Source organism: Phaeobacter sp. PT47_59, assembly GCF_028890025.1.
In the GTDB taxonomy this organism is placed as follows: Bacteria; Pseudomonadota; Alphaproteobacteria; order Rhodobacterales; family Rhodobacteraceae; genus Phycobacter.
Window position 1 is genome coordinate 56,451 of the sequence record NZ_JARCJL010000001.1, and the last position, 330,691, is coordinate 387,141.

Genomic DNA, 330,691 nt, shown 5'->3' on the forward strand with positions numbered 1-330,691 from the left:
GGCTTTGTCAGGGTTTCAGGCAGGTTTAGCCCCCCGCGCGGGCACTGTCCACTGCCCAGAAAGCGAAAAAGGGTGCGGCCAATCCCGCACCCTTTTGCTGTCACTCACGATCCTGGTTGAAGCGCTTTACGCCTCCAGGATGTCGTCGTCGGCAGCGCCGTCAGGGCGATCGAAGTCCAAACCATGCGCAGCGCGGATCTTGTCTTCGATGTCATAGGCGATTTCGGAATGCTCACGCAGGAACTGCTTGGCGTTTTCACGCCCCTGCCCGATCCGCTCATCCCCGTAGGAGAACCAAGCGCCGGACTTGTTCACCACCCCGGCCGCAACGCCCAGGTCCAGCAATTCCCCCATCTTGGAGATGCCTTCACCATACATGATGTCGAATTCCACCTGTTTGAAGGGCGGCGCCACCTTGTTCTTCACCACTTTGACGCGGGTGGCGTTACCGACCACCTCGTCCCGGTCCTTGATCGAGCCGATGCGGCGAATGTCCAGGCGCACGGAGGAATAGAATTTCAGCGCGTTGCCGCCGGTTGTGGTTTCCGGAGAGCCGAACATCACGCCGATCTTCATGCGAATCTGGTTGATGAAGATCACCATGCATTTGGAGCGGCTGATCGATCCGGTGAGCTTGCGCATGGCCTGGCTCATCAGGCGGGCCTGCACGCCGACGCTGGAATCGCCCATGTCGCCTTCGAGTTCGGATTTCGGCGTCAGCGCCGCAACCGAATCCACGATCACCATATTGACCGCGCCCGAACGCACCAGAGTATCGGTGATTTCCAGCGCCTGTTCGCCCGTGTCGGGCTGCGAAATCAGCAATTCGTCAAGATCGACGCCCAGCTTGGCCGCATATTGCGGATCCAGCGCATGTTCGGCGTCCACAAAGGCGCAGACCCCGCCCTTTTTCTGTTGTTCTGCAACACAGTGCAGCGTCAGCGTGGTCTTACCCGAACTTTCCGGACCGTAGATTTCGATGATACGGCCCATGGGCAGACCACCGATACCAAGGGCGATATCCAGCCCCAATGACCCGGTCGAACTCGCCTCGATCTCCTGGATGGCATTGCCGTCCCCCAGTTTCATGATCGACCCCTTGCCGAACTGCCGCTCAATCTGGGCCAGCGCGCTGTCCAGCGCCTTCTGCTTGTCACCGCTCACTTTGTTTTTCATGGTCAAAAGATCCGCCATAGTCCCTTGTCACCTTCTATGTGTCATACCCTTGGGGTCGCGGCAATCACTTGCTTTGTTCGCCTCTTGTTCTTTATGGGGGCAAAACGAGAACACTTCAACCAGAATATTCCACAATGCGCCATTTACAACCGAGGCGAGCACTGCTACGACTCGTCTTTAGGGTGTTTTCGCAAGGGTGGATACGCGTTGCTGGTGTTTCACGACGAAAGATTGGTTCTTCTGTCGGTTCCCAAGACCGGAACCACCGCCTATCAGGCTGCTTTGCGGGACCGGGCCGATATCGTAGTTGCGGATCCGCCTGAGTTGAAACACGCCACGGTTATTCGCTATTCACGCTGGTTTCGTCCCATGTTCGAACGGGTCTGTGGCACGGAAATGGAGCTGATGGCAGTGGTCCGTGAACCGATCAGCTGGCTTGGCAGTTGGTACAGGTTTCGCCAGCGCCCCTTCATGGATGGCAAGCCGAACTCAACCAAGGGCATTTCCTTTGACGATTTTGTAGGCAGCTATTGCACCGGGAAACCGGCAGCCTTTGCCGATGTTGGCAGCCAGGCAAAATTCCTTGAGCCGCGGACCAACGGCAGCGCCGTGACGCATCTGTTCCGCTATGAAGATCAACCTGCCATCCAGGACTTTCTGGAGGACCGGCTGGGGATGAAGCTGGAGTTGGAAATCCTGAACGCCAGCCCCCCGATGGAGCTGACTCTCACTCCCAGGACAGAACGCATCCTGCGACGCAAACATGCGGCGGACTTTGACCTGCACGCAAGTATCGGCCACCAAGCAGAAATGCCTCTTCTCAGGTCTGCCGGAGGCCGGGGATAGGCGCCGCCCCTTTTCGGCTGCATCATGGATTTGACTAGCCGGATCCAAAGAAAATCGGCCTGATGATCTGTGTTGCTGCCGCATCAGTGCTGCCCCATCCCAAAAACGGTAGGGGAGAATGGCCGCACGTCCGGCAGGTCTGGCGGGAGCCAAATCCCAGTTTCTGTTATGTCTTGGCGTACTTCGGATGGAACCGCTCACAGAAACCCATTCTATGCGACGCGTATAAACTCCGGGATATATCAACGGCCTGGAAACCCTGGCGAAGGAGCAATGGGCTCGTCGCCTAGTGCAGTTGCGCATGAACCGTTTCGGTCAGCTGGCTGAGCGAGAAGGGCTTGGGCAGGAAGACAGAGTTCGGCACATCCGGTTCGGAATCGCCAAAGGCCCCCTCCGCATAGCCCGAGACAAAGACCACGCGCGTATCGGGGCGATCCTTCAGGGCTTCACGCACCCAGCTTGGCCCATCCATGCCCGGCATCACCACATCGGTCACGAAGACATCCACCGTCAGGCCGGGATCCTCAAGCGTGCGCAGGGCATCTTCGGCGGATTCCGCCTCCAGCACCGTGTAGCCGCGCATCCGCAAGGCCCGCGAGGCGAAGGCCCGCACCGGCGCCTCGTCCTCCACCAGCAGGACCACGCCCTCGCCGTGTTGTGCCGCGGGGGCGTCCTCTTTCTGCGGGACGACTGCGGGCGCTTCCACGGCCTCCTGCTTGTGCACCGGGAAATAGAGCGTGAAGCGTGTCCCCTGCCCCTTGACCGAGTCGATGAAGATAAAGCCACCGGTCTGTTTGATGATGCCATAGGCGGTCGACAGGCCAAGACCGGTGCCTTCGCCGGTGCGCTTGGTGGTGTAGAAGGGTTCAAATACCTTCTGGATCTTGTCCGGATCGATACCGACACCTTCGTCGGACACCTTGATCGTCACCCAGTCACCTGCCGGAACCGTGGCCCGGTCGCGTTCCAGCGGCGCATCCAGCGTCACCGCCTCGGTCTCCACCCGGATTTCACCACCATTGGGCATGGCATCGCGGGCGTTCACCACCAGGTTCATCAAGACCTGCTCAAGCTGCCGCTTATCGGCCCGGATCGAGCGCATCACCGGATCATGGCTCAGCGTCAGCGTCACCTTTTCGCCCACCAGGCGGTTCAGCAGATGGGTCAGGTCCGACAGGGTATCGCGGACATCCAGGATCTCGGGCTGCAGCGTCTGCTTGCGGGAAAACGCCAGAAGCTGGCTGACCAAGGAGGCCGCGCGATTGGCATTCTCATGAATCTGGATCAGATCGCCATAGTCCTGATCGCCTTGATCGTGGCGCAGCAGCAGCAGATCGCAGTGGCCGGAAATCGCCGTCAGCAGGTTGTTGAAGTCATGGGCGACCCCACCTGCCAGCTGGCCAATCGCCTGCATCTTCTGGCTTTGCACGAATTGCGCTTCCAGCGTCTTCAATTCGGTCGCGTCATTGAGGACGGCAATCAGAACCGGCGTGCCCTCTTCGAAGGTACGGGTCAGCGTCACCTGCACGAAGACCTCCTTGTCGCGGCGCGACAGGCGCAGGAATTCGGATTTGTTCGAGGCAAGACCGTCCGCCGTATCGCGCAGCCAATCGGCCATGGGGCGCCCCAGCCCTTCCATCAGCTGGCCCAGTTTTAGATTGTCGCGCGTCTCCACCCCCAGAAGCCGCACCGCCATCTTGTTGAGCGACAGGATATCACCCGAGGGCGCCACCTTGAGGAAGGGGACCGGCATCTCCTCCAGCCCGGGGGCGCCACCGCCCAGACCGGCGGGATCCACCTCCATCAGGTAGAGTTCGCTGCGCCCCTGCGTGCTGTTGCGCTCGCTCACGACCACCTCGACCGGGCCGCTCTGGGTCACGATCGTATTGATCTGACCGGGATTGATGGGCAGCGTATTGAACAGCCGTTCGGTGGATTTCACCCGCTCGCCGATCAGTTTGCGGGCCGCTTCGTTCATGAACAACACCGCGCCCGAACGCCCCACGGTGATCATCGGAATGGGCACCGCCTCGGAGGCACGCCCGCCGCCTGCACGCTCGGCGATATCCTCGATCCGCCACAGGAAGCTGCCACCCTGCATCTGATGCACCGCAAGGCGCACGTGACCGCGTCGCGTCACGATGTCTTCGCGGGCAGCGCCCAGCTTGGCGGCCTGGCTTTGCAGACGGAACAGGACCGCGGTGGGATTGGCCAGGACCGAGCGCAGGGTGCCGCCCAGCGTTTCCTGCTTGCCTTCCTGGAACCGTTTCAGGGCGGCTTCGTTGCAGGCATGAATGCGGCCCTCGTCATCGGCCACAAAGGTTGGTGTTGCGTCCTTTTCGATAAAGCCGGTCAGAAGATCCGCCGCCATGGCGCGCGCGTTGAGCCGCATGCGCGTCTGAAACACCATCAACAGCGCCACCGCCACCAGGGTCAGCGCCACCGCCAAAAGCCCACGCGCCACCCAATCAGGTATGGTCAGCACCCAAGGCGCCAGCAACAGCCCCATCGCCAGCACCACCACCAGAGCCAAGCGTTTTGTTTCCGGGGAAGAGACCCGCAATGAAGGGACGGAGGAAGTGGGGCGACCTGTCATTGCGGCTCCGTGAAAAAGACAAGATGCCGCCTATACGCGGCCATCAAGGTTAAGGCCACGTTAACAGCCTCGTGACCCTCATTGCAGCGATACTTATCAATCCGGCTTTGTTCGCGTCAACAGAGCTGCATAAAACCCGTCGGTTCCGTCCTGAACCTGCCAGGATCGCTCTTGCAGCACCTGCCAGCCCGGAGTACGTGCCAGGAAGGCGTCCACCTGGTCACGGTTCTCTTCCTTCAGCATCGAACAGGTCGCATAGGCAAGCATCCGTCCCGGAGCAACCAGGGCGGCCGCCTCATCCAGAATGCCGGCCTGCAGGCCACGGATCTCGTCCAGCCGCTCTGGCGTCAGGCGCCACTTCCCTTCCGGGGCGCGGCGCCAGGAGCCGGATCCCGAACAGGGCGCATCGCATAGCACCAGATCGAATGGCGCCATGGCGGCAATCCTGCCGCTGGTCACGCAGTCGATCCGCGCCCCTGCCCGGTCGGCGCGCGCCGGAATATCCTTCATCCGCCCCGGATCCACGTCATGGGCCACCAGCCGGATCTGCGCCCTTGCCGCCATGGCGAGGCTTTTGCCGCCGCCGCCCGCGCAATAATCCAGCACGGACATGCCGTCCTGCAGAGGCAATAGATCGACCACCGCCTGGCTGGCCGCATCCTGCAGTTCGACCACACCGTTTTGATAGGCTGCGGCATTGCGCAGCTTGCGCGCACCCTCTGTCACCTGCAGCGCAGTGGGGGACGCCCCATGCGGCTGCGCCACAATCCCCTCTGCCGCAAGGGCGGCAATGGCCTCTTTGACCGAGGATTTGCGCAGGTTAACCCGCAGATGCACAGGCGCCCTTTGACGCAGGGCCCGTGCCGCCGCCTCGGCGTGCTCCCCAAGGCTGGCGCTGAAGGAGGGCCAAAGCCAATCGGGGATGTCCAAGGCTTCTGCCGGGGAGCCAAAGGGCTGCGGCTCTTGCCGTTCCTGATCGCTCAGCGGCCCTGGGGCATGGCCTTGGCCGGTGAACATCGTGTCAGGGTCAATCCCCGCCTCGCGCAATGCCCCCAGGATCAAGCCACGCCCGGAATGCGCCCCGCCCAGCACAGCATGAGAGCGCATGGAGCGCAGCGCAGAAAACACGTGATCGCGAACCGCTGCCCGATCCTTGGACCCGGCAAAGCGGCTGCGTCGCCCCCAGCCGGTCAGCGCCTTTTCCGCAGGCGTGCCTTCGATCACCTGATCCAGGATCTCGATCGCGGCCTGCAGGCGGGCGGCAGGGGTCATGCCCCTGCCCCGATGCGGAGCGGCTCAGCCATAGTGATCACCCGATCCGGTAGTTCGGGCTTTCGCGGGTGATCTGCACGTCGTGCACATGGCTTTCCTTCAGGCCCGCGCCGGTGATCTTCACGAATTGACAGTTGTGGCGCATGTGCTCCACCGTGGCGCAGCCGGTATAGCCCATGGCCGCGCGCAGACCGCCGACCAGCTGGTGGATCACGGCACTGGCAGACCCCTTATAGGGCACCTGGCCTTCGATGCCTTCGGGCACCAGCTTGTCGCTGGCGGCATCCTTTTGGAAATAGCGGTCGGCAGAACCACGCGCCATGGCGCCAAGGCTGCCCATGCCGCGATAGGATTTGAACGACCGGCCCTGATAGAGGATCACTTCGCCCGGGCTTTCATCGGTGCCCGCGATCATCGAGCCGACCATGGCGCAGGAGGCGCCGGCGGCAATCGCCTTGGCGAAATCGCCCGAGAACTTGATGCCACCATCGGCAATCACCGGGGTGTCACCGGCAGCGCCAGCGCAATCCATGATCGCGGTCAGCTGCGGCACGCCGACACCGGCCACCATGCGGGTCGTACAGATCGAGCCCGGCCCGATCCCGACCTTGACCGCATCGGCGCCCGCGTCAATCAGGGCACGGGTGGCTTCGGCGGTGGCCACATTGCCGGCAATCACCTGCACCTGGTTGGACAGCGCCTTGATCCGCTTCACCGCTTCGATCACCCCGGCCGAGTGACCATGGGCGGTATCGACGACGACGACATCCACGCCCGCGTCAATCAGCGCCTCGGAACGTTCGAAACCGGAGTCGCCCACGGAGCTGGCCGCCGCAACCCGAAGACGTCCCAGATCGTCCTTGCAGGCGGTGGGGTTCAGAACCGCCTGTTCGGTGTCTTTCAGGGTCAGAAGACCGGTCAGCTTGCCGTCCTTGTCGGTGATCAGCAGCTTTTCGATCCGGCGCGATTTCATCAGCGATTTCGCCTCTTCGCGGTCGGCGGGCTCTTGCAGGATCGCCAGCTTCTCCGAGGTCATCATCACCGAGACCGGCGTCTTGTCATCGCTGGCAAATCGCATGTCGCGGTTGGTCACGATACCAACCACCCGGCCGTTGTTGTCCACCACCGGAAAGCCGGTGACGCTGTAGCGTTCCTGCAAAGCCTTGGCATCGGCCAGGGTCTGATCGGCGGTCAGGGTGATCGGGTTGTAGACGATCCCGCTTTCAAAGCGCTTCACCCGGCGCACCTGGCGGGCCTGCTCGGCCGCATCAAGGTTCTTGTGAATAACGCCCATGCCACCGGCCTGGGCCATGGCAATCGCCATGCGATCCTCGGTCACCGTATCCATCGCCGAGCTGAGCAGCGGGATGTTCAGTGAGATCGAGCGCGTCACGCGCGTGCGCGTATCCGCCGTGCTGGGCAGCACTTCGGACGCCCCCGGAACCAGAAGAACATCATCAAAAGTGAGAGCCTCACGAATCTGCATTTGTCATCCCCATGCAAAACCCCGTTTGGCGGTGACCCTATGGCACAGAAGCGCAGGATGGAAAAGAGGCCGCGACAATTATTCCTGCCCCCGCTTGCGGCGTGCTGCCGACTGCCAGCGGAAAACTCGGGGCTAGTGGTTCAAAACAACCACAATATCTTTGCACCATGCCGGTGCCGGATCGTGAAATGACGCGACCTGCCTGTCCTGCGGCGCAAAACGCCCTATGCTGCGCATCACAAGCATACCCCAAAAAGGCACAGGCATGGCTGACGATCCTCTTGTTGTGTTTACCCCCTCCGGCAAACGGGGGCGGTTCCCGGTCGGCACCCCGGTTCTGACCGCCGCGCGGCAGCTGGGGGTCGATCTTGATTCCGTCTGCGGCGGCCGCGGCATTTGTTCGAAATGCCAGATCACGCCGTCTTATGGCGAATTCTCCAAATTCGGCATCACGGTTGCAGACGACGCCCTCAGCGCCTGGAACAAGGTGGAACAACGCTACAAGGACAAGCGCGGGCTGATCGACGGGCGCCGCCTTGGCTGCCAGGCCCAGATCGAGGGCGATGTGGTCATCGATGTGCCGCCCGAAAGCCAGGTTCACCGCCAGGTGGTGCGCAAACGGGCCGAGGCGCGCGATATCGTCATGAACCCGTCGACCCGCCTGTTCTATGTCGAGGTGGAAGAGCCCGACATGCACAAACCCTCGGGCGATCTGGAGCGCCTGACAGAGGCGCTGCGGGTACAGTGGGAGCTCGAAGGCGTGCAATGCGACCTGCACATCCTGCAACAGATGCAGCCGATCCTGCGCAAAGGCGCCTGGAAGGTCACCGTCGCCGTGCATCTTGGCGATGCCACCACCCCGCCCCTCATCATGCAGATCTGGCCCGGCCTTTACGAAGGTGCGCTCTATGGGCTGGCTGTGGACCTTGGCTCCACTACCATCGCAGCCCATCTGTGCGATCTGAAAACCGGAGAGGTCGTCGCCTCCTCTGGTATCATGAACCCGCAGATCCGCTTTGGCGAAGACCTGATGAGCCGTGTGAGCTACGCCATGATGAACAAGGGCGGCGATCAGGAGATGACCCGCGCAGTGCGCGAAGGGATGCGGCAGCTGTTCACCCAGATCGCCGAAGAGGCCGAGACCACGACCGATCTGATCGTAGATGCGGTCTTTGTCTGCAACCCGGTGATGCATCACCTGTTCCTTGGCATCGACCCGTTCGAGCTGGGCCAGGCGCCCTTTGCGCTGGCCACCTCCAACGCCCTGTCCCTGCGCGCCAGCGAGCTGGAGCTGAACCTCCATCCGGCAGCACGGGTCTACCTTTTGCCCTGTATCGCGGGCCATGTGGGCGCCGATGCCGCCGCCGTCGCCCTGTCCGAGGCCCCCGACAAATCCGAAGACCTGGTGCTGGTGGTCGATGTGGGCACCAATGCGGAAATCCTCTTGGGCAACAAGGAGAAGGTACTGGCCTGTTCCTCCCCAACCGGACCCGCGTTTGAGGGCGCGCAGATTTCCAGCGGCCAGCGCGCGGCGCCCGGCGCCATCGAGCGGGTCGAAATAGATCCCGAAACCAAGGAGCCGCGGTTTCGGGTGATCGGATCGGACCTGTGGTCGGATGAGCCAGGCTTTGCCGAGGCGATCGCCACCACCGGGATCACCGGCATCTGCGGCTCGGGCATTATCGAGGCGATTGCCGAGATGCGCCTTGCGGGTGTGCTGGATGCCTCGGGGCTGATCGGCTCGGCCGCGCAGACCGGATCCAGCCGCTGCATTCAGGATGGGCGTACCAATGCCTATGTTCTGTGGGATGGCTCCGCCGATGGCGGACCCACCATTACCGTCACCAACCCGGACATTCGCGCCATCCAGATGGCCAAGGCGGCGCTCTATTCCGGTGCACGGCTGCTGATGGACAAGTTCGGCGTCGATACAGTGGACCGGGTGGTTCTGGCCGGCGCCTTTGGCGCGCATATCTCCGCCAAACACGCGATGGTGCTGGGCATGATCCCCGACTGCCCGCTGGAGAAAGTCACCAGTGCCGGCAATGCCGCGGGCACCGGCGCACGAATTGCCCTTTTGAACACCAAAGCCCGGCGCGAGATCGAAGAGACCGTGCGCCGGATCGAAAAGGTGGAAACCGCGGTCGAGCCGAGGTTCCAGGAGCATTTCGTCAATGCCTCTGCCATTCCGAATTCGGCGGAGCCTTTCCCGATCCTCGAAAGCATCGTCACCCTGCCCCAGGTCAATTTCAACACCGGCGGCGGCGATGGCGCCGCAGACGGCGGTCGCAGGCGCAGACGCAAGCGGGGCTGATCGCCCACCTCAACCAAAGATTGCGACACCCTCGCCTTCTCAGCTAGGCTTCCCATAGTTTTTATTGGGAAGCCTATTCATGTCACGCAAACTGATTATCTGCCTCGATGGCACCGGCAATGAAGTCGAAAAGAATGAAAGCAACATTCTGCGGCTTTATAAGTGTCTGAAACACGATGAAAATCAGCTGATCTACTATGAGCCCGGCGTCGGCACCCTGTCGACCCGCCCCTTTGCCCGGACCCTGTTTGCCAAAACCCGCCTGGTGATGGGGCTTGCCTTTGGCCTTGGCCTTCATGCCAACGTGCTGCACGCCTACGCCTTCCTGTGCGAGAATTACCGCGAAGGCGACAAGCTCTATTTCTTCGGCTATTCCCGCGGCGCCTATACGGCGCGGGTGCTGGCCGGGTTCATCAATGACTTCGGCCTTGTCGCCCCGCATGAGCTGCATCTGATCGGCCCCGTGTTCAAGGCCTGGCGCAAACTGCGCCAGGACGGCCCGCGCGCACAATTCGCTCCCCTGCGCATTTCCGAGCAGTTTTTCCATATCCGCCGTGCGCCCATCCGTTTCCTGGGGCTGTGGGATACGGTCAGTTCGATGATCCGTTTCAAGATCGGCGGCGGCAGCCTGATCGAGTTTGGCACCCATTCCAGTGTCGATGAGAACCCCTCGGTCGAGGCGGTGCGCCATGTGCTGTCCATTGACGAGACCCGCCGTTTCTTTCGCCACCAGCCCTGGACGGAGGGGCAGCTCTACTACGGAAACCGGTTCAAAACCCGCAAGGAACCGCCCCCGCAGGACATCAAACAGGTCTGGTTTCCGGGCACCCATACAGACATGGCCGGCAGCGTTCCCGAGGCAGAGGCAGGCCTGTCGAAACTGACGATGGAATGGATGCGGACCGAGCTGGACGGATTGGGCGTCGACAGCCTGGTCTTTCGCCAAACCTTCTACGACCGCTATGTGCGCGGCGTCGAGGACAAGGTCACCGAGCGCATGAAACTCGAGATTTCCAAACCAAGTGCCACGGCGAAGCTGCATAGCCAAATGCAGCTCAGAAAGGGCTGGCCGATCCTCGAGATATTTCCCGGCCTCACCTCTCGCAGCACCTGGCCCGACCAGAAAGGCTGGCTTGGCTATTACATCCCTTTGGGCCAGTACCGGCACATTCCCGAAGATGCGGTGATCGATCCATCCTTCCATGAACGCCGCAGCGATCCCGCGCTGCGATACGATCCGCCGAACCTGACGGGCCGAGACAGCCCTGAGCCGCCGGAAACAGGGCCGTAATCGTGGAATGACCCGACCCGATGATTTCTTCGGGCAGATTATCTGCCAGGATCACATTGCTCTGAGGTCACATCCCCGTCCGTTTGGCACGGTACGCAGGTTTTGCCAGCCGGAAAGGTTGGTCTTCCGGGCTCTTGGCGCCGCGATGCAGGGCGTCAAAGCAGGGCTTCGCGGGACCTCCCTGTGCCAATGCACTGGGTTTCCGCGCTGATTGAGCAGTCGTCGTGGTCGGCTCTGCTAGCCGATTTTGTACCGCGCCCCTCCCAAAGACTTACCTGATTGTAGGATCCGCATGTTAGGCTGGTCGCTGGTTTTTATGGAGTAGTGTTATGACCCATGTTCTGATTGTTGATGATGAGCCGCTTCTGCGGGAGGAACTCCAGGAGGCGCTTGAGCTTGAGGATATGGAGGTATCCGTCGCAGGGTCGGTCGCCGGCGCGCTGAAACACTGCGCGCAAACGGCCTTTGATGTCGTTGTCACCGACCTCAAGATGCCAAATGCCGGCGGCCTTGAGTTGTTGCGTCAGCTCAGCCAGGACAAGTACAAGGCCGCCATGTTCGTCGTCAGCGGCCACGGCGCAGAATCGTCGCGCGAAGAGGCCATGTCCCTGGGGGCGCTTGCCTGTTTCGCCAAGCCGATCGACCCCGACGACTTGATCGAAGCCATCAACGACGCCGTTTGAGGCCTGCCGTAGGTATGGCGCGCCACCCATCCGTGCTTTCCGCCTATCCTTTCGGTTATATTAAATAATTTCATAGGGATAGGAACTCAGAAACAGCATTGTGTGCAATTGCATACCTGGCTCACAGTGAGACGGAAACGTTAACTTGGATGGAGTTGTAGATGACTTTGAGTACACAATACGAAACCACTGCCGGCCTCACTGTTCTTGTTGTGGATGATGACAAGGACGCATTGGAAGAGCTGCAGGATATTGTCGATCTCGAAGGCTGGAGTGCAATCATTGCGGATAGCGTCGACATGGCGCTGGAAGTGTTGGAGTGGTATCCTCACATTTCCGTTGTGGTGACGGACGTTCACTTCGTCGATCCCTCGGGCGACACCTCCAACGGCTTTCAGCTGATGTCGCGGGCCAAGGCCCGGTTCCCGGAACGCGAGTTGAGCTTCGTCGTCCTGAGCGGCGATCCCTCGGCGCAGAAGTCTACGGCGCAGACAGGTGCGGTAGACTTTCTGTCCAAACCGCTGGACCCCGATCAACTGATCGCAGCGGTGCGTATCGGGGCTGAAAAAGCCGGCACCAAATCCGCCCCCCCGGCCTGGGCGGAAACCGGCGAGGATCTGCTCAAGAAGGTGCAGCGCATCACCCGGGAAGTGCACGCCGCCAATGTCCAGTCTACCGGAGATGTCGCATGAAGGTGCTTTTTGCCTCGATTGCCGCCCTTTCCATGGCCCTCACCACCCCGGCACAGGCCGGGGAGGTACCCGGAGGAAACGAAGTCACCTTTGGCATCGTGCCACAGCAGTCGGCCAGCCGCCTGGCCCGGATGTGGGGGCCCTTTCTGGAGGAGTTGAGCCAGCAAACCGGCACCACCTTCCGCTTTCGCACCACGAAGGACATCCCGACATTCGAGGCCTGCCTGGCTGCGGGAGCCTTTGACTACGCCTATATGAACCCGATGCACTATGCGATCTTTTCAAGCGAAGCCTCCTATCGTGCAATCGCCCACCAGGAAGGCAAGCGGCTGAAAGGCGTGATGGTCGCGCGGGTGGATTCCGAATTTTCCGAAATCGCCAGCCTGGATGGTCAGAACATCGCCTTCCCGTCGCCCGGTGCCTTTGGGGCCAGCATTCTCAACCGCGCGTCATTGCAGCGGGTCAACGTGAGCTACACGCCGTCCTATGTCAAATCCCATGACAGCGTATACCGGGCCGTGGCCGCGGGGCTCATGGCGGCAGGCGGCGGTGTGACCCGGACCTGGAACGCGCTCGATCCCGATGTGCGCGCCCAGCTCCAGATCATTCACGAAACCGAAGGGTTCACACCGCATGCCATCGCCGTCCACGAGGGCATCGATCCGGCGCAGATCGACAAGGTGCAAGCGGCCCTTCTGAGCATGCCTGCCTCGCACCCGGATCTGGTCAAGGGCATCGGCATGAAGGGGTTTGTCGCGGCAGCAGATTCCGATTGGGATGACGTCCGGGCTCTGGGCATGGACAGAGAGGAGACGGGTATCAAGCATGAAGGAGATATCGCATGTCCTTCCGGCTGAAAACCATCTTCGGAATTGCCCTGATCGAACTCACGGTCATGGCGGTTCTCATCGGGATCAACCAATTCGCCCTTGGCGGGTCTGCGGCAACGCAGCTGTACCAGCGGGCAGAGGCCACAACCCGTGTCTTTGCCAATACCGTGGCCGACGCGGTGATCGCGACCGACCTGGCAACCCTGGATGCCACCATCGACACAGCCGTCTCCAGCGAGGATCTGACCTATCTGCGCGTCAGGAGCCTGTCGGGCATGGTGCTGTCACAAGGCGGTGCCGAGGAGGCACTTGAAGCGCCCTTTGTTCGCGACGCGAGCTTTGACGATGCCCGCAGCGACCACGTGATCGATATCGATCTGCCCATCCAGGTCGCGGGTACCAAATTCGGAACCATCGAGCTTGGCCTGTCGACCCTGGCCGTTGAAAAGGAACTGGCGCAGGCCCTCTACTGGAACATCCTGATCGCGGTGATCGGCATGTCCTTGGTTGCGGTCTTCGGCTTTGGCCTGGGCACGATCCTCACTCGGCAATTGCGCTGGCTGCGCCAGGGCGCCCTGGACGTTGCCCGCGGCAATCTGGACAGCCAGATCGAGGTCAAGGGGCGGGACGAGTTGGCCGATACGGCCAAGTGCTTCAATTACATGGCTCAGACCCTGTCTCGCGACCGCCGGATCCTGCAGGATCAGCAGGACGAACTCTTGGCCAAACGCGCGCGCGTGGAGGTTCTGGTCGGATGCCTGCGCGACATTTCCCAGCATGGCGAAACCATCGAGGTGCCCGACACCGACCGGCCGGATGAAATCGGGGATATGGCGCGCGCAACGGTCGTGTTCCAGAATGCGATGCAGGCGATCGAACAGGCCCGGCGCGAACAACAGCAGCTGATCTCTGCCTTCGACCAGGTTGAAGAACAGGTCGCCATTTTCGGAGAAGACGGGCAGGTCATGTTCCTGAATGCAGCCTTCCGTTCCTTCAACAAAGACATCCTTGCGGCCTTGCCCGATGATTTTACCCTGCGCAGCTTTCTGGAAACCGGGCTGGAGCAGTCGGCCTTCCCCGGCGTCGAGGAGCCCGCAAAATGGGTGGAGGAGCAAATCGGCCGCACCCATGGTGTGCCGCGTGAGATCCGCCGCGATCCGGACCGGATCCTTCTGACCGTGCAATCCTATGTCAAGGGAATCGGCATCGTGATTTCGGCCCAGGACATTACCGACTTACGGCATTCGGAACATCAACTGATCCATGCCTCCAAATTGGCAACCCTGGGTGAAATGGCCACCGGTGTTGCACATGAGCTGAACCAGCCGCTTGGTGTGATCCGCATGGCCTCCACGACCTGCGTCAAACGTATCGACAAGGACAAGGCGGATCTTGAGTATCTGCGCGGCAAACTGGTTCGCATCGGAGAGCAGACCGCCCGGGCCTCGCAGATCATCAACCACATGCGGATTTTCGGCCGCAAGGCAGAGGGCGTCAGCCATCCCTTCGACCTGCGCGACAGCCTGCAGGAAATGTCGGCCCTGGCCCGCACGCAATTGCACACCCTTGATATCTCGCTGAAGCTGAACCTGCCCGAGACATCGGCAATCGTTCTTGGAGAAAAGGTCATTTTTGAGCAGGTTCTTCTCAACCTGATCAGCAACGCGCGCGATGCCATCGAAGCCAGCGAGGCGGGCAAGGGTGAGATCTCGATCACCGCAGACTTTGCCACCGATCAAGGCCATGTGATCGAGGTCCGCGACACCGGCGGCGGCATTCCCGAAGATATCCTGGACAAGCTGTTTGAACCCTTCTTCACCACCAAGGGGCCCGGCAAGGGCACTGGACTGGGGCTTTCGATCAGCTTTGGCACGATCCGCGACATGTCCGGCATGATCTCTGCCACCAACGAAGACGGCGGTGCCTGTTTCAGAATTACCCTGCCAGACGCCGGGGAAGAGCTGCAAACGGTCGATTTGCCCGCCGCCTGAGGTCCGGCACGGCGACAGAACGCGCTCCGGATCATGGTCGCACAGAATGTCTCTGCGCGCCTCAAGATGAACTGGGCTTTCCACAATACCCCCGGTCCGGCCAAGAAACCTGGCAAAGCTTTCAGTCCTTCTGCGCTATCCAAAGGGGACTGCGCCCTCTCGGCAGAGGCACCCGATTTTGCATAGGTGAGGCTGGGCGCGGGCCTAAGCGACGGCACCCGCAAATAGCAAAAGGCCGGGGGTAATCCCGGCCTTTCACTGTCCTTCTTCTCACCTCAATCAGGCGCGGCGGCGGCGGCCTCCGGCGCGGCCACCTCGGCCACGGCCCTCTTCACCGGCTTTCGCAGGCGCCTTGTTGGCAGCGATCCAGGCGCCACCGTGGGGGTCGTTGTTGGTCAGAAGGTTGGCGGCACGGATTGCCTCCATCTCCTTGCCCGCACGCGGCTGGGTGGAGCCGAGGCCGAACAGGGTGACGAAGGTCTCGTCATCGATACCTTCAGGCAGGATGATGCCGGCGGCAGTCACCTGTTCCTTCTTCTCGGCGATCGCCTTCTGCGTCACCGGCAGGGCCACCGGGTTCATGATGGCCGAGGTCATGCCCGCCCCCATCGCCATCGGCAGGAAGGCGTTGTTGATGCCATGGCGGTTGGGCAGACCGAAGGAGATATTGGAGGCCCCGCAGGTGGTGTTCACCCCCAGTTCCTCGCGCAGGCGGCGCACCAGGGCAAAGACCTGCAAGCCGGCGGTTGCCATGGCGCCGATCGGCATCACCAGCGGATCCACCACGATGTCATGGGCGGGAATGCCGAAATCGGCGGCGCGTTCGACGATCTTCTTGGCCACGGCAAACCGCACATCGGGGTCTTCGGAAATCCCGGTGTCATCGTTGGAGATCGCCACGACCGGAACGTTGTATTTCTTCACCAGCGGCAGCACCAGTTCCAGCCGCTCTTCCTCGCCGGTGACGGAGTTCAGCAGGGGCCGCCCCTCAGCCGCCTCAAGACCTGCCTCCAGCGCGCCGGGCACCGATGAGTCGATGCACAGCGGCACATCGACCAGCCCCTGCACCAGTTCGACAATCTTGCTCATCAGCGGCGGTTCGGTCTCGTTGGGGTTGGGGTTCGAGTTGTAGACGACGCCCGCATTGATATCGAGGATATCGGCCCCGGCCGCGACCTGCGCCAGGGCGTCCTTTTCCACGGTGGAGAAATCGCCCGCTTCCAGCTCGGCCGCCAGTTTCTTGCGCCCCGTGGGGTTGATCCGCTCGCCGATCACGCAGAACGGCTCATCAAATCCCAGGACAGCGGTTTTTGTTTTTGATTCAACGACAGTACGGGTCATGTCTTATCCTTGGGAGTTGACCGGCCGCGCCGCGGCGCCGCCATTGTTGATGGCCCAGGTGGCATTGGTCTTGATGCCGCCCAGCGGGAAGAAGTGCACATTGGTGATGTTGAAATCGGGATTGGCGGCCTTGTGCGCGGCCAGCTCTGCGATCACATCGGTGGGCTCGTAGGGCAAGAGCAGCTTGGAGACATCCATCGCCCGTTTCTGCAGCACCTTCAGCGAGGGGCCGACACCGCAGGCAATGGCGAATTTGATCAGGGTCTGCAGCTTGGCGGGGCCCGCGATACCGATATGGATCGGCAGATCGACGCCCGCCTCTTTCAGCCCGTCGGCCCAGGCGATGATCGGCTTTGCGTCAAAGGCAAACTGGGTGGCCAGCGCCATCTTGGCATCGGTGCGCTCGGCGAACTTCTGCTTCCACAGAAGCGCCTCCATCACGTTCTTCACGGATCCGTCAGGGTCGATATCCTTGTTGCCCTCGGGGTGGCCCGCCACATGCAGGTTGGTGAAACCTGCCTTGTCGAAAAGACCCGTTTCCAGCAGTTGCATCGAGCTGTCGAAGGCGCCGTGCGGCTCTGCCACGCCACCGGCCAGCAGCAGCGCCTGTTTCACATCCGCCTCGCCCTGGTAGCGCGCGATCCAGTCGGCCAGCGTGGCCTCATCCTTGATGATGCGGGCCGGAAAATGGGGCATCACCGGGTAGCCTTCGGCATGGAGCCGCTTGGCGGTTTCCACCATGTCCGCGATCGGGGTGCCTTCGATATGGGCGATGTAAACGCGGGTGCCCGCAGGCAGAAGATCGCGAAAATCCTCGACCTTGGCAGCGGTGCGCGGCATCACCTCGATCGAATAGCCCTCAAGGAAGGCCTGCACATGCGGCATGACCGGCTGCGGGCTGTCGGCCTCGCGTTTCCTGAAATTCAACAAAGCCATTGCGGCCTCCCATAGTGCTGTCAGGCTCATGCCCATCCATCATTGGCAATCAGGGCCTTCAGCCGGTCCTGATCGTACTCCTGCTCCAGACGTGTCGCCTCGGCCTCTGCGACCTCCTGCGGCTCGCCCTCCACCGCATAAGCCTCTGCCTTGCGCCATTCTGCCAGGTAGGCGTCGGCGTCCTTGGCGTTGACCTTCATCGCGGCACGGTCGATGGCCTGTTCGAAGCGTTCTTCCAACTGGCGCTTGGCCCCACGGCGCCCCTTGCCGACGATGACCTGCGCCGGAATATCGCGCCAGTAGACGATGGTTACATCCGGCATGTCGGCTCCTTCCTTTTCGCCTGTTCAACTGTGTTTCTAGATCGCCATCAGAAAACGCGGGCGCCGAATTTCGACAACACTTGGGGTGTGAGCGACGTTTTGACACGACTTGCCCGGATTGTGCGCCCGGCATGACCGCACCCGCCTCCGTGACACCGTTTCTTTGTGCCCTGCCGGGTTTTTCCCCGCAGCAGTCACATGCCTGTGCAATAGCCGGGCTCCGGCGCATGAATACCGGTTGGGCTTTGTGATCACAGGCGCCACTCCCCTTGCGTCTTTGGGGCGGCGGACATATTCTAATTGCAACACGATAATCGGAGGGCGTGAATCATGGCGCCCAGGCGTTCCAAAGGTGCGGGCGCGTTTCCCAAGGTGGTCGAAACCCCTGTACCAGCCCGTCCGGATCCGGATGCGCTTTATGCTGCGCTGGATCTTGGCACTAACAGTTGCCGCATGCTGATTGCCCAGCCCAAGGGCAGCGGTTTTCATGTGGTGGACAGCTTTTCCAAGTCGGTTCAACTGGGAACCGGGCTTGAACGCACCGGGCGCCTGTCCCGGTCGTCGATGGCGCGCACCATCCAGGCGCTGAGGATCTGTCAGCAAAAGCTCAAACGCAACAAGGTGCGCCGGATGCGGCTGGTCACCACCGAGGCCTGCCGCCGCGCCAAGAACGCGCGCGAGTTCATCCGCCAGGTGAAACGCGAAACGGGCCTTACCCTTGAAATCATCCAGCCCGAGGAAGAAGCGCGGCTTGCGGTGATTTCCTGTGCGCCGCTGGTCTCCACCAAGACCGAGCAGCTCTTGGTCGTGGATATTGGCGGCGGCTCCACCGAATTGGTCTGGATCGATATCTCCTCGGTTCCGCGCCGCGACCGACCCGCCGCCATCATGCGGCTTCACGCGGGGTTCCACGCTGCCGAAAGCCCCTTTCCCGCGGCCAAGGTGGTGGATTGGATTTCGGTACCCCTGGGCGTTGCGACCCTGCGCGATCAGTTCAATGATGTTGAGGATGACGCCGCCCGCTTTGCCCTGATGAGCTGGTATTTCGAGGAACATCTGGCCGATTTCGCCCCCTATAAGGACGAGCAGGCCCGCGAGGGGTTCCAGATCGTCGGCACCTCCGGCACCGTGACCACCGTGGCGGCCTCGCATCTGGGGCTGAAGCGCTATGACCGCACCAAGGTGGACGGGCTGCGGATGACCAGCGATCAGATCGACAAGGTGATCCGCGGCTATCTGGAGCTCGGACCACAGGGGCGGCGCAGCGATCCCCGTATCGGCGAAGACCGGCAGGCCCTGATCATGTCCGGCTCTGCCATCCTGCAGGCGCTCTTGCGCTGCTGGCCCACCGATCGGCTGTCGGTGGCGGACCGTGGCCTGCGCGAAGGGCTGCTATATGCACAGATGAGCGCGGATGGCGTGCTGGAAGACGGGCCGTTCTGAGCGCACGGGCATTTGAGTTTCCCGTTTCGATCTGGCATGGAGCCCGCAGACGGCGCCCGCACTGACAAAGATGGTAGGTAACATGGCTAAGACCCCTTCAGGAAAATCCCCCACCGGCAAGAACACCTCGGGCCGGGGTCAGCGCGACCTGAAGGTGAAGGTCAAGACCGCACGCGGGCGCAAGCTGTCCTCCACCCGCTGGCTGCAGCGGCAGCTCAATGACCCTTATGTGAAACGCGCCCAGGCCGAAGGCTATCGCGGGCGCGCCGCCTACAAGATCATGGAGCTCGACGACAAGTTCCGCTTCCTGGTGCCGGGTGCCCGGGTTGTGGATCTGGGCTGTGCGCCGGGCGGCTGGGCGCAGGTTGCCGTGAAACGCATCAATGCACTGGGCGAAAAGCAGGGCAAGGCGGTGGGCCGCATCATCGGCGTTGACCTGCAAGAGGTTGAACCGCTGGCGGGGGCCGAGTTCCACCAGCTCGATTTCATGGATGAAGGCGCCGACGATCAGGTCAAGGAATGGCTTGGCGGCATGGCCGATGTGGTGATGTCGGACATGGCGGCGGCCAGTTCCGGCCACAAGCAGACCGATCACCTGAAGATCATGGCCCTGTGTGAAGCGGCGGCCTATTTCGCCTTTGATGTGCTGGAACAGGGCGGCACCTTCGTGGCCAAGGTGCTGGCGGGCGGCGCCGAGGGCGATCTGCAGAAGCTCTTGAAGCAGAAGTTCACCAAGGTCGCCAATGTCAAACCGCCCTCCTCACGGTCGGACAGTTCCGAGAAATTCGTGATCGCAACCGGCTATCGGGGCTGATCGGCGTAGGATTGCCCCAATGACGCGGTTGCACCTTACGCAGCAGGCTTGTGGGACGCATCCAAAGACATCAGCGCCACTTCCCGCCACAGGCTGGTGTCGAGCCGCTCACCGTCACACTGGCGCGAGATGATCACGCCGCGCGATGCAGCCCTTTGTGCACCGACGGGCGCCGCGAACAGTTTGAACAGAGCTTTCAGCATCCCATGTCTCCTCTCACGTCTTGAGTTGAGACAGGGGTATGCGGCCAATGCGCCCGGCCAATGACCAAATTATGGCACCGCCGCCTTATTGTTTCGAAATGCGAAACAAAGGGACGTCACGCATCAGTCAACATAGCCATGCACTTCCGCCTCGACGCCCTCGGTGCCCGGTTTTGCCATCAAGGCATGATTGAACTCCGCCCCCAGAATCAGGATGGCGGCATTGACATAGAGAAAGATCATCGCGGCCATCGCCCCGGCCAGCCCTGCATAGGTGGCCGAATACTGGGCAAAGGATCCCACATAGATGGCAAAGCCGACCCCCGCCGCCCACCAGAGCACCAAGGTCAGCAGCGCACCGGGCAGGATTTGCGCCAGCCGGTGGCGCTGCCCCGGCAGCACGACATGGCACAGCAGCACCGCCACCAGCGGCACCAGCAGCAACAGAACGCCATGCAGCCCCTGATCCCAGCCCCGGCCAACAGCCGGAACCGGCAACAGATCCGCCACATAGCGCAGATAGAGCGGCAGGATCACCTCGAACAGCGCGGTCGCCAACACCCCTGCCCCGCCCAGAATCACCAGGCCAAGGCAGATCAGCCGCGCCTGCCAATAGGGGCGCGGATCGGTGTCCCCATAGGCATTGACCAGGGCAACCCGCACCGCATCCACCCCATTGGAGGCAAAGTAGAGCGTCAACAGCCCCCCGAGGGTGGCCAGCCCCGTGCTGGAACTGTCCAGCACCGCGTATAGCTCCCGCAGGATCGGGCCAGAGACCTCTTCAGGCCAGCTCCCAAAGACCGGATCGAGCAGATCCCCGATCGAGACATCCTGCCCCAGAACCGACGCCAGCGCCCCGGACAGTGCCACAGTGAACAGCACGAAGGGAAACAGCGCCAGCATCATCGACATGGCGATATGGCTGCTCATCACCCAACCGTTCTTGCGGTTGAAAGATGACAGCGCCGCAAGGACGGCCGAGAACACGGTCGCGGGAATGGCAAGATGTTTCATGTCTGCAGGCTTTCACAGCTGCCACCGGATGACCAGTGTCGCAAGGGCACGGCACCCCGTTCTATTCGCCACCGCGCCGCTTTCGTCACGACACTTGCGGCGGGACAGTCCGGTTTATCTGGCATGCGCGGCCCTGGGCCGCCATACTCCGGCCTGCAGGAAGGTGATTGAGGAACTTGAACGTTGACATTCTGGGTCATTGTCAGCACCGCTGCCCTCGTTTCGATGTGGGGGCTGGCAGCCCTGGCCGCGCTCAATGCGGCCCGCACCGCCCGCACGCCGCAGGGTGCCATCGGCTGGGTGGTCTTCTTGCTGTCCTCGCCGCCGCTGGCCCTGCCCGCCTATCTGCTGTTCGGCCACCACCGGTTCGAGAAATACCGTACCGCCTGGCAATCCGCCCAGGATGAGGTACAGAGCCTGCAGAGCATGGCCGACCTGCGCAGCCCGGGACCTGTCGCGACCCCGATTGCAACCGCCCCGTTCCAAGCGGTCTCCGGCTTTCAAGTCTGCGGCGGCAATGGTTTTGAACTGCTGGCCGATGGCGAAACCGCCTTTGAGGAGATGTTTCGCACCATCGACGCGGCGCGGGACTACCTGCTGATCCAGTTCTATATCGTGCGCGACGATACCCTTGGCCAACGCTTGAAACAGCATCTGATCGCGGCCGCCGAGCGCGGCGTCGCAGTTTGGTTCCTGGCCGATCCAATCGGCAGCCACCGGCTGAGCAGATCCTATCTGGCCGATCTTGAGCAGGCCGGTGTCAATCTGATGGATCGCAGCAGCCAGCGCAGCGCCAAATACCGGATCACCCTCAACTTTCGCAATCACCGCAAGACCCTGGTGGCCGACGGGCGCATTGCCTTTACCGGCGGCTTGAACGTGGGCGATGAATACCTCGGCCTCAGCAAGACCTTCGGTCCCTGGCGCGACACCCATGTCAAGCTGACCGGTCCCGTGGTGCAGCAATTGCAGCTCACCTATGCGCAGGATTGGCACTGGCTGACGGAGGAGCCGATCCTTGACCTGCTGACCTGGCAGCCAGAGATGTCACCCGAAGACCGCGCCGCGCTGATCGTGCCCACCGGCCCCGGCGACACCACCGAGACCGGGTCGATGATGTTCTTCTCCGCCATTGCCGCAGCACGGCAAAGGGTCTGGATTGCCTCCCCCTATTTCGTGCCAGACTTTGACGTAATCGCCGCGCTGAAACATGCGGCACTGCGGGGTATCGATGTGCGCATCCTGGTGCCCGAGGGGGTAGACCACTACCTTCCCTGGCTGGCGTCCTTCGCCTATTTCGACGATCTGCGCCGTGTCGGGGTAAAGGTGCTGCACTACACGGATGGGTTCATGCATCAAAAGGTCTTCGTGATCGATGAAACCCTGGCTGCCGTCGGCACCACCAATATGGACAACCGGTCCTTCCGGCTGAACTTCGAAACCATGGCCCTGTTCTTTGATCAGGATGCCGCCCGGCGTGTGGCCGCGATGCTGGAGAATGACTTTGCCAAGTCCCGGCCACTTGAACGCGCCCTGGCGGAGCAGCCCTGGCCCCTGCGCCTGTTTGCGCCTGTCGCCCGGCTGCTGGCCCCGGTCCTTTAGAAATCGCACCTGGATCAAAGGGAACTGATCCTCCCCCCTGTTCCTTGACGCCCGCCCCGCTACATGGGGAAATACAATGCACAGTGCAGAATAAGACGAGCAGCCCCGGGTATGGTCCTCAAAATCTCCGACGTCACAAAATCCTATACCAGCGGCGCCACTGAAATGCCGATCCTGCGCGGTGTCTCGCTGGAGTTGGAAGCCGGGACAAGCCTTGCCCTGACCGGCGACAGCGGATCTGGCAAAAGCACGCTCTTGCATCTCGCCGCTGCACTGGAGGACTTCGACAGCGGCGAGATCAGCGTTTCGGGCACTCTCCTGTCCGGGCTGGATGAGGCAGGCCGCGCGGCGCTGCGGCGTCGCCAGGTCTCTCTTGTGTTTCAGCAGTTCAATCTCATTCCTTCGCTCAGCGTCGGCAGCAATCTGAGCCTGCATGCGCGCCTTGGCCAATGCCGTGACCGCACCTGGGAGCAGCAGCTGGTTGACCGGCTGGGCCTTGCGACCCTGCTGGACCACTTTCCCGAACAGCTGTCGGGCGGGCAGCAACAGCGCGTCGCCATCGGTCGCGCCATGGCCCTGCGCCCTGCCCTGCTGCTGGCGGATGAGCCCACCGGCAACCTGGATGAAACCTCCAGCGAGGCGGTTCTGGGCCTGATGCTGGACCTGCTGCGCGACAGCCGGACCGCCCTTTTCATGGTGACCCATTCGCGCGCCATCGCTGACCGGCTGGATCGCCAGATGCGGTTGAGCAACGGGCTGGTAGCATGATCTGGGCGGCCTTTTCGGCGCTCCTGTCCCATTGGCGGCGCCATCCCTTCCAGCTCTTGGCGATTGTCGCGGGGCTGGCGCTGTCCACCGGCCTGTGGTCTGCGGTTCAGGCAATCAACGCCGAGGCCCGCGCCTCCTATGCCCGCGCGGCCGCGCAACTGGGCCAGGCCCAGGCGGATCATCTGGTGGCCGAGGATGGCGACATCCCGCTGCAAACCTATGTTGCCCTGCGCCGCGCCGGGTGGCAGGTGGCGCCGGTTGTCGAAGGCCGTCTGCGCCTGGGCGCACAGTGGCTTGACCTGATGGGAATCGACCTTCTGAACCCGCCGCCGCTGCCCCTGTTTCTGGACGATCAAGAGCGCCCTGCTGCAGAGGCCCCGGGCGATATTGCCCAATCGCTGCTGCCCCCCGGCCAGATCTTCCTGCATCCGGAAATGGCCGCGGACATCGGACAACCCGCCAATGGCCCGGGGATCATCGCCTCTGCCGCAGTTCCGCGCGGGGTGGCCATTGCCGACATCGCCCTGGCCAGCCGCCTGCTGCAGCGACCCAACGGGCTGAGCCGGCTGATCCTGCTGTCGCCTGAGGCAAAGGACCTGCCGCCTATCGACCGCATCGCCCCGGGATTGCGCCGGATCGCCGCCAGGGAGGCCGCCGGGGCGACCGAGCGGCTGACAGACAGTTTCCACCTCAACCTCACGGCCTTTGGCTTGCTCTCCTTTGCGGTGGGGCTCTTCATCGTCCAGGGCAGCGTCGGGCTGGCGTTGGAACAACGGCGAGGGCTGTTTCGTACCCTGCGCAGCCTTGGAGTGCCGCTGTCGACACTGGTGGCGCTGCTGGCCGCCGAACTGGTGCTGATCGCCCTCTGCGCCGCCATGCTGGGGCTGGTCCTTGGCTATGCCGTGGCGGCTGCACTGCTGCCGGATGTGAGCGCCACCCTGTCCGGTCTCTATGGCGCCTCGGTCGAGGGCAGCCTCACCCTGCGCCCGGGCTGGATCCTGTCGGGGCTGATCATGGCGCTGGCAGGCACCCTCGTGGCCGGAGCACGGGCGATCCACAGGCTATGGCGGTTGCCCATCCTGCGCGCCCCCGCCACCGGCGCCCGCGGGCAGCAGGCCCGGCGCGGATTTCACCTCGCGGCGCTTGCGGGTCTGGGGTTGCTCGTGGCGGCGGCCGCCACGCTCGCCTTGTTCGAGGGGCTGCTGGCGGGTTTCGCCTTTCTCGGCGGGTTGATGCTGGGGGTGGCCCTGCTGCTGCCCATGCTGCTCTCAACGATGCTGACACTCGGCGCAAAGACCGCGCGCGGCGCGGTCAGCGAATGGCTCTGGGCAGACACCCGTGCGCAATTGCCCGGCCTGTCACTGGCGCTGATGGCCCTGCTGCTGGCGCTGGCGGCCAATGTCGGCGTCGGCACCATGGTCTCAAGCTTCCGCCTGACCTTCACCGGCTGGCTGGATCAGCGGCTCGCGGCAGAGATCTATGTGACCGTTGACAGTGACGACACAGGTGCCGCCTTCAGCCGCTGGATTGCCGCGCAGCCCGGCGCACGGGCGCTGCCGATCCGCTGGCACGAACTGCGCCATCGCAACGCGCCCCTGCGCATCTACGGGATCCTGGACGATGCCACCTACCGGCGGCACTGGCCGCTGCTGGAGGCAATGCCCGGCGTCTGGGACCGTGTCGCCGATGGCTCCGGTGTTTTGATCAATGAACAGCTGGCCCGCCGCCATGGCTATGAGCCTGGCGACATCCTGATCCTGTCCCCCGCGTGGCAGATGACGGTTGCGGGAATCTACTCTGATTACGGCAATCCAAACGGTCAGGCGATTGTCGCGATGCCGATGCTTCTTGCCCAGGTTCCGCCCCCGCCGAACCGCCAGTTCGGGATACGGACACCCGCGGACGAGACCGAGACACTCATGCTGCGCATGCGGGATGAATTCGGCCTGCCCCGCGACAGTATCGCCGATCAGGCAAGTATCAAGGCGCGCTCCCTTGCCGTTTTTGAACGCACCTTCGTGGTGACCGAGGCGCTCAATGTTCTGACCCTGGGCGTTGCCGGTTTTGCCATGCTGACCAGCCTACTGACCCTTTGGGGGCAGCGCCTGCCCCATCTTGCACCGGTCTGGGCGATGGGCGTGACCCGGGCGCGGCTGGCGCGGCTCGATATCCTGCGCAGCCTGCTTCTGGCCGGTCTGACCGCCTGCCTTGCCTTGCCGCTGGGGCTGGCGCTGGCCTGGACCCTGCTTGCGGTGATCAATGTCGAGGCCTTTGGCTGGAAGTTACCGATGTTCCTGTTCCCGCTGGACTGGCTACGCCTGTTCCTGCTGGCGCTATTGGCCGCAGCACTGGCCGCCCTGATCCCAGCCCGCAGGCTTGCACGACTGTCGCCCTCCGACCTGCTGAAAGTCTTTGCCAATGAGAAATAGTCTCTCCCTTCTGCATCTGCTCCGGGCCGGTCTGACAGCGCTCCTGCTTGCGCCGGTGCCCGCGCTGGCCCAGGGGTTTGCGGGGCTTGGCACCGATGCGGCCGGGTTTGCGGTTCCTGAACACGGCACGGTACTCACGTTTCCGCGCGATCACGGGCCACATCCCGAATACCGCATCGAATGGTGGTATCTGACGGCCAACCTCAAGGGCGAGGACGGGCGGGACTATGGGATCCAATGGACCCTGTTTCGCTCTGCCCTTGCGCCGGAGGAGAGACCCGGCTGGGACAGCCCGCAGATCTGGATGGGTCACGCCGCCCTGACGACGGAAGAGGCGCATTATCATTCGGAACGGCTGGCGCGTGGCGGCATCGGTCAGGCCGGGGTCACAGCCGATCCCTTTGCCGCCTGGATCGATGACTGGCAGATGCAGGCGCTAGGCGATGGCATCGACAGGCTGGACCTTTCCGCCAATGGTCCGGAGTTTTCCTATCGGCTGCACTTGCAGGCCAAAGGACCGCTGGTTCTGCATGGGGAGGATGGCTACTCGGTGAAATCCGCCAGCGGTCAGGCCAGTTATTACTATTCCCAGCCCCGCTACCAGGTGGAGGGTACGGTGAACCTGCCATCCGGCCCGGTTCAGGTCACCGGACAGGCCTGGCTCGATCGCGAATGGTCCAGCCAGCCGCTGGAGGCCGATCAAACCGGATGGGACTGGTTTTCCCTGTCCTTTGACACCGGCGACAAACTGATGGGGTTCATCTTGCGCGGGGGCACAGGCGATTTCACCTCCGGCACCTGGATCGATCCGGCTGGCACGGCGACGCCGCTGCCCCCCGGCACCTTTGCGGCCACGCCTTTGGCGTTCAGCAAGGTGGCGGGCCGCTCCATTCCCACCCGCTGGCAGGTTTCACTGCCGGAGCGGGGGCTCACTGCCACCGTCGAGGCGCTGAACCCGCAAGCCTGGATGGGCACGTCCTTCCCCTATTGGGAGGGGCCGGTACGGATCAGCGGCAGTCATCATGGCCTGGGGTATCTGGAAATGACCGGCTACGCGCCCGAATGATCCCGAAAATGAAACAGAGGCGCCCGCAAAAGGCGCCTCTGTGATTTGACATTGGCCGATGCCATTGCGCCGCTAGCGCACGACGAAGACCGAACACTCCGAATGGCGGATCACTCGCGCCGCATTGGGGCCAAGGAGGTAATCCTTGAGATCCGGCTTGTGGGCGCCGATCACGATCAGGTCGCTTCCCGCCTTCTCCGCCACATTCAGGATCTCCTGATAGGCGGTGCCGGTGGCGACCACATGACGGACCTTTTCGTTGCGCTCCGCCCCCAGCACCTCTTCGCAGAGCTGACGGAGATGGGCGGATGTGTCTCGCACCGCCTTGTCGTGATGGTGCTCTTCGAAAAAGCCCGAGACCCAGCTTTCGCCGAAATCCGGCAGGACGTTCACCACATCAAGCTGCGCATCGTCCAGTTCGGCCAGACGCGCGGCCTGTTCCAGAACCTTGCGGTCCAGCGCCGCATCGCCCAGTTCAAGCGCACAGAGAACGGATTTGCTCATGCCGGTACTCCTTCCTTGCTGGCCCGGCCCCGCTGCATCAAGGCCACCAGGGCCAGAAGCAGCAGCGCGGGGATAAAGATCAACTCCTTGGGCATCTGATCCTGCGGCGCCTGGATCGCGGTCACCTGCACCGGATCGTCACCGTAGAAGTCGAAACTGCCCAGGGTCTCTTCTGCCGGGGTGCCGAACCCTGGCGCGTCCAGCTTCATCAGCCCGTCTTCGGGGATCAGCACCAGACCGATGCCTTCGGCCATGGCAAGGCCATCACCCGACCCATCCGACGGGATCACCAGCGTGGTGGACGCCGCACCGCCGGTGTCGAAATCCGGGCCTTCGATGCGCAAACGGATATCCTGCCCTTCGTGCGATGCAGACAGCGCCTCGACCAGTTCGCTCGGCGGCACCGCGGCAAAGGGCGGCATGATCCGGTTCATGAAGAAGTCAGGACGGAACAGGGCAAAGGCCACCAGAACCAACAGCACGCTTTCATAGATACGGCTGCGGGTCAGGAAATACCCCATGGTTCCGGCGGTGAAAACCAGGATCGCAATGGTCGCGGAGATGGCCACCAATATGCCTTGTGCCCAGGTCACATCGATCAGAAGCAGGTCTGTGTTGAAGATGAACACAAACGGCAGCGCCACGGTGCGCAAAGAGTAGAAGAAGGCAACAAACCCGGTGCGGATCGCATCGCCGCCAGACACGGCCGCTGCGGCAAAGCTGGCAAGGCCCACGGGCGGCGTCACATCGGCCATGATGCCAAAGTAGAACACGAAGAGGTGTACCGCGATCAAGGGAACGATCAGCCCCGATTGGGCGCCAAGTTCCACCACGACCCCGGCCATCAGCGAGCTGACCACGATGTAGTTCGCCGTGGTCGGCAGCCCCATGCCAAGGACCAGCGACAAGAGGCCGACCATGATCAGCATCAGGATCAGGTTGCCGCCCGACAGGAACTCCACCAGTTCGGACATCACCTGACCAACGCCGGTCAGCGTCACGGTGCCGACGATCACGCCCGCCGTGGCGGTCGCCAGAGCGATACCGATCATGTTGCGCGCACCGTCAATCATCCCGTGCCACAGATCGCTGACGCCCTCCATGAAGTTGAGCGCAAGGTTTGCCTGGCCGCGGAACAGCGCCTTGAGCGGTTTCTGCGTCAGCAGGATCACGAACAAGAGCGCCGTCGCCCAGAAGGCCGAGAGACCCGGCGATTTCTGTTCGATCATCAGGAAGTAGACCAGCACGATGATCGGCAAGAGGTAATGCAGGCCCGCCTTGTAGATCTTGCCCACATCCGGCAGGTCCACGGTTTCCGCGTTGGGATCGTCCGGCACCAAGTCCTCGACCCCGGCGGCGAGTTTCAGCAGCACGACATAGGCTGCAACCACCAAGAGCGACAGGGTAATGCCGGATGCCTCGGGCATCAACGACACGATCCAGCCGACCGGGTATTGCACCCCGTAGCAGAGCGCCGCAAAGCCCGCGAAGAAGGCGGCCATGCCGCCGATGGTGCGGCCCATGGAAACGACCCGGTTGCCCAGGGTCGGCATGTTCCGCTTTACCGCCTCAAGGTGCACGATATAGACCAGCGCGACATATGAGATGGCGGCCGGCAGGAAGGCATGGGTGATGACCTCCACGTAGGAAATGCCCACATATTCCACCATCAAGAAGGCCGCAGCCCCCATCACCGGCGGCATGATCTGCCCGTTGACAGACGAGGCAACCTCGACCGATCCGGCCTGTTCATTGGTAAAGCCCACCCGTTTCATCAACGGGATGGTGAAGGTGCCGGTCGTTACAACGTTGGCAATGGAAGAGCCCGAGATCAGACCCGTCGCGGCAGAGCCGACGACGGCCGCCTTGGCCGGACCACCGCGCAGGTGTCCCAGGGCGCCGAAGGCCATCTTGATGAAGTAGTTGCCGGCCCCGGCCTTATCCAGCAGGGCGCCGAACAGCACGAAGAGGAAGACGAACTTGGTCGAAACCCCCAGCGCGATGCCAAAGACGCCCTCGGAGGTGATCCACATATGGCTCATCGCCTTTTTCAGGCTGGCGCCCTTCCAGCGAATGACCTCGGGCACCACCTCGGAAGAGCCGAAGAACACGTAAAGCAGGAAGATCGTCGCGATGATCGCCATGGCCGGGCCAAGCGCGCGGCGCGCGGCCTCGAACAGCAGCACCAGACCGGCCAGTGCGAACCACTTGTCCATGTCGTCGGCAAGCCCGCCGGAATCGACGATTTTCTGATAGAAGATATAGCCATAAAGCGCGATCCCCGTGCCCACCACCGCATAGATCCAATCCTGGATCGGGATGTACCCGCGCGGGCTGGTCTTCAGCGCCGGATAGGCGGCGTAGGCCAGGAAAATGGCAAAGGCCAGATGGATCTGGCGGGAATTGTTCACAACGCTGCCCGGCAGGATGACGTTGGACAATGGTGAGGCCAGAATGACCTGAAAGACCGACCATGTTACCGCAACGATGGCAAGGAACAGCCCCACAGACCCAATCGGGTTGCGCGCGCCCGCATCCGAGGATGCAACCAGTTCCTGCAGTTCTTCTTCGGTAAGCGGTCGATTTCCTTGCGCATCGGATGTCATGGATAATCTCCCCTGCGGAGGCCCTGATGCAGGCTCCGCCTATTGTGATTGGCGCCCTTGCAGATGAAATACCCTGAAGGCGCGAAAGAGGGGCAAACGCGCTGCCCCTCCCGATCGCAAAGGGCGGATCTTATTCGATCCAGCCTTTTTCGCGGTAGTATTTCGCCGCACCGTCATGCAGCGGGGCCGACAGGCCGTCCGCAATCATCTCTTCCGGCTTCAGGTTGGCAAAGGCCGGGTGCAGTTTCTTGAAGGCATCGAAGTTTTCAAACACCGACTTCACAACCGCATAGACCGCATCTTCGGAGACATCGGTGGAGGAGACGAAGGTCGCGCCTACACCAAAGGTCTGGGTGTCTGCATCCGAACCGCGATACATGCCGCCGGGGATGGTGGCGGTACGGTAGAAGGCATTGTCCGCAACCAGTTTTTCAACCGCGGGGCCATCCACGGTGACCAGGACCGAGTCACAGGCGGTGGTGGCTTCCTGGATCGAACCGGAGGGGTGGCCCACGGTATAGACCATCGCGTCGATCTGGTTGTCACAGAGCGCCGCGGACTGTTCCGCCGCCTTCAGCTCGGTGGCGAGGGCAAAGTCTTCCATGCCCCAGCCCTTGGCCGCCATCAGCACTTCCATGGTGCCGCGCTGGCCGGAACCGGGGTTGCCGATGTTGACGCGCTTGCCCTTCAGGTCATCGAAGTTGGTCACGCCTGCATCGGCGCGTGCAACCACGGTAAAGGGTTCCGGGTGGACGGAGAACACCGCGCGCAGCCCTTCGAAGGGGCCTTTTTCCTCGAATTTGGAGGTGCCGTGATAGGCATGGTACTGCCAGTCCGACTGGGCCACGCCGAACTGCAGCTCGCCTTCGCGGATGGTGTTGATGTTATAGACAGACCCACCGGTGGATTCGACGGCGCACTTGAAGCCGTGCTCCTTGCGGTCCTTGTTGACCAGACGGCAGATCGCGCCACCGGTCGGATAGTAAACGCCTGTCACACCGCCGGTCCCGATGGTGATGAACTCCTGGGCGTAAGCTGCTGGCGCCATAAAGGCCGCAGCCACAAATGCGCCGACGGAAAGCTTTGCGTGTTTCATGATGTCGTTTCTCCCATTGTCTTCCGTATGGTCTTCCGTTTGACTCCGCACTGCTTGGCGCAGTACTCGGCTCTCTTTTCAATCCGGAACCGTTGCAACCGATCCTGATCGGCGCCGCTATGGGCGCAACCAAAAGACCCGTTTGCGCGAGACACTGCCCAGCCTTTCAGTTGACCGCTTTACCTGTCAACTCTGCCTTTTCGGGAAAGGGTTGAAATCACCGCATTCCCGCATATCTGACGCTTGAAGCCTTATTTTCCCCGCGTGAAACCGATTGGCCCGGATTCGCGAAACTGTGGCAGAATGTCGCAGTTGATTGCAAGCCCCATTCGTAACCCGGCCCCGACTTGCCGTCCGCACTTACCCGCGGACCGCGTCCCGGCATCACGGCCCGGCGCAAGGACAGCGGGCGTTCCGACAGGCCTGCGATCCAGCCCCAGCGCCGCTGTGGCGAGCGCGCAAATACGGCACAAAATCGTAACATCTCAGCCTTTGAATGCGTGACAATCCCCGGTTTCAGGCGATACTTGGCAAACCGGGTGTTCCTCCCGCCCCGGCCCGCATTCAGCCCAAGGATCCTGACGCTATGATCCGTCTCAGTGACATCGTCAAAAACGGCCCCGAGATATCCGATTTCTGGGCGCTGGAGCGCTGTGTCTCGATGGCTGCGCGAACGCTGCCGCCGGCGCGCGCCTCGTCTCTCGCCGCAGGAGAACCTGCCTCACAGCAGGGCGGGTCAATTCTGATGGGCGATACCGAGGTCGCCTTCCTGAACTGCGATATCGTGCCGGAATTCCGCGACACCCCGCGCAAGTGGCAAATCATCCTGATTGCAGCATTCGAGCGTGGGCAGCGGGCCAGGGCCAGCCTGTCTTAGCCACAATATTGCAGGCGGCAAAGCCGCCCTCCCCATGGATTGAATGGCCCGCGTCACTACACTCAGGCGCGATGGACCCAATTGCTGTGCTTCAAAGCTCCGCCTCTCTTGCAGGCGTGCTGCTTTTCCGCGACAACTTGCGGGGTAGAACCGCAATTGGAGTGAAACGCAGGTGAAGGTCGACGGCACCCCATATCGGTCCCTGTGGTGGGACAAGACGCAAGGCGCATTGCAGATCATCGATCAGCGTTGGCTGCCGCATGATTTCCGCATTCAACAGCTCGACACGCTGGCAGAATACTGCGAGGCGATCACCGGCATGCATGTGCGCGGCGCACCATTGATCGGTGCGACAGCCGCCTATGGCATGGCCCTTGCAGCACGGCTGGATCCGAGCGACACGGCCTTGGACCAGGCCTGGGAGCGCCTGCATGCCACCCGCCCGACCGCCATCAACCTGCGCTGGGCGCTGGACCGCTGCCGTGCGGCTCTGCTTGCCTTGCCAGAGGCCGCGCGCGCTGATGCTGCCCTGCAACTGGCCCATGACATCGCCGATGAGGATGTGGAAATCAACCGCAGCATCGGCCTTCATGGCTTTGAAATCATTAAAGAGATTGCATCACGCAAACCTGCGGGAGAACCGGTACGCCTGCTGACCCATTGCAATGCCGGATGGATCGCCACGGTGGATTGGGGCACCGCCACCAGCCCGATGTATCACGCCCATGATGCGGGCATTCCGATCCATGTCTGGGTCGATGAAACCCGCCCCCGCAACCAGGGGGCCCTGACCGCCTGGGAGTTGGGCAGCCACGGAATCCCCCACAGCTATATCACCGACAACGCCGGTGGCCACCTGATGCAGCATGGTGAGGTCGACATGGTCATCGTCGGCACCGACCGGACCACCCGCAGCGGCGATGTCTGCAACAAGATCGGTACCTACCTCAAGGCGCTGGCGGCAAAGGACAACGGGGTCCCCTTCTACGTCGCGCTGCCCTCGCCCACCATCGACTGGACCGTGTCCGATGGCGTGGCCGAGATCCCGATCGAAGAACGTGCGGTCCAGGAGGTCAGCCATGTGCAAGGCACCCTGCCCGAGGGCGGCATCGGCACGGTTCAGGTGACCCCCAAGGGCTGCCCCGTGGGCAACCCGGCCTTCGATGTGACCCCCAGCCGCCTGGTCACCGGATTGATCACCGAACGCGGGGTCTGCGAGGCCAGCGAGGCGGGACTTGCCGCGCTGTTTCCGGACTTGGCCAGCCCGACGGGCGCCGCATGACGAAGCCCCCCTATGCAGATCGCCCTGCCCTGCGTCAGGCCATCATCGACGCTTGCCTGTCGATGGAGCGCCAGCAGATCAACCAGGGCACCTCGGGCAATATCTCGGTCCGCGTGGGTGATGCCATGCTGATCACCCCTTCGGGGGTCGATTACGCCAAGATGACGCCTCAGATGATCGTCTCGATGCCTCTGGATGGCAGCGCGCCGGAGGCGGGCCAGATGAGACCCTCGTCCGAGTGGCGCTTTCACCGCGACATCCTGCGGAGCAAGCCAAAGGTGAACGCCGTGGTACATGCGCATCCGGTCCATTGTACCGCCCTTGCCATGAACCGGACAGAGATCCCGGCCTGCCACTATATGGTAGCGGCCTTTGGTGGCGATACGGTGCCAGTAGCGGAGTATGCCCTGTTTGGCACCTCAGAACTCTCCGATACCGTATTGGAGTCCCTCCATAATCGCGCGGCCTGCCTGATGGCGAACCATGGCGCCGTGGTGATCGGCGATACGCTGGAGCGCGCCCTGTGGCGCATGGTGGAACTGGAAACCCTCGCCAAGGGATATATCACCAGCCTGTCCATCGGCCAGCCGCATATTCTGACCGATGCAGACATGGCCGAGGTGAAGGCCGCCTTTGCGGATTACGGGCTGAGGGATGTCTAATCCTTGACCACGCCTGCCCGCTGCGGTCGATTTTGTCTGGACATTTGCCGTCGTCGGCTCAAGGCTATCGGTTATTGAATCCAATATATCCGAACCAGACGCCACAGGTAATTCATGAAGACGCCCCTCGTTTTTGACGGCCACAACGACCTTTTGCTGCGCATTCACAGTGGCAACGTGCCCTTCGGACAGGATGGTTTCCAAGGCGACGGTGGCCATCAGATTGACCTGGCAAAGGCCAAGGCAGGCGGATTTGGCGGCGGTTTCTTCGCGATCTATGTGCCGAATGAAACGTCATCCATGGATGACGAAGAGATGAACAAGCCCGCCTACGACCTGCCCCTGCCAGAGCCGGTGAACTGGGCCGAGGCCGCCCGGGTGGCCATGTCCCAGGCGGCGATCCTGATCCGGCTGGAACGTGAAGGCGCGCTGCGCATCTGCCGGACCACCGCCGAGATCCGCGCCGCGATGGAGGCCGGGATCCTGGCCGCGGTCATGCACATGGAGGGCGCCGAGGCCATCGACCCGGAATTCAACACGCTGGATGTGCTTTACGAGGCCGGCTTGCGCTCTCTGGGGCCGGTGTGGAGCAGGCCAACCATCTATGGCCACGGGGTGCCGTTCCGCTTCCCCTCCACCGGCGACACGGGCGACGGCCTGACCGCGGATGGCATCCGTTTGATCAAGAAATGCAACGACTTGCGGATCCTTGTTGATCTGTCCCACCTTAATGAGGCCGGGTTCTGGGATGTGGCGAAACACAGCGACGCGCCGCTGGTTGCCACCCATTCCAATGCCCACACCCTCAGCACTCATAGCCGCAATCTGACCGACCGGCAGCTGCACGCCATCCGCGACAGCGACGGCATGGTCGGCCTCAACTTTGCAGTGGCCTTCCTGCGTGCAGACGGGCGGATGGATGATGACACGCCTATTGACCGGATGATCGAACATCTGGACTATCTGATGGAGCACTTGGGGGAAGACCGGGTTGGATTGGGCTCCGATTTTGACGGCGCCGCTGTTCCAGCCGAGATCCGCACCGTGGCCGGCCTGCCTGCATTGCGCGCAGCCATGGCGGCGCGCGGCTATGGTGCGGAGCTGATTACGAAACTCTGTCACGGCAACTGGCTGCGCGTTCTGGATCAAACCTGGGGCACTGCCAGCGCCTGATCGGGCGCCGCAAGGCACACTCATAACTTTAACAACAGGGAGTACTACCATGACTATTATGACTCGTCTTATGGGATCGGCCGCTTTGGGGCTGGCGCTGGGGCTGACCACCCTGCCCGCCATGGCAGCAACCCCGGACAACATGCTGGTGATTGCCAACCGCATCGATGACATCACCACCCTGGACCCGGCACAAAGCTTTGAATTTGCAGGCTCCGACGTGCTGCGCAATGTCTATGGCAAGCTGGTGAATTTCGACCCCAGGAACCTGGAGGCTGGCTATCAGCCCGATCTGGCCGAAAGCTGGAGCGTCTCGGAAGATGGCCGCACCATCACCTTCACCATGCGCGACGGCGTTACATTCGCCTCCGGCAACCCGGTCCGGGCCGAGGACGTGGCCTTTTCGCTGAAGCGCGTCGTGCTGTTGAACAAGACGCCCTCCTTCATCATCACCCAGTTCGGTTTCACCCCTGAAAACATCGACGAGACCATCAAGGTCGAGGGCAACACGGTATCAATCACCACGGACAAACGCTATGCCACCTCCTTCGTGCTGAACTGCCTGACCGCCACCATCGGCGGCATCGTCGATGAAAAGACCGTGATGGCCAATGAGGTGGACGGAGATCTGGGCAACACCTGGCTGGCGACCAATTCCGCAGGCTCCGGCCCCTACACGCTGACCAGCTGGAAGCCGAAGGAAAGCGTCACCCTGACCGCCAACCCGAATTTCTATGGCGACAAGCCCGCGATGCAGCGGGTGATCGTGCGCCACGTTCAGGAAAGCGCCACCCAGCGCCTGATGCTGGAGCGCGGCGATATCGACGTGGCCCGTGACCTGAACCCCTCCGACGTGGAAGGGGTGCGCGCCGCCGAGGGCGTCAAGATCCTGGAAGAGATGCGCGGTCGCCTGATGTATATCGCGATGAACCAGAAGCACCCGCAGCTGTCCAAGCCGCAGGTCCGTCAGGCGTTGAAATACCTGATCGACTACGAGGGCATGGAAAACAGCTTCCTCAAGGGCGCCTATGTGGCCCATCAGAACTTCCTGCCCAAGACCTACCTGGGTGCGGTCAACGAAAACCCCTTCTCGCTCAATATCGACAAGGCCAAGGCGCTGCTGGCCGAAGCGGGTGTTGACGGCATGGAGCTGACGGTTGGCGTGCGCGAGGCGCAGGAACGGCTGGAGATTGGCCAATCGCTGCAGAACACCTTTGCCCAAGCGGGGATCAAGCTGAACCTCGAAGTCGGAACCGGCAAGCAGGTTCTGGGCAAGTACCGCGCGCGCGAGCTGGACATCTACCTGGGCGCCTGGGGGCCGGATTATCCCGATCCGCACACCAATGCGGGCACCTTTGCCTTCAACCCCGACAACTCGGATGCGGCCAATGCCACCGGACTTCTGGCCTGGCGCAACGCCTGGGATACCGATGGGCTGACCGACAAGACCCTGGCGGCCGTGGTTGAAGGCGACACCGCGAAACGCGCCGACATGTACCACCAGATCCAGGCCGAGTTCCGCGACAAGTCGCCTTTCGCGGTGATGTTCCAGAAGGTGGAACAGGCCGGTGTTGCGGATAATGTCGAGGGCCTCAGCCTGGGCGGCGCCATCACGGCCGTGTCCTACTGGACCGTGACCAAGTAAATGAGCACCTCCAATGCTTTCGTGAAGAGGCAGCCGCGGCTGCCTCTTCCACCGTGGCTGCGCGGGCTGGTCGTCACGCTCTTGTCGATTTCCGTGACCATGCTGGGGCTGTTGTTCGTCACCTTCGTGATCGGACGGGTGATGCCGATTGACCCGGTTCTGGCCGTTGTGGGCGAGCGGGCCACCGAAGACCAGTACAACGCTGTGTTTCTGGAACTCGGCCTCGACAAGCCGCTGATCATACAGTTTTTCTACTACGTCTGGGACGTGGTGCGCGGTGATTTCGGCACCTCGCTTCTGACCGCGCGGCCCGTGGCCGATGACATTGCGCGCGTCTTTCCGGCGACCTTTGAGCTCGCCACCATCGGGATCCTCTTTGGCTGCCTTCTGGGCGTGCCGCTGGGTGTCATCGCAGCCGTGCGCCGGGGCAGCTGGATCGACCAGATCGCCCGCGTGGTGGCGCTGGTGGGCTATTCCATGCCGATCTTCTGGCTGGGCCTGATGGGTCTGTTGTTGTTCTACGGCATCCTTGGCTGGGTTGGCGGCCCCGGACGGCAGGGGATCTTCTATGAGGATATGATCCCCAGCGTGACCGGCATGATCCTTCTGGATTCCGCCATCGCCGGGGATTCGGGCGCCTTCTGGGATGCCTTTTCCCATATCGTGCTGCCCGCCTCGATCCTGGGGTACTACAGCCTGGCCTATATCAGCCGCATGACGCGCTCCTTCATGCTGGAGCAGCTGTCGGCGGAATATGTCACCACCGCTCGCGTCAAGGGGATGAGCGAATGGGCCGTCATCTGGCGTCATGCCTTCCGCAATATCCGGGTGCAGTTGATCACCGTGATTGCGCTGAGCTACGCAAACCTGCTCGAAGGCTCGGTGCTGACCGAGATCATCTTCTCCTGGCCCGGGATCGGCAGCTATATCACCACGGCGCTGCTGTCGGCGGATATGAACGCGGTTCTGGGTGGAACCGTTGTCGTTGGGCTGGTCTTCATCTGCCTCAACGTCTTTTCCGACCTTCTTTATAAAATCTTCGATCCGAGGTCCAAATGAGCCAAGACACCGGAACGCTGCGCGACTGGCTCCTGTCAGAAACGCCCACTTCGCGCAGGCAGGCTCGCTGGGCCGCCGCCTACAAGGGCTGGCTGACTTTGCGCGCCAATCACATGGCCATGGCGGGGCTGGCAATCATCGTGCTGCTGATCGCGCTGGCCCTTTTTGCGCCCTGGATCGCGCCGCATGATCCATTTGTGCAGGACCTTGGGAACCGCCTGCAACCCCTTGGATCCGAAGGACATATCCTTGGCACCGATTCCTTGGGTCGCGATATTCTCAGCCGCCTGATCTGGGGCGCGCGGATCACCCTTTATATCGTTGCCCTGGTGGCCCTGATCGCGCCCATTGCGGGCCTGCTGGTGGGCACCGTATCGGGCTACGCCGGGGGCTGGGTCGATGTGATCCTGATGCGGATCACCGATATCTTCCTCGCCTTTCCCCGCCTGGTGCTGGCGCTGGCCTTTGTCGCGGCCCTTGGGGCCGGGATCGAGAACGCGGTGCTGGCGATCAGCCTCACTGCATGGCCGCCCTACGCGCGCATGGCGCGGGCGGAAACGCTGACGATCCGTTCCTCGGATTACATCAGCGCCATCCGCCTGCAGGGCGCAGGCCCCTTGCGGATCATCGTGAAACACATCTGGCCCCTGTGCATATCCTCGCTGATCGTGCGGGTGACCCTGGATATGGCCGGGATCATCCTGGCGGCAGCGGGCCTTGGCTTCCTTGGCCTTGGCGCCCAGCCCCCGAGCCCGGAATGGGGCGCGATGATTTCCGAAGGGCGCCGGTTCATCCTGGATCACTGGTGGGTCGCCACCATGCCCGGCCTTGCCATTTTCACCGTCTCGCTTGCCTTCAACCTGCTTGGTGACGGCTTGCGCGACGTGCTTGACCCGAAGGACAGCCCGCAATGACGCCGCTATTGGACATCAAGAACCTCTGGGTCAAATTCCCCACCCGCACCGGCGTTGTCGAGGCCGTGCGCGGTATCTCCTTTTCCCTGGGGCGCGAACGGCTGGGCATCGTCGGTGAAAGCGGCTCGGGTAAATCCATGACAGGCCGCGCCATCCTGCGGCTGATCCGGCCACCGGGGATCATCGAGGCCGATCACATTTCACTACATGATCAGGATCTTCTGAGCCTGAGCGAAGCCAAGATGCGCGCCATTCGCGGGCAGAAGATCTCGATGGTGATGCAGGATCCGAAATTCTCGTTGAACCCGGTGATGACGATTGGCGCGCAGCTGATCGAGGCCCACCGCCTGCATTCGAAATCCTCCCGCGCCGAGGCCCGCACCAAGGCGATCGAGATGCTGGAGGCCGTGTCGATCCGTGACCCCGAGCGGGTGATGAAGGCCTACCCGCATGAAATGTCCGGTGGCATGGGACAGCGCATCATGATCGCGATGATGCTGATCCCGAACCCGGAGATCCTGATCGCGGACGAACCCACCTCGGCGCTGGATGTCTCGGTCCAGGGGCAGGTCCTGTCGATCATGGACCGGCTGGTCAAGGAACGCGGCATGGGGCTGATCTTCATCAGCCACGACCTGAATCTCGTGTCGCAATTCTGCGACCGGGTTCTGATCATGTATGCCGGGCGCATTGTCGAGGTCTGCGATGCCGACAAGCTGCACCAGGCGCAGCACCCCTATACCCGCGGGCTGCTTGGCTCCCTGCCGCGCTTTGATACACCGCGCGCACGGCTGGACGTGTTGCAACGCGATCCGGCCTGGCGCGAGGCCCCCAGCGTGGAAGCCCGCCCATGACCCAGCCCATGACCCCGGCTTTGCAGATCGACGGGCTGAACGTCTATTTCGGCGCCCCTCACGAGAGTTTTCATGCAGTAAAGAACGCCTCCTTTACCGTTGAAAAGGGAGCGAGTTTTGGCCTGGTCGGCGAAAGCGGGTCGGGAAAATCAACCATCCTGAAGGCGTTGACCGGATTGGCGCCCCAGTGGGAGGGCACCATGCGTGTTGCCGGGCAACAGCTGGGCGCCAAGCGCGATCGCCGGTTTTACCGATCCGTTCAGATGGTGTTCCAGGACCCCTATGCCTCGCTGCATCCGCGCCAATCGGTGGATCAGGTCCTGTCGGAAACGCTCTACTTGCACGGCGCCTCCAACATCGACGACCGGGTCAACCGGCTGCTGGAGGATGTGGGGCTTGGATCGGCCTTCCGGTTCCGCTATCCGCATCAGCTGTCGGGCGGCCAACGCCAGCGGGTGGCCATCGCCCGCGCCCTGGCGCCCGAGCCGGAAATCCTGTTGCTGGATGAGCCGACCTCGGCATTGGACGTTTCGGTTCAGGCGGAAATCCTGAACCTTTTGAGCGATCTGCGCGCCGAACATCACCTGACCTATGTGATGGTGTCCCACGATCTGGCCGTTGTCGCCCATATGTGTGATCAGGCGGCGGTGATGCAGAATGGTGAGATCGTCGAGATCCTCAGCATCGATGCCATGCGCAACGGCGATGCGCGCTCTGACTACACGCGCCAGCTGCTCGCGGCTTCGGCCAACCGGGTGGCGTGACCGCAGGATGGCGGGCGTGATCGAACACCTGCCCGCTGAGGGACTGCTCACCGGGAAGCCCAAGCGCCTGTTCATGCTGGATTTTGGTCTCTTTCGGGTGCACTCGAACGGGCGCAAGATCGGGATCTGCGGCTTCCTGGTTCAAACAGACGCGGGCGAGAACGTGCTGATCGATTCCGGCTTTCCCGCCAAATACGCTGCGGATCCGGAACAGGCCACCGCAGAGGATCGCCTGCATACCTTCGGAGAGGTTCTGACCTGCACGCCCCAGAACCTGCCGCAGGCCCAGTTGGCACGTGCTGGCGTGACGGGGGATGACATCGACTATTTCGTGCTCACCCATACGCATATCGATCATATCGGCGGCCTCTTTGATTTCCCGCAGGCCCAGATCATTCTTGCAAAACCCGAAAGAGATCTGCCACGCCCGCTATACTGGAGCGAGGTTCGACCCTGGGATTGGCCAGACCGCCGCTACCTGACCCTGGAAAGCGACAGTGCGATCGGTCCCGGGTTTGACCTGCTCATGGCCCCCGGCCACACGCCGGGCCAGATTGCAGTTCTGCTGGATCTGCCCCAAACCGGCTCCGTTTTGTTGACCTCGGATGCCATTTCCCGCCCCGATGAAATCGCCGAAGGATTCGACAGCGCCCCGGATCCGATTGCTGCCCAGGCCAGCGCCCGGCGCATATTGGAGCTTGCCCGCGGTCGAGACGCCATGGTCATCTACGGTCATTGCCCGGCACAGTGGCCGCAGTTGAAAAAGGCTCCTCAGTTCTACGACTAAGCGCTGCTGGCGAGCACGTATATCAGTGCCTGCGGTGCTGAAAAATTGGACGGTGCTCCTCAATTTGCCTGCCCGATTTGCAGGATGGGATTGGCCCCACAAAGCCTCGCATGTTTGACTGCAGGACATGACACAGCCGACCCAGTCCTTTCACCGCGCCCTGACCGCGCGTATCGCACGGATCTATCCCGACATCGACGCCGAAGCCTTTGCGCGCGCGATCAACCAGGCCTTCTGGCCCGATCCCGGCAAAAGACGCAAGCGCGGGCGAACACCCGGGAACCGGATGTGGAGCGAAGAGGACGCGCTGGTCATCACCTACGGCAACTCCCTGGTGGATGGGCAGCACAAACCCCTGGACCTGCTCAATGATTTCCTGCGCCGCTATTGCAAGGGCTGGCTGAACGCCGTCCATATCCTGCCCTTTTTTCCCTTCACCTCGGACGATGGCTTTGCGGTTTCCGATTTCTGCAGCGTCAATCCGCAATTGGGCGATTGGACCGACATCAACCGGATCGCGGATGAGTTCACCCTGATGTCGGACCTGGTCCTGAACCATGTCTCCAGCCAGGGCGCCTGGTTCAACGCCTACCGACAGGGGCAAGCGCCCTATGACAGGTTCTTTTTCGAAGCCAGCCCCGAGGATGATCTGAGCGCCGTGGTGCGCCCGCGCACGACGCCCTTGTTGCAACAGGTCGAAACCGCGATGGGGGAACGCCATGTCTGGTGCACCTTTTCGCATGACCAGATCGATCTCGACTTCCGCAACCCCGAGGTTCTGCTGGAATTCCTGCGCATCATCCGGCTGCATCTGGACAATGGGGTGCGGATGATCCGGCTCGATGCGGTCGCCTTTATCTGGAAGGAGGTCGGCACCCCCTCGATCCACCTGCGCCAGACCCATGAGATCATCAAGCTGATGCGCATGCTGTGCGACAATACGGCGGAAAAGGTGGTGCTGATCACCGAGACCAATGTGCCCAAGACCGAAAACCTCAGCTATTTCGGCGCCCGGGACGAGGCGCATATGATCTACAACTTCCCGCTGCCACCCCTGATCCTGCATGCCATGCTATCGGGTGAGGCGCGCCATCTGGTGGAATGGCAAAAGGCGATGCCCCCCGCCCCCCTGGGCTGTGCCTATTTCAACTTTACCGCCAGCCATGACGGGATCGGCATGCGCCCTGCCGAAGGGCTACTGAGCGCCGAGGAACAGCAGCGCATGATCGGCACCGTGCGCCAATCGGGCGGGCTGGTCTCGATGCGCGCCATGCCCGGCGGCGGCGAATCCCCCTATGAGCTGAACACCACCTTCTACGAGGCCCTGACCGAAACCTTCGACGGGCCGGATGCCTATCACTTTGAGCGCTTCATCTGCTCCCAATCCATCGTGATGGCGCTGGAAGGCATTCCCGCCTTCTACATCCATTCCCTGCTGGCGACCCCGAACGATCATGCCTCAGTCAAGAAGCGCGGCATGAACCGGGCCATCAACCGCCACCGCTGGGACTATGGCGACCTGCGCATGCTGCTGGAGGATGAGGACAGCCTGCAGGCCCGCGTCCTGGCAACCCTGAGACACCGGCTGGAGCTGCGCAAGAAACAGAGCGCCTTTCACCCCAACGCCACGCAGTTCACCCTCAATTCAGGCGATGCGCGGGTCTTTGCCCTGTGGCGGCAAAGCCTGGATCGCAGCCAGTCGATCTTTGCCCTGCATAACGTCAGCAAGGAGACGGTCGCGCTGCCCTCCCATCACCTGAACCTGATCGAGGAAGACTCCTGGGTGGATATCCTGTCAGGTGATCACGTGGCGATGATGGATGGCACCATCACCCTTGCGCCCTATCAGTGCCGCTGGATCACCAACCTGCACTGATACCTACAAGTCACTGATATTCATCGATATCAGCGGCTGCGGCCGCCTGCATGTCACGCAGGAAGGAAGGATCAGCCGCATGCACCCGGCTCCAGGTGGGGATGAAGGGAGTTTCATGCGGGTTATCGAGAAAGAACTGCCCCGCCCGCATGATATTCTCGGCAAAAAGCTCGATCGAGCGTTCCTCGCTGTGCCGATCGATGCTGAGCCCGTTCATCTTGGCATCGGCGTAATAGGCTTCAAGCAGATCCAGCGCACTGCGGTAATAGGTGGCCTTGAGCGTGCGGAAGATATTGGTGGTGAATACGGTGCCATCGGCGGCCAGCTTGCGGAAGATCGCCTTGCAGATATCCACCGACATCCGGTTCAGGCCTGCCTGCGCATCCTCGGGGCTGAGGTCCTGATGCTTGTGATCGTAGGAATCCGCGATCTCCACCTGGCAGACCGCCTTGGGCGCAAGGTTGCGCCAGGCCTCGGACAAGACGCCAATCTCCAAACCCCAATCAGACGGGATCCTGAGATCCGGCAGAATGCTGGTCCGCATGGCGAATTCCCCCGACAGCGGATAGCGAAAGCTGCGCAGGTAATCGATGTAATCACGATCCCCGATCACCCGTTTCAGCGCGATCAACAAAGGGCTGACCAACAGCCGCGTCACCCGCCCATTCAGCCGGTCCTGCCCGACCCGCGCGTAAAACCCCTTGGCCACCTGATAGGGAAAGCTGGGATTGGCCACCGGATAGACCAGCCGTGCCAATAGCTCGTTGGTGTAGGTCAGGATATCGCAGTCATGGATCGCCATCACCGCGCTGTCTTCGCAGCTCATCAGATAGCCGATGGAGGACCAGACATTCTTGCCCTTGCCCTGTTCACTGGGGGCAAGCCCCATCTCTTCCAGCCGGGCGCCAAGCGCCTTCATCCGCGGGCTGTCATTCCAGATCACCACATGGTTCTGGTTCAAATCCTTGAAGAAGGCTTGCGCATGGCGAAACTGCGCCTCATCGGCGCGATCAAGGCCGACAACGATACGGTGAAGGTAGCGCACCTTGGCAAGTTCCGAGACGATTTTCGGCATCGCCTCGGTTTCCAGTTCCGAGTAGAGACACGGCAGGATCAGGGAGATTTTTCGCGACTGGGCAAATGTTTCCAGCTCGTAGTTCATTTCATCCAAAGACCGGGTGCGCAGGTTATGCAGCGTCGTGATGTTCCCGTTCTGATGAAAATCTACCATGCCTGCCTCTCATCTGCGCAAATTCAGCCTGTCTAGCAGCTCCATCATGGCCCGGTTCCAACCCGAAGGCCCAGCCTCTATCGTGCGCAGGACACGGCCCCCTGCCTCATTTTTCAGCACCGGCAGGGATTTGCTATATTTATTGGCAATGATGACACCGAAATCGGCCTTCTCCAGCATTTCAACGTCATTGGGCGCATCGCCCAGGGCAACCGTGTGGCGCGGGCGATAGCGGGTGATGATCTCTTCCATCCGGTCTGCCTTGGTCCCACCAAAGGACAAGGTCAGAAACCGCCCGCCATAGCGGGCCGTGATACCCACCTCACCAAGCGCCGCTTGAAACCGCTGCCGCTCTGCCTCCGATCCACTCCAGAGCCCAGGTTCGGAAAACATGCGTTGCGCCGCCCGCGCGGCCTGCTCTGACGACAGACCGGTAGCGTCGACAATCTCTTCCACCGCCATATCCCCGAAGCCGCGAAACTGCTGACGCAAATCTGCGGGGATCTGGTCCAATGCCTCCCTCAGACGTTCATACTGGGGCGGCGTCTCTTCCCCCAAGATACCGGCGCCGTTCTCGACAATCGCCGGATACGCAGACAGCCCCATTTCCCGTTGCAGAACAGCGATTTCCGCTGCGGTCTTGCTGCTGGCTAGAACCACCGGCGCGCCGATTTCGGCCAGACGCGTCAAGGCAGGCACAGCCGCCTGCCAAGAATAGCTGTCATGATCCAGCAGGGTTCCATCCAGGTCGGAAAAAACCACAAGAGGCGGGGTCTCAGGCTTGGCGGTCAATGGGACGACGTCTTTCCCGCCACCGCGCCGACCAGCGGAGCGATGATGCGGGTTGCAACCGGGATCAGGATCATGCCCAGGGCCACCCCAAACACGCCATCCATCCCCGCCTTGGCCAGCCATTCGACAAAGCCGGTCCAGGCGTCCGGCACCGCATGGCCGATGGCATAGGCCCAGTCATGGATGTGATGACCCAGCCAGCCAAATCCCAGCTCCTCCATCCCGTGAATGACGATAGATCCGCCTACCCACAGCATCGCGGCAGTGCCCACGATGGTCAGCAGTTTCATGAAACCCGGCATCGCATGGACCAATCCACGCCCCAGCGCACGGGTCAGCCCCAGCCGCGCGTTTTGCGCCAGGTAGAGCCCGACATCATCCGCCTTCACAATCAGCGCGACCGATCCATAGACCGCCACGGTAATCCCCAGGCCGACCGTAGCCAGGGTCGCCGCCTCCATCCAGATATTGCTGTCCGGGATCGCCGCCAGGGCGATGGTCATGATCTCTGCCGACAGGATGAAATCGGTCTTGATCGCACCGGCCGCCTTTTGCTCTTCCAGATGGGCCGGATCGCCCGGCTCATCCTCGGGGAAGACGTGGCTTGTATCATGGGGCACCAGGGCATGGTAGATCTTCTCGGCGCCCTCGAAACACAGGTAGGCGCCCCCCAGCATCAGGAGCGGCGAAATCAGCCAGGGCGCAAAGTTCGCCAGCAACAACCCGATGGGCAGCAGGATCAAAAGCTTGTTCTTGATCGAGCCCTTGGTGATCTTCCAGATGATCGGCAGTTCCCGTTCGGCGGCAAAGCCGTGCACATATTTGGGGGTGACCGCCGCATCATCGATCACCGCCCCCGCCGCCTTGGCCCCGGCCTTGGCCGCCTGGGCCGCAACATCATCGACAGACGCCGCCGCCACCTTGGCAATGCCTGCCACATCATCCAGCAATGCCAGTAAACCGCTCATCGGGATTCCTCATTGTTACACACCGATTTGACCGCAGCCTAACCGATCCGGTCCCACAGGCAAGGTGAACCAGTCACCAATGCGGCAGCGCGGCAATGAGAAGCCATCGTTATCGCCACCAGCGCAAAACCGTTACCGCCACCGGTAAGGTTTTGCGCTAACACGCTGTCATTTCGCCCTTTTTGCCCCTTTAGGGATTTAACGAACCCGTCTATATCCGGCGCAAGTTTTGCTCGCCAGGAGAGATACCAATGACCATCAAAGTCGGGATCAACGGTTTTGGCCGTATCGGACGCTGCACCCTTTCGCACATCGCGGCATCCGGCCGTGACGATATCGAAGTGATCAAGGTGAACGCCACCGGCCCGCTGGAAACCGCAGCGCATCTGATCAAATACGACTCGGTGCATGGCCGCTTCCCCGGCGAGGTGACCATCGGCGACGGCACCATGAATCTCGGCCGTGGCGACATGAAGATGTTCTCCACCTACGACATGGGTGAGCTGGACTGGGAGGGCTGCGATGTCGTCCTGGAATGCACCGGCAAGTTCAACGACGGCGAAAAGGCCAAGGCGCACCTGGAGCGCGGCGCGGGCAAGGTCCTGCTGTCGGCCCCCGGCAAGAACGTCGACAAGACCATCGTCTTTGGCGTCAACGACGACCAGCTGACCGCCGCGGATCGCATGGTGTCGAACGGCTCCTGCACCACCAACTGCCTGGCGCCCATCGCCAAGGTCCTGGACGAAGGTGTCGGCATCGAAAGCGGCATCATGACCACGATCCACGCCTATACCGGTGACCAGCCGACCCTGGACCGCCGCCACAAGGATCTCTACCGCGCCCGCGCGGCCGCCATGTCGATGATCCCCACCTCCACCGGCGCCGCCAAGGCCCTGGGTGAGGTTCTGCCGAACCTCAAGGGCCGTCTTGATGGCTCTGCCATCCGCGTCCCCACCCCCAATGTCTCGGCCGTGGATCTCACCTTCCGCGCCGCCAAGGAGGTGACCGCAGAGGAAATCAACGCGCTGGTCGCCGAGGCCTCCAAAGGCCGCATGGCGGGCGTTCTGGGCTATGAGCCTGCCCCGCTGGTTTCCACCGACTTCAACCACTCCAGCGAAAGCTCGATCTTCGCACCGGACCAGACCCGCGTGGTCGAGGGCCGCATGGTGCGCGTGCTGTGCTGGTACGACAACGAATGGGGCTTCTCGGTGCGCATGGCCGATGTCGCCACCGCGATGGGCCGCCTCACCTGAGGCACGCCTCCTAAATCGTGACAAGCCTTGAGGTTTTGCGCCCGCTCAGGTTATCTGGGCGGGCGTTTTTCTAGGAACAGATCAGAGATGACAAACCAAATCGCCATCGTGCTGGGACTGATCCTGATTGCCGCTGTTTCAGTGGACATCACCCTCTTTGGCGACACCCATCTGGTCTTCCTTGGCAAAAAGCTGTTCGAGCTGATCCACTGGGTCGCCTTCTGGCGCTAGTTCGGCCTGGCAGCACCAATGGCACGCTTGCCGTGCTGATACAGCAAAGCCGGGCACAGGGCCCGGCTTTTCCGCTTAACAACCGTCCGATTAACAGCCGATGGTTTGGCCTCACTTTCCGAGCCGCTTGCGCAGCTCTTCATTGACCAGGGGGGTTACGAATTTCGACACATCCCCATCCAGCCGCGCGATTTCCTTCACCAGCTTGGAGGCAATCGCCTGATGCCGCGCCTCGGCCATCAGAAAGACGGTTTCAACCGAGCTGTCCAGCGCCCGGTTCATGCCCACCATCTGGAATTCATACTCAAAATCCGCAACCGCGCGCAGACCGCGCACGATGATCTGCGCACCCACATCACGGGCGCAGTCGATCAGCAGGTTCTCGAACGGGTGCGCGACGATTTCCGTGCCTGTCTGCTCGGACAGCTTGGCGCATTCCGCCTCGATCATGGCAACGCGCTCTTCCAGGGAGAACAGCGGTCCCTTGTCACGGTTGATAGCAACGCCAATCACCAGCTTGTCCACCAGCGCGCTTGCGCGACGGATAATGTCGATATGACCCAAAGTGATTGGGTCGAATGTGCCTGGGTACAAGCCTACACGCATGGGGCCCCTCCTGCCGCCTCAGAACTCGGGCGCACGCAAACATATTTGCGCCGCCCAAGGCAAGAGGGGGAAAATACGGAAAGCCCCGTTCCGGCGCGTCAAATGCGCCCGCCCCGGATTTCGCGGCGGGCCTTCGGGGTCAATGCCCCATGATCATGCCTTCCAGGGCATCCTTTTCCATGGCGACCTCGGCCAGCTTGGCCTTGACCACATCACCAAGGGAGATCAGCCCGACCATCTTGCCCTCTTCGATCACCGGCATGTGCCGAAAGCGCCCGTCGGTCATCTGCTGCAGGACCTCTTCCACATTGGAATGGCTGGTGCAGGTGACAAGTTTGCTGGTCATGTAGTCCTTGACCTGGCAGCTCAGGCAGCCGGATCCGCTTTTGCCCAGCTCCCGCACGATATCGCGCTCTGACAGGATCCCCAGCGCGGTCTCATCGTCCGAAGAGACCACAACCGTGCCGATCCCCTTCTCTGCCAACAGCTTGGCCGCATCCGCTACCGGCGCATCCGGAGAGATGGTGACCACCCCAGCCTTTGCCTTGGATTTCAATATCGATTGAACCAGCATGAACCCTCCAACTTGTAATTTTATTGCGTAATTTCCAGCGTTGCCGCAATAGAGATGCAAGTCAAGAAAATGTCCGGTGCTGAACAGGTTGATTGCTGCGATTGACGGAGCCGATCTGCCCGGAGCCGCGCTGTCAAGTCAGGGCCGTCAGGTCAGGGCCTCCAGACGGGCCACCTCTTCGCGGATCCCCTTTGACAGGGCTTCGGCAAACCGGTTCAACCGTTCGCTGCGCTGGTCCCCCTGGTGACGCACCAGGTAGAAACTGCGCTTGAGGCTGATCTTGTCGGTCAGGACCTTGCGCAGCACCCGGTGCGCGGGCAGCGAGAAATCATGCGCAACGCACAGCGCGGTGCCTTCGGCGGCGAGTTTGATCTGTACCGAAACCGAATTGGAGGCCAACGCCACCCGTTCGATCCCCAGGTCGCTGAGATAATCCAATTCGCGGTCAAAGATCATGTCCGGGATATAGCCGATCATCCGGTGGCCCTTCAGATCCTCCAGCGCCTCCAGCGGCGGGTGATTGCGCAGATAATGGCGCGACCCCACCAGGTGCAATTTGTAGTCGGTGATCTTCTGCACCAGAAGCTGACCGGCCGTGGGCGCACTGACGGTGACCGCCATGTCGGCTTCGCGGCGCGACAGGTTGATCACCCGCGGCAGGGCGACGATCTGGATATCAAGGTCGGGATTTTCCTCGCCGATCGCAGCGCAGACCTGCGGCAGGATGTAATTGGCGCTGCCGTCCGGGGCACCGATGCGGATCTGCCCCGACAGGGTATCGCTGGGGCCGCTCAGCGCTTCCTGGCCTGCCCGCATGGCCTGTTCGGCGGCTTCGGCATGGGCGAGCAGCCGGTCGCCTGAGGCCGATAAGGCATAGCCCTGCGGCGATTTCACAAAAAGCGGCGTATCCAGCGCTGCCTCGAACCTCGCAATGCGGCGTCCCACCGTGGCCGGATCCATCTTCAAAACCCGCCCGGCGCCGGACAGGCTCGCCTCCCGCGCCACCGCCAGAAAGACTTTCATATCATCCCATTGCGGGTCCATGCCGGGTTCCTCCTCGACTATCTTTACCGTTCACCGGGATCTGATTAGGGATCACCGATGGCCGGACTTGCGTTCCTGCAAAGCCTCTTTGAAATCTTTCCCCTTTTCCAGTGTTTTTTGCAAGCCTAGGATGCCGCCGAACTCTATTGGGAGGACTCCGATGCAAGAACTCACTCATTATATCAACGGCGAACACGTCAAAGGCACATCCGGCCGCTTTGCCGATGTCTTCAACCCGGCAACCGGCGAAGTGCAGGCCAAGGTGCCGCTCGCGTCCAAGGAAGAAATGGACCAGGCCGTTGCCATCGCAGCGCAGGTGCAGCCCGCCTGGGCCGCGGTCAACCCGCAGCGCCGCGCCCGCGTGCTGATGAAGTTCGTCGACCTTCTGAACCGCGACATGGACAAGCTGGCCGAGGCCCTGAGCCGCGAGCACGGCAAGACCCTGCCCGACGCCGCCGGTGACGTGCAGCGTGGCCTGGAAGTGGTTGAATACTGCATCGGCGCGCCGCAGATGCTGAAGGGTGAGTTCACCGACAGCGCCGGCCCCGGCATCGACATGTACTCCATGCGTCAGGCCCTGGGCGTGACCGCGGGCATCACCCCGTTCAACTTCCCGGCCATGATCCCGATGTGGATGTTCGCGCCCGCCATCGCCTGCGGCAACGCCTTCATCCTGAAGCCGTCCGAGCGTGACCCCTCTGTGCCGCTGATGCTGGCCGAACTGATGGAAGAAGCCGGTTTGCCCAAGGGCATCCTGCAGGTCGTCAACGGCGACAAGGAAGCGGTGGACGCGATCCTCTACAACGACACCATCCAGTCGGTTGGCTTCGTGGGCTCCACCCCGATCGCCGAATACATCTACGGCACCGGCTGTTCGCAGGGTAAGCGCGTTCAGTGCTTCGGCGGCGCCAAGAACCACATGATCATCATGCCCGACGCGGACCTGGACCAGGCCGCAGACGCGCTGATCGGTGCAGGCTACGGCGCGGCAGGCGAACGCTGCATGGCGATCTCGGTCGCGGTTCCGGTGGGTGAAGAAACCGCCGACCGCCTGATCGAAAAGCTGGTGCCGCGCATCGAAAAGCTGAAGGTCGGACCCTATACCGCAGGCAACGATGTGGATTACGGCCCGGTGGTGACCGCCGCCGCCAAGGAAAACATCCTGCGCCTGGTGGAAACCGGTGTGGAGCAAGGTGCGAAACTGGTCGTCGACGGCCGGAACTTCAACCTGCAAGGCTATGAAGACGGCTTCTTTGTCGGCCCGCATCTGTTCGACAACGTGACCACCGACATGGATATCTACAAGAAAGAGATCTTTGGTCCGGTCCTGTCCACCGTGCGTGCAAAAACCTATGAAGAGGCCCTCGGCTATGCCATGGACCACGAATATGGCAACGGCACCGCGATCTTCACCCGCGATGGCGACACCGCACGCGATTTCGCCAACCGGATCAACATCGGCATGATCGGCATCAACGTGCCGATCCCGGTACCGCTGGCCTATCACACCTTTGGCGGCTGGAAGAAATCCGCATTCGGCGACCTGAACCAGCACGGTCCCGATGCGTTCAAGTTCTACACCCGCACCAAGACCATCACCTCGCGCTGGCCCTCGGGCATCCGCGAAGGTGGCGAGTTCAACTTCAAGCCGATGGACTAAGGTCCACTCAGCTCATGACAGTGAAAGCCCCGGCCATGCGCCGGGGCTTTTGCTTTTTTGCCAGGAGGCCCATCCGGGGGCTTGCAACGCCGCCGATCTGTAAACACATCTGCGTGAGAGGGCCCGAAATCGTGCAAAGCGCTCTGGCCAAATTCACACAACCGAATATGTTGCGGAAAACAATGAGCAGACCCACCCACACTACAGGAGGCCCCATGGCACCCCGGATCACACGTCGCGCAACTCTGCTTGGCCTGGCAGGTACATTGGCCAGCCCCGCGATCTTGCGGGCGCAATCGACAGATGCCTTTCCGACCGATGAGGCGCCGATCCGCGACACCGAAGCCGTGAAGCGAAATATCTCGGCCTTTGCCCAGCAGAGCTGGCAGGATCATTTCGAAGAGCTGGGCGTCGGTTGCCTGCTTGCCGATGTGACCTCGCGCGCGGTGCACTACTGGGGGGGCGACGGGGAGACCTACCGGCTGTTCCCCTCCTCTGTTCCGATGAGCGAAGATCTGACCAAACGCGGCTACACGGAAGTGGTGCGCAAGGCCAAGAACCCAAGATGGACGCCGACGCCGAACATGCGCGAACGCGACCCGAGCCTGCCTGCCTTCATGAATGGCGGACCCGGCAACCCCCTGGGCACCCGCGCCATGTATCTGACCTGGCCCGCCTATCTGGTGCATGGCACCCATGACACCCGCAAGATCGGTCGCCAAAGCTCGTCCGGCTGTATCGGGCTATATAACCAGCACGTCGAGGAACTCTACGAGATGGTTCAGATCGGCACACAGGTGCGCATCCTCTAGACCGTCTTCCCCGGTTTCCGTCGGCTTATTCCGCCGCTCAGGCTGTCTCGGGCAAGCTCATTCTTGCAGAATGAATTTGCACGGGCGCAGCTTGCCTGCGGGACCCTCTCCCTGTAGAAATTAACAAGCGTTCAATTCAGGAAACCTTAGGGAGGAAACCGCCGTGGATTTCGCTTTGACAGAAGAGCAAACCGCCATTTTCGATATGGCCTATGGTTTCGGGCAGGACAATATCGCCCCCTTTGCCCGCCAGTGGGAGGCAGAAGGCACCATCCCCAAGGATCTGTGGCCCAAGGTGGGTGAGCTGGGTTTCGGCGGTCTCTATGTCAGCGAAGACGGCGGCGGTTCGGGCCTGACCCGGCTGGATGCAACGCTGGTGTTCGAAGCCCTGTCGATGGCCTGCCCCTCGGTTGCGGCCTTCCTGTCGATCCACAACATGTGCGCCAAAATGCTGGACACCTTTGCCAGCGATGAGTTGAAGGCGCGGGTGATGCCCGACGTTCTGACATTGAACACGGTGCTGTCCTACTGCCTGACCGAACCGGGATCCGGCTCGGATGCGGCGGCGCTGAAGACCCGCGCCGAGCGTAGCAATGAAGGCTACACCCTCAATGGCACCAAGGCCTTCATCTCGGGCGGCGGCTATTCGGATGCCTATGTCTGCATGGTGCGCACCGGAGAGGATGGCCCCAAGGGGATTTCCACCGTCTATGTCGAGGATGGCACCGCGGGCCTGTCCTTTGGCGGGCTTGAAGACAAGATGGGCTGGAAAAGCCAGCCCACCGCGCAGGTGCAATTCGACGATTGCAAGATCCCCGCGAACAACCTGGTCGGTGAAGAGGGCCAGGGCTTCAAATACGCCATGATGGGCCTGGACGGCGGCCGTTTGAACATCGCCTCCTGCTCGCTGGGCGCGGCGCAGACCGCGCTGAACATGACCCTGCAATACATGAGCGAGCGCAAGGCCTTCGGCAAATCCATCGACCAGTTCCAGGGCCTCCAGTTCCGCCTTGCGGATATGGAGATCGAACTGCAAGCCGCGCGTACCTTCCTGCGCCAGGCCGCCTGGAAGCTGGATCAGGGCGCGCCGGATGCCACCAAATTCTGCGCCATGGCCAAGAAGTTCGTGACCGAGGCCGGATCGAAAGTGGTCGATCAGTGCCTGCAGCTGCATGGCGGCTACGGCTACCTGGCGGATTACGGCATCGAGAAACTGGTCCGCGACCTGCGGGTGCACCAGATCCTGGAAGGCACCAACGAGATCATGCGCGTGATCGTTGCCCGCCACATGCTGTCTGAAAACCGCTGAGGCCCCAGATGAGCGATATCGACATTCGCGTGACCGGCTCAGCTGGCCGGATCACGCTGACCCGTGAAAAGGCGCTCAACGCCCTGTCCTATGACATGTGCATGGCGATTGATGCCGCGCTGAAAGACTGGGCCCAGGACGATGCCGTTAAACTGGTGGTGATCGACGCCGCAGGCGACAAGGCCTTCTGCGCGGGCGGTGACATTGCCGAGCTTTACGCCACCGGCAAGGCGGGCGATTACGGCTATGGTCGCACCTTCTGGCGGGACGAATACCGTCTGAATGCGCGCATTTTCGAATATCCGAAACCCGTGGTCAGCTTCCTGCAGGGCTTCACCATGGGCGGCGGCGTCGGCATCGGCTGTCACGGCACTCACCGGGTTGTCTGCGAAAGCAGCCAGATCTCCATGCCCGAAGCCGGGATCGGCCTGATCCCCGATGTGGGCGGGACCCTAATCCTGGCACTGGCCCCCGGTCGCTTGGGCGAATACCTGGGCCTGACCGCCGGTCGGATGAAGGCGGCAGACGCCATCTATGCGGGGTTCGCCGATCACTACATCCCGAAAGAGAAATGGGGTGGGCTGATCGCAGCGCTGGAGCAGGACGGCAATCCCGACATCCTAGCAGAGGCCGCAGAAACCGCCCCCGAGGGCACGCTGGAACCCATGCAGAGCGATATCGACCGGCTGTTTTCCGGTGAGACTCTCGGCGATATCCTGACCGACCTGAACATGGCGCAGTCGGAGTTTTCCAAGGGCGCGCAAAAGGCCCTTCTGCGTAATTCGCCGCTCTCCATGGCCTGTACGGCGGAAATCCTGCACCGGTTGCGCGGCGCCACGCTCAGCATCCAGCGGGCGCTGGATCTGGAATATCGTTTCACCTACCGGTCGATGGAAAAGGGCGACTTCCTGGAAGGGATCCGCGCCCAGATCATTGACAAGGACCGCCAGCCCAAGTGGCAATATGCGGATCGTATCGTGCCCGCCGTGGCCGTCAGCCAGATGCTGATGCCGCTCGGCGCGGATACACTGACATTTGAGGAGGAGTAACCCCATGAAGATCGGATTTATCGGCCTTGGCAACATGGGTGGCCCGATGGCCGCCAACCTGGCCGCCGCAGGTCATGACGTGACCGGCTTTGACATGGCGAAGGTCACTGTCGAGGGCGTCACCCTGGCGGCCTCTGGCGCCGAGGCCGCTGCGGGTGCCGATGTGGTCATCACCATGCTGCCCAACGGACAGATCCTGCGCGCCGTCGCGGATGAGATCATCCCGGCGATGCAAGCGGGCGCGGCTTTCGTGGATTGCTCCACCGTCGATGTGGATTCGGCCCGCGCGGTTGCCGAGAAAGCCTCTGCCGCTGGCCTGTTGCCGGTGGATGCGCCGGTTTCGGGTGGTATCGGCGGGGCCGCGGGCGGCACGCTCACCTTCATGGCGGGCGGCTCTGCCGAGGCGTTCGAGAAGGCCAAGCCGCTGTTTGACATCATGGGCCAGAAGGCCGTGCATTGCGGTGATGCGGGTGCGGGGCAAGCGGCCAAGATCTGCAACAACATGATCCTTGGCGTCACCATGATCGCCACCTGCGAGGCCTTTGCCCTTGCCGACAAGCTGGGCCTGGACCGGCAGAAGATGTTCGATGTGGTCTCCACCTCCTCGGGCTATAGCTGGACCATGAACGCCTATTGCCCGGCGCCGGGTGTCGGCCCGCAATCGCCCGCCGACAACGATTACAAGCCCGGCTTCGCAGCCGAGCTGATGCTGAAGGATCTGCGCCTGTCGCAACAGGCCGCAGGCAGCGCCGATGCCGACACCCCGATGGGACAACTGGCCGAGGCGCTCTACACTCAGTTCGTCGAGAACGAAGACGGCATGGGCATGGATTTCTCTGCCATGCTGCCGCGTTTCGAGAAACGCAGCCGCGACTGAGCCTCAGCTACACCAAGACCGATCAGACAATGGGGGCGGGCCAAATGGCGCCGCCCCTTTTCCTTGACCCATATCATGTTTTCCCAGCCAGCCAGACGCTAGCCTGCCGCCATAACGAGGAAAGGAATTACCATGTTTGCAAACAACGTTGGGGGTCTGGACAAGATCCTGCGGATCGTCGTCGGAGCGCTACTCATCGTCGGCGCGCTGATGGGCTACGGCTGGTGGATGTGGATCGGCGTGGTGCCGCTGGCAACCGGCCTTCTGGGCACCTGCCCGCTCTATTCGATCCTGGGCTTCAACACCTGCCCTATGAAGAAGTAAGGAAGGCCCCCACTGTATCAATGGGGGCCAGTCCGCCTACTCAGTTTACCTACTCCGCCGCGACCTTCTGCGCCTCAAGCATCGGCTTGAGGTAGCGCCCGGTGTGGCTGCGGGGTTCTTTCGCGACGTCCTCGGGCGTGCCGGTCGCGACGATCTCGCCCCCGCCATCGCCGCCTTCGGGGCCGATGTCGATGATCCAGTCGGCGGTCTTGATCACATCGAGGTTATGCTCGATCACCACCACGGAATTGCCCTGCTCCACCAACTCGTGCAGCACCTCCAAGAGCTTCTTCACATCCTCGAAATGCAGGCCGGTGGTGGGTTCATCGAGGATATAGAGCGTGCGCCCGGTGGAGCGTTTCGACAGTTCCTTCGACAGCTTCACCCGCTGTGCCTCACCGCCCGAGAGGGTCGTGGCCTGCTGGCCCACCTTGATATAGCCAAGGCCCACCCGCATCAGCGCATCCATCTTGTCGCGGATTGACGGCACGGCGGCAAAGAAGCCCTGCGCCTCTTCCACTGTCATATCAAGCACATCGGCGATGCTCTTGCCCTTGAAAGTGACTTCCAGCGTTTCGCGGTTGTACCGCTTGCCCTTGCAGGTCTCACATTCCACGTAGACATCCGGCAGGAAGTGCATCTCGATCTTGATGACGCCATCGCCCTGGCAGGCCTCGCAGCGCCCGCCCTTGACGTTGAAGGAGAACCGCCCTGGTTTGTAGCCGCGCGTCTTGGCCTCGGGCAGGCCTGCGAACCAATCGCGGATCGGGGTAAAGGCGCCGGTATAGGTCGCGGGGTTCGACCGCGGCGTGCGCCCGATGGGGCGCTGGTCGATGTCGATCACCTTGTCCAGATGCTCCAGCCCCTTGATGGTCTCACAAGGTGCCGGTGTCTGGCGCGCACCGTTGAGGCGCATGGACGCCGTCTTGAACAGGGTCTCAATCGTCAGGGTCGATTTGCCGCCGCCCGACACGCCGGTGACGCAGACGAATTTGCCCAAGGGGAATTCCGCGGTCACATCCTTCAGGTTGTTGCCGGTCGCCTTGACGACCTTGATCTTCTTCTTGTTGCCCTTGCGCCGGGTGGCGGGAATTTCGATCTGGCGCGTGCCTGACAGATACTGCCCGGTGATCGAGGCCGGATCGGCAGCGATATGCTCTGGCGTGCCGTGGCTGACCACCTGGCCACCATGCACCCCCGCGCCGGGGCCGATATCGAAAACGTAATCGGACTGGCGGATCATATCCTCGTCATGTTCCACCACGATCACCGTATTGCCCTGATCGCGCAGGTTCTTCAGCGTGGTGATCAGCCGGTCGTTGTCGCGTTGGTGCAGGCCGATCGAGGGCTCGTCCAGCACGTATAGCACGCCGGTCAGCCCCGAGCCGATCTGGCTGGCCAGCCGGATCCGCTGGCTTTCGCCACCCGAAAGGGTGCCCGAATTGCGGCTGAGGGTCAGGTACTCAAGCCCCACATTGTTGAGGAACCCCAAACGTTCGCGGATTTCCTTGACGATGGCGCGAGCGATTTCCTGTTTCTGGACGCTCAGGTGGTTCGGCACATCCTCGATCCAGGCGAGCGCCTCGCGGATGGACTTCTGCACCACCTGCCCCACGTGAATATCGGAAATCCGGACCGCCAGCGCCTCTTCCCGCAGGCGGAAGCCGCCGCAGGCCCCGCAGGGACGGTTGTTCTGGTAGCGTTCGAATTCCTCGCGAATCCAGTTGCTGTCGGTCTCGCGGTAACGCCGCTCCATGTTGGGAATGACGCCTTCAAAGACACGAGTCACATTGTAGACCCGCCCGCCTTCATCATAGCGGAAGGCGATTTCCTCGTCGCCCGAACCATATAGGAAGACCTGCTTCACATGGGCAGGCAGATCCTTCCACGGCGTGTTCTTGTCGAACTCGTAATGGTTGGCAATGGCTTCGATGGTCTGCAGGAAATAGGGCGACTTGCCCTTGCGCCAGGGCGCCAGCGCCCCGTCATAGACCTTGAGGCTCTGGTCCGGAACCACCAGCCGTTCGTCAAAGAACAGCTCCATTCCCAACCCGTCACATTCCGGGCAGGCCCCGAAGGGCGCGTTGAAGGAGAACAGCCGCGGCTCGATCTCGGGGATGGTGAAGCCGCTGACAGGACAGGCGAAATTCTCCGAGAAGGTGATGCGTTCGGGATCGCCTTCGCGCGGGGCGGTTTCAAGGATCGCAATGCCATCCGCCAGATCCAGCGCGGTGCGCAGACTGTCTGCCAGCCGGGTTTCCAGCCCTTCACGGACCACGATCCGGTCCACCACCACGTCAATGTCATGGCGGAACTTCTTGTCCAGCGTCGGCGGCTCGTCCAGCTCGTAGAATTCACCATCCACCTTGACCCGCTGGAAGCCCTGCTTCCTCAGTTCGAGGAATTCCTTTTTGTACTCCCCCTTGCGGTCGCGCACGATGGGGGCCAGCAGGTAGCCCCGGGTGCCCTCCTCCAGCGCCATGATACGGTCAACCATGTCCTGCACCTGCTGCGCCTCGATCGGCAGGCCGGTTGCTGGACTATAGGGTGTGCCCGCGCGCGCAAACAGTAGGCGCAGGTAGTCGTAGATCTCGGTCACCGTGCCGACGGTCGAACGCGGGTTCTTCGAGGTGGTCTTCTGCTCGATCGAGATCGCAGGGCTGAGGCCGCTGATGTGATCCACATCGGGCTTTTCCATCATGTCGAGGAACTGGCGCGCATAGGCGCTCAAGGACTCCACATAGCGGCGCTGCCCTTCGGCATAGATGGTGTCAAAGGCCAGCGAGGATTTGCCCGAGCCCGAAAGACCGGTGATCACCACCAGTTCATCGCGCGGAATATCCACGTCGATGCTTTTCAGGTTGTGTTCGCGCGCGCCGCGCACCTCGATGGTCTTCAGCTCAGCCATGAAAGCCCCCAATACCCGCATCCGGCCTGGACGCCGGTGCTTGCCCCTAGAGATAGGCAAAGCTGGCCGAGTCTCCAACCCAAAATCAAGAACGTTCAGCGAACATCTGATTTTCTGCGCTGAGCGGCCAACAGGCCATGCACAACGCAGCCAGAGGCAAAGACAATCGCCGCCACCAGCAGCATGGCGTTATAGCCGCCCGCGCCCAGGACCCAGACCATCAGCGGCGTCCCGATGGTATTGCCCAGGTTGCCCGCCATGGCCATGGCGCCATTGGAAGCCGCCTGATCGGCGGCGCGGGTATTGAGCTGCGCGACCGAGGCAAAGCTTGGCCCCTGCACCAACCCCAGCGCCCCCGCCAGCGCCAGGCAACCCAGCGGCGCGCCCGGCTCCAGCCACAGCCAGAGCAGCGACAGGGCACTCAAGGCAAATCCAACCTGCACCAGGGTCACGGCGCTGAAACGGCGCAGCAGAACCACGCCAAGGGTCATGGAGACCGCGATGGAGGTGAGCGGCATCGCCCCCATCACAAAACCCCGCCAGGCCGGATCCAGATAGGGGGGCAGAACGGTCAGGATTGCGACGAAGCAGATGGTGTAGAACAGCCAGCCCGCCGCCGGGGCCACCAGCCAGGGGGAGCGGAAGATCTCCAGATGCAGGCGGGGCATGGCAGAGAGTTTCGGCATCGGCTGGCGCTCTGGCACCGGCACCGCGTGCAAGGCCCGGGCCAGGACCAGCGCCAGCCCAGCCATGATCACAGCATGGGCGCCAAACAGCGCCTGAACGCCCCAGGCTCGCGCCAGCGGCACGCCAAGCCAGGACAACAGCGCGTATGACACCGCAAAAAAGGTGCTCCACAGGGTCAGCGCAGCGCCACGATGGCGGTTCGCGCTGAGCTGCGCAATCAAGGTCGGGGCAGCCACCACAACGCCCAGATGCGACAGGCCTTCGATCACGCGGGTCGCCAGAAAGATGCCGAATGGCAGATCCAGCACCTGCAGTGCCGACATCAGCGCCCCACCTGCGAGGCAGACCACCAGTGTCCGGCGAAATCCGAAGGCCGAAACCACCATACCCGCGATGACGCCCAGAAGGATGCCAAGGAAGCCGACCAGCGACACGGTGAACCCGATGGCGCTGCCTGTGCCCGAAAACAGCGCTGACATCTGGTCGAAGACCACGCTGACCTTGCCGTATTGCGCGGCAGCCCCCAGGCCCGCGCCCCAGATCAGCAGGATCAGCCCCCAGCGAGTGTGTTCGCGCGTCGCCATAGCGGTTTCCCAATACTCAGTTCAATCAAACCGCGCCAAAGACGGTATCGGCCCGTTGCCAGAACGGAATGGCACGTCCAGCGGAAACAGAAAAGGCCCAAGGCCCTGCAGGCCTCGGGCGTTCAGCACCCCATGCGGATGGGGCTAGAAGTGAATGGTGCGATCAAAGGCGTTCAAGACGCTTTCGTGCATCATCTCGCTGAGGGTCGGATGCGGGAAGACCGTGTTCATCAGATCCTCTTCGGTGGTTTCCAGCTGGCGCCCCACCACATAGCCCTGGATCAGCTCGGTCACCTCGGCGCCGATCATATGCGCGCCCAAAAGCTCTCCGGTCTTGGCGTCAAAGATCGTCTTGATCATGCCTTCAGGTTCACCCAGGGCGATGGCCTTGCCATTGCCGACAAAGGGGAAGCGACCAACCTTGATCTCATATCCCAGCTCCTTGGCCTTGGCCTCGGTATAGCCGACGCTTGCGACCTGAGGATGGCAATAGGTGCAGCCTGCGATGCTTTCGGGTTTCACCGGATGCGCATGCTGACCTGCGATCAGTTCCGCCACCATGACGCCCTCATGGCTGGCCTTATGGGCAAGCCAGGGCGCGCCCGCGATATCGCCGATGGCATAAAGCCCCTCGACGCCGGTACGGCAGAAGGCATCGGTAACCACATGGGTTCGGTCAATCTGGACGCCAAGCGCCTCCAGCCCCAGACCTTCGACATTGCCGACGATCCCCACGGCCGAGATCACCGTGTCGAATTCCATCTTCTCGACCTTGCCGCCGGTTTCGATATGGGCGGTGACCTTGCCCTTTGCACGATCCAGCTGCTTCACCATGGATTTCTCCATGATTTTCATGCCCTGCTTTTCAAAGGCTTTCTTCGCCATGCCGGAAATCTCGGCATCCTCGACCGGCAGCACCCGGTCCATCACCTCAACCACGGTGGTATCGGCGCCCAGCGTGTTGAAGAAGCTAGCAAATTCGATTCCGATGGCGCCGGATCCGATGACCAGCAATTTCTTCGGCATCCGCGGTGCCGTCAGCGCATGGCGATAGGTCCAGACCAGATCGCCGTCCGCCTCAAGCCCCGGCAGTTCACGCGCACGGGCGCCGGTGGCCAGGATGATGTTCTTGGCGGTCAGTTCCTCTGTGCCCTTGTCGGTCTTCACGGTGACCTTGCCCTTGGCGGGGATCGTCGCCTCGCCCATGATCACGGTGACCTTGTTCTTCTTCAGAAGATGCGCCACGCCCGAGGACAGCTGCTTGGCCACCCCGCGCGAACGTTTGACCACTGCATCCAGATCATAGCCGATGCCATCCGCCTTGAGACCAAACTCCTTGGCGCGATGCATCAGGTGGAATACTTCGGACGAGCGCAGCATCGCCTTGGTCGGGATACAACCCCAGTTGAGGCAGATGCCACCGAGATTTTCGCGCTCGATCACGGCGGTCTTCAGGCCCAGTTGTGCAGCGCGGATTGCGGCCACATAGCCACCGGGGCCTGCGCCAATTACGATCACGTCAAAACTCTGTGCGGCCATGGTATCCCTCACCCAGCTCGATCAAAACTAGTTTACCGTTAAACTAGTTTGCGGGACACCGCAATCTCGCTTTCGTTAAACCTGCGATGAACATTTCGGGAGCAGGGCCTTCGGAAGGGCGGGCAGATCAGCCCGCCGCCTGCAGCATGCGCACGGTTTCGCCGTAGCCGCCGCCTGCGACATAGGCCCGTTCCGGAGAGGTGCTGTGCCGCATCAGCGCCGCGTTGCGATAGGGGAAGCGGCCAAACTTGCGGATCACGTCGCGATGCGCCCGGGCATGCAGCAGGTTCGAGTCGCCCCGTTCAGGCATCCGCTCCTTCAGCAGGCGCACGCAACGCTCCTGATCACAAAGGTTTTCCGAATGCATCAGCGGCAGGTAGAAGAACTGCCGCGCGGGTTCGTCGATCTTCAGGTCCCATTTACGGTGAACGGCATTCTTGGCCGCCGCAAGGGCAATGCCGTCAGAGGCAAAGGCCTGCCCAGAGCCACGGAACATGTTGCGCGGGAACTGATCGGTCAGGATGATATAGGCCAGCGTGCCGCTGGGATAGGTCAGCCAAAGCGAGAACCGCCCCTCGCAGGCCGCCTCCCAGGTGGTTTGGAACTTGCTCCGGATGGTCTCATCCAGGGTTTCATCCTGCAGGTACCATCCTTTTTCTCCGACCTCGTCCAGCCAGAATTCCAGGATCTCTTCGGGGCCTACCATCTTGCCTACTCCACTTACATGACCATAGGGCAAGTTCAGCGGAATTAGCCGTGGCATTTCAAGTCACCACAGCGTCACGTTTTGCAACAGGACCGACAATTGGTGAAATATTGCTCACGAATTCCGAAGGTTAGCGCAATCATCCATGCTCTTGCGCGGCTTCTTGCTCTTCCAATTCGGTCTCGATCACATATTCCTGCGCAAATTCTACCGCAACCGGCGACCCGGTCGGCGCCATCGGCGCGAAGGAGCCTGATTCATCCGCGGCAATGGAGGCACGCTGCGTCATCCGGTAGGCCGCATAGGCTGCCAGGGCAAAGGTCAGCACCGCCATGATCAGGAAGAAGCCCGGCGGGCCAAAGACGTTCTCCCCCATCAACCAGCCGGTGATCAGCGGTCCGGTGATGGCGCCCAGGCCGTTGATGAAGACCAGCCCGCCCGAGGCCGCAGCCATGTCGTCGTAGTCGAGGTAATCATTGGTATGGGCGATCAGCAGCGAATAGAGCGGGTTGGTCATACCGCCGATCAGGAAGGCCGCCGCCAACAGGAATACAAAGTTCCCGCCCAGGGCCATGCCCAAAACCGCCGCTGCGCCGCTGAAGGCCGCAGCAAACAGGATCACGACACGGCGATCGACGCGGTCCGAGATCCAGCCCAGCGGATATTGCAGCACCAATGCGCCAACGTAAAAGGTGGCGACAAACAGTGAAATCTGCGGCAGCGGCAGCCCGGCGGATGCGGCGTAGACCGCGCTCATCCCGAACTGCGCCGAAAAGACCCCCCCCAGCAGGAACATGCCGACGCAGCCCAGCGGAGAGGCCTGCATCAGCTCGCGCAGGCTCATCGGTTTCGTGGTGTCAAAGGCCGGTGTCGGCGAAATCGACAACAGGATCGGCGCAAAGGAAACAGAAACCACCACCGAGGCGATCACGAATGTCTCGTAGCCCGACGGGTTGCCCACCAGCATCAGCGCCTGGGCCGAGACGATCCCCAGCATCTGCACCAGCATGTAAAGCGACAGCGCCTTGCCCCGGTTGGCATTGTCGGCGGCATTGTTCAGCCAGCTTTCCGCGGTGACATACACGCCGGAAAAGCAAAAGCCGATCAGGACGCGCCCAGCCATCCAGGCAAAGGGGTTGGTGATCGCAGGATAAAGAATCATCACCGCCGAGATCAGCGAAGCCAGTGCCGCAAAGACCCGCACATGGCCGACCCGCCGGATCATCTCGGGCGCCATGCGCGATCCGCCAAGGAAGCCAACGAAATAGGCCGACATCACAAAGGACATCTCAAGCGTGGAAAACCCTTCCAAATCGCCGCGCACGCCCAGGATGGTGCCCTGAAGACCGTTGCCGATCATCAGCATCCCCATGCCCAACAGCAGCGCCCATGCGCTCGACAGCACCTGCCACATTGCTCGTATTCCTTTCCAGCCGCGCGCCACCCTGTCCACCCGGACAGAAGGAACGCCGCGCCATGCATTCCTGTGCCCCTTAGCCTCGCATTGAAACCGGGGAAAGGGCAATCTTGCAAGGCACGACCATGGCGCACAGTTTCATGGCCCGGCACCGGTGTTTCAGTGCCCGCCCGCTGCAGCTCCTTTCGACACCCTGCCGCGGCAGGCAGGTCAGGTCTGATCCGCCGCCGCCGTAGGGGGGATCAAAAGCGACGCATCGCCATAGGAAAAGAAGCGATAGCGGTTCTCGACCGCATGGGAATAGATCTCTCGGATAGTCTGCTGCCCCATCAGGGCCGAGACCAGCATCATCAGGGTCGACCGCGGCAGGTGGAAGTTGGTCATCAGCGCATCGGCCACGTGAAAGGTGAAACCGGGGTAGATGAAGATGTCTGTCTCTCCCTCCCAAGGGGCGATCTCACCGCTGCGGGCGGCGCTTTCGATCAGCCGCAGGGCGGTTGTCCCCACCGGGATGACCCGTCCCCCCGCCGCCTTGGTCGCAGAGATTTCGGCGGCGGCCTCGGGGCTGACGCAGCCCCATTCCGCGTGCATCTTGTGGGTGGTCACATCCTCGACCTTGACCGGCAGAAAGGTGCCAGCCCCCACGTGCAGGGTCACATAGGTGAAGCTGACGCCCTTTGCCGCCAGGGCTTTCAGCAGCGGCTCGTCGAAATGCAGCGATGCGGTCGGCGCCGCCACGGCACCGGAATTCTTGGCCCAGACGGTCTGATAGTCGGTCTTGTCCTGGTCATCCGCTGCGCGTTTGGCCGCGATATAAGGTGGCAGGGGCATGGCGCCCGCCTCTGACAGCGCCGCCTCGAAGGCATCGCCCTCTAGGTTGAAACGCAGCGCGCCCTGCCCGTCCGTCACTGCATCCAGAACCGCCTCGAACCCTTCGGCAAAACGGATCGTCTCGCCGATCTTCACCTTTTTCAGAGGTTTCAACAGCGCGGTCCAGGTGCCATCCGCACCCGGTTCCAGCAAGGTGACCTCGATCCGGGCGGCGGTCTGCCCCTGGGCACCGCTGCGATGGCGCAGGCCCGACAGGCGCGCCGGGATCACCCTGGTATCGTTCAGGACCAGCCGGTCACCGGGCTGCAGCCAGTCCGGCAGGTCATAGACATGGGCATCGGTGATCTCTGCCCCCTGTGCCACCAGCAAACGCGCCGCACTGCGGGGGCTTGCGGGACGGGTTGCAATCAGATCCTCGGGCAGGTCGAAATCAAAGTCGCTCAGTTTCATGGCGGCCATATAGGGGCTTTGCCTTCGCTTTACCACGGAAATTGTCAGCGTTCGCCCCCCTGGGCGGAGGCGGGCGCAGTCGGCTTCTTTTCCGGCGCCAGGGGGCCGCTGGTGGGCGGCGCGGCCGCCGGTTCCTGCCCCGGCACCTGCGGTGCGCGACCGCGGAACAGCTCTCTTAATATGCCCGGAGCCAGACCCGACAACGGGTTAACCTGCACCTTCGGATCATCCGAGCTGCCGCGCAACCGGAAGGCAAACCCGATCAATCCCTCGCCCTTGCGGGTCAGCACGCTGCCAATGGCATTGACCATGTAGATCGGCGAGATCACCCCGCGCATATCCAGCTCCGAGGTGTTCAGATCGTAGTTCCCATCCATGGAGAGGCCGATCGAGGGGCCGACCGCGCTGCTTTCATGAACAATCAGATGGGTGGCGCCGAGCCGGAAGCTGGCCTCCACCTCTGAGAACAAAATACCCTGTCCGGAGAGTTCGTTGACCAGGCCCACCAGGCTCAGCGCATTGACAAGGGCCGCCATCGAGGGCGCATCCTTGACGCGGGTGTTCTGCACGGTCATGCGCCCGTCGTATTCGCCGGGCCGGGCGGCGGGCACCAGGGTCATGTCGAATGTCCCGCCCTGCCCGTGCCGCAACACGCCGGCGGCACGAAAGATCCCCCCTGCGTCCTCCGATTTGATCCGCGTTGCCGTGCCGCCCTGTTCCGGCAGCACGATCCCGGTCAGCGGCGTCTGCCCGTTCAGCCGCGCCGCAAATTCGCCGCGAAACCCGCCACGGGTGACAAAGGCGCCGTTGAAGCCATTGAGCGCGATACTGTCGGTCACCTGGAGCCGCTCCAGAGCCAGCGTGATCGGCCCCGAAGCGCCGCTGTCAGCGGAACCGGTGCTGCCGCTGGAACTGGTGAAGGGGGCGCGGCGCATGTCGATCATGCCGCCCTCGATCCGGATGGCGGGGGCGGCAGTGCCGCGCCCGACAATGGCGACGGGAGCCCGCAGCCAGTCGCCAAGGGAGACCGCGCTGAACAGCGCCCGGTCCAGGCTGCCGTCCTCGCGGGTGGTCACGGTGCCTTCGGCCTTCAGCCCCGCCGCCTCAAGGCGCAGACGGTCCACCGAAGGCTCACTGCGCAGCGTCACGATCATATCCAGCAGGCCGCTGCTGGCTTCCGGCTTGCGCCAACTCAAGGACGGGATCTGCAGGCCGATGCCCTCCAGCGCCGAGGTCAGGCTCAACTCGGGCGGCGCCCCCGGTGTCAGGCGCAGGTCGTACCGGGCCTGCCCCTCCCCAAAGACCGAGCCGCGCGGCAGGCCGATGTTGAAAGCCTCCAACACCGCTTCCGAGAGGGTGACTTCGCCATTCACATAGCTGGTTGTATCGGCATCGCGGCCAATCTCCTGCCGCCAGGTCGCCTGCAGCGGGATACCGGACAGGGTGCCGTCGCCCGAGAGGGTGACATGGCCCTGATCGCCGCTCAGCTGCAAGCGATCCGCTGCAACCTCCTGCCCCGGCACCAGCACCGCGCTGTGCACATCCCTGACTTCCCCTGTGTAGTGATAAAGGATCTCCTCCGGTGTCACCCCCTGGCGCAGGGGCAAGGACAGGGTCCCGGTGACATGGGCCTGCCCCTCTGCCAGGGTCACCGGCAGGCCTGCCTTGGACATCACCGCAAGCGGCGGCCGATTCAGCAGCGACAGGCCTGCCGTCACCGACCCGGAGGCCTGCACCCGAACAATCCCCGGTGCGCCACCTTTGACCGAGGTATCCGGGATGATGAAGGAGGTGCCGGTGACATCGACCGCACCGCCGTCCTCGGCCATGACGGTTCCCGCGCTTGCCGTGACCACCAGCCGCGTACCATGCAGGCTGAACTGGCCCGCGGCCTCCTGCACGGGCGGCATGTGTTTCTGAAACCGGGCCTCGACCCCGGCAAAACTGGTATCCACATGCAGGAACGGCTTTTCCAGCCCCGCCCCGCGCAACGCAACATGCCCATCGACGACACGACCGCGATACAGGTTCTCCCGGACCCATTGGCGCGGTTTCGGAGGCGCGGCGGAGGGCCACAGCTCCTTGATCCGGTCAACCGACATCTGGTCCACACGACCGTTGAGCGCATAGGTCCAGCCTTCGGGCCGGGCAGCGACGGAGCCGTCCAGCAGAATGCGTGACTTCCCATCGCGCACCAGTATTTCCCCCAGCTGCAGGCGGAAGGGATCCGGCTCCAGCCGGAAATCGGCGCGCAGGCCCGCCAGTTCGAGCGGCCTGTCGTAAAGGTAGTTCGGGTTCAAAAGGAGATTGGTAAACCGCAATTGCCCGACCAGTTCGGTCAGGCGGCCGTTTTCGATCCCGCTCAGATTGGCCCGGCCTTCCATCGTTCCCGAAACCCAGCCGCTTTTGACCTGCAGCTCATCGAACCGCAGCGCCTGCTCGGCGGGGAAATAGGTGAAATAGCTATGTGCGCTTTCGATCGGGACCGGCCGGGTTTCCTGCGACGGCTGGATCACCCCCTTGCCGATCTGCAGGCTGGCGGACAGGGTCAACAGCTCGCCCTCTTTGCCCAGGCCGCCCCGCAAGGACCCGGAGATCGGTGCCCTCAGCGCCTGCAGCCAGCCAAGGGCCGGCGCCTGCACCGCAATGTCCTCGCTGGCGATCTCGCTGATCAGGAACCCAAAATCCGCCGATGCATCGCCAATATCCGACTTGTAGTTGGCCTCAACCGTGCCGACGTATTGCCGACCGCTGAGCACCGAAAAGCCTCCCGAAAGCGCAAGGCTCTTGCCCTCGCGCGCCAAGCGTACAGAGCCGCCATCCAGGGTCCAGACCCGATTGAGACGGCCATCCTCATAGCGCAGAGTCAGCGCTTCGGTCGCAACCTCGGTCAAGGCAGCCAGCTCAGGCCGTTCAAACTGCGCATCCCAGTGCTCGATCAGCTGTGGCAGGTCCGAGGCCGACCGCAAGGGCGATCCCGCCTCGGAGAAGCTCAGTTGGAAATTGCCGTCAGCCCCCCGCCGCAAAGAGGCAAAGAGCCCGCTCAGCCAGATCTTCTTGGGCTGGATCTGCCCTTTCAGCAAAGGACGCATGGCCAGAGAGACCTCTGCATCCGCCAGCCGTGCGACCGGAGTTCCATCAGCCTGGATCAGGGCGACATCCCGCAGGCCGATCCGGGGCCGCCAGCCGCGGTTCACCACCATGTGGATCTGACCGAATTCGATCTTCAAGCCGCCCAGGTTCTGTTCCAGCCGCGCCTCCACCCGCTGACGCAGCCATTGCGGCGCATCAAGCCGGGTCCCGATACCGAAATAGAGGGCTCCCGCGGCGATCAGGCACAGCACTGCGACAAGGCGCACCATCCGTTTGAGCGCCCGCAGACGCCAGGGCACGGCGGCGCGCAAGTCCTGCGCCTGCTCGGCCACGGCATCAGCAGGCCCCGGCACGGGTTCGGCACGCGCGGCCTCTGGCCCGTCGGACTCGCGATGATGCGCCAAAGGTTCGATCTGTTCTTTTCCTTTGCCTACCATAGGCTATCTATGGCACCCGAAACTGTGAAACGAAGCGGAGACCACAATGTCCGAACCATCCGATCTCACCCCCTCCACTCCCGCACCTCTGTTCAACCTGCCCCGTGATGGCGGTGGCGAGGTCTCCCTCGCGGACCTCAAGGGCCAGGCGGTCGTTCTGTTCTTCTACCCGCGCGATGATACGCCGGGCTGCACCAAGGAATCCATTGGGTTTTCAGCATCTTTGCAGGCTTTTGCCGATGCGGGCGCCGCAGTATTCGGAATTTCCAAGGATACGGTGGCAAAACACGACAAATTCGTCGCCAAACATGAGCTGACCACGCCCCTGCTGTCCGATGCGGACGGCACCACCTGCGAGGACTACGGTGTGTGGAAGGAAAAGAACATGTACGGCAAGAAACACTGGGGAATCGAACGCTCCACCTTCCTGATCGACGCCGAAGGGCGCATCGCGCGCATCTGGCGCAAGGTCAAGGTCGATGGCCACGTGGAAGAGGTTCTGGAAGCGGTCACGGCGCTCTGAGCGAACACCGCCGCCCGTATCCTTTCAACGCCAATCATCCGGTGGGGCTCCCGCGCCCGCGGAACAGGGCTTGTTGGCCCTGCCCTTGGCGGCCTTGGGCCCGGCGCCGCGCGATGCGCGGCGCCGGGCCCAACGGGAGGAGATCATTTCCTCAAATGATCGACGACGGGCGGGAGCCTGCCCGAGGAGTTCCCATTCCGCCCCCATTGCCAAAGACCGACCGAAGGTGCAGGAACCGGGGACAGCACAGATCAGCCAGAGGCACAATTCAGGTAGAGGCACTATGAGCGACACCCCCCTTTCCCTTGCACAGATGGCCACCGAGGTTCTCACCACCGCCGACGGCCGCGAGAAGACCGCTCTGTCGCGCCGCCATGCCGCCCGCTGGTTCGCTGCACGGCGTGGGGAGGCGCCGGACATCGCGATCGGCACGGCCAACCCGCCTTTGCAACCGGCCCGCCCGGAAAGACCCGAACTGCTGGACCCGCGCGACGTTCCCAAACGCAAGCCCGGCTCCGAAGCGGGGCGTATCGCCCTCCTTCATGCCGTTGCCCATATCGAACTCAACGCCGTGGATCTGCACTGGGACATCATCGCCCGCTTTTCCCATGTCCCCATGCCGATGGGGTTCTTTGACGACTGGGTGAAATCGGCCGATGAGGAGTCGAAACATTTCAACCTGATGTGCGACTGCCTTGAAAGCCTTGGTAGCCATTATGGCGCCCTGCCCGCCCATGCGGGCATGTGGCGCGCGGCGGAAGACACCGCAGAGGATCTGATGGGCCGCCTCGCGGTGGTGCCCATGGTGCTGGAGGCACGCGGGCTGGATGTTACCCCCGGCATGATCGAGATCTTCCGCAAGGCCAAGCTCACCCAGGCGGTCGAGGCGCTTGAGGTGATCTACAGCGAGGAAGTCGGCCATGTGGCCTATGGTTCGAAATGGTTTCATTTCCTCTGCGGCCGCGAGAACCTGGACCCCAAGGACGTCTTCCACGCCCTGGTGCGCAAGTATTTCCACAGCACCCTGAAGCCCCCGTTCAACGAGGAAAAGCGCGCCGAGGCGGGGCTGCCGCCCGATTTCTACTGGCCGCTTACCGAGACAGGGGCGCAACCCAAGCTCGACTGATCCACCGGGGGCGCCCGGCAGTATTCCGCCAATTGCCCGGCCTGACAGCAGGAATTCCCTTCAAATTGGTCAACAGACTTGCCCAAGCAGGGCGGTCTGGCTATTCAAATGGGCCATGGTCTGCGCCTTGACGGGGCACATCATGACAAATGGGATGGAACAAGGATCAGCGCGTGCCGACACGTCTGACTATCAAAATTCACGCCTTTCTGGAGCGTCACTTACCGGAACGTCGCGTTTTCCTGAAATCCGATACCGATACCCGGTTCATCCGTCTGCGACCGGAAACACAGCTGGTGGCCGTCATCGGAACAGGCCTGTTTGTCGGCTGGTCGATCATCGCCACGGCCATCGTCCTGATGGACAGTATCGGCGCCGGGAATTTCCGTGAACAGGCCAAGCGCGACCAGATGACCTACCGCAGCCGGTTGGATGCAATTGCCTCCGAACGCGACAGCCGCGCCGAAGAGGCGCTGGCGGCCCAGCGGCGCTTCAATGCCGCCCTGGCGCAGATTTCGGACATGCAGTCGGAACTTCTGGCCTCTGAAACCCGGCGCCGCGAATTGGAAACCGGCATCGAGGTGATCCAGACCACCCTGCGCGAAACCATGAGCCAACGCGATAGTGCCCGCGCGACCCTGGCCGAGTTGCGCAAGGAAACCGAAGCAGACGGCAACACGCAACTGGCCGCAGCCATCGCCCCGCTGCAGATGGAGTTCCTCTCCACCGCCCTGGCCGAAACCGCCGGGGAGCGCGATCAGATCCGCTCGGATGCGCGTTCCGCGCTTCAGGAACGGGATTCGCTTGAGATGGAACTCAAGCTGATGGACGAGCGCAACAACCAGATCTTCCGCCAGCTGGAAGAGGCGGTCACCGTTTCCGTGACCCCGCTGGACAAGATGTTCCGCAAGGCGGGCATGGCGCCCGACCGCATCCTGGAACAGGTCCGGCGCGGCTATAACGGTCAGGGTGGGCCGCTGGCCCCTTTGGCGCTGTCCACGCGCGGTGAGGAACCCACGGCCGAGGAATTGCGGGCCAACCGGATCCTCAATGAGCTCAACCAGCTGAACCTCTATCGCATGGCCGCGCAGCAAGCGCCCTTTGCCACGCCGGTGAACCTGGGCCAGGTGCGCCAGACGTCAGGTTATGGCTACCGGCGCGATCCCAAGACGGGCGGACGTCGGCTGCACAAGGGATCCGATTTTGCCGGCCGCACCGGCACCGATATCTTTGCCACCGCCGACGGCGTTGTCACCCATGCGGGTTGGCAGTCCGGCTATGGCAGGCTGGTTACCATTCGCCATGCCTTTGGCATCGAAACCAGATATGCCCATAACTCCAAACTCCGCGTGAAGGTCGGTCAAAGGGTCTCGCGCGGGGATCACATTGCTGATATGGGTAACACCGGACGGTCCACCGGGACCCACCTTCATTACGAGGTGCGGGTCAACGGAACACCCGTAAACCCTATGACCTACATCAAGGCTGCACGAAATGTTTTCTAAAAGCAAAATCAACGAGCCCGGGCCCAAGCAGGCCGAAGCAACCCCAGCTGCCGCAACGCCAAGCGCGCCGCCCGCCGCTGCGCCTGCAAGCGATTTCAAGGCCAGCCCGCCCAAGGCCAAGCCGCCCGCATCGCTGCTCAGCTCTGATCTGCACATCACCGGCAACCTGAAGACCACCGGCGACATCCAGGTCGAGGGCACCGTCGAAGGCGATATCCGTGCGCACCTGCTGACCATCGGTGAAAGCGCCACCATCAAGGGTGAAGTCACCGCCGATGACGTGGTGATCAACGGTCGGATCGTGGGACGCGTGCGCGGCCTCAAGGTACGCCTGACCTCGACCGCACGGGTTGAGGGCGACATCATTCACAAGACCATCGCCATCGAGAGCGGCGCCCATTTCGAAGGCTCCGTGCAGCGTCAGGATGACCCGCTGAACCCCGGAGGCAAAAAGGCCGCACCGGCAGCTGCTGCCGCAGCACCTGCCGCCGCCAAGTCGGACAGCTGACGCCTCACTTGCCTGATCGGGCATTTCCCGGTCTGCAAACCTATGAACGCCGCAAGATCTTGCGGCGTTTTCTTTTTACCCAGCTTGAGTGTGGAGCCTGCGCTATTGCGGCGGCTGAGCTTATCCCGTGCCAGCCTTAACTTAAGCTTTTTTTAAACATGCGCCTTGAAGGCATCATTCACAGGTTGTACAAAGATCTGACGTGCACGCGCGGATTTCAGCCACGCTTTCCACTGCAGGGCCTTGAATGGGGATGCTGATTTGACAAGAAAACCCGTCCGGGTTCAGGGCGTTACCTGTCCCCAAGCAGAATTCAACGCCAGCCCGGACAGTGCCTCGGCCCTCTCTTGCACCCGCCCCAACTGATCTGAGACCTGCCACATCTGATCCTGATCTGTGACCCACATCCAATAATTCAGAAATCCAATACCCAAAGAAGAAGACCCAATGGCAACGTTTACAATCAACAATTCAACCGAAACCTGGTCGGTCAGAGACCTGCAAACTTATTACATAAGGAATATCACGCCGGTCACGACAAGCACATCGACGGTATCCCTAACCGGTATCAACAACCGGGGGGAATCGGTTTTCTATTCGGTCTCCGGGAGCTTTTATTCGACTGGCTATACGGTAACCGGGACCATCCGAAACATTACCCTGCAAATCGAAGGCGTCACCGCGTTTTCGGCCACGGGGCTTGATGTTCCGTTCACCAGCTATTCCAACGTTGGCTCTAACTCTTTCACCACCTACGCCACCCAGGGCAATGACACCTTCAACGTCACCTCCACGAGGGGAAACCGCTGGGAGGCAGGCGCCGGCGATGACACAATCAACCCGGGGAGCGGCGACGACACGATTGACGGCGGAAGCGGCACCGACAGGCTGATCATCAACGCCACCTTTGCCAGCGCAACCTTTGAAACCAGCACGGTCAGTGGGTTTAGAGGTATCACTGTCAGGACCCTGGACGGGAAGGATACCTTCACCTCGGTTGAAAACCTTCAATTTCTGGACCGGACTCTTGCGGTAACAATTGGGGACGGAACCCGCAATCCGATATCGGGTGATCAACAGATCACGTCCACCGAGGATCTCATGGAGGGAACCATGAGTGCCGACGTGATGAATGGCTTGACCGGAAATGACACGCTGTTCGGATCGGGAGGCAATGATACGCTCAACGGTGGCTCGGGAGATGACCTGATTTTCGGCAACGATTCCGATGATCGCCTGGACGGCGCGGAGGGTCACGACAGGCTGATTGGCAATAGTGGCGACGATTCCATCATCGGTGGCACCGGTTTTGACCGCCTCAGCGGCGGCGGTGGCGACGATGTCCTTGATGGGGGCCACGGTCGGGACCGCCTTCTGGGCGGCGAGGGCCGCGATCAAATGAATGGCGGCAACCACAATGACGACCTAACGGGTGGTGACGGAAATGACATTCTGAATGGCGGTTCCGGCATCGATACGCTCGAAGGGGGAGATCACGACGATCAGATAAACGGTGGCAGGCACGCCGACCAGCTCAGTGGTGACGATGGAAACGATACGCTGAACGGCGGTTCCGGCAACGATACGTTGCAGGGCGGCAAGGGCGATGATCAGATCAACGGCGGCAACCACGATGACCACCTGAGAGGTGACGATGGCGGCGATACGCTGAATGGCGGCTCTGGCAACGACACCCTTGAGGGCGGCCAAGGGCGCGACACCCTCATCGGTGCCAAGGGTGATGATCTGCTGACCGGTGGCGACAGGGCCGATGTCTTTGCCTTCCGCAAGGGCCATGGCAATGACACCATTTCCGATTTCACTGTCGGCATGGATCACATCGAAATCGGCCTGGGCGCCTCCCGGTTCAGGCAGCTGGAGATCTCCCAACAGGGTGACGATGTCCTGGTCGCCTTTTCCGACGTGACCATTCTGATTGAAAACGCGCAGCTGTCGGACATTGATCAGGCTGACAACTTCCTGTTCTGATCCAGGGCGAAGGACGCGACCAACATGTGTGGCCCCTCAGGTGAGGGCGTCGCACATGCACGGTTGATGCGGGTTGCAAATACACCCGCAACAACCGTGCATGTGCGCCCACTGCAGATGATCTCACCTCGCATCTCCGACCTTAGGCATTAACTATTGTTTAACCATGCTATTGCGGCGCACCCTCACGCATTGGTAGAGTAAACCAGCAACCCAAAGCCAAATAGGACAGTCAAAACCACACGTGTATTTCTAGGTCTTCTCTATTTCTTTCCCGCCTCAAAAACTGATTTCCGGCGCTTCGCCGCCCGCCTGTTGGAGCCAATATGTCCACCATCACCATCCACGACCCAAGCGGATCACATGCCTTTTCCAACCTGCTCGTCCATCGCGATCTTACCGGCGCAGAAGCCGTCCGGGTGAACTCCCGTTTAATCGAGGCACGTGGGAGCAATGGCCACACCTGGCAGGTACGCGGCGACTTTTCAGCGGTTTCTCCCGACCAAAGGAACGTGACCAGTATCACTCTGCTGCAGAACGGGGAAATCGTGGCTTCGGTGCGGGACTTCTCGCTCAGTTACAACCAACTCCGTACATACTCCCCCGTCCAGGTGGCACAGTTCCTCTTCGAAAGCGACGACAGGGTCGTGTCGCGCAGCTCTGCAGACGAGCGGTGGAATACAAGTCTGGGCAACGACCGGATTGAGCTGAACCGCGGCAATGACACCGTAGATGGCGGCTCCGGCACCGATACCTTTATCCTGCGCAGCAGTTTTTCCGAGGTTGAGATCACGCGCAACGGTCAGGGGATTGAGGTGAGCAGCGAATGGGGCACCGATCAGCTGAGGAATGTGGAGATTCTGGCGCTGGATGATCGTGTCATCAATCTGAACGCAGATCTGCCGGGAACCGACCCTGAACCGGAAGAACCAGAGGAACCCGCCGAGCCGACACCCGGCACCACCGGCGCCGATTACTTGGAAGGTGGCGGCTCAAATGACATGTTCCTGGGATTGCAGGGCGACGATGAGATCCAGTTGCGCGGCGGCGATGACCTCGCGCGCGGCGGCGCCGGGAATGATGTGATCTTCGGTGGTGACGGGGCGGATCAGATCCTCGGCAACCGGGGACGGGACAGCCTTTATGGCGGCGATGGCGACGACCGGCTGCTGGGCCATGGCGGCGCGGACTATCTGGATGGTGGCGATGCCTCCGATACGCTCCGCGGCGGCAAGGGCAAAGACACCCTGCGCGGGAACGATGGCGATGACCGGCTTGCAGGGGGCGCCGGACGGGATATCTTCGTGTTCCGCAGCGGCGATGGCAATGACACCATTACGGATTTCGAACTGGCACAAGACCGCATCAGCATCGAAACCGGCGCGCGGCAGATGACCGACCTGTCCTTTGAGCAGGACGGTCAGGACGTTGTCATTTCATTTGATGATGTAAGCTTGCGCATTCTGGACACGAACCAGAACGCCCTGCTTGAGGCCGAACTGTTCATCTTCGGCGGCTAGCAAGCGGTAAAAGGCGCCTCCCCGCAGCGCGATACTGCGGGGAGACCGTTTTTCCAATCAGACCGTCACAGATCAGTCCGTAACAGTGACCTTGGTCATCACATCGGGCTGACCGATCACGGATCCGTTCTGTCCGGCGCCGCGCTTGATGGCATCGACCACATCCATTCCCTCGGTCACCTTGCCAACCACGGTGTACTGGCCATTCAGGAAGTGGCCCGGGGCGAACATGATGAAAAACTGCGAGTTGGCGCTATTGGGGTTCTGGCTGCGCGCCATGCCGACGACACCGCGGTCATAAGCCACGTCAGAGAACTCGGCCGGCAGATCGGGACGGTCAGACCCGCCCATGCCCGCCATCCGCATGTCAGCGCCCAGCTTGCCATATTGCACATCGCCGGTCTGCGCCATGAAGCCTTCGATCACCCGGTGAAAGACAACGCCATCATACTTGCCTTCGGCGGCCAATGCAGTGATCTGCTCCACATGTTTGGGCGCGACATCTTCGAACAGGTCGATCTTCACGGTGCCATTGGCGCCCTCGCCCGCGATCTGGATTTCCAGACCCGAGGCAAAGGCAGAACCCGCAATCAGGGTCAGGGCTGCGGCAAGCTTAAGCATCTGCGGCCACCTTGACGCTGATCATGCGGTCGGGCTGCGCAGGCGGCTCGCCGCGGGTGATCGCATCCACGTGCTCCATGCCCTCGATGACGCGGCCATAGACGGTGTACTGGCCGTTCAGGAAGTGGTTGTCCTTGAAGTTGATGAAGAACTGCGAGTTGGCAGAATCCGGGTTGGCAGAGCGCGCCGCGCCCAGGGTGCCCCGGTCATGCGGCAGCTTGGAGAATTCCGCCGGAACGTTCGGCAGGTCGGAGCCACCGGTGCCCGCCATGCGCAGGTTGAACCCGTCTTCCATGTCGCCGTGCTGCACATCGCCGGTCTGCGCCATGAAGCCGTCGATCACGCGATGGAAAGCCACGTTGTCATATTCACCGGCGCGGGCCAGTTCCTTCATCCGCTCGCTGTGCTTGGGCGCCACATCCGGCAGCAGCTCGATCACCACATTGCCGTCCTTCAGCTCGATGATGATGGTGTTTTCCGGGTCCTTGATCTCGGCCATCTGGCCCTCCTGTCGTGTTTGCTTTGCCAGATACCTAAGGCCAGAGACCTTGAATGCCAAGCGTGAGCATTGACTGCAGGCGCAAAAGCTCCGAAACAGCGGCAAAGACATTTGCCAAAGACCGGAAGGAGCCTGAGGATGGGCTGGAATACCCTTGATGACATGGATCTGAGCGGCAAGCGCGTGTTGGTGCGCGTGGATATCAACGTGCCGATCGTCGATGGCGTTGTGACCGACTCGACCCGGATCCGCCGCATTGCCCCCACCGTGCGCGATATCCTGGACGCAGGCGGCAAGCCGATCCTGCTGGCCCATTTTGGCCGCCCGGGCGGTGAGCGCCGCGAGAACCTGTCGCTGAACCAGCTGATCCCGACATTGGAGCGCGCCTTTGAAACCCGCGTCCTGTTCGCCGCCGATTGCGTCGGCCCCGGCGCCGAGGCGGCCGCTGCCGCCCTGCAACCGGGTGAGGTTCTCTTGCTGGAAAACACCCGTTTCCATGCGGCGGAAACCAAGAATGACCCCGAACTGGCCGCAGGCATGGCGCGCCTGGGCGATGTCTACTGCAACGATGCCTTTTCCGCCGCCCACCGTGCGCATAGTTCGACCGAAGGCATTGCCCGGCTGTTGCCCGCCTGCGCGGGCCGTCTGATGCAGGCGGAACTCTCCGCCCTCGAAAGCGCCCTTGGCGCGCCGAGCCGTCCTGTGACCGCGGTTGTGGGCGGGGCCAAGGTTTCGACCAAGCTGGAACTCCTCAGCAACCTCATCACCAAAGTCGATTATCTGGTAATCGGTGGCGGCATGGCCAATACATTCCTGGTGGCCCAGGGCATCGACGTGGGCAAATCCCTGGCCGAACGCATCATGAAGGACACCGCCGCCGAGATCCTCGCCAAGGCCGAAAGTGCCGGCTGCAAGATCGTGCTGCCCTCGGATGTGGTGGTCGCGGAAACCTTTGCGTCGCATGCGCCGCACCAGGTGCTGCCCGCCGATCAATGCCCCGCAGGCAGCATGATCCTGGATGCCGGTCCCGAAAGCGTCGCCGCCATCACCGAGATCTTCGAGCAAAGCCGCACGCTGATCTGGAACGGGCCGCTTGGCGCCTTCGAGATGGAACCCTTTGACGCCGCCACCAATGCAGCAGCCCTGAAAGCCGCAGCGCTGACCCGCGCAGGCAAGCTGACCTCGGTTGCCGGTGGCGGCGATACGGTGGCGGCGCTCAATGCCTCCGGTGCGGCGCGCGATTTCACCTATATCTCGACCGCAGGCGGCGCCTTCCTGGAATGGATGGAAGGCAAGACCCTGCCCGGCGTCGCGGCGCTGGAACAGGACTGACCGGCGTCAGATCCCTGCCCGCCAGATGCCGGGCAGGGAAAACCTTTGCAGCATCAACCGGTGAGACGTTCCAGGATCGCCCTTTCATCGAGGCCCGTGACCGATCCCGGCAAGGAACCGCGCGCGCCTGACAGGCGGCTGGTGACATAGCCTTCGGCCACCGCATTTGGTGCCGTCTCCATCAGACAGGCCGCGGTCATGAGGGTTGCCAGGCTTTCAGCAAACCAGCGCGCCTCCCCTTCTGCGGGCAGGCCGGACCAGCGGTCGCGATGCGCCGCAAGTGCTTCGTCATAGCGGCGATCCCCGCCCCGCACCCGATCCAGCAGCGCGTTCAAGGCTTCACCCGCGCGCGGCTCCCGCGCCAGGCTGCGCAGGATATCGAGGCAGATCACATTGCCGGATCCCTCCCAGATCCCATTGAGCGGCGCCTCACGATACAGCATCGGCATCGGTGTCTCCTCGATGTAGCCCATCCCGCCCAGCACCTCCATCGCCTCTCCGATCACCGGGATGCAGCGTTTGTTGCCCAGGTATTTCGCCAGCGCCACGCCGATCCGCGCCAGGGCGCGGCTTTCGTCATCCTGCCGGTCAAAGGCCGCCGCCATCGCCATGCCAGAGGCCAGCGCCCCCTCGGTATCCAGCGCCAGATCCGCCAGCACCGACCGCATCAGCGGCTGGTCGATCAGCTTCTTCTGAAAGACCGATCTGCCCTGGACCCACCAGGCCGCCTCGGCCAGGGCCGCGCGCATCAGGCCTGCCGGGGCCAGCGCCGTATCAAGGCGAGTGTGATGCACCATTTCGATGATGGTCCGCACCCCAGCGCCCTCGTCGCCCAGCCGGTAGGCCAGCGCATCGACATATTCGATCTCGGAACTGGCATTGGCGCGGTTGCCGAGCTTGTCCTTCAGACGCTGCAGGCGGATGCCATTGCGCTCTCCTTCCAGCCAGCGCGGCACCAGGAAACAGGTGAGCCCGCCGTCTGCATAGGCCAGCGTCAGGAAGCCATCCGACATCGGCGCCGAGCAGAACCATTTGTGCCCCGTCAGCCGGTAGTGATCGCCATCCCGCACCGCACGGGTGCTGTTGGCGCGCACGTCCGATCCGCCCTGTTTCTCGGTCATCGCCATGCCCAGGGTCACACCCGCCTTCTGCTCCACCGGGCGGGTCGAGCCGTCATAATCGGGGCTGAGCAGCCGGGGAACCCAGACCTTGGCCAGATCCGCATCGGCTTGCAGCGCGGGCACGGCGGCATAGGTCATGGTCATCGGGCAGCAGACCCCCGGCTCCACCTGGTTGAGCATATAGACATGGGCCGCATGGGTCACATGGCCGCCCGGTGCCCCGCTCCAGGCGCTATGGGCGTAGCCCTGTGCCTTGGCCGCAGCCATGACCCGGTGATAGCCCGAGTTGAACTGCACCTCGTCCAGCCGATGACCCGAGCGCGCAAAGAGGGTCAGCCGCGGCGGATCCCGGCGGGCATCCTCTGCCGCCTGACGCAGGTCGGCGCTGCCATAGGTGGCCCCTGTCCGCTCCAGCGCCGCCGTATCACCACCGTGATGGCTCACCTGCTCTCGCAAGGCCCGGTCACCATCCCAAATCGCCCAGGCGCTCCGCGGTTGCGGCTGGTTTTCCACCGAATGGGTGCCAAGATCACTGCGGGGTGCGCTGGATCGGTGGGCGCCCGCTGCTGTGCCGGATTTGTCTTGTTCTTGCATGCTGTCTCCTCCATCCGGAGCGCAGCCTAACAAGGCCGAGGCCTGACGCCAGAGGCGTCGTTGCGTCAAACCGGATCGCAAAACCCGCAGGTCACCGCCGGTACAAACCGCAACGGCAAATTCAAAAGAAACCGGCAAAATTAACCATTTTTGGGATTCACAGAGCGATTCGCATATGGCATAGTACCTCAAGACATCGAGGTAATCGGTGCAAAAACAATATCTTGAGCAGTAGCATACAGGCAACTCCAACGTGACCCGAAGCAATACGCCATCCCTTGGCGCCTTTGTCTTTTTCTCCATCGCATTCGCGCTGAGTGCATATTTCACCTTTGCGGCGGTGCAGGGCGATTTCGGGTTGTTCAGAAGGGTCGAGATCCAGGCAGAAGCCGAAGAGCTTCGCCGGGATCTCGAGCTCCTTCAGGCAGATATCGCGAAGATGGAAAACAAGACCCACCGCCTGTCCGACGATTTCCTGGATCTTGACCTGCTCGACCAACAGGCCCGTTCGGTGCTTGGCCTGTTGCGCGCGGATGAGATCGTCATTCGCTGATCTCCCGGCCCCCCAACGCCCTCCCTGGTATACAGTCTGACCCACAGTATCGGCCGCCCTGTGGCGGTCACAAAGGTTTTATGGGCTTTTTTTGCTTTGTGATAACCCCATACAACAAAACCTCTCGCCAGCCGGTGCAAAATCCAATATGAATTAGTTTAACGCTAAACTATTCGGCATTAAGGGGGAGTCCGCCACCATGGCCGCCAGGAAAAGCACAAAGAAACCAAACGTTTCTGCTGACGAGCTGAAGACATACTACCGTGAAATGCTTCTGATCCGCCGATTCGAGGAGAAGGCGGGTCAGCTTTATGGGATGGGGCTGATCGGGGGCTTCTGCCACCTTTATATCGGTCAGGAAGCCGTTGTGGTCGGTCTGGAAGCCGCCGCCGAAGAGGGCGACAAGCGGATCACCTCGTACCGTGACCACGGTCATATGCTCGCCTGTGGCATGGATCCGGATGGGGTGATGGCCGAACTGACCGGCCGCGCGGGCGGGTATTCCAAGGGCAAGGGTGGCTCCATGCATATGTTCTCGAAAGAGAAGCATTTCTATGGTGGCCACGGCATTGTCGGCGCACAGGTGCCGCTGGGTGCCGGTCTGGCCTTTGCAGACAAATACAAGGGCAACGGCCGCGTGACCTTCACCTATTTCGGGGATGGCGCCGCCAACCAGGGCCAGGTTTACGAGGCGTTCAACATGGCCGCGCTCTGGGATCTGCCGGTGATCTTTGTGATCGAGAACAACCAATACGCCATGGGCACCTCCCAGGCCCGGTCCACCTCCACCCCTGACATCTACACCCGCGGTGCGGCATTCGGCATTCCGGGCGAAGCGGTCGATGGCATGAATGTGCTCAGCGTCAAGGAAGCCGGAGAGCGCGCCGTGGCCCACTGCCGTTCGGGCAAAGGGCCTTATATCCTGGAAGTGAAGACCTATCGCTATCGCGGCCACTCCATGTCGGACCCGGCGAAGTATCGCACCCGCGAGGAAGTGCAGAAGATGCGCAGCGAGCGTGACCCGATCGAACAGGTCCGCGAGATGCTGCTGACCGGGAAGCACGCCACCGAGGATGATCTGAAAGCGATCGACAAGGAGATCAAGGACATCGTCAACAAATCGGCGGAGTTCTCTAAGGAGAGCCCGGAGCCCAGCCTGGATGAGCTGTGGACCGATATCTATGCCGACGCAACAGATCAGCAGAGCGCCTGAGGGAGACAAAGAACATGGCAAGTGAAATCCTGATGCCCGCCCTGTCGCCGACCATGGAGGAAGGCACCTTGGCCAAATGGCTGGTCAAGGAAGGCGACACCGTGAGTTCCGGCGATATCATCGCCGAGATCGAGACCGACAAGGCCACCATGGAGTTCGAGGCGGTCGACGAAGGTGTGATCGGCAAGATCCTGATCCCCGAAGGCAGCGAAGGTGTGAAGGTCAACACCGCCATCGCCGTGCTGCTGGAAGAGGGCGAAAGCTATGATGCCGATACGGCATCCGCGCCTGCGGCGAGCGGAGGTGCGGCCCCGGTCGAGGCACCTGCGGCGCCCGCTCCCGTGCCCGCTGCTGCCGCAGCCCCCGCAGCACCCGAGGTGGACGACAGCCCCGACTGGCCCGAAGGCACCCCGACCGTGCAGACCACAGTGCGCGAGGCCCTGCGCGATGCCATGGCCGAAGAGATGCGCAGTGATGAGAACGTCTTCCTCATGGGCGAGGAAGTGGCCGAATACCAGGGCGCCTATAAGGTCTCCCAGGGGCTGCTGGATGAGTTCGGCCCCAAGCGGGTGATCGACACCCCGATCACCGAACATGGCTTTGCGGGCATTGCCACCGGTGCGGCCTTTGGGGGCCTTCGTCCCATCGTCGAATTCATGACCTTCAACTTCGCCATGCAGGCAATCGACCATATCATCAACTCGGCGGCCAAGACGCTCTATATGTCCGGCGGTCAGATGGGCGCGCCCATGGTGTTCCGCGGCCCCAACGGTGCCGCCGCCCGCGTTGGCGCCCAGCACAGCCAGGACTATGCCGCCTGGTACATGCAGATCCCCGGCCTGAAGGTCGCGATGCCCTATTCGGCAGCCGACGCCAAGGGTCTGATGAAAACCGCGATCCGTGACAACAACCCGGTGATCTTCCTGGAGAACGAGATCCTTTATGGCCGCTCCTTCGAGGTACCGAAACTGGATGACTTCACCGTTCCCTTCGGCAAGGCCCGGATCTGGCGCCAGGGCGAGGATGTGACCATCGTCTCCTTTGGCATCGGCATGCAGTATGCGCTGCAGGCGGCCGAGAAACTGGCGGGCGAAGGCATCAGCGCCGAGGTCATTGACCTGCGCACCCTGCGTCCGATGGACCTGCCGACGGTGATCAAATCGGTGATGAAGACTAACCGCCTGGTCACGGTGGAGGAAGGCTGGCCGCAAGGATCGGTCGGCAGCTACATCGCCTCCGAAGTGATGCAGCAGGCCTTTGACTACCTGGATGCGCCCGTGATCACCTGCACCGGCAAGGACGTGCCCATGCCCTATGCCGCGAACCTCGAAAAACACGCGCTGGTCACCACGGATGAGGTGATCGCAGCGGTGAAACAAGTGACCTACCGGTAAGGAGAGACAGCGATGCCGACAGAAATCCTGATGCCTGCCCTCTCTCCCACCATGGAGGAAGGCACGCTTGCGAAATGGCTGGTGAAGGAAGGCGATACCGTCGCCTCCGGTGATCTTCTGGCCGAGATCGAGACCGACAAGGCGACCATGGAGTTCGAAGCCGTGGACGAAGGCGTCATCGGCAAGATCCTCATCCTCGAGGGCACCGAAGGGGTGAAGGTCAATACCGCCATCGCCGTGCTGCTGGCCGATGGCGAAAGCGCCGATGATGTGGCCACAGCGCCTGCCCCGCAACCGGAAGCCGCTGCGGCGGCTGACGCGGGTGACAAGGCAGCCCCCGCAGGGGGCTCCGCGACACCCGCCGCCCCCGCGTCCCCTGCCCCGGCAGCCCCGGCCGCCGGGGATGGCAGCCGCATTTTTGCCTCTCCCCTGGCCCGTCGCATCGCGGCGGACAAGGGGCTAGATCTGGCAAGCATTGCAGGCTCCGGCCCGCGCGGGCGTATCGTCAAGGCGGATGTGGAAAACGCAACTGCGGCACCGCAACCGGCGGCGGCCTCGGCAGCTCCTGCCCCAGCTGCCAGCGCAGCCCCCGCAGCGGCCCCGGCGGCGGCGCCCACTGGCCCCTCTGCCGATATGGTCGCCAAGATGTACAACGGCCGTGCGTACGAGGAGATCAAGCTCGACGGCATGCGCAAGACCATCGCGGCGCGCCTCAGCGAGGCCAAGCAGACCATCCCGCATTTCTACCTGCGCCGGGATATCCAGCTGGACGCGCTGCTGGCCTTCCGCAGCCAGCTGAACAAGCAGCTCGAAGGGCGCGGCGTGAAGCTGTCGGTCAATGACTTCATCATCAAGGCCCTGGCCAATGCGCTGCAAACCGTGCCCGAGGCCAACGCCGTCTGGGCGGGCGACCGGGTGCTGCAGATGAAATCCTCCGATGTGGCCGTGGCCGTGGCCGTCGATGGCGGCCTCTTTACCCCGGTGCTGCAGGATGCCGACATGAAGTCCCTGTCGGCACTGTCGACCGAGATGAAGGACCTCGCCGCCCGTGCCCGCGACCGCAAGCTGGCGCCTCATGAGTACCAGGGCGGATCTTTTGCAATCTCGAATCTGGGCATGTTCGGCATCGACAATTTCGACGCCATCGTGAACCCGCCCCATGCCGGGATCCTGGCGGTGGGCGCGGGCAGCAAGAAGCCGGTTGTCGGCGCGGATGGCGAGTTGAAGGTCGCAACCGTGATGAGCGTCACCATGTCGGTGGATCACCGTGTGATCGATGGTGCCCTTGGCGCCAACCTGCTGGCCGCCATCGTCGAGAACCTGGAGAACCCGATGGTCATGCTGGCCTGAGCCTCTTTTTCAGGGAATTTTCAGAAACGCGGTCGCTCACCCGGCCGCGTTTTTCTTTGCCCAGATGAGACACCTCTCTGCTCCCTTCAGGCGTCGAAGTTCACTCAAGCGAAACCACCATGACAGCCATGTAACAACGAGATGACAAACACATCATAGTTGCATGAAAACAAAGATACATTCCAATAGCGGATATAACTCCTTAACTGTAGTTCGGCAGCCAGTATCACATATGCACCTTGCAGAGACTGGATCATGCCCTCTTCTCCCTCTTCTTTCGCCCCCTCTCCTTCACCGACAGGCCGCTCGCCGCGTCTTAAATCGATGAACCTGCGTATCGCGGCCCTGGTGTCGGTGTTTTCGCTATTGGTGGCGATCCCGGTTGCAATCCTGGCCGGTCAGCGGATGCAGACCCAGGCCATCGCCGCCCTGCAGGTGCTGGAACAGGAATTGACCACCGTCGCAGCCCAGCAGATCGAACAGCCCCTGAAGCTGGGGTTCTCCGGCACGGTTGAAAAACGGCTGCAACATGTGATCGACCGCGCCGGCGACAGTTTCGTCTTTGCCAAAGTCATCAAGGCAGATGGCGTGGTCATGGCCGAGCTTGGCGCCCTGGACCAGCCCGCGCTTCAGCGCCTGCAGGACCGCGCTGCAGAGGTGCAGAACAGTTCTGAACCCTGGTCCTCGCACAGCGGGTTTGAAGTCGTTTTCCCGATCCTATCGAAGAAAGGCAAGATGCGCGGCACCCTGATCATGGTCTGGGATCCCGCGCCGCGGCTGGCGGAAGTCTGGGCAGGCTTGCAACGGGATCTGGCGATTGGCGCCGGGCTTCTGCTGCTCTCGGTCCTGATCTGCGTGGTGATCCTGAAACGCACCCTGGGGCGCCCGCTCACCGATCTTGCCGCAGCATTGGAGCGGATCGACAATGGGCTTTACCACCACCGCATCCCGGCCACCGGACGGTCGGATGAGCTGGGCCAGATCGCGCGGCGGATCGAGACGCTGCAACAGAGCCTGTCGAAGGCGGAAGAGGTCTCCAACCAGCGGCAGGCGGAACAGCTACAGCAGGCCCGCGCCGTTGAGGAAATGCGCAAGGGGCTGGCGGCGCTGGCCCGCCGCGATCTGGCCTACCGGATGACCGCCAAACTGGCCCTGGCTTATGAACCGCTGCGCGCCGATTTCAACACCGCCCTGGGCAGCATCTCTGACACCATGGGTGAAGTCCTTGGCACCTCCACCGCGGTCACGCTTCAGTCCTCGGGTATCGATCAGGGCTCGGGCACATTGTTTTCCCGCATTGCCGAGCAATCCCAGACCATCGGTGCGATCTCCAGCCAGATGGTCCATATCACCGACTCGGTCGTCGATGCCGCCGATCAGGCCCGTTCGGTTGAAGGGCTGGCTGCCACCGCCGTGCGGGAGGCCGAGACCAGCAGTGAGGTGGTTCGACAGGCCGTCGCCGCCATGAGCGAATTGGAAGAAAGCGCCAGCGAGATTTCCACCATCATCGGTGTGATCGATGATATCGCCTTCCAGACCAACCTGCTGGCGCTGAATGCCGGTGTCGAGGCGGCCCGGGCCGGTACGGCGGGGGCCGGGTTTGCCGTCGTCGCCAGCGAGGTCCGCACCCTGTCGCAGCGCACCACCGAGGCCGCCACCAAGATCAAGACCCTGATCACCCAGGCCACTGGTCATATCAGCACCGGTGTTGCCGAGGTCAACAACACAGGAAACGCCCTTGGCAGCATCAAGACGAGCCTGGACACCATCGCCGAGAGGATCAGTTCCTCGGCGCAGAAGGTCAGCAGCGATTCCGAGCTGTTGCGCAACCTGTCGGCCGAGCTGAACCAGCTGGGCGCAGCGACACAGGACAACCGCAGCATCGTGTCCGACACGGTCGAAGCCGCTCAGAAATTGGGGAGCGATGCAAAGCGGCTGGATACCCTGGTCGAAGCCTTCCGCCTGCCCTCTCAATTGGCCGCCGTGATGCAGCCGAACAAGGGGCCAGCCAGAGGTCCGGCGAGACCTCCGCAGGCAGCCTGACACCTGCAAGCGCAGCCACGATCAACAGCCGGGGTGAGGGTGGGCTGACATAAGGCCGCCCGCCGCCGAGGACAGATCCCTGCCAAGGATGACAGTGGTTGAGAACGCTCGGGCGTTCATACCAGGGAAGCAGTGTTGCGCTGTCAGCTCTTGCTGGCCAGCACCTGATTCATGCTGACCGCCGGTTGATCGCAGCCCGCCTCGCCGACGATACGGGCCGGAACGCCCGCCACGGTCTTGCAGGGGGGCACGTCTTCCAGCACCACCGAGCCCGCGGCGATGCGGCTGCAATGCCCGATGCGGATATTGCCCAGCACCTTGGCCCCGGCCCCGATCAGCACACCGTCCTCGATCTTGGGGTGGCGATCCTCTTCTTCCTTGCCGGTGCCGCCCAGGGTCACCGAATGCAGCATCGAGACATTGTCACCCACCACGGCAGTTTCGCCAATGACGATGGAATGAGCGTGGTCGATCATGATGCCCTGGCCGATACGGGCCGCCGGGTGAATATCGACACCGAAGATCTCTGAGATCCGCATCTGGAAGAAATAGGCCAGATCGAAATCGCCTTGTGTCCACAGCCAGTGCGCCACGCGGTAGGCCTGCACGGCCTGGTAGCCCTTGAAGTAGAGGATCGGCTGCAACAGGCGATGGCAAGCCGGATCGCGTTCATAGACCGCCATCAGGTCGGCGCGCGCTGCGGCAACCAGTGCAGGATCCGCTTCATAGGCGCTTTCGACGATCTCCCGCAGGATCACCATCGACATCTCGTTCGAACACAGTTTGGCGGCGATGCGATAGGAGAGCGCCTTCTCTATGGTCGGGTGGTGCAGGATACAGGCATGGATCAACCCTCCCATCAAGGGCTGCTTGTCAACGGCCTCCTGCGCCTCCTTGGCGATCCGGTCCCAGACAGGATCCAGCGGGGAGATGGCTTTGCGGGTCTTGATCATGGCGATACATCCTTTTCTGCCCCTTAGGATATGTATCTAACGCAGGAAAGGCCAAACGCAAATCTGTGAACATGATAATTCTTGTTCTTGATGAAAGCGCAAGACGCGCGCACCACCGCGCCGCGCGACAGCGCGGCGACCGGCCCAACGGGTGCGCTGCTCTGTCCCAGAGCAACCAGCACCGGGCGGGAGCCTCCCCCGTTTCACGCGCTTCATCGCTGCACCCGATGCAAAACCGCCTGCAGGACCGTGATCAGGCACCTCAGGTAGTCCGGGTTGTCCAGGGTCGGCTCATCGGCCAGCACATGTTTTCGCGCCGCCGCACTCAATGAGCCATCCCCCCAGCCCGGATGCAACCGCCCTTCCCGATCGCTCCAGCGGCGGGCCTTGTCGGCGCCGCAGAAAATCGCCGTGCAAAGCGCCTGCCGCTGGGACCGAGGCACCGAAAGCAAGGCCCGCGCCACAGCCGTGACATCACCCGGCAGAACCGGGCGCCTCATGCCAGTTCGGCCACAGCGGCAAAGCCTGCCCCGTAGCGGTCCGACAGCTGCGCCACTTCGATCCGGTCTCCCGGCGCCGCACCATCCGCCGCCTGCATCAAGGTGGTATAGGTCCATTCCGCTGTCGTGCTGATCGCCTCGCGCAACAGGGTGGCACCCGCCATGACCCTGACCCGGTATTGCTCGCTGGCTTCGCCAAGGGGCACCTCTGGTAGATCCCAGCTGTCACCCTCGATCCGGGTGCGCCGGATCCAACCCGCCTGCAGATCCGCGCCCAGCGCGCCGGAAAGGCGCAGATGCACCGGCGCATAGGGGCGCAAGCCGTTGCCATCAAAGGCCTCGATCCGATGTACGTAAGAGGGATCCTCATAGCCGCGCCGGGCCGGGCCGATCCGATAGTGGCGGGCAATCCGCCGCTGCGCCAGGGCCAGTTCCAACTGCACCTGTGTCCCGTCCAGAAGCACCACGTATGACCCTTGCGGCCAGACCTCGGGCATCAGCCCGTCACTGCCAAGCTGCCCGCGCAATCTCCCGCGCAGGAAATAAGTATTGGGCGCCACCAGCTCTGCCTCGCGGAACTGGAACACTTCCCAGTTGCCATTGCTGCCGTCCCCGATGGCCGCCACATTGGCGCCATTGAGCACCGCCAGCGCCTCGCGCGTCTCCAGCTGGCCGGAAATCAGCCGCAGCTGCAGATCCGCGCCCAGATCCCAGCGCCCCACCGGCCCCGCCGCCAGCGGCGTCTCGGTGACACCGACCACTGAACGGGCCGCGACGATCTCTTCCAGAACATAGCCCTCATCCGCCTGCGCGCCATAGACGGCGACGGTCCCCGGCCAGGGCTGGGCGGTAAGAGCCAGATGCGGCGCATGGGGCACCTCTTCACCGGTCATCAGGGGAAGATCCATGAACAGGGGCAGCACCGGCGTCGGGGCCACGAATTCATTCACCCCGGGAAGATCCTCCGGCACATCCGCCGGGAGATAGACGCCAGGATCAATCCGCACCGCCTCCACCAGTTGCGCCTCTGCCATCTCGATCCGATCCAGACGAAAGAGCGCAGTCCCGGTCTGATCCGCATGTACCGTACTTGGGTCCGGCATGGAGCCCGGCAGTTCCACCACATCACCAACCGCCAGCCCGAGCAGCGAGGGCGGCAGGACAAACCGCGCGCTGTCGCGCGATATGCGCGCCTCGACCAGCCAGCGTTCCACCGTCTGACGTGCCTCGGCCCGGGTCATGACAAGCGGGAGGTCACTCTGGCTCACTGCGTGGGTAGCGTCATCGGGCAGCACCGCCTCCTCGGAGGCGAGATCGAAATTCGCCCCCCATTGGGCAAAGCGCAGCCGAACCCGTCCTGCCAGTTCCGCCTCTCCACTGCGGTGATGGGCGATGCTACCCTCCACCTCGGCGCTGTCCACCAGCAGATCCGGAGACAGGGTTCGTACATCCGTTCCCGTCCGCAGGCGGAACCGCAGCAGCCCGTCCTGTTCGATCGCATCAAACCCATGGCGCAGCATCAGGGGCTGCAGCGCCGCGCGGGCCTCTTGCGTTCCCTCTAGACTATACCCATGCACCATACCGTAGAGCGCGCTGATATCCGTCGCGGTGACATCCGAAGCTTCGCAGAGTTCCCGCACCACCGAGGCAAGCGTGCGCTGCCCGGCACGCCCATTGAGCCAATGGCCCCGCAGATAATTCTCGCCATCACTCCAGATCTCGACCGCATTGGGAAAGGCCGGAAACGGGCGTGCATCCCAGGCCCAGACATAGGCGTTGGCCATATCCAGCATCGGCCCGCCATATTCAGAGGAGATCGGGTTGTGCGCCGGATCGCTCCAATAGCCCAGCATGGCGCGCAGATAGTGCAGCTGGATCAGATCGTCACGCTGCCCATTGGAGAATTTCGGCAATTTGGATTCCGAGCTTTTCGGATCCAGGAACTTGTTGGGCTGATTGGTGCCCCTGTCGATGGCTGCACATCCCAGTTCCGTGAACCAGATCGGTTTACTCTGCGGCTCCCATGCGGTGGGAAAGGGCTGTCGTACGCCGTTGATCCTCTCGTGATGGGTATTCCCCCACCAGTTGCGAATGTCCTTGTAGCGCCAGATCCAGGGTTCATCATGGGCGCCATCGGTGATCGGCGTGCGGATCTGGGCCACTTCGGCCTCGGGCGAGTGGTAGAACCAGTCATAGCCCTCGCCCCCCTCGATATTGCCGCGCAGGTAGTCAAGGTCATAGATCGCGGGCACACCCGCCTCTGCGTCCAGGTGATCCTCTCCCTGGCGCCAATCCGACAGCGGCATGTAATTGTCGATCCCGATGAAATCGATCTGCGGATCCGCCCAGAGGGGATCGAGGTGAAAGTACCGGTTCCCCTCGGGGCTGGTATAGCCCCAGTATTCCGACCAATCCGCCGCATAGCCGATCTTGACCTCGGCCCCGAGGATCTGGCGTACCTCACCTGCAAGATCTCGCAGAGCCTCCACCGCAGGAAACGCGCTGGCTCCGCGGATCTGGGTGAGGCTGCGCATTTCAGAGCCGATACAAAAGGCCTCGACCCCGCCCGCCGCCGCACAGAGGGCCGCGTTATGCAGGATGAAGCGCCTGAGCCCCCAATCCTCTGGTCCTGTATAGCTGACAGCGCCATCTGTGACCGTGAAATCCGCCGCCACAGCCTGCCCCATGAAGGTGGCAACCTCGGCATCGGCTGCGGCTGTGCGATCGGGGCTGCCGTCGCGCCCCGGCGCAACCGACAGGGTGATGCGCCCGCGCCAGGGCAGGTGCGGCTGGTCGCTTTTGTCGCTCCAGGGATCGGGCAAACCATTGCCCGCGGGCTGGTCCATCAGGATGAACGGGTAGAACATCACCCGCCGCCCCTGATCCCGCAGGGTCTGGATCGCCTCGATCACCGCAGCATCCGCCGGGGTGCCGCCATAGACCGGGTTCTCCTCTTCGTCCTTCAGCACCTCGTCGGCGCTGGCGCGGGACACGCCAGAGACCACCCAGGGCATGGTAACCCCATCGGCCTGCTTCTGTTCGACTTTCGGTTTGATCCGGCATGCGCCGCAGCGCAGGTCATCCCCGAACCACGAGACGATCAGCGAGGCCGCATCGCAGGCAGGCAACTCGTCCTCCAACGCCTTCAGTGACGTCACAAGATCGGTCTGCCCCGAGGGCGTATGGGTATTGGCCGCGCGCATGTCGCCGGGACCACCCGAGTAATTCACCGGGCTGGCCGCGAGCGCATATTCGCCGGTGCCGGGCATCAGCGCCACGCCGCGCAGCAGTTGGGCCGGGTCGTGAGCGTAGTCGGGGCTATTTGGCTGTTCTCCCCGGATCACCTCGAAGGAAAACTGTGGCACCCGGTTGCCGAAACGCTCCAGCTGGACATTCTCCATCACCACATAGGCCGTGCCGCGATAGGCGGGCACCTCGCCTGCGCCTTCCACCGCCTCCATCAGCGGATCGGGCGCCTGCTCGGCTGTGCCCCGGTAAACGGTCATGTTGAGATCCAGCGGCGAGACCTCCTCCCCATCGGCCCAGACCCGGGCAACCGAGGTGATCTCTCCTTCGCATAGGGCAATGGCCAGCGAGACGGAATAGCTGTAGCGCGTTACGCTGGGCTGGCGCGGCGCCCCCTTGCCGCCGCCGCTAGTTTCACTGTTTTCCAGGAACCGGGTGGCCCAGATCACCTGACCGCCGACGCGGGTGCGGCCAAAAACCTGGGCGATGGGTTCGCCCTCGCTGGCCTGGGTCAGGCGGAACTGGCTGATCCGGCCGGTTTCAACCGGATCCGACCCGGCACCGAACAGGCGTTCGTCCATGGCCCGGCCCAGCGTCGCACCAATGGCGCGGCCGATCGCCACCGAAGACAGCCCGGCCACGGTGCCGCCCACCGCACCACCGATCGCGGCACCCGCCGCCGAAAGAAGAATGGTCGCCATCAGAGAACCTCTTGAGGAAATGCAAAGCGCGCCACGATGCGGCGCTGCCAGGGGGTGCTAAGCGCGCATTCCACCACGCCGCGCCCCGCATAGGCGTGTATGAACCGCGGCCCCTGCCCCCCCAAGCCGCCCAGCCGCGACTGCACGCCAAGATGTTTCGCCACCGATCCCGCCCGCATGCGAAACAACAGCACATCCCCCAAATCGGCCCTTTCGACGGGTTTGGGTCGCAAATGCTCCCGTGCGGCCTGCCAGAGGCGTTCCTGTCCCTGCGGTTCGGACCAATCCATCGTGTAGGGCGGCAAGGGGGCGGGTTCCACGCCAAGCGCCTCGCGCCAGATCCCCCGGATCAGCCCGAGGCAATCACAGCCTGCCCCCCGGCGGCTAGCCTGATGTACATAGGGTGTACCCAGCCAGCCCCGTGCACGGGCGGCGATCCCCGCGCCGCTCATCTGCGGCTGCCCCCGGTGTTGATGCCGGTGGATTTTGGCACGGACATCACCCAGTCCTCTCCGGGGATATCGGGAAAGCCTCGGTAGTTCAGCAGGTTGTTGAACTTGAGCCGACAAGTCTCCATGCGCTTGTCGCAGCCCGCCTCCAGCCGGACCAGATCACCGGCGGCGATAGCTGCGCGCAAAGGCTCCCAGAGTTCGATCCGGCGTCCGCTTGCATCGCTGCGGTCCTGTTTGATCGCGCTCCACAGCCCCTGCGCCGCCCCGCTCAGGACCGTCAGGCGGCCGCGGGTGAACCATTCCGGCTCAAACCCCGCCAGATCCGACCAGAAGAACACGCGCCCCTCCTCGACCTGCTCCACCGCGCGCTCTGCCGCATATCCCGGCGTATCCAGATCGAAACCACAGCTCCGATCCCCCAGAACGGCGGTACAGGGTTTCTGATAGATCCGCCCCAATGGCCGGTTCAGCCCCTCGCTGAGACCGCGCAGTTCGGCTTCAAAGGCGCCCCCGGCCCGGCGCAGCTCTCCGATGGAGCCGCGAAACTGCAACCACCGCACCGAGACATCCCGCCAGTTCACTAGCCAGCAGCGCACATCGGCGCCGTCAAACCGCCCCGCTTCGATGTCTTCCTCGCGCAACCCCGCATCCGAGAGCGCCCCCAGTGCCTCGGTATTGTCCACCGACAGCCCCGTGGCCTGTTGCAGCGCGCGGGCCGTCATGCCGCAGTTTGCTTTGAACAGCATGGTGTCAAAGACAAGATCGCGGTCGTGATCGGTGAACCCGTAGAAGGTGCCATCGGCACGGGTCAGCGCCCAGGCCCGGCACAGGCTGGTGTTGCCAGTGGCAACGTGATCCAGGAAGGCTTGCGACGGTCCCGCCATCAGATGCGCACCTCCACGATCGGCACGGACGGCACATCGCCCGCCTTGAAGGAGGCAACGCTGGTCAGGATCTGATCGGTGTCAAAGCGCACCGGCACGTCAAATTCAAATCCCGCCACCACCTGCAGGCCAACCTCGGGCGGGTGCGACAGGGTGATCATCCCGGTGGTCGTGTCCAGATCATAATCGACGCTTTCGCGCAGCTCCTCCTGCTCGATCCCCAGCCGCACCGAACCCGAGACCGGTTTTGCGATGGGTCTTTGATAGATCACATCGCCCGAGCGATAGGATTTCACCAGCTGAAACTCCACCGTGGCCCCATCACCAAGGCCAATCACCTCGTCGCGGAAATCCACTTCGGCGGTGGCGCGGGCGGATTTGTAATCCGACCAATCCTTCCAGCGAAAGCCGTACAGCTGCCCCTGGCGGGCTTCGAAAAAGGCAATCAGCAGCTCCACATCATCGAGCGAGCGCAGCCCCAGCCCGGCATCATAACGCCGCCGCGAATGGGCCCAGGGGGTGTTGCGCTCCTCATGGCCATTGGTCAGCGTCACGATATCGGTGCGCCGCTGCGGCCCGCCGACCGAGCCAAAGCTGAGCGAGGCCGGAAATCGGACATCGTGAAAATTCATCGTGGGATCTCCTGTTTCGGATCAGCGGGTGTTTTTCAGCGGTTGCGGGCGCCATGGCCCAGGGCGCGGGACAGCCGCGCGGCGATCTGGCCCTGGCTGCGCTGGAACCCCTGTACGTCGGGCGTGGTGATATTCATCACCACCTGCATGGGGCGCCCGCCGGAACTGCTGACCCCAAGCGAGCCATCGGCGGCGCGGCGCAGGGGCAGGATCGCCTCGGGGCCTGCCTCCCCCATCAGGCCGGTGCCGCCGCGCATCGGAAACAGGGTGGCGCCGCTGACCACACCGCCACGGGCAAAGGGCATCACCCGGCCTTCGGAAAAGGCAGCGCCCTCGGCAAAGGGCAGAAGGCCGCTGACAAGGTTCCCCACGCCCGTTGCCAGCAGGCCACCCACATGATCGGTCACCGGGCGAATGGCCGCATTATAGGTGGTGCGCAGCATCGAGCGCGCAACCGTATCCAGCGCATCCGACAGGCTGCGCCCATCAAAGACCACGCCTTCAAAGGCGCGCCGCAAGCCCCGCGACATGCCCCGTTCCAGCGTCTGCACATCCTTGCCGGTGGCGGCAAAGGCATCGCGCACCCGGCGCAATTCGGTGTCGAAACTGGCGGCCATGCCGGCAGCCTCGCCCAGGGCATCCCCCAGCGCCTCGCTGCGCAGTTCCAATTCTGCGATCTCACTCTCGGCCATCCAAAGCCTCCTTCGTCTTCGGCGTATCGGGAAAGGCTCGCATCAGGTCCTGCAGCCCGGCGCGATCCATCGTCCCTGGCGCCTGCTGGCCCAGCATCAGGCGCAGCTCCGCAGGCGTCAGGCGCCAAAAGGTGTCGGGCGTGAGCCGCAGCCCCGACAGACCAAGCCGCATCAGCGCGGGCCAGTCAAAGCCGCTCATTCCTGTTCCTCTGGGAGGGTGAAACTCCGTGCCAAGAGCTGCGCCGCGATCCGCGCCGCCGCCATCGGCCCGCCGTCAATCTCGGCCTGCGCCAGGTCGGCCGCCTTCAGATCATGGCCGCCGCCCTCAAGACCCGCCGCAATCAGCGACAGAATATCGCGAGCGGAAAACCGTCCTTCCTCAAACCGTTTCACCAGGTCCACCAGCGATCCATCGGCGAGGCTCTGCTCCAGGTTGGCAAGCGCACCAAGCGTCAACTTCAACGCATAAGCCCTTCCATCGATGACGATTTCAACCTCGCCTGCAAAGGGGTTCGCCATGAGTCAGACCGACGTGAAGGCCAGCACACCGGCACTGGCAAGGGCCAGCTCATAGGTGGCCTCGCCATTATGGGTGCCGGCATATTCCAGCGCAGTCACCTGAAACGGGCCTTCGATGATGCCGAAATCGGGGACAACCACCTGGAAATCCGGGGTGATCCCGTCAAAGAACAGCTGCCGTGCGCGCTCATCCGTGCCCTCATCGCGAAACACGCCAGAGCCCGAGATATTGGCCGAGCGCACCCCGGCGCCGGACAGAAGCTCGCGCCAGCCGCCCTGGCTTTCGAGGCTGGTGACATCAACGCTTTCGGCGTTGAAACTGATCCGCGTGGCTCGCAGCCCCGCGATGGTTTCGAACTGACCATCGCCGGTCATATCCACCTTGATCAGCAGATCCTTGCCATTCTGTGCACCCATGGGGTCACTCCACTTGCTATATGATTACAAAGGTTTGCACCCTATTTTTAACAGGATCAGCCATCCTCGACCCGTGCCGCAAAGCGCAGGATGATGCTGCGCCCGCCATCTGTCAGGCGCTCGGCTGCGGCGCGTTCGAACCACAGGCCCACAAGCCGCCCGCGCGACAGGGTCAGCGGCGCATCGATCAGCGCATCGCAGACCGCCGCCGCAACCGCCTTGGCCGCCGAAAACCCGGCGGTGTCGGAAAAGACGCTGACGGTAAAGCGATGGCGCGCACCGGCGCCGGTGATGTCGGACCGGTCCTCCACCTCTTCCGGGCCAAGGGCCACATAGGTCTGCGGCAGGGTGCCGGAGGGCAGCGCATCATAGAGATCGGAGCCGATCAGGGCCGTTAGCCCGGCATCCGCTGCGAGATGCTGATACACGGCCGATTGCAGCGCGTCGGACAGGGCATAGGTCATGCAGCCACCTCCTCGAGAGCGAAACAGGTGAGGTAGCGCCCGCGCGCGTCCGCCTCGCTGACCGCATCGATGCGAAACAGCCGGACGCCATCGCGAAACCGCTGATCCGGGCGCGGGCGCGAGGTGGCCCCGGTCGGCGCCGCCCGCACCGTGATCCGATAGCGCTGCAATGACAGGCTGCCGCCCTCCAGGTCCGCGTTGCGCCCGCTCAGCGCTGTGACCTCGGCCCAGAGCGTGCCAAGCGCCGTCCAGCTTTCCACATAGCCCCCCGCTCCATCAGGCAGACGCTGAGGGTCTTCCAGAACCAAGGGCCGGTTCAATCGCGGCGCAGGGGCAAGATCGGTCATTGTACCATCCCCAGCGACAGCCGCGGCGCGCGGTAGCGTTCGATCAGGCTGGTCACGCCAAAGGGCATGCAGCCACCGTGCAATCCGGTATCCTCGCGGTATTCGTAGTAATGCGCGGCCAGCATCAGCACCGCCTGTGCCAGATCGGCAGGCAGATCCCCCCAAGTGGCGCCCAAACCGGCCAGGAAGGTGATGCGCACCAAGCCGGACCCCGACACCAGAGGCAAATGCGTGCTCACCGGGCAGAGTTTGGGATGGTGGGTGTCCTGTTCCAGATGGTAAAGCGCAGGATCCAGCGGGGTCTCGTTGCCATCGGCATCGACAAAGATCACCGAAGAGACCGACACCACCGGCGCAACCGGCAGGACCGCAGCGCGCGCATCGCGCCAGCGGGACAGCTGCCATTGGAATGAGCGCTGGATCAGGGCCTTGCCGGTGCGCGCCTCGATCGCAGAGATCGCCGCACGCAGAAAGCCGTTCAGCACGCTGTCCTGCAGGCTGTCTTCGATAAACCCCGTGCCCAGTCGCAGATGCGCCTTGAAGGCCACGAGCGGCAGGGCGCTATCGGGCACGGGCGTCCCTTCGGTCAAAATCATCTCATCTCTCCGCACTTCCCCGCGTTGTCCGGGCCTGGCGCCAGTATCCCCCAAGGCTGATCCGGTGCAGCGGGCGCAGATCCTCCCTGCCGCTCGGACGGAGGGGGAGCAGCTGGACGACAGGGAATATGTGATATGCGCCCGCCGACGGGTCCGGGCTGCCGGTCCCGTCATCGGTCCAAAGCGGTTAGCTCAGGCCGAATTTCAGCAGCTTGATGGCGGCAAAATCGCTGACATCGCCGCCAATGCGTTTGGTGGCATAGAACAGCACATGGGGTTTGGCGCTGAAGGGATCCCGCAGCACCCGCGGATCCGGACGTTCGGCAATGGTGTAGCCTGCAGCAAAGTCGCCAAAGGCCACGGAATAGCTATCGGAGGCGACATCCGGCATATCCTCGGCCACCAGCACCGGATAGCCCATCAGCCGCGCTGGCTCCCCCGCGGCCAGCCCATCGGACCACAGGAATCGGCCATCGGCATCCTTCAACTTCCGGATCACCCCGGCGGTCTTGGAATTCATCACGAAAGAGGCGCCAGCGCGATACTGCGCCCCCAGCGCATAGACCAGATCGATGATCGCATCGCCATTGCCGATGTCCCCATCAACACCGGTCGGAACATAGCCAAGGCTGCCCCAGGCCCAGACATCATTGTCCACGGTCGGATGGGTCAGGATGCCGGTGGGTTTGTCCACCCCGTCACCGGTCAGGAAGGTCGCCGCCTCGGCACGGGCGAACTTGTCGGCAATCCGCCCCGCCAGCCAGCCCTCGATATCAAAGGCACTGTCATCCAACAGCCGCTGCGAGGCCTTGGGAAGCGCGCTCAGTTCATGCAAGGGAATGGTGATCCGGTCGATCGACGGGGTAGCGGTTTCCGCCGTGGGGTCGGTTTCTGTTGCCCAGCCGGCCCCCACATCAGTGTGATCGATCAGCACGTCGTATGACGTCGCCTCCACATTCACGACCGAGGCCACGGCACGGATCGAGGCGGTCGATTGAAGCACCGATTTCACCGTCTCGGCGGTTTGTGGATCCACCAGATAACCGCCATCGCTGTTCACCGCCGTCGACATGGATTTGGCATCCAGGTCAAGGCCGCGCAATGCCCCTTCGTCGCCAGAGCGTAGATAGGCGCCAAAGGCCTTTTGATGGGGGGCACCGATATCGTCGTCGGCGGCAAGATGGGGGCGCGCCACCACATGGTTTTTGTGATCCAGCATTGTCATTCGCTCTTCCGTCTGTTTCAGTTTCGCCTGCACTTCACCCTGGAACCCCCTGAAGTCCTTGATAAAGCCAGAAACGGCCTGACGGACTTCCTGCACCAGTGGCACCGCATCTCCGGCCACGGCCGGGATTTCCTGTTTGCTCATCTACCTGTCCTGTTCCTGTTCCACTTCACCCAGCCTGCGCTCCCTGCCCCGAGGTCGCAGCGCGCAATTCCCTGGCAAGGGCGCGCAGGGCTGTTTCCGTGTCGGGCTTCGATTTCGCCGCCACCCGCGCGGTGGCCAGCATCGGGAAGGTCACCAACGAGACCTCCCAGAGATCCAGTTCGGTGAGCCTGCGCCCGCCACCCTTGTTATGGGCCGCCTTCACCGTCCGGTAGCCGATCGACAGACCGTCCAGAGCTCCGGCTGCAATCAGGGATACCGCCTCGGCGCCGCGCCGCGTTTCGGTCAGGATCCGCCCCGTGACCCAAAGCCCGCGTGCGTCCTCGCGCACCTCGTCCCAGACCCCGATGGGCTGGCTCGGATCATGCTGCCACAGCATCTTGACCTTGCAATCCCGCGCCGCCAGTGCCCGCAAAGAGGCCAGATAGGCGCCGGGCATCACCACATCGCCGCCCTGGTCAACCTCGCCAAACAGGCTGGCATAGCCTTGGATGATGTTGTCCTTGTCCAGTTTCAAACCCGTCTCGCAGCGGGCGAACTTCTGTTCCAATTGCATCTGAGGTTGCATGAGCATCTCCCGCTATCCACCTGTTATGTTGCGATTACTGAGCCACCAGGAAGGACTGGAATGCCTGCGCCAGGATCACGGCCGCGACGCCGTAGACCGTCAGCCACAGCCGCTTCTCCAGCCGTTCGATCAGCTGCTCGATCCGGTCCAGCCGCCGGTTGATCGCCTGGTTCTGGATTTCCGTCACCCGCTCATGCGCCGAGAGCCGCAAGCCGGGGGAACAATCGAATGGGGGAATGGGCATCTCAGTCATCGTCACCGCTCACCTGCAGGGGCGGCAGCCCAAGAAGGCGACGCTTTTCATCCTGGCTCAGGAAATCGGCCTGCGACACCCGCCGCCATTGCGCCTCCCGCTCAGCCGAGAGCGCCGTGACCTGATCCATGTCGGCGCGCAACTCCAGCGCTTCACCGGTGAAGCCCGACAGCCAATCGGACAGCACCGCCGCCACCCGGCAGACCAGCGGCAACACGGTGAGCCGGTAAAAGGCGCGGTTGGCCTCCTGATAGTTGGCATAGGCTGCATCGCCGGGCAGACCCAGCAGCATGGGCGGCACCCCAAAGGCCAGGGCGATTTCCCGCGCGGCGGCCTCCTTGGTTTTCTGGAACTCCATGTCGGATGGGGAGAACCCCATCGGTTTCCAATCCAGCCCGCCTTCCAGAACCATCGGACGACCGGCGTTCCGCGCGCCCTGAAAGTTGCTTTCGATTTCATCACTTAGGCGGCGAAACTGATCCTCTGACATCATGCCCTGCCCATCGCTGCCGGACCAGACCAAGGCTCCAGACGGTCGCGCCGCATTGTCCAAGAGCGCCCTGGACCAGCGCGAGGCTGCATTATGCACATCCACCGCCGTAGCAGCCGCCTGCAAGGGGGCAAGCCCGTAGTGATCGTCCTGCGGGTGAAAGCTGCGGATATGGCAGATCGCGCGCCGTGGCCCGTCGACGTTGAAGCGATGCTTGCGACCCGACACCGAATAGTCATAGGCCACCGGCCAGCCATCGGCGCCCGGCACCACGCTCATCCGATCCGGGCGCAGCACATGCAGTTCGGTTGGCAGGCCTTCCTCTGCGGCCACCGCCTCCACATAGGCATTGCCAGAGAGCAGGATATGCCCGACCAGCGCCTCGATCAGATCCGAGCGGGACTGCGCCGGGTTCGGACGCGCCAGCAGCGACAACAGCGGATGACTGTCGTAGCGCTGCTCGGCGTCCTGCAGGACCAGGGGCAGCGCCGCTGCCGCCTCTGCAATCAGCTTGACCGCGCGAAAGCCAACCGGGTTTCCGGCAAAACCGCTGCGGGTCAGGGAGACCGTATCGCGAGGGCTCCAGGTCGCACCGGCCAGGCCATGCCAGTTCACCACCCGCGCCGCCGCGCTTGCCTTGCGTTCTTGCGGGGGCTGTGTCGGCGTTGTCGCTGGCTCAATCTTGCGCCGCAGGCGGTCAAAGACCATGCTGCACTCCTCACTCCTGATCGGCCATTGCGGCCCTTTGCTGAGACCTGTTGTGCCAGCTGCCGGTGAAGATCCCGACAGCCGCCCGCCCGCAGCTGCTGCAACACCCCCCCCTGTGATCAGAGCATCCGCGCCCGGGGCATCCGCACACCGGCGGCGGGGCGGATCATCAGCTCATGCAAGGCCCAGACCAGCGCATCCAACCGGTCCGGCGACCCCTGCCCCCGATACCCCTGGGCGGTCATCTGGCACATCTGATCCTCTAGCCGCGACAAGCCAGCCATGTGCGACACCCGCCCCTGCTCATAAAGTGCTGCCACCGGTTCGGCGCGGGCGCCCTTGCCCCGTGCGGCGTGAAGAGCGCGAAATGGCACCATGGGATCCACCTGGCGCAACAGGTTTTCCACCAGGGCGCCGCCCTGATTGACCTCTGCCACCAGCCGGTCCGCGGCAAAGTCATCCCGCGCCTTGATCGCGGCCCGCGCCCAGGCCAGAGGCTGCGCGCCCTGCACCGTGCGATCCGCCAGAACGCAGGCCCGCCAGGATTGGGGTGGCCCCTCTGTCTGGGCGCCGACCACGATTATGCCGCAAGCGTCCGAGGATTTTCCGGCGCTGACCGCCGGATCCACGGCGACCACCACCCGGGACATCTGCGGCGCGGAATCGACGCGCAGCCGGTCCAGCTGATTGACGGTCCACAGGGCACCTTCCACATCCTCCAGCAGCAGACCGTCCAGCTCCTGCCGCCCCAGGCGCGATCCGGCATAGCGCGCCCGCATCTCTGCGATGAAGGAGGGCGCCAGATTGGCCCGGTTGGCCTCGGTCGCGGCATGGGTCTGCACGGTTGAGGGCAGTGCCAGGATCCGACACAGGAGCGGTGTGTTCCTTGGTGTCGTGGTCACGCAGACCTGCGGATGCGGCCCCAGGCGCAGGGCAAACTGCAACATGTCCCAACAGGCCACTCCCTTTTTCCACTTGGCCAATTCATCCGCCCAGGCCGCATCGAATTGCGGGCCCCGCAGGGCTTCGGGGTCGCTGGCGGAAAAGGCCTGCGCCATCGCGCCATTGGCCCAGAACAACTTGCGCTCGCTGGCCTTCCACGCAGGGCGACGATCCGGCGGCGCGCAGGCAAGGATGCCGCTATCGCCCTGGATCATCACATCCCGCACTTGGTCATAGGTCTCTCCGATCAGGGCCAGCCGTTCAGCGCGCCCGGAAGCCATCGGGGTGGCGCCTTCCGCCTGGGAGCGCAGCCATTCCGCCCCGGCGCGGGTCTTGCCCGCCCCGCGCCCGCCAAGGATCACCCAGGCGCGCCAGTCCCCTTCGGGCGGCAATTGATGCGCAAGCGCCCAGAACTCGAACAGATAGGGGAGCGCCCGCAGGCTGTCGTCACTCAGGTTGTCCAGCAGGCTCCGTCGTGTGTCCGGCGGCGCGCAGGCGATCCAGGCGGCGGGTGATTTCAGCCCGCGCCCGTTCAAGGTCAAGTCCGGTGTCGTCCGCGGTGGCGCTTTGTGTTTGCTCGGCAAGCGTCTTCTCCACTTTCTGGCAATCCCTGATCAGGCTGTCGAGCTTGGCGACCTGCTGTTTGTCGCGGCCCTCAAGCACTTCGGGGCCGTTTTCCTCCAGCTCGTGTCGCAGATATTCCGCATGATTACGCAGGCGCAGCATCGACTCCTGCAGGGAGCGCAACAGATCAAGGGAATGCCGCGCCCGATCATCGGCGCTGTGATGTGTCATGGAATGTCGAGCCTCATACGGATCGCGGTCCGGATGAGAGAAAGAAAAGGCGGCCACCGACATCACATGCGGGACCGCCAAGTGTTCCTTCCAACTGCAACACAACCTATACGGTCTTTGGGCAGTTTAGTCAAGGAGTTATAGGCCCCTGGAGGCCGCTGTCCGAAGGGTTTGTTAGGGTTTGGTGTCCTTTCCCCGGCCATTTCCCTGCCGCAAAAGAAAAAGGGCGCCAGGGCGCCCTAAATTTCTCGGTGCAGAGCCGGTTGTGGCCGTTTCCGCCCCTAGTTGTTGTCGCGATCCGCTTCGATCTGGCGCCATTTCGCGACGTTGGCGTTATGTTCGGCCAAGGTTTCGGCAAAGGCATGACCGCCGGTCCCATCAGCCACGAAGAACAGATAGTCCGTCTGGTCCGGGTTCACCGCAGCGGTCAGGCTTGCAAGACCGGGATTGGCAATCGGCGTTGGCGGCAACCCTTCGATCACATAGGTATTCCAAGGCGTTACCCGGCGCAGCTCGCTTTGACGCAGGCCGCGCCCCAACACGCCTTCGCCCTTGGTCACACCATAGATCACGGTCGGGTCGGTCTGAAGGCGCATGCCGCGCTTCAGACGGTTGGTGAACACGCTTGCCACCTGACCGCGTTCCTCGGCCACCCCGGTTTCCTTCTCGATGATCGAGGCCAGGATCAGCATGTCTTCCGGGCTTTGCACCGCCGCATCCACAGAGCGGGCTTCCCAAGCGTCATTGATCCGGCGGATCTGGCGCTCCTGCATCTGCGCCAGGATCGCGGCGCGCTGATCGCCCGGCACGATTTCATAGCTGTCCGGTGCCAGCATGCCCTCGGGCGGGCGCGGTCCCGGCTCGCCTTGCAGGACGTCCATTGCCTTCAGCGCTTCAACCACCTGCCAGCTGGTCACCCCTTCGGCCAGCGCAATGCGATAGCGGGTATCGGGCTCTGCCTTCTTCGCAAGATATTCGGCAGGGGCTTCCTCTTCTGCCGGATTGAACTCGGCCCGTTCCACAAAGCGGTTGCTGGCGGGATCCAGCTCTCGCACCTCGGCCAGAACCCGCGTCACGCCAACACGGTAGACGATCTCGGTGCCGCAGGTGCTGGCGCCACCGCGGGTGATCTGATCGACGATCTCCTCCATCGAGGCGCCAGGCTGCACCAGATAGCTGCCTGCCTTCAACAGCGACGCCTTTTCATCGTATTTCACGCCGATCCGGAACAGGGCGCCGGATGTGACGGCCCCCTGCGCGTCCAGATCGCGGGACACCCGTGTCATGTTGGAGCCCCGCTCCACCCGCAGGCAAATGGCCTGATCCAGCGGACCTTCGGCGGTGTACTGCGATTTGCCCCACATGATGACGCCGCCCAGAAGGAACAGCGCCACGATGAGGATCGTCAGCATGTTGGAGGCAAGTGCACGCCACATTTACTTGGGCTTTCCGAAAACCACCGAGGCGTTGGTACCGCCAAAGCCGAAGGAGTTGGACAGGGCCACGTCGATCTTGCGCTCGCGCTTGGCATTGGGCGCCAGATCCACCGCACTTTCGACCGCCGGATTGTCCAGGTTGATCGTGGGCGGAGCCACCTGATCGCGGATCGCCAGGATCGAGAAGATCGCCTCGATCGCGCCCGCCGCGCCCAACAGGTGCCCGGTCGAGGATTTGGTGGAGGACATGGTCACATTGCCCGCGTGATCGCCCAGCATCCGCTCCACGGCGCCCAGTTCGATGGTATCGGCCATGGTCGAGGTACCGTGGGCATTGATGTAATCCACGTCGCTCGGCTTCAGCCCGGCATTGGCCAGGGCCGCGCGCATGGAGCGCTCGCCACCCTCGCCCGTCTCGGAGGGGGCGGTGATGTGATAGGCGTCGCCCGACATGCCGTAACCCAGCACCTCGGCATAGATCTTGGCGCCGCGTGCCTTGGCGTGTTCGTATTCTTCGAGGATGACCACGCCGGCGCCTTCGCCCATGACAAACCCGTCGCGGTTCTCGTCATAGGGGCGGCTCGCGGATTTCGGATCATTGCCGAATTTCGTGCTGAGCGCCTTGCAGGCGTTGAACCCGGCGATACCGATTTCACAGATCGCCGCCTCTGCGCCGCCTGCGACCATCACGTCGGCGTCGCCCGCGCGGATGATGCGGCTGGCATCGCCAATGGCATGGGCGCCGGTGGAACAGGCGGTCACGACCGAATGGTTCGGCCCCTTGAAGCCGTAACGGATCGACACCTGACCGGAGGCCAGGTTGATCAGCGATCCGGGGATAAAGAAGGGGGAGACCCGGCGCACACCGCGTTCCTTGATCAGCACGGCTGTATCGGCGATCGAGCTGAGCCCGCCAATGCCGGAGCCAATCATCACCCCGGTGCGCAGGCGGCTTTCTTCATCCTCGGGAGTCCAGCCCGCATCCTTGACCGCCATATCCGCAGCAGCCAGCCCGTAGAGGATGAAATCATCCACCTTGCGCTGTTCCTTGGGCGCAAGATAGGCGTCCGGGTTAAAGGTGCCGTCCGAACCATCGCCCCGCGGGACTTCGCAGGCATAGGTGGTGGCAACGCCGCTCTCCACAGCATCAAACAGGGTGATCGGCCCGGCGCCGGACTGTCCGTCCAGAAGACGCGACCATGTTTCTTCGACCCCACTGGCCAAAGGGGTAACCAGGCCAAGTCCGGTGACAACTACTCGACGCATTCCTTGCTCTCCTCTGCCTCGGCATTTCGCCCATCCAGATACCTTGGATTACCCAAAGGGTGCAAGTGGGCCGATGCGGGCGAGGCAACCTCCCGCAACGGAAGGAGAATTTATGCACCAGAACAGTTCCCATCCGGCGCAGGCGGGGTTTGAACGGGTGATTTTCGGGTGATTTCAGCATCCTGCAGCGCTTGCCCATTGCGCCTGGCCGTTTGCCAACGGAACACTGTGGGCAGCTTTGCGTCTGAAATCTCTACCTTTTGATATGGGCGCAAGAGAAATTCCGCCACCGCCCGGCGCCGCAAAGCCCCGGCTCAGGCGTAACTCAAATGCAAAGCGGCGCCTTCCATCCGGAAAGCGCCGCCACATCATTCACATCTGTGTGAATGAAATCTATCAGGAAGCTTCGGTGATGAATTTCACCGCGTCGCCGAAGGTCTGGATGGTCTCGGCTGCGTCGTCCGGGATCTCGATGCCGAACTCTTCTTCAAAAGCCATGACCAGTTCGACCGTGTCCAGGCTGTCGGCACCCAGGTCGTCGATGAACGAGGCGTTCTCGGTCACTTTGGCTTCTTCAACACCCAGGTGCTCTACAACGATCTTTTTCACGCGGTCTGCGACGTCGCTCATATCCATTCCTCGTTTCTTCAGGGCAAATCTGCCCGGTTTTGCCCTTACCCGCACGGGCTGGCTTGGTTTTGCCCGTTTCGGGCGGTTGTACCTCCGCCGAACCGAAGCCGGGCGGGAGCTGGTCAACGCCGGGACAACCCCAGCATCAGCCAAATATGGGCCGCCTATAGCACAGACACGCCCAGAGGCAAACGTTTTCGCATCCACCGAATCCGGGTCGGCTGTTGGTCGGCGCGGTGCGCTTTCGCATGCTGACCAAGCAAATGGTCGCTGTTGCCGCACACCACAAGCCCCGCGACGAAAGCTTTCTCGAATTTCTCCATGCCAATCAAGATAAAGCTTGTCTGCATGCGACATCGAAACGACATGGCGACAAGTCACTTCATGCTGTCACCGACGATCACTTTGCCTTGACGGGAAACAGCGTCAATCCGCCTGCGCCCCACGCCCGCTCTGGCAGGTCAGCCAAGGTCCGCAGAACGGGATTCTCGTCGCAATTTCCCTAAACTGCCACTATTTGAGGCTCGACTGACCCATGTCTTGCGCGTATCTGCATCTGTAAAGAGAGAGGATGCTGTGGCGTCCAGCCAAGCGACAAGACTCATCCACTCTTCGCAGGTCTGAGATCTTGCACCCCGAACCACGATGGTATACATCGGCATACAAATGAGATCGGCCGGTTTGGACAAGGCGTCATTGCCCTGACATCGCGGCCTCTTTGGAACACTCAATCGTAGGGATCGTCATGAGCTTGTACAAAGACTACCTAACCGAAATCGAAACCCGCAAAGCCCAGGGCCTGCACCCCAAGCCCATCGACGACGGCGCGCTGGTGGCGGAGATCATCGCGCAGATCAAGGATGCCGGAAACGAGCATCGGGACGCGTCTTTGAACTTCTTCATCTACAACACCCTGCCCGGCACCACGAGCGCGGCCGGTGTGAAGGCGGCCTTCCTGAAAGAGATCATCCTGGGCGCAGAGGTGGTTGCCGAAATCACGCCTGAATTCGCTTTCGAACTGCTGTCGCACATGAAGGGCGGTCCCTCGGTTGCGGTTCTGCTGGACCTGGCCCTGGGTGATGATGCCGCTATCGCAGCGCAGGCGGCTGAGGTTCTGAAGACCCAGGTGTTCCTCTATGAGGCCGACACCGAGCGTCTGGAAGAGGCCTATAAGGCTGGCAATGCCGTGGCCAAGGAGCTACTGGAAAGCTACGCCAAGGCCGAATTCTTCACCAACCTGCCCGAGATCGAGGAAGAGATCAAAGTCGTGACCTATATCGCCGCCGAAGGCGATATCTCGACCGATCTTCTGTCCCCCGGTGCCGAAGCGCACTCTCGCGCCGACCGCGAGCTGCACGGCAAGTGCATGATCACCCCCGAGGCCCAGGCCGAGATCCAGGCCCTGCAGGCCCAGCACCCCGACGCCCGCGTCATGCTGATCGCCGAAAAAGGCACCATGGGTGTGGGCTCGTCGCGCATGTCTGGCGTCAACAACGTCGCGCTGTGGACCGGCAAGCAGGCATCGCCCTATGTGCCCTTCGTCAACATCGCTCCGGTCGTTGCAGGCACCAACGGCATTTCGCCGATCTTCCTGACCACCGTTGGCGTGACCGGCGGCATCGGCCTGGACCTGAAGAACTGGGTCAAGAAGACCGACGCAGACGGCAACACCGTGCTGGACGACAATGGTGATCCGGTGCTGGAGCAGGCCTATTCGGTGGAAACCGGCAAGGTGCTGACCATCAACACCAAGACCAAGAAGCTTTTTGATGCCGACGGCACAGAGCTGGTCGATGTCTCCTCGGCCTTCACCCCGCAGAAGGTGGAGTTCATGAAGGCTGGCGGCTCTTATGCCGTGGTCTTTGGCAAGAAGCTGCAGACATTCGCCGCCGAAGCCCTGGGTCAGACGCTCGAAAGCGCCTATGCGCCGTCGAAAGAGGTATCGGCCGACGATCAGGGCCTGACCGCGGTTGAAAAGATCTTCAACAAGAACGCCCGCGGCACCACGCCGGGCAAGGTCCTGCACGCCGGCTCCGACGTACGCGTCAAGGTGAACGTTGTCGGCTCGCAGGATACCACCGGCCCGATGACCGCGCAGGAACTGGAAGCCATGGCCGCCACGGTGATCTCGCCGTCGCTGGATGCGGGCTATCAGTCGGGCTGTCACACCGCGTCGGTCTGGGATGCCAAGGCACAGGCCAACATCCCGAAACTGATGGCCTTCATGAACAAGTTCGGCCTGATCACCGCGCGTGACCCCAAGGGCGAATACCACGCCATGACCGACGTGATCCACAAGGTGCTGAACGACATCACCGTGGATGACTGGGACATCATCATCGGCGGCGACAGCCACACTCGCATGTCCAAGGGCGTCGCCTTTGGCGCCGACTCGGGCACCGTGGCGCTGGCGCTGGCGACCGGTGAGGCCACCATGCCGATCCCGGAATCCGTGAAGGTCACCTTCAAGGGCAAGATGGCCGATCACCTGGATTTCCGTGACGTGGTGCATGCCACCCAGGCGCAGATGCTGAAGCAGCATGGCGACAACGTCTTCCAGGGTCGTGTCATCGAAGTGCATATCGGCACCCTCCTGGCCGATCAGGCCTTCACCTTCACCGACTGGACCGCCGAGATGAAGGCCAAGGCCTCCATCTGCATCTCCAACGATGATACCCTGATCGGCTCGCTCGAGCTGGCCAAGTCGCGCATCCAGATCATGATCGACAAGGGCATGGACAACGCGGCGCAAACGCTGCAGGGCCTGATCGACAAGGCCGATGCACGCATTGCCGAGATCAAATCCGGTGAAAAACCGGCGCTGACCCCGGATGACAACGCCAAGTATTTCGCCGAAGTGGTGGTGGATCTGGACGAGATCGTCGAGCCGATGATCGCCGACCCGGATGTGAACAACGCCGATGTCTCCAAGCGCTACACCCATGACACCATCCGCCCCGTCTCCTACTATCATGCGGACAAGAAGGTGGACCTGGGTTTCGTCGGTTCCTGCATGGTGCACAAGGGCGACATGAAGATCGTGGCCCAGATGCTGAAGAACCTGGAAAAGGAACAGGGCAAGGTCGAATTCAACGCGCCGCTGGTTGTGGCTGCTCCGACCTACAACATCATCGACGAACTGAAGGCAGAGGGCGACTGGGAAATTCTCGAACGCTACTCGGGCTTTGAATTCGACGACATGTTCCCCAAGCAGAAGGCGCGTACCGAGTACGAGAATATCCTCTACCTCGAACGCCCCGGCTGTAACCTGTGCATGGGCAACCAGGAGAAGGCGGCCAAGGGTGACACCGTTCTGGCCACCTCGACCCGCCTGTTCCAGGGCCGCGTCGTTGCCGACGCTCCGGAAAAGAAAGGCGAATCCCTCCTGGCCTCGACCCCGGTTGTGGTTCTGTCCGCGATCCTGGGCCGCACCCCGACCCTGGAAGAGTACAAGAAAGCTGTCGAAGGTATCGATCTGACCAAGTTCGCACCGCCCTTGGAAAAGCCCGCGGGCGCCCGTTCGGCGCATTTCTAAGGCCACCAATAAAAAATGGATTGGGGGGACATCCCCCCAATCCATCTCATGAGAAAGGCCAGGCGATCAATCACCCGGCCATTCAGAGTAAGATCTCTTGCAGCGCCCCCCCCGTAGGGCGACGCTGCAGAGCAGGCGTTACAGCATCGCCATGCCGCCATTCACATGCAGCGTGCTGCCGGTGACATAGGCGGCTTCCGCGCTGGCCAGATACAGCACAGCCGCGGCGATCTCGTTGGACTCTCCCATACGGCCGGCTGGCACCTGCCCCAGGATATTCGCCTTCTGATCATCGGTCAGCTTGTCAGTCATGGCGGTTGCGATGAAGCCCGGCGCAATGGCGTTCACGGTGATGCCACGGTTCGCCACCTCATAGGCCAGCGATTTCGACATGCCGACCATGCCCGCCTTGGAGGCCGCATAGTTCGCCTGGCCCGGGTTGCCGGTGGCGCCCACGATCGACGAGATATTGATGATGCGGCCCCAGCGTGCCTTCATCATGCCGCGCAGCACGCCGCGGCACAGGCGCATGGTCGAGGTCAGGTTCACGTCCAGTACGCTTTGCCACTCTTCGTCCTTCATCCGCATGAAGAGATTGTCGCGGGTGATGCCCGCGTTATTGACCAGGATATCAACCGATCCCATCGCCTCGGCCGCCTGTTTCGGCAGCGCCTCGACCGCTTCCGGATCGCTCAGGTTGCAGGGCAGCACAAAGGCGCGCTCGCCCAGCTCCGCGGCCAGCGCCTGCAGCGGCTCTTCGCGGGTGCCCGAAAGCGCCACGCTGGCGCCTGCGGCATGCAATGCACGGGCGATATCACCACCGATACCGCCAGAAGCGCCGGTGATCAGGGCGTTCTTGCCTGTCAGATCAAACATGTCATTTCCTCATTTTCTATCTGCGCCGGATGATCGGGTCAGCCGCGCACATCTTTCTCAAATCCGGTTCAGGCGTCCAATGCCGCCTTGACGCCATCGGGCGAGCCCACCTGACGGCAAGCCAGTTCACGGTCGATCTTGCGGATCATGCCCGACAGGGCCTTGCCCGCGCCGATCTCCCAGAATTCGGTGACACCCTTGGCCGCCATGGCCTGCACGCTTTCGCGCCAGCGCACGGATCCCGTCACCTGCTCCACCAGAAGGGCGCGGATCATGTCCGGATCGGTCACTTCATCGGCGCGCACATTTGCGATCAGCGGTACAGCGGGAGATTTGATTTCAACGCCCGCCAGCGCTTCGGCCATCACATCGGCGGCGGGCTGCATCAGGGCGCAGTGGAACGGTGCGCTCACCGGCAGCATCACGGCCCGTTTGGCGCCCTTTTCCTTGGCGATTTCTGCGGCGCGTTCAACCGCGGCCTTGGAACCCGAGACCACGACCTGGGTCGGATCATTGTCGTTGGCGGCCTGGCAGACCTCGCCCTGTGCGGCCTCTGCCGCGACGGCGCGTACCGCTTCAAGGTCCAGTCCCAGAATGGCGGCCATGGCGCCCTCGCCCACCGGCACTGCATCCTGCATCGCGGCCCCACGGGTGCGCAGCAGCCTTGCGGTATCTGCAAGGGAAATCGCCCCGGCCGCGGCCAGCGCGGAATACTCGCCCAGCGAATGCCCGGCCACAAAGGCGGCCCTGTCGATGGCGATGCCTTCCGCCTCCAGCGCGCGCATTGCCGCCATGGAGGTTGCCATCAGCGCCGGCTGGGCATTGCGGGTCAGGGTCAGGGTTTCGATATCGCCCTCCCAAATGAGACCGCTCAGGGGTTCTCCAAGCGCCTCGTCCACCTCATCGAAAACCGCCTTGGCGGCCGGATAGGCCTCGGCCAGCTCCTTGCCCATGCCGATGGTCTGGGCGCCCTGCCCGGGAAACACGAATGCGACAGTCATCAAAGACCTCATCATTATTTTGCCATTTCAGCCGGTTTAGACGCAGCTGACCCTACGTACAAGTGATCTGCGCAAGGACGCACGTTCCGGTCCTCCCTGCGCGCACCCAACCTGTGCGCAGGCTGACAGGACAAATCATTGCCTGCACGGCCCCGGCCGATAGGGTGGAGGTGACCCAAATCAAGGGAGCCCGCCCCATGCCCGCCCGCAATACATTCTCCACCTATGGCAGCGTCACCAAAGCGTTTCACTGGCTGACCGCGCTGCTGATTTTTTCGGCCTTCCCGCTTGGCTATTTCGCCAATGAGCTGGCCCACCACATCCAAAGCCCCGATTTTGACGGGGCGCAAAGCACGCTCGCCCGCGCCGCCCTACTGTTTTCCCTGCATAAAACCGTGGGCGTCGCGGTCTTCTTCACCGCCCTGTTGCGCATCCTCTGGGCCGTCACCCAGGAAAAGCCCGGACTTCTGCATCCCGACAACCGGCCTGAGGCGCTGGCAGCCGAAACCGTTCACTGGGCTCTTTACATCTCCCTGGTTGCCGTGCCGCTCAGCGGTTGGATCCACCATGCAGCCACCACCGGATTCGCGCCGATCCTGTGGCCCTTTGGGCAGTCCCTGCCCTTCGTGCCGAAATCCGACGCGGTCGCAGCCCTGTTTGGCGGTCTCCATGAGATCCTGATCTGGGCACTTGCCGTGGCCCTTGCCCTGCATATCGCCGGAGCCCTGAAACACCATGTGATCGACCGGGATTCAACCCTGCGCCGCATGTTGCCCGGATCCGGGCAGATGCCAGAGCCCCCCGCACAGCATCACAGCCCCCTGCCCGCCTTTGCCGCCATCGCAGGTTTTGTCGCCATTCTGGGAGCCGGAACCCTGCTCGGCCTGACCGAGGATCACAGCGATCGCGTTTCCACCCAGGCGGCTGAAGCTCCCAGCGAGGCCACGGTTGCCACGGCACCCGCCAGCTCCGGTGGCTGGACTGTCGAAGAGGGAACCCTCTCCATCTCGATCCTCCAGATGGGCAGCGAGGTCACCGGCCAGTTTGCCGACTGGAGCGCCGTGATCGATTTCGAGGATCCCGCCGCGCCTGGCCCTGCCGGAGAGGTCGATGTCACCATCGCCATCCCCTCCCTTTCCCTGGGATCGGTCACCGACCAGGCCATGGGGGCTGATTACTTTGACAGCGCCACCTATCCGACCGCCCGTTTCAAGGCCATGATCGAGAAAACCGCAGATGGCTATCAGGCGACCGGTCCGCTGACGATCCGCGATCAAAGCGTTGCGCTCACCCTGCCCTTTGATCTGACGCTTGACGGCGACCGCGCCAGCATGTCGGGGCGCACCACGGTGAACCGGCTCGATTTCAACATCGGCCAAGGCACGCAGGACGAAGGCACGCTCGCCTTCGCGGTGGAGATCGCGGTGGAGCTGACGGCCAAGCAAAACAAGTAACCCGCAGACACGCAGCCGCGCAGCCAAAGAAGCACGGCCATCCAACGAAAGAGAAACGCGGGCCCGCACAGGGTCCGCGTTTTTTTGCTCCGCCCCCCGATCAGGGCCACGAAAAACCGCCGGTCCCATCTGGAACCGGCGGCAAATTCGTTCTGGAAGGATCTGCCGACCTTATTCGGCCTTCATCGCCTCGACCGAGATCTGCAGCTGGACTTCGTCGCTGACATAGGGCGCGAATTTGCCCAGGCCAAAGTCGCTGCGCACCAGGGTGGTGGTGGCGTCGAAACCGGCCCAGGGCTTGCCCGCCATCGGGTGATCGCCGGTCTGGTTCAGCTTGGCATCCAGCACCACTGCCTTGGTCACACCGTTAAGGGTCAGATCGCCGGTGATCTTGGCGGTCTTGTCACCGGTGACCTCGATGCCGGTGGAGGTGAAGCTGACCATCTCGGCCTCGGAGGCCTCAAAGAAATCCTTGGACATGAAGTGATTGAAACGCGCCTCCCAACCGGTCAGCATCGACATCACCGGCATGGAGACCGATACGCTGGAGGCTGCGGGATCCTCCTGATCGAACATGATCTCGCCCTCAAAACCCGAGAACATGCCCCAGGTGGTCGAGAAGCCAAGGTGATTGTAGCTGAACACGATCTGGCTGTGGCTGGCATCCAGAACGTATTTTTCAGGGGCCGCAACGGCGGCAGTGGCGGCGGCGCCCGACAGGGCAGCGGCAAGCAAGAGGTTTTTCATCGTCAAAGACTCCATTGAGACACAAGCGTTGCAGGATTAAACGTGATCCAGCCGCGCCTGAAATGATACGGGCAAATCTCCACATAACGTGTTCTTGATCGAACACTGGAACACAGACAAAGCCCTCAGCCGAACCTCTGCCCGCAAATGGCTCAGCACAGCGGCTGCGATGCGGCCCGCTTTATCGCTTGCCCTTCACGACAAAGCCTGTATACGGAGGCTTCCTTCCGCACGATTTTCGATCCGCGCAGCCTCTCGTGACCAGGCAGCGGAAGGCACAACCGCCCGGTCTATGAAATGCGCCTAGACAGAAACAGGAGTTCGCATGCCCCTCTATGAGCATGTAATGATTGCGCGTCAGGACCTGTCCAACTCGCAAGCTGAAGGCCTCATCGAACATTTTGGTGCCGTACTGGCTGACAACGACGGCAAACTCGTCGACAGCGAGTACTGGGGCGTCAAGACGATGGCCTACAAGATCAACAAGAACCGCAAAGGCCACTATGCCTTCCTGCGCACCGATGCCCCCGCATCCGCCGTGCAGGAAATGGAACGCCTGATGCGCCTGCACGAAGACGTGATGCGCGTTCTGACCATCAAGGTCGACGAACACGCCGAAGGCCCCTCGGTTCAGATGCAGAAGCGTGACGACCGCGAAGGTCGCCGTGAACGCCGCTGATCAACGCTTGAGAAAAGGACGCTAAACCATGGCAGCCAAACCGTTTTTCCGCCGCCGCAAAGTCTGCCCCTTCTCGGGCGACAACGCGCCGAAGATCGATTACAAAGACACCCGTCTTCTGCAGCGCTACATCTCTGAGCGCGGCAAGATCGTTCCCTCCCGTATCACCGCCGTTTCGGCCAAGAAGCAGCGTGAACTGGCCCGCGCCATCAAACGCGCCCGCTTCCTCGCCCTGCTGCCCTACGCCGTGAAGTAAGGAGACCTCGAGATGCAAGTTATCCTTCTTGAACGTGTGGCCAAGCTGGGCCAGATGGGCGACGTCGTAGACGTCAAGCCCGGTTACGCACGCAACTTCCTCCTGCCCCAGGGCAAGGCGAAGACCGCATCCGAAGCCAATATCGCGGCTTTCGAATCCCAGAAGGCGCAGCTTGAAGCGCGCAACCTGGAGACCAAGAAAGAAGCCGAGGCTCTGGGCGAAAAGCTCGACGGTCAGCAGTTCATCGTGATTCGCTCCGCATCGGACGCCGGCGCGCTTTATGGTTCCGTCACCCCGCGTGACGCTGCCGAAGCCGCAACCGCCGATGGGTTCTCGGTCGACAAGAAACAGGTCGCCCTGATCGCTCCGATCAAGGAACTGGGCCTGCACGCCGTCGCCGTGAAACTGCACCCGGAAGTCGAAGTTCAGATCCAGCTGAACGTCGCGCGCTCGCAGGAAGAAGCCGAGCTGCAAGCCTCCGGCAAGTCGATCCAGGAGCTGGCCGCCGAAGAGGAAGCCGCTGCGGAATTCGAAATCTCCGAACTGTTTGACGACATCGGCTCCGCCGCGTCTGACGACGACGAAGGCGAAGCTGCTCCGGCAGCAGCAGGCGAAGAAGACACCAACGCCTGATCCCAATCGGATCTTTGCAACAGACAGAAAGGCCGCGCCCGATCGGGTGCGGCCTTTTCATGTGCAACGCTCGGCATGGCGTAACCGATGAACGCCCCTGCCCTGGCAGGCGCATTTCTGCCCAGCCCCTGACGCCGTCCTCTTCGCTCTGGCATGGCAACCGCGCGGGGCGTAGCATTCACTGCAAGGACGCGCGTTTGAACAAAGGAATTGGACGATGATGCTGAGAATTCTTGCCATTGCAGGCCTCTGCACCGCGGCGCTAAGCGGTTGCGACACGCCCTCAGTCGATGCGCCTCTGTCGGTGGCAGGCAGCCCAAAGCCCGGCTATCAGGCGGATCTGGCGCAATGCCAGGCCGAAGCGCAGCAGATTGGCCAGGGTCATATCGGCAAAAGCGCCGCCCTTGGCGGCGCCGGTGGCGCATTGGTTGGCGCCACGGAAAACAGTGACAAGGCGCTGGCTGGGGCCATTTTCGGCGCCATGGCAGGCGCAGCGGTTGGTGATGTGCAGGTCAAGCAGGCGCAGCGGGATTACCTGATCCGCTGCATGCAGGCCCGTGGTCACGCGGTAATCAACTAATCCTCAGCCTCCGGGCGATATTCCAGGATATCGCCCGGCTGGCAGTCGAGATAGCGGCAGATCGCCTCCAGGGTGGCAAAGCGCACGCCCTTGACCTTGCCGGATTTCAGCAAGGACAGGTTCGCCTCGGTAATACCGACCTCGGCTGCCAGCGCCCGCGAGGTCACCTTGCGCCGAACCAGCATCAGGTCCAGGTTCACGACAATCGGCACGGCCCCCTCCCCTATAGGAACTGGTTGTTCTCGTCTTCGATCTCGGCGGCGCGGATCAGCACGTCCGCAAGCGCAACCATCACCGTGGCCAAGACCAGGAATACCGATTCGATCTCAAAGGGCAGCCAGGAAATATCCATCTCCTCCATCGGGATGCGCCCATCGGCCATGGTGATCGGCACCACGTTCATGAAGGCATAAAGCCCCAGCCACATCATGCCCAGACCGATGCCACTGCGCCGCAGACCGGTGGCCAGCGCCCGAAACATATGCGCGCGCCCCAGCTTCAGCAGCAGATGGGCCTGCCAGAAGGTCAGCAGGATGCCGAGCAGAAATGTCACCGCAAAGACCAGCGCCAGGACCAGCCCAAGCGGTGCAGGTGCAAAGGGCTGGGGATCAAAATCGGCCAGATCCCAGAGCTCCTCATGCTCTCCCATCGCTGTCAGCACGATGACCGACAGCACGTAAAAGGTCATCAATGCCCCGGTGATGACCATAAGACCCCGCGCAATCAACGCCATATCACCCTCCTCTTTCGGCTCTCCCCTGTGATGTCAGCCTTTCCTTGCAAGAGCAAGTTCTTTCCCTAAATCGATACTGATTTATTGTTTTACAGAAATTTCTTGTTGCACAGGAAAAATTCTTATCTATGGTCCGCCGCATATCCGGCCCTCTCCCCGGGCCGGGCAAAATTCAAAGGACATAGTATGACCACCAAGATTACCCTGACCGCCGCTTCCATTGTGACTGGACTGCTTGTTTCCGCCTGCGACATGGCACCAACGGCACAGCCCCTGCGGTTGAGCGGGCCTGTGGGCGCGCGGTTTGCTCAGGATGAAGCTGAATGTAGATCTATCGCCATGCGCTATGATCAGAACCTTGCGTCAGAGGGGGCCGTTGCAGGGGCGCTGATCGGCGCCGCCATCGGTGCAGGCGAATCCCACGAAGACGCCCTGGCTGGTGCCGCAATCGGCGGCCTGATCGGCGCTGCCGAGGGCACGGTCGACAAGGAGGAAAGCCAGCGCAACATGGTGATCCGCTGCATGCAGAACCGCGGGCATCCGGTGATCGGCTGACCTCCAGCAGTGGCGCGACAGAGGGCTGTACTGGCCTGACGAACACGCCAAATACAGAGGTGGGGCCGCGATTTGTGGGAAACAGGCGCGGCCCCTTACTGCTCTGGTTTCGGGTCGGTCCGCAGGCGAAAGCGAAGCGACCCTTTCTGAGGGATTTCTGCCTCAACATGCAGGCTCAGTGTGACATTTCCGTCGAAAGTAAACAAATCCTTAGAAATTCGAATTGTTTGCATTTTGCGCGATCCGCCGCAGCGACGCGCCAGGGCAAGAGACTTTCCGCCGATCATCGGTAAGGTTTTGCCGATGTGGTGCCGGGATGAAGCAGAGCAATTGTCTGACCCGCCCGTGCTGACTACCGTCCGATTGGACATGGATCCGTCACGGCTCGCAAAGGATGGGCATTTATGAAACGGCGTGAATTTCTGACTGTACTGCTTCTTCCCATGGTTTCAGCGGCCTGCAGCCGCCCCACGCCATCCGTGAGCCGGGCGGAACCGCCGCTTTTCCCCAACGAAACGCCCGAGCTGCGCCAGAAGATCAATCACTGGTCGGACCATTACGCCGTGCCCCGCAGCCTGGTCCATCGTCTGGCCGTGCGGGAGAGCACCCATCGCCCCCATGCGCTCAATCGGCCCTATTACGGGCTATTGCAGATCCTGCCTGCCACGGCGCGCACCATGGGCTTTCGCGGGGCGCCGCCAGAGCTACTGGATGCCGATACCAACCTGAAATACGCGGTCAAATACCTGCGCGGCGCCTGGCTCTTGGCGGATGGCAGCCAAGATGTCGCAATCCAGCACTACGCCCGAGGCTATTATTACGAGGCGAAACGGCGGGGCATGCTGACGGAAACCGGCCTGCGCAGTTGATCCCCGCAGCCATCGGCCCCCAGCCGCGCCACAATCCGCACTGCACCCTTGCACGAAAAAGGCCGCCTCAACCGGGCGGCCTTCTCGTTATCCACGGTAAGAGCGGAGGACTTATTCGTCGTCCAGCGCCTCAACAGCCTTCTGCAGGTCTTCTTTGGAGACCTCTTTCTCGGCAACGGTGGCCTGTTCAAAGACGTGGTCAATGACCTTGTCTTCGAAGATCGGCGCACGCAGCTGCTGCTGCATCTGGGCGTTCTGCTGGATGAACTCGAAGAACTGACGTTCTTGGCCCGGGTACTGACGCGCCTGCGCCATGATCGCCTGGGTCATTTCCGCGTCGGTCACTTCCACTTCGGCTTTCTGGCCCAGCTCGGCCAGCAGCAGGCCCAGACGCACGCGGCGTTCGGCCAGCTTGGTGTGCTCTTCGGTCGCTTCGATTTCACCGTGGTTGTGATCGTGCACCTCGGGGTTATCCTCGTGCCACAGCTGATGCGCGATCTGCTTGGCTTCGGCGTCCACCAGCGACGGCGGCAGGTCGAAGGAGACCAGTTCGTCCAGCTTGTCCAGGGTCGCGCGCTTCATCACGGCACGGGCGGCACCGGCGTATTCGGCTTCCAGACGCTCGCGGATCTGACCCTTCAGGGCCTCCAGATCTTCGGCGCCGAATTTCTTGGCCAGTTCGTCGTCGATCTCGGCCGCCTTCGGCGCCTTCACTTCCTTGACGGTGCAGGTAAATACGGCTTCCTTACCGGCCAGGTTTTCCGCCTGGTAGTCTTCGGGGAAGGTGACGGTCACGTCTTTTTCTTCACCGGCCTTCACGCCAACCAGCTGCTCTTCGAAGCCGGGGATGAAGGAGTTGGAGCCCAGCACCAGCGGGTAATCTTCGGCGGAACCGCCGTCGAAGGCTTCGCCATCGACCTTGCCGACGAAATCGATCACGACCTGGTCGCCATCTTCCGAGGCAGCACCTTCGTCGCGGGCGTCAAAATCCTTGGCGGTTTCGGCCAGGTTCCCCAGCGCTTCATCAACGGCTTCGTCTTCGGCTTTCACCACAAGTTTCTCAACCGAGATCACGGAGAGGTCGACCTCGGGGATCGCGGGCAGCGCCTCGTAGGACATCTCGACGTTGACGTCGTCGCCTTCTTTCCAGTCCTCGTTGGTCATCTTGACCTCGGGCTGCATTGCAGGGCGATCGCCGCTGTCTTCGAAGTGCTTGTTCATGGCGCCATCGATGGCTTCCTGCATCACTTCGCCCAGCAGGCGCTGACCAAATTGCTTGCGCAGCAGCGCCATCGGCACCTTACCCTTGCGGAAGCCCTTCATTTCGACTTCGGGCTGCGCTTCGACCAGCTTTTCGCTCACCTTCTCGTCCAGCTCGGCAGCTGTGACGGTGATGGCGTAGCCGCGTTTCAGACCTTCGTTCAGCGTCTCGGTGACCTGCATCCTATACCCCATAGAGATTCGGGGCGCGCGCGCAGGCTCCGCCCCCAGACAATTTGTGGCCTTCTATTGGCATGGGGGCTTCGGCGCAAGAGGCATTGCCGCTCTCGATGTGACATTGCGCAGGTTTCTTGAGGTTTCACGGCCCCACAACGGCAAAACACGCCCCGAAGGGCGTGCTGCAATCGCAAATCTCGCAGCGTGCTGCTCAGAACTTCCAGCGTGCACCGGCCAGGATCACGTTGCTGTCCTGATAGGCGGTCGCGGAGGTATCCGAGTAGGAATAGTCGCGATAGGCGAGATAGGCTTCGACATTGTACTTGTCGATCTTCTGAACCGCGGCCACGCCCCAGGATTGCGCCGAGTCGCCCACGCTGACCATGTCGGAACCATCGTAGTAATCGAGCGACAGCGAGGTGGTGCCCGCAGCGATCCAGTTGGCGCTGTAGCCCAGCTTGGCATAGGCGTAGCTGCCCGCGATATCGCGCTCTCCGGCGGCAACCGACAGCGACAGGCCGGTGGGTTTATGGGCCACCGCAACCGAGCCTACGACATCGCGAATATCGGCCCGGCCGGTCTGTTCGGTCCAGGCCGCACCCAGGGCGGCATCAACGGCGAAGTCACCGAATTCATTGCCGTAGCGCACTGCGATATCATAGGTTTCCCGGTCGTTGTTGGTGCGCAGGATATCGGTACCGTAGGAGGCGGAGAAGGTGAAACCACCAAAATTGGCCGAGTCATAACGGATACGGCCCAGGCGGCCGCCGTCATAGTCGCTGAAGGCATCGCCCACGGAAACCCCGCTCAGGGCGCCGCCCGCGGTGCGGAAGGCATATCCACCGGCCGCGTCGCTGACCGAGACACCCGCAGCCACGCCGGTGCCCGAGGCATCGCTGCCCGCGATCCCGTCAGAGGCCATGGAGCCCTGACCGGCGGAGAACTTGCCATACCGCGCGGTGTCATACTGGAAATCCACGTGGCGGATACGGGTGCGGTTCCAGGTCAGGGTGTCTCCCTTGGAGGTCTGGCTGACCCCATCCGAGGCGCGCAGGCCAAAGGCGGTTTCGAACCGGAAGGTCAGCGTATTGTCGCCATAGGCCTGCTTCAGCCAGAAACCGATGCGCGAATTCGAGCCGGTGTTGTCGACCAGGCGATCGTAGGTCTCGGCGCCATCATCGTAATATTGGAAGGCCGGGTTGAACTGGCCATACCAACTGAAGGACCCGCCGGTGCTGTTTTCATAGGTCGGCCCTGCAAAGGCGGGCGCTGCAAGGGTCGCGGCAACGGAAGCTGCCAAGGCTCTGGTTGCAAATTTCGGTGTCATTAGATGTCTCCTGACGTTGTCATACGGCACGGCGGCCCCAATCCCCGGCGGCTGCACCTTCAGGAGAGGTAACAACGGCGCAATTGCCGCAGCACCCTTGAAAACGCCAGCGCGCTGACAGCTAGGACCCACTGCCATGGCTGGGCGGAATGTTGCCAATTCCCCCCAATCATTGGCAGGTTTACGCCAGAAAATCAGGTGTTTATGTAATGCAATTCACATATCGCATGCAGTACTCACAGGGCAGCAATGCCCCGCACGCAACACTCTTGAACACTTCTCAAATGTGCGTGAGCGCACACAAATTTGTTATCGGGATTTAGGCGCCCCTGCCGTCACATTGCGGTGAGTGCAAGAGCAACAGCACAATCAACACATGCGCGACCCTGTGGGTGCGCGGTCTCGGCTCACACCCGTCGTGCCTGGGTCAGCACCAGAATATCCTGAGCTGCCCTCGGCGCGGGAGGGACCGGTGCCGCAGGTTGCCGCCCGAACTCCAGACGCTCCACCTCCGCCATGAAGGCCTCAAGCTCCTGTGTCGGCTCGCCGAAGAATTCCGCGAGCTTCACCTGCTCCCGGCTCACCTGCCGCAGGTCCAGTCGTTCCTCGGCATCGAACATGGAGACCTGATAGCCGATCTTGGCAAAGCCTTGCCGGGACTGCGCCAGCGCTGCCGCCCCGCGCCGGGACAGCATCCGGAGAAAACTCGCATCGCGATACCCCGCAGCCGATAGTTCGGCCGTCAGCGCGTCGATCTCGCGGGGGGAAATATCTGTCAGGTCATAGCGATCAAAGACAGCATCGATTTCCGTCTTTCTGGGCTGCCCCCAGCGGATGAAGCGCACCACCTTGTCTGCGGCAACAGCGGGGATGGCACGCAGCGCATGGGTGCTCCCGGTCAATGGGTTGGACGCTTGCGAGATGGCGGCGTTGGCTTGTGTCATCGGGGGAACCTGCTTCTTTCTGAACCATCCCCATGGTGACCAAATATGGTAAATACAGCGCTAAGAAGACCAGACAATTGCCCGAAATGTGCGGGCGGCGTCAGCCCTTCCTCTCCTCTGCCTGCCTGAGCTCCGTCAGAAAGGCCTCTGCCGCCAGAGAGAGCTGCCGCGCCTTTGGCCATGCCACGTGCCAATGACGGATGATTGGAAAGGGGTCTACCTCCAGTTCGACCAGATACCCGTGACGCAGCTCCAGCGCGACGGTCGAGCGGCTGAGCACCGACAGGCCCAGCCCGGCGATCACCCCCTGTTTCACCGCCTCATTGGCCCCCAGTTCCAGTTTCACGCGCGGGGTGGCACCCGCCTCTTCGAAACAGCGCTCTGCCGCCAGCCGCGTGCCGGATCCGCTTTCCCGGGTCAGGAACGGGTATTCGGCCAGATCCCTCATGGTGAGACCGGGACGCCTGGCCAGCGGGTGATCCGGCGGCGCGATGGCTACCAGGGGGTTTTCCGCGAACCGCTCGATCTCGGCCTCCATGCTTTCAGGCGGGGTGCCAAGAATGTAGAGATCATCCGCGTTCTGGGCAAAGCGCGCCAGGATTTCCTCGCGGTTGCAGACGGTCAGCGCCACCTCGATTCCCGGATAGGAGCGATTGTAAGCCCCGATCCGGGCCGGGATGTCGTATTTCGCGGTGGAGACCACCGCCAGGCGCAACCGCCCGCGCGCAAGCCCCCGCAATTCGGCAAGGCGCATATCCAGATCCTCGGCCTCTGCCAGGATGCGCTGCGCCGACAGCAACACCACCGCTCCAGCCTCGGTCAGGAACAGGGTCTTTCCCATCCGCTCGATCAGCTTGTGACCGGTCTGTTCCTCCAGTTGGCGCACCTGGGCAAAGACGGCCGGCTGGGTCAGATGCAGCACCTCGGCCGCGCGGGTGTAGGAAAGCTGCTGCGCAACCTCCTGAAAAATCTGCAATTGTCGGAGTGAGTATCGCATGAATAAAGATTACTGTATTCTGAAACTAAAAACTATTCATTTTTATATATTCATTAACTATGGCTTCCTGTCCCCGATGAAGTGGCCCGCCCATATGGGTCGCCACGCGGAGGAGACACACCCATGAATATGCATGCACCAGCCAAGAAATACGACGCCGGCGTCAAGGACTACCGCTCCACCTATTGGGATCCCGCATATAGCCCCAAGGACACCGATGTTCTGGCGGTCTTCAAGGTGATCCCTCAGGACGGCGTACCGCGCGAAGAGGCCGCCGCTGCCGTGGCGGCCGAAAGCTCCACCGGCACCTGGACCACGGTCTGGACCGACCTTCTGACCGATCTCGATCATTATAAAGGCCGCGCCTACCGGATCGAGGATGTGCCGGGCCAGGACGAAGCCTTCTATGCCTTCATCGCCTACCCCGCGGATCTGTTCGAGGAAGGCTCGGTCGTCAACGTCTTCACCTCGATCGTCGGAAATGTCTTTGGCTTCAAGGCAGTGCGGAGCTTGCGCCTTGAGGACGTGCGCTTCCCGATCTGGTTCGTGAAGACCTGTTTCGGCCCGCCCCATGGCATCCAGGTCGAGCGCGACAAGATGGACAAATACGGCCGCCCCCTGCTCGGTTGCACCATCAAGCCGAAACTGGGCCTCTCGGCCAAGAACTATGGCCGCGCCGTATACGAGGTGCTGCGCGGGGGGCTCGATTTCTCGAAAGACGACGAAAACGTCAACTCCCAGCCCTTCATGCGCTGGCGCGACCGCTTCCTGTTCTGCCAGGAGGCCATCGACAAGGCCCAGGCCGAAACCGGCGAGCGCAAGGGCCACTATATGAACGTCACCGCTCCCACGGTGGAAGAGATGTTCAAACGCGCCGAATTCGCCAAGGAGATCGGCACCCCGATCATCATGTCCGACTATCTGACCATCGGCTGGGCGGCACATAACTCCCTGTCGAAATGGTGCCGCGACAACGGCATGCTCTTGCACGTGCACCGGGCCATGCATGCGGTGATGGACCGCAACCCCAACCACGGCATCAACTTCCGCGTCCTGACCAAACTGTTGCGGCTTCTGGGCGGCGATCACCTGCATTCGGGCACCGTGGTGGGCAAGCTGGAAGGCGACCGCAACGCGACCTTGGGCTGGATCAACCTGATGCGCGACAAATTCGTCAAGGAAGACCGTGAGATGGGCATCTTCTTCGATCAGGACTGGGGCAGCATGCCGGGTGTCTTTCCCGTCGCCTCGGGCGGGATCCACGTCTGGCACATGCCCGCACTGGTATCGATCTTCGGCAACGATAGCGTCCTGCAATTCGGCGGCGGCACCCTGGGACACCCCTGGGGCAATGCGGCGGGTGCTGCGGCCAACCGTGTGGCGCTTGAGGCCTGCGTGCAGGCCCGCAACGAAGGGCGCGAGCTGGAAAAGGAAGGCAAGGACATCCTGATGGCGGCGGCGAAACATTCGCCCGAGCTGAAATCCGCGATGGAGACCTGGAAGGAAATCAAGTTCGAGTTCGACACCGTCGACAAGCTGGACGTGCAGCACCGCTGATCGCGCCCCCTCGAACACATATCAAAAGGACCAAACCCATGAGCACCATTCAGGACTACCCCTCCCGCCTGTCGGATCCCGCCTCGCGCAAGATGGAGACCTTCTCCTACCTGCCGGAAATGACCAAGGACCAGATCCGCAAACAGGTGGAATGGATCGTCACCAACGGCTGGAACCCGGCAATCGAACATACCGAGCCGACCAATGCCTCGGGCTATTACTGGTACATGTGGAAGCTGCCGATGTTCGGCGAAACCGACGTGGACGCGATCCTGGCCGAGCTGGACGAATGCCACGCCGCCAACCCCAAGCACCACGTTCGTCTGCTAGGTTATGACAATTTCACCCAAAGCCAGGGCGCCAATATGGTCGTCTACCGCGGCGAGATGATCTGATGCCCCTGCTGCCCGGCGCTCCCTCGTGCCGGGCAGCACATCCCAAGCCCAGACCAGATTGCCCGGCCAAGAGGAGGAGCCCGCCATGAAAGACATGCTTGACGACTTCCGCGTCACCGATGCGCCCTTCTGGCGGCAGACCGGCGATGAGGTGGAGCTGTTCACCGCCGCCTGGGATGCCCGCATTCCCGTCATGCTGAAAGGCCCGACCGGCTGCGGCAAGACCCGCTTTGTGGAGCACATGGCCTGGAAACTGGGCCGCCCGCTGGTCACCGTCGCCTGCAACGAGGATATGACCGCCTCGGATCTGGTGGGGCGCTACCTGCTGGATGCGGACGGCACCCGTTGGCAGGACGGCCCGCTGACCTTTGCCGCCCGTCACGGCGCGATCTGTTACCTTGATGAAGTCGTCGAGGCCCGCCAGGACACCACCGTCGCCATCCATCCGCTGACCGATGACCGCCGGGTTCTGCCCCTGGAAAAGAAGGGCGAGCTCTTACAGGCGCATCCCGATTTCCTGATCGTGATCAGCTACAACCCCGGCTATCAGTCCCTGATGAAGGATCTGAAACAATCGACAAAACAACGCTTTGCGGCGATGAACTTCACCTGGCCCGAGGGCGAGACCGAGGTCGAGATCCTGGCCCATGAAGCGGGCATCGACAGTGAAACCGCAGGCAAGCTGGTGGAGATCGGCGCGCGCTCCCGCAACCTAAAAGGGCACGGGCTGGACGAAGGCGTGTCCACCCGGATGCTGATCCACGCCGGCCGGTTGATCAAGGGCGGGATCGCGCCGCGCGCCGCCTGTTCCATGGCGCTGGTCAACTCCATCACCGATGATCCGGATATGCGCGATGCTCTCGATGCCGCAGTCGCAACCTGGTTCTGAGGCGCTGCCCGCCGATCACACGGGCCTGCTGGACAGCCTGCCGGGTGAGGTTGCCGAAGTTCTGCTTTCCGCCCTGCCCGATGCCCGGCGCAAGCTGTCGCCCCGCGCTTTGGACACTTGGCTGCGCGGCGCTGAGGCCCTGATGCAACTGGGCCGCGGCACGGATCCGGTCATCGCCTGGATCGAGGCGGCACCTGCCCTTGCCCGGGATCTGGGCGAAGACGTTCTTGGCGATCTCTTGCCGCTGCTGCTGGGCTTTGCCTCGCGCACCTCGGGCGCGGTGATTGCCCGACTGCTGGAGACCGCACCGCAGGCCGCGATGCGTCTTGGCGATGCAACGCTTTTCATGGCCTACCTGCGCTTCCTGGAGCACCTTCTGGCCCGCGCACCCCGTGCCGTTCGGTCCATGCTTGACCACCTTGGCGATCTTCTGGAGATTCTGACCCTTGGAGGCTTACGCCGCTGGGCCGATTGGGGGGTGGAAGCGCACAGGACGAACTTCAAGGAACTGCTCGCCTATTTCTCGCTGGAAACCGAGGAAAGCCGCGCCGTCATTCAGCGCGAGCGCAAGGGCACGCTTCTGGTAGATGTGCAGCGGCGGCTGATGATCTACCTGCGCGCCCTTTGGGGGCGGGATTTCATGCTGACACCCACCGCGGGCGATTTCGAAGACCGCGCGGGCCTGCGCCCCTATTACGAGGGCTACAGCCTACACCTGCCCGACGCGTTGGATGACTGGCAGGATCAGCCTGCGCTGGATCTCTACCGGGCGCAGGCCGCCCATCTGGCCGCGCATCTCGCCTGCCTGCGCAAGCCCATTCAGGGCGAAGGGTTGAACGCGCTGCAATCGGCCATGATCGGCCTCATTGAGGACGCCCGCGCCGAGGCGCTCGCCATTGCCCGCCTGCCCCGGTTGCGCGATCTCTGGGCGCCATTTCACCAAGGCACCGCGCCGGGCATCGCCGGAGAGTTCGACCGCATCGCCCGCGCGCTCTTGCTGCCGGATCAGGCGCCCGAAAGCGATCTTGCGTCCTGGGTTCGGGGCGAATTCGTGCAGCTGGATCTGATGGACAACGAAGCCGCCCGCACCCTGGGCCTGCGCCTGGCCGAACGCCTGCGCGGCCAGCCCTATTCGGCCTATTCCGATCACCCCTCCTGCCCCTATCGCTGCGACAACCGGCTCTTGTGGGCGTTCGAGGAGCTGGAATTCAACACCGAATACGCCCCGCCGCCGCAGGTTCGCAAATATGTCTCGGTCAGTGAAATGGTGAACGAGGTCGAGGTCGAAACCGCAGGCGAGGACGCGCAGGAAATCTGGGTGCAATCGGCGGAGTTCTTCGACGACGACGGCCAGAGCTATAATGAGAAGGAAGGCCGCGAGCCGCTGGCGCCGCCGGTGACCTATGATGAGTTCGACCATACAATCCAGATGATGCGCCCGGCCTGGGCCACGGTGCTGGAGCGCCGCCCGCGTCTGGGGGATCCATCCGAGGCCGAGGCGATCCTAGCCGAACATCGCCCGGTGATGGAGCGGCTGAAGCACCGGCTGGACGCCATGCGCCCGCAAGGCATGCAGCGCATCCGCAAGCTGGAGGATGGCGATGTGATCGACATCGGCGCCGCCATAACCGCCGCCATCGACATTCGCATGGGTCGCCAGCCCGACCCGCGGGTGATGATGCGCCAGGTGCACAAGACCCGCGACACCGCCGTGATGGTGCTGCTGGATCTGTCGGAATCGACGAACGATCCCGTGGGCGATGGCTCCACCGTGATGGACCTGACGAAATCGGCCTGCGTCCTGCTGTCAGAGGCGATTAACCGCGTCGGCGATGCCTTTGCAATCCATGGATTTTGTTCCGATGGGCGCGCTCAGGTCTATTACGAGAGGTTCAAGGATTTCGACCAGCCCTGGGAAGACTTGGCAACCGCCCGCCTGATGGGCGCCGAAGGACGCCTGTCAACGCGCATGGGGACCGCCATTCGCCATGCCACGGCGCAGATGAAGCGGGTGAAGGCCACGCGCAAGCTGATGTTGGTTCTGACCGACGGTGCGCCTGCCGATATCGACGTGCGCGATCCGCAATACCTGCGCGCCGACACCCGCCGCGCGGTGGAGGAAGCCACGCAAAGCGGTATCACCCCCTTCTGCCTGACCCTGGATCCAGGTGCCGATGCCTATGTGCAGCGCATCTTCGGCCCGCGCGGCGCGATGATCCTCGACCGGGTGGAGCGCCTGCCGGAACGGCTGCCGCAGCTCTATGCGGCGCTCACCCGCTGAGACTATGTCTTGAACTGAGGAAGATAAGCGCCTGACAAGGCATCTATTTCCCTGGCGCAAAGCTGGGTTGCCGGAGGCACTTCTTCACCATCGGCGGCGCCGGTGATCAGATACCAATGGCGCATCACCGGCAGATCCCGCCCCCGCAGCAGCGCCAGGCGCCCCGCTTCCAACTCGTCATGCACCGTGTGCAGCGACAGGAAGGCAATCCCCAATCCGGCCAGAACCGCCTGCTTGATGGTCTCGTTGGAAGGCATCTCCACCTTCTTCGGGCTTTGCCCCTCTCCCAACCGTTCGATGAACCGTTCCATCAGGATCCGGGTACCCGAGCCTTCCTCGCGGCTGAGAAAGGTCTCCTGCATCAGCCTGTGCGGCGCATAGCCATCCTCCTGCGCCAGCGGATGATCCGGCGGCAGGACAATCCCATGCGGATGCGGCCCCAAGGGAATCGCCCGATGAATGACGCTGCGTGGCGGACGCCCCATGATCGCGAGGTCGTATTCTCCGCGGCCAAGCGCCTGGATCACCTCGGACCGGTTGGCCACCCGCAAAGATATCTCCACATCCGGAATCCGATCCTGCAGCAGCCGCACCAATCGGGGCACGAAATACTTCGCGGTAGAGACCGTTCCCAACACCACATGGCCCCGCCGCCCCTCTGCCAGGGCCAGGATCTGGCGCTCTGCATGCGACAAATTCGCTTCGATCCGATGGGCAGCAGCCAGCATCTCCTGCCCGGCGGTGGTCGGGTGAAACCCGGTGCCATCCTTCGCACGTTCCAGCAGAGCCTCTCCAACTGCGCCTTCCAGGTTCTTGATTTGGCTGTGAATTGTCGGCGGCGTCTGATGCAGAAGATCCGCTGCCCCCGTCAGGCTGCCGGTTTCCGCGACCGCCAGAAGCGCACGCAACTGCTTGAGCGTGATGGCATCAACTCGCATATTCGAAACCTTCTAATCCAAGTTCACATTTTTTAAATTCCTTAAAAATTCATTTTTTTGCAAGTTTTCCGTCGTGAGGGAGGAGGACAGCATGAGAATTCTAGATCAGGTCCCAAAAGACAGTGATCCTGCGCTGGTTGCGGAGCTCGACCGGCTGGCCGGTGTGGCCGCATCCCTGGCGCGGCGTATTGCACGCGGAGGCATCGACGAAAACCTCGGCGGCGCGGCTGGCACCAATACCGACGGCGATGCGCAAAAGGCGCTGGATGTGATCGCGGACGAGGCCTTCATGGAGGCGCTCGCCCAGGGCACTACCCGCCACTATGCCTCCGAAGAGCAGGACAGCGTGGTCACCATGAACCCCGAAGGCCAGTTCGCCATCGCGATCGACCCGCTGGATGGCTCCTCCAATATCGACACCAATGTTTCGATCGGGACGATTTTCGGGATCTACCCGGCGGCGGACACGCCCGAGGCCTCCTTCCTGCGTCCGGGCCGCGATCTGCTGGCGGCGGGCTATGCGATCTACGGGCCGCAATGCGCGCTGATCGTGACATTGGGTGACGGCGTGTTGAAATACGTTCTGGACCCGGAGGTCGGACAGTTCCGCCTGATTGGAAAGCTGGGACGGATCGCGCCGGATTCAAAGGAATACGCCATCAACACCTCCAACTACCGCCACTGGGGCACGGCGATCCGCGCCTATATCGACGATCGCGTTGCCGGCAGCGAAGGGCCTGCGGGCAGCGATTTCAATATGCGCTGGATCGCATCGCTGGTGGCGGAAACCCATCGCATCCTGACCCGTGGGGGTATCTTCCTGTATCCCGCCGACGACCGGCAGGGCTACGGCCAGGGCCGCCTTCGCTATGTCTACGAATGCGCCCCCATCGCCATGCTGATCGTACAGGCGGGCGGACGTGCCACCGACGGCCAAGAGCCGATCCTGGATGCGGTGCCGCACACTCTGCACATGCGCACGCCCTTTGTCTTCGGCTCGGCCAACAAGGTGGCGCGGGTCGCCACCTACCACGATCTGCCGGAAGAAGAGACCTCGGCGCTATTTGGAACGCGCGGATTGTTCCGCGCCTGATCCCAACACCTTCAGGACATCGACATGAGCATCAAACACCCGATCATCAGTGTCACGGGATCCTCCGGGGCTGGCACCTCGACCGTGAAAAAGACCTTCGACCAGATCTTTCGCCGCGAAGGCATCCAATCGGTCTCGATCGAGGGCGACGCCTTTCATCGCTACAACCGCGCCGATATGCGCGCCGAGCTGGAGCGGCGGCAGGCGGCAGGCGATCACACGTTCTCGCATTTCTCCTATGACGCCAACGAGCTGGGAGAGTTGGAGCGAGTCTTTCGCGAATATGCCGAGACCGGCAAGGGTCGCACCCGCACCTATGTGCATGACGCCGAGGAAGCCGAGAAAACCGGGGTGCCGCCGGGGGAATTCACCGCCTGGGCGCCCTTCGCGGACGGGTCCGACCTGTTGTTCTATGAAGGCCTGCACGGCTCGGTGGTGAATGACGAGGTGAACCTCGCCGCCCTGGCGGACCTCAAGATCGGGGTGGTGCCGGTGATCAACCTCGAATGGATCCAGAAGATCCACCGCGACCGGGAATCGCGCGGCTATTCGACCGAGGCCGTGACCGAAACCATCCTGCGGCGGATGCAGGACTATGTGCATTGCATCTGCCCGCAGTTTTCCGAAACCGATATCAATTTCCAGCGCGTGCCGGTGGTGGATACGTCGAACCCCTTCATCGCGCGCTGGATCCCCACCCCGGACGAAAGCCTGGTGGTGATCCGCTTCAAGAACCCGCGCGGCATCGATTTTCCCTACCTGATGTCGATGATCCACGACAGCTGGATGACCCGCGCCAACAGCCTGGTCATTCCGGGCGGCAAGATGGACCTCGCCATGCAGCTGATCTTCACCCCCATGGTGAACCGGCTGGTCCATGACGCAAAACGGGCCTGAGGAGACCTGCCATGACCATTCAAACCCCTGTCGTGACGACCGAAACCCTGATGGCCAATGCCATTCGCGCGCTCACCATGGATGCGGTGCAAGCGGCCAATTCGGGCCATCCCGGCGCCCCCATGGGACTGGCGGATGTGGCGACCGTGCTGTTCAACCGGTTTATCAAGATCGACCCCAGCCGCCCCGACTGGCCCGACCGCGACCGTTTCGTGATGAGCGCAGGCCATGGATCCATGCTGGTCTATGCGATCCATCACCTTCTGGGTTATGCGGACATGGACGCCGACCAGCTGCGCAATTTCCGCCAGATGGGCGCGCGCACGGCGGGACACCCCGAATACGGCCATGCAGCCGGGATCGAGACCACCACCGGCCCGCTTGGTCAGGGGATTTCCACCGCCGTTGGCATGGCCATGGCCGAACGCATGATGCAGGCGCGGTTCGGTGACGATCTGGTTGACCACTACACCTATGTGCTGGCCGGGGATGGCTGCCTGATGGAGGGCATCAGCCACGAGGCCATCGATCTGGCCGGTCACCTGGGCCTTGGTCGGCTGATCGTCCTGTGGGATGACAACCGCATCACCATCGACGGGCCGACGGATCTGTCCACCTCGACGGATCAGAAGAAACGGTTCGAGGCCGCAGGCTGGCATGTGCAGGCCGTGGACGGACACGCGCCCGAGGCCATCGCCGCCGCAATCGCCGCCGCCCGCGCTGATGAGCGCCCCTCGATGATTGCCTGCCGCACGGTGATCGGCAAGGGCGCCCCCAATATGGGTGGCAGCCACAAGGTGCATGGTGCGCCCTTGGGCGCGGAGGAGATCGCCGCCACCCGGGCAGCAATCGACTGGCCGCATGCGCCCTTTGTTGTCCCGGATACCGTCAGCCAGGCCTGGCGCGAGGTGGCAAAGCGTGGCGAGAAAGCGCGCAAGGATTGGGAGGCCCGCAAGAGTGCGTCAGTGAAAGCGTGTGAGTTTGACACCTCCATGGCCCCGCCGGATGCCGAAGCCCTGCGCGAAGCCATCAGCGCCTACAAGGCCCGCCTCAGCGCCGATGCGCCAAAGGTCGCGACCCGCAAGGCATCCGAGATGGCGTTGGAGGTGGTGAATGCCACCCTGCCCAACAGCGTCGGCGGCTCGGCGGATCTGACAGGATCCAACAACACCCGCAGCAGCGCCATGCGGCCCGTCACCGCGCAGGACTTCAGCGGAAATTACATCCATTACGGCATCCGCGAACATGCCATGGCCGCCGCCATGAACGGCATCGCGCTTCACGGTGGCTTCAGAACCTATGGCGGCACCTTCCTGGCATTCGCCGATTACTGCCGTCCCGCCATGCGCCTCTCGGCCCTGATGGGGGTTCCGGTCACCTATGTGATGACCCATGATTCCATCGGCCTTGGCGAGGATGGCCCGACACATCAACCGGTGGAAACCATCGCCTCGCTGCGCGCGATGCCGAACATGAACGTGATCCGCCCCGCCGATGCGGTGGAAACGGCGGAAGCCTGGGAAATGGCGGCCACTTCGGCCACCACCCCCACGGTCCTGTGCCTGTCACGCCAGGGCCTGCCGACCCTGCGCCGCACCCACAGCGCCGAAAACCTGACCGCAAAGGGCGCCTATGTTCTGCGCGGCAGCGCGGTGCGCGACGTGACCCTGATCGCCACCGGATCGGAAGTCGAAATCGCCATGGAGGCCGCCGACATTCTGGCACAGGACGGGATCCGGGCTGCCGTGGTCTCTGCCCCCTGTTTCGAGGCCTTCGCGGGTCAGTCCCCGGACTACCGCGCCGCCGTGCGCGGCAGCGCCCCCCGCATCGGTGTCGAGGCCGCCATACGCCAGGGCTGGGAGCTGTTCCTGGAACGCGGCGACGGCTTCATCGGGATGAGCACTTTTGGCGCCTCCGCCCCCGCCGAGGAGCTTTACCGTCATTTCAACATCACGGCCGAGGCCATCGCCGCCACAGCCCGCCGCCATTTCGAGAAGAGGACGAAGGCATGACCACGAAAGTCGCCATCAACGGCTTTGGACGCATCGGACGCTGCACTCTGGCCCATATCATCGAAAGTGGGCGCAACGACATCGAGGTGGTGAAGATCAACGCCACCGGCCCGATTGAAACCACCGCGCATCTTCTGCGCTATGACAGCGTGCACGGGCGGTTCCCGCACGCCGTTGCGGTCAACGACGATACGCTCGATCTGGGCCGCGGGCCGATCAAGGTCTTCTCCACCTACAACCCCGAGGAACTGGACTGGGAGGGCGTGGATGTGGTGCTGGAGTGTTCCGGCGTGTTCAATTCCAAGGAACAATCCTCGGTCCACCTGCGCCAGGGCGCGCGCAAGGTGCTGATCTCGGCCCCCGCCAAGAACGCCGACCGTACCGTGGTTTATGGGGTCAACCACCGCGATCTGCGCAGCGATGAGCTGGTGGTCTCCAACGGCTCCTGCACCACCAATTGCCTCGCGCCGCTGGCCAAGGTGCTGAATGACGCCATCGGCATCGACAGTGGCATCGTCACCACGGTGCATTCCTACACCGGCGATCAGCCCACCCTGGACCGCCGCCACAAGGACCTCTACCGCGCCCGCGCCGCCGCCCTGTCGATGATCCCCACCTCCACCGGAGCAGCCAAGGCGATCGGAGAGGTCCTGCCGGAACTCTCGGGTCGTCTGGATGGATCCGCGATCCGGGTGCCGACCCCGAATGTATCAGCCGTGGATCTGACCTTCATGGCCGCCCGCGATGTGACGGAGAATGATGTGAACGCGATCATGGCCGAGGCCGCGCAAGGCCACATGCAACAGATCATCAGCTATGAGACCGAACCCAAGGTCTCCATCGATTACAACCACGACAGCCATTCCTGCAATTTCGCCGCCGACCAGACCAAGGTGATGGGCGCGCGGCTGGTGCGGGTGATGGCCTGGTATGACAACGAATGGGGCTTTTCCTGCCGCATGGCGGATACGGCCAATGCCATGGGGAGACTTCAGTGATGGACCTGCCGCAGATTGATCTTGCCTCCGTCAAGGGCCGCCGCATCCTGGTGCGCGCCGACCTCAACGTGCCGATGAAAGAGAACGGCACGGTCAGCGACGACACCCGGATCCGCCGCTTTGCCGATGGAATGAAGCCCCTGCTGGCCGCAGGCGCGCGGTTGGTGATCCTGACCCATTTCGGCCGCCCCGAACCGGGCACGGATGCCGGGGAGTATTCCGTTGAACCGCTCATCCCATCCCTTGCCGCTGCCTTGGGGCGTCCAGTGCGGTTTTGCCCGGAGCTGATCGGGGAAGAAGCCGTCGCCCGCAGCCGGGGTCTGAGCGATGGCACGGTCATGCTCTGTGAAAACCTGCGCCTATCGGCAGGGGAGACCGCCAATGACCTCGCCTTCGCCGCACAACTGGCAAAGCTTGGCGATATCTGCATGAACGATGCGTTTTCCTGCGCGCATCGTGCCCATGCCTCGACCGAAGCCTTGGCGCACCTGCTGCCCGCCGTGGCCGGCCCCTTGATGGTTGAGGAGATCGAGGCGCTGTCGGCCGCTCTGGAATGCCCCAAACGCCCGGCGGTGGCGGTGGTGGGCGGCGCCAAGGTTTCCAGCAAGATCGCGGTACTGAAGAACCTGGTGCAGAAAGTAGATCACATCATTATCGGCGGCGGCATGGCCAATACCTTTCTCTATGCCGATGGCGCGCCGATGGGCCGCTCGCTGCACGAGGCCGACCAGATCGAAACGGTGCGGGAAATCCGCGCGCTGGCGCAGGCCGCAGGCTGTAGCCTGCACCTGCCCGAAGATGTGGTCGCCGCCTATGATTTTGCCGCCGGTGCAGCCCATGACATCACCCCCGCCGCTGCCTGCCCAAAGGAGGCCATGATCCTGGATGCAGGGCCGCGCGCGCTGAAACGGTTCCAGTCGGTACTGACCTCCTGTAAGACGATCCTGTGGAACGGGCCGCTGGGGGCCTTTGAACTCTCCCCCTTTGACCTCGCGACCAGGCACCTGGCTGAGACAGCCGCCGATCTGACCCGGCAGGGCCTGGCGGTTTCTGTCGCAGGGGGCGGCGATACGGTTGCGGCCCTCAACATGGCCGGTGTATCTGGCGATTTCACATATGTCTCCTCCGCCGGGGGGGCTTTCCTGGAATGGCTGGAGGGTAAGACGCTCCCCGGCATTGCGGCGCTGCAAGGCGCGGCAAAAGCGGCCTAAGAGGTTTTCATGGCACTTATCACTCTTCGTCAACTGCTGGATCACGCCGCCGAACACGGCTATGGCGTACCGGCCTTCAACATCAACAACATGGAGCAGGGTCTGGCGATCCTGAAGGCCGCCGCGAAATGCGACAGCCCTGTGATCCTTCAGGCCAGCCGGGGCGCGCGCTCCTATGCGGGCGACATCATGCTGCGGCACCTGATCCAGGCGCTGGTGGAAATGTATCCCCATATTCCGATCTGCATGCATCAGGACCATGGCAACAACGAACAGACCTGCCTGTCGGCGATCCGCCACGGGTTTACCAGCGTGATGATGGACGGCTCGCTTGAAGCCGACATGAAAACGCCCGCGTCCTATGAATACAATGTCGAGATCACCGAGCGGGTTTCCCGCATGGCCCATTGGGTTGGTGCCTCGGTCGAGGGCGAACTCGGCGTACTCGGCTCTCTGGAAACCGGCGAGGCAGGCGAAGAGGATGGATCGGGCGCCGTGGGCAAGCTCACGCAGGAGCAGCTTCTGACCGATCCGGATCAGGCCAAGGATTTCGTGGCGAAAACCCAGGTCGATGCGCTTGCCATCGCCTGCGGCACCAGCCACGGCGCCTATAAGTTCAGCCGCAAGCCCACTGGCGACATCCTGGCGATCAGCCAGATCGAGGCAATCCACGCCAAGATCCCCAATGTCCATCTGGTGATGCACGGCTCCTCCTCGGTGCCGCAGTACCTGCAAGACCTGATCAACGAATACGGTGGCGAGATGCCCCAGACCTATGGCGTGCCGGTCGAAGAGATCGAGCGCGGCATCAAATCGGGCGTGCGCAAGGTCAATATCGACACCGACAACCGCATGGCCATTACCGGCCAGTTCCGCAAAGTCGCACAGGAAAAACCGACCGAGTTCGACCCGCGCAAGTTCACCATCCCCGCGATGGAAGAGATGGAAAAACTCTGCCTTGACCGGTTCGAGCGTTTCGGCACCGCTGGCAATGCCTCCAGGATCACCCCGATTGATCTGGATGAAATGGCGAAACGCTACAGCAGCGGCGCGCTGGCGGTCTGATCACCCTTTTCCAAGCAAATAGCGGGGGCGTTTCGCGCCCCCCGCCCCTCCCCCACATGACGAGGCCCCCGATGTCCTTTGACCGCAGCGTGAAGATCGCGCCCTCCATCCTCTCTGCCGATTTCGCCAACTTCGGCCAGGAAATCCGGGCCATCGAGGCCGAAGGCGCCGACTGGGTGCATGTGGACGTGATGGACGGTCACTTCGTCCCCAACCTCACCTTCGGGCCGATGGCGGTGAAGGCGTTCCGCCCACATGTAAAAACCGTGATGGACGTGCACCTGATGATCGCGCCGGTCGATCCCTACATCGAGGCCTATGCCGATGCGGGCGCCGATGTGCTGACCGCCCATATCGAGGCTGGCCCGCATATCCACCGCACCCTGCAGGCCATTCGCGGCGCGGGCATGAAGGCGGGTGTGGCGCTCAATCCCGGCACCCCGGCCGAGGCGGTGGCGCATCTTCTGGACCTCACCGATCTGATCTGCGTGATGACGGTGAACCCCGGCTTCGGCGGGCAGAAGTTCATCGACATGACCGGCAAGATCGCCGCCCTGCGCCAGATGATCGGCGACCGCCCCGTGCATATCGAGATCGACGGCGGCGTCGATCCCACAACCGCCCCCAAGGTGCGCGCCGCTGGTGCCGATGTGCTGGTGGCGGGCTCGGCTGTCTTCAAGGGCGGCTCGGTCGACAATCGGTCGGTCTACGGCACCAATATCCGCGCCATCCGCGAGGCGGCAAATGCCGCTTGAGGCGCTGATATTCGATGTGGATGGCACGCTGGCCGAGACGGAAGAGCTGCACCGGCGCGCCTTCAACGAGACATTCGCCGTGGAAGGCCTTGATTGGTACTGGAGCCGGGATGCCTACCGCCACCTGCTCCAGACCACCGGCGGCAAGGAACGTATCGCCCGCTACATGGCTGAGATCGGGCTGCCACAGGATGCCATCGACATTGCCGCCCTACACAAGGCAAAATCCGATCGCTATCTGCGCCTGATGGGCGACCGCGGGCTGGAGCTACGCCCCGGCATTGCAGACTTGATCGCTCAGGCCAAGGCCGCCGGGCTGAGCGTGGCCATCGCGACAACGACCAGCCGCCCCAATGTGGATGCGCTTTGCGCTGCCTGTTTCGGAGCACCTGCCGAGAGTGTTTTCCCGGTCATTGCCTGCGGCGACGAGGTCTCGGCCAAGAAACCCGCGCCAGACGTCTATAACCTGGCCTTGCACCGCCTTGATCTGCCCCCAGAAAACGCCCTCGCCTTCGAGGACAGCAGCAACGGGCTGCGCAGCGCAGAAGCTGCCGGGGTCGCTACGGTCGTGACGCCCTCGATCTACACCGAGGACGACGATTTCACCGGCGCCCGCTCTGTGATCAAGGGTGTCACCGCGCTTGGCGGTATCGCCACCCTGACCCGCCTCTGGCCCCGGCCCTAAACCGCGTAACGAAAGGAGCCTGTCATGGCCGTTTCCCCTCCTATCTGCGATTTCGGCTGGCGCGCGCCGGAGTTCCGCCTGCCCGCCACCGATGGCCGGACCTACAGCCTGACGGAAATCGCAGGCCCCAAGGGGTGCCTCGTGATGTTCATCTGCAATCACTGCCCCTATGTGATCGCGGTTCTGGACCGGATCCAGCGCGATGCCTGTGACCTGCAAGAGCTGGGCATCGGGGTGGCCGCGATCTGTTCCAACGACGCCACCGCCTACCCGCAGGACGGTTTTGACAAGATGGTGGACCTGGCCCGCGACCGCGCCTTTTCCTTTCCCTATCTGCATGACAAAGACCAGAATGTCGCCCGCGCCTGGAATGCCGCCTGCACGCCGGATTTCTTCGGCTTCAACTCCGCCGGAGAATTGCAATACCGCGGGCGGCTGGATGCCTCAGGGCGCAACCCGGCTCCACCCGATGCCCCGCGCGAATTGTTCGAGGCCATGCGCCAGATTTCCAAAACCGGCCGGGGACCGAAAGACCAGATCCCCTCGATGGGGTGTTCGATCAAATGGAAGGAGCCCGCATGAGCCAGGCCATTGTATTCGACCTTGACGGAACGCTGATCGACAGCGCCCCCGACATTCACGCCGCCGCCAACCGGATGCTCCAGGATTTCGACCACACCCCCCTCACCCTGGAGCGCGTCACCAGCTTCATCGGCAACGGCATTCCCAATCTGGTCCGCTTGGTCATGCAGGAGCGCGGCATTCCCGAGACCGAAGAAGACACCATGCAGGCGCGGATGCTGGTCCACTACATGGCGCATCCAGCGGATCTGTCGCAGCCCTACCCCGGCGTGACCAACTGCCTTCAGACGCTGCGGGATCAAGGATACAAGCTGGGGGTCTGCACCAACAAGTTGCGCGCGCCATCCATCCAGATCCTCGACGCGCTGGATCTGTCACGGTTTTTCGAGGTGGTCGTAGGCGGCGATACCCTGCCGGTGAAGAAACCCGACCCGGCCCCCTTGCATGCAGCCTTCCAGGCCCTCGGCGGCAATGCCCTGCTTTACGTCGGCGACAGCGAAGTGGATGCAGCCACGGCCCAGGCCGCCAAGATACCCTTCGCGCTCTTCACCAAAGGTTACAGGAAGACCCCAGTCGAGGATCTGCCAAGCAGCGTCACTTTCGATGATTTCACCAAACTGACCGCAATTGCAGGCCAAGAGAGCGGCGTATCCGCCGTCTGACGCGGCATGGGTTCAACCTGCGCGCCGGACTATCCCAGACTGCACCGCCTGCGCCGCGCGCGCCCGCTGTTCAAGCATTTGCTGTGACACGACCGGCGGGAAGCCGAAACTGACCGGTTCACCCTCATCGTCCAGATAGGCCCACTGCGCCGCCAGGAGTTGATAGCTTTTGACTTCCCAGCCCTCCCAATCCGGGCGGAAGCGCAGGCGCCAGTTCCCCCGGATATTGAGCTGGAAGCGGGCTCGCGGCCCCCGTGCCTGGCCCAAATCCTTCAGCCGCTCATAGAGATCCGCGGCCTCCGGCAGGCGGCGCCCAGGAAAGATGACCTCGACCTCCTTCTCCGGCCGCGCGATGCCGCGGACCACAAGATCCCCGCGGCTGTTGCGATCGAATACGGGAAGCAGCTCCACCGAGACATCCTGCAACGCGTGCTTGAACAGACCTGCATCTTCGATCGCAGGCGTGATCTGAGATCGTGCCCTGCGACGGTTGGGAATGTCTGGCTCCCTTTGCATGCGGTTCCCCTCCTGAATACAGTCCTGCCTGACAAGCGCTCTCCAGCACGGCATTGCCAGCCACTGTTCGCATTTCGCTCTATGTATCCGGCGCCCGGTTAAGAAGGCGTTGATCCACCAATGCGTGTGCCGACGGCGCAAGTCATCCAGAGACGCGTGTGGTGCATCCCGCAATTCGCAGTATTTTTCTGAAAAGAAAGTGGTGCGGGTGAAGGGACTTGAACCCCCACGCCTTGCGGCGCCAGAACCTAAATCTGGTGCGTCTACCAATTCCGCCACACCCGCACGACACAGCCCCAGCAGGGTTTGTGTGGGCCGCTCAATAGCAAAGCCCGCAACCGGATGCGAGAGGAAATCGCACCTCGAGGGAACTTATCCAATGCGGCAAGAATGACACATCGAATTCAAGCCTTTGCAGCACGCATGCAAAAACCCGCAGACCTCTGCGCCCGGATGCGCCTAAGATGGTGAAAAACAAAAAGCACACTGAGGCAGAGCGAGTAACTCACATGAAAACGCAAGCGAATCCGCCTGCGCAGCAAATTCTTGCGCGCATCATGCAAAGCCGCCGGGAGCGGACCAGCAGCCCCACGGCACAGACCTCGGTCACCTTGATCAAGGGCACGCTAATCCAGACCCGTGAGGGTGAGACGGCCGTCGAAAATCTGCAAGCGGGCGATCACCTCATCACCCGAACGCAGGGGTATTCTCCCCTGTCGGGTATCCGCCAGTCCCGCGCCATGATGCATGCGGTGCGCTTCATGGCCGGATCCCTGGGCAATACCCGCCCCGACAGCGACCTGCTGTTGCCGCTCAATCAGAAGATCCTGCTGCGCGATTGGCGTGCCAAGGCGATGTATGGCCAGCCCCAGGCCGCCGTTCCCGCCTTCGAGTTGATCGATGGGGAGTTCATCCGGGATGAGGGCCTGCAGATGCTGGATCTTTGCACCTTGAGCTTTGCTCGCCCCCATGTGATCTATGCGGACGGTATGGAGGTCGCAACCTCGCAGGCCGCCAGCACCGACCTGCGCCCGGCAGCCTAAAGGCCAAGCTTGCGGAAGACGGCGGGGATCTGTTCCGGCAGGTCCTCGGCGATCAATCCGGGGCCGAATTCCAATGCGCAGTCCACATGCAGCCAGGCGGCACTTTCTGCCGCTTGCATCGGGCTGAACCCCCGCGCCAAAAGGCCAGTGATGAAGCCTGCCAAGACATCCCCCGATCCCGCCGTCGCCAACCAGGGCGCCGCGCGTTCATAATGGGCGGAGTTCACCGAACAGCGCCCATCCCGCGCGGCGATCACCGTATCGGCCCCCTTGAACAGCACCACGCAGCCCGCCCGCGCCGCAGCCTCTCGCGTGGCATCCACCTTGGAATAGGCGGGGCCTTTGGTGGCAGGCGCCTTCAGTTTATCCGCAATATCCGGGAACAGCCGCGCAAATTCGCCGCCATGGGGCGTGAGCACGCAGGTTTCATTCAGCATCGCAAACAGCTCTTCGGGCGCATCGCCAAAGGTCGACAATGCATCGGCATCCAGCACCGTCGCGCGTTTGGCCGCCAGTGCCGCAGGCACAAGATCCCGTGCGCGATCTAGGCCCATTCCGGGGCCAAGGCAGAGGGCATTGAGGCGGGTATCTTTCAGAACCTCAGCCAGAGCTTCTGCATCTGCAACCCGCTGCAGCATCAGCGCGGTGATCTGACAGGCAACCTCCTGCTGGGCGCTTGGCGGCACGCCGAGCGTCACCAACCCCGCCCCAATCCGAAGCGCCCCCCGCGCTGAAAGCCGCGCGGCACCGGTCTTGCCAGCGCCGCCCGTCAGGATCAGGGCGTGACCGTGGGAGAATTTGTGGCCGGATCGCTTACCGACGAAGAATGGTGCGGCCAGTTGTACGATATCGCCCGGCGGCACCGCCGGGCAGCCCCCAACCGCCCCCATGGGCGGGGGTTTTGCCCCCACCCGCGGACGGGAACTGCCCTTGAGACCGATATCCTTCACGACAACCTTGCCGCACAGCTCCGGGCCGCGCTCTAGAAAATGACCGAGCTTGGCGCGATGGAAAGAAACCGTGAGATCGGCGGCAATTTCCTCCAGATCCCTTGGCGGGGCCTTGGAACATAACCGAGTACCGGAATCGGCACAAACACCACTGGCGATATCCACGGACACGACACGCGGCGACGGGTACCCCCCCGCCCTGTGTTGCTCGCTCAACTTCCACTCCGAGAGCTGCGTCACCCAGCCAAATGCATTGAAAGACTCCATCGGTCGTGTCAGCCCGGTCCCAAAAAACGCATCGACCATAATTGAGTTTTGCCGGTAGATGGACGGATCAAGCCAGAAGGCACCCTCGCCCTCGTCATGATAGGGGGCGACGACCCCAAGCTCCAACCACCGCTCATAATTCACCCGCGCATCCGGCGGCAGTTTGGCCGGGTCTCCGTAGAGGAACACCTCCACCTCCCAACCGCGCACCTTCAGCAGCCGCGCCACAACGAACCCGTCGCCGCCGTTATTGCCGGGACCGCACAGGACCACGGCGCGTTTGCCGCTTGTGTCCAGCTCGGGCCATTCCTCGAAAATGGCCTCAACCACGCCCTGCCCGGCCCGCTCCATCAGCTCCAGGCCGGTCACCTCGCCTGACTCGATGGCAGCCTGTTCGATGGCGCGCATCTGGGCGGCGGTCAGCAATTCGGTCATTCCAAAGGCTCCCGCGATTCAAAATCGCTTACTTTTTGTGCGTATAGACTGTTTTTTAATCACACCTGCCCGTTTTGCAGGCTGATTTCCCGGCAAGTTGAGCAGTATCCATTGTCCACGGCATTTAGAAATGATCTGACCACCTTCGACAAGGTTGTGAGGAGCCCCCGAGATGAAAAAGATCGAAGCCATCATCAAACCGTTCAAACTGGACGAGGTGAAAGAGGCATTGCAGGACGTCGGCGTTCAGGGCCTCTCGGTGATCGAGGTCAAGGGCTTTGGCCGCCAGAAGGGTCATACCGAACTCTATCGCGGCGCCGAATATGTGGTGGATTTCCTGCCCAAGGTGAAGATCGAGGTGGTTCTGGATGACGATCAGGTCGACGCGGCCATCGAGGCCATCGTGAGCGCCGCCAAGACCGACAAGATCGGCGACGGCAAGATCTTCGTCAGCCCGGTCGAGCAGGCCATCCGCATCCGCACCGGCGAAAGCGGACCCGACGCGCTTTAATATCAAACACCGCCTGCCATCTGCACCATGCAAGGCACAGCAGATCGCAGCGCACAGAAGACACAGAATTTTCTTACGGAGAGGAAATCAAAATGAGCAAGGACGCAGTTCTTCAGCTGATCAAGGACGAAGATGTCGCCTATGTGGACATCCGGTTCACCGACGTACGCGGCAAGCTGCAGCACGTCACGGTTGACGTCGATATGGTTGACGAGGATTTCCTCGAAGAGGGTTTCATGTTCGACGGCTCCTCGATCGCGGGCTGGAAGTCGATCGAAGCTTCGGACATGAAGCTGATCCCGGACACCAACAGCGCCTATGTCGATCCGTTCTACGCGGAAAAGACCGTCTGCATCCACTGCTCGGTTGTTGAACCCGACACCGGCGAAGCCTACGAGCGTGACCCGCGCGGCACCGCCCAGAAGGCAGAAGCCTACCTGAAATCCTCGGGCATCGGCGATGTGGCCTACATGGGCCCCGAAGCGGAATTCTTCCTGTTTGACGACGTTCGCTTCTCGAACACCATCAACAAGGTCTCCTATGAGGTCGACGCCACCGACGCCTCCTGGAACACCGACACCGAGTACGAGATGGGCAACATGGGCCACCGTCCCGGCGTCAAGGGCGGCTACTTCCCGGTGAACCCGATCGACGAAGCGCAGGACCTGCGTTCGGAAATGCTGTCCACCATGAAGCGCCTGGGCATGAAGGTCGACAAGCACCACCACGAGGTTGCCTCCTGCCAGCACGAACTGGGCCTGATCTTCGACAGCCTGACCAAACAGGCGGACGAGCTGCAGAAGTACAAATACGTGATTCACAACGTGGCGCACGCCTACGGCAAATCGGCAACCTTCATGCCGAAGCCGATCGCAGGCGACAACGGCACCGGCATGCACGTGAACATGTCCATCTGGAAAGACGGCAAGCCGCTGTTTGCTGGCGACAAATACGCCGATCTGTCCGACGAAGCCCTGTACTTCATCGGCGGCATCCTGAAGCACGCGAAGACGCTGAACGCCTTCACCAACCCGTCCACCAACTCCTACAAGCGTCTGATCCCGGGCTTCGAGGCCCCCGTTCTGCGCGCGTATTCGGCTCGTAACCGCTCTGGCTGCGTCCGTATTCCGTGGACCGAAAGCCCGAAAGCCAAGCGCGTCGAGGCCCGCTTCCCCGATCCGGCCGCGAACCCCTACCTGGCCTTTGCAGCCCTGCTGATGGCCGGCCTGGACGGCATCAAGAACAAGATCGATCCCGGCGAAGCCATGGACAAGAACCTCTATGATCTGCCCGCAGAAGAGCTGGCCGACATCCCGACCGTCTGCGGCTCCCTGCGCGAAGCGCTGGAATGCCTGGCGGCCGACCACGAGTTCCTGCTGCAGGGCGATGTGTTCACCAAAGACCAGATCGAGGGCTACATCGCGCTCAAGATGGAAGAGGTGGAAACCTACGAGCACACCCCGCACCCGGTTGAATACGGCATGTACTACAGCTGCTAAGACCGGCACTGGGAAGAGAATTGAAAGGAGCGTCCAGTCGGGCGCTCCTTTTTCCTTTGCAGGCATGTTTTCCTTGCGCCGCAGCGTGGCTGTCTCTATCCCCTGCCGTTCCCTCCTCCTTGAAAGAGCGTTCCCATGACGGCTCCTGCAACCCTTGGCATCGACTTTGGCACCTCCAACTCCGCTGCCGGTGTGGCGGTGGCGGGGCAGCCCTATCTGATCGAACTGGAACCGGGCGAGCAGTCCTTGCCGACGGCGGTATTCTTTGACGGCCAAACCGGGCGCATGCGGATTGGCAACAGCGCCATTCGTGCCCTGACCGCCGGGGAAGAGGGGCGTTTCATGCGGGCGCTCAAAAGTCTCCTGGGCACGCCGCTCCTGCATGAAGAGCGCCGCCTGGGGGGCGAACGCCTGACCTTTGCCGATGTGATCGCGCGCTTCCTGGCCGAACTGAAGCGGCGCGCCGAGACACAGACCCGGATGACATTCACCCATGCGCTATCGGGCCGCCCGGTCAGGTTCCACAGCAAGGACGAAGACCGCAACCTGCGCGCCGAGGAGGACTTGCGCGCATGTTACCTGAAAGCCGGGTTCGAGGACGTGTGCTTCATGCTGGAGCCCGAGGCCGCATTGCGCGCAACCAGTCCCCGCGAGGGCCTCGGGTTGATCGTCGATATCGGCGGCGGCACCTCGGACTTTACCGCCTTCCGGCAGGAGGCTGACGGGGCGACCCAGATCCTTGCCTCACACGGTATCCGTCTTGGCGGCACCGATTTCGACCAATGCATCAGCCTTGCCAAGGTCATGCCGCTCCTGGGCCGTGGCAGCCAAATCCGCGACAGTTTCGGCCCCGGCACCCTGCCCGCCCCGAACCGCATCTTCAACGATCTGTCCAGCTGGCAGATGATTCCCTTCCTCTACACCCCGGAAGAGCTGCGTGCCGCCCGCGACCTGATGCGCCATGCGGTAGAGCCCGAAAGGTTCGCGCGCCTGGTTTCAACCCTGGAAGATCAGCTTGGCCACGATCTTGCCTTTGCGGTCGAGGCCGCAAAGATCGCCGTCAATCAGCCGCATGCCGATGCGGCCTCGGTCAACCTGGGCCTGCTAGAGCAGGGACTGCAGGCGCCGCTTGCAAGCCGCGACTTGAACACCCTGCTTGAGGCACAGATGCAGGAGCTGCTCCAGGCCGCACGGGACACCCTGCGCCAGGCCGATGTTGCGCCCAAGGACATCGGCCGGATCGTGCTGGTCGGCGGCTCGGCGCTGCTCTCCTGCCTGCAAGACCGCATGGTGGAGCTTTGCCCGGCGGCCAAGACCGAAAGCGATCATGCCTTGAGTGCCGTGGCCGATGGGTTGGCGCTGGCCGCGGCGGATGCCTTTGCATGATCCTGGTCAGCGGGGCCAAATGGCGCCGCTTTCCCATGTAATTTCCCCCCTTCCACGCTAGGCTGACGGTGTTCCAGCATTTAGAAAGCCACAGCCATGCGTATTTTGCCCGTTCTCTGCCTCTCATTGACCACCCTGCTGCCCATTGCCGCTACTGCAGCGCCCTGCGGCAACACCTCAGCAGGGTTCAACGACTGGAAAGCAGACTTTGCAGCGGAAGCAAAACGCGCGGGCGTGCGGGACAAAGGGCTGAAAGCGCTGCGGAGCGCGCAATACGCCAGCCGCACCATTGCCGCCGACCGCAACCAGAAGAGTTTTCGCTACAGTCTTGAGAAATTCATGCAGCTGCGCGGCTCGGCCACCATCGTGGCGCAGGGGCGCAAGCGCAAGGCGCGCAACCCGGCCTTCTATGCAGCCCTTGAAAAGAAATACGGCGTGCCTGCCGGTGTGCTGATCGCCATCCACGGCATGGAAACCGCCTTTGGCCATTTCATGGGCGACAGCGAGGTGGTTTCCGCCATCGTGACCCTGACCTATGATTGCCGCCGCTCCGACTTCTTCCAGCCCCATGCCATCGGTGCCCTGAAGCTGGTCGATCAGGGCGCCATCACATCGCAGACGCTGGGGGCCAAACATGGCGAGCTGGGCCACACCCAGTTCCTGCCCGGCAATGCGCTGCGCTACGGGGTGGATTGGGGTGGCGATGGCCGTGTCGATTTCTACGACCTGCAGGATGCGCTGGCCTCTACCGCCAATTACCTGCGCAAGAAGGGCTGGAAACGCGGCAAGGGCTATCAGCCGGGAGAGCCAAACTACAAGGTGCTGAAGGAATGGAACGCCGCAACCGTCTATCAGCAGTCGCTGGCCATCATGGGCCGTCAGATCGACGGCTGAGCGGGTCTTCCCACGCCGCTTCCCCGGCTGCAGGAACAGTCCGGCCAAATCGGCGCGATTGTAATCTATATGGCATCAACATGGCCGAGACCCGCCCGGTTTCGGCCTCATTCGTTCAGAACTGATTTACAGACCTGCCAATACTCAATTGATTTTATTTAATTAAAATTACCCCAACCTGCATAGGCAGCTATTGGGGCCGATCCCGAAACAATCCTCAGTCAACGCCTCACTTTGTACCATTTCCCTTTGTACTCTTGGTCTCAAGGCACCCCGACTGAAGGAGGCTTGGGAATGATACAGGCAGAACGGTTCAAAGGCAGGCTTGGCTTCAAGACCCGCAGCGACACGCTGCTCAATCAGGGGCTGGTGCAGGCGGTCGATATGCTGGACGACTACGGTCACCCCCCGGCGCAGATCAACACCCGCGCCACGGGCCGGATCGAGCTGGAAAGCGATCAGTATCGCGTCGTGCTGCGCTTGCGGCGGCTGCCGCTGCGCATGGGGTTCCAGATCCCGGCGGGGATCCCGGCTCCGGCGATCTTCCTGGATGTCACCATCGAACGTCTATTCCCCGCAGCCAGCGACAAGGAGATCACCGAACTCCTGCTTGCGGTTCTGCTGAGACGGCTGAGCGAAGCGCTGTCACCGCTTCTGATCTTTTGGCAGGATGCCCCCAAGGCCATGAGCCGCGAAACCTTCCTGGCTGTCTTCGAACACCACGACACAGCGCAACAAGAGGCTTCGGATACGGCTGCAAGTGTCGCACGGCTGAGCCGCCCGGTTGCACCTGCCAAACGCCAGCGCAAGCCGGGGTCTCATGCTCGTCCGGCGGTGCGCAAACCGCTGCGGGTGCCTTCGCCCTTTGAAGCGCCGTCTCGGCCGCGTCTGTCGCAGAAACTGTTCTCAAGCGAGACCGTCGCCCCCAGAAAGCCCCGCGTCCATGTCGGCTTTACTCCCGTAGAGGCCATGGCGGACGATCTGGAGCGGCAATGTGATCGCCGCGCGGCCATCGCGACCGTGCCTGCCGATCAGGTGATCGATCTGACCGGCCTGCGCTCAACGGATCACAAGGGGGCGCGGCAGAACATCATGACCTGGGCAGCCACCGGGTTGATCGCCATGCTGTCGGCGCCGATCGCGGTGCTGGTGTTGATGGTCGAACTGATGCGCGGCAGCCAACTGCAACCACGCAGCCAGATCCTTACCATCGCCGTCTTTGTGGGCCTATTGCAGGGTACGGGGATGGTGCAGGCGGCCGCAAAGGTGCTGATGCTGCCAGCCCCCTGAACCCTGCCGCCTGAACGCAGGCGGCGATACCCTGCGCGCCTATACCGTGTGCAGGGTCTGATCACTCTCTGCGTGATCGCCCCATTGCTCCAGCACATCGGCGCGCCGCAGCACGAAGGTATGAATGCCAAAGATCACCGCCCCGGTGCGCGGAAGACGCAGGATGGTCTGCTTTTCGCTGCGCAGATACCCGGCCTCGCCGCTGGGCGGCTGTTGCCGGGGCGCAGCCGCGCTGCGGGGCTGGTGCAAGGCCGCATCGTGATACCACAACGCATTGAAGCGCCACAGCGGCCTGCCCAGCTGCACGCCGTCGAACAGGCGCTGCACGCGGGCGGCGATATTGGCGTCATAGCTGTCCACCGGCACATGGATTGCCGTCAGGGGACGCATGAATTTCTCTGCCAAGGTCCAGCTGGCCGGAAAACACAAGACGGCTCCAGTCAGGATGTGTTCTTCCGATCCTTCGGGCTTTTCCAGGATACAGAAATCCTGCTGGGTGATCCGGCCGAGGCTGCCTAAGGGATCGCTCCGGTCAATCCTGACCTTCACCCCATCGGGCCGCGTCACCTCTTCCTCTGCATCCGGATAAAGCTGCGCCAGAACCTGTTCCAGCAATTCCTCTGCGGCGGCGCGCCCGCTCTCATCCATCATCAAGACGCGATCGCGCGTGCTGTCCAGCAGGCGTTCGCGTTCGGCCATCTGCCCGGCAAAGGCGTCATCCGGCGTCAGCCAGTCGGCAAGGGCCAGGGGGGCGATACCCGGCAGGCGCTTTGGCTCTAGCGGGTTATGGGGGATCCGGGTCTGAAGAATCTCTGTCATGATCCCCTGCTAACACGAATTTGATCAAAAAGGCGAATGGCATTGTGACGCGATCAAAACCACCGTTCAAGCAAAGCACAACCGGCGGGGTCAGTACCGATTGTTCAGCACTGCGGGCAGCTTGTCGCGCAGCACCAGCACGCTGGCGGCATCGGTTTTCTCATGCAGCCGCTGCAGCGGCACCCATTCCAGGGCATGGGATTCGTCGCTGACGGAAATCTCTCCGGTCACCGCGCGAAACAGGTAGCGCACATCGTAATGCAGATGCGCGCATTCCTTTGAATTCGCCGGGATTTCATGAATATCCACGTCGAAGACCTGTGCCGACAGCGGCGCGATCCGCGTCAGCCCGCTTTCCTCATAGGCCTCTTTCAAGGCGACGAAGCCCGCATCGGCAATGCCATCGCAATGGCCGCCCAATTGCAGCCAGCGATCCAGCTTGCGGTGGTGGGTCAGAAGCACCGATTGCAGATCCTGCGACAGCACAAAGGCCGACCCCGTGACATGGCTGGTCAGCGGGTCGCGGCCAAAGGCCTGCGGTTCATGCGCGCAGAATTCGGACAGCTGATCCCACATCTGCCGGTCACGCGCATTTTGCGGCTTGTACTGCCCGATCCCCTCGATCCGTTCCATGATCCCGCAGCTTCACCTTCGCGTGTGATCCGGCGGCGGCGCCTTGCCGAAGCCTGTCCTTGGGCGCAGTTTAGGCGGGAGAAAACCAAAGGCCAATCATCAATGCCCACAGAACGCATCAGTTTTCCCGGACATGCCGGGAGCCCGCTTGCCGCGCGCCTGGACCTGCCCGATGGGCCGGTGCTGGCAACAGCCCTATTTGCCCATTGTTTCACCTGCTCCAAGGACATCCCGGCAGCCCGGCGCATTGCCGGGCGCCTGGCCTCCATGGGCATTGCGGTGCTGCGGTTTGATTTCACCGGGCTTGGCCATTCGGAGGGAGAGTTCGAGAACACCAGTTTTTCCTCCAATGTCGCCGACCTGATTGCCGCCGCGCAGTACCTGGCAAGCCGCGATATGGCCCCTGCCCTGCTGATCGGCCATTCCCTGGGCGGGGCGGCGGTGCTGCGGGCGCGGGCGGGCATCCCCTCGGCGCGCGGTGTCGTGACCCTGGGGGCGCCCTTTGATCCGGAACATGTGGCCCATAACTTCAGCGATGCGCTGCCCCAGATCGAAGCAGCAGGCGCCGCCGAGGTCTGCCTTGGCGGGCGTCCCTTCACCATTCGCCGTCAGTTCCTGGAGGATATCCGCAAAAGCGCCCTCGGCCCGTCCGTGGCGGAGCTGGACGCCGCCCTTCTGGTCATGCATGCGCCGCGCGATGAAACCGTTGGCATCGACAATGCCGCCGAGATCTTTGCCGTCGCCAAACACCCCAAGAGCTTTGTCACGCTGGACGATGCGGACCACCTGATTTCCCGCCCCGAGGATGCCGAATATGCCGCCGAGGTGATCGCCGCCTGGGCGCGCCGCTATATCGAGATGACGCCGCCTGCCCCGCCCCCCGGCGCCCCCGAAGGCGTGGTGCGCGTGGCAGAGGCGGATCCGAACGGGTTCCTGCAAGACGTGCAATCCGGCCCGCATCACCACGCGCTGGCGGATGAGCCGCTCGCCTATGGCGGCACCAATCGCGGCATGTCGCCCTATGGATTCGTGGCAGCGGGACTTGGTGCCTGCACATCGATGACCATCCGCATGTATGCCCGGCGCAAGGGCTGGCCGCTGGAAACCGTGGCGGTGGATGTCTGCCACGACAAGGTTCACGCCCAGGATGCCGCGCCCTCGGGGCCTGCAAAGATCGACCAGTTCACCCGCAAGATCTGTCTCAGCGGCGGCCTCAGTTCCGAGCAACGCACCCGGCTTCTGGAAATCGCCGACAAATGCCCGGTGCATCGCACATTGGAAAGCGGCGCCCGGGTGATCACCATCGACAAGTCCCCGCTTTGACACGCTGCCATCGCAAATCCGGCGCCGCTTGATCGATATCAAGGCCGGTCCCCGCTTCATCGTCATGATCGGCGCGAGTGAAATCGCACCCGAACAGGCACGATAGGAGACGCATAATGGGACTGGTGAAGACTCTGGAGCAAAGCACGGATCTGGTAAACGGCATGGCAGATCGTCTGGGCATCGACATGGGCGAGATCATCGCGCGCGACCCGGAACATGAAGGCCCCAAGCTGATGCGCGCCATCATGCGCTGCAGCCATTGCGAGGATCAGGGCGGCTGTACCAGCCTGCAGGCCGCCAACGACCATCTGGACGCGGCTCCGGCCTATTGCCAGAACAAGGATGTCTTCGATCGCATCAGCAAGGGCTGAGACCGGCCCGCGCCGCAACGACCGACACGACCCTAGGGACAGCTGTTGGGGCGGACAATAGGTCTCGGCCCGGCCGTGGTCCCTTGTTCCTTTGGACGGAGCGGTCTATGACCCGGCGCAAGTGTTCCCGCAATTGCGAAAGGTCCTTCTGCCGATGATCCCCCGCTACGCCCGCCCCGACATGGTCGCCATCTGGTCGCCCGAGACCAAGTTCCGCATCTGGTACGAGATCGAGGCCCACGCCTGCGATGCCATGGCCGACCTGGGGGTGATCCCGCGCGAAAACGCCGAGGCCGTCTGGAAGGCCAAGGACGTGGAATTCGACGTCGCCCGCATCGACGAGATCGAAGCCGTCACCAAACATGACGTCATCGCCTTCCTCACCCACTTGGCCGAACATGTGGGTTCGGAAGAGGCCCGTTTCGTGCACCAGGGCATGACCTCCTCGGACGTGCTGGACACCTGCCTCAACGTGCAGCTGGTGCGCGCCGCCGATATCCTGCTGGCCGATATGGACAACCTGCTGGCCGCCCTGAAAAAGCGCGCGATGGAGCATAAGGATACCGTGCGCGTCGGCCGCTCCCACGGGATCCATGCCGAGCCCACCACCATGGGCCTGACCTTTGCCCGCTTCTACGCCGAAATGGACCGCAACAAGAAACGTCTGGAACAGGCCCGCGAGGAAATCGCAACCGGCGCCATCTCGGGCGCTGTCGGCACATTCGCCAATATCGACCCGCGCGTCGAAGAACATGTCTGCGCGCAGCTGGGCCTCAGCCCCGAGCCGATCTCGACCCAGGTGATCCCGCGCGACCGCCACGCGATGTTCTTTGCCGTGCTCGGCGTCATTGCCTCTTCGATCGAGAACGTCGCCATCGAGATCCGCCACATGCAGCGCACCGAGGTTCTGGAAGGCGCGGAATTCTTCTCGATGGGCCAGAAAGGCTCTTCGGCGATGCCGCACAAGAAGAACCCCGTGCTGACCGAGAACCTGACCGGTCTGGCCCGCCTCGTGCGCATGACCGTGATCCCGGCGATGGAGAATGTGGCGCTCTGGCACGAACGCGACATCTCGCACTCCTCGGTGGAGCGCGGCATTGGCCCCGACGCCACCGTGACCTTGGACTTTGCGCTGAACCGTCTGACCGGCGTGATCGACAAGATGCTGATCTTCCCCGAGAACATGCTGGAAAACATGAACAAGTTCCCCGGCCTCGTGATGTCGCAGCGGGTTCTGCTGGCGCTGACCCAGGCAGGCGTGTCGCGCGAGGATGCCTATTCCATGGTGCAGCGCAACGCCCTGAAGGTCTGGGAAGAGCGCCTCGATTTCCAGGACCTGCTCCTGGCCGATGCCGAAGTGGTTGCCGCCCTCGGCGAAGATGGCATCAAGGAAAAGTTCGACATGGGCTATCACACCAAACATGTGGACACGATCTTCAAGCGAGTCTTCGGCGCATAAGACCGCTCCGGTTTCCGCGACAGAACGCCCTGCCAATTTGGTGGGGCGTTTTCTTTGGTATCCGCTGCCTGTCCTGACATGGGCGACCGGGCGCCTGTTCAAGAAAACGTGTTCCCCGCCGACCGCGATTGCGGATAGGCTGGCCGCAGACTGTTTTTTACAAGGATCTCTTTTATGCGCACAACGCTCTTTGCCGCCTTGATCACGCTCCCTGCCACAACATTCGCAGCAGGCGGAGATGACTGGTCAGCCCCCAAACCCACGCAAACCACCAAAGAGTGCAAGGGCGCCAAGGTCTGGGACCAGAAATCCGGCAAATGCGTGGATCCAAAAAGATCGTCGCTGGATGCCGACACCCTTTACGGCGCGGTACGCGAACTGGCCTATGCTGGGCGGTTACGCGAGGCCCAGGAGGTGCTAGCCATCATGCCGGATCAGGCATCGCCGCGCGTTCTGACCTACTGGGGTTTCACCCATCGCAAGCTGGGGCATCTGGACCTTGCAAACCAGTATTATGAGCGTGCAATCGCCAAGGACCCCGACAATCACCTGGCGCGTTCCTACATGGGGCAAGGCTTTGTCGAGGAAGGAAAACTTGGCCTGGCCCTGACCCAGTGGAAGGAAATCCGCAAACGTGGCGGAACCGGGAGCTGGCCCGAAGAAGCCTTGCACCAGGCGCTACTGACCGGGCAAACATCAAGCTACTGAGCTTCAGGCTTTCTTTACCGCTGCTGTCCTAATGTGACCCCCACAGAAAGAGAATCTTTTTGGCAAGGGTCCTAGAATGCAAGACGACCAGATGTTGGCGCTTCCGATGGCGACAGGCGGAAATGACTTTGGTGATTTTTCCGCGCCTGCCCCTATGGGCGGAATGGGCGGTATGGGAATGGATAGCCCGATGGGCGGATCTCCGGTCAAACTCAGCGGCAAGGCAAAAGCGGCGATCGTGGTGCGGTTGCTGCTGAACGAAGGCGCCGACATCCCGATTGAAGAGCTTCCCGACGAATTGCAGATGGAACTGACCCAGCAGATGGGCAAGATGCGTCTGGTCGACCGCGAAACCCTCTATGCCGTTGCCAGCGAATTTGCCGAGATGCTCGACAATGTCGGCCTGACCTTCCCCAATGGGTTGGCCGGTGCCCTGACCGCCATGGACGGCAAGATCAGCCGGTTGACCGCCAGCCGCCTGCGCAAGGAGGCCGGCGTGCGCCAGTTCGGCAACCCCTGGGATCGCCTGAAACAGCTGCCGCCGGAAGACCTTGCCTCGCTCGCCGAAGCCGAAAGCACCGAGGTTGCCGCCGTCCTTCTGTCCAAACTGGAAACCGCCAAGGCGGCCCAGATGCTGGCCGCCCTGCCCGGCCCGGTGGCGCGCAGGATCGCCTATGCGGTCAGCCATACCGGCAATGTGACCCCGGAAACCGTGGACCGGATCGGCCTGTCTCTGGCCGCCCAGGTCGAGGCCCGCCCGGACCTTGCCTTCGACAGCAGCCCCGGCCAGCGCGTCGGTGCCATCCTCACAGAAGCCGCCGCCGCCAAGCGGGACGAAGTGCTGACCGCGCTGGAGGAAGAGGATCAAGAATTCGCCACCGATGTCCGCAAGGCCATCTACACCTACAGCCTGATCGCACAGCGTATGCAGCCGCTGGATGTTCCGAAACTGATGCGTGTTCTGGCGCAGCCCGATCTGGTCACCGCCATCGCCTTTGCCACCGACGAAGATGACGTGGCCACCAGCGAATTCCTGCTCGACAATATGTCGAACCGCATGGCGACCAATATCCGCGAGGAAGTCGCCGAACGGGGCAAGGTCAAGAAATCGGACGGCGAAGCCGCCTTTGGCCTGATCGTCAGCGCCATGCGCGATCTGGTGACCAGTGGCGAAATCGAGCTCAAGAGCGACGAGGACGAAGAGGAATAACGGGGCGCCAACAGGCGCGCGCTGGCCCCGGCGGCTATGATCGCTAGGCCGCGACAGCTTGCACCAGGGCTGGGCCAGGATTAAAGTGCAAAGCTCTGTCCCGACCTCAGCCCAACAGGCCCGTCACCGCAATGCCTCTCGCCGCATCCGAACTCTCCATCGCAGCCAAATCCAAGTATTTCGTCAGCAACCTGTTTCTGCGGGGGCTGATCGGGACCCTCAGGCTGATTCCCTATCGCCTGCGCCTGGCCACCATGGGGCGGCTGATCCAAGGCCTGTCCGGCATAGTGGGGTTTGAGCGCCGCATTCGCGACAATCTGGACCTGACCTGCCCGGAGCTGTCAAAGGCCGAGGTGGACCGGCTCTGCCGTGAGGTTTGCGACAATGTCGGCCGTACCCTGGCCGAGCTTTATGCCGGGGCGCCCTTCTTGCGCCGGGCGCAGGCGGCACCGATTACCGGCGCGGGCCTTGCCGCACTGGAACAGGCACAGGCCGAGGGCCGCCCTGTCATTCTGGTGACCGGCCATTTCGGCAACTATGATGCCGCCCGCGCCGGGCTGATTGCCCGCGGGTTTTCCATGGGAGCCCTCTATCGGCGCATGGCAAACCCCTATTTCAACAGCCACTACGTGCGCGCCATCGAAGGTAACGGCAAGCCGATGTTCGAACAGGGCAAGCGCGGCATGGTCGAAATGGTGCGCCATCTGAAAAAGGGCGGCAATATCGCCATCGTGGCCGATCTCCATGCCCATGGCGGCACCGAGATCGATTTCTTTGGCAAACCGGCGGTGACCTCGACGGTTCCGGCCGAACTGGCGTTAAAATACGGGGCGGCGCTGATCCCGGTCTACGGCATCCGCAAGGACAACGGCGTGGATTTCGAGATCCTTCTCAACCCCGAGATCCCCGCATCGGATCCGCTGACCATGACCCGTGCGATCTGTGATGATCTGGAGGGCGTCATCCGCCAGCATATGGGGCAGTGGTTCTGGATCCACCGGCGCTGGAAACCCTATGTCGTCACGCCGAAGGACGCGCCGACCGTCTCTGCTGCGGCTTCGGATCCCACCTAGGCGCTACTCCAGACGCCCCGCTGCAAGGATGGGACCGTTTCCCGCCTGCTGGACAAGAACCGCCAGCGACTGATCACCGGGCAGCGGCACGCGCACCTGCAGCGGCTGTTTTCCACTCCATTCGGCAACCTGCTGCCAGTCTTCAACGACATTGGCATAATCCAGCGTCCGCCCCGCCAATTCTCCACGGGTGATCTCGACCCGGCTCAAGGGGGTGTAGCGGATCACATCCACCACCATGGCGCCCGATGGCAGCGCCCCGACGGCCTGCAGCGAAACCGTAACATCTGACGGCCCGGCAACCAGGGACAGAGACACCGGAGAAGCCAGCGCCTGATGCCGCTCCACCGCATCCGCCAGTTTCAACGGATCGGCCCCCTCGATATCATCCTGCCCCATCACGATCATCTGGGGCGTATGCACCATCCGCCGCCCCATGGCGCGGGCATAGGCCTTTTGCCGTTGGGTATAGGCGGGATCGGCAAACACATCCTTCCACCCGATGTAGTCCCAGTAGTCCACATGGAACGCCAGGGCGAGAACATCCGGTCGTTTTGCCAGCTTGTGCATCTGGGCATCCGCAGGCGGACAGGAGGCACAGCCCTGCGAGGTGAACAATTCCACCACCACGGGATTTTTCACCGGCTCAGCCAGGATATCGGCTGGCATGGCGAAGCACAGGAGACTGGTCAAAGCTGCGATACGCATCATGGTGTGCTAGGTCCCTTTGGTCGTCATCATCGGCGCAATCCCTGCAGGATTTCCACCGCTCCCCTGATGTAGCCCAGCCACGGGCGATTGACCAATCAATCATAGGTGAGAGCTGTGTCAAAACCGATGGCGCCCCCGTTCCACGGCCCAGGCAGGCATGAACATCGCCGCAGAGACAACCCTTGCCTGCTCCGTTTCCTCTATTGAAACAGTCCCGGTCCTGTTGCAGAACTTTCTCAGCGAGTTCCCACTATCACATCCAGAGGGAGGCCAAGATGCCCATCACCGTCGGACAGGACAGTGCCAAGGCCCGCCGCACGCTCAGCCTCGGCGGCAAGACGATTTCCTACTATTCGATCCCCGCCGCCACCGAGGCCGGGCTGGGAGATTTTTCGAAACTGCCTGCCGCGCTCAAGGTGGTTCTGGAAAACATGCTGCGGTTCGAGGACGGTGGCTTTTCGGTCTCCACGGATGACATCAAGGCCTTTGCGGACTGGGGTGCCAACGGCGGCCGGAACCCGCGCGAGATCGCCTATCGTCCGGCCCGCGTGCTAATGCAGGATTTCACGGGCGTGCCCGCCGTGGTGGACCTTGCCGCGATGCGCGACGGCATCAAGGCACTGGGCGGCGATGCGCAGAAGATCAATCCGCTGAACCCGGTGGATCTGGTCATCGACCATTCGGTGATGATCGATGAATTCGGCAACCCGCGCGCCTTCCAGATGAACGTGGACCGCGAGTATGAGCGCAATATGGAGCGCTACCAGTTTCTGAAATGGGGTCAGGGCGCCTTCAACAACTTCCGCGTTGTGCCCCCCGGAACCGGCATCTGCCATCAGGTGAACCTGGAATACCTGGCCCAGACCATCTGGACCGACGTGGATCAGCACGGCAACGAAGTCGCCTACCCCGACACGCTGGTCGGCACCGACAGCCACACCACCATGGTCAACGGTGTTGCCGTTCTGGGCTGGGGTGTTGGCGGGATCGAGGCCGAGGCCGCGATGCTGGGGCAGCCGATCTCCATGCTGATCCCCGAGGTGATCGGGTTTGAGCTGACCGGCGATCTGGTCGAGGGCACCACTGGCACCGATCTGGTGCTTAAGGTGGTCGAGATGCTGCGCGCCAAGGGCGTTGTCGGCAAATTCGTCGAATTCTACGGCGAAGGTCTGGACCGTCTGCCGCTGGCCGACCGCGCCACCATCGCCAATATGGCGCCGGAATATGGCGCCACCTGCGGCTTCTTCCCCATTGATGCGGAAACCCTCCGTTACCTGCGCAACACCGGCCGCGACGAAGACCGTATCGCGCTGGTCGAAGCCTATGCCAAGGAAAACGGACTGTGGCGCGACGCGGATTACGCGCCGGTCTATACCGACACGCTGTCGCTCGACATGAGCAGCATCGTGCCGGCCATTTCAGGCCCCAAGCGTCCGCAGGACTATGTGCCGCTGACCAACGCCAAGGCCGCCTTCCGCCAGGAGATGGAAAAGACCTTCAAACGCCCCCTGGACAAGGAGGTGCCGGTCAAGGGCGAAGACTACAGCCTGTCCTCTGGCGATGTGGTGATTGCCTCGATCACCTCCTGCACCAATACCTCCAACCCCTATGTGATGATCGGCGCCGGGCTGGTTGCGAAGAAGGCGCATGAGCTGGGCCTCACCCGCAAGCCCTGGGTGAAGACCTCGCTGGCGCCGGGATCGCAGGTGGTCTCCGAGTATCTTGAGGCCGCGGGCCTGCAGGAGCATCTCGATGCCGTAGGTTTCAATCTTGTCGGCTATGGCTGCACCACCTGTATCGGCAACTCCGGCCCGATCCAGCCGGAACTGTCGGACGCCATCGCCCAAGGAGATCTCGTGGCGACCTCGGTGCTGTCCGGCAACCGCAACTTCGAAGGCCGTATCAGCCCCGATGTGCGCGCCAATTACCTGGCCTCGCCGCCGCTGGTGGTCGCCTATGCGTTGGCGGGCACCATGGATATCGACCTGGCCAATGACCCGATTGCCCAGACCCCGGATGGCAAGGACGTCTACCTCAAGGACATCTGGCCCTCGACCCGGGAAATCGCGGATCTGGTGCAGGACACCGTGACCCGCGAGGCGTTTCTTTCGAAATACGCCGATGTGTTCAAGGGTGATGCAAAATGGCAGTCGGTGGAAACCACCGATGCGGAGACCTATGACTGGCCGCCACAGTCCACCTACATCCAGAACCCGCCCTATTTCCAGGGCATGGGGCCGGAACCCGGCACCATCTCGAATATCGAAGGTGCCAGGCCGCTGTTGATCCTGGGCGACATGGTCACCACCGACCATATCTCCCCGGCGGGCTCCTTCGCGACCACCACCCCGGCCGGCCAGTATCTGATCGACCATCAGGTGGCCCCGCGCGAGTTCAACTCCTATGGCTCGCGCCGCGGCAACCACGAAGTGATGATGCGCGGCACATTCGCCAACATCCGCATCAAGAACGAGATGCTGGATGGCGTCGAAGGCGGCTACACCAAGGGCCCTGATGGGCAGCAGACCTCGGTCTATGAGGCATCGATGGCCTATCAGCAGGCCGGTGTTCCGCTGGTGGTCTTTGGCGGGGAGCAATATGGCGCGGGCTCCTCGCGCGACTGGGCTGCAAAGGGCACAGCACTTCTGGGCGTCAAGGCTGTGATCGCCGAAAGTTTCGAACGTATCCACCGTTCGAACCTTGTTGGCATGGGCGTCATCCCCTTCGAGTTCACCGCAGGCGACACCCGCAAATCGCTGAAGCTGACCGGGGATGAGACCGTCTCGATCCGTGGCCTTGATACCATCGAGCCGCAGCAGGAAGTGCCTTGCGACATCACCTACGCCGATGGCAGCACCAAGACCATCACGCTCAAGTGCCGCATCGATACCGCACCCGAGATCGAATATGTCGAACACGGCGGAGTGCTGCACTACGTGCTACGCAATCTGGCGAAGTCGTAACAGTGACGCCAAAACAATTGCGGGAAGGCGGCCCGATGGGTCGCCTTTTCATTGGATAGATGACGAGCAGGACTTTCGAAAATGAACGAGACCAAGGATACGGGCCAGATCACCGGCTATCACGCCCATGTCTATTTCGATGCGGAAACGGTGGAACAGGCGCTGGTGTTGTGCCAGCGTGCGGCGGAAACATTCGGCGTCAAGATGGGCCGTGTCCATGACAAGCTGGTCGGCCCGCACCCGATGTGGTCCTGCCAGCTGGCAGCAACGCCTCAGCAGTTTGCAGACCTCCTTCCCTGGCTGGCACTGAACCGCGATGGGCTGATTGTCTTTGCCCATCCCGAAACCGGCGATGAGTTGGCCGATCACCGCGATCACGGCATCTGGCTGGGAACCGGGCTGGATCTGGATCTGTCGCTGTTTGAGTGACGCAGAATAGCAAAACGCCCGCCAATGGCGGGCGCTGTCTCTGATAGTCAAATGGTCCGCTTACTGACCCGCCGCCTTTTCCATCGCCGGGCGCAGGGTCTTTTCCAGCACCGCATTGGTCAGTGGCCCGGCAAAGCGCAGCATGATCTTGCCCTGGCCATCGATCACATAGGTCTCGGGCACGCCATAGAGGCCCCAATCGATGGCCATGCGGCCCTTTTCGTCCCGCCCGATGGCGGTATAAGGATCGCCCAGCTCCTCAAGGAAGGCGGCCGCGTTGTCCGCCTGGTCCTTGTAGTTGACGCCATAGATCGGCACGCCCTCGGCGGCGAGCTGTTCCAGCATCGGGTGCTCGGCCCGGCAGGGCGCGCACCAGCTGGCCCAGTAGTTCACCAGTTTCACGGTCCCGTCGCGCAGGGTCGCATCGTCGAATCCCGCTTTGCCGGGGAAGGCCTCCAGCACCACCGGCGGCGCGGGCTGGCCTTCGCGCGCGGAGGGCAGGCTTTCCGGATCCTCGCGGAACATGCCCACCAGCGCCAAGCCAACAAAGCCCGCAAAGACCACGACGGGCACCGCCATCAAGGGAGAGATCTTAGCCATTGCGCTTCATCCGCTCCTGTTCCAGCCGTTCCATCTCGGCGCGCACCCGGCGACCGCGCCAGAGCGTCATCACCACCAAAAGCACCAAGAGCAGGATCGAAGCGGCATAGGACGACAGCACCGCCTCTGCGTATTTTCCAAGATCAGGCATCATGCCTCCAGCCTTTCACGCGCCAACAGCGCCTTGATCCGGCGCGCGCGAATTTCGGTTCCGGTGCGGTAGAACACCATTGCGATAAAGAAGACGCCGAACCCGATCATGCAGACATAAAGCGGGTTGGAGAAGGCATCCGCCACGTTCTCTTTCTTATCAAGGCTCAGCGAGGCGCCCTGATGCAGCCCCTGGTTCCAGAAGTTCACCGCATAGCGGCTGAGCACTGCAAAGACAGATCCCACCAGGCACAGGATAGATGTGAGATCGGCCGCGGTATCCGGGTTATCGATTGCCTCCCACAGGGCGATATAGCCAAGGTAGAACAGGAACAGTACCAGGAAGGAGGTCAGGCGCGGATCCCAGGCCCACCAGGTACCCCACATCGGCTGGCCCCAGATGGCACCGGTCGCCAGGGCAATCAGCGTCATCACCACACCCACCGGGGCGGCCGCCCGGGCGGCCAGGGCACTGACGTGGTGGCGGCGCACAAGCCACACCAGAGAGGCCACCAGCATCATGAACCAGGCATTGATCGCCAGCAGGGCCGCTGGCACATGCAGGAAGATGATCTTGACCGTGGAGCCCTGCCGGTAGTCATCGGGGGTGAAGAAGAAGCCCCAGACCAGACCCACGACCATCAAGAGACCCGAAAGGATCCACAAGGCAGGCATCACCCTTTCCGTGGTGGAGAGGAATTTCTTCGGATTGGCATATTCCCAGATCGACATGGTGGCTATCTTGTTCCCCGTTCCCGGTGTTTCAAGTGGTGGCTCTCATTCATGGTCATCCGCCCTCACTTAGCGTAGATTGATACGCAAGACGGCGGCGCTGGCAAAGGGCAATAGCGCGATCACCGCCGCCGAAATCCCCGCCAGCATCAACAACGGCGTCTGCACCGCCATACCCTCGGCACCGCGCCGGGCCACCTCGGCGCCAAAGATCAGGGTTGGCACGTAAAGCGGCATCACCAGAAGCGACAACAGCAGTCCGCCGCGCTTCAAACCCACGGTCAGCGCCGCGCCAAAGGTGCCGATCACCGACAGCGCGGGCGTGCCCAGAAACAGGGAAATCACCAGCCAGGAAAATCCCGGGGTCGGCAGGTTCAGCAGAACGCCCAGCACCGGCGCGGCCAGAACCAGCGGCAGGCCGGTGGTGATCCAATGCGCCAGGGCCTTGATGGCAACCACCCCCTCCAGCGGCAGGGGCGCGGTCGCCAGAAGATCAAGCGAGCCGTCCTCCCAGTCCAGCGCCAGCAGGCGATCGAGCGACAACAGGCACGAAAGCAGCGCCCCCAGCCACAACACGCCGGGCGCAATGCGGGTCAACAGCTCGGAATTCGGCCCCACCGAGAAGGGCACCATCACGGTGACGATCAGGAAAAACGCAAGGCCCAGGCCAAAGCCGCCGCCCGCACGCACCGCAAGGCGCAGATCCCGCATCAAGAGAGCGATCATAAAAAGCCCTCGTCGAAATCGTCCAATGCGGGCAGGCGCGCCTTGAAGACGCCCACGTCCAGCACCTCTGCCTCGTCCAGGCCCAGGTCGATATGAGTGGCGATCAGCGCCGATCCCCCCTGCCCCAGATGCGCGCGCACCGCATCGGCAAACATGGCCACCGCGCCTGTGTCGAGGCTCACCGTGGGTTCATCCATGATCCAGATGGGTCGCCCCGTCACCAACATCCGCGACAGGCCCAAACGCCGTTTCTGCCCCGCCGACAGCGCCCCTGCGGGCCGATCGCGCAAGGCGACCAGTTGAAAGGCATCCAGCGCCGGTTCGATGGAAGAGGCGCCAAAGACGCTAGCCCAGAAGGTGAGGTTTTCCGTCACGGTCAGGGCCGGTTTCAACCCGTCGGAATGCGCCGCATAGGCGATCTGATCCTCAGCCCCGGTGATGTGGCCCGACAGCGGCGGCTGCAGCCCGGCAATGGTGCGCAGGAGCGTCGTCTTGCCGATCCCGTTCGGCCCGCGCAGGATCAGGGCCCGGCCCGGCTCAAGCGTGAAACCCAGGCCCTCCAGCACAGGCAGGCCACCGCGCGCGATTGAGAGATCGGTTACATTCAATGTCATGAATGACTGACTATCCCATTGTGGGTTCTTACAAAAGACGAAATCGCCCGACGTTTTCCTCGCATCAGACCGGCAGCACGGCCAAGGCGATCCGGCGCCCTTCGGACAGAAGCACATTATAGGTGCGACAGGCGGCGGGGGAGTTCATCGTCTCGACCCCCATTCCGGCCGTCTCAAGGACCTGGCGCAAATCGGCGGGGATATGAGCCACCTCGGCGCCAGTGCCGATAAATAGAACATCGATCTCGTCAGCCAGCGCCAGCAAGGCCGCGTGATCGCCATAGCCGCCCCAAGCGCTGGTGCCCCGTGCTCCGGTGACAACGGCGCCATGGTGTACCTCGCCGCCGATGCGAAAGAACCCCTCTCCATAGCCGTCTACCGGCAGGGCGTCGGAATAGGTGACTTCATTCAGGCGCATGGATCTGTCTCTCCTGCTGGCTCCAGAATTCTCGACGACGGTTGCCGCCCGGCAAGGATATCATCCCCAAACCGGCAGGCCACCAACAATTGCAGCGGCGATAACACTATAGGCGACAAGACGATAGAGACGTTCTTTTTCCGGGTCAAAAAGCGCCTGCCCGACAAGGCTGCCCAACCCATAGGGCGGGATCAGCAAGACCCCCAGCCAAAGCGCATTTTCAGTGAGGATCCCCTGCCCCCACATCAGCGGCAGGGTGAGCAGAGATGTCAGTGTCAGAAAGACGATGGTATTGGCCCGCCCCCGCTCTGGCCCATCGGTCGAAGACAGTTGGAACAATACCGCGATTGGCCCGACAAGCCCGGTCGCCCCTCCGACCAGCCCGGATGCACCGCCAATGCCAAACCGTGCCCGCCACCCCGTGCCTGCCTTGCGGCGCCAGCCAAAGACCAGCGATGTCAAAGTCCCCGCAGCCACCAGCAAGACCAGCCAGCGCAGCAGGGTGATCTCCCAAGTGGATAGCGCATAAAGCCCCAAGGGCATCATGACGACAGCCGCCAGTACCAACTGCCCCACGTGTATCCGATTGCAGTGTCGAACAGCCTTGGGGACAACCGTGACCAGCGAGATCAGTGCCGAAACGGAAAAGGCTCCGACCGCAAGGGTCGGAGCCAAAAATGCAGTGGCAACAGGCATGAAGATCAGCGCCGCGCCAAACCCGGCAAAGCCGTAGACGATCCCCGCCACGAAGGTGACCGAGAGGACCCAAACCACGCCCGGCAGTGCAAGCGCAGTGCTGAGCCCCTCTGCCATCATCTAGGCGTCAACATTGGCAAATTGATTGCCGGTCGGCGTCGAGGGTTTGGACCAGTCGCGCTTGACCCCCAGCCACAGCAGGATGGTCGAGGCCACAAAGACCGAGGAATAGGTCCCGACAATGACCCCCCAGATCATCGCAAAGACGAAGCCGCGGATCACATCACCGCCCAGCACATAGAGCGAGATCAGCGCAATCAGCGTGGTCACGGAGGTCATCATGGTGCGGCTCAGGGTTTCGTTGATCGAGAGATTCAGCACCTCGGCCAGCGACTTTTTCTTGTAGCGGCGCAGGTTCTCGCGCACCCGGTCAAAGACCACCACGGTGTCGTTCAGCGAATAGCCCACAATGGTCAGCAGCGCCGCGATGATCGCCAGGTCGAACTTGATCTGCAGCTCCGAGAAGATGCCGATGGTCAGCACCACGTCATGCACCAGGGCGGCCACGGCCCCCAGAGCGAACTGCCATTCAAAGCGCAGCCAGATGTAGACCAGTACCGCGCCAATCGCCAGCACCACCGCGATGACCGCCGTCTGCACCAATTCGCCCGAAACCTTGGGGCCGACGGATTCGACCGAGACGAACTTGATATCCGGGGCAACGGTCGCAAGGGCCGCGTTCAGCTGTTCGATCACCTCGCCGGAAATCGACTCGCCATCGTCCTGCGCCTGGATCCGGATCATCGCCACATGCTGGTCTTCCTCGAAGGTCGGATCGAACACCTCGGTGATGGAGATATCGCCAAGGCCCAGCGGGCTCATCGCGTCACGATAGGCCCCGACATCGATGGCTTGGGTGCTTTCGGTGCGGATGGTGGTACCGCCGCGAAAATCGATGCCGAAGTTCAGCCCTTGCAGCATGAAGGAGGCAAACCCGACCACCATCATCAAGGCCGACAGGCCCAGCCAGAGCTTCCAGCGTTTGAAAAAGTCGAAAGAGGTACTTTCGGGAACAAGTCTCAGCCGCATATCACACCTCAATCGTTTTCGGACGGCGCCGTTCGAACCACATGACGATCATCACCCGCGTTACAAAGATCGCGGTGAAGACCGAGGTCATGATGCCAAGGCCCAGGGTAATGGCAAATCCACGCACCGGGCCCGAGCCCATGGCAAAGAGGATCACCGCAGTGATGAAGGTGGTGACGTTCGCATCCAGAATGGCGCTCAGCGCCTTGGAATAGCCCTCGTCGATGGCCCGCGCCGGACCACGCCCCGCCTTCAATTCTTCGCGGATACGCTCGAACACCAGCACGTTGGCGTCCACCGCCATGCCGACGGTCAGCACGATCCCGGCGATGCCCGGCAGGGTCAATGTGCCGCCGATCAGGCTGAGCGCGCCAAAGATCAGCGCCACGTTCAGCATCAGCGCGACGTTGGCAAAGATACCGAACAGACCATAAGACAGCGTCATGAAGACCAGCACGGCGATGAAGGCCACGATGGTCGCGATCTTGCCCGCGTCGATACTGTCCTGCCCCAGCTCCGGGCCGATGGTGCGCTCTTCCAGGAACTCCAGCCCGGCAGGCAGGGCGCCTGCGCGCAGGAGAACCGCCAGGTTGGTGCTTTCCTCGATGGAGAAGTTGCCGGTGATGATCCCCGATCCGCCGGGAATATGCGCCTGGATCACCGGCGCCGAAACCACCTCGTCATCCAACACGATGGCGAAGGGAGATCCGATGTTTTCCGCCGTATAATCGCCAAAGCGACGCGCACCGGAGGTGTTGAAACGGAAGGTCACCGCCGGACGGCCGTTCTGATCAAAGGAGGGCTGCGCATCCACCAGGTCTTCGCCGGTTACAACAGGAGCAGCTTCAACGGTGTAGAATGTGCCCGCCTCGTCCAGCGAGGGGATCACCTTGTTGCCGGTTCCGGCACGGGCGTCCGGCTCGCTGCCACGCCCCACCACCGGGTTGAAGGTCAGCTGCGCGGTGGTGCCGATGATCGCCTTCAGTTCCGACGCCGAGCCAATGCCCGGCACCTGGATCAGGATGCGGTCGGCGCCCTGGCGCTGAATGGTGGGCTCGCGGGTGCCGACCTCGTCGATCCGGCGGCGCACGATCTCCAGCGACTGGCGCACGGTGCGATCATCCGAGGCAAGGCGCTCGGCCTCGCTCAATTCGATGGTCAGAACATCACCATCGCCCGACACGACGATATCCGTCGCCCCGGCCCCGGTCAGGCTGGTGACCGGATTGGCAAGCCCGCGCACCACTTCCAAGGCCCGCGCCATACCGTCCGGTTTGGACAGCTTCACGCGAATCTGCCCATCGGGGGCCGGCTGCAGGCGGAAGGTGCCAATCGCGTCGCGTTCGGGCCGCAGGGCGTTGCGCACCTCGGGCCAGAGCGCATCCATCCGCGCGGCATAGACGTCTTCGACCTGAACCTCGGCCAGAAGATGGGCGCCACCGCGCAGATCGAGGCCCAGATTGACCAGCCCGGAGGGCATCCATTCCGGCCACTGCGCCGCCATCTCAAGACGCTCGGGCGTTTCGCCCTTCATCTCGATCGCGGTGACGGCGTCATTGGCCTGTTCGACGCGGGTGTAGAACGCATTTGGCAGGGCCAGCACAAGGCCAGCCACACATACCAGCCAGATCAGCACCCTCTTCCAGAGATCAATTTGCAGCATTGCCCTGCCTTTTCAGATAGTTGGGACAGGAGCCTTAGGCTGCCGGCTCGGTCTTCGAAAGCACCTGAGCAATGGTGGAGCGCACAACGCGCACCTTGACGCCTTCGGCCAGCTCGACCTCGACCTCATTGTCGTCCTTCACCTTGGCCACCTTGCCAATCAGCCCGCCCTGGGTCACCACCTGATCGCCACGGCGCAGGTCAGAGACCATTTTCTGGTGTTCTTTCATCTTCTTCTGCTGCGGGCGGATCAGCAGGAAGTACATGATCGCAAAGATCAGAATAAGCGGGAGAAACTGGCCAATCGCATTTGCGTCCAAGGGGATATTCCTTCTGTCTGGGAGGGCCCACGCTGGGCGCCCCGATTTTGCAGGCGAACCTATGCGCTGGCATGGGCAGTTGCAAGGCAAAGGCAGCGCGATGATGTGCAGATTCCGCCCTGCAACACCTTGGCAGGAACCCCGCTCTGCCCTCTTCCTCTTTGGCTGCGGCTGGGGCATAGGTTTGGCACTGATTCAAAATCGTCTCTCAGACAGGAGCCACCCTCATGCATGACATCCGCGCGATCCGCGAAAATCCTGCCGCTTTTGACGCCGCTCTGGCGCGGCGTGGGGATGCGGCTGTCTCTTCTGACGTGCTGGCCCTTGACGAGGCGCGCCGCGCCAAGATCCAGGCCGCCGAAGAAGCCCAGGCCGCTCAGAACAAGGCCGCCAAGGCGATTGGCGCGGCCAAGGCCAAGGGCGACAATGACGAATTCGAACGCCTGCGCAGTGAAGTGGCAGGCAAGAAGGCCGAAGTCGCCGCCCTGCAGGCTGAGGCCAAGGAGCTGGATGCCAAGCTCACTGACATGCTGGCCCGCCTGCCCAACAGCCCGGCCGCGGATGTGCCCGATGGCGCCGACGAGAACGACAATGTGGAGGTGAACCGCTGGGGCACGCCCGCAGAACTGGATTTCACCCCCAAGGAGCATTTTGAAATCGCAGGCGTCGCGGCAGCGATGGATTTCGAAACCGCCGCCAAGGTTTCCGGCTCGCGCTTTGTCTTCCTGAAAGGCGCCGTTGCCCGCATCCACCGCGCCCTGGCGCAATTCATGGTGGACACCCATGTGGATGAGAACGGCCTGACCGAGGTGAACTCTCCGGTGCTGGTCCGGGACGAGGCGATGTATGGCACGGATAAGTTGCCCAAATTCGGCGAGGACAGCTATCAGACCACCAATGGCTGGTGGCTGGTGCCCACTTCCGAAGTGCCGCTGACCTATTCGGTCGCCGAAGAGATCCTTGAGGCCAGCGCCCTGCCCATCCGCATGACCTCGCACACGCTGTGTTTCCGCTCCGAAGCGGGATCTGCCGGGCGCGATACATCGGGCATGCTGCGTCAGCACCAGTTCGAAAAGGTCGAGATGGTCTCGATCACCCATCCGGACGCTTCCGACGACGAACAAAAGCGCATGCTGCGTTGCGCCGAAGGGATCCTGGAGAAACTCGGCGTACCCTACCGGACCGTGGTGCTTTGCACCGGCGACATGGGGTTCGGCGCGCGCCGCACCTTTGACATTGAAGCCTGGCTGCCGGGCCAGGATGCCTATCGCGAGATTTCCTCGGTGTCCACCACCGGCGACTTCCAGGCCCGCCGCATGAACGCCCGTTTCCGTCCCGAGGGCGGCGGCAAGCCCGAGTTTGTGCACACGCTGAACGGATCCGGCCTCGCCGTCGGGCGCTGCCTGATCGCGGTGCTGGAGAACGGTCAGCAGGCCGATGGGTCGGTCAAGCTGCCAGAGGCGCTGGCCCCCTATCTCGGCGGCAAGCTGACCCTGACGGCAGAGGGCACCCTGGCCTGAGTCGGCCCCCGGTCGCAAAGACAAAAGAACCGGCCCCAAGGATGAGGGCCGGTTTTTTATTGTCCGATCTGTGATCGCGGATCAGACGCCGGGCTCAGCCCTTTGCCTTTTTCGATTTTTTCGCCTTTGCCGGTTTGTCCTTGGCAGGCTTGGCCTTGGCGGATTTCTCCTTGGCTTGCTTCTTCTTCTCCGGCTTGGCGTCGCTGTCCGCTCTGCCATCGGCCGTCTTGCGGGCCAGGATGGCCTCGGCCTTAGCCTTTTCCCGCTCGATCGCCTTGCGCGCCTTGGCCTTCACCCGCTTGGCCTTTTCCTTGGCCTTCACCCGTGCCTCAGACATTTCCAGAGCCAGTGCTTCGGCCTTTTTCGCGGCCTTGCGCGCCTTGATCTTAGCCTTGGCGGCTTTTTCCTCGGCCGCAAGACGCGCCGCTTCGGAGGCGGCAAGGGCGGCATTCAGTTGCGCTTCACTCTCGCCGGGTGCGGGCCTGTCCGCGCCGGTCTCGGCAGCCGACGCCCGCGGTTTTGGCGCCTTCTTCCTCGGTGTGGCCGCCCCAGTCTTCTTCGCTGTGCCTGCCAGATGATCCTGTGCCGCCTGCTGCAGCCGCGCGGCCCGCGCCGCGCCGATGCCCTTCACCTGGCCCAATGCTTCGGCACTGAGCGCGGCAAGCGCTTCGACCGATGTCACGCCATTGGCTTTCAGTGCTTTTTCCAGAACGGGACCAACCCCCGCAAGCTCACGAATAGCAGTCATATCTACCTTTCTGTCTCAATCCTGTCGTCCCCCGACTGAACGAAGAGTGCCACAGGCGCGCTAGGCCGGAAAGGGCACAAGACGCTTTTGCTCCTCATCCCAGAGTTTCAGTGACAGGGCGCGCAAAGCTTCACCAAAGGAAATACGACGCGGAGCCACCTCGGGCGGCAGGTTGTAATGGCATTGGCGCAGGCGGTAGCTGGGAATGCGCGCGTTGAAGTGGTGGATGTCATGCAGCGTGATATTGGCCACCGCGAAATCGAAGAACCAGCCGAAATCAAGACAGGAGGATCCCTGCAGCGCTGCCACCTGCGGATTGAGATCCGGGCGGCGGTCCCAATAGGTGTCTTCGAAATTATGCTGCAGGTAGACCAGGAAGACCCCCAGCATGCCGCCGAGGAAAGAGAAGGTGAACCAGACCAGCACTCCGGTTGTTCCAGCCACGTAGTAAAGAAGTGAGATCAGGGCGATGATCACCAGGTTGTGCAGCATCACCCCCATGATACCGAACTGCGTCGTATTCTTGGGCCAGCGATAGCGGATGAAATAGGTGAAGGCCGATCCCACCGGCACCAGGATCAGCGGGTTGCGATAAAGACGATAGGTCAAACGCTCCCAAAAGCCCGCCTCCTGCCATTCACGCAGGGTCATGGTGTGGATCTCTCCGGTTTCGCGATGTTCCAGATTGCCGATATTGGCGTGATGCAGATTGTGATTCTGTTTCATCACCTCGAAAGGCGCAAAGGTGAAGGGCGACAGAACATGACCGGCGATCTCGTTCTGACGGCGGGTCTCGAACAGGGAATGGTGGCCGGTGTCATGTTGCAGCACGTAAAGCCGCACCGCCGCAAAGGCAAAGACAATGCCCGCAGGCAGCAGCACATACCACTGCTCCACATAGGCGATGGCAAGGTATAGCGACAGGAAGTAGACCGCGAAGGTGCCAAAATAACTCAAGGACGCCAGGCGGTTGTCCTTCTTGGTATAATCACGCGTGTAAGCTCTCAGGTCCATGAGACCCCCTTAAATACGCTCTGTGACGCCCCTGTGAAATCAGTGAGGCGGATGCATCCAATAGGTTCAATAGCCACCGAACCCCATCAAAGGGGACGGCCGACCGTTATAAATTTAACGACTTGCTAACGAATTTCAACAACCGCACAGGCAGGGCGTGTAAAAACGCAGCACCCGCCCGCAAACCGGGAGGTGCTGTGCCTGCAATACCGCCGGTCGCGCGCAGGGTCTAATCCCGGCGCCCTTGCAGGTGTTTGCGCAGCTTGGACGGTGCCGCCTTTTTCTTGCCCTTGTAGGGGTTCTTGTCGCCCTGTCCGCGCATGGTCAGGCGGATCGGCGTGCCAGGCATGTCGAAATCCTCGCGCAGCCCGTTGACCAGGTAACGCGTGTAGCTCGCGGGGATCTTGTCCGGGTGCGAGCACATCACGACGAATCCCGGCGGGCGGGTCTTGGCCTGGGTCATGTAGCGTAGCTTGATCCGCTTGCCCTGCGGTGCCGGGGGCGGGTGCTGCTCCAGCATGCCCGTCAGCCAACGGTTCAGCGCCGCGGTCGGCACCCGGCGGTTCCACACCTGATAGGCGCGCAGGATGGCATCATGCAGCCGGTCCAGCCCCTTACCGGTCTTGGCGGAGACCGTCACCAAGGGCGCGCCGCGCAGCTGCGGCAGCAGGCGGGCAAAGGCCTCTTTCAAGGCTTTCAGCTTTTCCTGCTTGTTGTCCTCGACATCCCATTTGTTGACGGCAACGACCACCGCACGCCCCTCGCGCTCGGCCAGGTCGGCGATGCGCAGGTCCTGCTGCTCAAAGGGGATCTCTGCATCCAGCAGCACGACCACGACCTCGGCGAACTTCACCGCCCGAAGGCCATCCGAGACGGAAAGCTTTTCCAGCTTTTCCTGCACCTTGGCTTTTTTGCGCATTCCAGCAGTGTCAAAGATCCGCATCGGCGTGCCGGACCAATCGATCTGCAAGGAGATCGCATCACGGGTGATCCCGGCTTCGGGGCCCGTCAGCAGGCGGTCTTCACCGAGGATCTTGTTGATCAGGGTCGATTTGCCCGCATTGGGACGGCCCACCACGGCCACCTGCAAGGGTTTGTCCACGGTCGGAACCGGGGCGGCCTCTTCGGCCTCTTCCTCGGTCAGGTCTTCGTCCACGGAGACATCGGTGCTGGGCGCATGATCCTCGGCGGTCTTTTCGAACTTCTCCGCAATCGGCAACAGCTCGGAATAGAGATCGTTCATCCCCTCGCCATGTTCACCGGACATGCGGATCGGCTCACCCAGGCCCAGACCATAGGCCTCCAGCACGCCTGCATCGGCGGCGGCCCCTTCGGACTTGTTCGCGGCCAGGATCACATGGGCGGATTTCTTGCGCAGGATCTCGGCGAACATCTCGTCCACCGGGGTAACGCCGGTGCGCGCATCGATCATGAACAGGCAGATGTCGGCCATATCCACTGCACGCTCGGTCAGGCGGCGCATGCGTCCTTCCAGCGAATTGTCGGTGGCATCCTCAAGGCCGGCGGTGTCGATCACCGTGAACCGCAGGTCGCCAAGACGCGCCTCGCCCTCGCGCAGGTCACGCGTCACGCCCGGCTGGTCATCGACCAGGGCCAGCTTCTTGCCCACGAGGCGGTTGAACAGGGTGGACTTGCCCACGTTCGGGCGGCCCACGATAGCGAGGGTAAAGGACATCGGACCAACTTTTTGCGATTCAGACGCGCCCCATAGCGCATCTGGTGCCTTTGGGAAAGGGCTGATCGGTTCTTTAGCGGAAGGCGAGCAGATCGCCCTTGGTCGAAACCACATAAAGCGTGCTGCCCGCAACCACCGGCGCCGTGGTGGCGCCACCGGGGGCTACGACACTGCGCGCGAGGCTCCCATCACGGGGATCGAACAGCCGGATGACCCCATCATTGGAGGCAACCACGACCTGCCCACCGGCAACAACGGGGCCATAATGAGCCACCACAGCGCCTCGTTTGCCCGGCTTGTCCTTCAGGAATCCCGGCAGATCGACCGCCCAGATCACTTCGCCACTGGCCGCATCCAGACGCAGCAGCTGGTTGCGGTCGCTCAACTGGAACAGGCTGCCGCCAACCGGCCAGACCGGACCAATGGCGCCTTCCTGGGTGGTCCAGATCCGTTCGCCCGTGTCGGTATCGATGGCAACGGTGCGGCCCGAATGGTTGCCCACGAAGGCACGCTTTCCGACCACGACCGGGGCACCGGTCACATCACTGATCCGCGCCAGCGTGGAGCCAACCCGCTGCCCTGCGACCGAGGCGTTCCAGCGCCGCACGCCGCCGCGCTTGAAACTGGCGACCAGATCGCCTGATCCGAAGGCAAAGATTGCATAGGCCCCGGCAACCACCGGCGCAGGCGCGCCCAGCACGTTCGAGGGGCTGGCGACGCCTTCCACCTGCCAGGCAATGCGACCATCCGAGGCGTTGACCGCCCAGCCGGTATCATCCCCGGCGACCAGATAGACCAGACCATCCTGGATGATGGGTTCGCCGGATCCGGTGGCCTCCAGTTCCTGGCGCCAGATCTGCTTGCCACTGGAGGCTTCCAGCGCGGTCAGAACCCCGTAGCCGGAGGAAATATAGAGCACGCCCTTATCGTAGGCGAGGCCGCCGCCGGTCGCTTGCCCCCCACCTTCACGCGAGGGGATCAGGTCGGTCTGCCACAGGATCTGCCCACCCGGGGACACCGCAGACACCTGCGCTGCGCTATCCAGAGTGTAGATCCGGCCATCCGCCACAACAGGGCGGGCGGTGATCCGCTGGCGGCGACCGTCGCCTTCACCGATCGACACCGACCACGCCAGTTGAGGGGCCGCGCCAAGCGCCGGATGCGCAACCCTGTGCGCCTGCAGCCCATGGGTCTGTGCCCAGGCCGCATTGACTGTCTGTTTCGGCAGCGAGATCGGTCTCGATTGGTTGACAACCTTCGTCGGCGCATCCGCACGGATGTTTTCGCGTTTTCCTTGCAGGACAACTTCCGGTTCGGAACACGCGGACAAGAGCGTGATCACCGCAGTGCTGCACACAAGCGCCTTCACCAGCGCCCCCGCGCTAGAAATGGAAATAGCTGACGTCATTACCCTGCCCCGCACCCTGCCCTGCAAGTCACAATCCTGAACCGCGCCACTTCTGCGCGACCCGTCTAAACCTTCCGGTCTCAACCTTCGGAGGCGACCTCTGCCTCATCCGGGTTTCCACCAAGAGCCACAATCACTTGAGTTGCCCGTTCTTTCAAGTCCTGGCGCACCGTTGCATCCGCAATGATGGCCCGCAGACGTGTGATCGCGGCTGCACTGTCGCCCGCTTCGATATCCAGCAGGGCCAGTTGTTCAGCGGCCAGCAGCGACAGGGGCGCGCCTGGCTGCGCCAGCGCCTCATAGCGCAGGCGACGCTCGTCCACGCTCAGGACATCCGCCTGCAGCCCCAACGATTTGAAGGTGGCGGTATGCCGGTAGATCAGCGGCAGGTCGCCATCCGCGGCGATCTGATCGAGAACGGCAACCGCCGCCTCGGCCTGATCGGCCTCGGCCAGTGCACCGGCCTGCATCATCTTGGCCAGGGCCGCCCCCGCACCGCTGCCCGCGGCCACCGAGGCCAGGGCCGAAGCCCGTTCGGCCGCTGCATCGGGTTCCAGAGCCGCCAGCATGGCATCACCCAAGGCCTGCGCCGCCGCCTGCTCCTGCGCCTTGCTATACTCGCGCCAGGCTGCACCGCCGACGATCAGCACCACGGCAAGACCACCGATCCAACCATACCGTTTGAGCATAAGGAACAGCCGGTCCCGGCGGACCTCTTCTGTCACCTCATCGATAAAGCTGTCGGTATCGCTCATGAAAATACCCCTGATCTGCCCGGCTCTGCCGCGACGTTGTGGCCTTTTGATGCCTCTCTTAACCCGCCGGCAAAGCCAAGCCAAGTGCCACAATTGCGATCATCGACGCAGCAAGTCGGGGAAAAACCGAAAAAATATGAACTGAACTGCTTTGTTTAGTGTGGACAATGCCTACATGAATACTATGACTTCCCACGGGTGTCTGGCGGAACCCTCTTGAAAAGCCCGGCCTTGGCCGGAGATTGATCGTTGCTTTGAGAAAGGCCCGAAATGCGTTTGATACCCCTCCTGACAGCCGTTGCGGTAAGTGTTGGGCTTTATTTCCTTGTATTCCAAAGGGAAGATCTGTTTGCCTTCGCCCGAGGCGAGGCCCAGGCCGAGACCATTTCCACAGGTGATGCCGACAAAAAGGCCGAAACGCCCGCGGCTGATCCGTCTTCCACCGAGGCTGCCGCCGAGACACAGGACAACCGCATCGGCGTCGTCGTCCTGCGCAGCCAGGCGCGCCCGCTTGACAGTGCTGTGATCCTGCGCGGGCAGACCAGAGCCGCCCGACAAGTAGAGGTGCGCGCCGAGACCTCTTCGACCATCATTTCCGAACCGCTGCGCAAAGGTCATCACGTGAAGACTGGCGACCTGTTGTGCGAATTGGACGCTGGCACGCGCCATGCCGCCCACCAGGAAGCCCAGGCGCGGCTGATCGAGGCGCGCGCCCAAGCGCCGGAAGCCGCAGCCCGGCTGGAAGAGGCCAAGGCGCGGCTGCGCGAAGCCCAGATCAACCTGACCGCCGCCGAGAAGCTCTCGGTCGATGGCTATGCCTCCGAAACCCGCCTGGCCGCTGCGCGGGCCGCCGAACGCTCTGCCGTGGCAGGCATTGCCACCGCAGAGGGCGGGCTGGAAACCTCCCGTGCGGGCATTGAATCGGCCGCGGCCGCCGTCGCCTCCACCGAAAAGGAAATCCAGCGCCTGCGGATCACCGCTCCCTTTGACGGGCTGCTGGAAAGCGACACCGCCGAGATCGGCAGCCTGATGCAGCCCGGCAGCCTCTGTGCGACGGTGATCCAGCTGGATACGATCAAAGTGGTGGGCTACGTGCCGGAAACCGAGGTCAACCGGATCGAGGTCGGCGCACTGGCCGGAGCGGAACTGGCCAATGGCATGCGCGTTCAAGGGACTGTAACCTTCGTCAGCCGCTCTGCCGACCCCAACACCCGCACCTTTGAGGTCGAAATCGCCGTCGACAACACCGATCTGCGCATCCGCGACGGCCAGACCGCCGATATCGCCATCGCTGCCGAAGGCCGCAAGGCACACAAGCTTCCGCAATCGGCGCTAACGCTGGACAATGAAGGCCGTCTGGGCGTGCGCCTTGTGCGCGCCGACCACTCTGCCGGTTTCGAACGTGTCGATGTCCTGCGGGACACCTCTGACGGGATCTGGGTTGGTGGCCTGCCGGATGAGGCCGATGTGATCGTTGTCGGTCAGGATTTCGTCACAGATGGTGTGCCGGTACGGCCCACCTACCGGGAGGCCAGCCAATGATCGGCGTCGTCTCCTGGGCGGCTGACCGCGCCCGCATGATTCTCGCCTTCATCGTGATCTCGCTCCTTGTGGGCGGGTTCGCCTATGTGAGCCTGCCGAAAGAGGGCGAGCCGGATATCGATATTCCGATGCTGCATGTCTCGGTGCAGTTCCCCGGCATTTCCGCCGAAGACAGCGAAAGCCTGCTGATCAAACCGATGGAATCCGAGCTGGTCGATCTCGACGGGCTGAAGGAGATGAGCTCCACCGCGGCGGAGAACTATGCCGGGGTGCTGCTGGAATTCGATTTTGGCTGGAACAAGAGCGCCACCATCGCCGATGTGCGCGATGCGATGAACACGGCCCAGGCGGATTTTCCCGATGGCGCCGAACAATATGTGATCAACGAGATCAACTTTTCCGAATTCCCCATCGTCATCGTGAATCTCACCGGCGATGTGCCGGAACGCACCATGGCCCGTATCGCCAAGCGGCTGCAGGACGATATCGAGGCGCTGGATTCGGTACTTGAGGCGCCCATCGCCGGGAATCGGGACGAGATGGTCGAGGTGGTGATCGATCCCCTGCGGCTGGAATCCTACAACGTCACCGCGATCGAGCTGATCAACGTGGTGCAGAATAACAACCAGCTGATCGCCGCCGGTGAGGTGGAGACCGAACAGGGCACCTTCTCGATCAAGATCCCGTCCTCCTTTGACGATGTGCGCGATATCTACGCCCTGCCGATCAAGACCAACGGCGACCGGGTGGTTAAGCTCGGCGAGCTGGCCGAGATCAACTACACCTTCGAGGATCGCGAAGGCACCGCGCGCTTTGATGGCGAGGATACCGTCGCCCTGCAGGTGGTGAAACGCAAAGGGTACAACCTGATCGACACCGTCGACGAGGTGAAGGCGACCCTGGCGCAGGCCCAGGCGAAATGGCCGCCGGAACTGCGCGCGGCGATCTCCCTTGGCACCTCCAACGACCAGAGCCGCGTGGTGGGATCCATGGTGAGCCAGCTGGAAGGTTCCGTGCTGACCGCGATTGCGCTGGTGATGATCGTGGTGCTGTCCTCGCTTGGCAGCCGCGCCGCCTTGCTGGTGGGCTTTGCCATCCCGACATCCTTCCTGCTCTGCTTTGCGCTTCTGGCTCTGATGGGGATTTCCGTCTCCAACATCGTCATGTTCGGTTTGATCCTGGCCGTGGGCATGCTGGTGGATGGCGCCATCGTCGTGGTGGAATATGCCGACAAGCGGATCAGTGAAGGCTCCGGCCCGATGCACGCCTATGTCGAAGCCGCGCAGCGGATGTTCTGGCCGGTGGTGTCGTCGACCGCGACGACGCTCTGCGCCTTCCTGCCGATGCTGTTCTGGCCGGGTGTCCCGGGTGAATTCATGGGCATGCTGCCGGTGACGCTGATCTTCGTCTTGTCCGCATCATTGGTGGTGGCGCTGGTCTACCTGCCGGTGATGGGCGGCGTTTCGGGGCGTATCAGCCGCGTGTTTGACGGCACCTCCAAAGGCCTGCGTGCGGTGCTGCCCTGGTGGCTGCGTGCCCTTCTGGTGCCGCCCGCGATCTGGGGGATGTTTGCCGGGCTGATGCAGATGTTGAACCCGGCCTACCTGCTGCCGGAGGCTGCCGCCGCCACCATGCCGGGCGCGTTGACAGCCACCTTTGGCGCGCTGGTTTTTGTGCTGTCGGCCTTTGCCGCCTCGATCACGCTGGGAGCCACCAGCATCCAGCGCAAGCCGAAATCGGTCTCCGCAGGCTACCGCCACACGCCCTTTGGCTATTTCATCAAGTTCATCGCGGGCAATCCGATCATGCCGCTGGTAACCGTGGTGGCGGTCGCCTTTTGCATCGCGACGGTGTTCAAGACCTTTGGCGAAAACAACCTCGGCGTTGAATTCTTCGTGGCCTCCGAACCCGAGCAGGCCACGGCCTATGTGCGGGCGCGGGGCAATATCTCGCTGCATGAGAAGGACGAGATGGTGCGCCAGGCCGAAGAGGTCATCAAGGCGCATCCGGCGGTAGTCAATGTCTTCTCCTTCGCCGGTGAAGGCGGATTGGACACCGGCGGCCCCGGCGGCGGGCAGAAGCCGCAGGACACCGTCGGCCAGGTCCAGTTCGAGATCATCCCCTGGGAAGATCGCCCCAAGCAGACCGAGACCTGGTTCTTCGGCCTCTTGACGCGTGAGGTCACCGCCACCGCCTTTGACGGCAACACGGTGCTGGATGAACTCAGCGCCGAGTTGGACAAGCTTCCCGGCTTCATCACCGAATTGAGCGCGCTGGAGCAGGGTCCGGGATCGGGCAAGCCCATCCACCTGCGCATCAAGGGCGACGGCTGGGAGGATCTGACAACCGCCACCGAAACCGCGCGGGCGCATTTTGATGCCATGCCGGGCCTCACGCTGGTGGAAGACACCCTGCCCCTGCCCGGCATCGACTGGCAGATCGACGTGGATGTGGAAAAGGCCGGTCGCTATGGCGCCGATGTGGCCACCGTGGGCGCCATGGTGCAGCTGGTGACGCGCGGTATCCTTCTGGACACCATGCGCGTGGACAGTTCCGACGAGGAGATCGAGATCCGCGTGCGCCTGCCCGACGAGGACCGCGTCCTGTCGACGCTGGACACGCTCAAGGTGCGCACCGCCGATGGCCTTGTGCCGCTCAGCAACTTCATCACCCGCAAGCCGGTGCCCAAACTCGCCCAGATCACCCGCGTGCAGCAGCAGCGCTATTACGATGTGAAGGCGGATGTGGAGCCGGGCCTCAACAAGGTGGTGGTTGCCGATCCCGAAACGGGTGAAGACAAAACCTTGGCACATATCAAATCCGTGCCGGAAGGTGCCACCGGTGAGATAGCTGCCCCGAATGGCAAGCCGTTCACCCTCTTTGCCGTTGACGAGGCCGTGACTGTGGAGGCAGTGCAGGCCGCACTGGACGACGGCGGCCGGATCGTACCGATCAATGCCAACGAGCGTATTGCGGCACTGACTACCTGGCTGGAAAACGAGAACCCCTTCCCCGGCACCATCACCTGGGAATGGACCGGTGACCAGGAGGAACAAGAGGAAAGCGGTGCCTTCCTCTCCAAGGCGTTCGCGGGGGCCCTGGGGCTGATGTTCGTGATCCTGCTGGCGCAGTTCAATTCCTTCTACAACTCGGTGCTGGTGCTTTTGGCGGTGGTTCTCTCCACCACGGGCGTGCTGATCGGCATGCTGGTGATGCAGCAGCCGTTTTCGATCATCATGACCGGCACCGGCATCGTGGCGCTGGCGGGGATCGTGGTGAACAACAATATCGTGCTGATCGACACCTATCAGGAGTTCAGCCAGCACATGCCCCGGATCGAGGCGATCATCCGCACCGCCGAGGCGCGCATCCGCCCGGTGCTCTTGACCACGGTCACCACCATGGCAGGCCTGGCGCCGATGATGTTCGGCATCAGCCTCGATTTCATCAACGGCGGCTATTCCATCGACAGCCCCACCGCGCTGTGGTGGAAGCAGCTTGCCACCGCCGTGGTCTTTGGCCTTGGCATTGCAACCGTGCTGACCCTTGTGGTGACACCCTCGCTCTTGTCGATCCGAGTGTGGCTTTCGACCTATATGTCCTGGATGGGCCGCCTGCTGGCGCGTCTCACGGGGGGTCGCTCCAGCCGGATCGCGAAAGACATGCGTCTGGCCAGAAAGGCCCGCAAGCTGCCAACCACCGAACTGTTGTGGGACAGCGTGCCGCCTCTGGAGCCGAGACAGAGCCTTCCCGGCACGGATCAGACCGCCCCCTTGCGGGCCGCTGAATAGATCCGCGTCCATATCCTCAACAAGGCCCCGCCACGGTGGGGCCTTTTCTTTACAGGGGTGTTGGTCCGGCCCCCACCTGCGCGATCTTTTCCTCGGCGCGCTCGGCCTCCTGGGGGCTGGCTTCGGGTTCCGGCTGCAACGCGCGGGCGCCCGGGGTGTGCTGCAACACCACCTGGAGCGGGAAATGATCCGAACCGATGTGCGCCAACCGCGCGATCCGCATCAGCGTGAAGTCTCCCGAACAAAAGACGTGATCCAAAGGCCAGCGCAACAGCGGATAGCCCGCGTGAAAGGTGCTGAACAGACCCCGCCCGATGCGCGGATCCAAAAGGCCGCTCACCTTCTGAAACAGCCGGGTTGAGGGGGACCAGGCCACATCGTTGAGATCGCCCATGACCACCACCGGCCCGGCTCCCGGATCCACATCCCGCGCCACACGCAGCAGCTCCCCGTCGCGCTCGGCGGAGGTTGCGTTTTCCGTCGGGCTGGGCGGCGCCGGGTGCAGGCAATGCAGGCGCACCCGTGCACCGGAGCGCAGGATGACATCGGCATGGATCGACGGCACGCCCTCTTCCACCAGATAGGCGATATCCGCCCCGGCCAGTTCCAGCCGGGAATAAAGATGCATGCCGTAAAGATTGTCCAAGGGGCATTTCACGACGAACGGATAGCTCTCCTCGATCCCCGCAAGCTGCTGCTGCCACCAGTCGTCCGTCTCCAGCGTCAACAGCAGATCCGGCGCCTGTCTTTCGACAAGGTCCAGCAAAGGCCGCGCATCGCGATTGGTCATCAGAACATTGGCCACAAGGAGGTTCAGCTGATCCTTGGGCCGGGATTGCCGCGCCGTCTGGATCTGGTGCGGAAACAGCACGGAATAGGGCAGAACGCGCCTCATCTGGATGGCGAGGCTGACCGCCAGAGCCAGGATCACCGCCCTGTCCCAACCTGTCTGCCAGCCAAAGCCCCAAAGGAACAGCAGCAGCACGACAAAGGTGAGACCTGCGATCTGAACAGCGGGAAACTCAAATCCTCGCACCCACCAGGCCTCGTGCCGCAAGAGCGGCGGCACGGTCAATAGCGGCACCAAACAGGCCAGCAGGTAGAGCGCCGCATTCAGATCCATGTCGCTGCCTCCCCTGGGCTATCCCGGCCTCCGCGCCCTAGGCCAGGTTCTGTTCCGCCTGCTGCCCCTGCCACAGGTGGGCATACCGGCCCTGGTTGCGCAACAACTCCTCATGAGTGCCCGCTTCGCAGATTTCGCCCTGTTCCAGGACCACGATCTGATCGGCTTCGGCCACGGTGGACAGGCGATGGGCGATGGTGATCACGGTGCGCCCCTGCCCGGCCCGCGCCAGCGCCTCCTTGATCTCGCGTTCGGTATCGGTATCCAGCGCCGAGGTGGCCTCGTCCAGCAAGAGGATCGGAGGGTCCTTCAACAGGGTGCGGGCGATGCCGACCCGCTGCTTTTCACCGCCCGAGAGTTTCAGCCCCCGCTCTCCCACCTGGGTGTCATAGCCCTCGGGAAGGCTGAGGATGAAATCATGGATCTGCGCGGCGCGCGCGGCCTCCTCGACCTCTTCCTGGGTTGCCGCGTCGCGCCCGTAGGCGATGTTGTAGCGGATGGTGTCGTTGAACAGCACCGTATCCTGCGGCACCACGCCGATCGCCGCATGCAGGCTGGCCTGGGTCACATCGCGCACGTCCTGCCCGTCGATCATCAGCGCACCGCTGGTGACGTCATAGAAGCGGAACAACAGCCGCCCGATGGTGGATTTCCCCGACCCGGTAGAGCCGACAATGGCAACGGTCTGCCCGGGCTGTGCATCCAGGGTGATCCCCTTCAGGATTTCCCGCGCCGGATCATAGCCAAAGCGCAGGTCTTTGAGCTGGATATGCCCTGCGCTGACCTTCAGATCCTGCGCGCCTGGGCGGTCGGTCACGTCAGCGGGCTGCTCCAGCAGATCGAACATCTCTCCCATGTCCACCAGGCTCTGGCGGATTTCACGGTAAACCGACCCAAGGAAGTTCAAAGGCACGGTGATCTGGATCATATAGGCGTTGACCATGACAAAATCGCCAACGCTGAGGCTGCCGTCCTGCACGCCGATGGCCGCCATGACCATGACAGCCACCAGACCGGCGGTGATGATCAGGCTCTGGCCAAAGTTCAGGAAGGCCAGCGAATAGGCCGTCTTCAGCGCGGCTTGGGCATAGGCACGCATGGCAGCATCGTAACGCGCGGCCTCGCGCTCTTCGGCACCGAAGTATTTCACGGTTTCAAAGTTCAACAGGCTGTCGATCGCCTTTTGATTGGCGTCGGTATCCTGGGTGTTCATCTCGCGCCGCAGCTTCACCCGCCATTCGGTCACCGCCAGGGTGAACCAGACATAAAGCCCGATGGTCACCCCTACCGCGAGCAGATAGCGCGCATCAAAGAGAACCGTCAGGATGACGGCCACCAGCGCCAGTTCCAGCACCAGAGGTCCGATGGAGAACAGCAAGAAGCGCAGGAGGAACTCGACCCCCTTGACGCCCCGCTCGATGATCCGCGACAGGCCGCCGGTCTTGCGGGTGATGTGATAGCGCATCGACAGGTGATGGATATGACGGAAGGTCTCCAGCGCAAGGGAGCGCAAGGCCCCTTGTGCCACCGGAGCAAAGACCGCATCGCGCAGCTGCTGGAAACCGATGGTCAGAACCCGCGCCACACCATAGGCCACGGTCAGCCCCACCGCCCCCAGGGCCAGCGGCGACACACCGTCGCCCGCCAGCGTATCCACCGCCCCCTTGTAAAGGACAGGGGTGTAGACAGCGACCAGTTTGGCCAACACCAGCACCGCAAGCGCCACCACGACGCGGGTTTTCACGCCCGTCTTGCCGCTGGGCCATAGGTAGGGGGTGACCTTGCGCAGGGTGCGCAGGCTGGAGCGCCGCTCTTCGGCGGAGATGCTGCCGATGGTGGTGGGATTGCGTCTCATGAAGTTCCTGACCGCTAGCTGTGACTGGCGCTAGAGGCACAGATAGCCCCGTGATCGCGGGAATGCGAGGTGAGAAAAGAAAAAACCGCGCCCCCACAAGAGGAGCGCGGCCCTGTGTGTCGTGGCTTGTGCCGTTCCGATCTACTCGGGCAGATTGAACACCTGCCCCGGATAGATCAGGTCGGGATCGCGGATCGCATCCTGATTGGCCTCAAACACCCGCACGTAAAGGAAGCCGCTGCCATAGCGTTCCTGCGAGATCGCCCAGAGCGTATCGCCCTTCTGGACGGTAACGGCCCGCACCAGCGGCACCGGCTGATCCGGAGCCGTGCCCGGCGCCTGCGCGGGCGGCTGCAGCACCTCGGGGGCCTCGCGTTTGAAGGGGGTTTCCAGGCGGCTGAGCACCGCGCCATCCGCTGCGTCCACCTCATCCAGGCGCAGCGTGTAGATCCCCGGATCAATGCCGACCAGGGCGCCACCCCAGCGGCTGTCTTCGCCCACCGGCATTTCGCCCGCCAAAGCATTGTTCACATAGGCGCGCACCAGCGCACCCGCACGGCCGCGCCCCGTCAGTTGCACCTCGCCGCTGTCGGAATAGCTGATGGTGTCCAGCGCCACCTTACCGCCCAGGACCGGGGCCGCAGGCTGGACCAGTTCCACCCCATCCGCACCGGCGCGCAGCACGGCCACGGATGTGGCCTGCGGTTCGGGAGCCGGTTCGGTTTCAGCCCGGACCACCTCTTCACCCTGGCTCTGAGCGGTGCTGGTTGTCGGCGCTTTATTCGGCGCTGTATTCGACCCCATATTCTGCTCTGCATCCGGTGCTGTCTCGGCCGTATCGCTCTCGGTGGTATTGAGGGCGATCTGTTCCGTGCTGGTCTGTTCCGTGGCTCCCTCTGACGGTTGCGCGGGTCCGTCGGCATCGGCCTCTACCGGTGGTGCGGTCTCCTGTGCGTCCCCCGTATCGGAGGTCTGCTCGGGGCTCGCCTGTGCGGTCTGGACCGGTTCGACTTGCGTTTCCTGCTCCGGTGCAGAGACGGTCCCCCCCTCTTCCCCGGCGGTCTCAACGGCAGCCGAGGCAAGCTCCGTGCTGGTCTCTGCCACGGTTTCGGGCTGGGAGACCGGCGCTTCGGCGACATCCGGCACAGGGGCTGGCGCAGGCACGGGGGCGGCTGGTGCAAGGATGAACTGATCCAGCGATGCGGCCTCCTGCTCACCCAGGCGGGCCAAGAGGGAAATCACCCGCGGTTGCTGGCTGGGCAGGATACTGGCGAAGATCACAAATTCACCACTGCCTTGAGCCGAAGCCTGTTCCAGAACCGTTCCGTCCAGCAGCACCGAGATCGCGGCACCGGGCACGGCCCGCCCGGCGATCACCACGGCGCCATCGGGATCAACACGCACCAGGTCCAGCTGCGGCGGCGCCAGCGCGGTCACGGTCTCTGTCACGGGCTGGCTGTCTTCAGGATCCGCGGCCTGCGTGTCGGTCTGCCCCTCCTGGGCGGTATCCTGAGGCTCTGCTGCGGTCCCGGCAGTCTGGACATCCGCGCCCGCCTCTTGCGGTGCCTCGGCCGACGGTTCAGCTTCAGGTTCGGGTGCGGCGGTCTCAGTCGCTGCTGTCTCAGTCGCTGCGGTCTCAGCCTTTCCGGCCTCTGCCGGCTCAGCGGCCTCGGACGCGGCGGCTGCCACATCGGGCGCCCCGGCACTGTCTTCGCCCGGGGCGGATACGCCATCTGTCCCTGCACTTGTCGCTGCGCCGGAGTTTTGCTCCCCGTCAGCCGCTTCGGCCTGAGCAGCATCCGTTCCTGGCACCACCACCGGCTGTCCCGTTGCAGGCGAAAGCGCGACCTCCGCCTGGCTGTTAGGACGCAGCGCCTGACCTTCGGAGGGATCCTCCCCCTCGAACACGCCAAGCTGCACCAGGACCACACCTCCAACGATCACGACAACAGCGGCAATACCCCCTATTGCCAGAGAGCTGATGCCCCCAGTTCCAGATGTCTGCGCCATTGTGTTCCTTCCCTTGAACGAGATGTTCTCTCTCGCTTGGTTGAGCCAACCTAACAATGGGGGTATCTGGGGTCAAAACAGCATGGCTGTTTGCCGATGAAACCCTGATGAAAGGTCATCCCATGAGCATAAAATCCGTCTGTGTGTATTGCGGATCCCGTTTTGGGGCAATGCCCAGCTATGCCGCAGCCGCCGAGCGTCTGGGAAAAGGGCTGGCAGAACACAGTTTGCGGCTGGTTTACGGCGCCGGAGACGTCGGCCTGATGGGCACCGTGGCACGTGCGGCGCAGGCCGCGGGGGGTGAAACCTTTGGCGTGATCCCCGTGCATCTGGAGCGGCGCGAGGTCGGCAAATCGGATCTCACCACCTATGTGGTCACCGAGACCATGCACGAGCGCAAGAAGGTCATGCTCTACAATGCCGATGCGGTGGTGGTTCTGCCCGGCGGACCGGGATCCCTGGACGAATTGTTCGAAGTGCTGACCTGGCGCCAGTTGGGCCTGCACCAGAAACCCATCTTCGTGATCAATACCGATGGATACTGGGACAAGCTGCGCGATCTTCTGGATCACGTGGTTGCGCAGGAATTCGCGGATGCCGCCGTTCAGGACTATCTGACCTGGGTCGACACGGCGGAAGAGGCCCTGGCGCAGTTGACCGCCCTCTGAGCCGCCAGACGTCCAGCCGGACCTCTTTCAAAGAGGTCCGCAGTGGCCTTTCAAACCTGGCCGGGTCAGGCGGGTGCAAGCGCTGACTTCAGCGCAGCGGCGATCTCGGGCACCGGATGGTTGGTCAGATCCTTCGCCAGTTCCAGCATCACAAGCTTCTGAGCCTTGTCACTCAGTTCGCTGCGGAGCGCACCCAGCGCCTTGGGCGGCGCGATGACCGCAAGGGACGAACAGGCACCCGCCGCCACCCATTTGTTCACCAGCGCTGCTACTCCGGCGGCAAAGTGATCTTCACCCATCTGGTGCCAATCCGCTGGCTCCACCGCCCCCCGCGCGGCCCCCGAGTCGCCGCTGAACCGTCCCGGCGCATCGCTTCCCTGCGCCGCAGTCGCGGGGTTGTCGATCTCATCGACCCGCATCACCCGCAAATCCGCATCGGTGGTGTCACTGACATTCTCCAGGAACAGGGCCTTCTGGCCATCTGCAACCAGGATCCAAAGTCCTTTTGGCAATCTCAACATCGGCTCTCCTTTCCCTCTGCCTGTCAGAAGACACTCAGACGCGGTCACCGGGCCTTGATGCGTATCAAATGCACAAGAAAAAACCCGCACCGGTTGTGGCGCGGGTTCTGATCTCTCCATCCCTTGGGGATGTGCAGCGCTCACATGCGCGAAGCGACGTTTTCCCAGTTGACCAGGTTGTCGAGGAAGTTGGTCAGGTAGGCCGGGCGCTTGTTGCGGAAGTCGATGTAGTAGGAATGTTCCCACACGTCGCAACCCAGAAGTGCTGTCTGGCCAAAGCACAGCGGGTTCACGCCGTTTTCGGTCTTGGTGATGGCCAGCGAGCCATCTGCGTTTTTCACCAGCCAGGCCCAGCCAGAGCCGAACTGACCTGCGCCCGCGGCAGAGAACTGCGACTTGAACTCGTCAACCGAGCCAAAGCTTTCGACCAGAGCCTTTTCCAGCTCGCCCGGCATTGCACTTTCGCCCGGGCCCATCATCTCCCAGAACTGGTTGTGGTTCCACAGCTGCGAGATGTTGTTGAAGATGCCGTTCTGGGCCACGGCGGATTTGTCGTAGGTGCCGACAATGATCTCTTCGAGGGTCTTGCCCTCCCACTCGGTGCCCGCGATCAGCTTGTTGCCGTTGTCCACATAGGCCTTGTGGTGCAGGTCGTGGTGGTATTCCAGGGTTTCCGCGGACATGCCCTTGGAAGCCAGCGCATCATGTGCATAAGGAAGATCGGGAAGTTCAAAAGCCATATCGGACCCCTGTCAAATTTTGTTGCGTTCCTGTGCAGATACATGCGGCGCAGCCCCCGGCAGGTCAAGGGCCAAGGTAACAAATCCGCGCCAAATGCCCGCAAGGTCTATGTGCGCCAATTGGGGAGACCAGAATGATTGCAGAGGCCTGGATCCGTGCACGCAAAGCCTGCTACCGCCTGCGTGGCTATTTTCCGGGCCAGTTGAACGGCGTGCCCTTCCGGCTGGATCCCTATCATTCCAAGTTCTGGCGCAAGGCCTCCGCCGGGCAATGGGAGCCCGAGACCTTTGCCGTACTGGATGCGCATCTGGACAAGGATCATGACTATCTGGACATCGGCGCCTGGATCGGCCCCACGGTTCTATACGGCGCGCACAAGGCACGGCGGGTGATGTGTTTCGAACCTGACCCGACCGCCTTTCGCCATCTGGCCTGGAACCTTGAACTGAACCGCATCGACAACGTCTCTGCCTTCTCAGTCGCCATCAGCGATGGCTTTGGCCTGGCGCGCATGGCTTCCTTTGGCGGAGAGGCGGGCGACAGCATGTCGAGCCTCCTCAATGACGGGGCGCATGGCTCGGATGTGATGACCATTGGCTGGCAGGATTTCGCGGCTCAGGCCGACCTGTCACGGGTATCCCTGGTGAAACTCGATATCGAAGGCGCCGAATTCGATGTGCTGCCGCAGATGATCCCTTGGCTGAAGGAGCAGCGTCCGGCGCTCTATCTCTCCACCCACGCGCCTTTCCTGCCCGAAGAGACCCGCAAGGCCCGGATGGCCGAGTTGGCGGATCTTCTGTCTTTTTATGGGGAGTGCCACCCAGACAATGGCGCAGAGGCAGGCTTTGGCTCACTCACCAGCGCCCGTGCCCTGACCCAGTTCCCGACCTTCCTGTTCAAATAATGCGCCGAGCTGCCGAACCGTTCACTTGATCCGCTTGCACGCCCCTGTTCCGCGCCGGTCGGCATCGTCGCCGTGAAGGTTCATCTGGATATTTGCGGTGGTCCTCGCTGTATCCAGGCGCACGGAATAGCTGGCGCTGTCCGATGTGTTTCCGCGCAAGGGAAAGCCCTGCAAGGTCCACTTCAGCCTGTACTTATGAGCCCCCAATTCTTCAAAATCCGCAGCGATCGGCGCTTTGAAGACTTTGTGGATATAGCCATCATAGACCATGGCCGTGCCCCCGACAGCATCCACCACGAAGATCGACTTCGGCGGAATACCACCATAAGCCGTGTAGGATTTGAAGTCGCATTCATAGGCGATGGGCGCAGCTTTCGCTGCAAGGGGCAGCGCGATCAGCGCGATCGCGGCCGCCAGGATTTTCTTGCTCATTCGAATATCTTGTCTGTTCAATTACATACCAGCTTCCAAGAGCAGGCAACGAACACCGACAAAACTAGCAAAGACGTGCCCTTAGGTTCGGGCACGCTATAAAATCACGGCAACTCACACAACCCTAAAGTCACCTCAACCGTAGACGCCAACCCTTGATTGCGGATGCGCCGAGGTTTTCAGAAGGTTGAACACATACTGCGCAACCGAGCGGAAACAGACGATGTGGAAGGTCTCCGCCTCATCCAGCCAGAAGGCGGCGGCGACCTGGGCCATGCGGGTGCGGCGGAAATCACCGGGGGCAAAGGCGGCAGGATCGAAATCCACCGGGCAGATCTTGCCCAGAACCTCACGCGCGCCGGCGCCCGACAGGGAAAACAAAGCCCGCGCATCCGAGACATTGACCGCCAGCGCGTGTTCACCTGACAGCGCCTCGGCCAGCGTGGAGGTTGTTTGCTCCACCTCGTCATAAGGTACCAGCAGCAGCAATTCATCCGGCGACATCCAGGCGACCGCGCCGCCTGTGGCCACTGCGATCTGGCGTTGACTCGGAACATCGGCACCGGTTGCGGCCTTCACCGCCTTTTGCAAGGTCTTGGAGGACAGATCGCCACGCAGGGTGATCATGCCCTGCAGCCCGGATTCCTCGATGGTGGCAAGCCCGGCATAGCGGGCGCCCGGCAGGGCGCTCAACGGATCAGACATTCTGCTTCTCCCCTTCCTTGTCGTAGAAGACCGGATCGACGATCTTTGCCTTGTAGACGGTGCCATCGGTGCCGGGGAATTCGATCACCTCGCCCATGCGTTTTGGTCCGTGTTTGACCAGCCCCATGGCAATCCCCTTGCCCAGAGTCGGCGAATGATAGGTCGAGGTCACCCGGCCAATGGTGTTCTTCTGCCCATTGGCGTTGACACCGCTGCCCACCGCATAGGCACCATCCGGCAGCACGGCGCCATCCAAGGTTTCCAGCCCCACCAGCTGCCAGCGGTCGGGATCGACCATATGGCTGCGCTGTTGCGCGCGTTTGCCGATGAAGTCTTCCTTCTTCTTGGAAATCGCCCAATTCAGCCCCAGATCCTGCGGGATCACGGTGCCATCGGTTTCGTCCCCGATCATGATGAAGCCCTTTTCGGCGCGCATCACGTGCAGACATTCGGTGCCATAGGGCATGACGCCGAATTCCGCGCCAGCGGCCATCAGTGCATCCCAGAAGGCCTGACCCTGCGAGGCAGGCACCGCGATTTCATAGGACAGTTCACCAGAGAAGGAAATCCGGTAGGCGCGGCATTTGAAACCGCCGATCTCTCCATCCTTCCATTCCATGAAGGGCAGCGCCTCTTTGGAGACATCCATGCCGCCGCCCGCCTCAGCGTTCAGCTTTTCCAGCAGCATCCGCGCCTTGGGGCCGACCACGGCGACCTGTGCCAGCTGCTCGGTCACATTGGCGACATAGACCTTCCAGTCCCACCATTCGGTCTGCAGCCATTCCTCCATATGGGCGTGGATACGGTCCGCACCGCCGGTGGTGGTGTGGCAGAGCCAGGTGTCCTCGTCGATGCGGGCGACAACGCCATCGTCGGACAGGAAGCCATTCTCGGAGCACATCAGCCCATAGCGGCATTTGCCCACTTTCAGGGTCGACATCATGTTGGTGTACATCATGTCGAGGAAACGCCCGGCATCCGGCCCCTTGACGATCAGCTTGCCCAGGGTCGAGGCATCCAGGAGACCCACATTCTGGCGAGTGTTCAGGATTTCACGGCTCACCGCCTCCTTCACGCTTTCGCCCGCGCGGACAAAGGCATAGGGGCGGCGCCAGTGGCCCACCGGCTCCCAATCCGCACCATTGGCATCGTGCCAGTCGTGCATCGGGGTCTTGCGCAGCGGCTGGAAGATCTCGCCCCGCGCCTCTCCGCCGATCGCGCCCATGGAAATGGGGTGATAGGGCGGCCGGAAGGTGGTGGTACCCACCTGCGGAATTTCGGAACCCAGACTATCGGCAAGCACCGCAAGACCGTTGATATTGCTGAGTTTCCCCTGATCCGTCGCCATGCCCAGCGTGGTGTAGCGTTTGGTGTGCTCGACACTTTCAAAACCTTCGCGCGCCGCCAGTTGCACGTCCGAGACCTTCACGTCATTCTGGAAATCCAGCCAGGCCTTCATGCGCAGGTCTATCTCGGCGCGGGCGGGCATCAGCCAGACCGGCTGCATCGGCGCCTCGTCCTGCGCCACGCCGGCTGCGGGTTTGGCTTCGGCTTTGAACCCTGCGGCCGCGGCGGCCTTTGCGCCTGCCTCGGCAGCGTCGCTCAGGACCGCGCCAAGCCCCAGCGGACCATTCGCAGACCCGGCTGCAACCACGAAACCGGCCCCGTCAGCCCCCAGCGGAGGACGCGCGGGATCGGGGCGGAAATGCGCCTGAGCGTCATCCCAGGTCAGCTTGCCGCCGCAATGGGACCACAGGTGCACAACCGGCGACCAGCCGCCGGACATGGCGACGGCGTCGGCCTCTACCTCTTCCTGGGCGCCGCCCTGGCCGTTCTGGGCGCAGATCGCGACCCTGGTGACGCATTTGCCATCCTTGACCTTGGCAATGCCGCGGCCGCATTCGACGCGGATCCCCAGGGCGCGCACCTCTTCCATCAGGGCACCGCCGCCGGTGTCGCGGGTGTCGAGCACCCGCACGACCTCGATCCCGGCTGCATGGAGTGTCAGCGCAGTGCGATAGGCATCGTCGTTGTTGGTGGCAACCAGCACGCGTTTGCCCGGGGTTGCGCCCCAGTTCACCACATAGTCGCGCATGGCCGAGGCGAGCATCACGCCCGGCACATCATTCCCGGCAAAGGACAAGGGCCGTTCGATCGCGCCGGTTGCGGTGACGATCTGTTTTGCACGGATCCGCCACATGCGGTGGCGCGGACCGCCCTGCCCTGGCGCGTGATCGGTCAACCGCTCGTATCCCAGCGCATAGCCGTGATCGTAGACGCCCGCCCCCATGCAACGGTTGCGCAGGGTGACGTTCTCCATCACCGACAGTTCGGCTAGTGTCTGTTCCACCCAGGCCTCGGGGTAGTCGCCGTCAATGGTCCCACCATCGACCGGCGCGCGCCCGCCCCAATGGGCGTTCTGCTCCAGCACCAGCACCTTGGCGCCGGATTTCGCCGCCACCAGCGCCGCCTGCAGGCCGGCCACACCGCCGCCGATCACCAGCACATCGCAGAAGAAGTAGAAATGCTCGTAAGTGTCGGCATCCTTCAGCTCCCGGTCCGGCGCCTGTCCCAGACCGGCCGACTTGCGGATGATCGGCTCGTAGACGTGTTTCCAGAAGGGTTTCGGGTGGATGAACATCTTGTAGTAGAAACCGGCAGGCAGGAAGCGCGCCAGCTTGTTGTTCACCACACCCACGTCGAACTCGAGGCTTGGCCAGTGGTTCTGCGACTGGGCGCTGAGGCCCGAGAACAGCTCGGTCGTGGTGGCGCGCTGGTTCGGCTCGAACCGGTCGCCCGTGCCAAGACCAACAAGCGCGTTGGGTTCCTCCGCGCCCGAAGCCACCAGCCCACGCGGACGGTGATACTTGAACGAGCGCCCCACCAAGAGCTGATCATTGGCCAGCAGGGCCGAGGCCAGCGTATCCCCGGCATAGCCCGTCATGCGCGTGCCGTTGAAGGTGAACTCGATGGGTTTGGAGCGGTCGATCAGGCGCCCCTGATTGGCAAGACGGGTGCTCATGCTGCGGACCTTTTGCAAAAGACGGCGACAGATGGGGTTGGGCGGCGGATCATTCGAACTCCCTCCAGCTCCAGCCGGGGCGTTTGGCGGTGATCGCATCGCGGATTTCCTGCGGCGGCGTCGGGGTCTGCGCCGTGTAGGTGCCAAAGACCTCAAGCGTCATGGTGCAGCGGGCCGCGTGGAACCACTTGCCGCAGCCGTTCACATGCCGCCAGCGTTCGAAATGCACGCCCTTGGGGTTTTCCCGCATGAAGAGGTAGTCGTGAAACTCATCATCCGAGGAGCCGGGACCAAAGCGTTTCAGATGCGCCTCGCCACCGGCGTGGAGTTCGGTTTCCTCGGCATCTACGCCGCAATAGGGGCATTTAAGGATCAGCATGGGCAGAGCCTCCAGCTTGTATTGTCAACGCGGGCACCCATATCGAATCCATGTTTCTCTGGATCATTCTGGCGTTTGCCGCAGTCTTTTTCTTCTTTGCCTTTCTCCACTGGCGCCGCGATGAGCGGGACAATCCCAAACGCCAGTTCAAAGGCCCCGCCCCGATTAGATTCATGAAACACGTTGCCTATCTTTTGGCAGACGCTGTTCTTGGCGGACCGTAGCGAGTCCAAAAGCATCACAACCCAGTGCCAGAATGCATTCACAAGCTCGGCGCCCGAACCGAGGGCGGGGGCGGAACGCGCCCGCCCATGGGGGCGGGTCGGGCGCGATGCGACGCGCGGCGTCGCATTGGTCGGAAGGATCGCCAACTCCATCAGTGCGCCACCCCGGCAGCGACGCTCTCGTCGATGAACTTGCCTTCCTTGAAGCGCATCATGGAGAACTCTTCCGCTAGTGGCGAATGGCCGGTCGCCATCAGCTCGGCCATGGCCCAGCCGGATCCCGGAATGGCCTTGAAACCGCCGGTGCCCCAGCCTGCGTTGACGAAACAGTTCTGCACCGGGGTTTTCGAGATGATGGGCGAACGGTCCCCGGTCACATCCACGATCCCGCCCCACTGGCGCAGCATCTTGAGGCGCGAGACCATCGGGAAGGTCTCGATCAGGGCGCGCACGGTTTCCTCGATATGGTGGAACGATCCGCGCTGGGTGTAGTTGTTGAACCCATCGGTGCCGCCGCCGATGACCATCTCGCCCTTGTCGGACTGGCTCATGTAGCCGTGCACGGTATTGGCCATGACGACCACATCCATGCAGGGTTTGATCGGCTCGCTGACCAGCGCCTGCAGCGCGACGCTTTCCACCGGCAGGCGGAAGCCGGCCATTTGGCTCAGGTGCGAACAGTTGCCTGCAACCACCATGCCGAGCTTGTCGCAATCGATGGCGCCCTTGGTGGTGTCGACGCCGATGACGCGGCCGCCTTCGCTGCGCACGCCGGTGACTTCGCATTGTTGGATGATATCCATGCCCATGGCCGAACAGGCCCGCGCATAGCCCCAGGCCACCGCATCGTGGCGCGCGGTGCCGCCGCGCTCCTGCCAAAGACCGCCCAGCACGGGATAGCGGGGACCGGCCAGATTGATGATCGGCACCAGCTCCTTGACGCGGGCAGGTTCGATCCACTCGGTCGAGACCCCTTGCAGGGCATTGGCATGGGCGGTGCGCTTGTACCCGCGCACCTCGTGTTCGGTCTGGGCCAGCATGATGACCCCGCGCGGGGAGAACATCACGTTGTAGTTCAGGTCCTGGCTCATGTCCTCATAGAGGGACCGCGCCTTTTCATAGATCGCAGCGGACGGATCCTGAAGGTAGTTCGAGCGGATGATGGTGGTGTTGCGCCCGGTGTTGCCGCCGCCCAGCCAGCCCTTTTCCAGCACCGCCACATTGGTGATGCCAAAATTCTTGCCCAGGTAATAGGCCGTCGCAAGGCCGTGTCCGCCGGCGCCAACGATGATCACGTCATACTGGCGTTTCGGCGCAGGATTGCGCCAGGCGCGTTCCCATCCGGTGTGATAGCGCAGGGCCTCCCGCGCGACAGCAAAGGCTGAATAGCGTTTCATGAGCGAATCCACTGGTTCCCGTCTTCTCTTGGTATGCCCGAGGGCAGGCACGGAGCGGTGCCGTTTATCGTCGCATTTCTGTATAGATGCGACATCACCGATCATCGAAAATCCCCAGAGCCATCCTGGCAAGATCCTGGCGCAGACAGGGTGCAGACAGGGTGACGCAGCAGTTAGGCCTTTTTTCGCGGGCACTGGAGATATAGATGGGGGTGAAACATCGGAGTGAGCATGGTTTTCTGGATCCTGACCGCCTTTATGGCCCTGGCCGTTGCCGGATTGATGGCATTGGTTCTGCTGCGCAGCCGCGACATGGGCGAACCGCCCGCGGCTTATGACCTGCGCGTCTATCGCCAGCAATTGCGCGACGTGGACAAGGATCTGGCGCGCGGTGTCATCAATGAAGCCGACGCGGGCCGCATCCGCACCGAGGTGTCGCGCCGCATTCTGGCTGCCGATGCGCAATTGCAAAAGGACGGCGGCGGCGCCAATCAGCCTGCGGGCCTGTCCCGCGGCATGGCGCTGATCCTGGTGCTGGCACTCTGCGGCGGCACCCTGGCGCTTTATGCCAACCTCGGCGCGCCTGGCTATGGCGATCTGGCGCTCAAGACCCGTATCGCCATGGCAGAGGAACGCGCCGAAAACCGCCCCTCTCAGGCAGAGGCCGAAGCCCAGGTGCCCCCGTTCCCGGCGCCCGAAGTGGAAGACAGCTACCGCCAACTGGTCGAACAACTGCGCCAGACCGTGGCCAAACGCCCCAATGACGCCCAGGGCCATGCGCTGCTGGCGCAGCACGAGGCGAACTTGGGCAATTTCACCGCCGCCCATCAGGCCAAGGCCCGGTTCATCGAGCTCATGTCCGGCGCGGTGGGGGCCAGCGATTTCGGCGAGTTGGCCGAGCTGATGATCATGGCCACCGGTGGCTATGTCTCCCCCGAGGCAGAGGCCGCGCTGGTCCAGACCCTGAAGCGTGACTCCGAAAACGGGGCGGCGCGTTATTACTACGGGCTGATGCAGGGTCAGCTGGACCGCCCGGACCGCGCCTATCAGATCTGGGCCGAAACCCTGCGCACCAGCGCGCCAGGTGATCCTTGGGTCGATGGCATCCAGCGCCAGATCGAGGACATGGCCTTCCGCGCCGGGGTCGAATACCAACCGATCACACCGCAGGGGAAACCACCCCTTGCCGGTGCCCTGCCCGGCCCCGATGCGGCCGACGTGGAAAATGCCGCCGCCATGAGTGATGAGGACCGCGCCGAGATGGTGCGCGGCATGGTCGCGCGGCTGTCGGACCGGCTTGCGACCGAAGGCGGCACCGTGCAGGAATGGGCTCGCCTCATCGGCGCGCTGGGGGTTCTTGGCGATACAGAACAGGCCCGCGCCATCTACCAGGAGGCGCAACAGACCTTCACGGGGGACAGCGCCGCGCTGGAGCTGATCACCGCCGCTGCCCGTCAGGCCGGGGTCGCCGAATGATCCATGAGAGTTTCGAAGATTTCGCCGCCGCCCTGCCCGGGTTTACGGCCCTGATCGGACTGGATCTGGGGGACAAGACCATCGGCGTTGCGGTTTCCGATCGCATCGGCGCGGTTGCCACCCCGCTGGAAACCGTGCGGCGCAAGAAATTCACCCTCGACAGCGCGCGGCTCCTGGAGATCATCAAGGACCGCGATGTGGGCGGTATCCTCTTGGGCCTGCCCCGCAACATGGACGGCAGTGAAGGACCGCGCTGCCAATCCACCCGCGCCTTTGCCCGCAACATGGCCCGGCTGACCGATCTGCCCATCGGGTTCTGGGACGAACGCCTCAGCACGGTTGCCGCCGAAAAGGCGCTGCTCGAGGCGGATACGTCTCGCAAACGCCGTTCCGAGGTGATCGATCACGTGGCAGCCTCCTATATCCTGCAGGGAGCGCTGGACCGCATGAGGCATTTGAACAATGGCTGACCACCCCACGGACAAGATCTGGATGCGGCAGGAAATCCAGTCGCCCTGCGTCAAACTCTGCGTGGTCCACCCGGAGGCCCGCATCTGCACCGGCTGCTATCGCTCCATCGATGAAATCACCCGCTGGTCGAAGATGTCACCCGAGGCACGCGCCACAGTGATGGAAGAGCTGCCGGACCGCGCCTCTCTTCTCAAGAAACGCCGCGGAGGGCGCGCGGCCCGGATACAGCAAAACGCGCAGAAAAACACACAGAGCTGATCAGGCCGCAGAGCGATCCGAAACCTGCGCTAGGGCCTCCAGCACCAGGTCCGGCCCGGCCCCGGGGCGGTTGGCGCCTTCCGACAGGATGCGCCGCCAGGCGCGCGCGCCGGGACGCCCGGCAAACAGCCCCAGCATGTGACGGGTGATCTGGTGCAGCCGTGCACCGGCACTCAGATGAGATTCGATATAGGGCAGCATCCGGTGGACCACCGCCACCGGATCGCGCGTCTCTCCACAGCCATAGATCACCGGGTCGGCGGCAGACAGGATATCGGCAGGCTGATGATAGGCGGCACGGCCGATCATCACACCATCCAACCCCTGATCCAGATGCGCCTTTGCGGCCTCCAGCGAGGCAATACCGCCATTGATCGAGATATGCAGATCCGGGAATTCTGCCTTCATCCGGTGCACCAGATCGTAATCCAACGGCGGGATATCGCGATTTTCCTTGGGCGACAGCCCCTGCAGCCAGGCCTTGCGCGCATGCACCGTCACCCGCTGGCAACCCGCCGCGCGGATCTTTTCCAGAAAACCGGGCAGCACCTCTTCGGGTTGCTGATCGTCCACCCCGATACGGCATTTGACGGTAACTTCAACCGCGACCGCCTCTGCCATGGCCGCCACGCAGTCGGCCACCAGCTCCGGCGTCTTCATCAGCACCGCGCCAAAGGCCCCCGATTGCACCCGGTCGCTGGGACAGCCGCAGTTGAGGTTGATCTCATCATAGCCAGCCTCGGCCCCCAGCCGCGCAGCCTCGGCCAACTCCCCCGGTTCGGATCCGCCCAATTGCAGGGCCACCGGATGTTCCTCGGGGCTGTGATCCAGCAGATGCAACGCCCCCCCGCGCACCAGCGCCGGGGCCGTTACCATTTCCGTATATAGAAGGGTCTCCTGGCTCAGCAGGCGATGCAGGTAGCGACAATGGCGATCGGTCCAGTCCATCATCGGTGCGACACTAAGGCGTGCGTGCCGTCTCAGGTCGTTTCTCGCAATGTCAGACACTTGGCGCACCTCGTTGCTTCCCCGGTTGTTTCCCCGCCCCTCCAATAGCATGCAGAAGCTGACAAGCAGAGGCCAAAACACCGCTTGCGCAGGATGTGCAAGAGCAAATCCGCGCGGCACGGTCTTGGCGGCAAGAGCATACCGATTTGGCCGCCCAGCAGAGCTATTGCCTGCAAGCGCATGAGGTGAAAGGGTGTCTTCATGACTGTATTTCCTTTGATCATTCTCCTTATCATTGTTTTCATTATCGCGGCCCCGATCTATCTGCGTATTTTGCTACGCAAACAAGAAGACCGACTGGACGCGCTGGAACGTCGGCTCTCAGAGGCGCTTGACGAACTCGCACTTGGAACAGGCAGCCCACCCGCCAGGATGCAGCCAGACACAGAACAGACCGTGGTCAAGCCTGCTGCCGATCACATCGACGCTGCGACAGAAGACGCCGAAATGTCGGACCAGCAGGAACAGAGGCGCGAGGCCGTGCCTGCCGCAGAGGCACAGTCCGAAGGTCCAGCAGCAGAAGAAACTTCTCGGACACCGGCAGGTGGCAATACGCCTTGGGGCATCACCCGGTCACAGCCCCCCGAAGACCCCGTGGATGTTCCTGGCCGCAGCCTGGAGGAAACCCTGGCCTCGCAATGGCTAATCTGGGTGGGGGCCATCGCTGTTGCGCTCAGCGCGGTGTTCCTGTTCCGCTATGCGGTCGATCAGGGCTGGCTGACGCCGATGACACGGGTGATCCTGGGCCTGCTGCTCGGGGGGGCATTGCTGGCGGCTGGCGAATGGGCCATGCGCAATCCGGTCAAGGCGGTAGAGCGGGCGGTGAACCCGGATTACGTGCCCCCGGCCCTGTCCGGATCGGGCATCTTTGCGGTGTTTGTGTCGCTATATGCGGCCCATGGCATTTTCGGACTGCTGACGCCGACCACCGGCTTTGTCGCCCTGGCGCTGACCTCCTATGCCGCTTTGCTGCTCTCCCTGCGCCAGGGAGCTTTTGTGGCGCTGCTGGGGCTAGTTGCCGGGTATCTGGTGCCCGCCCTCGTGGATACGCCGGTACCGCAGGCGATGCCGCTGTTTCTCTACCTCTTTGTGCTGACTGCTGGATGCCTACTGGTGATGGTCTGGCGCAAATGGTGGTGGTTTTCTTACCTGGCCTTGACCGGTGCCCTTGTGTGGCCGGTTCTGTGGCTGGAGGGCAGCTGGACACTTGGAGATCAGGGCGTGTTGAGCAGCTATGCCCTTGGCCTGGCGCTGCTGTTTGCGCTGCTCTCGACCGGACTGCCGATCAAACGGCCCGAAACGCCCCTGTGGCGATGGGCGGTCAAGATGCTGGCCGATACATCCGGGCTTGGCTTTGCGCTATCAGGTCTGCTGCTATTAGCTGTTGCGGCAGCGACTGGCTTCAACGGGGCGGGTTTTGCCTTCATCGGTGCCTACGGGGCGGCCGCGCTCCTGATGGCGACACGCCGCGCGGCGCTGGAAAGCCTGTTGCTGGCCTCGGCCACCATCACCCTGGCGGCGGTCCTGCTCTGGCCGACACCAGTGGAGGTGACCCCGGCCATCGCCGCACAGGATCTGCCGGATCGCGGCTTCGGCCCCTTCCTGGTCCCGCCTGAGTACCGGGTCTATGCCCATGCCTTGTGGACCTTTGCCGCGCTGTTTGGAGTTGGCGGATTTATCGGCATGCGCTGGGGGCGCAGCAAGGCCGTCTGGGCCGGGATTGCCAACCTGATGCCACTGCTGTTCTTCGTGATCGGCTATTGGCGGATCGGCGGGCTGGAGACCGATGTCGCCTGGGCCCTGATTGGCGGCGCCCTTGCCCTCCTGGCCGTGGCCGCTGCCGTGCGAACGGGGCGATGGGTGGATCATGGCCCCGGCAGCGACCTTGCCACGGCCCTTTTTGCGGCAGGTGCCACCGCAGCGCTGGCGCTGGCCTTTACCTGCCTGCTGCGAGAGGCCTGGCTCACTGTCGCGCTGGGTTTTGAAACGCTGGCGCTGGCCTGGATCTGGTCGCGCGTGCGCCTGCAGCCCCTTCGCACAATCGCCGCGCTGGTCACCCTGGTGGTGATCGCCCGACTGGCGCTGAACCCGATGATCCTGGACTATGAGGGCGATGTCTTCGGTCTCTTTGGCTGGGTGATCTACGGCTATGGGCTGCCGGCGGTGGCCAGTCTTGTGGCCGCGCGCCTCTTTGGCGGCAGCCCCACGGATCCGACCCGCACCCTGTGCGAGATCGCGGCCGCAGGCTTTGCCTTCCTGATGGTCGCGCTGCAGTTCAAGCTCTGGACCTCGGGGGATCTGTCCCCGGCAAACTGGGCCCTGTTCGACCAGTCGGTACAGGTGATCTGGTGGCTGGTGGCCGCCGGTCTGCTGCTTTTTGAAGCCCGGCGCGGACAGCGGCGCTGGCCCTATCCGGCGGGCATGGGGCTGTTACTGCTTGCGCTGGTCACGATCTTCTTTGGCGCGGTCCTCAGCCTGTCGCCGCTGCTCACCGGTGAGCCGGTCGGACGCCTGCCGTTGCTGAACCTTCTGGCGCTGGCCTATCTGGTCCCGGCCATTCTTCTGCTGGTGATTGGCCGCAGCAGCCAGTTTCGGGTGACCGATAGATTGCGACGGCTTCTTCCCGGGGCAGCCGGGGGGCTGCTGTTCCTCTACATCACCCTGGAAACCCGGCGCGCCTTCTGGGGGTCGGTGATTGCCCTGAGCGACACGACACAGCCCAGCAATCTGGAATTCTATGCCTATTCCGCCGTCTGGATCCTCTTTGCCCTGTGCCTGTTGGCAATCGGCATCCTGCGGGTGTCGGTCCCGCTGCGCTATGCCTCCCTGGCGGTTCTGCTGATCACCGTGGCGAAGGTCTTCCTTTTCGACATGTCCGACCTGACCGGGCTGTTCCGGGTCGCTTCCTTCCTAGGGCTGGGCCTGGCCTTGATCGGGATCGGCCGCATCTACCAGCGATACGTCTTCCGTCCCGAACAAACTGGCCCCGAGGATGAGACCGCGTGACCGGTTGAGGGTAGGAACCGGCCTGCACTGGACAGAGCCATCACAGGCGCACCCTCAAGATCGGTGGTCTAGGTCAAACCCGGGCCAGCGTTATCGTCGGCGGTTGGGGCGTTCCCCTGTTCCCACGTGCGACCTCCTGGGCGCGGATGCGGCGCGCTGCGGCGCGTGGATCCGGCGCCACTGCCAGGGAGAGGTAGCGGTCCCCCTCGCGGTAGATCAGCTTGCGCTCCACCAGGCTGCAAAGGGTGCTGCGCAAATCCTCCTGCTCTGCAAAGAACCCGGCACGTCGCAATTCGGCCAGGTGGCGGATCTGGCAACACCAGAGATAAAGATCCCGCTCGGCCCCCTGCAGACGATGCTGACGGGGTTTGCGGCCGCGCTGATCCTCGATCACCAGGCTGCGGCCAAGGTCATGATATTGCAGGAAAGGGCGCTCGCCAATCCGACCTTCGGACACCTCTCGCCAGGTTTCCAACGTCTGCACCAAACCGCTCCAATCGGGGCCCTCTTGCCGCTCGTCCCAGCTCAGTTGGTAGAGACACAGGCCCGCGTTGATCTCATTGGGCAACAGCGTGGCGTAATAATCGTCATTGCGCACGTTGTAGATGCCATGCGCCGCGCGCTGCTGGTCGGCGCCTGACCCAAGGTGCAGCTGGAACACCGCCAGGAACAGCGTCTGATAGGCATAGGCGTAGTCGGCAATGATCCGGCGGTTGTCATCCACTTCTTCCTGGGTGGTACCGGGATAGCCCACCAGCAGATTGCCGTAGTTCACGATCTCCAGCTCAAAGAAGGTCTTCATGGCCTGAAGGTTATGGATCACCGTGGTGCTTTTATTGAGACGTTTGAGATAGGCGTTGCTGAAGCCTTCGATCCCCAATTGCGCGGTCTCCAACCCGGCATCATGCATGCGCAGGATCTCATAAGGGGTGACCGTCGCGCGAAAGGGAATGGCAAAGCGAAAGCTGCCCGGCGCGCCCTCGATGGCATCGGCAAAGGCACGCATCTTGGGACCGGGCAGATCGTTGTCCATGAAATAGAACCAGGCCACGCCATAGCGATCTGCAAGTGCGGCCAGTTCGTCCCGGATGCGCTGAGGCGATTTGAACCGGTAGCCAGCCCATTCCGCCGGCACCGAGCAGAAGCTGCATTTGTGCACGCAGCCCCGGCTGGCTTCCACCGCGATGGCCTTGGCCCATTGCGGCGCGCTGCGGATCAGGGGATGCGCGTAGTAGCTGTCGTATTCCGGCACCGGCAGGCTGTCGAGATCTGGCAGTTGCGTGAACCGGCCCGGTTTCCCGCCGGTTTGCCGTGACAGAACACCCGGGATGTCTGCGATCCTTCCCTGCTGCAGCCCCCGCAAAAGCGCCAGCAGCGCCGCTTCACCTTCACCCTGGACGATGAAATCAACCTCTTCAAAACTGGCCAGGATCGTCGGCCCCATCTTCGCACCCACGTTGGTGCCACCCAGGATCACCACTGCGCCCGGAAACCGGGACTTCAACAGCCGCGCAAAGTATAGGCTGGAAAACAACTGCGTATAGGTGGTCGTCAACCCCACCACGGGCGCCCTGCCCCGCGGTGCCCACAGCGCCTGCAGACGGTCCAGAACCTGCATTAGGGTCCGCTCCAACGCAGCCCCGATATGATCAAAGGCCTGGTCAAGCGGCACCGGCAGATCCTGCAAAGCCGCCGCCACATTGGGCATCCAGCCCACCGCGTCCAGAAAATGCACCCTTGCCGCCTCTGCTCGCTCGGGAAACAGCCGCCCCGTGAAGAAACAATCGCCCAGGCAGTTCTTCTCCGCCTCTACCGCGATCGCCTCGTAAGGCGCCATTCCGACGGTCTCGGCCCCGTCCAGAAATGCGGGGAGAAGATCGACGTTCCAGCCCGGTTCCTCTTGCCGCAGATAGGCTGCGAGGCTGCCGATATCGATGGGCGGCACCCGGACCGAGCGCCAGGGCAGCGAGATCAGGCTCAGCATGGCCCGGCTGCCGGACGGGTCATGTCATCGCCTCCCGCAGGCTCTTGGGCCGCATGTCGGTCCAGACCTCCTCGATATGATCCAGACAGGCCTCCCGGCTGCCCGGCTCCCCCACCTGCTGCCAACCTGCGGGCAGCTCACGCTCGGCGGGCCAGATCGAATACTGTTCCTCGTCGTTCACGACCACAAGGTAGGTTTCAAATGGATCGGACATGGTGTTTCTCCTTTGGAAATTAAAGAATAGGCAATTTGCGAAATCAGCCTGGGCGGGCGTTTTCCGTCTGATTTCTCGTTTCCTTTACGCCCCCTTCAGACACGGCGGACCTCGCTCATGGTCTCCTGCAGCGCTTCGGCCAGGGGGCGGATCCCCGCTTCATCGCGCCAATCGGCGTCGTATTTGATATGGCAGGCGTATCCCGCGCCCTGCGGGGTCAGGATCACCACCAGCCGACAGGTGGTCACCGGCGCCACCTCCCAGATCCGGCTTCCCGGCAGAAAGGGCGTCGCCTGCAATGTGCCAGAGGAAATCGGAGCAGCTGCATCCTGATAAAGCAGCATCACCTCAAACGGCGGCCCCTGCGACAGATCCAGCCCCGCCAGGACATCCTCGAACGGCAATGTCCCTTCCGCCAGGGCTTCCAGCACCGCCTGCTGGGCAAGTGGCAGCAGATCGGCGGCGCGCTGGTCCGCGTCAAGCGCGAGGCGCAGGACAACGGTATTGGCCAGTAGGCCGATGGTGCCCATGGCCTCGGGCCGGTCGCGACCGGACACCATGGTGCCAATGCGGATATCGCGACTGCCGAACACCCGGTGCAGGGCCAGGGCCAGCGCTGTCAGGGCGCGGACGAAGGGCGTGCTCTGCCCGGGATCCGATGGGCTTGGCAGATCTGTGATATGCCAGGGCAAAACCGCCATCCGGCGCGGCGCGGCGGGCTCGGCCTCTGGCGTGCCCAGTTGCACGTAACGCGGCCCGGCCAGGCGCCCTTGCCAGAACGACAGGCTCTTCTTTGCCGCCGGGCCTTGCCGCCAGGCCGCCAGGGCGCGCGCCGCATCGATCATCTGCCATCCGGGCGGAGACAGGCGTTCGCCGCGATAAAGCGCCCAAAGATCCGACGCCAGGATGCCCACCGATATGCCATCCGACACCGCATGGTGCAGCACCAGGACCAGAATGTGGTCCTCCGGCCCCAACCGCAACAGCCGGACCCGCATCATCCGCCCCGCCCCCAGATCAAAGCCGGTCTCCACCTCCTGCCGGATCGCCACAAGCGTGTGCTTCTGCCAATCCTGCGCGGGGATCTCTTCGATGGGAAGCGGCACCTCTGTCAGCGGTAGAACCTGTTGCAGAAGCTGCCCCTCACGCCGCAGGAACCGGCTCCGCAGGGCGCTGTGGCGCGCCACCAGATCGTTCAGGGCAGCCTGCAACCGCGCCGGGTCAAGCGCGCCACTGAGCCGCATACCCCCGGCCATATTGGCAAAAGCTGTCTCGCCCAGCGCCTCTTGCACGGCGGCAAAACTCTCCTGACCCGGGGTCGCCGGTGCCTCTTCGCCGCCCCGAGGCGCCGCTGGCCGGGCGGCGGGCAGGCAGGCCGCGGCCGCGCGCCACAGGGCAGAGGCTTCCAAAAGCGCCCGCAGGGGCAGCGCCAGCCCATGGCGCAGCCGCAGCCGCGCCACCACCTCTGCCGCCGCCAGCGAATGGCCGCCAAGATCCAGAAAACCCGCATCCCGCCCCGGCGGCGGGTCGAGTTTCAGCACCTCGCCGCAGATCTGGCACAGGGCGGTCTCCTGCCGGGTGCGGGGTGGCTCGGACCCTGTGGCCTGCTCCGCCACCTGCATCTGCGCCAGCGCCTGTTCGTCGATCTTGCCCGCCGCCGTCACAGGCAGGGCATCGAGCCACAAAAAGCCCTGCGGCAGCACCGAGCGGGACACCCGCGCCCGCAGCGCCGCCCGGATCTCTCCGTCAGTCCTCCGCGCGCCGGTGAGATAGGCCATCAGGCGGCCGCCAGTCAGCATCACATGCGCGCCGGTCACCCCGGGCAGCGCCAGAAGTGCTGCCTCAAGCTGTCCCGGCTCCAGCCGGATGCCACGCAGTTTGATCTGGCGATCTCCCCGGCCAAGCCAGACCAGCGCGCCTGCCGCATCGCGCCTGGCAAGATCGCCGCTGCAATAGAGCCGCGCGCCGGGGCCTCCCGAAAAGGGATCGGGGCGAAACGCCGCGGCCGTCCTGCGCGGCGCACCCAGGTAGCCATCGGCCAGCATCCCGCCGCCCACATGCAGAACACCGGTCACGCCAAGCGGCACCGGTTCATCCGCGGCATCCAGCAGATACACCGCAGCCCCCGGCGTGGGATATCCGATCGGCAGCGTCCCATCCCCCGGCTCGACCGGCATGTTGCAGGCATCGATCGTGGTTTCAGTCAGCCCGTAGCAATTGAACAGGCGCCCCTTGGGCCAGACCTGCATCAAGCGGTTCGCCAAATCGCGGGTGACCGCCTCTCCCCCGATCAGCAGCAGCCGCAGGGGCGCCTCAGCCACCCCCGGCACCTCGGCCAGCCGTGCGGCCCGTGAGGGAGGCAGATCCAGCACGCTACAGCGCTGCTGCACCAGGATATGCGCCAGGGCCGCCATATCGCTGAGCGCCTCTACAGGCGGCACCACCAGCGCCGCACCGGCCGTCAGCGTATCCAGGACCTGCGACACGAAGGGATCAAAGGCCGCAGCCGTGGTCAGGCAATGGCGATCCGTGCGACGCAGGGCCAGCCACTCCGCCCCGGCTTGCAGCCGCAGCTCCAGGGCCCGGCGCGATACCTGCACCGCTTTTGGACGTCCAGTGGAACCCGAGGTGAACAAAACATAGGCAGGGGCGGCCTCTGCTGCGCTGCGAGGGGGGATCGGGTCGGCTGCCCGCGCCGCGTCAAGGCCAAGCACGCGGATGCCAGCCATAGGGGGGCGATCGCCCTGCACCAGGACCAGGCTGGCACCGGCCAGCGACAGCCGCTCCTGGCGCAGGGCCGGTGGGTCGCCCGGATCCAGCGGCATGAACCCCGCCCCCGCCGCCAGCACGCCCAAGAGCGCCGTGACCAGGTCGCGCCCATGCGGCAGGTCCAACGCCACGACATCGCCCGCGCCGATACCGCGCGAAACCAGCGCCCCGGCCACGGCACGGGCCTCTCGTGCGAGTCTTCCTGCCGCGATGCTCTGCCCCTCGTCAATCAGGGCCGGAACCTCTGGGTGAAGCGCCGCGTGCTCAAAGAACCGCAACAGACGCGGCACCTGCGCGCGTGGCGCGGCACCCCTGACCGAAGCGCCCCGGATCAGGTCCCGTTCCCGGCGGTCGAGACAGGCCTCAAGATCCAGCGCAGCTGCGGGATCCCGCACCACCGCCAGCAGCACCCGGCGCAAGACGCGCGCAAACCGGGCAATATCGCGAGCCCCATAACGCGCCGGATCCGCCTCGATCAGCAGCCGCAGATGACCGCGCGCCACATCCACGGTGAAATTGGTGCCAAAGGGGTAATGGGTGTATTCCACCTCCTCTACCGCCTCAAGCGCCAGATCGCCCCCGGCAATGCGCGCCCGCGTGGTGCGGAAATCGGTGAAGTTGAAGGTGCTGGGGAACAGTTCCGCGCCCCCCGCCTGCCGTTGGATTTCGGAGCCGGGGAAAAACCGATGCTCCATGAGCCTGCACTCGGCCTGCCAGACATCCTGCGCCAGGGCGGCGAAACTGCGGCGCGCCCGCTGCCAGGACACACAGAGGGGCAAGGTGTTGACGAAAAGCCCCAGAACCGCGTCAGACCCCGGTCCCGGCGGGCGTACGCCGACCGTCAGCCCGGTGCGCACCACCTTGGCCCCGGTCAGATATCCCACCGCCACCACATGCGCCGCCAGCAGCAGGCTTTTGAGCGGCAGATCCAGCTGGTCGCCCGCCGCCCGAAGCCCGGCCAGCAGATCGGGCGGCAAGGGAATTTCGCGCATCCGCTCGCCCGCGCCTGCCGGACCAAAGAGGCTTGGCAGCGGGCGCGCATCGCCTTGCGCCAGTTGCGCCTGCCAAAAGGCAGCCGCCTCAGGGTCGGCAAGGGCCGCCCGTTCGCGCGCCACGTAATCTGCAAACCGGGTCGCGGGTGGCGGCGCAAGCGCGGGCAGCTGCCCGGCAAGATAGGCCCGATAGCGCTCCAGCAGCTCGCCCAGGAAGAGGTTGACGCTCCAACCGTCCAACAGGGCATGGTGATGGGTGAAGGTGATCCAGAAGCGATCCGCCTGCAAAAGATGCGCCGTGATGCGCCAGGGCGGCTCCCGCTCGATGTCAAAGCGGCGCCCGCGTTCGGCGTTCAGGAACTGTGACACCTGCCGCTGCTGCTCGCCGCCGGAAAGGCCGCGCAGATCCACAGAGGCAAAGGGGATATCGATCCGTGCCTGCACCTCCTGTTGCGGCGGGTCGCTGGCCAGATCGAACAGGCTGCGCAGAATGGCGTGGCGTGCGGTCACATCCGCCAGGGCCCGCTGCAAGGCCACGGGATCCGCGGCCAGCTGCAATCCGTATCCCAGGACACAGTGGTAGACCGGCTCTTCGGGGGTGATCTGCATGTGATAGTGCATCCCCCGCTGCAGCAGCGTCATGGGATAGCGCGCCGGAGCCTCGCGGGAGGTTTCTGCCTCGGGCCGCTCTTTGCCCAGCCCGACCGCCGCTTGCCCCTCCAACGCCTGGGCCAGGGCCGCAACGCTGCGCATCCGGTAAAGCGTACCGGGATCGACCGGCAGCCCCGCTGCCGTCATTTGTCCGGCCAGTGTCACCACCTGCATGGAATCGCCCCCCAGAACGAAGAAATCCGCGTTGCGGTCCGGCACTGCCCGCCCCAGCACCTTTTCGAAATGCCCGGCGATGCGGCGCTCCAGCGCAGAGGCGAACCCTTCTGCCTCGGGACGGGGCTGCGGCTCCGGTGGCAGAGGCCGCACCGCCAGGGCATCCAGGTCGACCTTGCCGTTGCCGGTCAGCGGCAGCGCTTGGAGGGCCAGGATGCGGGCGGGGATCATATAGACGGGCAGCCGCGCAGAAAGCGCCGCACGAAGCTGCGCTTCGTCAATTGCGCCGCCCGCGGGCACCACCCAAGCCCAAAGGGCGCCTGCCTGCCCGTCCTGCTGCACGGCGGCAACCGCCTGGGCGACACCGGGATGATCTTCAAGGGCGGCTTCAACCTCTCCCAACTCGATCCGAAAGCCACGCAGCTTGATCTGGCGGTCGTTGCGCCCCAAGTGATCGAAATCCCCACCCAGGCGCGCCCGCCCAAGGTCACCAGACCGATAAAGACGGGCGCCGGGCTGGCAGGGATCGCAAATGAACCGCTCCGCCGTCAAAGAAGGTCGCCCCAGGTAGCCCCGCGCCACGCCGGACCCGCCAACCACCAGTTCGCCCACGACCCATGCCGGCAGCGCATGCCCCTGGGCATCGCAGATACGCAGCGACACCCCCGGCAGCGGTGCGCCGATCCCACCCGAAAGATCCTCTGCGGTGAGACGGCGCCAGGTCACATGCACCGTGGTTTCGGTGATCCCGTACATGTTCACCAGCTGGGGGCGGTCCAGGCCAAATCGCGCAATCCAGGCACGCAGATGATCGGGCACCAGCGCCTCTCCGCCAAAGATCACCAGGCGCAGCGCCCCCAGCCGGTTCGCCTGATCGATGGCCGCAGGTTGCAGCATGCGAAAGGCCGAGGGGGTCAGGTTCAGCACGGTGACCCGCTCTGTCGCCAACAGGGCCACGAACCGCTCGGGCGCGCGGCTGACCTCGTAAGACACCACGACCAGCCGCCCACCGGTCAGGAGCGCTCCGAATATCTCCCAGACCGAAAAGTCGAACGCACTGGAGTGAAACAACGTCCAGACGTCCTTTTCGGTAAACCTGAACCCTTCGGCCGTGGCCGCGATCAGCGCCGCGACATTGCCGTGACTGATTGCTACCGGCTTGGGCAGCCCCGTCGATCCGGAGGTGAAGATGAGATAGGCCAGATCGCCCGGCCCTGCAGGGCACCGCTGGCCATCCTCCTGAGCCCCACGCAGGGTCTCGGGCGTGATGCTGGCGCAGGGGAGATCCGCGCCAGCCGGGGCAATGGCCAGCCTGACAGCGGCCTGCGCCAGCATCCGCGACAGGCGCTCCTGCGGGGGCGCATCGCCAAGCGGCAGATAGCAGCCCCCCACCTCCAGCACCGCAAGGAGCGCCGCCACCATATCGGCCGAGCGCGGCAGGGCGATGGCGACGACATCGCCGCGTCCCACCCCGGCGCGGCGCAGCCCTGCAGCCATGGCACGCACCTGGCCCGACAGCACTCCATAGCTGAGGTGCTGCGCGCCGTCGCTGATCGCCGTGGCATCCGGCATCCTTGCGGCCATCTCTTGGAACCGGGCAGGCAGGCTCTGCCGGGGCAGATCAGGCCCCGGTGGGGCGGCAACGCGCGGCGCAAGACCGGGAAAGCGCAGATCGGCAACCGCACGCTCCGGGTGCTGCAGGGCGTCCGTCAGCAAGGCGTCCAGCAGATCAAGGATATGCCCTGCCCCCTCGCGGTCGAACAGCGCGCTGCGGTACTCCAACGCCAGGCACAGCCCGTCGCCAACGCGGCGCAGGAACAGCGTCAGATCGTATTTTGCACCGGCGGGCGCAATCTCCACCATCTCCAGAGGTTCGCCATCCAAAAGGCGCGGTCTGGGCGCGTTGCCCGCATCGGTGCAGGCCACGTTGAACAGCGGCGAATAGCCTTGCTGCGTGTCGCGGCCGAACCGCTCTACCAGCCGTTCAAAGGGCAGCCGCGCATGGGTGATCCCCCCGGCCAAAGCATCACGCAGGGCATCACTCAGCCCGGAAAAATTCTGCCCCAAGCACCCGCGCACCGGCAGCGGCATCATGTTGAGATACAGCCCCACCGCGCGCTCCAGCCCGCTCTCGGAACGATCCGCCATCGGCACGCCGATACAGAAATCCTGCTGCCCGCTCATCCGGGCCAATAGCGCCGCCCAGGCGGCCAGAACCACGGTATAGACCCCCATGCCGCGCGCCCGGGCATGGGATCGCAATGCGTCAGCAAGATCGGGGGCAAGCGGGCGCTGTTCGGTGGCGCCCGCAAAATCCCGCGCCACGGGACGGGGCCCAGCCAGAGACAGATCCAGCGGCGGCGGCAGCGGGGTAAGCTGCCGCGCCCAATAGGTTTCGGCATGGGCGGCGTCGGGGCTCTTGAGCCAGGCGTGCTGCCAGCGGGCAAAACCTGTCGGCGACACCGGGGATTGCGACTTGGGTGCCTTGGCCCCCTCCAAAGCCTGCGTGAACTCGGACAGCAGCACATCCAGCGAGACGCCATCCACCGCGATATGATGCAGGACGATCACCAAGAACCGCTTGCCCTTCTGCAGCGGGCCAAGCGCCGCCCTCCAGGGCGCGTCCTGCGCCAGATCGAAGGGGCGCTGCGCGATCTGGCGCGCCTCGTCTTCATCTTGCAAGCGGAGCAGCGGCACGTCGCAATCCAGATCGCTCACTTGGTACAGGACGCCATCGCTTTGGCGAAACCGGGTCCGCAGCGCGGCATGCCGTGCTGCAACCGTGCTCAGCTCCGCCTGGATCCGGCCCGGGTCGAACCGCGCTGGCAGGCGCAATCCGGCGGTGATGTGAAAGGCAGCGCCCGCGTCAAACAGGCGCTCACTGACCCAGATCCGCTCCTGCGCCAGGCTCGCGGGTGCCAGATTATCGGGTGCCTGGTTGGCCGATGCCAGATTGGCCGATGCCTGGCCTTCCGCGCTTTCCTCCGGCGGCCATCGGCAGGCTCTGAGCCGCTCCAGAACCGCCGCCCGGGACGCCAGCAGCCGGGCCTTGAGCTCCGCGTCCAGGACCCCTGGCGGCGCAGAATAGGCCAATGCCTCCCCATCCAGCCGCAGATGAATATCCCGCGCGGCCAGATCCCGGAACAGCTCTGCCAGAGGGTCTGAGGCAGGGGCGGCGATATTCACAAAACACCCTCCTCCCGTGGCACACCCTGCGGCAGCCCCACCGCGGCGAGCAGCCCCGCTGGTGTCGGGTGATCAAAAACGTCGCGCACCTGCAGGTCGGGGAACCCGGATTTGCGCAACGCGGCCACCATGCGGATCGCCAGCAGCGAATGACCGCCCAGTTCAAAGAAGTTGTCCGAAGGCCCCACCGCGACACCGCCCAGAAGATCGGAGAAGATCGCGATGACCTCCGCCACCTTGGGATCCAGATCACCCGGCACCTCTGCCGGGGCGGCAGGCTCCGGGAAGGCCAGCGCGGCAATGGCCCTGCGGTCCACTTTGCCACTGGCTCCTAGCGGCAACTGCTCGACGGGCAGGATCGGAGCCGGGATCAGGGCCTCGGGCAGACGCTCGGCCAGGTGCCGCTGCAGGGCGCGGGGGCGCAGCGGCTGATCCAGCACGACGCAGGCAGCCAGGCTTTGTCGGTCGGGCGCAGGAACCACTGCGGCAGCCCTGACAGCTGCGTGCTGTTCCAAGGCCTGCTCCACCTCGGCCGGGTGCAGCCGATGGCCGCGGATCTTCACCTCGTCATCGCGGCGCCCCAGATAGTGAAGCACCCCGTCCAGATCCAGCCGCACCAGGTCGCCGGTGCGATACATGCGCTCGCCCGGCATCTCAGAAAAGGGGTTTGGCACAAAGGCGCAGGCCGTGTCGCCCGGGCGGGCATGGTAGCCCTCTGCCAGCATGGGCCCCGCGATGAACAGCTCTCCGGCCTTGCCCTGCGGAACCGGGCAGACCCTGTCATCCAGCACATAGAGCCGCGCCCCTGCGATGGGGCGGCCAATCGGGATGAGGTCAGGCAGCGGGGCGGCGGCAGGAACCTCATGGGCAACGCAACCGACCGTGGCCTCGGTCGGGCCGTATTCGTTCACGATCCGTGCGACCCCAAGCCAGGGGCGCAGCTGTTCCGCGCGCAAGGCTTCGCCGCCCAGGATCAGGCAGCCCAGCCGCGGGCCTTCCCCCTCTGATGACGGCACCGCCGCCAGGAGCGACGGGGTCAGCTTGACCAATCCAAGATCCCCCGCCCCTGTCAGGGCATCGACCAGGGCGGCACCCGGCGGATCGGGCGGCAGAAAGCGCAGCGCCTTGCCCTGTAACAATGGTACGAAGAGTGACGTCAGCCCCATGTCCGCTTCGGTGCGGGCATGAACCGGACTGGATGCCTCAGTGGACAGGCGGTAGGCAGAGCGGGCCCAGTGCAGGTAGTGATCAAAGGCCCCATGGGAGATGCACACGCCCTTGGGCCTGCCGGTGGAGCCGGAGGTGAAGATCACATAGGCCAGATCGGCGGAGTGCGGGCTGGGGGCATCGGTCGGTCTCTCGGCCCGGGCGGTCAGTGGAATCATAGCGATCCCCGCGATAATGCCCTCCCCGCTGCCATCTGAAACCAGCAGTGAAATTCCGACATCTTCGGCCATCATCTGACGGCGACGCGCGGGCAGATCGGGCGGCAACGGCACGAAGGCGGCGCCGGACCGCAGGATCGCCAATACCGCACACAGCCAGTCGCGCCCCATTCCCAAGGCGACCCCGACGCGCGCGCCCGGCCCGGCACCCGCGCGGATCAACGCCCCGGCAAGACCATCTGCCTGAACCAGAAGCGCGGCCAGGCTTTCCGTCTGCGGTCCGGAGATCGCAAGGGCATCCGGCGCTGCTGCGGCCAATGCCGAAAGCCTGTCGAACAGCGGCTGGAATTGCTCTTCAAGCGGCGGCCCATCCAGATGGCGGCGCTGCCAAGCAAACTCGCTGCTACCAAGCACCGGCCGCAGATCCGGCGCCTGCTGCGCGGTAATCCAGGTCTGCAGCCGCTCCAGCATCCAGGCGGCCTGCTGATCCTGCAGCCGTTCGGGATCAAACAGCAGCCGCATGTGAAGGCGCGCTTCGGCTTCGAACAGCTCCAGATCACAGCCCGTCGCCAGCGCCGGAGCCGAGGCCTCCAGCACCTCGATCCCCGGCACCGCCTGCAACCGGTGCCACAGAAGCCCAGCCGTGCCCGGCGAGGCTCCGGATTCTGGCGGCACATAGGTGGATTGATGCGCCCGTGTAAGCGCCAGCGCCTCTGCCGCCGCAGCCGAACGGGCAGCGGCGCTTTGCCCCGGTTTGGGCACCCAAGATAGCGGCAGCGGCAGCGCAAAAGGACCGATGGCCCCCGCAAGCCCCGGATCGTCGCGCGGATCACAGAGCACGGCAAGATCCGGCGCTGCGTCAAAGGAGAGATCGAGGACCGCACGCCAGGCGCTCAGCACTTCGGCCACGCCGGGGGTATTCGACAGGGCCAGAACCGGGGTTGCGCGCACCATCCTTGGTGGCGCGACCAGGCGATCCTGCAAGACCGTCTGCCAATGGCGTTGCCCCTCCTCACCCATGTCATCGCCCAAGAGGCTCTGCTGCCACGCCAGGTAGTCCTCGTGCGATGGCACCTCGGCAGGCCAGGCTGTCTGGCCCTCACAGGCCGCCTTCAGGAGCAACAGCAATGAAGCCGGATCGGCGCGTGCGGCCGGTGCTTCAAGGGAGACCCGCACCCCGCGTGCCTCCGCCTGCAGATCCACACGCAGATCCGCCCCAAAATCTGCCAATCCCCTGATGGTCTGGCAGAGCCTCTCGGGCGATATGGCCTTGGCGACCCGCGCCTTCAGGCAGGAGGGCGCACCCCCGCGCGCTGCAAACCAGGAGTGAAGCCGGTCTGACTGCATCATGCAAGAACCTCCGAAGTGTGCAGCCGCAGGTCCGCCAGGGCATCGCGATGGGCCCTTTGCGCCGCCGCCTGGCTTTGCATCTGGAACTGCTGGCGATGAAGCGCATTTGCGCGCCGCATGAACCCTTTGAGATCGCCAAAGGACATGCCGCGCCCGCGCAGATAGGGGATCGACCAGAAATCGAAGGACCATTGCGGCAGCCACAGCGCGCTGCGCTCCTCCAGAAAGGCTTCCTCGATGAGATCCAGCGCCGTCGCGCTGTCCATGGTGGCATGGCGCCAGGCAAAACCACCGCCGGTGATATCGTAGCGGTCGCGCTGTGCCTCGATCGGGGCGCCAGTTTCGGAATACCAGGGCTGGATGCGATAGTAGTCCGGCGCGGTTTCATCCAGGAAGGCCAGGGTTTCGGCAACCGTCTCCTCGGTCTCTCCGGGGAAACCCAGGATGAAGGAGGCAAAGGTCAGCACGCCCGCCTGTTTCAGCGCCTTGATCCCACGCCGATAGTGTTTGGTGCTGGCTGACTTGTTCATCGCCTTCAGGATCGCCGGGCTGCCGGATTCAATGCCCAGGAAGACGCCACCGCAGCCTGCCTCCACCATCAGCGCGATGGCTTCCTCATCCAGGTTGGAGCAGCGCAGGTAAGAGTACCACTCGAACCCCCAATCCCGCTTGATCATCGCCCGGCACAGAGCCTTGAACCGTGGCAAGGGCACGTTGAAGGTATCGTCGATGAACACCAGATGCCGCACGCCCAGCGCCGCCAAAGCCTGCAACTCTTCGATCACCCTCTCAACGCTGGTCAGGGCCAGGACCCCTGCGCGAATGGGATAGCTGCAAAAGGAGCAGTTGAAGGCGCAGCTGCGGGCGGTGCGGGTCTGCACTGCCGGGCCCAGCCGGGCGGGCGCAAACCGCCGCCAGTCGATGACCCGCTGATCCATCGGGTTTTCCTCTGGCGCGATCAGGGTTCTGCTGCCATCGGCAAAGATCAGATTGGGCACCTGGTAGAGATCGCCCCCTTCCGCCAGGGCCCGGGTCAGGCGGCACAGGGTGCTCTCTCCTTCCGGGTCCGCCACATAGACGTCGGCACCCAGATCGCCCAGCGCCACGGCCAGCTCTTCGGGCGTTTGGCTGTTGCGCAGATGGTTGGCCACCAGGGGACCGCCCAGCACGATCCGCGCATCCGAGCGGGCGCGGATGAAGGCGACCATCTCATGCACCGGTGCATTCGTGACATAAAAGGTGGTGGTGATCGCCACGCAGCGCACACCCTGCGCAAGCAGCATGGCGAGGCGATCCGTCTCATCCTGAAAGAGGTTGATCCAATCGGCACTGAGGCCTGCATTTTGCAGCATGTTGACGAGGTAAACCGCCGCCAGGTTCGGAATTGCGCCACAGCGCATCGGCGGGCTGCCCGCCGGGCGAAACTGATCAAGCAGATCCATGTAGGAGCGCGCGCCGCCTTCCCCCTCGATCACCGAGAGCGCAAGATCCCTATAGGCCGGGCTGGTCTTGCCCATCCGCGCCAGCGCCGCGGCATGGGTGGCGGTGGCGGGCTCGTTATAGCCGATCACCAGACAATCGAGCGGCGCCGTCATGGGGCACCCGCCAGGGATTTTCCCTCCACGGGATCGCTCAACGCGACCAGGATCCTGCGCTGTCCCGTGTAGGGCCTGCGCCCATGGGCCGCCAGAAGGTTGTCCACCACGGCCATATCGCCCTGCTGCCAGGCGATGGGCGTTTCCGCCTCGGCGCACAGGCGGGCGATCAGCTGCGCATCCGCATCCGAAATCTCACCGCCACCGCCGAACCAGCATGTGCGCGGCAGGGCCTCTGGCGCAAAGACGCTGCGCAGGGCCGCTGTGGTCTCCGGATCGTGGCAGGCAGGATGCCAGATCGGCACCTGACCCACCCATGTCATCTCATTCGTCACCGGATGACGCGCCACCGCCGGGCGCCAGGCCTCGGTCACCGGCACATCCCCCTGCCAGCTGAGTTCGGCTTCCTCTTTGGCGCAGGCGCGGGCGAGTTCGGCAGGATCCGTCGTGCCATAGACCTGCTGCCAGCTTTTCTCCAGCCCCGGTTGATAGACCCGGCGATAGCGGATGCCTTCACGGGCAAAGCGATCACGCAGATCCACGGGCAGGGCCTGATAGATGCGCCGCCCGTCCAGCACCGTGGTTTCCCCACCGGTTTCGGCCGGGGTGAGGCAGGCAAACATGATCCTGCCCGGCCAGATCCGGTTGAAGGTATTCTCGTTATGCGCCCTCAGCGGCACATCCGCCGGGTATCGCACCGGTGTCTGCACCACATCCGAGGCCGCCACCGGTTCGTGTTCGCCATTCTCGTGGATCATCTCGCGCGACAGGCTGGCGGCGGCGGCCTCGAACTCGGCGGCATCCGTGATCCCCGCCCCGCGCAGCAACACCGCGCCCGCACGATAGAGGTAACGATCGATCTCTTCCCGGTTTTCGCGCAGCCAATGGGCCAGCTTGGCGCCTCGCACCGGCGGGACCAGCACCTCGGGGCAAGCGCCACGCCCCGGATCGGCTGGGCGTCGAAACGCGAGGCGCATCGGAGATTTCGAGGCATTGCCTTTTGCGGGCTCTGCAGGTGGCAGGATCTGGCCGATATCCCATTGCTCGCCCTGCTCCAGAACCCCACACAATGCCGCCTTGAGGCAATCGCGCCAGCTTTCGACCCGCGCCCTGTCAAACAGATGCGCCCGATAGGTGAGCCAGATCTTCAACCGCCCGCCGATCTCGGCCAGTTCCACCATGAGATCGGTTTCGACACGCGGCTCTGCGCCATAATGCGGGCGCAGCTCCAGCTCTGCGGCCCGCAAGGCCTCTGGCCGTGTGCCACGGTCGATGATCTTCAACTGGAAGACCGGCATTCGTCCGTTTTGGCGCGGCGCCTTCACCGCGCGCACCACCTCCTGAAAGGGTACATCCTGATCCTCGAAAGCCGCAAGCGCCGCCGCCCGGCTGCGCGCCAACAGGGCGGCAAGGTCAGGCTCCCCCGACAGATCCAGACGGATCGGCAGCTGGTTGACCAGGAAGCCCACGGCACTGTCGCTGCCCGGCCCGTCGCGCCCCGCCGTGTCGGTGCCGAAAACCATGTCCTTGCGCCCGGCAATGCGCCCCATGACGGCCGCCACCACGCCGGAAATCGCCATGAACCGCGTCACGCCGTGATTCCGACACAGCTCATCCAGGCGCGCGACCTGCTCGGGCTGCAGCCAGAAGCCGGTATTGCCTGCGCTCCTGTCCGGGTGGTCATGACCCTCCCGGTCGCCGGGCAGATCCAGAAACGGCGGCAGCCCCTGCAAGCGCCGCACCACCCGACCCGGATGCCGATGCAACGGCGCTGCGGTGATCCAGCGGGCCGTATCCACCGGCTCCAGGCGCTCTCCACCATAAGCCCGGGCCAGATCCTGCAGAAGGATATCCATCGAGGCGCCATCGGCGATGATATGGTGCAAGGCGATCACCAGGGCCGCCTCTTCGGCGCCCTTGCGCAGAAGCCGCGCCCGCAACAGCGGACCGGTCTTCAGATCAAAGGGGCGCCCGGCTTCCTGCCCTGCCGCCATATCGAGTGTCGCGTCGCTCAGATCGGCGAGATCTTCGATGTCCAATGAGACGGCAAACCGATCTCCGATGCGCTGACGCGGGCCGTCGGGTGTGTCGTGAAACGTCAGGCGCAACGCCGGATGGGCCGCCAGCACCGCTTGCAGCGCCCCCTGCAAGCGGTCCAGGTCCAAGGGCCCGTGCAGGCGCAGAGGGGAGACGATGGTGTAGATCCCCGTTTCCCGCTCCCCCTCCAACTGCTGCAGCATCCAAAGCCGCTCTTGTGCGGGTGTCAAAGGCAGATCGCCCTGCGGCAGGGTCTGGCCGCCATCGGCCATGATCGGCCCTCCGGTCTCGATCGCAATGGCCAGCGCCCTGAGGTTGGGGCTGCGATAAAATCCCGCCAGCGGCAGGTCCACGGCAAAGCGCCTGCGCGCCAGGGCGATCAGCTGCATCGCCTGCAGCGAGGTGCCGCCAATGGCAAAGAAGTCCGCCGTCACCGGCACCTTGGAAATCGCAAGGACATCGCGCGCAAGCTCAGCCAATTGGCGCTCTGTCTCGGTCGCGGGACCGTCATCGGCAGTTGCCAGAACCTCAGGCTGCCAGTCCGGCAGAGCGGCCCGGTCCAGCTTGCCATTGGCGGTACGCGGCAAGGCGGGCAGCGTCATCACCCCGGCGGGCACCATATGGCGAGGCAGATGCTGGGCGGCCTCGGCCAGCAGGCGCGCCTCGGCCCTGGGCGGCGGATCGCGCAGCACTGCATAGGCCACCAGACGCGCGCCCCGCAGCATCACAACGCAGTCGCGCACGAAGGGCAGCCTGCGCAGACAGGTCTCGATCTCTCCGGGTTCGATCCGCTGTCCGGCCAGTTTGATCTGGTGATCGGCGCGGCCCAGGTAGACCAGCTCTGCCGCCGCGTTCAGCCGGACGATATCGCCGGTATCATACATGCGGGCGCCCGGGGTTCGGGCAAAGGGATCGGGGCGGAAGGCCATGGCCGTCTTGCCCTGCGCCGCCACATAGCCCCGCCCCACACCGACACCGCCCACCCAGAGACGCCCCGCCGCCCCCTTTGGCACGGGCATCAGACGGGCATCCAGCACATAGAGCCGGGTATTCAGGATAGTCTTGCCAATGGGCACCGAACGCCCCGGCGCAAGGGAGCGATCGATCACATGATGGGTCACATCATCGGAACATTCGGTCGGCCCATAGGCGTTCATCAACGGTATCGCGGGATATCGCTGACGCCAGGCCTGGGCCGCATCCGCCGAAAGCGCCTCTCCGGTGACCAGCATCCAGCGCAATGCGGGCAGCGGCGTGACCGCGCCAACCTCCTGCACATCGTTCATCGCCCGCAGCAGGCCCGGCACCGTCTCGGCCACGGTCACATGGGCGCGTGCAAGCCCTGCCAGCAAGCCCGAAGGATCCACGGCGGTTTCCTCGTCAAAGACATGGATGCTCCCCCCCACCAGGAGGGCCGAGAGGAACTGCCAGATGCTGACGTCAAAGCTTTGCGGAGCGGTTTCCGCCACCCGGTCCCTTGCCGTCAGATCCAGATCCACCACCTTGGCCCAAAGATGGTTCAACATGCCATGATGCGTGACCATGGCCCCCTTGGGGCGCCCGGTAGAGCCGGAGGTATAGATCACATAGGCCAGCGTATCGGACCTGAGCGTCACAGGCTGTAACGCCGGGCCGATACCATGACGCAGGGCATCGACCTCCAGCAGGTCCCGCCCCGCCCCCAGCGCAGGATCGGGCATGGTCCCGCAGGTCAGCACCACCTTGGCCCCGGTTTCCTCCAGCATTTCCGCCAGGCGCGAGGGCGCATCACCCGGATCCAGCGGCATATAGGCCGCCCCGGCGCGCAGGATCCCCAAGAGCGCCACCAGCATCGCCACCGAGCGCCGCCCATGCACGCCGACGACATCCTCGGGGCCAATCCCTCGCGCCTGCAGCGCCGCCGCGATGCGGTCCGCCTGTGCCAGCAGGTCGCCATAGCTGAGCCACTCCTCCCCATCAGCTGCGGCGCGGGCCTGCGGATGTCTTCGCGCCATATCCTCAAACAGCGCCGGGAAAAGCCGGCCTTCTCCCGGCAGGGCCCGATCCGCTCCGGTCAGGACATGCGCCTGCTGCTGCCCCGCCGCCGCCCCTTGGGCGGGCAGATCCGCAACGGCGCGCTCGGGTGTCTCCAAGAGCCCTTGGAGCAGGGCAAGGAAGGCATCCGCGAAGGAGCGCACGGTTGCGGCATCAAAACGGGCAGCGCTGTAGCGGAAACACGCGTTGAACCCCTGCGCCTGCGGCTCCATATCCAACAGAAGATCATAGGGCGCATGAACCGGGGGCAGCTCTTCCAGCACCATGCGCAGACCGCCGCCCAGATCGCGCGGTCCCATTGGCTGGTTCTGCATCACGAAGAAACAATTGAGCCCGGCCTGGGCGGGATCCGCCTGCTCGCCCGTCTCGGCGGCCACCAGCGCATCGAAGGGCAGATCCGAGACCCGCTGCAGGTCCAGCCAATCGCGTTTGAGCCGCGCCAACAGAGCATAGCCATCCGGATTTCCGGAGAAATCGGCAGGCACCGGCAGCACGTTGATCAGCAGGCCGATCAACTGCTCCATGCCCGGACGCGCGCGCCCCGCGATCAGCGTCCCCACATCGAACCGCTGTGCTCCGGTGATACGCGCCAGCAGCATCTGAAAGGCGGCCAGGAGGATCAGGAAGGGTGTCACGCCGCTGCGCCCGGCCAGATCCTGCAGCTGCGCGCTCAGCGCCTTCGGGATCTCGAACCGATATAGCCCCGCGACCCGCGCGCCGGGGCCGGGATCGGGGGCATCATAGGGCAGGTCCAGCGGCGTCAGACCGGTTCCGAAACGCGCCTTGCGGGCCTTTAAGGAACGATCCAAGGCCTCGGGCGTCCAGTGATGGTCGCACCAGGCGGCATAATCGACGAAATCATAGGCCAGCTTTGCTGGCGCATCCCCCTGGCCGATGCGGGAGCGATAGTGGGCGGAAATATCCTCCAGGAAGGTGGCAATGGACCAGCCATCAAAGACGATGTGATGCACCGCAACCACCAGGGCCGGCTCCGCATTCGCCTGCGTCAGGGTCAAGCGCAGCACGGGCGCCGCCGCCAGGTCAAAACCGGTCTCGGCCTCGCGCGCGGCAATGCGTGCGGCAGGTTCATCGCTGTCGCGCACCTCGGGCCACGGCCCCTCTGCCATCCGGGGCTGACCATCAGAAGAACTCTCTACCCGCATGCGCAGCACCCGGTGGCGGGCCATCACATCGCCCAGCGCGCCGCGCAAAGCCTCTTTGTCCAATTCACCCTTGAACCGCAGCATCCCGGTCATGCTGTAGGACCGATCCTGCGGGTTCAGCTGATGCAGGAACCACATGCGCCGCTGGGCTGCCGTGAGCGGCACCGGGCAAGCCTGCCGCGCCGGGGGCCAATCCGTTTGCAGGCTCCCGATACCGCGCCCTGCCTCGACCAGCCGCAACGCCAATTCGCTGAGCCGGGGGGTGTCAAACACATCCCGCAGGCTGAGCCGCATGCCAAGCTGAGCGCGGATATCAGCGATCATCTGGATCGCCATCAGGGAATGCCCACCCAGATCGAAGAAACTATCGTGACGCCCGATTGCCTTATTCCCAAGCCGGGTCTGCCAGATCGCGGCAAGGCTGCGCTCCGCCTCGCTCACCGGGGGCTCCACGGTCTCATGATCGCGCGCTGTGGGCACTGGCAACGCCTTGCGATCGATCTTGCCGCTCATGTTGAAGGGCAGCGCCGACATCGGCACCCAAAGATCCGGGACCATGAAGCCCGGAAGATGATTGCCCAGGGCCCGGCGCAGCTCTACCCCCGTCAGATCCGCTGGCGCATACCAGGCCACCAAGGCAGGTCGCGCACCCTCATGCAGGCCCACCGCCGCATGGCGCACGCCGGGCAAGGCGCGCAGGGCCGCCTCGACCTCGCCAATCTCGACCCGGAAGCCGCGGATCTGCACCTGGGAATCGCGCCGCCCAAGGTAATCGAGGCTGCCATCGGCACGCCGCCGCGCCAGATCGCCGGTGCGATAGAGCCGCGCACCGGGTGTGGCCGAGAAGGGATCGGGGCGAAAGGCCTCGGCGCTGCGCAAGGGGTCTGCCAGATAGCCCAGCCCGACGCCGCGCCCGCCGATCCACAACTCCCCCGTCATGCCCGGCGGCAAGGGATGTTCGCGCCGGTCCAGCACATAGCAGGCCAGATTGCGCAAGGGGCGCCCGATGGATACCGTCACCGCATCCGCAGGCGGCGGGGTATCATAAAGCGCCACGCTGGTGTCATCGGAACATTCCGCCGGACCAAAGGCATTGATTAGCCGCGCATGGGGAGCTGCCGCCATCCAGCGCCGCGCCAGGCTCGGGGCCAGCGCCTCGCCGCAGGACGACACCCAGCGCAGACTTCGGGGCGGCGGCGGCGCGCCGGGGCGTTCCAGTTCGACCGCCAGCATCTCCAGTACCGCGGGCACCACCTGCAGCATCGTGACCCCACGCGCCTCCAGCGCGGCCAGGAATTCGGCGGGCTGTTCGATCAGCGCATCCTCGAAGACCTCGACCCGCCCCCCCACGGTTGCCATGACCAGGAATTGCCAGACCGAGATATCAGAGGCCACCGAGGCGGTCTGCGCCATCACATCCGAAGCGTCGAACTGCAGCAGATCGACCATGGCCTCCAGGTGATTGCCGTTGCCCTCGGCATGGACAACGGCGCCCTTGGGCAACCCGGTGGAGCCGGAGGTGAAGATCACATAAGACGGATCCTGCGCCCTGAGCGACGAGGGCGGATCGGCAGGCGCATCCTCCGGCGGCGTATCGGGCAAAGGCAGGACCACGGCGGCCTTTTCGCCGCGCTCAGGTTCCGGCATGGGATCGGGCAATGCCGTTTCCCCATCGGTCAGCACCACCGCAGGGCGCGCCTATTTCAGGATACCGCTCAGCCGCGCCGCGGGATCGCGCGGGCTGAGCGGCATGTAGCAGGCGCCCGTCTTGGCAATCGCCAGCATCGCCCCAAGGTAAGGCGCGCCGCGTGCCGCGCGCAGGGCCACGATGCGCCCCGGACCGGCGCCAAGCTCCGCCAGGGTGTCGGCCAGGGCATTGGCATAGCGGTTCAGCGCCCCATAGCTCCAGACCTGTGCGCTGTCGCGGATCGCGATGGCCTCGGGATCTTTCTGCACATGATCTTCGAAACGTAGACGGAAATCCACGGCACAGCCCGTTTCCGCACCCAGTGCCGCACGGCGCCAGGCCTGTTCCTCGTCGGCGCGCATCAGGGGCAGATCCGCCGCCAGGCGGTTCGCGTCACAGGCAATGCCGCGCAACAGCGCCTCGAAGGCGCGCGCAAAGCCCGTGACGGTCTCCGGATCGAACAGGGCGCAGTCATATTGCATGGCTCCCAAAAGGGCTCCGTTCTGTTCCGAGGCCATGGTGCAACTTAGATCAAACTGTGTGGCCCCCGTTTCCACCGCCATGGTGCGCGCCTGCAGGGGGCCAAGCGACAGCGCTCTTCCCTCGGCCAAGCCAGAGGTCGCCAGGGCCGCCTCTCCCGGAAGGCCTGAGCCATTGTAATTGAACACGCTTTGAAACAGGCCGCTGTGACCATCGCCGCGGTCCGGGGCCACGGCGGCGGCGATATCGGCCAGTGGCAGCGCCGCGTGCTCCAGTAGCCGCTCGATCCGGCAGGTGGTCTCGGCCAGGTATTCCGCGAAGGGCTGGGTCAGAGCCGAGCGGTCCCGCAGCACGCCGAGGTTGACCAGATAGCCCACCACATCCGCCTCAAACCCATGGCGGCGATTGGCGCATGGCACGCCGACAAGCACCTCATCCTGATCCGTGGCCCGGCGCAGGAACAGCGCCCAGGCGCACAGCAGCAGGTTGTGCAGCGTGGTGCCTGCCTCTGCCGCCACCCCGCCCAGCGCCTGGCCGACCTCTGGCGGCAGCCCGAATGGCAGCCGCGCGCCCCGGAAGGCCGGGCGCGCGGGGCGCAAACGGTCATGGCCCAGACCAAGATGCGGCAGGTCACCGGCCAGTTCGTTCCGGTACCAGTCCAGCGCCCGTTGCGCCTCGGGGCCCGCGCACCAGGCGGCTGCGGCCCGCAAATGGTCCTGATATCCCGCCCGCAGCGGCGGCAGCGCCTTGCCGTTCAGCAGCAGGGACAGCTCTTTCACCAAAAGGGCCAAGGACCACAGATCGCAGACCGCGTGATGCACCGAGATGAGCAGCACATGCTCTTCTGTGCCCAAGTGAAACAGATCGGCCCGCAACAGCCGGTCCTGGCCCAGATCGAAAGGGACCCGGGCACGTCGATCGAGGGCCGCCTGAAGCTCTGCCGCTGTCCAGCCCGTTGCCTCGTGCACAGCGAAATCGCATCCGCACCCCTGCGGCTGCAGACGGGGCTGCACGCCTGCATCGGTCAATTCCAGATTGATGCGGAGCTGTTCGTGCCGATCCGCCAGCGTTTCGATCGCCGCGCGCAGATCCTCGGGCGCCAGGTCCCCGTCCAGCCGCAGGGCTTCGGCAATCGTATAGGCAGCATTTGGCGAGGTCAGATCCTGAAACAGCCACAGCGCCTTTTGATTGGATGACAGCCGGGGGGCTGCCCCGTCCTGCGGGATCGCTGCTGCGGGGGCTGCCGCCTCGAGACGCTCAGCCAGCATGCTGATATCCGCAACCCCCAGGGCGTCCTCCAATCCCAATCGCAACCCCAGAACCGCCTCGATCTCATGCAGCAGCCGCACCGCCGACAGCGACTCCATCCCCAGATCCGCAAAGCTATGATCTGGGCGGACAGCCCCCGGCGCCAGGCCGCACCAGATCGCCAGTGCGCCGCACAGACGGTCCACCAGCGGCGCCGCGCCCGTCAGGGTCTCTGTCAGATCCCCCTGGGCCAGGGCGCTTTGGGCACGCAGCTTGAAACCGCCTGCCTCGTATCGTTCCACGGCCTCGGCCCGCCGGGGTTTGCCGCTGGTGGTGCGTGGCAGGCTGGCGTTCTGCAGCCAGAGGATTTCGTCCAAGGTGAGGCCAAAGCGATCAAGCACCGCCGAGCGCAGCCGCGTGGGCATGCCTGGCGGCGGCATGTGGGTGGTTTCGATCAAGGCCACCAACTGCCTGTCCGCCCCTTCCCCGGGCGCAATCACCATCACCTGCTGCCGCGCCAGATCAGGGTCGACCTCCGCCAGGGCAGCCTCGACCTCTCCCAATAGAACATTGCGGCCGCGCAGCTGGATCATGTCGTCCCGTCGCCCCAGCACAAACAGCCGATCGCCAAGGAAGGCACCAAGATCACCGGTGGCAAACCGCCCCTCGGCAAACCCCGGCTCCGTCTGCCCCCAATAGCCTCCGGCAAGGCTGCCCTTGGCGAGCTCGATCTCCCCCACCCGACCGGCAGGCAAAACGGCGCCGCTGTCGGGATCAAGAATGCGGATCTCGCTGCCAAGGCCCGGGGTGCCGGAGGAGACAAGCTCCTGCCCCTCGGCCGCAAGCTGCAGGATCCCCTTCTCCAGCGCGGTGGGATCAACAGTGATCTGATGCGCCCCCTGCCCGGCCCGCTCGGCTGCAACCAATAGCGTGGCCTCGGCCATGCCATAGCTGGGCAGGAAAGCTTCTGCGTGAAATCCCACCGGGGCGAAGCGCTCGGCGAAGCGGCTCAGGGTTTCCGGTCTGATCGGCTCTGCCCCGTTGAAGGCCGCGCGCCAGCTGGACAGGTCCAACCCGGCCAGCTCTGCCTCTCCGATATTGCGCCAGGCCAGGTCATAGCCGAAATCCGGCGCCCCACTGACGGTACCGCCATAGCGGGAAATGGCCTCCAACCACGCCGCAGGACGCCTGAGGAAGGTCTCTGGCGGCATCAGCACCGCGCGCCCACCGCTGAAGAGTACCTGCAGCACGCTGCCCATCAACCCCATGTCATGAAACAGCGGCAGCCAGGACACGATGGTGTCCCGATCGGTCATCGCGAACCGTTCGGTGATGGCGGCGGCATTGCGGGCGATGTCGCCATGGCGGATGCGCACCCCCTTGGGCCTGCCGGTGGAGCCAGAGGTATATTGCAGGAAGGCCAGATCCTCTGCGCGGGGGGCAGCCCATTGATCGTCGGGCCCGGCGACGGGAGAAATCCGCGTCAACCCGGCGGCGGTAACCAGACCTGCGGTGGCACGACCGATCAGCCCGGTGGCCGCGCAATCCTCGGCGATGGCGCGCAAACGCGCCCGGCGGATCGCGGCCGGGACCGGCACCGCGATCGCGCCTGCCTGCAGGCAGCCCAGGAAGCCCGCCACGAACTCGGGCCCGGTTGCCGCCATCAGGATCACCCGCGCGCCACGATAGGGGGCCAGGGCTGCGGCATATCCCGCCACGGCCGCCAGCAGCCCCGCCCGGCTGAAGGTCTGGCTCAGGCTGCCATCCGTCCCCAGGAACAGGAAGGCATCTTGATCGGGCGCTTCGGATAGAAACCGTGTCAGCGACAAGCATGCCACATCCTGCTGGTTTCGCAGTTCAGACAATCGACTAACCCTTTAAAACGCAGAGCTTGACTTAAAATGATGATCTCTCTTAGCTACCGTATGACACGAACCACCTCATAGGCAAACGCATTATGCGGGAATTTGGCGCAGACATAGACTGGATCACCATTCCCGGTGGCGCCTTCATCATGGGCAGCGATGATCCGGCGCTTGAGGCCAATGTCCACCCCGCACACCGGACCGAAACCGGCCCGTTCCAGATCGCCCGATCGCCGCTGACCGTTGCCGGTTTTGCCCGTTTCGTGAAGGCGACGGACTTCAGGACTGAGGCCGAGCAGGACGGCTGGAGCCAGGTCTGGACCGGGCAGATTCCCGAAGACGTCTGGCCCGACAACGATACGCTCTGGGTCCAGATGGAGGGCGCCTGCTGGCACCGACCGCGCGGCGACGACGATGTGCGCGCCAAGGCGCTGCACCCGGTCACCCACCTGTCCTACCGGGATGCCACAGCCTATTGCGACTGGATCGGCGCCCGTCTTCCGACCGAGACGGAATGGGAGCTTGCCGCCCGTGGTGCGGATGGGCGGCGCAACCCCTGGGGCGATGCACCACCGGGGCCCGCGGACTGCAATTGCGCCATGCAGGTTGGCGACACCACGCCCGTGGGCGCCTTTCCAGCCGCCACCAGCCCCTTTGGATTGCTGGACGCGGTGGGCAATGCCTGGGAGTGGACCTCGTCGCGCTATCTTGCCTATCCCATCCCCGCCTCGGAAGAGGAGGGCCGGATCCCGGAGGAGTTCATCGACGACATGATGGCGGAGTTCGCTATTCATGCGGGGGTGGAAGACATGGTCACTGAGATGCGCGAGACCGGCCAACTCCCCCAGGCCTTTCGCGCATTGATCAATCAACTGGATATCGGGGTGATCCGGGGCGGCTCCTTCTATTCCAATTGCGAACCGCCCGAGCGGACCCATGTCACCTGCCGGGTCTATGCGCCGCGCAACTACCGCTGTTTCGATCTGGGCCTGCGCCCGGCGCGGGACGTCTGAGCGATGCGCTGCACCCGGTTCGGCTCCACTGGCATCGATCTTCCCGTCATTGGCCTTGGCACTGCGGAATTCCTGGGCGGCGCCGGGACAATCGGTGCCGCCTTGGATGCAGGCATCCGATTGATCGACACCGCCGAAAGCTATGGCACCGAGCAGCAGATCGCCTCCGCCATTGCCAAGCGCCGCGCCGAGGCTTTTGTCGCCACCAAGGTCTCTGCCGCCAATGCCCGCCCCGAGGATCTGACCGCCGCCGCCGAGCGCAGCCTGCGCGCGCTGAAGACAGACCATATCGATCTCTATCAGTTGCACTGGCCCTCGGAGAGCGTGCCGCTGGCGGACACCCTCGGTGCCATGGATGAGCTGGTGGATGCGGGCAAGGTGCGCTTCATCGGGGTTTGCAACTTTTCCCTTTCCCTGCTGCAACAGGCACGGGATCTCAGCCGTCACGGCATTCAAAGCAACCAGTTGCTACACAACGCGGCGCAGCCCTTCTGGGAGACCGGCCTGCAGGACTGGTGCCAGGCACACCAGCTGTCCCTGATCGCCTACAGCCCGCTGGCCCAGGGGATGGAGACCTTGCTGGCATCACCTGCCGGTCGCGCGCTGCAGCATTGGGCCGATCGGCTGGACAAGACCGCTGCGCAGGTCGCCCTGGCCTGGTGCGTGAACCGGTCTGACAATCCTGCGGGGGTGATCGCCATCCCCAAAAGCCGCAATCGCCGCCGTATCGCGGAAAACGCCGCCGCCGCCGGTCTGCAGCTGCCGACCAAGGCGCTGGCCGAAATCAACGCTGCGGCGGGGATTGCAGCGCATCCGAAGGCGTGAGCCTTGGCCTCGTGGCCCTACAGCTCCAGCACGCTCATGAATTCAACCCCCATGTCCCGAAGATCGGCAAGCGCTGCACAAAGCGGGTGATCCCCCAACCGTTCAACCCGCCAGACGAGCACCAGGTTGATCTCCCCTGCCCTGGCGGCGCGCAACACCGCGGCCACATCGCTGCCGGTCACCACGGACTGCATGCCATGGCTTTCCGCATAGCTGCGCAGGGGGGGTTCGTCGCCAGGACTGGCCAGCCAGAGCATCGCCCGCACCGCACTGCCATCACGGGGCCGATAGCGGAAATCCATGCTGGTGTCGCGGGCTGTGCCAGGCGAATGCTCGGTCATGGTACGGGCAGCCTCAGCTCCAGGGTGGCAAAGGCCATCCGCATGCCCATACGCTCCGCGTTACGATGGGTGGTGCTGCCGAATTCGCAATCGGTCAGCGCCCAAAGACAGCCCGCCTGGCGCGCGTCCCACATCCGCTGCGCCATCAGCGCCTGCTGGGCGCCCCGGCAACGCAGCTCCGGCAGGGTATTGGCATTTCCCATCCAGGCGATCCCGTTGGAGATGAAACTGCTGGCCATGGCCGCCGGCCGCCCATCAAGGTCCGCAATATAGAGCGCAAAATCCGGATGCAGATGCGCCGCGCGCCGCAGATCCCGCACCGCCTGTTCAATGGGATCATCCGGCGTTTCCCAAAGATCGAACACCGTATCAAGATCCTCCGCCCCGGCGCGCCGGATCGCAATCTTTGCCTTGGGCGGCTCTGCCATGATGCAGGTCCGTACAAAGAACCAATCCTGCGATACCAGCGCAAAGCCGCGCCCGGCCAGGGCCTCCATCACCTCGGGCGTGGCCCGCTCCGGCGTCAGCGTCAGATGGCAGTCCCGCCCCGCCTCGTGATACCAGGCGATGACCTCCTCCAGCCGCTCCAACCCGGCGTCGGACAGGCCTATCACGCGGTTGTAATAGGACGCCTCCCGGGTGAGATCCCGCATGCCGCAGATCCCGGCACCAAAATCGCGGGTCACGAATTCCCCCTCCGCCTCGCGCAGGGAGCGTTCGGTGTTGAAACGGGTAAAGTCCCGATCCGCCAGATCAAAGCGCAGAAAATCCTCGGCGCCAAAGGGATAGTACAGGCCATGCGCAGGGTTTTCAGACATCGGCATCCCGGCTTTTCCTCTTCGGATCCTGTGGTAACCTTCCGAATATGCACGATTCTCGCGTTGAAGGCGAACCCGAACACGCAGCAGTACTGCGGCCTGCGCCGCGCGCGGCCCAAGAGGCCGTCGCCGCAGCCAATGGCAGATCCGGCAGCGCATCCCTGTTTTGGATGAACGAGCGATTGCTGCGGCATGAGATCTCAGCGCGTCCGGGAAACCGACCCGAGACAGCAACGATCCATGAAGAGGTCACCGGCTTTGACCTCAGCCACCGGGCAGGCGTGTTGCGGCAAAGCCTGCAGCAGAGCACCCTGTCGGGGCAGGCGCTGGCGCAGGCCGTGGGCGAGATTGCCGGCACGGGCTATTCCAGTACCGCCGGGCTTGACGCCGACCTGCCAGCGCCCCGTCCCTCTGACGACAGTCGCGCCGCGTTGCAAGAGGTCTGGTCCCGGCTGGCGCCTTGGCCCGCGCATGTCATGCATCTCTCCTTGTCAACCGTCCTGCTGGATGGCTACAGGGGCTGCTGCCCGGCGCCCGGTGCGGGCGGAGTCTGGCCCCTGCGCTATCGCGCCCTGCGCCTTCAGGCGGTGCGCAGCGATGGCAGCGTGATGGTGCGCGAATGGCAGTTCGACAGTGAAACCGCCAATGACAATACCCTTATGCGAATGGCCGCGCGCCTGTCGCAGATCCTGCGCGACGATCCGCCAGAGAACTCCGGCCCAATCGGCCGCCTGCCGCTGGTCAGCGGCCCCGGCCAGGGCGCTGTGATCTTGCACGAATTGGTGGGCCATCTGTGCGAGGCGGATCAACGCGCCCGCGCTACAGTCCATCTGTCGCGCCTCGACGGGCTGCCGCCGGACCTGGTGATCCGGGACCTGCCGGATCTCGCCTTTGGGCCCGGTCACCTGCCGATGGATGACGAGGGGACAGCGCCCCGTTCTGTCACCCTCTGCGCCGAAGGCAGGCTAAGGGACAGCCTTTTTGATCGCGACACCGCGCAGGCCGCAGGCCTGCCCGCAACCGGCAACGGCAGACGGCAGGATTATCGCCACGCGCCAGAGCCACGCATGCGCAACCTTGCCGTTGCCGCAGGCACCACACCACAGGACGCCTTGCTCGACGGGATCGAGACCGGGCTGTGGCTTGATCAATGTGGTCCGGCCTGGATGGATGCAGGCGCTGACCGGTTCGGCATCGAGATCGCAGCAGGGCGGATGATCCGCAAGGGTCGGCTGGCCGAGCAGATCCGCGGCGTCAGTGTCACCGGCGCGGTCAGTGCTGCCTTGCGCGGGATCACCGCCATCGGAGACGAGGCACAGCTGTGCGACCAGGTGGTCCCCTGCGGCAAGGGCGGCATCCTTCGCACCGGCATCTCTGGCCCGGCGGTGCGTTTCAATGCGCTGCAGATCGGCTAGCCAAGCGATCCGCTCATCGCAAATCCGCTCCCTGTGACCGCAAAAAACGGCGCAACACCCCCATAACGTGCATTACCCCTTCGCTTTTGCGCAACTTTGCGGTATATTTGAGGTCATTAAAACAACCGAACTTTCAACCCAAAGAGAAACCAATGGCCAAAAACAAAGACACTGAAAAACTCACCACCAGCGAAGACATGCAGCGCGAGTTCGAGTCCATTCTTGATGACCTGTCCTCTGCTGCCGAAGGTATGCAGAAGGCCCGTGCGATGAAGGGCAAACACGCCCTGCAGTCGCTGGTAGACCTGCAAACCCTGGTCAAATTCCGCGACCTGGCATCGACCCTGCGCTCCACCGATCCCCGGATCATCGGTCAATAACGCCGGTTTGATGCTGTGCGGGCCCGCCGTTGCGGCGGGGCAGCCGGATTGCGACACCGCGTTCAGCCATTTGCTGGACGCGTTTGATCGCTACGGCCTCCTTTACGGCGCTGCGTTGTACCAGGGTGATTTATCCTGTGTGACCATGGGCGAGGCCCAGCTCTCCTTTACGAGCCGTAGGGTGGCAACCTTGGCCTTGGAGTTCCCCTGTGACGGGCAAAATGGCGCAATTCAACCGCTGCGTCTTAATCACCCCGCACCGGAAAATGAGGCGCAGGCACAGGCTGTTGTCAAAGACTGCCTGAATACCTTTGCTCGCCTTGTGTCAGAGACCCAGATACAGGCATCGACATTGGATCGGACGACAGCAAAGGGCTGGATACCCCGAGCGGGTCAGGCGGCTAGAGCGGGTCGGGCCTCATCAATGGCTGCAGCACCATCCGGTCGCGATCCGGCATATGCCCGCCCCCGTGGCACGCCGCCTGATCTGAGCCGCGCGGCAGAGGCCGGGTGGTGTTCGCACCCGCTCTCCCCGATGCCGGACAAACGCCAGATCGCGGCCCTGTTGCATCACGCCTATCCAGTGGCCGCGCGGGATCTGGGCCTCCTGGATCTGTGGCGGCACGTCCAAAATCAGCGGATCACCGTGGCCTGGAGCGGCACGCCCCCGTGGCATGGCGCACGTCAGCGGGTGCTGACCGGGGCTGAATTTGCGCCCCCCCGCGCATCTTCCGCCGAATGCGGCCTCAGCTGGCGCCACCTCAGGCCGGGGGATGATCCGATTGAGGATCTGTTCAAGGCCGCGGCGCCACATCTGGCGCTTTTGTCAGACAATGGTCCAGCGCAGAACTGTCATGGTGCCATCCGCCTGTCCGCCCATGTCTTGGCGCAGATTCTGGGCTGGCTTGGCCCCAGCGCCCTGACATTCCTGCCAGCCCAACCACCCGGATTGGGTGAGGGCAGCGCAGGGCCTTTGCCTGTCCCGGATCAGGTGACGGTGCCACCGGGAACCGCGCCGGCGAATTCCGTTGCTCCCCTCGCCCTGCATCTGAATGGGATCGAACAGGCCGCAGAAGCACTGCACCTGACTGCCGCCACACCGCAGCACGGAACCCGCCGGTTCCGTCTCTCCCTACACGACCTCGGCGACGCGCTGGCTGCTCCGGAGTGTCGCGGCGCCCTGCTGCAAGCGCAGCATCTGGATCAACAGGATTTCTATCTGCCGGATCTCGACGTGGTGACCACACCATGGTGACATCCGGGCGGTTGACCCTGCACCACCTGAGCGACGGCCCATCCGCGCTGGCCCCCTTCCCGGCTGCGGCCTTTGCAGCGCAGGACCAGAGCTGGCCCATGGACATGCTGCAGGCAATCGGAGATGGGCTTCTCTCTCCCCTGAACCTTGGGCTGGCGGCCCGTCTGCACAAGGGCGCCCTGGTCCTGCCCTGCCCCCGTCCCGACCTCGCCCCTGTCATCGAGGCTGGATTGAACGCGGTGCTTTGCGCATCACCCGACATGCGCCCGAAAGCGGCGCAAAGCGCAATGGGCCTGCTGCTGGCCCAATGGTGGAACCCGCGCGAGGCAACGCTTGTGGCACAGGCTGCCCTGGCGAAGGGCATACCTGTGCGCTGGCCCAGCGGCAACGGCAGCCACCTGGCCCTCGGCACCGGTCGTTTTCGCCGCCACATCCGGGCAGGCTACAGCGACAATGATCGCGCCCGCCCGGACAGCGACGACAAGCTTTCCAGCATCAGGGCCCTGGCAGACATGGGGCTGCCAATCCCGGGCTGTCACTGGGCGACGTCTCTGGACAAAGGCCAGAAGGCCGCCCGCGTGCTTGGCTTTCCGGTGGTGTTGAAACCCCGGGCAGGCGCGGCGCAGAAATCGGTCCATGTGAAGATCGGGGCGCCATCTGCACTTGCCACGGCCTGGCGCAGGGCTCTGGCGCAAAACCCGGAGGCTGACGGTTTCCTGATCGAGCGCCATATCGAGGGCACATATCTGCGAGCAACGCTGATCAACGGCCTGCTGGCGGCCTACGCCTCGGAGGTGCCGATGACCCGGGGCGATGGGACCACCCCGGCGGGGGCGCTATGTGCCCGCGCCCTGGGTTTTGAAACGGATTTCGACGCCTGCCCGGCAGAGGGACAAGAGCATATCGCCAACGTGCTGGCGCCGCAGGGGCTATCACCCAACTCAGTGCCTGACCCAGGGCAGATCTTTGCCGTCGGCTATGCCAGTGACGGGCAACCGGAAGACGTTGCAGATCGGCTGCACCCGCAAACCCGCCACGCCCTGCAGCGCATCGCCGAACGTTTTCCCAGCCCCGCCCTGGGTGTGGATCTTCTGCTGCCGGCCCCCAGCGCACCGCTCATGCCGCCTGCCGCCGTGATCGAGGTGAACTCTGCCCCCGGTTTTGCGATCCACGAAGATCTAACCCCTGGTAGCGGAGCCGACCTGGCCAATGCGCTTCTGGAGGCGCTGTTTCCCGGCCCGGTCCGTGTCCCGGTCCTCGCCTATCCGGCCGAGGCGCCGCACTGTCTTGCCCCGATCCAGACAGCGCTCGCGAGCGCCGGGATCTTGGCGGGCGGGATGGCGCAGGGACAGGTGTGGTTCGAAACACCGGACAGCGCCCTGCCTCTGACGCAGAGCATCGACGCCCTGTTGGACCGGCCAGATCTTTCTCTGTTCTGTCTGGGGCTTGGTACGGAGGCAAAAGGCGTGCCCCTGTCCCAGGTCGATACCTGCATTGGAGAAGACACCGATGCGCGCCTTGCGGCCTGTCATCTGTCTGCTCCCACGCCTGGGGCAGGCCCGCTGGAGATTGATCAGCTCGTGACCCTTGCCCGGACTGGCGTTCCCTCCGGACCTCAACGATGAAGGACCGGCTGCATCTTGCCCTGCTGCGCCATGGTGAATGGATCCTGGCGGCGATCGGCCTTGCCACGCTGGTTGCATCCGGCCCAGTGGCGGCTGGCCTTCTGGCCTGTGGCCTTGGTCTTGCGGTTCTTGGACTCTGGCGCTCTCCGGCGGGGCGGGTACAGCTCTTGGCCTATCTCGCCATGCGCCGCCGCCCGCTGCGCCGCCGCAACGCGACGATCCGCGCCGGTGTCAGCGCGCCGGTTGATGTCCGCTTCGACATCCACGCCCTGCCCACCATCCGCGCCCGAACCGAAACCGATGCCTGGCACGCCGCCGGTCTGGTCCTGGCAAGCGAGCGGTTGTTTCAGATGGATCTCGCCCGGCGACGCACCTCTGCCCGTTTGGCCGAACTGCTGGGGCCTCTGGCCTTGGACAGTGACCGAAAGACGGTGCGCCTCGGCCTGTCTGCCGCTGCAGAGGCGATGCTGCCGCGCCTGTCACCATTAGACCGCGCCCTGCTGCAGGCCTTCAGCGATGGGGTGAACGCCTACCTGACTGCCCCTGATGCACCGCTGCCCTTTGAGTACCGCGTCCTGGCCTGCAGGCCCGCCCCCTGGACCCCTGCGGATTCGCTTTCGATCCTGATCGGGCTGCATGTCGCCCTGGGCGAAGGGCCGGAGGCCGCGCGTATGCACCAGATCATGGACCAGACACTGCCTGCCGAAATACGTCGCTTCCTCAGCGGCCAGGATGCCAAGCCGCCGCTGGCCGCCCTGTCGGCACTTCTGGCCCGCCAACCCGCTGGCGCACCCGCTGCGCCGCTAACGGCGCCGCCAGCCGGAGCCGCCTCCAATGCCGCAGCACTCCCCGCTGGCGCCATGCAGGATGGAAAATCGGCGCTGATCAACGATCTGCACTTGCCCCTGACCCTGCCGGGGGCGCTGTTCATGCTGCAGATCGAGCTGCCCGACCAGCAGATGACCGGAGCGCTGTTCCCCGGGGTGCCGGTTCTGGTCGCGGGTCGATCCGAGCAGATTGCCTTTGGTGTCACCAGCCTAGCTGCCGTGACCTGCCGCGCGAGCGCACGCCATGGCCCGGCAACCTGCCACCCGGTGACGCTGCAGCAGCGGGGAGGTGCCCCGCAGGAGGCGGCCCTGTGGCTGGACGCGGGCTGGCCGGTGCCAGATGGCCCGGAAGGGCGCTGGCGGCTGCAGCTGGACATACTGAGACCCGACGGGATCGATCTGCGCCTTGCCGATGTTCTTGGGGCCACTTCGGTGTCCCGGGCGCTGAGCCACGCCGCGCAGGCGGCAGCCCCGCCGCTGGAACTTGTCGTGATCGACGCCCAAGGTCGTGCCGGACGCGGCGCCACCCGTTTCACAGCTGCCCCGCAGGAGGTGGCCAAGGCCACGGCCAACCGGCCACTGGTCTGTGCCAACGGGCCGCATCCCCTGTCCCTCAGCCCCTCGCACCCCGGTCGCGGTGAACGGTTCAAGGCGCTGCTGCGGGCGGACCGCCCGCTGACGCCCGAAACGCTGGAGGCCAGCGCCCGCGATCTGACCCTGCCGGTGCTGGAGGCCTGGCATGGCCTGAGCCTGGAAGCCGCCGCGCAGGCGGGCCTCTCGCCGAGCGATCAAGATCTGCTGAGGTCATGGTCGAAAACGGCGGATCCGGGCGACCGGGCCACGGCCTGGATCACGGCCTTTGCCGAACAGGCCAGGGCCCGCGTCCTTGGCACCTATCTCTGGCCCTGTGTGGCGGAAGATCCCGGTTTCATCCTGCGGCTGAATGATCTGGACAGCCCGGCCTTGGCTGTGATTGCCGCCCGCCCCGATCCGGTGCCCGGCGGACAGGCCGATTGGCCGACACTGCTGGCCGAGGCGCTGACCAAGGCCCGCAGGGCGTTGTGCGCCCGGCATGGCAGGCATGATCCACGCTGGGGCGCTGTCAACGCTCCGCGCCCGGCGCATCCGCTGTCACCGGCCCTGCCCCTGCTGGGTGCTGCACTGCGCTGGCCGAAGGGCGTATCTCCCGGCGCGGAAGGCGCGGTCTGGCGCACGACACCGGACACCAGCATTGCCCTGCGGCTGATGCTTCACGGTGGTCCCTCTGGACCGCTTCACTACCTGATACCGCCCGGACAATCAGGCTGGCCGCTGGATCCCGCCGCCCAAAGCCAGATCCGCGCCTGGCGGCAAGGTCGTGCCCTCCCCATGGGCCGTCCGGGTGTCGGCGGAGGGATCAGGCTGATCCCTGCCAAGGATCAGGACTGATCTGCAGGCCACGACACGCGCCCCCTGGCCAGTCGCACAGCTCTGACGTGAGGCGATCATGCCCCGCAATCCGGGCTATCCTCTCCCATTTGCGCACCCTGAAAACCGCCCTGATCGCGGTCGAAAAATGACTGAACTTTTTGCAGATTAGCCTCTTGCAATTTCCCCGGCGATCCGTCACATATCCGCCCCACGGAGAGGTGGCCGAGTGGTCGAAGGCGCACGCCTGGAAAGTGTGTAGGCGGGAAACCGTCTCCAGGGTTCGAATCCCTGTCTCTCCGCCATAACCCCCACAAATGAATAGCACCTATCGCGGCGACGCGCTGCACGTCTGCAAGACTGTCGCAAGCGCTGCGCCCCAGAACATCGCGCGGACGCTCTGTGCGACGCCCAGGCGATACGCTGATACGAACGGGCTGCCGGATCAGGGATTGATCCGACAGCCCAGTGATAAAATCCTGTGATACACCCAGCGACGCACTGACGCCAAAGCGATTAGAAACCGACCGCGGCCTGCATCGGATCTTCAGGCTGTCTGCCCCGGGTCTGGCTGGGGTCAAAACTGCGCACATTGCTGCCCGCCGTCACCGTGAAGGTTCCGACCAATTCCGACAGCACCTGGGTATCCTGCTGCAGTGACATGATGGCGGCGGCAGTCTGTTCGACCATGGCGGCGTTCTGCTGTGTCACCGTATCCAGCTGAGAGACCCCAACGGCGATTTCCGACAGGCCGGTGGACTGTTCGCGGGCCGAATTGACGATATCGGCCGTCAGATCCGAGACCATCTCGATGTCCCGCACGATGCTGGTCAGCGTCGCGCCGGCCTGATCCACCATGGCAACGCCGGTATCCACATGCTGTGTACTGGTCGTAACCAGGGCCTTGATCTCCTTGGCGGAAGCGGCGGCCCGCTGGGCCAGGCCACGCACTTCGGAGGCAACCACGGCAAAGCCGCGACCGGCGTCGCCCGCACGCGCCGCCTCGACGCCCGCGTTCAGCGCCAAGAGATTGGTCTGGAAGGCGATATCGTCGATCACCGAGATGATCTGCGAGATCTGCGCCGACGATTCTGAGATTTCGCGCATCTTCGCGACCGCCTGATCCGCAACATCGTTGCCCTTGGCGGCATTGTCGCGGGTTTGCAGGACAACCGCCTCGGTCTTGTTGGTGGACTCGGTCGAGGACTGCACGGAGCTGTTGATCTCTTCCACGGCCGCTGCGGTTTCCTCCAGCGTCGCCGCCTGGGTTTCGGTGCGGCGCGACAGATCCTCGGCCGACTGGTTCACCTCATTTGCGATCCGATTGAGATTGTCGGTCGACTCCTGGATGGTCATGATCACATTGCGGGTGGAGGACATCAGATCGTTGAAGGACAGGCGCACCTCGTTGAAGCGTTCCGGGAAATCGCTTTGCTCGGGACCGGGAATGGGCGTGGACAGATCCCGCGCAACGACCCGGTCGATCCCTTCGCTAAGGTATTTGAAGGCCCTGTCCTGCTCCTCTTTCTGTGCCGCGAAATAGGCCGCGATCACCTGATAGGTATCAAAGGCAAAGGCACGGGTCAGAACGCCAAGGGTGTCTCCCACCCGGCGTCTGGCGAACTTGCCGACCAAGGCGCCAGAGCGTTCCAGCACCCGTTTCTGAATATACTCGCTCGCCCGGCCGTAGCCGGACAGATACATGGAAAAGGGCAGTTGGATGTTGAAATGCACCGTTCCGACACGTTGCGCCGAGGCGAGGTACTCCTCGTTGAAGCTGCCCGACATGAGTTTCTGCCAGTGAACCTTCTGCGCCGCGCGCGCATGGGCCATGGTGCTTTCGTTCGGGAAAAACTGGGCAATCTCGGGGTCGGATTTGGCGAAGGCGTAAAAGAACTCCAGCGCGTCGTCCAGAATGGGTTCAACCAGCTTGCCCGCCTTGACCAGCCTTTGACGATCGTCTCCGGTCAGACCAAATTTTGTCAGGGTGTCCTGCGTATCACGTGTCATCAGTGTTCCTCGCAACAATACACGCCTCCAGATCTCAACATGAGATTTATGGAGAATTTACGGTATCGTGCGTATGACGCATTAACATCCTGATAATTGTCTGTTTCGCCCAATTCGCCCAAAACGCGCGGCCAATACTACGAAGAGCACTTACAATTATCGAACATTTAACATGTGCAGAATATGTCTATTTAGGCGAATCACCCTTATTTACAAGGGGCAGTCGCCGCTGAGCCAATCGGTTTCAAGACGGGCTGTGCAGCCTCAACGCCCGCACCTGCGCCCAAAACCGCCAGCACGGCCGAACCCAGGCGTGTCGGCTGCGCCCAAGGGACAGGCGCAGCCCAAAGGTTTCAGTCCGCCTAGCCCGCCAGCGACGGCAGGTAGAGCACGATCCCCGGGAAGGCGACCAACAGGGCGATGGTCACCGCATCGGCGATGAAGAAGGGGGTGACCCCCTTGAAGACATCCTGCACGCTCAGGTCATCCCGCACACCGGCCACAACAAAGCAGTTGAGACCGATCGGCGGGGTGATCAGGCAGAACTCGGCCATCTTCACCACCAGGATCCCGAACCAGATCGCGCACATGGTGCCATTCATGCCAAAGGCGCTGTCCGCGGCCGAGACCGCTTCGCCGCCATTGAGCGCCATCACCGCCGGGTAGACCACCGGCAGCGTCAACAGCAGCATGCCGATCGCATCCATGAACATCCCCAGCACCGCATAGGCCAGCAGGATGCAGATCAGGATCACCATGGGCGACATATCCAGCGAGGTGATCCAGTCCGAAAAGGCGCCCGGAAGATCCGCAAACCCCAGGAAGCGCACGTAGATCAGAACGCCCCAGATGATCGAGAAGATCATCACCGAGAGTTTCGCGGTTTCCAACAATGCGGATTTCAGCTCGGACCACTTCATGCCCTCCTTCAGCGCGTAAAGGAACACGATGAAGGCCCCGATGGCGCCGCCCTCGGTCGGGGTACCCCAGGCCTGCTCGCCAAAGGGGTTGTAGACAAAGCAGATGATGATCAGCACCACCAGGATGATCGGCAGAGCCCCCGGCAAGGAGGCGAACCGCTGCCCCCAGGTGAAGCCCTTGACCGGCGGGCCAACGGTCTTGAAGACCATGGCGATACCGACGATCAGCCCGCCGTAGATGATGGCCGAGAAGGCGCCGGGAATGAAGCCCGCCAACAAGAGCTTGCCCACGTCCTGTTCCACGATAATGGCATAGATCACCAGGATCGCCGAGGGCGGGATCAGCGAGGCCAGCGTGCCACCGGCCGCCACCACACCTGCGGCGAACTTCTTGTTATAGCCGATGGCCAGCATTTCCGGGATGGCGATACGGGCAAAAACGGCAGAGGTCGCAACCGAGGCGCCGGATACCGCGGCAAAGCCCGCCGTGGCAAAGACGGTCGAAACCGCAAGCCCCCCGGGCAACCAGGCGATCCAGCGTTTGGCCGCCTCGAACAGCGCCTTGGTCAGGCCGGCATAATAGGCCAGATAGCCAATCAGGATGAAGGTCGGGATCAGCGACAGCGCCTGGCTCGACACTTTGGAATGGGGCACCTGCCCCGCGGTTTTCACGGCAATGGTCAGCGCCTTGGTAAAGCGGGCCGGATCATAGCCGAATTTGGCCCAGAAGATCCAGGTCAGCCCCACCAACCCCGCCAGGGCGGCGGCAAAGGCAACCCGCATGCCGGTCACCACGAGGACAAGAAGAAAGCCGGTGACCCAAAGGCCAATTTCAATCGGTTCCATCGGCGCGTCCTATTCCTTGGGATTGCGCGCAGTCGCGCTATCGTCATGGCCATCGTCATGGCCTGTGAGCACATCCGCCTCATGGGCGGCCTGGGCGGCGGCATCCTGGATCAGCGGCACGGCTGCCGGAGCCTCCAGCCCCAGCACCAGCGCCCGCCCGTAGGCCCAGACCTGCAGCAGGAGCCGCAGGCACAGCACCGAAAAGGCCACCGGCGCCAGCAATTTGGCCGGCCAAAGCGGAATACCGATATCGATCGAACTGTCGCGGCTCCACAGTGGCGCTGCAAAATCGAACGAGCGGGAGAAATGCGCCCAACTGCCCCAGACCAAAAGCAGCATCAGCGCCAGGATCAACAGGACCGAAAACAGTTCGAACAGCCACAGGGCTCGTCCCCGCAGGGAACCGATCAGGATGTCCATGCGAATATGGCCGCCGTCGCGCTGCACATAGGCAATGCCCATGAAGGCAATCAGCGGCATCGCCTGTTCGATCCAGTCCACATAGCCCGGCAAGGGCGCGTTGAAGGCCGAGCGTCCCCCGACCGAGACAACCGCCAGCACCATGAGCGAAAAGACCGCAAGGCCGCTGACCAGCGCCAGCACCTGCTCAATCCGCAACAGCCCCAGGTCCAATCGGCTGACCAGGCTGTCGTCTTCTATTACCGCGGCGTTTCCCGCCATGGCCCCCACCTTTCGTTAGAGTGTCCAGAAAGCAAAAACAGGCCGGGAGAGTGATCCCGGCCTGTTTCTGACATGCGCGTTTAGTTGCCCGCGCGGGTCTTCTCCAGGGTGGTCACCACCAGGTCATAGAGTTCCTGACCGGGGATGCCCTGGGCTTCCATGTCCTTGATCCACTGCTCGCGGATCGGATCGGCAGCCTTGGCACGGAAAGCAGCCAGCTGCTCTTCGGAGATCATCACCTTCTCGACCCCTTTTTCGGCCAGAACACTGTCCCATTTGGTCAGCAGCTTGCCGTAGTTTTCGAGGTAGTAGGCGATTGCCTCGTCGATGGAGCCGTCAAGCGCTTCCCGCTCGGAATCGCTCAGCGCGTCATAGGCATCTGTATTGACCACCACCGGGCAGTTCACGGTGCCGGGGTTCAGGTTCGCGGTCCACCATTCGGCCCGGTTGATGGTGCCGAAGGACAGATGCGCGTGCTGGGCAAAGGCAACGGTGTCGACAACACCGGATTCCATGGCGTTATAGGCTTCGGTCGCAGGCACCGAGGTGGGCACGCCGCCGACGGCCTCGAAGGCCTTGCCCAGACCGCCGGTTGCGCGAACGCGCATGCCTTCGAATTCGGACAGTTCATCGCGCGGCTCGCCAGTGCCAACCAGGTTATACTGCGGCATCGGAGAGGTCATCAGCAGCTTCGCATTCCAGCGGGCCAGATCCTTGGCTGCCGAAGGGTGCGCATAGACCGCGTGGCTGACGGCGACTTCCTCTTCCAGGTTCTGCACGCCCAGGAAAGGCAGTTCCAGAACGGTGATCGAGGGGTTCTTGTCGCGGTGGTAACCCGCGCAGAACTGCGCCATTTCAAAGGCACCGATGGAAATGCCGTCCAGGTTTTCGCGCGGTTTGGACAGGCCACCGTAGCTCACGTTGATGGTGAAGGCGCCATCGGTCTTGGCGCTGACAAGCTCAGCCAGCTTTTCCACATGTTCGGTAAAGGCGCGACGCTTGCCCCAGACCGAAACATTCCATTCCGTGGCTGCGGCCTCTCCGGCGATCGCAAAGCCAGCGGCAGCCGCGACAGCGGCAGTCAGAAGTTTATTCATGGTATTTCTCTCCCATTTTGCGCCCTTGCAGTTTTCGGACCTCGTCCCGAGGGGCGCTTGGCGGACAAGCTAACCGTAAGGCACGGGCCTGCCAAGCCCCGGCACGCTCAAATTCCCGGCAACAGGCAGAGTCGCCTGTCTCCACCCAAAGGATCGCGGCGCCGCACAAGCTGCGCGTTTTGCCGCAGGTTGTATCGCCCTGCGGACGCGTGCATCCGGAAAAATCCCGCCATTGGCGCCGCCGCCCGCCGGAAACAGCAGCAAAGCCGTTGACAGGCAAGACACTGCAAAAAAATCATTATTCAGCCGCCTCGCCGCGATTGTTTACAGGATATTTACAAGCAGGAAATTCATTTACAAACAAACCTTTGTTTTTGCGTCCTTTATTCACTTATTTTCAACTTCCCTTATTATGGCGACCGAGGAAGGAAACGGTTTGACACCTGCGCCACCGCGCTGTCGGGTGACAAACTGAGGAGAAGTCAGGGAGGACACCAGATGACCACGCAGCCTGAAGGCAAAGTGTATCCGCCGTCAGACGACGTCATTGCTCGCGCCCATGTGGACGCGGCCAAATACCAAGACATGTACGCAGCCTCTATCGCCGACCCCGACGCCTTCTGGGGCGAACAGGGCAAGCGGATCGACTGGATCAAACCCTTCACGCAGGTGAAGGACGTCAACTACAATTTCGGCGAGGTCTCGATCAACTGGTACGCGGACGGCACGCTGAACGTCTCGGCCAACTGTATCGACCGCCATCTGGAGACCCGCGGCGATCAGACCGCCATCATCTGGGAACCGGATGATCCAAACGAGGCCGCCCAGCACATCACCTACAAGGATCTGCACCGCAGCACCTGCCGGATGGCGAACATCCTGGAATCGATGGGCGTGCGCAAGGGCGACCGGGTGGTGATCTACCTGCCGATGATCCCCGAAGCCGCCTATGCCATGCTGGCCTGTGCCCGCATCGGCGCCATCCACTCGATCGTCTTTGCCGGGTTCAGCCCCGACGCGCTGGCGGCCCGGATCAACGGTTGCGATGCCAAGGTCGTCATCACCGCCGACGAAGCCCCGCGCGGCGGTCGCAAGACCCCGCTGAAATCCAACGCCGACTCGGCGCTACTGCATTGCCAGGACACGGTGAAATGCCTGGTGGTGAAACGCACCGGCGGTCAGACCACCTGGATCGACGGACGCGACTACGACTATAACGAAATGGCGCTGGAGGCGAACGACTACTGCAAGCCCGCCGAGATGAACGCCGAGGATCCGCTGTTCATCCTCTACACCTCCGGCTCCACCGGGCAACCAAAGGGCGTGGTGCACACCTCGGGTGGTTACCTCACCTATGCGGCGATGACCCATGAGATCACCTTCGACTATCACGATGGTGATATCTACTGGTGCACCGCCGACGTGGGCTGGGTCACCGGTCACAGCTATATCGTCTACGGCCCGCTGGCCAATGGCGCCACCACGCTGATGTTCGAAGGCGTGCCGACCTACCCGGATGCCTCGCGCTTCTGGCAGGTCTGCGAGAAACACAAGGTGAACCAGTTCTACACCGCCCCCACCGCCCTGCGCGCGCTGATGGGGCAGGGCAATGAATGGGTCGAGAAATGCGATCTGTCGGATCTGCGCCTCCTGGGCACCGTCGGCGAGCCGATCAACCCCGAGGCCTGGAACTGGTACAATGACGTTGTCGGCAAGGGCAAATGCCCCATCGTCGACACCTGGTGGCAGACCGAGACCGGCGGCCACCTGATGACCCCCCTGCCCGGCGCCCATGCGCTGAAGCCCGGGGCCGCGATGAAGCCCTTCTTCGGCGTCAAGCCGGTGGTTCTGGACCCGCAATCGGGTGAAGAGATCGAAGGCAACGGGGTTGAGGGCGTTCTTTGCATCAAGGACAGCTGGCCCGGCCAGATGCGCACGGTCTGGGGTGATCATGAGCGCTTCGAGAAGACCTATTTCTCGGACTACAAGGGCTATTACTTCACCGGTGACGGCTGCCGCCGCGATGCAGACGGCGACTATTGGATCACCGGCCGCGTCGATGACGTGATCAACGTCTCCGGTCACCGTATGGGCACAGCCGAAGTGGAAAGCGCGCTGGTCGCCCACGCCGCCGTGGCCGAGGCCGCCGTGGTGGGCTACCCGCATGAGATCAAGGGTCAGGGCATTTACTGCTATGTCACCTTGATGAACGACCGTGAGCCGTCGGATGATCTGCTGAAAGAGCTGCGCACCTGGGTGCGGACCGAGATCGGCCCGATCGCCAGCCCCGATGTGATCCAATGGGCGCCCGGCCTGCCCAAGACCCGTTCCGGCAAGATCATGCGCCGCATCCTGCGCAAGATCGCCGAGAACGACTTTGGCTCGCTCGGCGACACCTCCACCCTCGCCGATCCTTCGGTGGTGGATGATCTGATCGCCAACCGCGCGAACAAGGGGTAAGGCCATGACGGCAGACGTGATGACCCGCCCCGCCGTTCTGATCCTTCTCGGCCCTCCGGGCGCCGGGAAGGGCACCCAGGCCCGCATGCTGGAAGAAAGCTTTGGTCTTGTGCAGCTTTCGACCGGCGACCTTCTGCGCGCCGCCGTGGCTGCGGGCACCGAGGCCGGCAAGGCCGCGAAATCGGTGATGGAATCGGGCGGCCTCGTGTCGGACGAGATCGTGATCGCCATCCTGCGCGACCGCCTCGCCGAACCCGACTGCGCCAAGGGCGTGATCCTTGATGGGTTCCCCCGCACCGCGGTTCAGGCAGAGGCGCTGGATGCGCTCCTGTCCGAAACCGGCCAGAAGATCAACGCCGCCATCAGCCTTGAGGTGGACGACGATGCCATGGTGACCCGCGTTGCCGGGCGTTACACCTGCGCGGGCTGCGGCGAAGGCTATCACGATAGCTTCAAGCAGCCGCAAAAGGCAGGCACCTGCGACAAATGCGGCGGCACCGAGATGAAGCGCCGCGCCGATGACAATGCTGAAACCGTGGCAAGCCGTCTTGCGGCCTATCACGAGCAGACCGCCCCGCTGATTGCCTATTACGGCGATAAGGGCGTGCTGCAGAAGATCGATGCCATGGGCCAGATCGACGAGGTCGCCAAGGGCCTTGCCGCGATTGTAAAGACCGCCGCGCCCTAGGCCCGGCCAAACCTCGGACGCCCGGCCATTAGCTGCCGCCGGGCGCCCGCCTCAAGACCCGAAATACCCGATGGCACCGCCAAGGCCCCGCTTTGGCGACCAAAGGAGTAATGCCTGATGTCTGCCCGATGTCCAATCGCGCTGCGCAGGCAAACAGAGAAGGTCTGCCCAGCGTCCAAAGCCAGGGCAGGCAGAACCCGTAGCAAGGAGGAGCCGCCATGGCGGACCACACAACAAATGCCGCAAAGGCTGCCGAGTCCGATAAGGGCTATTGGCAGGCCAATGTGCGCATCATTCTCATCAGCCTGGTGATCTGGGCTGTCGTTTCATTCGGATTTGGCATTCTGCTGCGCCCGATGCTCTCTGGCATCTCGGTTGGTGGCAGCGATCTGGGCTTCTGGTTTGCCCAGCAGGGATCGATCCTGGTCTTCCTGGGCCTGATCTTTTTCTACGCCTGGCGGATGAACCGTCTCGACCGTGAATTCGGCGTCGAGGAGGAATAAGCCATGGATCAGTTTACCATCAACCTGCTCTTCGTGGGCGCCTCCTTCGCGCTCTATATCGGTATCGCCATCTGGGCGCGTGCCGGCTCCACCTCGGAGTTCTACGCCGCTGGCCGGGGTGTTCACCCCGTCACCAATGGTATGGCCACGGCGGCGGACTGGATGTCTGCGGCCTCCTTCATCTCGATGGCGGGTCTGATCGCCTTTACCGGCTATGACAACTCCTCCTTCCTGATGGGCTGGACCGGCGGCTACGTGCTGCTGGCGCTGCTGCTGGCGCCCTACCTGCGCAAGTTCGGCAAGTTCACCGTATCCGAGTTCATCGGCGACCGCTTCTACAGCCCCACCGCGCGCATCGTGGCGGTGATCTGCCTGATCGTGGCCTCAACAACTTACGTGATCGGTCAGATGACCGGCGTGGGCGTGGCCTTTGGCCGCTTCCTTGAGGTCTCCAACACCGCGGGTCTGCTGATCGGCGCCTGTGTGGTCTTCGCCTATGCCGTGTTCGGCGGCATGAAGGGCGTGACCTATACCCAGGTTGCACAATACGTCGTGCTGATCATGGCCTATACCATCCCGGCCATCTTCATCTCGCTGCAACTGACCGGCAATCCGATCCCGGCGCTGGGTCTGTTTGGTGATCACGCCGCCTCGGGCGAGCCGCTTCTGGCGAAGCTCGACGCCATCGTGCGCGAGCTGGGCTTCAATGAATACACCGCCCACCACGCCGACACGCTGAACATGGTGCTCTTCACCCTGTCGCTGATGATCGGCACCGCTGGCCTGCCCCACGTGATCATGCGCTTCTTCACCGTTCCCAAGGTGTCCGACGCACGCTGGTCCGCCGGCTGGGCGCTGGTCTTCATCGCGCTCTTGTACCTGACTGCCCCGGCAGTTGGCGCCATGGCCCGCCTCAACATCACCGACATGATGTGGCCCAATGGCACAAACGGCGAAGCGGTCTCGGTCGAGCAGATCGAAAACGACGCCCGCTATGACTGGATGGCCACCTGGCAGAAAACCGGTCTGCTGGACTGGGAAGACAAGAACGGCGACGGCAAGATCCAGTATTACAACGACAAGAACGCGGATATGCAGGCCAAGGCAGCTGAAAACGGCTGGCAGGGCAACGAGCTGACCAAGTTCAACCGTGACATCCTGGTTCTGGCCAACCCCGAAATCGCCAACCTGCCCGGCTGGGTGATCGGTCTGGTGGCTGCGGGCGGTCTGGCGGCGGCGCTGTCCACCGCGGCGGGTCTGCTGCTGGCGATCTCCTCGGCTGTGAGCCACGACCTGATCAAAGGCTCGATCAATCCGAATATCTCGGAAAAAGGCGAGCTTCTGTCGGCCCGTGTTGCCATGGCGGTTGCCATCGCGGTTGCCACCTATCTGGGCCTCAACCCTCCGGGCTTTGCGGCGCAGACCGTGGCGCTGGCCTTTGGTCTGGCGGCGGCCTCGATCTTCCCGGCGCTGATGATGGGCATCTTCACCAAGGTGAACAACAAGGGCGCGGTTGCAGGCATGATCGCAGGTCTGGTGGTGACACTGATCTACATCTTCCTGCACAAGGGCTGGTTCTTCATCCCCGGCACCAACAGCTTCACGGATGCGGATCCGCTGCTGGGCACCATCAAGTCCACCTCCTTTGGTGCGATCGGCGCGATGGTGAACTTCGCGGTGGCCTATGTGGTCTCCAAATCCAGCGACCCGATCCCGACCGAGATCGAAGAGCTGGTGGAAAGCGTCCGTATCCCGCGCGGTGCGGGTGCCGCCCAGGATCACTGATCACGGGTTTCCCCCCGGGGCGGGCCGCCTCCCTCGACATCTTGGCCCGCCCCTGTTTTCCTCACCATCCTGTCCGGGCACACTCGGGCAGGATGACTTTTATCCCGGCTTAGCAGACAGGCTTTTGACATGCCCCTTTCCCCCGATGGTCTGATCCAGTTCCTGAAGACGGTGCACCCCTATGACAGCCTTGATGCAGCACGCCTTGCGGAACTGGCCCCGAAGTTCGAGGTGATCCACGCCGCAACCGGAGACGAGATCTACACGCTTGGGACTCCGATGCAGGGGCTTTACCTTGTCCATCACGGTGAGGTCGAAGTCTTTGACGAGAACGGCATGACGGTCTCGATCCTGGGGCCGCGAAATTCCTTTGGCGAGCGCGGTCTCACCCGCGACGGCATCGCCGTTACCACGGCCCGCGCCAATGACGATTGCGCCCTGCTGCTGCTGCCGCGCGCCGATTTCGACGCCTTGATGCAAAGCGAACCGAAGGTCGCGCGCTTCTTTGACCGCCGCCGCCCCGGCAGCGCAGCGCAGAACAGCCTGGCCACCCGGCGGGTTGCGGATTTCATGGCCAAATCCCCGGTGACCTGCTCCAGCGGCCTCACCTGCCAGGGGGCGGCGCAGCTGATGCGCGACCACCATATCTCCTCGGTCTGCGTCACCTCGGGCGATGCCCTGGAGGGCATTCTCACCAATCGTGACCTGACCGAAAAAGTGCTGGCCCAGGGGCTGCCGATCTCCACCCCGGTTGCGCAGATCATGACCCGAGATCCCCTGACGCTGCCCTCCTCCGCCATTGCTTCGGACGTGCTGCATGCAATGATGGAACACCGGATCGGCCATGTGCCGGTGGTGGATGCAGGGCGGCTGTCGGGAATCGTGACCCAGACCGACCTGACCCGCCTGCAGGCGATGAGCTCCGCCGAAATGATCGCGGACATCGCCCGTGCCACGGATGCCACTGCCATGGCCCGTGTCACCGCGCGCATTCCCGCATTGCTGCTGCAATTGGTTGCCGGCGGCAACCGGCACGAGGTGGTGACCCGCCTGATCACCGATATCGCCGATGCCGCCACCCGGCGTCTGCTTGCGCTGGCCGAAGAGCGCCTTGGCCCGCCGCCCGTCCCCTACCTTTGGCTGGCCTGCGGATCGCAGGGGCGGCAGGAACAGACGGGGGTGTCCGATCAGGACAATTGCCTGATGATCGCCTATGAGATGCAAAAGGGTGACGCTGCCTATTTCGAGGATCTGGCCCGGTTCGTCTGCGATGGTCTTGATACCTGCGGCTATGTCTATTGCCCCGGCGATATGATGGCGAGCAACCCGCGCTGGCGCCAGCCGCTCAGCACCTGGCGGCAGTATTTCGAAGGCTGGATCAAAACGCCCGATCCCATGGCGCAGATGCTGGCCTCGGTGATGTTCGACCTGCGGCCCATCGGCGGCACCACCGCCCTGTTTACCGGGTTGCAAGAGGAAGTTCTGCAGGCCGCCAGCGCCAATTCGATCTTTGTGGCGCATATGATTTCGAACTCGCTGAAACACACGCCGCCGCTGGGGCTGTTGCGCGGGATTGCCACGATCCGCTCGGGCGAGCATCGCAACACGCTGGACCTGAAACACAACGGGGTGGTGCCGATCGTGGACCTGGGGCGGATCTACGCTCTGCAGGCCCGGCTTGCGCCCGTGAACACCCGCGCACGGCTGGAGGCGGCGGCAGACACAACCGTGCTCAGCCCCTCGGGCGCGCGGGACCTGATGGATGCCTATGATCTGATTGCCCAGAGCCGCCTGCAACATCAGGCCGACCAGATCCGCACTGGCGAGGCTCCGGACAACTTCCTGGCCCCGTCGGATCTGTCGGACTTTGAGCGAAGTCATCTCCGCGACGCCTTTGTCGTGGTAAAAACCATGCAATCCGCGCTTGGCCATGGCAAGGGCATGCTGGGCTGACCCGGCACCACAAGAGGACAAAGGCATGTTTCTGGAACTGATCGCCACCATCTTTGCAGGCTTTGCCATGGCTGGCGTCGTGATGCTGATCGGGCGGGCCAGCGGTGGGCGGCTCCCCAAATGGCTGGCGCCGGTGGCTGCGGGCCTTGCGATGATCGCGGTCACCATCTCTTCGGAATACGGCTGGTACGAGCGCACCCGCGCCTCTTTGCCCGAGGGCGTCGTGGTGGCGGAAACCGGCGAAAACCGCAGTCTCTACCGTCCCTGGACCTATATGGTACCCTTCGTTGAACGCTTTGCCGCCATTGATACATCAACGGCCAAGACCCATCCCGGCCTGCCCGGTCAATATCTGACAGAGGTGTATTTCTTCGGCCGCTGGGCCCCTGTCAGCGCCTTGAGCGTGCGGCTGGACTGCACCGGCTGGCGCCGCGCCGTCGTCACCTCCGACAGCAGCTTTGGCGCGGGGGATGGCCTGGCAATCGACTGGGTCTCCCCATCCGAGGGGGACGGGCTGCTATCCACATTCTGCGGAGGTCTTTAGATGTTGGCCCGGTTAAGCCTCAGGATCCGCATCTTCCTGTTCTTCTGTCTCATCGCTGCCGCCTCGATCAGCGCGGTCGAATGCGCGCTTTGGATCGGCTACGGCCGCGCAGGAAAGCCTGAGCTGTTTGATGCCTTCGTGTTTTCCGGCGCGCTCAGCCTATTTGCCATCCTCGGGATCACGGCCGGGATTTGGCTGTTGTTCGACGAAAACGTCGCAAAGCCGATTGAACGGCTGGCGGCTGGCCTGCGGGCGCGCGCCCATGGCGGGGTGACCTCTTCCCTGGATCCGGAGGCCGCGCGCTATCTGGGTGACCTGGCCCCGGCAGCCTCCAGCCTGTTGGGCAAGCTGGGAGAGGCCAATCTCTCCACCGCCGAGGCGATTGCCCGTGAAACCACCCGGCTGGAGGCGGAAAAGGCGCGGCTGACCACCCTTCTGTCCGAAGTGCCGGTGGCAACGGTCATGGTGTCGCCGGATCACCGTATCGTTCTTTACGATGCGCAGGCCGCAAGCGTCTTGTCGCAGATCGCCCCGGCCCGCCTGGGTGCAGCCCTTGGCGACTACCTGGAGGCAAGCACCCTGGAGACCGCTTACGGCAAGATGGTCCGCAGCGGTCAGGAGATCGCCGCCCGCATCACCGGCAGCGACGGGCGGCAAACATATGGCTTGCGGCTGAAACCCTTGGGGGACGCGGCAGGCTATGTGCTGATCTTCGACAGCGCCGAGGCCCGGATCGCCCCCGAGGCGGCCCGACCTTTGATCTATGATTTCGGTCTGTTGAATCCGGTCGTCCGCAAGATCGAGGAGCGGCGCCTGTCGGATCTGTCATTTGCGGTATTTGACACGGAAACCACCGGGCTGCTGCCGCATAAGGATCACGTGGTGCAGCTGGGCGCCCTCAGGGTGCTGCGAGGCCGGATCGTGGATGGAGAGGCTTTGGATCTGCTGGTCGATCCCGGCACCCCGATCCCGCAGGCCTCTACCAAGGTGCATGGGATCACCGACGCGATGGTGAAAGGTGCGCCCGATTTCGCCACGGTGTCGCGCACCTTCCACCACTTTTCCCGCGATGCGGTGATCGTTGCCCATAACGCGCCCTTTGACATGGCCTTCCTGCACCGCGAAGCCAAGCGGCTGGACCTCAGCTGGGATCACCCGGTGCTGGATACGGTGCTGTTGAGCGCGGTCCTGTTCGGCGCCTCGGTGCCGCATACGCTGGATGCGCTGTGCGACCGGCTGGATGTGACAATCCCTACCGCCCTGCGCCACACCGCCCTGGGCGATGCCCGTGCCACCGCCGAGGTGCTGTGCCGAATGCTGCCGATGCTGGAGGCGCGCGGCTTTGCCACCCTGGGCGACGTCATCGAACAGACCCGCGCCCATGGGCGCCTGCTGGAAGATCTGAACCCGGTGGACAAATAGACTGGCCCGTGGCAGGTCGGGGCCTAGAACGTGTTGCGTAGAAATGACTTCGAAACACGCTTTAGATCTGACGGATCACTCTGACAAAGGGCGCGAACCATGCCAGACACCACCTTGACCCCGGGCTTCACCCCTGGGCCCGAGACACAGCGGGCCTATCGCGATGCCTTGGGCTGCTTTGCGACCGGCGTCACCGTGATCACCACCGGGACGGAGCAAGGACCGCTGGCCTTTACCGCCAATAGTTTCTCGTCGGTATCGATGGATCCGCCGCTCTTGATGTGGTGCCCTGCCCATGCCTCTCTGCGGCATGATGCCTTTGTCGCGGCAGAGCGTTTTTCGATCCATGTGATGGCCGAAGACCAGTTGGATCTTGCCATCCATTTCGCCCGCTGCGGCGATGATTTTACCTCCGTCCGCTGGCAGCAGGCCGAAGATGGCACGCCGCATCTGGCCGGGGTTCTGGCGCGGTTCGACTGCAGTGCCCATGCCAGCCACCCAGCCGGGGATCACACCATCATCCTGGGCCAAGTTCAACGTTTCGCCACCCGCCCGGGAAAGGGTCTGATCTTCAAGCAGGGGCTTTACGGCGGCTTCCTGGAACAAAGCTAAAGTACAGTTTTGAAACGAAAAAGCCCGCCCCCAAGACATCAGGGACGGGCCAATTCTTCGATATCCGATCCGCTTACTTCAGCGCGGCATCGGTGATGGCATGGGTCCAGGCGCCTTCCGGAGCCTTGGTGATCACCGGCGAGGAGCCACCGCCCAAGAGGGTCGCAACGGTCCGCTCATAATCGGCGACATCCAGCGCGCCGTTGCTGCCTGCGGTCAGCTTGGCGATCTCGCTCATCATGCGCTTCTGGTGCTCTTCGGTCTGCGCACCGGAGGCATCGTTGTCCAGAACGATCTCGGCGGCTTCATCCGGGTTGGCTTCGGCGTATTTCCAGCCCTTCATCGAGGCACGCACGAAACGCTCCATCTTGCCCGCGAATTCCGCATCGCTCAGCTTGTCTTCCAGCACGTAAAGACCATCTTCCAGGGTCGCGACGCCCTGGTCTTCATACTTGAAGGTCACCAGTTCGTCCGGGGAGACGCCCGCATCGATCACCTGCCAGTATTCGTTATAGGTCATGGTGGAGATACAGTCGGCCTGACGCTGCAGCAGCGGGTCCACGTTGAAGCCCTGCTTCAGGACTTCGACGCCCATCTCGCCCTTGCCTTCGGTGGAGATGCCCAGCTTGCTCATCCAGCTCATGAAGGGGAATTCATTGCCGAAGAACCACACACCCAGGGTGCGGTCCGCCAGATCCTTGGGCTCGGCAATGCCGGTGTCCTTCCAGCAGGTCAGCATCATGCCCGAGGATTTGAACGGCTGGGCGATATTGACCAGCGGCAGGCCCTTTTCGCGCGCAGCCAGTGCGGCGGGCATCCATTCGACGGTCACATCGGCACCGCCACCTGCGATCACCTGGGTCGGGGCAATGTCCGGACCGCCGGGCAGAATGGTGACGTTCAGGTCTTCTTCTTCGTAAAACCCCTTGTCGAGCGCCACGTAGTAGCCAGCGAACTGTGCCTGTGTCACCCATTTCAACTGCAGCTTGACGTCGTCTGCGGCCTGAGCGGCTCCGGCGGCACCAAGGGCCAGCGCGGCGGCTGTCAGAATGTGTTTCATTGGTAGGTTCTCCCTGTTGGTTATGGTTGCAGCTTGCGCGAATTTGACCATTTGTTCAAAGATTTTTCTTGTGCCAGTGCCTGGCTTTTTGTCGGTCTGCGCAAGCATTGGGCGCTGGTCTGGTGGCTCCCTGATGCCTCCGTCGGGCTGGGAAAGACCGGGCCGTTGCCCTGTGGTCTCATCGCCCCGGACACCCTGCCCGGAGCGATGAAATTGCGGCTGTCACCCCCGCTGCGAGGGGTGCCAGAAGGTCAGTGATTTCTCGATCAGGGCGATCACGCCATAGAAGGCCGATCCGGCAAGCGCGGCGACCAGGATCTCGGCCCAGACCATGTCCAGCGCCAGCTGTCCAACGCTGGTCGAAATGCGAAAGCCCATGCCGACGGTGGGCGAGCCGAAGAACTCGGCCACGATCGCGCCGACCAATGCCAGCGTGGTGGAGATCTTCAACCCGTTGAAGATAAACGGCAAGGCGGCGGGCAGGCGCAGCTTGAAGAAGCTCTGCCAATAGCTGGCCGCATAGGTGCGCATCAGGTCTCGCTGCATGGCAGAGGTCTCGCTCAGGCCCGCAACCGTGTTCACCAGCATCGGGAAGAACACCATGACCACCACAACGGCCGCCTTGGACTGCCAGTCAAAGCCGAACCACATCACCAGGATCGGTGCGGTGCCGACGATGGGCAGGGCCGCCACGAAATTGCCCACCGGCAACAGACCCCGGCGCAGGAAATCACTGCGATCCACCGCCACGGCCATGGCCAGGGCGGCAATGCAGCCGATCAGGTAGCCAGACAGCGCCCCCTTGATGAAGGTCTGCGCAAAGTCCTGCCACAGGATCGGGATCGAGGTGGCGAAGCGTTCGGCAATCACAGTGGGCGCAGGCAGGATCACCATGGAGACCTCAAGCCCCCGCACCAAGAGTTCCCAGACAATCAGGATGGTGACGCCAAAGATCAGCGGCACTGCCAGTTTTACGGCCCGCGTCTTGGCGGCGGGACTATTGGCAAGGCGGCTGTTGATCCACCAGCCCATAAGCCAGGCGACAACGGCAAAGAGAACTTCGATCATGCGCTCATCCCCATGCGTTTGAGAACCAGACGTTCAATCAGACCCAGAAGCGCCACCAGAAGCGCCGCCAGGATGGCGGCTGCGAAGAGCGCCGACCAGATCTGCACCGTCTGCCCGTAGTAGCTGCCCGCCAGAAGCCGCGCGCCAAGGCCGGCAACCGCGCCAGTCGGCAACTCACCCACGATGGCGCCCACCAGGGATGCCGCGATACCGATCTTGAGCGAGGCAAAAAGGTAAGGCAGCGAGGACGGCAGCCGCAGCTTCCAGAACCCCTGCGAGGTCGAGGCGTTGTAGGTCTTCAACAGATCCAGCTGCATGTGGTCGGGGCTGCGCAGCCCCTTCACCATGCCCACAACCACCGGGAAGAAGCTGAGATAGGCCGAGATGATCGCCTTGGGCAAAATCCCCTGCACCCCGATGGAATACAAAACCACGATGATCATGGGCGCCAGCGCGATGATCGGGATGGTCTGGCTGACGATGGCCCAGGGCATCACCGACATGTCCATCACCTTGGAATGCACGATCCCGACGGCCAGCAGGATGCCCAGCCCGGTGCCGATGGCAAAGCCCAAGAGCGTGGCGCTGAGCGTCACCTGCCCGTGGTAGATCAGGCTGCGTTTGGAGGTGATCTTCTTCTCCACCGTGGTCTTCCACAGCTCCACCGCGACCTGATGCGGCGCGGGCAGACGCGGGCGGTCCTGCGCCCAGGTATCGGCAATGGCAAAGGTGTTCGTGGCTACCAGCCCAAAACTGCCCATGTCGCGGCGCTCTTTGGCGGTGGCGGGAGTGACTGTGGCCCCTGCCCGTTCGGCCTGGTCCAGAACCCCCTTGATGTTCATCGGAACGCAAGCGGCATACCAGAAGGCGATGATGGCGGCGACAACGGTGAGAACGGCGAGGATGTTCTTCATGGCAACACCTCCCCGATCTGACAGCAAAGCGGTGCACGGGGGGTGCACGCGGGGTGCACGGATGTCACCCCTCCGGTTTGACAGGTTCTACGACGCGGATCAGTCATCGCTATGCCCCGCGCGCAGACCTTCACGCACCCGGTGCGCAATGTCGATGAACTCCTGACTGTCGCGGATATCGAGCGGCCGTTCCTTTGGCAGGGTGCTTTCGATCACATCGGTAATCCGGCCCGGGCGCGGCGACATCACGACGATCTTGGTGCTGAGATAGACCGCCTCGGGGATCGAGTGGGTGACGAAACCGATGGTCTTGTCGGTGCGCGCCCAGAGTTTCAAGAGCTGTTCGTTCAGGTGATCGCGCACGATCTCATCCAGCGCCCCGAAAGGTTCGTCCATCAACAGGATATCGGCATCGAATGCCAGCGCGCGGGCAATGCTGGCCCGCTGCTGCATGCCGCCCGACAGCTGCCAGGGGTATTTGCCGCCAAATCCAGAAAGCTCCACCAGGTCAAGGACTTGTGAGACGCGCTTATCCTGCTCTTCCTTGGAATAGCCCATGATCTCAAGCGGCAGCTTGATGTTCTTGGCAATGCTGCGCCACGGGTACAGCCCCGCCGCCTGAAACACATAGCCATAGGCCCGCTTCTGACGCGCCTCATCCGGCGTCATGCGGTTCACGGTGATCGAGCCGCTGGTGGGGTGTTCCAGCGCCGCCATCACCCGCAGGAAAGTCGTCTTGCCGCAGCCGGAGGGGCCGATGAAGCTGACGAAATCGCCCTTGTTGATGGTGAGGTTCACATCCTTCAGCGCCTGCACCGGACCATCGTTGGTCTCGAACACGAGGTTCAGATCGCGCGCCTCTACGACGGCCTGGGATGAACTGGCCTGGGGTGTCGTTTCATTTGTCATGTCATTGCCTTAGTCGGACGGAAGTGCGGCCCGCCACCTGCGGCGGCCCGCCTTCGGATTATAGCCAGATTACACGCCTGTCGCCGGAATGCCGCTCCGCTCCACCGGGCGGGGGGCGGTCAGTTCCTTCCAGGTCGAAAGCGCCTTGTTCACGGTGGTGTTTGCCTCACGTTCGACAAATTTACCATGGCCTTCCTGGGTGCGGATCTCACCATCATGCACCGCCACATGGCCGCGGGTCAGGGTAAAGCGCGGCAGGCCCTTGACCTCATGCCCTTCAAAGACGTTGTAGTCGATCGAGGACTGCTGCGACGCGGCCGAAATGGTCTTGGTCTTTTCGGGATCCCAGACCACCAGGTCGGCATCGGCACCGACCAGAACGGCACCTTTTTTCGGATAGCAATTCAGGATCTTGGCGATGTTTGTTGAGGTTACGGCAACGAATTCATTCGGCGTCAGACGGCCGGTATTCACCCCGTGTGTCCAGAGCATGGGCATCCGGTCCTCAAGGCCGCCGGTGCCGTTCGGGATCTTGGTGAAATCACCCACGCCATAGCGTTTCTGGTCGGTGGTAAAGGCGCAGTGGTCGGTCGCCACCACAGACAGGGAACCGGACTGGAGACCGTTCCACAGGCTGTTCTGGTGCTGCTTATTCCGGAAGGGCGGCGACATCACGCGGCGCGCGGCATGGTCCCAATCCTGGTTGAAATACTCGCTTTCATCCAAGGTCAGGTGCTGGATCAGCGGCTCGCCCCAGACGCGTTTGCCCTGCATGCGGGCGCGGCGGATCGCCTCGTGGCTTTCCTCGCAGGAGGTATGCACCACGTAAAGCGGCACGCCCGCCATATCGGCAATCATGATGGCACGGTTGGTGGCCTCGCCTTCGACCTGCGGCGGGCGGGAATAGGCGTGCGCCTCTGGGCCATTGTTGCCCTCGGCCAGCAGCTTGGCGCTGAGTTCCGCCACCACATCGCCGTTTTCGGCGTGGACCATGGCAATACCGCCAAGTTCAGACAGACGCTGGAAGCTGGCGTAAAGCTCGTCATCATTGACCATCAGCGCGCCCTTATAGGCCATGAAGTGCTTGAAGGTGTTGATGCCGCGGGTTTCGATCACGGTCTTCATATCGTCAAAGACCTGCTCGCCCCACCAGGTCACGGCCATGTGGAAGGAGTAATCGCAGTTGGCGCGGGTGGATTTATTGTCCCAGCGCTTCAGCGCATCCAGCAGGCTTTCGCCCGGGTTCGGCAGGGCAAAATCGACAACCATGGTGGTGCCGCCCGCAAGGCCGGCCCGGGTGCCGCTTTCAAAATCATCCGAGGAATAGGTGCCCATGAAGGGCATCTCGAGGTGGGTATGCGGGTCAATCCCGCCCGGCATCACGTAGCAGCCGGTGGCGTCCAACTCCTCGTCGCCTTTCAGGTTGGCGCCGATCTGGGTGATCACGCCGTCTTCGATCAGAACATCCGCCTTGTAGGTGAGATCAGCCGTGACGATCGTCCCGTTCTTGATGACTTTACTCATGTCTATTAACTCCCTGTTTTATTGTTGTATTCGGCCTTTCTCAGACGGAGCTGAAACAGCCGATTGCATGTCCATGGACGCCGATGTCGAGCGGGCCGAAAACCGAGTCGACACAGAGCGAGAAATACCCCGCCAGTGGCAGATAGATGACCCGGTAGTCGCCGTTGGGATGGGTGACGGCCCAGCACTCCTGCGTCAGACCGCCGGAAAAATTCACCGTCACCGCTTCCGGCTCGCACAGCGCCGCGCGAAAGGCATAGAGGGTCGCAAGGCCGACCTCGCTGGTGACATTGAACTCGGCCATCTCCGTCTCGATCAGATGCTTGATCCGATCGGGGATGGAGAGGCCGGATTCGATCACTGGAGATCAGCCCGCTGCGACAGCACGTCTTTCACCGGGTTACTCAACGATTTCAGCAGTTTCGACGACGGCATGGAACAGGACATTCGCCCCGGCTTCGGCCCATTCCTTGCTGATTTCCTCGGCTTCATTGTGGCTTAGCCCGTCGACACAGGGGCACATGACCATGGCGGTCGGTGCCACGCGGTTGATCCAGCACGCATCATGGCCGGCACCGGAAATGATGTCGAGATGGGAATAGCCCAGTCGCTCGGCAGCGCTGCGCACGGCGGTGACGCAGGCGTCGTCGAATTTCACCGGATCAAAGCCGCCAACCTTTTCGAATTCGATCGAAACGCCCATGGCATCGGCGATCTCCTGGCCCTTTTGGCGCAGGCGGTTTTCCATGTCTTCGATCACTGCCAGTTCCGGGCTGCGGAAATCGACGGTAAAGACAACCTTGCCCGGGATCACATTGCGAGAGTTCGGATAGACATCGATATGCCCGGCCGCCCCCACCGCATGCGGTGCATGGGACCAGGCGATTTCATCCACGGTTTCCAGAACCCGCGCCATGGCAAGACCCGCATTGCGGCGCATCGGCATCGGGGTCGATCCGGTATGGGCATCCTTGCCGGTGATGGTGACCTGGGTCCAGCTCAGGCCCTGGCCGTGCGTGACCACGCCGATATCCTTGCCCTCGGCCTCCAGGATCGGACCCTGCTCGATGTGCAGCTCAAAGAAGGCATGCATCTTGCGCGCCCCGACTTCCTCTTCGCCGCGCCAGCCGATCCGCTTCAGCTCATCGCCGAATTTCTTGCCCTCGGCATCGACCCGATCATAGGCCCAGTCCTGCGTGTGAATGCCCGCAAACACGCCCGACGACAGCATCGCCGGGGCATAGCGGGTGCCCTCCTCATTGGTGAAGTTGGTCACCACGATGGGGTGTTTTGTCTTGATATTCATATCGTTGAGCGAGCGAATGAGCTCAAGCCCGCCCAGCACACCAAGAACACCATCATACTTGCCACCGGTCGGCTGGGTATCCAGGTGCGAGCCCACGTAGACCGGCAGCGCATCCGGGTCGGTGCCTTCGCGACGGGCGAACATATTGCCCATCTGGTCCAGCCCCATGGTACAGCCCGCATCCTCGCACCACTTCTGGAACAGGGCGCGCCCTTCGGCGTCTTCATCGGTCAGGGTCTGGCGATTGTTGCCGCCGGCAACACCGGGGCCGATCTTGGCCATCTCCATCAGACTGTCCCACAGCCGATCGCCGTTGATCTTCAAATTCTGTCCAAGCGACGTCATCGCAGCTTCCTTCCTGTCAATCCCGTCTATGCGCGGGTTATTTTGGCTTTGCGCCCTATCGGTGGCTTTGATTGGTTGGTCCCGATCTTGTGCCGCCGGATTTGACCAACTGGTCAAACTCAAGCTACCATCCGGGCACAGTCAGTCAAGAAATTGCGTCAGATCATAGGCGAAAACACTTGGTTTACTGGTGAAATGTGTGAAATACAGGCGATCTGCAGATGCCGCGCCAGTCAAGGACCCCAACAGTCGCCCATGCCCAAGGATCGCCCCGCCACCCGTATCCAGAAAAAGAATCGCGCCGCCATCCTGGAGGCCGCGTTGGAAGTGTTCTCTGCCCATGGGTTCCGAGGCGCAACGGTAGATCAGATCGCCAGCGAGGCCGGACTGTCAAAGCCCAACCTGCTCTACTATTTCCCTTCGAAGGAAGCGATTTTCACAGCACTTTTGTCCGAACTTCTCGACACGTGGCTGGATCCCCTACGCGCCCTTGATCCCGAAGGAGATCCCCTGGAAGAGATGCTCGCCTATGTGCAGCGCAAGCTGCAGATGAGCCAGGATTTCCCGCGTGAAAGCCGCCTGTTTGCCAATGAAATTGTCCAAGGCGCCCCCCGTATGCTGGAGGCCCTGTCCACCGACCTGAAAGGCCTGGTCGAGGAAAAAGCCGCGGTGATCGAAGGCTGGATGACAGCAGGTCGGCTGAAGCCGTCGCATCCAAAGCATCTGATCTTTTCGATCTGGTCGCTGACCCAGCATTACGCCGATTTCGACGTTCAGGTGCGCACGCTGATGGGATCAGAGGATCCGTTCGACGCCGCACCGGATTTCCTGGACACATTCTACCGGCGGATGCTGACCCCCGCTTAAGCAAGAGCCCAAACCAGAAAAGGCGCCCGAACGGGGCGCCTTTTTACATTTTATCAACATCTTGCAGAGCGAAGCTTATTCAGCCGCGGTTGCCGATGGATTGTTAGGATGGGTCGTCCAATTGGCATATTCGCCGGTCACCACCTTGCCGGTGCGCAGATCCACCTCGCCCACGGGGACCTCTTCCATGGTGATACAGCCTTCGACCGGACAGACATTGACGCAAAGGTTACAGGCCACGCATTCCTCATCCTTCACGGTAAAGGTGCGGTCCTCGCTCATGGCGATGGCCTGGTGCGAGGTATCCTCGCAAGCCGCATAGCAACGGCCGCATTTGATGCAATCGTCCTGGCTGATCTTGGCCTTGGTGACAAAGTTCAGATCCAGATACTGCCAATCGGTCACATTGGGAACCGCCATGCCGATGAAGTCCTGGGTCGAGGTGTAGCCCTTCTCATCCATCCAGTTGGACAGGCCAGAGATCATCTCTTTGACCACATTGAAACCATAGGTCATGGCCGCGGTGCAGACCTGCACGTTGCCAGCCCCCAGCGCCATGAATTCTGCGGCGTCCTTCCAGGTGGTGACGCCGCCGATGGCGGAAATCGGCAGGCCATGGGTCTGCGGATCACGGGCGATCTCGGCCACCATGTTCATGGCAATCGGCTTCACCGCCGGGCCGCAATAGCCGCCATGGGTGCCCTTGCCGCCGATGGTCGGCTCGGGCGCCATGCTGTCAAGATCGACCGACACGATCGAGTTGATGGTGTTGATCAGACTGACCGCATCGCCGCCGCCCGCCTTGGCCGCACGGGCCGGGAAGCGCACATCGGTGATGTTCGGCGTCAGCTTCACGATCACCGGCTTGGAGTAGTATTTCTTGCACCACTCGGTGACCATCTGGATGTATTCCGGCACCTGCCCCACGGCAGAGCCCATGCCCCGTTCGGCCATGCCATGCGGGCAACCGAAGTTCAGCTCGATCCCGTCGGCGCCGGTGGCTTCGACCTTGGGCAGGATCGCCTTCCAGGCCTCTTCCTCGCAAGGCACCATGATCGACACGATCACCGCGCGGTCGGGATAGTCCTTCTTGACGCGGGTAATTTCCTCGAGGTTGGTCTCAAGGCTGCGGTCGGTGATCAGCTCGATGTTGTTCAAGCCCAAGAGACGCCGGTCCGCGCCCCAGATCGCGCCGTAACGCGGCCCGTTGACATTGACCACCGGCGGCCCTTCGGAGCCCAAGGTCTTCCAGACCACGCCGCCCCAGCCGGCCTCGAAGGCGCGGCGCACGTTGTATTCCTTGTCGGTCGGCGGGGCCGAGGCCAGCCAGAACGGGTTCGGAGATTTGATCCCCAGAAATTCAGTTGTCAGATCAGCCATTTATCTGTTCCTTTTCATGCTCGCCTGCCGTCCCCGTTTCAGGGACAGCTGGCTGGCTTAGCCCATCAGGCTGGAATGAATGTCCATTGCGGCATCGCGGCCTTCGGCCACGGCGGTCACGGTCAGGTCCTCGCCGCCCGAGGCACAGTCGCCCCCGGCCCAGACACCGGCGACCGAAGTCTGCCCGGTCTCGGAGACCTTGATCTTGCCACCCTCGATCTCAAGCCCCTCGGGCTGGCCTTCCAGGGTCTGGCCGATGGCCTTGAAGACCTGATCGGCCACCAGACGCACCGTCTCGCCGGTGCCGCTCACGCGGCCGCCCTTCACCTCGGTGTATTCCAGCTCGATCTCGGCTGCGGCACCGTTGCCATGGATCGCCTTGGGCATCACGTTGAACATCAGCTTGACGCCTTTCGAGGCGGCCAGATCCTGTTCGAACCGGCTGGCGCCCATGGCCTCGCGGCCGCGACGGTAGGCGATGGTGACGTTTTCGGCACCAAGCAGCTTGGACTGCACCGCGGCGTCCACCGCTGTCATGCCGCCACCAATCACGACCACGTTGCGCCCAACGGGCAGCGCGCTCAGATCCTCGGCCTGGCGCAGCTCGGCGATGAAGTCCACCGCATCGCGCACGCCGTCCTTGTCTTCGCCTGCACTGCGCAACGCGTTTACGCCGCCCAGACCGATCGACAGGAAGACCGCGTCAAAGTCACCCTTCAGCGCATCAAGCGACAGATCCTGCCCCAGCTTCTTGCCGTACTCCATTGAAATGCCGCCGATTTGCAGCAACCACTCGACCTCGCGCGCGGCAAAATCATTGGTGGATTTATAGGCGGCGATCCCGAACTCGTTGAGCCCGCCGGCCTTGTCCTTGCCATCATAGACCACCACGTCGTGGCCCAGCATCGCCAGCCGGTGCGCTGCCGCCAGGCCCGCAGGCCCCGCACCGACAACCGCAACACGCTTGCCCGTCGCTTCGGCGCGGGTGAAGGGGTGCACCCCCCGGGCCATCAGCGTATCGGTGGCATAGCGCTGCAAACGTCCAATCTCGACCGGCTTGCCTTCCGCGGTTTCGCGCACGCAGACCTCTTCACACAGCGTCTCGGTCGGGCAGACGCGGGCGCACATGCCGCCCAGGATGTTCTGCTCCAGGATCGTCTTAGCGGCCGACACCGGATGACCCGCCTGAATCTCGCGGATGAACTGCGGGATGTCGATCGAGGTCGGACAGGCCGTCATGCACGGCGCGTCATAGCAGAAATAGCAGCGATCAGCGGCCACGGCGGCCTCGTGCTGATCGTATGGGGCATGCAGATCTCCGAAATTATCGGCGATCTCTGGGGCGGACAAACGTCCAGCCTGGATACCGGATGCCTGATGGCTCATCGCCATTGGGTGTCTCCCTGTTTGTTCTTTTTCTGCGATTCAGACTGCCACAGATTGATTTTTTATCAACTGGTAAAATTTTTGAAGCAGGCAAAAAAATCGGCCGCCCCGATAGAACGACCGACAAGACTTTGATCTTTAGAGATAAAGAGCCGTGCTTAGATATTCAGCATTTCCGCGAGGTGCCCTGTTTTCATCCAGATGCGCGCCCCATCTGGACCAGCGGTCGCCTCGAATGTGCCCCCTGGCGGCAGGCGCAACCAGTCCCAGCGGGCGAAATCCTCGCCGCTTTCGCGGTAGGCGCCCTCAAGCACGAAGACCTCTGCCCCGCCCGGTGCATCCAGTGAAACCTCCTCACCGGGCCCCCAGGTCAGCAGCCGCACCTCCTCCCGCGCGTCCCTGAACAGGTGCAGTGGCTCTTCCCCTGCCTTGGTCGTATCGATCTGCACCAGCTGACGATCTTCGGGATCAAACTGGTGCAGCTTCACCAGGATCGTGGCGCCATCCCTGGCCGCCGGGGTGTGACGAGAGGTAGGCGGGTTGCGGACGTAGGATCCAACGGGGAAATCACCATCCTCGTCCTGAAACACACCGTCGAGAACGAAATACTCTTCACCGCCGTCATGGGTATGCGCCGTGAAGGAAGAGCCCGGCGCAAAGCGCACGATGGTTGTCGCCCGCGCGACCTCCGCACCGATACGATCCAGCATCTTGCGCTCGACCCCGGCGGCGGGGCTTGGCACCCAGGGAGTGTCGTCGAAATGTACGGCGACGCGTTTGGTGAAATCGGCATTGATCCGCATGAGACCCTCCATCTGATTGCAACACAGGTGGGGCATCCCTCGCGGTTTTCAAATGGCCTTCACGCATTTCTGAGGAGCCGCACGCGCGGCAGGCCTCTTGGCGAGGGTCAGGAGGGCAGAACGGCGGTGGCCTCGATTTCGACCTTGGCCTCGTCCTCGACCAGGGCCGAGACCACAACCATGGTCATCGCCGGGAAGTGATAGCCCATGACATCGCGGTAGGCTTTGCCCACCTCCGCCTGATGGGCCACGTATTCCGCCTTGTCGGTCACATACCAGGTGAGCCGGGTGATGTCGCTGGCCTGCCCGCCTGCCGTTGTCACCACGTCCAGAATGTTGCGCAGCGCCTGACTCATCTGGCCGATGAAATCCTGCGTCTCGAACACCTGGTCCGCGTTCCAGCCGATCTGGCCACCGACAAACAGCAGCTTGCCTTCGGCCACCATGCCATTGGCATAGCCCTTGGCCGGTTTCCAGCCTTCGGGATGCACGTTGATTGCGGGCATGGGATGTCTCCTCACTCGGTTCTGGTCAACAGTTGCATGCCAATATCCGACAGAGCGTCAAATACTTCAAGCTTAAAATTTCATACCTGAAACGTATCACGCCCTCAGCATCCCAATGACCGGCACGGGCCCGGAAAGACAAACGCCGCGCCCCGAAGCGGGAAACGCGGCGATGCTTTTGGTGCAGATCATTCGTGCTGGCGCAGCGGCGCTTACATACCAAGCGCTTCTTTGTACATGTCCAGCACCGCCTCTTCCTCGGCAATGTCGTCCTTGTCACGCTTGCGCAGGGCGATGACCTTGCGCATGACCTTGGTGTCATAGCCGCGCGCCTTGGCCTCGGCCATCACCTCTTTCTGCTGATCGGCGATGTCCTTCTTTTCGGCGTCCAGGCGTTCGAAACGCTCGATGAACTGGCGCAGCTCTCCAGCGGTTACGCGGTAGTTTTCGCTTTTTTCGTCTTCGGTCAGATCCATATCCGGCTCCGTCAGCAAGGCATGTCAGTGCAGTCGAAGAGAGGGGATAGCGCCCCGGCGGGATCATCGCAAGGTTGGAATGCTGCCCCGCCCGCCTACCGCGTTGATTTGCACCCGCTGGCCGCCCTCGCGGCCTTGCATCATCTACGCCAATCCTTTAGGCGCAGCGGCAGTCAACTGCGGGAGACCGGCATGTTTGAAATCCTCGTCTGGGTCGGTGCGGCCCTGTCCGTCGCCGGTCTACTGGGCCTGATCTGGTGCATTCTGCGCGTCGCCAAGGCACGCCGTCAGAAACTGGACGACGAGGCGCTGCGCGCCGTCGTGCAATCGGTGCTGCCCTACAATCTGGGCGCCCTGTTCCTGTCGGTGATCGGGTTGATGCTGGTGATGCTCGGCATCTTCCTGTCCTGACACACCGCGACCAGCCCCGCCCCTTTGGCGACGGTGCCCAAATTCTCAGGCAAGCTTAAATCTCAGGCAGGCCTAATGATCAGACGGGCATATTGTCGAACTGTCGCTCGGTGGCGTCTTCTTCCAGCGCGTGTTCGACACTGCGCAGATGCGCTGAAATCCTGGCACCGCTTTGGCGCAGTTGCGCCAGAATGCTGAGAAACTCCCGTTCCAGCTTGTCGCGGGTCGGCCCGGATACCGCGCGCAACTCCTTTTCGATCCGCTCAGCATTTTGCAGCAGATTAGCAGTCTTCATTGCAAGTCCTCCCCTTTGCCCTGCCACTGTGGCAGGGAATTGAAACAGAAATAAAGCAGAAGCCCCGAAATTCGCACCTTGATACCGCGGTTGAGCGTCAATGCGCCGATATTTTCCGCAAAAGTCGGCCCATCCGCCCGCAGCGCAGACCGATTTGCCAGCGTTGTCGCGCTTTAGCCTGCTATGCTCACCCTATGGCGCCGGAAAACAGGAATGTTTGCGGAAAATGCGCGGCGAGACTTGAAACACATTCCAATTTCAACATATGAATAGGAAACGCAAGGGAGTGTCCCACCATGAATCCAATCGTCAAAGCCTTCTTCGACGAAGCCACCAATACCGTCTCCTACGTCGTCCGCGACCCCAACGGCAGCGCCTGTGCGATTGTCGATTCGGTGCTGGACTTCGATCACGCAGCAGGTCGTACCGACACCCAATCGGCGGATGAAATCATCGCCTGGATCAAGGAAGAAGGTCTGAAGACCGAGTGGATCCTTGAAAGCCATGTGCATGCCGACCACCTGTCCGCCGCGCCCTATCTGCAGGAACGCCTGGGCGGCAAGATCGGCATCGGTGAGAATATCACCATCGTTCAGGACACCTTCGGCAAGGTCTTCAACGAAGGGACCGAGTTCCAGCGCGATGGCAGCCAGTTCGACCAACTGTTCAAGGAAGGCGATACCTTCATGATCGGCCAGCTGCGCGGCGAAGTGCTGCACACGCCCGGCCATACGCCTGCCTGCCTCACCTATGTGGTCGGCAATGCCGCCTTCGTGGGCGACACGCTGTTCATGCCCGATTTCGGCACCGCACGCTGCGATTTCCCAGGCGGCTCGTCCACGACGCTCTACCAGTCGATCCAGAAGATCCTGGCCCTGCCCGATGACACCCGCATCTTTGTCGGCCACGACTACAAGGCGCCGGGCCGCGACGAATATGCTTGGGAAACCACGGTCGGAGAGCAGAAGGCGCTCAATATCCATATCGGCGCAGGCAAGAGCATCGAGGACTTCACCTCCATGCGCGACGCCCGTGATGCCACGCTCGGCATGCCTCGGCTGATCCTGCCCTCGCTGCAGGTCAACATGCGCGCAGGCCAGATGCCGGAACCGGATGAACAGGGCGATGTCTTCCTGAAGATCCCCGTCAACAAGATCTAACACAGCACAGCGCAGCGCCCCGCGAAGGGCGCTGCGCCACCAAGACAGGTCAGGCGCTGCCAGCACGTCAAGAGATGCAGCGTCGCACATCAAGGAAACGCGAAGAATGGAAACAGACTGGATCTGGGGCCTCGTCGGGGGCGGAATCATCGGCCTTGGCGGCGCCGTTTATTTGCTCGGCAATGGCCGCGTCATGGGCGCCAGCGGCATTTTCGGAGGCCTCATCGACGGCAGCGGCTGGAACAGCCTGTGGGAGCGCCTTGCCTTCCTGGTTGGCGTGATCGTCACGCCGCTGATCCTCTGGCCGCTCTACAATGTCGAGATCGACACCCATATGACCACCGATGTCTGGGTCATCATCGCCGCCGGTCTGCTGGTGGGTGTGGGCACCCGGATCGCCAATGGCTGCACCTCGGGCCACGGCGTCTGCGGCATCTCCCGCTTTTCGCTGCGCGGTATCGTTGCAACCGTGTTCTACATCCTGGCCGGTGGTCTGACCCTTGCCATCTTCCGTCACGTTCTGGGGCTGATCTGATGCGTCTTATTCTCTCTCTGATCGCGGGCAGCCTGTTTGGCGGCGGCCTGTTCATCTCCGGCATGACCGACACCACCAAGGTGCAGGGCTGGCTTGATGTCTTCGGCAATTGGGATCCGACCCTGGCCTTTGTCATGGGCGGCGCGGTCATCCCGATGTTCTTTGCCTGGCGCCTGACCCGAGGTCGCCAGCCGCTGGTTGGCGGTGACTTTCCCACCGCGCGCCCGGAGTTGGATCACCGCCTGGTCACCGGATCGGTGATGTTCGGCATGGGTTGGGGCCTGGCAGGGCTTTGCCCGGGACCGGCGCTTGCCTCGCTGACCTATAATGGCTGGGCAGGCCTTCTGTTCCTGGCTGCCATGTCCGCGGGCATGTTGATCTCGGCGCCCGTTGGTAGACAGCTAGACCGACTGGCCGCAAAAGCGTAAAGGATGGCCATGCAAGCTCGTGAAATCACCCCCCGCTACGCCGTCTCGCCGCAGATTTCGGTCGAGGACATCCCCGCAATCGCAGAGGCCGGCTTCAAGCTGGTGATCTGCAACCGCCCCGACGGCGAGGTGCCGCCCAGCCATCAGGCCGCCACCATTCGCGCCGCCGCCGAAGCGGCCGGTCTGGCCTTCGAAGAACTGCCGCTGACCCATCAGACCATGACACCCGAGAATGTCGCCCGGCAAAAGGCGCTGTTTGAAGGCGCCGAAGGTCAGGTGCTTGCCTATTGCGCCTCTGGCACCCGCAGTTCGGTGGTCTGGGCCCTGGGGCATGCCGCGGACCTGGGCGCCGACGAGGTGCTCGCCAAGACGGCAGCGGCAGGCTACGCGCTGGACGGGTTGCGCCCGGCATTGGAGGCTCTGGCCAGCCAGTAACCTCCTGGCACCGGGTTCGAGGGAAACTGAGAACCCACCTGCCCCACATCAAAAACCTCGGGGCCAGCCCCGAGGTTTTCTGATTCTATTGGTGAGCATTGGCCGCCCATCGCGGCCAGGACCCTGCGGCCCGGAAACGGTCAGCCCGACCCCAGACCAGCAAGTTTGGAGATTTCCGCAGCAGCATCATCCGGGTCAAATCCGTCCAGGTTCGCCTCTGGCAGTGCAGGCAGGTCGCCCAGACCCGCGCTCAGATCAGCACCGAGGTCGCCCCCGAGATCTGCACCGAGCCCCCCGCCCAGGTCGCCACCCAGGTCGCCGCCCAATCCGGCCCCCAGATCACCACCCAAGTCCGCCCCCAGGCCACCACCGAAATCACCGCCCAGATCGCCGCCCAGGTCACCCCCGAGGTCACCACCAAGCCCGGCACCAAGTTCGCCGCCCATATCCCCAAGACCGCCGGTGCCAAATTCGCTACCAAGACCACCGCCAAGGCTGTTGTCGAGCGGATCCTGCAAATCTTCGGCGGCGATGCCCAGATCAATGGTCGGCATCTCATCCGGGGATGGCAAGGCATCGGCACCGACGCCGTCGGAGAAGCCCATTTCGCCCGCATCCGCGTCGCCGACCAGCCGGGTGCGGGGTTGATTGAGACGCACGGCACGCGCACCGTTCAATTGCCCAAGGCGTCCCTGGGCAATGGATTGACCACTGACCGCCTGCAAATCCGTTTCATAGAGGAAGGCTTGATCGAGCGGCAGCACGTCGCCAATCTTCAATCCCGAGAACTCATTCAAAGGCACGCGCATCTTGCACAGCACGGCCGAGAGTTCGGCGCGCATCGACCCCAGGTTGCTTCCCAAAGACGGCCCGGAGGAGCCAGACATCCCCAGTTCTTCCAGGGTCGGTTCCGGCAGGATCAGGTTCAATTCACCCTGCATCGCACCGATGGCCAGATCGACGGTCAGCGACAGCACGCGATAGTCATCCGCCTCCAGCCCCAGGGCAAGACTGCGCACGTCTTCGATCTGCGCACCGAATCGATAGCCGGCGAATGTGGACTGGTCCTTTTGCCCGTCCAGCATCGCCACGACTTTCTTCAGCGCGGTTTCAAGAAACTCTGCCGTCATCGCGGCATCGGTTGGGGTGTAATGGCGCTCGGTGGGAGTCTTGCCCATCACCTGGCCGATCGTCTGCTTCTGGATCAGCGCGGTGACCAGCGCGGCATCCATGGTGGCGGCCCCGATACGGCCACCCGGACCATCCAGGATCACCAGAAGATGCTTGTCAGACAGGTGTTCGTGCAGTTCTTCCGGAGATCGGTTGGCCTGCCGTGCCGCCAGGACTGCCAAGGGCAAATCGCACAGCTCCGCAGCCGCGCGCGCAAGGGACCGGCGCAGGGCCTTCAGAGTCAGCGACCCGTTGAGCGCACCTGACCCCTCCTTGTTTGCTGCCAGCTTTCGCGCAAGGCCCCCTGCCTTGCCGCTTGCTGAATCCTGTGTTGTCGTATCAGACATACGTGGTGAACCTGAAACCTTGCCGCCTCTTGCACCCGTTGTAGCCCGCAGAGGGTTACCAATACCTTTATCTATCGACTACTTATGAGACTTTGGTGGCATTATCGCCCAATGCAGGCAGCGTGACCCGAAAGGCGCCGCCCGAAACCCCGGCGAGATAGGAAATATCACCGTCCAGACGCTGGATGATCTCGCGGCAAATCGCCAATCCCAGCCCGGCCCCGCCGGCCCGCTCCGGGCTAACCCTCGAAAACTTCTCGAATATCATCTGCTGGTATTGCGGTGCGATACCGCTGCCATTGTCGATGAAATCCACCATCAGCTGACCAGTGCCAAGCGTCACATCGATGCGCAGCTCCGGCTCTGCCGCATCGCAGTATTTCTGCGCATTGGCGATCAGGTTGATGAACACCTGCGCCAGCCGGTCCATGTCGGATGAAATCTGCACCTCCTCGATCTCGCAGTCGCGCAGAACCCGGATCGGTCGATCAAAGCCCGCCAAGGCGGTAGAGACCGCGTGATCCAGCACCTCCTTCAGCGTTGTCCGGGTCACGTTGAGACTGACCTGACCGCTTTCCAGCACACTGAGATCCAGCAGATCGTTCAACAGGCGGGTCAGGCGCAGGGCCTCATCATGGATGATGCTCGCGTAGCGCGCCTTGCCTGCATGATCCAGCATCTCGTCATCACGCAGGATCTCCGAGAAGGCCCGGATCGAGGTCATCGGCGTGCGCAGCTCGTGGCTGACCTGGCTCAGGAAGGCATCCTTCTGCTCTGAAATCTGAGTAAGTTTTTCGTTTGTTTCTCGCAGCTTCCGAGCAGTTCGTGAGAGTTCGGCCGATTGCATTTCCAACCGGCTCGAATACTCCAGCATCTGCGCCGTCTCATCGGCCACCGCCAGCAGATCCTCGACCGAAACCGAAGAGCCGCCAACGATCTGCCCGATCATCGCATGGGCGGCCGCCGCCCCGATCGAGGCGCTCAGCTCCCGCTCCAGCCGTTCCAGAAAGGCAGGCGTCGGCTCCGGCAGGCTGCCGCGCCCACCCTACCTGGCCAATTCGCGCTGGAAAAAGGCCTGCGCCTCACTCGCGCCCAGGATCCGCTGCGACATCACCATCAGGTCCTCGCTTTGCGCCACGGATCCGGTCCAGCCGCGCGGCCCGGATGAATGGTCAAAGACATTGACGAACTGCGCCCCCTGCAGGCGCTCTATCGGGCTTGGGAAGCTGGCGAGGGACACCGCGCAGAACACCAGCGCATTCAGGCTCATCGACCAGAGAACCGCATGCACGGTGGGATCGAGCGCCTCAATCCCGAACAGCGCGTGCGGGCGCAGCCAGGACAGCCCGAACAGACCGTTTGCCAGAACGCTTTCGGGAAGCACCCCGCCCCCCAGCGTCGGTAGAAGCATCGTATAGCCCCAGATCGCAAAGCCAACGCTCAACCCGGCCAGGGCGCCGCTGCGGGTGGCGCCGCGCCAGAACAGCCCGCCCACCAAGGCCGGCAAGATCTGGGCCACCCCGGCAAAGGAAATCAACCCGATGGCCGCCAGCGCCGCACCACCGCCCGAGAGCTTGTAGTAGAAATACCCCAGCAGCATGATCACCGCGATGGTGATCCGGCGGGCAAACAACACCACGTTGCGCACATCGCCGGATACCGAGGCCCCCGGCCCCTGCATCCGCAACCAGATCGGCATCACGATATGGTTCGATACCATGGTCGACAGGGCCATGGCCGCCACAATCGCCATCGAGGTCGCCGAGGAGAACCCGCCCAGGAATGACAGCATCGCCAGCCCCTGCTGGCCCTGATGCAGCGGCAGGGTCAGAACGAAAAGATCCGGATTGGCGCCGGTCGGCAGCAGCTCTAGCCCGATGGCCGCGATGGGCACCACAAACAGCGACATCAGCAAGAGATACAAGGGAAAGGCCCAGGCGGCGACGCGCAGATGGCGTTCGTCCTCGTTTTCCACCACCATGACCTGGAACATCCGCGGCAGGCAGACAAAGGCCGCAGCGGACAGAAAGGTGATCGTTGCCCAACGCCCGCCGTCCACCTGCCACTGGCCGATGCGCGAGGCATCGATGCGCGTGAAGGTCTCCGTCACGCCCCCGGCAATGCCCCAGACCACAAAGATCCCCACCGCCAGAAGAGCCACCAGTTTCACCACCGCCTCCAGCGCGATGGCCGTCACCACGCCATGGTGGCGCTCGTTTGCGTTGAGGTTGCGTGTCCCGAACAGGATCGCGAAGACCGCAAGCCCCACCGCCACCCAAAGAACGGTGGTGGTCTCATTGAAACTGCGCAGGGGGTCAGCTTCGGCGAAGATCGAAAACGACAGTGTAATCGATTGCAACTGAAGGGAAATATAGGGCGTCACCCCGATCACCGCGAGCAAGGTCACGCCGATGGCCAACATGTTGGACTTGCCATAACGCGCCGACAGAAGGTCGGCGATCGAGGTCACCCGCTGGCTGCGCCCGACCCGTACCAGCTTGCGCAGCCCCCACCACCAGCCAATCATCACCAGGGTCGGCCCCAAATAGATGGTGATGAATTCCAGGCCGGCGCGGGCCGCATAGCCGACGGCACCGTAGAAAGTCCAGGCGGTGCAATAGATCGACAAGGACAGGGTGTAGGTCAGCGGCGAGCGCATCCAGGACGCGCTGATCCCCCGGCTGGCCATCCGGTCGGCCAGGAAGGCGACAAGGAACAGAAGCGCCACATAGGCCAGGCAGACCAGCGCAAGAACGTTCAGCGACGCCATCAGTCGCGGCGCATCCCGGGCGCCGGGTCGGAGGCCTCTGGCAGATGTGCATGGTCCTCTGCCAGCGCGGCGGGGTCGGTTTCGCCTTCGGTCGTGCCCCCGGCGGTCCAATGCTCGGCCCAATGGCGCACGGCCTCTCCGAAGGCAAGGCTGATGGCGATCAGCCCGGCCCAAACCAGAAACACATAGGTGATGGCCGACGACATCCGCATCCCCCCCTGGCTACCCGGCGCCGGGTAGGGATCGGGATCCGGCCACATCAATGGCACCGCAAAAAGCACAGCCCCCAAAATCGGTAACAACCTGGCAATATCCATGAGACGGCGTCGGCGATAGGTGCGCCGCTCCACGAAGGGTGCGGTGATCTCATCCTGCCGCCCGGCCCCGTCCCCGCGGATCATGCGGCGCTCCATTCAGCCGGAGCGGGACGTATCGGCAGCGCAGATCCAGTGTAGACCGCCTCCAGTGTCATCCACGGCAGGGTCATCCGCGGCTGGCCTGGGCATGCAGATCCCGCACCGCCGTCAGAACCTCGGCGTTGGAAAAAGGTTTGGTCATGAAGCGGGTGACACCGGCCCGCTCGGCCATCTCCCGGTCCTTCATCTGCCCCCGCGCAGTGAGCATCAGCACCGGCAGGGTCTTCAAACGGTCGATGTCCCGCAGCTCGCGGATGATTTCCAGGCCGCTCTTGCCCGGCAGCATCAGATCCAGAATCACCAGATCCGGCGCCGCCGCCTCGATGACCTGCACGGCGTCGGTGCCATCTGCATGGGCATCCACACTCCAGCCGTCGCGCGTCAGGAGAAACCGGATCGCCTCGGTGATATTGGGCTCATCCTCAATCAGAATCACGTGTCTGCTCATTGGCAGAATGTCCTCCCTGCGCCGCTCCCCCGGCCAATTTGACCCCAGCGCATACGTCAACTTCGCGCCAGACTACCCTCGCAGCCCTCCGGCTGTCAAAACTCTTCCTTCAGGATCGACGGCTCGCGGCGGGCCGAACAGCCGCGCCGCGGGCAGATCCGGCAACTTGCCCCGACCGGTTGCGCCCCCTCCGGCACCTCGCTTTGCGGCAGGATCAGCATCACCGCATGATAGAGGGGATCGCTGTCAAAATCCGGTGTCGTGCGCTCCCAGGCCACGGCCAGGCATTCAAAGGCCAGCGCCGAGCGACCCTGTTGCACCACATTGCGCCGCACCGGCACATGCGGCCGCGACAGCGCCGTGTAGATCGGCCAAAGGGGACAGGAGGCCCCGAACCGCGGCAGCGCAAAGCCAGTCACGGGTTTACGCACCAGGATTGACCCCGAGGCATCGCAAATGACCAGCCCGGCCTCTTGCCCCAAGACATCAAAGGGCAGCAACCCGATGCGGCGCAGCACCGTCGGCAGATCACATCCGAACTGACGGGCCAGCAGCCCGGGCCGCACGCCATGCTCCTGCAAGGCCACCCGCAACGGCTCCAGCGGCAAGAGCCGGGCGTCGCGCTGATACTGCTCCAAGGCACCGCGCGCGATCAGACGTGCCGCATCGCTGACCAGATCCGGCGCCCCGGCGACCAGATCCTCGGGGGTCGCCGCACCGGTTTCCAGTTCCGGAAAATGATAGCCTTCGGTCAGGAAATAGGCTTCAGCCTCCTCATGGGGCACGCCACGACGGTCGGCTCCGGTGTTGCTTTCATCCAGGAAACTGACCAGCGAGCGGCTGCTTTCGGCGAGGCGCAGCGAATCCTCGTTGAGGTTCTTGTGGAACCGGTCGCGCCATTCCGGCTCCAACTCGCCGGTTTCCGCCAGGATGGAGGCGGTAGAGCGGATCGCCGCCGCGGTGGACAGGACCTCGTGCAGCGAGGCCGCCAGATTGGGGTCATGGGTGAGCCGGTCCGACAGGGTCTGCACCGTGCGCTCCAATGTGGCGATCCGCCGGTGACTGGAGGACAGGACCTCGGCCCAGCCCGGGAACCGACCGGCCAGTTCGTCGGCCCGATCCAGTTCGACCACCGGCACGCCACTGTCCACTGCCGCCTCGCGCAGGCTGGCGATCAGGGCCGCTTCCGCCCCTTCGCTCAGCATTGAAGGTTCAACCCCAAGCACCTGTGCGATATCCACCAGAAGCTTGCCGCCGATTCTGCGGCGGTTGTGTTCGATCAGATTGAGATAGGATGCGGAAATCCCTGCCGCGCGGGCCAGTTCCGCCTGACGCATCCCCAGGATGAGTCGGCGCTCGCGAATTCTGCTGCCAGTCAGCGTATCCCGTGTCATTGCAGGCTTTTCCCAAAACAACCGTTTTTCAAAGGCTTTCCGCGACGCGGCATAAAAAAGTTTACAGCACACCACGGAATACTGTTCATTTATTTACACAATAACTCTGATTTACAAGGGATTTATTGCGCGATTTTACAAGCTGCCCTCATACTGATTTTGCACGAAAACCGTGCCAACGCCGCGCGGAAGTGAGGAGCTGCCTGGCGTTAAAAACTTAAGGGAGGATTATATGTCCAAATCTGATGTCTCGCGTCGCGGGGTACTGAAGTCCGGTGCGCTGATGGGTGCCGGCGTGGCACTGCCGACGATCTTCACCGCGCAAAGCGCGCATGCCTACACCAACGAGCCGACCGGCAGCACCGTAACCCTCGGCTTCAACGTGCCGCAGACCGGCCCCTATGCTGACGAAGGCGCCGACGAACTGCGCGCCTACCAGCTGGCGGTTGAGCACCTGAACGGCGGCGGCGACGGCGGCATGATGAACACCTTCAGCTCCAAGGCGCTGAAAGGGAACGGCATCCTCGGCAAGGAAGTCAAATACGTCACCGGCGACACCCAGACCAAATCCGACGCCGCCCGCGCATCGGCCAAGTCGATGATCGAAAAAGACGGCGCCATCATGATCACCGGCGGCTCCAGCTCCGGCGTGGCCGTGGCCGTGCAGGCGCTGTGCCAGGAAGCCGGCGTGATCTTCATGGCGGGTCTGACCCACTCCAACGACACCACCGGCAAGGACAAGCGCGCCAACGGTTTCCGCCACTTCTTCAACTCCTACATGTCCGGCGCAGCACTGGCACCGGTTCTGAAGAACGCCTATGGCGCAGACCGCAAGGCCTATCACCTGACCGCGGACTACAACTGGGGTTACACCACCGAAGAAGCCGTGCGCTCCTCGACCGAGGCCATGGGCTGGGAAACCGTCGCAGCAGTGAAGACTCCGCTGACGCAGACCGACTTCTCGTCCTATATCGCACCGGTTCTGCAGTCCGGCGCCGACGTTCTGGTTCTCAACCACTATGGCGGCAACATGGTGAACTCGCTGACCAACGCGGTTCAGTTCGGCCTGCGCGACAAGATCGTCAACGGCAAGCAGTTCGAGATCGTGGTTCCGCTCTACTCCCGCCTGATGGCAAAGGGTGCGGGCGCCAACGTGAAGGGCATCTTCGGCTCCACCAACTGGCACTGGTCGCTGCAGGATGAAGGCTCCAAGGCCTTCGTGAAATCCTTCGGCACCAAATACGGCTTCCCGCCGAGCCAGGCCGCACACACCACCTATGTGCAGACCCTGCTCTATGCTGACGCCTGTGAACGCGCCGGCTCCTTCGCACCCTGCGCGGTTGCCGAAGCACTGGAAGACTTCGAGTTCGACGGTCTGGGCAACGGCAAGACGCTCTATCGTGGCGCCGACCACCAGTGCTTCAAGGACGTGCTGGTCGTGAAGGGTAAAGAGAACCCGACCTCCGAATTCGACCTTCTGGAGATCGTGGAAGTCACCCCGGCGGCTCAGGTCACCTATGATCCGAACCACCCGCAGTTCGCAGGCGGTGCTCTGGGTACCTGCAACAACGGCGCCTAATCTCCGCGCCTTGAACTGAACGTGTACAAACGGGCGGTGGGCTCTCTTTTCTGACGGCCCCCGCCCTCTTTGACCACTTCCCCCAAAGACGCCCTCTCCCCGGGCATTTTCGCTTTATGCACTCACACTTTCCAAGGGTGGGACAATGGACGCCATAATCCTTCAAATCCTGAACGGGCTCGACAAGGGCTCGGCCTATGCGCTGATTGCGCTGGGGCTAACACTTATCTTCGGCACATTGGGCGTTGTGAACTTCGCCCATGGCGCCCTGTTCATGATCGGTGCCTTCTGTGCAGTGACGCTGAGCCGTATCCTGACACTGAGCCACACGATCATCGACGAAACCCAGAAAGACTTCCTCGGCAATCCGCTGAAAGTGGACGTACCCTACGTGCACGACATCTTCGGAGTATCCACTGGCGATGCCATCATAGACTGGGCGGTGCCGCTTTCGGTGCTGTTTGCGATCCCGATCATGATCCTGGTGGGGGTCATCATGGAACGCGGGCTGATCAAGCACTTCTACAAGCGCCCCCATGCGGACCAGATCCTGGTGACCTTCGGCCTCGCCATCGTGCTGCAGGAAGTGATCAAATACTTCTACGGCGCAAACCCGATCCCGACCCCGGCCCCCGAGGCCTTCAAGGGCTCGCTCGATTTCGGCGCGATGATCGGCTTTGATCCCAATATCATCATCTACCCCTACTGGCGGATCATCTACTTCGCCTTTGCAGCCGTGATCATCGGTGGCGTCTTTGCCTTCCTGCAGTTCACCACCTTCGGGATGGTTGTGCGCGCAGGCATGGCCGACCGCGAGACCGTCGGCCTTCTGGGCATCAACATCGACCGTCGTTTCACCATCATGTTCGGCATTGCTGCCGCCGTGGCGGGGCTTGCCGGTGTCATGTACACGCCGATCAACTCACCCAACTATCACATGGGCATGGACTTCCTCGTGCTCTCCTTCGTGGTGGTGGTTGTCGGCGGCATGGGCTCTTTGCCCGGTGCGGTTCTGGCAGGCTTCCTGTTGGGGGTCCTCGAGAGCTTTGCCTCCATGCGCGAAGTCATCGACATCATCCCGGGCATCAACCAGGTCATCATCTATCTGGTCGCCATCATCATTCTGCTGACCCGTCCGCGTGGCCTGATGGGCCGTAAAGGCGTGATGGAGGACTAAGACAATGCGTAATCTGGAAAAATCCGATCTTACCCTGCTGATCGCAGTGGCGGTGCTGACACTGTTCGCCCCCTTCATCCTGAACCCCTTCCCCGCCGACAGCGCCATGGCGCAGTTCAACGCGGGCTACCCCGACCTGATGCAGCGTTTCGTGATCTTCGGGATCTTCGCCATCGGCTTCAACATCCTGTTCGGCCTCACCGGCTACCTGTCCTTCGGACACGCGGCCTTCCTGGGGGTCGGCTCCTACGCGGCGGTCTGGATGTTCAAACTGCTGAGCATGAACGTCATCCCCGCCATCATCCTGTCGGTGATCGTGGCCGGCCTGTTCTCGCTGCTCATCGGCTTTGTCAGCCTGCGGCGCTCGGGCATCTACTTCTCGATCCTGACGCTGGCCTTTGCGCAGATGATGTTCGCCCTGGCCTATTCGGTGCTGACGCCGATCACCGGCGGTGAAACCGGCCTGCAGCTGGCGCTCGACGATCCTCGGATCCTTGGCCAGAGCCAGACGGCAGAAGGCAACATCCCGGTGCCGGGCCTCTTTGGCCTGGAGATGCGCGACAGCTTTGATCTCGCCATCGGCAGCTGGGTCTTCACCTTCAACATCGGCTACTACTTCTGTGCGCTGGTGCTGATCGCCGCCTTCTACCTCGCCATCCGCATCTTCCGCTCGCCCTTCGGCATGATGCTGCGGGCGGTGAAGTCGAACCAGCAGCGGATGAACTACACCGGTCTGAACACCCGTCCCTACACGCTTGCGGCCTTTGTGATCTCGGGCATGTATGCCGGTCTCGCCGGTGGTCTGATGGCCTCGATGGACCCGCTGGCAGGTGCCGAGCGCATGCAGTGGACCGCTTCGGGTGAGGTTGTTCTGATGACCATCCTTGGCGGTGCCGGCACCCTGATCGGCCCGGTTCTGGGCGCGGGTTTCATCAAGTACTTCGAGAACATCTTCTCCAAGATCAACGCCACCATCCTGCACGAATGGTTCGCCTTCCTGCCCGATGGGCTTGAGGATTTCATCGTCGCCGTCCTTTACCCCTTCATCGGCAAGGGCTGGCACCTGACACTGGGCATCCTGTTCATGATGGTTGTGATCTTCCTGCCCGGCGGTCTGGTCGAAGGTGGTCAGCGCATCGCGGCCTGGGCCAAACAGCGCAAGTCCGGCCAGGGCTCGACCGGCAACAAAACCGAACCTGCGGAATAAGGAGACTGACCAATGGGTATCCTAGAAGTCAAAAACGTAGGTAAGCGGTTCGGCGGCCTTCAGGCGCTGTCGGATGTGAACCTCAGCGTCAAGGAAAACTCCGTTCATGCCATCATCGGCCCGAACGGGGCGGGCAAGTCGACCCTCTTGAACTGCCTCGTCGGCAAGCTGATCCCCGACACCGGATCGGTGATGTTCGACGGCCAGTCCGTGCTGGGGCGCGCGCCTTATGAAATCAACCAGATGGGCATTTCCCGCGTGTTCCAGACACCCGAGATCTTTGGCGATCTCACGGTGATGGAAAACATGCTGATCCCCTGCTTTGCAAAACGGGACGGTGCGTTCGAGTTGAACGCCATCCGCTCGATCTCGGAGCAGAAGGATGTGCTGGAGAAGGCCGAGCAGATGCTGGTTGAGATGAACATGGCGGACAAGCGGCACATGCATGCCGCCGCCATGTCGCGCGGTGACAAGCGGCGTCTTGAGATCGGCATGTGCCTGTCCCAGGAACCGCGTCTTCTGTTGCTGGATGAACCCACCGCCGGCATGGCGCGGGCCGATACCAACAACACCATCGATCTGCTGAAACAGATCTCGGAAGAGCGCGACATCACCATCGCCATCATCGAACACGACATGCACGTGGTGTTCAGCCTTGCCAACCGGATCACAGTTCTGGCCCAGGGCACCCCCCTGGTCGAGGACGACCCGCAGAACATCCGCGGCAATCCCAAGGTACGCGAAGCGTATCTGGGCGAAAGCGCATAAGGAGAGAGACAGATGAACGTCAAACCGGATTTCTCCAAGAACGCCAACCAGGCGACCACGGCTCCGGCCTTCCTGTCGGTCTGGGACATGCACGCCTATTATGGCGAGAGCTACATCGTGCAGGGCATCAACTTCAACGTCCACGAGGGCGAGATCCTCGCGCTCCTGGGCCGCAACGGCGCGGGCAAGACCTCGACCCTGCGCTCGATCGCGCGCATCGGTGATCCGCAGGTGACCCATGGCGAGATCTGGCTGGACCACCAGCCGCTGCACAACATGTCGAGCCATGAAGCCGCCGCCGCCGGTCTGGGCCTGGTGCCCGAGGATCGCCGCATCATCCCCGGCCTCACGGTCGAGGAGAACCTGCAGCTGGCCCAGATCGCGCCGCCCATCGGCTGGTCGATTGAGCGCCTCTATGACCTGTTTCCGCGCCTGGGCGAGCGGCGCAAGCAGGAAGGCGTCACCCTGTCGGGTGGTGAACAGCAGATGCTCGCGATTGCCCGGGCCCTGGCCCGTGACATCAAGGTGCTCTTGCTTGATGAACCCTACGAGGGTCTGGCGCCGGTGATCGTGGATGAGATCGAAAAGACCCTCATCCACATCAAGGAACAGGGCATGACCACGATCCTGGTGGAACAGAACGCCGTGCGCGCGCTGGAACTGGCGGATCGTGCCGTGATCCTGGACACCGGCGGAATCGTCTTTGACGGCACCGCATCGGAGGTTCTGGAAAACGCCGAACTGCGCGCCGAATACCTGGCGATCTGATCGAATTACTCCCCGTCGCACTGGCTGTTTTGCTGGTGCGGATCCCTTGAGGGTCGGTTCCATGTGAACCGGCCCTTTTTTGTCCCATAGGACGTCCCGGCCTCGTAAACCGGGGTTATACGAAGGCCGTTTCTCCCGTTTTCCACCGCCACGCCTATTTCAGATCTCCTGCCGTACCGCCGATATCGGTGTCACGGCCAGCATCACAGCTGCGCGCCGAAACCACATCAAGGAGACACCCGATGTTCGCACGTTCCGCACAGATCCTCGCCCTGACCCTCATGATCCCGGTGGCCGCCCTCGCCTCGGATGGCAAACCCAGCGCCGAGGTTGAGGCCCAGATCCGCGCCACCCTCACCGAACAGGGCTATGAGGTGCGCAAGATCGAGACAGAAGACGGGCTCTACGAGGCCTATGCGCTGAAGGACGGCAAGAAACTGGAGATCTACATGAACGACAAGATGGAGATCATCCGGATCAAGGAAGACTGATCCTACTAACGCACGGAGCAGGCAGGCGCGGCGGTCGTCGCCCTGCCCCGTACCGCAACAGGAGAGCCTTGCCATGCAACGTTTCTATGTCTGGGATCCGCTGGTGCGGCTGTTTCACTGGTCGCTTGTGGTCCTCTTCCTGCTGAACGCCGTGATCACCGATCCGGAGGCCAAGCTGCATGAAAACCTTGGCTACCTCGTGGTGGCGCTGGTGCTGTTGCGCCTGGTCTGGGGGCTCTTCGGCAGCCGGTATGCCCGGTTCACCAGCTTTCCGCCCAGCCCGTCCGGCGCCGTGGCGCAGCTCACTGAGATCGCAACCGGGCGCGGCCATGCCCACAAGGGGCACTCCCCGCTTGGGGCCTTGATGATCTACAACCTGCTGCTCAGCCTCATCGGCATCGGGTCGAGCGGTTACCTGATGACCACCGACATGTTCTGGGGCACCGAATGGCCGGAAGACCTGCATGAGGCTCTGGTCACCTGGGCCGAGATCTCTGTGCTGCTGCACGTGGGCGCGGTCATTTTCGAAAGCCGCCGCACAAGGGTCAATCTGGCGCGGGCGATGATCACCGGCTACAAGGAGATGCCGACACCCGAGACGGAGCGCAGCCCGTGATCCCCCTCAATACTGATCCAGCCAAACCCACCGTCCTGATCGCCCTGATCGTCGTGCAGTCCATCTGTGCGGCGATCTTCCTGGGCGATATCGTGGCGGACCTTTGGATGCCCGACGCGATGGAAACCGAGGGCCGCCATGCCTTTCTCGAAGCCATCGCCACCTTCGGGCTGATCGCCGCCATCGTGGTGGAAGGGCGGATCCTGATGTGGCTGTTGCGGCGCAAGGCCCACCTGGAACACAGCCTGCGCAGCGCCCAGGGCGCCATCCAGGAGGTGATCGACGCAGAATTCACCGCCTGGAGCCTGACACCCGCCGAACGGGATGTGGCGACCTTCCTGGTCAAGGGGCTTTCCACGGGCGAGATCGCCCAGATGCGCGGCAGCGCCGAGGGCACGGTGAAGGCACAGCTCAACGCGATCTACCGCAAATCGGGCAGTGCGAACCGCGCCGAACTGATGAGCCTCTTGATCGACACGCTGATGGGCCAGCGCCCAGATGAACCTCCCCTGGGCTAACCCGGCTACTGCGCTGTCCAGCCGCCATCCACGGGGATCGCGGTTCCAGTCACGTTATGGGCCACCGGCGCGCACAGCCACAGCGCCAATGCGCCGATTTCCGAAGGATCGGACAGGCGCTGGCTGGGCTGTTTCTCGCTCAGAAGATCGGCAATACCCGCCGCCCGGTCCCCGCCCATCTGCGCCGCCCGCGCCGCCACCTGCGGCTCGATGATCGCGGTTTCGGTCCAGCCCGGACAGATGCAGTTCACGGTGACGCCACCGCTGCTGCGGTCGCCCTGACTGGCATATTCGAGCGCCGCCACCCGACTGAGGCCCACAAGGCCGAATTTCGCCGCCACATAGGGCGCCTTGTCCTTGCTCGCGACCAGCCCGTGGACCGAGGCGATATTGATCACCCGGCCATAGCCGCGTGATGCCATCCCCGGCAGCGCCGCCTGCATGATGTGAAACGCCGCCGAGAGGTTCACCGCAAGGATCGCATCCCAGGTCTCGCGCGGCATTTCCGCCAGAGGCGCCGTCTTCTGGATACCGGCATTGTTCACAACGATATCGGCGCCGCCCCATGCATCGACCGCCTGCATCAGACTGTCGATCTCTTCCGGGTTGCTCAGATCTCCGGCAAAGAACCGCGCCTCGGGCGAACCGGCCTCCTGCAAGGTTTGAACTGCCGCCTCTGCCGTTTCGGCATCCGCGATGCCGTGGACGGCGATACGCGCACCCGCCGCGGCCAGTTCCTTTGCGATGGCAAGGCCGATGCCCTGCACCGATCCCGTGACCAGCGCCGTCTTTCCATTCAGATCCGTCATGCCTTTTCCTCCAGTCTCTTGCGCAGCTCGGTCTTCAAGACCTTGCCGTAGTTGTTCTTGGGCAGATCGGGCACGGAGATATAGGCCTTGGGCCGTTTGAACCGCGCGATCTGATCGTTGCAGAGCGCGTCCAGCTCAGCACTTGACGCATCTCCGACGATAAAGGCCACCACCTCTTCACCCCAGTCGGGATGCTTGCGTCCCACGACGGAAACCTCCTGCACGCCCGGATGCATCAGGAGCACCTCCTCGACCTCGCGCGGGTAGACGTTGGAGCCGCCAGTGATGATCATGTCCTTGGAGCGGTCCTGCAGCGTCAGATAACCCGCCGCATCCATGACCCCCATGTCGCCGGTCATCAGCCAGCCGTCCTTCAGGGTCTCGGCGCTGGCCTTTGGGTTGTTCCAGTAGCCCGGCATCACCGCATCGCCGCGCACCATGATCTCTCCGATGCTGCCCGGCGGCAGGATCTCGCCCTCAGCCGTGCCGATCTGCACCTCCACCGGGCTTTGGGCGCGGCCCACGCCGGCAAGGCGCGCGCGCCAGTCCGGATGGCTGCGGTCGATCACGTCATGGCGCGGCAGGGCGGTGATCCCCATCGGGCATTCCCCCTGCCCGTAGATCTGCACGAAGATGGGGCCGAAGTGATCTACCGCCTCGATGATATCGGCCAGATACATCGGCCCGCCCGCGTAGACCACGGTGCGCAGGCCCCGGCCGGTGCGCCCGGTCTGTTTCGCAACCGAGGTCATTCGCGTCACCATGGTGGGAGCGGCAAACATCTGCACCCGGCCAAAATACTCTGCCAGGTCGAAGATCTCTGCCTCGTCAAAGCCGCCCGACACCGGGCAGACATGGGCCGCGCCTACCAGCACATGCAGCATGTTGTAAAGACCGGCGCCATGGCTCATCGGGGCGGCGTAGAGGATCTGATCCTCACCCGTGGCCTGATCCACATCCGTGAAATAGGCAAGTGACACCGCAACCAGCATCCGATGGGTGATCATCACCCCCTTGGGTTTGCCGGTGGTGCCGGAGGTGTAGAACAGCCAGGCAAGATCCTCTGGCGCCCGGCGCAGCGGTTCGATGAGCGGAGCCGTAGCCATAGCCGCCGCATAGGCGTCGCTAGAAAGATCGGCACCCTCAACCGCCACCTCTGCCTCGGCCAGAGCCGCATCGAGCCCCGGCGAGGTAAAGACCAGCCGTGCACCGGAATCGGCCAGGATATAGGCCGCCTCGCGCCCGTGCAGCTTGGCATTGATCGGCACTGCGGCGGCTCCGGCATACCAGATGCCATAAAGCGTGATCAGGTACTCCGGGCAATTCTTCATGAAGATCGCAACCCGATCACCGGGCTGGATCCCCTTGCCGATCAGCCAGGCCGCAACCCGCGCTGCGCGGTCGTGAAAGCTCGCGTAATCCGCCACCTGATCCTGCCCCAGAAACAAGGCCGGGCGCGCGCCATCCGCTGCCGCCCGGCGCGAAAGCCAAAGACCGATATTCATTTCATTCCTCCCATGCCGCCGGTGCTTCTGACGACACATTCACCCTGTCACGCGGCCCTGCCCCCTTCAATTCCGCAAAAATACCCGGTTAAAAGGAGCCATGACAGATATCGCCTTTGACCATGCCCCCGTGGGCCTCGCCGTGCTGGAAAGCCGTGTGATCAAGCGCTGCAACCTGCAATTTGCCGCCACCTTTGGCGGCACCCCCGGCGAATATGAGGATCTCCTCATCGCGGATCTCTACCCCACGCGGGAAGAGTTTCAGCGCATCGGCGCCCTGTTGCAGGAAGAAGAGCACCGCACCGGCAGCTACAGTGACGAACGCATCATGCGGCGGCGCTCGGGCGAATTGTTCTGGTGCCGGGTGCGGGGGCGTTCGGTGTCCCCCGAGGCGCCCTTTCAAACCGGGGTCTGGTCCTTTGCCGATATCTCCGATGATCGCCCCGTCGTCAGCCTCACCCCGCGCGAGCGGGAGGTCGCGATCCTCACCTGCAAGGGCTTGTCCGCGAAGGAGATCGGCGCCAAGCTGGATCTCTCTTACCGCACGATCGAAACCCACCGGGCGCATCTGCTCGAGAAATTCGGCGCCCGCAAACTGCCCGAACTGGTGGCAAAGCTGACCGGCATGCCGCTATAGGCGGCGCACAAAGCTCGCGCAATCTCCGGTTCCATGATTGCGAATCCTTGCCGCCGCCCCCATGTTGAAGGCACGACAACACCGCATGAACGGCGGCGCTTTCCTTGTGGTAAAGCTTGGCCTATAAGCGCATCTGATTTGCCGCCTGCGACATCTTCGCAGGCTTGGCGGAACCGGCTGAGGACAAAATGACAGAAAAAACGCACGAAGCTGACGTGGCATTCATCAAGGCGCTGGCCGAGCTGCTGCGCGAAAACGATCTGACCGAACTCCAGGTCAAACGGGACTATGGCGAGGATGACAGCCTGAATGTGCGCGTGTCGCGCCAGACCGTTGTTGCCGCAGCGGCCCCGGTTCAGACCGTCGCCGCTGTCCCTGCGGCTGCCGCGCCCGCAGCGGCACCTGCCGCCGCCCCCGCCGCTGCTGAGGCCGCCGAAGATCCCGCCAGCCACCCCGGGGCCGTGACCTCGCCCATGGTCGGCACGGTCTACCTGCAGCCGGAACCCGGCGCGCCCTCCTTCATCAAGGTCGGCGACAGCGTCAGTGAAGGCGACACCCTGCTGATCGTCGAAGCCATGAAGACCATGAACCACATCCCGGCGCCGAAATCCGGCACCGTCAAGCGTATCCTGGTCGAAGACGGCGCCGCCGTGGAGTTCGGATCCCCCCTGGTCATCGTCGAGTAAGGATCTGCCCATGTTTGACAAGATCCTGATTGCCAACCGTGGCGAGATCGCCCTGCGCGTGATCCGGGCCTGCCGCGAGATGGGCATCCAGTCGGTCGCCGTGCATTCCACCGCCGATGCGGATGCGATGCATGTACGCATGGCAGACGAATCGGTCTGCATCGGCCCGCCCGCCGGTGCCCAAAGCTACCTTTCGATCCCCGCGATCATCTCGGCCTGCGAGATCACCGGCGCCCAGGCGATCCATCCCGGCTATGGCTTCCTGTCGGAAAACGCCAATTTCGTGCAGATCGTCGAAGATCACGGGCTGACCTTCATCGGCCCCTCCGCCGCCCATATCCGTATCATGGGTGACAAGATCACCGCCAAGGAAACCGCCAAGGAGCTTGGCATTCCAGTGGTGCCCGGTTCGGACGGTGGCGTACCGGATCTCGCAACTGCCAAGGCGGCGGCCAGCGACATGGGCTACCCCGTGATCATCAAGGCCACCGCCGGCGGCGGCGGACGCGGCATGAAGGTCGCGCGCACCGAGGCCGAGCTGGAAGTTGCCTTCTCCACCGCCCGGTCCGAGGCCAAGGCGGCCTTTGGCAATGACGAGGTCTATATGGAGAAATATCTCCAGAAGCCCCGTCACATCGAGGTTCAGGTCTTTGGCGACGGCAAGGGTACAGGCCTGCATCTGGCCGAGCGCGACTGCTCGCTGCAGCGCCGTCACCAGAAGGTCTTCGAGGAGGCGCCTGGCCCCTCCATCACCCCTGAAGAACGCGAAAAAATCGGCAAGATCTGCGCCGACGCCATCGGCAAGATGGGGTATTCCGGGGCGGGTACCGTCGAGTTCCTCTATGAGGATGGCGAGTTCTATTTCATCGAGATGAACACCCGCCTGCAGGTGGAACACCCGGTCACCGAAGGCATCTTCGGCGTCGACCTGGTGCGCGAACAGATCCGCGTCGCCGCCGGTCAACCGCTGTCCTTCACGCAGGACGACCTGGTGATCAACGGTCATGCCATCGAGGTACGCATCAACGCCGAGAAACTGCCGAACTTCACCCCCTGCCCGGGTAAGATCACTGCGTTTCACGCGCCGGGCGGTCTGGGCGTGCGGATGGATTCGGCGCTTTATGACGGCTATTCGATCCCGCCCTATTACGACAGCCTGATCGGCAAGCTGATCGTGCACGGACGTGACCGTCCCGAGGCACTGGCGCGTCTGAGCCGCGCCCTGGGAGAGCTGATCGTGGACGGTGTGGACACCACCGTGCCCCTGTTCCACGCGCTACTGCAGGAACGCGATGTCCTGACAGGCGACTACAACATCCACTGGCTGGAACGCTGGCTGGACGAAAACTTGGCCGGTTAAGGCCCCGGCAGGGCGCGTTCCAGACCCGCCCTGCTTCCTTCCTATCGTCTCGCCTCCTGCAACAGCCACGGACGCGGCGAACCAAACAGAGGCAACCGGGGCCGACCGTATGAGCCTTTCCCCCGAACTTCTGCTGCATGCCTATTCCGTCGGCGTCTTCCCGATGTCCGAACACCGCGACGATCCCGAAGTCTTCTGGGTCGATCCAAAACGGCGTGGCATTCTTCCCCTCGATGGGTTCCATATCTCGCGCTCGCTGGCCAAACGGATCCGCAATGGCGGTTTCGAGGTCACCATCAACCGGGATTTCGGCGGCGTGGTCACCGGATGTGCCGATCGCCCGGACACCTGGATCAACGCCGAGATCTTTGACCGCTATCTGGATCTGCACCACATGGGGCATGCCCATTCGCTGGAGATCCGGCAGGCGGGTGAATTGGTCGGCGGCGTCTATGGCGTCGCCCTGGGTGGTGCCTTTTTTGGCGAAAGCATGTTCTCCCGCGCACGAGACGCGTCAAAGGTGGCGCTTGCCTATCTGCTGGATCGGCTGCGTCAGGGGGGATTTGCCTTGTGCGACACGCAGTTTTTGACCGCTCATCTGGCCTCGCTCGGGGCGATTGAGATCAGCCGGGCTGCCTATCAGCGCCGGTTGCGCGATGCGCTGGAGCTACAGGGCGATTTCAGAGCCCCTGAGATCCCCAGCCCTCAGTTGCTTTTGCAGCGAATGACCCAGACATCATAACGGTTGTGGTCCAGCGCGTTCAGCGCCGGGCTGGAGGCGATCATCCATCCCTCGAAATGGACCTGGGCATCCTGCGGGCTACGCACCGTGACATAGGCATAGGCATCGCCAGTCGGGTTGTCGGCCGGATAGCGGCATTCGCCCAATGTGACCATAAGACCCAGGATCTCAGCCGTTCCGCCGACCGGCACCTCGACATCGACGGTACGACCGTTGACCTTGTCCAGCCCGCGCATCAGTGCAGCAGACCCAGAGGCCGCCGCCCCGGGGGCTGCCCCCTGTTCCTGCGCCACAGCAAACGGGGCCAGAGCGCAGATGCCCGCCGCAAGGCAGAGCCGCGATGCCAGCCCCTTCAGGATCACTGGTCTTCCCCGGTGCTGTCGTCCCCTCCGGCGACGAATTTCACCAACAGGGAGATCAGGCTGACGGCCCCTTGGGTGTCCAGAATCTCTTCACCCGGCTCCAGGTTATAGGGCGAGCCACCGGGCATGATCTCGACGAAGTTACCGCCCAGCAGCCCTTCGGAAGATATCACGGCAGAGCTGTCATCGGGGATCACGATCCCTTCGCTGACGCTGAAGCGCGTATCGGCGCGAAAAGTCTCCGGGTTCAGTTCCACCCCGGTCACGGTGCCGATCTTCACGCCGGCCAGGCGCACATCGGTGCCAACCGTCACGCCTTCGAGCGAGCGGAAGGACGCGGTCAGCGGATATCCCGCGCCGCCGCCGGAGAGGCCTGCCGCCTGCCCGGCATAGATGGCAAAGGCCAGCGCCGCCGCGACGACAACGCCACCTGCAAGAACCTCTGTGGTGTTATGAGACATATCGCCTGCCTAATTCGAAGTGATGTGGGGCCGCTGTCGGGTGCGTCGGCTTATTCCGGCACCCAGGCCTCGTAATCGCTGCGCTGCTTGGGCTCGCCACCACGGCGGATGGAGCCCGTCGGGGCATAGGCCATGGCAGTACCGGTCAGGTTTTCCTGATGCGGCTTTTCCCAGGATTTATGCGCCAGGGGCTTTTCGCTGGGCACCTCGTCAAAGGTGCGGTGCAGCCAGCCGTGCCAGTCGGGGCTGACCCGCGAAGCTTCGACTTCGCCGTTGAAGATCACCCAGCGGCGGCTGTCATCGGCCGTGCGGTAAAACACGTTGCCCTGATCATCCTCGCCGACCTTGACCCCCTTGCGGCGGGTATAGATCGCGGTGTTCAGCGTCTGGCCGTTCCACCAGGTCACGGCGCGCAGAAGAGTGTTCAGGATTCCCATGGGTGCCTCCGAAGATGTTGCCCCTGATATGGCGCAAATTCCAGCCAAGGTCCAGTGACAACGCGGTCATTGGTTGACCATCGGTATCAAGCCGCCGCCCAGGGGCCTCAATTTCCGTCCTGACCGCGCTGTTCGCAGAATGTCAGGCGGTTTCCAAATGGATCGGTGAGGTTCACCTCAAGCCCCCAGGGCTTGCGATCCAGCCCCGGATTGAGGTTCGGGTAGTGCTTGGCCTTGAGTTCGCCGTGGAAGGCCTTGATCCCCTCGATGCGGATGAAGCTGCGCCCGCCTGGGGTCGCATCGCCATGATGGCCGGTGACGTGCAACAGGCAATCGGAGCGTGAGACCTGCATATATAGGGGAAGGTCCGGCGCAAACCGATGTTCCCAGTCGACCGCAAAGCCGAGATACCCAAGGTAGAACTCACGGGCCTTGTCCTCGTCGAAACTGCGGATCACCGGGATCACCGGCTTGACCAGGGGCTGCGCTCGATAGGCGCCTATGCGGGCGGAAAGGGTGTTCCAATCGGCAGCGCCGAACTGCTGGGCCACCAGTTCAAGCGCCAGCGCATGGGGAATATCTATCCCCTGTGCGGCAAGACCCGACCGCAGGGTTTTGGCCATGGATTTGGAATCGGTGAAATCGCGCATTGCGCCTGTCCTTTTTGCATCGACGGATCGTGAAACGGTGCCCGCATTGCCATTGTTCCGCCAAAACATCCAAGGAAGGCTGTCGTCAACGTGCCACGTTCACCAAGCCGAGATCCGGCGCGAGCGGCAGGCCGTGGCGGCCTGCCGGAACGCTATGCCCGCGCAACCGACCTGTCAACCAGGGGCTAGCCGGCAGAGGGCGCCACGGCGGTCACCTCGATCTCGATGCGGTACCTGGGGTCGATCAGCCCGCATTCGATCATGGTGGCCGCAGGCGGATTGGCGCCGAAGGTTTCCGCCAGCACCGGCCAGCAGGGTGCGAACTCGGCAGCCAGCGGCAGGTAGTAGTTCACCCGCACCACATCAGCAAAAGAGGCGCCCGCCTCTGCCAGGGCCTTTTCGATGATCGCGAGGGCAGAGCGGCACTGGGAGACAACATCCTCTCCCTGGCCGACGGTGCCCGCCACATGCACGAAACCGCCCGCCACAACGGCCCGGCAATAGCCGACCTTCTTCTCGAATTCGCCGCCCGATGAAATGCGCTTGATCATTGCCTCGTCTCCTTGATGAAGTCTCGTATTGAAAAGCACGGCTTACAGCGACTCTCAAGAGTTCTCGGCACAGAAATGAAAAGGGCGAACACCGGTCTGGTGCTCGCCCTTCCAAAACTTTGAACGATGATCGGCGGATCAGCCAGCCGAGGCGGATTCCTTTTCATCGGCGTAGATCATCAAGGGCTGGGCGTCGGAGCCCACGGCCTCTTCATTGACCACAACCTTGGTGACATTGCCCTTGCCCGGCAGATCAAACATCGTATCCAGCAGGATGTCTTCCAGGATCGAGCGCAGGCCACGGGCGCCGGTCTTGCGTTCGATCGCCCTCTTGGCAATCGCGCTCAGAGCCTCTTCGGTGAAGTCCAGCTCGGTGTCTTCCAGCTCGAACAGACGCTGATACTGCTTGATCAGCGCATTCTTGGGTTTGGTCAGGATGGTGACCAGGGCATCCTCGTCCAGATCTTCCAGCGTTGCCAGAACCGGCAGACGGCCGACGAATTCCGGGATCAGGCCGAATTTCAGCAGATCTTCGGGTTCCAGATCCTGGAAGATTTCGCCCACGCCGCGATCATCATTGTCACGCACATCGGCGCCAAAGCCCATGGCAGAGCCCTTGCCACGCTGCGCGATGATCCGGTCCAGACCGGCAAAGGCGCCGCCGCAGATGAACAGGATGTTGGTGGTGTCCACCTGCAGGAATTCCTGCTGCGGATGCTTGCGCCCGCCCTGCGGCGGAACGGAAGCCACGGTGCCTTCCATCAGCTTCAGCAGGGCCTGCTGCACGCCCTCGCCTGAGACATCGCGGGTGATCGAGGGGTTTTCCGACTTGCGGGTGATCTTGTCGACCTCGTCGATATAGACGATGCCGCGCTGCGCACGTTCGACGTTGTATTCCGACGCCTGCAGCAGCTTCAGGATGATGTTCTCCACGTCTTCGCCGACGTAACCGGCTTCGGTCAGCGTGGTGGCGTCAGCCATGGTGAAGGGCACATCCAGAATGCGCGCCAGGGTCTGCGCCAGCAGGGTCTTGCCGCAGCCGGTGGGGCCGATCAGCAGGATGTTGGATTTCGCCAGCTCGATATCGTTGGAGGCCTTTTGCGCATGGTTCAACCGCTTGTAGTGGTTGTGCACCGCCACCGACAGGACGCGTTTCGCGGTGGCCTGACCGATCACGTAATCGTCCAGAACTTCGCAGATGTCCTTGGGGGTGGGTACGCCATCGGTGGCCTTCAGGCCCGATGCCTTGGTCTCTTCGCGGATGATGTCCATGCACAGCTCGACGCATTCGTCGCAAATGAACACGGTCGGCCCTGCAATCAGCTTGCGCACCTCATGCTGGCTCTTGCCGCAGAAGCTGCAGTAAAGCGTGTTCTTGCTGTCGCCGCTTGAGTTCGTTGCCATGATCTACCTTTCAGTCCGCTCCGGCGGGCCTTGGCTGCGCGCCTGACCCCGCCTTTTTGACAGCTTAAGACACTGCTCAAGCGGTCACAATGTCAAAGTGTGCCCCTATCCATTTGGGGCACACAACGCCCGGTCAAACCCGGGATCAGCTGATATCTTCGTCACCCTTGGCGCGATTTTCAACAATTTCATCAATCAGGCCAAAGGCCTTCGCCTCTTCCGGCGACATGAAGTTGTCGCGCTCCAAGGCGCTTTCGATCTTCTCGTATTTCTGACCGGTGTGCTTCACGTAGATCTCGTTGAGGCGGCGCTTCAGCTTCAGCGTCTCCTCGGCGTGGATCATGATATCGGTTGCCTGGCCCTGGTAGCCGCCCGAGGGCTGGTGCACCATCACGCGGGAGTTCGGCAGCGAGAAACGCATGCCCGGCTCACCCGCAGTCAGCAAAAGCGAGCCCATCGAGGCCGCCTGGCCGATCACCAGGGTCGAAACCTTGGGCTTGATGTACTGCATGGTGTCATAGATCGACAGGCCCGAGGTCACCACGCCACCCGGCGAGTTGATGTACATCGAGATTTCCTTGGAGGGATTCTCGGCCTCAAGGTGCAAAAGCTGCGCAACGATCAGCGAGCTCATACCGTCATGCACGGGACCATTGAGGAAAATGATACGCTCTTTCAGCAGGCGCGAGAAGATATCATAGGCGCGCTCACCCCGGCTGGTCTGTTCGACCACCATGGGCACCAGAGTGTTCATGTATGTTTCTGTTGGATCAATCATTCGAACCTGCCTGCGTTGGATTATGCCCGGCATCATAGCGGAGCATGTGTTACCTGAGTCTTAGTGTTCCCCCAAAAGGGCTGCAAGGGGCGCACATAGAATTTACGGAAGGCCGTGCCCTCCCTGCGGCGCCCGGGACACGTCGCAATTCGGGGCTTGCCTGTCGTAATTTCCGGGCCTGTCTGCCACAGTCTGAACTAACAAACAAAAAACCTGACCGGCCACGGATCCGCGCCATGACAGATGACAGCTTTGTTCAGAAAGGTGCGGCTGCCAAGCTGGACCTGCCCTTTGACGGGGCGCCACAGGATTTCTATTTCCTGTTGCTGAACAAGGCCACCATGCTGCCGGTGGCCGCCGCCATCGAACCCTTGCGGATTGCCAACCAGGTGACCAACACCCGGCTTTACCGCTGGTTCGTGATGACCGAGGACGGCGCGCCGATCAAATGCTCCAACGGGATGACCATCACCCCCGATATGGCGCTTTGCCCCCTACCCGCCGACAGCCTTGGCTTTGTCTGTGCGGGGGTGGAGCCGCAAAGCAGCGCCGGAGAGGCCACGCTCAACTGGCTGCGTCGCGAAAACCGCTTTGGCCGGGCCATCGGCGGCATCTGCACCGGCGCCTTTGCCCTGGCCCAGGCGGGGCTGATCAAGGACCAGGCCTTTACCCTGCACTGGGAAAACCAGCCTGGCTTCATCGAGCGTTTCCCCCGGCTTGCCCCCACCGGCAATACCTTTGAAATCTCAGGGTCATTGATGACCTGCGGCGGCGGCAATGCGGCGACCGACCTGATGCTGAACCTGATCGAGGCGCGCCATGGCAAGCAGCTTGCCATCATCGTGGCCGACATGTGCCTGCATGTGCGGTCGGGCGGCCAGGCCGCACCGCAGAAATCCAACTTTGCCGTCGCCATCGGCAGCCGTAACCAGCGCCTGCTCAACGCGCTGCAACTGATGCAGGAATCGATCGAGGAACCCTTGCAGATCGGCGATCTTTGCACCCAGCTGGATATCTCGCGCCGCCAGCTGGAGCGGTTGTTTTCCCGCTACCTCAATCAAAGCCCGATGCAGGTCTATTGCGACATGCGCCTCAGCCATGCCTTTGCGCTGATGAATGAAACCTCGATGTCGGTGACCGAGATCGCCCTGGCCTCGGGCTTCAACAGCACCACGCATTTCTCGCGTCAGTTCAAACGCAAGTTCGGCGCCAGCCCACATTTCTTCCGCAAGGGCTGGTCCTGAACCTGGCTTGGCAAATCCGATGCCTGCAAAGAAAAACGCCCCGGCACGGGTCCGGGGCGCTCTTGTTTTAGATGGCGTTGATCACTTCAGATCGAAGCGATCCGCGTTCATCACCTTGGTCCAGGCCGCGACGAAGTCGCTGACGAACTTACCGCCGTTGTCGGACTGGGCGTAGACCTCGGCCAGGGCGCGCAGCTGCGAGTTGGAACCAAAGACCAGATCGCAACGGGTCGCGGTCCATTTCACCTCGCCGCTGGCGCGGTCGCGGCCTTCGAACTCCTGCGCATCCTCGGATACCGGCTTCCATTCGGTTGCCATGTCCAGAACATTGACGAAGAAGTCGTTGGTCAGGGTTTCAGGCTTGTCGGTGAACACGCCATGCGCCGTCTTACCCACGTTGGTGTTCAGAACCCGCAGGCCACCGACCAGAGCGGTCATTTCCGGCGCGGTCAGGGTCAGAAGCTGTGCCTTGTCCAGCATCATTTCCTCGGGCGCAACGGTGAAGCGGGTCTTCTGGTAGTTGCGGAAGCCATCGGCAACCGGCTCCAGCACTTCAAAGGACTCCACATCGGTCTGCTCGGCGCTTGCGTCCATGCGGCCCGGGGTGAAGGGAACCTCGATGTCCTGACCAGCCGCCTTGGCGGCCTGTTCGATACCGACAGAACCACCCAGCACGATCAGATCGGCCAGCGACACCTTCTTGCCGTCGGTGCGATCGGCGTTGAAATAGCCCTGGATCCCTTCCAGAACACCCAGCACGCGGGCCAGTTGTTCCGGCTGGTTGGCTTCCCAGTCCTTCTGCGGCGCCAGGCGAATACGGGCGCCGTTTGCACCGCCGCGCATGTCCGAGCCACGGAAGGTGGAGGCCGAGGCCCAGGCGGTGGAGACCAGTTCCGAGATGCTCAGATCGCTTTCGGCAATCTTCGCCTTCAGCTCGGCGATATCCGCCGCCTCGATCACTGCATGATCGACTGCCGGGATCGGATCCTGCCAGATCAGGTCTTCGGCCGGAACCTCGGCGCCAAGGTAGCGGGCCTTGGGGCCCATGTCGCGGTGGGTCAGCTTGAACCAGGCGCGGGCAAAGGCATCGGCGAACTCTTCGGGGTTCTCGTGGAAGCGGCGCGAGATCTTCTCATAGGCGGGATCCATGCGCATCGCCATGTCGGCGGTGGACATGAAGATCGGCACCTTCTTCGAGGGGTCTTCCGCATCGGGCGCCATGTCCTCTTCCTGGATGTCCTTCGGAGTCCAGACCCAGGCACCGGCGGGGCTTTTGACCTTTTCCCACTCGTATTTGAACAAGACGTCGAAATAGCCGTTGTCCCACTTGATCGGGTTCGAGGTCCAGGCGCCTTCCAGGCCCGAGGTGATGGTGTCACGGCCCTTGCCGGACTTGTAGTCGCTCAGCCAGCCAAAACCCATCGCCTCCATCGGCGCGGCTTCCGGCTCGGCGCCGACATGAGCCGCATCACCGGCACCGTGCATCTTGCCGAAAGTGTGACCACCGGCGGTCAGCGCAACGGTTTCCTCGTCGTTCATCGCCATGCGGGCGAAGGTCTCGCGCACGTCGCGGCCAGAGGCGACCGGGTCCGGGTTGCCATCGGGGCCTTCGGGGTTCACGTAGATCAGGCCCATCTGCACGGCAGCCAGCGGGTTTTCCAGCTCGCGATCACCAGAATAGCGGCTGTTGTCCTTATCGGATGTGGCCAGCCATTCTTCCTCGGCGCCCCAGTAGATGTCCTCTTCCGGCTCCCAGACGTCAGCACGGCCACCGGCAAATCCGAAGGTCTTGAAGCCCATGGATTCCAGCGCGCAGTTGCCTGCCAGGATCATCAGGTCGGCCCAAGAGATCTGGTTGCCATACTTCTGCTTGATCGGCCACAACAGGCGGCGCGCCTTGTCGAGGTTGCCGTTGTCCGGCCAGCTGTTAAGCGGTGCGAAACGCTGCTGACCGGTTCCGCCGCCCCCACGGCCATCGCCGGTCCGGTAGGTGCCTGCGCTATGCCATGCCATACGGATGAACAGGCCGCCATAGTGGCCATAATCCGCCGGCCACCAGTCCTGGCTGTCGGTCATCAGCGCATAAAGGTCTTCTTTCAGCGCCTTCAGGTCGAGCTTCTTGAATTCCTCGGCATAGTCAAAATCCTGGCCCATCGGGTCGGACTTGGCCGAGTTCTGATGCAGGATGCGCAGGTTCAGCTGGTTCGGCCACCAGTCACTGTTGACGCGCGCGCCAAAGGTGGTGGTGCCACCATGCATGACAGGGCATTTGCCGCCGCTGGGGATATCATTTCCGTCCATGTCTCTCTCCGATCAAAGCTACGTTCGTATCTGTCGTGGCCCGGGCCCCATGCGGGGGACGCCGGTCTTGGTCTTCATTCAGAGCAAAGTGCTGCCGGGTGATCGGCGCAGGCATAGCCGATGCCAGATCCCCTCTTGGTTCGGCATATTTCCCCCCAGCGCTGTCCAGAAAAGCCAGACCGGATGGAATCGAAACCGAAGAACACTCCCTCCTTAAACCTAGAAACATTCTAACTAGCCCATCCAATAAATATAAGTTATTTTTATTGATCGCCGATATAACCATATGCTATCAATTGATCCCTCGTTCCTGCCAATCAGGGTCTCCCTGCGCCGCACAAGACAAAGGGCGCTGCAACGAGCGCCCTTTGTTTAAATCAGTGGTGTGGAATGCCTGCTAAAGGTCAGCCAAACATGTCCTTGGTGATCCCCGCGTACCAGCCGATGCTTTCCTCATAGGTGGCCTGGCGCAGTTCGGCATCCTCACCTGTCTGAGAAATGAAACCATCGACCTTGGCGATCTTCTCCTCGGTCGCCTCATAGGTGGCGCCGACCTTCACCCCGTCATTGGTGCCGATCAGCGACCAGCAGGTGTTGGAGAATTTGGCCGGGAACATCTTGGAGTCGGTCAATGCCGCGCGCACCGCCATCGCGGCCACCTTGGCCTGGCTGTTGGCGGAGAAGCCGGATTTCGGCATGTCGCCTTGCGCGCAGGCATCGCCCAGCACATGGATGTTCTCGTCGATGCGGCTTTGCATGGTGCGGCCATCGACCGGCGCCCAGTTGCCCTCGGTGATCCCGGCCATCTCGCAGATGCGGCCCGCCTTCATCGCCGGGATGACGTTGCAGGCATCCGCCTTCACGTCTTCGCCATCGATGTTGACCGTCATGGCATCCGGGTTCACCGAGACAATGCCACCGCCGAAATCAGGACCGATCCATTCGACCATCCCGTCATAGTGGTTGGCCCAGCCTTCCTGGAACAGCGCCATTTTCGAGAACTTCGGCTTGGGATCCGCCACGATGATCTTGGCCGTGGGGTTCCGCTCTTTCAGCACATGCGCCACCATGGACACCCGCTCATAGGGTCCCGGCGGGCATCGATAGGGATTGGGCGGCGCGACCATGACAAAGGTACCGCCCTCGGGCATGGCTTCGATCTGCGCCTTCAGCAGTTCGGACTGCGACCCGGCCTTATAGGCATGTGGCATCTTGTTCTGGGCGCTGACATCCCAGCCTTCGACCGCGCCATCGATGAAATCGATGCCCGGCGACAGGATCAAACGGTCGTAGGGCAGCGAGGCGCCCCCGGCAAGGCTGACGGTGCGGGCATCCCGGTCGATGCCGGTTGCCCAGTCATGCACCACGTTGATGCCGTATTCGCTGGCCAATGTGCCATAGCTGTGGGCGATGCTGGAAAGCTCGCGAAAGCCGCCGATGTAGAGGTTCGAGAAGAAGCAGGTGTAGTAGCTGCGGCTCGGCTCGACCAATGTGACGTCGATCGCCCCCTTGGCGCCCTTGGCGATGTAGCGGGCCGCGGTTGCACCGCCTGCCCCGCCGCCCACGACCACAACACGCGGACGCGTCTGACCAAGCACCATGGGGGCCTGCAGCGCGGCTGCCGCCGCAACGCCAGCGCCCAGAAGGCTGCGTCTGTCAATTGTCATTTGAGTTCTCCTCCCATTGAAAAAACAAAGCGCCGGAGCATCACTCCAGCGCGGCAAAATAGGCAGCCAATGCAGCGATTTCCTCGTCCGCGAGCCGTCCAGCCATCATCTGCATGACCGGATGTGGGCGGATCTTCTGCTTGTAGGCGTGCATGGCGATGACGAAATCCTCCTGAGGCCATCCGGTGATCACCGGTATACCATCATAGTCGCCGCCAATCTGATGACAGGTGGTGCATTCGGTGGAGAGATACTCTCCATAATCGGCATCCCCCTCTATCGAAAGAACAGTGTCATCCAGTTCGATCTCCCGCTTCAGCGCCGTCGGTGCGGCTTCGGGGATATCCTGCGGACTGGCCGAGAACTGCCGCAGATAGGCCAGCACATCGTGGCGGTCCTGCGGATCCTTGATGCCGCGGAAGTTCATCCGCGTGCCGCTGACCAGGGCCTTGGGGTTTTCGATATAGGCATCAAGCCGTGCAAGATCCCAGATCAACCCATCGCGCCGGGCCCGGATGATCCCCTTGGAATACTTGAAATCGTCAAACCCCGCTGCCGAGCGATCGAAAATCCCGTTCAGATGCGGGCCAACCCGGTGTTTGGCCCCCTGCCCGACATCGTGACAAATAGAACAGGCGCGGAATATATCCGCGCCTCTCTCTGCATCACCAATCTGAACAGCTGTCTCATCGGCCCCTGCCGCGCCCGAAAGCGCGACAACAGCAACAAGTGTTGTTATCCAGATCCTCATGTCATCATCCGTCGAAGGATTTCAGATAGGCAATGACCGCTTCGACATCCGCGTCTTTTTTCAAACCCGCAAAGGACATCTTGGTCTTCTTCATATAGGCCTTCGGCTTGGCAAGGAAGGCGGCAAGCTCTTCTTCGCTCCAGACCAGACCATCAGCACCCGCGCCGGACATCGCCTTGGAGTAGCGGAAGCCCTCGACCGCGCCTGCAGCAGACCCGACGATGCCATTCAGCATCGGACCGGTCTTGTTCTTGGCGCCATCGCCCACCTGGTGGCAGGATTTGCACTTCTTGAAGACCTTTTCACCGGCCGCGACCAGTTCGGGATCCAGGGCTGCAACCTCTTCCACCGGCTCGGCGGCAGGGGCGGCTTCAGCGGATGCCTCCTGGACGGCGGCCTCTTCGCTGGCTTCGCCGGTTTCCGCACGCGGGACCAGGCCGGTTTCATCCGGGGTCACGTCTAGAACCGCGGCGCGCATGGTGATCTCGACCGTGTCCTTGCAGTTTTCCATGCAAGGGGTATCGGTCCAGAAATGCGCCTCGGAGGTCAGGCGATCATCGATGATGAAGCCATCAGCGTTGGGCAGCGCCACCTCTGCGAAATTCTCGTGCGACAGGGTGAACTCGTCATCCACCAGGTCGTTGGAGTAGAGGATATAGGCCACAATGGCGTAGACCTCATCCGCGCTCAGCGTCTGCGCCGCGCCAAAGGGCATGGAGCGGTTCACATAGTCCCAGGTGGTGGACAGATGCGGCCAGTAGGAGCCGACCGTCTTCAGCGGATCCTCGTGGTCCAGCGTGCCCGCGCCACCGGCCAGTTTCGGCCAGTTGTCGACACCTTCGGCAAAGTCGCCGTGGCAGATGGCGCATTTATCGGCAAAGACCTCTTCGCCGGTGAACACATCGCCCGAGCCTTCGGGCAGGCCGGTGCCATCGGGGCTGACATCCAGATCCCAGGCGGCGATTTCTTCCGGCAGCGCCGGGCGGCCCAGACCGAATTTCTCAGCATAGGCAGGTGCCGCCAGCGCGGCTGCCATTGCGGTTGCTGCGATCAGATTAGGAAACTTCGACATTTTCCGCCTCTCCGTTTGCCTTCACCCACCAGGTTTGGATGGCATTGTTGTGATAGATCGAGTTCAGGCCGCGCACCTCGCGCAGCTGCGCCTTGGTCGGCTGCACATAGCCGGAACTGTCGCGGGCGCGGCTTTGCAGGAACATTTCCTGACCGTCCCAGTTGATATCGAGATAGAAGCGCGTCAGCGCCTTGTCGGTGCCGGGGGCGCCGAGGCGTGCCTCGCTCCAGGTCTTGCCGCCATCGATGGAGACATCGACACCGGTGATGGTGCCGCGACCGGACCAGGCCAGGCCGGTGATGACCAGCGGACCCGTACCATGGGTGATCGGCGACTGCGGGCTGGGGCTGGTGACAACGGATTTCGCATCCATTTCCCAAGTCCACTTGCGGCTGGTGCCGTCTTCCAGCGTGTCGGTGTATTTCGAGGTCTCCTCGCGGGATTCGACCGGGCCATCCATCACCTCGATGCGGCGCAGCCATTTGACCCACATGTTGCCTTCCCAGCCGGGAACAACCAGGCGCACCGGGTAGCCGTGCTCCTTGCGCAGGGCTTCGCCGTTGGCCTTGAAGGCGACCAGAACATCGTCCAGCGCCTTGTCCATCGGGATCGAGCGGCCGTTGGACGACGCATCCGCGCCTTCCACATAGACCCACTTGTCCTTGAGATCGCCCGCCGCATCCAGGCCCGCCTCTTCCAGCAGGGTGCGCAGAGAAACGCCCGAATACTCCATGTTGTGGATCATGCCGTGGGTGAACTGAGCACCGTTCAGCTGGGCACCGGCCCATTCCATGCCCGAGTTCGCCGCGCATTCGCAGAAGTAGACGCGGTTTTCACGCGGGAACCGCTCCAGATCGGCGTAGGAGAAGACCAGCGGCGTATCGACCAACCCGTTGATCATCAGGCGGTAGTCTTCCTTCTTCAGATCAATAGCGCCCGAGTGGTGACGCTCGAAGGCGCAGCCCTGCGGCGTGATGGTGCCGTCCAGCGCGTGGATCGGGGTGAAGTTGATCGAAGAGATCGTATCGGCGGTCAGCCATTCCACGTTGCGGCGGATCACATCCGATTCATAGCTGATCGGCAGACCGTATGGGGTGGCATCCACGCCATCGCCCAGGCCGCTGGCCCATTCCTGGACCTCGGTGATCAGCGGGTCAGGGCCCGCTGCCTGGGCCGCGCCCGCAACCGCGCTGCCGGCCCCGGCTGCTGCCGCACCTGCCAGAAACTGACGGCGCGAGGGGGTGAAACCCTTTGAATTATCGCTCATCTTGTTCATGCCTCCGTATAAAGACGAAATCCGATCGGGGATCTCATCGGCGCAAAGTTTGCTCGGAAGACGGTGAGACCCTTAGGCCCCGACCACCTTGACCGAGTTATTCGGGGTCACCGAGACGGTGCCCATCTTCTTGATGTGGTTTTCCACGACATCCCAGATCTGCGGACCTTCGGTGCCTTCGTTGACGCTGGCCCAGCCTGCGACCACGTAGGATTTGGCCGGGTCGATCGCTTCACCGTTCTTCAGCAGCGTCATCTCGGTGATGCGCTCGCCCTGCGGCTTGGTGATGTCGATGCGGTAGCCCATGCCACCGATCCGCACCATGTCACCGCCCTGCTGGTAATAGGGATCCGGGTTGAAGATGTTGTCGGCCACGTCTTCCAGGATCACCTTGATGAACTCACCGGTCATTTCCGTCCGGTAGGCCGCGCCATAGCTCATCGAAGTGACGTTCCAGATGTCCTCGCGGGTGATGTCATCACCCGGCACCAGCGACGGCCCCCAGCGCACCCCGGGCGACATGGCGATATCGGCTTCGCGCTCGCTGAGCAGCGCATCGCAGATCAGATCATCCCAGGTGCCGTTGAAGTTGCCACGACGATAGAGCAGCGAGTCGGTCTGGCCGATCACCTCTTCCAGCTCGGCCTTGTAGGGCGCGCGCTGCTCGTCGATCAGCTTGGACACGACCGGATCGGGGGCGATCACATCCGAGAAGATCGGAATCAGCTTGTGCTTGATCCCCATCATCTGACCGTCACGCACATCGAGGTCCACGCGGGAGACGAACTTGCCGTTCGATCCGGAGGCGATGATATGGGTCTTGCCTACCAGCACCGGCTCGGGCAGCGCATCATGGGTGTGACCCGACAGGATCACGTCGATGCCGGTCACAACGCTGGCCATCTTCTTGTCCACGTCGAAACCATTGTGCGACAGGCAGACCACCACATCGGCGCCCGCGGCACGGACCTCGTCCACCATGGCCTGCATGTTCTCGTCCCGGATGCCAAAGGAGTATTCGGGGAACATCCAGCCGGGGTTGGCGATCGGCATATAGGGGAAGGCCTGACCGATGACCGCCACCTTGGCACCGCCGCGTTCAAAGAACTTGTAGGGTTTGAACAGTTCGGCCGGTTCATCCCATTCCGCGTCAAAGATGTTCTGACCCAGCGCGGCAAAGGGCAGGCCCTCGACGATCTCGTTCACCCGGTCGGAGCCCAGGGTGAACTCCCAGTGGAAGGTCATCGCATCGGGTTTCAGAGCGTTCATGACATTGACCATGTCCTGACCTTCGGTCTTGTAGCAGGTCATGGAGCCGTGCCAGGTATCGCCGCCATCCAGCAGCAGCGCATCGGGCCGGTCAGCGCGGATGGCGTTGATCACTGTCGACATGCGGTCCAGACCGCCTACGCGCCCGTAGCCTTTGGCGAGGGAGGAAAAATCGTCATAGGTGAGCGCGTAAGCGGAGGGGCTGCCATCGGCAATGCCATAGGCCTTGCGGAAGTCGGCACCGGTGATATGCGGCACGTGACCCTTGTTCGCGCCCACCCCGAGGTTGATCGAAGGTTCGCGGAAATAGATCGGCTTCAGCTGCGCATGAATGTCGGTGACATGGATGATGCTGATATTGCCGAAGGTGTCGAACTCCAGCAATTGATCCTGGGTCAGGCTTTGCTGCGCCGCAAGACGCCCCCAATTGCCAAAACCGGATGCCCCGACCAGGGCAGAGGCGGCCATCGAAACCTGCAGAAAATCACGGCGCGAGATCATGTTACTCTGATATCCTGTTTAAACATGCAACATATTCGCATGTATGAATGTTAAGGGAGTGAAATACCCCGTGCCATCAGATGACACGGGGTACTTTCGGGTTTAGTTGCGGACGGACGGTCCTTCGACCGACAGACCGTTGCCGCGCGAGGCGACATAGAGTTCCAGCGCGATGAAATCGTCCGAACCCGGCTTGTAGGTTTCGGCGCGGGTATCACGCACACAGCCCTTGAAACGCGCATGCACGGTGTTCAGCTTGGCGTTCTTCAGACGATAGGTGGGGAAGCCGTTGATCTGGCCCTGGCTCAGGTGGTCGGCGCGGATCATCATACCATAGCTGTCTTCGTGACAGTTGGCACAGGACAGCTCCAGCTGACCGGTGCGCGTATAGTACATTTCCTTGCCTTTTTCCCAGATCGCCTGGACCGGACCGTCGATGGCCACATTGACCGGCATGCCACGGGACTGGACCGAGATCAGAGCCTCCATCGCAGCCATGTCGCCACCGGTGTACTTCCACTTCTTGGCGCCCATCTGGTTTTCACGGCAGTCGTTGATCTGCATCGCCATGGTGCGCAGCTCGCCCGCCTGTTCGTTCCACTTGGGATAGACGGCGCGCACGCCCTTCATGCTGGTTTCCACGTCGTCATGACAGGATGCGCAGGACTTGCCCTCGGATCCGTCGACCGTCTCCCAGGCTTCGATTGCCTGATCGACAAAGACCATCGCCGGGTTCTCGAAGTCGTCCTTCTGCAACGCCTGGGTCTCATCCGAGCGGAAGTGCCAACCGGACATCACCTCGTCCAACACGTCAGCGACATGAGCAGGCGCGGCGGCCTTGGTCACCATAGTGATCTCTTCGTTGACCACCAGCGTGTCATCGTCTGCATCCGCGAAGGCAGCCATCGGCAGGCTCAGCGCGACAGCGATGGCAGTAAGTGCCTTATATTTCATTCCATTTCCTCCCTTGGGTGTCGACCTCGCCCACCTTGAGTGGCGGACGAGGCGCTTGCCTTGAGATCCGGAAGGGATCAGGCGATCTTGATCGACTTGGACTCGTCGTAGACGGAGCCATCGTCATCGTACCAGGTGAATTTGAAATCACCGGCTTCAGGCACGGTCGCCTCGAATTCAACATAGGGGTTGGTGGAAATCGCAGGTTCCATCGTCACGTCGATCACCATGGCACCGTTAAACTCGCAGGTGAAACGGTTGATGATCGAACGCGGAATGACGTTGCCTTCCTTGTCCTTGCGCTGGCCGCTTTCCATCTTGTGGCTGATCAGCGTCTTGATGGTGACGGCTTCGCCAGCGGCAGCTTTTTTCGGGACTTTGACGCGGGGTTTTACACCGGATGCCATGTCTTATCTCCTTGAGTTCGGAAAAGAGTGCGCGGGGGCCGATCAGCCGCCGCAGCCTCCGATGGTCACTTTCACGGCGGCGCTGGCCTTGGCAAAGCTGCCATCCGCCAGTTTCGCAACGGCAACAACGTCCTGGGTGCCTGCCAGGCGGATCCGGGTCGAAGCGGACTGGCTGGCGGCGCCGGGGCCGAAGTTGAAGGTTGCAACGCCCGGCGTCGGGTTGCCGGTTGCCAGAACCAGGATTGCGGTTGCGCCAGGGGCGTTGACCGAAATCGGCACGGTGTTGCCGTTCTCGGCAATCTCGGGCGCGGTCAGTTCAACACCGGTATCGGCCAGATCAGCACCGCCAGTGAACTCGGCGATCTTGTCTTCTGCCGCCGCGCTCACGCGGAATGGCAGGGCCGTCAGCACGGCGGCGCCCAGGCCCATGGCCAAGGTCTCGCGACGTGAGAACTCCATCATTTTTCTCCTTTGACTTCGCTTGGACAGGCGGCAGAGGGGCCGCTGTCTCACTCTTCTTTCAGCGTCGCGAGGAACGCGACGACATCTTCAATTTCCTGGGCCGTCAGAATCGGCGGCAGCGGCTCTGCGCCAGCCTTGCCGGTGTAGGCATCGCCAGGGCGGATGAAACCGTCGACCTTGTAGAAGGCAGGCATCAAGGTGCCTTCGAAGGTCATCTTGGCGTTGGCCACCAGACCACGCAGCTCGGCTTCGCTCCAGCGCTCCCCCGCGCCGTCCAGCATCGGGCCGATTTCGCCGTGGAACGGGATATCTGCCAGCGCGGTCACCGCATGACAGGCCACGCAGTTACCTTTTTTCTTGCTCCCGACGATCATCGCACCGTTCGCAGCATCCCCTGCAACGCCGGTCAGCGATTCGGCGATGGCGCCGCTGTCGTCGAACTTCACATCCTTAGGCGCGACTTCGCCCGCCTGTGACATGGTCCCGGCCAGACAAATGGCCAGAGTCAGAGATAGTCTCTTCATGGTTCCTCCCGTTGGCTGCCACGGCAAAGTGGCCTGCGTAGCTATTGCATACCGTAGGCTACCGAGCCCCCGACACGCAACAACAAATTCATTAATGTGAATTTTTATCTTATTGCGCGTTTGATCAATCAGTTGATCCATTGTTGCGCTCCTGGATCCTACGCGCATGATAGCGCTGGAAATCTTCCCCGTTATCAAGCGTGTACCGCTTTTCCTTGACCCAGGTGAACATATCAAGCGTGGTCCCCGGACCAAAAGCCCCCGGCATCACCGAAACCGCGGCCTGAACGGCGGTCTGATCCTCGGCGACCTCTTCGGGCAGGAAAAGAATCGTTGGGGTGAACAACACGTTCCACTTTCGCGCCATGTCCCGCTCCGGCAGGGTTTCGCCGTCAAAATCGGTCACCTCGGTGGACCCATGCAGGTTCAACTGCACCACGAAATAGTTCTCGGCGATATAGTCGCTGACCTCCGGGCGCGGAAATACCTCTGCGTGCATTTTCGTACAGTAGATGCAGCCGCGTTGTTCAAAGAACAGCACCAGGCGCTTGCCTTCGGCATTAGCTTCTTCCAGGTCCTCGCGGAGATCCTTGAAAGTATCCCGCATCCAGGCCGTCTTGTGCAGCCCGTCGTCGCCCAGTTCAGCCGCTGCAGCCGGTAGGGTGAACAGCAGCGAAAGCGCCAGTGCCGCAAACGGCGCCGTCATCAGGTTCTTCAGCCGATTCATGGTCTTCTCTCTCCCTATGCAAGTGAAACATCAGTGGCCCAGCCTCTTCGGCATGCGCTCCAGGCGCGGGCTCAACCGATCGTGGACAGTCCCGGCATCCAGCGAATCATGGCATCGGCGATATAGCTGACGCCCCCCGTCACGATCAGCACGGCGAACAGGATCAGCATAGCACCCATCGCCTTTTCCACCCAAGCAAAAGCAGCGCGATGGCGCGCAACCCAGGCCAGAAACGGTTTTGCAAACAGGGCCGCGACAACGAAGGGCGCGGTCATGCCGATTCCATAGACCAGCAGCAGCAGGCCGCCGCGCCAGACCTCCCCCATGCCCGAGGCGATCATCAAAATCGAGGCCAACGCCGGCCCGACGCAGGGCGTCCAGCCAAACCCGAAGGCCAGCCCCATCAGATAGGCGCCAACCATTGTTGACGGCTCGGCCGAACTCTCCATCCGCGCCTCTCGATAGAGCAGCGGAATGCGCAGGATACCCAGGAAATGCAGGCCGAACAGCATCAACAGCGCTGCCGCCCCATAGGCAAGGATATCCATATATTGCCCGAACAACTGCCCCAGGGCGGTCGCCCCCATCCCCATGAGCATGAAGACCGTGGTCACCCCGGCGGCAAAACACAGGGCGGAAATCACCAGCCGCCGCTGCGCCCCCGGCGCAATCGCGCCATCGCTGCGCAGCTCCGACATCGACAGCCCCCCCATGTAAGAGAGGTAGAACGGCACCATTGGCAGGATACAGGGGGTGAAAAAGCTCAAAAGCCCGGCAAATAGCGCCCCAAAGTAGGATATTTCGAGCATATTCGCCCCTTTTGATGCAGTTATCGGCCCCTTAACGCAGGGCCATGGCTTGTTTCATTCACATATTCAAATTATGTTGTATTTGGCAGACAAGCAGTTTGCCCTTCGATCGTCAACGGCTTCATAGGGCTTTGTCATGGTTCTCGATGCTTTCTTTGTGGCCCTGCTGAGGGGCGCCACCCGGCTGCGCCATCGGGTCGTGGCGCTGTTTGGCCTGGGTCTGATGGCGGCGATCCTGACCTCTACGCCTGTACGGGCCGTGGAACTGGTGATGGTCGAACAGCCCGGCTGCGAATGGTGTGCCCGGTGGAACGAAGAAATCGGACCGATCTATCCCAAGACCGCAGAAGGCCGCTTTGCGCCGCTGCGGCGGGTCAATCTGCGCGATCTTCCGGACGATCTTGTCCCGGCACGTCGCGTTGTTTTTACTCCGACCTTCTTGATTGTGAGCGACGGTCATGAGATGGCCCGTCTTGAAGGTTATCCGGGAGCGGATTTTTTCTGGCCCCTGCTGGAGGCGCTGCTGCGCGACCACGCGGGATTTGAGCCTGGTGAACGATATGAAGAACTGGCGAGCGGCAGCTGATATGGTCGGGGGACCGATTTTGCCACCGGCGGTGACAGGAACGATGCGCAGGCCAATGGGCGCTGCCGTATAGGAGATTTCGAAATGGGGTTGCCGAAATTCTCGGTCGACATGGCGGAAGACGAGCTGGAGAAACTGGTGGACAGCGCCACCACGGCCTCCAATTTCCTGAAGGCCATCAGCCACGAAGGGCGGCTGATGATCCTCTGTCACCTGGTCACCGGTGAGAAATCCGTGACAGAACTGGAAGAACTGCTCTCGGCGCGCCAGGCGGCGGTTTCCCAGCAATTGTCGCGCCTGCGGCTCGAAGGTCTGGTGGTGCCGCGTCGCGATGGCAAGGCGATCTACTACCGTCTTGCCGATGATCGTCCGCGCCGCATCCTTGAGGTGGTCTACGACCTCTTCTGCAACGAGGACGCCACAGCCTAGGCAAAGCCTGGCCCTTGGCCTCCAACTGCGCGATCGCCAACTTGACGACGGCAATTTGACGACGGCAAACCTGACAACTCCGGCTTCAGGCCGCACAAGCCTCAGGCCGCAATGGGGCCCGTGCAAAGCCCGCGCTTGGCGGCTTGGCGTGTGACCCTGCCCACCCCCGGCCGCCCTCCTGCCCTTGTCACAGCACCTTACCGCACCCACGTCTCACTTCCCCGTCTCATCCCCCTGTGCCGCCCATCCCCTGCCGGGGTTGAGGAACGCGCGGCCCTTGCATCCCAGAGGTCATTTCTGCATGGTCAATAAACTGCAGCTGCCGGGAGGGGAGCCACATGTTTGACGTGCTGACAGAACACCACTGGGCCGCCATCGCAGGGCTGGGCGGAGGCATCCTCTTGGGGCTGGCTGCGCGCCTCGGTCGGTTTTGCACCCTGGGCGCCATCGAGGACATCCTCTACGGCGGATCCTCCCTGCGGATGCGCATGTGGATCCTGGCCATCGGCGTCGCCGTTCTGGGCAGCTTTTCGCTTGTGGCGCTGGGGCTTCTGGGCGAAACCGAAAGCTACTACCTCAGCATTCGCTGGATGCCCATCGCCTCGATCCTGGGCGGGCTGATGTTCGGCTACGGCATGGCGCTTAGCGGCAATTGCGGCTATGGCGCCATCGCCCGACTGGGCGGCGGCGACCTGCGCAGTTTCGTGATCGTTCTGGTCATGGGCGTTTCCACCTATGTGGTGCTGAGCGGCCCGCTCGCCCCGCTGCGCAACCTCTTCTTCGAACAGGTCCTGGTCACCAACGAGATCCCGCCGGGGCTGGCCCATCACGGCGCCGCCCTCACCGGGCTGTCGGTGCACAGCATCGGCATGAGCGTCGGCGTGCTGATCATTCTGGCTGCCCTGTGCGGGCGTGAATTGCGCGATGACAAGAAGGCCATATTCTGGTCGGTGGTTGTCGGCCTTGCCATCGTGTCTGGCTGGGGCTTCACCAGCAAGGTCAACACCGCCGGGTTCGAAGCCTTGCCGGTTGTGTCGCATTCCTTCTCCGCCCCCCTGGGCGAGACGATCCTCTGGACCATGACCGGCAGCCTGCGCCCGCTGTCCTTTGCCGTGGGCTCCATCGCCGGGGTCTGGGCCGGGGCCTTCATCGGCTCCTTGATCAAGGGGCATTTCCGCTGGGAGGCCTGCGAGGATCCGCGCGAATTGCGCCGCCAGATCCTAGGCGCCGGGATCATGGGCGCAGGGGCGGTCATCGCGCTTGGCTGCACTGTCGGCCAGGGCTTGAGCGCCTTCTCGCTCCTGGCAGTTTCAGCCCCGGTGACCTTCCTTGCGATCTTTGTCGGCGCGGCCCTTGGGTTGCGCCAGCTGATCGAAGGGTTCAGCGCCGCCGAGTAGCCGCATTGGGAGCGACTGTCACAGGACAGCGGGCCAGACCACGTGCAAGCCCATATGGCCCGCACATTCGAAACCGCGGGCCCATGTAACAGTTTGAATAAACATCGGCCTGCGTCACGCATGTGTTACAGCGCCACGCCACAGAGCCCTGGGCTGACACTGTGTTGGCACCAAGACAATCTGGAGCACGCCATGGATCGCAAGCAAATCATCAATGACCCCGAAATCGGAAACAAGGCCGAAGCCTTTGAGGCCTTTGACGATATCCCCACCAATCCGCGACTTGAGCGCACCATCGGTGACGTGATCAATGCCCGCTACGGTCGCCGCGATCTCTTGAAGGGCATGCTGGGTGTTTCGGCCACCACCGCCCTGTTCGGCACCTCCGCACTGATTGCTCCGAATGAAGCGGCTGCCGATGGCCACGGCGCGGGTCGCTACAATTTTGAAGAACTGACCTGGGGCAACGACGAAACCCACCATATCGCCGAAGGCTATGACGCCGACGTGCTGCTGCGCTGGGGCGATCCGATCACCGCAGACGCGCCGGAATTCGACGTGATGAACCAGACTGCCGAAGCCCAGATGCAGCAATTCGGCTACAACAACGATTATGTCGGCTTCACCCCGCTGAACGCCGAAGGCACCCGCGGCCTGCTCTGCGTGAACCACGAATACACCAACGAGGAAGTCATGTTCCCCGGCCTTGGCCGCCAGGACAAGGCTGGTTTTGAAGGCATGACCAAGGAGCTGGTCGAGATCGAGATGGCCGCCCATGGCGGCAGCGTGGTCGAGATTGCCAAGGGTGCGAACGGCAAATGGGCCGTGGTGCGCGATGGCAAGATGAACCGCCGGATTTCCCCGCTCAACACCGAGATGACCATCGACGGCCCCGCCGCCGGTCATGACCGGATGAAGACCAATGCCGACCCCTCGGGTCTGTCGGTCATCGGCACGCTCAACAACTGCGCCGGCGGCATGACCCCCTGGGGCACCTACCTGATGGCCGAAGAAAACTTCCACGGCTATTTCTGGACCGATGTGGTCGACGGCGACGGCAAGCCCGTTATCTCGGGCCAGCCCGAAGCCAAGAATATGAAACGCTACGGCGTGCCCGGTCGCTGGTACGCCTGGGGCAAGTTCTATGACCGGTTCAACATCGACAAGGAACCCAATGAGCCGAACCGTTTCGGCTGGGTGGTCGAAGTCGATCCGCGCAACCCCGATGCAAAGCCGGTGAAACATACCGCCCTTGGCCGCTTCCGTCATGAAGGCGCCGAAACCGTGGTCTCCTCCTCGGGCAAGCTGGTGGTCTACATGGGCGACGACAACCGTTTTGACTACCAGTACAAATATGTGTCGAACGGTGTGGTCTCGGATGATGCGGCCGCCAACAGCAAACTGCTGAGCGACGGTATCCTCTATGTGGCCCGCTTTGACGAGGACGGCAGCGTGGAATGGATGCCGCTGGTTCACGGCACCGGCCCGCTGACCGCCGAGAACGGCTTTGCCAGCCAGGCCGACGTGCTGATCGACACCCGCCTGGCTGCCGATGCCCTGGGCGCCACCCCGATGGACCGCCCCGAGGACGCCCAGCCGCGTGGAGACGGCACCGCCTACATCATGCTGACCAACAACTCCAAGCGGAAGGAAGAGCAGGTCAACGCGGCGAACCCGCGTGCCAAATCCAACTTCGGCCACATCATCGAGGTGAAGGAAGAGGGCGGCGATCACGCGGCCACCCGTGGCAGCTGGTCGATCCTGGTGAAATGCGGCGATCCCGAGCTGGCCGAAGTCGGCGCCCAGTGGAACCCCGAAACCAGCGTAAACGGCTGGTTCGGCTCTCCGGACAACTGCGCCTTTGACGCCGATGGCCGCCTCTGGGTCTCCACCGACCAGGGCAGCAAATGGGGCAAGACCGGCAAGTCCGATGGTCTTTATGGTGTGGAAACCGAAGGCGGGTTGCGCGGCACCTCCAAGCTGTTCTTCCGCTGCCCCGTCGGCGGGGAACTCTGTGGCCCCTATTTCACCGACAATGGCGAGACCCTGTTCCTGGCGGTCCAGCACCCCGGCACCGATGGCACCAAGTCGCTGAAAGGGTTCGAGCGCGCCTCGACCTTTGAAGATCCGGCCACCCGCTGGCCCGATTTCGACCCCAAGATGCCCCCGCGCCCCTCGGTCGTGGTGGTCACCAAGAAGGGCGGCGGCAAGATCGCCGTCTGACGGCGGCTTCAGCCCGAACCCACGCGAACGCGCCCCGATCCGGGGCGCGTTCTTTGTTCTGCGCACCGCCGCCCAACCGAAAGGTGTATGACACCCAGTTGTAAGACCATGTGATCAAGAGGCGATGTAGTCTTGTCGAGACATGCAACTCACGGAGCCTTCAATGTCCCTTCACGCGCGCCTGTCGGCGGTTCTCCTCTCCGTCATCCTCGCGACCTCTGTAGCCCTCGCCGGTGATATCTCCCCCCGTCCCGGCTGGGAGGTGCATGCAACACAGAAATCCTACCAGCAACTCGTGCAAGATACGCTGGCGGCGGTGCGCGCCAATGGGATGGCCGTGGTCACCCAGGCAGGCCCCACCGCCGCCGCAGCCGCCCGTGGCATCACCATTCCGGGCAACCGGGTGATCGGCGTCTTCAACAACCACTTTGCGGTGAAGATCCTTGCCACGTCCACCGCCGCCATGATCGAAGCCCCGATCCGTCTTTATGTCACCGAATCCCCCGATGGCACGGCGCAGCTCTCCTACAAACGCCCAAGTCATGTCTTTGCTCCCTACCGCGATGAAGGCGGAGACAGGCTATCGGCCCTTGCCGAGGAGTTGGACAGGCGTTTCGCAAAGATCGCGCGGGAGGCGGTGAACTAGGGTCACAGAGCCGTGAGGGTCCTTGCACCCGACGGTGGGACGGGCAATCTGGCGTGGATCAGTGAGGAACGGATTGTCATGACACAAGATATTCGCGCAGCCGATGTTCTGGCCCGTCGGCTGTATGAGGCCGGGTGCCGCCACGCCTTTGGCATGCCCGGCGGCGAGGTGCTGACCCTGGTGGATGCGCTGGAGGCCGCGGGCATCACCTTTCATCTCGCCAAGCATGAAAACGCAGCCGGCTTCATGGGCGAAGGGGTGCATCACGGCGATGGCGCGCCGGTGATCCTGGTGGCGACGCTTGGCCCCGGTGCCCTCAATGGCGTCAACGTGGTGGCCAATGCCCATCAGGACCGGGTGCCGATGCTGGTGCTGACCGGCTGCGTCGATGCTGCCGAAGAGCAGACCTATACCCATCAGGTGCTGGATCACCGCGCGGTCTTTGCCCCGATCACCAAGGCCACCTTCCGGCTAAACGCCGAGGCTGCCGATATCATCGCCGACAAGGCCGTTTCCATCGCGACAGAGCCGCGCTCCGGACCGGTGCATATCGACGTGCCGATCTCGGTCGCGGATGCGCCCGCCAGGGATCGCAACACCCGCCGCGCGCCTGCAGCCCCCACGGTGCCAGAGGACGCAACACTGGCGCAGGCGCAATCCTGGCTGAGCGAGGCAAAACGCCCCCTGGCGATCATCGGCCTGGATGCGGCGGCCGAGCAGGCAGGCCCTGCCCTCAGCGCTTTCCTGGAGGCATACCAGATCCCCTTTGTCACCACCTACAAGGCCAAGGGCATCCTGCCGGAAGATCACCCCCTGTGCCTGGGTGGCGCCGGGCTGTCGCCGCTTGCGGACCGTCACCTCTTGCCCTTGGTCGAACAGGCGGATCTGATCCTGCCGCTTGGCTATGATCCCATCGAGATGCGCCCCGGCTGGCGCAACGCCTGGGACCCAAACCGGCAAAGGGTGATCGAAGTCGCCGCCGAGGCCAACACCCATTACATGCATCACGCCAGCCTCAGCATCGTGGCGCCGCTTACCCCCATGTTGACCGCGCTGACACCAGCGGGCGCCGCAGCCGACACCTGGACCGGCGGCGAGATCGAAGCAACACGGGCAGGACTTGCCACGGCCTTCCCGCAAGACGATACTTGGGGACCTTCGGCTGTCATCGCCGAATGTCGGGCAACCCTGCCGGAAAACACCCTTGCCACCGCAGACAGCGGCGCCCATCGCATCCTGCTGAGCCAGATGTGGCAGTGCACAGAGCCGCGCGGACTGATCCAGTCCTCGGGTCTCTGCACCATGGGCTGCGCCGTGCCGATGGCGATCGGGCGCAAGCTGGTCCAGCCGGACCGCCCCGTGGTCAGCTTTTCCGGCGATGCGGGCTTCCTGATGGTGACCGGAGAGCTTGCCACCGCAGCCGAGCTGGGCCTCGCGCCGATCTTCGTCGTCTTTGCCGATGCCAGCCTGGCCCTGATCGAGCTCAAACAGCGCCAGCGCCAATTGCCAAACCGAGGTGTCGATTTCGCCCGCCACGATTTTGCCGCCATGGGCCGCGCCTTTGGGGGCAACGGCGTGACGGTTCGTGACCGAACGGAACTGCGCCAAGCCCTGCGCCAAGCCTTGGCTTCGGACCGTTTCACTGTCATCTCTGCCGAAATCGAACCGGGAGGATATGATGGACGCATCTGACTTGCTGCCGCACGGCGCCCTCAAGGGCGTCAAGGTTCTGGACCTGTCGCGCATTCTGGCGGGTCCCACCTGCACCCAGATGTTGGGCGATCTGGGCGCCACCGTGATCAAGGTGGAAAACCCCAAATCCGGCGGCGATGATACCCGCCAATGGGGGCCGCCCTACGCGATGGACGAGGACGGCAATCCCACGGATCTGTCGGCCTATTACATGGCCGCCAACCGCAACAAGCGTTCGGTGGCCATCGACATCACCACCCCGGAAGGTCAGGCCGAGATCCGCAGGCTGGCGGCCAAGGCCGATATCCTGATCGAGAACTTCAAACCCGGAGGCCTTGCGAAATACGGTCTGGACTACGCCAGCCTCAAGGATGACTTCCCCCGGCTGGTCTATTGCTCGATCTCGGGCTACGGGCAGACCGGCCCCAACAGCCACCGTCCCGGCTATGATCTGGTGGCACAGGGGTTTGCGGGCATCATGTCGCTGACTGGTGACCCCGAAGGGCAGCCTGTGAAGGTCGGCACCGGCATCGCCGATGTGATGTGCGGCATGTATGCCTGTATCGGCATCCTTGCCGCCCTGCGCCATCAGGAAAAAACCGGCGAGGGCCAGCAGATCGACCTGGCCCTGGTGGACAGCACCATTGCCTGGCTGATCAACGAGGGCGTTGCCTATCTCAACACCGGCAACCTGCCCTCCCGGCGCGGCAACGAACACCCCTCGATCATGCCTTACGGGGTGTATGAGACTTCAGACTCCCATGTGATCCTGGCAATCGGCAATGATGCGCAGTTCCGGAGGGTGATGGAGTTTCTGGGCCTCGAAGGCCTGGCCGAGGATCCGCGCTTTGCCAGCAATCCGGCACGGCTGGAACATCGCGCGGCGCTGAATGACATCATGATCCCGGCGCTCAAACGCTTCACCATGGACGAGGTGATCGCCGCCATGGAGGCGCGCAAGGTCACCGCAGGGCCGGTGCAGACGCTGGACCGGGTCTTTGCCTCGGATCAGGTCGCCGCCCGCGGCATGGCGATTGACATGCAGGCCGGAGATATCCCCGTCAAACTGCTGGGCAACCCGCTGAACTTCTCCCGCACACCGGTGACCTACCGCCATGCCCCGCCCGGTTGCGGTGCTGACGGCGACGGGATTCTCGGCGCCGAAGACCCGTTTTCGGCCTCTTGAGAAGCATCCCGCCGGGCAAAGGCCCGCCGAATGTTACAAAAACCGGCAAACGCCCGCCTTTTTGGCGGGTGTTTTGTTTCGTGTCGCCGCAAATGGCAGGAATACGCCTGCTTTTGCAGCCTGTTTCAGCGTCATTTCCCCCACCCCACACACGCGCCATCACCAAAGCGCGAGCGCCAGTCGCTTGGGAAATTGCCCTGTTCTACCCTTGCTTCAACAGCAAAACACCGGCGGCGAGGATGGAACAACATGACGGACGATATCTTTGGACAGGAAACCAGCCTGAGCGATCCGGCCAGTCTCGATCTGTGGAACAAGGTGCAACTCGGGGTTCTGGCCCATGGCGCCGATGCGCCGGTGCACCTGGGCAAACTGCTGGAGGCTGAACCGGGCTTCACCCTTGCACAATCCGCCAAGGGGCTGTTCCTGATGCTGCTGGGCCGCTCGGAAATGCGCGATGGCGCCATGGAGGCGATGAAGGCGGCGCAGATCGGCTATGAAAGCGCCCTGCCCCGGGAAAGACTATATGCCGATGCTTTGAAACTGTGGCTTGCGGGGCGCCCTAGCCAGGCGGTTCAGCTGCTCGAACAGATCCTGCGCGCGCATCCCGCCGACAGTCTGGCGATGAAGATGAGCCAGGCGATCCGCTTTGTGCTGGGAGACAACCAAGGCATGCGCCGCTCGGTGGAGCGGGTTTTGTCTGCCTATGCCCCGGATCATCCCGGACGCGGCTACCTCTTGGGCTGTCATGCCTTCGCGCTGGAGGAAACCGGCGACTTCACCAAGGCAGAGACCGCTGGGCGGCAGGCGCTCTGGATGGCGCCGGACGATGCCTGGGGACTGCATGCGGTGGCCCATGTTCATGACATGACCGGCAATGCCAGGGCGGGCCTCGACTGGCTGACCGGCCGCGAAGACGCCTGGAGCCATTGCAACAACTTCCGCTACCACGTCTGGTGGCACAAGGCGCTGATGCATCTGGACCTGGGCCAGACCGAGCTGGTTCTGGATCTCTACGACCGCGAGATCCGCAAGGACAGGACCGACGACTACCGCGATATCTCCAATGCCACGTCGCTGTTGATGCGGCTGGAGCTGGAAGGGATCGCGGTGGGCACCCGTTGGGAGGAGCTGTCGGAGCTTTGCGCCGCCCGCACCGAGGACGGCAGCCTGATCTTTGCCGATCTGCATTACCTCTTGGCACTGGCCGGACGCGGCCGCGCGGGTGACACCCGCCGCATGGTGCAGCGCATTCATGCCGATGCCGCGACCGCAGGCCGAAACGAGGCGATGCAGCGCATGGCCGATCCGGGCCGGGCCGCCGCCAGCGGGCTGGAGGCCTTTGGCGAGGGCAACTATGGCCTCGCCTTCGATCACCTGGCGCAGGCACGGGGCACGATGCAGCTGGCCGGAGGCAGCCACGCCCAGCGCGATGTCTTTGAACGCATGACCATCGATGCCGGGATCCGGGCCGGTCGCCTGACGGAGGTCACCGCAATCCTGGATGCCCGTCGCGCCCAGCGCGGCGGCGCCGAGGACACCTACGCACTGGCCCGCCGCAGCCTGATTTCCGCAGCGCTCGACGGCTCTGGCGCGCAAAGCCTGCCCGCCGAATGACGCAGCCCTGTCCGTATCTTGATTGACCTTTAGAATGAGCCTTTTTCAGATGGCGCGTATTTCCAAGTTTCCCGATCCCGCAGACACATCTCAGAGCCCGCCCGAAACCCGGGTCGCCAATAGCCTGCACCCGCCCGCATCCGCTGCTGCAGCGCCGGGGCGACTGCGCGATCCGCGGCTCGATTTCTACCGCGGCATTGCCATGTTCATCATCCTGGTGGCCCATATCCCCGACAATCGCTGGACCGGCTGGATCCCGGCCCGCTTCGGGTTCTCGGATGCAACCGAGATCTTTGTCTTCTGCTCGGGCATGGCCTCGGCGATCGCCTTTGGCGGATCCTTCGCTCGGCGCGGCTGGCTCTTGGGCACGGCGCGGGTGGTGTTTCGCTGCTGGCAGGTCTTCTGGGCCCATATCGGGTTGTTCTTCTTCGTCGCCATGACCATGGCGGCGCTGGATCTGAGCGGCGCCTTTGATACGAGCTACGCGGCGTCCCTGAACCTCATGCCCTTCTTCGACGATCCCATGCCGCAGCTGCTGGGGCTGTTCACATTGACCTATGTGCCCAACTACTTTGACATCCTGCCGATGTATCTGGTGGTTCTGGCGCTGATGCCCCTGATGATGGGGCTGGAGCGCCTGGGGCTGTGGGCCATTGCCGCGACCAGCGCCGCGATCTGGCTGGTCGCCAACCCCTATATGATCGGGCTTGGCCCCGATGGGCTGTCGCTGCCCGCAGAGCCCTGGTCTACGCGGGAATGGTTCTTCAACCCCTTTGGCTGGCAATTGCTGTTCTTCACCGGTTTTGCCTTCATGAAGGGCTGGCTGCCCGTCCCCCCCCTGTCGCGCATCCTGATCCTGCTCTCTGCCGCCTTCGTGATCCTGTCAGCCCCCTTCGGGTCGTGGAAGGTCTTCCTGTGGCTGGAGGCCTGGAACAGGGATCTGGCCGATCTCATCCGCCCCAGCTGGCAGATCACGGAAGAGTGGCGAGAGAAAACCGATTTCGGCCTGTTGCGCTATGCCCATTTCCTGGCGCTTGCCTATCTGGGCTGGGCCATCGCGGGCACCGGCGGTCGGCGCCTGATTGCCACGGGTCACTCTGCGGCGGCACGCCTCTGGGCACGGGCGCTGAGGATCATCACCAAGGTGGGCCAGCAATCCCTCGCGGTCTTTGTCTTCTCCATGGCGCTGGCCCGACTCATCGGCTTTGCCTTGGATCAGACGGATCGCGGCATCCTGATCACCGCCGCCGCAAATGTCGCGGGCTTTGCCCTGATCATCACCTGCGCCTATGGCGCCGCCTGGTTCAAATCCCACCCCTGGAGAGGAAAGCAATGACCCTGCCCGCTCTGCCCTTGCTGTCCCGTCGCAGCGTGCTGGGCGGCGTCTCCGCCCTGGCGCTCAGCGCCCTGGCCGGTCCTGGCCTTGCCATGGGGGGCGCCGTCCCGTTCCACCCCGATCACGTGGTCGAGCGCGCGCGCCTGCTGGCGCAGATGCGTTACCGGCAGCGCCCCAAGGTGCCGCAGGATTGGCTGGATCTGACCTATGAGGACTATCAGACCCGCTGGTTCCGCAGTCGGGACGCCCTGTGGAGCACAACCGCTCGCAGCTACAACGTGGATTTCTTCCTCCCCGGTCTCTACTTCCCGCATGCGGTGCAGATGCACAGTGTGGCGCAGGGGCTGTCGCAGCCGATTGCCTTTGACCTGTCGCTGTTTGACAAGACCGACAAGGCCCCCGAGCTGAGCACAGAAGGCGCGCTGGGATATTCCGGGTTCCGCCTGCGCACCGAACTGAGCGAGCCGGGCAAGAAGAACGAATTCTGCGTCTTTCAGGGCGCCAGCTATTTCCGTGCCATCGGTATCGGGCAAACCTATGGCCTGTCGGCGCGCGGCCTGGCGCTGAATACCGCCGATCCCGAGGGCGAGGAATTCCCCGAGTTCACCGAATTCTGGCTGGAGGCCCCGGCACCGGGCCAGCGGGAGATGGTGGTCCATGCGCTGATGGACTCCCCCTCCGTCACCGGCGCCTATCGCTTCACCATCCAGCCCGGCAGCCCCTGCGTGATGGAGGTGGAGGCGCGGCTCTTTGCGCGCAAGGAGCTGTCCCATGTGGGCCTTGCGCCGCTCACCTCGATGTTCCTGTTTAATCGCACCAACCGCAGCCGGTTCGACGATTTCCGCCCCGCCGTGCACGACAGCGACGGCCTCTTGATCCAGAACGGTCAGGGCGAGACCCTGTGGCGGCCTCTCGCCAACCCGACCCGGCTCCAGGTCTCCTCATTCGTGGATGAGAACCCGCGCGGGTTCGGCCTGATGCAGCGCAGCCGAGATCTTGCGGATTTCGCCGATCTGGAAGCGCATTACGAAAACCGGCCCAGCCTGTGGGTGGAACCGAAGGGCGATTGGGGCAAGGGCGCCGTCACCCTGGTCGAAATCCCCGCCGACAAGGAAATCTACGACAATATCGTCGCCTATTGGCGCCCCCAGACGCCCTACCCGGCGGGCTCCGAGCTGCGGCTCGACTATCGTCTGACCTGGGGCACCGGCCCCGACCTTCCCCTGCCCCGTGTGATCGATAGCGCATCGGGTGCCAGAATCTTTGGCACGCCGGGGCGCATCATGACCGTGGATTTTGAGGACCACCCAATGCTTGCGGGCGACCCCGATGCGCTGGACGTCACGCTCACGTCCGCGCATGTGGAGCTGAGCCAGGGTGTCCTGCAGCGCAACCCGGCCACCGGCGGTCTGCGCCTTGCCTTCAGTTTTGATCCCGGATCGCGCGATCATGTGGAACTGCGCGCCCAGTTGCGCCGCGATGGCGCGCCCGCCTCCGAGGTCTGGCTATACAGGTGGACCGCATGAAGGATATCGCCCTGCTTGCGCGCCCGAACGCGGGCGATACCCTGATCCCCCCCGAGCAACCGCTGGAGATGCCCGACCAGGATTTTGCCACCGCCTTTCGAGACCACACCGCACCGCAGGCAAAACCGCAGCGGCAGGTGGCGCTCTGGCGGCTGATCGCCTTTTCGCCTGCGATGATCGCGACCGCAGGCTTGAGCCTTGTCATGCAGGGCTGGTTCGCCAAGGACGGTTTCATGGGCCTGGAAGTGCTGCTGCTGGTCCTGATTGCCTTCAACTTCTTCTGGATCTCCTTTTCGGTCTCGACCGTGTTGCTGGGGCTTTTCCGCCTGTGGCGCCGTCAGCTTGGGCAGCACGTCAGCGGTCCGGATACGGCAGAGGCGATGAAGGTTGCGCTATTGGTGCCCGTCCACAACGAAGACCCCGCCAGCGTCTGCGCCAATGCCCGCACCATGCTGGACGATCTATACGCCTGGGGCGGCCAGCACGACTATGCGATGTTCATCCTCTCCGACACGCGCGACGATCGGATCGGCGCGCTGGAGCAACATCATGTGGAAGTCCTGCAAACCACCCTGCCCCCCGGCATCCGGCTCTATTATCGGCGTCGGGCGCAGAACACGGGTCGGAAGGCGGGCAACATTGCCGATTGGGTGCGGCGCTGGGGCGCGGGATACGAGGCCATGCTGGTGCTGGATGCCGACAGCCTGATGACCGGGCGCGCCATTGCCGAGCTGGCCGATGCCCTGGCGCGCGACCCCGGCGCCGGGCTGATCCAGAGCTTTCCGCAACTGATCGAAGCCAGATCCGTCTTTGGTCGCATGCAGCAATTTGCCAATGGGGTCTATGGTCTCGCCATGGCCGAAGGGCTGGCGGCATGGGTCGGCAGCGACGGCAACTACTGGGGACACAACGCGATCCTGCGCACCCGCGCCTTTGCCGCCTGTGCCGGCCTGCCGCCGCTGCGGCGCCTGGTCGGCGGTGCCACCCAGATCATGAGCCATGATTTCGTTGAGGCCGGCCTGATGCGCCGGGCCGGATGGAGCGTGCAGTTCATGCCCTGGATCGAAGGCTCCTACGAGGAGACGCCACAAACTCTGATCGACCATATCCTGCGGGATCGGCGCTGGTGCCAGGGCAACCTGCAGCACCTGAACCTGCTGGCGGCCCGGGGGTTCAAGGCGGTGTCGCGCTTTCATCTGCTGCATGGGGCCATCGGCTATCTGATGGCGCCGATCTGGTTTGCACTGCTGGTGATCTGGGCCCTGATCGGCAAGGGCAAGGAGACCTCGGCGCTTGAGTATTTCAGCCCGGCCAATCCGCTGCGCCCCTCCTGGCCGGACATGTCGGAACCTCGCCATGTGGCGGTGATCCTGGTGATCTATGCCATGCTTCTGGCGCCAAAGATCCTGGCCATCGTCGCGGTACGCATGAGCGGCAGGCGGCTTTCGGATTTTGGCGGCGCAGGGCAATTCACCCTGTCGTTCCTCTCGGAAATCCTGCTGGCCATCCTCTATGCGCCGATCCTGATGGTGCAGCAGATGATCGCGGTCTTCCGCAGCGCCTTGCGGCTGCAACGAGGCTGGGCGCCCCAGGCAAGGGATGGTGGTCACTATCGCCTGAGGACCGTGGCACTCACCCATGTGCTGGAAACCCTGTGCGGTCTGCTGCTGAGCGCCGGGATTGTGGCGGGGCTGGTGTCGCTATGGCTGGTGCCCATTGCGATCTCGCTTGCCCTTGCGATCCCCCTGTCGGCGCTCTCTGGCCTGCATCCGCCCGCGTCCCTTGCCCTCTGGATGGGCTCGCGCGAGACCTTTGTGAGGCCGCAGATCATCGAAACAGCCCAAGGGTATCGCAGGGCAATGGCAGCCTATTTCTCTGGGCAATCCGCTGAACACTCCGCCGCGGAGTGATATATGGGCTGTGGCCCTATCCCTGCCAGCGGGCCACGGGCAGGTTGCCCGCGATCCAGCCGGGACCGGCCCGCGAACCCAGCATGCCTTCGGGCACATCGATAATCTGCGAGAACCCCGCCTCTGCCAGCTGCCGCACCATTCGCGCAGAGCGCACGCCGCGGGCACATATCAATGCCACCGGCGCCGAGCGATCCCCCTGCAGCGCCACGGACAGGGCCTCGGTGAAATCGTCACGCCGCATGTCGATCTGGATGCTGCCCACCGGAACCCCGGTGCTGCGCCACTCGCGCGGCGTGCGGATGTCGACCAGGGTGATCTGGCCCGATCCTGCACTGGCAAAGGCCTCTGCCACCGACAGACGCGGCTGGTCGTGATCGGGTGCAGGCTGGAAGCGCCAGATCAGGGCGCCCGCGGTTGCGCCAGTGACGGCAAGACCTGCCAAAGCGATGAAGTTTCGGCGCGACAGGACTGTGCTGCGCCCCTCCGCCCGACCGGTCGCTTTTACCCGTGGTGACTGCATCGGCATCTCTCCCCATCCGCTCTGTCAGACTGTGCGTTCCACACTGCCGACATGGCGCCTATCTTAGCCCATTTCCGGCATTTGCGTGACCCTTCTGCACAACAGAGGATTTTTGACTATTCAAAATCTTGTCAACTCGCCCCTCCGGCCCCATCTGATGGCGACACCCAATATCTCCAGTCCGAAATGCACGTTTACCGACAGAATGGCGCCTGCGGACTGGCAAAAAAATGAAAAATTGCTTAGGCAAAGTAAAATGCGCCTAGCGCCAACTCGGGAGAACTGCACGTGTCCCTGTTTCTGATTGCGGCCCTGCCCTTTCTTGGCGCCGTATTCCCTGCTCTCTTGATCAGAGCGGGCCGCAACGCGTCGGCCTCCGCTGCCGGTCTGACCACATTCCTGGCCTTTGCCGGGCTGTTGTTGCACGCCCCGGCAGTGTTCAGCGGAGAGGTCATCACCGCCCGTTTCGACTGGCTGCCGGGATTGGGACTGAATGCGAACTTCTTCCTCGATGGGCTGGGCTTCCTCTTTGCCACGCTGATCCTTGGTATCGGCCTGCTGATCATCCTCTATGCGCGGTTCTACCTGTCGCGCGAGGATCCGATGGGGCAGTTCTACACCTATCTCTTGCTGTTCCAGGGCGCGATGGTGGGGATCGTTCTGTCTGACAACATCCTGCTGTTGCTGATTTTCTGGGAGCTGACATCGCTGTCGTCCTTCCTGTTGATCGGCTATTGGAAACACCTGCCCGAAGGGCGCCAGGGCGCGCGCATGGCGCTGACCATCACCGGATCGGGCGGCCTTGCCATGATCGGGGGCATGCTGATCCTGGGCCATATCGCGGGGTCCTATGACCTGAGCGTCATTTTGCAGAACAAGGATCTGATCCAGGCCTCCCCCCTGTATCTGCCCGCGCTGATCCTGATCCTGATCGGCTGTTTCACAAAATCCGCACAGTTCCCGTTCCATTTCTGGCTGCCGCACGCCATGGCCGCGCCGACGCCCGTGTCGGCCTATCTGCACTCGGCCACCATGGTGAAGGCAGGCCTGTTCCTGATGGCGCGGATGTGGCCGGTTCTTGCGGGCACGCCCGAGTGGTTCTACATCGTGGCGACCACCGGCCTTGTAACCATGGCCCTGGGCGCGGTGATTGCCCTCTTCAAGGATGATCTGAAGGGTCTTCTGGCCTTTTCCACCGTCAGCCACCTGGGGCTGATCACCATGCTTCTTGGGTTCGGCACCAAACTCGCGGCGGTGATCGCCGTCTTCCACATCATCAACCACGCCACCTTCAAGGCGGCGCTGTTCATGTCGGCCGGGATCGTCGATCACGAGGCGCATACCCGCGATATCAAGCGCCTGGGCGGTCTGCGCCACCTGATGCCGGTGACCTTTAGCATCGCGCTGGTCGCCGCCCTGTCGATGGCGGGCATTCCCCCCTTCAATGGCTTCCTGTCGAAAGAGATGATGCTGGAGGAAACCGTTCACACCGTTTGGGCTGGCTCTCACTACTTAGTGCCCGGCCTTGCACTGATTGCGGCCTTGTTCTCTGCTGCCTATTCCTTCCGCTTCATCGTGCATGTCTTCTTTGGCCCCAAACGCGACGACTACCCCGGCCATCCCCATGATCCCGGAGCGGGCCTGTGGCTGGCGCCTGCCGCTCTGATCACGCTGGTCATCCTGATCGGGCTGTTCTCGGCCAAACTCGCGGGGCCCTTGGTGGCGGTCGCGGCCGGTGCGGTGATCGGCGGCGGAGAACTTCCGTACTATTCGCTGAAACTCTGGCACGGGTTCACGCCCGCGCTTTACATGTCGATCGTCGCCGTTGCGGGCGGCGCGCTGTTGCTGGCCGCCCACGGCCCGGTGATGCGCGCCTGGAACGCGGCGCCGCGGCCTGAGGCAAAGGTGATTTTCGATGCCGTGATGGAGGCGCTGGCACGGCTGGCCAAGGGGATCACAGACGGGCTGCACAATGGTGCGATCACGCGCTATGGCGCCATCATGGTTGCCTTCACCCTGGCCCTGGGCTGGTACGCCTATGAAAGTGGCACAACCGGACCGGCCACCCGTGCGCTGCAAGCCATTGAGCCCATTCCAGCCCTCGGCTGGCTGAGCCTGGTTCTGGCGACCCTGATGATCGTCGCCCGCCACCGCAATCGCCTATTGGCGCTGATCCTGGTCGGTGTTGTCGGCCTCGTGGTGTCGATGTCGTTCAACTACCTCTCGGCCCCCGACCTGGCCCTGACCCAGCTGTCGGTCGAGGTGGTGACCATCGTGTTGATGCTCCTGGCGCTGAACTTCATGCCCAAGGAAACTCCGGTCGAGACCCCGGCCCTGACCCGCCTGCGCGACGGCGCCATCGCGGTGGTGGCAGGGATTGGCTCCGGCGGGCTGATCTATGCGCTGATGATGCGCGATTTCGCAGCCCCCCCGATCTCGGAATTCCACCTCGCCAATTCCTACAAGGGCGGCGGCGGCACCAATGTGGTGAATGTGATCCTGGTCGATTTCCGTGGCTTTGACACCTTTGGCGAGATCATCGTGCTGGGTATCGCGGCAATGGTGATCTACGCCTTGACCGAGGCAGTTCTGGGCAGCCGGGTGCGCGCCTACCTGCTGAACCGCAAACCGGATCTGCCACAGGCGGGCGATGCCCACCCGATGATGATGGTGGTTGCCACCCGGGTGATGATGCCGCTGGCCCTGATGATCGCGGCCTATATCTTCTTCCGCGGCCACAACCTGCCCGGAGGCGGCTTCATCGCCGGCCTGATCGCGGCGATTGCGGTGATCATGCAATATATGGCATCGGGCTTTTCCTGGACCTCTGAACGGCAGCGTTTCTACTACCATGGCATCATCGGCTCCGGCGTTTTGATTGCCGCCGCGACCGGGATCGGCGCCTGGTTCAACGACCTGCCCTTCCTGACATCCGCCTTTGGCTATCTCCACTGGCCGCCGCTGAACGAGTTCGAATGGGCCACCGCCGCCCTGTTCGACCTTGGCGTTTTCCTCGCAGTGGTCGGTGCCGTGCTGCTGGCGCTTGAAAGCCTGTCACGCTTTGCCTGGCAGCCGGGTGTCTCCTCGGAACACGCCATGGATATCAACCCGGCCCGTGATGACGCGCCCAAGAATGAAAACGAGGTCTGAGCATGGAACTTCTGGTTGCTTCCGCTGTTGGCCTGCTGACCGCTGCCGGGGTCTATCTGATCCTGCGCAGACGCACCTTCCCGGTGATCCTGGGGCTGTCGCTGGTCACCTATGCGGTGAATGTCTTCTTGTTCGCCACCGGTCGTCTGATGGTCAATGCCCCGCCCATCCTCAACAAATACGCAGAGGTCGCCTATACCGATCCGCTGCCCCAGGCGCTGGTTCTGACCGCGATCGTGATCTCCTTCGGGATGACGGCCGTAGTGGTGATGATCGCGCTTGCGGCCTATCTCTCGGCGCAGGATGACCGGATCGACATGCTGGACGACGATGCTGCCAAGACGGGAGAGGACGCATGAATCATCTGCTGATCGCGCCCATTCTCCTGCCGGCGATTGTTGCCCCCTTCATCATCATGGTGCTGCGCTACCATATCGACCTGAAACGCATCTTCTCGACTGCCAGCACGGTCGGCATTGCCCTGATCAGCCTGGCGCTGGCAATCCAGGCCGCTGACGGCACCGTGCAGGTCTATGAGCTGGGCAACTGGCCTGCGCCCTTTGGCATCGTTCTGGTCCTGGACCGCCTGTCGGCGATGATGATCGTGCTGACCGCGGTTCTGGCGCTGGCCGTGCTGCTCTATGCCATCGGCACCGGCTGGGATGCGCGGGGCGCCAATTTCCACGCCCTGTTCCAGTTCCAGCTGATGGGCATCATCGGCGCCTTTCTGACCGGCGATGCCTTCAACCTTTTTGTCTTCTTCGAAGTGCTGCTGATCGCCTCCTACGGGCTGATGATCCATGCAGGCGGCGCCCGGCGGTTCCAGGCCGGAGTGCAATATGTGGTCTATAATCTCCTCGGCTCGACCCTGTTCCTGTTTGCCCTGGGAACGCTTTATGCGGTGACCGGCACACTCAACATGGCGGACCTTGCAGTGCGCGTGGCCGAGCTACCGGCCGAGGATACCGCATTGCTGCGCGTTGGCGCCATGCTGCTCTTGTTGGTCTTTGCGATCAAGGCTGCGGTTCTGCCGCTGCATTTCTGGCTACCCGCCTCCTATGCCAATGCGCCGCTGCCGGTCGCAGCGCTGTTTGCGATCATGACCAAGGTCGGCGCCTACGCGATCCTGCGCGTCTACACATTGGTCTTTGGTCCCGAGCTGGAGGTAACCGCGGGCCTTGCCGGAGACTGGCTGCTGCCTGCCGCGCTGATCACCCTGGCCGTGGGTGCCATCGGGGTCCTGGGCGCGCGTGAGATCGGTCGGCTGATGGCCTTTGGCGCCATTACCTCGATGGGGACGCTTCTGACCGCCGTCGCGCTGTTCACCCCCGAAGCGGTGGCCGCCGCGCTTTACTACACCGTGCATTCGACCCTGGCCGCAGCGCTGCTGTTCCTGATCGCCGACATGGTGATGGAACGTCAGGGCGGCGAGATTGCCGCCAAACCCGTGATGGCGCAAAGCGGGCTGATCGCCGCGCTGTTCTTTGCCGGTGCCATTGCCCTGGCCGGGATGCCGCCGCTGTCGGGCTTCATCGGCAAGCTTCTGGTGATGGATGCCGCGCGGGGCCATGATCTGGTCTGGTGGATCTGGGGTGTGATCCTGGTCTCCTCGCTGGTCACCATCATCGGCCTGGCGCGCGCGGGCAGTCTGATCTTCTGGAAAAGCCATGGGCTGCCCCCGCAGACACACACCCTGGACAAAGGCGCAACGCCCCCGCCGGTCCAAGCGACAAGCTCCAACTCGGCCCTGCCCTTCGTGGCCTGTTTCGGCCTCCTTGCCGCGCTGATCCTGCTGACGATCCTTGCCGGGCCGATGATGAGCTATGCCGAGGCCACGGCGGCGCAGCTATTTGCACCGGATGCCTACCTTGAAACCGTGTTGGAGAGGGCTGGAAAATGAAACTGCTGCACCGACTGCTTCCTCATCCGATCCTGACCCTGGTGCTGACGCTGACCTGGGTTCTGACCGTCAACAGTTTCACGCTGAACTCGCTGGTCTTCGGCTTCCTGCTGGGCCTGTTGATCCCCTTCCTGACCCAGCCCTTCTGGCAGAAGCAAGTGCGCATCAAACACCCGATGAAGATCGCCGCCTATATCCTTCTGGTGCTGTGGGACATCGTGATTGCCAATATCACCGTGGCGCGGATTGTCCTGTTCAAATCAAACGCGGATCGGCGCCCGGCCTGGATCGCCATCCCGCTGGATCTGCGCACGCCTGAGGCGATCACCGTTCTGGCGGGCACCATCACCATGACACCGGGCACCGTCTCGGCGGATCTGTCGGCCGAGGGGCATGCCCTGTTGGTTCATTGCCTGGATTGCGACGACACCGATGCCCAGCGGGACGCGATCAAACAGCGTTACGAGCGCCGCCTGATGGAGATTTTCGAATGATTGAAGCTGCGGCCCTGTTTGCCTTTCTCTGCTTTGCGATGGCCCTTTTGATGAACCTCTGGAAGGTGATGTTCGGCACCACCGTGGCCGACCGCATCCTGGCGCTGGATACCATGTTCATCAATGCCATCGCGCTGATGGTTCTTTACGGTCTGGCGCTGGGAACCGAGATCTTTTTCGAGGCGGCGATGCTGATTGCCATGCTCGGCTTTGTCTCCACCGTGGCCTATGCGCGCTTCATCCTGCGCGGCAATATCATCGAGTGAGGTGCATCGACATGTTCATTGAGATACTGATCACAGCCTTTCTGCTGATGGCCGGCTTCTTCGGCCTGCTGGGATCCTACGGGCTTTTGAAGCTGAACGATCCGATGTCGCGCCTGCATGCCCCCACCAAATTGACAACGCTGGGTGTGGGCGGCGTTCTTCTGGCCTCGATTGCCCATGCCATCGCCATTGAGGGACACCTGTCCCTGCACGAGCTGATGATCACCCTGTTCTTGTTCCTGACCGCCCCGGTCACCGCGCATTTCATCGCCAAGGTTCACATTCACCGGCGCGAGCAGACAGGCACCTTGCCTCCGGCCGGAAAAGACGCAATCTGGTCCACGCATAACACACCGCAGGACGACACCCCGACGGGGACCTGAGCGACCTGTCGGCCAAATAGTTTCGAAAGACCACGCCATGGATACGCCCCGCCTGCCCCAGACCAAGGATGTGGTGCTGATCGGCGGCGGCCATGCCCATGCGCTGGTGCTCTTGAAATGGGGCATGCGCCCGCTGCCCGGTGCCCGGCTCACCCTGATCAACCCCGGCCCCACCGCCCCCTATTCGGGCATGCTGCCCGGCTTCGTCGCAGGCCATTACGACCGGGCTGATCTCGACATCGATCTGGTGCGTCTGGCGCGCTTTGCAGGCGCGCGTTTGGTGCTGGGGAGCGCCATAGGCTTGGATCCCGTCGCCCGCACAGTACAGATCTCGGGGCGCCCAGATATCGCCTTCGATGTGGCCTCGGTCGATGTGGGGATCACCTCGGAAATGCCGGATCTGGCCGGTTTCCAGGACCACGCCGTTCCGGCAAAACCGCTGGGTGTCTTTGCCCAGAAATGGGCCGCCTTTAGGGAGGGTGACGGCCCGGCGCGCATTTCGGTGATCGGAGGGGGTGTTGCCGGGGCGGAGCTGGTGCTGGCCATGGCCCATGCCCTGCGGGTCCGGGACCGCCTGGCGCAGGCGACCCTGATCGACAGCGGAGAGGTCCTGGGCACCGCCAGCGACGGCATCCGTGGCCGTCTGCGCCGCGCCTTTGCCGAACAGGGTGTCACCCTGATCGAAAACGCCCGGGTTGCCCGCATTCACCCCGACCGTATCGAACTCGACAGTGGCCGTGAAATCCTGTCGGATTTCACCACCGGAGCCGCAGGAGCACGCCCCCATGATTGGCTGGCAGACAGTGGCTTGGATCACCACGAGGGGTTCCTCACAGTCTCTGACACCCTGCAGACCTCGGATCCGGCGGTGTTTGCCGCCGGGGATTGCGCCCATCTGGCCTATGCCCCGCGCCCCAAGGCCGGCGTCTATGCGGTGCGCCAGGCACCGATCCTGCTGCACAACCTGCGGGCTGCCGCAACCGGCGACCCCATGCGCAGCTACCGACCGCAAAAGGATTATCTCAAGCTGATCTCCATGGGGCAGAAAGAGGCCCTGGGGGAACGATTTGGCACGCTCTTTGCCGGGAAATATGTCTGGCGCTGGAAGGATCGGATCGACCAGAGTTTCATGGAGCAATTCCGCAGCCTGCCGCAGATGGAAGCGCCCGAGCTGCCTGCAGAACACACCGAGGACCTGCCCGTTGTGCTTGGTGATAAGCCCATGTGCGGCGGCTGTGGCGCCAAGGCCGGACGGGGGGCCTTGCGCGCCGCATTGGGCAACACGACCGGCAGCAGCACACGCGACGACATCACGCCGCTGCCCGGCGATGACGCCGCCCTTCTGACCATGGGATCCACCCGCCAGGTGATCAGCACCGACCATCTGCGCGCCTTTACCAACGACCCCTACGTGATGGCCCGCATTGCGGCAGTGCATGCGCTTGGCGATATCTGGGCCATGGGGGCAGCCCCCCAGGCGGCCACCGCAAACCTGATCCTGCCGCGCCTGGCGCCCGCCCTGCAACAGCGTACCCTGGTAGAAATCATGGCGGCCGCCCGCAGCGTGATGCGCGACGCCGGAGCCGAAATCATCGGCGGGCATACCTCGCTTGGGGATGAGCTGACCGTGGGTTTCACCGTCACCGGGCTGTCTACGCGCGATCCGGTGACGCTGGCGGGCGCACGGCCCGGCGATGCGCTGGTGCTGACGAAACCGATTGGATCCGGAGTGATCATGGCGGCCGAGATGGCCACCCAGGCCGAGGGCGCCTGGATCGCGGCAGCACTTGCCCAGATGCAACTGTCACAGGCTGTACCCTCTCAGGTCCTGTCACCCGATGCCCATGCGATGACCGATGTCACCGGTTTTGGCCTCGCCGGGCATCTGCTTGGGATCTGCGAAGCCTCCGGCGTCAGCGCCGAACTCAGCTTTGAAGCGATCCCGCTGATGGAGGGCGCGGCTGTCCTGGCTGAAAGGGGTATCCGCTCGTCGCTGTTCCCGGAAAATGCAGCTCTGTTGCCCGACTGGAGCACCAGCGGTGCCCAGGATCTGCTGTTTGATCCGCAGACCGCCGGTGGCCTGCTGGCGGCCTTGCCCCGGGACAAGGCCGCAGATGCGGTTGCACAGCTGCAAAAGGCGGGCCATCAGGCCGCGATCATCGGCCAGGTCGTGGCGGGCGCCGGTCAGATCATTCTGCGCTAGGCTCCATGTCTGGCCGCAGCCCCTGCACGGCATCAAGATGCTTCAGCACCGTGCCAGCCGCCGCGCAAAGCGCCGTCGGCTCCAGGCTGTCCAGCGCAACCTCCGCCATCACTCCCGCACCGATGTGACGGCGGGAACTTTGATAGGCTGGATCGTAATGTTGCACCATCAGGGAGCTTGCCAAACCGGCCATATCCCCGGTTGCCAGTAACTCCTGCCAGCCATCGACAACCGCGTTGGAGCGATGCGCGCGCAGCCGATCCAGCGTTTCCGACAGGGCCTCTGGCTCCGGCAGGCTGTCGCGGTAGCTGCGCATCAGGTAGCGGCAGCGTTCTTCGACCGGGGCGCTCAGCTCGATGCGGGGGGCCTGTTTCATCAGCGACCACAGCGCGGGCGGAATGATGCGCGCACCGATCTTGTTCGATTCCGCCTCTACCAGCACCGGGCGCGCAGGATCAAGCCGCACCAGGGCCCCGGCAAGGGCGGATTCAAAGGCCTTCTGGCTGGGTTGATCCCCGGGCATATCCCCCAGGAGCGATCCCCGGTGATTGGCCATGGCTTCCAGATCCAGGACCTGACCGCCCGCCTCCGCCACGTGCTGTAAGAGGTCGGTCTTCGCGGTGCCGGTGTAGCCATCCAGCAGCACCAGCCGATGAGGCAGATCGGTCTCATAGAGCATGGCGTGGACCAGCCGCCGATAGGATTGATACCCGCCCTTGATCATCTCGGCCCGCCAGCCGATCTGCTGCAACAGATAGGTGAAGCTGCCCGACCGCTGGCCGCCGCGCCAGCAATAGACCAGCGGACGCCAGCCACCTTCCTGCTGGCTCAGGGTCTCTTCGATGTGACGGGCCGCATTGCGAAACACCATGGCGGCGCCGATCTTGCGCGCCAGGAAAGGGCTTTGCTGCACGTAGATCGTCCCGACCTCCGCGCGTTCCTCATTGCTGAGAACCGGCAAGTTGATGGCACCCGGCACATGATCTTCGGCGAATTCCGCAGGGCTGCGCACATCGATCACGCTGTCATGACCGTGGTCGAACATGTCCTGCAGGGAAGAGAAACTCAAAGCCATTGGACAGATCTATCCCGGCCCACGCGCCAGGAAAAGTGGCTTTTCAACATCAAGTGGCGGAACCGGGCATCGGCCACAGTAATTGTGGCCATTTGCCGCCTTTTCTGCTTTATTCTCAAAGCGCAGGATAAGATCCAAAAGAGCCGAAATTCCTCTATGACCATGCCAGACGATGACCCCCACACGTTGGAGTTGCACCGGTTCCCCGGCCACCTGATCCGCCGCCTGCACCAGATTTCAGTGGCACAGTTCGCCGAAACGGTTGCTGCCCATAAGATCGATCTCACCCCTGTGCAATATGCCGCGCTCCGGGCCATTTGCTCCAATCCCGGTATTGACCAGGCCTCGGTTGCGGGGCTGATCGCCTATGACCGGGCAACATTGGGCAAGGTCATCGACCGGTTGGAGAGCAAAGGCTTGATTGACCGCAGCATCAGCCCCACGGACCGCCGTGCCCGCCAGCTTGAGGTCACCGAGGTGGGCCTGCAGGTGCTGGCCCAGGTCCAACCCTTGGTCGATGCGGTTCAGGGCGAGATTCTGACCGGGCTGAATGCCGAGGAAAAGGAGCAGTTCATGCGGCTTCTGCAAAAGGCGACAGATGCCGGCAACGACCGCAGCCGCGCGCCCCTGCGCAGCCCCGCGCGGGAGCGTTAGAGCCTGCGCAAGCCGCACCCGCAACCGGTTGCTTGGGACACGCCCCATTGCAGGCCCAATGGCGGCCCTGCCCCCGATTAAATGGGGTGGCAGATCCGAAGGCGAATGCTGAAAAGCCGCTCTCGACGGCAGTCAAAAACGCCCCCGGGTGCGGCGGCCCGGGGGCGTTGAAACAGGTTTGAAACAGGGAGCGGGAAAACGTCACAGCGTGGCAGTAGATGGCCGAGGCCCCCTTGCTGGCTGTGACGCTACCACAGTCAAGCCACCCGTTTCTGATCGTTCTTCGTATCGGAAAAGCGCTGCAGCAGTTCCGCAAGACGCGAAGCCTCGCTCTTCATCTTCTGGCTGGCGGAACTGGTTTCCTGCACCATTGCCGCATTCTGCTGTGTGACCTGGTCCAGTTGCGACACACCGACGTTGATTTCCTGCAGCCCCGACGCCTGCTCCGTGGCCGAGGCGGCGATGGCGGACACCAGTTCCGAGACGCTGGTGACGCTTTCGACGATCTCCGCAAGCGTCTTGCCGGTGGCCTGAACCAGAAGCTCGCCATCTGAGATCTCTTTCGCGCTGATGCCGACCAGATCCTTGATTTCATTCGCAGACTTCGCCGCAAGAAGAGCAAGGTTGCGCACTTCGGAGGCCACGACAGCAAAGCCGCGTCCGGCTTCGCCTGCGCGCGCCGCTTCGACGCCTGCGTTCAGGGCCAGAAGGCTGGTCTGAAAGGCGATATCGTCGATCACGGTGGTAATCTGGCTGATCTTCTCCGACGCCGCCGAGATCGAGGTCATCGCCTGCAAGGCCTGCTCCATCACCTGGCCGCCCTGCTGGGCCCGATCGCGTCCTTCCGCAGCCAGGGCATCTGCCGACTGGGCCTGTTCCGCTGCGGAATTCACGCTGGCGGACAGCTGTTCCAGCGCTGCCGCCGATTGCTCCAGGGTTGCAGCCTGTGTTTCAGCCCGTTGGGACATCTCATCGGACATGCCCGAGAGATCCTCGGCGCTTTGCTCCACTGCGCCAGCGCTGCCGCGCAGCTGATCCACCAGATCGGCCAGTCCAGTGGCCAGATCATTGAAGTCGATGCACAGCAGCTCGTAGCTGTCGCCCAGGCTTGCCCATTTGGCGGTTTCAATCCGGTGCTGCATGTTCCCGGCCTTGAGACTGCTCATGGCGATGCTCAAATCGTGGAACAGTTCGACCCGCGCGCCGTTTTCCTGTTGGGTTTTTTCCTCGGCCTCCTTGGCACTTGCCAGGCGGTCGCGCAGGCTTTCCAGATTGCGCGCGATCTCTCCGACCTCGTCGCCCCGGTAGGTGCCTGCGATCGGGCTGTCGTAATCTTCCTCGACCAGCCGGTTCACGGCATCGGCGGATTGCACGATGGGACGGCTCAGAAGATAGCCGAACACCATTGCCATAACCAAGGCAGCGCCCATGGCGACGACATTGGCAACGAAGAGGAGTGTTTCGCTGTTCGCGCTCTGATCGGAAATCTGCTGCTCAACAAGCTGGCTGCGTTCGCCAATGGTATCCTGCAAGCCGTTGATGGTGTCGCGCAGATGGACAATTCTGGGAACAACATCGCTATAGGCCAGGTCTTTGCGGGCCTCTGGAGCCGCTTTCGCCAGACCGGCGAACGCCCCCTGAAAACCCTCCACCGCTGGCACCAGTTCCATCAGGATCTCGTAGACATCTGCTTGCCGGGCATTGTCCATCTCGACATCGACAAAACGTGCCTTCGCAGCGGCAAGCTCTACGGCGACCTCTTCAATGTTGCCACGCAGCCCGTCCAGGCCACGGTCATCCCCCAAGGCATAGGAGTAAAGATCGGCCAGGCCCTGCTCGATATCTTCCTTCATGTCGTCGAGGCTTTTCAGCTGGGCAACCACCTCACGGGATTGCTGAATGCTGTCTGTCAGACGATTGCTGACGAACCAGGAGGTCATCGCGATTGCCAAAAGCATGGCAACGAATGTTCCTCCCAGTGCGAAGACTTGGGTGCGGATTGAGAACCGATGCATGATTGCTGCCTATCTATTCTAATGCAGGATTGGGATGCTAACTAGGCGGTCACGTTAGCCAGATCCGGTGAAGCATCCGTTACTTTGATGGGCAAGTTTCACTTTGAAACGTAAAAAATCGTGCTTATTGGCCCCCAAGGTGGCCAACTCCGTGTTGCGAACATGCCCCGGATCTCGGAAATAGGCTGGAAAATCTGCGGACGCTTCCAAGAATGCGAAACATGGCGCAAAAACATCAAGATAGGCAGAAACAGCGCCCATGATGAAGCATTCCGAACTTGGAACGGATTTCTGGCGGTTCTGACGGCGGGTTCGGCTGTCAGCTTTGCCCAGATAGCGACATTTGCGAAGTTCGGGCCGCAGGGCGTGGCCCGACACGACGAACGGCTCAGAGCCGACCTTCATACCTAGTGCTGCGCATGACCGGCCCCAGCTCGAGGCGGACGAGAGGCTCGCCCTTGGACGATCACAGGAACTCAAGCAAAGCGAGAAAACTTCGCATCGGCGTCGGCAGCTTAGATAAAAACTAACTACATCCGTTCCGACAATACCAAAGCCGTCAAGGTCAACGTTTAAAAGCGCCCTTGCTTCATACGCTCCAATTCTTCTTCGACAAGCGCCTGTGACAGGGGAAAGAAATTGAATACCTCGTACAGAGGGATGAGTAAGGAATGAATCACCTCGACCATATTGTCGCGAAGCTGAACGAGACTGGCGGTGGTTTCCAACAGAACCTCATCAGTTCGACTGATCCGATAGTCCATCATCATCCGCTGTCCTGTTATGCTGGTGAGCCTTCTTTCATTCAGTCCTGTGAATCGAACTCGAATTGCTATCGCCTCGACATCCTCGAACTGTTCCGCATACCGCAGTGCAAAGTACATTGCTTCTCCTACTCGCCAGACCGGCAGTGTCACATCAATGACTTGCCCAGCTGGCGTGGTTTCGAGACCGTCTTCGGTGTACCCACGAATTGTGTAGAGCTTTCCGAAACGGTCAACACGCCAGAAGTCGGAATGTGAGGGATTCTCTGCCAATGTCCGTTCCGCAACCGGTCGCCCTACCCACGCTTCAACCATGCCGTCATGGGGGTATGGTTGCCACTCATTCCGGTTCAGCTCCAAAAAAGGCCCCCAACCCGTCATCCGAATGCGCCTAGGCTCAGGACTCATAGCCAGTAAATGACGAGGGCTGCGAGGGCGATGGCGGACAGGAAGACCTTCGGACATCTGT

At 62.9% G+C, this 330,691-nt stretch carries 290 protein-coding genes, 2 tRNA genes and 2 pseudogenes; 144 read left to right on the forward strand and 150 right to left on the reverse strand.

Annotated elements, in window-relative coordinates; genetic code table 11:
• Window positions 1-126 precede the first annotated feature (126 nt).
• Window positions 127-1,194, reverse strand: a complete 1,068-nt coding sequence (gene recA, locus PXK01_RS00265) for a recombinase RecA (RefSeq protein WP_274846826.1) — start codon at window positions 1,192-1,194, stop codon at window positions 127-129.
• Between the two features lie 18 nt (window positions 1,195-1,212).
• On the opposite strand from recA, the gene PXK01_RS00270 reads away from it, so the two are divergent.
• A complete protein-coding gene (locus PXK01_RS00270) occupies window positions 1,213-2,022 on the forward strand; it encodes a gamma-glutamyl kinase (protein WP_342456169.1) in 810 nt (269 codons plus the stop codon).
• A 286-nt stretch (window positions 2,023-2,308) separates the two neighbouring features.
• Here PXK01_RS00270 and PXK01_RS00275 read toward each other — a convergent pair whose 3' ends face one another.
• The 3 genes from PXK01_RS00275 to guaB all read right to left on the reverse strand — a co-directional run bounded on the left by PXK01_RS00275 (window position 2,309) and on the right by guaB (window position 7,376).
• A complete protein-coding gene (locus tag PXK01_RS00275) occupies window positions 2,309-4,618 on the reverse strand; it encodes an ATP-binding protein (protein WP_274858393.1) in 2,310 nt (769 codons plus the stop codon).
• Between the two features lie 96 nt (window positions 4,619-4,714).
• A complete protein-coding gene (locus PXK01_RS00280; RefSeq protein ID WP_274858395.1) occupies window positions 4,715-5,890 on the reverse strand; it encodes an RsmB/NOP family class I SAM-dependent RNA methyltransferase in 1,176 nt (391 codons plus the stop codon).
• 37 nt (window positions 5,891-5,927) lie between these two features.
• A complete protein-coding gene (guaB, locus tag PXK01_RS00285; RefSeq protein ID WP_274846823.1) occupies window positions 5,928-7,376 on the reverse strand; it encodes an IMP dehydrogenase in 1,449 nt (482 codons plus the stop codon).
• 265 nt (window positions 7,377-7,641) lie between these two features.
• Here guaB and PXK01_RS00290 point away from each other — a divergent pair, with 265 nt between their 5' ends.
• The 6 genes from PXK01_RS00290 to PXK01_RS00315 all read left to right on the forward strand — a co-directional run bounded on the left by PXK01_RS00290 (window position 7,642) and on the right by PXK01_RS00315 (window position 15,177).
• Window positions 7,642-9,690, forward strand: coding sequence for an ASKHA domain-containing protein (locus PXK01_RS00290; protein ID WP_274846822.1), 2,049 nt, complete (start codon window positions 7,642-7,644; stop codon window positions 9,688-9,690).
• Between the two features lie 79 nt (window positions 9,691-9,769).
• Window positions 9,770-10,981, forward strand: coding sequence for a DUF2235 domain-containing protein (locus PXK01_RS00295; protein WP_274858396.1), 1,212 nt, complete (start codon window positions 9,770-9,772; stop codon window positions 10,979-10,981).
• A gap of 329 nt (window positions 10,982-11,310) precedes the next feature.
• Window positions 11,311-11,664 carry a response regulator gene (locus PXK01_RS00300; RefSeq protein WP_274858397.1) on the forward strand — a complete coding sequence of 118 codons (354 nt, stop codon included), beginning with the start codon at window positions 11,311-11,313 and terminating at the stop codon, window positions 11,662-11,664.
• A 161-nt stretch (window positions 11,665-11,825) separates the two neighbouring features.
• On the forward strand, window positions 11,826-12,356 hold the full coding sequence (locus tag PXK01_RS00305) for a response regulator (RefSeq protein WP_274846819.1): 531 nt from the start codon (window positions 11,826-11,828) through the stop codon (window positions 12,354-12,356).
• The gene (locus tag PXK01_RS00310) at window positions 12,353-13,213 is read left to right on the forward strand and encodes a phosphate/phosphite/phosphonate ABC transporter substrate-binding protein (protein ID WP_274858398.1); all 861 of its coding nucleotides are present in this window, start codon (window positions 12,353-12,355) and stop codon (window positions 13,211-13,213) included. Before PXK01_RS00305 ends, PXK01_RS00310 begins: the two co-directional genes overlap by 4 nt.
• Window positions 13,198-15,177 carry an ATP-binding protein gene (locus PXK01_RS00315; protein WP_274858399.1) on the forward strand — a complete coding sequence of 660 codons (1,980 nt, stop codon included), beginning with the start codon at window positions 13,198-13,200 and terminating at the stop codon, window positions 15,175-15,177. Before PXK01_RS00310 ends, PXK01_RS00315 begins: the two co-directional genes overlap by 16 nt.
• A gap of 279 nt (window positions 15,178-15,456) precedes the next feature.
• Here the strand turns inward: PXK01_RS00315 and PXK01_RS00320 are convergent, their stop codons facing one another.
• From PXK01_RS00320 to PXK01_RS00330, 3 genes are read right to left on the reverse strand one after another with little or no spacing between them, the layout of a single operon-like run.
• Window positions 15,457-16,518, reverse strand: coding sequence for a methyltetrahydrofolate cobalamin methyltransferase (locus PXK01_RS00320; protein WP_274846816.1), 1,062 nt, complete (start codon window positions 16,516-16,518; stop codon window positions 15,457-15,459).
• Window positions 16,519-16,521: 3 nt separating this feature from the next.
• Window positions 16,522-17,454 (reverse strand): methylenetetrahydrofolate reductase, encoded by a 933-nt coding sequence (locus PXK01_RS00325; RefSeq protein WP_274858619.1) that lies wholly within the window; start codon window positions 17,452-17,454, stop codon window positions 16,522-16,524.
• A 26-nt stretch (window positions 17,455-17,480) separates the two neighbouring features.
• A complete protein-coding gene (locus tag PXK01_RS00330; RefSeq protein ID WP_274846814.1) occupies window positions 17,481-17,777 on the reverse strand; it encodes a virulence factor in 297 nt (98 codons plus the stop codon).
• A gap of 330 nt (window positions 17,778-18,107) precedes the next feature.
• Here PXK01_RS00330 and PXK01_RS00335 point away from each other — a divergent pair, with 330 nt between their 5' ends.
• Together PXK01_RS00335 and PXK01_RS00340 are read left to right on the forward strand one after the other, a co-directional pair.
• Entirely contained in the window at window positions 18,108-19,220 is a 1,113-nt protein-coding gene (locus PXK01_RS00335; RefSeq protein WP_274846813.1) for a Ppx/GppA phosphatase family protein, read from the forward strand.
• Between the two features lie 82 nt (window positions 19,221-19,302).
• Complete coding sequence (locus PXK01_RS00340; RefSeq protein WP_274846812.1) at window positions 19,303-20,034, forward strand: RlmE family RNA methyltransferase; 732 nt, start codon at window positions 19,303-19,305, stop codon at window positions 20,032-20,034.
• Between the two features lie 35 nt (window positions 20,035-20,069).
• Here the strand turns inward: PXK01_RS00340 and PXK01_RS00345 are convergent, their stop codons facing one another.
• A complete protein-coding gene (locus PXK01_RS00345) occupies window positions 20,070-20,237 on the reverse strand; it encodes a hypothetical protein (protein ID WP_274858400.1) in 168 nt (55 codons plus the stop codon).
• A gap of 123 nt (window positions 20,238-20,360) precedes the next feature.
• Window positions 20,361-21,251, reverse strand: coding sequence for a YihY/virulence factor BrkB family protein (locus PXK01_RS00350; protein ID WP_274858402.1), 891 nt, complete (start codon window positions 21,249-21,251; stop codon window positions 20,361-20,363).
• A 183-nt stretch (window positions 21,252-21,434) separates the two neighbouring features.
• Between PXK01_RS00350 and cls the strand changes: the two genes are divergently transcribed.
• The 4 genes from cls (at window position 21,435) to PXK01_RS00370 (ending at window position 27,116) form a co-directional block, all read left to right on the forward strand.
• A complete protein-coding gene (cls, locus tag PXK01_RS00355; protein ID WP_342456170.1) occupies window positions 21,435-22,853 on the forward strand; it encodes a cardiolipin synthase in 1,419 nt (472 codons plus the stop codon).
• A 111-nt stretch (window positions 22,854-22,964) separates the two neighbouring features.
• A complete protein-coding gene (locus PXK01_RS00360) occupies window positions 22,965-23,621 on the forward strand; it encodes an ABC transporter ATP-binding protein (RefSeq protein ID WP_274858403.1) in 657 nt (218 codons plus the stop codon).
• Complete coding sequence (locus tag PXK01_RS00365) at window positions 23,618-26,050, forward strand: FtsX-like permease family protein (protein ID WP_274858404.1); 2,433 nt, start codon at window positions 23,618-23,620, stop codon at window positions 26,048-26,050. The genes PXK01_RS00360 and PXK01_RS00365 overlap by 4 nt, the downstream gene beginning before the upstream one ends.
• Entirely contained in the window at window positions 26,040-27,116 is a 1,077-nt protein-coding gene (locus PXK01_RS00370) for a lipocalin-like domain-containing protein (protein WP_274858405.1), read from the forward strand. Before PXK01_RS00365 ends, PXK01_RS00370 begins: the two co-directional genes overlap by 11 nt.
• 72 nt (window positions 27,117-27,188) lie before the next feature.
• On the opposite strand, the gene PXK01_RS00375 is transcribed toward PXK01_RS00370, so the two are convergent.
• From PXK01_RS00375 to PXK01_RS00385, 3 genes are all read right to left on the reverse strand, one after another.
• On the reverse strand, window positions 27,189-27,620 hold the full coding sequence (locus PXK01_RS00375; protein WP_274846806.1) for a universal stress protein: 432 nt from the start codon (window positions 27,618-27,620) through the stop codon (window positions 27,189-27,191).
• Window positions 27,617-30,226 (reverse strand): TRAP transporter permease, encoded by a 2,610-nt coding sequence (locus PXK01_RS00380; RefSeq protein WP_274858406.1) that lies wholly within the window; start codon window positions 30,224-30,226, stop codon window positions 27,617-27,619. The genes PXK01_RS00375 and PXK01_RS00380 overlap by 4 nt, the downstream gene beginning before the upstream one ends.
• Before the next feature lie 130 nt (window positions 30,227-30,356).
• Window positions 30,357-31,322, reverse strand: a complete 966-nt coding sequence (locus tag PXK01_RS00385) for a TAXI family TRAP transporter solute-binding subunit (RefSeq protein ID WP_274846804.1) — start codon at window positions 31,320-31,322, stop codon at window positions 30,357-30,359.
• Window positions 31,323-31,908: 586 nt separating this feature from the next.
• On the opposite strand from PXK01_RS00385, the gene PXK01_RS00390 reads away from it, so the two are divergent.
• From PXK01_RS00390 to PXK01_RS00440, 11 genes are all read left to right on the forward strand, one after another.
• Window positions 31,909-32,199: a hypothetical protein gene (locus PXK01_RS00390; protein ID WP_274846803.1), complete on the forward strand. Its 291-nt coding sequence runs from the start codon at window positions 31,909-31,911 to the stop codon at window positions 32,197-32,199.
• 172 nt (window positions 32,200-32,371) lie between these two features.
• On the forward strand, window positions 32,372-33,481 hold the full coding sequence (gene mtnA / locus PXK01_RS00395) for an S-methyl-5-thioribose-1-phosphate isomerase (RefSeq protein WP_274858407.1): 1,110 nt from the start codon (window positions 32,372-32,374) through the stop codon (window positions 33,479-33,481).
• Entirely contained in the window at window positions 33,478-34,143 is a 666-nt protein-coding gene (locus tag PXK01_RS00400) for a class II aldolase/adducin family protein (RefSeq protein WP_274846801.1), read from the forward strand. The genes mtnA and PXK01_RS00400 overlap by 4 nt, the downstream gene beginning before the upstream one ends.
• Before the next feature lie 114 nt (window positions 34,144-34,257).
• Entirely contained in the window at window positions 34,258-35,316 is a 1,059-nt protein-coding gene (locus tag PXK01_RS00405) for a dipeptidase (protein WP_274858408.1), read from the forward strand.
• Between the two features lie 49 nt (window positions 35,317-35,365).
• On the forward strand, window positions 35,366-36,961 hold the full coding sequence (locus tag PXK01_RS00410) for an ABC transporter substrate-binding protein (protein ID WP_274858409.1): 1,596 nt from the start codon (window positions 35,366-35,368) through the stop codon (window positions 36,959-36,961).
• Complete coding sequence (locus tag PXK01_RS00415) at window positions 36,962-38,020, forward strand: ABC transporter permease (RefSeq protein WP_274858410.1); 1,059 nt, start codon at window positions 36,962-36,964, stop codon at window positions 38,018-38,020.
• Window positions 38,017-38,934 carry an ABC transporter permease gene (locus tag PXK01_RS00420; protein WP_274858411.1) on the forward strand — a complete coding sequence of 306 codons (918 nt, stop codon included), beginning with the start codon at window positions 38,017-38,019 and terminating at the stop codon, window positions 38,932-38,934. Before PXK01_RS00415 ends, PXK01_RS00420 begins: the two co-directional genes overlap by 4 nt.
• The gene (locus PXK01_RS00425) at window positions 38,931-39,788 is read left to right on the forward strand and encodes an ABC transporter ATP-binding protein (protein ID WP_274846796.1); all 858 of its coding nucleotides are present in this window, start codon (window positions 38,931-38,933) and stop codon (window positions 39,786-39,788) included. Before PXK01_RS00420 ends, PXK01_RS00425 begins: the two co-directional genes overlap by 4 nt.
• Window positions 39,789-39,796: 8 nt before the next feature.
• Window positions 39,797-40,552 carry an ABC transporter ATP-binding protein gene (locus PXK01_RS00430; RefSeq protein WP_274846889.1) on the forward strand — a complete coding sequence of 252 codons (756 nt, stop codon included), beginning with the start codon at window positions 39,797-39,799 and terminating at the stop codon, window positions 40,550-40,552.
• A gap of 16 nt (window positions 40,553-40,568) precedes the next feature.
• On the forward strand, window positions 40,569-41,339 hold the full coding sequence (locus tag PXK01_RS00435; RefSeq protein ID WP_274858412.1) for an N-acyl homoserine lactonase family protein: 771 nt from the start codon (window positions 40,569-40,571) through the stop codon (window positions 41,337-41,339).
• Between the two features lie 127 nt (window positions 41,340-41,466).
• Entirely contained in the window at window positions 41,467-43,215 is a 1,749-nt protein-coding gene (locus PXK01_RS00440; protein ID WP_274858413.1) for an alpha-amylase family glycosyl hydrolase, read from the forward strand.
• A 10-nt stretch (window positions 43,216-43,225) separates the two neighbouring features.
• On the opposite strand, the gene PXK01_RS00445 is transcribed toward PXK01_RS00440, so the two are convergent.
• The 3 genes from PXK01_RS00445 to PXK01_RS00455 are packed head-to-tail and all read right to left on the reverse strand — an operon-like array spanning window position 43,226 to window position 46,206.
• Complete coding sequence (locus PXK01_RS00445; RefSeq protein WP_274858414.1) at window positions 43,226-44,446, reverse strand: glycosyl transferase; 1,221 nt, start codon at window positions 44,444-44,446, stop codon at window positions 43,226-43,228.
• Window positions 44,447-44,455: 9 nt separating this feature from the next.
• Window positions 44,456-45,238, reverse strand: coding sequence for an HAD-IIB family hydrolase (locus PXK01_RS00450; RefSeq protein WP_274858415.1), 783 nt, complete (start codon window positions 45,236-45,238; stop codon window positions 44,456-44,458).
• A complete protein-coding gene (locus PXK01_RS00455) occupies window positions 45,235-46,206 on the reverse strand; it encodes a DUF808 domain-containing protein (RefSeq protein ID WP_274858416.1) in 972 nt (323 codons plus the stop codon). The genes PXK01_RS00450 and PXK01_RS00455 overlap by 4 nt, the downstream gene beginning before the upstream one ends.
• A gap of 251 nt (window positions 46,207-46,457) precedes the next feature.
• Here PXK01_RS00455 and gap (PXK01_RS00460) point away from each other — a divergent pair, with 251 nt between their 5' ends.
• Both gap (PXK01_RS00460) and PXK01_RS00465 read left to right on the forward strand, forming a co-directional pair.
• The gene (gene gap / locus PXK01_RS00460; protein ID WP_274846790.1) at window positions 46,458-47,459 is read left to right on the forward strand and encodes a type I glyceraldehyde-3-phosphate dehydrogenase; all 1,002 of its coding nucleotides are present in this window, start codon (window positions 46,458-46,460) and stop codon (window positions 47,457-47,459) included.
• An 87-nt stretch (window positions 47,460-47,546) separates the two neighbouring features.
• Window positions 47,547-47,690, forward strand: coding sequence for a hypothetical protein (locus tag PXK01_RS00465; RefSeq protein ID WP_274846789.1), 144 nt, complete (start codon window positions 47,547-47,549; stop codon window positions 47,688-47,690).
• A gap of 111 nt (window positions 47,691-47,801) precedes the next feature.
• Here the strand turns inward: PXK01_RS00465 and coaD are convergent, their stop codons facing one another.
• The 3 genes from coaD to PXK01_RS00480 form a co-directional block, all read right to left on the reverse strand.
• Window positions 47,802-48,296, reverse strand: coding sequence for a pantetheine-phosphate adenylyltransferase (coaD, locus tag PXK01_RS00470; RefSeq protein WP_274858417.1), 495 nt, complete (start codon window positions 48,294-48,296; stop codon window positions 47,802-47,804).
• Window positions 48,297-48,435: 139 nt separating this feature from the next.
• Window positions 48,436-48,870, reverse strand: a complete 435-nt coding sequence (locus PXK01_RS00475; RefSeq protein WP_274846787.1) for a CBS domain-containing protein — start codon at window positions 48,868-48,870, stop codon at window positions 48,436-48,438.
• A gap of 147 nt (window positions 48,871-49,017) precedes the next feature.
• A complete protein-coding gene (locus tag PXK01_RS00480; protein ID WP_274846786.1) occupies window positions 49,018-49,914 on the reverse strand; it encodes a LysR family transcriptional regulator in 897 nt (298 codons plus the stop codon).
• Window positions 49,915-50,074: 160 nt separating this feature from the next.
• On the opposite strand from PXK01_RS00480, the gene PXK01_RS00485 reads away from it, so the two are divergent.
• The 6 genes from PXK01_RS00485 (at window position 50,075) to PXK01_RS00510 (ending at window position 55,945) form a co-directional block, all read left to right on the forward strand.
• On the forward strand, window positions 50,075-51,574 hold the full coding sequence (locus tag PXK01_RS00485) for a CoA-acylating methylmalonate-semialdehyde dehydrogenase (RefSeq protein WP_274846785.1): 1,500 nt from the start codon (window positions 50,075-50,077) through the stop codon (window positions 51,572-51,574).
• A gap of 215 nt (window positions 51,575-51,789) precedes the next feature.
• The gene (locus PXK01_RS00490; protein WP_274858418.1) at window positions 51,790-52,386 is read left to right on the forward strand and encodes a L,D-transpeptidase; all 597 of its coding nucleotides are present in this window, start codon (window positions 51,790-51,792) and stop codon (window positions 52,384-52,386) included.
• 163 nt (window positions 52,387-52,549) lie between these two features.
• Entirely contained in the window at window positions 52,550-53,695 is a 1,146-nt protein-coding gene (locus PXK01_RS00495; RefSeq protein ID WP_274858419.1) for an acyl-CoA dehydrogenase family protein, read from the forward strand.
• 8 nt (window positions 53,696-53,703) lie between these two features.
• Window positions 53,704-54,744, forward strand: coding sequence for an enoyl-CoA hydratase/isomerase family protein (locus tag PXK01_RS00500; protein ID WP_274858420.1), 1,041 nt, complete (start codon window positions 53,704-53,706; stop codon window positions 54,742-54,744).
• A gap of 4 nt (window positions 54,745-54,748) precedes the next feature.
• Entirely contained in the window at window positions 54,749-55,621 is an 873-nt protein-coding gene (gene mmsB / locus PXK01_RS00505; protein WP_274858421.1) for a 3-hydroxyisobutyrate dehydrogenase, read from the forward strand.
• A gap of 132 nt (window positions 55,622-55,753) precedes the next feature.
• Entirely contained in the window at window positions 55,754-55,945 is a 192-nt protein-coding gene (locus PXK01_RS00510) for a YgaP family membrane protein (protein ID WP_274846780.1), read from the forward strand.
• Window positions 55,946-55,994: 49 nt separating this feature from the next.
• Here the strand turns inward: PXK01_RS00510 and uvrA are convergent, their stop codons facing one another.
• The 7 genes from uvrA to PXK01_RS00545 all read right to left on the reverse strand — a co-directional run bounded on the left by uvrA (window position 55,995) and on the right by PXK01_RS00545 (window position 68,597).
• A complete protein-coding gene (gene uvrA, locus PXK01_RS00515) occupies window positions 55,995-58,853 on the reverse strand; it encodes an excinuclease ABC subunit UvrA (RefSeq protein ID WP_274858422.1) in 2,859 nt (952 codons plus the stop codon).
• 95 nt (window positions 58,854-58,948) lie between these two features.
• Window positions 58,949-60,124 (reverse strand): MFS transporter, encoded by a 1,176-nt coding sequence (locus tag PXK01_RS00520; RefSeq protein ID WP_274846778.1) that lies wholly within the window; start codon window positions 60,122-60,124, stop codon window positions 58,949-58,951.
• Between the two features lie 144 nt (window positions 60,125-60,268).
• Window positions 60,269-61,663: a dihydrolipoyl dehydrogenase gene (gene lpdA, locus PXK01_RS00525; protein ID WP_274846777.1), complete on the reverse strand. Its 1,395-nt coding sequence runs from the start codon at window positions 61,661-61,663 to the stop codon at window positions 60,269-60,271.
• 127 nt (window positions 61,664-61,790) lie between these two features.
• Window positions 61,791-62,369, reverse strand: a complete 579-nt coding sequence (locus PXK01_RS00530) for a DUF924 family protein (protein WP_274858622.1) — start codon at window positions 62,367-62,369, stop codon at window positions 61,791-61,793.
• Window positions 62,370-62,508: 139 nt separating this feature from the next.
• On the reverse strand, window positions 62,509-63,783 hold the full coding sequence (locus PXK01_RS00535) for an MFS transporter (protein ID WP_274846775.1): 1,275 nt from the start codon (window positions 63,781-63,783) through the stop codon (window positions 62,509-62,511).
• Between the two features lie 213 nt (window positions 63,784-63,996).
• Window positions 63,997-65,067 carry a tRNA preQ1(34) S-adenosylmethionine ribosyltransferase-isomerase QueA gene (queA, locus tag PXK01_RS00540; protein WP_274846888.1) on the reverse strand — a complete coding sequence of 357 codons (1,071 nt, stop codon included), beginning with the start codon at window positions 65,065-65,067 and terminating at the stop codon, window positions 63,997-63,999.
• A gap of 44 nt (window positions 65,068-65,111) precedes the next feature.
• Window positions 65,112-68,597: a YhdP family protein gene (locus tag PXK01_RS00545; RefSeq protein WP_274858423.1), complete on the reverse strand. Its 3,486-nt coding sequence runs from the start codon at window positions 68,595-68,597 to the stop codon at window positions 65,112-65,114.
• Between the two features lie 46 nt (window positions 68,598-68,643).
• Here PXK01_RS00545 and PXK01_RS00550 point away from each other — a divergent pair, with 46 nt between their 5' ends.
• From PXK01_RS00550 to PXK01_RS00575, 6 genes are all read left to right on the forward strand, one after another.
• Window positions 68,644-69,120, forward strand: a complete 477-nt coding sequence (locus PXK01_RS00550; RefSeq protein ID WP_274858424.1) for a peroxiredoxin — start codon at window positions 68,644-68,646, stop codon at window positions 69,118-69,120.
• Window positions 69,121-69,403: 283 nt separating this feature from the next.
• Window positions 69,404-70,246: a ferritin-like domain-containing protein gene (locus PXK01_RS00555; protein ID WP_274858425.1), complete on the forward strand. Its 843-nt coding sequence runs from the start codon at window positions 69,404-69,406 to the stop codon at window positions 70,244-70,246.
• A gap of 173 nt (window positions 70,247-70,419) precedes the next feature.
• Window positions 70,420-71,751 (forward strand): DUF5930 domain-containing protein, encoded by a 1,332-nt coding sequence (locus tag PXK01_RS00560; protein WP_274858426.1) that lies wholly within the window; start codon window positions 70,420-70,422, stop codon window positions 71,749-71,751.
• Window positions 71,741-72,259: a bactofilin family protein gene (locus tag PXK01_RS00565; protein WP_274846770.1), complete on the forward strand. Its 519-nt coding sequence runs from the start codon at window positions 71,741-71,743 to the stop codon at window positions 72,257-72,259. Before PXK01_RS00560 ends, PXK01_RS00565 begins: the two co-directional genes overlap by 11 nt.
• A gap of 447 nt (window positions 72,260-72,706) precedes the next feature.
• Entirely contained in the window at window positions 72,707-74,248 is a 1,542-nt protein-coding gene (locus PXK01_RS00570; RefSeq protein WP_274858428.1) for a calcium-binding protein, read from the forward strand.
• Window positions 74,249-74,574: 326 nt separating this feature from the next.
• Entirely contained in the window at window positions 74,575-75,768 is a 1,194-nt protein-coding gene (locus tag PXK01_RS00575; protein ID WP_274858429.1) for a calcium-binding protein, read from the forward strand.
• Between the two features lie 72 nt (window positions 75,769-75,840).
• On the opposite strand, the gene PXK01_RS00580 is transcribed toward PXK01_RS00575, so the two are convergent.
• Window positions 75,841-76,389 carry a peptidylprolyl isomerase gene (locus PXK01_RS00580; RefSeq protein WP_274846767.1) on the reverse strand — a complete coding sequence of 183 codons (549 nt, stop codon included), beginning with the start codon at window positions 76,387-76,389 and terminating at the stop codon, window positions 75,841-75,843.
• Window positions 76,382-76,888, reverse strand: coding sequence for a peptidylprolyl isomerase (locus PXK01_RS00585; RefSeq protein WP_274846766.1), 507 nt, complete (start codon window positions 76,886-76,888; stop codon window positions 76,382-76,384). Before PXK01_RS00585 ends, PXK01_RS00580 begins: the two co-directional genes overlap by 8 nt.
• 138 nt (window positions 76,889-77,026) lie before the next feature.
• Between PXK01_RS00585 and PXK01_RS00590 the strand changes: the two genes are divergently transcribed.
• Window positions 77,027-78,220, forward strand: coding sequence for a phosphoglycerate kinase (locus PXK01_RS00590; RefSeq protein WP_274846765.1), 1,194 nt, complete (start codon window positions 77,027-77,029; stop codon window positions 78,218-78,220).
• Between the two features lie 53 nt (window positions 78,221-78,273).
• Here the strand turns inward: PXK01_RS00590 and PXK01_RS00595 are convergent, their stop codons facing one another.
• On the reverse strand, window positions 78,274-79,935 hold the full coding sequence (locus PXK01_RS00595) for an acyl-CoA dehydrogenase family protein (protein ID WP_274858431.1): 1,662 nt from the start codon (window positions 79,933-79,935) through the stop codon (window positions 78,274-78,276).
• Window positions 79,936-80,188: 253 nt separating this feature from the next.
• Here PXK01_RS00595 and PXK01_RS00600 point away from each other — a divergent pair, with 253 nt between their 5' ends.
• The 5 genes from PXK01_RS00600 to PXK01_RS00620 all read left to right on the forward strand — a co-directional run bounded on the left by PXK01_RS00600 (window position 80,189) and on the right by PXK01_RS00620 (window position 86,488).
• Complete coding sequence (locus PXK01_RS00600; protein WP_274858432.1) at window positions 80,189-80,488, forward strand: FtsB family cell division protein; 300 nt, start codon at window positions 80,189-80,191, stop codon at window positions 80,486-80,488.
• A gap of 199 nt (window positions 80,489-80,687) precedes the next feature.
• Window positions 80,688-81,701: a pyruvate dehydrogenase (acetyl-transferring) E1 component subunit alpha gene (gene pdhA / locus PXK01_RS00605; protein WP_274858433.1), complete on the forward strand. Its 1,014-nt coding sequence runs from the start codon at window positions 80,688-80,690 to the stop codon at window positions 81,699-81,701.
• Between the two features lie 14 nt (window positions 81,702-81,715).
• On the forward strand, window positions 81,716-83,095 hold the full coding sequence (locus tag PXK01_RS00610) for a pyruvate dehydrogenase complex E1 component subunit beta (protein ID WP_274858434.1): 1,380 nt from the start codon (window positions 81,716-81,718) through the stop codon (window positions 83,093-83,095).
• Between the two features lie 12 nt (window positions 83,096-83,107).
• Window positions 83,108-84,445, forward strand: a complete 1,338-nt coding sequence (locus PXK01_RS00615; RefSeq protein WP_274858435.1) for a pyruvate dehydrogenase complex dihydrolipoamide acetyltransferase — start codon at window positions 83,108-83,110, stop codon at window positions 84,443-84,445.
• Window positions 84,446-84,769: 324 nt separating this feature from the next.
• Window positions 84,770-86,488 (forward strand): methyl-accepting chemotaxis protein, encoded by a 1,719-nt coding sequence (locus PXK01_RS00620; RefSeq protein ID WP_274858436.1) that lies wholly within the window; start codon window positions 84,770-84,772, stop codon window positions 86,486-86,488.
• A 143-nt stretch (window positions 86,489-86,631) separates the two neighbouring features.
• On the opposite strand, the gene cysE is transcribed toward PXK01_RS00620, so the two are convergent.
• The 22 genes from cysE to PXK01_RS00730 all read right to left on the reverse strand — a co-directional run bounded on the left by cysE (window position 86,632) and on the right by PXK01_RS00730 (window position 105,366).
• Window positions 86,632-87,441: a serine O-acetyltransferase gene (gene cysE / locus PXK01_RS00625; RefSeq protein WP_274846758.1), complete on the reverse strand. Its 810-nt coding sequence runs from the start codon at window positions 87,439-87,441 to the stop codon at window positions 86,632-86,634.
• Between the two features lie 212 nt (window positions 87,442-87,653).
• Window positions 87,654-87,941 carry a DUF7742 family protein gene (locus PXK01_RS00630; protein ID WP_274858437.1) on the reverse strand — a complete coding sequence of 96 codons (288 nt, stop codon included), beginning with the start codon at window positions 87,939-87,941 and terminating at the stop codon, window positions 87,654-87,656.
• Complete coding sequence (locus PXK01_RS00635; RefSeq protein ID WP_274858438.1) at window positions 87,938-91,888, reverse strand: baseplate multidomain protein megatron; 3,951 nt, start codon at window positions 91,886-91,888, stop codon at window positions 87,938-87,940. Before PXK01_RS00635 ends, PXK01_RS00630 begins: the two co-directional genes overlap by 4 nt.
• Entirely contained in the window at window positions 91,888-92,340 is a 453-nt protein-coding gene (locus tag PXK01_RS00640; RefSeq protein ID WP_274858440.1) for an NlpC/P60 family protein, read from the reverse strand. Before PXK01_RS00640 ends, PXK01_RS00635 begins: the two co-directional genes overlap by 1 nt.
• A complete protein-coding gene (locus PXK01_RS00645) occupies window positions 92,337-93,224 on the reverse strand; it encodes a DUF2163 domain-containing protein (RefSeq protein ID WP_274858441.1) in 888 nt (295 codons plus the stop codon). The genes PXK01_RS00640 and PXK01_RS00645 overlap by 4 nt, the downstream gene beginning before the upstream one ends.
• Window positions 93,224-93,856 (reverse strand): DUF2460 domain-containing protein, encoded by a 633-nt coding sequence (locus tag PXK01_RS00650; protein WP_274846753.1) that lies wholly within the window; start codon window positions 93,854-93,856, stop codon window positions 93,224-93,226. Before PXK01_RS00650 ends, PXK01_RS00645 begins: the two co-directional genes overlap by 1 nt.
• A 35-nt stretch (window positions 93,857-93,891) precedes the next feature.
• Window positions 93,892-94,548 (reverse strand): phage tail tape measure protein, encoded by a 657-nt coding sequence (locus PXK01_RS00655; protein WP_274846752.1) that lies wholly within the window; start codon window positions 94,546-94,548, stop codon window positions 93,892-93,894.
• The gene (locus PXK01_RS00660; RefSeq protein WP_274846751.1) at window positions 94,535-94,747 is read right to left on the reverse strand and encodes a rcc01693 family protein; all 213 of its coding nucleotides are present in this window, start codon (window positions 94,745-94,747) and stop codon (window positions 94,535-94,537) included. The genes PXK01_RS00655 and PXK01_RS00660 overlap by 14 nt, the downstream gene beginning before the upstream one ends.
• Window positions 94,744-95,067, reverse strand: coding sequence for a gene transfer agent family protein (locus PXK01_RS00665; protein WP_274858442.1), 324 nt, complete (start codon window positions 95,065-95,067; stop codon window positions 94,744-94,746). Before PXK01_RS00665 ends, PXK01_RS00660 begins: the two co-directional genes overlap by 4 nt.
• Before the next feature lie 3 nt (window positions 95,068-95,070).
• Entirely contained in the window at window positions 95,071-95,484 is a 414-nt protein-coding gene (locus PXK01_RS00670) for a phage major tail protein, TP901-1 family (protein ID WP_274858443.1), read from the reverse strand.
• A gap of 56 nt (window positions 95,485-95,540) precedes the next feature.
• Window positions 95,541-95,948 (reverse strand): DUF3168 domain-containing protein, encoded by a 408-nt coding sequence (locus tag PXK01_RS00675; RefSeq protein WP_274846748.1) that lies wholly within the window; start codon window positions 95,946-95,948, stop codon window positions 95,541-95,543.
• Window positions 95,945-96,295 carry a head-tail adaptor protein gene (locus PXK01_RS00680; protein WP_274846747.1) on the reverse strand — a complete coding sequence of 117 codons (351 nt, stop codon included), beginning with the start codon at window positions 96,293-96,295 and terminating at the stop codon, window positions 95,945-95,947. The genes PXK01_RS00675 and PXK01_RS00680 overlap by 4 nt, the downstream gene beginning before the upstream one ends.
• The gene (locus tag PXK01_RS00685) at window positions 96,292-96,891 is read right to left on the reverse strand and encodes a head-tail connector protein (protein ID WP_274858444.1); all 600 of its coding nucleotides are present in this window, start codon (window positions 96,889-96,891) and stop codon (window positions 96,292-96,294) included. The genes PXK01_RS00680 and PXK01_RS00685 overlap by 4 nt, the downstream gene beginning before the upstream one ends.
• Window positions 96,892-97,078: 187 nt before the next feature.
• A complete protein-coding gene (locus PXK01_RS00690) occupies window positions 97,079-98,260 on the reverse strand; it encodes a phage major capsid protein (protein WP_274858445.1) in 1,182 nt (393 codons plus the stop codon).
• A gap of 25 nt (window positions 98,261-98,285) precedes the next feature.
• Window positions 98,286-98,846 (reverse strand): HK97 family phage prohead protease, encoded by a 561-nt coding sequence (locus PXK01_RS00695; RefSeq protein WP_274858446.1) that lies wholly within the window; start codon window positions 98,844-98,846, stop codon window positions 98,286-98,288.
• Window positions 98,847-98,880: 34 nt separating this feature from the next.
• Window positions 98,881-99,099, reverse strand: a complete 219-nt coding sequence (locus PXK01_RS00700) for a GTA head formation protein, RCAP_rcc01685 family (RefSeq protein ID WP_274858447.1) — start codon at window positions 99,097-99,099, stop codon at window positions 98,881-98,883.
• Window positions 99,092-100,297, reverse strand: a complete 1,206-nt coding sequence (locus tag PXK01_RS00705; RefSeq protein WP_274858448.1) for a phage portal protein — start codon at window positions 100,295-100,297, stop codon at window positions 99,092-99,094. The genes PXK01_RS00700 and PXK01_RS00705 overlap by 8 nt, the downstream gene beginning before the upstream one ends.
• Before the next feature lie 119 nt (window positions 100,298-100,416).
• Window positions 100,417-101,739: a DNA-packaging protein gene (locus tag PXK01_RS00710; protein WP_446728410.1), complete on the reverse strand. Its 1,323-nt coding sequence runs from the start codon at window positions 101,737-101,739 to the stop codon at window positions 100,417-100,419.
• Window positions 101,687-102,097, reverse strand: coding sequence for a recombinase (locus PXK01_RS00715; protein ID WP_274858449.1), 411 nt, complete (start codon window positions 102,095-102,097; stop codon window positions 101,687-101,689). Before PXK01_RS00715 ends, PXK01_RS00710 begins: the two co-directional genes overlap by 53 nt.
• A 218-nt stretch (window positions 102,098-102,315) precedes the next feature.
• Window positions 102,316-103,470 carry an endolytic transglycosylase MltG gene (gene mltG / locus PXK01_RS00720; protein WP_274858450.1) on the reverse strand — a complete coding sequence of 385 codons (1,155 nt, stop codon included), beginning with the start codon at window positions 103,468-103,470 and terminating at the stop codon, window positions 102,316-102,318.
• Complete coding sequence (fabF, locus tag PXK01_RS00725; protein WP_274858453.1) at window positions 103,471-104,736, reverse strand: beta-ketoacyl-ACP synthase II; 1,266 nt, start codon at window positions 104,734-104,736, stop codon at window positions 103,471-103,473.
• A gap of 396 nt (window positions 104,737-105,132) precedes the next feature.
• On the reverse strand, window positions 105,133-105,366 hold the full coding sequence (locus PXK01_RS00730) for an acyl carrier protein (protein ID WP_065273474.1): 234 nt from the start codon (window positions 105,364-105,366) through the stop codon (window positions 105,133-105,135).
• A 248-nt stretch (window positions 105,367-105,614) separates the two neighbouring features.
• Between PXK01_RS00730 and PXK01_RS00735 the strand changes: the two genes are divergently transcribed.
• Together PXK01_RS00735 and PXK01_RS00740 are read left to right on the forward strand one after the other, a co-directional pair.
• Window positions 105,615-105,872 carry a hypothetical protein gene (locus tag PXK01_RS00735; protein WP_274846738.1) on the forward strand — a complete coding sequence of 86 codons (258 nt, stop codon included), beginning with the start codon at window positions 105,615-105,617 and terminating at the stop codon, window positions 105,870-105,872.
• A gap of 239 nt (window positions 105,873-106,111) precedes the next feature.
• The gene (locus tag PXK01_RS00740; protein ID WP_274858454.1) at window positions 106,112-108,901 is read left to right on the forward strand and encodes a bifunctional aconitate hydratase 2/2-methylisocitrate dehydratase; all 2,790 of its coding nucleotides are present in this window, start codon (window positions 106,112-106,114) and stop codon (window positions 108,899-108,901) included.
• 138 nt (window positions 108,902-109,039) lie between these two features.
• On the opposite strand, the gene fabG is transcribed toward PXK01_RS00740, so the two are convergent.
• Window positions 109,040-109,777: a 3-oxoacyl-[acyl-carrier-protein] reductase gene (gene fabG / locus PXK01_RS00745; RefSeq protein ID WP_274846736.1), complete on the reverse strand. Its 738-nt coding sequence runs from the start codon at window positions 109,775-109,777 to the stop codon at window positions 109,040-109,042.
• A gap of 68 nt (window positions 109,778-109,845) precedes the next feature.
• Window positions 109,846-110,778 carry an ACP S-malonyltransferase gene (fabD, locus tag PXK01_RS00750; RefSeq protein ID WP_274858455.1) on the reverse strand — a complete coding sequence of 311 codons (933 nt, stop codon included), beginning with the start codon at window positions 110,776-110,778 and terminating at the stop codon, window positions 109,846-109,848.
• Window positions 110,779-110,975: 197 nt separating this feature from the next.
• Between fabD and PXK01_RS00755 the strand changes: the two genes are divergently transcribed.
• Window positions 110,976-112,232, forward strand: a complete 1,257-nt coding sequence (locus PXK01_RS00755; protein WP_274846734.1) for a cytochrome b/b6 domain-containing protein — start codon at window positions 110,976-110,978, stop codon at window positions 112,230-112,232.
• 171 nt (window positions 112,233-112,403) lie between these two features.
• On the opposite strand, the gene PXK01_RS00760 is transcribed toward PXK01_RS00755, so the two are convergent.
• Window positions 112,404-112,979 carry a YceI family protein gene (locus tag PXK01_RS00760; protein WP_274846733.1) on the reverse strand — a complete coding sequence of 192 codons (576 nt, stop codon included), beginning with the start codon at window positions 112,977-112,979 and terminating at the stop codon, window positions 112,404-112,406.
• 325 nt (window positions 112,980-113,304) lie between these two features.
• On the opposite strand from PXK01_RS00760, the gene rpsF reads away from it, so the two are divergent.
• The 4 genes from rpsF (at window position 113,305) to PXK01_RS00780 (ending at window position 115,127) form a co-directional block, all read left to right on the forward strand.
• Window positions 113,305-113,658 carry a 30S ribosomal protein S6 gene (gene rpsF / locus PXK01_RS00765; RefSeq protein ID WP_274846732.1) on the forward strand — a complete coding sequence of 118 codons (354 nt, stop codon included), beginning with the start codon at window positions 113,305-113,307 and terminating at the stop codon, window positions 113,656-113,658.
• Between the two features lie 28 nt (window positions 113,659-113,686).
• On the forward strand, window positions 113,687-113,914 hold the full coding sequence (gene rpsR, locus PXK01_RS00770; protein ID WP_005982441.1) for a 30S ribosomal protein S18: 228 nt from the start codon (window positions 113,687-113,689) through the stop codon (window positions 113,912-113,914).
• A gap of 12 nt (window positions 113,915-113,926) precedes the next feature.
• A complete protein-coding gene (gene rplI, locus PXK01_RS00775) occupies window positions 113,927-114,547 on the forward strand; it encodes a 50S ribosomal protein L9 (protein WP_274846731.1) in 621 nt (206 codons plus the stop codon).
• A gap of 217 nt (window positions 114,548-114,764) precedes the next feature.
• A complete protein-coding gene (locus PXK01_RS00780) occupies window positions 114,765-115,127 on the forward strand; it encodes a hypothetical protein (protein ID WP_274846730.1) in 363 nt (120 codons plus the stop codon).
• Here the strand turns inward: PXK01_RS00780 and PXK01_RS00785 are convergent.
• The gene (locus tag PXK01_RS00785; RefSeq protein WP_342455853.1) at window positions 115,124-115,339 is read right to left on the reverse strand and encodes a helix-turn-helix domain-containing protein; all 216 of its coding nucleotides are present in this window, start codon (window positions 115,337-115,339) and stop codon (window positions 115,124-115,126) included. The genes PXK01_RS00780 and PXK01_RS00785 overlap by 4 nt on opposite strands.
• An 11-nt stretch (window positions 115,340-115,350) precedes the next feature.
• Complete coding sequence (locus PXK01_RS00790) at window positions 115,351-115,860, reverse strand: hypothetical protein (RefSeq protein ID WP_274858456.1); 510 nt, start codon at window positions 115,858-115,860, stop codon at window positions 115,351-115,353.
• A gap of 186 nt (window positions 115,861-116,046) precedes the next feature.
• Between PXK01_RS00790 and PXK01_RS00795 the strand changes: the two genes are divergently transcribed.
• Together PXK01_RS00795 and PXK01_RS00800 are read left to right on the forward strand one after the other, a co-directional pair.
• Complete coding sequence (locus PXK01_RS00795; protein WP_274846728.1) at window positions 116,047-116,415, forward strand: glycine zipper domain-containing protein; 369 nt, start codon at window positions 116,047-116,049, stop codon at window positions 116,413-116,415.
• A 404-nt stretch (window positions 116,416-116,819) separates the two neighbouring features.
• Window positions 116,820-117,284: a transglycosylase SLT domain-containing protein gene (locus PXK01_RS00800; protein ID WP_446728347.1), complete on the forward strand. Its 465-nt coding sequence runs from the start codon at window positions 116,820-116,822 to the stop codon at window positions 117,282-117,284.
• Between the two features lie 111 nt (window positions 117,285-117,395).
• Here the strand turns inward: PXK01_RS00800 and tig are convergent, their stop codons facing one another.
• The 4 genes from tig to PXK01_RS00820 all read right to left on the reverse strand — a co-directional run bounded on the left by tig (window position 117,396) and on the right by PXK01_RS00820 (window position 121,989).
• On the reverse strand, window positions 117,396-118,727 hold the full coding sequence (gene tig / locus PXK01_RS00805) for a trigger factor (RefSeq protein WP_274846727.1): 1,332 nt from the start codon (window positions 118,725-118,727) through the stop codon (window positions 117,396-117,398).
• Between the two features lie 205 nt (window positions 118,728-118,932).
• A complete protein-coding gene (locus PXK01_RS00810; protein WP_274846726.1) occupies window positions 118,933-120,048 on the reverse strand; it encodes a porin in 1,116 nt (371 codons plus the stop codon).
• A gap of 407 nt (window positions 120,049-120,455) precedes the next feature.
• Complete coding sequence (locus PXK01_RS00815) at window positions 120,456-120,992, reverse strand: hypothetical protein (RefSeq protein ID WP_274858458.1); 537 nt, start codon at window positions 120,990-120,992, stop codon at window positions 120,456-120,458.
• Window positions 120,993-121,092: 100 nt separating this feature from the next.
• Window positions 121,093-121,989, reverse strand: a complete 897-nt coding sequence (locus PXK01_RS00820; RefSeq protein WP_274858460.1) for a LysR family transcriptional regulator — start codon at window positions 121,987-121,989, stop codon at window positions 121,093-121,095.
• Window positions 121,990-122,112: 123 nt separating this feature from the next.
• On the opposite strand from PXK01_RS00820, the gene PXK01_RS00825 reads away from it, so the two are divergent.
• From PXK01_RS00825 to PXK01_RS00840, 4 genes are all read left to right on the forward strand, one after another.
• Window positions 122,113-123,546 (forward strand): form I ribulose bisphosphate carboxylase large subunit, encoded by a 1,434-nt coding sequence (locus tag PXK01_RS00825; RefSeq protein WP_274858461.1) that lies wholly within the window; start codon window positions 122,113-122,115, stop codon window positions 123,544-123,546.
• A 38-nt stretch (window positions 123,547-123,584) separates the two neighbouring features.
• Window positions 123,585-123,941 (forward strand): ribulose bisphosphate carboxylase small subunit, encoded by a 357-nt coding sequence (locus PXK01_RS00830; protein ID WP_274846722.1) that lies wholly within the window; start codon window positions 123,585-123,587, stop codon window positions 123,939-123,941.
• A gap of 85 nt (window positions 123,942-124,026) precedes the next feature.
• Window positions 124,027-124,830: a CbbQ/NirQ/NorQ/GpvN family protein gene (locus PXK01_RS00835; protein WP_274846721.1), complete on the forward strand. Its 804-nt coding sequence runs from the start codon at window positions 124,027-124,029 to the stop codon at window positions 124,828-124,830.
• Window positions 124,796-127,111 (forward strand): nitric oxide reductase activation protein NorD, encoded by a 2,316-nt coding sequence (locus PXK01_RS00840; protein WP_274858462.1) that lies wholly within the window; start codon window positions 124,796-124,798, stop codon window positions 127,109-127,111. Before PXK01_RS00835 ends, PXK01_RS00840 begins: the two co-directional genes overlap by 35 nt.
• Before the next feature lie 2 nt (window positions 127,112-127,113).
• Here PXK01_RS00840 and PXK01_RS00845 read toward each other — a convergent pair whose 3' ends face one another.
• Window positions 127,114-128,049 (reverse strand): LysR family transcriptional regulator, encoded by a 936-nt coding sequence (locus PXK01_RS00845; RefSeq protein WP_274858463.1) that lies wholly within the window; start codon window positions 128,047-128,049, stop codon window positions 127,114-127,116.
• 91 nt (window positions 128,050-128,140) lie between these two features.
• On the opposite strand from PXK01_RS00845, the gene PXK01_RS00850 reads away from it, so the two are divergent.
• The 10 genes from PXK01_RS00850 to gph all read left to right on the forward strand — a co-directional run bounded on the left by PXK01_RS00850 (window position 128,141) and on the right by gph (window position 138,009).
• Entirely contained in the window at window positions 128,141-129,142 is a 1,002-nt protein-coding gene (locus PXK01_RS00850) for a class 1 fructose-bisphosphatase (protein ID WP_274858464.1), read from the forward strand.
• 24 nt (window positions 129,143-129,166) lie between these two features.
• Window positions 129,167-130,039, forward strand: a complete 873-nt coding sequence (locus PXK01_RS00855; protein ID WP_274846717.1) for a phosphoribulokinase — start codon at window positions 129,167-129,169, stop codon at window positions 130,037-130,039.
• Between the two features lie 11 nt (window positions 130,040-130,050).
• Window positions 130,051-132,051: a transketolase gene (gene tkt, locus PXK01_RS00860; RefSeq protein WP_274858465.1), complete on the forward strand. Its 2,001-nt coding sequence runs from the start codon at window positions 130,051-130,053 to the stop codon at window positions 132,049-132,051.
• Entirely contained in the window at window positions 132,048-133,049 is a 1,002-nt protein-coding gene (gene gap / locus PXK01_RS00865; RefSeq protein ID WP_274858466.1) for a type I glyceraldehyde-3-phosphate dehydrogenase, read from the forward strand. The genes tkt and gap (PXK01_RS00865) overlap by 4 nt, the downstream gene beginning before the upstream one ends.
• Window positions 133,049-134,260, forward strand: coding sequence for a phosphoglycerate kinase (locus PXK01_RS00870; protein ID WP_274858467.1), 1,212 nt, complete (start codon window positions 133,049-133,051; stop codon window positions 134,258-134,260). Before gap (PXK01_RS00865) ends, PXK01_RS00870 begins: the two co-directional genes overlap by 1 nt.
• Before the next feature lie 9 nt (window positions 134,261-134,269).
• Complete coding sequence (gene fba, locus PXK01_RS00875) at window positions 134,270-135,325, forward strand: class II fructose-bisphosphate aldolase (protein WP_274858468.1); 1,056 nt, start codon at window positions 134,270-134,272, stop codon at window positions 135,323-135,325.
• A 71-nt stretch (window positions 135,326-135,396) separates the two neighbouring features.
• Window positions 135,397-136,080: a ribulose-phosphate 3-epimerase gene (rpe, locus tag PXK01_RS00880; RefSeq protein WP_274858469.1), complete on the forward strand. Its 684-nt coding sequence runs from the start codon at window positions 135,397-135,399 to the stop codon at window positions 136,078-136,080.
• Window positions 136,070-136,765 (forward strand): HAD family hydrolase, encoded by a 696-nt coding sequence (locus PXK01_RS00885; RefSeq protein ID WP_274858470.1) that lies wholly within the window; start codon window positions 136,070-136,072, stop codon window positions 136,763-136,765. Before rpe ends, PXK01_RS00885 begins: the two co-directional genes overlap by 11 nt.
• A 24-nt stretch (window positions 136,766-136,789) precedes the next feature.
• The gene (locus PXK01_RS00890; protein WP_274858471.1) at window positions 136,790-137,347 is read left to right on the forward strand and encodes a thioredoxin family protein; all 558 of its coding nucleotides are present in this window, start codon (window positions 136,790-136,792) and stop codon (window positions 137,345-137,347) included.
• Window positions 137,344-138,009 (forward strand): phosphoglycolate phosphatase, encoded by a 666-nt coding sequence (gph, locus tag PXK01_RS00895; RefSeq protein ID WP_274858472.1) that lies wholly within the window; start codon window positions 137,344-137,346, stop codon window positions 138,007-138,009. The genes PXK01_RS00890 and gph overlap by 4 nt, the downstream gene beginning before the upstream one ends.
• Before the next feature lie 12 nt (window positions 138,010-138,021).
• On the opposite strand, the gene PXK01_RS00900 is transcribed toward gph, so the two are convergent.
• Together PXK01_RS00900 and PXK01_RS00905 are read right to left on the reverse strand one after the other, a co-directional pair.
• On the reverse strand, window positions 138,022-138,420 hold the full coding sequence (locus PXK01_RS00900; RefSeq protein WP_274858473.1) for a hypothetical protein: 399 nt from the start codon (window positions 138,418-138,420) through the stop codon (window positions 138,022-138,024).
• Window positions 138,421-138,725: 305 nt separating this feature from the next.
• Window positions 138,726-138,810 (reverse strand) — tRNA-Leu (locus PXK01_RS00905).
• Between the two features lie 224 nt (window positions 138,811-139,034).
• Between PXK01_RS00905 and PXK01_RS00910 the strand changes: the two genes are divergently transcribed.
• Complete coding sequence (locus PXK01_RS00910) at window positions 139,035-139,568, forward strand: Hint domain-containing protein (protein WP_274858474.1); 534 nt, start codon at window positions 139,035-139,037, stop codon at window positions 139,566-139,568.
• Here the strand turns inward: PXK01_RS00910 and PXK01_RS00915 are convergent.
• Window positions 139,565-141,220 carry an NAD(P)H-hydrate dehydratase gene (locus tag PXK01_RS00915; RefSeq protein ID WP_274858475.1) on the reverse strand — a complete coding sequence of 552 codons (1,656 nt, stop codon included), beginning with the start codon at window positions 141,218-141,220 and terminating at the stop codon, window positions 139,565-139,567. The genes PXK01_RS00910 and PXK01_RS00915 overlap by 4 nt on opposite strands.
• A 172-nt stretch (window positions 141,221-141,392) precedes the next feature.
• Here PXK01_RS00915 and PXK01_RS00920 point away from each other — a divergent pair, with 172 nt between their 5' ends.
• The 5 genes from PXK01_RS00920 (at window position 141,393) to PXK01_RS00940 (ending at window position 146,800) form a co-directional block, all read left to right on the forward strand.
• Complete coding sequence (locus PXK01_RS00920; protein ID WP_274846706.1) at window positions 141,393-141,731, forward strand: P-II family nitrogen regulator; 339 nt, start codon at window positions 141,393-141,395, stop codon at window positions 141,729-141,731.
• A 92-nt stretch (window positions 141,732-141,823) separates the two neighbouring features.
• Window positions 141,824-143,230, forward strand: a complete 1,407-nt coding sequence (glnA, locus tag PXK01_RS00925; protein WP_274846705.1) for a type I glutamate--ammonia ligase — start codon at window positions 141,824-141,826, stop codon at window positions 143,228-143,230.
• Window positions 143,231-143,365: 135 nt separating this feature from the next.
• On the forward strand, window positions 143,366-144,616 hold the full coding sequence (locus PXK01_RS00930) for an Hsp70 family protein (RefSeq protein ID WP_274858476.1): 1,251 nt from the start codon (window positions 143,366-143,368) through the stop codon (window positions 144,614-144,616).
• Window positions 144,617-144,712: 96 nt separating this feature from the next.
• A complete protein-coding gene (locus PXK01_RS00935; protein WP_274846703.1) occupies window positions 144,713-145,510 on the forward strand; it encodes a lytic murein transglycosylase in 798 nt (265 codons plus the stop codon).
• Between the two features lie 294 nt (window positions 145,511-145,804).
• Complete coding sequence (locus tag PXK01_RS00940; protein ID WP_274846702.1) at window positions 145,805-146,800, forward strand: hypothetical protein; 996 nt, start codon at window positions 145,805-145,807, stop codon at window positions 146,798-146,800.
• Between the two features lie 39 nt (window positions 146,801-146,839).
• On the opposite strand, the gene PXK01_RS00945 is transcribed toward PXK01_RS00940, so the two are convergent.
• Window positions 146,840-147,619 (reverse strand): heme-dependent oxidative N-demethylase family protein, encoded by a 780-nt coding sequence (locus PXK01_RS00945; RefSeq protein WP_274858477.1) that lies wholly within the window; start codon window positions 147,617-147,619, stop codon window positions 146,840-146,842.
• Window positions 147,620-147,709: 90 nt separating this feature from the next.
• On the reverse strand, window positions 147,710-148,252 hold the full coding sequence (locus PXK01_RS00950; RefSeq protein ID WP_274858478.1) for an NUDIX hydrolase: 543 nt from the start codon (window positions 148,250-148,252) through the stop codon (window positions 147,710-147,712).
• A 102-nt stretch (window positions 148,253-148,354) separates the two neighbouring features.
• Here PXK01_RS00950 and PXK01_RS00955 point away from each other — a divergent pair, with 102 nt between their 5' ends.
• The 6 genes from PXK01_RS00955 (at window position 148,355) to PXK01_RS00980 (ending at window position 154,399) form a co-directional block, all read left to right on the forward strand.
• A complete protein-coding gene (locus PXK01_RS00955) occupies window positions 148,355-149,575 on the forward strand; it encodes a bifunctional alpha/beta hydrolase/OsmC family protein (RefSeq protein ID WP_274846699.1) in 1,221 nt (406 codons plus the stop codon).
• Window positions 149,576-149,691: 116 nt separating this feature from the next.
• The gene (locus PXK01_RS00960; RefSeq protein ID WP_274846698.1) at window positions 149,692-149,949 is read left to right on the forward strand and encodes a DUF6455 family protein; all 258 of its coding nucleotides are present in this window, start codon (window positions 149,692-149,694) and stop codon (window positions 149,947-149,949) included.
• 154 nt (window positions 149,950-150,103) lie between these two features.
• Window positions 150,104-151,408, forward strand: a complete 1,305-nt coding sequence (purB, locus tag PXK01_RS00965; protein WP_274846697.1) for an adenylosuccinate lyase — start codon at window positions 150,104-150,106, stop codon at window positions 151,406-151,408.
• Between the two features lie 174 nt (window positions 151,409-151,582).
• On the forward strand, window positions 151,583-152,116 hold the full coding sequence (locus tag PXK01_RS00970) for a tetratricopeptide repeat protein (protein WP_274846696.1): 534 nt from the start codon (window positions 151,583-151,585) through the stop codon (window positions 152,114-152,116).
• Between the two features lie 76 nt (window positions 152,117-152,192).
• Window positions 152,193-153,326 carry a flagellar motor switch protein FliG gene (locus PXK01_RS00975; RefSeq protein ID WP_274858479.1) on the forward strand — a complete coding sequence of 378 codons (1,134 nt, stop codon included), beginning with the start codon at window positions 152,193-152,195 and terminating at the stop codon, window positions 153,324-153,326.
• A 131-nt stretch (window positions 153,327-153,457) separates the two neighbouring features.
• Entirely contained in the window at window positions 153,458-154,399 is a 942-nt protein-coding gene (locus tag PXK01_RS00980) for a lysophospholipid acyltransferase family protein (RefSeq protein ID WP_274858480.1), read from the forward strand.
• A 3-nt stretch (window positions 154,400-154,402) separates the two neighbouring features.
• Here PXK01_RS00980 and PXK01_RS00985 read toward each other — a convergent pair whose 3' ends face one another.
• Window positions 154,403-155,110 (reverse strand): DUF1223 domain-containing protein, encoded by a 708-nt coding sequence (locus PXK01_RS00985; protein WP_274858481.1) that lies wholly within the window; start codon window positions 155,108-155,110, stop codon window positions 154,403-154,405.
• A gap of 275 nt (window positions 155,111-155,385) precedes the next feature.
• Here PXK01_RS00985 and acnA point away from each other — a divergent pair, with 275 nt between their 5' ends.
• Together acnA and PXK01_RS00995 are read left to right on the forward strand one after the other, a co-directional pair.
• A complete protein-coding gene (gene acnA, locus PXK01_RS00990; protein ID WP_274858482.1) occupies window positions 155,386-158,073 on the forward strand; it encodes an aconitate hydratase AcnA in 2,688 nt (895 codons plus the stop codon).
• 81 nt (window positions 158,074-158,154) lie between these two features.
• Window positions 158,155-158,502, forward strand: coding sequence for a DOPA 4,5-dioxygenase family protein (locus PXK01_RS00995; protein WP_274858483.1), 348 nt, complete (start codon window positions 158,155-158,157; stop codon window positions 158,500-158,502).
• A gap of 60 nt (window positions 158,503-158,562) precedes the next feature.
• Here PXK01_RS00995 and PXK01_RS01000 read toward each other — a convergent pair whose 3' ends face one another.
• From PXK01_RS01000 to yajC, 10 genes are all read right to left on the reverse strand, one after another.
• Window positions 158,563-159,102 (reverse strand): DsbE family thiol:disulfide interchange protein, encoded by a 540-nt coding sequence (locus PXK01_RS01000; RefSeq protein WP_274858484.1) that lies wholly within the window; start codon window positions 159,100-159,102, stop codon window positions 158,563-158,565.
• Entirely contained in the window at window positions 159,095-159,256 is a 162-nt protein-coding gene (gene ccmD / locus PXK01_RS01005; RefSeq protein ID WP_274858485.1) for a heme exporter protein CcmD, read from the reverse strand. Before ccmD ends, PXK01_RS01000 begins: the two co-directional genes overlap by 8 nt.
• The gene (locus tag PXK01_RS01010; RefSeq protein WP_274846688.1) at window positions 159,253-159,984 is read right to left on the reverse strand and encodes a heme ABC transporter permease; all 732 of its coding nucleotides are present in this window, start codon (window positions 159,982-159,984) and stop codon (window positions 159,253-159,255) included. The genes ccmD and PXK01_RS01010 overlap by 4 nt, the downstream gene beginning before the upstream one ends.
• A 69-nt stretch (window positions 159,985-160,053) precedes the next feature.
• Window positions 160,054-160,710 carry a heme exporter protein CcmB gene (gene ccmB / locus PXK01_RS01015; RefSeq protein WP_274858486.1) on the reverse strand — a complete coding sequence of 219 codons (657 nt, stop codon included), beginning with the start codon at window positions 160,708-160,710 and terminating at the stop codon, window positions 160,054-160,056.
• Window positions 160,707-161,324 (reverse strand): heme ABC exporter ATP-binding protein CcmA, encoded by a 618-nt coding sequence (gene ccmA, locus PXK01_RS01020; RefSeq protein WP_274846686.1) that lies wholly within the window; start codon window positions 161,322-161,324, stop codon window positions 160,707-160,709. Before ccmA ends, ccmB begins: the two co-directional genes overlap by 4 nt.
• Before the next feature lie 64 nt (window positions 161,325-161,388).
• A complete protein-coding gene (locus PXK01_RS01025; protein ID WP_274846685.1) occupies window positions 161,389-161,742 on the reverse strand; it encodes an Mth938-like domain-containing protein in 354 nt (117 codons plus the stop codon).
• 60 nt (window positions 161,743-161,802) lie between these two features.
• Complete coding sequence (locus PXK01_RS01030; protein ID WP_274846684.1) at window positions 161,803-162,558, reverse strand: sulfite exporter TauE/SafE family protein; 756 nt, start codon at window positions 162,556-162,558, stop codon at window positions 161,803-161,805.
• Entirely contained in the window at window positions 162,559-163,527 is a 969-nt protein-coding gene (gene secF / locus PXK01_RS01035) for a protein translocase subunit SecF (RefSeq protein ID WP_274846683.1), read from the reverse strand.
• Between the two features lies 1 nt (window position 163,528).
• Window positions 163,529-165,190: a protein translocase subunit SecD gene (gene secD, locus PXK01_RS01040; RefSeq protein ID WP_274858487.1), complete on the reverse strand. Its 1,662-nt coding sequence runs from the start codon at window positions 165,188-165,190 to the stop codon at window positions 163,529-163,531.
• Between the two features lie 34 nt (window positions 165,191-165,224).
• Window positions 165,225-165,509 (reverse strand): preprotein translocase subunit YajC, encoded by a 285-nt coding sequence (yajC, locus tag PXK01_RS01045; RefSeq protein WP_274846681.1) that lies wholly within the window; start codon window positions 165,507-165,509, stop codon window positions 165,225-165,227.
• 227 nt (window positions 165,510-165,736) lie between these two features.
• On the opposite strand from yajC, the gene serS reads away from it, so the two are divergent.
• On the forward strand, window positions 165,737-167,029 hold the full coding sequence (serS, locus tag PXK01_RS01050) for a serine--tRNA ligase (RefSeq protein WP_274846680.1): 1,293 nt from the start codon (window positions 165,737-165,739) through the stop codon (window positions 167,027-167,029).
• A 94-nt stretch (window positions 167,030-167,123) separates the two neighbouring features.
• Here the strand turns inward: serS and PXK01_RS01055 are convergent, their stop codons facing one another.
• The 5 genes from PXK01_RS01055 to PXK01_RS01075 all read right to left on the reverse strand — a co-directional run bounded on the left by PXK01_RS01055 (window position 167,124) and on the right by PXK01_RS01075 (window position 172,650).
• Window positions 167,124-167,777 (reverse strand): helix-hairpin-helix domain-containing protein, encoded by a 654-nt coding sequence (locus tag PXK01_RS01055; protein WP_274846679.1) that lies wholly within the window; start codon window positions 167,775-167,777, stop codon window positions 167,124-167,126.
• A 60-nt stretch (window positions 167,778-167,837) separates the two neighbouring features.
• Window positions 167,838-168,791 (reverse strand): fatty acid desaturase, encoded by a 954-nt coding sequence (locus PXK01_RS01060; RefSeq protein ID WP_274858488.1) that lies wholly within the window; start codon window positions 168,789-168,791, stop codon window positions 167,838-167,840.
• A gap of 229 nt (window positions 168,792-169,020) precedes the next feature.
• Window positions 169,021-170,487, reverse strand: coding sequence for a ribosome biogenesis GTPase Der (gene der, locus PXK01_RS01065; protein ID WP_274858489.1), 1,467 nt, complete (start codon window positions 170,485-170,487; stop codon window positions 169,021-169,023).
• A 73-nt stretch (window positions 170,488-170,560) separates the two neighbouring features.
• Complete coding sequence (locus PXK01_RS01070) at window positions 170,561-171,895, reverse strand: PQQ-like beta-propeller repeat protein (RefSeq protein ID WP_274858490.1); 1,335 nt, start codon at window positions 171,893-171,895, stop codon at window positions 170,561-170,563.
• An 80-nt stretch (window positions 171,896-171,975) separates the two neighbouring features.
• A complete protein-coding gene (locus tag PXK01_RS01075; RefSeq protein ID WP_274858491.1) occupies window positions 171,976-172,650 on the reverse strand; it encodes a hypothetical protein in 675 nt (224 codons plus the stop codon).
• A 270-nt stretch (window positions 172,651-172,920) separates the two neighbouring features.
• Between PXK01_RS01075 and PXK01_RS01080 the strand changes: the two genes are divergently transcribed.
• Window positions 172,921-174,192, forward strand: coding sequence for an efflux RND transporter periplasmic adaptor subunit (locus PXK01_RS01080; protein WP_274858493.1), 1,272 nt, complete (start codon window positions 172,921-172,923; stop codon window positions 174,190-174,192).
• Entirely contained in the window at window positions 174,189-177,983 is a 3,795-nt protein-coding gene (locus PXK01_RS01085; protein ID WP_274858495.1) for an efflux RND transporter permease subunit, read from the forward strand. Before PXK01_RS01080 ends, PXK01_RS01085 begins: the two co-directional genes overlap by 4 nt.
• Before the next feature lie 49 nt (window positions 177,984-178,032).
• Here PXK01_RS01085 and PXK01_RS01090 read toward each other — a convergent pair whose 3' ends face one another.
• The 3 genes from PXK01_RS01090 to PXK01_RS01100 form a co-directional block, all read right to left on the reverse strand.
• A complete protein-coding gene (locus PXK01_RS01090; protein WP_274858497.1) occupies window positions 178,033-179,106 on the reverse strand; it encodes an endonuclease/exonuclease/phosphatase family protein in 1,074 nt (357 codons plus the stop codon).
• A 37-nt stretch (window positions 179,107-179,143) separates the two neighbouring features.
• Window positions 179,144-180,961, reverse strand: coding sequence for an ABCB family ABC transporter ATP-binding protein/permease (locus PXK01_RS01095; protein WP_274858498.1), 1,818 nt, complete (start codon window positions 180,959-180,961; stop codon window positions 179,144-179,146).
• Between the two features lie 141 nt (window positions 180,962-181,102).
• Window positions 181,103-182,971: a LysM peptidoglycan-binding domain-containing protein gene (locus PXK01_RS01100; protein ID WP_274858500.1), complete on the reverse strand. Its 1,869-nt coding sequence runs from the start codon at window positions 182,969-182,971 to the stop codon at window positions 181,103-181,105.
• Window positions 182,972-183,093: 122 nt separating this feature from the next.
• Here PXK01_RS01100 and PXK01_RS01105 point away from each other — a divergent pair, with 122 nt between their 5' ends.
• Window positions 183,094-183,639 (forward strand): LOG family protein, encoded by a 546-nt coding sequence (locus PXK01_RS01105; protein WP_274858502.1) that lies wholly within the window; start codon window positions 183,094-183,096, stop codon window positions 183,637-183,639.
• A 65-nt stretch (window positions 183,640-183,704) separates the two neighbouring features.
• Here PXK01_RS01105 and PXK01_RS01110 read toward each other — a convergent pair whose 3' ends face one another.
• Complete coding sequence (locus PXK01_RS01110) at window positions 183,705-184,160, reverse strand: host attachment family protein (protein WP_274847981.1); 456 nt, start codon at window positions 184,158-184,160, stop codon at window positions 183,705-183,707.
• Window positions 184,161-184,300: 140 nt separating this feature from the next.
• Entirely contained in the window at window positions 184,301-184,900 is a 600-nt protein-coding gene (locus PXK01_RS01115) for a superoxide dismutase (protein WP_274858504.1), read from the reverse strand.
• A 134-nt stretch (window positions 184,901-185,034) separates the two neighbouring features.
• Between PXK01_RS01115 and PXK01_RS01120 the strand changes: the two genes are divergently transcribed.
• Window positions 185,035-185,805 carry an FkbM family methyltransferase gene (locus PXK01_RS01120; RefSeq protein WP_274858505.1) on the forward strand — a complete coding sequence of 257 codons (771 nt, stop codon included), beginning with the start codon at window positions 185,035-185,037 and terminating at the stop codon, window positions 185,803-185,805.
• 21 nt (window positions 185,806-185,826) lie between these two features.
• Here the strand turns inward: PXK01_RS01120 and PXK01_RS01125 are convergent, their stop codons facing one another.
• The 6 genes from PXK01_RS01125 to PXK01_RS01150 all read right to left on the reverse strand — a co-directional run bounded on the left by PXK01_RS01125 (window position 185,827) and on the right by PXK01_RS01150 (window position 191,964).
• Window positions 185,827-186,237, reverse strand: a complete 411-nt coding sequence (locus PXK01_RS01125; RefSeq protein ID WP_274858507.1) for a hypothetical protein — start codon at window positions 186,235-186,237, stop codon at window positions 185,827-185,829.
• A gap of 135 nt (window positions 186,238-186,372) precedes the next feature.
• On the reverse strand, window positions 186,373-186,942 hold the full coding sequence (locus tag PXK01_RS01130; RefSeq protein WP_274858508.1) for a sarcosine oxidase subunit gamma: 570 nt from the start codon (window positions 186,940-186,942) through the stop codon (window positions 186,373-186,375).
• Window positions 186,935-189,964: a sarcosine oxidase subunit alpha family protein gene (locus PXK01_RS01135; RefSeq protein WP_274858509.1), complete on the reverse strand. Its 3,030-nt coding sequence runs from the start codon at window positions 189,962-189,964 to the stop codon at window positions 186,935-186,937. The genes PXK01_RS01130 and PXK01_RS01135 overlap by 8 nt, the downstream gene beginning before the upstream one ends.
• A gap of 49 nt (window positions 189,965-190,013) precedes the next feature.
• Entirely contained in the window at window positions 190,014-190,343 is a 330-nt protein-coding gene (locus PXK01_RS01140; RefSeq protein ID WP_274858510.1) for a sarcosine oxidase subunit delta, read from the reverse strand.
• Complete coding sequence (locus tag PXK01_RS01145; RefSeq protein ID WP_274858511.1) at window positions 190,337-190,720, reverse strand: hypothetical protein; 384 nt, start codon at window positions 190,718-190,720, stop codon at window positions 190,337-190,339. The genes PXK01_RS01140 and PXK01_RS01145 overlap by 7 nt, the downstream gene beginning before the upstream one ends.
• Window positions 190,720-191,964 carry a sarcosine oxidase subunit beta family protein gene (locus PXK01_RS01150; RefSeq protein WP_274847974.1) on the reverse strand — a complete coding sequence of 415 codons (1,245 nt, stop codon included), beginning with the start codon at window positions 191,962-191,964 and terminating at the stop codon, window positions 190,720-190,722. Before PXK01_RS01150 ends, PXK01_RS01145 begins: the two co-directional genes overlap by 1 nt.
• A 231-nt stretch (window positions 191,965-192,195) precedes the next feature.
• On the opposite strand from PXK01_RS01150, the gene ccmI reads away from it, so the two are divergent.
• The 3 genes from ccmI to PXK01_RS01165 are packed head-to-tail and all read left to right on the forward strand — an operon-like array spanning window position 192,196 to window position 194,169.
• Complete coding sequence (gene ccmI / locus PXK01_RS01155) at window positions 192,196-193,440, forward strand: c-type cytochrome biogenesis protein CcmI (protein ID WP_274858513.1); 1,245 nt, start codon at window positions 192,196-192,198, stop codon at window positions 193,438-193,440.
• Window positions 193,437-193,910 carry a Holliday junction resolvase RuvX gene (ruvX, locus tag PXK01_RS01160; protein WP_274858514.1) on the forward strand — a complete coding sequence of 158 codons (474 nt, stop codon included), beginning with the start codon at window positions 193,437-193,439 and terminating at the stop codon, window positions 193,908-193,910. The genes ccmI and ruvX overlap by 4 nt, the downstream gene beginning before the upstream one ends.
• Window positions 193,903-194,169 (forward strand): DUF1289 domain-containing protein, encoded by a 267-nt coding sequence (locus PXK01_RS01165; RefSeq protein ID WP_274858517.1) that lies wholly within the window; start codon window positions 193,903-193,905, stop codon window positions 194,167-194,169. The genes ruvX and PXK01_RS01165 overlap by 8 nt, the downstream gene beginning before the upstream one ends.
• On the opposite strand, the gene dusA is transcribed toward PXK01_RS01165, so the two are convergent.
• A complete protein-coding gene (dusA, locus tag PXK01_RS01170; protein ID WP_274858625.1) occupies window positions 194,170-195,168 on the reverse strand; it encodes a tRNA dihydrouridine(20/20a) synthase DusA in 999 nt (332 codons plus the stop codon).
• A 210-nt stretch (window positions 195,169-195,378) separates the two neighbouring features.
• Between dusA and PXK01_RS01175 the strand changes: the two genes are divergently transcribed.
• The gene (locus PXK01_RS01175; RefSeq protein WP_274858518.1) at window positions 195,379-198,183 is read left to right on the forward strand and encodes a DUF2339 domain-containing protein; all 2,805 of its coding nucleotides are present in this window, start codon (window positions 195,379-195,381) and stop codon (window positions 198,181-198,183) included.
• A 73-nt stretch (window positions 198,184-198,256) separates the two neighbouring features.
• On the opposite strand, the gene PXK01_RS01180 is transcribed toward PXK01_RS01175, so the two are convergent.
• The 7 genes from PXK01_RS01180 to PXK01_RS01210 form a co-directional block, all read right to left on the reverse strand.
• Window positions 198,257-200,167 (reverse strand): RiPP maturation radical SAM C-methyltransferase, encoded by a 1,911-nt coding sequence (locus tag PXK01_RS01180; protein ID WP_274858519.1) that lies wholly within the window; start codon window positions 200,165-200,167, stop codon window positions 198,257-198,259.
• A gap of 19 nt (window positions 200,168-200,186) precedes the next feature.
• A complete protein-coding gene (locus PXK01_RS01185; protein ID WP_274847968.1) occupies window positions 200,187-200,381 on the reverse strand; it encodes an MbtH family protein in 195 nt (64 codons plus the stop codon).
• 95 nt (window positions 200,382-200,476) lie between these two features.
• A complete protein-coding gene (locus PXK01_RS01190; RefSeq protein WP_274858520.1) occupies window positions 200,477-208,153 on the reverse strand; it encodes a non-ribosomal peptide synthetase in 7,677 nt (2,558 codons plus the stop codon).
• The gene (locus tag PXK01_RS01195) at window positions 208,150-210,888 is read right to left on the reverse strand and encodes a non-ribosomal peptide synthetase (RefSeq protein ID WP_274858521.1); all 2,739 of its coding nucleotides are present in this window, start codon (window positions 210,886-210,888) and stop codon (window positions 208,150-208,152) included. Before PXK01_RS01195 ends, PXK01_RS01190 begins: the two co-directional genes overlap by 4 nt.
• Window positions 210,885-212,483, reverse strand: a complete 1,599-nt coding sequence (locus PXK01_RS01200; protein WP_274858522.1) for a radical SAM protein — start codon at window positions 212,481-212,483, stop codon at window positions 210,885-210,887. The genes PXK01_RS01195 and PXK01_RS01200 overlap by 4 nt, the downstream gene beginning before the upstream one ends.
• A complete protein-coding gene (locus tag PXK01_RS01205; protein ID WP_274858523.1) occupies window positions 212,480-219,376 on the reverse strand; it encodes a non-ribosomal peptide synthetase in 6,897 nt (2,298 codons plus the stop codon). Before PXK01_RS01205 ends, PXK01_RS01200 begins: the two co-directional genes overlap by 4 nt.
• Window positions 219,377-219,415: 39 nt before the next feature.
• Window positions 219,416-222,997 (reverse strand): AMP-binding protein, encoded by a 3,582-nt coding sequence (locus tag PXK01_RS01210; RefSeq protein ID WP_274858525.1) that lies wholly within the window; start codon window positions 222,995-222,997, stop codon window positions 219,416-219,418.
• Window positions 222,998-223,089: 92 nt separating this feature from the next.
• Here PXK01_RS01210 and PXK01_RS01215 point away from each other — a divergent pair, with 92 nt between their 5' ends.
• Both PXK01_RS01215 and PXK01_RS01220 read left to right on the forward strand, forming a co-directional pair.
• A complete protein-coding gene (locus tag PXK01_RS01215) occupies window positions 223,090-224,010 on the forward strand; it encodes a formylglycine-generating enzyme family protein (protein WP_274858527.1) in 921 nt (306 codons plus the stop codon).
• Window positions 224,011-224,013: 3 nt separating this feature from the next.
• A complete protein-coding gene (locus tag PXK01_RS01220) occupies window positions 224,014-224,835 on the forward strand; it encodes an aldo/keto reductase (protein ID WP_274858528.1) in 822 nt (273 codons plus the stop codon).
• A 17-nt stretch (window positions 224,836-224,852) separates the two neighbouring features.
• Here the strand turns inward: PXK01_RS01220 and PXK01_RS01225 are convergent, their stop codons facing one another.
• Window positions 224,853-225,176 (reverse strand): hypothetical protein, encoded by a 324-nt coding sequence (locus tag PXK01_RS01225; RefSeq protein WP_274847961.1) that lies wholly within the window; start codon window positions 225,174-225,176, stop codon window positions 224,853-224,855.
• The gene (locus PXK01_RS01230) at window positions 225,173-226,000 is read right to left on the reverse strand and encodes a hypothetical protein (RefSeq protein ID WP_274858529.1); all 828 of its coding nucleotides are present in this window, start codon (window positions 225,998-226,000) and stop codon (window positions 225,173-225,175) included. The genes PXK01_RS01225 and PXK01_RS01230 overlap by 4 nt, the downstream gene beginning before the upstream one ends.
• Before the next feature lie 659 nt (window positions 226,001-226,659).
• Between PXK01_RS01230 and PXK01_RS21975 the strand changes: the two are divergent.
• The 6 genes and pseudogenes from PXK01_RS21975 to PXK01_RS01260 form a co-directional block, all read left to right on the forward strand.
• Window positions 226,660-227,343: pseudogene (locus PXK01_RS21975) on the forward strand (metallopeptidase TldD-related protein); the annotation flags it as partial.
• Window positions 227,344-227,561: 218 nt separating this feature from the next.
• Complete coding sequence (locus PXK01_RS01240) at window positions 227,562-227,789, forward strand: hypothetical protein (RefSeq protein ID WP_274847958.1); 228 nt, start codon at window positions 227,562-227,564, stop codon at window positions 227,787-227,789.
• A gap of 424 nt (window positions 227,790-228,213) precedes the next feature.
• Window positions 228,214-229,044 (forward strand): hypothetical protein, encoded by an 831-nt coding sequence (locus PXK01_RS01245; RefSeq protein ID WP_274858532.1) that lies wholly within the window; start codon window positions 228,214-228,216, stop codon window positions 229,042-229,044.
• Window positions 229,038-230,669, forward strand: a complete 1,632-nt coding sequence (locus PXK01_RS01250) for a hypothetical protein (RefSeq protein ID WP_274858534.1) — start codon at window positions 229,038-229,040, stop codon at window positions 230,667-230,669. Before PXK01_RS01245 ends, PXK01_RS01250 begins: the two co-directional genes overlap by 7 nt.
• Window positions 230,666-232,924 carry a penicillin acylase family protein gene (locus PXK01_RS01255; protein WP_274858535.1) on the forward strand — a complete coding sequence of 753 codons (2,259 nt, stop codon included), beginning with the start codon at window positions 230,666-230,668 and terminating at the stop codon, window positions 232,922-232,924. Before PXK01_RS01250 ends, PXK01_RS01255 begins: the two co-directional genes overlap by 4 nt.
• 194 nt (window positions 232,925-233,118) lie before the next feature.
• A tRNA-Ser gene (locus PXK01_RS01260) sits at window positions 233,119-233,208 on the forward strand.
• A gap of 211 nt (window positions 233,209-233,419) precedes the next feature.
• Here the strand turns inward: PXK01_RS01260 and PXK01_RS01265 are convergent.
• From PXK01_RS01265 to PXK01_RS01280, 4 genes are all read right to left on the reverse strand, one after another.
• Window positions 233,420-234,913, reverse strand: coding sequence for a methyl-accepting chemotaxis protein (locus PXK01_RS01265; protein WP_274858537.1), 1,494 nt, complete (start codon window positions 234,911-234,913; stop codon window positions 233,420-233,422).
• 362 nt (window positions 234,914-235,275) lie between these two features.
• The gene (locus tag PXK01_RS01270) at window positions 235,276-236,679 is read right to left on the reverse strand and encodes a TRAP transporter large permease (RefSeq protein ID WP_274847952.1); all 1,404 of its coding nucleotides are present in this window, start codon (window positions 236,677-236,679) and stop codon (window positions 235,276-235,278) included.
• A 9-nt stretch (window positions 236,680-236,688) separates the two neighbouring features.
• Entirely contained in the window at window positions 236,689-237,360 is a 672-nt protein-coding gene (locus PXK01_RS01275; RefSeq protein WP_274858539.1) for a TRAP transporter small permease subunit, read from the reverse strand.
• Between the two features lie 80 nt (window positions 237,361-237,440).
• Entirely contained in the window at window positions 237,441-238,457 is a 1,017-nt protein-coding gene (locus PXK01_RS01280; protein WP_274858541.1) for a C4-dicarboxylate TRAP transporter substrate-binding protein, read from the reverse strand.
• A 498-nt stretch (window positions 238,458-238,955) separates the two neighbouring features.
• Between PXK01_RS01280 and acs the strand changes: the two genes are divergently transcribed.
• The 8 genes from acs (at window position 238,956) to PXK01_RS01320 (ending at window position 248,424) form a co-directional block, all read left to right on the forward strand.
• On the forward strand, window positions 238,956-240,917 hold the full coding sequence (gene acs / locus PXK01_RS01285; protein ID WP_274858544.1) for an acetate--CoA ligase: 1,962 nt from the start codon (window positions 238,956-238,958) through the stop codon (window positions 240,915-240,917).
• Window positions 240,918-240,921: 4 nt separating this feature from the next.
• Window positions 240,922-241,605 carry an adenylate kinase gene (locus PXK01_RS01290; protein ID WP_274858546.1) on the forward strand — a complete coding sequence of 228 codons (684 nt, stop codon included), beginning with the start codon at window positions 240,922-240,924 and terminating at the stop codon, window positions 241,603-241,605.
• A 218-nt stretch (window positions 241,606-241,823) separates the two neighbouring features.
• Window positions 241,824-242,108: a DUF4212 domain-containing protein gene (locus tag PXK01_RS01295; protein WP_274847947.1), complete on the forward strand. Its 285-nt coding sequence runs from the start codon at window positions 241,824-241,826 to the stop codon at window positions 242,106-242,108.
• A gap of 3 nt (window positions 242,109-242,111) precedes the next feature.
• Complete coding sequence (locus PXK01_RS01300; RefSeq protein ID WP_274847946.1) at window positions 242,112-243,893, forward strand: sodium:solute symporter family protein; 1,782 nt, start codon at window positions 242,112-242,114, stop codon at window positions 243,891-243,893.
• 129 nt (window positions 243,894-244,022) lie between these two features.
• Window positions 244,023-245,846, forward strand: a complete 1,824-nt coding sequence (locus PXK01_RS01305; protein ID WP_274858548.1) for a DUF294 nucleotidyltransferase-like domain-containing protein — start codon at window positions 244,023-244,025, stop codon at window positions 245,844-245,846.
• Window positions 245,847-245,871: 25 nt separating this feature from the next.
• The gene (locus tag PXK01_RS01310) at window positions 245,872-246,390 is read left to right on the forward strand and encodes a hypothetical protein (protein WP_274858550.1); all 519 of its coding nucleotides are present in this window, start codon (window positions 245,872-245,874) and stop codon (window positions 246,388-246,390) included.
• Complete coding sequence (locus PXK01_RS01315; protein ID WP_274858552.1) at window positions 246,391-247,812, forward strand: 3'-5' exonuclease; 1,422 nt, start codon at window positions 246,391-246,393, stop codon at window positions 247,810-247,812. It begins immediately after the preceding gene.
• A gap of 99 nt (window positions 247,813-247,911) precedes the next feature.
• Entirely contained in the window at window positions 247,912-248,424 is a 513-nt protein-coding gene (locus PXK01_RS01320) for a flavin reductase family protein (protein ID WP_274858554.1), read from the forward strand.
• Window positions 248,425-248,497: 73 nt separating this feature from the next.
• Here the strand turns inward: PXK01_RS01320 and PXK01_RS01325 are convergent, their stop codons facing one another.
• The 7 genes from PXK01_RS01325 to PXK01_RS01355 all read right to left on the reverse strand — a co-directional run bounded on the left by PXK01_RS01325 (window position 248,498) and on the right by PXK01_RS01355 (window position 255,550).
• The gene (locus tag PXK01_RS01325) at window positions 248,498-249,484 is read right to left on the reverse strand and encodes an ABC transporter substrate-binding protein (RefSeq protein WP_274858555.1); all 987 of its coding nucleotides are present in this window, start codon (window positions 249,482-249,484) and stop codon (window positions 248,498-248,500) included.
• 222 nt (window positions 249,485-249,706) lie between these two features.
• On the reverse strand, window positions 249,707-250,552 hold the full coding sequence (locus tag PXK01_RS01330) for an ABC transporter permease (RefSeq protein WP_274858556.1): 846 nt from the start codon (window positions 250,550-250,552) through the stop codon (window positions 249,707-249,709).
• Window positions 250,549-251,466 (reverse strand): ABC transporter permease, encoded by a 918-nt coding sequence (locus tag PXK01_RS01335; protein ID WP_274847939.1) that lies wholly within the window; start codon window positions 251,464-251,466, stop codon window positions 250,549-250,551. Before PXK01_RS01335 ends, PXK01_RS01330 begins: the two co-directional genes overlap by 4 nt.
• 99 nt (window positions 251,467-251,565) lie before the next feature.
• Entirely contained in the window at window positions 251,566-252,375 is an 810-nt protein-coding gene (locus PXK01_RS01340) for an ABC transporter ATP-binding protein (protein WP_274858557.1), read from the reverse strand.
• Between the two features lie 69 nt (window positions 252,376-252,444).
• On the reverse strand, window positions 252,445-253,899 hold the full coding sequence (gene hydA / locus PXK01_RS01345; RefSeq protein WP_274858559.1) for a dihydropyrimidinase: 1,455 nt from the start codon (window positions 253,897-253,899) through the stop codon (window positions 252,445-252,447).
• A gap of 40 nt (window positions 253,900-253,939) precedes the next feature.
• Window positions 253,940-254,260, reverse strand: a complete 321-nt coding sequence (locus PXK01_RS01350) for a hypothetical protein (RefSeq protein WP_274847936.1) — start codon at window positions 254,258-254,260, stop codon at window positions 253,940-253,942.
• Between the two features lie 39 nt (window positions 254,261-254,299).
• The gene (locus PXK01_RS01355; RefSeq protein ID WP_274847935.1) at window positions 254,300-255,550 is read right to left on the reverse strand and encodes a Zn-dependent hydrolase; all 1,251 of its coding nucleotides are present in this window, start codon (window positions 255,548-255,550) and stop codon (window positions 254,300-254,302) included.
• Between the two features lie 255 nt (window positions 255,551-255,805).
• On the opposite strand from PXK01_RS01355, the gene PXK01_RS01360 reads away from it, so the two are divergent.
• On the forward strand, window positions 255,806-256,417 hold the full coding sequence (locus PXK01_RS01360; RefSeq protein ID WP_274858561.1) for a TetR family transcriptional regulator C-terminal domain-containing protein: 612 nt from the start codon (window positions 255,806-255,808) through the stop codon (window positions 256,415-256,417).
• 75 nt (window positions 256,418-256,492) lie between these two features.
• Here PXK01_RS01360 and preA read toward each other — a convergent pair whose 3' ends face one another.
• The 5 genes from preA to PXK01_RS01385 all read right to left on the reverse strand — a co-directional run bounded on the left by preA (window position 256,493) and on the right by PXK01_RS01385 (window position 260,968).
• Complete coding sequence (gene preA / locus PXK01_RS01365; protein WP_274847933.1) at window positions 256,493-257,797, reverse strand: NAD-dependent dihydropyrimidine dehydrogenase subunit PreA; 1,305 nt, start codon at window positions 257,795-257,797, stop codon at window positions 256,493-256,495.
• A 57-nt stretch (window positions 257,798-257,854) separates the two neighbouring features.
• Complete coding sequence (locus PXK01_RS01370) at window positions 257,855-259,189, reverse strand: NAD(P)-dependent oxidoreductase (protein ID WP_274847932.1); 1,335 nt, start codon at window positions 259,187-259,189, stop codon at window positions 257,855-257,857.
• Between the two features lie 152 nt (window positions 259,190-259,341).
• The gene (locus PXK01_RS01375) at window positions 259,342-259,986 is read right to left on the reverse strand and encodes a cupin domain-containing protein (RefSeq protein WP_274858563.1); all 645 of its coding nucleotides are present in this window, start codon (window positions 259,984-259,986) and stop codon (window positions 259,342-259,344) included.
• 107 nt (window positions 259,987-260,093) lie between these two features.
• The gene (locus PXK01_RS01380; protein WP_274847930.1) at window positions 260,094-260,492 is read right to left on the reverse strand and encodes a RidA family protein; all 399 of its coding nucleotides are present in this window, start codon (window positions 260,490-260,492) and stop codon (window positions 260,094-260,096) included.
• A gap of 212 nt (window positions 260,493-260,704) precedes the next feature.
• Window positions 260,705-260,968, reverse strand: coding sequence for a DUF2312 domain-containing protein (locus PXK01_RS01385; protein WP_192966339.1), 264 nt, complete (start codon window positions 260,966-260,968; stop codon window positions 260,705-260,707).
• Window positions 260,969-261,160: 192 nt separating this feature from the next.
• Between PXK01_RS01385 and PXK01_RS01390 the strand changes: the two genes are divergently transcribed.
• The gene (locus PXK01_RS01390) at window positions 261,161-261,379 is read left to right on the forward strand and encodes a hypothetical protein (protein ID WP_274847929.1); all 219 of its coding nucleotides are present in this window, start codon (window positions 261,161-261,163) and stop codon (window positions 261,377-261,379) included.
• A 79-nt stretch (window positions 261,380-261,458) separates the two neighbouring features.
• Here the strand turns inward: PXK01_RS01390 and PXK01_RS01395 are convergent, their stop codons facing one another.
• Window positions 261,459-261,674: a hypothetical protein gene (locus PXK01_RS01395; protein WP_274858564.1), complete on the reverse strand. Its 216-nt coding sequence runs from the start codon at window positions 261,672-261,674 to the stop codon at window positions 261,459-261,461.
• Window positions 261,675-261,970: 296 nt separating this feature from the next.
• Here PXK01_RS01395 and PXK01_RS01400 point away from each other — a divergent pair, with 296 nt between their 5' ends.
• The 4 genes from PXK01_RS01400 (at window position 261,971) to PXK01_RS01415 (ending at window position 264,232) form a co-directional block, all read left to right on the forward strand.
• A complete protein-coding gene (locus PXK01_RS01400) occupies window positions 261,971-262,834 on the forward strand; it encodes an MBL fold metallo-hydrolase (RefSeq protein WP_274847927.1) in 864 nt (287 codons plus the stop codon).
• A 106-nt stretch (window positions 262,835-262,940) separates the two neighbouring features.
• Window positions 262,941-263,369, forward strand: coding sequence for a YeeE/YedE family protein (locus tag PXK01_RS01405; RefSeq protein ID WP_274847926.1), 429 nt, complete (start codon window positions 262,941-262,943; stop codon window positions 263,367-263,369).
• A complete protein-coding gene (locus tag PXK01_RS01410) occupies window positions 263,369-263,797 on the forward strand; it encodes a DUF6691 family protein (protein ID WP_274858565.1) in 429 nt (142 codons plus the stop codon). Before PXK01_RS01405 ends, PXK01_RS01410 begins: the two co-directional genes overlap by 1 nt.
• 9 nt (window positions 263,798-263,806) lie before the next feature.
• Window positions 263,807-264,232, forward strand: a complete 426-nt coding sequence (locus tag PXK01_RS01415) for a TIGR01244 family sulfur transferase (RefSeq protein ID WP_274847924.1) — start codon at window positions 263,807-263,809, stop codon at window positions 264,230-264,232.
• A 140-nt stretch (window positions 264,233-264,372) separates the two neighbouring features.
• Here PXK01_RS01415 and PXK01_RS01420 read toward each other — a convergent pair whose 3' ends face one another.
• The 5 genes and pseudogenes from PXK01_RS01420 to PXK01_RS01440 form a co-directional block, all read right to left on the reverse strand.
• Window positions 264,373-265,749 carry a FliM/FliN family flagellar motor C-terminal domain-containing protein gene (locus tag PXK01_RS01420; protein WP_274847923.1) on the reverse strand — a complete coding sequence of 459 codons (1,377 nt, stop codon included), beginning with the start codon at window positions 265,747-265,749 and terminating at the stop codon, window positions 264,373-264,375.
• Window positions 265,750-265,831: 82 nt separating this feature from the next.
• Window positions 265,832-268,519 (reverse strand): annotated as a pseudogene (locus PXK01_RS01425) (ATP-binding protein).
• Window positions 268,519-268,920, reverse strand: coding sequence for a hypothetical protein (locus tag PXK01_RS01430; RefSeq protein ID WP_274847921.1), 402 nt, complete (start codon window positions 268,918-268,920; stop codon window positions 268,519-268,521). The pseudogene PXK01_RS01425 and the gene PXK01_RS01430 overlap by 1 nt, the downstream one beginning before the upstream one ends.
• An 82-nt stretch (window positions 268,921-269,002) precedes the next feature.
• Window positions 269,003-269,383, reverse strand: a complete 381-nt coding sequence (locus PXK01_RS01435; protein ID WP_274847920.1) for a response regulator transcription factor — start codon at window positions 269,381-269,383, stop codon at window positions 269,003-269,005.
• Between the two features lie 95 nt (window positions 269,384-269,478).
• The gene (locus tag PXK01_RS01440; protein WP_274847919.1) at window positions 269,479-270,777 is read right to left on the reverse strand and encodes a helix-turn-helix transcriptional regulator; all 1,299 of its coding nucleotides are present in this window, start codon (window positions 270,775-270,777) and stop codon (window positions 269,479-269,481) included.
• Window positions 270,778-271,009: 232 nt separating this feature from the next.
• Here PXK01_RS01440 and PXK01_RS01445 point away from each other — a divergent pair, with 232 nt between their 5' ends.
• The 8 genes from PXK01_RS01445 (at window position 271,010) to PXK01_RS01480 (ending at window position 277,901) form a co-directional block, all read left to right on the forward strand.
• On the forward strand, window positions 271,010-272,356 hold the full coding sequence (locus tag PXK01_RS01445) for a substrate-binding protein (RefSeq protein WP_274847918.1): 1,347 nt from the start codon (window positions 271,010-271,012) through the stop codon (window positions 272,354-272,356).
• 145 nt (window positions 272,357-272,501) lie between these two features.
• Entirely contained in the window at window positions 272,502-273,533 is a 1,032-nt protein-coding gene (locus PXK01_RS01450) for a branched-chain amino acid ABC transporter permease (protein WP_274847917.1), read from the forward strand.
• A 4-nt stretch (window positions 273,534-273,537) separates the two neighbouring features.
• Window positions 273,538-274,740, forward strand: coding sequence for a branched-chain amino acid ABC transporter permease (locus tag PXK01_RS01455; protein WP_274858566.1), 1,203 nt, complete (start codon window positions 273,538-273,540; stop codon window positions 274,738-274,740).
• A gap of 12 nt (window positions 274,741-274,752) precedes the next feature.
• The gene (locus PXK01_RS01460) at window positions 274,753-275,508 is read left to right on the forward strand and encodes an ABC transporter ATP-binding protein (protein WP_274847915.1); all 756 of its coding nucleotides are present in this window, start codon (window positions 274,753-274,755) and stop codon (window positions 275,506-275,508) included.
• 12 nt (window positions 275,509-275,520) lie between these two features.
• On the forward strand, window positions 275,521-276,276 hold the full coding sequence (locus PXK01_RS01465) for an ABC transporter ATP-binding protein (protein ID WP_274847914.1): 756 nt from the start codon (window positions 275,521-275,523) through the stop codon (window positions 276,274-276,276).
• A 242-nt stretch (window positions 276,277-276,518) separates the two neighbouring features.
• Entirely contained in the window at window positions 276,519-276,767 is a 249-nt protein-coding gene (locus tag PXK01_RS01470; RefSeq protein ID WP_274858568.1) for a PepSY domain-containing protein, read from the forward strand.
• 73 nt (window positions 276,768-276,840) lie between these two features.
• Entirely contained in the window at window positions 276,841-277,383 is a 543-nt protein-coding gene (locus PXK01_RS01475; protein ID WP_274858570.1) for a cytochrome b/b6 domain-containing protein, read from the forward strand.
• Entirely contained in the window at window positions 277,380-277,901 is a 522-nt protein-coding gene (locus PXK01_RS01480; RefSeq protein ID WP_342455865.1) for a helix-turn-helix transcriptional regulator, read from the forward strand. Before PXK01_RS01475 ends, PXK01_RS01480 begins: the two co-directional genes overlap by 4 nt.
• 5 nt (window positions 277,902-277,906) lie before the next feature.
• On the opposite strand, the gene PXK01_RS01485 is transcribed toward PXK01_RS01480, so the two are convergent.
• Both PXK01_RS01485 and PXK01_RS01490 read right to left on the reverse strand, forming a co-directional pair.
• Window positions 277,907-278,710, reverse strand: coding sequence for a 3-hydroxybutyrate dehydrogenase (locus tag PXK01_RS01485; RefSeq protein ID WP_274847911.1), 804 nt, complete (start codon window positions 278,708-278,710; stop codon window positions 277,907-277,909).
• Complete coding sequence (locus tag PXK01_RS01490; RefSeq protein ID WP_274858571.1) at window positions 278,707-280,215, reverse strand: class I adenylate-forming enzyme family protein; 1,509 nt, start codon at window positions 280,213-280,215, stop codon at window positions 278,707-278,709. The genes PXK01_RS01485 and PXK01_RS01490 overlap by 4 nt, the downstream gene beginning before the upstream one ends.
• A gap of 100 nt (window positions 280,216-280,315) precedes the next feature.
• Here PXK01_RS01490 and PXK01_RS01495 point away from each other — a divergent pair, with 100 nt between their 5' ends.
• The 4 genes from PXK01_RS01495 (at window position 280,316) to aat (ending at window position 283,640) form a co-directional block, all read left to right on the forward strand.
• On the forward strand, window positions 280,316-280,852 hold the full coding sequence (locus tag PXK01_RS01495; RefSeq protein WP_274847909.1) for a LuxR C-terminal-related transcriptional regulator: 537 nt from the start codon (window positions 280,316-280,318) through the stop codon (window positions 280,850-280,852).
• 188 nt (window positions 280,853-281,040) lie between these two features.
• Window positions 281,041-281,538 carry an acetyl-CoA carboxylase biotin carboxyl carrier protein gene (gene accB, locus PXK01_RS01500; RefSeq protein ID WP_274847908.1) on the forward strand — a complete coding sequence of 166 codons (498 nt, stop codon included), beginning with the start codon at window positions 281,041-281,043 and terminating at the stop codon, window positions 281,536-281,538.
• Between the two features lie 10 nt (window positions 281,539-281,548).
• A complete protein-coding gene (accC, locus tag PXK01_RS01505) occupies window positions 281,549-282,898 on the forward strand; it encodes an acetyl-CoA carboxylase biotin carboxylase subunit (protein WP_274858573.1) in 1,350 nt (449 codons plus the stop codon).
• A 109-nt stretch (window positions 282,899-283,007) separates the two neighbouring features.
• On the forward strand, window positions 283,008-283,640 hold the full coding sequence (aat, locus tag PXK01_RS01510; protein WP_274858575.1) for a leucyl/phenylalanyl-tRNA--protein transferase: 633 nt from the start codon (window positions 283,008-283,010) through the stop codon (window positions 283,638-283,640).
• Here the strand turns inward: aat and PXK01_RS01515 are convergent.
• From PXK01_RS01515 to PXK01_RS01550, 7 genes are all read right to left on the reverse strand, one after another.
• Entirely contained in the window at window positions 283,604-283,948 is a 345-nt protein-coding gene (locus tag PXK01_RS01515; protein WP_446728366.1) for a DUF2155 domain-containing protein, read from the reverse strand. The two genes, aat and PXK01_RS01515, sit on opposite strands and share 37 nt — an antisense overlap.
• A gap of 50 nt (window positions 283,949-283,998) precedes the next feature.
• Window positions 283,999-284,463: an outer membrane lipid asymmetry maintenance protein MlaD gene (mlaD, locus tag PXK01_RS01520; RefSeq protein ID WP_274847905.1), complete on the reverse strand. Its 465-nt coding sequence runs from the start codon at window positions 284,461-284,463 to the stop codon at window positions 283,999-284,001.
• A 50-nt stretch (window positions 284,464-284,513) separates the two neighbouring features.
• Window positions 284,514-284,900: an NADH:ubiquinone oxidoreductase subunit NDUFA12 gene (locus tag PXK01_RS01525; protein WP_274858576.1), complete on the reverse strand. Its 387-nt coding sequence runs from the start codon at window positions 284,898-284,900 to the stop codon at window positions 284,514-284,516.
• Window positions 284,901-285,007: 107 nt separating this feature from the next.
• Window positions 285,008-285,550, reverse strand: coding sequence for a glyoxalase superfamily protein (locus tag PXK01_RS01530; RefSeq protein ID WP_342456171.1), 543 nt, complete (start codon window positions 285,548-285,550; stop codon window positions 285,008-285,010).
• A gap of 185 nt (window positions 285,551-285,735) precedes the next feature.
• Window positions 285,736-286,101, reverse strand: a complete 366-nt coding sequence (locus PXK01_RS01540; RefSeq protein ID WP_274858578.1) for a RidA family protein — start codon at window positions 286,099-286,101, stop codon at window positions 285,736-285,738.
• Window positions 286,102-286,239: 138 nt separating this feature from the next.
• Window positions 286,240-287,505, reverse strand: coding sequence for an ATP-dependent Clp protease ATP-binding subunit ClpX (clpX, locus tag PXK01_RS01545; RefSeq protein WP_274847900.1), 1,266 nt, complete (start codon window positions 287,503-287,505; stop codon window positions 286,240-286,242).
• 145 nt (window positions 287,506-287,650) lie between these two features.
• A complete protein-coding gene (locus tag PXK01_RS01550; RefSeq protein WP_274847899.1) occupies window positions 287,651-288,283 on the reverse strand; it encodes an ATP-dependent Clp protease proteolytic subunit in 633 nt (210 codons plus the stop codon).
• Window positions 288,284-288,519: 236 nt separating this feature from the next.
• On the opposite strand from PXK01_RS01550, the gene PXK01_RS01555 reads away from it, so the two are divergent.
• Window positions 288,520-289,527 (forward strand): GlxA family transcriptional regulator, encoded by a 1,008-nt coding sequence (locus tag PXK01_RS01555; RefSeq protein ID WP_274847898.1) that lies wholly within the window; start codon window positions 288,520-288,522, stop codon window positions 289,525-289,527.
• 81 nt (window positions 289,528-289,608) lie between these two features.
• On the opposite strand, the gene katG is transcribed toward PXK01_RS01555, so the two are convergent.
• The 12 genes from katG to PXK01_RS01615 form a co-directional block, all read right to left on the reverse strand.
• Window positions 289,609-291,828 carry a catalase/peroxidase HPI gene (gene katG, locus PXK01_RS01560; RefSeq protein WP_274858580.1) on the reverse strand — a complete coding sequence of 740 codons (2,220 nt, stop codon included), beginning with the start codon at window positions 291,826-291,828 and terminating at the stop codon, window positions 289,609-289,611.
• A gap of 404 nt (window positions 291,829-292,232) precedes the next feature.
• Complete coding sequence (locus PXK01_RS01565) at window positions 292,233-293,495, reverse strand: NAD(P)/FAD-dependent oxidoreductase (RefSeq protein WP_274858582.1); 1,263 nt, start codon at window positions 293,493-293,495, stop codon at window positions 292,233-292,235.
• A 40-nt stretch (window positions 293,496-293,535) separates the two neighbouring features.
• On the reverse strand, window positions 293,536-294,246 hold the full coding sequence (locus PXK01_RS01570) for a c-type cytochrome (protein WP_274858584.1): 711 nt from the start codon (window positions 294,244-294,246) through the stop codon (window positions 293,536-293,538).
• Between the two features lie 4 nt (window positions 294,247-294,250).
• Complete coding sequence (locus tag PXK01_RS01575) at window positions 294,251-295,318, reverse strand: c-type cytochrome (protein ID WP_274847894.1); 1,068 nt, start codon at window positions 295,316-295,318, stop codon at window positions 294,251-294,253.
• A complete protein-coding gene (gene soxC, locus PXK01_RS01580; protein WP_274858586.1) occupies window positions 295,302-296,585 on the reverse strand; it encodes a sulfite dehydrogenase in 1,284 nt (427 codons plus the stop codon). Before soxC ends, PXK01_RS01575 begins: the two co-directional genes overlap by 17 nt.
• An 81-nt stretch (window positions 296,586-296,666) precedes the next feature.
• Window positions 296,667-298,364, reverse strand: a complete 1,698-nt coding sequence (gene soxB, locus PXK01_RS01585) for a thiosulfohydrolase SoxB (RefSeq protein WP_274847892.1) — start codon at window positions 298,362-298,364, stop codon at window positions 296,667-296,669.
• A gap of 102 nt (window positions 298,365-298,466) precedes the next feature.
• Entirely contained in the window at window positions 298,467-299,318 is an 852-nt protein-coding gene (gene soxA, locus PXK01_RS01590; protein WP_274858587.1) for a sulfur oxidation c-type cytochrome SoxA, read from the reverse strand.
• Between the two features lie 77 nt (window positions 299,319-299,395).
• Window positions 299,396-299,725 (reverse strand): thiosulfate oxidation carrier complex protein SoxZ, encoded by a 330-nt coding sequence (gene soxZ / locus PXK01_RS01595; protein ID WP_274847890.1) that lies wholly within the window; start codon window positions 299,723-299,725, stop codon window positions 299,396-299,398.
• Window positions 299,726-299,767: 42 nt separating this feature from the next.
• Window positions 299,768-300,184: a thiosulfate oxidation carrier protein SoxY gene (gene soxY, locus PXK01_RS01600; RefSeq protein WP_274858589.1), complete on the reverse strand. Its 417-nt coding sequence runs from the start codon at window positions 300,182-300,184 to the stop codon at window positions 299,768-299,770.
• Between the two features lie 50 nt (window positions 300,185-300,234).
• Entirely contained in the window at window positions 300,235-300,711 is a 477-nt protein-coding gene (gene soxX, locus PXK01_RS01605) for a sulfur oxidation c-type cytochrome SoxX (RefSeq protein ID WP_274858629.1), read from the reverse strand.
• Window positions 300,712-300,835: 124 nt separating this feature from the next.
• The gene (locus PXK01_RS01610; protein WP_274858630.1) at window positions 300,836-301,417 is read right to left on the reverse strand and encodes a thioredoxin family protein; all 582 of its coding nucleotides are present in this window, start codon (window positions 301,415-301,417) and stop codon (window positions 300,836-300,838) included.
• Window positions 301,418-301,509: 92 nt separating this feature from the next.
• Window positions 301,510-302,247 carry a cytochrome c biogenesis CcdA family protein gene (locus PXK01_RS01615; protein ID WP_274847888.1) on the reverse strand — a complete coding sequence of 246 codons (738 nt, stop codon included), beginning with the start codon at window positions 302,245-302,247 and terminating at the stop codon, window positions 301,510-301,512.
• A gap of 223 nt (window positions 302,248-302,470) precedes the next feature.
• On the opposite strand from PXK01_RS01615, the gene PXK01_RS01620 reads away from it, so the two are divergent.
• From PXK01_RS01620 to mdoH, 11 genes are all read left to right on the forward strand, one after another.
• The gene (locus PXK01_RS01620) at window positions 302,471-302,833 is read left to right on the forward strand and encodes a hypothetical protein (protein ID WP_274847995.1); all 363 of its coding nucleotides are present in this window, start codon (window positions 302,471-302,473) and stop codon (window positions 302,831-302,833) included.
• 84 nt (window positions 302,834-302,917) lie between these two features.
• Window positions 302,918-303,262: an ArsR/SmtB family transcription factor gene (locus PXK01_RS01625; protein WP_274847887.1), complete on the forward strand. Its 345-nt coding sequence runs from the start codon at window positions 302,918-302,920 to the stop codon at window positions 303,260-303,262.
• A gap of 338 nt (window positions 303,263-303,600) precedes the next feature.
• Window positions 303,601-304,659 (forward strand): YeeE/YedE family protein, encoded by a 1,059-nt coding sequence (locus PXK01_RS01630; protein WP_274858591.1) that lies wholly within the window; start codon window positions 303,601-303,603, stop codon window positions 304,657-304,659.
• 192 nt (window positions 304,660-304,851) lie between these two features.
• Window positions 304,852-306,882: a PhoX family protein gene (locus PXK01_RS01635; RefSeq protein ID WP_274847885.1), complete on the forward strand. Its 2,031-nt coding sequence runs from the start codon at window positions 304,852-304,854 to the stop codon at window positions 306,880-306,882.
• 163 nt (window positions 306,883-307,045) lie between these two features.
• Entirely contained in the window at window positions 307,046-307,528 is a 483-nt protein-coding gene (locus tag PXK01_RS01640) for a DUF302 domain-containing protein (protein WP_274847884.1), read from the forward strand.
• A 78-nt stretch (window positions 307,529-307,606) separates the two neighbouring features.
• Window positions 307,607-309,220 carry a thiamine pyrophosphate-binding protein gene (locus tag PXK01_RS01645; protein WP_274858594.1) on the forward strand — a complete coding sequence of 538 codons (1,614 nt, stop codon included), beginning with the start codon at window positions 307,607-307,609 and terminating at the stop codon, window positions 309,218-309,220.
• Window positions 309,207-310,406 (forward strand): CaiB/BaiF CoA transferase family protein, encoded by a 1,200-nt coding sequence (locus PXK01_RS01650; protein WP_446728409.1) that lies wholly within the window; start codon window positions 309,207-309,209, stop codon window positions 310,404-310,406. The genes PXK01_RS01645 and PXK01_RS01650 overlap by 14 nt, the downstream gene beginning before the upstream one ends.
• A gap of 249 nt (window positions 310,407-310,655) precedes the next feature.
• Window positions 310,656-312,023: a tetratricopeptide repeat protein gene (locus tag PXK01_RS01655; protein ID WP_274858597.1), complete on the forward strand. Its 1,368-nt coding sequence runs from the start codon at window positions 310,656-310,658 to the stop codon at window positions 312,021-312,023.
• A gap of 49 nt (window positions 312,024-312,072) precedes the next feature.
• Complete coding sequence (locus PXK01_RS01660; RefSeq protein ID WP_446728411.1) at window positions 312,073-313,359, forward strand: OpgC family protein; 1,287 nt, start codon at window positions 312,073-312,075, stop codon at window positions 313,357-313,359.
• A gap of 11 nt (window positions 313,360-313,370) precedes the next feature.
• Window positions 313,371-314,885, forward strand: a complete 1,515-nt coding sequence (locus PXK01_RS01665; protein ID WP_446728412.1) for a glucan biosynthesis protein — start codon at window positions 313,371-313,373, stop codon at window positions 314,883-314,885.
• Window positions 314,882-316,795, forward strand: coding sequence for a glucans biosynthesis glucosyltransferase MdoH (gene mdoH, locus PXK01_RS01670; protein WP_274858603.1), 1,914 nt, complete (start codon window positions 314,882-314,884; stop codon window positions 316,793-316,795). Before PXK01_RS01665 ends, mdoH begins: the two co-directional genes overlap by 4 nt.
• A 16-nt stretch (window positions 316,796-316,811) precedes the next feature.
• Here mdoH and PXK01_RS01675 read toward each other — a convergent pair whose 3' ends face one another.
• The gene (locus PXK01_RS01675) at window positions 316,812-317,318 is read right to left on the reverse strand and encodes a rhodanese-like domain-containing protein (RefSeq protein WP_274858605.1); all 507 of its coding nucleotides are present in this window, start codon (window positions 317,316-317,318) and stop codon (window positions 316,812-316,814) included.
• A 288-nt stretch (window positions 317,319-317,606) separates the two neighbouring features.
• Between PXK01_RS01675 and PXK01_RS01680 the strand changes: the two genes are divergently transcribed.
• From PXK01_RS01680 to selD, 7 genes are read left to right on the forward strand one after another with little or no spacing between them, the layout of a single operon-like run.
• Window positions 317,607-320,468, forward strand: a complete 2,862-nt coding sequence (locus PXK01_RS01680; RefSeq protein WP_274858607.1) for a monovalent cation/H+ antiporter subunit A — start codon at window positions 317,607-317,609, stop codon at window positions 320,466-320,468.
• Between the two features lie 2 nt (window positions 320,469-320,470).
• Window positions 320,471-320,827 carry a Na+/H+ antiporter subunit C gene (locus PXK01_RS01685; RefSeq protein WP_274847877.1) on the forward strand — a complete coding sequence of 119 codons (357 nt, stop codon included), beginning with the start codon at window positions 320,471-320,473 and terminating at the stop codon, window positions 320,825-320,827.
• Window positions 320,824-322,368, forward strand: a complete 1,545-nt coding sequence (locus PXK01_RS01690; RefSeq protein ID WP_274858609.1) for a monovalent cation/H+ antiporter subunit D — start codon at window positions 320,824-320,826, stop codon at window positions 322,366-322,368. Before PXK01_RS01685 ends, PXK01_RS01690 begins: the two co-directional genes overlap by 4 nt.
• Complete coding sequence (locus tag PXK01_RS01695) at window positions 322,365-322,862, forward strand: Na+/H+ antiporter subunit E (protein WP_274847875.1); 498 nt, start codon at window positions 322,365-322,367, stop codon at window positions 322,860-322,862. The genes PXK01_RS01690 and PXK01_RS01695 overlap by 4 nt, the downstream gene beginning before the upstream one ends.
• Window positions 322,859-323,128, forward strand: a complete 270-nt coding sequence (locus PXK01_RS01700) for a K+/H+ antiporter subunit F (protein ID WP_274847874.1) — start codon at window positions 322,859-322,861, stop codon at window positions 323,126-323,128. The genes PXK01_RS01695 and PXK01_RS01700 overlap by 4 nt, the downstream gene beginning before the upstream one ends.
• Before the next feature lie 5 nt (window positions 323,129-323,133).
• Window positions 323,134-323,511, forward strand: a complete 378-nt coding sequence (locus tag PXK01_RS01705) for a Na+/H+ antiporter subunit G (protein WP_274847993.1) — start codon at window positions 323,134-323,136, stop codon at window positions 323,509-323,511.
• Window positions 323,512-323,548: 37 nt separating this feature from the next.
• Window positions 323,549-325,714, forward strand: coding sequence for a selenide, water dikinase SelD (selD, locus tag PXK01_RS01710; protein ID WP_274858610.1), 2,166 nt, complete (start codon window positions 323,549-323,551; stop codon window positions 325,712-325,714).
• On the opposite strand, the gene mnmH is transcribed toward selD, so the two are convergent.
• Window positions 325,701-326,789, reverse strand: coding sequence for a tRNA 2-selenouridine(34) synthase MnmH (mnmH, locus tag PXK01_RS01715; protein WP_274847872.1), 1,089 nt, complete (start codon window positions 326,787-326,789; stop codon window positions 325,701-325,703). The genes selD and mnmH overlap by 14 nt on opposite strands.
• A 156-nt stretch (window positions 326,790-326,945) precedes the next feature.
• Between mnmH and PXK01_RS01720 the strand changes: the two genes are divergently transcribed.
• Window positions 326,946-327,443: a MarR family winged helix-turn-helix transcriptional regulator gene (locus tag PXK01_RS01720; protein ID WP_342455866.1), complete on the forward strand. Its 498-nt coding sequence runs from the start codon at window positions 326,946-326,948 to the stop codon at window positions 327,441-327,443.
• Between the two features lie 257 nt (window positions 327,444-327,700).
• Here PXK01_RS01720 and PXK01_RS01725 read toward each other — a convergent pair whose 3' ends face one another.
• From PXK01_RS01725 to PXK01_RS01735, 3 genes are all read right to left on the reverse strand, one after another.
• Window positions 327,701-329,458: a methyl-accepting chemotaxis protein gene (locus PXK01_RS01725; protein WP_274858611.1), complete on the reverse strand. Its 1,758-nt coding sequence runs from the start codon at window positions 329,456-329,458 to the stop codon at window positions 327,701-327,703.
• Between the two features lie 54 nt (window positions 329,459-329,512).
• Complete coding sequence (locus tag PXK01_RS01730; RefSeq protein WP_274858612.1) at window positions 329,513-329,863, reverse strand: hypothetical protein; 351 nt, start codon at window positions 329,861-329,863, stop codon at window positions 329,513-329,515.
• A 167-nt stretch (window positions 329,864-330,030) separates the two neighbouring features.
• A partial coding sequence (locus PXK01_RS01735; protein ID WP_274858613.1) for a hypothetical protein occupies window positions 330,031-330,691 on the reverse strand: 661 nt, incomplete at its 5' end.

Coding starts and splice junctions, on each gene's coding strand:
- PXK01_RS01230 (WP_274858529.1), bottom strand. CDS start 226,000: ATGCCGATGTCTGAAAACCCTGCGCATGGCCTGTACTATCCCTTTGGC.
- queA (WP_274846888.1), bottom strand. CDS start 65,067: ATGAAACTGAGCGACTTTGATTTCGACCTGCCCGAGGATCTGATTGCA.
- PXK01_RS00735 (WP_274846738.1), top strand. CDS start 105,615: ATGCTGACCAAGCAAATGGTCGCTGTTGCCGCACACCACAAGCCCCGC.
- PXK01_RS01320 (WP_274858554.1), top strand. CDS start 247,912: ATGCCAGACACCACCTTGACCCCGGGCTTCACCCCTGGGCCCGAGACA.
- soxB (WP_274847892.1), bottom strand. CDS start 298,364: ATGATCTCGCGCCGTGATTTTCTGCAGGTTTCGATGGCCGCCTCTGCC.
- secF (WP_274846683.1), bottom strand. CDS start 163,527: ATGCGGCTGAGACTTGTTCCCGAAAGTACCTCTTTCGACTTTTTCAAA.
- acs (WP_274858544.1), top strand. CDS start 238,956: ATGACCACGCAGCCTGAAGGCAAAGTGTATCCGCCGTCAGACGACGTC.
- PXK01_RS00510 (WP_274846780.1), top strand. CDS start 55,754: ATGTTTGCAAACAACGTTGGGGGTCTGGACAAGATCCTGCGGATCGTC.
- PXK01_RS00700 (WP_274858447.1), bottom strand. CDS start 99,099: ATGACTGAGATGCCCATTCCCCCATTCGATTGTTCCCCCGGCTTGCGG.
- PXK01_RS01420 (WP_274847923.1), bottom strand. CDS start 265,749: ATGTCTGATACGACAACACAGGATTCAGCAAGCGGCAAGGCAGGGGGC.
- PXK01_RS01085 (WP_274858495.1), top strand. CDS start 174,189: ATGATCGGCGTCGTCTCCTGGGCGGCTGACCGCGCCCGCATGATTCTC.
- PXK01_RS01730 (WP_274858612.1), bottom strand. CDS start 329,863: ATGAAGGTCGGCTCTGAGCCGTTCGTCGTGTCGGGCCACGCCCTGCGG.
- PXK01_RS00455 (WP_274858416.1), bottom strand. CDS start 46,206: ATGAGCGGTTTACTGGCATTGCTGGATGATGTGGCAGGCATTGCCAAG.
- PXK01_RS01660 (WP_446728411.1), top strand. CDS start 312,073: ATGGCGCGTATTTCCAAGTTTCCCGATCCCGCAGACACATCTCAGAGC.
- PXK01_RS01305 (WP_274858548.1), top strand. CDS start 244,023: ATGCCCCTTTCCCCCGATGGTCTGATCCAGTTCCTGAAGACGGTGCAC.
- PXK01_RS00960 (WP_274846698.1), top strand. CDS start 149,692: ATGGGACTGGTGAAGACTCTGGAGCAAAGCACGGATCTGGTAAACGGC.
- PXK01_RS00595 (WP_274858431.1), bottom strand. CDS start 79,935: ATGCAAGAACAAGACAAATCCGGCACAGCAGCGGGCGCCCACCGATCC.
- PXK01_RS01460 (WP_274847915.1), top strand. CDS start 274,753: ATGGGTATCCTAGAAGTCAAAAACGTAGGTAAGCGGTTCGGCGGCCTT.
- ccmD (WP_274858485.1), bottom strand. CDS start 159,256: ATGATGCCTGATCTTGGAAAATACGCAGAGGCGGTGCTGTCGTCCTAT.
- PXK01_RS00810 (WP_274846726.1), bottom strand. CDS start 120,048: ATGACACCGAAATTTGCAACCAGAGCCTTGGCAGCTTCCGTTGCCGCG.
- PXK01_RS00415 (WP_274858410.1), top strand. CDS start 36,962: ATGAGCACCTCCAATGCTTTCGTGAAGAGGCAGCCGCGGCTGCCTCTT.
- PXK01_RS01245 (WP_274858532.1), top strand. CDS start 228,214: ATGGCTGCAGCACCATCCGGTCGCGATCCGGCATATGCCCGCCCCCGT.
- gph (WP_274858472.1), top strand. CDS start 137,344: ATGAGCCAGGCCATTGTATTCGACCTTGACGGAACGCTGATCGACAGC.
- PXK01_RS00670 (WP_274858443.1), bottom strand. CDS start 95,484: ATGGGTGCACAGAATGGCAAGGATCTGCTGATCAAGGTGGATATGACC.
- PXK01_RS01475 (WP_274858570.1), top strand. CDS start 276,841: ATGCAACGTTTCTATGTCTGGGATCCGCTGGTGCGGCTGTTTCACTGG.
- PXK01_RS01290 (WP_274858546.1), top strand. CDS start 240,922: ATGACGGCAGACGTGATGACCCGCCCCGCCGTTCTGATCCTTCTCGGC.
- PXK01_RS01295 (WP_274847947.1), top strand. CDS start 241,824: ATGGCGGACCACACAACAAATGCCGCAAAGGCTGCCGAGTCCGATAAG.
- PXK01_RS00830 (WP_274846722.1), top strand. CDS start 123,585: ATGAGCACCATTCAGGACTACCCCTCCCGCCTGTCGGATCCCGCCTCG.
- PXK01_RS01125 (WP_274858507.1), bottom strand. CDS start 186,237: ATGAGCAAGAAAATCCTGGCGGCCGCGATCGCGCTGATCGCGCTGCCC.
- ccmI (WP_274858513.1), top strand. CDS start 192,196: ATGGTTTTCTGGATCCTGACCGCCTTTATGGCCCTGGCCGTTGCCGGA.
- PXK01_RS00950 (WP_274858478.1), bottom strand. CDS start 148,252: ATGGAACGGATCGAGGGGATCGGGCAGTACAAGCCGCAAAATGCGCGT.
- PXK01_RS01140 (WP_274858510.1), bottom strand. CDS start 190,343: ATGCTGATCCTTAAATGCCCCTATTGCGGCGTAGATGCCGAGGAAACC.
- PXK01_RS00300 (WP_274858397.1), top strand. CDS start 11,311: ATGACCCATGTTCTGATTGTTGATGATGAGCCGCTTCTGCGGGAGGAA.
- soxC (WP_274858586.1), bottom strand. CDS start 296,585: ATGAGCGATAATTCAAAGGGTTTCACCCCCTCGCGCCGTCAGTTTCTG.
- PXK01_RS01175 (WP_274858518.1), top strand. CDS start 195,379: ATGACTGTATTTCCTTTGATCATTCTCCTTATCATTGTTTTCATTATC.
- PXK01_RS00755 (WP_274846734.1), top strand. CDS start 110,976: ATGCCCGCCCGCAATACATTCTCCACCTATGGCAGCGTCACCAAAGCG.
- PXK01_RS01565 (WP_274858582.1), bottom strand. CDS start 293,495: ATGACAATTGACAGACGCAGCCTTCTGGGCGCTGGCGTTGCGGCGGCA.
- PXK01_RS01400 (WP_274847927.1), top strand. CDS start 261,971: ATGAATCCAATCGTCAAAGCCTTCTTCGACGAAGCCACCAATACCGTC.
- PXK01_RS00695 (WP_274858446.1), bottom strand. CDS start 98,846: ATGCAACCTCAGATGCAATTGGAACAGAAGTTCGCCCGCTGCGAGACG.
- PXK01_RS01340 (WP_274858557.1), bottom strand. CDS start 252,375: ATGACAAATGAAACGACACCCCAGGCCAGTTCATCCCAGGCCGTCGTA.
- PXK01_RS00845 (WP_274858463.1), bottom strand. CDS start 128,049: ATGCGAGTTGATGCCATCACGCTCAAGCAGTTGCGTGCGCTTCTGGCG.
- PXK01_RS00795 (WP_274846728.1), top strand. CDS start 116,047: ATGACCACCAAGATTACCCTGACCGCCGCTTCCATTGTGACTGGACTG.
- PXK01_RS00500 (WP_274858420.1), top strand. CDS start 53,704: ATGAGCGATATCGACATTCGCGTGACCGGCTCAGCTGGCCGGATCACG.
- PXK01_RS01530 (WP_342456171.1), bottom strand. CDS start 285,550: ATGCGCGATTTCACCGATTCCAAATCCATGGCCAAAACCCTGCGGTCG.
- PXK01_RS01105 (WP_274858502.1), top strand. CDS start 183,094: ATGAGCATAAAATCCGTCTGTGTGTATTGCGGATCCCGTTTTGGGGCA.
- PXK01_RS01610 (WP_274858630.1), bottom strand. CDS start 301,417: ATGACGGCGCCGTTTGCGGCACTGGCGCTTTCGCTGCTGTTCACCCTA.
- PXK01_RS01620 (WP_274847995.1), top strand. CDS start 302,471: ATGGCGGCGATCCTGACCTCTACGCCTGTACGGGCCGTGGAACTGGTG.
- fba (WP_274858468.1), top strand. CDS start 134,270: ATGGCACTTATCACTCTTCGTCAACTGCTGGATCACGCCGCCGAACAC.
- PXK01_RS01195 (WP_274858521.1), bottom strand. CDS start 210,888: ATGATGCAGTCAGACCGGCTTCACTCCTGGTTTGCAGCGCGCGGGGGT.
- PXK01_RS01630 (WP_274858591.1), top strand. CDS start 303,601: ATGTTTGACGTGCTGACAGAACACCACTGGGCCGCCATCGCAGGGCTG.
- PXK01_RS01165 (WP_274858517.1), top strand. CDS start 193,903: ATGGCTGACCACCCCACGGACAAGATCTGGATGCGGCAGGAAATCCAG.
- PXK01_RS01540 (WP_274858578.1), bottom strand. CDS start 286,101: ATGATCAAGCGCATTTCATCGGGCGGCGAATTCGAGAAGAAGGTCGGC.
- fabF (WP_274858453.1), bottom strand. CDS start 104,736: ATGCGTCGAGTAGTTGTCACCGGACTTGGCCTGGTTACCCCTTTGGCC.
- PXK01_RS00760 (WP_274846733.1), bottom strand. CDS start 112,979: ATGAAAAACCTCTTGCTTGCCGCTGCCCTGTCGGGCGCCGCCGCCACT.
- rpe (WP_274858469.1), top strand. CDS start 135,397: ATGTCCTTTGACCGCAGCGTGAAGATCGCGCCCTCCATCCTCTCTGCC.
- PXK01_RS00980 (WP_274858480.1), top strand. CDS start 153,458: ATGCCTCTCGCCGCATCCGAACTCTCCATCGCAGCCAAATCCAAGTAT.
- PXK01_RS00585 (WP_274846766.1), bottom strand. CDS start 76,888: ATGGCCGAGATCAAGGACCCGGAAAACACCATCATCATCGAGCTGAAG.
- PXK01_RS01690 (WP_274858609.1), top strand. CDS start 320,824: ATGAATCATCTGCTGATCGCGCCCATTCTCCTGCCGGCGATTGTTGCC.
- fabD (WP_274858455.1), bottom strand. CDS start 110,778: ATGACTGTCGCATTCGTGTTTCCCGGGCAGGGCGCCCAGACCATCGGC.
- PXK01_RS00640 (WP_274858440.1), bottom strand. CDS start 92,340: ATGAGCGGCGCGGGGATCGCCGCCCGTGCACGGGGCTGGCTGGGTACA.
- PXK01_RS00475 (WP_274846787.1), bottom strand. CDS start 48,870: ATGCTGGTTCAATCGATATTGAAATCCAAGGCAAAGGCTGGGGTGGTC.
- PXK01_RS01555 (WP_274847898.1), top strand. CDS start 288,520: ATGACAGATGACAGCTTTGTTCAGAAAGGTGCGGCTGCCAAGCTGGAC.
- PXK01_RS01675 (WP_274858605.1), bottom strand. CDS start 317,318: ATGCAGTCACCACGGGTAAAAGCGACCGGTCGGGCGGAGGGGCGCAGC.
- PXK01_RS01525 (WP_274858576.1), bottom strand. CDS start 284,900: ATGGGAATCCTGAACACTCTTCTGCGCGCCGTGACCTGGTGGAACGGC.
- ruvX (WP_274858514.1), top strand. CDS start 193,437: ATGATCCATGAGAGTTTCGAAGATTTCGCCGCCGCCCTGCCCGGGTTT.
- mmsB (WP_274858421.1), top strand. CDS start 54,749: ATGAAGATCGGATTTATCGGCCTTGGCAACATGGGTGGCCCGATGGCC.
- PXK01_RS01135 (WP_274858509.1), bottom strand. CDS start 189,964: ATGAGCACCCGTCTTGCCAATCAGGGGCGCCTGATCGACCGCTCCAAA.
- PXK01_RS01215 (WP_274858527.1), top strand. CDS start 223,090: ATGCGGGAATTTGGCGCAGACATAGACTGGATCACCATTCCCGGTGGC.
- PXK01_RS00350 (WP_274858402.1), bottom strand. CDS start 21,251: ATGAAACATCTTGCCATTCCCGCGACCGTGTTCTCGGCCGTCCTTGCG.
- PXK01_RS00380 (WP_274858406.1), bottom strand. CDS start 30,226: ATGACATCCGATGCGCAAGGAAATCGACCGCTTACCGAAGAAGAACTG.
- PXK01_RS01180 (WP_274858519.1), bottom strand. CDS start 200,167: ATGCTGAGCCTGATCTCGCTGCCCTGGCGCTCGGTCCGGGTGCCGCCC.
- PXK01_RS01275 (WP_274858539.1), bottom strand. CDS start 237,360: ATGGCGGGAAACGCCGCGGTAATAGAAGACGACAGCCTGGTCAGCCGA.
- PXK01_RS00410 (WP_274858409.1), top strand. CDS start 35,366: ATGACTATTATGACTCGTCTTATGGGATCGGCCGCTTTGGGGCTGGCG.
- PXK01_RS01465 (WP_274847914.1), top strand. CDS start 275,521: ATGAACGTCAAACCGGATTTCTCCAAGAACGCCAACCAGGCGACCACG.
- ccmB (WP_274858486.1), bottom strand. CDS start 160,710: ATGATCGCTCTCTTGATGCGGGATCTGCGCCTTGCGGTGCGTGCGGGC.
- PXK01_RS01130 (WP_274858508.1), bottom strand. CDS start 186,942: ATGTCTGATCCGTTGAGCGCCCTGCCGGGCGCCCGCTATGCCGGGCTT.
- PXK01_RS01145 (WP_274858511.1), bottom strand. CDS start 190,720: ATGGAGTTGGCGATCCTTCCGACCAATGCGACGCCGCGCGTCGCATCG.
- PXK01_RS00555 (WP_274858425.1), top strand. CDS start 69,404: ATGAGCGACACCCCCCTTTCCCTTGCACAGATGGCCACCGAGGTTCTC.
- PXK01_RS01095 (WP_274858498.1), bottom strand. CDS start 180,961: ATGAGACGCAATCCCACCACCATCGGCAGCATCTCCGCCGAAGAGCGG.
- PXK01_RS00780 (WP_274846730.1), top strand. CDS start 114,765: ATGATGCTGAGAATTCTTGCCATTGCAGGCCTCTGCACCGCGGCGCTA.
- PXK01_RS01450 (WP_274847917.1), top strand. CDS start 272,502: ATGGACGCCATAATCCTTCAAATCCTGAACGGGCTCGACAAGGGCTCG.
- PXK01_RS00375 (WP_274846806.1), bottom strand. CDS start 27,620: ATGAGCAAATCCGTTCTCTGTGCGCTTGAACTGGGCGATGCGGCGCTG.
- PXK01_RS00310 (WP_274858398.1), top strand. CDS start 12,353: ATGAAGGTGCTTTTTGCCTCGATTGCCGCCCTTTCCATGGCCCTCACC.
- PXK01_RS01635 (WP_274847885.1), top strand. CDS start 304,852: ATGGATCGCAAGCAAATCATCAATGACCCCGAAATCGGAAACAAGGCC.
- PXK01_RS01485 (WP_274847911.1), bottom strand. CDS start 278,710: ATGACGGATCTGAATGGAAAGACGGCGCTGGTCACGGGATCGGTGCAG.
- PXK01_RS01010 (WP_274846688.1), bottom strand. CDS start 159,984: ATGTCGATCTGGGAATATGCCAATCCGAAGAAATTCCTCTCCACCACG.
- PXK01_RS01385 (WP_192966339.1), bottom strand. CDS start 260,968: ATGGATCTGACCGAAGACGAAAAAAGCGAAAACTACCGCGTAACCGCT.
- PXK01_RS01120 (WP_274858505.1), top strand. CDS start 185,035: ATGATTGCAGAGGCCTGGATCCGTGCACGCAAAGCCTGCTACCGCCTG.
- PXK01_RS01240 (WP_274847958.1), top strand. CDS start 227,562: ATGGCCAAAAACAAAGACACTGAAAAACTCACCACCAGCGAAGACATG.
- PXK01_RS01390 (WP_274847929.1), top strand. CDS start 261,161: ATGTTTGAAATCCTCGTCTGGGTCGGTGCGGCCCTGTCCGTCGCCGGT.
- lpdA (WP_274846777.1), bottom strand. CDS start 61,663: ATGGCCGCACAGAGTTTTGACGTGATCGTAATTGGCGCAGGCCCCGGT.
- PXK01_RS01380 (WP_274847930.1), bottom strand. CDS start 260,492: ATGCCCGCAATCAACGTGCATCCCGAAGGCTGGAAACCGGCCAAGGGC.
- PXK01_RS00370 (WP_274858405.1), top strand. CDS start 26,040: ATGAGAAATAGTCTCTCCCTTCTGCATCTGCTCCGGGCCGGTCTGACA.
- soxZ (WP_274847890.1), bottom strand. CDS start 299,725: ATGGCATCCGGTGTAAAACCCCGCGTCAAAGTCCCGAAAAAAGCTGCC.
- PXK01_RS00430 (WP_274846889.1), top strand. CDS start 39,797: ATGACCCCGGCTTTGCAGATCGACGGGCTGAACGTCTATTTCGGCGCC.
- PXK01_RS01090 (WP_274858497.1), bottom strand. CDS start 179,106: ATGGATCTGAATGCGGCGCTCTACCTGCTGGCCTGTTTGGTGCCGCTA.
- PXK01_RS00295 (WP_274858396.1), top strand. CDS start 9,770: ATGTCACGCAAACTGATTATCTGCCTCGATGGCACCGGCAATGAAGTC.
- uvrA (WP_274858422.1), bottom strand. CDS start 58,853: ATGGCTGAGCTGAAGACCATCGAGGTGCGCGGCGCGCGCGAACACAAC.
- PXK01_RS01150 (WP_274847974.1), bottom strand. CDS start 191,964: ATGAAACGCTATTCAGCCTTTGCTGTCGCGCGGGAGGCCCTGCGCTAT.
- glnA (WP_274846705.1), top strand. CDS start 141,824: ATGAGCAAGGACGCAGTTCTTCAGCTGATCAAGGACGAAGATGTCGCC.
- accC (WP_274858573.1), top strand. CDS start 281,549: ATGTTTGACAAGATCCTGATTGCCAACCGTGGCGAGATCGCCCTGCGC.
- PXK01_RS01650 (WP_446728409.1), top strand. CDS start 309,207: ATGGACGCATCTGACTTGCTGCCGCACGGCGCCCTCAAGGGCGTCAAG.
- PXK01_RS01415 (WP_274847924.1), top strand. CDS start 263,807: ATGCAAGCTCGTGAAATCACCCCCCGCTACGCCGTCTCGCCGCAGATT.
- PXK01_RS01640 (WP_274847884.1), top strand. CDS start 307,046: ATGTCCCTTCACGCGCGCCTGTCGGCGGTTCTCCTCTCCGTCATCCTC.
- mlaD (WP_274847905.1), bottom strand. CDS start 284,463: ATGTCTCATAACACCACAGAGGTTCTTGCAGGTGGCGTTGTCGTCGCG.
- PXK01_RS00480 (WP_274846786.1), bottom strand. CDS start 49,914: ATGGACCCGCAATGGGATGATATGAAAGTCTTTCTGGCGGTGGCGCGG.
- PXK01_RS00385 (WP_274846804.1), bottom strand. CDS start 31,322: ATGAAACACGCAAAGCTTTCCGTCGGCGCATTTGTGGCTGCGGCCTTT.
- tig (WP_274846727.1), bottom strand. CDS start 118,727: ATGCAGGTCACCGAGACGCTGAACGAAGGTCTGAAACGCGGCTACGCC.
- PXK01_RS01470 (WP_274858568.1), top strand. CDS start 276,519: ATGTTCGCACGTTCCGCACAGATCCTCGCCCTGACCCTCATGATCCCG.
- PXK01_RS00825 (WP_274858461.1), top strand. CDS start 122,113: ATGAATATGCATGCACCAGCCAAGAAATACGACGCCGGCGTCAAGGAC.
- selD (WP_274858610.1), top strand. CDS start 323,549: ATGGATACGCCCCGCCTGCCCCAGACCAAGGATGTGGTGCTGATCGGC.
- PXK01_RS00465 (WP_274846789.1), top strand. CDS start 47,547: ATGACAAACCAAATCGCCATCGTGCTGGGACTGATCCTGATTGCCGCT.
- PXK01_RS00570 (WP_274858428.1), top strand. CDS start 72,707: ATGGCAACGTTTACAATCAACAATTCAACCGAAACCTGGTCGGTCAGA.
- acnA (WP_274858482.1), top strand. CDS start 155,386: ATGCCCATCACCGTCGGACAGGACAGTGCCAAGGCCCGCCGCACGCTC.
- PXK01_RS00340 (WP_274846812.1), top strand. CDS start 19,303: ATGGCTAAGACCCCTTCAGGAAAATCCCCCACCGGCAAGAACACCTCG.
- PXK01_RS00820 (WP_274858460.1), bottom strand. CDS start 121,989: ATGCGATACTCACTCCGACAATTGCAGATTTTTCAGGAGGTTGCGCAG.
- PXK01_RS00685 (WP_274858444.1), bottom strand. CDS start 96,891: ATGATTTTGACCGAAGGGACGCCCGTGCCCGATAGCGCCCTGCCGCTC.
- PXK01_RS00730 (WP_065273474.1), bottom strand. CDS start 105,366: ATGAGCGACGTCGCAGACCGCGTGAAAAAGATCGTTGTAGAGCACCTG.
- PXK01_RS01685 (WP_274847877.1), top strand. CDS start 320,471: ATGGAACTTCTGGTTGCTTCCGCTGTTGGCCTGCTGACCGCTGCCGGG.
- PXK01_RS01255 (WP_274858535.1), top strand. CDS start 230,666: ATGAAGGACCGGCTGCATCTTGCCCTGCTGCGCCATGGTGAATGGATC.
- PXK01_RS00280 (WP_274858395.1), bottom strand. CDS start 5,890: ATGACCCCTGCCGCCCGCCTGCAGGCCGCGATCGAGATCCTGGATCAG.
- PXK01_RS00490 (WP_274858418.1), top strand. CDS start 51,790: ATGGCACCCCGGATCACACGTCGCGCAACTCTGCTTGGCCTGGCAGGT.
- PXK01_RS01625 (WP_274847887.1), top strand. CDS start 302,918: ATGGGGTTGCCGAAATTCTCGGTCGACATGGCGGAAGACGAGCTGGAG.
- PXK01_RS01655 (WP_274858597.1), top strand. CDS start 310,656: ATGACGGACGATATCTTTGGACAGGAAACCAGCCTGAGCGATCCGGCC.
- PXK01_RS01335 (WP_274847939.1), bottom strand. CDS start 251,466: ATGAAGAACATCCTCGCCGTTCTCACCGTTGTCGCCGCCATCATCGCC.
- PXK01_RS01185 (WP_274847968.1), bottom strand. CDS start 200,381: ATGTCCGATCCATTTGAAACCTACCTTGTGGTCGTGAACGACGAGGAA.
- rplI (WP_274846731.1), top strand. CDS start 113,927: ATGCAAGTTATCCTTCTTGAACGTGTGGCCAAGCTGGGCCAGATGGGC.
- PXK01_RS01225 (WP_274847961.1), bottom strand. CDS start 225,176: ATGACCGAGCATTCGCCTGGCACAGCCCGCGACACCAGCATGGATTTC.
- PXK01_RS00740 (WP_274858454.1), top strand. CDS start 106,112: ATGAGCTTGTACAAAGACTACCTAACCGAAATCGAAACCCGCAAAGCC.
- PXK01_RS01060 (WP_274858488.1), bottom strand. CDS start 168,791: ATGGACCTGAGAGCTTACACGCGTGATTATACCAAGAAGGACAACCGC.
- PXK01_RS00630 (WP_274858437.1), bottom strand. CDS start 87,941: ATGAGGCGCCCGGTTCTGCCGGGTGATGTCACGGCTGTGGCGCGGGCC.
- PXK01_RS01000 (WP_274858484.1), bottom strand. CDS start 159,102: ATGGCTAAGATCTCTCCCTTGATGGCGGTGCCCGTCGTGGTCTTTGCG.
- PXK01_RS00680 (WP_274846747.1), bottom strand. CDS start 96,295: ATGACCGATCTTGCCCCTGCGCCGCGATTGAACCGGCCCTTGGTTCTG.
- der (WP_274858489.1), bottom strand. CDS start 170,487: ATGTCCTTTACCCTCGCTATCGTGGGCCGCCCGAACGTGGGCAAGTCC.
- guaB (WP_274846823.1), bottom strand. CDS start 7,376: ATGCAGATTCGTGAGGCTCTCACTTTTGATGATGTTCTTCTGGTTCCG.
- PXK01_RS00690 (WP_274858445.1), bottom strand. CDS start 98,260: ATGAGCAAACAGGAAATCCCGGCCGTGGCCGGAGATGCGGTGCCACTG.
- PXK01_RS00800 (WP_446728347.1), top strand. CDS start 116,820: ATGAAACGGCGTGAATTTCTGACTGTACTGCTTCTTCCCATGGTTTCA.
- PXK01_RS01265 (WP_274858537.1), bottom strand. CDS start 234,913: ATGACACGTGATACGCAGGACACCCTGACAAAATTTGGTCTGACCGGA.
- PXK01_RS01080 (WP_274858493.1), top strand. CDS start 172,921: ATGCGTTTGATACCCCTCCTGACAGCCGTTGCGGTAAGTGTTGGGCTT.
- PXK01_RS01720 (WP_342455866.1), top strand. CDS start 326,946: ATGACCATGCCAGACGATGACCCCCACACGTTGGAGTTGCACCGGTTC.
- katG (WP_274858580.1), bottom strand. CDS start 291,828: ATGGACGGAAATGATATCCCCAGCGGCGGCAAATGCCCTGTCATGCAT.
- PXK01_RS01355 (WP_274847935.1), bottom strand. CDS start 255,550: ATGACGTCGCTTGGACAGAATTTGAAGATCAACGGCGATCGGCTGTGG.
- PXK01_RS00545 (WP_274858423.1), bottom strand. CDS start 68,597: ATGGTAGGCAAAGGAAAAGAACAGATCGAACCTTTGGCGCATCATCGC.
- PXK01_RS01645 (WP_274858594.1), top strand. CDS start 307,607: ATGACACAAGATATTCGCGCAGCCGATGTTCTGGCCCGTCGGCTGTAT.
- ccmA (WP_274846686.1), bottom strand. CDS start 161,324: ATGACATTGAATGTAACCGATCTCTCAATCGCGCGCGGTGGCCTGCCT.
- PXK01_RS00535 (WP_274846775.1), bottom strand. CDS start 63,783: ATGTGGCAGGTGCTGTCGAGCGCATGGGCGCTGCTGTTGGGCATGGGG.
- PXK01_RS00275 (WP_274858393.1), bottom strand. CDS start 4,618: ATGACAGGTCGCCCCACTTCCTCCGTCCCTTCATTGCGGGTCTCTTCC.
- PXK01_RS00940 (WP_274846702.1), top strand. CDS start 145,805: ATGATACAGGCAGAACGGTTCAAAGGCAGGCTTGGCTTCAAGACCCGC.
- PXK01_RS01700 (WP_274847874.1), top strand. CDS start 322,859: ATGATTGAAGCTGCGGCCCTGTTTGCCTTTCTCTGCTTTGCGATGGCC.
- PXK01_RS01025 (WP_274846685.1), bottom strand. CDS start 161,742: ATGCGCCTGAATGAAGTCACCTATTCCGACGCCCTGCCGGTAGACGGC.
- PXK01_RS01310 (WP_274858550.1), top strand. CDS start 245,872: ATGTTTCTGGAACTGATCGCCACCATCTTTGCAGGCTTTGCCATGGCT.
- PXK01_RS00890 (WP_274858471.1), top strand. CDS start 136,790: ATGGCCGTTTCCCCTCCTATCTGCGATTTCGGCTGGCGCGCGCCGGAG.
- soxX (WP_274858629.1), bottom strand. CDS start 300,711: ATGAAGAGACTATCTCTGACTCTGGCCATTTGTCTGGCCGGGACCATG.
- PXK01_RS01495 (WP_274847909.1), top strand. CDS start 280,316: ATGACAGATATCGCCTTTGACCATGCCCCCGTGGGCCTCGCCGTGCTG.
- PXK01_RS00665 (WP_274858442.1), bottom strand. CDS start 95,067: ATGGCGAACCCCTTTGCAGGCGAGGTTGAAATCGTCATCGATGGAAGG.
- PXK01_RS01315 (WP_274858552.1), top strand. CDS start 246,391: ATGTTGGCCCGGTTAAGCCTCAGGATCCGCATCTTCCTGTTCTTCTGT.
- preA (WP_274847933.1), bottom strand. CDS start 257,797: ATGGCTGATCTGACAACTGAATTTCTGGGGATCAAATCTCCGAACCCG.
- cysE (WP_274846758.1), bottom strand. CDS start 87,441: ATGATCAAGACCCGCAAAGCCATCTCCCCGCTGGATCCTGTCTGGGAC.
- PXK01_RS01395 (WP_274858564.1), bottom strand. CDS start 261,674: ATGAAGACTGCTAATCTGCTGCAAAATGCTGAGCGGATCGAAAAGGAG.
- PXK01_RS01370 (WP_274847932.1), bottom strand. CDS start 259,189: ATGGCGATGAGCCATCAGGCATCCGGTATCCAGGCTGGACGTTTGTCC.
- aat (WP_274858575.1), top strand. CDS start 283,008: ATGAGCCTTTCCCCCGAACTTCTGCTGCATGCCTATTCCGTCGGCGTC.
- PXK01_RS01410 (WP_274858565.1), top strand. CDS start 263,369: ATGCGTCTTATTCTCTCTCTGATCGCGGGCAGCCTGTTTGGCGGCGGC.
- PXK01_RS00330 (WP_274846814.1), bottom strand. CDS start 17,777: ATGCCGGATGTAACCATCGTCTACTGGCGCGATATTCCGGCGCAGGTC.
- PXK01_RS00485 (WP_274846785.1), top strand. CDS start 50,075: ATGCAAGAACTCACTCATTATATCAACGGCGAACACGTCAAAGGCACA.
- PXK01_RS00305 (WP_274846819.1), top strand. CDS start 11,826: ATGACTTTGAGTACACAATACGAAACCACTGCCGGCCTCACTGTTCTT.
- PXK01_RS01575 (WP_274847894.1), bottom strand. CDS start 295,318: ATGTCGAAGTTTCCTAATCTGATCGCAGCAACCGCAATGGCAGCCGCG.
- soxY (WP_274858589.1), bottom strand. CDS start 300,184: ATGGAGTTCTCACGTCGCGAGACCTTGGCCATGGGCCTGGGCGCCGCC.
- PXK01_RS00615 (WP_274858435.1), top strand. CDS start 83,108: ATGCCGACAGAAATCCTGATGCCTGCCCTCTCTCCCACCATGGAGGAA.
- serS (WP_274846680.1), top strand. CDS start 165,737: ATGCATGACATCCGCGCGATCCGCGAAAATCCTGCCGCTTTTGACGCC.
- PXK01_RS00985 (WP_274858481.1), bottom strand. CDS start 155,110: ATGATGCGTATCGCAGCTTTGACCAGTCTCCTGTGCTTCGCCATGCCA.
- PXK01_RS00715 (WP_274858449.1), bottom strand. CDS start 102,097: ATGTCGGTGGCCGCCTTTTCTTTCTCTCATCCGGACCGCGATCCGTAT.
- mltG (WP_274858450.1), bottom strand. CDS start 103,470: ATGTGGCGTGCACTTGCCTCCAACATGCTGACGATCCTCATCGTGGCG.
- PXK01_RS00675 (WP_274846748.1), bottom strand. CDS start 95,948: ATGACCTATGCCCTGTCCGACGCGCTGCAATCGGCCGTGTATCAGCAT.
- PXK01_RS00575 (WP_274858429.1), top strand. CDS start 74,575: ATGTCCACCATCACCATCCACGACCCAAGCGGATCACATGCCTTTTCC.
- PXK01_RS00970 (WP_274846696.1), top strand. CDS start 151,583: ATGCGCACAACGCTCTTTGCCGCCTTGATCACGCTCCCTGCCACAACA.
- hydA (WP_274858559.1), bottom strand. CDS start 253,899: ATGAGTAAAGTCATCAAGAACGGGACGATCGTCACGGCTGATCTCACC.
- PXK01_RS01375 (WP_274858563.1), bottom strand. CDS start 259,986: ATGCGGATCAATGCCGATTTCACCAAACGCGTCGCCGTACATTTCGAC.
- PXK01_RS00995 (WP_274858483.1), top strand. CDS start 158,155: ATGAACGAGACCAAGGATACGGGCCAGATCACCGGCTATCACGCCCAT.
- PXK01_RS01430 (WP_274847921.1), bottom strand. CDS start 268,920: ATGATCCGCGGGGACGGGGCCGGGCGGCAGGATGAGATCACCGCACCC.
- PXK01_RS01455 (WP_274858566.1), top strand. CDS start 273,538: ATGCGTAATCTGGAAAAATCCGATCTTACCCTGCTGATCGCAGTGGCG.
- PXK01_RS01490 (WP_274858571.1), bottom strand. CDS start 280,215: ATGAATATCGGTCTTTGGCTTTCGCGCCGGGCGGCAGCGGATGGCGCG.
- PXK01_RS01405 (WP_274847926.1), top strand. CDS start 262,941: ATGGAAACAGACTGGATCTGGGGCCTCGTCGGGGGCGGAATCATCGGC.
- PXK01_RS01220 (WP_274858528.1), top strand. CDS start 224,014: ATGCGCTGCACCCGGTTCGGCTCCACTGGCATCGATCTTCCCGTCATT.
- PXK01_RS00335 (WP_274846813.1), top strand. CDS start 18,108: ATGGCGCCCAGGCGTTCCAAAGGTGCGGGCGCGTTTCCCAAGGTGGTC.
- PXK01_RS01550 (WP_274847899.1), bottom strand. CDS start 288,283: ATGATTGATCCAACAGAAACATACATGAACACTCTGGTGCCCATGGTG.
- soxA (WP_274858587.1), bottom strand. CDS start 299,318: ATGAAATATAAGGCACTTACTGCCATCGCTGTCGCGCTGAGCCTGCCG.
- mnmH (WP_274847872.1), bottom strand. CDS start 326,789: ATGGCTTTGAGTTTCTCTTCCCTGCAGGACATGTTCGACCACGGTCAT.
- PXK01_RS00850 (WP_274858464.1), top strand. CDS start 128,141: ATGAGAATTCTAGATCAGGTCCCAAAAGACAGTGATCCTGCGCTGGTT.
- PXK01_RS01055 (WP_274846679.1), bottom strand. CDS start 167,777: ATGACTGCTATTCGTGAGCTTGCGGGGGTTGGTCCCGTTCTGGAAAAA.
- PXK01_RS00390 (WP_274846803.1), top strand. CDS start 31,909: ATGATCCGTCTCAGTGACATCGTCAAAAACGGCCCCGAGATATCCGAT.
- rpsR (WP_005982441.1), top strand. CDS start 113,687: ATGGCAGCCAAACCGTTTTTCCGCCGCCGCAAAGTCTGCCCCTTCTCG.
- PXK01_RS01440 (WP_274847919.1), bottom strand. CDS start 270,777: ATGACACGGGATACGCTGACTGGCAGCAGAATTCGCGAGCGCCGACTC.
- PXK01_RS00855 (WP_274846717.1), top strand. CDS start 129,167: ATGAGCATCAAACACCCGATCATCAGTGTCACGGGATCCTCCGGGGCT.
- PXK01_RS01300 (WP_274847946.1), top strand. CDS start 242,112: ATGGATCAGTTTACCATCAACCTGCTCTTCGTGGGCGCCTCCTTCGCG.
- PXK01_RS00955 (WP_274846699.1), top strand. CDS start 148,355: ATGCCCACAGAACGCATCAGTTTTCCCGGACATGCCGGGAGCCCGCTT.
- PXK01_RS01110 (WP_274847981.1), bottom strand. CDS start 184,160: ATGTTGAGATTGCCAAAAGGACTTTGGATCCTGGTTGCAGATGGCCAG.
- PXK01_RS01115 (WP_274858504.1), bottom strand. CDS start 184,900: ATGGCTTTTGAACTTCCCGATCTTCCTTATGCACATGATGCGCTGGCT.
- PXK01_RS00655 (WP_274846752.1), bottom strand. CDS start 94,548: ATGGCCGAGAGTGAGATCGCAGAATTGGAACTGCGCAGCGAGGCGCTG.
- PXK01_RS01435 (WP_274847920.1), bottom strand. CDS start 269,383: ATGAGCAGACACGTGATTCTGATTGAGGATGAGCCCAATATCACCGAG.
- PXK01_RS00315 (WP_274858399.1), top strand. CDS start 13,198: ATGTCCTTCCGGCTGAAAACCATCTTCGGAATTGCCCTGATCGAACTC.
- PXK01_RS01280 (WP_274858541.1), bottom strand. CDS start 238,457: ATGAATAAACTTCTGACTGCCGCTGTCGCGGCTGCCGCTGGCTTTGCG.
- accB (WP_274847908.1), top strand. CDS start 281,041: ATGACAGAAAAAACGCACGAAGCTGACGTGGCATTCATCAAGGCGCTG.
- PXK01_RS01570 (WP_274858584.1), bottom strand. CDS start 294,246: ATGAGGATCTGGATAACAACACTTGTTGCTGTTGTCGCGCTTTCGGGC.
- PXK01_RS01615 (WP_274847888.1), bottom strand. CDS start 302,247: ATGCTCGAAATATCCTACTTTGGGGCGCTATTTGCCGGGCTTTTGAGC.
- PXK01_RS01695 (WP_274847875.1), top strand. CDS start 322,365: ATGAAACTGCTGCACCGACTGCTTCCTCATCCGATCCTGACCCTGGTG.
- PXK01_RS00405 (WP_274858408.1), top strand. CDS start 34,258: ATGAAGACGCCCCTCGTTTTTGACGGCCACAACGACCTTTTGCTGCGC.
- PXK01_RS00835 (WP_274846721.1), top strand. CDS start 124,027: ATGAAAGACATGCTTGACGACTTCCGCGTCACCGATGCGCCCTTCTGG.
- PXK01_RS01070 (WP_274858490.1), bottom strand. CDS start 171,895: ATGACGTCAGCTATTTCCATTTCTAGCGCGGGGGCGCTGGTGAAGGCG.
- PXK01_RS00365 (WP_274858404.1), top strand. CDS start 23,618: ATGATCTGGGCGGCCTTTTCGGCGCTCCTGTCCCATTGGCGGCGCCAT.
- PXK01_RS00790 (WP_274858456.1), bottom strand. CDS start 115,860: ATGGCGTTGATTGCGCGGGGTCTTATGGTCATCACCGGGGCATTGATG.
- PXK01_RS01200 (WP_274858522.1), bottom strand. CDS start 212,483: ATGACGGCGCCGCTCGATTGTCTGGTGATCGGCTATAACGAGCCCGCC.
- PXK01_RS00420 (WP_274858411.1), top strand. CDS start 38,017: ATGAGCCAAGACACCGGAACGCTGCGCGACTGGCTCCTGTCAGAAACG.
- PXK01_RS00530 (WP_274858622.1), bottom strand. CDS start 62,369: ATGGTAGGCCCCGAAGAGATCCTGGAATTCTGGCTGGACGAGGTCGGA.
- PXK01_RS01250 (WP_274858534.1), top strand. CDS start 229,038: ATGGTGACATCCGGGCGGTTGACCCTGCACCACCTGAGCGACGGCCCA.
- PXK01_RS01360 (WP_274858561.1), top strand. CDS start 255,806: ATGCCCAAGGATCGCCCCGCCACCCGTATCCAGAAAAAGAATCGCGCC.
- PXK01_RS00915 (WP_274858475.1), bottom strand. CDS start 141,220: ATGACCGAATTGCTGACCGCCGCCCAGATGCGCGCCATCGAACAGGCT.
- PXK01_RS01330 (WP_274858556.1), bottom strand. CDS start 250,552: ATGATCGAAGTTCTCTTTGCCGTTGTCGCCTGGCTTATGGGCTGGTGG.
- rpsF (WP_274846732.1), top strand. CDS start 113,305: ATGCCCCTCTATGAGCATGTAATGATTGCGCGTCAGGACCTGTCCAAC.
- PXK01_RS00440 (WP_274858413.1), top strand. CDS start 41,467: ATGACACAGCCGACCCAGTCCTTTCACCGCGCCCTGACCGCGCGTATC.
- PXK01_RS01030 (WP_274846684.1), bottom strand. CDS start 162,558: ATGATGGCAGAGGGGCTCAGCACTGCGCTTGCACTGCCGGGCGTGGTT.
- PXK01_RS01100 (WP_274858500.1), bottom strand. CDS start 182,971: ATGGCGCAGACATCTGGAACTGGGGGCATCAGCTCTCTGGCAATAGGG.
- PXK01_RS00590 (WP_274846765.1), top strand. CDS start 77,027: ATGGGCTGGAATACCCTTGATGACATGGATCTGAGCGGCAAGCGCGTG.
- PXK01_RS00650 (WP_274846753.1), bottom strand. CDS start 93,856: ATGAATTTTCACGATGTCCGATTTCCGGCCTCGCTCAGCTTTGGCTCG.
- coaD (WP_274858417.1), bottom strand. CDS start 48,296: ATGCGTGTAGGCTTGTACCCAGGCACATTCGACCCAATCACTTTGGGT.
- PXK01_RS00325 (WP_274858619.1), bottom strand. CDS start 17,454: ATGGCTTTGTTGAATTTCAGGAAACGCGAGGCCGACAGCCCGCAGCCG.
- PXK01_RS00320 (WP_274846816.1), bottom strand. CDS start 16,518: ATGACCCGTACTGTCGTTGAATCAAAAACAAAAACCGCTGTCCTGGGA.
- clpX (WP_274847900.1), bottom strand. CDS start 287,505: ATGGCAACGAACTCAAGCGGCGACAGCAAGAACACGCTTTACTGCAGC.
- PXK01_RS00935 (WP_274846703.1), top strand. CDS start 144,713: ATGCGTATTTTGCCCGTTCTCTGCCTCTCATTGACCACCCTGCTGCCC.
- gap (WP_274858466.1), top strand. CDS start 132,048: ATGACCACGAAAGTCGCCATCAACGGCTTTGGACGCATCGGACGCTGC.
- PXK01_RS00840 (WP_274858462.1), top strand. CDS start 124,796: ATGCTCTCGATGCCGCAGTCGCAACCTGGTTCTGAGGCGCTGCCCGCC.
- PXK01_RS00520 (WP_274846778.1), bottom strand. CDS start 60,124: ATGGCGACGCGCGAACACACTCGCTGGGGGCTGATCCTGCTGATCTGG.
- PXK01_RS00930 (WP_274858476.1), top strand. CDS start 143,366: ATGACGGCTCCTGCAACCCTTGGCATCGACTTTGGCACCTCCAACTCC.
- PXK01_RS00565 (WP_274846770.1), top strand. CDS start 71,741: ATGTTTTCTAAAAGCAAAATCAACGAGCCCGGGCCCAAGCAGGCCGAA.
- recA (WP_274846826.1), bottom strand. CDS start 1,194: ATGGCGGATCTTTTGACCATGAAAAACAAAGTGAGCGGTGACAAGCAG.
- PXK01_RS00345 (WP_274858400.1), bottom strand. CDS start 20,237: ATGCTGAAAGCTCTGTTCAAACTGTTCGCGGCGCCCGTCGGTGCACAA.
- PXK01_RS00290 (WP_274846822.1), top strand. CDS start 7,642: ATGGCTGACGATCCTCTTGTTGTGTTTACCCCCTCCGGCAAACGGGGG.
- PXK01_RS00445 (WP_274858414.1), bottom strand. CDS start 44,446: ATGGTAGATTTTCATCAGAACGGGAACATCACGACGCTGCATAACCTG.
- PXK01_RS00910 (WP_274858474.1), top strand. CDS start 139,035: ATGAAAACGCAAGCGAATCCGCCTGCGCAGCAAATTCTTGCGCGCATC.
- PXK01_RS00920 (WP_274846706.1), top strand. CDS start 141,393: ATGAAAAAGATCGAAGCCATCATCAAACCGTTCAAACTGGACGAGGTG.
- PXK01_RS01075 (WP_274858491.1), bottom strand. CDS start 172,650: ATGAGCGATACCGACAGCTTTATCGATGAGGTGACAGAAGAGGTCCGC.
- PXK01_RS00635 (WP_274858438.1), bottom strand. CDS start 91,888: ATGGCGACCATTCTTCTTTCGGCGGCGGGTGCCGCGATCGGTGGTGCG.
- PXK01_RS00620 (WP_274858436.1), top strand. CDS start 84,770: ATGAACCTGCGTATCGCGGCCCTGGTGTCGGTGTTTTCGCTATTGGTG.
- PXK01_RS01325 (WP_274858555.1), bottom strand. CDS start 249,484: ATGAAACACATTCTGACAGCCGCCGCGCTGGCCCTTGGTGCCGCCGGA.
- PXK01_RS01445 (WP_274847918.1), top strand. CDS start 271,010: ATGTCCAAATCTGATGTCTCGCGTCGCGGGGTACTGAAGTCCGGTGCG.
- mdoH (WP_274858603.1), top strand. CDS start 314,882: ATGAAGGATATCGCCCTGCTTGCGCGCCCGAACGCGGGCGATACCCTG.
- purB (WP_274846697.1), top strand. CDS start 150,104: ATGATCCCCCGCTACGCCCGCCCCGACATGGTCGCCATCTGGTCGCCC.
- PXK01_RS00270 (WP_342456169.1), top strand. CDS start 1,213: ATGTGTCATACCCTTGGGGTCGCGGCAATCACTTGCTTTGTTCGCCTC.
- fabG (WP_274846736.1), bottom strand. CDS start 109,777: ATGTTTGATCTGACAGGCAAGAACGCCCTGATCACCGGCGCTTCTGGC.
- gap (WP_274846790.1), top strand. CDS start 46,458: ATGACCATCAAAGTCGGGATCAACGGTTTTGGCCGTATCGGACGCTGC.
- PXK01_RS00815 (WP_274858458.1), bottom strand. CDS start 120,992: ATGACACAAGCCAACGCCGCCATCTCGCAAGCGTCCAACCCATTGACC.
- PXK01_RS00360 (WP_274858403.1), top strand. CDS start 22,965: ATGGTCCTCAAAATCTCCGACGTCACAAAATCCTATACCAGCGGCGCC.
- PXK01_RS00580 (WP_274846767.1), bottom strand. CDS start 76,389: ATGCTTAAGCTTGCCGCAGCCCTGACCCTGATTGCGGGTTCTGCCTTT.
- PXK01_RS01270 (WP_274847952.1), bottom strand. CDS start 236,679: ATGGAACCGATTGAAATTGGCCTTTGGGTCACCGGCTTTCTTCTTGTC.
- tkt (WP_274858465.1), top strand. CDS start 130,051: ATGACCATTCAAACCCCTGTCGTGACGACCGAAACCCTGATGGCCAAT.
- secD (WP_274858487.1), bottom strand. CDS start 165,190: ATGCTGCAAATTGATCTCTGGAAGAGGGTGCTGATCTGGCTGGTATGT.
- PXK01_RS00400 (WP_274846801.1), top strand. CDS start 33,478: ATGACGAAGCCCCCCTATGCAGATCGCCCTGCCCTGCGTCAGGCCATC.
- PXK01_RS00550 (WP_274858424.1), top strand. CDS start 68,644: ATGTCCGAACCATCCGATCTCACCCCCTCCACTCCCGCACCTCTGTTC.
- PXK01_RS00705 (WP_274858448.1), bottom strand. CDS start 100,297: ATGGTCTTTGACCGCCTGCGGCGCAAGATTGAGCCAGCGACAACGCCG.
- PXK01_RS00660 (WP_274846751.1), bottom strand. CDS start 94,747: ATGAGCGGCTTTGACTGGCCCGCGCTGATGCGGCTTGGTCTGTCGGGG.
- PXK01_RS00945 (WP_274858477.1), bottom strand. CDS start 147,619: ATGACAGAGATTCTTCAGACCCGGATCCCCCATAACCCGCTAGAGCCA.
- PXK01_RS01725 (WP_274858611.1), bottom strand. CDS start 329,458: ATGCATCGGTTCTCAATCCGCACCCAAGTCTTCGCACTGGGAGGAACA.
- PXK01_RS00610 (WP_274858434.1), top strand. CDS start 81,716: ATGGCAAGTGAAATCCTGATGCCCGCCCTGTCGCCGACCATGGAGGAA.
- pdhA (WP_274858433.1), top strand. CDS start 80,688: ATGGCCGCCAGGAAAAGCACAAAGAAACCAAACGTTTCTGCTGACGAG.
- PXK01_RS00885 (WP_274858470.1), top strand. CDS start 136,070: ATGCCGCTTGAGGCGCTGATATTCGATGTGGATGGCACGCTGGCCGAG.
- PXK01_RS00425 (WP_274846796.1), top strand. CDS start 38,931: ATGACGCCGCTATTGGACATCAAGAACCTCTGGGTCAAATTCCCCACC.
- PXK01_RS00645 (WP_274858441.1), bottom strand. CDS start 93,224: ATGGCGGGACCGTCGCAAGCCTTCCTGGATCACGTTGCCACTGGCAAC.
- PXK01_RS00870 (WP_274858467.1), top strand. CDS start 133,049: ATGGACCTGCCGCAGATTGATCTTGCCTCCGTCAAGGGCCGCCGCATC.
- PXK01_RS00975 (WP_274858479.1), top strand. CDS start 152,193: ATGCAAGACGACCAGATGTTGGCGCTTCCGATGGCGACAGGCGGAAAT.